General features: G+C 67.3%; 288 protein-coding genes, 1 tRNA gene, 1 pseudogene and 2 riboswitches (1 of these 292 running past the window's edge). Of the genes and pseudogenes, 162 read left to right on the forward strand and 128 right to left on the reverse strand.

Features of this window, described 5'->3' with window-relative positions; genetic code table 11:
- Positions 1-118, forward strand: partial view of a Fic family protein gene (locus PDM28_RS00520; protein WP_311183363.1) — the 3' portion only. 950 nt of this gene lie to the left of the window's left edge; 118 of the gene's 1,068 nt are visible here — the last part of the coding sequence; its start codon lies off the left edge, out of view; it ends in the stop codon at positions 116-118.
- 42 nt (positions 119-160) lie between these two features.
- Here the strand turns inward: PDM28_RS00520 and phhA are convergent, their stop codons facing one another.
- A complete protein-coding gene (phhA, locus tag PDM28_RS00525) occupies positions 161-1,057 on the reverse strand; it encodes a phenylalanine 4-monooxygenase (protein ID WP_102946986.1) in 897 nt (298 codons plus the stop codon).
- Between the two features lie 127 nt (positions 1,058-1,184).
- Here phhA and PDM28_RS00530 point away from each other — a divergent pair, with 127 nt between their 5' ends.
- On the forward strand, positions 1,185-1,667 hold the full coding sequence (locus tag PDM28_RS00530; RefSeq protein ID WP_311183364.1) for an Lrp/AsnC family transcriptional regulator: 483 nt from the start codon (positions 1,185-1,187) through the stop codon (positions 1,665-1,667).
- Between the two features lie 9 nt (positions 1,668-1,676).
- Here PDM28_RS00530 and PDM28_RS00535 read toward each other — a convergent pair whose 3' ends face one another.
- The gene (locus PDM28_RS00535; protein ID WP_311183365.1) at positions 1,677-2,675 is read right to left on the reverse strand and encodes a patatin-like phospholipase family protein; all 999 of its coding nucleotides are present in this window, start codon (positions 2,673-2,675) and stop codon (positions 1,677-1,679) included.
- 336 nt (positions 2,676-3,011) lie between these two features.
- Positions 3,012-3,590: a type II toxin-antitoxin system PemK/MazF family toxin gene (locus tag PDM28_RS19250; protein ID WP_102946953.1), complete on the reverse strand. Its 579-nt coding sequence runs from the start codon at positions 3,588-3,590 to the stop codon at positions 3,012-3,014.
- Between the two features lie 470 nt (positions 3,591-4,060).
- Here PDM28_RS19250 and PDM28_RS00540 point away from each other — a divergent pair, with 470 nt between their 5' ends.
- A complete protein-coding gene (locus PDM28_RS00540) occupies positions 4,061-6,328 on the forward strand; it encodes a TonB-dependent receptor (protein WP_311183366.1) in 2,268 nt (755 codons plus the stop codon).
- A 61-nt stretch (positions 6,329-6,389) separates the two neighbouring features.
- Here PDM28_RS00540 and PDM28_RS00545 read toward each other — a convergent pair whose 3' ends face one another.
- A complete protein-coding gene (locus PDM28_RS00545) occupies positions 6,390-7,229 on the reverse strand; it encodes an acid phosphatase (protein ID WP_311183367.1) in 840 nt (279 codons plus the stop codon).
- Between the two features lie 309 nt (positions 7,230-7,538).
- On the opposite strand from PDM28_RS00545, the gene PDM28_RS00550 reads away from it, so the two are divergent.
- Both PDM28_RS00550 and PDM28_RS00555 read left to right on the forward strand, forming a co-directional pair.
- Positions 7,539-8,420 carry a lipase family protein gene (locus PDM28_RS00550; RefSeq protein ID WP_311183368.1) on the forward strand — a complete coding sequence of 294 codons (882 nt, stop codon included), beginning with the start codon at positions 7,539-7,541 and terminating at the stop codon, positions 8,418-8,420.
- A gap of 10 nt (positions 8,421-8,430) precedes the next feature.
- Positions 8,431-9,639, forward strand: coding sequence for a DUF4785 domain-containing protein (locus PDM28_RS00555; RefSeq protein WP_311183370.1), 1,209 nt, complete (start codon positions 8,431-8,433; stop codon positions 9,637-9,639).
- Between the two features lie 49 nt (positions 9,640-9,688).
- Here PDM28_RS00555 and PDM28_RS00560 read toward each other — a convergent pair whose 3' ends face one another.
- Positions 9,689-10,519 (reverse strand): ABC transporter ATP-binding protein, encoded by an 831-nt coding sequence (locus PDM28_RS00560; protein ID WP_102946958.1) that lies wholly within the window; start codon positions 10,517-10,519, stop codon positions 9,689-9,691.
- Between the two features lie 148 nt (positions 10,520-10,667).
- On the opposite strand from PDM28_RS00560, the gene PDM28_RS00565 reads away from it, so the two are divergent.
- From PDM28_RS00565 to PDM28_RS00590, 6 genes are all read left to right on the forward strand, one after another.
- The gene (locus tag PDM28_RS00565; RefSeq protein ID WP_311183371.1) at positions 10,668-11,870 is read left to right on the forward strand and encodes a DesA family fatty acid desaturase; all 1,203 of its coding nucleotides are present in this window, start codon (positions 10,668-10,670) and stop codon (positions 11,868-11,870) included.
- A 3-nt stretch (positions 11,871-11,873) separates the two neighbouring features.
- Positions 11,874-12,203 carry an EF-hand domain-containing protein gene (locus tag PDM28_RS00570; RefSeq protein WP_311183372.1) on the forward strand — a complete coding sequence of 110 codons (330 nt, stop codon included), beginning with the start codon at positions 11,874-11,876 and terminating at the stop codon, positions 12,201-12,203.
- A 19-nt stretch (positions 12,204-12,222) separates the two neighbouring features.
- The gene (mutM, locus tag PDM28_RS00575; RefSeq protein ID WP_311183373.1) at positions 12,223-13,035 is read left to right on the forward strand and encodes a bifunctional DNA-formamidopyrimidine glycosylase/DNA-(apurinic or apyrimidinic site) lyase; all 813 of its coding nucleotides are present in this window, start codon (positions 12,223-12,225) and stop codon (positions 13,033-13,035) included.
- A 63-nt stretch (positions 13,036-13,098) separates the two neighbouring features.
- On the forward strand, positions 13,099-13,665 hold the full coding sequence (locus PDM28_RS00580; RefSeq protein ID WP_070209124.1) for an ECF-type sigma factor: 567 nt from the start codon (positions 13,099-13,101) through the stop codon (positions 13,663-13,665).
- Positions 13,666-13,743: 78 nt separating this feature from the next.
- Positions 13,744-16,587 (forward strand): serine/threonine-protein kinase, encoded by a 2,844-nt coding sequence (locus PDM28_RS00585; protein ID WP_311183374.1) that lies wholly within the window; start codon positions 13,744-13,746, stop codon positions 16,585-16,587.
- Between the two features lie 48 nt (positions 16,588-16,635).
- Positions 16,636-18,237: an OpgD/OpgG family glucan biosynthesis protein gene (locus PDM28_RS00590; protein WP_311183375.1), complete on the forward strand. Its 1,602-nt coding sequence runs from the start codon at positions 16,636-16,638 to the stop codon at positions 18,235-18,237.
- Here PDM28_RS00590 and PDM28_RS00595 read toward each other — a convergent pair whose 3' ends face one another.
- Both PDM28_RS00595 and PDM28_RS00600 read right to left on the reverse strand, forming a co-directional pair.
- Positions 18,238-18,858 (reverse strand): thymidine kinase, encoded by a 621-nt coding sequence (locus tag PDM28_RS00595; RefSeq protein WP_102946963.1) that lies wholly within the window; start codon positions 18,856-18,858, stop codon positions 18,238-18,240.
- A 45-nt stretch (positions 18,859-18,903) separates the two neighbouring features.
- Positions 18,904-19,620 carry an SEL1-like repeat protein gene (locus PDM28_RS00600; protein ID WP_311183376.1) on the reverse strand — a complete coding sequence of 239 codons (717 nt, stop codon included), beginning with the start codon at positions 19,618-19,620 and terminating at the stop codon, positions 18,904-18,906.
- A gap of 113 nt (positions 19,621-19,733) precedes the next feature.
- On the opposite strand from PDM28_RS00600, the gene PDM28_RS00605 reads away from it, so the two are divergent.
- Together PDM28_RS00605 and PDM28_RS00610 are read left to right on the forward strand one after the other, a co-directional pair.
- Positions 19,734-21,710 carry a UvrD-helicase domain-containing protein gene (locus PDM28_RS00605; RefSeq protein ID WP_311183377.1) on the forward strand — a complete coding sequence of 659 codons (1,977 nt, stop codon included), beginning with the start codon at positions 19,734-19,736 and terminating at the stop codon, positions 21,708-21,710.
- A gap of 24 nt (positions 21,711-21,734) precedes the next feature.
- Positions 21,735-22,277 (forward strand): GNAT family N-acetyltransferase, encoded by a 543-nt coding sequence (locus tag PDM28_RS00610; RefSeq protein WP_311183378.1) that lies wholly within the window; start codon positions 21,735-21,737, stop codon positions 22,275-22,277.
- 122 nt (positions 22,278-22,399) lie between these two features.
- Here the strand turns inward: PDM28_RS00610 and PDM28_RS00615 are convergent, their stop codons facing one another.
- The gene (locus PDM28_RS00615; RefSeq protein ID WP_311183379.1) at positions 22,400-23,062 is read right to left on the reverse strand and encodes a YceH family protein; all 663 of its coding nucleotides are present in this window, start codon (positions 23,060-23,062) and stop codon (positions 22,400-22,402) included.
- 111 nt (positions 23,063-23,173) lie between these two features.
- Between PDM28_RS00615 and PDM28_RS00620 the strand changes: the two genes are divergently transcribed.
- The 5 genes from PDM28_RS00620 (at position 23,174) to plsB (ending at position 29,614) form a co-directional block, all read left to right on the forward strand.
- Positions 23,174-24,106, forward strand: a complete 933-nt coding sequence (locus PDM28_RS00620; RefSeq protein ID WP_311183380.1) for a 5'-nucleotidase, lipoprotein e(P4) family — start codon at positions 23,174-23,176, stop codon at positions 24,104-24,106.
- Positions 24,103-24,822, forward strand: coding sequence for an orotidine-5'-phosphate decarboxylase (pyrF, locus tag PDM28_RS00625; protein ID WP_311183381.1), 720 nt, complete (start codon positions 24,103-24,105; stop codon positions 24,820-24,822). Before PDM28_RS00620 ends, pyrF begins: the two co-directional genes overlap by 4 nt.
- Positions 24,823-25,012: 190 nt before the next feature.
- On the forward strand, positions 25,013-25,852 hold the full coding sequence (locus PDM28_RS00630; RefSeq protein WP_311183382.1) for a S1 family peptidase: 840 nt from the start codon (positions 25,013-25,015) through the stop codon (positions 25,850-25,852).
- Between the two features lie 112 nt (positions 25,853-25,964).
- A complete protein-coding gene (locus PDM28_RS00635) occupies positions 25,965-26,951 on the forward strand; it encodes a hypothetical protein (protein WP_425507621.1) in 987 nt (328 codons plus the stop codon).
- The gene (gene plsB, locus PDM28_RS00640) at positions 26,951-29,614 is read left to right on the forward strand and encodes a glycerol-3-phosphate 1-O-acyltransferase PlsB (RefSeq protein ID WP_311183384.1); all 2,664 of its coding nucleotides are present in this window, start codon (positions 26,951-26,953) and stop codon (positions 29,612-29,614) included. The genes PDM28_RS00635 and plsB overlap by 1 nt, the downstream gene beginning before the upstream one ends.
- On the opposite strand, the gene PDM28_RS00645 is transcribed toward plsB, so the two are convergent.
- Positions 29,615-29,818, reverse strand: coding sequence for a YdcH family protein (locus PDM28_RS00645; protein WP_102946972.1), 204 nt, complete (start codon positions 29,816-29,818; stop codon positions 29,615-29,617).
- A gap of 96 nt (positions 29,819-29,914) precedes the next feature.
- Between PDM28_RS00645 and ttcA the strand changes: the two genes are divergently transcribed.
- From ttcA to PDM28_RS00660, 3 genes are all read left to right on the forward strand, one after another.
- The gene (gene ttcA, locus PDM28_RS00650) at positions 29,915-30,745 is read left to right on the forward strand and encodes a tRNA 2-thiocytidine(32) synthetase TtcA (RefSeq protein ID WP_311183385.1); all 831 of its coding nucleotides are present in this window, start codon (positions 29,915-29,917) and stop codon (positions 30,743-30,745) included.
- Between the two features lie 34 nt (positions 30,746-30,779).
- A complete protein-coding gene (locus PDM28_RS00655) occupies positions 30,780-31,685 on the forward strand; it encodes a recombination-associated protein RdgC (RefSeq protein ID WP_070207709.1) in 906 nt (301 codons plus the stop codon).
- 155 nt (positions 31,686-31,840) lie between these two features.
- Positions 31,841-32,623, forward strand: coding sequence for a M48 family metallopeptidase (locus PDM28_RS00660; RefSeq protein WP_311183386.1), 783 nt, complete (start codon positions 31,841-31,843; stop codon positions 32,621-32,623).
- Between the two features lie 117 nt (positions 32,624-32,740).
- On the opposite strand, the gene PDM28_RS00665 is transcribed toward PDM28_RS00660, so the two are convergent.
- The 4 genes from PDM28_RS00665 to PDM28_RS00680 all read right to left on the reverse strand — a co-directional run bounded on the left by PDM28_RS00665 (position 32,741) and on the right by PDM28_RS00680 (position 40,310).
- A complete protein-coding gene (locus PDM28_RS00665; RefSeq protein ID WP_311183387.1) occupies positions 32,741-33,610 on the reverse strand; it encodes a methylglyoxal synthase in 870 nt (289 codons plus the stop codon).
- A 157-nt stretch (positions 33,611-33,767) separates the two neighbouring features.
- Positions 33,768-35,213 (reverse strand): FAD-dependent oxidoreductase, encoded by a 1,446-nt coding sequence (locus PDM28_RS00670; RefSeq protein WP_311183388.1) that lies wholly within the window; start codon positions 35,211-35,213, stop codon positions 33,768-33,770.
- Positions 35,214-35,288: 75 nt separating this feature from the next.
- The gene (gltB, locus tag PDM28_RS00675; RefSeq protein WP_311183389.1) at positions 35,289-39,743 is read right to left on the reverse strand and encodes a glutamate synthase large subunit; all 4,455 of its coding nucleotides are present in this window, start codon (positions 39,741-39,743) and stop codon (positions 35,289-35,291) included.
- A gap of 153 nt (positions 39,744-39,896) precedes the next feature.
- Positions 39,897-40,310, reverse strand: coding sequence for an I78 family peptidase inhibitor (locus PDM28_RS00680; RefSeq protein ID WP_102946978.1), 414 nt, complete (start codon positions 40,308-40,310; stop codon positions 39,897-39,899).
- A 135-nt stretch (positions 40,311-40,445) separates the two neighbouring features.
- On the opposite strand from PDM28_RS00680, the gene PDM28_RS00685 reads away from it, so the two are divergent.
- Positions 40,446-41,525: a DNA topoisomerase IB gene (locus PDM28_RS00685; protein ID WP_311183390.1), complete on the forward strand. Its 1,080-nt coding sequence runs from the start codon at positions 40,446-40,448 to the stop codon at positions 41,523-41,525.
- Positions 41,526-41,586: 61 nt separating this feature from the next.
- Here PDM28_RS00685 and PDM28_RS00690 read toward each other — a convergent pair whose 3' ends face one another.
- Positions 41,587-41,931 (reverse strand): hypothetical protein, encoded by a 345-nt coding sequence (locus PDM28_RS00690; protein ID WP_102946980.1) that lies wholly within the window; start codon positions 41,929-41,931, stop codon positions 41,587-41,589.
- Positions 41,932-42,081: 150 nt separating this feature from the next.
- Between PDM28_RS00690 and PDM28_RS00695 the strand changes: the two genes are divergently transcribed.
- The 3 genes from PDM28_RS00695 (at position 42,082) to PDM28_RS00705 (ending at position 45,842) form a co-directional block, all read left to right on the forward strand.
- The gene (locus PDM28_RS00695) at positions 42,082-43,179 is read left to right on the forward strand and encodes an SDR family oxidoreductase (protein WP_311183391.1); all 1,098 of its coding nucleotides are present in this window, start codon (positions 42,082-42,084) and stop codon (positions 43,177-43,179) included.
- 305 nt (positions 43,180-43,484) lie between these two features.
- Positions 43,485-43,871: a BlaI/MecI/CopY family transcriptional regulator gene (locus PDM28_RS00700; protein WP_070207699.1), complete on the forward strand. Its 387-nt coding sequence runs from the start codon at positions 43,485-43,487 to the stop codon at positions 43,869-43,871.
- A gap of 3 nt (positions 43,872-43,874) precedes the next feature.
- Positions 43,875-45,842, forward strand: coding sequence for a M56 family metallopeptidase (locus PDM28_RS00705; protein WP_311183392.1), 1,968 nt, complete (start codon positions 43,875-43,877; stop codon positions 45,840-45,842).
- A 43-nt stretch (positions 45,843-45,885) separates the two neighbouring features.
- On the opposite strand, the gene PDM28_RS00710 is transcribed toward PDM28_RS00705, so the two are convergent.
- The 3 genes from PDM28_RS00710 to PDM28_RS00720 all read right to left on the reverse strand — a co-directional run bounded on the left by PDM28_RS00710 (position 45,886) and on the right by PDM28_RS00720 (position 49,859).
- Positions 45,886-46,221 carry an I78 family peptidase inhibitor gene (locus PDM28_RS00710; protein WP_311183393.1) on the reverse strand — a complete coding sequence of 112 codons (336 nt, stop codon included), beginning with the start codon at positions 46,219-46,221 and terminating at the stop codon, positions 45,886-45,888.
- Between the two features lie 84 nt (positions 46,222-46,305).
- Positions 46,306-47,382, reverse strand: coding sequence for a ribonuclease H-like domain-containing protein (locus PDM28_RS00715; RefSeq protein WP_311183394.1), 1,077 nt, complete (start codon positions 47,380-47,382; stop codon positions 46,306-46,308).
- Positions 47,379-49,859: a DEAD/DEAH box helicase gene (locus tag PDM28_RS00720; RefSeq protein ID WP_311183395.1), complete on the reverse strand. Its 2,481-nt coding sequence runs from the start codon at positions 49,857-49,859 to the stop codon at positions 47,379-47,381. The genes PDM28_RS00715 and PDM28_RS00720 overlap by 4 nt, the downstream gene beginning before the upstream one ends.
- Positions 49,860-50,016: 157 nt before the next feature.
- Here PDM28_RS00720 and PDM28_RS00725 point away from each other — a divergent pair, with 157 nt between their 5' ends.
- Positions 50,017-50,475 carry a hypothetical protein gene (locus tag PDM28_RS00725; RefSeq protein ID WP_311183396.1) on the forward strand — a complete coding sequence of 153 codons (459 nt, stop codon included), beginning with the start codon at positions 50,017-50,019 and terminating at the stop codon, positions 50,473-50,475.
- Positions 50,476-50,502: 27 nt separating this feature from the next.
- Here the strand turns inward: PDM28_RS00725 and PDM28_RS00730 are convergent, their stop codons facing one another.
- The 9 genes from PDM28_RS00730 to PDM28_RS00770 form a co-directional block, all read right to left on the reverse strand.
- A complete protein-coding gene (locus PDM28_RS00730; protein WP_311183397.1) occupies positions 50,503-52,341 on the reverse strand; it encodes a hypothetical protein in 1,839 nt (612 codons plus the stop codon).
- Positions 52,338-54,494, reverse strand: a complete 2,157-nt coding sequence (locus PDM28_RS00735; RefSeq protein ID WP_311183398.1) for a hypothetical protein — start codon at positions 54,492-54,494, stop codon at positions 52,338-52,340. The genes PDM28_RS00730 and PDM28_RS00735 overlap by 4 nt, the downstream gene beginning before the upstream one ends.
- A complete protein-coding gene (locus PDM28_RS00740; RefSeq protein ID WP_311183399.1) occupies positions 54,491-55,621 on the reverse strand; it encodes a BatA domain-containing protein in 1,131 nt (376 codons plus the stop codon). The genes PDM28_RS00735 and PDM28_RS00740 overlap by 4 nt, the downstream gene beginning before the upstream one ends.
- Positions 55,618-56,502, reverse strand: a complete 885-nt coding sequence (locus PDM28_RS00745) for a DUF58 domain-containing protein (protein WP_311183400.1) — start codon at positions 56,500-56,502, stop codon at positions 55,618-55,620. Before PDM28_RS00745 ends, PDM28_RS00740 begins: the two co-directional genes overlap by 4 nt.
- Positions 56,503-56,515: 13 nt before the next feature.
- A complete protein-coding gene (locus tag PDM28_RS00750; RefSeq protein ID WP_311183401.1) occupies positions 56,516-57,502 on the reverse strand; it encodes an AAA family ATPase in 987 nt (328 codons plus the stop codon).
- 61 nt (positions 57,503-57,563) lie between these two features.
- Positions 57,564-58,265 (reverse strand): DUF4159 domain-containing protein, encoded by a 702-nt coding sequence (locus tag PDM28_RS00755; protein ID WP_311183402.1) that lies wholly within the window; start codon positions 58,263-58,265, stop codon positions 57,564-57,566.
- Positions 58,266-58,281: 16 nt separating this feature from the next.
- On the reverse strand, positions 58,282-59,616 hold the full coding sequence (locus PDM28_RS00760) for a TldD/PmbA family protein (protein ID WP_311183403.1): 1,335 nt from the start codon (positions 59,614-59,616) through the stop codon (positions 58,282-58,284).
- A 21-nt stretch (positions 59,617-59,637) separates the two neighbouring features.
- A complete protein-coding gene (locus tag PDM28_RS00765; protein ID WP_102947231.1) occupies positions 59,638-61,272 on the reverse strand; it encodes a TldD/PmbA family protein in 1,635 nt (544 codons plus the stop codon).
- A 105-nt stretch (positions 61,273-61,377) separates the two neighbouring features.
- Positions 61,378-63,006, reverse strand: a complete 1,629-nt coding sequence (locus PDM28_RS00770; RefSeq protein WP_311183404.1) for a TldD/PmbA family protein — start codon at positions 63,004-63,006, stop codon at positions 61,378-61,380.
- A 113-nt stretch (positions 63,007-63,119) separates the two neighbouring features.
- Between PDM28_RS00770 and PDM28_RS00775 the strand changes: the two genes are divergently transcribed.
- The gene (locus PDM28_RS00775; RefSeq protein WP_311183405.1) at positions 63,120-63,737 is read left to right on the forward strand and encodes a DUF938 domain-containing protein; all 618 of its coding nucleotides are present in this window, start codon (positions 63,120-63,122) and stop codon (positions 63,735-63,737) included.
- Positions 63,738-63,771: 34 nt separating this feature from the next.
- Here the strand turns inward: PDM28_RS00775 and PDM28_RS00780 are convergent, their stop codons facing one another.
- From PDM28_RS00780 to PDM28_RS00790, 3 genes are all read right to left on the reverse strand, one after another.
- Positions 63,772-65,016: a type II toxin-antitoxin system HipA family toxin gene (locus PDM28_RS00780; RefSeq protein ID WP_311183406.1), complete on the reverse strand. Its 1,245-nt coding sequence runs from the start codon at positions 65,014-65,016 to the stop codon at positions 63,772-63,774.
- Positions 64,943-65,380 carry a helix-turn-helix transcriptional regulator gene (locus PDM28_RS00785; protein ID WP_102947228.1) on the reverse strand — a complete coding sequence of 146 codons (438 nt, stop codon included), beginning with the start codon at positions 65,378-65,380 and terminating at the stop codon, positions 64,943-64,945. The genes PDM28_RS00780 and PDM28_RS00785 overlap by 74 nt, the downstream gene beginning before the upstream one ends.
- 177 nt (positions 65,381-65,557) lie before the next feature.
- Positions 65,558-69,253 carry an indolepyruvate ferredoxin oxidoreductase family protein gene (locus PDM28_RS00790; protein ID WP_311183409.1) on the reverse strand — a complete coding sequence of 1,232 codons (3,696 nt, stop codon included), beginning with the start codon at positions 69,251-69,253 and terminating at the stop codon, positions 65,558-65,560.
- A 160-nt stretch (positions 69,254-69,413) separates the two neighbouring features.
- Here PDM28_RS00790 and PDM28_RS00795 point away from each other — a divergent pair, with 160 nt between their 5' ends.
- Positions 69,414-70,052 carry a tetratricopeptide repeat protein gene (locus PDM28_RS00795; RefSeq protein ID WP_102947226.1) on the forward strand — a complete coding sequence of 213 codons (639 nt, stop codon included), beginning with the start codon at positions 69,414-69,416 and terminating at the stop codon, positions 70,050-70,052.
- Between the two features lie 54 nt (positions 70,053-70,106).
- Here the strand turns inward: PDM28_RS00795 and PDM28_RS00800 are convergent, their stop codons facing one another.
- On the reverse strand, positions 70,107-71,591 hold the full coding sequence (locus PDM28_RS00800) for an AAA family ATPase (protein WP_311183411.1): 1,485 nt from the start codon (positions 71,589-71,591) through the stop codon (positions 70,107-70,109).
- Between the two features lie 131 nt (positions 71,592-71,722).
- Here PDM28_RS00800 and PDM28_RS00805 point away from each other — a divergent pair, with 131 nt between their 5' ends.
- The 9 genes from PDM28_RS00805 to PDM28_RS00845 all read left to right on the forward strand — a co-directional run bounded on the left by PDM28_RS00805 (position 71,723) and on the right by PDM28_RS00845 (position 80,592).
- The gene (locus PDM28_RS00805) at positions 71,723-72,352 is read left to right on the forward strand and encodes a nucleotide-binding protein (protein ID WP_311183412.1); all 630 of its coding nucleotides are present in this window, start codon (positions 71,723-71,725) and stop codon (positions 72,350-72,352) included.
- 17 nt (positions 72,353-72,369) lie between these two features.
- Positions 72,370-72,846 (forward strand): SixA phosphatase family protein, encoded by a 477-nt coding sequence (locus PDM28_RS00810; protein WP_070207920.1) that lies wholly within the window; start codon positions 72,370-72,372, stop codon positions 72,844-72,846.
- 105 nt (positions 72,847-72,951) lie between these two features.
- Positions 72,952-73,482 carry a YceI family protein gene (locus tag PDM28_RS00815; protein ID WP_311184741.1) on the forward strand — a complete coding sequence of 177 codons (531 nt, stop codon included), beginning with the start codon at positions 72,952-72,954 and terminating at the stop codon, positions 73,480-73,482.
- Positions 73,479-75,521: a phospholipase D family protein gene (locus PDM28_RS00820; RefSeq protein ID WP_311183414.1), complete on the forward strand. Its 2,043-nt coding sequence runs from the start codon at positions 73,479-73,481 to the stop codon at positions 75,519-75,521. Before PDM28_RS00815 ends, PDM28_RS00820 begins: the two co-directional genes overlap by 4 nt.
- Before the next feature lie 27 nt (positions 75,522-75,548).
- Positions 75,549-75,983, forward strand: coding sequence for a hotdog fold thioesterase (locus PDM28_RS00825; protein ID WP_311183415.1), 435 nt, complete (start codon positions 75,549-75,551; stop codon positions 75,981-75,983).
- A gap of 64 nt (positions 75,984-76,047) precedes the next feature.
- A complete protein-coding gene (locus PDM28_RS00830) occupies positions 76,048-76,839 on the forward strand; it encodes a lysophospholipid acyltransferase family protein (protein ID WP_311183416.1) in 792 nt (263 codons plus the stop codon).
- 4 nt (positions 76,840-76,843) lie between these two features.
- Positions 76,844-77,836, forward strand: coding sequence for a YheT family hydrolase (locus PDM28_RS00835; RefSeq protein WP_102947222.1), 993 nt, complete (start codon positions 76,844-76,846; stop codon positions 77,834-77,836).
- 64 nt (positions 77,837-77,900) lie between these two features.
- On the forward strand, positions 77,901-79,970 hold the full coding sequence (locus PDM28_RS00840) for a tetratricopeptide repeat protein (protein ID WP_311183418.1): 2,070 nt from the start codon (positions 77,901-77,903) through the stop codon (positions 79,968-79,970).
- Positions 79,971-79,980: 10 nt separating this feature from the next.
- Positions 79,981-80,592: a YbhB/YbcL family Raf kinase inhibitor-like protein gene (locus tag PDM28_RS00845; protein WP_102947220.1), complete on the forward strand. Its 612-nt coding sequence runs from the start codon at positions 79,981-79,983 to the stop codon at positions 80,590-80,592.
- A 78-nt stretch (positions 80,593-80,670) separates the two neighbouring features.
- Here PDM28_RS00845 and PDM28_RS00850 read toward each other — a convergent pair whose 3' ends face one another.
- Positions 80,671-81,507 carry an META domain-containing protein gene (locus PDM28_RS00850; protein ID WP_311183419.1) on the reverse strand — a complete coding sequence of 279 codons (837 nt, stop codon included), beginning with the start codon at positions 81,505-81,507 and terminating at the stop codon, positions 80,671-80,673.
- Positions 81,508-81,527: 20 nt separating this feature from the next.
- Positions 81,528-82,322 carry an undecaprenyl-diphosphate phosphatase gene (locus PDM28_RS00855; protein ID WP_070207927.1) on the reverse strand — a complete coding sequence of 265 codons (795 nt, stop codon included), beginning with the start codon at positions 82,320-82,322 and terminating at the stop codon, positions 81,528-81,530.
- A 234-nt stretch (positions 82,323-82,556) separates the two neighbouring features.
- Here PDM28_RS00855 and glnA point away from each other — a divergent pair, with 234 nt between their 5' ends.
- From glnA to PDM28_RS00945, 19 genes are all read left to right on the forward strand, one after another.
- Positions 82,557-83,966, forward strand: a complete 1,410-nt coding sequence (glnA, locus tag PDM28_RS00860; protein WP_102947218.1) for a type I glutamate--ammonia ligase — start codon at positions 82,557-82,559, stop codon at positions 83,964-83,966.
- A 250-nt stretch (positions 83,967-84,216) separates the two neighbouring features.
- The gene (locus PDM28_RS00865; protein WP_070207933.1) at positions 84,217-84,555 is read left to right on the forward strand and encodes a P-II family nitrogen regulator; all 339 of its coding nucleotides are present in this window, start codon (positions 84,217-84,219) and stop codon (positions 84,553-84,555) included.
- Between the two features lie 18 nt (positions 84,556-84,573).
- Positions 84,574-86,004: an ammonium transporter gene (locus PDM28_RS00870; RefSeq protein WP_311183420.1), complete on the forward strand. Its 1,431-nt coding sequence runs from the start codon at positions 84,574-84,576 to the stop codon at positions 86,002-86,004.
- A 242-nt stretch (positions 86,005-86,246) separates the two neighbouring features.
- Positions 86,247-87,977, forward strand: a complete 1,731-nt coding sequence (locus tag PDM28_RS00875; protein WP_425507622.1) for a ShlB/FhaC/HecB family hemolysin secretion/activation protein — start codon at positions 86,247-86,249, stop codon at positions 87,975-87,977.
- Positions 87,978-88,045: 68 nt separating this feature from the next.
- Positions 88,046-102,925 carry a hemagglutinin repeat-containing protein gene (locus PDM28_RS00880; protein ID WP_311183421.1) on the forward strand — a complete coding sequence of 4,960 codons (14,880 nt, stop codon included), beginning with the start codon at positions 88,046-88,048 and terminating at the stop codon, positions 102,923-102,925.
- 453 nt (positions 102,926-103,378) lie between these two features.
- A complete protein-coding gene (locus PDM28_RS19255) occupies positions 103,379-103,468 on the forward strand; it encodes a DUF596 domain-containing protein (RefSeq protein ID WP_425507680.1) in 90 nt (29 codons plus the stop codon).
- Between the two features lie 217 nt (positions 103,469-103,685).
- Positions 103,686-104,030, forward strand: coding sequence for a hypothetical protein (locus tag PDM28_RS00885; protein ID WP_311183422.1), 345 nt, complete (start codon positions 103,686-103,688; stop codon positions 104,028-104,030).
- Between the two features lie 119 nt (positions 104,031-104,149).
- Positions 104,150-104,386 (forward strand): hypothetical protein, encoded by a 237-nt coding sequence (locus tag PDM28_RS00890; RefSeq protein WP_311183423.1) that lies wholly within the window; start codon positions 104,150-104,152, stop codon positions 104,384-104,386.
- A 53-nt stretch (positions 104,387-104,439) separates the two neighbouring features.
- Positions 104,440-104,583, forward strand: a complete 144-nt coding sequence (locus tag PDM28_RS00895; RefSeq protein WP_311183424.1) for a hypothetical protein — start codon at positions 104,440-104,442, stop codon at positions 104,581-104,583.
- 980 nt (positions 104,584-105,563) lie between these two features.
- Complete coding sequence (locus PDM28_RS00900) at positions 105,564-105,920, forward strand: hypothetical protein (RefSeq protein WP_311183425.1); 357 nt, start codon at positions 105,564-105,566, stop codon at positions 105,918-105,920.
- Positions 105,921-106,499: 579 nt separating this feature from the next.
- Entirely contained in the window at positions 106,500-107,243 is a 744-nt protein-coding gene (locus tag PDM28_RS00905) for an N-acetylmuramoyl-L-alanine amidase (RefSeq protein WP_311183426.1), read from the forward strand.
- Between the two features lies 1 nt (position 107,244).
- A complete protein-coding gene (mltA, locus tag PDM28_RS00910) occupies positions 107,245-108,390 on the forward strand; it encodes a murein transglycosylase A (RefSeq protein ID WP_311183427.1) in 1,146 nt (381 codons plus the stop codon).
- A 10-nt stretch (positions 108,391-108,400) separates the two neighbouring features.
- Positions 108,401-108,943, forward strand: coding sequence for a hypothetical protein (locus PDM28_RS00915; RefSeq protein ID WP_311183428.1), 543 nt, complete (start codon positions 108,401-108,403; stop codon positions 108,941-108,943).
- A gap of 230 nt (positions 108,944-109,173) precedes the next feature.
- Positions 109,174-110,109: an HAD family hydrolase gene (locus tag PDM28_RS00920; RefSeq protein ID WP_311183429.1), complete on the forward strand. Its 936-nt coding sequence runs from the start codon at positions 109,174-109,176 to the stop codon at positions 110,107-110,109.
- Between the two features lie 230 nt (positions 110,110-110,339).
- The gene (locus tag PDM28_RS00925; RefSeq protein WP_311183430.1) at positions 110,340-110,885 is read left to right on the forward strand and encodes a heat-shock protein; all 546 of its coding nucleotides are present in this window, start codon (positions 110,340-110,342) and stop codon (positions 110,883-110,885) included.
- Between the two features lie 257 nt (positions 110,886-111,142).
- The gene (locus PDM28_RS00930) at positions 111,143-112,204 is read left to right on the forward strand and encodes a two-component system sensor histidine kinase NtrB (RefSeq protein WP_102944313.1); all 1,062 of its coding nucleotides are present in this window, start codon (positions 111,143-111,145) and stop codon (positions 112,202-112,204) included.
- Entirely contained in the window at positions 112,194-113,636 is a 1,443-nt protein-coding gene (gene ntrC, locus PDM28_RS00935) for a nitrogen regulation protein NR(I) (protein ID WP_311183431.1), read from the forward strand. Before PDM28_RS00930 ends, ntrC begins: the two co-directional genes overlap by 11 nt.
- Before the next feature lie 93 nt (positions 113,637-113,729).
- Positions 113,730-114,299 carry a superoxide dismutase family protein gene (locus tag PDM28_RS00940; protein WP_311183432.1) on the forward strand — a complete coding sequence of 190 codons (570 nt, stop codon included), beginning with the start codon at positions 113,730-113,732 and terminating at the stop codon, positions 114,297-114,299.
- Positions 114,300-114,352: 53 nt separating this feature from the next.
- On the forward strand, positions 114,353-114,991 hold the full coding sequence (locus tag PDM28_RS00945; protein WP_311183433.1) for a superoxide dismutase family protein: 639 nt from the start codon (positions 114,353-114,355) through the stop codon (positions 114,989-114,991).
- A gap of 84 nt (positions 114,992-115,075) precedes the next feature.
- Here the strand turns inward: PDM28_RS00945 and PDM28_RS00950 are convergent, their stop codons facing one another.
- Positions 115,076-115,963, reverse strand: a complete 888-nt coding sequence (locus PDM28_RS00950) for a hypothetical protein (RefSeq protein WP_311183435.1) — start codon at positions 115,961-115,963, stop codon at positions 115,076-115,078.
- A 92-nt stretch (positions 115,964-116,055) separates the two neighbouring features.
- Here PDM28_RS00950 and PDM28_RS00955 point away from each other — a divergent pair, with 92 nt between their 5' ends.
- Complete coding sequence (locus tag PDM28_RS00955; protein WP_102944309.1) at positions 116,056-117,351, forward strand: acetyl-CoA C-acetyltransferase; 1,296 nt, start codon at positions 116,056-116,058, stop codon at positions 117,349-117,351.
- Positions 117,352-117,441: 90 nt separating this feature from the next.
- Here PDM28_RS00955 and PDM28_RS00960 read toward each other — a convergent pair whose 3' ends face one another.
- The 3 genes from PDM28_RS00960 to PDM28_RS00970 form a co-directional block, all read right to left on the reverse strand.
- Entirely contained in the window at positions 117,442-118,755 is a 1,314-nt protein-coding gene (locus tag PDM28_RS00960) for a heme biosynthesis protein HemY (RefSeq protein ID WP_311183436.1), read from the reverse strand.
- A gap of 3 nt (positions 118,756-118,758) precedes the next feature.
- Entirely contained in the window at positions 118,759-119,730 is a 972-nt protein-coding gene (locus PDM28_RS00965) for a uroporphyrinogen-III C-methyltransferase (RefSeq protein WP_311183437.1), read from the reverse strand.
- A 108-nt stretch (positions 119,731-119,838) separates the two neighbouring features.
- Positions 119,839-120,615 carry a uroporphyrinogen-III synthase gene (locus tag PDM28_RS00970; RefSeq protein ID WP_311183438.1) on the reverse strand — a complete coding sequence of 259 codons (777 nt, stop codon included), beginning with the start codon at positions 120,613-120,615 and terminating at the stop codon, positions 119,839-119,841.
- 43 nt (positions 120,616-120,658) lie between these two features.
- On the opposite strand from PDM28_RS00970, the gene PDM28_RS00975 reads away from it, so the two are divergent.
- From PDM28_RS00975 to PDM28_RS01000, 6 genes are all read left to right on the forward strand, one after another.
- Positions 120,659-121,129 (forward strand): YiiD C-terminal domain-containing protein, encoded by a 471-nt coding sequence (locus PDM28_RS00975; RefSeq protein ID WP_311183439.1) that lies wholly within the window; start codon positions 120,659-120,661, stop codon positions 121,127-121,129.
- A 30-nt stretch (positions 121,130-121,159) separates the two neighbouring features.
- Positions 121,160-121,597, forward strand: a complete 438-nt coding sequence (locus PDM28_RS00980; RefSeq protein WP_311183440.1) for a hypothetical protein — start codon at positions 121,160-121,162, stop codon at positions 121,595-121,597.
- 79 nt (positions 121,598-121,676) lie between these two features.
- Positions 121,677-122,114 (forward strand): rhodanese-like domain-containing protein, encoded by a 438-nt coding sequence (locus PDM28_RS00985; RefSeq protein WP_102944303.1) that lies wholly within the window; start codon positions 121,677-121,679, stop codon positions 122,112-122,114.
- A gap of 105 nt (positions 122,115-122,219) precedes the next feature.
- Positions 122,220-122,738 (forward strand): protein-export chaperone SecB, encoded by a 519-nt coding sequence (gene secB, locus PDM28_RS00990; protein ID WP_070208285.1) that lies wholly within the window; start codon positions 122,220-122,222, stop codon positions 122,736-122,738.
- A 20-nt stretch (positions 122,739-122,758) separates the two neighbouring features.
- Positions 122,759-123,784 (forward strand): NAD(P)H-dependent glycerol-3-phosphate dehydrogenase, encoded by a 1,026-nt coding sequence (locus tag PDM28_RS00995; RefSeq protein ID WP_311183441.1) that lies wholly within the window; start codon positions 122,759-122,761, stop codon positions 123,782-123,784.
- Between the two features lie 114 nt (positions 123,785-123,898).
- Entirely contained in the window at positions 123,899-124,093 is a 195-nt protein-coding gene (locus PDM28_RS01000) for a hypothetical protein (protein ID WP_311183442.1), read from the forward strand.
- A 136-nt stretch (positions 124,094-124,229) separates the two neighbouring features.
- Here the strand turns inward: PDM28_RS01000 and PDM28_RS01005 are convergent, their stop codons facing one another.
- The gene (locus PDM28_RS01005) at positions 124,230-124,802 is read right to left on the reverse strand and encodes an OmpO family porin (RefSeq protein ID WP_311184743.1); all 573 of its coding nucleotides are present in this window, start codon (positions 124,800-124,802) and stop codon (positions 124,230-124,232) included.
- 135 nt (positions 124,803-124,937) lie between these two features.
- On the opposite strand from PDM28_RS01005, the gene PDM28_RS01010 reads away from it, so the two are divergent.
- A complete protein-coding gene (locus tag PDM28_RS01010; protein ID WP_311183443.1) occupies positions 124,938-125,120 on the forward strand; it encodes an NMCC_0638 family (lipo)protein in 183 nt (60 codons plus the stop codon).
- On the opposite strand, the gene PDM28_RS01015 is transcribed toward PDM28_RS01010, so the two are convergent.
- Entirely contained in the window at positions 125,121-125,378 is a 258-nt protein-coding gene (locus PDM28_RS01015; protein WP_311183444.1) for a hypothetical protein, read from the reverse strand.
- Between the two features lie 59 nt (positions 125,379-125,437).
- Complete coding sequence (locus PDM28_RS01020; RefSeq protein ID WP_311183445.1) at positions 125,438-125,974, reverse strand: carboxymuconolactone decarboxylase family protein; 537 nt, start codon at positions 125,972-125,974, stop codon at positions 125,438-125,440.
- Positions 125,975-126,057: 83 nt separating this feature from the next.
- Between PDM28_RS01020 and PDM28_RS01025 the strand changes: the two genes are divergently transcribed.
- Positions 126,058-126,942, forward strand: a complete 885-nt coding sequence (locus PDM28_RS01025) for an AraC family transcriptional regulator (protein ID WP_311183446.1) — start codon at positions 126,058-126,060, stop codon at positions 126,940-126,942.
- Between the two features lie 7 nt (positions 126,943-126,949).
- Here the strand turns inward: PDM28_RS01025 and PDM28_RS01030 are convergent, their stop codons facing one another.
- Together PDM28_RS01030 and PDM28_RS01035 are read right to left on the reverse strand one after the other, a co-directional pair.
- Positions 126,950-127,879 carry an alpha/beta fold hydrolase gene (locus PDM28_RS01030; RefSeq protein ID WP_311183447.1) on the reverse strand — a complete coding sequence of 310 codons (930 nt, stop codon included), beginning with the start codon at positions 127,877-127,879 and terminating at the stop codon, positions 126,950-126,952.
- A gap of 25 nt (positions 127,880-127,904) precedes the next feature.
- Entirely contained in the window at positions 127,905-128,654 is a 750-nt protein-coding gene (locus PDM28_RS01035) for an SDR family oxidoreductase (RefSeq protein WP_311183448.1), read from the reverse strand.
- Positions 128,655-128,758: 104 nt separating this feature from the next.
- Here PDM28_RS01035 and PDM28_RS01040 point away from each other — a divergent pair, with 104 nt between their 5' ends.
- On the forward strand, positions 128,759-129,673 hold the full coding sequence (locus tag PDM28_RS01040) for a LysR family transcriptional regulator (RefSeq protein ID WP_311183449.1): 915 nt from the start codon (positions 128,759-128,761) through the stop codon (positions 129,671-129,673).
- 27 nt (positions 129,674-129,700) lie between these two features.
- Here the strand turns inward: PDM28_RS01040 and PDM28_RS01045 are convergent, their stop codons facing one another.
- The gene (locus tag PDM28_RS01045; RefSeq protein WP_311183450.1) at positions 129,701-130,621 is read right to left on the reverse strand and encodes an alpha/beta hydrolase; all 921 of its coding nucleotides are present in this window, start codon (positions 130,619-130,621) and stop codon (positions 129,701-129,703) included.
- A gap of 31 nt (positions 130,622-130,652) precedes the next feature.
- The gene (locus PDM28_RS01050; RefSeq protein WP_311183452.1) at positions 130,653-131,477 is read right to left on the reverse strand and encodes an alpha/beta fold hydrolase; all 825 of its coding nucleotides are present in this window, start codon (positions 131,475-131,477) and stop codon (positions 130,653-130,655) included.
- 161 nt (positions 131,478-131,638) lie between these two features.
- Between PDM28_RS01050 and PDM28_RS01055 the strand changes: the two genes are divergently transcribed.
- Entirely contained in the window at positions 131,639-132,172 is a 534-nt protein-coding gene (locus PDM28_RS01055; RefSeq protein WP_102944289.1) for an HD domain-containing protein, read from the forward strand.
- Between the two features lie 3 nt (positions 132,173-132,175).
- Here the strand turns inward: PDM28_RS01055 and PDM28_RS01060 are convergent, their stop codons facing one another.
- Entirely contained in the window at positions 132,176-132,799 is a 624-nt protein-coding gene (locus PDM28_RS01060) for a response regulator (RefSeq protein WP_311183454.1), read from the reverse strand.
- Positions 132,800-132,874: 75 nt separating this feature from the next.
- Positions 132,875-135,988 (reverse strand): sensor histidine kinase, encoded by a 3,114-nt coding sequence (locus tag PDM28_RS01065; protein WP_311183456.1) that lies wholly within the window; start codon positions 135,986-135,988, stop codon positions 132,875-132,877.
- 311 nt (positions 135,989-136,299) lie between these two features.
- Between PDM28_RS01065 and PDM28_RS01070 the strand changes: the two genes are divergently transcribed.
- Both PDM28_RS01070 and PDM28_RS01075 read left to right on the forward strand, forming a co-directional pair.
- The gene (locus PDM28_RS01070; RefSeq protein WP_311183457.1) at positions 136,300-136,674 is read left to right on the forward strand and encodes a hypothetical protein; all 375 of its coding nucleotides are present in this window, start codon (positions 136,300-136,302) and stop codon (positions 136,672-136,674) included.
- An 82-nt stretch (positions 136,675-136,756) separates the two neighbouring features.
- Positions 136,757-137,236 carry a hypothetical protein gene (locus PDM28_RS01075; protein WP_311183459.1) on the forward strand — a complete coding sequence of 160 codons (480 nt, stop codon included), beginning with the start codon at positions 136,757-136,759 and terminating at the stop codon, positions 137,234-137,236.
- A 157-nt stretch (positions 137,237-137,393) separates the two neighbouring features.
- Here PDM28_RS01075 and PDM28_RS01080 read toward each other — a convergent pair whose 3' ends face one another.
- Positions 137,394-138,368 carry a polysaccharide deacetylase family protein gene (locus PDM28_RS01080; protein ID WP_311183460.1) on the reverse strand — a complete coding sequence of 325 codons (975 nt, stop codon included), beginning with the start codon at positions 138,366-138,368 and terminating at the stop codon, positions 137,394-137,396.
- Positions 138,369-139,153: 785 nt separating this feature from the next.
- Between PDM28_RS01080 and PDM28_RS01085 the strand changes: the two genes are divergently transcribed.
- On the forward strand, positions 139,154-143,782 hold the full coding sequence (locus PDM28_RS01085; RefSeq protein WP_311183463.1) for an autotransporter-associated beta strand repeat-containing protein: 4,629 nt from the start codon (positions 139,154-139,156) through the stop codon (positions 143,780-143,782).
- A 126-nt stretch (positions 143,783-143,908) separates the two neighbouring features.
- Here PDM28_RS01085 and PDM28_RS01090 read toward each other — a convergent pair whose 3' ends face one another.
- From PDM28_RS01090 to PDM28_RS01120, 7 genes are all read right to left on the reverse strand, one after another.
- Positions 143,909-144,982, reverse strand: a complete 1,074-nt coding sequence (locus PDM28_RS01090; protein ID WP_311183464.1) for a hypothetical protein — start codon at positions 144,980-144,982, stop codon at positions 143,909-143,911.
- A gap of 161 nt (positions 144,983-145,143) precedes the next feature.
- A complete protein-coding gene (locus PDM28_RS01095; protein WP_311183465.1) occupies positions 145,144-146,790 on the reverse strand; it encodes a hypothetical protein in 1,647 nt (548 codons plus the stop codon).
- Between the two features lie 107 nt (positions 146,791-146,897).
- Positions 146,898-148,268 (reverse strand): alpha/beta hydrolase, encoded by a 1,371-nt coding sequence (locus PDM28_RS01100; RefSeq protein ID WP_311183466.1) that lies wholly within the window; start codon positions 148,266-148,268, stop codon positions 146,898-146,900.
- A gap of 111 nt (positions 148,269-148,379) precedes the next feature.
- Entirely contained in the window at positions 148,380-150,089 is a 1,710-nt protein-coding gene (locus tag PDM28_RS01105) for an ATP-binding protein (RefSeq protein WP_311183467.1), read from the reverse strand.
- Positions 150,090-150,274: 185 nt separating this feature from the next.
- Complete coding sequence (locus tag PDM28_RS01110; protein WP_102947130.1) at positions 150,275-150,481, reverse strand: hypothetical protein; 207 nt, start codon at positions 150,479-150,481, stop codon at positions 150,275-150,277.
- Positions 150,478-150,831, reverse strand: coding sequence for a SymE family type I addiction module toxin (locus PDM28_RS01115; protein WP_311183468.1), 354 nt, complete (start codon positions 150,829-150,831; stop codon positions 150,478-150,480). The genes PDM28_RS01110 and PDM28_RS01115 overlap by 4 nt, the downstream gene beginning before the upstream one ends.
- A gap of 395 nt (positions 150,832-151,226) precedes the next feature.
- Positions 151,227-151,670, reverse strand: coding sequence for a hypothetical protein (locus PDM28_RS01120; protein WP_311183469.1), 444 nt, complete (start codon positions 151,668-151,670; stop codon positions 151,227-151,229).
- 335 nt (positions 151,671-152,005) lie between these two features.
- Between PDM28_RS01120 and PDM28_RS01125 the strand changes: the two genes are divergently transcribed.
- From PDM28_RS01125 to PDM28_RS01135, 3 genes are read left to right on the forward strand one after another with little or no spacing between them, the layout of a single operon-like run.
- The gene (locus PDM28_RS01125; RefSeq protein WP_311183470.1) at positions 152,006-152,638 is read left to right on the forward strand and encodes a TetR/AcrR family transcriptional regulator C-terminal domain-containing protein; all 633 of its coding nucleotides are present in this window, start codon (positions 152,006-152,008) and stop codon (positions 152,636-152,638) included.
- Positions 152,639-152,684: 46 nt separating this feature from the next.
- Positions 152,685-153,782 carry an efflux RND transporter periplasmic adaptor subunit gene (locus PDM28_RS01130; RefSeq protein ID WP_311183471.1) on the forward strand — a complete coding sequence of 366 codons (1,098 nt, stop codon included), beginning with the start codon at positions 152,685-152,687 and terminating at the stop codon, positions 153,780-153,782.
- On the forward strand, positions 153,779-156,844 hold the full coding sequence (locus PDM28_RS01135; protein ID WP_311183472.1) for an efflux RND transporter permease subunit: 3,066 nt from the start codon (positions 153,779-153,781) through the stop codon (positions 156,842-156,844). The genes PDM28_RS01130 and PDM28_RS01135 overlap by 4 nt, the downstream gene beginning before the upstream one ends.
- A gap of 55 nt (positions 156,845-156,899) precedes the next feature.
- Here the strand turns inward: PDM28_RS01135 and PDM28_RS01140 are convergent, their stop codons facing one another.
- The 6 genes from PDM28_RS01140 to PDM28_RS01165 form a co-directional block, all read right to left on the reverse strand.
- Positions 156,900-157,310: a VOC family protein gene (locus PDM28_RS01140; RefSeq protein WP_311183473.1), complete on the reverse strand. Its 411-nt coding sequence runs from the start codon at positions 157,308-157,310 to the stop codon at positions 156,900-156,902.
- Entirely contained in the window at positions 157,307-157,780 is a 474-nt protein-coding gene (locus PDM28_RS01145; protein WP_311183474.1) for a helix-turn-helix transcriptional regulator, read from the reverse strand. The genes PDM28_RS01140 and PDM28_RS01145 overlap by 4 nt, the downstream gene beginning before the upstream one ends.
- A 10-nt stretch (positions 157,781-157,790) precedes the next feature.
- A complete protein-coding gene (pnuC, locus tag PDM28_RS01150) occupies positions 157,791-158,375 on the reverse strand; it encodes a nicotinamide riboside transporter PnuC (RefSeq protein ID WP_311183475.1) in 585 nt (194 codons plus the stop codon).
- Positions 158,372-160,522, reverse strand: a complete 2,151-nt coding sequence (locus PDM28_RS01155; RefSeq protein WP_311183476.1) for a TonB-dependent receptor — start codon at positions 160,520-160,522, stop codon at positions 158,372-158,374. Before PDM28_RS01155 ends, pnuC (PDM28_RS01150) begins: the two co-directional genes overlap by 4 nt.
- Before the next feature lie 67 nt (positions 160,523-160,589).
- Positions 160,590-160,685: riboswitch (TPP riboswitch) on the reverse strand.
- A 41-nt stretch (positions 160,686-160,726) separates the two neighbouring features.
- Positions 160,727-161,863, reverse strand: a complete 1,137-nt coding sequence (locus tag PDM28_RS01160; RefSeq protein ID WP_425507623.1) for a phosphotransferase enzyme family protein — start codon at positions 161,861-161,863, stop codon at positions 160,727-160,729.
- Positions 161,864-161,878: 15 nt separating this feature from the next.
- On the reverse strand, positions 161,879-162,517 hold the full coding sequence (locus PDM28_RS01165) for a response regulator (RefSeq protein ID WP_102947141.1): 639 nt from the start codon (positions 162,515-162,517) through the stop codon (positions 161,879-161,881).
- A 78-nt stretch (positions 162,518-162,595) separates the two neighbouring features.
- Between PDM28_RS01165 and PDM28_RS01170 the strand changes: the two genes are divergently transcribed.
- From PDM28_RS01170 to PDM28_RS01180, 3 genes are read left to right on the forward strand one after another with little or no spacing between them, the layout of a single operon-like run.
- The gene (locus PDM28_RS01170) at positions 162,596-162,922 is read left to right on the forward strand and encodes a type 2 periplasmic-binding domain-containing protein (RefSeq protein ID WP_311183478.1); all 327 of its coding nucleotides are present in this window, start codon (positions 162,596-162,598) and stop codon (positions 162,920-162,922) included.
- Positions 162,898-164,583: a transporter substrate-binding domain-containing protein gene (locus PDM28_RS01175; RefSeq protein ID WP_311183479.1), complete on the forward strand. Its 1,686-nt coding sequence runs from the start codon at positions 162,898-162,900 to the stop codon at positions 164,581-164,583. The genes PDM28_RS01170 and PDM28_RS01175 overlap by 25 nt, the downstream gene beginning before the upstream one ends.
- A gap of 12 nt (positions 164,584-164,595) precedes the next feature.
- The gene (locus PDM28_RS01180; protein WP_311183480.1) at positions 164,596-166,173 is read left to right on the forward strand and encodes an ATP-binding protein; all 1,578 of its coding nucleotides are present in this window, start codon (positions 164,596-164,598) and stop codon (positions 166,171-166,173) included.
- A 3-nt stretch (positions 166,174-166,176) separates the two neighbouring features.
- Here PDM28_RS01180 and PDM28_RS01185 read toward each other — a convergent pair whose 3' ends face one another.
- Positions 166,177-167,853, reverse strand: a complete 1,677-nt coding sequence (locus PDM28_RS01185) for an electron transfer flavoprotein-ubiquinone oxidoreductase (RefSeq protein ID WP_311183481.1) — start codon at positions 167,851-167,853, stop codon at positions 166,177-166,179.
- 252 nt (positions 167,854-168,105) lie between these two features.
- Positions 168,106-168,606 (reverse strand): GNAT family N-acetyltransferase, encoded by a 501-nt coding sequence (locus tag PDM28_RS01190; RefSeq protein WP_425507624.1) that lies wholly within the window; start codon positions 168,604-168,606, stop codon positions 168,106-168,108.
- A 143-nt stretch (positions 168,607-168,749) separates the two neighbouring features.
- On the opposite strand from PDM28_RS01190, the gene PDM28_RS01195 reads away from it, so the two are divergent.
- Entirely contained in the window at positions 168,750-169,913 is a 1,164-nt protein-coding gene (locus PDM28_RS01195; RefSeq protein WP_102947198.1) for an acyl-CoA dehydrogenase family protein, read from the forward strand.
- A 4-nt stretch (positions 169,914-169,917) separates the two neighbouring features.
- Here PDM28_RS01195 and trmL read toward each other — a convergent pair whose 3' ends face one another.
- Both trmL and PDM28_RS01205 read right to left on the reverse strand, forming a co-directional pair.
- The gene (gene trmL, locus PDM28_RS01200) at positions 169,918-170,397 is read right to left on the reverse strand and encodes a tRNA (uridine(34)/cytosine(34)/5-carboxymethylaminomethyluridine(34)-2'-O)-methyltransferase TrmL (protein ID WP_070208681.1); all 480 of its coding nucleotides are present in this window, start codon (positions 170,395-170,397) and stop codon (positions 169,918-169,920) included.
- Between the two features lie 28 nt (positions 170,398-170,425).
- Positions 170,426-170,896 (reverse strand): XAC0231 family protein, encoded by a 471-nt coding sequence (locus tag PDM28_RS01205; RefSeq protein ID WP_311183482.1) that lies wholly within the window; start codon positions 170,894-170,896, stop codon positions 170,426-170,428.
- A gap of 406 nt (positions 170,897-171,302) precedes the next feature.
- On the opposite strand from PDM28_RS01205, the gene PDM28_RS01210 reads away from it, so the two are divergent.
- From PDM28_RS01210 to PDM28_RS01225, 4 genes are all read left to right on the forward strand, one after another.
- Positions 171,303-174,146: a M16 family metallopeptidase gene (locus PDM28_RS01210; protein WP_311183483.1), complete on the forward strand. Its 2,844-nt coding sequence runs from the start codon at positions 171,303-171,305 to the stop codon at positions 174,144-174,146.
- A gap of 111 nt (positions 174,147-174,257) precedes the next feature.
- A complete protein-coding gene (locus tag PDM28_RS01215) occupies positions 174,258-174,575 on the forward strand; it encodes a DUF4156 domain-containing protein (protein WP_311183484.1) in 318 nt (105 codons plus the stop codon).
- A gap of 112 nt (positions 174,576-174,687) precedes the next feature.
- Entirely contained in the window at positions 174,688-175,704 is a 1,017-nt protein-coding gene (locus tag PDM28_RS01220) for a 3-oxoacyl-ACP synthase III (RefSeq protein ID WP_070208685.1), read from the forward strand.
- 62 nt (positions 175,705-175,766) lie between these two features.
- Complete coding sequence (locus PDM28_RS01225) at positions 175,767-176,657, forward strand: alpha/beta fold hydrolase (protein WP_311183485.1); 891 nt, start codon at positions 175,767-175,769, stop codon at positions 176,655-176,657.
- Positions 176,658-176,670: 13 nt separating this feature from the next.
- On the opposite strand, the gene PDM28_RS01230 is transcribed toward PDM28_RS01225, so the two are convergent.
- Complete coding sequence (locus PDM28_RS01230; protein WP_102947150.1) at positions 176,671-177,048, reverse strand: YkgJ family cysteine cluster protein; 378 nt, start codon at positions 177,046-177,048, stop codon at positions 176,671-176,673.
- 102 nt (positions 177,049-177,150) lie between these two features.
- On the opposite strand from PDM28_RS01230, the gene oleC reads away from it, so the two are divergent.
- The 6 genes from oleC (at position 177,151) to PDM28_RS01260 (ending at position 183,259) form a co-directional block, all read left to right on the forward strand.
- A complete protein-coding gene (gene oleC / locus PDM28_RS01235; protein WP_311183486.1) occupies positions 177,151-178,806 on the forward strand; it encodes an olefin beta-lactone synthetase in 1,656 nt (551 codons plus the stop codon).
- A complete protein-coding gene (gene oleD / locus PDM28_RS01240; protein ID WP_311183487.1) occupies positions 178,803-179,813 on the forward strand; it encodes a 2-alkyl-3-oxoalkanoate reductase in 1,011 nt (336 codons plus the stop codon). Before oleC ends, oleD begins: the two co-directional genes overlap by 4 nt.
- A 61-nt stretch (positions 179,814-179,874) precedes the next feature.
- Complete coding sequence (locus tag PDM28_RS01245; RefSeq protein WP_070208703.1) at positions 179,875-180,030, forward strand: DUF1328 domain-containing protein; 156 nt, start codon at positions 179,875-179,877, stop codon at positions 180,028-180,030.
- A 210-nt stretch (positions 180,031-180,240) separates the two neighbouring features.
- Entirely contained in the window at positions 180,241-180,882 is a 642-nt protein-coding gene (locus PDM28_RS01250; protein ID WP_311183488.1) for a ubiquinone biosynthesis accessory factor UbiJ, read from the forward strand.
- Positions 180,879-182,537: a ubiquinone biosynthesis regulatory protein kinase UbiB gene (gene ubiB, locus PDM28_RS01255; protein WP_311183489.1), complete on the forward strand. Its 1,659-nt coding sequence runs from the start codon at positions 180,879-180,881 to the stop codon at positions 182,535-182,537. Before PDM28_RS01250 ends, ubiB begins: the two co-directional genes overlap by 4 nt.
- The gene (locus PDM28_RS01260; RefSeq protein ID WP_311183490.1) at positions 182,534-183,259 is read left to right on the forward strand and encodes a pseudouridine synthase; all 726 of its coding nucleotides are present in this window, start codon (positions 182,534-182,536) and stop codon (positions 183,257-183,259) included. Before ubiB ends, PDM28_RS01260 begins: the two co-directional genes overlap by 4 nt.
- Here the strand turns inward: PDM28_RS01260 and PDM28_RS01265 are convergent.
- Positions 183,245-183,799 (reverse strand): DUF2059 domain-containing protein, encoded by a 555-nt coding sequence (locus tag PDM28_RS01265; RefSeq protein ID WP_311183491.1) that lies wholly within the window; start codon positions 183,797-183,799, stop codon positions 183,245-183,247. The two genes, PDM28_RS01260 and PDM28_RS01265, sit on opposite strands and share 15 nt — an antisense overlap.
- 199 nt (positions 183,800-183,998) lie before the next feature.
- Here PDM28_RS01265 and arfB point away from each other — a divergent pair, with 199 nt between their 5' ends.
- The 3 genes from arfB (at position 183,999) to dcp (ending at position 187,294) form a co-directional block, all read left to right on the forward strand.
- Positions 183,999-184,430, forward strand: coding sequence for an alternative ribosome rescue aminoacyl-tRNA hydrolase ArfB (gene arfB / locus PDM28_RS01270; protein WP_311183492.1), 432 nt, complete (start codon positions 183,999-184,001; stop codon positions 184,428-184,430).
- Between the two features lie 46 nt (positions 184,431-184,476).
- Positions 184,477-185,037 carry a lysophospholipid acyltransferase family protein gene (locus PDM28_RS01275; protein WP_253256784.1) on the forward strand — a complete coding sequence of 187 codons (561 nt, stop codon included), beginning with the start codon at positions 184,477-184,479 and terminating at the stop codon, positions 185,035-185,037.
- Positions 185,038-185,137: 100 nt separating this feature from the next.
- Positions 185,138-187,294: a peptidyl-dipeptidase Dcp gene (dcp, locus tag PDM28_RS01280; protein WP_311183493.1), complete on the forward strand. Its 2,157-nt coding sequence runs from the start codon at positions 185,138-185,140 to the stop codon at positions 187,292-187,294.
- 351 nt (positions 187,295-187,645) lie between these two features.
- Here dcp and PDM28_RS01285 read toward each other — a convergent pair whose 3' ends face one another.
- Positions 187,646-188,089 (reverse strand): 3-dehydroquinate dehydratase, encoded by a 444-nt coding sequence (locus PDM28_RS01285; RefSeq protein ID WP_311183494.1) that lies wholly within the window; start codon positions 188,087-188,089, stop codon positions 187,646-187,648.
- Between the two features lie 3 nt (positions 188,090-188,092).
- Entirely contained in the window at positions 188,093-188,497 is a 405-nt protein-coding gene (locus PDM28_RS01290; protein WP_311183495.1) for a hypothetical protein, read from the reverse strand.
- Positions 188,498-188,666: 169 nt separating this feature from the next.
- Here PDM28_RS01290 and lepB point away from each other — a divergent pair, with 169 nt between their 5' ends.
- Positions 188,667-189,296: a signal peptidase I gene (gene lepB / locus PDM28_RS01295; protein ID WP_102947161.1), complete on the forward strand. Its 630-nt coding sequence runs from the start codon at positions 188,667-188,669 to the stop codon at positions 189,294-189,296.
- 249 nt (positions 189,297-189,545) lie between these two features.
- Entirely contained in the window at positions 189,546-190,817 is a 1,272-nt protein-coding gene (locus PDM28_RS01300) for an MFS transporter (RefSeq protein WP_311183496.1), read from the forward strand.
- On the opposite strand, the gene PDM28_RS01305 is transcribed toward PDM28_RS01300, so the two are convergent.
- Positions 190,807-191,712: a LysR substrate-binding domain-containing protein gene (locus PDM28_RS01305; RefSeq protein WP_070208700.1), complete on the reverse strand. Its 906-nt coding sequence runs from the start codon at positions 191,710-191,712 to the stop codon at positions 190,807-190,809. The genes PDM28_RS01300 and PDM28_RS01305 overlap by 11 nt on opposite strands.
- Positions 191,713-191,721: 9 nt before the next feature.
- On the reverse strand, positions 191,722-192,690 hold the full coding sequence (locus tag PDM28_RS01310; protein WP_311183497.1) for a LysR family transcriptional regulator: 969 nt from the start codon (positions 192,688-192,690) through the stop codon (positions 191,722-191,724).
- 106 nt (positions 192,691-192,796) lie between these two features.
- On the opposite strand from PDM28_RS01310, the gene aceB reads away from it, so the two are divergent.
- From aceB to PDM28_RS01330, 4 genes are all read left to right on the forward strand, one after another.
- The gene (gene aceB, locus PDM28_RS01315; protein ID WP_311183499.1) at positions 192,797-194,446 is read left to right on the forward strand and encodes a malate synthase A; all 1,650 of its coding nucleotides are present in this window, start codon (positions 192,797-192,799) and stop codon (positions 194,444-194,446) included.
- A gap of 62 nt (positions 194,447-194,508) precedes the next feature.
- Entirely contained in the window at positions 194,509-195,792 is a 1,284-nt protein-coding gene (aceA, locus tag PDM28_RS01320) for an isocitrate lyase (protein ID WP_311183500.1), read from the forward strand.
- A 247-nt stretch (positions 195,793-196,039) separates the two neighbouring features.
- A complete protein-coding gene (locus PDM28_RS01325) occupies positions 196,040-197,083 on the forward strand; it encodes a GGDEF domain-containing protein (RefSeq protein WP_311183501.1) in 1,044 nt (347 codons plus the stop codon).
- 12 nt (positions 197,084-197,095) lie between these two features.
- Entirely contained in the window at positions 197,096-199,576 is a 2,481-nt protein-coding gene (locus PDM28_RS01330) for a putative peptide modification system cyclase (protein WP_311183502.1), read from the forward strand.
- A 24-nt stretch (positions 199,577-199,600) separates the two neighbouring features.
- Here PDM28_RS01330 and PDM28_RS01335 read toward each other — a convergent pair whose 3' ends face one another.
- Positions 199,601-199,903, reverse strand: a complete 303-nt coding sequence (locus PDM28_RS01335; protein ID WP_102947168.1) for an NHLP-related RiPP peptide — start codon at positions 199,901-199,903, stop codon at positions 199,601-199,603.
- Between the two features lie 181 nt (positions 199,904-200,084).
- On the opposite strand from PDM28_RS01335, the gene PDM28_RS01340 reads away from it, so the two are divergent.
- On the forward strand, positions 200,085-201,242 hold the full coding sequence (locus PDM28_RS01340; RefSeq protein WP_102947169.1) for a putative peptide maturation dehydrogenase: 1,158 nt from the start codon (positions 200,085-200,087) through the stop codon (positions 201,240-201,242).
- Between the two features lies 1 nt (position 201,243).
- Positions 201,244-203,721: a putative peptide modification system cyclase gene (locus PDM28_RS01345; RefSeq protein WP_311183503.1), complete on the forward strand. Its 2,478-nt coding sequence runs from the start codon at positions 201,244-201,246 to the stop codon at positions 203,719-203,721.
- A 4-nt stretch (positions 203,722-203,725) separates the two neighbouring features.
- Here PDM28_RS01345 and PDM28_RS01350 read toward each other — a convergent pair whose 3' ends face one another.
- Genes PDM28_RS01350 through PDM28_RS01360 form a run of 3 tightly spaced genes read right to left on the reverse strand, consistent with a single transcriptional unit; the run spans position 203,726 to position 208,525 of the window.
- Positions 203,726-205,708 (reverse strand): acetyl/propionyl/methylcrotonyl-CoA carboxylase subunit alpha, encoded by a 1,983-nt coding sequence (locus PDM28_RS01350; RefSeq protein WP_311183504.1) that lies wholly within the window; start codon positions 205,706-205,708, stop codon positions 203,726-203,728.
- 32 nt (positions 205,709-205,740) lie between these two features.
- Positions 205,741-207,351 (reverse strand): carboxyl transferase domain-containing protein, encoded by a 1,611-nt coding sequence (locus PDM28_RS01355; protein WP_311183505.1) that lies wholly within the window; start codon positions 207,349-207,351, stop codon positions 205,741-205,743.
- Between the two features lie 10 nt (positions 207,352-207,361).
- A complete protein-coding gene (locus PDM28_RS01360; protein WP_311183506.1) occupies positions 207,362-208,525 on the reverse strand; it encodes an isovaleryl-CoA dehydrogenase in 1,164 nt (387 codons plus the stop codon).
- A 102-nt stretch (positions 208,526-208,627) separates the two neighbouring features.
- Between PDM28_RS01360 and PDM28_RS01365 the strand changes: the two genes are divergently transcribed.
- From PDM28_RS01365 to PDM28_RS01375, 3 genes are all read left to right on the forward strand, one after another.
- Positions 208,628-209,233, forward strand: a complete 606-nt coding sequence (locus PDM28_RS01365; RefSeq protein WP_070208150.1) for a TetR/AcrR family transcriptional regulator — start codon at positions 208,628-208,630, stop codon at positions 209,231-209,233.
- 105 nt (positions 209,234-209,338) lie between these two features.
- On the forward strand, positions 209,339-209,857 hold the full coding sequence (locus PDM28_RS01370) for a c-type cytochrome (RefSeq protein ID WP_102947173.1): 519 nt from the start codon (positions 209,339-209,341) through the stop codon (positions 209,855-209,857).
- 135 nt (positions 209,858-209,992) lie between these two features.
- Positions 209,993-211,441, forward strand: a complete 1,449-nt coding sequence (locus PDM28_RS01375; RefSeq protein ID WP_311184622.1) for an ExeM/NucH family extracellular endonuclease — start codon at positions 209,993-209,995, stop codon at positions 211,439-211,441.
- Between the two features lie 42 nt (positions 211,442-211,483).
- On the opposite strand, the gene PDM28_RS01380 is transcribed toward PDM28_RS01375, so the two are convergent.
- Positions 211,484-212,341, reverse strand: coding sequence for an EamA/RhaT family transporter (locus tag PDM28_RS01380; protein WP_311183507.1), 858 nt, complete (start codon positions 212,339-212,341; stop codon positions 211,484-211,486).
- A 55-nt stretch (positions 212,342-212,396) separates the two neighbouring features.
- Here PDM28_RS01380 and PDM28_RS01385 point away from each other — a divergent pair, with 55 nt between their 5' ends.
- The 9 genes from PDM28_RS01385 (at position 212,397) to PDM28_RS01425 (ending at position 222,476) form a co-directional block, all read left to right on the forward strand.
- Positions 212,397-213,071: an alpha/beta hydrolase gene (locus PDM28_RS01385; RefSeq protein WP_311183508.1), complete on the forward strand. Its 675-nt coding sequence runs from the start codon at positions 212,397-212,399 to the stop codon at positions 213,069-213,071.
- On the forward strand, positions 213,068-214,168 hold the full coding sequence (gene zapE / locus PDM28_RS01390) for a cell division protein ZapE (RefSeq protein WP_311183509.1): 1,101 nt from the start codon (positions 213,068-213,070) through the stop codon (positions 214,166-214,168). Before PDM28_RS01385 ends, zapE begins: the two co-directional genes overlap by 4 nt.
- 485 nt (positions 214,169-214,653) lie before the next feature.
- Complete coding sequence (locus PDM28_RS01395; RefSeq protein WP_311183510.1) at positions 214,654-217,038, forward strand: ribonucleoside-diphosphate reductase subunit alpha; 2,385 nt, start codon at positions 214,654-214,656, stop codon at positions 217,036-217,038.
- 102 nt (positions 217,039-217,140) lie between these two features.
- Complete coding sequence (locus PDM28_RS01400; protein WP_102947177.1) at positions 217,141-218,160, forward strand: ribonucleotide-diphosphate reductase subunit beta; 1,020 nt, start codon at positions 217,141-217,143, stop codon at positions 218,158-218,160.
- Between the two features lie 118 nt (positions 218,161-218,278).
- A complete protein-coding gene (locus PDM28_RS01405) occupies positions 218,279-218,692 on the forward strand; it encodes an acyl-CoA thioesterase (protein ID WP_311183511.1) in 414 nt (137 codons plus the stop codon).
- A 48-nt stretch (positions 218,693-218,740) separates the two neighbouring features.
- Positions 218,741-219,556, forward strand: a complete 816-nt coding sequence (locus tag PDM28_RS01410) for an NAD-dependent protein deacetylase (RefSeq protein WP_311183513.1) — start codon at positions 218,741-218,743, stop codon at positions 219,554-219,556.
- A gap of 97 nt (positions 219,557-219,653) precedes the next feature.
- Positions 219,654-220,760 (forward strand): NADH:flavin oxidoreductase/NADH oxidase, encoded by a 1,107-nt coding sequence (locus PDM28_RS01415; RefSeq protein ID WP_311183515.1) that lies wholly within the window; start codon positions 219,654-219,656, stop codon positions 220,758-220,760.
- Between the two features lie 110 nt (positions 220,761-220,870).
- Positions 220,871-221,722: a formyltetrahydrofolate deformylase gene (gene purU / locus PDM28_RS01420; RefSeq protein ID WP_070208160.1), complete on the forward strand. Its 852-nt coding sequence runs from the start codon at positions 220,871-220,873 to the stop codon at positions 221,720-221,722.
- 115 nt (positions 221,723-221,837) lie between these two features.
- Positions 221,838-222,476 carry a LysE family translocator gene (locus PDM28_RS01425; RefSeq protein ID WP_311183516.1) on the forward strand — a complete coding sequence of 213 codons (639 nt, stop codon included), beginning with the start codon at positions 221,838-221,840 and terminating at the stop codon, positions 222,474-222,476.
- Positions 222,477-222,683: 207 nt separating this feature from the next.
- On the opposite strand, the gene PDM28_RS01430 is transcribed toward PDM28_RS01425, so the two are convergent.
- From PDM28_RS01430 to pnuC (PDM28_RS01460), 7 genes are all read right to left on the reverse strand, one after another.
- On the reverse strand, positions 222,684-222,854 hold the full coding sequence (locus PDM28_RS01430; RefSeq protein ID WP_311183517.1) for a hypothetical protein: 171 nt from the start codon (positions 222,852-222,854) through the stop codon (positions 222,684-222,686).
- A 509-nt stretch (positions 222,855-223,363) separates the two neighbouring features.
- Complete coding sequence (locus PDM28_RS01435; protein WP_311183518.1) at positions 223,364-223,990, reverse strand: nicotinamidase; 627 nt, start codon at positions 223,988-223,990, stop codon at positions 223,364-223,366.
- A 62-nt stretch (positions 223,991-224,052) separates the two neighbouring features.
- Positions 224,053-226,350, reverse strand: a complete 2,298-nt coding sequence (gene metE, locus PDM28_RS01440; RefSeq protein WP_311183519.1) for a 5-methyltetrahydropteroyltriglutamate--homocysteine S-methyltransferase — start codon at positions 226,348-226,350, stop codon at positions 224,053-224,055.
- 211 nt (positions 226,351-226,561) lie between these two features.
- A riboswitch (cobalamin riboswitch) is annotated at positions 226,562-226,795 on the reverse strand.
- A gap of 32 nt (positions 226,796-226,827) precedes the next feature.
- Positions 226,828-228,252, reverse strand: a complete 1,425-nt coding sequence (locus tag PDM28_RS01445) for a nicotinate phosphoribosyltransferase (RefSeq protein ID WP_311183520.1) — start codon at positions 228,250-228,252, stop codon at positions 226,828-226,830.
- A gap of 65 nt (positions 228,253-228,317) precedes the next feature.
- Complete coding sequence (locus PDM28_RS01450; protein WP_311184623.1) at positions 228,318-229,373, reverse strand: bifunctional nicotinamide-nucleotide adenylyltransferase/Nudix hydroxylase; 1,056 nt, start codon at positions 229,371-229,373, stop codon at positions 228,318-228,320.
- A 73-nt stretch (positions 229,374-229,446) separates the two neighbouring features.
- Entirely contained in the window at positions 229,447-230,526 is a 1,080-nt protein-coding gene (locus PDM28_RS01455; RefSeq protein ID WP_311183521.1) for an AAA family ATPase, read from the reverse strand.
- Positions 230,519-231,115 carry a nicotinamide riboside transporter PnuC gene (gene pnuC / locus PDM28_RS01460; RefSeq protein ID WP_311183523.1) on the reverse strand — a complete coding sequence of 199 codons (597 nt, stop codon included), beginning with the start codon at positions 231,113-231,115 and terminating at the stop codon, positions 230,519-230,521. The genes PDM28_RS01455 and pnuC (PDM28_RS01460) overlap by 8 nt, the downstream gene beginning before the upstream one ends.
- A 191-nt stretch (positions 231,116-231,306) precedes the next feature.
- Here pnuC (PDM28_RS01460) and PDM28_RS01465 point away from each other — a divergent pair, with 191 nt between their 5' ends.
- The 11 genes from PDM28_RS01465 (at position 231,307) to PDM28_RS01515 (ending at position 242,219) form a co-directional block, all read left to right on the forward strand.
- A complete protein-coding gene (locus tag PDM28_RS01465; protein ID WP_311183524.1) occupies positions 231,307-232,086 on the forward strand; it encodes a hypothetical protein in 780 nt (259 codons plus the stop codon).
- Between the two features lie 70 nt (positions 232,087-232,156).
- Positions 232,157-232,726, forward strand: a complete 570-nt coding sequence (locus tag PDM28_RS01470; RefSeq protein WP_311183525.1) for a sigma-70 family RNA polymerase sigma factor — start codon at positions 232,157-232,159, stop codon at positions 232,724-232,726.
- Positions 232,723-233,496, forward strand: coding sequence for an anti-sigma factor (locus PDM28_RS01475; RefSeq protein WP_311183526.1), 774 nt, complete (start codon positions 232,723-232,725; stop codon positions 233,494-233,496). Before PDM28_RS01470 ends, PDM28_RS01475 begins: the two co-directional genes overlap by 4 nt.
- A gap of 93 nt (positions 233,497-233,589) precedes the next feature.
- On the forward strand, positions 233,590-234,549 hold the full coding sequence (locus PDM28_RS01480) for an acyl-CoA desaturase (RefSeq protein ID WP_425507625.1): 960 nt from the start codon (positions 233,590-233,592) through the stop codon (positions 234,547-234,549).
- A 1-nt stretch (position 234,550) separates the two neighbouring features.
- Positions 234,551-235,831 carry an NAD(P)/FAD-dependent oxidoreductase gene (locus PDM28_RS01485; protein ID WP_311183527.1) on the forward strand — a complete coding sequence of 427 codons (1,281 nt, stop codon included), beginning with the start codon at positions 234,551-234,553 and terminating at the stop codon, positions 235,829-235,831.
- The gene (locus PDM28_RS01490; protein WP_311183528.1) at positions 235,828-236,595 is read left to right on the forward strand and encodes a DUF1365 domain-containing protein; all 768 of its coding nucleotides are present in this window, start codon (positions 235,828-235,830) and stop codon (positions 236,593-236,595) included. Before PDM28_RS01485 ends, PDM28_RS01490 begins: the two co-directional genes overlap by 4 nt.
- A complete protein-coding gene (locus PDM28_RS01495; protein ID WP_311183529.1) occupies positions 236,592-237,848 on the forward strand; it encodes a class I SAM-dependent methyltransferase in 1,257 nt (418 codons plus the stop codon). The genes PDM28_RS01490 and PDM28_RS01495 overlap by 4 nt, the downstream gene beginning before the upstream one ends.
- A gap of 1 nt (position 237,849) precedes the next feature.
- Entirely contained in the window at positions 237,850-238,623 is a 774-nt protein-coding gene (locus PDM28_RS01500; protein ID WP_311183530.1) for a DUF1295 domain-containing protein, read from the forward strand.
- Positions 238,620-239,693 (forward strand): cyclopropane-fatty-acyl-phospholipid synthase family protein, encoded by a 1,074-nt coding sequence (locus PDM28_RS01505; protein WP_311183531.1) that lies wholly within the window; start codon positions 238,620-238,622, stop codon positions 239,691-239,693. The genes PDM28_RS01500 and PDM28_RS01505 overlap by 4 nt, the downstream gene beginning before the upstream one ends.
- 19 nt (positions 239,694-239,712) lie before the next feature.
- Positions 239,713-240,261 carry a lipocalin family protein gene (locus PDM28_RS01510; protein WP_102947194.1) on the forward strand — a complete coding sequence of 183 codons (549 nt, stop codon included), beginning with the start codon at positions 239,713-239,715 and terminating at the stop codon, positions 240,259-240,261.
- A gap of 101 nt (positions 240,262-240,362) precedes the next feature.
- Positions 240,363-242,219 carry a patatin-like phospholipase family protein gene (locus PDM28_RS01515; RefSeq protein ID WP_311183533.1) on the forward strand — a complete coding sequence of 619 codons (1,857 nt, stop codon included), beginning with the start codon at positions 240,363-240,365 and terminating at the stop codon, positions 242,217-242,219.
- A 139-nt stretch (positions 242,220-242,358) separates the two neighbouring features.
- On the opposite strand, the gene PDM28_RS01520 is transcribed toward PDM28_RS01515, so the two are convergent.
- Positions 242,359-243,729, reverse strand: coding sequence for a helix-turn-helix domain-containing protein (locus PDM28_RS01520; RefSeq protein WP_425507626.1), 1,371 nt, complete (start codon positions 243,727-243,729; stop codon positions 242,359-242,361).
- 113 nt (positions 243,730-243,842) lie between these two features.
- On the opposite strand from PDM28_RS01520, the gene PDM28_RS01525 reads away from it, so the two are divergent.
- From PDM28_RS01525 to mmsB, 5 genes are read left to right on the forward strand one after another with little or no spacing between them, the layout of a single operon-like run.
- The gene (locus PDM28_RS01525) at positions 243,843-245,348 is read left to right on the forward strand and encodes a CoA-acylating methylmalonate-semialdehyde dehydrogenase (RefSeq protein WP_102947061.1); all 1,506 of its coding nucleotides are present in this window, start codon (positions 243,843-243,845) and stop codon (positions 245,346-245,348) included.
- 40 nt (positions 245,349-245,388) lie between these two features.
- The gene (locus PDM28_RS01530) at positions 245,389-246,543 is read left to right on the forward strand and encodes an acyl-CoA dehydrogenase family protein (RefSeq protein WP_483013763.1); all 1,155 of its coding nucleotides are present in this window, start codon (positions 245,389-245,391) and stop codon (positions 246,541-246,543) included.
- Complete coding sequence (locus tag PDM28_RS01535; RefSeq protein WP_070208456.1) at positions 246,540-247,340, forward strand: enoyl-CoA hydratase; 801 nt, start codon at positions 246,540-246,542, stop codon at positions 247,338-247,340. The genes PDM28_RS01530 and PDM28_RS01535 overlap by 4 nt, the downstream gene beginning before the upstream one ends.
- Positions 247,337-248,512, forward strand: a complete 1,176-nt coding sequence (locus tag PDM28_RS01540) for an enoyl-CoA hydratase/isomerase family protein (RefSeq protein ID WP_311183536.1) — start codon at positions 247,337-247,339, stop codon at positions 248,510-248,512. Before PDM28_RS01535 ends, PDM28_RS01540 begins: the two co-directional genes overlap by 4 nt.
- Positions 248,509-249,399: a 3-hydroxyisobutyrate dehydrogenase gene (mmsB, locus tag PDM28_RS01545; protein WP_311183538.1), complete on the forward strand. Its 891-nt coding sequence runs from the start codon at positions 248,509-248,511 to the stop codon at positions 249,397-249,399. Before PDM28_RS01540 ends, mmsB begins: the two co-directional genes overlap by 4 nt.
- Before the next feature lie 118 nt (positions 249,400-249,517).
- On the opposite strand, the gene PDM28_RS01550 is transcribed toward mmsB, so the two are convergent.
- On the reverse strand, positions 249,518-249,943 hold the full coding sequence (locus tag PDM28_RS01550; RefSeq protein WP_102947057.1) for an organic hydroperoxide resistance protein: 426 nt from the start codon (positions 249,941-249,943) through the stop codon (positions 249,518-249,520).
- A 110-nt stretch (positions 249,944-250,053) separates the two neighbouring features.
- Between PDM28_RS01550 and PDM28_RS01555 the strand changes: the two genes are divergently transcribed.
- Positions 250,054-250,881, forward strand: a complete 828-nt coding sequence (locus tag PDM28_RS01555; RefSeq protein ID WP_311183539.1) for an AraC family transcriptional regulator — start codon at positions 250,054-250,056, stop codon at positions 250,879-250,881.
- Between the two features lie 542 nt (positions 250,882-251,423).
- On the opposite strand, the gene PDM28_RS01560 is transcribed toward PDM28_RS01555, so the two are convergent.
- A complete protein-coding gene (locus PDM28_RS01560) occupies positions 251,424-252,380 on the reverse strand; it encodes a cation diffusion facilitator family transporter (RefSeq protein ID WP_311183540.1) in 957 nt (318 codons plus the stop codon).
- 219 nt (positions 252,381-252,599) lie between these two features.
- Here PDM28_RS01560 and dusA point away from each other — a divergent pair, with 219 nt between their 5' ends.
- The 4 genes from dusA (at position 252,600) to PDM28_RS01580 (ending at position 256,378) form a co-directional block, all read left to right on the forward strand.
- Positions 252,600-253,613, forward strand: a complete 1,014-nt coding sequence (gene dusA / locus PDM28_RS01565) for a tRNA dihydrouridine(20/20a) synthase DusA (RefSeq protein WP_311183541.1) — start codon at positions 252,600-252,602, stop codon at positions 253,611-253,613.
- 189 nt (positions 253,614-253,802) lie between these two features.
- A complete protein-coding gene (locus tag PDM28_RS01570; RefSeq protein ID WP_102947052.1) occupies positions 253,803-254,171 on the forward strand; it encodes a hypothetical protein in 369 nt (122 codons plus the stop codon).
- A 72-nt stretch (positions 254,172-254,243) separates the two neighbouring features.
- Positions 254,244-254,930, forward strand: coding sequence for a response regulator transcription factor (locus PDM28_RS01575; protein ID WP_102947051.1), 687 nt, complete (start codon positions 254,244-254,246; stop codon positions 254,928-254,930).
- A gap of 23 nt (positions 254,931-254,953) precedes the next feature.
- Positions 254,954-256,378 carry an ATP-binding protein gene (locus tag PDM28_RS01580; RefSeq protein WP_070208480.1) on the forward strand — a complete coding sequence of 475 codons (1,425 nt, stop codon included), beginning with the start codon at positions 254,954-254,956 and terminating at the stop codon, positions 256,376-256,378.
- Between the two features lie 32 nt (positions 256,379-256,410).
- On the opposite strand, the gene PDM28_RS01585 is transcribed toward PDM28_RS01580, so the two are convergent.
- Together PDM28_RS01585 and PDM28_RS01590 are read right to left on the reverse strand one after the other, a co-directional pair.
- Positions 256,411-257,193, reverse strand: a complete 783-nt coding sequence (locus tag PDM28_RS01585) for a M90 family metallopeptidase (RefSeq protein WP_311183542.1) — start codon at positions 257,191-257,193, stop codon at positions 256,411-256,413.
- Positions 257,160-257,432 (reverse strand): hypothetical protein, encoded by a 273-nt coding sequence (locus PDM28_RS01590; RefSeq protein WP_311183543.1) that lies wholly within the window; start codon positions 257,430-257,432, stop codon positions 257,160-257,162. The genes PDM28_RS01585 and PDM28_RS01590 overlap by 34 nt, the downstream gene beginning before the upstream one ends.
- A gap of 136 nt (positions 257,433-257,568) precedes the next feature.
- Between PDM28_RS01590 and birA the strand changes: the two genes are divergently transcribed.
- The 4 genes from birA (at position 257,569) to PDM28_RS01610 (ending at position 260,248) form a co-directional block, all read left to right on the forward strand.
- Positions 257,569-258,534: a bifunctional biotin--[acetyl-CoA-carboxylase] ligase/biotin operon repressor BirA gene (gene birA, locus PDM28_RS01595; protein ID WP_102947072.1), complete on the forward strand. Its 966-nt coding sequence runs from the start codon at positions 257,569-257,571 to the stop codon at positions 258,532-258,534.
- The gene (locus PDM28_RS01600) at positions 258,531-259,268 is read left to right on the forward strand and encodes a type III pantothenate kinase (protein ID WP_311183544.1); all 738 of its coding nucleotides are present in this window, start codon (positions 258,531-258,533) and stop codon (positions 259,266-259,268) included. The genes birA and PDM28_RS01600 overlap by 4 nt, the downstream gene beginning before the upstream one ends.
- A 9-nt stretch (positions 259,269-259,277) precedes the next feature.
- On the forward strand, positions 259,278-260,132 hold the full coding sequence (locus PDM28_RS01605; protein ID WP_311183546.1) for an SPOR domain-containing protein: 855 nt from the start codon (positions 259,278-259,280) through the stop codon (positions 260,130-260,132).
- A 40-nt stretch (positions 260,133-260,172) separates the two neighbouring features.
- Positions 260,173-260,248, forward strand: a tRNA-Thr gene (locus tag PDM28_RS01610).
- On the opposite strand, the gene PDM28_RS01615 is transcribed toward PDM28_RS01610, so the two are convergent.
- The 4 genes from PDM28_RS01615 to PDM28_RS01630 form a co-directional block, all read right to left on the reverse strand.
- A complete protein-coding gene (locus PDM28_RS01615; RefSeq protein ID WP_311183548.1) occupies positions 260,249-260,788 on the reverse strand; it encodes a GTP-binding protein in 540 nt (179 codons plus the stop codon). It lies immediately after the preceding tRNA gene.
- Positions 260,785-261,738 carry a hypothetical protein gene (locus PDM28_RS01620; RefSeq protein WP_311183549.1) on the reverse strand — a complete coding sequence of 318 codons (954 nt, stop codon included), beginning with the start codon at positions 261,736-261,738 and terminating at the stop codon, positions 260,785-260,787. The genes PDM28_RS01615 and PDM28_RS01620 overlap by 4 nt, the downstream gene beginning before the upstream one ends.
- Before the next feature lie 74 nt (positions 261,739-261,812).
- A complete protein-coding gene (locus tag PDM28_RS01625; RefSeq protein WP_070208473.1) occupies positions 261,813-262,172 on the reverse strand; it encodes a hypothetical protein in 360 nt (119 codons plus the stop codon).
- A 76-nt stretch (positions 262,173-262,248) separates the two neighbouring features.
- Complete coding sequence (locus PDM28_RS01630; RefSeq protein ID WP_311183550.1) at positions 262,249-262,701, reverse strand: roadblock/LC7 domain-containing protein; 453 nt, start codon at positions 262,699-262,701, stop codon at positions 262,249-262,251.
- A gap of 263 nt (positions 262,702-262,964) precedes the next feature.
- On the opposite strand from PDM28_RS01630, the gene rocF reads away from it, so the two are divergent.
- From rocF to PDM28_RS01645, 3 genes are all read left to right on the forward strand, one after another.
- Positions 262,965-263,888 (forward strand): arginase, encoded by a 924-nt coding sequence (gene rocF / locus PDM28_RS01635; RefSeq protein WP_311183551.1) that lies wholly within the window; start codon positions 262,965-262,967, stop codon positions 263,886-263,888.
- A 172-nt stretch (positions 263,889-264,060) separates the two neighbouring features.
- Positions 264,061-264,198 carry an entericidin A/B family lipoprotein gene (locus PDM28_RS01640; protein WP_068848583.1) on the forward strand — a complete coding sequence of 46 codons (138 nt, stop codon included), beginning with the start codon at positions 264,061-264,063 and terminating at the stop codon, positions 264,196-264,198.
- A gap of 206 nt (positions 264,199-264,404) precedes the next feature.
- Complete coding sequence (locus PDM28_RS01645) at positions 264,405-264,626, forward strand: CsbD family protein (protein WP_070208476.1); 222 nt, start codon at positions 264,405-264,407, stop codon at positions 264,624-264,626.
- Between the two features lie 99 nt (positions 264,627-264,725).
- Here PDM28_RS01645 and PDM28_RS01650 read toward each other — a convergent pair whose 3' ends face one another.
- Positions 264,726-265,550: a hypothetical protein gene (locus tag PDM28_RS01650; protein ID WP_311183552.1), complete on the reverse strand. Its 825-nt coding sequence runs from the start codon at positions 265,548-265,550 to the stop codon at positions 264,726-264,728.
- A 107-nt stretch (positions 265,551-265,657) separates the two neighbouring features.
- Between PDM28_RS01650 and PDM28_RS01655 the strand changes: the two genes are divergently transcribed.
- From PDM28_RS01655 to PDM28_RS01670, 4 genes are all read left to right on the forward strand, one after another.
- Positions 265,658-266,956, forward strand: coding sequence for a tryptophan--tRNA ligase (locus tag PDM28_RS01655; RefSeq protein WP_311183553.1), 1,299 nt, complete (start codon positions 265,658-265,660; stop codon positions 266,954-266,956).
- A 60-nt stretch (positions 266,957-267,016) separates the two neighbouring features.
- The gene (locus PDM28_RS01660; protein ID WP_311183554.1) at positions 267,017-267,355 is read left to right on the forward strand and encodes a hypothetical protein; all 339 of its coding nucleotides are present in this window, start codon (positions 267,017-267,019) and stop codon (positions 267,353-267,355) included.
- A gap of 37 nt (positions 267,356-267,392) precedes the next feature.
- Positions 267,393-268,325, forward strand: coding sequence for an MBL fold metallo-hydrolase (locus tag PDM28_RS01665; protein WP_311183555.1), 933 nt, complete (start codon positions 267,393-267,395; stop codon positions 268,323-268,325).
- Positions 268,326-268,399: 74 nt separating this feature from the next.
- Positions 268,400-270,052 carry a M28 family metallopeptidase gene (locus tag PDM28_RS01670; RefSeq protein ID WP_311184625.1) on the forward strand — a complete coding sequence of 551 codons (1,653 nt, stop codon included), beginning with the start codon at positions 268,400-268,402 and terminating at the stop codon, positions 270,050-270,052.
- Between the two features lie 95 nt (positions 270,053-270,147).
- Here the strand turns inward: PDM28_RS01670 and PDM28_RS01675 are convergent, their stop codons facing one another.
- Entirely contained in the window at positions 270,148-271,482 is a 1,335-nt protein-coding gene (locus tag PDM28_RS01675; RefSeq protein ID WP_102947037.1) for an MFS transporter, read from the reverse strand.
- A gap of 180 nt (positions 271,483-271,662) precedes the next feature.
- Here PDM28_RS01675 and yedA point away from each other — a divergent pair, with 180 nt between their 5' ends.
- The 3 genes from yedA (at position 271,663) to PDM28_RS01690 (ending at position 274,018) form a co-directional block, all read left to right on the forward strand.
- The gene (gene yedA, locus PDM28_RS01680; protein ID WP_311183556.1) at positions 271,663-272,565 is read left to right on the forward strand and encodes a drug/metabolite exporter YedA; all 903 of its coding nucleotides are present in this window, start codon (positions 271,663-271,665) and stop codon (positions 272,563-272,565) included.
- Positions 272,562-273,473 (forward strand): EamA family transporter RarD, encoded by a 912-nt coding sequence (gene rarD, locus PDM28_RS01685; protein ID WP_425507627.1) that lies wholly within the window; start codon positions 272,562-272,564, stop codon positions 273,471-273,473. The genes yedA and rarD overlap by 4 nt, the downstream gene beginning before the upstream one ends.
- A gap of 107 nt (positions 273,474-273,580) precedes the next feature.
- Entirely contained in the window at positions 273,581-274,018 is a 438-nt protein-coding gene (locus PDM28_RS01690) for a hypothetical protein (RefSeq protein WP_311183558.1), read from the forward strand.
- A 2-nt stretch (positions 274,019-274,020) separates the two neighbouring features.
- Here PDM28_RS01690 and PDM28_RS01695 read toward each other — a convergent pair whose 3' ends face one another.
- Together PDM28_RS01695 and PDM28_RS01700 are read right to left on the reverse strand one after the other, a co-directional pair.
- Positions 274,021-274,821 (reverse strand): hypothetical protein, encoded by an 801-nt coding sequence (locus PDM28_RS01695; protein WP_311183559.1) that lies wholly within the window; start codon positions 274,819-274,821, stop codon positions 274,021-274,023.
- Positions 274,821-275,549, reverse strand: a complete 729-nt coding sequence (locus tag PDM28_RS01700; RefSeq protein ID WP_311183560.1) for an MASE1 domain-containing protein — start codon at positions 275,547-275,549, stop codon at positions 274,821-274,823. The genes PDM28_RS01695 and PDM28_RS01700 overlap by 1 nt, the downstream gene beginning before the upstream one ends.
- Positions 275,550-275,913: 364 nt before the next feature.
- Here PDM28_RS01700 and PDM28_RS01705 point away from each other — a divergent pair, with 364 nt between their 5' ends.
- Positions 275,914-276,765, forward strand: coding sequence for a hypothetical protein (locus PDM28_RS01705; protein ID WP_311183561.1), 852 nt, complete (start codon positions 275,914-275,916; stop codon positions 276,763-276,765).
- A 67-nt stretch (positions 276,766-276,832) separates the two neighbouring features.
- On the opposite strand, the gene PDM28_RS01710 is transcribed toward PDM28_RS01705, so the two are convergent.
- The 4 genes from PDM28_RS01710 to PDM28_RS01725 form a co-directional block, all read right to left on the reverse strand.
- Positions 276,833-278,143, reverse strand: a complete 1,311-nt coding sequence (locus tag PDM28_RS01710) for an ABC transporter permease (RefSeq protein ID WP_311183562.1) — start codon at positions 278,141-278,143, stop codon at positions 276,833-276,835.
- 11 nt (positions 278,144-278,154) lie between these two features.
- Positions 278,155-279,312 (reverse strand): ABC transporter permease, encoded by a 1,158-nt coding sequence (locus PDM28_RS01715; RefSeq protein ID WP_311183563.1) that lies wholly within the window; start codon positions 279,310-279,312, stop codon positions 278,155-278,157.
- Between the two features lie 14 nt (positions 279,313-279,326).
- Positions 279,327-280,016, reverse strand: coding sequence for an ABC transporter ATP-binding protein (locus PDM28_RS01720; protein ID WP_070208560.1), 690 nt, complete (start codon positions 280,014-280,016; stop codon positions 279,327-279,329).
- 120 nt (positions 280,017-280,136) lie between these two features.
- The gene (locus PDM28_RS01725; protein ID WP_311183564.1) at positions 280,137-281,384 is read right to left on the reverse strand and encodes an efflux RND transporter periplasmic adaptor subunit; all 1,248 of its coding nucleotides are present in this window, start codon (positions 281,382-281,384) and stop codon (positions 280,137-280,139) included.
- 183 nt (positions 281,385-281,567) lie between these two features.
- On the opposite strand from PDM28_RS01725, the gene PDM28_RS01730 reads away from it, so the two are divergent.
- Together PDM28_RS01730 and PDM28_RS01735 are read left to right on the forward strand one after the other, a co-directional pair.
- Positions 281,568-282,779 carry a sensor histidine kinase gene (locus tag PDM28_RS01730; protein WP_311183565.1) on the forward strand — a complete coding sequence of 404 codons (1,212 nt, stop codon included), beginning with the start codon at positions 281,568-281,570 and terminating at the stop codon, positions 282,777-282,779.
- Positions 282,776-283,378 (forward strand): response regulator transcription factor, encoded by a 603-nt coding sequence (locus tag PDM28_RS01735; protein ID WP_102947029.1) that lies wholly within the window; start codon positions 282,776-282,778, stop codon positions 283,376-283,378. Before PDM28_RS01730 ends, PDM28_RS01735 begins: the two co-directional genes overlap by 4 nt.
- A 166-nt stretch (positions 283,379-283,544) precedes the next feature.
- Here the strand turns inward: PDM28_RS01735 and PDM28_RS01740 are convergent.
- The 9 genes and pseudogenes from PDM28_RS01740 to PDM28_RS01780 all read right to left on the reverse strand — a co-directional run bounded on the left by PDM28_RS01740 (position 283,545) and on the right by PDM28_RS01780 (position 291,659).
- Positions 283,545-284,101, reverse strand: a pseudogene (locus tag PDM28_RS01740) (cytochrome b).
- Positions 284,098-285,204 (reverse strand): catalase family peroxidase, encoded by a 1,107-nt coding sequence (locus PDM28_RS01745; protein ID WP_311183567.1) that lies wholly within the window; start codon positions 285,202-285,204, stop codon positions 284,098-284,100. Before PDM28_RS01745 ends, PDM28_RS01740 begins: the two are co-directional and overlap by 4 nt.
- 136 nt (positions 285,205-285,340) lie before the next feature.
- Complete coding sequence (locus tag PDM28_RS01750; RefSeq protein WP_102947026.1) at positions 285,341-286,708, reverse strand: leucyl aminopeptidase family protein; 1,368 nt, start codon at positions 286,706-286,708, stop codon at positions 285,341-285,343.
- Positions 286,705-287,442 (reverse strand): HAD family hydrolase, encoded by a 738-nt coding sequence (locus PDM28_RS01755; RefSeq protein ID WP_311183568.1) that lies wholly within the window; start codon positions 287,440-287,442, stop codon positions 286,705-286,707. The genes PDM28_RS01750 and PDM28_RS01755 overlap by 4 nt, the downstream gene beginning before the upstream one ends.
- A gap of 80 nt (positions 287,443-287,522) precedes the next feature.
- Positions 287,523-288,635, reverse strand: a complete 1,113-nt coding sequence (locus PDM28_RS01760) for an AI-2E family transporter (protein WP_311183569.1) — start codon at positions 288,633-288,635, stop codon at positions 287,523-287,525.
- Positions 288,636-288,745: 110 nt separating this feature from the next.
- Complete coding sequence (locus tag PDM28_RS01765) at positions 288,746-289,219, reverse strand: protein sip-5 (protein ID WP_311183570.1); 474 nt, start codon at positions 289,217-289,219, stop codon at positions 288,746-288,748.
- Positions 289,216-289,722: a phage holin family protein gene (locus PDM28_RS01770; protein WP_311183571.1), complete on the reverse strand. Its 507-nt coding sequence runs from the start codon at positions 289,720-289,722 to the stop codon at positions 289,216-289,218. Before PDM28_RS01770 ends, PDM28_RS01765 begins: the two co-directional genes overlap by 4 nt.
- A gap of 6 nt (positions 289,723-289,728) precedes the next feature.
- Positions 289,729-290,094: a hypothetical protein gene (locus tag PDM28_RS01775; protein WP_070208571.1), complete on the reverse strand. Its 366-nt coding sequence runs from the start codon at positions 290,092-290,094 to the stop codon at positions 289,729-289,731.
- Between the two features lie 137 nt (positions 290,095-290,231).
- Entirely contained in the window at positions 290,232-291,659 is a 1,428-nt protein-coding gene (locus PDM28_RS01780; protein WP_311183573.1) for a Do family serine endopeptidase, read from the reverse strand.
- Positions 291,660-292,166: 507 nt separating this feature from the next.
- On the opposite strand from PDM28_RS01780, the gene PDM28_RS01785 reads away from it, so the two are divergent.
- Together PDM28_RS01785 and PDM28_RS01790 are read left to right on the forward strand one after the other, a co-directional pair.
- Positions 292,167-293,102 carry a histone gene (locus PDM28_RS01785; protein WP_102947020.1) on the forward strand — a complete coding sequence of 312 codons (936 nt, stop codon included), beginning with the start codon at positions 292,167-292,169 and terminating at the stop codon, positions 293,100-293,102.
- 126 nt (positions 293,103-293,228) lie between these two features.
- Positions 293,229-293,915 (forward strand): hypothetical protein, encoded by a 687-nt coding sequence (locus tag PDM28_RS01790; RefSeq protein ID WP_311183574.1) that lies wholly within the window; start codon positions 293,229-293,231, stop codon positions 293,913-293,915.
- A gap of 45 nt (positions 293,916-293,960) precedes the next feature.
- Here PDM28_RS01790 and PDM28_RS01795 read toward each other — a convergent pair whose 3' ends face one another.
- Positions 293,961-294,326 (reverse strand): DUF1428 domain-containing protein, encoded by a 366-nt coding sequence (locus PDM28_RS01795; RefSeq protein ID WP_311183575.1) that lies wholly within the window; start codon positions 294,324-294,326, stop codon positions 293,961-293,963.
- Positions 294,327-294,988: 662 nt separating this feature from the next.
- Between PDM28_RS01795 and PDM28_RS01800 the strand changes: the two genes are divergently transcribed.
- Positions 294,989-295,561, forward strand: a complete 573-nt coding sequence (locus tag PDM28_RS01800) for an OmpO family porin (RefSeq protein WP_311183576.1) — start codon at positions 294,989-294,991, stop codon at positions 295,559-295,561.
- Between the two features lie 118 nt (positions 295,562-295,679).
- Positions 295,680-296,105: an NUDIX domain-containing protein gene (locus PDM28_RS01805; RefSeq protein WP_311183577.1), complete on the forward strand. Its 426-nt coding sequence runs from the start codon at positions 295,680-295,682 to the stop codon at positions 296,103-296,105.
- Between the two features lie 96 nt (positions 296,106-296,201).
- Here PDM28_RS01805 and PDM28_RS01810 read toward each other — a convergent pair whose 3' ends face one another.
- Positions 296,202-296,591, reverse strand: coding sequence for a DUF6165 family protein (locus PDM28_RS01810; protein WP_070208576.1), 390 nt, complete (start codon positions 296,589-296,591; stop codon positions 296,202-296,204).
- Between the two features lie 186 nt (positions 296,592-296,777).
- On the opposite strand from PDM28_RS01810, the gene PDM28_RS01815 reads away from it, so the two are divergent.
- Positions 296,778-297,473 carry a TorF family putative porin gene (locus tag PDM28_RS01815; RefSeq protein WP_425507653.1) on the forward strand — a complete coding sequence of 232 codons (696 nt, stop codon included), beginning with the start codon at positions 296,778-296,780 and terminating at the stop codon, positions 297,471-297,473.
- A gap of 1 nt (position 297,474) precedes the next feature.
- On the opposite strand, the gene PDM28_RS01820 is transcribed toward PDM28_RS01815, so the two are convergent.
- Entirely contained in the window at positions 297,475-297,945 is a 471-nt protein-coding gene (locus tag PDM28_RS01820; RefSeq protein ID WP_311183578.1) for a YehS family protein, read from the reverse strand.
- A gap of 159 nt (positions 297,946-298,104) precedes the next feature.
- Here PDM28_RS01820 and PDM28_RS01825 point away from each other — a divergent pair, with 159 nt between their 5' ends.
- Both PDM28_RS01825 and PDM28_RS01830 read left to right on the forward strand, forming a co-directional pair.
- Complete coding sequence (locus PDM28_RS01825; protein ID WP_311183579.1) at positions 298,105-298,608, forward strand: hypothetical protein; 504 nt, start codon at positions 298,105-298,107, stop codon at positions 298,606-298,608.
- A gap of 70 nt (positions 298,609-298,678) precedes the next feature.
- Complete coding sequence (locus tag PDM28_RS01830; protein ID WP_311183580.1) at positions 298,679-299,428, forward strand: SDR family NAD(P)-dependent oxidoreductase; 750 nt, start codon at positions 298,679-298,681, stop codon at positions 299,426-299,428.
- On the opposite strand, the gene PDM28_RS01835 is transcribed toward PDM28_RS01830, so the two are convergent.
- From PDM28_RS01835 to PDM28_RS01870, 8 genes are all read right to left on the reverse strand, one after another.
- A complete protein-coding gene (locus tag PDM28_RS01835) occupies positions 299,425-299,781 on the reverse strand; it encodes a VOC family protein (protein ID WP_311183581.1) in 357 nt (118 codons plus the stop codon). The genes PDM28_RS01830 and PDM28_RS01835 overlap by 4 nt on opposite strands.
- Before the next feature lie 80 nt (positions 299,782-299,861).
- Positions 299,862-300,722 (reverse strand): SPOR domain-containing protein, encoded by an 861-nt coding sequence (locus PDM28_RS01840; protein WP_311183582.1) that lies wholly within the window; start codon positions 300,720-300,722, stop codon positions 299,862-299,864.
- 18 nt (positions 300,723-300,740) lie between these two features.
- Positions 300,741-302,429 carry an arginine--tRNA ligase gene (gene argS, locus PDM28_RS01845; RefSeq protein WP_311183583.1) on the reverse strand — a complete coding sequence of 563 codons (1,689 nt, stop codon included), beginning with the start codon at positions 302,427-302,429 and terminating at the stop codon, positions 300,741-300,743.
- Positions 302,430-302,582: 153 nt separating this feature from the next.
- On the reverse strand, positions 302,583-303,275 hold the full coding sequence (gene radC / locus PDM28_RS01850) for a RadC family protein (RefSeq protein WP_311183584.1): 693 nt from the start codon (positions 303,273-303,275) through the stop codon (positions 302,583-302,585).
- Positions 303,276-303,382: 107 nt separating this feature from the next.
- Positions 303,383-304,807 (reverse strand): ankyrin repeat domain-containing protein, encoded by a 1,425-nt coding sequence (locus tag PDM28_RS01855; RefSeq protein ID WP_311183585.1) that lies wholly within the window; start codon positions 304,805-304,807, stop codon positions 303,383-303,385.
- A gap of 177 nt (positions 304,808-304,984) precedes the next feature.
- Positions 304,985-305,143, reverse strand: coding sequence for a hypothetical protein (locus PDM28_RS01860; protein ID WP_311183586.1), 159 nt, complete (start codon positions 305,141-305,143; stop codon positions 304,985-304,987).
- 170 nt (positions 305,144-305,313) lie between these two features.
- Complete coding sequence (locus PDM28_RS01865) at positions 305,314-305,649, reverse strand: hypothetical protein (RefSeq protein WP_311183587.1); 336 nt, start codon at positions 305,647-305,649, stop codon at positions 305,314-305,316.
- A gap of 398 nt (positions 305,650-306,047) precedes the next feature.
- Complete coding sequence (locus PDM28_RS01870) at positions 306,048-306,938, reverse strand: aspartyl protease family protein (RefSeq protein ID WP_311183588.1); 891 nt, start codon at positions 306,936-306,938, stop codon at positions 306,048-306,050.
- A gap of 290 nt (positions 306,939-307,228) precedes the next feature.
- Between PDM28_RS01870 and coaBC the strand changes: the two genes are divergently transcribed.
- From coaBC to PDM28_RS01885, 3 genes are read left to right on the forward strand one after another with little or no spacing between them, the layout of a single operon-like run.
- Positions 307,229-308,482 carry a bifunctional phosphopantothenoylcysteine decarboxylase/phosphopantothenate--cysteine ligase CoaBC gene (gene coaBC, locus PDM28_RS01875; RefSeq protein WP_311183589.1) on the forward strand — a complete coding sequence of 418 codons (1,254 nt, stop codon included), beginning with the start codon at positions 307,229-307,231 and terminating at the stop codon, positions 308,480-308,482.
- The gene (gene dut, locus PDM28_RS01880) at positions 308,479-308,952 is read left to right on the forward strand and encodes a dUTP diphosphatase (RefSeq protein ID WP_311183590.1); all 474 of its coding nucleotides are present in this window, start codon (positions 308,479-308,481) and stop codon (positions 308,950-308,952) included. Before coaBC ends, dut begins: the two co-directional genes overlap by 4 nt.
- Positions 308,953-308,967: 15 nt before the next feature.
- Entirely contained in the window at positions 308,968-311,310 is a 2,343-nt protein-coding gene (locus PDM28_RS01885; RefSeq protein WP_311183591.1) for a phosphomannomutase/phosphoglucomutase, read from the forward strand.
- A 21-nt stretch (positions 311,311-311,331) separates the two neighbouring features.
- On the opposite strand, the gene PDM28_RS01890 is transcribed toward PDM28_RS01885, so the two are convergent.
- From PDM28_RS01890 to pyrE, 8 genes are all read right to left on the reverse strand, one after another.
- Complete coding sequence (locus PDM28_RS01890) at positions 311,332-312,051, reverse strand: response regulator transcription factor (RefSeq protein ID WP_102946998.1); 720 nt, start codon at positions 312,049-312,051, stop codon at positions 311,332-311,334.
- The gene (locus PDM28_RS01895; RefSeq protein ID WP_311183592.1) at positions 312,032-314,692 is read right to left on the reverse strand and encodes an ATP-binding protein; all 2,661 of its coding nucleotides are present in this window, start codon (positions 314,690-314,692) and stop codon (positions 312,032-312,034) included. The genes PDM28_RS01890 and PDM28_RS01895 overlap by 20 nt, the downstream gene beginning before the upstream one ends.
- On the reverse strand, positions 314,689-315,330 hold the full coding sequence (gene kdpC / locus PDM28_RS01900; RefSeq protein ID WP_311183593.1) for a potassium-transporting ATPase subunit KdpC: 642 nt from the start codon (positions 315,328-315,330) through the stop codon (positions 314,689-314,691). Before kdpC ends, PDM28_RS01895 begins: the two co-directional genes overlap by 4 nt.
- Positions 315,327-317,378 (reverse strand): potassium-transporting ATPase subunit KdpB, encoded by a 2,052-nt coding sequence (gene kdpB, locus PDM28_RS01905; RefSeq protein ID WP_311183594.1) that lies wholly within the window; start codon positions 317,376-317,378, stop codon positions 315,327-315,329. Before kdpB ends, kdpC begins: the two co-directional genes overlap by 4 nt.
- An 11-nt stretch (positions 317,379-317,389) precedes the next feature.
- Complete coding sequence (gene kdpA, locus PDM28_RS01910) at positions 317,390-319,102, reverse strand: potassium-transporting ATPase subunit KdpA (RefSeq protein WP_311183595.1); 1,713 nt, start codon at positions 319,100-319,102, stop codon at positions 317,390-317,392.
- A gap of 12 nt (positions 319,103-319,114) precedes the next feature.
- On the reverse strand, positions 319,115-319,207 hold the full coding sequence (locus tag PDM28_RS01915) for a potassium-transporting ATPase subunit F (RefSeq protein ID WP_084739105.1): 93 nt from the start codon (positions 319,205-319,207) through the stop codon (positions 319,115-319,117).
- Positions 319,208-319,397: 190 nt separating this feature from the next.
- Positions 319,398-320,066 (reverse strand): hypothetical protein, encoded by a 669-nt coding sequence (locus PDM28_RS01920; RefSeq protein ID WP_102946993.1) that lies wholly within the window; start codon positions 320,064-320,066, stop codon positions 319,398-319,400.
- 15 nt (positions 320,067-320,081) lie between these two features.
- Positions 320,082-320,741 carry an orotate phosphoribosyltransferase gene (gene pyrE, locus PDM28_RS01925; RefSeq protein WP_196933246.1) on the reverse strand — a complete coding sequence of 220 codons (660 nt, stop codon included), beginning with the start codon at positions 320,739-320,741 and terminating at the stop codon, positions 320,082-320,084.
- A 165-nt stretch (positions 320,742-320,906) separates the two neighbouring features.
- On the opposite strand from pyrE, the gene PDM28_RS01930 reads away from it, so the two are divergent.
- The 3 genes from PDM28_RS01930 (at position 320,907) to PDM28_RS01940 (ending at position 323,327) form a co-directional block, all read left to right on the forward strand.
- Positions 320,907-321,707, forward strand: a complete 801-nt coding sequence (locus tag PDM28_RS01930) for an exodeoxyribonuclease III (protein WP_311183596.1) — start codon at positions 320,907-320,909, stop codon at positions 321,705-321,707.
- A complete protein-coding gene (locus PDM28_RS01935; protein ID WP_311183598.1) occupies positions 321,704-322,999 on the forward strand; it encodes an AmpG family muropeptide MFS transporter in 1,296 nt (431 codons plus the stop codon). The genes PDM28_RS01930 and PDM28_RS01935 overlap by 4 nt, the downstream gene beginning before the upstream one ends.
- A gap of 100 nt (positions 323,000-323,099) precedes the next feature.
- Complete coding sequence (locus PDM28_RS01940) at positions 323,100-323,327, forward strand: hypothetical protein (RefSeq protein ID WP_095362623.1); 228 nt, start codon at positions 323,100-323,102, stop codon at positions 323,325-323,327.
- Positions 323,328-323,439: 112 nt separating this feature from the next.
- Here PDM28_RS01940 and PDM28_RS01945 read toward each other — a convergent pair whose 3' ends face one another.
- Complete coding sequence (locus tag PDM28_RS01945; RefSeq protein ID WP_311183599.1) at positions 323,440-324,564, reverse strand: anhydro-N-acetylmuramic acid kinase; 1,125 nt, start codon at positions 324,562-324,564, stop codon at positions 323,440-323,442.
- 96 nt (positions 324,565-324,660) lie between these two features.
- Positions 324,661-326,124 (reverse strand): M23 family metallopeptidase, encoded by a 1,464-nt coding sequence (locus PDM28_RS01950; protein ID WP_311183600.1) that lies wholly within the window; start codon positions 326,122-326,124, stop codon positions 324,661-324,663.
- A gap of 166 nt (positions 326,125-326,290) precedes the next feature.
- On the opposite strand from PDM28_RS01950, the gene tyrS reads away from it, so the two are divergent.
- Positions 326,291-327,502 carry a tyrosine--tRNA ligase gene (gene tyrS, locus PDM28_RS01955; RefSeq protein ID WP_311183601.1) on the forward strand — a complete coding sequence of 404 codons (1,212 nt, stop codon included), beginning with the start codon at positions 326,291-326,293 and terminating at the stop codon, positions 327,500-327,502.
- Positions 327,503-327,760: the final 258 nt, after the last annotated feature.

The raw sequence follows: 327,760 nt of genomic DNA on the forward strand, positions 1-327,760 counted from the left end.
GAAGGAAGGCGTGCTGGTACAGGGGGACGAGCGCAAGTGGGGGCGAACCTACCATGCGAAGGCCGTACTTGATCGGCTCAACCAGTTGCCTGCGCCGCCGAAAATACGCGCTTGGTGAGGCAAGCCGGGCAGAGCCCGGCTCTACCCCGATACGCGCGAATCAGACGTCGCCGCCGTCCGCCCAGCCCTCACCGGTGCCCTTCTGGAACACGCGGTCGCCGTCCTGCACGTCACCGGCCGGCAGGTGTTCCTGGGCTTCCAGTGCCGCATAGATCGGCGTGAAGTCCGGCGAGGTGGCCTCCATCAACTGCTCGTAGCTGTCGATGACGAAGTAGGTCTTCTGGAACGTATCGATGCGGTACTTGGTGCGCATGATCCGCTCCAGGTCGAACCCGATCCGGTTCGGCGCGGCCGATTCCAGCGAGTACAGCGACTCGCCCTTGGACGAGACGATGCCGGCCCCGTAGATGCGCAGGCCTTCCGGCGTGTTGATCAGGCCGAACTCCACCGTGTACCAGTACAGGCGGGTGAGGTGCTGCAGCGCTTCGGGGCCGATGGCGTGGGCTTTGACGCCGCCACGGCCGTAGGCGGCCATGTAGTCGGCGAACACCGGGTTCATCAGCAGCGGTACGTGGCCGAACAGGTCGTGGAACATGTCCGGTTCGGCGATGTAGTCGATCTGGTCGGGACGGCGGATCCACCAGGTCACCGGGAAGCGGCGGTTGGCCAGGTGGTCGAAGAAATCCAGTTCCGGCAGCAGGCCTTCAACGCCTACCAGGGTCCAGCCGGTGGCGGCGCCCAGCACTTCGTTGAGCTGGTCGAAGCGCGGAATCATGTGCGCGTTCATGCCCATCTCGTCCTGCGCCTGCAGGAACTCCCGGCTGGCACGGCCCTCGAGCAGCTCACGCTGGCGCTGGTACAGGGTGCTCCAGGTGGCGTGGTCGTCGGCGCTGTAGCTCTCCCACGGTTGTTCCACCACGGCGGTGGTGTACACCGGCACGTAGCCCTTGTCGGTCTGCTGGTGTTCGACGCGGCGCGGGGCGGTGGCGGTTTCCATCACGGAGGACTCCTGGAAGGTCATCCGTTGATGCTAGGGCAGGGGACGCGCAAGAGGCTTGCAAAGTTGCACGGATATGCCGACGTGGCGCAATATCGTTGCGTCCATTCAATGTTGCGGAGCAGCAATGTCCGGGGATAACCAGTTCGACCGCACGGATCTGCGTCTCCTGGCGGAGATCCAGCAACACGGCCGCGCCACCAACGCCGAACTGGCGGCGCGGGTGAACCTGTCCCCGTCGGCCTGCCTGCGGCGGGTCCAGCGGCTGGAAACCGAAGGGGTGATCGAAGGTTACGGCGCGCGCCTGGAGCCCCGGCGGATCGGCCTGGGCCTGCAGGCATTCGTGCGCGTGCAGCTGGAGAAGCACGACCAGCACGCCATCGGGGTGTTCGCCGAGAGCGTGGTGGAGTGGGATGAGGTGGTGGCCTGCCATGCGCTCACCGGCGACATGGACTACCTGCTGCACATCTACGTGCGCGACCTGGAGCACTTCTCCAGCTTCCTGCTGGACAAGCTGCTGAACGCGGCCGGGGTGGCCGACGTGAACTCCAGTTTCGTGCTGCGCACGGTGAAGGATTTCCGGGCGCTGCCGTTGTCGCAGCTGGAGTGATGCGGCGCGTTACGCGCACTTCTCCTTGCGCCCCATCAGCTTGCCAACGCGCGAGGGTTCCTCGCACTTCGGTGCGGGCGGCGGCGGTGCAATCGCCGCGGCGCGCGCGCGCTGCAGCTGCTGGATCTTGGTGCGGATCTGCGGCATCGCGGCCATCGCGGCCTTCTCGCCTTCCAGGATCGCGTTGTTGCGCTGGCTGAAATCGGCCGCGCCGATGTCCAGCACCTTGGGCCGGATGATGATGTCCGCACGTGCCAGTTCCTGTTCGCCCAGGCGCTGGCCCATGATCGAGATGGACTGGTTGACGATGCCCAGCATGCCGGTCGGCGCCTTGCCGCTGGCCTTGCTGGAGATGTCCACGGCAATCACGAAGTCGGCGCCCAGCTGGCGCGCGGCGTCCACCGGCACCGGGCTGACCACGCCACCATCCACGAACATGTTGCTGCCGATCTTTACCGGCTCGAACACGCCGGGAATGCTGCTGGAGGCGCGTACGGCCTGGCCGACGTTGCCGCGCACGAACACCGCGCGGTCGCCGGTGTCCAGGTTGGTGGCCACGGCGGCGAACGGCTTCTTCAGTTTCTCCGCTGGGCGGTTGTCGACCTGCGCGTTGACGTAGTCCTGCAGCTTCTGGCCCTGCACCAGCCCACCGGAGAACAGGCGCACGTCGCGGATGCTGGCTTCGTCCAGGGCCACGGCCTTGGACTGCATCTGGAACGCATCCATGCCGCTGGCGTACAGCGCACCGACCACGCTGCCGGCGCTGGTGCCGGAAACGACCATCGGTTCGAAGCCGTTGGCTTCCAGCATCTTGATCACGCCGATATGCGCGAAGCCCTTGGCCGCGCCGCCGCCGAGCGCAATGCCGATCTTCACCGGCTTGGCCTGCGCGGCCGGCACCACCACCGGGGTGACCGGGGCAGGGCGGGTGTTCTCACCACCGCAGCCGGCCAGCAGGCCGAGCAGGGCAACGGACAACGTCAGACGGGTGCGGCGGAAGGCAATCATGGGCGGCAGATAAGTGAATGGGGACCTTGAAGGTCGCCAGCATACCGGGTAGTGCCGGCCGTCGGCCGGCAACCGGGCAATGTCGTTTAGCCGGGCGCGGGGTGGATTGCGGCGTTGGCAGGGTCAGACGGGGACACGCGTGGCGTGTCACTACGAATTGAGCCTTCGCCCGTCCTGGGGCCTGGGTAAAAAAGAGGCCCGCTTTCGCGGGCCTCTCGGTGCCTTTCGGCCAAATGTACTGCGTGTGCCTTTCGGCCAACGACTGAAGTCTAGATCCTTCGATCATGCTGTGCAAGGACGGATGCGTCGGCCAACATTCTAAAAAACTATTTAATATCAATATGTTGAAGACGCTTCATCGGGTTCCAACGGTCGAGGAGCAGGCCTATCTTTACGGCCTGTTTGCGACACTACGTTCAAAGAGTCCAGAAGACCTTGGCAGCCAATTGCCCTGATCACTGCCCGCTGGATGGAAGCCAAGCAGTCCTCCGAAACCCTGGGCGGCGGCGAACCGCGTCGATTCAGCGGTCTGAGGCGATTGCGGTCTACCGTCTGGATCATGTTGGATTTGGCCCAGCAGGTCGCGGCGTCTCCGTACCGGGCGAGACCAGGTAGATCCGACCGCGCCAAGCGGACGTGCAGCCCTCTTGCTTCGCCCGCTTTTCGCGGGTTGCTGTGACAGTCCTGCGTGGTGCTGATGGGAACAACCAGATACTGGCCTTTGTGGTCGCCAAGGATCACCACGGGCCGCGGCTTCTGGATCTCATAGGGAATCGGACCTTGGAACTCAGTCCTCGTGAACTCGGTTCTGCCACTGTCATCTCTCAGGACGGGAGCGCCTTCTGCATCAAGCAGCGGCCTGTACCTTCCAAAAAGACATTCATGGATCTCGCCCCGCTTTATTCGGGAGTTCATCGCTACGCCCTTGATATTTTCCGCCGGGTTGTAGCACCGGTTGACTCCGGGAGCAGGTACTGCCGCACCGTTCGATCATGATCCACGTTGCACCTGACGGGTCCAAGGGGGGGAAGCACCGCTGAAAACGGTCGTTTGCGAGGCTGCGGAGTCAGACTGCTGGAGTTGTTCCCCGGGGAAGCGCGATGTCGTCGTTGGCTACCTCGGCAACAACACTGCGCGTACCCTGTCCGTATCCCGCGAATGATGGCAGCTCAGCAGCAGTGCCAGTAACCCTGGTGGCAGATGCCGCACGAGGGAGATAAGTGCTGGTCACTACCTGAAGACATTCAGTTTGGTCCGTATCCGGTTTTACATTTCCGGCCCCGGATCTTGGTAATCAATGACCCGCATTTGCGACGCTGTTGTTGTACTGCAACAATTGTCTGGTAGCGCCGGTCCACCACCCCTCCCAACACAGCCTAATCGCCATGTTCTCGAACCGCACTGCCCACGGCCGTACTCCGTCCGTGCACCCCCTCGTACTCGCTCTTGCCGCCCTGCTGCCACTGACGGCCGCAGCCCAGGATGCCCCCGCCACCAAGGATCCGGTCGCGCTCGATACCCTGCAGGTCACGGCGCAGCGCCGTGTGGAAAACGCCAAGGACGTGCCGGTGTCGATCTCCGCCATCCAGGGCGAGAAGCTCGACGTACTCGGTTCGGCCGGTGACGACATCCGCTTCCTGTCGGCGCGCGTGCCGAGCCTGAACATCGAATCGTCCTACGGTCGTGCCTTCCCGCGCTTCTACATCCGCGGCCTGGGCAATACCGATTTCGATCTGAATGCCTCGCAGCCGGTGTCGCTGGTGTATGACGACGTGGTGCAGGAAAGCCCGCTGCTCAAGGGCTTCCCGCTGTTCGACCTGGCCGGCGTGGAAGTGCTGCGCGGCCCGCAGGGCACCCTGTTCGGGCGCAACACCCCGGCCGGCGTGGTCAAGTTCGACTCGGCCCGTCCCTCGCAGGATGCCGATGGGTACGTGAAGGTCTCCTACGGCACCTACGACACCTGGAACACCCAGGCCGCCTACGGTGGTCCGCTGACCGACCGCTGGTCCGCACGCGTGTCGGCGCTGTACCAGCGCCGCGACAACTACGTCGACAACACCCGCCCGAACGCCCCGGCCGAGGGCTTTGAAGGCTATGACGAAGCCGCTGGCCGCGTGCAGTTCCTGTACGAAGGCGACGAGTTCGAAGCGCTGTTCAACCTGCACAAGCGCAAGCTCAACGGCACCGCGCGCCTGTTCCGCGCCAACATCATCCAGCCGGGCAGCAATGCGCTGGTGGAAGATTTCGACCGCGACAAGGTGTCCAACGACGGGCAGAACTTCTCGGAACTGGAAACCTGGGGCGGCAGCGCACGCCTGCAGTGGAACCTGGGCAGCGTGACCCTGCACTCGATCACCGGCTATGAAACCGCCGAGTCGCTCAACCATGGCGATATCGACGGCGGCTACGGCGCCAGCTTCCTGGGTGCCGGCAACTACGGCCCGGGCTTCATTCCGTTCCCGTCCGAGTCGGCCGACGGCCTGCCGCACCACCGCCAGTGGACCCAGGAATTCCGCGTGGAATCCAACGAGTGGGGCCGCTTCGACTGGCAGGCCGGCGTGTTCTACTTCGATGAAGACGTCACCATCGACAGCTTCAACTACGACTCGCTGACCCCGGGCAACCCGCAGACCGGCCACGCCGTGCAGAGCCAGCGCAACAAGGCCTGGGCGGCGTTCGCCTCCGGCGACTTCGACGTCACCGACAAGTTCAAGCTGCGTGGCGGCGTGCGCTATACGCAGGACAAGAAGGACTTCACCGCCAGCGTGCTGCAGGCCGTGCCGGGTGGCACGCCGGTAAGCGGTCCGTACATCGCCAACACCGATGTCGATGACGTGAGCTGGGACCTGAGCGGTGTCTACCAGATCACCGACAACGTCAACACCTACGCACGCGTGGCGAAGGGCTTCCGCGCCCCGTCCATCCAGGGCCGCCTGGCCTTCGGTGGCGTGTCGCAGGCCGACTCGGAGAAGGTGATTTCGTACGAAGTGGGCGTCAAGGCCGACCTGTTCGACCGTCGCGCGCGCCTGGGCTTCAACATCTTCCGTTACAACGTCGATGGCCAGCAGTTGATCGCGGTGGGCGGCAGCAACAACACCGCCACCCTGCTCAACGCCGACAAGACCATCGGCCAGGGCGCGGAGCTGGACTTCGAGGCCTACCTGACCGACCACGTGCTGTTGACCCTGGGCAGCAGCTACAACGACACCGAGATCAAGGACCGCGACCTGGCGGTGGCGATCTGCGGTGGGGGCTGCACCATCACCGACCCGACCACGGTGATCAACGGCGGCACCTACGCGCTGGTCAACGGCAACCCGCTGCCGCAGGCGCCGAAGTGGATCCACAACATGACCCTGCGCGCCGGCTTCCCGCTCAGCGACGCCAACGAACTGTATGTGTACACCGACTGGGCCTACCGCAGCCCGGTGAACTTCTTCCTGTACGAGTCGCCGGAATTCCGCAGCCGCTCGTCGCTGGAAGGCGGCCTGCGCCTGGGCTACAACTGGGAATACGGCCAGTACGACGTGGCGGTGTTCGGCCGCAACCTGACCAACCAGACCCGCGTGGTCGGCGCGATCGACTTCAACAACCTGACCGGCTTCCTCAACGAGCCGCGTACGTTTGGCGTGGAGTTCACCGCGAAGTTCTGATCGCGGTGTGATCGGATGAAACGAGAACGGCGCGGAGAGATCCGCGCCGTTCTTGTTTACGTCACAGCGCGCTGGCGGGCCTGATCTTCAGCACGCTCTCTTCGGCTGCGCAGTCGCGGCTTGAACCCACGCCAGCTTTCCGTGCCGCCGCGATTTCCTTGCGGGCGGCCAGCAGGTCACTCTGGAACGCGGCGTTGTCATGCAGCCGCGCCACCGCCGCGGCACCCATGAACCGGCCTTCCAGGATGTCGCTCTGCCAGTGCACGTTGCACACCAGCCGGCTTTCGCCGTAATTGCGGCCGCGTGCCTGGATCGCATCGGCACGCTCGGGCACGATTTCCGAGAGGATCAACGCCCAGGCCCAGCCGATCGAGGTATGGCCGGAGGGGTAGGAGCCGTTCTTGCGCAGGCCGTCCTCATCGTCCGGCGTGCAGGTCGGTTCGCCATTGACCATGAACGGGCGTGAGCGCTGGTACTGGTGCTTGGCCGCGCGCGTGGCAGCGCTGGCGTCGATCCGGCTGCGCTCGAGCAGGCGGTACAGCGCCGGGGTCTTCCCTGCATCCACATCCAGCCCGATCGCGCAGCTGAACTGGTTGGCGCCTTCCGGGAAGCCCAGTTCGGCGTCGCGGTGCGCCTGCTCCCAGCGCGGGCTGCCGCGCAGCGCGCGGGCCTCGCGGCTGACCTGCTCATCCAACGCAAATCCGGCCGACCCCGCCACCGGCGGCGCCGGCACCAGCGCCAGGCTGGCCGGCACGGCATCGGCGGCAAGGTAGCCCACTGCCTTGGTCACCACCGTGGCCTCCACCGGCGTGGCCGGGGCCTGTACCGAGGCGCAGCCCGCCAGAACCCCCAGCAGGGCAGTGGTCAGCAGGGGACGGAGCAGGGCGGTGGCATAAGGCATGGGCGGGTCTCGACGTGCGCGTGAAGCCGGCATGATCGCAGCTTCCAGCCCGCCTGCCAGCCGCCGCAGGTCATGCCGCCAGACCCGGCACGGCGCGCTGCATCGCCGCCGTGGGATTGGTTTCAAATGCGACGAACCCTGTACTGGGTCACGGACTGGGATCGCCAGCCGGCATAGGTTCTGCATTGGCGCCATCACCTGTATGCCGGTTCCCGATCAATGGAACCAATGCACGGGGCGTCAGCAGTCAGGGGGAACCACCAACGGTAGAGCGGGGCTCTGCCCCGCTGCCCAAACGGAGACGAAAGAATGCAAACCACTGCAGTGGGGAAGGGCATCGGCCTCGCCCTGGGACTCATGCTGGCAAGCGCCAGCGCCCACGCCGCCGATGTGCTGGGCGTGGCGTTCGTGCACGGCACCGGCAAGCAGACCGATGCGCGCGCCGACTACTGGCAGCCGGGCATCATCGACACGGTGCGCCAGGGGTTGCCCAACAGCGCCAATTACACCGTGGTCAACTGCGATTTCGAGCAGTACATGTGGAAGCCCGAGGCAGCCGGTTGCCTGGCCGGGCAGCTCACCACGTTCATCAATACGCGCGGCATAACCAAGCTGGTGGTGATCACCCACTCCAACGGTGGCAACGTGGTGCGCTGGATCCTCTCCAACCCCACCTACGACAGCCGCTACCCGAAGCTGATCCAGACCATCAGCAAGGTCACCGCGCTGGCACCGTCGTCGGCCGGTACGCCGCTGGCCGACGCGGTGCTCAACGGCAACGCTTTCGAGGCCTCCGTAGGCTGGCTGCTGGGCTACCAGAACGATGCGGTGCGCATGCAGCAAGTGGGCTGGATGGCCACCTACAACGCGCAGAACCTGTACGGCACCGCGGGTCGCCCGGCACTGCCCCGACCGTTCCGCGCAGTAGTCGGATCGGACGTCGAATCCGCGGTGTGGGACAGCAACAGCTACTGCGGCGGCTATGCGCAGAACGTAGGGCTGGAACTCACCCAGAACTGGCTCAACAGCTGTTCCGACGGCTTCCTGGAGTGCAGCAGCCAGAAGGCGGCGGGCAGCGTGCTGTTCACCGACAAGGCACGCACCAACGGCGCCGAACCGCTCAGCCACAACCAGAGCCGCCGCGAATGCTTCGGCCTGGGCGCGATCCTGCGCAACGACCTGACCCTTTGAGGAGCACGCCATGACGTCACGACTGAGCTTGGCCATCGCCGTGGCCGCAGCAGTGTTTGCACTGCCCTTGCAGGCAGCACAACCATTGCAGACCGCACGCGCGCCGGATGCGGTGGCGCCGAGGGTGGAACGCGCGCCCATGCCCGATGCGACCATCGAACGCGCCCCGGTGCAGTTCGCCTGGGCGCTCGACCCGGACCAGGCGCTGACCGCACCCGCGCCCTTCACCGCATTGAGCCGCAGCTACTGGGACACCGTGGACGCCTCCAGCCTGCAGCGCGGCCTCGAGCTGCCGCTGACCGCACCGGATGCGGTGATCCAGGTCAGCCCGGTGCAGGGTGCGCGCCCGCTGGAAGTGGAACAGCTGCAGGTGCGCGACCCCAACGGTGCGCAGGCGCTGGACACGGTGGTCGACACCCAGCAGCTGCGTGCCGCTGGCATGGGCGTCAACGAGGGCAGCGCAATGGCCCGCACCGGCGCCAGCATCGCAGTGGGCAGCTACCGACTGCAGGCGCCGCAGGCACAGGGTCGCTATGTGGTGCAGGTGCTGGAACCCAACAGCCCGATCGCATTGCAGCTGCAGGCCGACCGTCAGCAGGTGCTGGCCGGAGGGCGCATCGCGCTCAGCGCCCGCCTCCAGAACGATGGCGGCAGCACCGCGTTGGCGGCAGGCCGCTCGGTGGCGCGGGTGCTGCCGGCGGCGGGCGAAGCCCTGCTGGTGGCGCCGGACGGTCGCAGCTGGCCGGTACCGCTGGTCGCCGGCAAGGACGGGCTGCGTGCGCAGGTGACGATTCCCGAGGACATCGGGCAGGCGCAGGGCCTGTGGGAACTGCAGGCCTTCGTGACCGCGCAGGGCGTGCAGCGTGACGCCAAGGTGGCGTTCGCGGTGGCCCGGCCGACCGCGCGCTTCAGTGGCCAGGCCGAGGTGGATGCGGCCCAGCGTCAGGTGCGGCTGCCGCTGCGGATCGGCGCGCCGGGTCGGTACGAGGCGCGCGGCACGCTGTACGCCACCGGGCCGGGGGGCGTGCTGCGGCCGGTGGCGCAGGCGCACAGTGCGGCGTGGTTCGAGAGCGTCGGAGGCGGTGAGCTGGTACTGGCCTTCGACAGCGTGGCCTTGCCCAGCGGCTATGCCGCGCCGTTCGAGCTGCGCGACCTGCAGCTGCAGGACCAGGGCCGGATGGCGCCGATCGAGAGCCGGGCGGTGGCGGTCAGGTTCTGATGGATTTCCGGGGAGCCACGCAGGGCGTGGCTCTACCGGTAAAAGGGCTCTACCCCGCGAACGCGGTCAACCGCCCGTCGTGCTCCACCACCTGGATCGGCCCGCCAAACACTTCAGACAAGGGACCGTCGCGCAGCAGCTCCCCGCGCGTTCCATCGGCCGCAATCCGCCCACCGCGCAGCAGCACCACGCGTTCGATTTCCGGAATCACTTCTTCGATGTGATGGGTCACCAGCACCAGGGTGATGCCCTGCGCGGCCAGCGTGCGCATGGTGGCGATCAGGTGCTGGCGGGCCACCAGGTCCAGCCCGGTGGAGGGCTCGTCCAGCAGCAGCGCCTGCGGGCGGTTGACCAGCGCCCGCGCGATCAGCACGCGGCGGGTCTCCCCGGCCGAAAGCTCGGCGTAGCCCCGCTGCAGCAGCGGCAGTGCGCCGGTCAGGGCCAGGGTTTCACGCACCCGGGCGCGCATGTCGTCGGTGACCTCGCGGAACGCCGGCACCACGAAGCTGGCGAAGAAGCCCGACAGCACCGCTTCCTCCACGGTCAGCCCGGGCATGTCCGACAGGTTGCTGCTCAGGTCGCCGGTGACGATGCCCAGCTGCGAGCGCAGCCGGTCCACCTGCCAGCGGTTCTGGCCCAGCACCCGCACCGCCACGGTGCCGTCGGCATGCGCCAGCGGATACAGCTCGCGGGTGATGAGCTTGATGAAAGAGGACTTGCCGCAGCCATTGGGCCCCAGCAGCGCGGTGTGCTGGCCCTGCGCGATGCGCAGGCTGAGGTCGTGCAGCACCCGGACCTGGCCGCGGATGACGCAGGCCCGGTCGAGTTCGATCAGGGGCGCGGCGGCCAACGCGGCCGACGGAGGGGTAGCAACGGTCATGAATGCGGGGGCAATGCTCACGAAGGGGGAAAACAACTGAATGACTACGCAAAAATGGCACCAGACGGATGAAGTTTGCAACGTCTGGCCCCATCATGGCGGGAACTGCCCTGTTTCCCTGCTGGCCGATCCGGCCCGGAGTCCTGCGATGCCCGACGTCCTCCTCAACTTCCTGACCGGCGGCGTCGTCGGCCTCGGCTGGTGGGGCATGGGGCTGGTGCTGCTGGTGTTCACCCAGCTCACCATCTTCGCCGTGACCCTGTACCTGCACCGCAGCCAGGCGCATCGCGGCGTGGACTTCCACCCGGCCATCGCGCACTTCTTCCGCTTCTGGACCTGGCTCACCACCTCCATGATCACCAAGGAGTGGGTGGCCATCCACCGCAAGCACCACGCCAAGGTGGAAACCGAGGAAGACCCGCACAGCCCGGTCACCAAGGGCATCGGCACGGTGTTCTGGCGCGGCGTGGAGCTGTACCGCGAAGCGCGCGGCATGCGCGCGGACATCGAGCAGTACGGCCGCGGCGCACCGGAAGACTGGATCGAGCGCCACCTGTACACCCCGCACGCCAACCTGGGCCCGGTCGCGCTGTTCGCGGTGAACCTGGTGCTGTTCGGCCTGCCCGGCATCGCGCTGTGGGCGATCCAGATGGCGTGGATCCCGTTCTGGGCGGCCGGCGTGGTCAACGGCCTGGGCCACTGGTGGGGCTACCGCAACTTCGAGTCGGCCGACACCTCCACCAACCTAACCCCGTGGGCGTTCTGGATCGGTGGCGAAGAACTGCACAACAACCACCATGCCTTCCCCAGCTCGGCGCGCTTCTCGATGCGCCGCTGGGAGTTCGACATCGGCTGGGCTGCCATCCGTGGCCTGCAGGCCCTGCGCCTGGCCAAGGTGCTGCGCGTTGCGCCGAGCATGGACGTGCGCCCGAACATCGCCGTGCCCGATGCCGAAACCCTGAAGGCGCTGCTCTCGCACCGCTTCCAGGCGATGACCGACTACCAGCGCAATGTGTTCGTACCGGCCCTGCGCGAAGAAGCGGCCATGGCCGGTGCCAAGCTGCGCCAGCTGCTGCCGCGTCGCATGCGCCGTGGCCTGGTCAACGACGGCCGCTGGCTCAAGCCGGACTGCCGCGCCGAACTGAGCAGCTGGGTCGAACAGCGCCCGCGCATCCGCGTGCTGGTCGAACACCGCGCCCGCCTCTCGGCCCTGCTCGAAGCCCGTGGCAACGACGCCGCCGAACGGCTCAAGCTGCTGCAGGCCTGGTGCCACGAGGCCGAAGCCAGCGGCATCGCCGCGCTGCAGACCTACGCGGCGCGCCTGAAGGGCTATGCGTTGACGGCGCACTGAGTGGTGCGGCGTTTTTCCTGTGCGGCGCTGCTGGTGCTGGCCACCGCCGCGCAGGCCCAGATCACCGACACCGGCACCTACCTGCAGCGCATGGACGCTGACGGCGACGGCAAGGTGAGCGTGGAGGAGTACGTGCAGTGGATGCTGTACGCCTTCGACCGGATGGACCGCAACGGCGACGGCGTTCTCAGCACCGACGAGCTGCCCGGTGGCAAGGGCAGGCCGATCACCCGCGAGCAGCAGCGCCAGACCATCGTCGAACGCTTCCACAAGCAGGACGCCGACGGCGACGGGTTCCTCAGCGCGAAGGAACTCTCCGCGCCGCCGCGTTGAACATAGGACCCCCGTCGTAATGCCCGAACTTCCCGAAGTAGAAACCACCCGCCGAGGCCTGGCGCCGCATCTGGAAGGCCGCCGCGTGCACGGGGTGATCCTGCGCCGGCCGGACCTGCGCTGGCCGATTCCCGATGAAATCGGCGCGCTGCTGCCCGGCCAGGCGATCGAAGGCGTGCGCCGGCGGGCCAAGTACCTGCTGCTGGACACCGCCATCGGCAGTGCGGTGCTGCACCTGGGAATGTCCGGCAGCCTGCGCGTACTACCGGGGGACACCCCAGTGCGCGCGCATGACCATGTCGACATCAGTCTCGACAACGGCCGCCTGCTGCGCTTCAACGACCCGCGCCGGTTCGGCAGCCTGCTGTGGCAGCCGGCCGGCGACACCCACCCGCTGCTGGCCGGGCTGGGCCCGGAGCCACTCGACGACGCCTTCGACGGCGACTACCTGTTCCAGCGCAGCCGCGGCCGCAGCGCCTCGGTGAAGACCTTCCTGATGGACCAGGGCATCGTGGTCGGGGTCGGCAACATCTATGCGGCCGAAAGCCTGTTCATGGCCGGCATCAACCCGCTGCGTGAGGCCGGAAAGATCTCGCGTGAGCGCTACCAACGGCTGGCCACGGCGGTGAAGCAGATCCTGGGCCACGCTATCACCCGTGGCGGCACCACCCTGCGCGACTTCATCAATCCGGACGGCGCGCCCGGCTATTTCGAGCAGGAACTGCTGGTGTACGGGCGTGAAGGCGAACCCTGCCGGCAATGCGGCCGGCCCCTGCGCCACGCCACCATCGGCCAGCGCGCCAGCGTCTGGTGTGGGCACTGCCAACGCTGAGGCGTAGCGCGCGCGGCACCAACGGGCGTTATAGTCGGGCAGACGTCACCGGCGGGGTGTGCGATGGACGATAGCCCGGATATCACCGTATGGCTCGATTCGGCCCGCGCGGGCGACCGCGCCTCGCTGGATCGGGTGCTGACCCTGCTGTACCAGGAACTGCACAGCATGGCCCGGCGCCAGCTGGCGGGGCAGCAGGGGCGCACGCTGGATGCGACCTCGCTGGTACACGAGTCCTACCTGAAACTGCTCGGGGCACGCGGTGCAGCGCGCTTCGAGGACCGCGCGCATTTCTTCGCCTATGCGGCCTCGGCGATGCGCAGCGTGGTGGTGGATTACGCGCGCAACCGGCTGGCGCGCAAACGCGGCGGCGACCTCAAGCGGGTGGCGGAAATTCCCGAGAACAGCAGCAGTGGCGTACGCCTGGACGAAGACCTGCTGGCGCTGGACGTGGCGCTGGCGCGGCTGCAGGCGGTGGACAACCACCTGGCCAAGGTGGTGGAACTGCGCTACTTCGCCGGTCTGTCCGAACAGGAGATCGCCGACCTGTGCCAGCGCTCGGAGCGCAGCATCCGGCGCGACTGGCAGAAGGCACGGATGTTCCTGCTGGCCTCGGTCCGCGAGGACTGAGCACGGCGGCGGTCAGGGCCCCGCGCGGTGGCGCGGGCGGTTCGGCACAGAGGTAACGCAGCGCCCGGGGAAGGGACGATGGACGCAGTGCGCTGGCGGCAGCTGTCTTCGCTGCTGGATCAGTTGCTGGAAATGCCCCACGACCAGCGCAGCGCGCGCCTGGCGCAGCTGCGTGCGGCCGACGCCACGCTGGCCGACGACCTGGAACGGCTGCTCGCGCATGAGCACGAAAGCCAGGACTTCATGGCCCAGCCGCTGTGGACGGCCGCGCCCGAAGAAAGCCGCGCCGGCACCCATGTCGGTCCGTACCAGCTGCTGCGCCAGCTCGGCGAAGGCGGCATGGGCGAGGTATGGCTGGCCGAACGCGCCGATGGGCTGTACCAGCGCCAGGTCGCGTTGAAGCTGCTGCGCAGCGGCTATGCCGACCCCGGGCTGCGCCAGCGCTTCAGCCGCGAACGCGAGATCCTGGCGCGCCTGCAGCACCCGCACCTGGCGCAGCTGCTGGACGCCGGCGTGGACCTGCAGGGCCAGCCGTATCTCGCGCTGGCCTACGTGGAAGGCGAGCCGATCACCGACTACTGCCAGCGCCTGCAGCTGCCGCTGGAACGTCGCCTGCAGTTGATGCTGCAGGTGTGCGCGGTGGTCAGCCATGCGCATGCCAACCTGATCGTGCATCGCGATCTCAAACCGTCCAACATCCTGGTCACCGCCGAGGGCGAAGTGAAGCTGCTGGACTTCGGCATCGCCAAGCTGCTGGCCGGCGACGAACTGCCTGCCAACGCCGCGCACCCGCCGACCGAAGCGCGCGCGTTCACCCTGCATTACGCCGCGCCCGAGCAGGTGCGCGGCGAGCCGGTGACCACGCTGACCGATGTGTACTCGCTGGGCGTGGTGCTGTTCGAGGTGATCACCGGCCGCAAGCCGTATCGGTTGCGCCGGCACAGCGATGCCGAGTGGGAACGTTCGATCCTGGAAGTGGATGCGCCGCGTGCCTCCAGCATGCTGCTGCGCGGCGACGGCAGCGATACCGGCGTCATGCCGGCCACGCGGCGGCTGGCCCGTCGGCTGCGCGGCGACCTCGACACGGTGCTGCTCAAGGCGCTGCAGAAGGATCCCGCGGAACGCTATGCCTCGGTGGAGGCGTTGGCCCAGGACCTGCAGCGCTTCCTTGACGGCCGCCCGATCCAGGCGCGCCCGCAGCGCTCGCTGTACCGCCTGCGCAAGTACCTGGGCCGGCATCGCTGGGGCGTGGCGTTGGCGCTGGTCGCGGTGCTGGCCCTGGTCGCGCTGGCGGCACTGGCGCTGTGGCAGATGCAGCAGGCGCGGCGCGAGATCGCGCGCGCGCAGGCCATGCAGGACTTCACCATCGGCCTGTTCGACCGCGCTGCCAGCGTGCGCCACGGCAGTTTCGACGTGCGCCAGCTGCTGGCCACCGGGCAGCAGCGGGGCGAGGCCGAGCTGGCCGACCAGCCGCTGCCGCTGGCCGACCTGGAAGGGGTGATCGGGCGGCTGCGGATCGGCATGGGCGATTACGCGCTGGCGCTGGAAACCCTGGACCGCCAGCGCGCCCTGCTGGAGCGGGTCAAGGACGTGCCGCCGGGGCTGCAGCTGGAAGCGGTAACCCAGCGCGGCCGCGCGCTGCGCATGCTGGGCCGCTCGCGCGAGTGCGTGGCCCACCTGCTGCCGATGCAGACGCTGGCGGAAGAACAACGCCAGGCGTTGCCCTCGCTCGTGGCCGAGTTCCATGCACAGCTCGGCCGCTGCCAGCAGTTGCTGGGGTACCGCGACGAGGCGCGGGACGCCTTCCAGCTCGCGCTGACCCTGCGCCGCGACGGCATCCACGACGCCACCGGCACCGCCGAGAGCCTGGCCGACCTGGCTGCGCTCGACTACGACGACGGCAACGCCCCGGCCGCCCTGGCCGGCTATCGCCAGGCGCTGCAGCTGCTGCAGAACCGCAGCACCGACCGCCACCCGCAGCTGGTCACGCTGCGCCGCCACCTGGGCGAGACACTGGCCGCACAGGGCGACCTGGACGGGGCCGAGCAGGCGCTGCGCGCGGCCTGGGCCGACGCGGTGGCGTTGTACGGCGCCGACCACCCGGAAACGTTGAGCATCCGCCGCCTGCGCGCCACCCTGGCCCTGCAGCAGGGCGAGCTGGCCGAGGCCGGGCAGGCCCTGCAGGACGTACACCGGCTGACCCGCAAGGCGCTGGGCGAACGGCACCGCGACACCGGCCTGACCTGGCACGCACTGGGCCGGCTGGCGCTGGAGCGCGGCGACAGCGCTGGCGCGGTGGATGCGTTCGCGCGGGCGGTGGCGATCTGGCGGCAGCCGGACTGCATCGGACTGCTGCCGCAGGGCCTGTACGACTACGGCAGCGCGCTGGCCGAGACCGGCCGCTGGCAGGACGCGCTGGCCGCGCTGCACGAAGGCCGCCAGTGGCAGGCGGCGCAGCGTGGCGATGACGACCCGGATGTGCAGCGCGCCGACCGCCGGATGGCGGAGATCATCGGCGAACACGTCGACCCGTGGCAGGCGGGCGACCGCCTGGCGACGCTGATGCGCCAGTCCGCACGCGGCGGACCGGACGCGCGCCTGCAGCAGCAGGCGGTGCAGCTGGCCTGGGGCCGCAACCTGGTGCGCATGGACCAGCCGGTGGAGGCGCAGCGCGTGCTGCAGCCCCTGACCCTGGGCGACGCGACCGATCCGCGCAGCCTGCAGCTGCGCTGGCTGGCCCGCGCAACCCTGGCCCAGCTGGACTGCGCCCTGGCGCCGGTGCGCGGGCGGCAGGCACTGCTGCGGCTGCAGGGCGAGGTGCGCCAGCAGCGCCCGCAGGGCGGCTACGTGCCGCGCCAGATCGACCAAGCCCTGCAGGCCTGCCAGCCTGAACGGCAATCGCGGGCAACAGCGGCGAATTAACGCGGGCATGCCTATGATGGCCGGCCCTTTCCTGCCATCGCTGCCTGCATGCAACGACGCGACTTCATCCGCAACGCCTCCCTGGCCCTGGCGGCCATTGGTTTCCCCTCGCTGCCGGCCTGCGCCGCGCAGGGCAGCCAGGTAGGCCTGCGCCGGCTCGGCGAGCCGCAGCCGTTCGACTTCGCGATCCTCAAGGGCCAGGCGCGCGCGCTGTCCGAGGCCGCCTACAAGACCCACCGGCGCACCCTGCCGGGGCCGCTGGAGGCGCTGGACTGGGACCAGTACCAGTCGATCCGCTACCGCCAGGACCACGCGCTGTGGGCCGACCAGCCCGGCCGTTTCCAGGCCAAGTTCTTCCATCTGGGCCTGTATTTCCATTCGCCGGTGCGCATGTTCGACGTGGTCGACGGCAAGGCGCAGGAACTGGCCTACGACCCGGCCGCCTTCGACTACGGCAGCAGCGGCCTGAAGAACGGCCACCTGCCCGCGGACCTGGGCTTTGCCGGTTTCCGCCTCAACACCCGGCAGGACACCGACCGCGACTTCGCCGCGTTCCTGGGCGCCAGCTACTTCCGCGCAGTGGGCAGGGAAGGCCAGTACGGCCAGTCCGCGCGCGGCCTGGCGATCGACACCGGCATGGACCGTCCGGAGGAATTTCCGGACTTCATCGCCTACTTCCTCGAGCAGCCGGCCAAGGACTCCAACACCCTGGTGGTGTACGCGCTGCTGGATTCGCCCAGCGTGGCCGGTGCGTATCGCTTCGCGATCACCAACGGCGACGTGCTGCTGATGGACGTGGACGTGGCGCTGTACCCGCGCAAGGCGATCGAGCGCCTGGGCATCGCGCCGTGCACCAGCATGTACCAGGTGGGCGAGAACGACCGCCGCATGGCCTGGGACTGGCGTCCGGAGATCCATGACACCGACGGCCTGTCGATGTGGACCGGCGCCGGCGAATGGATCTGGCGGCCGCTGTCCAACCCGCGCCAGCTGCGCTTCAACATGTTCGTGGACAACAACCCGCGCGGGTTCGGCCTGCTGCAGCGCGACCGCAACTTCGACCATTACCAGGACGACGGCGTGTTCTACGAGAAGCGCCCGTGCCTGTGGGTGGAGCCGAAGGGGCAGTGGGGCAAGGGCTCGGTGCAGCTGGTGGAGATTCCCACCGTGGACGAGACCTTCGACAACATCGTGGCGTTCTGGAACCCGGAAGCGAAGCCGCAGCCGGGCCAGGAAATGCTGATCGGCTACCGCCTGTACTGGGGCGCCGAGCCGCCGGCACGCCCGCCGCTGGCCCAGGCCGTGGCCACCCGCACCGGCCTGGGCGGCGTGATCGGCAAGAAGCGCGAGCACTTCTCGTGGCGTTTCGCGGTCGATTTCCAGGGCGGGGAACTGGCGTCCCTGATCGACAAGGGCGAAGTCGAAGCGGTCGTCCAGACCAGCCGCGGCACGACCGAGATCGTCTCGGCCCGCCCGCTGCGGGAAATCAAAGGCTACCGTGCCATGTTCGACCTGGTGCCGCCCGATGAAAGCACCGACCAGATCGACATCCGCCTGTACCTCCGCAGCGGTGGAAAAACGCTGACCGAAACCTGGCTGTACCAATACAACCCGCCGCCGGCCGGTGCGCCGGAACGCACGTTGTACTGATTACAACGGCAGTTGGGATTGGGCGGGTTCGATCCTGCTCTCGCCGCGCGTGATCTTCTTGAACTCCGCGCGGCTGACCGACACGTAGCGTTCGTTGCCGCCGATCTCCACCTGCGGGCCGTCCTGCACGGCGTGGCCGTGTTCGTCCACGCGCACGGTCATGGTGGCCTTCTTGCCGCTGTGGCAGATGGTCTTGATCTCCTGCATCTCGTCGGCCCAGGCCAGCAGGTACTGGCTGCCTTCGAACAGCTCGCCGCGGAAGTCGGTGCGCAACCCGTAGCAGAGCACCGGGATGCGCAGCTGGTCGACCACCTCGCTGAGCTGCCAGACCTGGCTGCGGCTCAGGAACTGCGCTTCGTCCACCAGCACGCACCCCAGCGGCCCGTGGGCCGCCAGGTCGTCGCGGATCAGCCGCTCCAGGTCGGTTTCGCGGTCGAAGGCCACGCCGTCGGCCTTCAGGCCGATCCGCGAGGCCACCACGCCGCGCCCGGCGCGGTCGTCCAGGCGCGGGGTCAGGATCGCCACGCGCATGCCGCGTTCGCGATAGTTGTGCGCCGACTGCAGCAGCGTGGTGGTCTTGCCGGCGTTCATCGCCGAATAGTAGAAATAGAGCTTGGCCATCGGACGATTTTATCTGCTCCGTGACCGGCGCAGGCGGATGGCCGCTCAGTCAGCTGGTCGGGCCACCCGGGTGGCCGGTCCGACATCGACCGTGCCCTTGACGTGCCCGATGCGTTTCAACTCGGCGGTCTTCCATTCCCAATACTTCGTCGGTTCCCAGTATTCGGCCTGGTAGAACGCATCGGCATCCACCTTGCGGGCGCCGCGGGGGTCGCGGACCATCATTTCCATCCTGGCCACGCTGCCGGTACGGCTGCCGCTCACCCGCTTCAGCCCGGTGCGGAGCTCGCGTTCCAGGCGGGGCTTGGACGAAGGGTCCCCGTACTCGGCATAGACGGCCCCGCCTTCATTGACCGCCCGCGCACGGTCGGCCGCATCCAGTTCGGCCCAGTACCGTTCGCGCTGGTACAGCAGGTACGGCGTCCCGCGTTCGGCGGCGAGGTCCATCCAGATGTAGGCCATGGCACGGTCGGTCGGGCCTCCCTGGCCTTTCCACCACATCTCCGCCAAGGCTGCCTGCGACAGCTTGTCTGCATACCGGGCCGCAAGCTGGTAGTAGCTGCGGGCCTGTTCCATCCGTCCCTCGGCCTGTGCCCGGTGCCCCAACTGCCGGTAGCGCATGTCCGGGTGACTGACCAGGAAGGCGTCGCTGCTCAGTACTTCCCGGGCGCGCATGTCCGCCATCTGGGGCTGCGCAACTACGGGCGATACGGCCATTACCGCAACCACTGCCCACAGAAGATATTTCAGATGTCCGTTCACCTGCCACCTCCCTGCGTCGGTCAGAACCCCTTCAATACGCCCCGCAGGGCCCCGCGTCAATCCGGCCGGCCGGGCCGCCCGCCCGGTACAATGCGCCTCCCAGCGGAGAAGGCATGCACGGTCTCAATCCCCCCCAGCAAGCGGCAGTGATGCACTGCGAAGGTCCCCTGCTGGTGCTGGCCGGTGCCGGCAGCGGCAAGACGCGCGTGATCGTGGAAAAGATCGCGCAGCTCATCGGCAGCCGGCGTTACCCGGCCAAGCGCATCGCGGCGATCACCTTCACCAACAAGTCCGCCAAGGAAATGCGCGAGCGCGTGGCCAAGCGCCTGCGCGGCGACGATGCGGACGAGGTGACCATCTGCACCTTCCATGCGCTGGGGCTGAAGTTCCTGCAGATCGAACATGCGGCGGTCGGGCTCAAGCGCGGCTTTTCGATCTTCGACGCCGACGATTCCACCGCGCAGGTGAAAGACCTGATGTACGGCGCCAAGCCGGACGACATCGAGGACGTGAAGAACCTGATCTCGCGCGCGAAGAACGCCGGGCTCTCGCCCGAACAGGCGATGCAGGCCGCGCGCAGCAACCGCGAGAAGGAAGCGGCCAGCGTCTACGAGCGCTACCAGCTGCGCCTGACCGCGTTCAACGCAGTGGACTTCGACGACCTGATCCGGCTGCCGGTGCAGGTGCTGGAAGAGAACCCGGACATCGCACTGGCCTGGCGCGAGCGGATCGGCTACCTGCTGGTCGACGAATGCCAGGACACCAACGACGCGCAGTACCGGCTGCTCAGGCAGCTGGCCGGCAGCGCGGGCAACTTCACCTGCGTGGGCGACGACGACCAGTCAATCTACGCATGGCGCGGTGCCAACCCGGAAAACCTGCAGCAGATGGGGCGCGACTACCCCGCGCTGGAGATCATCAAGCTGGAGCAGAACTACCGCTGTTCCAACCGCGTGCTGCGCGCGGCCAATGCGCTGATCGCCAACAACCCGCACGAGCACCTGAAGAAGCTGTGGAGCGACCAGGCCGACGGCGAGCGCATCCGCGTGTGGGAATGCCGCAACAGCGAACACGAAGCTGAAAAAGTCGCCGCCGAGATCGCGTACATCGCACAGACGAAACAGGTCCCGTGGAGCGACTTCTGCATCCTGTTCCGCGGCAATTTCCAGTCACGTCCGCTGGAAAAGGCGCTGCAGCTGGTACGCGTGCCGTACCACATCACCGGTGGCACCGCGTTCCTGGAGCGGCAGGAAGTAAAGGACACGCTGTCGTGGCTGCGGCTGCTGGTCAACCCCGATGACGACACCGCGTTCATGCGCGCGGTGCAGTCGCCCAAGCGCGAAGTCGGCGCCGGCACCCTGGCCAAGCTTGCTGAGCTGGCGTCGGAGAAAGACCTGCCGATGGCGCATGCCGCCGAGGCGATCGGTGCGCTGGCGCAGCTGCCGCCGCGCGCGGCCAATGGCCTGAGCCGCTTCACCGACATCCTGCGCGACCTGCGCGCGGACATGCCCAAGCTCAGCTCGGGCGATCTGGTGCGGCGTCTGGTCAAGGACTCGGGGTTGGTGTCCGAACTGCGCGGTGCGTGCAAGGAAGAGTCGGTGTACCAGCGCCGGCTGGCCAACCTGGAAGAGCTGGCGCAGTGGTTCGAAGGCGGCCCGCGTGGCGCCTCCACCGCCGACCTGGCCGCGCAGCTGGCGTTGCTGTCGCGCAACGACAAGGATGACGGCGGCAACCAGGTGCGCATGATGACCCTGCATGCGTCCAAGGGCCTGGAATTCCCGTATGTGTTCATCGTCGGCTGCGAAGACGGCGTGCTGCCGCACCAGGTGAGCCTGGATGAAGGCAACCTGCAGGAAGAGCGGCGGCTGCTGTACGTAGGCATTACCCGGGCCAAGGTGCAGTTGTGGATGAGTCACAGCAAGCTGACCCGCAAGTTTGGCGAGCACGTGCGATTGAAGCCGAGCCGGTTCTTCGATGAGATTCCTGCCGAGGAAATGCAGCGCGATGGTGCCGACCCGGTGGCCGATGCGGCGCGCAAGAAGGAGCGGGCAAGTGCTGGGTTGGCCGCGATCCAGGCGTTGTTTGATTGATCATCAAATTGGAACGGTAGCCCTATGTCCAACGTGATACAGACCGAACGCCTGCACCTGCGCCTGATGGATCCGGATCGGGACGCGGCCGACATGCTGGCATTGCTCAACGAGCCTGGCTTCATCCGCAACATCGCCGACCGCAAGGTGCGCACAGTGGAGCAGGCGCGCGACTACACCGCCGAGCGGGTGCTGGGTAGTTACACGCTCAACGGGTTCGGCATGTACGCGATCATTCGCCGCGATGACGGTGCGTGGCTGGGCAATGCCGGGCTGGTGCGGCGCGCGGAGCTGCCGGGGCCGGATATCGGCTATGCGCTGCGCGCGGAGTACGAAGGGCAGGGCTACGCGCTGGAAGCGGCGCGCGGAGTACAGCATTACGCGCGCGATGTGCTTGGATATCCGGAGCTGTACGGCATCGTCGCCCCGCACAACGAACGTTCGGCGGCGTTGCTGCGCAAGCTGGGGATGGAGGCGCGCGGAACGTTGCACTTACCGCCGCCGGTGGATGAGCAGGTATTGGTGTTTGCGACGCCGGGTGCGCCGGTGGTCCCGGCTTCGCCATAGATCTCGAGGGACACGCATGGCGTGCCGCTACGCGACCTCGCCCCGTCGTGGACCACCGCAATGCCCCATGTCGCTCGTTGCCATGCCCGCGTAGAGACACGCCATGCGTGTCCCTCGCAATCTCAACCGCCCAATTGCGCCCGCAATTCCGCCATCTGCTCCTGCAACGTCGCCACGACGTTCTCCAGTTCCTGCACGCGCGCTTCCAGTGCGGCGTTGCCGCCACCGCTTCCGCTGGACGCGCCCTTGTACGCCTCCGCCAACGCTTCAACATCCACCGGCCCGCACAGCAGATGCATGTACCGGTCTTCGCGCTGTCCGCCGGCGCGCGGCACCTGCACGGCCAGGCCACGCTGGATCATGCGCTCCACGTGGTGGCGGACTTCGTCGGCGTCCTGGAACTGGAACTGGCGCTCGCTGCGGGTCTGCAGCTCGTTCACCGTCTGCGGGCCCCGCAGCAGCAACAGGCCCAGGATCGCCAGCTGCTGCCGGGTCAGGTCCAGCGCGGTGGCGGTGCGGTGCTCGAACCGCTCGGCACGCGAGGAGAACTGCTGCCGCGCCAGGCCCAGCGTTTCGAGCTGGCGCAGCGCGTGGTGCACGTCGCCGGCCGACAGCTGCATCACCGGCTCGCGCGCGGTCTTCTGGTTGGCCGCCACCTGGGTGGCATTCACGGTCAGCGGGTAGGCGTCCGGGGTGGTGGCTTCCTTCTCGATCAGGCAGCCCAACGCGCGGGCCTGGGCCGCGCTGAGCACGGGCAGGGCGGGGGTCTGGGTGTCGTCGGTCATGGCTGCGCTCCGGGGGCTTTCTGGGGCGTGCAGCATAGCCGAGCCCCGCCGGAGGCATGAACGCAGGCGGCCAAGCCGGTAAACTGGCGCTACTCAGTACTGGTGATCCCCATGCGTCGTAACGCTGTTTCCCTGTCCGTGCTTGCCTGTGCCGTGATCGCGCTCGGCGCGTGCAAGCGCACCGAAGCCCCCGCCGATGCGGCGGCCCCGGCCCCCGCTGCGGCCGCTGCCGCCCCGGCCGCCCCGGCCGCCAAGGGCGACGCCGCCGTGGCCGCCAACGACAACCTCAATGCCGTGCTGTGGATGCAGCGTTCGCAGGAATACCGGGCGATCACCGAGCAGACCTACCGCGCTGCCGCCGATCATCTGGACAAGGCGCTGAAGGAAGCCAACTGGGACGCACTGGTGCCCGAAGAGCGCGGCAACGCCGCCAAGGGCCTGAAGCCGGCCGTGGTGCTGGACGTGGACGAAACCGTGCTGGACAACTCGCCCTACCAGGCGCGCCTGGTCCGCGACGGCAATGAATACGACGAAATGTCCTGGGACCAGTGGGTCGCCGAGAAGAAGGCCAAGGCCATTCCAGGTGTAGTCGACTTCGCCAAGGCGGCCAATGCCAAGGGCGTGACCCTGCTGTACATCTCCAACCGCGCCGTGCACCTGAAGGAGGCCACCCTGGCCAACCTGCGTGCCGAAGGGCTGCCGGTCGCTGACGACAGCGTGTTCCTGGGCCTGGGCACCGTGGTCAAGGACTGCGAGCAGGCCGGCAGCGAAAAGAACTGCCGCCGCCGCCTGGCCGGGCAGAACTACCGCGTGCTGATGCAGTTCGGCGACCAGCTGGGCGACTTCGTGGAAGTCACCGCCAACACCAATGACGGCCGCGACGCCCTGCTGCAGCAGTACCACGACTGGTTCGGCGAGCGCTGGTGGATGCTGCCCAACCCGACCTACGGCGGCTTCGAGCCGGCCCAGTTCAACAACGACTACACGCAGTCGCGACAGGCCCGCCACGACGCCAAGCGTGCCGCGCTGGACTACGCACCGTGAGCCGCGCCCCGCTGCCGCTGCGCGATGACGAGCGCCTGATCTTCGCGCTCGACGTACCGGGCCGCGAAGAAGCGCTGGCGTGGGTGGACCGGCTGGGCGATGCGGTGTCGTTCTACAAGATCGGCATGGAGCTGCTCGCCTCGGGGGAGTACTTCCAGGTGCTGGACGCGCTCGCCGCGCGCGACAAGCGCGTGTTCGTGGACCTGAAGTTCTTCGACATCCCGGCCACCGCGGCTGCCGTCATCAAGCGCCTGTCGCAGTGGCCGGTGAGCTACGCCACCATCCACGGCTGGCACCCGGCCATGATGGAGACCTGCGCGGCCGCCAACAGCAGTGACATGCGCCTGCTGGCGGTGACCGTGCTGACCTCGATGGGCCGTGACGACCTGCGCGGCATGGGCATCGACCGCGAGCCGGTGGAGGTGGTGGTCGAGCGCGCGCTGGCCGCCCAGGCCGCCGGCATCGACGGCGTGATCGCCTCGGGCCAGGAAGCCGGTCCGATCCGCGCTGCCACCGGTACCGGTTTCTCGATCGTGTGCCCCGGCATCCGCCCGGGCGGCCCGGTCGGCGATGACCAGAAGCGCACCGTGGGCGTGGCGCAGGCGTTTGCCGACGGCGCCGACGCGATCGTGGTCGGTCGCCCGATCCGCCTCGCGGCCGACCCGCGCGCGGCGGCCCAGGCGATCCAGGACGAGATCCGCAGCGCACGCCGCTGACGGAACTGCGTCGCGGTATCGACTTGCGCTGGTTCGCAGGATCGGAAACATCAATCGCCGGCAGCCTGCCGGCGTTGTCAAAACGGGACCGACCACGCAGTCGGCCCGGCTGCTTTGCCGTCGAATCGGACGGGCACGCGCTGTTCTGCGCCGTGCCTGTTGATTCCACTTTTCGCAAAGGAGTTGCTGTATGCGTATTGGTTACCGCTCGGCCGGGATGTTCGGCCTGACACTTTCCGCGGCATCTGTCGCTGTTGCCCTTCTGGTTTCAGGCGTGGCGCGGGCCGCCCCCGACCCGGACACGTCTCCGCGCATCATCGGCGGTACCGACGCCGAACCCGGTCAGTACCCCTTCATGGCCAGCCTGCAGTCGCTGCACCGCGGCGACAGCGACCGCGACCGGCACCGCTGCGGCGCCACTCTGATCTCGCCCTCGTGGGTGCTGACCGCCGCGCACTGCGTGGATGGCATGCTGCCGCCGCAGCTGGCGGTGCTGGTGGGGCACACCCTGGGCACCACGCCGCGCCGCCGCACCTCCAACATCAAGGCGATCCATGTCCACCCGGCGTATGACGCCGAGGACCTGATCAACGACGTGGCGCTGATCCAGCTCAAGCGGCCGGTCAACGGGGTGGAAACCGCCGAGCCGATGCTGGGCCGCGACAGCGCCTGGCTGCGGCTGGGGCGCGCCTTCACCGTGATCGGGTGGGGCGTGACTGAATTCCCCGGCGACGCCCGGCCCACCGTACTGCAGACCGTGCAGACCCCGTTCGTGCCCTTCAAGACCTGCCGCGAGGCTTACCCCGGGCTGCAGGCGGGCAGCGTGATCTGTGCCGGCACCGAGGGCATCGACAGCTGCCAGGGCGACTCCGGCGGGCCGCTGCTGGTGAAGCGGAAGACCGGCTGGACGGTGCTGGGCACGGTCAGCTGGGGCGAAGGCTGTGCCCTGCCGGACCTGCCCGGGGTGTATGCGCGGCTGTCGCAGGGCTATGTGCGCGACTTCATCCAGACCACTTGGACGCGTGACTGATCTTAGTGAAAACAATGCGTTATGAGCACCTTGCCCGTTCTGCGGGCAAGGTGGCTTGCCGCTGTAATGCGCAGGCCGCAAGATGCGGACCGGTCCGGGGAAGTCCGAATTCATGTCCATGCCATTGATGACAGGGCGCTGCCGACCTTGGGTGATGACGCTCTCGCTGTGCGGCCTGGTGCTGCTGGGCGCGTGCAAGCGCGATGCGATCGATCCGGACAAGCCGGCCGCCGAGCCGGTGGCGGCGCTGCAGCAGATCGCCCGCCACGTAGCCGAGAACGACCTGGTCGGGTACGCCCGCGCTTCGGTGCCCCCGGCCCAGTACACCCGCCTGCAGGCGGCCTGGGCGGACGGCCACAGCCGCTGGCCGCTGACCGACCTGCCGCTGGACGGGCAGCTGCTGCCGATGCTGGCCGCGCTCTCGGCCCCGGAGGCCCCGCAGCGCCTGCAGCGGTCCTTCGATACCCAGATTGCCGGGCAGGCCACCGGCGTGCGCCAGGCCGCGCACTCGATGGGCCTGTTTGGCGTGCAGTACCTGCGCAACCAGACCGATTACAGCGACACCGAGCGCGCCCACTACAGCCAGGTGGTGGACGTGCTGAGCCGCTGGGCCGCCGCCGCACCGCTGACCGACAAGCAGCGCGCGAAGACCACCATCACCCTGCTGACCGCCACCGCGCGCACCGCCGGGCTGTCCACCGACGCCCAGCTGCAGGCGGCCGGCATGGAAGACAGCCTGCGCAGGCTGGGACCGTTCGCAAAGGCGTTCAAGACCGCGCTGGCCAGTTACGGGCTTTCGCTGGATGCGGCGCTGACCGGCGTGCAGGGCGAACTGGTGTCCCAGCAGGGCGACAGCGCAGTGGTGCGGATCCAGTACCCGCTGGCCGGCGAGCAGATCGAAGCCCAGGTGCGCATGGCCCGCCGCGACGGTCACTGGTACCTGGCGCGCACCCTGGAAGAAACCGACGCGCTGCTGGCCGCCGCAGATGAAGCGGCCGCCGCCGACGCCGCCAAAGCTGAACACGACGCCCGCCAGGCCGCCGAAGCAGAGGCCGCCGCACAGGTCAAGGACGGTGCTTCTGCACCGGCTAAGCCATAATGAAGCCGATGCCGAACCAGAATCCCCTGCCTTTCCCCGGCGAAGAGCCGCCCAAGACGCCTGACGCCCCGTCCGCGTCGCCCGACACCGCGCCTGCGTCCGCAGCCGCCACCGACCCGGCCGCGATCGTGCCGAGCCCGGTGGGCGCCGTGGCCCGCGCCCCGTCCGGACGCCGCCCGTGGTGGGCGCGCCTGCTCGGCCGGCTGGTCGAACCGTGGCTCTCGCTCAAGATCGAACCCGAACACCCCGGCCAGTACGACGACGGCCGCCCGGTGGTCTATGTGCTGGAAGACTATGGTCTTTCCAATGCGCTGATCCTGGACAAGGCCTGCCGTGAAGCCGGCCTGCCCTCGCCGCTGGTGCCCATTGCCGGCGACCCGACCGGGCGCAGGCGCGCCTATCTGGCGCTGTCGCGTCGGAGCAGCAGCAATTCGCTGATTCCCGAGCAGCGTGGCGCCAAGACCCATTCCGATTCGCTCGCCAAGGTCCTGCAGGCGCACCGCGCGCGCGGCGAGCTGGACGTGAACCTGGTGCCGGTGTCGATCTTCGTCGGCCGCGCCCCGGACAAGCAGAGCGGCTGGTTCGCGGTGCTGTTCTCGGAAAACTGGGCGCTGGTGGGCCGCTTCCGCCGCCTGCTGGCGGTGCTGCTCAACGGCCGCAGCACCATCGTGCGGTTCGCCCCGCCGATCTCCCTGCGTGCCACCGTGGACGAGGGGCTGGACCCCGAGCGCACCGTGCGCAAGCTGCAGCGCGTGCTGCGCACCCACTTCCGCCGCATTCGCGAATCGGTGATCGGGCCGGACCTGTCCACCCGCCGCCTGCTGGTGGACAAGGTGCTGGAAGCGGACACCGTGCGCGAGGCGATCGCCTCGCAGGCAAAGCGCGACAACACCAAGCCGGCCGACGCCTGGAAGAAGGCGCACGCCTACGCTTGGGAAATCGCCGCCGACTACTCCAGCCCGGTGGTGCGTTCGGCCAGCTTCATGCTCAGCCATGTCTGGAACCGCATCTACGCCGGCGTGCTGGTCCACCATCTGGACAAGTTCAAGGCCGCCGCGCCGGGCCATGAAGTGGTGTACGTGCCCAGCCACCGCAGCCACATGGACTACCTGCTGCTGTCCTACCTGTTGTACGACCGTGGCATCGTGCCGCCGCACATCGTGGCCGGCATCAACCTCAACCTGCCGGTGGTGGGCACGCTGCTGCGCAAGGGCGGCGCGTTCTTCATCCGTCGCTCGATCCGCGGCAACGCGCTGTATTCGGCGGTGTTGAGCGAGTACGTGGCGCAGCTGGTGGCCGGTGGCTATTCGATCGAGTACTTCGTCGAAGGCGGGCGTTCGCGTACCGGGCGCCTGCTGCAGCCCAAGGGCGGCATGATTTCGATGACGCTGCGCGCGTTCCTGCGCCAGCCGCGCAAGCCGGTGCTGTTCCAGCCGGTGTACATCGGCTATGAAAAGCTGATGGAAGGCGGCAGCTACCTGGACGAACTGTCCGGCCGGCCGAAGGAAAAGGAATCGATCTGGCAGCTGCTGTGGTCCATTCCCAAGGTGCTCAAGCAGAACTACGGCCAGGTGGTGGTGAACTTCGGCGAGCCGATCGCGCTCAACGACGTGCTGGCCCGCCAGGCGCCGGACTGGGACGGCGCGCCGGTGGCCGAGGACGAGAAGCCGGCCTGGTTGTCGGGTACGGTGGACCACCTGGCCGAACGCATCCAGGTGCACATCAACGGCGCGGCCGACGTCAACCCGATCAACCTGCTGGCGCTGGCGTTGCTGTCCACGCCCAAGCACGCGATGGGCGAGGCCGACCTGATCGCGCAGATCGAGCTGTGCAAGACCCTGCTGGTGGAGATGCCGTATTCGGACCGGGTCACGGTGACGCCGCATTCGCCGGAGCGGATCATCGCGCACGCCGAGGAGATCAACGTCCTCACCCGCATCAAGCATCCGCTGGGTGACGTGCTCAGCGTGAGCGGCGATACCGCGGTGCTGCTGAGCTACTTCCGCAACAACGTGATCCACCTGTTCACCGCGTCGTCGTGGGTGGCATGCTGCTTCCAGAACAACCGCCGCATGAGCCGCACCGGGCTGGTGCAGCTGGGTCGCACCGTGTACCCGTTCCTGCAGGCCGAGCTGTTCCTGCCGTGGACCGAAGACCAGTTCGCCCAGCGCATCGAGCAGACCATCGCGGTGTTCGTGCGCGAGGGGCTGCTGCAGAACGTCAACGACGACGACGGTGGCATCCTGGCGCGCAACACCGGGCAGACCGACGAGGTGTTCCGCCTGCGTGCGATCGGCCATTCGCTGCAGCAGGCGTTCGAGCGCTACTACATCGCCATTTCGGTGCTGGTCAAGAACGGCCCGGGCACGCTGGGTGCGGCCGAGCTGGAAAGCCTGTGCCAGCAGGCAGCGCAGCGCCTGAGCCTGCTGTACGCACCGGCCGCGCCGGAGTTCTTCGACCGCACCCTGTTCCGGGGCTTCATCCAGAAGCTGCGCGAGCTGCGCCTGGTGTGGCCGGACGAGAACAGCAAGCTGCTGTTCGACGAGCGTTTGGACGCCTGGGCCAAGGATGCCAAGTTCATCCTGGGCCGCGAGTTGCGTCACACGATCGAACGGGTCAGCCCGGAAGCGGCCAAGCCGGAAGAGCCGGTCGCGGTGGATTGATCAGGCTGGCTCGTCCGGAATCTGCATGTCCTCCAGCTTGGCAATGCAGTCCTTGAGCTGGAGCTTGCGCCGTTTCAGGCGCTTGGCTTCCAGCTCATCCTCGCCATTGGCGGCCATGCGTTCGATCTCCGTATCCAGCTCACGGTGCTCCCTGCGGAGAACCTGCAGACGTTCGGCGATCTGTTCGGGCGTATAGGTATCCACAGCCTCCGAGCATACACACTGCGCGTGACCGGCGGGGGTGAACGCAGTCACTTCCCGGTCCCGGCCGCCGACCTGCCGAGCCGGTAGAATGGCCGGATGCCTTCGGTCCTGCCCCTGCTCGATCCCACCCCGCGCGCGCCACGCGCGGACGCGGCCGCGCAGGACAAGCTGGCGCGCCGGCTGCGCCGCCAGGTCGGCCAGGCGATCGCCGACTTCGGCATGATCGAGGACGGCGACCGCATCATGGTCTGCCTGTCCGGCGGCAAGGACAGCTACACCTTGCTGGACATGCTGCTGCAGCTGCAGAAGAAGGCCCCGGTCGCCTTCGAACTGGTCGCGGTGAACCTGGACCAGAAGCAGCCCGGGTTCCCCGAACACGTGCTGCCGGAGTACCTGGCCTCGATCGGCGTGGCGTACCAGATCATCGAGCAGGACACCTATTCGGTGGTCAGCCGGGTGATCCCGGAGGGCCGCACGATGTGTTCGCTGTGCTCGCGGCTGCGCCCGGGCGCACTGTACCGGCACGCCGCCGAAAACGGCTTCAGCAAGATCGCGCTGGGCCACCACCGCGACGACAGCGTGGCCACCTTCTTCCTCAACCTGTTCCACCACGCCAAGCTCTCGGCCATGCCGCCCAAGCTGCGCAGCGATGATGGCCAGCACGTGGTGATCCGTCCGCTGGCCTACGTCAGTGAACGCGATATCAAGGACTACGCGCAGGCGCGCCAGTTCCCGATCATTCCGTGCACGCTGTGCGGCAGCCAGGACAACCTGCAGCGCCGCCAGGTGGCGCAGATGCTGCAGCAGTGGGAAGACCAGCACCCCGGGCGGATCGACCAGATCGCGCGCGCGCTGGGCAACATCCATCCTTCGCAGCTGGCCGACCCGACGCTGTTCGATTTCATGGCGCTGGGCCGCACCCCCTGACCTTTTCTTTTCACGCCCTTTATTCCGGAATTCCATGTTCTTTCGCAACCTGACCCTGTTCCGCTTCCCCACCGCCACCGATTTTTCCGAAGTCGACACCCTGCTGCCGCAGGTGCTGCTCAAGCCGGTAGGCCCGCTGGAAATGAGTTCGCGCGGTTTCATTTCCCCGTTCGGCCGTGAAGAAAAGGCCGTGTTCTCGCACCGCGTCGGCGACGCGCTGTGGCTGACCGTGGGCGGTGAGGACAAGATCCTGCCGGGCGCGGTGGTCAACGACCTGCTGGCGCGCAAGCTGGAAGAGATCGAAGAAAAGGAAGGGCGCAAGCCGGGCGGCCGCGAGCGCAAGCGCATGAAGGACGACCTGCTGCACGAACTGATGCCGCGCGCCTTCGTGAAGAGCTCGCGCACCGACGCGCTGGTCGACCTGACCCATGGCTTCGTGGCGGTGGACTGCTCGAGCAGCAAGAAGGGCGAAAACATGATGTCCGACATCCGGGGCCTGCTCGGCAGCTTCCCGGCCATGCCGCTGAACGCCGAAGTGGCGCCGCGCTCGATCCTCACCGGCTGGATCGCCGGCGAACCGCTGCCGACCGGGCTGAGCCTGGGCGAAGAGTGCGAGATGAAGGACCCGGCCGAGGGTGGCGCGGTGGTCAAGTGCCAGCACCAGGAGCTGCGCTGCGACGAGATCGACAAGCACCTGGACGCCGGCAAGCAGGTCACCAAGCTGGCCCTGGTGTTCGAAGACAACCTGTCCTTCGTGCTGGGCGATGACCTGATCGTACGCAAGCTGAAGTTCCTGGACGGCGCCCTGGACCAGCTCGAGCATGCCGACGAAGACGGCCGCCGCGCCGAACTGGACGCCCGCTTCGCGCTGCAGAGCGGCGAAGTGCGCCGCCTGTTCCTGCTGCTGGAAGAGGCGTTCAAGCTCAGCAAGGCGGATTGACCGGCGACCGGCGCCACACGTGGCGCACGCATGACGCCCACGCATGACGCCGTAGAGCGGGGCTCTGCCCCGCTGCCAGCGATCCGGACAGCGGGGCAGAGCCCCGCTCTACCTCGCAGTCAGGTCCGCGCCGCTGCGGGCGCTATGCTATCCCCATGCCTGGCTTCCTTCGCCGCCTGATCTCCCCGGCCGCCGCCCCGACCCTGCAGCGCGACACCGTGCGCCTGCGGCTGGAGGACGACGCCGAGATCGAGGTGCTGCGCGTGCGCGATCCGCGTGCGCGCCGGATCAAGCTGAGCGTGGACGAACGCGGCGTGCGCCTGACCCTGCCGCCGCGCGCCAGCCTGGTGATGGGCGAACGCTTCCTGCAGCAGCATCGTGACTGGTTGTCCGCGCAGCTGCGCAACTACCAGTCGACCAACCTGCCGCCGCCGCTGGTGATCGGCGAACCCGGGCTGCTGCCGCTGCGCGGGGAGCTGTTGCCGCTGCGCTGGGAAACGGGTCGCTATGCGCACCTGGAACTCGATACGGACGGTGCCTGCATGCACCTGCCAGCGCGTGGCACCGAGGCCACGGTGCGCCGCACGCTGCGCGAATTCTACGAAGCGCAGACCCGCGCCGATGTCGGCCAGTGGCTGCCGCGTTACCTGCCCGCGCTGCCGCGTGCGCCGGCCCGGTTGCGCCTGAAGGTGATGTCGTCGCAGTGGGGCTCGCTGGCCCCGGACGGCAGCATGGCGCTGGACCTGGCGCTGGTGCTGGGCCGGCCTTCGGCGTTCGAGTACGTGCTGGTCCATGAGCTCTGCCATCTGATCCAGCCGAACCATTCGCCTGCGTTCTGGGCCGAGGTGGAGCAGCGGTTCCCGGCGTGGCGCGAGGAGCGGGATTACTTCCAGCGGGAAGGGCGCAGGCTCAAAGCCATGCTGAGGCAACTCCTGTAGAGCCACGCCCTGCGTGGCTGGCCGGCGCCGCGGTATGTCGGCGCCCGCCGCTCATGCGGCGCGGGCAGGGGGTGCACGGCTTTGCCAGCCCAGACCGTGAGGATGGACCTGTCGCGGTCAGCGCACGCGCAGTGCGGCCGCCTGCGCCCAGCGCGCCGCAACCCGCGGTGCCGTGATGCACACGGCCTGGTCGGTCACGGTTGTCACTGCGCGCTCGAGCAGTTGGATGTCGGCCTCGTGCTGGCGCGCCACATGCGGGTCTTCAAAGAAGATCGCGCGCTGGCAGCGGCCTTCCAGCACCTGGTCGGCAATCTGCGCATCGCCGCCCATCGGGCCGCTCTGGTAGCGGGCCACCCATTCCTGGTCGCTGGGCCAGCCGCGGCTCCAGGCCAGCTCGTTGAGGCGCTGGCCGGTGGTGCCGGTGCCGACCCGGCTGCGGAAGCGCGACAACACCTCGAAATGCTCGTCGGCGAAGGCCAGCATGGCCGGCTTCATCGCGTCGTGCGCGATCAGGGCCAGGGTGTGTTGCCCGAACGCATGCAGGTCGTCGGCACCGGGGTCCGGTGCCAGTCCGGCGTGCAGGCGTTCCACCTCGATCCAGTCGCGCGCGGTGGCCACGGTGGAGATGAAGGGCTTGCCGTGGATCACGCACTGGCGCTTGAGCGCGGTGGCTTCCGGGAACACCGAGGAGGGATCGACCGGGTCCATCAGGTAGATCGCCCCGTCCAGGGTGCGTTCCGGGGTGCCCATGCCGACGACCTCGGCCACCAGCTTCATCAGACCGCCCTCGCGGCCGTTCGGATAGCGGCGCAGCGCCTCCAGGTCCTTGAGGAAGCCGAAGCGCTGGATCGCGTCGAAGGTGCGGCCCACCGCATGCAGTTCCACCCCCAGCTCGCGCAGGCCGGCCTCGCAGGGGCCGAGCCAGCGGAACAGTGCCGCGTGCCTGTCGTGGTGATGCAGCCGGTTGGCGGCCAGGCCGATGCGCATGGGAGTCCTTCAGCGGGGGGTGTTGCAACATTCTAGGGGGCGTTGGGTGTCTGGTTCGCGTCCGGCAGTCCGTAAGACACGCATGGCGTGTCGCTACGCTGACGGGCACCACGTAGAGACACGCCATGCGTGTCCCAAGCGGTGCGTGGTACCCCGATCAAGCGCTGACCAACGCCACGATACTTGCCGCCGCATCCCGCCCTTCCGCCACCGCCGTCACCACCAGGTCCGCGCCGCGCACCGCGTCGCCGCCGGCAAAGAGCTTCGGATGCGCGGTCTGGAACGGCAGACGGCCATTGCCACCGGCCAGGATGCGGCCGTTGCTGGCTGCCTCCACGCCCTGCGCGGTGAGCCATTCCGGCGCGGTGGGCGAGAAGCCGAACGCGATGATCACCACGTCCGCTTCCAGCAGCGATTCGCTGCCTTCGATCGGCACCGCATTGCGGCGACCCTGTGCATCGGGTTCGCCCAGATGCGTTTCCACCACGGTCACGCCGATCGCTTCGTCGTCGGCACCGGCTTCAATCGACAACGGCTGGCGGTTGAACAGGAAGCGCACGCCTTCTTCGCGCGCATTGGCCACTTCGCGCGCCGAGCCCGGCATGCTCGCTTCATCACGGCGGTAGGCACAGGTGACCCGTGCCGCACCCAGCCGTACCGCGCTGCGCACGCAGTCCATGCCGGTGTCGCCGCCGCCCAGCACCACCACGCGCTTGCCTTCCAGGTTAGGCAGGGCGAGGGTGTCTTCCCAGCCGGCAATCGGCCGGCCGTGCGCGTCGCTGCCACCGACGATGCGGCTGTTCTGCACCAGGAACGGCAGTGCCGGCAGCACGTTCTTCAGGTCCTGCCCGGGCAGCCCGCCGTCGGTGTAGCGGTAGGCGCCGGTGCCGACGAACACGGCGTCGTAGTCGGCCAGCAGGGTATCCAGGGTGATGTCGCGGCCGATCTCCACGCCCAGCCGGAACTGCACGCCCATGCCTTCGAGCACGTTGCGGCGGCGGCTGATCACCGACTTGTCCAGCTTGAAACTGGGAATGCCGAACTGCAGCAGGCCGCCGATCTGTTCGTAGCGGTCGTACACCACCGCCTGTACGCCGGCATGCGCAAGGCGATCGGCACAGGCCAGCCCGGCCGGGCCGGCACCGATCACCGCCACGCGCTTGCCGGTGTTCTCCACCGCCGCCAGGTCCGGGCGCCAGCCGGTGGCGAGCGCGGTGTCGACGATGTACTTCTCCACCGCGCCGATGGTGACCGCACCGAACTCTTCCAGCGTGCAGCTGCCTTCGCACAGACGGTCCTGCGGGCACACCCGGCCGCACACTTCCGGCAGCGGGTTGGTGGAATGGCACAGGGTGGCCGCTTCGTGGATGCGGTTTTCCTGCACGAGCTGCAGCCACTGCGGAATGGCGTTGTGCACCGGGCACTTCCAGCTGCAGTACGGGTTGCCGCAGTCCAGGCAGCGTCCGGCCTGGTACTGGGCGTCTTCCTTCCCGAACTTGCCGTACAGCTCGCCCCAGTCGCCGGAGGTGCGCAGCTCCACCGGGATGCGCTGCGGCATGGTCCGGGGCAGGTCGAGGAACTGGAAGGCTTGCTTGCGGCTCATGGCTTGCTCTGGATTCCTGGTGGTTGCCGGCCAGCGGCCGGCACTACGTGATGGGTTGCCGGCCAGCGGCCGGCACTACGCGGCGCGGCGCAGCGATTCGGTGAGCGATTCGATGCTGGCGGCCTTGGGTTTGACCAGCCAGAACTTGCCGACGTAGTCGCGGAACTCGTCGAGGATCTGCTGGGCCCAGATGCTGCCGGTGAGTTCGCGGTGGCGGCTGATCAGGGTGTGCAGGTGTTGGCGGTGGTTCTCGAAACCTTCGGCCGAAATGCGGTGGATGTCGATCAGCTCGTGGTTGTAGCGGTCCACGAAGTCCCGGTCGATATCCAGCACGTAGGCCAGGCCCCCGGTGAAACCGGCACCGAAGTTCAAGCCGACCTTGCCCAGCACCAGCACGATGCCGTCGGTCATGTACTCGCAGCAGTGGTCGCCGGCCCCTTCGATCACCGCCAGCGCGCCGGAGTTGCGTACACCGAAGCGTTCGCCGGCACGGCCTGCGGCGAACAGCTCGCCGCCGGTGGCGCCGTACAGGCAGGTGTTGCCGATGATCGCGGTGTTGCGCGCCTCGAAACGCGCACCGCGCGGCGGGCGTACCACCAGCCGACCGCCGGCCATGCCCTTGCCCACGTAGTCGTTGGCTTCGCCTTCCACTTCCAGCTGCAGGCCGCCGACGTTGAACGCGCCGAAGCTCTGCCCGGCCGTGCCACGGAAGCGCAGGGTCAACGGCGCATCGCTCATGCCCTGGTTGCCATGCGCGCGGGCGATGGCGCCGGACAGGCGGGTGCCGATGGAGCGGTCGGTGTTGTGGATCAGGAAACGGTGTTCGCCGCCGAGCTTGCCGGCAATGGCCGGGGCCAGCAGGCCGTCCATCTGCGTGGCCAGGCTGTCCGGCGACTCGTACAGGCGCTGCGCGGCGCAGTGGCTGCCGGCGTACTGCGCCGGGTTGAGCAGGCGCGACAGATCCACCTTGACGCCCGGGCGCGGCGCAACCTCCAGCTGCTGCAGCAGGTCGGTGCGACCGACGATCTCGTCCAGCGAGCGCACGCCCAGGTAGGACAGCCAGCCGCGCACTTCTTCGGCCAGCAGCCGGAAGAAGTTCTCCACGCGCTCGGGCAGGCCGGTGAAGTACTGCGCGCGCAGGCGCTCGTCCTGGGTGGCCACGCCGGTGGCGCAGTTGTTGAGGTGGCAGATGCGCAGGTACTTGCAGCCCAGCACGATCATCGGCGCAGTGCCGAAGCCGAAGCTGTCCGCGCCCAGCAGTGCCGCCTTGATCACGTCCAGGCCGGTCTTCAGGCCGCCGTCGGTCTGCAGCAGGGTGCGCCCGCGCAGGTCGTTGGCCACCAGCGCCTGGTGCGACTCGGCCACGCCCAGCTCCCACGGCACGCCCGCGTAGCGGATCGAGCTGACCGGGCTGGCACCGGTGCCGCCGTCATGGCCGGACACGGTGATCAGGTCGGCGCCGGCCTTGACCACGCCGGCGGCAATGGTGCCGACGCCGGCATGCGAGACCAGCTTCACCGACACCAGCGCGTCCGGGTTGACCTGCTTGAGGTCGTAGATCAGCTGGGCCAGGTCTTCGATCGAATAGATGTCGTGGTGCGGCGGCGGCGAGATCAACCCGATGCCCGGCTTGGCGTAACGCAGCCGCGCGATCAGTTCATTGACCTTGTGCCCGGGCAGCTGCCCGCCTTCGCCGGGCTTGGCGCCCTGGGCGACCTTGATCTGCAGCACTTCGGCATTGACCAGGTATTCGGCGGTGACGCCGAAGCGGCCCGAGGCAACCTGCTTGATCTTGCTGCGCTTGTTCGTGCCATAGCGCACCGGGTCTTCGCCGCCTTCGCCGGAGTTGCTGCGCCCGCCGAGCTTGTTCATGGCGATGGCCAGCGCTTCGTGCGCTTCGGGCGAGAGCGCGCCCAGGCTGATCGCGGCGGTGTCGAAGCGGCGGAACAGGTCTTCGGCCGGCGCCACTTCACTCAGCGGCGTCGGCGTGGGCGCGGCCTTGAGCTGCAGCAGGTCGCGCAGCGCCGACACCGGGCGACCGTGCACGGCCTCGCAGTAGCGCTGCCAGTCGGCGGCATCGCCACTGCGCGCGGCGCGCTGCAGGGTCATGACCACGTCCGGGTTGTACATGTGGTACTCGCCGCCGTGCACGTACTTGAGCACGCCGCCCACGTCCGGGCGCAGCAGGTCGTTCCAGGCGCGCACGGTGAGCTCGCGCGCTTCGTCGTCCAGGCGGGCGAAGCCCACGCCGGCCACGCGCGATGGCGTTTCCGGGAAGCACAGGTCCACCACCTCATCGTCCAGGCCGACGATCTCGAACAGCTGCGCGCCGCGATAGCTCGCCACGGTGCAGATGCCCATCTTCGAGATGATCTTGGACAGGCCCTTGTAGATGCCCTTGCGGTAGCTGCGGCCGATCTGCGACTGCTCGCCGCCCTTCTTCAGCTGCAGGATGCCGCGCCGGCCGAGGTCGAACAGGGTCTGGTAGGCCAGGTACGGATAGACCGCGGTGGCACCGAAGCCCAGCAGGCAGGCCATGTGATGCGGGTCGCGCGCGGTGCCGGTTTCCAGGATCAGGTTCACCTCGCAGCGCAGGCCGGCGTTGGAGAGGTGGTGGTGCACCGCGCTGGTGGCCAGCAGCGCATGCACCATCGGCCGGTCGGCCACCGGGTAGCGGTCGCTGAGCAGCAGCATGACGATGCCTTCGCGGGCGGCGGCCTCGGCTTCGGCGCAGATCCGCTCGATGCCGGCCTTGAGCCCTTCGTCGAGGCTGTAGGACAGGTCGATCAGGCGGTTGCGGTCCACGTACTGCGGCATCTTGATCAGCTGGCGCAGTTTGCGCTGGCTGAGCACCGGCGAGTTGAGGATGACGTGGTTCACCGTCTCGGCGCCGGCATGGAAGATGTTGGTCTCCTTGCCGAGCTGGGTGGTGAGCGACATCACGCAGTCTTCCCGCAGCGGGTCGATCGGCGGGTTGGTGACCTGCGCGAAGGCTTGGCGGAAGTAGTCGTAGAGCGGGCGGCTGTGCTGGCTGAGCACCGCCATCGGGGTGTCGTCGCCCATCGAGCCGGTGGCTTCCTGCTCGGTCTCGGCCAGCGGTCGCAGGATCTGCTCCACCTCCTCGGTGCTGAGCTGGAACAGCTTGTGGTAACTGCGCAGGGTGCGTTCGTCGAACGGCTCTTCGACCAGCGAGGGGTCGATCAGCTCGGTCTGCAGGTAGGTCACGCCCTGCTGCAACCACTGCTTGTACGGCGCGCGGCCACGGTTGATACGGTCGATGGCGTCCGAGTCGAGCAGGTCGCCACGCTTGAGGTCGATGGCCATCATCTCGCCCGGGCCGAGCTTGCCCTTGCGCACCACGCGTTCGGCCGGCACTTCCCACACGCCCGCTTCGGAGGCGACCAGGAAGTGGCGATCGGAGGTGAGCATCCAGCGCGCCGGGCGCAGCCCGTTGCGGTCCAGGGTGCAGGCGGCATAACGGCCGTCGCAGGCGACGATGCCGGCCGGGCCGTCCCACGGCTCGCTGTTGAGTCCGTAGAACTCGTAGAACGCGGCCAGGTCGGCGTCCTTGAACTCCAGCGACTGCGTTGCCGGCGGCACCAGGATGCGCAGCGCCTGGATCAGGTCCATGCCGGCGCTGACCATCAGCTCCAGCATGTTGTCCAGGCTCTGCGAATCCGAGCCGTGCATGGAGATCACCGGGTCGAACTGCGCGATGTCGAAGCGCGGCGTCTTCCACACCTTGCTGCGCGCCTGCGCCCAGCGACGGTTGCCTTCGATGGTGTTGATCTCGCCGTTGTGGGCGAGCATGCGGAACGGGTGCGCCAGCGGCCAGCGCGGCAGGGTGTTGGTGGAGAAGCGCTGGTGGAACACGATCGCGCTGGAGGCCAGGTCGCTGCGCTGCAGGTCCGGGTAGAACCGGCTAAGCTTGTCCGGCAGCACCATGCCCTTGTAGCTGATCGAGGTCGGGCTGAGCGTGGTGACGTAGTAGTCGGCGTGTTCGCGCAGCTGTTGTTCGCTGCGGCGGCGGGCCAGGAACAGGGCGAGGGTGAAGGCCGCTTCGTCCTGGCCGGGACCGGCGTCGACGAACAGCTGTTCGATCTGCGGCAGGGTGTCGCGTGCGAGTTGGCCGCACACAGTCGGGTCGGTCGGCACCACGCGCCAGCCGAGCGGCTGGCAGCCGGCGTCGCGCAGTTCCTGTTCCAGGGTGGCGCGGCAGGCCTGGGCGGCGCTGGCGTCGTGCGGCAGGAACACCACGCCGGCGGCATGGTGCGTGCCGAGGGTGATGCCGGCTTCGGCAGCCAGTGCTTTCAGGAAGGCGTCCGGGCGACGCAGCAGCAGGCCGCAACCGTCACCGGTGATGCCGTCGGCCGCGACGCCACCGCGATGGGTCATGCGCGAGAGCGCGGCGATGGCGGTGTCGACCAGCAGCCGTGACGGCTGGTCGTCCAGTTGCGCGACCATGCCGAAACCACAGGCGTCGCGTTCGTCTTGCGGGTCGTAAAGCCCTTGGCGGTTGCGGGGGGCCATCTCTGCCTCAAAGTCGGGTGAGCGGCGACACTCGTCCCCGCTCACTCCGTTGAGCGCATGGGGAGGCACCGGATGCGTCGACTAGATCACAGTTGTTGCAACGCCGCAATACACGGTTGCGGGTGCAACCAAACCCGTTGAAAACCCGCCAATTCAGCCGCAGCGCACGCCGCTGACCACGCCCTTTTCGTCGACTTCGATGTTCAGGCGTTCGCCGACGAATTCCATGGTGGTCATGTCGGTCGGCTTGAGCACGCGCAGCTCCTTGGCGCCGGCATCCTGCTGCGCCTGTCCACCGAGTTCGTCGGTGTAGGCCTGGCCGACCAGGCTCTGCACCTGTTCGGCGTCGCAGTTGCCGACCGGCGGTGCTTCGGTGGCCTTGCCGGCGGTGGCATCAGCGGGAGCCGCCGCTTCTTCGGCGGCCTTCTGTGCGTGCGCGCCGGCGGCGTCCTGTTCGTCCATGGGCGGCGCCTTGCAGGCACCCAGCAGCAGCACGGTGGGGAGCAGGACGGCACCCAGCAGCCTGGGACCGATGGAGGACAGCGCGCGGGACGACAAGGACGACATCGAGACTCCTGAAGGGATAACCAGTAAGGCGGTGAGCATATCGTCAAGAAGGGTGTGAGGTGTTTGTGTTGCGTTATTGACGCGGCGCCGCACCAGTGCCGACCACACTGCAGGCCCATCCCTGCCATTGCCACCATGCCCGCACGCCTTGCTACCCCCGAAGCCGCCGCCGCCCGCGACGCCGGCCTGCGTTACGTCAGCGACGAGCAGCCCGGCATCGCCCGGCGCAAGGCGGGCAAGGGCTTCAGTTACCGCGATGCGGATGGCCATGCGGTACGCGATGCCGCCACACTGGCGCGGATCCGGGCGCTGGCGATTCCGCCGGCCTACACCGAGGTGTGGATCTGCGCCTCGGCCAACGGCCACCTGCAGGCCACCGGCCGCGACGCGCGCCGCCGCAAGCAGTACCGCTACCACCCGGACTGGGCGCGGGTGCGCGGCGACGGCAAGTTCGACCGGGTGATCGCCTTCGGCCAGGCGCTGCCGACCCTGCGCCGGCGCCTGCGCCGCGACCTCAAGCTGCCGGGCTACCCGCAGGACAAGGTGCTGGCCATCGTGGTCGCGCTGCTGGCCGAAACCCTGGTGCGGGTCGGCAACCCCGAGTACGCGCGCGACAACCGCTCCTACGGGCTGACCACGCTGCGCAACCGCCACCTGGAGATGGTCAAGGGTGGTCGCGCGCGCATGCGCTTCCGCGGCAAGTCCGGCCAGCAGCAGGAGGTGGAGATCGACGACACGCAGCTGGCGAAGCTGATCAAGGGCTGCCAGCAGCTGCCGGGGCAGGCGCTGTTCCAGTACCGCGACGACGACGGCACCGTGCAGCCGGTGGACTCCGGCCAGGTCAACGCCTACCTGCGCGATGCGATGGGCGCGGATTTCAGCGCCAAGGACTTCCGCACCTGGGGCGGCACCATGGCCGCACTGCGCCAGTTCGCCGCGACCGCGCTACCCGAAGCGCCCAGCGAACGCGCGCTGGCCGCGCTGCAGAAGCAGGTGGTGTGCGAAGTGGCGGCCCGCCTGGGCAACACCCCGGCGGTGTGCCGCAAGGCCTACATCGACCCCAGCGTGTTCGACGGCTGGCGCGACGGCGCCCTGGTGAAGCTGGCCGGCCTGCGGGGCGAGCGCCAGTGGGAACAGGCCACCCTGCGCTTCCTCCGCACCGCCCGAAAAGCAGTGAAGAAAGCAAAACCCGCGAAAAACACCAAACCCGCGTAGGGACACGCCATGCGTGTCTGCGCAGGCCGCGCGCCGAGGCAACGGCCTGCTGGTGCAAACATCAACCGCAGAATATCGCCGTGATGTTGTTGGTCCGCCCGGTCTCAATGGTCAGCCGCTCACCGCCACTTTCCGCACCGGCCGGCGTCGTATTGGCAGCGCCACTGGCGGTCGCCCCACTTTCCATGCGCTGACCGCGCACCACCACCACCTCCAGGCTGTCGCTGTCCACGCGGGCGCGCTCCACGGTGGCGGCCGAGGCGGCCAACCCCACCGCGCCGCGCACCTTGTCGATATGACACTGGCCGGAGATGACGCCATCGATCGGCTGGACCTGCGCCATCGGCGTGCTGCTGCAGGCGGTCAGGGCGGTAAGTGCGGCAACGGCAAACAGGGGACGCAACATGGGAGGGCTCCAGCGGGATTCTGGCCTCCACGATGCCGCCGCAGGCGTATGCGGCGGATGAAGCCGGTCACGGCATGGCGACATGCCATTCACCAGATGCGAAAGGCGCCGTGGCCACACTGCAGTGGCACTGATCCGAAGGAGTTGACCATGGCCACCGCCAAGAAGACCCGTAAACGCGCTGCCTCCAAGCCCATCGCCACCGACGCCAAACCGGCCCGCGAGCGCACCCCGGTGGTAAAGACCGCCACCCGCAAGGCGGCCGCCGCCGATCCGCGCGCGGCGCGTGTGGCGGCCCGCCAGCGGCGGCTGCAGGACCAGGAAAAGGCCAAGGACGCGCGCGCTGCCAAAAAGGCGACAAAAAAAACGGCGAAGAAAGCCACCCAAGCGGGCAGCCGCAAACAGCCTGAAACCATGCCGGCCCAGAACATCGCCAAGCCCGGCAACGAGCACGCGCTCGATCTCGCCCCACGATTCCTCGCGCCCGACTACGTCGGCAGCGGCAAGCTGCAGGGCAGGCGCGCCATTATCACCGGCGGCGACTCCGGCATCGGCCGCGCCGTCGCCGTGCTGTTCGCACGCGAAGGCGCCGACGTGGCGGTGCTGCACCTGGATGAGAAGGAAGACGCGGAGGTCACCCGCCAGCATGTGGAAGCCGAAGGTACGCGCTGCCTGGTGATCGCGGGTGACGTGCGCGATCCGAAGTTCTGCAACCGGGCGGTCAAGCAGGTGGCCAAGGCGTTCGGCGGCATCGACATCCTGGTCAACAACGCTGCCTTCCAGCTGCACTGCGAACGGCTGGAAGACCTGGAAGACGCGCACCTGCAGGAGACGCTGCAGACCAACATCGGGGGCTACATCCAGATGGCCCGCGCGGTGCTGCCGCACCTGGAGGAGGGCGACTGCATCATCAACACCGGGTCGGAAACCGGGTTGTTCGGCAGCAAGGCGTTGATCGACTATTCGTCGACCAAGGGCGCCATCCACGCCTTCACCAAGGCGCTGGCCAGCCAGCTGCTGCCGCGCGGCATCCGCGTCAACGCGGTTGCCCCGGGTCCGGTATGGACCCCACTCAACCCGGCCGACAAGCAGGCGCCTGACGTGGCGGAGTTCGGCAAGAACAGCGACATGGGCCGTGCCGCGCAGCCGGAAGAGTTGTCGCCGGCGTACGTGTTCCTGGCCTCGCCAGTGACGGCGAGTTACATCAGCGGTGTGATTCTTCCCGTCATGGGGGGCCCGCACGGGTAAACCTCGTGCCGCATTCCGGTAGTGCCGGCCGCCGGCCGGCTCCGCACGATGCCCGGCAATCCGTGGAGCCGGCCGGCGGCCGGCACTACTCGGACTATTCAGGCGATGCGTGTAGCCGGCCGGCGGCCGGCACTACGGGCGACATCGGGATGCATGGCCCTGCGCGCAATGCCGGAGGACGGGTAGCGTCGGCCGTTGGCCGACCCAGGCGGTCCCATACCGTTCGTCGGCTCCCAGCCTCCGACGCTTGACGACAACTGTAGTCACTGGCACGGTGACGACACATGTAGTCATCGGAGAGTGTCATGCGCGGCAAGACCATCGGGGACCAGGAACTGGCCCTGCTGCAGTACGTAGCAGAACAGAACAGCGCCAGCGTGGGCGAGGTGGCGGCCGGCTTCGGCGAGGAGCGCGGCCTGGCCCGCTCGACCGTGCTGACCATGATGGAACGCCTGCGCGGCAAGGCCTACCTGCAGCGCCAGCAGGTCGAGGGCGTGTACCGCTACTCGGCGACCGGCGAACAGGACAGCGTGGTCCAGGGCGCGGTCGCCAGCTTCGTGGAGAAGACCCTGCAGGGTTCGGTCTCCCCCTTCGTGGCCTTCATGTCGCACAAGGCCGAGGTCAGCGATACCGAGCTGGCCGAACTCGAAGCGCTGGTCGCCCAGCTCCAGTCGCGCAAGCGGGAGGGCTGAGCCATGGAGACCCAGATGATGGAACTGCTGACCCGCCTGGCCTGGACCAGCGTGCAGAGCGCGGTGCTGGTGGCGTTGGTGTGGGGCGTGTGCCGCCTGCTGCCGCGTCTGCCGGCCGCCACCCGTTGCCGGTTGTGGTGGCTGGTGGCCGTGCAGGCTGTGCTTGGCTTGGTGTGGAGCAGCCCGCTGGAACTGGCGGTGCTGCCGGCGCCCGGTATCGAAACGGCAACGCGGGTCGAAGCACCGCTGCTGCCCGTGCAACTTGAGTTGAATGGTGCCGCAGTGGCGACCGACCCTGCGCCCTTCGTCGCCGCGACGTCGCCCGTGCCCAGCTGGCAGACCGCGCTGTTCGCGCTGTGGGCCGCCGGCGTGCTGGTGATGCTGCTGCACAGCCTGCGCGCTTACCGCCAGAGCCGCGCACTGGTGCGCAGCGCCGCCCCCTGCACCGACGCGGGCCTGCAGCAGGCGCTGCAGCTGGCTGCCGAAGCGCACGGCCTGGCCCGCGCGCCGCAACTGAAGATCTCCGCGCAGATCACCTCGCCGCAGCTGATCGGTCCGTGGAACCCGGTGCTGCTGCTGCCTGCGCGCGAGCTGCCGGCGATGGCCGCCGACGACCTGGACATGGCGCTGACCCACGAACTGGTGCACCTGCAACGCCGCGACCTGTGGTGGGGCCTGCTGCCTTCGCTGGCCCAGCACCTGCTGTTCTTCCACCCGCTGGTGCACCTGGCCGCGCGCGAATACGCGCTGGCCCGCGAAGAAGCCTGCGACAGCGCCGTGGTTGCAGGCCACGGACACTGCCGCCACGACTACGGCCGCCTGCTGGTGCAGCTGGGCGTGGCCCCGCGCCCGGCGGTCGGCGTGGCCAGCGCCTCGCCGAACTTCCGCAGCCTCAAGCGTCGCCTGCTCACCCTGCAGCAGACCGGTTCGTTGCCGCGCGTGGTGTCGGTGGGCGTGACCGCGCTGTTCGTGCTGGTCGGCGTAGCGCCGCTGCGCCTGGTGGCTGCGGTTCCGCCGCCGCCGCCGGCACCGCCTGCGTTGGCCGCACCTGCAGTTCCGGCTGCACCGGCGGTCCCCGCCGCACCGCCTGCGCCGCCGGCCGCGGCCGCGCCGAAGCCGGCCCCCGCGCCGCGCCCGGCCGCTGCGCCCCGTGCGCCCGCGATGCCTGCCGCGCCGGCCGCGCCCGAGGCGCCCGCTGCACCGCGCGCGCCCGCCGCCCCACCGGCGCCGCCGCATCCGGACCACGCCAGCCGCATGCACATCAACAGCGGTGATTCCAGCACCACCCTGATCACGCAGGGCCGGTTGGACCTGTCGCACCCGCCATCACAGGCGTACGTGCTGCGCATGGGCAAGGACAACTTCGTCGACGCCTCGATGGCCGACCTCACGCAGTCGCAGCGCGACGCGCCGAGTGGCGAGCCGGTGCTCTGGGTGCGCCGTGGCACTGACCGCTATGTGATCCGTGACCCGGCGCTGATCCGCTCGCTCAGCCAGTCGCAGAAGGAAATCGCCGACCTGGGCCGCGCACAGGGCGCGCTCGGCGAGCAGCAGGGGCGGTTGGGCGAACAACAGGGTCGCCTGGGCGAGCGCATGGCCGCCCTCTCGCTGCAGGCCAGCCGCGAGGCGCTGAACGCCAGCCGTGAGGCCATGCAGATGGATGCGGCGGAAATCGCCAACCAGGCCGCGCACCAGGGCAGCAGTGACGCTACCCGTGCACTGGCGGCACGCCGCGCCTCCGACCGGGCCCGCGAGAAGGCGGTCCAGGCGCGCACCGACCAGGACCGGCAGCAGCAGACCGAACAGGCGGCCCGGCAGCAGGCCGAACTGGCCCGTCAGCAGCAGGGTCTGGCACGCCAGCAGGAAGCATTGGCGCAACGCCAGAGCGTGGCCTCGGCCAAGGTCGCACGCGATGTGCGCTCGGCCATCGACCAGGCGCTGGCCAACGGCACCGCACAGCGGGTGAACTAGCCCGGCAGGGGGGTAGAGCCACGCCCCGCGTGGCTCCACGGGATCAATTGCACCCGATGCTGGTGATCTTGTTGTTCTCGTCCACCTGGATGGTCAGGCGGTCTTCGCGGAAATCCATGGTCACCGCCATGCCCGGCTTCACCACGCGGGCATGCTTGGCACCGGCGGCCGTGACGGTCTTGTCCACCAGCGCCTGCGAAGCAACCTGGCCTTCCAATCCCTTCAATGCCTCGGGATTGCACTTCGTGCCATTCCCCATGCCGGTCGGGATCGGATCCACCACCGCCTGCGGCGGCTCTTCGGTGTTCTTCGGCGGCGGGCTGCTGCACGCCGAGAGCGGCAGGGCACAGCTGATCAACAGCAACATGGGCAGGCGCACGGCGTACTCCTTGGAAGGGATGTGGCGCCAGCTTGCACTGGCTTGGCTGCACGGCGCGTCAACAAGATGAATACGCTGCCAGCCCTAGGGCTGGGACGCTGACAGTTCCAGCGTTTCCCGCTCGCGCTGCTCTTCGGCCACCAGCCGCAGCATCAGCAACGACAGGGTCACAACGTCCTGGTGGTTGTGTTCGGCCACCCGGCGCAGGTTCACCGCGCTGCCGCCGCGCAGGTAGTTCAGCCACGCAGCGGGGGCTTCGGACCCGGGCAGGTCGTCTTCGCGGATCACCTGCAGCAGCTGGCGTTCGATGGTGGCGAGGCGACAGTTCTCCCAGGTGCCCCGGTAACGGCGGCGGGTCGGGAACAGCAGGTCCACATGGTCGAGCGGGGTGATCGGGCAGCGCTGGCGGGCCAGGCGGTAGCGGGTCTTCAGCAGCGGCGCGTCGTAGCAGCGGCCGTTGTAGCTGGAAAACACGGTGGTGGGCTGCAGCCAACCGGCGAACTCGCGCAGCATCGCTGTTTCGGCGGCCATGGTGGTCATGAGCAGCTGGCGGATGCGCAGGCCCTCGCCGCGCGCGGCGTCGCGATGCCAGTCGGCCGCGCCGATCATGAAGGCACGGGTGCCGGTACCGCCGGCCAGCCCGGTGGTCTCGGTGTCGAAGAACAACAGGTCCTGCGGCTGCACCTGTTCGCCGTCGCGTTTGGCGAAGGCCAGCGACAGCGGCTGGGTGGGAATGGCGCGGGGCAGGAACGATTCAATCAGGAACAGGCCCGGCGCGATTTCCTCGCCGGGCACATGGCGGTCCTGCGCGTCTGCACGCGGTCGCGTTGCGGCTGCGCCCCGATCGCGCAGGCCCAGCAGGCGATGCAGGCCACCCACCTCGGGGGTGCGCAGCGCTACCGCGGGCGGCGCAGCAGGCGCCCGCTCCCCGGTCGGTTTGTGCTGGATTTCCTTCTCGACCCAGGCGAACACCGAGTCCGGTGCCGCCCGTCGTGCGTGGGCATCGTTGGCCGCTGCGGGCACCCTTGGCTGCGGCGCTTCAGGCACGGCGGCATGGCCCGTCCCCTGTGCCAAGGGCGCAACGCTGTCGGCCGCCGGGCGTGGCGTGGCATCACCCGCCTGCCGGCGCAGCAGCCGCAGTTTGTCCAGGCTCAGGCTCAAAACGGCACCACGTCGGCGTCGATCCGTTCGCGCTCGGCGGCGCTCGGCAGCGCGTGTTCGTCGAACAGCGCCAGCACCTTCAGCGCCAGCGCCTTGGGGGTGGTGGCGTCTTCCTCCTGGCCGGCCAGCACCGGGCCCACGCAGGCCGGGCAACCGGCCTTGCAGTCGCAGCGCTGCACCAGTTCCTGCGCGCGCTGCAGCAGTTCAGCCTGGCGCAGCCACAGCGGTTCGCTCAGGCCCACGCCGCCGGGGAAGTTGTCGTACAGGTACACGGTGGGCACGAACTGCTGCTGCAGCTCGATCGCGCTGGCGTCGAACTCGGCGCCGCGCAGCTGCCCACGCCCGCTCTGGTCGGCCACCGCGAACCAGGCGCCGTCACCATTGCCCACCGCCTTCTGCAGGTCGCGCGCGTCGGCCATCACCGCCACGGTGGCGACGATGTGCAGCGCATAGGCCGCGCCGAGGAAACCGTCCAGCGCTTCCTGTTTGGAATCGAACGCGGTCAGCAGCAGGCCCTGCGGCAACTGCCACCACACCGCCGTGGTATGCAGCTCCTGGTCGGGCAGGTTGACGGGCCCGTAGCCGATGTTTTCGTGGGTGTAATAGCGGATCTTCTTGTAGCCGGCCACGCGCCGCACCACGTGCACTTCGCCATGGTGCGCGTCGCCGCGCCCGGCCACGCAGCCGTCGAAGCGGTCCAGCACCTTGAGCTTGGTGAAGTCGATGCTGTCGGTGTAGTAGTCCACGTGGGTGCGGGTGACATAGGCCTTGCGGCCTTCCCAGTCCAGCCGCTCCACCTGGTAGGGCGTGGACTGCACCATGTGGATGGCGCCTTCATACAACGTGAGCGCGGCGGCGGAGTAGTCCACCTCGGCGATGATCTGCTGCTTGCCGTCGCTGCGGTCCACCACCACGAAGTTGCCGTCGGCCACCGAACGCAGGCTCACCGCGTTGGCCGGGTAGCTGTCGGCGATCCACTCCCAGCGGTCGCCTTCGCGGTGCACCACTTCGGTTTCGGCCAGGGCTTCGAGGAACACCAGCGGGTCGATCGGGCCGAACGGATCGCCGGCCAGGAACGGCAGTTCAAACGCGGCACAGCGGATGTGGTCGAACAGGATCAGCGGCTGGTCCGGCGCAATGCGTGCGTGTTCCGGCGAGGCGTCGGCGAAGAAGTCCGGGTGCCGCACCACGTACTGGTCCAGCGGCTGCGAGCTGGCTACCAGCACGCCCAGTGCGGGCTGCTGGCGTCGGCCGGCCCGGCCGAAGCGCTGCCAGGTGGCGGCCACGCTGCCGGGGTAGCCGTTGAGCACCACCACGTCCAGGCTGCCGATATCCACGCCCAGTTCCAGCGCCGAGGTGCTGACGATGCCGTCGATGCTGCCGGCGCGCATGGCGCGTTCGGTTTCGCGTCGCTCGGTGGGCAGGTAGCCGCCGCGGTAGGCGCGGATCCGCACCGGCTTGCGCGGGTCGTGGTCGAAAATGTCCTTCAGGTATTTGGTGAGCACTTCGACCATCAGGCGGCTTTGCGCGAAGATCAGCGTCTTCAGCCCGGACTTGATCGCAATGCGCGCGATGCGGTTGCTCTGCGAGCGTGCCGAGGCACGCAGGCCCAGGTCGGCGTTCACCACCGGCGGGTTCCACAGCAGCACGTGCTTGGGCCCGGTCGGCGCGCCGGATTCGGTGACGGCGGTCACCGGTGCTTCGATCAGCGCTTCGGCATGCGCCTGCGGGTTGCCGATGGTGGCCGAGCACAGGATGAACTGCGGTTCCACGCCGTAGAACGCGCAGATCCGCTTGAGCCGGCGCAGCACGTTGGTGACATGGCTGCCGAACACCCCGCGGTAGGTGTGCACTTCATCGATCACCACGTAGCGCAGGTTCTCGAAGAACTGCGCCCACTTGGTGTGATGCGGCAGGATCGCCTGGTGCAGCATGTCCGGGTTGGAGACCACGATGTCGCCGTGCAAACGGATCGCCTGGCGGGCGTCGCCGGGGGTGTCGCCGTCGAAGGTGAAGGCCTTCACCCCGAGGTCGCCGGCGCGGTTGAGCTCCAGCAGCTCGGCCACCTGGTCCTGGGCCAGTGCCTTGGTCGGGAACAGGTACAGCGCCTTGGCCTTGCCCTGCATGGCGGCACTGACCACCGGCAGGGTGTAGCACAGCGACTTGCCGCTGGCGGTGGGGGTGACGATGGCCACGTGCTCGCCGCGCTGGGTGGCATCCCAGGCTTCGGCCTGGTGGCTGTACAGCTGTTCGATGCCACGCGCCTTCAAGGCGGCGGTCAGCGCCGCCGGCACATCGGCCGGAATCGGGGCGTAGCGGCCCTCGCGGCCGGGAATCGTGAAGCTGCCGGTGATGCGGTCGGAGTAGCGCCGTTGCAGCCGCTCGGTGAGCAGCGCGCCGTTGCGCGAGGGCAGCCCGTCGGTGGTCGCAAGGCGCCGTTCGGCGTCCTCGGTGCGCTTGGCGAGTTCGTAAGCCATGGGAAACAACGGTCTGCAAAGGACGCCATGGAAACACAAAGCGGTCTCAATGACTGAGACACGGCGGTGCGAACCGGTGAACGGTTCAGTGCCCAACGAAATCTGAAGGAGGTGCTGCGTATGCTCCGCCCACGATGCTGCTCACAGGACAGGACGCATGGCACACGGCAAGGGACTGCGGGGAGCCACGCTGCTGGCGGGCGCGCTGCTGGTGAGCGCGGCGCAAGGGCAGGAGGGCGGCGCGGAACCGGCTCAAGGCACCGACAAACAGGTCACCACGCTCGGCGAAGTCCGTGCGCTCAAGCCGGACGAAGAGGTGCCGGTGGACCTGTATCGCTTCAGGAATCCGGTGGAGCCTGCGCCCAACGCGTTCAACCGCGCCTGGAGTGAGCCGCCGTCGCTGCAGGAAGTGGGCATGCGTGGCGGCTACCTGATGATGGGCATCAACTACGGCATCGCCCAGACCGCCAAGGGCCTGCACACGCTGACCCGCGCGCCGGACCAGATCCAGTCCGCTGTTGCGCGCCCACCGCCGGGTCTGGATGCGGACCAGCAGCGAAGGGCGTTGCAGGTGTGTGCGGCGGAGCAGGGATGCGGCGCGGCGGTGGGGGATTGATCGTCGCGTAAAGCGCGTGGCGTGTCTCTACGCGGTCCCCCGCCGCCGTTCCAGCCACCACAGCAGCCCGGCTGCCGCGATGAAGGCGAGCAGCCAAGGCCAGCGCGGGCCAGGTGTCTTGTCCGACGCAGTTGCGACGCTGCTGCGGGTTTCGATCAGGCGCTGTGCCGTGGCGTCGCGCAGCTGTTGGCGGTGCAGTGGCTGGGCCGAGGCGGGATCGAATACGTAGAAGGACTGCGCGGTGTCGCCGTGCTGCAGCTGGTGCCAGCCCGGCTGCTGCGGCCAGTAACCGGCGCAGCGCTGGGTGCCGGTGGCGGGGTCGACCCGCAGGGCAACGCTGTGGCCCGCGGGGTCACGGACCCGGGTGGTATCGGGTACGTCGCACAGGGTCACGCGCTCACCGGACCACGGCGTGGTGGGCAGGCGTATCGCCGGTGCGCGGGGCAACGCGCGGGCCACCTGGGCGAGCACGCCGGACCACAGTTCGGCGTGGCGGTCGTCGCGGCCTGACAGCACCAGCCGGTAGCTGTCGGTCACCGGCAGCAGGGCGATGCGGCCGCGACCGACGCTGCGCCAGCCGCCAATGGCTGCGCCCTTGGCATCGTGCAGCAGCGCGTCGCTGCCGGGCAGGTTCACCTCGAATCGTTCCAGGGCCGGCGGTGCCGCGCCGTGCGAGGCGGTGTCGGCGTCGTCGGTGTAGGCGGTGCGTTCGCTGGCCGGGCGCTGCGGGCCGCGACGGGCCTGCAGCAGCGCGGCCTCCGGGTCGGCGGCCAACACCAGCGGTACGGCGCGGGTGCCGCCGCTGGCCGGCAGTCCCCAGCTGCGCAGCGCCTGGCGGGTGGTGTCGTTGAGCGGTCCCGTAGTGCGGACCACCACGCCGAGCCCGGCACGCAATGCCTGCGCCACCACGCTGCGCTGCGCCGCGCCGAGCGCGGCCAGGCTGCGTTCGTCGAGTACCAGTACATCGGTGGCGGCCAGGCGTGCGGCGGTGAGGGCTACCGGGGTGTCGCCGAGCATGACGCCGCCGCCGGCGCTGGACTGCGCCTGTACTTCCAGCCCGGTGTCGGTGGCCCAGCGTCGCAGGTACTTCAGCTCCGGACCGGGTGCGCCGGCGATGACAAGCAGGCGCGGTGCCGGGGCGGCAAGGGTCTGCAGCGGGACCGGAACGGTGTCCACGGCGTGCTGCTGGGCGTCGAGCAGGCGCAGGGTGAACTCGCTGCGGCCGGCGGCGCGCGCAGTGCCTTGCAGGCGCACCCGTCCCTGCGCATCGAGCGGGGCGCGGTCGATCACCACGCCGGCGGGGTCGAGCAGCTCGGCGCGTGCGTTGGCGACGCCGTTGGCGCGGGCACTGACGACAAACAAGGCGCCCGGCGCGGTGGTAGCCGGTGGCTGCAGTGCCACCCAGCCGGTGGGTGCAGGCGCGGCCTGCAGCGTGGTGCGCGCGGGCAGGGCGGTATCGCGGTCGCGCGCGGCCAGGCCATCGCCGACCAGCATCAGGGCGGTGCTGCCGGGGTGCTGGCGCAGGGCGGTGGCGAGGTCCGGGGCGCGGGTGGCGCCTGCCGGTGCGGAAGCTTCGGGCAGGGCGATCAGCGTGGTGTCTGCGGCGGTATTTCCAGCGAGTGCGGCGTTGCCGGTCAACACGGTGAGCTGGCCGGCCTCCACGCTGCGCTGTGGCGGCAGCAGCGTGAAGTACAGGAGCAGTGCTGCGAGTGCCTGCAGCGCTATCAGCGCTGTGCGGTGGAGCGGCCGGGCAGAGCCCGGCGCTACAAGTTGGCGCGGCCCGTCAGAACCCGGTGCTACGAGGCGCAGCGTGCCCACGATGAAGATGATGGCCAGTGCGATGGCGACCCACAGTGCGGTGCTCATCGCGTGGCCTCCAGCGCGTCCAGGTACCGCTGCGCCATCGGGTCCGGTGCGGCCCTGCGCTCCACCTGCGGCAGTGGCCGCAGCAGGGCGCGCCACAGCTGCGCGCGCAGGGTGCCGCGGCAGGCGATGCAGTCGGGCTGGATGCGCAGTTCTTCGATGGCGGCCGCTAGGCTCAAAGGATCGGCCAGGCGCCGTTCGTTGCGGCCCAGCCATTGGCTGAGCACGTCCAGGTCCGGCGCGTTGCGGGTGTCGGCCAGCTGCTGCCAGACCGCGACGATGGCCGGGTCCGGTGCGGCGACCGGGCTGATCGTCAGGGTGCGGCTGCCCAGGTCGATGCGTTCGCCGCCCATGCGGCGCCCCTCATCGATGGGCGGCAACTCGGGGCCGACCCGCGCCAGGTAGATGCGCTCGGCCTGCTGCACTTTCTTGATGAACTCCAGCGCCTTGTTGGCGAACGGCAGGGCGCGCTCGGGACGCCCCTGGCGCAGCTCGCCTTCCGACGACCACATCTGGTCCAGCGCAGCCTTCAGGATCGCGCGGGTTTCCGGGTCCAGCAGCGTGGCCGCCTCGGCGTGGTCGTGGGTGTGCCCGTACTCGGAGAGCACGTCGGTGGCCGCGCCGAACACGGGTGCGGCGTCGGCTTTCGCAGCGCCATGGTCGTGATCGTCGTGGCTGTCCTGCGCGGTGGCGGGCGCGTGCGCGTGATCGTCATCGTGGTCGGCGGCGGGCGTATCGCTGGTCGGCAGGCTGTCGCTGGTTGGCGGTGCCTTGGGTGCGCCTTCGCTCTCCTCGCCGAGGAACTGGCCATAGCGCAGGCGCAGGATGCGCTGATCCACGCCGATGGCATCGCTGCGCTTCACGAACTCCTCTGCCGACAGCGTTGCGCGCTGTTTGATCAGCGCTTCGGCGTCGATGATGATCTGGCGTTGGCTGCGGAAGTACGCCGGCAGGGTCTTCTTGACCATGCCTTCCAGGTCGGCGCCCAGCACCTGTTCTTCGCTGGGCAGGCGCAGGATCAGGCTGGTGCTCTGTGCGGCCTGCGGCGTGGGGGTGTGGTTGTCGCGCACGTGCAGCTGCGCGATCACATCGTTGCCCGGACCGGCGCCCAGCGCCGCCAGATCCAGCGTGCGCGCGAAACGGCGCTGCGTGGCCGGGCCGGTGCCGGTCAGCGCGATGCGCTGCTCGCGGAAGGTGATGTTCTCGCCGCTGCCCTGGGCAAGCGTCAGCGCCAGCTCGGCACTGGCGGCCACGCCGAAGTCGTCGCTGGCTTCGAACTGCAGGGTCCACTGGCGCTGGCCGGGCGCGGCCAGCACCAGGGTGCGGTCCGGTGCGATGACGCGCACGCTCGGCGGCCGGTCAGGTACCACGTCCAAGCGGTACAGGCGCGGGGCGCTCAACGCGGGCTCGGTGACGATGCGGTACAGGGTCGGGCGACTGGCGTTCCACTGCGCCACCCACGCTTCGCCGTCGCGGCGCAGCGCGATGCGGGTGCCGTCGTGCAGTTGCAGGGCCGCCTTGCTGGGCTGTGCGGTGAAGCGCAACGACCAGTCCAGCGCGCTGCCCTGCACCACCTTGGCATCCAGCGCGGTCTGCGTGCGAGCGGCCTGTCCGGTGTACGCCGGGGCACGGATCTGCAGGCGCGCGGACTGCAGGCGCGGCGGCAGCGCGACGCTGGCCTCCGGCGCGGCGGTGCCTGGAAGCACCGGCAGCGGTGCGCCCGGCGCGGGCCAGCCCACCGCCAGCACCGCGACGAGCAGGCCACCCAGCCACGACGCCACCAGCCAGGGGCGCGGCCACGGCGTGCGCAGGTCGGGCATGGCGGCGAACAGGGTGCGGCTGATGCGGTCGCGTTGCAGCTGCTGCAACGGATTGAGCGAGGCGGCATCGGCGAACAGCAGGTCGGCGCTGTCCTGCGCGACCGGATGCGTATCCAGCCGACGTACCAGCCACTGCCGGTCGAGCCGACGCGCGCGCCAGGTGGCGGTGCCCACGACCAGCAGCAGCGTGACCAGCAGCACCACCGAGCCGATGCTGATGCCCACCAGGCGCACTGCCACGGCGGTCACGGCCAGCGCCAGCGGCAGCAGCACGGCCGCAACAGCCAGCCACTGGCGGCGACGCGCGCGCTGCCATGCCTGCTGCAGCGGACTCATGCACCGGCTCCGCGACGTCGTGAGGTGGCCATCCAGCGCTCCAGCGCGAACAGGCAGAGGATGGCGATCAGCAGCCACGGGCCCGGATCGCGCGGTTGCACGACGGGTGCGGCGGCGCCGGTCAGCGGGCGCTGCGTGGCGGCGGGTGCGATCCGGGGGGCGGCTGCGGGGTGCAGTTGTTCCAGCAGACGGCGCGGGAACGCAGGGTCGTGCAGGATGGGCAGGGCGTCGGTGTTCAACGCCGCAGTGAAGCGCAGCACCTGGCCGCGACCGAGCGCGTGACGGACCAGGGCGGGCTTGCCTTCGCTGTCCGTCAGGATGGGCGTGCCCTTGTCGGCTACGGCAGTCGCGGACAGCGCGAGCACACTGTTACCCGCTTCCACCCAGGTGCGCCATGCTTCGGACAGCGGCGCGTCGGACCGCCACACGCCTGTTTCGCCATTGGCGGGCACCGCGTCCCCGTCGAGCGGCGTGGACAACGGTTGCGCGTTCCATGCGCGCTGCACGGCGTCGAGCACGCGCAGCGTCTGTGCATCGTCTGTCGCGGGAGCAGCGCCGCTGAGCCGCAGGCGTGGTGCAGCGGTGCTGGTGGCTGCATTGATCGGCGCGGCCACGGGCCGCCATTCGACTGCGCGCGAAAGTCTGGGCCGCTCGCCGTCCAGGCCGGGCATCGGGTCGGGCACGTAGACGGTCAACGCGGTGCCGGACGGCAGCTGCTGGTCCAGCTCACGCAGCAGGCTGGCCAGGGGCTGCGTGGTGCCCGGTGCAGTCTCCTGCAACGGCGGGAATCCCGGCGCCAGCCAGCGGCCTTCGCTGCCTTCCGGCACCGTCACCGGGTCCAGGCCCGGCGCAACCACCACCCACGGCGACGCCTGTACCGGCGCGCCATGAAGCAGCGGCCGTGCCAGCAGCAGCGCCAGCGCCGCAAGCAGCAACAGGCGCACCAGCAGCAGCGGCCATTCGTCGAACCGTATCCGCTGGCGCGGGCGTGCCTTGGCGCGCAGCCAGCGCAGCGCGGCGAACTCCAGTGGCGCGTAGTGATGGCGACGGGCCAGGTGGATCAGCAGCGGCACCAGCAGCGACGCCAGCGCCAGCAGTCCCATCGGAAACAGCAGCGAAAGGCTCATCGGCCAACCCCGGCGAGTGCGCGCAGCGGCGCATCCAGCGGCTGGTCGGTATGGGTCACCACATGCGCGATGCCGCCGCGCTGCAAGCGCGACTGCAGCAGGCGCTGGGCCTCGGCGAAGCGGGCCAGGTAGTCGTCGCGGATCGCACGGCCATCGCCGAGCAGCTCTTCACCGGTTTCCGGGTCGCGGAAACGGTGGCCGTCCTGGAACGGGAAGTCGCGTTCGTCGGCGGTGAGGATCTGCACTTGCGCCACATCGCGGCGGGCGGCGGCCAGACGCTCCAGCAGCACGGTGCCGGCCTCGTCGAAGCCATCGCCCAGCGCGATGAGCATGTCGTTGGCCTGGACCCGCTCCCACACCGGCCGCAGCGCGTCCGTGGCAGGCCAGGCCCCGTGCGTACGCAGGCGGTGCAGCAGCAGGTGGATGCGGTCGCGTTGGCGCGCACCGCTGCCCGCCGGCACCAGCTGCACGCCCTCGCCATTGACGGCAATCAGGCCAAAACGGTCGCCCTGCTGCAGCGCCAGTTCGATGATGCAGGCTGCGACCGCGCTGGCATGGTCGAGCCGGGAAACGCCGGGCCGCGCACGGTCGGACTGGCCAGCCGATGCAGTGGCGTCGAGCAGGATCCAGATCGTGACGGGGCTCTCGCGCTCGGATTCGCGAACGAAGAAACGGTCCGACCGCGCATACAGTTTCCAGTCGATCTGGCGCAGCTCGTCACCAGGCTCGTACGCACGATACTGGGCGAATTCCAGGCCGGCGCCACGACTGCGGCTGGCATGCTGCCCGATGCCCTGCGCGCCCACGGCACGCCGCGGCAACAGGCGCAGCGCCTTCAGGCGGCTGCGCACATCGGCGGGAATGGCGATCGGGGCGTGCATGCGCGGTGCGGGATCAGGCGGGGAACGGCACGGCCAGCAGCAGCGCAGCGATCACGTCGTCGGCGTTCTTCTGCTCGGCTTCAGCGGCGAACGACAACAGCAGGCGGTGGCGCATCACCGGCGCCATCAGCGCCTGCACGTCGTCGCGGGTGGCGGCAAAGCGACCCTGCAGCAGGGCACGTGCCTTGGCCGCCAGCACCAGCGACTGACCGGCACGCGGGCCGGCGCCCCACTTGATCCAGTGGTTCACCGCTGCGGGCGCACCTTCGCCCGGGCGACTGGCGCGGACCAGGCGGGTGATCCAGGTCAGCACGTCGTCGCTGACATGTACCTGGCGCACCGCAGCCTGCAGGGCCAGCACGTCTTCGGCGTGCATCACCTTGGGCACCGCACCACTGGCACTGCCGGTGGTCTGCACCAGGATGTCGCGCTCTTCCTGCTCGGTGGGGTAGTCCACCCGCACGTGCAGCAGGAAACGGTCCAGCTGCGCTTCGGGCAGCGGGTAGGTGCCGGCCTGTTCGATCGGGTTCTGCGTGGCCAGCACGAAGAACGGCGCGGGCAACGAATAGGTGGTGCCGGCATAGCTGACGGTACGCTCCTGCATCGCTTCCAGCAGCGCCGCCTGGGTCTTGGGCGGCGTGCGGTTGAGCTCGTCGGCCAGCAGCAGGTGGGTGAAGATCGGGCCCTGCTGGAAACGGAAGTGCCGGTGGCCGGTGCCATGGTCTTCCTCCAGCAGCTCGGTACCAAGGATGTCGCTGGGCATCAGGTCGGGGGTGAACTGCACGCGCCGGAACTGCAGTTCCAGCGCCTGCCCGAGCGAGCGCACCAGCAGGGTCTTGCCCAGCCCCGGCGCGCCTTCCAGCAGCACGTGGCCGCCGGCCAGCAGGCCGATCAGCAGCTGCTCCACCACGTCGTGCTGGCCGACCACGGCCTGGCCCAGCGCATCGCGCAGCGGCTGCAGCTTCTGGAGGAGGGCATCAATAGGACTGTCACTCTGCATGGCGAACTCACAATAATCGACGGTAGAGCCACGCCCTGCGTGGCTGGAACAAGGAGCGAAACTAGTTGTTCAACGCATACATCATGATGTTCACGCCGAATCGCGTGTTGTCTTCGGCAAGGAAACGCTTGTTGCGCCAGTCGTAGTCCCACTCGCAACCGTAGTCCTTGTTGCTGTAGAGCACGCCCAGCCGGCCATCGACCTCGATGCCCTTCAGGTAATCGTGGACCAGGTCGTCGCCCCAGCCGTTGAGCTCGAAGCCGGTCGCCGGCGGGCCATCGGGAAACTTGAAGAAACTGCGGTACAGCGCATGCGTGTTGGGCAGCTTCTTCAACGCCGCCGGCCCGAACAGCTTGGCCATCTGTGCTTCGAACGACTTGGCGAACAGCCCGTCGATATCGTGGTTGCAGTCGTCCACGAACACGAACCCGCCATTGCGCACGTAGCGCACGAAGTTCTGCCGCTCGGCTGCGTTGAACTCCACCAGCTTGTGCCCGGCCAGGTAGCAGAACGGGGCGTCCAGCATGCGCGGGTCCGACAGCGCGATGACCCGCTCGGTGGGATCCACCCGCAACGTGGTGTAGTCGATCAGCGAGGTGATCAGGTTGGACGGCATGCGCGCGTCCACGTCCCAGTCGCCGGAGTCGTACTTGAGCCGGGTGAACCAGAAGTCGTAGCGCCCCGCCTGCGCGCGGGCGAACGAGGGCAGGGCCGCCAGGGCGGCCCCGCCCAACATCAACCGCAGGAACTGCGCGCGGTTCATTGCCGCACGCGCGCCATCAGACCGCGTCGGACAGCGAGGTGAAGGTGAAGTCGCGCAGCTTCATCGGCGGAATCATCATCACGAAGCTGGACTCGTCACCGGCCACGCGCACCGGCTTGCCCAGCTCTTCGATGTTGTTGAGCATGATCACCGGCGACTCGTTGAAGCGGAAGTTCTTCACCGGGTACTTGATCTGGCCGTTCTCGATGTAGAAGGTGCCGTCGCGGGTCAGGCCGGTCAGCAGCACGGTCTGCGGGTCGACCATGCGGATGTACCAGGTGCGGGTGACCAGGATGCCCTTCTGGGTGCCACGCACCAGATCGGCGGTGCTCTTGTCGCCACCGCTCATCAGCAGGTTGCCCGGGCTGGCGTTGGCGGTCTTGCCCTGCTTCTGCGCCCAGAAGCGCGAGTAGTCCAGGTTGGCGACCTTGCCGTTCTCGATGATGGCCAGCTTGTTGCGCGGCAGGCCCTGCTGGTCCCACGGCAGCACCGGCGCTTCCGGGTGCCACGGATCGGCGTACATGTTCACGCGCGGGTCGTAGACCTGCTCGCCAAGCTTGTTGCCGCCACCCTTCTTCGACAGGAAACTGCGGCCTTCGTCGGCCGAGCGCGCATCGAAGAAGTTCATCATGAAGCTGATCAGGCCGGCGGCAGCGGCCGGTTCCAGGATCACGGTGTACTTGCCCGGCTCCAGCGCCTTGGCTTCGGACGATTCGGTCGCCTTGCGCATGGCGATGCGGATGTCCTGGTCGGCCTTGAAGTCGTCGGCGTCCTTCAGGTTGCGACCGACCCAGCCCGAACCGCGGCCGTCTTCGGTGCGCACGGTGCAGGTGTAGTTGAAGTTGGTGGTGCGCTGGTAACCGAAGTTGCCATTGCTGTTGGCGGTGGCCTGGAAGCCCTGGCCGTCTTCCAGGAAGCCGGCGGCGATCAGGCCGTTGCCCCGGCACGGGGCGATCGAGTCAGCGGCCACCTTGGCGCGGAACGCCGGGTCGATGGCGGCGGTGGACTCGCTGAAGGTCGGGCTGGCGGTGTAGCTCTGCTTGCCGATGGCCGGCAGGAACTCCGGGTTTTCCGGGGCCAGGCGGGCCAGGTCTTCGGCGCGGCGGACCACGCGCTCCAGCGCCTTGTCGTCGAACTCGTTGATCGAGGCGGTGCCGACGCGCTTGCCGAAGGCCACCGTGACGGCCAGTTCGGTGTTGTCGACAACACCGCTGGTGGACACGTTGTTGAGCGCGAAACGGATGTTGCCGTCGATCGAGCCGGCCAGCACTGCGGTGGTTTCATCGGCCTTGGACAGGGCGATGACCTTGTCGAGGATGGCCTTGGCCTGGGCTTCGGTGAAGATACTCATGGAATAAGGGCTCCTGACCGGTCAGCCGAGGCTGCGCGCGGTGTTGATGACGTTGATGCCGTTGAAGCGCGCGGTGGACGAGCCGTGCGAGACCGCCGAGACCTGGCCCGGCTGGCCCTTGCCGTCGAAGAACGAACCGCCCAGGCGGTAGTCGCGTTCGTCGGCCACGGCGCTGCAGGCGTTCCAGAACTCCGGCGTGCGGATCTGGTAGGCCACGTCCTCGAGCATGCGGGTGATCTGGCCGTTCTTGATCTCGTAGAACAGCTGGCCACCGAACTGCGCGTTGTAGCGCTGCTGGTCGATGGAGAACGAGCCGTCGCCGATGATGTAGATGCCGTTCTCCACGTCCTTGATCATGTCGGCCACGCTCAGCGCGGTCTTGCCAGGCGCCATCGACACGTTGGCCATGCGCTGGAACTGCACGCTGGACCAGGAATCGGCATAGCAGCAGCCGTCCGACTCGGTCTTGCCCAGGATATGGGCCTGGTCGCGGATGGTCTGGTAATCCACCAGCTTGCCGTTGCTGATCAGGTCCCAGCGCTTGGTCTTGACGCCTTCATCGTCGTAGGCGACCGCGCCGAGGCTGCCCGGCTGGGTCTTGTCGGCGAAGATGTTGACCAGGTCGCTGCCGTACTGGAAATGCTGCTCGCGCTTGTCCAGGGTGGCGAAGCTGGTGCCGGCGTAGTTGGCTTCGTAGCCGAGCACGCGGTCCAGTTCCAGCGGGTGGCCGACCGACTCGTGGATGGTCAGCCAGGTATGCGAGGGGTCCAGCACCAGGTCGTACTTGCCCGGCTTGACCGACGGCGCCTTGAGCTTCTCCTGCGCCTGCTTGGCCGCGGCGATGGCGTCTTCCTTCATGTCGTAGGAAGAACCGTAGTTGACCACGCCGTTCGGGGTGAGCACCTTGCCCGCCGCCGCGCCGTCCAGGTATTCGTAGCCCATGCCCATCGGCGCGGACAGGCCTTCGCGGGTGCGGAACTTGCCGCTGGCCTTGTCGATGGCGGTGACCGTCATCGGCGCCCAGATGCGGTGCACGTCCTGGTCGATGTAGGACCCGTCGGTGGAGGCGAAGTACTTCTGTTCGTTGACCAGGAACAGCATCGAGTTGACGAAGCTGGCGCCGGCGCCCATGGCTGCGGCGTTGACGTCGAGCAGCAGGTCGACCTTGTCCTTGACCGGCACTTCCATCGCGTTCTTGCGGATCGGGGTCTTCCAGCTCACTTCGCCCACGCCGGGCGCGGCGGCCAGCTGCACCTTGGCGGTCTGCACACCGGCATTGGCTTTGGCGATGGCAGCGGCCTGCTGTGCGGCGCGGGCCACGTCGGTGGGGCTGAGCTGGTTGGTAGCGGCAAAGCCCCAGGCGCCGTTGACGATCACGCGGATGCCTACACCGGTGGACTCGGTGTTGACCACGTTCTGCACCTTGTCTTCGCGGGTGATCACGAACTGGCGCAGGTAGCGGCCGATGCGCACGTCGCAGTAGGTGGCGCCGGCCTGGCGGGCAGAGGCCAGTGCGGCGTCGGCCAGGCGCTTCTTCAGCGCCGGGTCGAGCGTGCTCTGCAGCTGCTCGGCGGCGATCGCCCTGCCAAAGAACGACGGCACGATCAGGCCGCCAGCAGTAAGCCCGGTCAGGGCAAGGAAGTCACGTCTTTGCAAGGCAGCTCTCCACGTCGGTGTGGGGGTGGCAGGAACAGCGGGTGATTGATTCTTGCGGGCGCAGCGGTCCAGCGGTAGTGACGTTTGGCACGGTGGCCCGGGCGGTCAGCCCAGGCTGCGTGCGGTGTTGATGATGTTGATGCCATCGAAGCGGGTGGTGGACGAACCGTGCGACACCGCCGACACCTGGCCGGGCTGGCCCTTGCCGTCGAAGAACGAACCGCCGAAGCGGAAGTCGCGCTCGTCACAGATCGCGCTGCAGGCATTCCAGAACTCCGGCGTACGGATCTGGTACGCCGCGTCTTCGACCATGCCGGCGATCTGCCCGTTCCTGATCTGGTAGTACAGCTGCCCACCGAACTGCGCGTTGAAGCGCTGCTGGTCGATGGAGTACGACCCGCGGCCGTGGATGTAGATGCCGTTCTCCACGTCCTTGATCATGTCGGCCACGCTCAGCGGGGTCCTGCCCGGCGCCAGCGAGACGTTGGCCATGCGCTGGAACTGCACGCTGGACCAGGAATCGGCATAGCTGCAGCCATGCGATTCGGTTTCGCCCAGCAGGTGCACCTCATCGCGGGTGGCCTGGTAGTTGACCAGGATGCCGTCCTTGACCAGGTCCCAGCGCTTGGTCTTGACCCCTTCATCGTCGTAGCCCACCGCGCCCAGGCTGCCCGGCGCGGTCTTGTCGGCGAAGAAGTTGACCCGCTCGCTGCCCCAGCGGTAGCCGGCGTCGCGCTTGTCCAGGGTGGCGAAGCTGGTGCCGGCGTAGTTGGCTTCGTAGCCGAGCACGCGGTCCAGCTCCAGCGGGTGGCCGACGTTCTCGTGGATGGTCAGGAACAGGTTCGACGGGTCCAGCACCAGGTCATACTTGCCCGGCTTGACCGAGGGCGCCTTGAGCTTCTCGCGGGCATGCCGCGCGGCGGCGATGGCGTCTTCCACCGGGTCGTAGGAATCGCGGTAGGCGGTGATGCCACCGGGCAGCTGGATCTTGCCGCTGGCGTCGCCGTCGAGGAATTCGTAACCCATGCCCATCGGCGAGGACAGCCCGGCGCGGGTGCGAAACTTGCCGGTGGTCTTGTCGATGGCGGTGGCGGTGAACGGCAGCCAGATCCGGTGCACGTCCTGGTCGATGAACGAGCCGTCGCTGGAGGCGAAGTACTTCTGCTCGTTGACCAGGAACAGGGTGGAGTTGATGAAGTCGGCACCGGCGTTGATCGCGGCCGCATTCAGGCTGAGCAGCAGTTCGACCTTGTCCTGGATCGGCACCGCCATCGCGTTCTTGCGGATCGGCGTCTTCCAGCTCACATCGCCCACCCCGGTCACCGGGGCCAGCTGCACGGGGCGGGTCTGGATGCTGGCATTGGCACGGGCGATGGCCGCAGCCTGCTCGACGGCGGCCAGGATCGCGGCCGGGGTCTGCTGGTGGGTGGCGGCGAAACCCCACGCGCCATTGACGATGACGCGCACGCCAATGCCGGACGACTCGCTGTTGGTGACGTTCCGCACCCGCGCTTCGCGGGTGATCACGGCCTGGTTGAGGTAGCGGCCGATGCGCACGTCGCAGTAGCTGGCGCCGGCCCGCTTGGCGGCGCCCAGCGCGGCCTCGGCCAGGGCCTTGTTGCGGGTCGCGTTGGCCGGCTCGAGCAGCTGCTCGGCGGCGATCGCACGGGAATACGGCAGCATCAGGCCGGCAAGGCCCATGCCGGACAGGGTCAGAAACTCACGGCGTTGCACAGCTGGCGATTCCCCGGGAACGATCAGCCTTCGACTGTCGTTTGCGACCCGGTGCTGGCACAAGTGACTGCGGTCATGGTTGGATGTGCGCTGACCCGACATTTCCAATCGTCATGAGCCAACAACGCTGGTCCGAGGCCTGCGAGCGCAACCGCGACCCGATCCTGGCCGTGCTGCGCCGATACCTGCATGACCGCCACCGGGTGCTGGAGATCGGCAGCGGCACCGGGCAGCATGCGGCGTACTTCGCCGAACACCTGCCGCACCTGCTGTGGCAGGCGAGCGACCATCCGGATTACCTAGGGGGTATTGCCGAGCGGCTGGAAGAGGCCGCGTTGCCCAACGCGCCAGCACCGTGGCCGCTGCAGGCGGAGCTGGCGCCGGTACGGGGGCTGGCGCCGTTGCCGGATGCGTTTGAGCGCTTCGACGCCGTGTTCAGTGCCAACACCCTGCACATCATGGGCTGGCCGCAGGTGGAGGCCTTCTTCGCTGGCCTGCCGGCGGTGATGGCCGAAGGTGCCCTGCTGTGTGTGTATGGGCCCTTCAACTACAGCGGCAGCTATAGCAGCGACAGCAACCGGCAGTTCGATGCCTGGCTGAAGGCGCGTGATCCGGAATCGGGGATCCGCGATGCCGAAGCGGTGGATGCGTTGGCATCGGCACAGGGGTTGGGGTTGGTGGAGGATTTCGCCATGCCGGCCAACAATCGGCTGCGGATCTGGGGTCGATGACACGCATGGCGTGTCACTACGCGCTTGCGTAACGCTAATGACCTGCATCGAACTGCCGGAGGCAGCGCTGGCAGCTACTGCTGATTTCCGCCAGAAGCTGATCCAGCACGCTGTGATCAATACCCTCACTGACCATAAGGTCGCGCTGCTGTTCCGCGACGCCGGGCAGGTGCAGGCACATGCTGGCGATCACAGTGAGCGCTTCGTCCACATCCAACCGAATGGCGGTTGCCGTTGCGCGCCAGTCGTTGAGCGTGATGTCCCACCATCGGTAGTGGCTTCCCACCTTCATTGCCAGCTTGAGCTTGCGTTTCTGCAGTTGGGGGTAGGGCAGTGCGCTGGAGATGTCATACAGCGGCGCCAGGCGAACCTCGCCGGAGCCCCCGAACAACAGTGAGTAGTTCTTTGCGTGGGCGTCGGTACCTCCGATCAAATAGTTGAAGACAAGTGCCCGGAAAAGCATCTCCACGTCACGGCGAGGCTGGCTGGCGCTGTCCCACAATACTCTGGCGAGTGCTTCGGCGCCGGGCCCGCCCTGGTTCTGGTACTTGATCTGCGGCATCACTCCCAGTGCCTGGCAGAAGTCCTCCTGGTGCACACGCGCCCAACCTGCATCCGTACGCACTCTGTCATAGCGCTCCACGGAAATTGCGGTCTCGCTACCCAGTGCAAGCCGATCCGACTGCGCGGTTGGCATCCCCATGGCGCGTGCCAACCGCAGGCAGAACATTTCGTTTTCTACGAAGCCACTGTAGTCGGCACTGGGGGGTTTCAGGATATGGGTGGTGGGAATGCGTCCGCTGGGAACAGCCCAGCCATCGTCCAATCGGAGCAGCGCAATCTTTGCCTGTGCGCCTGCGAGGCTGAAATGGCCGATATCGCCCAGCCAGTGCCCCGTACCGACATCGTGACGAACCTGGGCGAGTCGGCTTGCGACCTCCTCGTCGGTCAGCGGCTCGATACCGTCGGCGTCCCCTGAGAGTACTTCCGGCAGACGCTCGGCGGTGACGAACTGGACCGCACCGGCGCAGTCTTCACCCACGTGGGCCAGCAGCGCAACGGGATTACGCGGCGAAACGTGGAAGCGTGCACCCCACCCGTGCAGTGTGTTGTCGTTGTCGGGCAGCAGGCCCCAGATGACTGCCGCAACGGTCGCCGACGCGTGGGTGTCGCGGTCTGCCTGCCCTGCATCAGCACGTGCAGCATCATGGTTTCTTCTTTGAAGTGCGGCGATAGGTCGCCGGCGTTTCGTGCACGGACAATACTGGGGCGGCGACACCCGGTGGCGGCATCTGCCTTGCCCTTTCAAGGATCTCCGCGTAGGACAACGTGCCAGCGTGTGATTGAGCCGAGCCCTGCCGGCGAGGTGAGCGATGCCGATCCACGATCTCATTGATGTCCACCTGCGGGACATCCGCTTCCCGGTTCGGCACGGGCGTTGCTGCCATCAGCGGAATGCCCAGGACATTCATCACCCGAAGCACCAATTGCAACTCTGCGCGGGGCTTTCCCTTCTCAACCTCAATGACCCATTGTCGGCTGACACCGGCGTCATGAGCCAGTCGTGCCTGATCCCACCCGAGCGCTTTGCGCCGCTGCCGGATGAGACTACCCAGATCATCGGGGGTCTTGAGGATGGCCATGGGGTAAATGTAAGCGAATGACTACATTTCTACAAGACCTCTGGCAGAGGATAGTTTCAATTATTTCAGCTAATTACATTGACAGCGCCTATCACTAAGTACGCGATCACATACATTCGTCGAAATGTATGTGATCGGCGACATGGCGATAAATGTCGGCGTGCGCTTACAAAAGGCTTACGCCACCTGCACGATATGCAGCGCCTTCGGGTTGCGCCATTGCGCCAGCAGCACCGCCTCACGCGCCTTGGCCTTGTGCAGGTGCACTTCCTTGACGTGCCCATAGCCGCGGATGTGTTCGGGAATGCTGGCAATTTCCACCGCCAGCGCCACCCGGTCATCGCTCAGGCCTTCCAGCAGCAGTGCCACGGTCTGCTCGTAATCGGCAATCAACTGACGCTCGCCACGACGCTCTTCGGTACGCCCGAACACATCGAACGTACCGCCACGCAGGAACTTCAACTTCGCCAGCAGCCCGAATGCCTTCAGCATCCACGGCCCGTACTCCTGCTTGATCAGGCGGCCCTGCTCGTCCTTCTTCGCGAACAGCGGCGGCGCCAGGTGGAAGCGCACTTCGAAGTTGCCCTCGAACTGCTGCTGCAGGCGCCGCTGGAACTCGCCGCTGGTGTACAGGCGTGCCACTTCGTACTCGTCCTTGTACGCCATCAGCTTGAAGTAATAGCGCGCCACGGTTTCAGTCAGTGCAGTGCTGCCCGCCTTGTACCATTCCGCGCTACGCACGCGGTCTACCAGCGCGCGGTAGCGCGCGGCGTAGGCAGCGTCCTGGTAATCGGTAAGGAACTTGACCCGACGTTCCACCAGTTCATCCAGCGAACGCGACAGGCGCTCGTCGTCCAGCGGCAGGAATGCAACGTCGCCGCCGCCATGCCCGGGCAACCCGCGCAGCTCGCGCTCGTCACCGGTCTCGCGCGGCGCAGCCGTAGCGCCCCATTCGTTGCCTTCCCACTCGCCCGGCGGCAGGTCCTGCAGCGGGCCCGGGGTGCGTTCGGCGTCGGTGTGGCCATTGCGGACCAGGCCGGCGGCCTGCTGCACCGCCTGCGGGTCGACCACGGCCAGGCGGCCCCACGCAAACGCCTGCTGGTTCATCGCCACCGCCGCGCCGTTGAGCTCGATCGCGCGCATCAGCGCCTCGAACGAGATCGGCACCAGGCCCTGCTGCCACGCGTAGCCCAGGATGAACAGATTGGAGGCGATCGCATCGCCCAGCAGCGCGGTGGCCAGCTGGGTCGCGTCGAGCAGCAGCGGGTCGCGCCCACCCAGCGCCACGCGGATGCCGGCAATGATGTCGGCGGCGGGGAACTGCATGTCCGGGCGGGTGGTGAAGGTGCCGGGCATTGCCTCGTAGGTGTTGAGCACTACCTGCGAGCGTTCGGCACGCACCTTGGACAGCGCCCAGTAGTCGTTCACCACCACCATGTCGCAGCCCACCACCAGGTCGGCTTCGCCGGCGGCGATGCGCACCGCGTGGATGTCTTCCGGGCGCTTTGCAATGCGGATGTGGGTGGTTACCGCGCCGCCCTTCTGGGCCAGCCCGGTCTGGTCGAGCACGCTGGCACCCTTGCCTTCCAGGTGGCCGGCCATGCCCAGCAGCGCGCCGATGGTGACCACGCCGGTGCCACCGACGCCGGTGATCAGGATGTTCCAGGGCTGCTCCAGCGCAGTGCGGAAGGTCGGCGCCGGCAGGTTGTCGAGCAGCGCGCTGCGATCGCTGCGCGCGCCCTTGCGCAGCTTGCCGCCGTGCACGGTGACGAAGCTGGGGCAGAACCCGGTGGTGCACGAATAGTCCTTGTTGCAGTTGGACTGGTCGATGTCGCGCTTGCGCCCGAACTCGGTTTCCTTGGGCAGCACCGACACGCAGAAGCTCTTCTGGCCGCAGTCGCCGCAGCCTTCGCAGACCAGCGAATTGACCACCACCCGCTTGGGCGGGTCGACCAGCTTGCCGCGCTTGCGGCGGCGGCGCTTTTCGGTAGCGCAGGTCTGTTCGTAGATCAGGATGCTGGTGCCCTTCACCTCGCGCAGCTGCTTCTGCACCGCGTCCAGTTCGGCGCGGTCGAAGAATTCCACGCCGTCGGGGAACAGCTCGCGCTTGTTCCACTTCCCGATCTCGTCGCTGACCAGCATGATCGTCTGCACGCCTTCGGCGCGCATCTGGTGGGCGATCTGCGGCACGGTCAAGGTGCCGTCCACCGGCTGGCCACCGGTCATCGCCACCGCGTCGTTGTAGAGGATTTTGTAGGTGATGTTGACCCCGGCCGCGATCGCCTGGCGGATCGCCAGCGAACCGCTGTGGAAATAGGTGCCATCGCCCAGGTTCTGGAACACGTGTTCGGTGTCGGTGAACGCGGCCTGCCCGGCCCAGGTCACGCCTTCGCCGCCCATGTGGGTGAAGGTGTCGGTGCTGCGGTCCATCCAGGTGACCATGTAATGGCAGCCGATCCCGCCCAGCGCGCGCGAGCCTTCCGGCACGCGGGTGGAGGTGTTGTGCGGGCAGCCCGAGCAGTAATGCGGCACGCGCGGGAAGCTGGCGCGCGGCAGCGCGAGCTCGGCTTCCTTCTCGTCCATCCAGCGCAGGCGCTGTTCGATCGAGTCGTTGCTGAAGAACTTCTGGATGCGGCGGCCGATGACGCCGGCGATGGTGGCCGGGGTCAGCTCATTGGTGGAGGGCAGGATCCACTGGCCGTCTTCGTCGTACTTGCCGACGATGGACGGGCGCGGGCCCGCGCTGGCCGGCCAGTTGTAGAACTGCTCCTTCATCTGGCGCTCGATGAAGGCACGCTTCTCCTCCACCACCACGATGTCTTCCAGGCCCTGCGCGAAGCGCGCGATGCCTTCCGGCTCCAGCGGCCAGGTCATGCCGACCTTGTACACGCGGATGCCGATGTCGGCGCAGGCGCGCTCGTCCAGGCCCAGGTACTCCAGCGCCTGCAGCACGTCCAGGTAGCTCTTGCCGGTGGTGACGATGCCCAGCCGCGCGCGCGGCGAGTCCATCACCACGCGGTCGATGCCGTTTGCGCGGGCGAACGCCTGCGCGGCCTTGACCGCATAGCGGTGCAGGCGCATTTCCTGGTCCAGCGGCGGGTCCGGCCAGCGGATGTTGAGGCCGCCGGCCGGCATCTCGAAGTCTTCCGGCAGCACGATCCGGCGCGCGAACGGGTCCACCTGTACCGAGGCGGACGATTCGACCGTTTCGGCGATGGTCTTGAAGCCGATCCAGCGCCCGGTATAGCGGCTCATGGCCCAGCCGAGCAGGCCCATGTCCAGGATGTCCTGCACGCCGGCCGGGTTGAGCACCGGCATCATCGCGCTGACGAATTCATCTTCGCTGCCGTGGGGCAGGGTGGAGCTGCGGCAGGCATGGTCGTCGGCGGCCAGCGCCAGCACGCCACCGTGCACCGAGGTGCCCGCAGCGTTGGCATGCTTGAACACGTCGCCGCAGCGGTCCACGCCCGGACCCTTGCCGTACCACATGCCGTACACGCCCTGGACCTTGGCCCCGGGGAACAGGTTGGTCTGCTGGGTACCCCAGACCATGGTCGCGCCCAGGTCCTCGTTGAGGCCGGGGGTGAATTTCACCCTGGCCGCTTCCAGGTGCTGGCGGGCGCGCCACAGTTCCAGGTCGAAGCCGCCCAGCGGGCTGCCGCGGTAGCCGCTGACGAAGCCGGCCGTGTCCAGCCCGGCGGCCTGGTCGCGCAGCTGCTGCATCAGCGGCAGGCGCACCAGTGCCTGCACCCCGCTCAGGTAAATGCGGCCGTCGGTACGCGTGTACTTGTGGTCCAGCGTGTAGCTGTCGTCCAGCGGCCCGGCAGGCAGGTTGGCGGACGAAGGCGAGGTAAGTTCGGCGGTACTGGTCATGGCTGGCCCGTGCTGACGGCTGGCACGGCCACCGCAGGGGCGGCCGGAAAGGGCGGAATTGTATCAGTCGCGCATTTTCTGCCCGTGGGCACTCGCACCGGCGGCACGCTGCGGTTAGGATCGGGGAGGGAGGTTGTTGTGACAACCTGGGGGAGTTTGTATGTCAGTGGGAAGAAACATGCTGTCCAGCGTGGTGCTGGCGGCGGGGATGGCGGTGTTCGGGGTGTCGGCGCAATCGTTGCCGGCATTGCAGGAGTTCTACTTCGATGACGACGTGGCGGCGGTCGCGCCCGTGGTCGTGCCTGCCGACAGCGCCGATGTCGTCGATCAATTGATGAAGCAACGCGAACGCGGCCGCAAGGCGCTGGAAGCCACCGTGCAGCTGGCCAGCGTGGCCTATGCGCAGGGGCGTCCGGAGCTGGGGCGCGAGCTGTATGCCGATGCGGAGAAGAGCGCAGCCAGCACCTCCGCACCGGGACGCATGGTGCGCTGGAACCATGGCTGGGACCTGTTCCGCCAGGGCGATGCCGAAGCGGCCCTGGCGCAGTGGCACACCGCACAGCAGGGCCTGCGTGGCAATGCATCGTGGGTGCCGCCGACCTATGCGCTGGCGTTGTGGACGCTCGGTCGCAAGGACGAAGCCGTGAAGTGGTATGCCGCCGCCGTGCGCACCGAACCGCAGCGCTGGAGTACCAGCACCGCCTACGCGCAGCTGCTGCCCAGCTGGCGCGACAGCGAGCGTGCCAGCCTGGCCGAAGTGCAGCAGGCCTGGGCCGCGCAGCCGCCGGCCTGGCCGTGATGTAGCGCCGGGCTGTGCCCGGCACGCAGTGGTACAGCCGGGCAGCGCCCGGCTCTATTCGTCCGCGCTGACCGTTCGGCCCTTGGCCCACTCGCGCAGTCCGTTCACCTGCTCGGCCATCAGCACCGACAACGGACGGCTGCTGCGGATTTCGGTCATCAGCAGCTCGGTGTCCAGCGTGCGCTGTTCGGCGTGCGCTGCGTACAACCCGGCCACCACCGCCTGTTCGATCTCCGCACCGGAGAAACCGTCGCTGGCCGCCGCCAACACCGGCAACGCGAAGTCGTCGGCATTGAGCTGGCGCCGGCCCAGGTGCAGGCGCAGCAGTTCGACCCGGGTGTTGGGATCGGGCAGGTCGACGAAGAAGATCTCGTCGAAGCGGCCCTTGCGCAGCAGCTCGGCCGGCAGTTCGTGCACCTGGTTGGCGGTGGCCACGATGAACACCGTGCTCTTGCGCTCGGCCAACCAGGTCAGCAGGTGGCCGAGTACGCGGCGCGACACGCCGCCGTCTTCGCCGCCACTGGCCAGGCCCTTCTCGATCTCATCGATCCATAGCACGCACGGCGCCAGCTGTTCGGCCGAGGCCAGCGCCTCGCGCAGGTTCTTTTCGGTTTCGCCGTGGAACTTGTCGTACAGGCTGCCGAAGTCCAGGCGCAGCAGCGGCACCCCGAAACCGGCGGCGGTGGCCTTGGCCAGCATCGACTTGCCGCAGCCCTGCACGCCCAGCAGCAGCATGCCCTTGGGCGGATCCAGCCCGGCCGGGCCCTGGCCGCCGAGGAACACCGACCGGCGCTGGTTGACCCAGCGCTTGAGCCGGTTGGCCCCGGCCACGTCGGAAAACCGGGTGGTGTCATATTCGTAATGCAGGTGACCGGCACGGTTGAGCAGCTCGAACTTGAGCCTGGCCAGCTGCGGCAGGTCGTCCTGGCTGATCGCGCCGTCGGCGAAGATCAACTGGCGGGCGATCCGGCGCGCATCGACCAGGCTCAGCCCACGCAGGTTGTGCAGGATCTTCTTGACCGCGTCGTTGTCCACCTCCACGCGGCGACCGCCGTTCTCCCGCGCATAGGCGGCCACTTCCTCGCGCAGCATCTTGAGCAGCGCGTTGGGGTCGGGCAGGCGCGGGTTGAAGCGGGTGGCCAGGGCTTCCAGCTCGGCCGGCAGCTCCACCTTGGCGCCCACCAGCACCAGCACGTGGGCTTCGCAGTGGCGGCGCTGGATCAGGTCGCGCAGCGCGCGCTGGTGGCTGGCGTAGCCCAGGTAGGGGTGGAAATCGAGCAGCAGGTAGATGCCGCGCTGGTCGGCCTGGCGGATCATCTGCAGCGCCGAGCTGGCGTCGGGCGGGCCCACCGCGTCGTCTTCGCGGTCCATGTCGATCCGGCGCAGGCCTTCGGTGATCGACCAGCGGTGCAGGGCCCGCCACACATGCATCAGGGTCTGCCGGAACAGTTCCACGATGCGACCCTCGTCCTGGGTCTCGATCACGATCAGCGGGGTGTTGGCGCGGATCAACGCGCTCAGGTCCTGTAACTCGCTCATGCCGGCCTGCATTCCTTTGGATCGCGCACGATAGCAAAGCGCCGGGGCATGCAGTGGGTTCAGCCGCGCGACTATCTCCATCACAACGGGCGGTGTACGCTCGGGGCTCGTTCCCCGGAAGCGAGGCTGGCATGAAGACGATCCTGGTAGCCGGTTCCAAGGGTGGGGTGGGTAAAACCACCGTCGCCACCCACTTGGCGGCGCAGGCCGCCCTGGCCGGCAAACGGACCGTACTGGCCGACGCCGACCCCCAAGGCTCCAGCACCCGCTGGGCCGAACGCCGTGCCGGGCTGGAAAGCGCGGTGCTGCCCATCGACGCCACCGGCAAGAACCCGCTCAAGAAAGTGCCCGACGACACCGAGGTGCTGATCATCGACGCCCCGGCCGGTGCGCGCGCCGGTGAGCTCGACGCCTTCCTCGACGTGGCCGACGCGGTGGTGGTGCCGGTGCTGCCTTCGGCGCTGGACATCGAAGCCATCGTCGGCTTCCTCAACAGCCTCTCCAAGGTCCCGCGCATCCACAAGCGCAAGCTGCCGGTGGGGCTGGTGCTCAACCGCACCAAGGCGTGGACCCAGACCTCGCAGCAGGCGCTGCAGATGCTGGGCGAGTGGCCCTACCCGGTGGTCGCGCAGTTGCGCGACAGCCAGAGCTACGTGGTCATGACCGGCCTGGGCCGCAGCCTGTTCGATTACCGCTCCGCGCAGGTGCGCGAGCATCAGAGTGACTGGGAGCCACTCCTGCAGTGGTTGAAACAAGACTGATTTTGAAAGGGAACCCCATGCGAGAACTGATACTGCTGCGTCACGCCCATGCCGAAACTGCCAGTCCCGGCCAGGCCGACCTGGACCGGCCGCTTTCCACGGTTGGCCTGGCCGAAGCCGAGGCTGCCGGGAAGTGGCTGAAGGAACACAACCTGCTCCCCGACTGCGTACTGTGTTCTCCGTCGCGACGTACCCGCGAGACGCTCGAAGCGGTGCTGCGGATCACCGGTTATGCAGAACAAAAGCTTGAAGATGCTGTCTACGAGGCCACTCCTGGAACGCTCATCGGCCTGGTAACCGAGCGCAGCGACGTGGAACGGCTGCTGGTGGTGGGGCACAACCCCGGACTGGAGCAACTGGTGGCCCAGCTGACCGAAGGCAGCACCAGCGACTATCGCGGCATGCCGCCGGGTGGCATCGCTGTCCTTCACTTCCCACAGGACGCGCCCATTGAGCCGGGCGTTGCGACGCTGAACGCCTTCTGGTGGCCGTAACCGGTGAAAGCAGTACACACCCTGCTGGGCTGTCTGCTCGGGCTGGCGGCGGGTTCGGCCTTGGCCGAACCCCCGGTGCCGTTCCCGCCCACGCCCGCCAATCCCCTGGCTGCGCCGGCCCAGCCGCCGTCGCAGGTCCTGCAGGTCGACGCGGCCCGCTCGCACTTCGGGTTCGAGATCCGCACCCGGCTGGGCCAGCGCATCGAAGGGGTGTTCCCGCGCTTTGAAGGCCGGGTGGACGTGCTGCCCGACGGCCGCCACCAGGTCCACCTGCGCATGTTCAGCCGCTACGTGGAAATTCCCGGCAAGGAACGCTACACCGCGTGGATGCGCGGCGAGGAGTTCTTCGATTCGGCCCGCTACCCGGTAGTGGAGTTCGACTCCAGACCCTATTGGCCCGACCCGGTCCACCAGGGCGGGGTGATCGAGGGCCAGCTGATCCTGCGCGGCGTGTCCCACCCGGAGGTCCTGAAGGTCGAGCCGGCGGTCTGCCCCCGGGCCGGGTATGATTGCGACGTGGTCAGCCGCGGTACCGTGCAGCGGGGCCGGTATGGAATGGACAGCTGGCAGCTAGCCCTGAGTGATCGAGTGACTTTCGTATTGCGTGCACGCCTCCACGAGGCGCCGAAACCGTGAATCCACTGCTGCGGGTGTTGCTGCTGGCAACGCTGTTGCTGGGCAGCGGCTGTGCGTCGCTGTCCCATGCCGAGCGTGACCGCGCCGCCGGCATTGCCAGCCAGGCGCGTTCCCAGGTGGTCGATTGCGACAAGCCGGACCGCTGCGCGCTGGATTCCCCGCTGCGCGCGCTGGCCGGGGACGCCTTCAGCCAGTCCACCCAGGCCGCACCGCGCCATTACGCCACCATCCTGGACGAGGGCGAGACCACCCTGGTGGCGCGCCTGAACCTGATCCGCAGCGCCACCCGCAGCATCGACCTGCAGACCTACATCTTCGACAAGGACGACAGCGCCCGGCTGGTGCTGGACGAACTGCTGGCCGCGGCCCGGCGCGGGGTCAAGGTGCGGGTATTGATCGACCAGCTGTCGGCGATCTCCGACCTGGAGATCCTGGCCGCGCTGGCCAGCAGCCACCAGAACTTCGAGCTTCGGGTGTACAACCCGACCTTCGGCAAGGCCAAGCTCAACTACGCCGACTACGCCGGCAGCGTGCTGTGCTGCTTCCGCCGCTTCAACCAGCGCATGCACAACAAGCTGCTGGTGATCGACGATGCGATCGGCGTGGTCGGCGGTCGCAACTACCAGGACGACTATTACGACTGGGACAGCGAATACAACTTCCGCGACCGCGACGTAGTCGTGGCCGGCCCGGTGGCACGCGGCATGGCGGTCAACTTCGAAGCGTACTGGCTGGCCCCGCGCAGCGTGCCGGCCGAGCGCCTGAACGACGTCGGCGCCACCCTGCTGCGGCAGGGCGCGCCGCCCATGCCGCCGGCCGACTACCGCCGCCCCGACCGGGTCGAGCAGGTATTGGAAGAAGCCCAGGATCCGGCCTACATCCAGCGCATGTTCGTCGACCCCGCGTTCCGGGTCGGGCCGGTCCGCTACGTGGCCGACCTGCCGCGCAAGCACCGCAATGAATCCGCCAGCCAGCCCGGCAACGGCCAGCACGTGACCGAACCGCAGCTGGATTCGCTGATCGCCGGCGCGCAGACCGAAGTGCTGCTGCAGACCCCGTACCTGGTGCTGTCCAAGCCGGCGCGCAAGCTGTTCGAGGCGCTCAAGGCACGCGAAAAGCCGCCGCGCGTGGTGGTCTCCACCAACAGCCTGGCCGCCACCGACAACCCGATCGTGTACGCGCTGTCCTACAAGTACAAGCGCCGCAACCTTCGCGAGCTGGGCTTCAACATCTACGAATACAAGCCGTTCCCGCTGGATGCCCCGGTCGACTACCGCAACCTGGTGCCGGCACCACTGGGAACCGCGCCCAGCAGCGAGCGCAACAGCAGCCTGCTGGGCGGCAGCGCGGCAGGCAGCAACGCGCGTCGCGGCGGCAGCAGTGGCAACAACAACCGGCGCAGCACCTCCGAACCGGAAGCGCAGCGGCCCCAGCCCACTCCCGGCCCGGCCGCGCGACGGCAGACCGACGGCAGCGTGGTCGAACGCCGCGTGCTGCGTGCCGAAACCCGGCCCTCGTTCCTGGGCACCAAGGCGGTCAACAAACCGTTGCCGGTGACCCGCAGCGGCGCGCGCATGGGCCTGCATGCCAAATCGCTGGTGGTGGACCGCCGCATCGGCGTGATCGGTACCCACAACTTCGACCCGCGCAGCGAGAACTACAACACCGAAGGCGCGGTGATCATCGAAGACCCGGCCTTCGCCGAAGCGCTGGCGCAGAGCATCCTGCGCGACATCCACCCGAAGAATTCGTGGGTGGTGGCGCCGCGCACCAAGCCGCCGGTACTGTCCGGTCTGAACTACAGCGTCGGCAAGGCCTCCGAGGCGTTGCCGCTGCTCGACTTCTGGCCGTGGCGCTACGCCACCGATTACGAATTCCAACCCGGCCCTGACTGCCCGGAGCCGCTGCGCCGGCAGGACCCTGCGTTCCATTCCTGCTACGTTGCCGTCGGCGATTTCCCCGAGGTCAACGTCGGCCCGAAGTGGTTGCTGGTGCGCATGCTCACCGCGTTCGGCGCCGGCCTGGTTCCCATCCTGTAACTACATATCGTCGTACGGAGACATCGCATGCCCCAGGTATTCCGCGAACCGGTTTCGATCGACGCGCTCAACGCGCTCAGCCGCAACACCCTGATCGAACACCTGGGCATCGTGTTCACCGCCGCCGGCGAAGACTGGGTGAGCGCTACCATGCCGGTCGACGCGCGCACCCGGCAGCCGTACGGCATCCTGCACGGTGGGGCCTCGGTGGTGCTGGCTGAAACCCTGGGCAGCAGTGCCGGCAACCTCTGCGTGGACACCACCCAGCAGGTCTGTGTCGGCCTGGAAATCAACGCCAACCACATCCGCGCCCAGCGCGGTGGCACCGTCACCGGCACCGCACGGGCGGTGCACGTGGGCCGCAGCACCCATGTGTGGGACATCCGGATCGAAGACGAGGCCGGCAAGCTGGTGTGCACCTCGCGGCTGACCCTGGCCGTGGTTCCGGCCGTACGCCCTTGACCGCCGCTGGCGGTTTGCCCGCGATCTGCTGGCAGACCCCGCAGCGCTGGAGTATCGTGCGCGGATGACTTCCCCCCCTTCGGCCTCGCGTGGCGGCGTGGCGCGCGTATGCCGTTACCTGTATCGCGTTCCCCTCCTGCTGGTGCACCTCCTGCTGTTCCTGCCGCTGACCCTGATCGGCATGCTGCCGCCGTGGGGCCGCGTGCGCGTGGGCGGCTGGCCGCTGGAACACCGCGTGGTCAACGCCTGGTCGACCGGCCTGATGTGGATCTTCGGCTTCCGCCTGCACCGCATCGGTACGCCGCTGCCGGGCGCGGTGCTGTTCGTGGCCAACCATGTCAGCTGGGTCGACATCTGCATGCTGCACAGCCAGCGCATGATGGGTTTCGTGGCCAAGCGTGAGATCGCCGGCTGGCCGGTGGTCGGCTGGCTGGCCGCACGCGGCCAGACCATCTTCCACCAGCGTGGCAGCACCGAATCGCTGGGTGGGGTCATGCAGGTCATGGTCGAACGCCTGCAGGAAGGCAAGGCCGTGGGCGTGTTCCCGGAAGGACGCACCCGTGGCGGGCACGAAGTGGGCCCGTTCCACGCGCGCATCTTCCAGGCTGCGGTGGAAACCCAGGTGCCGGTGCAGCCGGTAGCGCTGCGCTACGGCGCGCACGGCAACGCCCAGACCGTGGTCGCCTTCGGCGAGCGCGAAAGCTTCTTCGCCAACTTCCTGCGCCTGCTGGGCGAACCGGCACGTCGGGCCGAGGTGCATTTCCTCGCGCCCATTGGCACCCACGACCTGGAAGGCCGTCGCCGCATCGCGGAAACCTCGCGTGCGCGCATCGTGGCGGCCATGACTGCCCCCTAGCGCGATGCTGACCGCTGCCGACTACTGTCCGCCGCGTTGGCTGCGCAACCCGCACCTGCAGTCGATGCTCAGTTCCAGCCGCATGCGCATGCAGCGCGGCCTGGTGCTGCTGGCGGCGACCGGCGCGGTGACCGAAGAACTGATCCTGGACGGTGGCGAAGGCGTGCGCCTGCAGGGCTGGCACAGTCGCATCGAAGGCCGCGAACCGGTCGGCATGGCGCTGCTGCTGCATGGCTGGGAGGGCAGCGCCGAATCCAGCTACATGCGCATGACCGCCGCGCGCATGCTCGAGGCCGGCTACGACGTGGTGCGGCTGAACTTCCGCGACCACGGCAACACCCACCACCTCAATCCCGGCATCTTCCATTCCAATCGCATCGACGAAGTGGTGCAGGCCGCCGGCGACATCGCGCGGCGTTGGCCGCAGCTGCCGCTGGTGGCGGCCGGCTATTCGCTGGGCGGCAACTTCGTGCTGCGGCTGGCGCTGCGCGCACCGGCGGCCGGCGTGCCGCTGCGCCGGGTGGCCTCGGTGTGCCCGGTGCTGGACCCGGCCATCACCATGGAAAGCATCGAGAACGGCCCGGCGATGTACGACTGGTACTTCCGCCGCAAGTGGGCCGGGTCGCTGCGCCGCAAGCGCGACCTGTTCCCCGAGCTGAGCGACTGGGACGACCGCGTGCTCAAGCTCGACATCCGCGCGCTGACCGCGTGGCTGGTCGAACACCACACCGAATTCGGCACCCTGCAGGCCTACTTCGACGGTTATTCGATCGCCGGCGACCGCCTGGCCGGGCTGGAAGTGCCGGCCGACATCCTGATGGCCCAGGACGACCCGGTCATTCCCTATGCCACCTTCGATGGCTGGCGCCTGCCGGCCCATGCGCGGCTCGAGATCGCTCCCTGGGGCGGGCACTGCGGCTTCCTCGAAAACTGGCGCGGCGACGGCTTCTCCGAACGCTGGGTGGCCCAGCGCCTGGGCCTGGAAGCGCTGCCCTGAGGGCCGCCCCGGCGCGCCGCCGCCGGTGTTCTACAATCGGGGTTTGACCCCAAGCTGGACCGTCATGCAAGACAACATCATCCAAGCCCTGCGCCGTGGCGCAGCGGACGAAGCCGCGCAGCTCGCGCGCGAATGGAGCCAGGCCGAGCCGGAGCAGCCGCAGGCGCACCGCTGGCTGGCCCTGGCCCTGCAGCAGCAGGGCCAGCACGAGCAGGCGCTGGAAAGCCTGCAGCGCGCGCTTGAACTGGCGCCGGACAACGCCGACCTGCACCTCCAGCACGCCGGCCTGATGATGGCGCTGCGCCAGTTCGAGGCGGCCGACGCGTCGCTGGGCCGTACCGCCGAGCTCAACCCGAATGAACTCTCGGCCTACCTGATGCAGGCCCACCGGGCGCTCATGCGCAACGACGTGGACGAAGCCGAGCGCATCACCCGCACGGCGGCCCGCGTGGATGAAGAGCACCCGGAAGTGGTGGCGCTGCTGGGCCTGGTCGCCCTGCGCCGCAACGACGGCGACCGCGCACTGTCGCTGCTTTCCGCGGCCAGCCGCGCGTTGCCCAACGACGCGCGCATCATCTACGCGCTGGGCATGGCCTACCTGGGCAAGGACATGCTGGCCTTCGCCGAACAGGCGTTCCGCCGCGCGCTGGAACTCAACCCGGGCATGACCTCGCTGCAGGGCCTGCTGGTGCAGCTGGCCCTGCGCCAGGGCAACACCGAGGGCGCCGCCGCCGCGATGCGCCAGCTGCTCGCGAACCCGCAGACCGACACCCCGGCCATGCGCCGCCTGGCCGGCGAACTGGAACTGCAGTCCGGGCAGCCGCTGCAGGCGCTGGAGCACCTGCTGCCGGTGCTGGAACAGTGGCCGGCCGACCGCCACACCCTGCAGCTGCTGCTGATGGCCTGGCAGCGCCTGGGCCGCGAAGCGCAGGCGCGCGAAACGCTCGACGCCAAGCTCGCAGCGCACCCGACCGAACACAACCTGTGGCTGGCGCGGCTGTCGATCGACCCGGTCGGCAGCAGCGAAGCAGCCGCCGTCGGCGCGCGCTGGGTGGAGGCCATGCCCGAGCACCTGCCGGCGCTGGAAACGCGCATGCGCCTGCATGACATGGCCGGTGAAGCCGAGGCCGCCGAAGCCGTCGCGCGCCGCATCACCGCGCTTGAGCCGGGCCGGAGCAGCGGCGAATCGCGCGTGGTCGACGCGCTGCTCGCACGCGACCCGGCTGCCGCCGTGGCGCATGTACAGCAGATGGTCGAGCAGGCCCCGGCCGAAGCCAAGCCGAGCCTGCGCGCCTGGCTGGGGTCGGTGCAGGACCGCGCCGGCCAGCACGCCGACGCCTTGGCCACCTGGACCAACCTGCACGTCAGTGAAGCCCCGCAGCGCCTGCCGCTGCCCCCGCAGGCCAAGGCGCCGCTGAGCTGGCCGGACCTGGGCCAGGTCGACGCCGGCAGCGCCGCCCGTCCCATGTTCGTGTGGGGCGCGCCCGGCTCGAACGTGGAGCGCGTGATTGCCGCCATCGCCGCCGCCAGCCCGGTGCTGCGCGGCGACCGCTTCGGTGCCAACCCGCCGGATGACGCCTTCCAGAGTTACCACGCGCTGCAGGACCTCTCCACCGGCAAGCTCACGCCCGAAGGCCTGGTCGCGCAGTGGCGCGCTCAGCTGCCGGCGCGCGGCCTGGCCGACGCCAACGTGATCGACTGGCTGCTCTGGTGGGACAACGCGCTGCTCTGGGCGCTGCGCCCGCAGCTGCCGGAAGGCCGCCTGCTGCTGGTGCTGCGCGACCCGCGCGACATGCTGCTGGAGTGGCTGGCGCACGGTGCACCGGCGCCGTTCGCGGTGACCTCGGTCAATGAAGCGGCCGAGTGGCTGGCGCGCGCGCTGGCCCAGGTCGCCACCCTGCACGAACAGGACCTGTACCCGCATGCGCTGGTGCGCATCGACGAGATCGGCAACGACCCGGCGGCGATGGCCGAGCACCTGGGCCGCCTGTTCGGCGTGCAGTTCCCGCCCGCACAGACGCTGGGCCCGGTGCGGTTCCCCGCCGGCCACTGGCGCCAGTACAGCGACGTGCTGTCGGCCGCGTTTGCCCAGCTCACCCCGGTAGCGGTGCGGCTTGGCTATACCGAAGCGTAAGGAGACCCGGATGAAACTCACCAGTACCCATCTGCGCAATGGCGAACCGATCGACAGCCGCTTCGCTGCGGGCGACGCGAACGGCTTTGCCGCCAACCGCAATCCGCCGCTGGCGTGGAGCGAGGTGCCCGAGGGCACCCGCTCGTTCGCGCTGCTGTGCATCGACCCGGACGTGCCCACCGTGCCGGAAACGGTCGGCCGCGCCGACTGCAGCGTGCCGGCCGACCAGCCGCGCGCCGACTTCACGCATTGGGCGATGGCCGACATTCCGGCCGACCTGCGAGACATCGCCGAAGGCAGCTGCAGCGACGGTTTCGTTGCCAAAGGCAAGCCGCAGCCGGCTGGCCCGGCTGGCGCGCGCCAGGGCCTTAACGACTTCACCGGCTGGTTCGCCGGCAACCCGGACATGGCCGGGCAGTACCTGGGTTACGACGGCCCGTACCCGCCGTTCAACGACGAACGCGTGCACCGCTATTTCTTCCGCCTGTTCGCGCTGGACGTGGCCACGCTGGACCTGCCCACCCCGTTCACCGCCGCCGACGTGCACAAGGCGATGCACGGCCACGTGCTTGCCGAAGCTGCGCTGCATGGCACGTACACGTTGAATCCGGCGCTGGCGTAATAAAAACGCCGCCCGACGAATGATCGGGCGGCGCAGTTCACCGGTAGTGCCGGCCGCCGGCCGGCTCCACGCCATCCATCATTTCTCGACAGCCGACTCCACGACCATATCCAGCACATACGCCTTCGATGACGCATCGGCCGGCGGGTTGGCCACGTTGAAGCGCTTCACCCGCAGCACGTTGCGCGTGCCGGCTTCGTGGGTATAGCCCTCGATCACGTCGTAGAAGTTCTCGAACGCACCCGGCGTCCCCTTCTTGATCCCGTTCTCATCGAACTGGATCTCGCGCGTCTGCAGGCACTGCTTGTCGCGGATCATCGGGTGCGGGCACGGCTTGGTCTGCGCGGCCACTTCAATGAACACCGTCTCGCCCGGACCGCCGAAGCGGGTTTCGGCCGTCGGCTGCGGGGTGAACACCAGCACGTCGCCGCTGGCGGTGCGCAGGGTCAGCTGGCCTTCGGTACCCAGTTCGGTCTTCAGCGCGCCTTCCAGCCGCGAGCCCACCGCCTGGTCCAGCGCCATCAGCGCCTTGTCGGTGCAGGCCATCATGGTCGAGGCCATCGGCGAAACGGTCAGTGAGCCGTCGGCCAGGGTGTAGCCCCCGCCCATGCGGTTGCAGGTGTTGCTCACCGCCAGGCGGCCGTCGATGAAGTCCAGCGTCACCGGCTTGTCGGCACGCGCGAACAGCGCGTCGATGCGCTTGCCGCTGGCGTCGGTGGCGCTGTCGAGCACCCAGTGGTTGCCCTGCAGGCGCTGCACGTCCAGCTGCGCGGCGGCCTTCTGGTCGGCTGCGGCAGTCGGCGCCGGGGCCAGGTCGTCGCGGCCGGGGCCGGCGGGGGCCTGGCTGGAGGGGTTGCTGCACGCGGCCAGCAGGGCCAGCGGCAGGATCAGCATCAGGTTGCGGGTGGTTTTCATGGACATCTCCTTGGGGGACTTCAGTTACCAGCAGGCAGGAACAGCAGCAGCGCCGCGCCCAGTGCGATCCGGTAGTACGCGAACGCGGTGAAGCGGTGCGCCTTGATGTAGCCCAGCAGCCACTTCACTACGACGAAGCCGGTGATGACCGCGGCAACGAAGGCCACGCCCACGTCCGTCCAGTTCTCGCTGGCCAGCTTGCCGTCCTTGGCCAGTTCCAGGAACGCGTAGCCACTGGCAGCGAACATGGTCGGAATGCCCACCAGGAACACGAACTCAGTCGCCGCCGCGCGCCGGCTCAGGCCGAACAGCATGGCGATGAAGATCGCCGCTGCCGAGCGCGAGGTGCCCGGGAACACGCCCGCCACCACCTGGGCCAGGCCGACCAGCACGGCTACTTTCCAGGTGACCTCGTCGCGGTCGGGCAGGCGCGCGGCGCGCATTTCCACCAGGATCATCCAGATGCCGCCGATGATCAGCGCCCAGGCGATCGGGGTCACCGTCTCCGGCAGCTCCCAGCCGGCCAGGCGCACCGGCAGGCCCACCACGGCGGTGACCAGGAAGGCGGTGCCCAGCTTCAGCACGTAGTCGCGGTTGGCGCGGTCGTGCAGGCCGGTGGCCAGCGACCACAGGCGCTGGCGGAACACCAGGGTGATCGCCAGGATCGCGCCGGCCTGGATCACGATGTTGAAGAAGTCCGAGCGCGCGCCCAGCCAGTGCTGGGCGATCAGCAGGTGGCCGGTGCTGGAAATCGGCAGGAATTCGGTAAGGCCTTCAAGAATGCCCAACAGCAGGGCGGAAAACAGGTCGGACATCGGCGCGCACGGGCTCTGGTTGATGCCGGGCGGTGCCCGGCGGCGGTCCCGATCATAAAACATCAATGCCCGCACCAAATGTGTGCGTGGTGCGGCCGTTGCACCATCGTGGTGCGCAGCGTTCAGGCGCCAGTTCAGTGCAGGCCGTGTGAAATCAACCACTTGTGCGCCGCAGAAAGTTGGCACGGGGATTGCTCTACCCACACAGGCAATCACCCATCTGAGGTTTCACCGATGTCCGTGGAAAACGTTGAGAAGCTGATCAAGGACAACCAGATCGAGTTCATCGACCTGCGTTTCGTTGACATGCGCGGTGTGGAGCAGCACGTCACCTTCCCGGCCAGCATCGTGGAGCCGTCGCTGTTCGAAGAAGGCAAGATGTTCGACGGCAGCTCGATCGCCGGCTGGAAGGGCATCGCCGAGTCGGACATGGTGCTGATGCCGGATCCGTCCAGCGCCTACGTCGACCCGTTCTACCAGCATCCGACCCTGGTCATCACCTGCGACATCCTCGACCCGGCCACCATGCAGCCGTACGGCCGCTGCCCGCGCGGCATCGCCAAGCGCGCCGAAGCCTACCTGAAGTCCTCCGGCATCGCCGAGCAGGCCTTCTTCGGTCCGGAGCCGGAGTTCTTCATCTTCGACTCGGTCCGTTTCGCCAATGACATGGGCAACACCTTCTTCAAGATCGACTCCGAAGAAGCGGCCTGGAGCACCGGCGACAAGTACGACGGCGCCAACAGCGGCTACCGTCCGGCCGTGAAGGGCGGCTACTTCCCGGTGCCGCCGACCGACTCGCTGCACGACCTGCGCGCTGAAATGTGCAAGGTGCTGGAACAGGTCGGCATCGAAGTGGAAGTGCAGCACCACGAAGTGGCCACCGCCGGCCAGTGCGAGATCGGCACCAAGTTCAGCACCCTGGTGCAGAAGGCCGACGAACTGCTGCGCATGAAGCACGTCATCAAGAACGTGGCCCACCGCAACGGCAAGACCGCCACCTTCATGCCCAAGCCGATCGTCGGCGACAACGGCAGCGGCATGCACGTGCACCAGTCGCTGTCCAAGGGCGGCACCAACCTGTTCTCCGGCGACGGCTACGGCGGCCTGAGCCAGATGGCGCTGTGGTACATCGGCGGCATCTTCAAGCACGCCAAGGCGATCAACGCCTTCGCCAACTCCGGCACCAACAGCTACAAGCGCCTGGTGCCGGGCTTCGAAGCCCCGGTCATGCTGGCCTACTCGGCGCGCAACCGTTCCGCGTCGTGCCGCATTCCGTGGGTCTCCAACCCGAAGGCGCGCCGCATTGAAATGCGCTTCCCCGATCCGATCCAGTCCGGCTACCTCACCTTCACCGTGTTGATGATGGCCGGCCTGGACGGCATCAAGAACCAGATCGACCCGGGCGCACCGAGCGACAAGGACCTGTACGACCTGCCGCCGGAAGAAGAGAAGCTGATCCCGCAGGTCTGCTCCAGCCTCGACCAGGCGCTGGAAGCGCTGGACAAGGACCGTGAGTTCCTCAAGGCCGGCGGCGTGATGACCGACGACTTCATCGACGGCTACATCGCGCTGAAGATGCAGGAAGTGACCCGCTTCCGCGCCGCAACCCATCCGCTGGAATACCAGATGTACTACGCGGTCTGAGCAACAGGTGGCGATGCCGAAGGACTTCCCTCCCACCTTCTGCATCGCCACCGCTTTTCGCACCACCGCGCACCGGCTGGGGAGCCACGCGCGGGCACCACGCAGCACCGTTCCACAGGGGCAAGAGAGACCGGACGCGCAGCATGGGCCTTCCTCCCTCCCGCGTCACCGCGGTCCATGCAGTCCGGCGCAAACGACCGGCGGCCATGTGCAAGTGGCCACCGGCTCCATCCATCTTCGGGGCATGCGCATGAAATTGATCTCCGCCATCATCCGGCCGTTCAAGCTCGACGAGGTCCGCGAGGCCCTCTCCGATGCGGGCGTGTCGGGCATCACCGTGACTGAAGTAAAAGGCTTTGGCCGCCAGAAGGGCCACACCGAGTTGTATCGCGGCGCCGAATACGTCGTGGATTTCCTGCCCAAGATCAAGATCGAAACCGTGGTGACCGACGAACGCCTGGACGCCGTGGTTGAAGCGATCCAGACCGCCGCCGGCACCGGCAAGATCGGCGACGGCAAGATCTTCGTCACCGCCGTCGAACAGGTCATCCGGATCCGCACCGGCGAATTCGGCGCAGACGCGCTCTAACCCCACTCGGAGCCCACAATGAAGACTTCCTTGTTCACCGGGTGGCAAGCCCGGTTCCATGCCGTGTGCCTGTTGATGCTGTTCAGCGCGCTCGCGGTGGGTGCACTCAGTGGTACCGCGCACGCGCAGGCACAGGTCTCGCCAGCGCCGAGCGAAACCGTCGCGGTCGAACCGCTGCCGTCGCCCGAAGCGGCCCCGGCGCCCGCCGCGGAAGCAGAAGCCGCGCCCGCTTTCGATCGCGGCGACGTCGCCTGGATGCTCACCTCCACCCTGCTGGTGCTGCTGATGGTGGTACCCGGTCTTGCGCTGTTCTACGGCGGCCTGGTGCGCTCGAAGAATGTACTTTCGGTGCTCAGCCAGATCCTGGTGGTGTTCTCGCTGGTGCTGATGCTGTGGGTGGCCTATGGCTACAGCGCGGTGTTCAGCGAAGGCAACCAGTTCTTCGGCTCGTTCACCCAGTTCGCCTTCCTCAAGGGCTTCACGCCCGACTCGGTCGGCAACACCCCGATCAAGGGCCTGCCGGACTATCTGTTCGTGGCGTTCCAGTCCACCTTCGCCGGCATCACCACCGCGCTGATCGTCGGCGCGTTCGCCGAACGCATCAAGTTCAAGGCGGTGCTGCTGTTCTCGGCACTGTGGTTCACCCTGAGCTACATCCCGATGGCGCACATCGTGTGGGGTGGTGGCTACCTGGGCGCGATGGGCGCGATCGACTTCGCCGGTGGCACCGTGGTCCACATCAATGCCGGCGTGGCCGGCCTGGTCGCGGCGTACTTCGTCGGCAAGCGCATCGGCTACGGCCAGACCGCGCTGAAGCCGCACAACGTGCCGTTCACCTATATCGGCGCGATGCTGCTGTGGGTGGGCTGGTTCGGCTTCAACGCCGGCTCGGCCGCTGCGGCCGACACCGTGGCCTCGCTGGCCTTCATCAACACCATCCTCGCCACTGCGGCCGCGGTACTCGGCTGGACTCTGGTGGAAGCGGTCAGCAAGGGCAAGCCGTCCGCACTGGGCGCCGCCTCCGGCGCAGTAGCCGGCCTGGTCGGCATCACCCCGGCCTGCGGCACCGTTGGCCCGTTGGGCGCAATCGTGATCGGCCTGGTTACCGGCGTGGTCTGCGTCTGGGGTGTCACTGGCCTGAAGCGCCTGCTCAAGGTCGACGACACCGCCGACGTGTTCGGCGTGCACGGCGTGGGCGGCATCGTCGGCGCCCTGCTCACCGGTGTGTTCAGCGCACAGTCGCTGGGCGGCACCAAGGCCGACCTCGACATCGGCCACCAGGTATGGGTGCAGTTCGTCAGCGTCGGCTTCACCATTGTCTGGTGCGCCGTGGTCACCGTCGCGATCCTGCTGGTGGTGCGCATGGTGTTCGGCCTGCGCGTGACCGAGGAAGCCGAACGCACCGGCCTGGACGTCACCTCGCATGGCGAGTCTGCCTACGAGGTCTGACCGCGCGACATCACACAATTTTCCGGGCAACACCTTTGCGTTGATCGACGTTACATCTTGACGTCACAGCCGGCGGCCTATGGGCCGCCGGCTTTTTCATGCCCGAAGGCTTCACCGCGATGTCTCACTTTCGCGAGAAATGGGGATTTTCCTACTGTTTCCGGACCCAACTTCCATTAAAGTCCTCCGGCCGCAGGCTGACCCGTCGCCGCGTGCGCCAGACTCAGCTGCCAAGGAAGTGCGTGAAAAGGGATCAAGGACGTATCGACCGCAGCCATGCGCTGCGCTGGCGCTTGGCCGTGGCTGTCGCCATTGCCTGCGTTCCGGTCACCGTGGGCGCACAGGTGGCCCGGCCTTCGGACCAGGAACTGCTGCGCCAGCAGGAGCGTGAGCGTGTGCTGCGCGAGCAGCAGGAAACCACGCCCGACGTGCGCCTCCAGGCCACCCCTGAGGAAGCCGTAGGCCGCCTGCCGGCCAACGAATCGCCGTGCTTCACCATCGACCACATCGTGCTGGAGGGCGACCTCGCCGACCGCTTCCGCTGGGCGCTGAAGGCTGCCGAACCGCGCAACGATCCGGCCAGTGGCCGCTGCATGGGCACCGCCGGCGTGGACATCGTGATGAAGCGCGTGCAGAACGCCATCATCGCGCGCGGCTTCGTCACCACCCGCATCCTGGCCGCGCCGCAGGATCTCAAGACCGGCACGCTCACCCTCACCGTGGTGCCCGGGCGCATCCATGCGGTGCGATTTGCCAGTGACGAGGGTCGCGTTCCGGCGCTCTGGAATGCGCTGTCGGTTGGCCCGGGCGATCTGCTCAACCTGCGCGACATCGAGCAGGCGCTGGAGAACCTGCAGCGCGTGCCCACGGCTGCGGTCGACATCCAGATAGCGCCGCCGCAGGAAGGCGCTGCGGCCCGGCCCGGCGAAAGCGACCTGGTGATCAGCTGGAGCCAGCGCGCACCAGTGCGCCTAAACCTGACACTGGACGACGCCGGCAGCACCTCCACCGGCAAGCTGCAGGCCGGTGCCACGCTGTCGCTGGACAACCTGGCCGGGTTGAGCGACCTGTTTTATTTCAACGCCGGCAAGTCGGTGTTCAACGGCAGCGCACGCGGCACCGACAGCTGGGCCGCGCACTACAGCGTGCCGATGGGCTGGTGGCAGCTGGGCGCCAACGCCAGCGAGTACGACTACCAGCAGACCGTGGCCGGTGCGTTCGAGACCTACGAATACAGCGGCTCCAGCCGCAACGCCGAGCTGCGCCTGACCCGCATGCTGTATCGCAACGCCCACGCGAAGACCAGCATGTACGGTCGTGGCTGGTACCGCGAGTCGGACAACTTCATCGACGACACCGAAATCCTGGTGCAGCGCCGGCGCATGGCCGGCTGGGAGCTGGGGCTGGGCCACCGCCACTTCATCGGCAAGGCCACGCTCGATGCGAACCTGGCCTACCGGCGTGGCACCGGCGCGTTCGACGCGCTGGAAGCACCGGAGCAGGGCTTCGGCGAGGGCACCGCGCGCGGCAAGATCATCACCGCCGACGCCCAGCTCACCGTGCCGATGCAGTGGGGCAAGCAGGCACTGCGCTACACCGGCAGCTGGCGGGCGCAGTGGAACCGTACGCGACTGGTACCGCAGGACCGCTTCTCCATCGGCGGCCGCTACACCGTGCGTGGGTTCGATGGCGAAGTCTCGCTCACCGGCGAGCGCGGCTGGCTGCTGCGTAATGAGCTGGCGTTCGCCCTCGGCGGCGGGGTCGAAAGCTACGTCGCGGTCGACCACGGGCAGGTCAGCGGCCCGTCTACCGCGTACCTGCTGGGCGACCGCCTCACCGGCATGGCACTGGGCCTGCGCGGTGGCACCCGCCACCTGCAGTGGGAGGGCTTCGTCGGCAGTCCGCTGCACAAACCCGACGGTTTCCAGACCGCCTACACCACTTTTGGCATGAACCTCGGCGTCTCGTTCTGACGCCAGCTGCATGGCCGCGTGCCTGACCGGCGCGCGCACCCTACACCGCATTGAAAGGAAGCAACGCCGTGAATCGAGTCTACCGCCTGGTCTTCAACCGCACGTTGGGTGTCATGCAGGTCGCTTCGGAGCTGGTCAACGCACCACGCGGCGGCTGCGACGCACGCGGTGGCAACAGCGTGGCCACGCTGCGGCCGATGAGCTTCGCACTGTGGCTGGCACTGGGCTGGGTTGGCGTGGTGCAGCCGCTGTCCGCGCAGCAGTCGCCCAATGCCGGCCGCATCATCGCAGACCCCAATGCACCGGCCGAGCAGCGCCCCACCGTGGTCACCTCGGCCAACGGCACTCCGCAGGTCAACATCACCACGCCCAGCCGGGCCGGTGTGTCGCGCAACCAGTACCAGCAGTTCGACGTCGGTTCGCAGGGCGCCATCCTCAACAACGCCCGCACCGACACCCAGACCCAGATCGGCGGGTGGGTGCAGGGCAACCCGTGGCTGGCCACCGGCACGGCGCGGGTCATCCTCAATGAGGTCAACAGCAGCAACCCCAGCCAGCTCAACGGCTACATCGAAGTGGCCGGCGCCCGCGCGCAGGTGGTGATCGCCAACCCGGCCGGCATCCAGGTCGACGGCGCCGGCTTCCTCAACGCCAGCCGCGTCACCCTGACCACCGGCAGCCCGATCGTCAGCAACGGCGCGCTGGAGGGCTACCGGGTCAATGGCGGTGCCATCCGCATTGCCGGTGCCGGCCTGGATGCCAGCCGCGCCGACTACACCGACATCATCACCCGCTCGCTGCAGGTCAACGCCGGCATCTGGGCCAACCAGCTGCAGGCCAGCCTGGGCACCAACGTGGTCAGTGCCGACCACACCGGCGTTGCCGCGCAGGCCGCCGACAGCGCCGCGCCAGCGTTCGCGCTGGACGTGGGCGCGCTGGGCGGCATGTATGCCAACCGCATCTGGCTGGTCGGCAACGAACACGGCGTGGGCATGCGCAACGCCGGCAAGATCGGTGCGCAGGCCGGCGAACTGGTGGTCACCGCCGACGGCCGACTGGAGAACACCGGCGCCCTGCATGCCCAGCAGGACACCCGGGTGAGCGCCAGCGGCGGCGTGGCAAATGCCGGCACGCTCAGCGCCGAGCGCGAACTGCGCGTGGACACCCCGGCCGACATCGACAACAGCGGCGGTACGCTCAACGCGCGCCGGATCGAACTCAACGCCGATGCGCTGCGCAACCGCGCCGGCAGCATCGAGCAGGTCGGCGCGCAGGCGCTGCAGCTGACCGGCGCCGACATCCGCAACGTGCAGGGCCGGATCGGCACCGTGGCCAGCACCTCGCCAGGCGAAGGCAGCGGTGGCGGCAGCACCGGTGGCGGCACCCCTGCGCCGGGCGCTGGCGGTACCCCAGGAACCGGCACTCCGACCCCGGGTACCGGCACGGTCACCCCGCCGGTCACCCCGGTCACCCCGGTCGTACTGGCGGCCGGCGTGCTCAACATTGCCCATACCCTGGACAACGACGGCGGCGCCATCGACGGCAGCGGCGTACTGCAGCTGCAGGCCGGCAACAGCCTGGACAACAGCGGCGGCACGCTCGGCGTGGACACGCTGAAGGTGCAGGGCGAGGCACTGCGCAACGTGGGCGGTACACTCGACGTGCAGGGCGCCGCCAGCGCCAGGGTGGGCACGCTGGACAACAGCGGTGGCCGCATCAACCTGGCCCAGGGCGTGGAACTGCAGGCGCAGACCCTGCTCAACCGCAGCGGCACGCTGGCCCATGGCGGCACCGCCAGCACCGGCTGGTCGATCGGCACACTCGACAACAGCGACGGCAGCATCGCCAGCAATGCAGCCAGCCTCGGCCTGGACGTCGGCGCGCTGGTCAACATCCGCGGCAGCATCAGCCATGCCGGTGGCAATGGCCTGCAGCTGCGTGCCGGGCGTCTGGACGGCAGCGGGGGCACGATCGCCACCGGCGGCAACATCGACCTGCTGCTGGGCACCGCCGACCATCGCAATGCACAGCTGATCGCCAACCAGGTCAGCCTCTCGGCTACCGCCTTCGACAACCGCGGCGGCACCGTGCTGTCCACCGGGCAGCAGGCCAGCAGCCTGCATGTGCAGGACCACCTGGACAACAGCGACGGCGGCACGCTGGCCAGCAACGGCGACCTGCACGTCAGCGCGGACACGCTCGGCAATGCCGGCGGCACCGTCCAGCAGGCCGGCACCGGCAGCCTGCAGATCAACGCGCACACCCTGAACGGCGCGGGCGGCACCCTGCTCAGCAACGGCAGCCTGTCGCTGCAGGGCAACAGCACCGACCTGCGCGACGGCACCACCGCCGCGCAGCGCATCGACATCCGCACCGGCGACCTGGTCACGGCCGGCGGCTCGCTCACCTCGGCCAGCACCGATGTGTTGCGGCTGCAGGTGGCACGCACTCTGAACAACAGCGGCGGCGTGCTCGGCAGCAACGGCGCACTCGCCATCGACAGCACCACGCTGATCAACAATGGCGGCAAGCTGATCGCCGCCGGCACCGACGCGACCACCGTGCGCGCGACCGCGCAGCTGCAGAACGATGGCGGCATGCTGTCCAGCAACGGCGACCTGCGCATCGATACCGACGGCCTGCTCAACACGGGCGGCAGCATCGACCACGCCGGCACCGGTACCCTGCAGATCACCGCCGGCAACGTGCAGGGTGGCGAAGGCAGCATTGCCAGCAACGGCCTGCTGCAGCTGCAGGCGCAGGCGCTGGACCTGCACAAGGGCAACACCCGCGCACGCCAGGTACACATCGACGCAGCCTCGCTGGACAACAGCGGCGGCAGCCTGCTGTCGACCGGCGACCAGGCGCTGCAGCTGCGCATCGGCGGCAACCTGGTCAACGACGGTGGTGCGATCAGCGCCAACGGCGCGCAGCAGATCCACGCCGGTGCCCTGAGCAACCGCGACGGCGCGCTGAACTCGGCCGGCACCGCCGCCACCCGCATCAGCGTGGTCGGTACCCTGGACAACACCGGCGGCAGCCTGGCCAGCAATGGCGCGGCCATGCAGGTGCAGGCCGGCGCGCTGGTCAATGCCGACGGCACCCTCAGCCATTCCGGTACCGGCGGGCTGGCGATCAGCACCGGCCGCCTGGACGGCCAGGACGGCCAGATCGGCACCGCCGGTGCGCTCACGCTGCGTGCGGGCGCGGTCGACCATCGGGGCGCCGCGCTGGCCGCCACCCAGCTCGACCTCAGCGCCGCCTCGCTGGACAACCGCGGCGGCAGCATCGTCGCCACCGGGACCGGCGCCAACACGCTGCAGGTGACCGGCACGCTCGACAACGGCGACGGCGGCAGCCTGGCCAGCAATGGCGACCTGGCGATCAGCGCCGACACCCTGGGCAACGCCGGCGGCAGCATCCAGCAGGCCGGTACCGGCGCGCTCACCCTCGACGTAAGCACCCTGTCCGGCGCCGGCGGCACCCTGCTCAGCAACGGTGCGCTCAGCCTGCGTGGCGACACGCTCGACCTGCGCAATGGCACCACGGCGGCGCAGCAGATCCAGATCGACAGCAACCGGCTGGTCACCGCCGGCGGCCAGCTCAGTGCGCTGGGCAGCGGCATCCTGCAAGTGCAGGCCCGCACCCTGCTGGACAACAGCGGTGCCACGCTGGGCAGCAATGGCACGGTGGATATCGATGCCGGCAGCTTCATCAATGACCACGGCAAATTGATCGCAGCCGGTGAGGCCGCGTCGCAGATCCGCGTCACCAACGCGCTGGACAACACCGCCGGCGCCATCTCCGGCAATGGCGACCTGCGCATCGAGACCGCCTCGATGCGCAATGCGAAGGGCAGCATCGTTGCCAGCGACGCACTGCACCTCCAGGGCGAGGAGCTGGACCTGCGCGACGGTGCGGTAGGCGCCACCGACATCACCGTGCAGGCCGGCAGTCTGGACAACAGCGACGCCACGCTCAGTGCCACCGGCACCGGCGAAATGTCCCTGCAGGTGCGCGACCAGCTGGCCAACAACGGCGGCACCATTGCGTCCAACGGTGCGCAGCGCATCGACGCCGGGTCCATAAGCAACCGCGAGGGCACCCTGAGCGCGGCCGGTACCGCCAACAGCCAGATCACGGTCAGCGGCGCGCTCGACAACAGCAAGGGCCTGATCGCCAGCAACGCCGCCGCACTGTCGGTGAGCGCCGGCAGCCTGCGCAACGAGCACGGCGCCTTCAACCATGCCGGTACGCAGGGCTTCACGCTCACCACCGGGCAACTGGACGGCCGCGACGGCACCCTGGTGACCGCCGGCACCCTGAACCTGTCGGCCGGTGCGGTGGATCACCGTGGCGCCACCGTGCAGGCCGCGCAGATCGCGCTGGATGCGCAGTCCTTCGACAATCGCGGCGGCAAGCTGATCGCCACCGGTACCGGCACCAACCGCCTCACCGTGGCGGATGCACTCGACAACGGCGACGACGGCCTGATCGCCACCAATGGCGATGTGGTGATCGAGGCGGCGACCTTCGGCAACGCCGACGGCACCGTGCAGCAGGCCGGAACCGGCCTGCTCGACATCACCGCAGCCACCCTCAATGGCGCCGGCGGCACGCTGGTCAGCAACGGTGGCCTGTCCGTACAGGGCGAGAACATCGACCTGCGCAACGGCACCACCTCGGCCCAGCGCATCCGCATCGACAGCAGCACCCTGACCACCGCGGGCGGCACGCTCACCGCCACCAGCACCGATCCGCTGGTGCTGCATGCACGCAACCAGCTCGACAACAGTGGCGGCACCCTCGCCAGCAATGGTGCGCTGGACCTGCGCGCGGGCACGCTGCTCAACAGCGGCGGCACCGTGCAGGCCGCCGGCACTGCCGCCAGCCAGATCAGCGTCGACAACGTGCTGGACAACCGCACGGGCAAGATCCTGGTCAGCGGCGACCTCGACATCACCGCCGCCAGCCTCGACAACCAGGGCGGCACGCTGCACAGCGCCGCCGACCTCCACGTGGACGGTCTGCTCGACAACAGCAACGCCGGCCTGATCGCCAGCGGCGGCGACGCCACCCTCAGCGCGGACACGCTGGACAACCGCAGCGGCAGCATCGAACAGGCCGGCGACGGCCAGCTGCAGATCGAGGTGAACACCCTGCAGGGCGCAGGAGGCCGCATCGTCAGCAACGGCGCGCTGGACCTGCAGGGCGAAGCGCTCGATATCAGCGGCGGCACCACCGCCGCGCGCGACGTCCGGGTCATCGCAGGCAGCCTGCAGAATGCCGGTGGCACACTCACCTCCACCGGTGAGCAGGCCATGGTGGTGCAGGTGCGCGACGCGCTCGGCAACGACGGTGGCACGCTTGCCGCCAACGGCGCGCAGCAGATCAGCGCGGGCGCGCTGTCCAACGTCGGCGGCACCCTGAGTTCCGCAGGCACTGCCGATACCCGCATCGAGGTCACCGGCCAGTTCGACAACAGCCGTGGCACCGTGGCCAGCAATGCCAATGCCCTGCACGTGCAGAGCGGCAGCCTGGTCAACGAGGCCGGCCGCATCGCCCACGCCGGCGAAGGTGGCCTGACCGTACAGACCGGCAGCCTGAAGGGCCAGCAGGGCAGCATCGCTACGGCGGGGGCCCTGACCCTGCGCGCCGGCGACGTCGACCACCGCGACGCCACCCTCAGCGCCAACCAGCTCGACCTCATTGCCTCCAGCTTCGACAACCAGGGCGGCACCGTGCTGTCCGGCGGCACCGGGGCCAGCGCGATTGCCGTGCAGGGCACCCTGGACAACGGCGCCGGTGGCACCCTGGCCAGCAACGGCGACCTGCAGGTCACCGCGGCGACGCTGGGCAATGCCGGCGGCATCGTGCAGCACTCCGGCACCGGCACCCTTGCGATCAACGCCCACACCCTCAACGGCGAGGGCGGCAAGCTGCTCAGTAATGGCAGCCTGCAACTGGTGGGCGAAACCACCGACCTGCGCAATGGCACCACCGCCGCACAACGCATCAACGTGCAGACCGGTGAGCTGGTCACCGCCGGTGGCAGCCTGACCGCCGCCGGTACCGATGCGCTGGTACTCAACGTGCGTGGCCGGTTGGACAACACCGCCGGCACCGTGGCCACCAATGGCGCGCTGGACCTGCATGCGGCCCAGCTGCTCAACAACCAGGGCACCGTGCAGGCCGCCGGCACCGCCAGCAGCCAGCTGGGCATCGGCGGCGCCCTTGAGAACCGGGGCGGGCGCATCCTCACCGGCGGTACCACCACGGTCACCGCCGCCAGCATCGACAACCGCGCCGGCATCGTCCACAGCGACGGCACCGCCGCGCTGACCGTCACCGTGGACGGCCTGCTCGACAACAGCGCGCAGGGCACGATCAACGCGGGCGGCGATGCCGACATCACGGCAGGCGTCGTGAACAACGCGGCGGGCATCCTCGCCGCCGGTGCCGCCCTGCAGCTCGACACGGCCACCCAGCTCAACAACGCCGCCGGCCTGATCCAGGCCGGTGCCGCGCTGGAGCTGGACGCCGCCGGCATGAACAACCAGGCCGGCCGGGTCATTGCCGGCAGCATCGACCTCGACACCCGTGGCCTGGCGCTCGACAACCGCGCCGGCACCGTCGCCAGCCTGAGCGGCGCCAACACGCTGCACACCGGCCTGCTCGACAACAGCGGCGGCCTGCTGCAGTCGGCCGGCAACCTGCGCATCGACACCGCTGGGCAGGCGCTGCTCAACACGAATTCCAACGGCAATGGCATCAACAGCAGTGGCACCCTGGACATCACCAGCGGCGCCTTCGACAACCGCGCCGGTGCCGTGTTCGGCAAGGGGACCATCACGGTCAACGCCAGCAGCGTGGACAATTCCGGTGGCGGCTCGCTGCAGGGGGCGGGCGACCTTACCCTGCACGCACAGACGCTGGGCAACGTCGGTGGTGCCATCAGCGTCGGCCGCAACGCCGACATCGCGTTGCCGGGCGCGCTGGACAACCGCAGCGGGCTGGTCGCCGCCGCCGGAACGCTCACCGTGCAGGCCGCCAGCATCGACAACCGCAATACCCTCAGCGCGCCCAACGGCCCGGCACTGGGCCTGCAGGGCAAGCAGCTGCAGGTGACCACGGGCAGCCTGGACAACCAGCAGGGCCAGGTCCTGGCCGACAACCTGAAGCTGCAGCTCGGCGGTCTCTTGAACAACACGGGCGGCCAGGTGTCCGCCGCCCAGACCTCCGAGATCAACGCCGACAGCATCGCCAACGCAGGCGGCACGCTGGTGGCCGGCAGCAAACAGATCATCCGCACCCGCGAGATCACCGGCAACGGCAGGCTGCTCTCGCAGGGCGACATGACCCTGGAGCTGCGCCAGAGCTACACCAACACCAGCGAGCTGGCCGCCAATGGCACGCTCACCCTCGCCATCCAGGGCAACCTGGACAACCAGGGCAAGCTGCAGGGTGCCGGGGTCAACATCAGCGCCGGCAACATCCATAACGCGGCCACCGGCGAAATCAGCAGCGTCGGGCTGACCCGCCTGGTCGCCGCCGGCGAGCTGGTCAACCGTGGCCTGCTGGACGGCCACACCACCCATATCGACGCGGGCACGCTGACCAATGTCGGCACCGGCCGCATCTATGGCGACCGCATCGCGATCAATGCCGGCACCCTCAACAACGTTGCCGAGAATGTCGGCGGCGTGGAGCGCTCGGCCACCATCGCCGCGCGCCAGCGACTGGACCTGGGCGTGGGCGTGCTGACCAACCGCGGCCAGAGCCTGATCTTCAGCGACGGCGATGCCTTCATCGGCGGCGGGCTGAGCGGCTTGAATGCCGTAGGCACCGCGCAGCGCATCGACAACCTCAGCGCCACCATCGACATCGCCGGCAACCTGGACATCAACGCGCTGGCGGTGAACAACATCCGCGAGAACGTGGTGGTGGAGCAGAAGACCACCCAGTACGGCCCTGTCACGCTGAACCAGCCGGGCTGGTTCAAGAACGGCAACAACACCGGCGCCCTGCGCAACACCTCCAACTTCCAGCCCAACGAGGTCTACTACCTCAACCCGGACGACATCCTGGAAGACAGCGCCTACATCACGCCCGACGGCCAGCAGATCCGCCGCGCCGTGGTGCGCCTGACCGCCAACACCAGCGCCTACTACTTCGCGCGCGGCGGCCTGTACGGGGCACGCGGGGAGCGCTCGCGCCTGACCGTCCAGGACGGCACCGTGGTGATCTACTACGTGGGCCGTTCCGACAACCGCAACAACCCCGACCAGCTCGGTGCCGGCGCCGAAGATCCGTTCCGCGACCTCTCCGCGAGCCAGCCGGGCAGCCCGGCATTCCGCTATGAATCGGACACGCTCAGCTACAACAACGCGTACGGCACCTGCACCACCAACTGCGTGCAGCTGATCACCTATCCGGACTACGACAATCCGGACGCGATGCTGATCAACATGCAGCGCCACCCAGAGGAGACCAGCGGCAACGAACAGCGCCGCGTGGCGACCCGCACCACGGTGGAAGACGTGCTGGTCTCGGCCGGCGCCGAGGCGGTGATCACCGCTGGCGGCAACATCAACATCGCCACCGACGCGCTGCTCAACGAGTACGCCAGCATCGCTGCCGGTCGCGACTTCAGCATCCGGGGGCTGAACGTCGCGACGTCGTCGGTGATCAACCGATCGCGCACGCTGGAGCGCACCGACAGCTTCAACAACGTGTCCTACACGTACGGTGGCTCATCCAGCCGCTGGAGCGCCGCGCCGATCACCCAGACCCTGGGTGTTCTCGGCACCGAAATCACCGCCGGCGGCAAGCTCACCATCGACGTGGGCAACCTGCGCAACGAGAACGTCGGCAGCAGTGGTCCCAGCGTAGGCAACGGCAGCGGTACCTCCAACCTCAACACCGGCGGCCCTGGTGCAGGCTCGGTGGGTCCGGGCGCCGGTGCCGTACAGGGCCCCGGCCAGAGCGCCGGCCAGGGTGCGGGTCCGGTGAGCGCGCAGGGACCGGGCGCGGCGTCTGCGGCCCAGGGCGAAAACGGCACCGTCGTGCAGGGCCCAGGCAGCGCGGGCGCGCAGCTGGCCGACACCGCGACTGGGCAGGGCCCGGGACAGGTTGGTTCGGCCGGCCCCGGCAGCGGCGGTGCACAGGACATCAGCGCCGCGCAAGCAGGTCAGGCCACGGCCAACGGCCCAGCGGCCGTGCAGGCGGGCAGCAGCAACGGCAGTGGCGGCAACGCGGCCTTGGACCGCAAGCAGGCCGTCGCCGCCGCCGGCGATGACCCGCACGTGGTGGTGACCGCCACTCCGAACGCCAGTGCGCCCAGCGCCAGCCTGTTCAACGTGGACGCCAACCGTGGCAATTATCTGGTCGAGACCGACCCGAAGTTCGCCAACTACCGCAGCTGGCTCAGCTCCGACTACCTGCTGCAGCGTGCCGGGTTCGAGCCCACCCAGACCCAGAAGCGCCTCGGCGACGGCTTCTACGAGCAGAAGCTCGTGCGCGAGCAGATCGGCGAACTCACCGGCCGCCGCTTCCTGGACGGATACGCCAGCGACGAAGACCAGTACCGCGCGCTGCTCGAAGCCGGTGCCACCGTGGCCGGTGCCTGGGGCCTGCGCCCCGGCGTGGCGCTCACCGCCGAGCAGATGGCGCGCCTCACCAGCGACATCGTCTGGCTGGTAGAACAGGACGTCACCCTGGCCGACGGCTCGGTCACCCGCGCGCTGGTGCCGCAGGTGTACCTGCGCGTGATGCCGGGCGACCTCGACAGCAACGGTGCGCTGCTGGCCGGTGCCGACATCGATATCAAGCTGCGTGGCGATCTGGTCAACAACGGCGACATCGCCGGCCGTCAGCTGGTCAGCATCGACGCCGGCAACATCCGCAACATCGGCGGTGGCCAGATCAGCGGCCAGCAGGTCGGCCTGAAGGCCAGCGGCAACATCGACATCATCGGCAGCACCGTCACCGCAACCGACGTGCTCGCACTGAAGGCCGGCGGCGACATCACCGTTGCCTCCACCACCCGCCAGTGGAGCGACAAGGGCGACATTCTGCACCAGCAGACCACCACGCTGGACCGCGTGGCCGGCCTGTATGTAACCAACAAGGACGGCGCCGGCGTGCTCAGCGTCAACGCCGGGGGCAATGTCGAGCTGCGCGCCGCGCAGCTGGCCAATGCCGGTACCGACGGCCTGACCGCCGTCGTCGCCGGTGGCGACATCAACCTGACTTCGGTCACCGAGCAGCGCAGCGTCTCGCTGACCCACGACGCGCGCAACTTCACCAGCCAGAGCCAAGTGACCCATATCGGCACCACCATCACCGGTGCCGGCGATGTGGTCCTGAACGCAGGCCGCGACCTGAACCTTGCCGCCGCCAACGTCTCGGCCGCCAACGCCCTGGTCGCCCAGGCCGGCCGTGACATCAACAGCGTCGCCGTGGTCGACACCCAGAGCTTCGAGAGCGGGGCGAAGAGCAAAAACCATTCGCGCGAAGTGACCGCCGCGAGTGGCTGGGTGCTGGGCAACCAGCTGAGTGGTGGCGAAGGCGTGGCCCTGCAGGCCGGACGCGACCTCACCCTGCAGTCCACCACGGTGGACAGCAGCGACGGCGGCGTGGTGCTCTCGGCTGGCCGAAATGTCGCCCTGACCACCACCCAGGAGACCCACGACCTGGTGGTGGACGAAACCACCCGAAAGAAGAAGACGCTCTCCAGCACCACCACCACCACCCACGAGCAGAGCGCGGCCAGCTACGCGGTCGGCTCCAGCGTGGGCGGCAAGACCGTGGACATCATCGCGGGCAACGACGTCTCCATCACCGGCTCCACCGTGCTGGCCGACAACGACCTGCGCATTGCCGCGGTGAACAACATCACCATCGAGTCCGCGCAGGACACCCTGAGTGAAGCCAGCAGCTTCAGCCAGAAGAAGTCGGGCATCACCGGCGGCTTCGCAAATGGCGTGGCCTCGGTGGGGTACAACAGCTCGCGCAGCAACAATGAAAGCGCCAGCCAGTCCACTACCCAGGTGGGCTCGGCAATGGGCTCCATGAACGGCAATGTCCAGCTCAATGCCGGCAACCAGCTCACCATCGCCGCCTCCGACGTGGCCGCCGGCCAGGACCTGACCCTGATCGGCAAGGACATCAACCTCATCGCCCGCCAGGACACGGTGGACACGCAGAGCAGCCAGTCCAGCAAGTCCAGCGGCTTCTCGATGGGCGTCACCTACGACCCGACCAAGGCCTACCGCAGCGCCCGCGACTCCACCACCGACGGCATGGCCGACAGTGGCTCGATCATGGGCGACATCACGCGCAACGCCGAGGGTATGGCGTCAGGGACGATGGCAGCGGTGTCGGTGGCGGTGGTCACTGCGGGTAGCCAGCGCGCCAGCGGCAACCAGACCCACTCCACCAGCGACGCCCGGGTAGCCCAGCTGAGTGCAGGCGGCGACATGACCCTGATCGCCAATGGCGGCTCCATCACCAGCCAGGGCGCCCAGCTCTCGGCCGAAGGCGATGCGCTGCTGCTGGCCACCAAGGACATCGTGTTCGACGTGGCCCACAACACCGAGTCCAGCACCAGCCAGAGCAGCGGCAAGGGCTGGGGACTGGCCACCAATACCAGTGGCCTGCCGGTCGGTACCAACAACTCGCGCAGCGAGGGCACCGGCCAGAGCGACACCATCACCGGCACCCAACTCTCCGTGGGCGGCGGCGTGCGCATGGCCACCACTGAAGGCGACATCACGCTCACCGCTGCCAACATCGCTGCAGAGAAGGACGTCACCATCCGCGCCGCCGGCAACCTGACCGTGCAGAGCGGCCAGGACACCGTCAGCAATGCCAACACCGCCGACAGCAAGGCGATCGGCACGGTGCAGATCTCCGACACCGAGAAGTTCGCTGGCTGGCATCGCCAGCAGCATGAAGATGACAGCGGCATGGTCTCGCAGGTGGCCAGTACCATCGGCAGTCTGGGCGGCAATGTGAACCTGGGTGCAGGTGGAAAGTACACGCAGGTGGCCAGCAACGTAGTGGCCGCGCAGGACGTCAACATCACCGCTGCAGAGATCGAGCTGCTCACCGCGGATGAGAGCGGCTACAACTCGCAGAGCGACAAGGACCTGAAGATTGGTGTGTTCGCGCGGGTCAAGTCGCCGTTTATTGATCTGATCAACAACGTTGATGCCGCCCGCCAGTCCGACGGAAGACTGCAGGCGATGCAGGGCATGGCGGCGGGCGCCAACGCCTACCAGGCAGGCAGCGCCATCGCCAGCGCGGCCAAGGGGGGCGGCGCCTCCCTGTTCAGTGCCGAAGCCGGCATCGGCTTCAAATCCTCCAGCAGCAGCGCTGATGGCAGCAGCACGGTCTCGCGCGGTTCCACCATCCAAGGCGGCGGCAACGTCAACCTGACCAGCACCAGCGGTGACATCCACGTGGTGCAGGGCAACCTGAGCGCCGGCAACACGCTGACGCTGGACTCGGCGCGCGACATCCTGCTCGAGGCCGGCCAGGCCAACCTGCAGAACAGCAGCAAGAGCAACAACGCCGGTGCAGAAGTCGGCGTGGGCGTGTCCGTGGGCGCGCAGACCGGTGTGTACGTGTACGCCGAGGCCAGCGTAGGCAGCAGCAAGTCCAACGCCGAGAGCAGCACCTGGCAGAACACCACGCTGGCCGGCAGCAGCATCTCGCTGAAGGCGGAAGGGGACACCACCCTGCGTGGCGCCACAGCCACGGCCGACCGGATCGACGTGAAGACTGGCGGTACGCTGACCATCGAGTCGCTCCAGGACATCGCCGAGAGCATGTCCAAGGAAAGCCAGGTAGGTGGCCGCGTGCAGGTTTCGTTTGGCACGGCGTGGGACGCCAGCGGCTACGCCAGCGCCGCCAAGGCCAACGGCAGCTACAAGGGTGTCGGCCAACAGTCCGGCCTGTTTGCCGGTGACGGCGGTTACCACGTCGACGCCAGCCACGTGAACCTGGTGGGCGGCGCCATCGCCAGCACCAACGCGGCCAACAGCGAGCTGACCGCCGAGAGCTTCGCCTTCAGCGATCTCAGAAACGAGATGGATTACCGGGCCAGTTCGGCCGGCGTCAGCGGCGGCTTCGGATTCACCGGGAACGCGGCAACTGATGCCGCAGGCAATCCGGTTGCGGCGCCGAACGCTGCCGGCCAGATGAAGGACATCGGCCACACCATCGCCAATGGCGAGTACGGGGCCGTCAACAATACCTCGTTCAGTCCGGGCATTCCCATGTCCGAGAGCGGCCACGACGGCTCCACAACCTCCGCCACGCTTACCGGCGGCAACATCACCATTGGCGGCAAGACGGTCAGCGCTGGGGACCTGGGCGTGAACACCAACGCCAGTACTGCGCACCAGGCGCTTGAGACGCTCCCGGACCTGCAGAAGATGCTGCAGGAGCAGCGGGCGATGGCGCAGGCGACGGGTACCGTGGTGGATGCGGGGATGCGGATACGGGCTGACATCAATGCATCCATCGACGTAGTGAAAGCGCGTGGCGATGAAGCGCAGAAGTTGCTGGACGATCCGGCAACCAGAGACTCTATGACAGCTGAGCAGCAAGGTCAGCTACTCGCGATCGCGGTGAATGCAAACCATGAGATAGAGAGGCTGCAAAAGGTTGGAGTCTTGGTAGGCGCCATCACGGGCGGCATGGCCGCCTCGTCGGGTAGTGCCGGCCAGATTGCGGCGGGTACACTTGCCCCGTCTATCTCCTACCAGATTGGTCAATATTTCAAGGAGAACGCCGCTAGAAACGAAATGGACAATGGCAACAGGGGCGAAGAAGGTAGCGCCACACATTTGCTAGCGCACGCCCTGCTGGGCGCGGCGGTGGCATCAGCAGGTGGAGACAATACGCTGCTCGGCGCATTGGCAGCAGGCGGAGCTGAAGCCGCCGCACCTTCCATCGCCAAGTTCCTGTTCGGCAAGGACAGCAAGGATCTAACAGCCAGCGAACAGGAAACGGTGAGCTCCATCGCGGGCATTGGGGGGGCGCTAGTTGGCTCATTCCAGAATGGACTGCTAAGTGCAGCCGCAGGAGGCACTGCAGCAAAGAACGCCGTCGACAACAATTGGGGCGAAGTTGGGCACTACTCCACCATGGCGACCATCCTCTATTTGGCAGGCTTCAACGAGAATGACGCTAAGGCAATCGCGCTTGCGGCGTGGTCACCTGACACTGACTACAGAAACGCAATCACTTTGGCCAATGTGATGCTGGGAACCGTACCAGTGATGCCTCAGAAGACCGATCATCTTCTGAACGGACAGAAAGACCCGGTTAAAGTGAAGGCCGATCAGGAGGAACTGGCCGGAGTGGTTGCCAGCATCCTGGCAAAGATGAAGGAGTATGAGAACGATCCGATCAAGAAGCGGGAGCTGCTCAAGGACAAAAAGACGCAGCGCGCACTCCACGCGTTTGGGGACTCCTTTGCGCACGTGAATGAAAAGGGTGAGCATTTTGGCCCGGAAAAGGGCCACCTTCTGGCTTCCCTGTTCGGCAAGGAACCGGACAATCCATACTCCAACAAAGAAGCCTTCATCAACTACGCTAATGCGCTCTATGCGGCGGCTTCCAGCACCAACGGTCAGCCAAGGCGCGATGCGGAGTACGTTGCAGAAATGGCAAAAACGATGACCGCCTATGAGAGCGAGCAGTACCAGAAGGAAATCCTTTCTGGAGCAATGCAATTGCTGAACGGTGGGTGGCCAGTTGGACTGGTGAACAGTCCTGTTCCAGAGTGCGGAAAGTGGGAGAACTGCGTATTGCGTACACCAAACAACACTGTGAACCCGGTGATTGATGGGATCTACGGAATAGGTAGGAAGCCGATTACTGCTCCCGTGCCGGTGGTCGACTGGTCCAAGCTAAACAACTTGCCAACGAGGTGACATGCACGTTCAATCTCACATAGCGGGGACTCCATGCGAATGCTGCTGAACATTCTGTACTACGTTGGATGGTTGGTGTGTGCCACACTTTTTGGAGCGGTCGCATACAACCGATACACGTCAGGGGCGCTCGGACTCTTTGAGCTCTATGACCTTAAGCCGGAGCTTGTAATACAAGCAATGCAGTTTGGGGTCGTGCTCCTACTAATACAGACAATTTTGATCATTGTCAGGGCGACGCGTTGGAAGAAGGAACGAGTTGTAGAGGTTGTATTCGCGCTGCTCGCATGGGCGCCATTTATCTACAACTTCTCCTTCATCCGGGGATAACCCTCGAGGCATTTGTGCAAACCAGAAAAACATAAAGCTGGCTTTAGACGGGCAGTGCCTTGATGGTGAGTTGGAGGAGCAATTGCAGAGTCTCCGGCTCGTTGGCCGAATAGGAAACATAAACTGGACGAAGACATGGGGCTGTGGTTTCTGGTTAGCGCTCCAGCGGGAATCGTCTGGAGTGCTTCCGACGGCCAAGAGACTTGGACATAGATTGAGAGGTTGACGATGCTTCCTCCTGATGATCCAAAGATCATCTGGGATTTCTCAGCATTGAATGACCGCGCCAACTGCCTGCGTTGATGCGTTGTTGCCCAGCGCAAGACCTCCTCATCCAGGGTGGTGGAAGCGTCAACCTGGCCAGCACCAATCGCGACATAGATGGGCACGGGCAGCTCAAAGCTGCCAAGCCGCAGCAGGTCCAGCAACGATGAAGCAAGAAGTGAGGGATCTATGGTATGGAGTTGAACATGATCTAGATGAGTACAGGAGAGTCAGTGGCAACATTCGGCGAGCGCTGATGTTCTGTGAGTCGCGAGCGGCGGAGCTGATCAAGGAAATCGGATTGTCTAGTTACGAAGGCGCAGGTTTGAAGTTCGACGAGCTTCGATCCTTGCTGGAGAATCTGTCTGCCGCGAAGTACAAGTTTGACTTCCCTTTGGGGGACAGGCTTGAAGGCCTGGTCTACCATATGGATCGGGACGATGAATACTCGCGCCGGTTCTGGCATGGGAAGTTCAGTGAAGGACTCGAATGGCCGGTTGATGCGGAATGACCACCTTCTAACGCGTGCGGCGGAAACACCCTCATCGCCAACGGCGGCTGCCCCGTGGTCCATCATCCAGAAACAGGCTTTTCCTCTCCTGTTGAACCAGCACAAGCAAAGCGGTGACAATGCTGAGTACCAATGATTCAATAACCCCTGAAATTGGCTATAGCGCGATGGTCATTTTCCTTGAAAGGTATTACGACAGAGGTGGTGGCGCCGACTCGCTCGCTGATGTAATGAGTTCCATCTCTAGCTTCCTGTGGGGTGACGGCACTCCCAATGATCCTGCGATGTGGACGGACTGGCTAGACGCGATTGAGTTGGCGAAGAAGAGCGAAGAGGAGCAAAACCTGGACCAGTAGTTGGTTGGGGCCACGGCGCCGGGTCTTACCTAGCGCGCACGGAGGCAGGCTCAGTGTTCACCGAGCTTCGATCATTGCTTGAAATGCTGCCTGTCGCGAAGGTGGTCGCCGGCCAAGACCTGACCCTGATTAGAAAAAACATCAACCTCATCTCCCGGTGGGGCGTTCAGGACACGCAGATCAGTCAGTTTCTGTAAATGCACGTTACCCGGCGCGCATGCGCTTGATCCTGGGTTCGTGATCCGTCAGGTGGTGCCTGACGGGTACGGTGGGTTTTCCGTGTCCAACAGCGGGTGGGGTACAGGCTGCAGTCCGTTCAGCAATTCCGGTTCCGGGCTGATGACTGTGTGGGCGCCCAACACTTGCGACATAGATTCCCAGGTTGACGATTTTCAGTGGCCGTGGAGCGACTTTCCATCAAGGGAGAAGTGCATGAGTAGTCGGGATCCGCAGGTAAAATTGATAGAGGTCTTCCAGTGAACCAACGTATTGCGTTTTCGAAGATTCTAGCGGTTGGGCTTAGCACCGGAATCTGTGGTTCGCTCCTGATTGGCCTGCCACTGAGCATCAATATAGGGACGGCACTTGAGACAGTCTGCTTTTCTTTAATCACAGGCATGGTGGCAGCTGCATTTGGCGTTGTTCTTGGCTTCCCAGCCATTCTCTTTGTTGATGCTTTGCTACCTAACGTGAAGTTTCGTCATGTCGCGTTGGGTGCCTTTTGTGCGGCGCTCGCTTGGCTAGTAGTTGAGGGTGCGTTTGCGCGTGACGCGTGGAGTAACATCTGGACAAGCAGCAACTTCTGGCTTGAGCGGGCGCCAAGACGATTTGCGGCTTTTGCCATCATAGGTCTGCTGTCGGGCCTCCTTTACGCTTTCATATGGCCCCGCTTGCGGCGAAAGCTGACAGCGGGTAGGTGCGCGTGATTGGAGTGGGCGGCACCCCATGGCATGTCGCCATGCGCGGTCAGGGACGAGTACGGGCTACGCATCGTCGTCCCAATGCCTGGGGGCTGAGCGGACGCGACCCTGTTCAGGACCTTGACTGCATGACCGAGGCCGAGGCGGGCAGTCATCGGTGTACGTTGTCTCGGGCAAGGTCCGCCCTACATGGCATCGCCTGTGGGCTGCCCTCGTGATGCAGGCTAGATTCTGGCGCAAATTCTACTGAAGCCGCCATGAAAACCATGGCGACTGCTGGGGCGAGAAGATTGACGAACGCGTTTGTCCGAGTGAGTCTCAAGGCTGCCGATTGGCTGCACCTGCTGCTTTGGGTCGTCTCAATCTGCTACCTGCTGCTTGTCAACCTGAATCGAGCGGCGTTTCGCGATCCGACCTTCTACGGGATGCATGCAACCAGTTTTGTGAGCTACCACGCCGCAGTATTCTGGTCCGCACATCTTGCGGTCCTTCTGCTGACCGTTGCAGTGATCGTTCGAATCGGAACCAGGCGCCGCACGGCGCCTGCTGAGTTGCTGGCGGCGCTTTTCGGTTGGGGAATGCTGCTCTGGAGCCTTTCGTTCGCGTGGTCCTAGTTGAACTGGCGTAGGGCTTGGAGTGCAGCGCTTGGCAGGATCCAGCCAAGCAGGGCGTGGCTCTACCCATTGACGCTATGGCGCACAATCTGCCCTGTTCGCGATCGGCCTGCTCGCCGGGTCGGCTGTCAGTACGGAGCTGGTTCGGTGCGAGAATGCGGTGCTGATTTGAAGAGTTACGGGATCGAAATGGGTGAGGCCAAACGAACGCTTTTGGAATGGCTCTATCATTCCCTATGGTTGCTCTGCCTTCTGGTGGAATCGGTCTCAGCCTATTCCCATTGGAATCGACGCTCGAGACTGGCGGCAGAACTACTATCCGCTCCATACGGCGACTGGGTTCGACTGGCGGGGATAGTTGCCACACTGTCACTGCCGGTGCTGTGTTGCATCCTGATGGCGCGTATGAGGAACTTGAGATGGGCACGCGCCTGGGAAGTCGCCTTGGCACTCATTGTCATTTCCATGTTCCTGTACAACGTTTCATTCATCAGGTCGTGAGATTGCAGGCTGCGTCGTCGGTAGCCTCGCAGGGCCTGGCTCTACGCATTGGGGCGGCTTATGAAGCACAATCAAGCCATGCGCCGATTCCGACTCCCGCTCGTGCTGCTCGCCACCGCCCTGCTCGCCGGGTGCGCCACCAGTACCGACATCCGCAGCCCGCTGGCCACCTGGGTGCCGTCGCCGAACCATAACGTGCGCAGCCCGGTCATCATCGTGCTGCACCACACCGATCAGGACAACGTGCAGCAGAGCCTGCACACCCTGCGCACCGCCAACAGCGGGGGCCGGGTCAGTTCGCACTATCTGGTGGGTTCCGATGGCCATATCTACCAGCTGGTGGCCGACAACCTGCGCGCCTGGCATGCCGGTGGCGGCCGCTGGGGCAGCATCACCGATCTCAATTCGGCCTCGATCGGCATTGAGATCGACAACGACGGCAACAGCCCGTTCGCGCCCGAGCAGATCGCCGCGCTGATCCGCCTGCTCACTGACGTGTGCACACGTCTGGACATCCCGCGCAGCCAGATCATCGCCCATGCCGACCTCGCCCCCGCCCGCAAGCAGGACCCCAGCCGCTACTTCCCGTGGCAGCAGCTGGCGGAAGCCGGCTTCGGGGTGTGGCCGCGCGCCAGCGACGGCCCGGCGCCTGAGGGCTTCGACCCGTGGCTGGGCCTGCAGGTGTTCGGGTACGCACTCGACCACCGCGCTGCTACCGTAGGCGCGTTCCACCGTCGATTCCGAGGCCGCGACGACCTGCCGGCCACCCTCGACGCGGAAGACGCCCGCATCCTGCATTCGCTGCTGCTACAGACCCGGTGACATGACCAAGCTTTCTGCCTTCGCCCTCCTGGGCCTGACCCTTCTCACCGCCTGCAGCACCGTTCCTCCTACCAAGCCAATCGCCGCCCCACCTACCAACACCTATGCAAAGGCCGACTGGAAGGCGCTCCCGCAGGTTGCCGATGCTGACCTGGAGGCCGGCTTCGCCGCCTGGCGCAGCGCCTGCCCGCGCCTGAAGAGCGATGCGGTCTGGGCCTCTACCTGCGCAGCCGCCGCGACCGTGCAGAACACCCCAACGGCGATACGCCGGTTCCTGCAGGACAACCTGCAGGTGTACGCACTGCGCGCTGGTGGCCATCGCGCCGATGGCCTGATTACCGGCTACTACGAACCGGTCTACAGCGGCAGCCTTACCCGCACCGCCAAGGCCACCGTGCCGGTGTACGGCGTGCCGAGCGACATGGTCAGCGTGCAGCTCGATGACCTCTATCCCGAACTCAAGGGCAAGCGCCTGCGCGGCCGCTTGGAAGGGCGCGTGCTCCGGCCCTACGACGATTCGGCAAAGATCAGCGCCCAGGGTGCCAAGGCACCAGTACTGGCCTGGCTGACCAACCCGATGGACCTGCAGTTCCTGCAGATCCAGGGCTCGGGCCGCATCCGCCTGGACGACGGCCGCCAGCTGCGCATCGCCTACGCCGACCAGAACGGCCACCGGTACCGCCCCATCGGCCGCTGGCTGGTGGAGCAGGGCGAGCTGAAGAAGGAAGACGTCACCATGGACGCCATCCGCACCTGGGCCAACGCACACCCGGCGCGCGTGCCCGAGCTGCTGGCGAGCAACCCCAGCTATGTGTTCTTCACCAAGGGCCCGGACGGCGACGAAGGCCCGCATGGCTCGTTGAACGTGCCGCTCACCGCCGGTTACAGCGTGGCGGTGGACCGCAACGTGGTGCCGCTGGGCAGCCTGCTGTGGCTGTCCACCACTCGCCCGGACGGCACCCCCGTAGTGCGCCCGGTCGCCGCGCAGGACACCGGCGGCGCCATCGCCGGCGAAGTGCGCGCCGACCTGTACTGGGGCACTGGCGACGCGGCCGGCAAGCTGGCGGGCGACATGAAGCAGAAGGGCAACCTGTGGCTGCTGTGGCCGAAGGGTGCAGCGCTACCCACTTCCACTGCTGTCGAGTAAGGACGCGAGCATGGTCTTCTTCTACGCGATGGTTGCGGTGATGGTGGTGGAGATCGTGCTCATGCTTGTTTGGAGCCCGCTCTACTTCGGGCTGGGCATCCGGTTGTTCAGCGAGCGCATTCCGGCCACGGCGGAGATGCGTGAACGGCTGGTGCTGAACTGCCTTGAGCGCGACGTGGCTACCCAGGAATGGATTCCACTGGTGTTCCGCGCATTGCCTGATGGCCGCATGGCGTTCCGCGAGAGCTTTTTCCTGGCCGTCAGCGGGCGTTATTACCCGGTGATGCGTGGGCTGGTGGTGGTGGACGCCAAGCGCAACCAGGTACGCGTGGAAGGCATCTGCAACTGGATGACCCTGGGCTTTGCGGTGCTGTGCATAGCGATGCCGATGGTGGCGACGTCCACATGGCCGATGCTGCTGATCCTCGGGTTGTTCGTGTATTGCTACTTCATCCAACGCCGTCGTTACCACGAAGTGGCCGAAGCGCTGCGCGAACAGATGCGCACGGAATTGCCCGAAGCCATCATGCAGTTGCGCCGCCGGGTGGGGTGATGACACGCATGGCGTGTCACTACGCGTAGACCCCAGGACAACGCGTGCAACCGCGTAGAGACACGCCATGCGTGTCCCGCACAATCCCAAACGGAAACCACGGTAGTGCCACGCCCTGCGTGGCAAACCGAAGCCAGTAAATCTACTGCCCCCCAATCAGTGATTACTCGCAAGCCCCCACCACGCCCCAGCGCTAGCATTTCCCCACCAGGAACTGCCGCGACCCCACCATGCACGAAGGCCTCCTAAAAAGCTGGAACGCCGGCCACGCCCGCCAATCCATCATCGCCTTCATAGCCCGCGTCACCCAGGAAGGCGGCCCCGAGTACGTGGCCCCGGCCGCACGCATCGCCGTCTTCGACAACGACGGCTGCCTCTGGTGCGAAAAGCCCATGCCAATCCAGGTCGACTTCCTGCTCCGCCGCATCGCCGAGCAGGCCGAAGCCGATCCTACCCTGCGCGAGAAGCAACCCTGGAAGGCGGTATACGGCAAAGACCAGGCCTGGCTGGGCAGCATCATTACCCGCCATTACGAAGGCGACGACTCCCTGCTCAAGCAAGCTGCCGAAGGCCTGCTCTCCGCCTACGTAGACGACGAGGTCGAAGCGTACTCTGCCAAATCCCTGCAGTTCCTGCTCAACACCCACAACCCGGTACTCGACCGCCCTTACCTCAAAACCGCTTACGCGCCCATGCGTGAGCTGCTCAGCTACCTCGAAGCCAACCGCTTCACCAGCTACATCGTCTCCGGCGGCGGGCGCGACTTCATGCGGCCCATCACCCAATCGCTGTACGGCATTCCCCCAGAACGCGTGGTCGGCACCTCGGTGGTGCTGGATTACCGCGAGAAGGACGGCATCGGCACGCTGGTCCACACCTCCAAGCTCGAGGTATTCGACGACGGCCCCAACAAGGTCGTACGCATCTGGAGCCGCATCGGCGCCCGCCCGATCTTCGCTGCCGGCAACTCCAATGGCGACATCCCGATGCTGCAGTTCGCCACCCAGGGTGAGGGCGCCTCACTGGCCCTGCTGGTCACCCACGATGACGACGTCCGCGAGATCGCCTACGCCTCCGGCGCCGAGAAAGCCGTCGCCCTGGCCGCCGAAAGCGGCTGGCCGCGGGTGAGCGTGCGTGATGACTGGTCCAAGGTATTTGTCGACTAGGCTCGAAACCAATGTCATCCCCACCTCACCTCGGGAGCTGATGACGGGTTAAGACGTCCATGGAAGGCGCAGAACAGCCAAAAGTGACTCGCTTGCTCTTCTTGATTGCACTTCGCGGAAGGCGGATACAAGCGTTGACGGATGCGCCATGCATCGAGCCGGCGGAAGCAACCGCCGCACGCGATAGCATGGGCCGAGCCTAAGCACAGGATGGCCCCCCAGGGAACACGTTGAGTAGATACTTCAGCCCTTTGAGGGTCGGTGGCCAGCCTGTCGATTTGTCGCACCTTGAACCCTTCACGATCATCATCCAGAGCGAGAAGGTTGGTAAGCCTTTACGAACTGCAATCACCTTCACCAACCACTGCTTCAGCGCTTCGCACGGCGATCTTCCGCATCCTCCAGGAGATGAGGTGATCTGGGATGGCGGGAAGATGCGCACCTTCTGCGCTACGCGGTATCGGCTGTCGCACGCCCTGCCACAAGTGATCCGGTCGTTGCCGGAGCGAAAAGTGATACTCGCTGCGCACGGGACCACCTGGGTTCACACCCTCACAGTCGAGAACCCGGATGGGCCATACCATCTGTTCCTTACGATCAAGCGCAGCCCGAAAGAAAAGCGCGCCTGGCAGGACATCGATGTGATTGTGGAGAGTGCGTATCCCGAGACGCGCAACGCCCCGTCGACGACCGGCAGTTGGCGGCCGTTCGTGGTGGTGTGCGGCGATGCCTACTTGTCCAACCCGCAAAAGCCAAAGAAGAAGCGGCGGAGATAGCAGGCAAAAGAAAAGGGCGCCGAAGCGCCCTTTTCCGTGTTCAGACCCCGGGGACCACTTGCGAGGCATCGTGGATGCCTACGGCCGAAGCCGCTGGGAAGCGCTCTATTTCACCGGGTCAGTCGCTTCGTCTTGCATCACCGAGTATACAGCGGGTCGGACCCTCGGACGACCCCCTTGGCACCATGCCGTTCATCGGCACCCTTGCGGCACAGGCAAACAGCTCCGAACGCCCCGTTTTGCACTACATTGGTGCAATGACCGCCGCAGCACCGTCCCCGTCCCTTGATGTCCTTGGCACCCCGGTCGCCTGGGCCGATGCCGAAGGCCGCGTCACCGGCTGCAATCCCGCCTTCGCCCGCTGGCTGGGCGTAAGCGTCCGCCGCCTGCTGGGCCAGCCGCTTGCCTCGCTGGAAGTGCAGGGCGAAGCCCTGGCCCACTTCCTCGCGCGTGGCGAACGCGACACCCTGCGCCTGCACCGGCTGGCGCTGGCCCTGCCCGGCGAGGCGCCACGCTTTGCCGAAGGCTGGGTCAGCCGCCATGACGACGATGGCTGGCTTCTGGAGGCGCACCCGGTGGACGAGTTCCCCGGGCTGGACCCCACCCAGGCACTGCCGAGCGCGCTGAGCGCGGCGCTCAAGGGCCTGGCCCACGAGCTGCGCAACCCGCTGGCCGGCCTGAAGGGCGCGGCCCAGCTGCTGGCCCGGCGCAGCACCCAGCGCGACCCGGAAGAGCGCGAACTGATCGAGCTCATCGGCTCGGAGATCGAACGCCTGAACGGGCTGCTCGAACAGCTGCTGTCGCCGGCCCCGGCCGCGCCGCATGCGCCGCTCAACATCCACGCCTCGCTGGAGCGCGTGCTGCGCCTGGCCGAAAGCGAAGGCGGCTGGGCGGTCCGGCTGCAGCGCGACTACGACCCCAGCATTCCCGAATTCGACGGCGACGCCGATCGCCTCACCCAGGCGGTGTGGAACCTGGTGCGCAATGCGATCCAGGCCGGTGCCGGAACCGTCACGTTGCGCACCCGGGTGGAACACGGTGTCCGCATCGGCGACCAGCTTCAGGCCATGGCGCTGCGGCTCGAGATCGCCGACGACGGCCGTGGCGTACCCGAAGCGCTGGCCGAACACCTGTTCCTGCCGCTGGTCAGTGGCCGTGCCGAAGGCACCGGACTCGGCCTGGCGCTGGCCCAGCAGGTCGCACGCGAACACCGGGGCACGCTGACCTACCGTTCGCGCCCGGGCCATACCGTATTCACCGTGCAGCTGCCGATCGGGCAGGGCACTCCCGCAAACGAGGAGACCGCGCATGGCGGCTGACAGCCAGGCCCAGCGCGTCTGGGTCGTCGACGACGACCGTGCCGTGCGCTTCGTCCTGAGCACCGCCCTGCGCGATGCCGGGTACGCGGTGGAAGGATTCGACGGCGCCGCCGCCGCGCTGGAGATGCTGGCCAGCCAGCCGCCGCCGGACCTGCTGTTCACCGACGTGCGCATGCCCGGCGACGACGGCCTGGTGCTGCTGGACAAGCTCAAGGCCGCGCATCCGCAGCTGCCGGTGATCGTGATGTCGGCCTATACCGACGTGGCCAGCACTGCCGGCGCGTTCCGCGGCGGTGCGCAGGAATTCCTGTCCAAGCCGTTCGATCTGGACGACGCGGTGGCGCTGGCCCAGCGCGTGCTGCCGGCGCCGGACATCGCCGTGGCCGAACGCAGCGCCCCCGCCGTGGAAGCCACCGCCGACCAGCGCCCACAGCTGGTCGGCGACACCCCGGCCATGCGTGCCCTGTTCCGCGCCATCGGCCGGCTGGCGCAGGCGCCGCTGTCGGTGCTGATCAATGGCGAAACCGGCACCGGCAAGGAACTGGTGGCGCACGCGCTGCATCACGAGTCGCCGCGCGCGCAGGGCCCGTTCGTGGCGCTCAACACCGCCGCCATTCCTTCCGAGCTGCTGGAAAGCGAACTGTTCGGCCACGAGGCCGGTGCGTTCACCGGGGCGCAGCGCCGCCACGTCGGGCGGTTCGAGCAGGCCGAAGGCGGCACGCTGTTCCTGGACGAAATCGGCGACATGCCGTTGCCGCTCCAGACCCGCCTGCTGCGCGTGCTGGCCGAGGGCGAGTTCTTCCGCGTCGGCGGCCGCGAACTGATCCGGGTGGATGTGCGGGTCATCGCCGCCACCCACCAGGACCTGGAGTCGCTGGTGGCGCAGGGGCGGTTCCGCGCCGACCTGCTGCATCGGCTCGATGTGGTGCGGCTGCGCCTGCCGCCACTGCGCGAGCGCCGCGAAGACATCGTGCAGTTGGCCGATACCTTCCTGGCCGCCGCCGCGCACAAGCTGGATACGCCGCCCAAGCGCCTCACCGCTGCCGCCCTGCAGGCGCTGCGCGAGCACGACTGGCCGGGCAACGTGCGCGAACTGGAAAACGTGTGCTGGCGCATGGCCGCGCTGGCCGCGTCCGACACCATCGGTGTGGCCGACGTGGACAGTGCGCTGCATCGCGGCCAGGCGCCGCGCAGCCGCGCGCACGGCGACCCCGGCCAATGGGAAAGCCTGCTCTCGGCCTGGGCCCGGCAGCGCCTGGCCGAAGGTGCCGAAGGCCTGCACGCGCAGGTGCGCGAGCGGGTGGATCAGGCGTTGCTGGAAGCCGCCCTGCAGATCACCCACGGGCGTCGAGCCGAAGCCGCCGCGCGTCTGGGCATGGGCCGCAACACGCTCACCCGCAAGCTCGGCGCCGGTCGACGGCGCGGTAGCTGAACGCCTGTTCATGCGATGTAAGCGCCGCGTCGCGGCGTCTTTCATGATGCGTGGACGAGCCAGACGTTAGTTTGCCTATCAAGGAGTTACCCGATGCGTCGTTCCCAACTCGCCCTGTTGTTGCCGTCACTGCTGGTGCTTGCCGCCTGCGGTACCGCGCCCGAGCAGCGCACCGCGCCGGCGCCGGTGGTGCCGGTCGTGAGCGTGGCCAAGCAGGCCGAAGCCAACCTGGCACCGGCGTCGGCCAGCATCGTCAGTGGTCGCCTGGTGCTGGTGCCGGACGCGCGCGGCGTGCATATCACCGGCACCATCGGTGGATTGCAGCCGCTGCAGACGGCCGCGTTCCACGTGCACGAGCGGGGCGACTGCAGTGCCGTCGACGCCAGCAGCGCGGGCCCGCATTTCAATCCGGCCAACCAGCCACATGGCCGCAACAGCGCCGGTGCGCATCACGCCGGCGACATGGACAACCTGCGTGCTGATGCGCAGGGTAGGGTGAGCGTCGACGTGCGCCTGCCCGCGGTAACCCTCGGTGGCGGTGCCGCCACCGATATCGTCGGCCGCGCGCTGGTCGTACATGCCAACGCCGACGATTACCGCAGCCAGCCCGCCGGCAATGCCGGCGCCCGTATCGCCTGCGGCGTGATCCGGGCTACGCGCTGAGCGCGTTGCCAGGCTTCGTCGCTTTTCCGTTCGTTACCCGCAAGGAGATCCACATGCGTCTGATCCATACCGCGTTGTTCGCCGCCGTTGCCGCCGTGGGCCTGACCGCCTGCAACAAGCCGGCCGAAACCACCACCCCGGAACCGACCCCGGCCACCGACACCGCGCCGGCCGCCGATGCGGCCGCTGCCGCCAACGACGCACCGCCGGCGATGACCAGCGAAGCGCATGCCAACCACACCGCGATGGCGGAACTGGCGCCGACCCAGGGCAACAACGTCAAGGGCAACGTCACCTTCAGCGTCGTTGACGGCAAGGTCCACGTGAAGGGCGCCATCAGCGGCCTGAAGCCGAACAGCGAGCACGGCTTCCACATCCATGAGAAGGGCGACTGCAGCGCGCCGAACGGCGACAGCGCCGGCGGCCACTTCAACCCGTCCAAGGAAGACCACGGCAACGTGGCCACCACCCCGCACCACGGTGGCGACATTCCGAACATCAAGGCCGATGCGCAGGGCAATGCGGTGGTTGATGCCGACGTTTCGACCAACGTCAATATCGGCGAAGGCAATGACTTCGACATCATCGGCCGCGGCCTGATCGTTCATGCCGATCCGGATGACTACAAGACCCAGCCGACCGGTAATGCCGGTGCGCGCCTGGCGTGTGCGGTGATCAAGGCCGCGCCGTAATCCATCGGCGGTTCAGCCACGCAGGGCGTGGCTCTACCGGGTGGTTGATGCAAACGAAAAACGCCGGCATTGCCGGCGTTTTTTTTATCGCGTCAACAATGCCCGCGCGTCCTGCCCGGCTTCGCAATGCACGAAGAGGACCGGCAGCCCGTGGGCTTCCAGCACCGCGGCCATCTGACGCTGGCGCATCAGGTACTGGTCATAAATGCCCTGCAGGCGCTCGCAGTTGCCCTTGTCGTGGTTGTAGAACGCGCACCAACCCGCCGGGTCGAACAGTGCCATACGCACTTCGCCGTCAGCGTATCGAAGCAGCGGTTCTGGCGATTCATCCAGCCATTGTTCCGACTGTGGTGCCATCAGCGCCGTTTCGATCAGCGGCCACAGCGCGGCCAGGCCCTGGTTGTCGTACTGCATCGACATCATCGCGGCCAGGTCGTTCACCGTGAAATAGCGCGCGTGCTCGATCTGCGCGCCAAACGCGTTCTGCGCCAGCAGCGCGGTGTCGGCCTGGGCCATGCCCTGGGCCAGCAGCACGTCTTCCAGCGCGTCGGCTACGGCGGTGGTCTGGGCCACTTCGGTGCCGGTCAGCAGGAACGGCACCACCCGCAGGCCGCCGCCGGTAAGGCTGGCATCGGCCTGGAACGGCAGCGGCACTTCACCGTCGGCGCCAGCCCCGAACGCCAGCAGGCGCGGGCCTTCATTGCGGCCGGGCGCACGCATCTGCAGCTCTTCCAGGCGGCGGTGGATCGGCCAGCCCGGGCGCAGCACCTCGGCCGGGTCGAAATGGGCGCCGGCGAACACGAAGTCCAGCCCGCTCACGCCAGGAACCAGCTTGGCCAGGTCGCGGCCAACGCGGTCGGCCAGTTCACCGGCCTGTTCAGAGCCCAGGGCGGCGTTGCGTGGGGCGTCTCCTCCAGCCAGTTCCAATGCCAGTACGCCAAGGGCATTCATGCCGGGGTCGGGTTTGCTCATGGGATCACAGTTGGCCCATCACAGGGCGGCAGCTACACTTGCCCCCATTATGCCTGCTCCTTCGTGCAGGCCATGTTGCAGACACCCTTCCCATGCCAGGTATCTCCATGCCCAACGCTCGTCCCGTCGCCATCCTTGGTGGCGTCCGTATCCCGTTCTGCCGCCAGAACACCGCCTATTCGGATGTTGGCAACCTGGGCATGTCGGTGCGCACGCTGGGTGCACTGGTCGAACGCTTCGGCCTGCACGGCCAGCAGCTGGGCGAAGTGGCCATGGGCGCGGTGATCAAGCATTCCAGCGACTGGAACCTGGGCCGCGAAGCCACGCTGTCCTCGGGCCTGTCCCCGCTCACCCCGGGCATCACCATGCAGCGCGCCTGCGGCACCTCGCTGGACACCATCATCAACGTGGCCAACAAGATCGCGCTGGGCCAGATCGAATCGGGCATCGGTGGCGGCTCGGACACCACCTCCGACGTGCCGATCGTGTACGGCAAGAAGCTGCGCGCGCGCCTTCTGGCCGCCAACCGCGCCAAGACCACCGGCGACAAGATCAAGGCGATCCTGAGCGGCTTCAAGCTTTCCGAGCTCAAGCCGGAATTCCCGGGCGTGGCCGAGCCGCGCACCGGCAAGAGCATGGGTGACCATTGCGAAGACATGGCCAAGGAATGGAACATCTCGCGCGACTCGCAGGACGAGTGGGCGGTGTCCTCGCACAAGAAGCTGGCCGCCGCCTATGAGCGCGGCTTCTTCAACGACCTGATCGCCCCGTTCCGCGGCGTGGAGCGCGACAACATCCTGCGCCCGGACACCTCGCTGGAGAAGCTGGCCACGCTGAAGCCGGCGTTCGACAAGGTTTCCGGCCGTGGCACGCTGACCGCCGCCAACTCCACCCCGCTCACCGACGGCGCCTCGGCGGTGCTGCTGGCCAGCGAGGAATGGGCGCGTGCGCACGGCCACGAGCCGCTGGCCTACCTGCGTGATTCGCAGGTCGCGGCGGTGGACTTCGTGCATGGCGAAGGCCTGCTGATGGCGCCGACTGTCGCCGTGCCGGAAATGCTCAAGCGCAACGGCCTGACCCTGCAGGATTTCGACATCTACGAAATCCACGAAGCGTTCGCCGCCCAGGTGCTGTGCACGCTGCGTGCGTGGGAAAGCGAGGACTACTGCCGCAACCGCCTGGGCCTGGACGCGCCGCTGGGCAGGATCGACCCGGCCAAGATCAACCTGGTGGGTTCGTCGCTGGCCACCGGCCACCCGTTTGCGGCTACCGGTGCGCGTGTGATTGCCACGGCTGCCAAGCAGCTGGCCGAACGCGGCGGTGGTCGCGCGCTGGTGTCGATCTGCACCGCCGGTGGTATGGGCGTGGTGGCGATCGTCGAGCGTTGAGTCGAACGAACTTGAAATGAAAATGGCCACCCGAGGGTGGCCATTTTTTTTGAGTGTGCCGGGGGGCCGGCCGGTGGCCGACACCACCGGTTACGGGATCCGTGGGTTTCCGAATGCGTCGCGGTCGACCGGATGGTCCAGTACGGGCGCCGGTTCGCTCATCAACGATTGCTCTTCAACGGTTGCGCGCTCCGGGACCACCGTCGCCAACGGCGCCGTCGTCCGAACCAACGCCACGCGCTCTTCGCCACGCTGCTGGCGCAATGCATTGCCGTAGCACTGCGCGGCCAACGCCGGTTCGCCGCGCGCGATGAACACCTCACCCAGCGCTTCCCATGCATCCGGGCCGGCACCGGCGGCGATCGCGCGGTGCAGGTAATCCTCGGCTTGAACGTGGTCGCCCTGGCGTACTGCAATGCGGCCCAGCGCCAGCAGCAACGCTGGGCTCGACGGCTGCTGGCCCAACCAGCGCTGCAGGTTGGCCTGGCGCGTCGCCAGTTTCTCCACCGGCATCTGCCCGTACAGGGTCACCAGCGATTCGTCCCAGCGCGAATCCAGCGCCTGCTCCAGGTTGAGCAGGGCCGGTTCGTCCCAGTCCAGCGCCACGGCGCGCAGGGCGTAGGCGGAGACCACGTCCGGGTCGCTGCGCAGCGCCTTCGGGGTCGCTTCCCACTGCGCGGCCAGCGCATTCACGTCGCCCGCTTCCAGCAGCGACTGCGCGGCCAGGCGCACTTCCAGTTCCGAAACCGCCTCGTCCGGCAGCACCTTCTGCTTGCGCAGCGCGCCGAGCTGGCCATACGCCTCATGCGCGCGATCCGCACGCGCCAGCGCTTCGGTGCGCAGCCACAGGCCGCGCGGCGGCAGCGGCTGGATGCCCGGGGCGTCCAGCGCGTTGATCGCATCCACCGGGCGCTCCTGCCGCAGCAGGCGTTCGGCCTGCATCAGCGCGTAGGCCGTGGCATCGGAGGTGGACAGGCGCTGCAGGTACTGGTCCACCGCCGCCTGGTCACCGCGTGCTTCTGCACTGCGCACCGCCGTGGTGTACGCCACCGCAGTCACTTCGTCGTCTTCGGCAGCAGTAGCCAGCAGTTTCTCCGCGCGCTGCCAGTGGCCGTACTCATGCGCCTGCAGGCCTTCGATCAGGCGCGCGCGGCCCTGCTTGCGACGGTAGCGGCCCCACGCCCGGAACGGCGAGGCCACCAGGCTCCACAGCAGCCACAGCACCAGCAGGGCCACCAGCGCCATCAGGGCCACCTGCGGCACGGTGGAGCGGTAGTCGTTGCCGCCGGCGCGGTAGATCACCTCGCCGTACTGGCGCAGCGATTCGGTACCCAGCCATTGCGCGGCCACCACGCCCAGCACCACGGCCAGAAGCAGCACCACCACGGAATGAATCGGCTTCATCTATCAACTCCCATCGCGCAGGGTGCGCAGTTGCTGCAGGGTGCTGCCCAGTTCGGGCAGCGGCGGGCGTAGCACTTGGGCGCGCAACTGCTGCAGTTCAGCACGTTGCTCGCGCAGGCCGGGTGAATCCGGCCACAGGCGCGGCATCCACAACGCCACGCGGTCCAGCGACTGTTCAAATTCCGACTGATTGCCGCGTTCCACGGCAGCACGGGCCAGCGTGAGTTCCAGCTGCAGCGAGTCCCACGCGGCGGTGCGCTCGGCACCGGTGAGCGGGCCCTGCGCGGCGGTGGGCGTAATGGTCACGAACGGTGCCAGCACCTGGTGCCACCACGGTGTGGAGGCGCTGCCGGCGGCCGGCACGATCTCTTCGGGCAGCGCGCCCACCGCCTGCGCGAAGCGGGTCAGGCGCTGGTTGATCTCCGCGCGCGGGCCCGGGCCCAGCGCATCCACAGCATTGCGCTCCTGCATCAGCGCCTGGCGCAGGTTGAGGAACTCGGTGCCCTGCACTTCGTCCAGCGCGGCCGCTGCCAATGCGTACAGGCGGCGTGCGCCGTCCACGTCGTCGGCGAAGGCCAGCCGCTGGCCGGCCTGGCTGAGCAGCAGCTCGGCTTCTTCCAGCTGCAGCGCCTGCGCGTTGTGGCGGGTGCTGTCGGCCAGCCGCGCCAGGTTTTCTTCCAGCAGCGCGTTGCGCTGGCTCAGGCCCAGCATTTCATCGCGCAGTACCCGGTTGGTGGCGGCGGCGTCCTGGACCCGCTGCGAGGTGGAGCGCTGGTCGCGGCGCAGGGCGTCCACGCTGCCGGCCAGGCCTTGCACCAGCACGTTGGCATCGGCCTCGCGCTGGGCGCTGCGCGCCTGCTGGGCCTGCCACTGGGTCCAGCCCCAGACGGCGCCGCCCACGATCACCGCTGCTGCGGCAATCGGCAGGATCCAGCGCAGCGGTGAATGGGTCGGGGGCGAAGCGTCTTCGTTCATGCAGTCTTCCTTGTCGCCCGCGCCGGTGCATTCACGAGCTGGCGGGCGCTCAGGCGTACAGCATCGCTCGCCGCCCAAGGGACCTGCAAGGCCGGAACCGACCCCTGTTCAGCAACCTGCGCCGGTGGTGATCGCAGCGTGTGCGGCCGTCGCCAGTTGGGCCGGCATCGGGCCGTCGGCCAGGCGTACCCGGGCGATGCCGGCCTCCTGCGCGAGCGCCACCAGGCGTGGGCTGGCGGCCACTACCTGCTGGCTGTGCAGGCGCGCCAGCAGGTCTTCCGGAAGCTGCTCCAGCAACAGACCCAAGGCCTCGGCACTGCTGAGCGCCAGCACCCACGGGAAGGGTTGGCGACGCAGGCGCTGCAGCTGGCGGGGTGGCAGGCGCAGCGGCTGGCGGCGGTAGACGTCCACCCGCTGCAGCTTGGCGCCACGGTCCTGCAGGGTCTGCGCGATGATCCCGCGCCCGCCCGGGGCGGTCACCAGCGCCGCGCGCAGGCCCTGCAGCTGGGCCAGGGCAGGCAGGTCGAGCAGGCCCTCGCTGTCCATCCGCTGCGGTGCCTGTATATCGGTAGCGCCGTGCGCGCGCAGCGCCGCAGCAGTGCCAGCGCCCACCGCCAGCCAGGTGCCGGGGTGCGGCGCATCCAGCGGCACCAGCCGCGCCGCCGCGTGCACGGCGGCCGGGCTGCTGAACACGACCCGGTCGTTGCCCAGCGCCTGGGCCAACGCGGCACGGGTGGCGTCATCGCGCTGCGCCACCAAAGCCCAGGGCGAAAGGCCCAGCACCTGCGCGCCCAGCGGTGCCGCAGCGCGGCGCAGCGCCGCGTGCTGGCCGCGCGGGCGCAGCGAGAGCAGGGTCCATTCCGGCACATGTGCGGGGCGCTTCATTGCGGGCATTATGCGAGGCCTTCGCCGTAACGTCGCCGTACCGATGTCCGAATCCGATTCCCCCACCGCGCACCTGGCCGCCCTGCAGCAGGTCCTGGAGCGCATGCCGCCGGTCGCGGCCATGCAGATCCGCGTGGATGGCTATTCAGAAGGCGTGCTCTCCCTGCGCGCGCCGCTGGCCGCCAACGTCAACGACAAGGGCAACGCCTTCGGCGGCAGCCTGTCCTCGGCCCTCACCCTGAGCGGCTGGGCGCTGGTCACCCTGCGCCTGCGCCTGGCCGGGTTCGACGCCGATGTGTACGTGGCCGACAGCCACGTGCGCTATCTGGCCCCGGTCTACGAGGACCTGCAGGCCCAGGCCCAGGCCGCCGACGAGGCCGACTGGGAGGCGTTCCTGGCCACCTTCGCCCAGCGCGGCAAGGCCCGCATCGAGGTGGTGGCCCGCCAGCCCGGCGAGGCCGGAAAACCCGCAGCTGAACTGAGCGGACGTTTCGTTGCCTTCGCAAGGCGGTAGGATGGGCGCCTTGCCGATTGGGGAATTCGCATGCGCCGTACCTTCCAGATCCTGCTGTTGAGCCTGCTGGCACTGACCAGCATGTCCGTGCTGGCCGCCGACCCGAAGAAGATCACCAAGGGCCAGCGCAAGCAGCTGGAAGAGATCCAGATCAAGTACGACTCCACCATGCGCTGGGGCACCGTGGAAGACGCGCTGCCCTACCTGGACCCGGAAAAGGCCAAGGAGCACCCGCTCACCGACCTGGAGCTGAGCCGCTTCGAGCAGGTGAAGATCTCCAGCTATCGTGCCGGCGAGAACGTCCCGCTGCCGGACGGCACCATCGGCCGCAACGCCGAAGTCCGGGTCATCAACCTCAATACCCAGTCCGAGCGCACCGCCCGGGTCCGCGAGATCTGGCGCTGGGACGCCGAGGACAAGCGCTGGCTGCAGGCCAACGGCCTTCCGGACCTCTGGCAGGACCGCTGAGCCCCCGTCGGGGCCCCGCAGGGCGCCGGTTCGCCCGCATGTGCGACAATCGGCGCCCGCTTATCGACCCGTGATCTGAGTGAATTACGAAGAGCTGCTGGCCTTTGCCGGCCGAAACCCGATGTTGTCGATGGCCTTCGTGGGCCTGACCGTAGCCATCCTCGTCACCGAGGTGCGTCGCCTCATGCGCGGCTACAAGTCGATCAAACCGGCTGAACTGACCCAGCTGATGAATGCCGGCGGCGCGGTCGTGGTCGACCTGTCTGCGGGCACCGATTTCGAAAAGGGCCACATTGCCGGCAGCCGCAACGTGCAGCCTGCCCAGTTCGGGCCGGAGCACAAGCTGGTGGTCAACGCGAAGCAGAAGCCGGTGGTGCTGGTGTGCCGCACCGGTACCGCCTCGGAAACCGCCGCCAAGGCGCTGAAGAAAGCCGGTTTCGAGCAGGTCCACGTGCTCGATGGGGGCCTGCCTGCCTGGCAGCAGGCCGAGCTGCCGCTGGTCAAGGGCCGCAACTAATTTGACGGATTTGGCCGGCACGCCTTGTGCGCGCCCGCACACGCCCCCATCGCAGGGCATGTAACAATCCATTACTACTGCATTTATTTTTTGGAGCATCAGGAAATGTCCGAAGACACCATCACCAACGGCGCTGTCGCGCCGGCCGACGCCGCCACCGGCCCCGCGTTCACCGTCGAGAAGATCTACGTCAAGGACGTTTCCTTCGAGTCCCCGAACGCCCCGGGCGTGTTCAACGAAGCCGTCCAGCCGGAACTGCAGCTCAACCTCAACCAGCGCGTGCAGCGCCTGGGCGAGAGCGCCTTCGAAGTGGTGCTGGCCGTGACCCTGACCTGCAAGGCTGGCGACAAGACCGCCTATGTGGCCGAAGTGCAGCAGGCTGGCGTGTTCGGCCTGGTCGGGCTGGACCCGCAGTCCATCGACGTGCTGCTCGGCACCCAGTGCCCGAACATCCTGTTCCCGTACGTGCGTTCGCTGGTGAGCGAGCTGATCCAGGCTGGCGGCTTCCCGCCGTTCTTCCTGCAGCCGATCAACTTTGAAGGCCTGTACGCCGAAACCCTGCGCCAGCGCCAGGAACAGGGCGAAACCTCGCTCGCCGATTCCGAGCCGGCCGGCAACGCCTGATCGGCGCTGCAGTGGTACCGATGAACGACACCGCAGACAAGATCGCCGTTCTCGGCGCAGGCTCCTGGGGCACCGCCCTGGCGAGCCTGCTGGCGCGGCACGGGAAACAGACCGTGCTGTGGGGGCGCGACGCGGCGATGGTGGACGCCATCGACCAGCGCCACGAGAACACCCGTTACCTGCCGGGCATTCCGCTGCCGGAATCGCTGCGTGCCACCACCGACCTGGCTGCGGCCGTCGAAGGCGCCACGTGGATCCTGGTGGTGGTGCCGTCGCACGCCTTCGGTGAAACCGTGCGCGCGCTGGCGCCGCTGCGTCCGGCCAACGCCGGCGTGGCGTGGGCGACCAAGGGCTTCGAGCCGGGCTCCGGCCGTTTCCTGCACGAAGTCGCGCGCGAGGTCCTCGGACCGGACGTGCCGCTGGCGGTAGTAACCGGCCCGTCGTTCGCCAAGGAAGTCACCCAGGGCCTGCCGACCGCCATCACCGTGCACGGTGATGACGCCGAGTTCGCCCAGCAGGTGGCCGAAGCCATGCACGGCCCCGCCTTCCGCGCCTACACCGGCGACGACATGGTCGGTGCCGAGCTCGGTGGCGCCATGAAGAACGTGCTGGCCGTGGCGACCGGCGTGGCCGATGGCATGCAGCTGGGCCTCAACGCCCGTGCCGGCCTGATCACCCGCGGGTTGAATGAAATGCTGCGCCTGGCGGCCGCGATCGGCGCCAAGCCGGAAACCCTGATGGGCCTGGCTGGCCTGGGCGACCTGGTGCTGACCTGCACCGGCGACCTCTCGCGCAACCGTCGTCTCGGCCTCGCGCTGGGACGCGGCCAGAGCCTGCAGGACGCCGTTCGCGAAATCGGCCAGGTGGTCGAATCGGTGCAGACCGCCGACGAAGTCATGCGCCAGGCCCGCCGCCACGGCATCGACCTGCCGATCTCGGACCGGGTCCGCGCCGTACTGCACGGCCAACAGACCCCGGAAGAAGGCCTGCGCGCGCTGCTGGCGCGAGAGCAGAAGCCGGAGTATCCGGATACGCTGTTCAAATGATGCAAAAAGAAAACCCGGCGAAAGCCGGGTTTTTTTTGAAGCGCGATCACAACACGATCCCGGTTCAACTACTTGCAATGCCGCGCGCCGGCTGGCCACGCAGAATGTGGCGCAATGAATGACTTCTCGAACCGCAAACAACCAACACGTGACCAGGCAATCGAAGCTTGGTTGCGCGACTGCGTGCTTCCAGCGGCGCGCGCGCTTGAGGCCGACCCAACCCAAGCCATATCCCTGGAAGATGCCCGCAAGTATCTGGCCAAGCGAAGAGCCGAACGCTGCCCGGCCGTTCGGAACCCCAACTGGTAGAGCCGGGCCCTGCCCGGCTGCTCGGAACCCCAAAACCGCCTATCCCAAAAAAGCGAAGCCCGGCGGAGGGCCGGGCTTCATGACGCGTGGGAGAGAGGTCACACGCCATCCAACAACGTACCGTTGTCTTGTTGCATTACCAGGTGAAGCGCGGGCCCACGAACCATTCCTTGTCGCCGCCCTTGGCCAGCTTCACTTCGCCGCTCAGGCCCCAGTTCTGGTTGAACTTGGCCTGGGCGCCCACGCGGCCGTAGAACTCGCCGTCCGGGTTGATGCCGTGCTTCTTGCTGAAATCTTCGTAGCCCGCCAGCGCGTAGCCTTCGATCATCGGGGTGAATGCGGTGCGCACGCCGACTTCGGTGGCGTAGCCGTTGAAGTCCAGGCCGTGCTTCGGATCGAACTTCTGGTACGCGACGCGAGCCACCAGGTCGGTGGTCGGCGCGATGCCGTAGTTGTAGCCGACGCCCACGCGCCACTGGTCAACGTCGGCGTTGCCGCGCTTGGTTTCCTGCGAGTTGTAATCGCCAAAGACGTGGAAGTTCGGCGCAATGGCAACCGAGCCCTTCGCGGCCCAACCATCAGCGTCGCCACCCTTGGCGTCAGTGTTCACGTAGCCGCCTTCAACGTAGTTGTAAGACAGGCCATCGGCGGCCGAAGCAGCGAACGGCAGTGCAGCGACCAGACCCAGGGCAAGCAGGGAAGACTTCATCATCGGGAACACACCTTTTTTATTTTGGTTTTGCCGGCCGCCCCCTCTGGGGGAGGGGAGAGAGAAGGGCGGTCGACAGGTGTAAATTATCCGTTAGCCGACCTAATCGACCCTGAATATTGAACTGACCGGTACATGAATAAGGTGCGCGTTCAGGAAACTATTCCGCGGAACAATGAGCACGCAAGAACCATCGCACGCTTCTGGTCCCGACCCAAGGACAAGGAAGAACTGCTTTTCGTACTGACAACGTCGTCGAGTGACACGGCAAGAGCACAGGCCATGGCCTCCATGGCGCTGGTCGACAAGGTCAAGTAGTCATTCAGATCGAATCTGATGTGACTGCAACCGCACGCCATCAACACTGACGATGGCGTCCAGCCGGATCCGGCTGCCGTCGTCCAGCAACATGTGTTCCTCACCGTTGTGGGCCTGCAGGTCAGTGATGCGCGCTTGCGCGGTCTGCTGCTGGCCGGAACTGTCGAGGTACTCGATCGCCACACGGCGGCCAGTGGTCGCCGTTGCCTCAAGCACGTCGTGGAACTCGCAATCGATGGGAACGTAGGTAGCGTTCATTGCCGCAGTCTCCTCAGATTGTGCTGGCCGGAAACACCGGCCAGCCCGTTGTACATCCTTCAACGCAACTTCACGCCCGGGAAGTCCACCGGCACCGCGAACGCCACGTTGACGTAGTTGGTGAACAGGTTCAACGCAATGTGCGCCAGGATCTCCACGATCTCTTCGTCGTTGAAGCCCACGCTGCGCAGCTGCGCCACGTCGCTGTCGTCGATCTGGCCGCGGCCTTCCACCACGCGCAGCGCGAAGTGCAGCGCCGCAGCCGTCTTCGGATCGTCCGACTCGCCGCCCTGCGCGGCGCTCATTTCCTGGCTGCTGGCGCCCGCCTTGCGGCCCAGTGCGGTGTGCGCGGCCAGGCAGTACTCGCAGGCATTGCGGTTGGCGATGGCCACGGCGATCTTTTCGCCCAGCGCGGCCGGGATGACGCCGCCGCCGAGGGCGCCGAACGAACCCCACATGCTCTTCAGCGCGGCGGTGGAATTGGCCACGGCGCGGAACATGTTCGGGGTGGCACCGAAGGCGGAATGGATCTGACCGAGCAGGGCCTGGCGTTCGCCGGTGGTGTCCTGGGGGGTGACAAGGGGGATACGGGACATGGCTTGGATTCCTGTTGAGTGCCGGCGCGGTGTGGCCGGTTGATGGGCATAATAGGAACCCGTTCGGGACGTTTGGTGTCTGTATGTCGCTGATAGATGTCAATTCGTCCATTACGTCGATTGACCGGCTCAGCCCGGTGCTGGAGCGCTTCCGGGTCGACGCCACCCTGTTCCATGCCGGCCCGCTGTGCGGCCACCAGACCTTCGACGCCCAGCCCGGGCGTGGATTTCTGCACGTGCTGCGCCGGGGCGAAATGGATCTGCTGTACCGCGACGGCAAGCAGCTGGCCAGAACCCACCTGTGCGAAGCCACGTTGCTGCTGTTCCCGCGCGCGGTGCACCACGAGTTCATCAACCCGCCGGTGGACGGCTCCGACTTCACCTGCGCCACGCTCGATTTCGACGGTGGGCTGCGCAACCCGATCGTGCAGTCGCTGCCGGATGTGATCCTGCTGCCGTTGCAGGCCATCGACGGACTGCAGGCCACGCTGGACCTGCTTTTCGCCGAGTCCGACCGCACCCGCTGCGGTTCGCGTCTGCTCGCCAACCGGTTGTTCGAAGTGGTGCTGATCCAGGTACTGCGCTGGATCATCGATCACCCCGAACAGGCGCAGGTCTCGCCCGGCATGATGCTGGGCTTGTCCGACCCGCGCCTGGCCAAAGCGTTGATGGCGGTGCACGCCGCGCCCGACGCAGAGTGGACGCTGGAGCGCATGGCCGCGCTGGCCGGCATGTCGCGCAGTGCGTTCGCGGCCGCGTTCAAGACCGCTACCGGCACCACGCCGGCGGCGTATTCGCTGGACTGGAAGCTCAACGTGGCCACGTCATTGCTGCGTGCCGGTCGCCCGGTGAAGCAGGTGGCACTGGAGTTGGGCTTCGCCGATGCACCGACGTTCTCGCGCGCCTTCCGCCGCCGCACCGGTGACTCGCCGCGCGAGGGGTTGAACACGCGCGGCGAAGCAGGTTGAGCACGCTTTACTTGTTGAGGAACGCCACCAGCGCAGGCATGGTCTGCTCCGGCGCTTCTTCCATCAGCCAGTGGCCGGAGCCTTTCACCAGCACGCCTTCCACATTGGTATCCACCAATTTGGCCTGGTCGATCAGGAACTGGCCACCGGCCTTCTCGCCCGACAGCACCAGCATCGGCATGTGCAGCGGCGTCTTCGCAAAGCCCGCAAAGTCCTTGGCATCCTGCTCGAATGCCTTGAAGTACTCGAACCCGGCACGCATGCCACCCGGGCGCGCGTATTCGCTCGCGTAGAACTGACGATCCGCCTCGGGCACCGAATGATTGCGATCAGCCGCGAAGTCATTCCAGAAGTGCTCGAAGTACGTGCGCTCGCGCCCGTCCACCAGCTTCAGCGGTGTCTCGCCATAGAAGTGGAAGTGCCACAGATCGCGCAGCAGCCACACGTGGGTCCAGTCGCCCACGCCGGGCAGGAACGCATCCATCAGCACGATGCTGTCCACTTCATCGGGATACTGCGCCGCGTACGCATACGCCACCATCAGCCCGATGTCGTGGCCTACGATCTTCACCTTCGGGTAGCCCAGCGACTTCACCAGCGCGTGGATGTCCTGCGCGAGCGTCTTCTTGTCGTAGCCACCGTCAGGTTTGGACGACTGGCCCGCACCGCGCAGGTCCGGTGCGATCACTACATGGTTGCCGGCCAGCTGCGGCATCAACGGGCGCCACATGTGGCTGGTTTCGGCGTAGCCGTGCAGCAGTACCACCGGCGAGGTGTCGCCCTCGCCAGCCTGCAGGTAATGCAGGGTCACGCCGTTGACCTCGGCGTTGTGGCTCTGGATGGCGCCGGCGCCAGCGGCGTGTGCAGTGCCCTGCACGGCCAGCAGCACCAGCAGGGCGCTGGCGGCGCGGCGGAACGAACGGGAAAGCAGGTTCATGACAGTCTCCGAGGGATGAACAGGGTTACAGCTGGCTCATGCCGCCGTCGGCAATGATCTCGGTGCCGACGATGTAGGCCGATTCAGGCGAAGAAAGGTGCAGCACGGTGGCGGCGATCTCTTCCGGCGTGCCGAAGCGGCCCAGCGGAATCTGGCTCTGGATCTGCGCGGCGGTGGCATCCAGCGCGGCCTTGTCCAGGCCGAGCTTTCCGTAGATCGGTGTGCTCACCGGGCCCGGGCTGAGTACGTTCACGCGCACGCCGCGCGGCAGCAGTTCGGCAGAGAGCGTCTTGGCCAGCGAAATCACGGCCGCCTTGCTCGCTGCATACACCGAACTGTTCGGCATGCCGATGCGCGCGTTGATCGAGCCGTTGATCAGCACCGAGGCGCCGCTGTTGAGCAGCGGCAGCAGTGCCTGCAGCTGGAAGTACGGGCCCTTGATGTTGGTGTTGAAGGTCAGGTCCCACAGTGCTTCGTCCACGTCCGGGTAGGCGGCGAATTTGGCCGCGCCGGCGTTGAGGAACACCGCGTCCAGCCGTACCTGCTGGTCGGCCAAGGTCGCGGCCAGGGCGCGCGCGGCGGCGAGGTCGCCGGCGTCGTTCACCACCGCGATGGTGTTGGCACCGAGTGCGGCACGGGCCTGCTCCAGGGCGGCCGCATCACGGCCGGTGATGACCACCCGGGCGCCCTCGGCGATGAAGGCGTGGGCGGCGGCCAGACCGATGCCGCTGCTGCCGCCGGTGACGAGGACAGTCTTGTTGTTGAAACGGTTCATGCTGATCTCCTTCGATGGTGGCGTTGTGCCGTGAGCCCATACTGCGCGGGCGTTCCCCTGTTTCCGTGCCACAATCGCGACGAACTCGTTCGAAAGGATCGAACATGTTGTCTGCCGACGAACTGGCCCTCCTCGACGCCATCCGCGAGACCGGCAGCCTCTCGCGCGCGGCTGCCCGGCTGGGCAAGGCGCCCTCCACGGTCTCGCACGCCGCCCGGCAGCTGGAGGCGCGCCTCGATGCGCTGCTGTTCGACCGCCGCCGCTACCGCCTGCAGCTCACTCCGGCCGGCCAGCTGCTGGCCCAGGAAGCGGCCCGGCTGATGCTGGACGTCTCCCGCCTCACCCGCCGCGTGAAGCAGGTGGCGGGTGGCTGGGAAGACCGGCTGTGGATCGTCACCGACGAGATCCTGGAGTTCGACACCCTGCTGCCGGTGATCCAGTCCTTCGACGCGCTCGACTCCGGGGTCACCCTGCGCATCACCCACGAAGTGCTCACCGGCACCTGGGACGCGCTGCGCGATGGCCGAGCCGACCTGGTGGTGGGGGCCACCAACGAGCCGCCGGTGATCCCCGGCCTGCGCTGGTTCGAGCTGGGGGTGATGGAGTGGGTGTTTGCAGTGGCCCCGCATCACCCCCTGGCCAAGGTGGAAGAACCTTTGGATGCAGCCACCCTGCAGCAGCACCGCGCGGTGGTGGTAGCCGACACCTCGCGCAAGTTGGAGGTGCGTGGCTACGGTGTACTCGGCGGGCAACCTTCACTGGCGGTGCCCACCATGCACGCCAAGGTCCGCGCGCAGTGCGCTGGGCTCGGCGTGGGCTGGCTGCCCCGCGAGCGCGCCGCCGGCCTGCTCGCGCATGGCGAGCTTGTCGAAAAGCGCGTCGCCAACCCGCGCGAACCGAACCTGCTGTACGTGGCCTGGCGTGGCGACCACCAGGGCAAGGCGCTGGACTGGTGGCTGGCCCAGTTGAAGCAGGAACGGCTTGCCGCACGGCTGGTGAAGGGAATCGCGATCAGCTGACACGGCGATGCCCCGCGAACGCAATGCTCATGCGCTGCGCTCTTCTTCAACCGCGGCACTTGCAGGCAGGTGTCGCTCGATCCACTGCTTGAAGTCGCGCACCACGCCCTCGCGCCCCACGTCGTTCAACAGGTCATGCGCGTGGTCCTTGTACAGCAGCAGCGTCTTATCTGCCGACCCCGCGTTGTCCTCGAACACCTGGCTGCCCGCCGGCACGGTGACCTTGTCGGCGGTGCCATGCGCGATCAGCACCGGCAACCGCAGGGTGGGGAATCCGCGCTTCAGCCGGTCGATGCCGACCAGCATCTGCGCCACGGTCAGCGCGGTCTGCTTCTCGTTGGCGATCAAAGGATCCGCATTGAGCGCGGTCACCACTTCGGGGATGCGCGAGAACTCCTTGTTCGGCAGCTTCAACACGCGCAGGGTGGGGAACGGGCCGCTCAGCCAGCGCACCAGCGACAGCACCGCTTCCGGCGCGGGCACCTGGAAGGCGTAGCTTTCGCAGATCAGCCCGGCCAGTTCGTCCTGGTGCCCCAGCGTATAGGCCGAAGCGATCACCCCGCCCGCGCTGTGCCCGAGCAGGAACACCGGCAGCCCCGGTTCACGCGCACGCGCCACGTCCAGCAGCGACTGCACATCCGCCAGGTAGTCGTCGAAGTGCTCCACATGGAAGCGCGGCCCGGTGGACTTGCCACGCCCACGAAGGTCCACCGCATACACCGCCAGTCCCATCGCCGTGAACTGCGCCGCCGCCCACTGGTAATGCCCGCTGTGCGAGTTGAAGCCGGGTACGATCGCCAGCACCGCACGCACCGGCCCGCTCGGCCGCCAGCTGCGGATGAACAACTGGCTCTCGCCACCGCTGATGAATTCCTCGGTGCGCGAAGGCGCCGACCCACGCGGCTCGGAGGGAACCGCATGCAAAGCTGCAGGGGGAACAGTGTTCATGGCCGATCCTCGAAACGTGGGGGAGGGAGGTTCAGCTTTGCAGGAACGAGAGCAGGTCCTGGTTGAGCTGGTCTTTCGCGGTGTCGCCCAGGCTGTGGCCGCCGCCCGGGTAGATCTTCAGCTGCGCGCCCTTGATCAACTTCGCCGAGCGCAAAGCAGCCGCCTTGATCGGCACGATCTGGTCGTCGTCGCCGTGGATGATCAGCGTGGGCACGTCGAAACGGCCCAGGTCGTCGGTGAAGTCGGTTTCCGAAAACGCCTTGATGCAGTCGTAGGCGTTCTTGTGGCCGGACTGCATGCCCTGGTTCCACCACGAGCGGATCAGGCCTTCAGAGACCTTCGCGCCGGGCCGGTTGAAGCCGAAGAACGGGCCGGTGGCCACGTCCAGGAAGAACTGCGCACGGTCGGCAAGGTAAGCCGCACGGAAGCCGTCGAACACCTCGATCGGCAGTCCTTCGGGGTTGTCGGCGGTCTTGAGCATGATCGGCGGCACCGCGCCCATCAGCACCGCCTTGGCTACGCGCTGGGTGCCATGGCGGCCGATGTAGCGGGCCACTTCGCCGCCGCCGGTGGAGTGCCCGACCATGGTCACATCGCGCACGTCCAGGTGTTCGAACAGCTGCGCCAGGTCGTCGGCGTAGGTGTCCATGTCGTTGCCGTCCCACGGCTGGCTGGAGCGCCCGTGGCCGCGCCGGTCGTGCGCGATGCAGCGATAGCCGTTGCTGGCAAGGAAGAACATCTGCGCTTCCCAGGCATCCGCGTTGAGTGGCCAGCCATGGCTGAAGGACACCACAGGGCCACTGCCCCAGTCCTTGTAGTAGAGGGTGGTGCCGTCTTGGGTGGTGAACAGGCTCATGGGCTGTCTCGGCGGGGAAGTGGGCGGTCTACGCAGCCTCACATGCAGGCGTGGCACCAGCATCTGTCGTTCGGGCGCGCGGGTCGTCCCCCATCCGGGGGCAGTGGCGGCGGCGCGGCCACGCCTATGCTTGGGCCGTGGCCTGCACAGGGAGCCCGCTCATGCTCGACCGTCTTGCGGTACTGGATGAGATTCTGGAATGCCATGCCGGCGTGCTGGGGCGGGACTACCACCCGTACCGCAACCACACCTACCGCGTGGCCAACTTCCACTGGTGCATGCTGCCGGGCTCGCTGGAAGACCTGTACGTGCTCTCGGTGGCGGTGGCGTTTCACGACCTCGGCATCTGGACCGCCGGCACCTTCGACTACCTTGAGCCTTCCGAAGCACTGGCCCGGCAGTACCTTGAGGAGCGCGAGCGCCCCGAGCTGATCGACGTAGTACTGGCGATGATCCGCGAGCACCACCGCCTCTCGCGCATGCCGCGCGACCAGGACCGGCGCATCGAAACCTTCCGCCGCGCGGACTGGATAGACGTTTCACTGGGCGCATTGCGCTTCGACCTGCACCCGGACGACTTCACCCGTATCGTGCGGCGCTTCCCGCGCCTGGGCTTCCACCTGCGGCTGGTGCAGTTCTCGTTGAAGCACGGCCTGCGCCATCCGCTGCGGCCGCTGCCAATGCTGAAACGCTAGCGGCTACTCTTCCAGCCGCACCAGCCCACGACGCAGCGCGATGTGGATCGCCTCGGTGCGGTTGCGCGCACCGATCTTCTCGAAGATGCGCGCCAGGTGCGACTTCACAGTCTCGGCGGAAATGCCCAGCGTGTTGGCAATGCGCTTGTTCTCCCAGCCCTGCGCCAGCGCCGAAAGGATGGATAGTTCGCGCGCCGTCAGCGCTTCCTCACCCAGGTGCTGCGCGATCTCTTCGGAGATCTCCGCCGACAGGCAACGCTTGCCCTGTGCCACCCGGCGCACCGCGTCGATCAGCTCGCCGCGCAGCGAGCTCTTCAGCAGGTAACCGCAGGCACCGGCCGCCAGCGCCTCGCGCGCATTCGCATCGCCGCGGTAGGTGGTGAGGATCACCACCCGCGCGCTGGGAAACTCCGCGCGCAGGCGGCGGGTCATCTCGATCCCGCCAACGCCCGGCATCTGCAGGTCCACCAGCGCCACGTCCGGCAGCAGGCGCCGGAACTGTTCGAGCCCCTCATTGGCATCGGAGGCCTCGCCGACCACGGCCATGTCCGTCTCCACCTCCAGCATCGAAGCGATGCCCTGGCGGATCAGCGGATGGTCGTCGACGGTGAGGATGCGGATGGTCATGGGCGGGTCCGGGTCAGGAGTGCACCGTGCCGCCAGACGCGCCGCAACGCAAGCGTAGTTTCCGAAGCCCGCCGCTCAGTCATCGCGCCGGCCACCACCGGCCCGCCAGCGCGGCAGCTGCAGCCGCACCCGGGTACCGCCGCCGGGCAGCGCCTGCACGTCCAGCGTGCCGCCGCACAGCGCCGCGCGCTTGCGCATGCCGGGCAGGCCCCAGTGACCCTCCGCGCCGCCCTGGGCCAGCACCTCGTCCTGGATGCCGCAGCCGTCGTCGTCGATCTCGACCGTGGTGCGCAGCAGCCCGTAGGTGACGCGCACGGTGATGTGGGTGGCGCTGGCGTGGCGGCAGGCGTTGGCGAACGCCTCGCGCACGATGCGGTACACCTCGCCCAGTTCAGGCTGGCGCCAGCGACGCGGGCGGCCGTGTACTTCCAGCTTGAATTCCACCTGCGCAGGCAGTTCCAGCAGCGCGGGCAGGGTGTTTACCGCCGCTTCCAGGTCATCGCCGGTGGCCTCATCGCGACGCAGTTCGCGTATGCGGTCGCGGCCTTCCACCAGGCCCGACTCGGCCTCTTCCAGTGCCTTCGCCAATCCGGTCTCGGCGGCTGCCGTGTCGCCGGATGCCAACCTGCGGCGCGAGGACTCGATACGCAGCATCAGCGCCTGCACCGACTGCAGCAGCGTGTCGTGCAGGTCGCGCGCAATGCGCTCGCGCTCGCCCACCCGCGCCCGATACACCCGCTGCATGCGCTGGCGCGCCACTGCCACCCGCCAGCGCACGAACAGCCACACCAGCACGGCGCCCAGTGCCAGCATCGCCAGCGCGAACCACGCGGTCTGCCAGAACGCGGGCAGCACGGTCACGTTGAAGGAGGCCTCCTGCTTCGACCACGCGCCGGTGTCGTCGCTGGCAATCACCCGGAACCGGTAGCTGCCAGGTTCCAACCGGCTGTAGAGTGCCTGGCGGCGGGTACCTGCTTCGCGCCATTCCTCGTCCACCCCATCCAGCCGATAGCGGAAGCGCACCCGCTCCGGCACGCGCAGGGCAGGTGCGGTGTAGTCCACGCGCAGGTCGCGGCTGCCGGCCGGCAGGCGCAGGTAGGGCGAGAGGGGTGCCGGCTTGTCATCCACCTGTAGGCCCAGCAGCGTGGGCGGCAACGGCGCCGTGGAAGGATTGCGCGCGATATGGCGCGGGTCGATCCAGTGCACGGCCCGGTTGGTAGCGAACCAGATGCGGCCCTGTGCATCGGCCAGGATCGAGGGCAGGCTGCCACTCTGCTCCGAGCTGCCGCGCAGCCCATCGAGCACGCCGAAGCGCTCGAACGCTACTGCATGCGAAGGGTCCTTGCGCCACATAAGCACTTCCGCAGCCGGTACGCGGGTCAAACCGTTGCGACCACCCAGCCACAGCTCGCCATCGGGCAGCAGCACGATGCCGTTGGTCTTCTCGAAGGTTTCGCCATCGCGGCCGAGCAGCCGGTGGAAGGTTTCGTTGGCGCGCATCGAAACGCCGCGCGCGCCGCCTATCCACAGGGTGTCGCCGTAATACTGCAACGCCGAGATGCGACCGATCTCCGGGCCGCCTTGGTTAAAGTCCTGCTTTCGGCCGTTCTCGAACATGCGGATGGTCTGGCCCGCGTCGCTCCAGATCCGCCCTTGCGAATCTTCAGCCAAGGCACGTGGCGTGGAGCCTTCCTGCATGCCGTACTTCGCGTTCTGCGCTTCCCATTTGCCATTGAAGAACCGCAGCAACCCGCCATGCAGGCGGCTCACCCACAGCCCACCGGCGCGGTCGCTGGCGATCATGGTCACCACGCTGTCGCCGGCCAGCTCGGGGGGCAGCGGTACGCGCTCCAGGCCGGTGGCGGTCACCTTCGCTATCCAGCCCGTAGCGCTGCCCATCCACAGGGTGCCGCTGGCATCGCGATGCAGCGCGCTCACGCGTCCCATCGTCGGCCCGCCCAGCTCCTGCACTTGGCCACCGTTCGGCGCGGCCGGGTCTGGCGTCACCCACATCGGGCCGCGGTCCGCATTGCCGACCAGCATGCGGCCACCGTCGCCCGGCGCCATCACGAACGACTGGTCGCGGCGCGGCAGTGCGATCGCCGCCAGCGCGTTGTCGCGGAAGCGGTCCAGTCCATTGGCCGTGCCCGCCCAGACGTTGCCTTCGCGATCCTCGAACAGCGTCCACACCACTTCCGAGGTAAGCCCCTGCGCCGGCCCGAAGTACTCCGGCTTGGGCAGCGTCACGCCGGGGCCGGGCGCACGCAGCGAGCTCGCCTCACGCACGCGTGCAATGCCGCCCTCGGTGCTGAGCCACATGCCGCCATCGCGGTCGAAGCGCACGCCTGCACCCTTGAAGCCAGGGTCCAGCCAGCTGAGAGTGGCACGGTCATGGCGCGGGTCCGGGTTGGCATGGGCCAGCGGTCGTGCCCCCCAGTAGTCCACCGCCCAGACCGTGCCGTCGGCGGCCTGGTCGAAGTAGGGAATCTGTACCGCCTTGGGGTAGGGCGCGAACCGCGCAGCGTGCGGTGCCAGGTAAGCGATGCCGAACGTGTCGCCATGCGTGTAGCCGATCCACAGCCCGCCCTCGCGATCAGCGAACATCCGCTCTGGCTGCCACGCCGGGTTGAAGCCCATCGCCTCCCCGGTCTTCCAGGTATCGTTGTCCGGGTCCAGCCAGACCAGCGCCGCCGGCGTGATCGCCCAGAGCCGCTTGCCGGCATCGCGCGCGAAGGCCATCACCGAGCCCAGCGGCACATCATCGCGCTGGTACTCGTACTGGCTGGGGTGGGGGCCACCGAGCCGGCTCATGCCGCCGCTGAAGTAGCCCACCCATACCGAGCCATCGGGCTCGGCCAACAGGCTGAGCACATCGTCATCGATCAGCGCCTTGCCACCGGCCTGGGTGATGCGTTCGAAGCGCACGCCGTCGAAGCGGAACAGGCCTTGGCGGGAACCGATCCAAAGCAGACCATCGGGGGTCTGGGCGATGGAGAAAATCTGGGCGGGGGCGCCGTCTTCAGCGGTCCAGCGGTCGTGGCGGAGCTGGGAGAGGGCGCGGTCTGCGGAGAGGGCTTGGGCTGACAGAGCGGTCAGGGCAAGCGCCAGGCAAAGCAGGATCCGAACGGCGCCACGCAGGGGCCAGTTCGTAACGTGCACAGAAGCAGGACGAACCGGAAGCCAGGGCATGGTGGCGGAACCAGTGGGGTGAGGGTGCGGGATCGGCGGAGTATGCCATGGGGCAAACGTGAAACGGGAGCCAGGGACCCGAGGTCGCACGCGTTCCCAACTGCATGGTTGTGCAAATGGATAGGCATCCGGATCCATGGACGCTCGGCTACGTACAAACAGGGCTGCAAGGTAGGGTAGGGTCGGTTCCCAAACGACCGGCGATAACAACAATCGGCGCGGCTGACGCATGAACTCGGCCGAAGAATCACGTCAGGCTCGATCTAACCTACACTCCAGAGCCACTGTAACCACAGCCGCAGAGGGGCCACATGACCGTGCAGAAATTGCTGATTGCGGCGGTACTCGGCGGTGCAGCAGCAGGCTGCCAGAGCGCCGCTACAAAGCCCATCGACGATGTCGGTGAAGCGCAGGTGGAAGTCGAGGGCGTGGTAGAGATCTACTCCGGTGGCCATGGCCTTGGCTACATCACGCTGGATGACGGCAAGTGCTATGACCTGGCACTTCCTGCGAACGTACTGAAGAACAGCCAGCGTTGGGACACGAAGCGCGTGTTGATCAAAGGCTCACTTCAGTTCCGGCCCCGATTGGACGAAATGATGTGGTTCGACATCAAGGATCGAAAGATCGAAGGGTTTGGCTGCTCGGAGGATGTGATCTACGTGGAGTCCATCAAGAAGCTCTAATGCCATTGCGGGAGAGTCCGCAGGGATGCTTGGATATGCAAGAACGAGGAAGCCATCACGAGCTTCCTTCACTGCCGCTGAGATGGTTCCGCTCATCGCGGCGGGGTATCATCCTCCCGCTCAAGAAATCGCCAAGGATGGACCTGTGGAAAACCCCTATGAGTCGTCGAATGCACATGTCCCCAAGAGCCCAAGGCGGTGGAAGGACACTGCACATACTGTCATCTCGGCGCTGATCGCCACATTCTGTTCGTTGCAGTTTCTCGCGATGCTTCTGTTTCTCATCACGCAAGCGGGTTCCAATTACGCCGATGCGCCTCCAACTTCGCAGCTTGCATATGCCGCGTTCGTATCATCATCGTTGTTGTTAGGCGGCATTGCGCTCCTGCTGCGCCGACGGATCTGCGTTTTCTTCTTCGCAGCATTCATTGTCAGCTATGTAATGAGGAACGGAACCACCGAAGCGTTCAGCCCAAGCTCCATGGCGGTTTGCTTTGCGTTTCTGGCTTACGCTTCTTGGCGTTGGAAGCTGGGGCACCTCAACGGCTGGCCAGGCGGCTGAGTTCTGCAGGGCGTAAAGCGACCGGTCGACGGGCCCTTCGCGATCATTCGTCGCCCAACAGTAGGGACGCTAAGGCTCACCATGGAATGACCGTTCCTGGCCGAATGCGGACGCCATGAAGGAGGCTCAACAGCGAGGCGCTCTATGCCGAGTATCCTTACTCTGACTCCTGCCCAGCAAGCTTCATAACCCAGCCAGGCACCACAGGCTCTCCCTGGTAGAACGTCTTGGGCATCTTCTCAGCCATCGCCCATCGCTGTACCCAACTGATTCCCGCACCGCCGTTGTAACCCTCGGGCCGCAGGTAAGCCGGATCCTCCATCGCAGCCTCAAGGGTGATGAATCGATACCCCCGGCGGCGCGTAGCGGCAACCAGTTCCTCAACGGTGTCCGCATTGAGCGCGTTGGCATGCATCAGCCATACCTGCGCTGGCAACCTACCCAGCAACTCCTGAGAGCGCTGCTCGTAGTAGTCCAGCTTGTTGAGCATGTAGGGCACATACCCACGACGCAGCTGGCGCAGTCGCTTTTCACGCGCAACAGGGTCCGTCTCGGTATCGCGCACCTGGTCATACGCGAACGCCCAGATCCACTCCGCGTTGTCCACGGTAACCGGGGCGATACGATAGTTGTGCCGCTGCAGGAACGCGGCCAGCTCGGCGCGCGCCTCCGGCGATCGCCCCGCCTGCAGGTACGGGTGCCGGAACCAGCGAAGTGTCTGCCCGTTCTCGGCGAGCAGCGGTCGCAGGATGACTTCACCGCGCAGGATGTCCTGCTCGTACTGCTCCAGCGGCACCGCATGCATGGAGACGTGGCTGAAGGTGTGGTTGCCCAGCTCGAAGCCCGTGCCGAGCCAGTCGCGAAGCATCTGCACCCGCGCGGGTTGCACCTGCCCGTTGACCTCGAGCTTGCCTTCGTTGACGAAGCCCACGACGGGCACTCCGGTCTGCTTGAGGGCGGCGATCAGTTGGGCGTGCTGCGCATCGAGCTCCGGCTCGGCGCGTTCACCGAGCCGTTGCCACGGGAGATCATCGATTGTCAGCGCGATGCGGCGGTCTGGTTCGGCGGCCTGGGCGAATCCTGCAATGCAGAGGAGCGCCAAGGCGCCACATCGAAGTAGTCCACTACGCATGTTCGGCCCCTTTCCAGTGATGGCGGAGTATAGCGTCGGGCTGCTGGTGGAGCCTTACGCACTGGAGAGCGACGGTGCTTCCGGTGTTGGTCCAACGCCGCTGGTATTCCAGCGAGTCGTACAGCAGTATTCACTACTGCAACAGCCCATTCGTCAGGTCGCACAAGGAGTGCTCCCAAGTGAAGAAGTCCCAGGTCGACGCAGTGGCTGACGCCATCCTTGAGCCGCATCTCCGTAGCCAGCAGGCAAAGAGCGAAGAACTCCGTGCCAGGCAGGCCGCTAGTGAAGCGCTTCAAGCGCGAAAGCGCAGGTATGCACAGTTCGCGTTGGTCGGGGCGGGCATCGGTGGTGGCTTCGCGTACTTCGGCGGGTTTCAAGTAGCTCAGGGAGTCATTTGGGGCGGTATTGCAGCCAGCGCCGCCGGTTGGCTCCTAGGCCTTCGTCGGACCTGACATCGGATCGTCCAGCGTATGGGGGCATCACATTGCCGACCGCCGATGCGCGGTAGCTGAACACCCCCGGGCCAGTGCGTCGCGTCTGAAGCTGGCCCTGAGATCCATACCGACCTAACCGGGCTGAGGGCGGACAGCAGCATGTGACAGGGCCGCCCCGTGCGGCCCTTTTTCATGGGCCGAGGTTTACAACCTACTGTTTTTCTTAACCATTCACGCTCGACCCTCGCCATCTGCAGAAAAAGCTAAAGATCGGCCCCCCTCTGCCGCTTATGTGATGCACCGCACACTTTCATGTTTTCTTAACCAAGTGCGTCATCAGGGGATCAGAAGTTGAACAAAGTATTCAAGGTGGTATGGAGCAAGGCCGTGGGTCAGTGGGTTGTGACCTCGGAATTCGGGATGGCCGCAGGTGGCCGCACCCGTCGCACGACCAACCGGCTGACCACCGGCCCTCTGGCGGCCCTGAGCCTGATGACCGCGCTGGCGCTGTATGGTCCCTCCGCGATGGCCGCAGTGGACATCACCAACATCGGGTTTGAAGACGGCACGTTGAGCGGCTGGACGTATTCCGACACCGGCACCCAGGGCTCTACGAGCTATAGCGACACCGGTGTCGGCGCCGCGGTGGTCACCGGCATGACCGATTTCCAGGCCGACAACGGCACCCATACCTGGACGGTGACGCCGTTCGGCAACAACATGGCCTCGTTGCAGGCGGGTAACGGTTCGGACTCGTTCGCCACGGCTGCGAACGCACTTGGGCTGGACGCTGCAAGCCGCGCGCTGGTGCAAAGCACGATGGCTGGGGCGCCCACGAATGCTTCGTGGCTCTACCAGGACCTGACCCTCGCTGCGGGCGACTTCTTCAGCATGGCGTGGCAGTACGTCTCGACCGACTACGAGCCGTTCAACGATGCTTCGCTGACCTCGCTGATCAATCTCGGCGACGCCTCGGTGTTCGCGACGGTGAACAACCAGAACGCGCAGTACGCGCTGCTGGGGGCCACCAACATCGGCACGGGCAGCTACTCCACCGGCAGTTATGGTGCGACCGGCTGGCAGGTCGCAACCTACCAGGTCAGCACGGCCGGCACGTACCGCCTGGGGTTCATGTCATTGAACCTGAAGGACACGGCGCTGAGCCCCGTGCTGTTCGTGGACCAGGCACCGGGCCTGACCTTCGACAAGGGCGTGCCCTTCGGTCCGGTCGCGCCCAACCCGGGCAGCGGCGCGCCGACCACGCCGACCACGCCGACGACTCCGACCGGCCCGATCATCATCGATGGCCCCAAAGGCACCGATGAGCTGGGCAACGAAGACGAGGCGTCGTTCGAGGGCGGTACGCTGGTGGTCGACAAGGACACCAACGTGGATGTCGACTTCAAGATCGACGACAAGCCCGGCACGATCGATCAGAACGGTCACGACTCGACGTTCACCGGCAAGATCGAAGACTCCACCGCCGGCGTTCCGGGCTCGCTGATCGTCAAGAACAGCGGCAACGGCGGTTCGGTCACGCTGACCAACACCAACGGCTACACCGGTACCACCGAGGTCGACGAGAACACCACGCTGGCATTGTCCGGCAATGGCTCCATCGACAAGTCCAAGAAGCTGGTGATCGACGGTACGCTGGACGTGACCCAGGCCGCTCCGGTCGTGAACATCACCTCGCTGGACGGCAAGGGCGATGTGGCGCTGGGCAACAACACGCTGTCCATCACCGATGCCAACGATGAGTTTGAAGGCACCATCGGCGGGCAGGGCGACGTGGCCATCAACGGCGGCACGCAGGTGCTGTCGGGCACGAACACCTACGCTGGCGGTACCTCGGTCAGCAACAACGCCGTCCTGCAGGTAAGCAGTGATGAGAACCTGGGCGACGCTGCAGGCAAGCTCACGCTTGACGGCGGCACCCTGCACACCACCGGCGACGTCAACAGCGATCGCGACGTGGTCCTTGCCGGCAATGGCACCTTCACCATCGACACCAACACCACGCTGACCAACAGCGGCGAGGTGTCCGGCAATGGCGGCCTGATCAAGAACGGCGAAGGCGGCCTGGACCTGACCGGTACGGTGAGCCACAGCGGTGGCACCACCGTCAACGAAGGCGAGCTGACCCTGTCGGGCCAGAACACCTACACCGGCGGCACCACGCTCAATGGCGGCGTGCTCAACGTCAGCAGCGACGGCAACCTCGGCGATGCCGCAGGCGGCCTCACCTTCAACGGCGGCGAGCTGCACACCACCGGCGACGTCAACAGCGACCGCGACGTGGTCCTTGCCGGCAATGGCACCTTCACCACTGACACCAACACCACGCTGACCAACAGCGGCGAGGTGTCCGGTAATGGCGGCCTGATCAAGAACGGCGAAGGCGGCCTGGACCTGACCGGTACGGTCAGCCACAGCGGTGGCACCACCGTCAACGAAGGCGAGCTGACCCTGTCGGGCCAGAACACCTACACCGGCGGCACCACGCTCAACGGCGGCGTGCTCAACGTCAGCAGCGACGGCAACCTCGGCGATGCCGCAGGCGGCCTGACCTTCAACGGCGGCGAGCTGCACACCACCGGCGACGTCAACAGCGACCGCGACGTTGTCCTAGCGGGAAATGGCACCTTCACCACCGACACCAACACCACCCTGACCAACAGCGGCGACGTGTCCGGTAATGGCGGCCTGATCAAGAACGGCGAAGGCGGCCTGGACCTGACCGGTACGGTGAGCCACAGCGGTGGCACCACCGTCAACGAAGGCGAGCTGACCCTGTCGGGCCAGAACACCTACACCGGCGGCACCACGCTCAACGGCGGCGTGCTCAACGTCAGCAGCGACGGCAACCTGGGCGATGCAACGGGCGGCCTGACCTTCAACGGCGGCACGCTGCAGGCAACCTCGTCGATGACCACCGGCCGCTCGATGGTGCTGGACAGCGTGGGCGCGCTGCGCAGCAGTGAAGGCAGCACCCTGACGGTAACCGGCCCGATCAGCGGCGGCGGCACCCTGGTGGCGGACGGCCAAGGCACCCTGGTGCTTGGCGCGGCGAACACCCACGCTGGCGGCACGTTGATCAGTGGCGGCACGGTCGTGCTGGCGCATGCTGGCGGCCTGGGCTCCGGCGCCGTGGCAATCGATGATGCGACCCTGCGCACGACGGTCGACACCCAGCTGTCGCAGTCGCTGCTTGTGATGGGCGAGGCCACCCTGGATGTGGCGTCGGGCACCACGACGCAGCTGACCGGCACGCTGGACGGTTCGCGAAGCACCGGCTGCTTCATCAAGAGTGGTGCGGGTCGCCTCAACATGGCAGGCACCGCGATCCTGGCCAATGGCACCTGCGTCAACGAGGGCACCCTCAGTGCCAATGGCGTGCTGCTGAGCGACGTGCAGGTGGAACGTGCCGGCACGGTCCGTGGCACCGGCGCCATCGCCGGCAACATGCGCGTCGATGGCACGCTTGCCCCGGGCAACTCGCCGGGCACGCTGGCAGTGACGGGTACCGTCACGCTGACCGACGACGCCACGCTGCAGATCGATATCGACGGGTACGGCACCGGCGCCGGGGCCGGCAACTATTCGCGCCTGGTGGTGTCCGGCGCGGCCGGTCGCTTCGTTGCCAACGGCACCCTGCAGCCGCTGCTGCGCGGCATCAGTGGCAATGCGAGCAATACCTTCACCCCGAAGGTCGGCGACATGTTCCGCATCGTGAGCGGCGAAGGCGGAGTGACCGGTACGTTCGACAGGCTCCTGCAGCCGACCGAGGGCCTGGCCGCCAGCACGCGCTTCCAGGTGTACTACACCACCGGTTTCGACATCGACCTGTACGTGACACCGACGGCCTACAGCGCTGACCTGGTGGGCAAGGTCAACGGCAACGGCCTGGCCACTGCGGCTGCACTGGATGCCCTGGTGGAAGCCAGCGACGCCGGCACCACCACCGCGGAGCAGACCGATCTGCTGCGCGCGGTGTGGCAGCAGGACGCGGCGGAACTGCCGGTGCTGGTGACCGCCCTGACCGGCGAGAACCACGCCAAGCTGGCCGCGCTGGCGCAGTCCAATGCGACCGCACTGGCCGACGATGTGACCGGTCGACTGGGCCAGGGTGTGCTGGTGGATGCATCCAGCACGCGTATCGAACAGCTGCTGTGGGCCAACATCGGCTACGGCGATCTGTCGGTTGACGCCGATGCCAGCGCCGATCGCTTCGATGCCCGCCAGCGTCGTGCCACCGCCGGTATCGACGTGTACCGCTCCTCCAACGCGGCGTGGGGCGCCGGCCTGGGCCGCACGACGTCGGAACTGGAACGCAGCCCGCTGGACAACACGATCGACAGCAACGCGTTCTTTGCCTATGGCGCCGCCAGGGCAGGTGCGGTGGTGCTGGACGGCATGCTGTCCTACTCGGCCGACCGTTGGGAAAGCCAGCGTCCGGACGTCCTCAGCGCCGGTGGTGCACTGTCCGGCAAGGCCTCCGGTACTACCCGGATGGTCAGTGCCGGCGTCAGCCTGCCCTTCACGGCGGCAGGCCTGAACTGGCAGCCCTCGCTGCGCGGCAATTGGCAGAAGGTTGAGCGCAATGCCTACCGAGAAGGCGGTGACTCGCTGGCGGCGCTGGACGTTGCACCCCTCAATTCCGAAGGCAGCCGCGCCACGCTCGGCCTGTCGGTCGGCTCGCTGGTGAACGATCCGCTGGCGGCGCGTGCGACGTGGCAGTTTGGTGTGCAGGCGGGTATCAACCACGGCCAGGTTCGCCAGGCCACGGTGACAACCGTGCTGGCTGGCGAGCAGGTGGACCTGTCCGCCGCCGACGCGGGCAAGGGCTTCGGTCGGGCCCAGCTGCAGGGCACCGTGCGCCTGGGCGCGTCGAGCTACCTGTACGGTGGCGTCAGCACCGAGCAGGGGTCGGGCGTGGAGAACAACAGCGTCAACGTGGGTATCCGCATCGCGCTGTGATGGCCAGCAGCGGGAGGGCCTCGCCTTCCCGCTGCGGCGTGCAACCGAGGCCGCGCAACCCACTGGGGTGCGCGGCCTTTTTCATTTACTGGGTCGAAGGCAAGAGGCTACCGGCAATCGTTGAGATTACGATTGACCAGTTTCGTGTGCTCTGCTCGGTACCGGCGGACCATGGAAAACCCTGCCCCGTTTGAGCCTTCCGAAGGCTTCGAGAGAATCACCAGTGGGCCATCTGGCTGCAACCACCGTGGTCACGTCCCAGCTGAGAGAAGCGTGTGGCCCATACGCTTCAAGCGGCTGCCTCGGATAGCGATCTTCGAGCACCGCCTTCAACGCCGAATGCGTGGCTTCTGCGTACGATCCCAAGAACGATGCGGCAACGGGTTCGCCAGTCGTGGCCAGCGTCGAGAGACTCGCCACATTCATGCGCGTTGTTCCGATCATGCAGACACCCTCGCGCGCGAACACTGAGCGGGTGGATGTCGCGGGAAGGCACGTGTCAGCCGGCATCGGCTCCTCGGCGTCACGCGGCAGCGCATTGAAAGCCGCAATCAGCTGGTCTTTCGAAAGCGCTGCGGCCAAGGGGCACTCCGGCAGGACGGGCAAGTCCGCAAGCGGCACGGCGACCACTGGGTGTGCATCCGGCTCCAGCGAGGCGAAGAAGGTGGCGGCCGCCTGTTTCATTGCCTCGCATTCCGACGCGGAGGTCTCAACGGAAAGCAGAATGGTGCCCGCCTTTGTGCGGACGCTCTGGCTGGCTGCGCAGGAAGTCGCGGTCTGAATGTCGTGGGCGATCCCGGGCAGCCCTCGATAAGTGAAGCGGGTAGAGGTCGCGCCCGGGATAGGCCGCTCGAAATTCACCTGTCCTGTTGCGGCGTCGCGGTCCTGCCCACGCATGGCCATGAACTTCATTCCGTCGTGCCCGCAGCCGAGCATGTCGGCCTGCGTAAGGCTCTCTGTTCTGGACCGGAAGGTGAAGTCATTAAACAGGCACGGCAGTCGAACCGAGTAGCCGCCGTTCGTGGACGTTGCCGTGGTCCAGCCATCTGGCCCCAACGTGCCGGCCCCCATGCGATGCATTTCCAGCCCCTCAGCCGGGCCGTTGGCAATGGCCGGGGCAACGAAGCCCGGCAGCAGGGCGACGAGCAGCCAAAGGCGGTAGGGCAGTCGGCCGTGAGGAACGAGGCGGAGTGAGAGCATCAGCGAGTCCATTCGGAGAGCAAAGGTAAGCAGGATACAACGACCTGTGCGAGGTGTTCTTTAGCGGAAACCATGAGAACCCAGTGCTTCTGGCCGGAAGCGGACATGCAAGTTGGAAATGACCAGGATTTCGCTTCAGGGGCATCGCCCTGTTACCACAGTCACTCCCCTGCCCGCGCTGAAAGGCTGTCCCAGATCCGCCCGTCACGCTGCGCTTCAGTGGTGACGTTGAATACCGCCTGCTCGCCCAGCCGATCACGCAGTTGCTGCAGATAAAGACTGCGAGGTGCCACCACCTTGCCCATCGACTGCACGATCCCTGCTGGCTCCTCCGGCGGGAATTTCCCAGGTTCAATAGTGCCAACCTGCCCCACGCTCCAGTTCATCGCGAAGGGCGGCGCCTGGACGACGTAGATATCGTGTTCGGTGTTCCAGAACATCTGCTGAGCGCCCGCCCATCCATGGCCAGTTCCGCTGTAGCGGCGGTTCTGTGCCCGCAGCATGTATCCCTTGGTATTGTCGTACAGAGTGCCGGTGGACCAGCGGTGATGTGGACCACTGTCATTGCTGTCGCCCACGGCGAGGCAGTCCAGAAACACATTGGGCCCGGGCACCCGTGCACCGATGACGAAGGTATGCCTGCCACCTTGGTTGTAGCAGCGCTGGGTCAGATTGAAGGCAGCGTTGCCTTCGTACAGGAACACGTAGCGGCGGGCTCCCTGGGTCTCGCCATACCTTGGGTCAAGATAGGCAATGTCCTGCAGGGTATTGAACCGCGCGCCGTTTCTGGTCACGAATCCATGCGACACATAGCGCACGGTGACATCGCGAACCCATGAATTGTAGGTTGCACCCAAGCGGAGCGCGGTAAAGGGCCCGGAGTCGGCAGTGCCATTGATCGTGCCCGTCTCGGGGTTACCTTCAAGACGAAGGTCCTCAATGCCGACCTGTGAGATACGCATGGGATCGGTGCGGTAGACGCTGCCACCACCGAAGCGCGCCTCGATGGCATCCATGATGGGGGCATCAAGGGTGATCGTGTGATGGTCTATGGCGGTGACGACGCGCTCGCTGTACCCGGTATAGTCGCTGGGCGTCCATCGGTATCGCGCGGTGTCGATGCCCTCGGGGCCGAGCCAGCGGGCATTGGGCTCTCTCACGATCGACACCGTGTCGCCCACCCGATAGCCGGCAGCGGAGGTCACCGTAATCCGCATCGCCCCCACCGGCACGTACTCCATGTTGATTGCGGTCCGGCGTGCGTCCAGTGCTGCGCGGGGCACCGCAGACTCGCTGGTCCCCACGTCAAGGATCTTGCCCTGCTTATCGCTGACGTCGGAGCGGATTACAGTGCCGTCTGCGCCTCGACCCTCCCCGCGCAGCACGACGCCGCTGGCCCGGATGGTCAGTGTCCTGCTCAATCTGTAGTGGCCGCGCCGCAGCAGCACTGCGCCGCGCAAGCCGCGGCTGTCCTTGGCACGTACGGCCACCGCGTCGACGGCTGCCTGGATGCGCGGGTAGTCGTCACTCCCGGTACCTGGCTTGAGGACCTTGATAACTGGGATGCTGGTGCGGGTAGGCAGACTGACGCCGCCTCCCTGGTAGCCGGCGCGGGAGAAGTCCGGGACGATGTTGCGCGCGTGATCGCTACCCCTCTCCGAATACAAGGCATACCGCAGCATGCCGTCTCTGCCCAGACTTACCAAAGGGGCGTCCCTGGCATTGTTGATGGGATAGGTAAAGGCGCTGGCCTCCGAAGCAGGCGCTGCCGCTGAAAGAGTGGAGAACACGCAGACGGGCAACGCCACGAGCGTAAGCGTGAGGACTCTGGGAAACGCTGGCAGTGAAGTCATGCGGGCGACGAGGGCGCGCAGCGCCTCACCAGAGCAAGGTGGCTTGAACCTGGAAATCTCCATCACAGCGTCGGCGGCTCCGCACAGCGCTCGGCCACCACACCGCCATCCACGAACGCGCCGACCGCGGCAACGAAGCAGTGCGGCGCTACCAGAGGAAGCAGATGCGCGCCTCGTTCCACCGTGTGGAAGGTGACTGCCCCCGACTTGCCGAGTGTGGCAGCATGCTCCACCGCACCGTCATACGAAGTGTTGGGATCAAGCGTGCCTTGCAGAATCAGCGTACGCGGCAGGGCTTCGGGGCTCTTACCAAACCACGCATCGCGCGGATAGCGCGGAACGCTGCCGCTCACGAGCAGGCCGGGAATGGGACTTACGAACAATGCGTCCTTCGCCTCTTTCTCGACCATGGAAAGGGTCAGCTCCGGGCGCGCGCTGTTCTCCGAGGCGGCGATAAGCATCACCAGCGGCAAGGCTGGTTGATCGTTGCCACTCTGCCCGAGCTTCCCGAGCGCAAGTTTCCAGTCTTCGGTAGACGCGACCAGCGATCGAGCGTCGCCGTCCGAAAGATCCTGCACGATCTGTGGAATACGATCACGCAGTCCCGGGAAGCTCAGCAGGGCGGCAAAGTAGCGGCGCAGATCACCGCCCGGCACGACGTTCTGCCAAGCCGCATCCTTCACCGTCAATAACTTCCGATAACGCTCGAGGCCTTGCTCATCCATGCTCTGTCGACCCACTTGGTCGACCAGGGCCGTGCGTCGGCTGAGGTCCCATGTCTCGGTGGTTTCAAGAGGCACCAACCCATCGAGGATCAGGCCATCCACCTGCAACGTGTTGACCTGGAGTGCCCGTAGCGCCAACTGGGTGCCGTACGACACCCCGTAAAGCAGCACGTCACCGTTTCGATCCGCACCTGACATCAACTCGCCAAGGTCCTGCGCAGCCTCGGTAATGGAAAAGGCCGAGGTGCGCCGCAGATTGGCGTACATCTCACCGATGCAGGGGCCCCATTCCGCTCCCGCCAGCCCAGTGCCGTCAGGGCTATCGGGCGATTCCTGGACGGGGCAGATCCGCGCCGACCGACCCGTGCCCCGGTGATCGGGAATGACCAGATCAAAACCGGGAAACGCACGCTGGTAGGTCTGGATCGTCGGGTAGAGCGACGCCCCTGACTCGCCCGGGCCGCCGGAGAGCAGCCAGACCTCGCCACGCTTGGCGTGCCCGGAGGTTGCCGGTATGCGCCGCACGAACAGCGAGAGCTTTTCACCCGAGGGTTCCGCGTGGCGCAGTGGTACGTTCACGGTGAAGCATTGGGAGCCACGCAGGGCAGGCGCTGCGTCATCCTCGCAGGCTTGTGCCTCCGGCGCCGATGCGTGAGAGATCAAGGGTGAGGCGGCAAGCAACAACGTCCACAGCGCCTTGCGATACATCGGCCTTCCCCTGGCTTGAATGAGTACCAACACTGAGGGGAGAGCAGGAACGAAGCTACTGCCGGAAGTAATCCCCGACGTTGCCGCTCTTTGCGCTGTGCGTCCCAAGGGTCAGGACAACGTGCGCCACACCTCGTCCGTCGGCTCGCCATTCAAGGCCAGGTGTGCTGCTCTCGCAGGCGGTCTGATCGCCGCTGCCAGATCCCCCAACGTATAAGGCTTCCGCAGTAGCGCGAACCCATGGTCGGTTTCCCGCGCAAGCAGCTCGCTGTACCCACTGGTCAACACCACATGCAGATCCGGGTAGAGTCCGCGCAGTGTTTTTGCCAGCTCCAGCCCGCTGATGCCGGGCATCACCACATCAGAGAACACCACGTGGTAGCGCGCATGGTTCTTCTCCAGCTCCACCAGCGCATCGTCGCCATTGCGCGCCAGGCATACGCCACAGCCCAATTCCCGCAGCGCCGATACCGCGAACTCGGCAACGTCCACGTTGTCCTCTACCACCAGCACGTTCAATCCCCGCGCGTCCTGCAGCGACTGCGCGCCTGAAGCATCGTCAACAGCCAGCGCCTGGTTGGTCAGCGGCAGGTAGAGCACGAACGTGCTGCCCTTGCCCACGGTGCTGGTCACATCCACCTCGCCCTCGGACTGCTTGACGAAGCCGAACACCTGGCTCAGCCCCAGTCCGGTCCCTTCGCCCACGCCCTTGGTGGTGAAGAACGGATCGAATACCTGACTCATCACCGCTTCTTCGATGCCGCAGCCGTCATCGCTGACCGACACGGCAGCGAACGCCCCTTTCAATGGCGGCGCAAAGCGCACCGAGGGCATTGCCTCAACCCGGCGCACGCAGACGCGTACCGTGCCGTGCTCCGGGATCGCGTCGCGCGCATTGACCGCGAGGTTGATCAGCGCGGTGTCCAGCTGTGTCTTGTCCAGCAGCACATGCAGCGGCTCGTCGGGAAGCTCAAGCTCCAGCCCGACCCGGCCGCCGAGCAGAGTGCGGATGATATCGCCCAATCGTTCCACACCGTTGCCCAGCTCGAACACCTGCGGTGACAACGTCTGCCTGCGCGAGAAGGAAAGCAGGTGAGACACCAGGCTGGTCGCGCGATCAGCTGCCGCGCCGATGGCCTCGATATGCCGGCGCTGCCGCTCGTCGCGGGGAATGCCATAGCGCAGCATGTCCACCGAGCCGCTGATGACCTGCAGCAGGTTGTTGAAGTCGTGGGCCACGCCACCGGTCAACTGGCCGATCGCTTCCAGCTTCTGCGATTGGCGCAACTGCTCGCGCGCCCGGACCAGCTCGGCATGCGCCTGCCGTGCCTCCTCGCTGATGGCCTCGACTTGGCGCGAATGCTCGTTGCGCTCGGAAACGAACTCGGTCTGGTCACTGACCACGCACAGGATGCCCCCGACGGTGCCATCGGCCACGCGGATGGGGGAGTACGAGAATGTCCAGAATGTCTCCCGTCTCGTGCCGTCGCGGTCCATGAAGACGCGCAGGTTGCGGAAGCTGCGATGGGTGCCGGCCATGGCGTCGGCAATCGCGCCGCCCAGTTCGTCCCACACGTCATGCCAGACGATCCTGACCGGGGTGGCCATCGCGCCCGCCAGCTTGTTGCCCATCCACGGCACGAAGGCATCGTTGAAGTAGAACAGGTTGTCCGGGCCCCACGAGATCCACAGCGGTTCGGGGCAGTCGAGCATCATCGTCAGCACGGTGCGAAGCTCTTGCGGTGCCGCCTCGGCCAATCCCGCATGAACCCAGTCGCTGTCCTGGAGCAGGCGATAGGCTTGGGACTCGGGCGAAGACACCGGTAGATCGCAATGCCGCATGTGAAGACCTGTTTAGCGCGATATCACAGGGTAAGCGGAAACCGTTGACGGTGCGTGACGGCTGCGCTGCACGCTTGTACCCTCTGTGGGTTGCTGCCCATGCAACCCACAGAGGTGAGGCAGTAGGAGACAGGCTCAGCGCCGGTCCGTCTGCTGGCACGCTTTCAAGGCCCGGTCGTCACGCTCAGGTCGATGGACTTTGGGTTATCGGCCATCGCGATGTAGCTGCAGATCATCTGCCGCAGCAGCAAGGACGGGTTCTGGTTCAACCGCCATGCCGCCAGGCGGAACTGATAGAGCACTACCGGGCTCAGCTCCACCTTGATCGCAACGCGGCGGTTCACCGCGTACAGGATGCCTTCGAGGTTCACATCAGGCTCCCGTTGGGACAGATGGGCAGGCGGTCCGCTTCCACCATGGTGTGGTGGATCTGGCGTTCGAGCGTTCGCGGTACGCCCGGGCGCGGCAGCTTGGGGTGGTCCAGAACGGTGAGGGTGATGATGCCGTCCTGGGCGTCGATCTTGAGCTTGGCGCCTGCATTGAACCCCATGTCGCGTAGCCAGCGGCCGCGCAGTTTCAGGAAGGGGATGGTGACTTCGTCCTCGAATTCCGGCGGTGGTGAGCAGGACTTCGCGGTGCCGTTGCAGCTGTGTTCGGTCTCCGGCCGCGGTGGGCGCGGCGTGCGATCGAATGAGGGTGCTTCTTCCCAGTGCCTTTGCATGATGGACCTCCTGTAAGGATCACGCCTTGCCGGGATGGCGAGGCGGTCGGGAGGTTGGAAACCGACTAGCAGCATGCGGCGGGCGTATTTCCCCCGTGAGGGTGTTGTATTAGCCACCCTCCCGACCATGGGACGTCCATCATTCTGCTGCTAGTCGGAGTTTCCACGCTCCTTGTGGTCACCTTGCGCCGTGGGGCACGAGGGGAGAAGTTGTTTTTATTCATCGATTTGCGAGATCCGGTAGGCACGATCAATGAACGACGCTATCGACCTGTCGTGGTCAGCGATTCTGGGATGGAGTTCGCGATTGTGTGTGCCGTAGCAGTCGGTACGATCAATAAAATCGATTGCTCTCGGGCGATGCAGTCAACGGTAGGGTCGTCTGGGGAGCGACCCTACCGGGGTGGGGCGTTGCTTGTCCGGATCAGGTCGCCCTTCAGACTGGCGTTGTCACCGTTGACGCGAACCTTGGCTACGTCTGCCGGTAGACCGGAGATCAGGAACCGTGCGCCGTACTCGCAGATGCAGGCTGCTGCATCGCCGCCGCTGCTGGTCAGGGTGTAGCTCAGCTTCAGCGTGTCGCCATCCACGTGGGCCTTGCCGTTGCTGCCTTGGTCGAAGCCGCAGGTGGCTGGGTTGCGGACAAGGAAAGTGGCGGCGTCGCGGGTGCCGCTCGATGTTGCTTCTGGTTCGAGGGTGTCTTCGTTCCAGTCGCCTGCGCAGCCCAGGTATTCGAATTCGGTGAGCAGGCCGGTGCCGGCTTCGGTGTGTGAGGTGCAGGCAGTCGTGGTCATTGCGACGGCGAGAAGCGTCAGGACCATTCTGAGTAGTTTCAACAATGCAGGTTCCTTTCCATGTGATGCCAGAATCCGGGTGGACCCATGCCGTGCCAGGACGTCCAGGCGTCACGGTGGAACGGGGCGGTAGAGTCGATTTCCAAACGACTGCCGATAAGAATAATCGGCGCGGCGAACGCAAGGGCCTTCGACGGGGAACAGCGTTACCCCGGCCAAGGTCATGCCTCCCAGCATCGATCACCGTTATCGGCGGTCGTTTGGGAAGCGACCCTACCGTCGCCGTGCCGGCCCCGGCCCCCCAAGCATTCTCCCCTGTTGCATCCTCCAACCTAACACTGTTAGATTCGCCCCCTAACAACGTTAGGTAACCACGACCAGTGCGCCAGCCCATCGCCCGGGACAACATCGTCGCGGCCGCCTTCAAGCTTCTCGACGAAGCCGGCATGGAGGGAGTGACCCTGCGCAAGGTGGCCTGCACCCTCGGTATACGCGCGCCTTCCCTGTACTGGCACTTCAAGAGCAAGCAGGCGTTGGTGGATGCCATGGCCGACGCGATGATCGTGGACGTCGCCCGCAACATCCCCGAAGGCCAGCCCTGGCGGCAGACCCTGCTGCAGATTGCGCGCGAGTTCCGCACCGCGTTCAAGGCCCGTCGCGACGGCGCGCGGGTGTATGCCGGCACCTTCCTGGCCACCGAGAACGTGCTGCGGGTTGGCGAAACCAGCATCGCCGCGCTGGTTGGTGCCGGGGCCTCTGTCCGCCTGGCCGCGACCGCGCCGATGGACCTGGTGTACTACACGATGGGCTTTGTGATTGAAGAACAGTCCTGGCCCGGTGACGGCAGCATGGAGGCGCTCGGTGAGTCCTTCATGGCGCTGGCCGAGGCGCGCTTCCCGCATTGCTGGAGCGCGCGCGAGGTCTGGAGCGAGGTCGACTTCGACACGCGCTTCGAACAGGGCCTGGGCCTGCTGCTGGACGGCATTGATCAGCGCCTGGCCAGCGCCGCCTGACCCCCATTTTTCCTCACTACCGCTGCTCCGACACGGAAGCTCACTGATGCGCGCCTCTCTTCTCCGCTGCACTTCCCTCCTGCTGGTGGCGGTAACGCTCGCCGCCTGCGGCAACAAAGACGACAAGGCCGCCGCCGACGCCGCGGCCAGCTCCGCGCTGCCAGTGTCGCTGGCCCCGGTGCAGCAGCAGACCATGGCGCGCACGGTGCTGGTCTCCGGCCCGGTCACCGCCTATGAGGAAATGCAGCTGGGCGTGGAGATCAGCGGCCAGCGCGTGACCGCATTGCCGGTGGACGTGGGCCAGTGGGTGAAGAAGGGCCAGGTTCTGCTGCAGCTGGACCACCGCACGCTGGACAGCGAGCTGGCCCAGGCCGATGCCTCGCTGAAGCAGGCGCAGGCGGCGCAGGAGCTCGCGCGCTTGAACTTCCAGCGCAGCGAGAAGCTGGCGGCGCAGAAGCTGATCAGCGAAAGCAGCCTTGATGAGCTGCGTGCCAACCGCATCAATGCCGAGGCGCAGACCGCCACCGCCCGTGCCTCGCGCGACGCGGCGCAGCTGCGCCGTGACTTCGCCGACCTGCGCGCGCCGGCCGATGGCCTGATCTCCAAGCGCCTGGTGCAGCCGGGCCAGGTGGTGCAGGCCGGGACCGAGCTGCTGCGCCTGATCCGCGACGGCCGCCTGGAATGGCGCGCCGAGCTGCCCGAAGACCAGCTTACCGGCGTGGCCGTGGGCAACACGGTGGAATTGCCGTATGCCGACGCTGTTGTCACCGGCCGCATCCGCGCGGTCACCCCGGGCGTGGACGCGCAGACCCGCACCGGTACGATCTTTGCCGACCTGCCCGAGCCGGGCACGCTGAAGCCGGGGGTGTACGTGGAAGGCCGCATCGTCATCGGCGAAGGCCCGGCGCTGACCGTGCCCACCGCTGCGATCGTGCAGCGTGATGGCCACAGCTACGTGTTCACCGTGAACGACAAGCAGCAGGCGGCGCGCCTGCGCGTGCGCACCGGCCAGGCCGTGCAGGGCCGCACCGCGATCCTGGAGGGTCTGAAGAAGGGCGACCGGGTGGTGGTGGAAGGCGCCGGGTTCCTCGGCGAGGGCGACCGCGTGCGCGTGGTGGCTGATGCCAAGGCAACCGCCAAATGAATATCTCCGCCTGGGCGATCAAGCGCCCGTTGCCTGCGCTGCTGATTTTCTTCGTGCTGTGCGTGGCCGGCCTGTGGGGCTTCTACCAGCTGCCGGTGGCGCGCTTCCCGGACATCGCCTTCCCGATGACCACCGTCACCGTGACCCAGCCGGGCGCCTCGCCCAGCCAGCTGGAAGCGGAAGTCACCCGCAAGGTGGAGGACTCGGTCGCCACGGTGAACAACGTCAAGCGCGTGATCTCCTCGGTCAGCGAAGGCGTGAGCACCACCACGATCGAGTTCCAGCTGGAGGCGGATCTTGCCACCGCGCTGGACGACACCCGCGACGCGGTCACCCGCATCCGCACCGACCTGCCGCAGGACATCCAGGAACCGGTGATCTCCAAGGTCGACATCGGCGGCTCGCTGATGACCTATGCGCTGGTTGCGCCGCACATGACGCCGGACGAAGCCAGTTGGTTCGTCGACCGCGACATTTCGCGTGCGATGTACGGCGTGCCGGGCGTGGCCCGGGTGACCCGCGTGGGCGGCGTGCAGCGCCAGGTGCGGGTGGACCTGGACCCGAATGCGTTGATCGCGATGGGCATCACCGCCGGCGACGTCTCGCAGCAGCTGGCCCGCATCCAGGTCGAACGGGCGGGCGGCAAGGCCGAAATCGAAGGTGCGCAGCAGACCATCCGTACGCTGGGTACGGTGGGTGACGCACAGCAGCTGCGCGACTACTCCATCGCGCTGCCGGACGGCCGCGCGGTGCGCCTGTCCACGCTGGCCACGATCACCGATGCTGCGGCAGATCCCACCGAAGCAGCACTGCTGGACGGCGAAAAGGTCGTTGCCTTCTCGATGTCGCGCACGCGCGGTTCGAGCGAAGTGAAGGTGGAAGCCGGCGTGCACGAGGCGCTGGACAAGATCAAGGCCGAGCACCCGGGCATCGACTTCCGGCTGGTCACCACCGCCATCGATGAAACACATCGCTCCTACGATTCGTCGATGACGATGCTGTGGGAAGGCGCGCTGCTGGCGCTGCTGGTGGTGTGGCTGTTCCTGCGCGACTGGCGCGCGACGTGGGTGTCTGCGCTGGCGTTGCCGCTGTCGATCATTCCCACCTTCGCGGTGATGTACTTCTTCGGCTTCACGCTGAACATCATCACGCTGCTGGCGTTGTCGGTGGTGGTCGGCATCCTGGTCGACGATGCCATCGTGGAAATCGAGAACATCGTACGCCACCTGCGCATGGGCAAGCCGCCGCTGGAAGCGGCGCGTGAGGCGGCCGGCGAGATCGGCAATGCGGTGATCGCCACCTCGCTGACGTTGGCCGCGGTGTTCGTGCCGGTGGCGTTCATGCCCGGCATTGCCGGCAAGTTCTTCCGCGAATTCGGCTGGACCGCAGCGACGGCAGTGCTGTTCTCGCTGCTGGTGGCGCGCCTGCTCACCCCGATGATGGCCGCGTACCTGCTCAAGCCGCATGGCGAAGAGAAGCCCGAGTCGAAGTTGATGACCTGGTATCTGGGCTGGGTGGACAGGGCGCTGCGCTACCGGGGCCGCACGCTGTGGCTCGCGACCGGTCTGTTCGTGGCCTCGCTGGCGCTGGTGCCGCTGATCCCGGCGACCTTCATTCCGCAGTCCGATCTGGGCCGCAGCAACCTCAATCTGGAACTGCCGCCCGGCACCCGCCTGCAGGAAACCGTGGACGTGGCCGAGCGCGCCCGCGCGCTGCTCAAGGACATGCCGGAGCTGAAGCAGGTCTACACCGCCGTGGGTGCAGTGCTCGACCTGGGCGACCCCAGCGCCACCGGCGTGGGCGAACCGCGCAAGGCCACCCTGATCCTCGACTGGGGCGTGGCCGATGACCGCGACCGCGACCAGCGCGCGCTGGAACGCGATGCGCGCGCCCGCTTGGCCAACCTGCCCGGCGTGCGCGTGAGCTATGTGAGTTCCGAGCCGGGCAATCTGCTGCAGCTTGTCCTCTCGGGCGACGACCCGCAGCGCCTGCAGGAGGCCTCCACCGCGCTCGAGCGCGATCTGCGCGGCATCCAGGGGCTGGGCAGCGTGACGTCCACCGCCTCGCTGCTGCGCCCGGAACTGCAGATCGTGCCCAACGCGGCGCGTGCGGCGGACCTGGGCGTGGCCACGCAGGACATCGCAGAAGCCGCGCGTATTGCCACGGCCGGTGACTACGAACAGCGCCTGGCCAAGCTCAACCTGCCGGATCGCCAGGTGCCGATTCGTGTGGGCTTCGCCGAGGCCGACCTGGCCAATCCCGCGCTGATCGGGCAGCTGCGCGTGCCCGGCCGCGACGGCCCGGTGCCGCTGGCGGCGGTGGCGGAGATCCGCCAGGGCAGTGGCCCGTCGCAGATCTCGCGCTATCAGCGCCAGCGCAACGTGACCCTCACCGCCGAGCTCAATGGCCGCCCGCTGGGCGATGTGATGACCGAAGTACAGGCGCTGCCCAGCGTGAAGCAGTTGCCGCCGGGCGTGACCTTCCTCAACACCGGCGATGCCGAAGTGTTCGTGGAGCTGTTCATCGGCTTCATGCTGGCGATGGCCGCGGGCCTGATATGCATCTACATGGTGCTGTTGTTGCTGTTCAACCACGCGCTGATGCCGGTGACCATCCTGGCGGCGGTGCCGCTGTGCGCCGGTGGTGCCTTCGGTGCGCTGCTGATCACCCAGAACATGCTGTCGCTGCCTGCGTTGATCGGGTTGCTGATGCTGATCGGCATTGCCACCAAGAACTCCATCCTGCTGGTGGACTACGCGGTGATGGCCGAAGACGAGCAGGGCATGAGCCAGCATGACGCGTTGATCGACGCCTGCCGCAAGCGCGCCCAGCCGATCGTGATGACCACCCTGGCCATGGGCGCGGGCATGATGCCGATCGCGTTGGGCTTTGCCGGTGATTCCAGCTTCCGCGCGCCGATGGCGATTGCGGTGATCGGCGGGCTGATCACCTCCACGCTGCTCAGCCTGATCGTGATCCCGGCGGCGTTTACGGTGATGGACGACCTGGGTGAGTGGATGTCGAAGAAGTTCCGCCACAAGTCCACGCACAAGACCGCCTAACCCGCGGTCGGTGTGGCGCGGCGGGTGCGCAATGCACCCGCCGTGACGCGGACAATCAGCGCCCCGCGCGCTGGATCAACTTCCAGCCATTGCCAGACGGATCGCGGAACCCCGCATCCACCGTGCCATAGCGCTCGGTAGGCTCCTGGTTGAACTCCACCCCGGCCGCAGACCAACGCTCGTACGTGGTCTTGCAGTCGTCCACGGTCATCACCAGCGGCGGCATCGCACCCTTGGCCACCAGCGCATTCAACGCCTGCGCGGTCGCGGCGTCATGCACCGGCGGGCCCGGGCGGAACAGGCCCAGCTGGAACCCCGGTTGGTCCGGGTGCTGCACGGTCAGCCAGCGGTAGTCGCCGTTGCCGGCGTCGGTGTGCACGCTGAAACCCAGCTTGCCCACATAGAACGCCAATGCTTCTTCCTGGTCGCGCACATACACGCCGACCACTTCAATGCCCTGCTTCATGGAACCTCCGGTGTTGTGGGTGGTTCCTTTTTACGCCCCCCGCCGCCCGTCCGCTTCTCCGAAACTGAGGTATTGAGATCCGGCCGGCTGGCGGCGCGGGCAATGCACTCCGGCGCCTGCGCGGCCGTACCCGGCAGCAGGCCGGCGCGCAGCTCGCCGGGGCTCTGCCCAGTGATGTCGCGGAAGATCCGGCCGAAGGTGCCCAAGCTGCTCCAGCCGGTCTGCAGCGCGATCTCGGTGATCGGCAGGTCGGTGTCGCGGCACAGCGCCACCGCGCGTTCGATGCGCCGGGTGAGCAGGTAGCGGTGCGGCGGCAGCCCGAACGCCTGCCGGAACTGGCGCGCGAAGTATGCCTCCGACACCGCGCTGACCTGCGCCAGCCGCGCCACCGGCCACGCCTCGTGCGGGGCGCGGTCCATGTGGTCCTTGGCCCGGAGCAGCCGGCGCAGCAGTTCGGGGGTCGGGTTCATGCCGCCAAGGCTAGCGCGGTTTGAGCTCGGCCCCTTCATGGCTGGCCGCGGTCCACGCGCGCAGGCCCATCACGGCCAGGCCGATGAACACCAGGTACAGCCCGGCGGTGACGTCCAGCGACTTGTACAGGTACATGGCCACGTACACCACATCCACCACGATCCACAGCCACCAGGTGGCCACGTGCCGGCGTGCCTGCCACCACTGCGCCACCAGGCTCAGCGCGGCCAGCATGGCGTCCAGCCACGGCAGCGCGGCGTCGGTCCAGCTGTGCATGGCAAAGCCCATCGCGATGCCGAACACCACGCCCACGCCCAGGTCACGCAGCAGCTGCTGGCGTGGCAGCGGAACGATCACGATCGCGCCGTCCTGTTCGGCATGCCGGTGCCAGCTCAGCCAGCCGTACAGCAGGAAGCCACCGAAGGCGACCTGCAGCAGGCTGTCCGAATACAGGCGCGCTTCGATGAACACCGTGGCGTACAGGCCCACCGCGACCAGCCCCATCGGCCAGGCCAGCATGCGGCGGCCGGCCATCAGCCAGACGCCGAGCAGGCTGGCCACTACCGCCGACCATTCGAGCACGGCCGCGCTCATAGCCCGAACGTGACCGACAGGCGCGCCTGGCGCGGTGCACCCGGGAACAGGTAGTAGTCACCGGCGGTGCTGCCGGTGTCGCGCCAGTAGAAGCGATCGAACAGGTTGTCCACCGACAGGCTCCAGGTCACCGGGTGCTCGCGCAGCTGATGCTGGAAGCGTACGCCGGCGTCGAATACGGAATACGAAGGCGCCTTCACGCTGCCGTCCACCGTGGCGGCATTGGAGGAGGCGTAACGCCAGCCGCCGCTGACCGCCAACCCTTCAACGAAGGGCAGGGCGTAGTCCACGTGCACGGCGGTACGCACCTTGGGAACGTTCACCAGCTGCTGGCCGTCGTAGTACGCGGTGCCGGCATCGCGTGCCCGCGCCTGCAGCAGGCTGGCGCTGGCATTCACGGTAAGCCGTTCGGTGACCTGGCCGTTGGCGGTGAGCTCCAGGCCCGTATGCGCTTGGGTGCCTTCCTGCACAAAGGTGAAGCCCGCATCGCTGTCGTCCGGCTTGGCGTACTGGAACGGCTGGCTGATGCGGAACACCGCCGCGCCCAGCATCAGGCCATCGGCCGCGGCGTACTTGATGCCCACCTCGCGCTGGCGCGACTGCATGGCCGGTAGGAAGGTGCTGCCGTTGCTGGTCCAGAACGGCGCTTCCTGGCCCAGGGAAAGGCCTTCCACATAGCTCGCATACACGTTGACGCGCTCACTGGCCTGCCAGATCAGCGCGGTCTGCGGCAGGAACTGCGACATGCGGCTGTGCCGCTCCGGCGTGCCGCGCTTGTCATAGGCGCGCTCGTCCAGGCGCACGTAGCGGCCGCCGGCCAGCCACTGCCAGTTGTCGCCGAAGTGCATGCGGTCCAGCGCGAACACCGCGCGCTGCCGGCTGTCCAGGCGCCGCGCGGACGGGCCCGGCTGCAGCGGTGAAGGATCGAACACCGGCACCTGCGCGTCGGCGATGTTGGCGGTGCCCACGTATTCGTTGACGTTCTGGCGCTTGTCCACGGTGCGGTGGAACGCGCTCAGCCCGAACGAGAGTTCATGCCGCACCGAGCCGGTGGCGAAGCGGCCGCGCAGTTCGCCGCGCGCTTCGTCGTTGACGCGGGTGTCGTCGGGGCTGCGGTAGTCGTAGATGTCGTAATCGCCATTGGGGGCGAAGTAGTTGCCCGGCACGCTGCCGTCGGCACACCCGGCGGCGTAGTAACAGCCGTAGGCGAAGGCGACGTTGTCATCGATCACCGAGCGGCTGTGGCCGACGGCCACGCGCGACTGCCAGTCCGGGGTGAAGTCGAAGGTGTGCAACGCGGTGATGTTGGTGCTGTCGATGCCCACCGGCTGCTGCCAGGGCTGGTGGCCGAGCATGCGGCTGCGGTCCACCCCGCGCGGCAGCACGCTGCCGCCGAGCAGCTGGTAGCCGCTGGCCGAACGCTGCGCGCTGGTCTGGTAGTTGGCGTCCAGTTCCAGCTTGCCGCGCTCGCCGATCAGCCAGTCGGCCGCCACCGAGTAGAAGTTGCGGCGACCGTCGGCGTGGTCGATGTAGGACGCGGTGTCGTCCCAGGCGGCATTGACGCGCACGCCGAAGCGCGGCGTGATCCAGGTGCCGACGTCGGCGGCGACATAGCGCGAGCCTTCCTGGTCGGTGGCGAGGGTGACGTTGCGCACTTCGGCCGGGCGCTTGCCCACGTAGTTGATGATGCCGCCCGGCGCCATCACGCCGGCGGCCAGGCCGGCCTCGCCCTTGAGGATTTCCACCTGCTGCACGTTCTCCAGCGCCAGGCGCTGTTCGCCGGCGATGGAGAGCCCGTTGAAGCGGTAACCCGTGGCGGGGTCCAGTGTGAAGCCGCGGATGGCGATGTTCTGGTAGTAGCCCACCGGTGCGTAGCTGTCGCCCAGCGAGGCATCGTGCCGCGCCACCTCGGACAGCGTGCGCACCTGCAGCTGGTCGAGCAACGCACGGTCCAGCACGTTGACCGAGGCCGGGGTGTTCTTCCAGTCGGCGTTGCCGAAGCTGCTGCTCGGCGCGGGGGGCGCGGCCGGTTTGTTGGCCTGTACGCGCACGCCGGCCAGGTCGGTGGGCGACCGTTCGGCGGCGTGCAGGGGCAGGGCGGCGCAGAGGGCGGCGGTCAGCAGCGTGAGGCGGTAGCAGCGGTTCATTCGATTCGTCATCAGCCAAAGGAGACGAAGCGAAGGCACGCGCGCACACCGGCCCGGAACGGGGGTGCGCCTGCTGCTCAAAGCTCCCTACGCCGGTGCAAACCGGATCAGGTTCCAAGGGACTCTCTCAGCCTGGCAGATCCAGGCACCCCCGCTTCAGTGGTCATTTTCACACCAATCGGCCGCCGTGGCGAGCCCACCGGCTCAGGCGGCGGCGTGCAGGGTGTCCAGCAGGGCCCAGCCGGCGTCGCTGGAGAACCAGTCGGCATGGCCGAGCAGGAAGGTGTGGTAGGCCACGTCGGCATTCGCCGGGGAGCCGGTAATTCCTTGGAAATACTCGACTTCCGACAGGGCGAAGTCGAAATGCACCAGCGGCAGCAGGTCGGCCAGCAGGTGCACCTGGGCGGCGGACAGCGGCCGTACCTGACGGTAGCCGGCCAGCAGGGCCAGGGCGATGTCCGCGTGGGCGACCGGGCCGCCACCAGCGTCGTCCAGCCACGCCACGGCGTTGCGCTCGATCGCGGTGGCCAGGTCGAACAGCGCACTGGCCGGGGAGGCCAGCCCGAAGTCGAACACGGTGGCCACCGTCGCGTCCGGACCGTGGCCGTGCCAGAGCAGGTTGGAGACATGCCAGTCGTTGTGGCCCCACAGCACCGGCTCGTCCTGCAGGTGCTCGCCGAGCGCTGCATGCCATGGCAGCACGGCGCGCTGCAGGTCGTGTTCCCACGGCTGCCGCGACAGGTAATCGGCCAGCGCCGGCCGGGTCGGCAGTTCACTGCGCAGCAGTGCCAGCGGATCGCACGCGCGGATCAGGTCGTCGCGTGCCACCAGCAGGTGGGTGCTGCGCTGGGGCGCGTGGTAGTCGCTGGCGGCCAGGTGCAGGCGCGCGAGCATGACGCCGGCCGCGTGTGCATGTGCGGGGTCGTGTGGCGGTGTCCAAGAGGGCGTGTCGCGATACAGGTCGTGGCCGTCGCCCTGCGCATGCAGTTCGTAGGTCCAGTTGTCGCGTTCGAGCGCACTGGCGCCGTCATGCGTGTGCAATACCTGCACCACCGGCAGCCCGGCAGCCGCCAGGTGCGCGATGAAGCGATGTTCTTCACCCAGCAATGCAGCGGTGCGCACGCTGGCGTGGTGGCGCTTGAGGAAGAAACGCTGCGCGCCACACTCCACCAGCGCCGCAGCGGAAAACGGCCGCGGGCTGTGCCAGAGCACCTCGCACGCGCCTTCCAGCGCAGGGTAGTGCCCGCGAAGCCACGCCAGTTCGGCGTCGCTGATCGCAGGCCAATCGGCGGCCACCTGGTCGTTGTCCAGGCCCTGTACGTGGTGGTGGTCGTGCATCACGCGCTGGAAAAAACCTTAGAGCTTGTTGTCGCGCATGAAGTCGAACAGTTCCGCGTCGCTTCGCAGGCCGAGCTTGAGCATGGCATCGCCTTTCTGGCGGCTGATGGTGCTCATGCTCTTGTGCAGCTTCTCGGCGATCTTCTTGACGGTCATGCCACTGCTGAGCAGGCGCAGCACTTCCACCTCGCGCGGCGACAGCACGCGCGTGCGGTCGTCGCCGATGGACTGGGTGCCGACCCGGTCGATGATTTCGCGGAGCTTGCGGCTGACATACGGTTGGCCACGCGACACGGCCTGGATCGCCAACGGCAGTTCTTCCACCAGCGAGCCCTTGTCGAACAGACCGAGCACGCCGTTGTTGACCACCATGCGCAGGATCGCGATGTTCTGTGTGACGCTCATGAGCAGCACGCGCAGGTCCGGATAGTTGCGCCGGATTTTCTGGATCATGTCGATTCCGTCAACCCGTTTGCTCTGTGGCATCGAGTAGTCGGTGATGAGCAGATCGCACTCGTGCTGCTCCAGCGCAGCGAACAACTCGTCTGCGTTGCTGGCTTCAGCCACCAGTACGCCCACCCCACTGGCTTCGATGGCCGCTCTGGCGCCGACCCGGACCACCTGGTGGTCGTCAGCGATGATTATGCGCAAGGTCATGGACTAGTATTGCCTTGAAGGCAGCGGCCCCAACGGGGCACGTCGCGTGGGCGGATCACTCCTGGGAGAACAGACAGCATGCGTACCTCGCTTGTTCGCTGGCTGGTCGTGCTGTGGCTGGGTTGGGCGCTGGGCGGTGCAGTTGCCGTGGCGGCGCCTGCCCCTGCCCCTTCGCTCTCACCGCGCCAGGCCGACTGGATCGAACGGAACCCTACCATCCTTTTGGGCATGTACAACAGCGGATGGCCACCATTCGAAATGATGCAGAACGGCCGACCCGACGGGCTTGGCCATGACTACCTGATGCTGTTGACCCGGCAGCTGGGTGTGCAGGTGAAGGTGCGGGTATACCGTGATTGGGCCGCCGTGCTGGATGCGGCATGCCGGGGGAGGTCGACGTGGTGATGAACATCACCCTGACCCCCGACCGGACCCGCTGCATGGTTTACACGGGATCCTATGCCGACGCCCCGCTGGCGCTGGTCGGCCGGGTCGGCGACACCCGCACCTCGACCGACCCCGACCTGGCCGGGCTGCGGGTGGTGACCGAGCAGGAATTCCTGACCAGTGGCCAGGTCCGGGCCCGTTTCCCGGCCGCCCGCCAGGTGACGGCGGCTAATACCCGCGCGGCCCTTTCGATGGTCGCCAAGGGCGATGCCGACGTGTACATCGGCAACGCGCACGTGGCCAGCACCCTGATCCGGCAGGACGGGCTCGACGGAATTGCCCTGCTGCGACCCAGCGACCTGCCGCCCGAGCGGCTGCACTTCGGGGTGCCCAATGCGCGCCAGCCGCTGGCCGAAGCGCTGGACAGCGCGCTTTCCACGGTCACCCAGGCGCAGCGCGAGGCCCTGTACAAGCGCTGGCTGCCGCCGCTGCAGTGGTCGTCGCAGTCGCGCCTGATCCTCGGCGAGGCCGAGCGCCGGGTCCTGGCCACGCCGCTGCGCATGGGCTATGCGCCCACCGGTGCGCCGTTGTCGTTCATCGACGCGGCCGGCGAGCCCAGCGGGGTGGCGGGCGACTACCTGCGCCAGCTGCGCATGGTCGGCGCGCAGTTGAACCGGGTACCGGCGCACGACTGGTTCGAGGTGCGCGAACAGATGCGCCGGGGCGACGTGGACGTGGTGATGGGCATGCCCAACGACGCGCACTATCTGGGCGACGACTGGGTGTTCAGCCAGCCCTTCATCAGCGTGCCCAACGTGATCGTCACCCCCAACAACAGCCGCTCGGTGCTGGGCCTGGGCGACCTGGACGGGCGCAGCATCCTGCTTTCGGATCCCGAGCGCCTGCGCGGTTACATCCTGCAGTACGCGCCCAAGGCACGGATCGTGCCGGCGCGCAGCGTGGACCAGGCATTGTCGCGATTGGCCAATGGGGATGCCGACGCCTACGTCGGCAACCTGGCCATGGTCGACCGGGTGGTGCGCGAGGTGTACCCGGCCAAACTGCACGTGGCGGCCCCGGCCGGTTTCAGCGACCAGCTCTCGCTGGCAGTGAAGCGCCAGTACGCGCCGCTGGCCACCACCTTCGATCGCGTGCTGGCCAACATCACCCCGCGCGAACAGGCGGCGATCCGCGGCGACTGGCTGCTGGCCGAATACCGCACCGGGCTGGACTGGCGTTCGGTGGCGCGCTGGGCCGTACCGCTGTCGCTGGTGCTGCTCACCGGCATCGTCGTGCACGGCTGGGGCTACTGGCGCCTGCGCCGCGAAGTGAGCATGCGGCGCAAGCTGGAACAGCGGCTGGTGGAAGTGACCGACAACCTGCCGGCGATCGTCTACCAGGCGCGCCGCGACAGCGATGGCCGGGTCACCTTCCCGTACATCACCGGCGACCTGCAATCGATGTTCGGGGTGAGTACGCAGGAGGTGATTGCCGATGAAACCCGCCTGGCCGACAAGATCGACCCACGCGACCGCGAGGCGGTGCACGCCGCGCTGATTGAAGCCGCGCGCGACTTTTCCGCGTTGGACCTGGAATTCCGCACCAGTCCGCACGGGGTGGTGCGCTGGGTGCGCACGCGCGCGCTGCCGTATGCGGCTGCGGACGGTGCGGTGCTGTGAAGCGGTTACTGGGTGGACGTGACCGAAGCGCGCGCGCAGGCCGACGCATTGGCGGCGGCGAAGTCTGCTGCCGAACGCGCCACGGCGGCAAAGTCGAATTTCCTGGCCACCATGAGCCACGAGATCCGAACGCCGATGAGCGGGGTGCTGGGTATGGTGGAAGCGCTCTCGCACACCGGGCTGGACGGCGAACAGCGCCGCATCATCAGCGTGATCGAGGACTCGGCGCAGATGCTGCGGCAGATCCTGGACGACATCCTCGACTATTCGCGCATCGAAGCCGGCGCGCTGCCGCTGGAGCCGCAGCCGGTGGCATTGCGCACCCTGCTCGACAACGTGCAGCAGCTGCTGTCGCCGCAGGCGTCCAGCAAGGGCCTGGCGCTGAGCCTGGAGGTCGACGCGGCGGTGGGTCCACAGCACCTGGCCGACGGCATGCGCCTGCGCCAGATCGTGTTCAACCTGCTCAGCAATGCGATCAAGTTCACCAATGAGGGATCGGTCAGCATCGCGCTGTCGGTAGACCGCGCCGACGAGATCTCGCAGACCCTGCGCCTGAGCGTGATCGATACCGGCATCGGCATTTCAGCCGAGCAGCGCGAGCGGCTGTTCAAGCCGTTCGCGCAGGCCGACGTGGCCATTACCCGCCATTACGGCGGCACCGGGCTGGGGCTGAGCATCTGCCAGCGGCTCGTCGGCCTGATGCGCGGGAAGCTGGAAATGCAGAGCGAACCGGGCAAGGGCACCCGCGTGGACGTGGTGGTGAGCCTGCCGCTGGTGCCGGCCGACGCGGTGGCGCGCGATGACCAGCGCGCCGGCGGCGAGGTGGAGCCGCTGCCGGCCGGGCAGGCGCGGCGGCGCGTGCTGGTGGTGGAAGACCACCCCACCAACCAGGCACTGATGCGCTGGCGCCTGCAGCAGCTGGGCCTGCAGCACGAGGTGGCGGTGGATGGCGAAGCGGCGCTGGCGCTGCTGGACGCCGCGCACTTCGACCTGGTGATCACCGATTGCCGCATGCCGGTGATGGATGGCTACACGCTGACCCGGCACATCCGCGAGCGTGAACGTGGCAGTGGCCAGCGCATGCCGGTGCTCGCGCTGACCGCCAGCGCGCTGGCGGAAGACGTGCAGCGCTGCCGCGAAGCGGGCATGGATGACCTGCTGGCCAAGCCGGTGGCGCTGGCCACGTTGCGCCAGGCACTGCGCCGCTGGTTGCCCTCCGACGAAGGCGACGCCGCGCCGGAACCGGAGCTGCCGCTGGCGGCGGCGGTACCGGCAGCGCCGCCGACGCGTGCGGCGATCGTGCGCCGGTTCGGCTCCGAGCACGTGGCGACGGTGCTGATCGACAGCATGCGCGAAGCCACCGCGGACGACCTGCAGCGCGGTCGGGACGCCCGCGCGCAGGATGACATCAACACGGCGGTGGAAGTCCTGCACCGCATCGTGGGCGGGCTCGGCACGCTGGGTGCGGAGGCGCTGGCCGAGCAGGCGCGCGCGCTGATGCAGCAGATTCCGGAGCAGGGGATTGCGGCGAGCGCGGCGGACATCGCCGCGTTCGAGACCGCACTGCAGGCCTACCTGGATAGCCTGTAGCAGTTACATTCCCGAATAGTTCGGGCCGCCGCCACCCTGCGGGGTCACCCACACGATGTTCTGGGTCGGGTCCTTGATGTCGCAGGTCTTGCAGTGCACGCAGTTCTGCGCGTTGATCTGCAGCTGTTCCTGGCCTTCGCCACCGACGAACTCGTACACCCCGGCCGGGCAGTAACGTGCTTCCGGGCCGGCGTACTCGGACAGGTTGATCCGCACCGGCACGCTGGCGTCCTTCAGCGTGAGGTGCGACGGCTGGTCTTCTTCGTGGTTGGTGCTGCTCAGGAACACCGAGCTCAGCCGGTCGAAGGTGAGCACGTTGTCCGGCTTGGGGTAGGCGATCTTCGTGTGCTGCGACGCCGGCTCCAGGCACGCGTGGTCCGGCGTGCTGTGGCGCAGGGTCCACGGCGGATTGCGGATGCCCAGCTTGGGCAGCAGCCACTGCTCGATGCCGGTCATCAGCGTGGCGACGTTGCGGCCCTTCTTGAACCACTGCTTGAAGTTCTTCGACTGCTTCAGCTCGTCGTTCAACCAGCTGCTTTCGAAGGCGGCCGGGTAGGCGCTGAGTTCGTCGCGCTGGCGGTCTGCAACCAGCGCGTCGAACGCGGCGTCGGCGGCCAGCATGCCGGTCTTGATCGCGGCATGGCTGCCCTTGATGCGGCTGGCGTTGAGGTAACCGGCTTCGCAGCCGACCAGCGCGCCGCCCGGGAACACGGTCTTGGGCAGCGACAGCAGGCCACCGGCGGTGATCGCACGCGCGCCGTAGCCGATGCGCTTGCCGCCTTCCAGGTGCTTGCGGATGGACGGGTGGGTCTTGAAGCGCTGGAACTCCTCGAACGGGCTCATCCACGGGTTGCGGTAGTCCAGCCCGACCACGAAGCCCACTGCGACCTTGCCGCCGTCGGCGTGGTACAGGAACGAGCCGCCGTAAGTATCGCTGTCCAGCGGCCAGCCGGCGGTGTGCACCACCAGGCCCGGCTCATGCTTGGCCGGGTCGATCTGCCACAGTTCCTTGATGCCGATGCCGTAAGCCTGCGGGTCCTTGCCGGCGTCCAGCTGGAAGCGGGCGATCAGCTGGCGGCCGAGGTGGCCGCGCGAGCCTTCGGCGAAGACCGTGTACTTGGCGTGCAGCTCCATGCCGCGTTCGAAATTGGGACCGTGCGAGCCGTCCTTGCGGATGCCCATGTCGCCGGTGGCCACGCCCATCACCGCGCCGTTCTCGTCGTACAGCACTTCGGCGGCGGCAAAGCCGGGGAAGATCGCCACTTCCAGCACTTCGGCCTGCTGTGCCAGCCAGCGGGTGACCTCGCCGAGGCTGATGATGTAGTTGCCTTCGTTGTGGAAGCACTCGGGCAGCAGCGCATGCGGGGTGCTGCGCGCGCCGTCTTCGGACAGGAACAGGAACTCGTCGCGGGTGACCTTCTGCTTCAGCGGCGCGCCGCGTTCGGCCCAATCCGGGAACAGTTCGGTCAGCGCGCGGGTGTCCATGATCGCGCCGGACAGGATGTGGGCGCCGGGTTCGGAGCCCTTTTCCAGCACGCACACCGACAGCTCGCGGCCGGCTTCGATGGCGCGCTGGCGCAGGCGGATCGCGGTGGCCAGGCCGGCCGGGCCGGCCCCGACGACAACCACGTCGAACTCCATGGCTTCACGCGGGGGCAGGGCAGTGGTTTCTTCGCTCATGGTGATGCGTAACTCGTGGGTAGTGCCGTCCCGGCCAAAGCCGGCGGCGGTTGCCTGGGAATCGCGCGCGACAGGTCACTGCGCAACTGCTGGATCAGGGCATCAGGGTACCGGTAGGAGCCGTTTCCGCCTAGATCGCCGACGTTCACGCGCGATGCTGCGGCGCAGCATAAGAACTCGAGACCGTAGTGCCGGCCGCCGGCCGGCTCCAGGCGATGCCCGGCGGTACGAGGAGCCGGCCGGCGGCCGGCACTACGCGCTGAAGGACGCGTGGTAGGTGACCTCGGCGTCTGGCCATTCCCCGCGCAACAACCGTGCCTGGAAATACTCCGCCGGTACCCCGGCCAGACGCAGGCGCGGCTCTGCGTGGAACCCAAACCGTCCGTAGTACGCGGGGTCGCCCAACAACACACACCCGGCCGCGCCCATCGCCTCAAGCGACTCCATCGCCGCTTTCATCAACGCCCCACCAACCCCCTGCCCCTGCCGTTCCGGCGACACCGAGATCGGCCCGAGCCCGTACCAGCCTTCGCTGCCATCGCTGAGCTGCACTGGCGAAAGCGCCACGTGGCCGATGATGGCGCCGGAATCTTCAGCCACCAGCGATACCGCCAGCGCACCGGCATCGCGCAGCGCATCGACGATGTGCTGTTCGGTGTGGCTGCTGTGCGGGGCGTGTTCGAACGCGTCGCGGGTGAGGGCGTGAATGGCATGGGCGTCGCCGGGACGCTCGCTGCGGATCTGCATGGGCAAGGCCTCCTGTAAGCAGCCATTGTAGTGCCGGCCGCCGGCCGGCTCCTGGTGATGGCCGGTATTGCGTGCAGCCGGCCAGCGGCCGGCACTACCGGGCTGGTGTCACAATGGGGGCCCTGTTGCTGCCTGCGATGTCGCTGCCCATGGCCCTCAATCCGTACGATCTGTTCGATGTCCGCTCGCTGCTCAGCGAGGAGGAACGTGCCGTGCAGGCGAGCGTGGCGCGCTTCACCGACGAAAAGGTGCTGCCGATCATCGGCGACGCGTTCGACCAGGGCCGTTTCCCGGATGAATTGATTCCTGAAATCGCGTCGCTGGGCCTGCTCGGCTCCAGCCTGCCCGAGCAGTACGGCGGTGGCGGCTTGAACGCGGTGAGCTACGGCTTGATCTGCCAGGAACTGGAACGCGGCGACTCGGGCCTGCGCAGCTTCGTTTCGGTGCAGAGCTCACTGTGCATGTACCCCATCTTCGCCTACGGCAGCGAGGAGCAGCGCCTGCGCTGGCTGCCGGACATGGCCGCCGGCCGGGTGATCGGCTGCTTCGGCCTGACCGAGGCGCACGGCGGTTCCGACCCGGCCGCGATGAAGACCCGTGCAGTGAAGGACGGCGGCGACTGGCTGATCAACGGCAGCAAGATGTGGATCACCAGTGGCCCGGTGGCGGACATCGCCATTGTCTGGGCGCATACCGAAGACGGTATCCAGGGCTTCGTGCTGGAGAAGGGCATGCCCGGCTTCACCACGCAGGAGATCAAGCACAAGATGAGCCTGCGGGCCTCGCTGACCGGCGCGCTGTTCTTCGACAACGTGCGCGTGCCCGAGCGCAACCGCCTGCCGAACGTGCAGGGGCTGAAGGGGCCGCTGGGCTGCCTCAACCAGGCCCGTTACGGGATCAGCTGGGGGCCGATCGGCGCGGCCGTTGCCTGCCTGGACGAAGCGCTGGGCTACACAAAGGAGCGCGTGCTGTTCGGGCGCCCGGTGGCGGCCACCCAGAGCGCGCAGATCAAGCTGGCCGACATGGCCCGGCGCATCACCACCGCGCAGCTGCTGTCGCTGCAGCTGGGGCGGTTGAAGGATGCGGGGCAGCTGCAGCCGCAGCAGGTCAGCCTGGCCAAATGGAACAACTGCCGCATGGCGATCGACATCGCGCGCGAGTGCCGGGACCTTCTGGGCGGCGCGGGCATCACCACCGAGCACGTGGCGATCCGGCATGCGTTGAACCTGGAGTCGGTGATCACCTATGAAGGCACCGAGACCGTGCACCAGTTGGTGATTGGTCGCGAGCTTACGGGTATCAACGCGTTCTAGGCGATCAGGCGCCGCCTACAAACCCGTTCTGGCGCCAGGCCTCGAACATCACCACGGCGACAGTGTTGGACAGGTTCAAACTGCGGTTATCCGGCTGCATCGGCAACCTCAAGCGGCGCCCATCGGGCAGCGCGTCCAGCACGTCCTGCGGCAGGCCGCGGGTTTCCGGGCCGAACAGGAAGGCGTCGCCGTCTTCGAACTGCTGGGTGTCATAACGCACGCTGCCGCGGGTGCTCAGGGCGAACAGGCGCTTTGGCGCGATTGCCTGCAGGAAGGTGTCCAGGTCTGGATGCACCTGCAGTCGGGCGTATTCGTGGTAATCCAGCCCGGCGCGCTTGAGCTGCTTGTCGCTCAGGTCGAAACCGAGCGGCTCGATCAGGTGCAGTCGCGCGCCGGTGTTGGCGCAGAGCCGGATCACATTGCCGGTATTCGGGGGAATTTCCGGCTGGAACAACACTACATGGAACGTCGGGGTGGCGGTCATTCGTACATGTTACGCCGCCCATCCCCGATTACGGACGGACCAGCACCGAGGCGGTTTCGACCGCGAAGGCCTGCAGGTCGTTCGGCGACGGACGCACCTGCAGGGCCGGCAGGTTGATGATCACGTCGCGGGCCAGTACGCCGGCGGCCGAGGCCAGGGCACCCATGTAGTCCGTGCTGCGTTCGGCCTGTTCGGCGGCCAGCGCTTCGCGCTGTTCGGCGGTCGGGCGGACTTCAACGGCGGCCAGGGTGGTGACGCGGCGGCTGTCGGCCAGTTCGGCGCGGTATTCGGCAACCTGACCGGCGGTCGGACGCACTTCCACCAGCGCCAGGGTCGGGATGCTGCTGGTGCGCTCGACTTCGGCCTGGGCCAGCTGGTCGGCGGAGGGACGGACCTGCACGGTCGGCAGGGTGGTGATGGCGGAAGCGGCATGCACGTTCGAAACAAACGCGGAGCCGGCAGCGAGGGCGATGGCGATTGCGATGGTCTTGGTGTTCATGACGGGGCCTGTTTAGTGTTGGTGAGCAGTGGTGTGGTAGTAAGGTAGTACACCGAATCTGGGGATGCAAGAACAATTTCAAGATTCCGTGTTTTGTTCAGCGATCAGTCATGTTTCGTTTGATCGCGTCCTTTCCGCACGTAGACCAATGCAGGCATCGTGCCAACTTTTAATCATTGATTTAAAAGGGTTTTATAGGCGTTCCAGAGTGTCCGCTGTCCGGACACCTGTCCGATCCCACCCTGGGAAACTGTCCGGACAACGGTTCAGCCAGCCGCACACCCCGCCGCCGGGGTACCGGCACGGCGTGGAAAGTTCCCTTACATGGGCAATGACTGTTGGCCGATGCCCCAACCGGTCGTCCCGGGCTAGCATCCCCCTTCACTTTCATGACCAAGGACCCGGAATGACCGTCCAACTTCGACCGCGTGCCGCACTGCTGGCTGTTGCGCTTTCCGCCGCACTGGGCAGCCTTGCCCCGGCACCGCTGATGGCCAAGCCGGCCCAGGTCGCCAAGGTCGACATTCCGTTCGAAGAGTTCACCCTGCCCAACGGCCTGCGCGTGGTGGTGCACACCGACCGCAAGGCCCCGATCGTGGCGGTGAACATCTGGTACCACGTGGGCAGCAAGGACGAACCGGCCGGCCGCACCGGCTTTGCGCACCTGTTCGAACACCTGATGTTCCAGGGCAGCGAAAACCACGCCGGCGAATACTTCGAACCGTTCAAGCAGGTCGGCGTGACCGGCCAGAACGGCACGACCAACACCGACCGCACCAACTACTTCGAGAACGTGCCCACCACCGCGCTGGACATGGCGCTGTGGATGGAGTCCGACCGCATGGGCCACCTGCTCGGCGCGATCGACCAGGCCGCGCTAGACGAACAGCGCGGCGTGGTCCAGAACGAAAAGCGCCAGGGCGAGAACCAGCCCTATGGCCAGGTGTGGGAAAAGATCAACCGCGCGCTGTACCCGGAAGGTCACCCGTACCACCACAGCGTGATCGGCTCGATGAATGACCTCAACGCGGCCTCGCTGGATGACGTCAAGAACTGGTTCCGCACCTGGTACGGCCCGAACAACGCGGTGCTGGTGCTGGCCGGCGACATCGACGTGGCCACCGCGAAGGAAAAGGTCGCGCGTTACTTCGGCGACATTCCGGCCGGCCCGAGCATGGCCCAGCCCAAGGTCGACGTGGCCAAGCGCGAAAAATCCACCCGCGAGACCATGACCGACAAGGTGCCGCAGGCACGCGTCTACCGCGCCTGGAACGTGGCCCAGGCAGGCACCACCGACATCGACCAGCTGCAGCTGTTCGCGCAGGTGCTGGGCGGGGCCAAGTCCTCTCGCCTGGACCAGCGCCTGCTGCACCAGGACAAGCTGGTGGACAACATCAGCGCCGGTGCCTACACCTCGCAGCTGGGCTCCAACTTCGTGATCATGGCCACGGTGAAGCAGGGCGTGGACCCGGCCAAGGTCGAGGCGATCATCGACGAGGAAGTGCGCCGCCTGGTGGCCGACGGCCCCACCGCCGATGAACTGAGCCGCGGCAAGACCGCATTCCGTGCCGGCTTCATCCGTGGCATCGAGCGCATCGGTGGGTTTGGCGGCAAGGCCGACGCGCTGGCCGAATGCACCGTTTTCGAAGGCGACCCGGGCTGCTTCCGCCGCTCGCTGGCCACCATCGACGCGGCCAGCGCCGCCGACGTACGCGCGGCCGGCGCCAAGTGGCTTGGCGCGGGCGACCACACCCTGGTGGTGGAGCCGGGCGCGCGCGTGGCGCTGCCGGAACTGCCCTCGGCCACCCCGAAGCCGTTCACCGTGCCGGCCGTGGACCCGAAGTTCACCACCACCGCCAGCCAGGTCGACCGCAGCACCGGCGTGCCGCAGACCAAGAGCTTCCCGGAACTGAAGTTCCCGCAGCTGCACCGCGCCACGTTGAAGAACGGCACCCAGGTGATCCTGGCCGAACGCCACGACATCCCGGTGGTGCAGTTCAGCTATGAGTTCCCCGGTGGCTTCACCGCCGACCAGGGCCGCAAGTCCGGCACCGCCAACTTCACCATGGACCTGATGGGCGAGGGCGCCGGCAAGCTCGGCGCACTGCCGTTCGCCGACGCGGCCGACGCGCTGGGCGCCAACCTGGGCGCTTCGGCGTCGCTGGACAGCGCCAGCGTGTACCTCTCGGCGCTGAAGGAGAACCTGGCGCCGTCGCTGGCCCTGTATGCCGACATGCTGCGCCAGCCGCGCTTCGACCAGAGCGAGATCGACCGGGTCAAGGCGACCTGGATCGCCGGGATCCAGCAGGAGAAGGTCAACCCCAGCGCCGCGGCCATGCGCGTGCTGCCGCCGCTGCTGTACGGCGCCGGCCACCCGTACGCCATTCCGTTCACCGGCAGCGGCAATGAAGCCGACATCCAGTCGCTGACCCGCGAGGACCTGGTCGACTTCCACCGCGACGCGCTGCGTCCGGAGCAGGGCACCCTGATCGTGGTGGGCGACACCACCCTGAAGGACATCGTGCCGCTGCTGGAGCGCCAGTTCGGCAACTGGAAGAGCACCGGCCCGGCCCCGCAGCTCAAGCCGCTGGTCGACGTGGCCCGCCCGGCCAAGGCCCGCGTGTACCTGATCGACCAGCCTGGCGCGGTGCAGGCCAACCTGTACGCCGGCCAGGTGGTGCCCTCCACCATGGACCCGGGCGCCACCCGCTTCGACATTGCCAACGGCGTGCTCGGCGGTGACTTCACCTCGCGCCTGAACATGAACCTGCGCGAGGAGAAGCACTGGTCCTACGGCGCCCGCACCATGGCCAGCAGCACCCTGGGCCAGCGCCCGTGGATGGGCATGGCGCCGGTGCAGATCGACAAGACCGCCGATGCGATGAAGGAAATGCAGAAGGAGATTGCCGACTTTGCTTCCGGTGCCGAAGCCGTCACTCCGGCCGAAGTCACCCGCATCCGCAACATCCAGAACCTGAGCCTGCCGGGCGCGTATGAAACCGCCAGCGCGGTGCTGGGCACCATCAGCGGCATCGTCCGCTACCAGCGCCCGGACGACTACGTGTTCAAGCGCAAGGCCGAAATCGAAGCGATGACCCCGGCCCAGGTGCAGCAGGCCGCCGCCACGCTTGATCCCAAGACCCTGACCTGGGTGGTGGTGGGCGACCTGAAGCAGACCGAAGCCCCGGTGCGCGCGCTGAACCTGGGCGAGGTGGTGGTGATTGACTCGGATGGGAAGCCGGTGAAATAACCGAACGGCTGCGGCGCCGGTCGGACCTTCCGACCGGCGTGGACCCCATCCACCCCACATTCATTCCGTTCAGGCAAACTCCCTGCCATGACCTTGTCGAGCCTTCACGCCATGCGCCTTCTGCTACTTTCCGCCGCCATCCTCGCTACCTCCGCCTGCACCTGGGTGCCGATCGAACCGGTGGGCAAGGCGGTGCGGGTGCTGCCGGCCGGGCCGGTGCCGACCTGCTGCATCGACAAGGGCGAGGTGGTGGTGACCGTGAAGAGCAAGGTCGGCTTCTACAACCGCAACCCGCTGCGCGTGCAGGAAGAGCTGGAAACCCTGGCCCGCAACGAGGCCCCCAGCGCCTCGGCCAACGCGGTCCAGGCCTCCGGCCTGCCGGCCGACGGCAGCCAGCGTTTCAAGGCGTTCCAGTGCCCGCCGCGCTGAACGGCTCATCATCCCGCGCCACCATACGCCTGAAGCTGAATTCGTAAAGGTGCGGTGAAGGCCCGGGGGGCTTACAATAGCGCCCCCTTTGCCTGAGCCTTGGCGCTAACTGATGCTCTTCAAGAATGTATCGATCGCCGGCCTGGCGCACATCGACGCGCCGCATACGCTGACGTCGAAGGAAATCAACGAACGCCTGCAGCCGACACTGGACCGCCTGGGTATCCGCACCGACGTGCTCGGCGATATCGCCGGCATCCACGCCCGTCGCCTGTGGGACGCGGACATGCTCGCCTCCGACGCCGCGACCCTGGCCGCCCGCAAGGCGCTGGAAGACGCCGGCATCGGTGCCGACAAGATCGGCCTGCTGGTCAACACCTCGGTCAGCCGCGACTACCTGGAGCCGTCCACCGCCTCCATCGTCTCGGGCAACCTGGGCGTCAGCGACGAGTGCATGACCTTCGACGTCGCCAACGCCTGCCTGGCCTTCATCAACGGCATGGACATCGCGGCCCGCATGCTGGAACGCGGCGACATCGACTACGCCTTGATCGTCGACGGTGAAACCGCCAACCTGGTGTACGAGAAGACCCTCGAGCGCATGGCCCAGCCGGGCGTGACCGCCGACGACTTCCGCAACGAGATGGCCGCCCTGACCCTGGGTTGTGGCGCCGCCGCCATGGTCATGGCCCGCACCGAACTCGTGCCGGACGCGCCGCGCTACCGCGGTGGCGTGACCCGCTCGGCCACCGAGTGGAACCAGCTGTGCCGGGGCAACCTGGACCGCATGGTCACCGACACCCGCATGCTGCTGATCGAAGGCATCAAGCTGGCCCAGAAGACCTTCATGGCCGCCCGCGAAGCACTGGGCTGGGCCGTGGAAGAACTGGACCAGTTCGTGATCCACCAGGTCAGCCAGCCGCACACCGCTGCCTTCATCAAGAACTTCGGCATCGACCCGAAGAAGGTGATGACCATCTTCGGCGAGCACGGCAACATCGGCCCGGCCTCGGTGCCGATCGTGCTGAGCAAGCTCAAGCAGCTGGGCAAGCTGAAGAAGGGCGACCGCATCGCGCTGCTCGGCATCGGCTCCGGCCTGAACTGCTCGATGGCCGAAGTGGTCTGGTAAGCCGTCCGCTGCGTTGATTCCCAAGGGCCGGTCTTACCGGCCCTTTTTACAGGTGCCACCCGATGTCCAAGCTTCCCGGTTACCCCGCCCATCCGCAGCGTTTCGAGGTCCGCCCGGGCTTGTCGATGAGCTATCTCGACGAAGGCCCGCGCGACGGCGAGGTGGTGGTGATGGTCCACGGCAATCCGTCGTGGAGCTACTACTGGCGCACGCTGGTGGCCGGGCTGTCGGACCGTTACCGCTGCATCGTGCCCGACCACATCGGCATGGGCCTGTCGGACAAGCCGGATGACGCGCACTACGAGTACACCCTGCAGTCGCGCGTGGACGACCTGGACGCGCTGCTGGCGCACCTGGGCATCACCGGCCCGGTCACCCTGGCCGTGCACGACTGGGGCGGCATGATCGGTTTCGGCTGGGCGCTGTCGCACCATGCGCAGGTCAAGCGCCTGGTGGTGCTCAACACCGCCGCCTTCCTGATGCCGGCCGCCAAGCAGATGCCGTGGCAGATCGCGCTGGGCCGGCACTGGAAGATCGGCGAGTGGATCATCCGCAGCTTCAATGCGTTCTCGTCCGGTGCCTCGTGGCTGGGCGTGGAGCGGAAGATGCCGGCGGACGTGCGCCGCGCCTATGTGTCGCCGTACAACACCTACGCCAACAGGATCAGCACCATCCGCTTCATGCAGGACATTCCGCTGGGCCCGGCCGACAAGGCCTGGTCGCTGCTGGAACGTGCCGGCAAGGCGCTGCCGTCGTTCGCCGACCGCCCGGCCTTCATCGGCTGGGGCCTGCGCGACTTCGTGTTCGACCATCATTTCCTGGCGGGCTTCCAGGCCGCGCTGCCGCAGGCGCAGGTGCACGCGTTCGAAGACGCCGGGCATTACGTGCTGGAAGACAAGCACGAAGTGCTGGTGCCGGAGATCCGGGCGTTCCTGGACGCGAACCCGGTTTGACCCCCGGGTGGGGTTACGCGGCGTCCGGGTGATCCGGCGCGTCGCGCCAGGCCCAGCTTTCCAGGCTCAGCGCCGGCAGGCCATGGATCGCCCGCGCCTTGTCGCACTGCGGGCTGGCCTTGCCGAACTCCCACGACGCGTCCACCTCACGGCACACGCTGGGCCGGTTGGGATGGATGCTGCAGCGGGAATACACGCCGATCTCCGCGTCCAGCGCCACGCAGCGCACCGGCTTGGACAGGGTGCCGCGCATGCACAGGCGGTGCGGGTCGAGCGGTTCGGTCAGCTGGTGCGGTACGCCGCCGGGGGTGACCTCGTCCGATTCCATCCAATGGAACGCCACGCGGTACTGGGTACAGCAGGCGCCGCAGGTCATGCAGGGATGGGACATGGGGTGCCGGCCTTGGGCGGCTGTTTGCGTGTGGGAAGGGCGCGAATTTTCCACGCCTGCGGCCGCCGCGCAAGAATTTTCTGATGCGGCGACAATGAACGGATGAACAGCCCGACCAACATCGCCGCGCGCCTGCCCGAACTGGCCCGTGAACGCCCCGACCAGATCGCCATCCGCTGCCCCGGGAAACCGGGCCCGGACGGCATGGCGCGCTACGACGTGACCCTGGATTACCGCACCCTGGATGCCCGCAGCGACGCCATGGCCGCCGGCCTGGCTGCCTACGGCATCGGCCGCGGGGTGCGTGCGGTGGTGATGGTGCGGCCCTCGCCGGAGTTCTTCCTGCTGATGTTCGCGCTGTTCAAGAACGGCGCGGTGCCGGTGCTGGTCGACCCCGGCATCGACAAGCGCGCGCTGAAGCAGTGCCTGGACGAAGCGCAACCTGAAGCCTTCATCGGCATCGGCCTGGCCCATGTGGCGCGATTGGTACTGCGCTGGTGCCCGGGGGCGAAGCGCCTGGTCACGGTCGGGCGGCGCTGGGGCTGGGGCGGCACCACCCTGGCCCAGCTGGAAGCCGACGGCGCGCGCCAGCCGCAGCCAATGGCCGCCACCGACGGCGAGGACGTGGCCGCGCTGCTGTTCACCAGCGGCTCCACCGGCGTGCCCAAGGGCGTGGTCTACCGGCACCGCCATTTCGTCGGCCAGGTCGAACTGCTGCGCTCGGCGTTCGGCATGGAACCGGGCGGCATCGACCTGCCCACCTTCCCGCCATTCGCCCTGTTCGACCCGGCGCTGGGCCTGACCTCGGTCATTCCCGACATGGACCCCACCCGCCCGGCCAAGGCCGACCCGCGCAAACTGCATGACGCGATCAAACGCTTCGGGGTGACCCAGCTGTTTGGTTCGCCGGCGCTGATGCGGGTGCTGGCCGACCATGGCCAGCCGCTGCCCGGCGTGCGCCGGGTGACCTCGGCCGGTGCGCCGGTGCCGCCCGACGTGGTGGCGCGCATCCGCCGGCTGCTGCCCGACGACGCCCAGTTCTGGACCCCCTACGGCGCCACCGAGTGCCTACCGGTGGCGGTGATCGAAGGTCGCGAGCTGGAAAGCACGCGCCAGGCCACCGAAGCCGGCGCCGGCACCTGCGTGGGCCGGGTGGTGGCGCCGAACCAGGTGCGCATCATCGCCATCGACGACGCGCCGCTGCCGGCATGGTCGCAGGTGCGCGAGGTGGCCACCGGCGTGGTCGGCGAAATCACCGTGGCCGGCCCCACCGCCACCGACAGCTACTTCAACCGTCCGCAGGCCACCGCTGCGGCCAAGATCACTGAAACCCTGGCCGACGGCAGCACCCGCGTCGTACACCGCATGGGCGATGTCGGCTACTTCGACGCCGACGGCCGGCTGTGGTTCTGCGGGCGCAAGACGCAGCGCGTGGAAACCGCGCACGGCCCGCTGTACACCGAACAGGTGGAGCCGGTGTTCAACGCACTGGACGGCATCGCGCGCACCGCGCTGGTCGGCTTCGGCGCCGCCGGTGCGCAGCTGCCGGTGCTCTGCTACGAACTGCAGCCGGGCACCGCCGATTCGCCCGCGCTGCAGCAACGCCTGCGCGACGAAGCGGCCGCTCACGCGGGCACCGTGCGCATCGAACGCTTCCTGCCGCACCCGGGCTTCCCGGTCGACATCCGCCACAATGCCAAGATCGGCCGCGAGAAACTCGCGGTCTGGGCTGCAACCCGAATGGAACAACACGCATGAAGATCCTTGTCACCGGCGGTGGTGGTTTCCTCGGCCAGGCGCTGTGCCGTGGCCTGGTCGCGCGCGGCCACGAAGTACTCAGCTTCAACCGCGGCGACTACCCGCCGCTGGCCGCGCTGGGCGTGGGCCAGATCCGCGGCGACCTGGCCGACGCCGACGCGGTGCGCCACGCGGTGGCCGGGGTCGACGCGGTGTTCCACAACGGCGCCAAGGCCGGCGCGTGGGGCAGTTACGAGAGCTACCACCTCGCCAACGTGGTCGGCACCGACAACGTGATTGCCGCTTGCCGCACGCATGGCGTGCGCACGCTGGTGTACACCTCCACGCCCAGCGTCACCCACCGCGCCACCCACCCGGTGGAAGGGCTGGGTGCGGATGAAGTGCCCTACGGCGAAGACTTCCAGGCGCCGTATGCGGCCACCAAGACCATCGCCGAACAGCGCGTACTGGCCGCCAACGATGCAACCCTGGCCACCGTGGCGCTGCGCCCGCGCCTGATCTGGGGCCCGGGCGACCAGCAACTGGTGCCACGCCTGGCCGAACGCGCGCGCGCCGGTCGCCTGCGTTTCGTCGGCGATGGGAGCAACCTGGTCGATACCACCTACATCGACAATGCCGCGCTGGCCCACTTCCTCGCCTTCGAACACCTCGCCCCGGGCGCGGCGTGCGCGGGCAAGGCGTACTTCATTTCCAACGGCGAACCGCTGCCGATGCGCGAGCTGCTCAACAAGCTGTTGGCGGCGGTGGGCGCACCGGGCGTGGAGAAGTCGATCAGCTTCAAGACCGCGTACCGCATTGGTGCGGTGGCCGAACGCCTGTGGCCGCTGCTGCGGCTGAAGGGCGAACCGCCGATGACCCGCTTCCTGGCCGAGCAGCTGTGCACCCCGCACTGGTACAGCATGGAGCCGGCCCGCCGCGACTTCGGCTACGTGCCGCAGGTCAGCATTGACGAGGGTCTCACGAGGCTGAAGGCTTCATCGCACATCCAGATTCCCATCACTTCCTGAACACCGAACCTTGGTGAAGATGGCAGCACGCCAATCCGGCACGCCCGACGCGAGGATCGACATGCTGCACTACGCCGTAATCTTCTTTGTTATCGCCCTTATTGCGGCAGTGCTCGGTTTCTCCGGCATTGCTGGTGCCGCCAGCAACATCGCCTGGATCCTGTTCGTGGTGTTCCTGATCCTGGCGATCATCTCGATGTTCCGCAAGCGAGGTTAGTAGCGCGCAGAATCCTGCGGGCCCCCCTCTCTCCGGGCCCGCAGGATCCAGCGCGAACCGCTGAGGGCCTGGCGCTTCCAAGGGCGCCAGGCCCTTTTTGTTGTGGGCGCACGGCTGACGGTAGAGCCACGCCCTGCGTGGCTGCGTGATGTCTGGACCGCGCGCAGCCACGCAGGGCGTGGCTCTACCCCGTCCCTGTAGAATGTCGCCATGCCCCGCTCTTTGCTCTCCTCCCTCAAGCCCCTGGCCGGCAATGCGCTGCAGCTCGCGCTCAATCGCACCTTGGCGCTGGATCCCGATACCCGCCGCGCGCTGGTCGCGCTGGATGGCCGCCATATCGCCCTTACCCTCGAATCGCCCGCGCTGGCGATGCGGATCGGCGTGGACGGCGAGCGCCTCACCGTGGGTCCGGTGGACCCGCAGGCCGACCCGGACCTGGCCGTGCGCAGCACGCTGGGGGGCGTGCTGGCCCAGCTGCCGTTCCTGGCCAACGCACGCCGGGGCGGCGACGCCCCGGCCGGGCGGGTCAAGGTCTCCGGCGATGCCGAACTGGCGCGCCGGCTGCAGCAGCTGGCCAGCCGGTTCGACCCGGACTGGCAGCTGCCGTTCGTGAAAGTCTTTGGCGAAATCCTGGGCGTGCAGGTGGCCAATGCGCTGCGCTCGGCCCTGCAGCATGCGCGCCGTGGCGCGTCCGACCTGGCGCACAGCGCCGCTGAATTTGTCACCGAGGAGTCGCGCGACGTGGTAGCCCGAGCCGAACTGGATGCCTTCCATGACGATGTGGATGTAATGCGCGACGACGTGGAACGCATGGCCGCCCGCGTGCAGCGCCTGGCCCAGGTGCGCGCATGAAGGCGGTGTTCCGCGCAAGCCGCATTGGTCGGGTGATCCTGCGCTACCGCCTCGACGATCTGCTGGATGGCACGCCGCTGGAAGGCTGGCTGCGCATTGCCAAGCCGTTCGTGCCGCGCGCCTCGTCCGACATCGCCGCGCAGTCACGGGGCGCGCGCCTGCGCCTGGCGCTGCAGGACCTGGGCCCGATCTTCGTCAAGTTCGGGCAGATCCTGTCCACCCGTCGCGACCTGATCCCGGCCGACATCGCCAACGAACTCACCCTGCTGCAGGACCGGGTCAAGCCGTTCGACGGCGCCACCGCGCAGCGCATCGTCGAACAGGCGCTGGGTCGCCCGGTGGCCGAGGCCTTCGCCACGTTCGACCTGCAGCCGCTGGCCTCGGCCTCGATCGCCCAGGTCCACGCCGCCACCCTGGCCGATGGCCGCCAGGTGGTGGTCAAGGTGCTCCGCCCGGATATCGAAAAGCAGATCGACGCCGACATCGCGCTGCTGAAATCCGCAGCGGCCCTGGTCGAGCGCGCGCACCCGCGCGCCGACAAGATCCGTCCGCGCGAAGTGGTGGCCGAAGTCGAAAACACCCTGGCCGCCGAACTCGACCTGCAGCGCGAAGGCGCCAACGCGAGCGTGCTGCGCCGCAACTGGGTGGACTCGGACGACCTGTACGTGCCCGAGGTGATCTGGAGCCACACCGCCGAACGCGCGCTCACCCTGGAGCGGGTGTGGGGGATTCCCTCCGACGACATCGCCGCGCTGGACAAGGCCGGCATCGACCGCAGGGCGCTCGCTGCCAAGGGCGTGCGCGTGTTCTACACGCAGGTGTTCCGCGACAACTTCTTCCACGCCGACGCGCACGCCGGCAACATCTGGGTCGACACCGACCCGATGCGCCGCGACAACCCGCGCTTCATCGCGCTGGATTTCGGCATCATGGGCCAGCTGTCCGAAGAAGATCAGTACTACCTGGCCGAGAACTTCATGGCCATTTTCAACAAGGACTACCGGCGCATGGCCGAGCTCCACGTTGAAGCCGGCTGGATGCCCAACAACGTGCGCATCGACGAACTCGAAGCCGCCGCGCGTTCGGTGTGCGAGCCGTACTTCACCCGGCCGCTGTCGCAGATCTCGCTGGCCGAAGTGCTGATCAAGCTGTTCCGCGTGGCGCAGCGTTATGAGCTGACCCTGCAGCCGCAGCTGATCCTGCTGCAGAAGACCCTGCTCAACATCGAAGGCGTGGGCCGCCAGCTGGACCCGGAACTGGACATCTGGGCCGTGGCGCGGCCGGTGCTGGAACGCATCCTGCGCGAACGCTACAGCCCGCGTCGGGTGCTGAAGGAAATGCGCAAGCGCCTGCCGGAAATCATGACCCACGCGCCGGACATGCCGCGCCTGGTCCACGCCTGGCTGCGCCAGCAGGTGGAAGGCGGGCATGAGCTGTCGATGCGCTCGCGCGACCTGGAAGCGCTCAACGTCAACCTGCAGAAACTGCAGAAGCGTGCGGTAGCCGCGATTGCAGGTGTCGGCCTGCTGATCGTCGCGGCCGTGCTGTATGGCATGCAGCCGGGTGGCTGGTACTTCGGTGACGTGCCGATGTTGAGCTGGGTGAGCGGTGTGGCCGGGTTGTTCTCGCTGGGCGCGGCGTGGTGGCGGCGATGAGCGAGGTCGACGCGCCGGCCGAAGCGCCGGTGGCGCTGCCGCCGCTGCAGCTGCTGCACGTGGACGAGCGCCTCGCGGTGGTCAACAAGCCTGCGGGGCTGATGGTCCACGACAGCAAGCTGGCGCGTGGCGAAGATGATTTCCTGGCCGACCGCCTGCGCGAACAGCTGGGCAGGCCGATCTTCCTGGTGCACCGGCTGGACCGCGCCACCAGCGGCTGCCTGCTGCTCGCCTTCGACCGCGAAAGCGCCAGCGTGCTGGGCAAGTCGTTGATGGGCGGCGACGTCATCAAGGACTACCTGGCGATCTGCCGGGGCTGGCCGGCGGAAGAAGCCTTCACCGTCGACCACGACCTGGACGGCGGTCCCGGCAAGCCGGTGAAGAAACAGGCCATCACCCATTTCCAGCGGGTGGCGGTGGGTGAGATTCCGGTACCCATGGGCGAATTCGAAACCTCGCGCTATGCGCTGCTGCGCTGCCAGCCGCAGACCGGGCGCTTCCGCCAGATCCGCCGGCACCTGAAGCACCTGTCGCATCACCTGATCGGCGACACCAGCCATGGCGACGGCCGCCACAACCGCAGCTTCCGCATGCAGGGCATCCACCGCATGCTGCTGCACGCCGAACGCCTGCGCTTTCCGCACCTGGACGGCACGCCGATGGACGTCAGCGCGCCGGTGGATGGGGAATTCCGCAAGGCGATGGATTTATTTGGCTGGTGATGCAGGCGCCGCCTGCGCCGGCGCTTCATTCACGATCGCCTCCAGGTCCTTCTGCAGGTCCACGAACAGCGGCTGCATGCGGTCCTGGATCGCCACCATCGCGTTCTGCATCAGCGCTGGGGTCTTGTCCAGCAGGCTCTGCCCGGCCGAGCTCTCGTAGAACTCGGCCATCGCCAGCACGTCTTCCTTGCTGAAGGTCTTCTTGTACAGGTCCACGTACATCGGCCGCAGCTGCTGCCACGACAGCGCCTGGCGAATCGTTTCCTTGCTGCGCTGCTCGATGCGCTGCAACTGCACCTTCTGCGCCTCGTCCAGCTTGCGCTGCTGCGCGATCTGCAGGAACTGCTGGCGCTGCATCTCCTCCATCCGCGGCACCATCGAGTCGAGCATGTTCTGTGCCCGCGAGGCCGCCAGCAGCCGGTTGATGTCCGCGTCCGACGGCGGCGCGGCCAGGGCAGGGGCCACGGCGGCCAGGGCCAGTGCAAGGGTCAGGCCCAGCCAGGCGAACCCACGTCGGGCGATTGAACGGGTCGAAATCATGAAGTGCGTCCTGCGGTGCATGGAACCCCGAGCATACCTGCGCCACCGTCAAGCCGTCGTGGCGCGGAGCAGCATCGCCGTGCGCCGGGCCAGCAAACCGACGGTTCCGGCCCATACGTGACTTTTGGCCCCCGTTTCGACGCTATTGGTGCACATTGCGGTCACCTACGGTGCGGGTCCTGCCTTTACAATGCGCCCCATGGGAAATGGGCCTGTCACCATCAACGAGCAGCTGGCGATTCCGGACACGGAACTCGTCGAGCGGTTCGTGCGCGCCAGTGGCGCCGGCGGGCAGAACGTGAACAAGGTCTCCACCGCCGTCGAGCTGCGCTTCGACGTGGCCGGCTCGCCCTCCCTGCCCGAACCGTTGCGTGCGCGCCTGCTGGCGCGGCGCGACCGGCGCATGACCGGCGAAGGCGTGCTGGTCATCGACGCACAGCGTTTCCGTACCCAGGACCGTAACCGCGAGGACGCGCGCGAACGCCTGGCCGCCTTCATCCAGGCCAGCCTCAGCGTGCCGAAGGCGCGCGTGGCGACCAAGCCCACCTATGGCGCCAAGATGCGCCGGCTGGATGAAAAGAAGGGTCGCGCGCAGATCAAGCGCGGCCGCACCACACGCAATTGGGAGTGATTGCTTGAACAACCGTAGTCCGCTGCTGCCGGCCGTGCCCCCGCAGATGCCGCAGGTCAAACCGAACCGCTTCCTGCGTTGGCTGGCACGCTGCACGCTGCGCCTGGGCGGCTGGAAGGTCACCGGTACCTTCCCCAACGTGCCCAAGCTGGTCTTCATCGTCGCCCCGCATTCGTCCAACTGGGACGGCTTCTGGGGCATGGCGGCCAAGATCGCGCTGGGCATGCAGGTGAAGGTGCTGGGCAAGGCCTCGCTGTTCTGGTGGCCGCTCTCGCCGCTGCTGCACACTCTGGGCGTGATCCCGCTGGACCGCAGCTCGCCGCAGGGCACGGTGGAACAGGCGGTCAGCCTGCTGCGCAATTCGGACAAGCTCTGGTACGCGATCACCCCGGAAGGCACCCGCAAGGCGGTGACCCACTGGAAGGCCGGGTTCCTGAAGATCGCCCGCATGGCCGACGTGCCGGTGCTGGCCTGCTACTTCCACTACCCGGAAAAGACCATCGGCATCGGCCCGCTGTTCTACTCCACCGGCGACGACGTGGCCGACATGGCCGCCATCCGCGAGTACTACCGGCCCTGGCAGGGCAAGAACCGCGGCACCGTGTGAAGGAAGGCGCCACGTCCGGCACATGCCGGGCGCAGGCAATGGGAGTAGGGTGATCGGCTGCGGTTACAGCCCGCTTCACCTCATTCCAGGAGCCCGTTTCATGTCGCGTACCGTTATCTTGGCCGCCGCCATCAGCCTTGCGCTGGCGGCCTGTTCCGGCAAGGAGTCCACCCCCGTGTCCGACACCCAGACCCCCGCCGCGCAGCAGCCGGCCGATGCGTCCACCAACCCCCTGTTGAGCGCCAGCACGCTGCCGTTCCAGGCCCCGCCGTTCGACCGCATCAAGGACAGCGACTACCTGCCGGCCTTCAATGAAGGCATGAAGCAGCACCTGGCCGAAGTGCGCAAGATCGCCGGCAACAGCGAGCCGGCCACCTTCGACAACACCATCGAAGCGCTCGAGCGCAGCGGCGAAACCCTCACCCGCGTCTCGCGCGTGTTCTTCGGCATCGTCCAGGCCGACACCAACGACGCGCGCCAGAAGATCCAGGAAGAGGTCGCGCCGAAGCTGGCCGAGCACCAGGACGAAATCAGCCTGGACCCGAAGCTGTTCGCGCGCATCAAGAGCATCTACGACCAGCGTGATTCGCTGGGCCTGGACCCGGTGCAGAAGCGCCTGGTCGAGCGCGATTACCAGGAATTCGTCCGTGCCGGCGCGCAGCTCAATGACGCCGACAAGGCCAGCCTGCGCAAGCTCAACGTGGAAGAAACCACGCTGGCCACCAAGTTCCACACCCGCCTGGTCGCTGCAACCGCCGCCGCTGCCGTGGTGGTGGACGACAAGGCCGGGCTGGCCGGCCTGAGCGAAGAAGAGATCAACACCGCCGCGGCGGATGCCAAGGCGCGCAACCTGGAAGGCAAGTTCCTGCTGCCGCTGCAGAACACCACCCAGCAGCCGGTGCTCGCTTCGCTGACCGACCGCGACCAGCGCGCTGCCGTGCTCAAGGCCTCGGAAACCCGCGCCGAGCGTGGCGATGCCAACGACACCCGCGAAACCGTACAGCGCCTGGCCCAGCTGCGTGCGCAGAAGGCCAAGCTGCTTGGGTTCGAGAACTACGCCGCGTACAGCCTGGCCGACCAGATGGCCAAGACCCCGGCGGCGGCGACCAAGCTGCTGACCGATACGGTGCCGGCCGCCACCAACAAGGCGCGCGGTGAAACCGCCGAGATGCAGAAGGTGATCGACGCGCAGAAGGGTGGCTTCCAGCTGGCCGCGTCGGACTGGGACTTCTACGCCGAACAGGTGCGCAAGGCGCAGTACGACCTGGACGAGTCGCAGATCAAGCCGTACTTCGAGCTCGACAACGTGCTGCAGAACGGCGTCTTCTATGCCGCCACCCAGCTGTACGGCATCACCTTCAAGCCGCGTACCGACATTCCGACCTACCACCCGGACATGAAGGTGTATGAAGTGTTCGACAAGGACGGCACCTCGCTGGCGCTGTTCTACACCGACTACTTCAAGCGCGACAGCAAGTCCGGCGGCGCCTGGATGGACGTGTTCGTCGAACAGAACGGCCTGACCGGCGACAAGCCGGTGGTCTACAACGTCTGCAACTTCACCAAGCCGGCCGCGGGCCAGCCGGCGCTGCTGAGCTTCGACGACGTCACCACCATGTTCCACGAGTTCGGCCATGCGCTGCACGGCATGTTCTCGAACGTGAAGTACCCGTCCATCGCCGGCACCAGCACCTCGCGCGATTTCGTCGAGTTCCCGTCGCAGTTCAACGAGCACTGGGCGCTGGACCCGAAGGTGTTCGCCAACTACGCCAAGAACTACAAGACCGGCGAGCCGATGCCGCAGGCGCTGGTGGACAAGATCCTGAAGGCCCGTACCTTCAACCAGGGCTACGCGACCACCGAGTACCTGTCCGCCGCACTGCTCGACCTGGCCTGGCACACCCAGCCGGCCGACGCCAAGCTGCAGGACGTGGCGCCGTTTGAAGCCGCTGCGCTGAAGAAGTTCAAGGTCGACCTGCCGCAGGTGCCGCCGCGTTACCGCACCACCTACTTCGACCACATCTGGGGCGGCGGCTACTCGGCCGGTTACTACGCCTATTTCTGGGCCGAAGTGCTGGACCACGACTCGTTCGAGTGGTTCAAGGAACACGGCGGTCTGACCGCTGAAAACGGCCAGGTATTCCGCGACAAGATCCTCTCGCGCGGCAACAGCGTGGAGCTGGCCGACCTGTACCGCGAGTTCCGCGGCAAGGACCCGTCGGTGGAACCGCTGCTGGTGAACCGCGGTTTGAAGTGATCGCGCAGCGATCACGGTAGGTACGGCCACACACGAACGGCAGGGGAAACCCTGCCGTTCGTGCGTGTGGCACCCGCACGCGTTCGCCATCGTTCGTCGGGGCGTCCTCGCATGAAACAACCGTTCGCACGTCATGGTGCCCACGGGGCATTCGCCGGTAGGGTCGGTTCCCAAACGACCGCAGGTAGACGTTCAACGTTCTGTAACGCATGGACCGCAAACGAAGGCGCCTCTCCGTTCGCGGTCATGCGTCCCAGGCCCGATCACCGTTATCGGCGGTCGTTTGGGAACCGACCCTACCCCGATCACGCAATCCGGTGCAGGGTCCGGGGTGCCGGCCAGCGGCCCGCATCACGTCCCCACGCGACACCCCACTTCACTGCAACCCAGGTGATCCAAGGCGATCTCCAACGCGTGCATGTAACTCTGCGCGCAATACCCATGCGCGACGCCAATCCGCTGGCCCACATGCTCCGGCAGGCACGCTTCTGGCGTTGCACTGTCATCGTCGTGCACCTCCACATACACGTTGTGCAGGTGCGGCAGCAGCTTCTGTAACCGCAGGCTGCCCACGCACGCACCCGGATCCAGCAGCGTCACCTCGCCACGGCTGTGGTCGGCCACTCTCAGCGCATCCAGCAGTTCCTGCTCGGAACCACACGCACGAATCGCCACCGTGGTACCCGCATCGATCGCCCGATGCACCAGCGCCTTCAGCACCGGCGCCGGCAACGGCTGCGCGGTACGCATCAACTGGCCAGCCGCTTCCGGGCCGCGAATGATGAAGATCGACATCGCTCACGCCCTCCCGGCCGCAGCCAGCAACCGCCGCTCCGCAATCGCCAGCGATAACCGGCACGCATCCGCGCGCCCGCTGCTGCACACCACGGTGGCCGCCGGCGCGTGCTGCGGGTGCAGATGCGTATCCAAACCACCATCATCATTGGCCGCCATCTCGATGTACGGCGCCGGCAGTGCATCCAGCGCCGCACACAGCGCTTGTCCATGCTCCATCCACTGCGCCGGTTCGACGGCGGCAGCTTCGATCAGCACCCAGTCTGCCGCGCTGAGCCGCGCCTCGTGCAGGCACTGGAGCAGCGCGGGCAGGGTGGCGCAGTGCGCGCAGTGGATCGCGTGGCCGGCCAGCTGGGCCGGCACCGGAAGCGGGTCCGGCGAGGGTTGCCGGATCAACAGGATGGTCATGGAACATCTCTACAAAGCACCCGGAGGCGCGGTGTGGCCACGATGCGCGCGCCGGCCATAAAGCAGCCATGCGCCGGTGGCCGCCCGCGCGTAAAGAGTGCGTAGCTTTTGTGGGGAACTCGGGTCCACACTGCCGGTCACACCCTTCTCTCACCGCAAGGATCGCCCCATGTCCCAGGTCGCCCCCGCCGCCGGAGCACGCACCGGCGTGCTGTACTGGCTGAAGAAGGAAGCGCTGCCGCTGCTGGTCATGCTCGGCCTGCTGGCTGCCGCGCGCGACAGCTTGGCCAATCACTACCAGGTGCCCAGTGGCTCGATGCAGCACACCCTGATGCCGGGCGACCGCGTGGTGGTGGACATGCGCGCGTACGGGCTGCGTTTGCCGTTCACCAGCGTGGAGCTGCTGCATACCGGGGTGCCGCAGCGGGGTGAGGTGGCCGTGTTCGATTCGCCGCAGGACGGCACCCGGCTGATCAAGCGGATTGCCGCCGTGGGCGGTGACCGGGTGGACCTGCACGAGGGGCACCTGAGCATCAACGGCAACCCGCTGGCTCAGGCCGGGACCGATGAAGTGGAAGATTTCGGCCGTACCCTGGCGCAGCTGGACCTGGGGCAGGGTGGGGGTCCGGATATCACCGGCCTGACCGTGCCGGCGGGAAAGGTGCTGATGCTGGGCGACCATCGGGGTAACAGCGCGGATGGGCGGTATTTCGGTCTGGTGGATGCCAAGGCGTTGTACGGCAAAGCGGCGCGCGTGTATTACCGCCGGGGTGAAGGGTTCACCTGGCAGGCGTTGTAACGGCCCCTCGGGCACCGCGCTCAGCCGGGCAGAGCCCGGCTCTACCGCAGCCGGGCAGAGCCCGGCTCTACGCCGGGCGCGTCACCGTTCGATACGCCCCCGTAGCGCCGGGCTCTGCCCGGCCGCGTCACCGTTCGATATCCCAAACGTCTCAATCAAGACCCCGCAGGTTATCGATCGACCGATAACCCCGGCCTATCCTGAGCGCTGATCCTTACGCACCGGCCCGCCCCCACGGGCCCGAACGCAATGAACGGCGACACCGCAGCGCTGCCCGAGCGCAGTCCCACTACCCATCCGCCCACGCCGTCCCTGCACATCGAGCAGGGCACCCCGGCCTTCCGCCGCACGGCGGTGGCCCTGTTCCTGGCCGGCTTTTCCACCTTCGGCCTGCTCTACACCGTGCAGCCGCTGCTGCCCGAGTTCAGCCGCCACTTCGGCGTCTCCGCTGCCAACAGCGCCATGGCGCTCTCCCTCAGCACCGGCCTGCTGGCAGTCTCCATGCTCGTCGCCGGGCTCATCTCCGACCGCATCGGCCGCCGCGGCCTGATGATCGCCGCACTCCTCGCCTCCACCGTGCTCTCCGCCGCCAGCGCGATGGTCGACGACTGGAGCACGCTGCTGGTGCTGCGCGCCCTGCTCGGCCTGACCCTCAGTGGCGTGCCGGCAGTAGCCATGACCTACCTCGTCGAAGAAATGGACCCGCGCGCGCTCGGCCTGGCCATGGGCCTGTACATCGGCGGCAACGCCGTCGGCGGCATGAGCGGGCGCCTGATCGCCGGCATCGTCGCCGACCACTGGGGCTGGCGCTGGGGCATCGGCGTGGTCTCGTTGATCGCGGTGCTCAGCACCGTGCTGCTGTGGGTGCAGCTGCCGCGCTCGCGCCACTTCCAGAGCCGCCGCGGCGGCCTGCGCGAACTGCCCACCCGCTGGCGCCAGCTGTTCGCCGACCCCGGCCTGCCTTCGCTGTTTGCCACCGCGTTCGTGCTGATGGGCGTGTTCGTCACCCTCTACAACTACCTCGGCTACCACCTGCTGGCACCGCCGTACCAGCTCAGCCAGACCGTGGTCGGACTGATCTTCAGCGTCTACCTGGTCGGCACCTTCAGCTCGGCCTGGATGGGCCAGCAGGCCACCAAACATGGCCGTGGCCGCGTGCTCGGCATCTGCTACGCATTGATCGCACTCGGCATCGTCATGCTCGCGCTGCCGTGGCTGGGTTGCATGGCGGTGGGCATCGCGCTGGTCACCTTCGGCTTCTTCGGCGGGCACTCGGTGGCCAGCAGCTGGGTCGGCAGCCGCGCAGGTGTGATGCGCGCCGAAGCCTCGGCGCTGTACCTGTTCGCCTACTACCTGGGCTCCAGCCTGGCCGGTGCCGCAGGCGGCGTGTTCTACACCCGCTGGGACTGGTGGGGTGTGTGCGCGTTCACCGCCGTGCTCACCGTGGTCGGCGCCAGCATTGCGTGGCGGTTGGGAAGGCGCGCGCAGCCGCTGCCGGCCGCGCTCGCCGTCAGTCGCTGAGCCCGCCCTGTAGCAGTTTGGTGAAGTGGGTGATCAACGGTGACGGGCTGCCGCGCCGGTAGGCCACATGCACTTCCGAACTGGCCGCGCGGTCGCTCAACGGCACGAAGCGCGCGCCTTCCACATGGATGTGGCTGCACGACGCCGGCAGCACGGTAACGCCGAGGCCAGACGCGGCCAGGCTGATCAGCGTGGACGCTTCCCCGGCTTCCTGGATGATGCGCGGGGTGAAGCCGGCATTGCGGCACAGCGCGATGAAATGGTCATGGATGCCCGCGCCCACCTCACGCAGGAACCCGACGAACGGCTCGTGCGCGAACTGCCGCAGCGCCAGCGGCGCGCCCTCCGGCAACCCGCGCAGCAACGGGTGCTGGTCATGCACCACCAGCGCCAGCGGGTCGCTGAACAATTTGCGCGAGGTCAGCGGGGCCGGCAGCGCCCGCTTGCGGATCAAGCCCACGTCCAGCTCATTGGCCACCAGCGCGTCGATCTGCTGCAACGTGTTCATTTCGCGCAGCTTCAACTGCACCTGCGGGAACTGCTGGCGGTAAGCGAAGATCGCGCGTGGAATCTGCGTCGACAACGGCGTCGCCCGGGTCAGCCCGATGCGCAGCTCGCCGGTTTCGCCGCGCTGCGCGCGCTGGGTCAGTTCAATAGCCTGGTCGACCCGCGCCAATGCCTCGGTGGCCTGCGCCTGCAACACGCGCCCGGCCTCGGTGAGTTCCACCCGGCGATTGCTGCGCAGGAACAATCGCGCGCCCAACAGCGTTTCCAGCTGGCGGATCTGCTGGCTCAGCGGCGGCTGGGACATGCCCAGCCGTTCGGCGGCGCGGCCGAAGTGCAGGGTGTCGGCCACCGCCAGGAAATAGCGCAGGTGGCGCAGTTCGATCGACATGTCAGCGCGTCAGCGTTCGGAATGACCGCTTTCATCATAGCTGCGCGGACTGAACAGGTCCGGCTGGATCAGCTCGATGAAGGCGCGCGCCTGCGGCGACAGGAAGCGTCCCCGGCGCACGATCACCCCGTAGCTGCGCTCGGGGAACCACGCGCTCATCGAGCGCGTCACCAGCCGGTCGCGGTCGGCGTCGTTGAGGCACAGCGCCGGCACGATGGAAATGCCCATGCCCATCGCCACGTACTGCTTGATCACCTCCCAGCCGCCTACCTCCAGCGCCACCGTGTACGGCACGCGCTGGCGCTGGAACACCTGGTCGACCAGCCGGTAGGTGATCTGGCGCTTGGGCGGCAGCACCAGCGGATAGGCCGAGATCGCCTGCAGGGTCAGCTCCGGCGCGGTGGCCAGCGGATGGTCGGGCGGGGCGATCAGCACCTGCTCGAAACGGTAGGCCGGGGCGTAGCTCAGGTCGGACGGTACCTCGGTCATCGAGCCCACCGCCAGGTCGGCCGCGTCGCTGCGCAGCAGGTCGGTGCCGTCGGCGCTGATCGCGTTGTGCAGGGTCAGGCGCACGTCCGGGTGGCGCTGGCGGAAGCGCTCCACGATGCGCGGCAGCAGGTACAGGATGGTGGAGCTGTTGGCGGCGATGTTGAGCTCGCCGGCGTCCAGCCCCTTCACCTTGTCGCGGAAGCTGGCCTCCAGCCCGTCCAGGCTTTCGACCAGCGGCTGGGCCATCTCAAACAGCAGCTGGCCCTCGCGGCTGGGCACCAGGCGCCGCCCGCTGCGCTCGAACAAGCCCACCCCCAGTTCCCGTTCCAGCGCCTGCAGCTGCTGGCTGATGGCCGGCTGGCTGACGAACAGCGCCTCAGCCGCCCGTGAGACCGACCCGAGGCGTACCGTCTGGCAGAACGCCCGAAGCGGCTTGAGCCGATCAGATTTGTAGGAAAAACGGGGACTTGGAGGTTTCGGTGTGGGCATGGCGTCACGGTTATAAGCGGAACTTATAAAACGCATTGCAATATCTGCTTTGTCAAATACCACACTCCAGCGCACGGTGGCATCACCCGCAACGCAGGAGTTGGACATGTCCGCTGTCGCCGCCTTCGCCACCGCCCAGCCCACGCCGGCCGACGCCCCGGCCACGCTTGGCATCGCCCTCACCACCCAGCTGGCCGGCCAGTCCGCACTGCTGCCGGCAGGGGTACTGGCGCTGCTGGTGTCGCTGCACCGCGCAGTGGAACCGGAGCGCCAGCGCCGCCTGCAGGCCCGCCGCGAGCGCCAGGCGTTCTTCGACGGCGGCGGCTTGCCGGACTTCCGCACCGACACCGCCGCCATTCGCAACGACGACTGGCGCGTGGCCGCCATTCCGGAGGCGCTGCAGGACCGCCGCGTGGAGATCACCGGCCCGACCGACCCGAAGATGGTCATCAACGCGCTGAACTCGGGCGCCAAGGTGTTCATGGCCGACTTCGAGGATTCCACCGCCCCGGCCTGGCGCAACCTGCTGGCCGGACAGCAGGCGCTGATCGGCGCGGTGCGTGGCGACCTGACCCATACCGGCCCGAGCGTGGACGGCAAGCCGGGCAAGCAGTACGCACTGCGCCCGCTGGCCGAACAGGCGGTGCTGATCGTGCGCCCGCGCGGCTGGCACCTGGACGAAAAGCACGTGCGCATCGACGGCCAGCCGCTGGCCGGCGGCCTGTTCGACGCGGCGGTGTTCGCCTTCCACAACGCCCGCACCCTGATGTGTCGCCAGCGCGGCCCGTACTTCTACCTGCCCAAGCTGCAGTCGATGGAAGAGGCCGCGCTGTGGGAGACCGCGCTGTCGCACATCGAAGGCATGCTCGGCCTGCCGCACGGGCAGATCAAGGTCACCGTGCTGATCGAAACGCTGCCGGCGGTGTTCGAGATGGACGAGATCCTGCACGCGCTGCGCGACCGTATCGTCGGGCTGAACTGCGGCCGTTGGGACTACATCTTTTCGTACATCAAGACCTTCCGTAAGCACGCCGACAAGGTGCTGCCCGAGCGCGGCCAGGTGACCATGACCCAGCCGTTCCTGAAGGCGTATTCGGAACTGCTGATCCAGACCTGCCACCGCCGCGGCGCACATGCGATGGGCGGCATGGCCGCGCAGATTCCGATCAACCATGACGCCGCCGCCAACGAACAGGCCATGGCGCGGGTGCGTGCCGACAAGCTGCGCGAAGTGACCGCCGGCCACGACGGCACCTGGGTGGCGCATCCGGCGCTGATCCCGGTGGCGCAGGCGATCTTCGACGCGCACATGCCCGGCCCGAACCAGCACGCAGTGCTGCGCCGGGATGTGCGGGTGGGCCGCGATGAGTTGATCGCCGCACCCACCGGCACCATCACCCGGGCCGGTTTCGAGGGCAACGTGGAAGTGTGCGTGCGCTACCTGGCCGCCTGGCTGGACGGCAACGGCTGCGTGCCGATCCATCACCTGATGGAAGACGCGGCCACCGCCGAGATCAGCCGCAGCCAGCTGTGGCAGTGGCTGCACGTGCCCGGCCAGCACCTGGACGACGGCACCGCCATCGACCTGCCGCTGCTGGACGCCACCCTGGCCGCGCTGCCGGCAAAGCTGGGCGATAGCAGCGCGCTGCCGGGTGGCGCGCGGATTGAAGAGGCGATCGGGTTGCTGGCCGAGCTGAGCCGTCGCGACGAATTGACCGATTTTTTGACCCTGCCGGCGTACGACCGCCTGGCCTGACCACCTCCGTAGAGCGGGGCTCTGCCCCGCTGCCGACCAACCCGAACGCCCTGGAGAACACCATGACCAAGCTGCCGACCGCCGAACAGATCCAGCACGAATGGAACACCGACCCGCGCTGGGCCGGGATCCAGCGCAACTACAGCGCCGCCGACGTGGTGCGCCTGCGCGGCACCGTGCACGTGGAGCATTCGTTGGCCCGGCTGGGCGCGGAGAAGCTGTGGAAGTACCTGCATGAAAAGGACTTCGTCAACGCACTCGGCGCCCTCACCGGCAACCAGGCCATGCAGCAGGTCAAGGCTGGCCTCAACGCCATCTACCTGTCCGGCTGGCAGGTCGCCGCCGACGCCAACCTGGCCGGCCAGATGTACCCCGACCAGTCGCTGTACCCGGCCGACTCGGTGCCCGCGGTGGTCAAGCGCATCAACAACACCCTGCTGCGCGCCGACCAGCTGCACCACGCCGAAGGCAAGGACGAGATCGACTTCCTGCAGCCGATCGTGGCCGACGCCGAAGCCGGCTTCGGCGGCGTGCTCAACGCCTTCGAGCTGATGAAGGCCATGATCGAAGCCGGCGCGGCCGGGGTCCACTTCGAAGACCAGCTGGCCTCGGTGAAGAAGTGCGGCCACATGGGCGGCAAGGTGCTGGTGCCCACCCGCGAGGCCATCGAGAAGTTGAACGCCGCGCGCCTGGCCGCCGACGTGCTGGGCGTGCCCACCCTGCTGGTGGCGCGCACCGACGCCGAAGCCGCCGACCTGCTGACCAGCGACATCGACCCCAACGACCAGCCCTTCACCAGCGGCGAGCGCACCCCGGAAGGCTTCTACCGCACCCGCAATGGCCTGGACCAGGCGATCAGCCGCGGCCTGGCCTACGCCCCCTACGCCGACCTGGTCTGGTGCGAGACCGGCAAGCCGGACCTGGAGTTCGCCCGCAGGTTCGCCGAGGCCATCCACGCCAAGTACCCGGGCAAGCTGCTGGCCTACAACTGCTCGCCCAGCTTCAACTGGAAGAAGAACCTGGACGACGCCACCATCGCGAAGTTCCAGAAGGAAATCGCCAGCTACGGCTACAAGTTCCAGTTCATCACCCTGGCCGGCTTCCACGCCCTGAACTACTCCATGTTCAACCTGGCCCACGGCTACGCCCGCCGCCAGATGAGCGCCTTCGTCGAGCTGCAGGAGGCCGAATTCGCCGCCGCCGACCGCGGCTTCACTGCCGTGAAGCACCAGCGCGAGGTCGGCACCGGCTACTTCGACGCCGTCACCCAGGCCATCCAGCAGGGCCAGTCCTCCACCACCGCCCTGACCGGCTCCACCGAAGAAGAGCAATTCCGGGCGGCTTGACCAGCTAAAAAGGCCGCCCTGTAGGGGCGGCCCCGCTTTCATCTGCAACCACCAGATGCTACGGTCCGCACAAGACACCATGCGGCAGAGGATGGCCGGTTTGGACCGGTTGCCGCGTTGGGGGGAGGGGCCAGTGCGTCGGGAGGGATTCCAGGCGCCCTGGCTTGAATTTGCGATGAGGCGCACACTTTTAAGGGGTGCTATCCTCCGTCGCTCACCGGGGAACGCTAGGAAGCGGGTGTAGGGTATGACCGGCAAGTTTGCGACGAACGTGTGCGAACCAGAGTCAGGCATCGCCCAAACCGCGATGGCTGACATCGTGCATGCCGTCCTCAGCGCCGGCGAATTCGCCCTGTTCACCGAGTTCGGCCGGCACCGCCCGCTGCGCGCCGGCGAACACCTGTTCCTGCGCAACCAGTCCGGCAGCACCATGTATGTCATCGTCACCGGTGGCATCGAGCTCGATTTCGGCGAAGACCTGGTCGTCAAGACGCTGGGCCCGCACGAATTCTTCGGCGAACTCGGCCTGCTGATCGGCGACCACCCTCGCAGCGCGGACGCCCGCGCTACCACCGACTCGCTGGTACTCGAGCTGGACAACGCCGATTTCCAGCGCCTGGTCGACCGCGATCCGGGTCTGGTCGCCTACTTCCTGCGCCGCACGATCATGCGCGTGGTCAGCAACGAACAGGTCCTGATCCGCCAGCTGCGCCGGCGCAACCACGACCTCGAAACCGCGCTCGACAATCTGTATGTCACCACCCACCAGCTCACCCATACCCGTGAGCTGGTGCGCACCGACGAACTCACCGGCCTGCACAACCGCCGCGGCCTGGCCCTGTACCTGCAGGAATGCCGCAGCCACGAAGGCGACGCTCCGCAGGGGCTGTTGCTGATCGACTGCGACCACTTCAAGCAGGTCAACGACGAACACGGCCACCAGGCCGGCGACCGTGTCCTGCAGAGCATCGCCAACATCCTGCGCTCGGTGGCCAACGAACAGGACCGCGCCTGCCGGCTCGGCGGCGACGAGTTCTGCCTGCTGCTGCGCGTGGCCGACGCCGACAGCCTGCAGCACGCCGCCGAATTCATCCTCGGCGCGGTGCACGGCCTGATGGGCCGGTCCAACCTGCAGCCGCACGTCTGCCCGGTCAGCATCGGGGTTTGCCTGATCGACCCGCTCGGCGACTGGAGCGACTGGTACGCACGTGCCGACAACGCGCTGTACCAGGCCAAGCGGCTGGGTGGCAATCGGCTGCATTGGTCGCGCTCTGCGACCGTCGCGCCCTGACCGGGGCCTGCAATGAACGGCGACAACGGACCGTCCAACCAGCTCCCGCTGCTGCGGGCCCTGCTGTTCACCGATCTGTGCGATTCGCTGGTGCTGGTCGAGCGCATCGGCGACAGCGCCGCCGCCGACCTGTTCCAGCAGCACGACCGGCTGGTGCTCGCGTTGCAGCAGCAATGGAACGGGCAGCAAATCGACCGCTCCGACGGCCTGTTCCTGCTGTTCGACCGCGCCATCGATGGGCTCGGCTTCGCGCTCGACTACCAGCGTGAACTGCACGAGCTGGGCAAGCGTCGCAACATTCCGCTGCGCGCCCGCGCCGGCCTGCACGTGGGCGAGGTGCTGATCTGGGAGAACAGCCCGGAGGCGGTCCAGGCCGGCGCCAAGCCGGTGGAAGTAGAAGGGCTGGCCAAGCCGATGGCCGCGCGCCTGGTGGGGCTTGCGCGGCCCGGCCAGATCCTGCTCTCGGCCGTGGCCGAGTCGCTCACCCGTCGTGCCAGCAGTGAATTGGGTGGGCGCGCGGAGACATTGCAGTGGCGCTCGCACGGCCCGTGGCTGTTCAAGGGCATTCCCACCGCGCAGGAGGTGTTCGAGGTCGGTGAACCCGGCTTCGCGCCGCTGCGCATGCCCAAGGCCCACCCCAAGGCCCAGCGCAAGCTGCCGCTGTGGCGCCGGCCGGTCGCGCTGGCGGCGGAAGTCGCCCTGCTCGCCGTGCTCGGCATCGGCGGCTGGATGCTGCTCCGGCCCGAGCCGGCCATCGCCTTCGCCGAGCGCGACTGGGTGGTGCTGGCCGACGTCGACAATGCGAGTGGCGACAAGCTGTTCGATGACAGCCTGCAGCGTGCGCTGCTGTTGGGATTGGAGCAGTCGCGTTACGTCAACGTGCTGTCCTCCAGCAGGGTGAAGGAGTCGCTCGAACTGCTGCGGGTGCCGGCAGAACACGCGCTCGACAGGGAGCTGGCCGGCGACGTGGCGTCACGCGAGGGTGCGCGGATGGTGCTGGCCCCCAGCATCCGTCGCTCCAACGGCCGGTACGTGGTCGCCGTGGACCTGATGGACCCGTTTACCCGAGGGGTGGTGCGTACCTACCAGGCCGACGCGGGTTCCCCCGGTGACGTGGTCGCCGCCGTGGACGACGTCGTCGGTCGCCTGCGCGCCGGCCTGGGCGAAACCGTGGCCTCGGTGCAGCAGTCGGTGCCGTTGCCGCAGGCCACCACCAACAACCTGCAGGCACTGAAATCGTTCGCCCTGGCCGAAAACGCGATGGGCCGGTATCGCTTCACCGAAGCTGCCAAGCTCTATGAGGCGGCGCTGGACGCGGACCCGGACTTCGCCATGGCCCACATGGGTCTGGCCAAGCTGCTGGTGCGCGTGGACCAGCGCGCTGAAGCCCTGCCGCACCTGCAGCGGGCGCTGGCGCTGAACGATCGATTGCCGCACCGCGAGCGCCTGTACCTGAAGGCGTGGAGCAGCGAGCTGCGTCCGGATGGCTGGCCGCTGGAAGACTGGCGGGTGCTGGCGGAAGTGTATCCCGACTTCTTTGCCGGACAGGCGAACACCGCCGGGTACCTGTTGCTGGACAACCGCTTTGCAGAAGCCGAGCGCTATGCGCGCGCCGCTTCGGGACCGAAGGCTCCGCTGCGTGCCGGCACCCTCGGCTACCTGGGCTGGATCCAGTTGGGCACCAACCGCTACGACGATGCATTACGCAGCTTCCAGTTGTCCGAGCAGGTGATCGGCCGCAGCGTCAGCGACACGCGGGTAGACGTACTGATCGCCCAGCGGCGCTACAAGGAGGCACAGGCGTTGTTGGCGCAGCTGCCCAAGGCCCGTGACGAACTGCAGGCCATCATGTACCAGCGTGTGCGGGTGCTGCTCGCCGCCGACCAGGACGACTGCACCGGCATGACTGCTGCCTTGGCCAGCGAGAAGGCGCCGAGCGAATCGGTCGACTTCCGCACGCATGTGTTGCTGATGCACGCGGTGGTTGACACCGTGTGCGAGCGGCCGAATCCCGCGGCATTGGCTGCGGTGTCCGACCAGCTGCTGCCGTTGCTGCAGGATACCGCCAACCCGAACCTGTCGGACCGGTTGCTGCGCATGCTGTCGCTTGCCTATCTGGCGCAGCGCCAGGGCGACTTCGCGCGCGCTGATGCGTTGCTGCGCGAGCAGGGGGCGCTGCTTGCGGCCCAGAAGAGCCCATTGATCGCCAAGTGGCATGCCGTGGTGCTGGCCATGCAGCTGCTCGGCAGAGACCAGCCCGCCCAGGCCGACGCATTGTTGCGGCCGATCCTGGACGGAACCGAGCCGGTCCAGGCACGGGTGGTGCTGCGCGAGGCGCAACGTCGGCTGGGCAATGCGGAAGAGTTCCAGAAGCAGAACGAATGGCTGTTCAACCATCGCGGCCAGGCGTTTGCCGAACTGGCGCCCATGCAGCTGATGCAGCCGCTGAGCGTACGTGACACGCTGGCCGACGCCAGCCTGCGTCCCCAGTAGACCGGGCGCAGGCTGGCGGTGCACTCATTCCAGCGAGTCGGCGGCCTTGCCTGCCTCGAAGCAGTGCGGCAGCAACATCGCCTGCGTTGACGTGCTCAGGTACTGCTCCAGCTGCGCCTGCACCGCGCGAAGCTCTTCCACGCTCGCCAGCTGCTGGATATCGCAGCACAGCGGCTGCTCGTCCGGACTGAAGCCGATCTCGGTCAGCGCCTGGCGCGCATCTTTCTGGAACAGCTCGCGGAAGGCCGGGTCGTCGATCAGCCTGCTGACCAGCCGCGCGGCGATTTCAGGGGAAATCTTGTTCGTTTCCGGTTTGTCGTTGCTCATTGCGGTCGATCCAGTGAGTGAAGTGAAGGTTATCGGCCCGGGTGGCCGGGAATGTAGCGCCGGCAGGGGTGCAAGCGCGCGGTGCGAGGCAGTACGCGGATAATGGCGATGACCGGCCACGCCCGGGGCACCCTGCCGTGTCCCGACTAGAATGGCCGGGTCCTTCCACGGTCATTCGCCGATGAAACTGCGCCGCTGCACCACTGTGATGTTCGAGCCACGGGAGGAGGTCCGCCTCGACTTCGCTGCCATGCTGGCCGGGCGCACCGAGCCTTCCACGACCATCACGTGGGTCGCCCTGGCCGCGCACCTGGAACAGCCCGTGCCGGTGACGGCTGCGCAGCGGGAGCTGCTGGGCGGGCTGGGTTCCCGTTTCTGGACCGACGCGCGCGACATCGGCTGCCCGCCGGGCGACTGGCAGCCCCTGCTGGCGACCGGGCTGCTCATCTCGGACGACGACGAACATGCCGCCCACCGCCAGCGCGACGAAGGCATGCGGGACGGCCACTGGTGGCCGCTGGCGGCACTGGTCCATCGTCATGCCCGCTGGCGTGGCGTGAACAGCGCCGCGCAGATGCGCGACAGCCACATGGTCACCGTCAACGACCTGCGCCGGCAGCTGGGCGCGCCGCCGCCGGCGGTGCAGCCGCACCCGGGCACCTATCAGCCACTCCCCACCGTGGAGGCCACCGGGTACGACCAGCTTCTCGAACGCCGCACTACCTGCCGCAATTTCGATGCCGCCCGCAGTATCGACCAGGCGCAGCTGGCGCAGCTGCTGCAGCGCACGGTGAAGGCCCAGGCCGTGGTGCAGATGGAGGCCGATACCACGTTCCTGAAAAAGAACGTGCCGTCCGGCGGTGGGCTGCATCCCACCGAGACCTATCTGCTGGTTCAGCGCGTAGAGGGCCTGGCGCCGGGGCTGTACCACTACCACCCTGTGCAGCATGCGCTGGTGGCGCTGCCACGCCACTGCGAGCGGCCGTTGCAGGACGTCGCCGAGGCCATGCTGTCCGGCCAGGACTGGTTCTCGAACGCGGCCGCCCATCTGGTCCTGGTGCCGCGCTTCGCCCGCACCAACTGGAAGTACCGCAACCACGCCAAGGCCTACCGCGCCCTGTTGCTGGACGTGGGCCACCTCTCGCAGGCCCTGTACATGGCGGCCACCGAGGCCGGCCTGGCCGCGTTCGTGACCGCTGCCATCAACGAAATCGACACCGAGGCGGTGTTCGCGCTGGACGGCGTTACCCAGAGCCCCGTCGCAATCGTGGGCGTGGGCTGGCGCAGTGATACGCTGGACACGGCAGAGTTCGATCCCAACAAGGTGGTTTGGCCCTAGCATGGACGGCGACAGCGCACCCTCGACCCAGCCCCCGCTGCTGAAAGCCCTGTTGTTCACCGACCTGTGCGATTCGCTCGGGCTGGTTGAACGGCTCGGCGACAGCATGGCAGCCGAACTGTTCCAGCAGCACGACCGGCTGGTCCTGGCGCTGCAGCAGCACTGGCACGGGCAGCAGATCGATCGCTCCGACGGCGTATTCATGCTGTTCGAGCGGCCGATCGACGCGCTCGGATTCGCCCTGGATTACCAGCGCGAACTGCTGGAGATCGGCAAGCAGCGCGGCATCGAGCTCAGCGCGCGCGCCGGCCTGCACGTCGGCGAAGTGCTGACCTGGGAGAACAGTGCGGAGGCGGTCGCCGCCGGTGCCAAGCCGGTCGAGGTGGAAGGCTTGGCCAAGCCGATGGCCGCGCGCCTGATGATGTTGGCCTGGCCTGGCCAGATCCTGCTCTCGGCGGTGGCCGAAACCCTGACCCGGCGTGCCAGCAGCATGCTGGGCGAGCGCGGCGACAGGCTGCTCTGGAAGGCGCACGGCCGCTGGCGCTTCAAGTCGGTGCCGTCGGTGCAGGAGGTGTTCGAGGCAGGCGAGCTGGGCATCACCCCGATGCGCATGCCGCGTGGCAATGCCAAGGCGCGCCGCGTGCTGCCGGTGTGGCGCCGGCCGGCGGCGCTGGCCGCCCAGGTGGCACTGGTCGGCCTGCTGGGAATCGGCACCTGGCTGCTGCTGCGCCCCGAACCCGCCATCGCCTTCGCCGAGCGCGACTGGGTGGTGCTGGCCGACGTGGACAACGCCAGTGGTGAAGCGTTGTTCGACGACTCACTGCAACGCGCCCTGCTGATGAGCCTGGAGCAGTCGCGCTACGTCAACGTGCTCTCCGGCAGCAAGGTCACCGAATCGCGCGACCTGCTGCGGGTGCCGTCCACGCGCGCCCTGGACCGCGACCTGGCCATCGACGTGGCGTCCCGTGAGGGCGCTCGCATGGTGCTGGCGCCGGCCATCCGCGAGTCCGCCGGGCATTACCTGGTCAGCGTGGACCTGCTCGATCCGGCCAGCCGCGCCGTGGTGCGCAGCTACCGGGCCAAGGCGGAAGGCTCCGCCGATGTGATCGCGGCGGTGGACGATGTGGTAGGCCAGCTGCGCGCGGGGCTGGGCGAATCGGTAGCGTCGGTGCAGCAGTCGGTGCCGCTGCCGCAAGCCACCACCGCCAACCTGCAGGCGCTGAAGTCCTTTGCATTGGCCGAGAGCGCGATGGGCCGGCGGCGCTTTTCCGAAGCCACCAAACTGTTCGAAGCGGCGATCGACGCCGACCCGGACTTCGCCATGGCCCACGTCGGGCTGGCCAGGCTGCTGGTGCGGCTGGACCAGCGCGCCGAAGCGCAGCCCCACCTGGCCCGCGCGATGGCCGTGAGCCAGCGCCTGCCGCACCGCGAGCGGCTGTACCTGAAAGCCTGGAGCAACGAGCTGAGCCCGGTGTCGTGGCCGCTCGACGATTGGCGCGTGCTGGCTGACGTCTACCCGGATTCGTACGCAGGCCTCTACACGACCTCGTGGTACCTGCTGCTCGACAACCGGTTCGAGGACGCCGAACGTTACGCGCGCGCCGCCACCGTGCCGTCGAACACGCTGCGTGCGTTCTCATACGCGAACCTGGGCTGGATCCAGCTGGGAACCAACCGCTACGACGAGGCCGTGCGCAGCTTCAAGCAGTCCGAGCAGCTCACCCGTCGTGGGCCGGTCGACCCGCGCGCCGATGTGCTTATCGCCATGCGCCGCTACAAGGAAGCGGGCGAGGTACTGGCCAGGCTCGGCAAACCCGACGATGAACTGCAGGCACTGATGAACGTGCGCGTGCGCCTGCTGCTGGCGGCGGACCAGGACGACTGCACGGGCATGCGCGAGGCACTGTCGACCGAACCCATGCCCACCGGGTCGCAGGATTTCCGGGTGCATCGCGAGCTGCTGGAAACGGTGGTCGACACCGCGTGCCAGGAGGGCGACGCCGACGCGCTGGCGCGCATCGCAGCGGACATGCGTCCCCAGCTGGCCGACCCCAACGATCCCGGCATGCCCGACCGCATGCTGCGCCTGCTGTCGCTGGTGTACCTGGCGCAGCGCCAGGGCGACCACGCGCTGGCCGACCGCCTGCTGGCCGAGTACGACCCGCTGCTGGTGAAGCAGAAGAGCCCGGTGATCGGCAAATGGCGCACCGTGGTGCAGGCCATGCAGAAGATGGGGCAGGGCACGCCGGCCCAGGGCGTGGCGCTGCTGAAACCGCTGATGGACGGCACCGAACCGGTGCAGGCGCGCGTGGCGCTGCGCGAAGCCTATCGCCAGCTCGGCGACGTGCCGGAGTTCCACAAGCAGAACGAATGGCTGTTCGAGAACCGGGGCAGGGCGATCGCCGAAGTCGCCAACACCCAGTTGATGCAGGCGTTGAACGTACACGACATGGTGTCGGACGCGACGTTGCGGCAATGATGGATTACGTGGCTTCGAAATCCACCAACACCGCACCATCCCCCACCTGGTCACCGGCCTTGACCCGGTAACCCTGCACCGTCCCATCCGCCGGCGCCTGCAGCGTGTGTTCCATCTTCATTGCTTCCAGCACCAGCAGCGGGGTACCGCGCGTAACCTGCGTGCCGGGCGCCAGCAGCGTCGCCACGATCCGGCCCGGCATCGGTGCGACCAGGCTGCCTGCATCGGCCACGCCCTGATCCGCTTCGCTCACCGGGTCATGCAGGGTGAAGCGCTGCACGCCGTCGGTGCCGAACAGATACAGCTCGCCGCCATCTCGCACGATCCGCGCACGGTGCAGGGTCTGCCCGATCTGCAGTGCAAGCTGCCCACCGCCGACACGGCCGGTGGCCTGCACCTCGGCGTCATCCACGCGCAGCGACCACGCATCATTCCTGCCTTCCACCGCCACCACGCGCTGGCTGCCGCGATGCTCCAACGTCACCCGCCGAGCCGCGCGCTGGCCCAGTCGCCAGCCATCGCTGGCCTGCCACGGCGAGTGCGGGTCGCGCGCATCGGTACTGGCCGGCGCATCGGTGGCCACCGCAGCCACCGCCGCCAGCGCCCACAACGCAGCATCGGTGTCGCCGTCGACCAACGTCAGCGCCGCCTGCTCGCGCTCGATCAACGCCGTATCCAGCTTCGCGTTCGCGAACGAATCGGTCATCACCAGCCGACGCAGGAACGCCGCATTGGTGGTCACGCCCACCACTTCGCACTCGGCCAGCGCCTGCTGCATGCGGCGCAACGCCGCGTCGCGGTCCACGTCCCACACGATCAGCTTGGCAATCATGGGGTCGTAGAACGGGGTGATCGCGTCGCCCTGTTCCACGCCGGCATCCACGCGCACGTGCGCGCTGCCCGCAGGCAGGCGCAGGTCACGCAGCGTACCGGTGGAGGGCAGGAAGCCCTTGTCCGCATCTTCGGCATACAGGCGCGCTTCCAGCGCATGCCCACGAATCTGCAGCTGGTCCTGCTGCAGCGGCAGCGGCGCACCACTGGCCACGCGCAGCTGCCATTCCACCAGGTCGGTGCCGGTGATGCACTCGGTCACCGGGTGCTCCACCTGCAAACGGGTGTTCATTTCCATGAAGTAGAAATCGCCGTCCGGCCCGGCAATGAACTCCACCGTGCCCGCACCCACGTAGTTCACCGCGCGCGCGGCATCCACCGCGGCCTTGCCCATCGCGGCGCGGCGCTCGGCGGTCATGCCCGGCGCAGGCGCTTCTTCCAGTACCTTCTGGTGGCGGCGCTGCACCGAGCAGTCGCGCTCGAACAGATACACCACGTTGCCGTGGCTGTCGCCGAACACCTGGATCTCAATGTGGCGCGGACGCTCCACGTACTTTTCCACCAGCACGTGCGCGTTGCCGAACGCCGACTGCGCCTCGCGCTGGCAGCTGGCCAATGCATCGGTGAAGGCCGCGCTGTCGTCCACACGGCGCATGCCCTTGCCACCGCCGCCGGCACTGGCCTTGATCAGCACCGGGTAGCCGATGGCATCGGCTTGCTCGCGCAGGAATGCCGGATCCTGCGCGTCGCCGTGATAACCCGGCGTGAGCGGCACGCCGGCCTGCGCCATCAGCGCTTTGGCCGCGCTCTTGTCGCCCATTGCACGGATCGCCGCAGCAGACGGGCCGATGAACACGATGCCGGCCTCGGCACAGGCCTGGGCGAAGTCCGCGTTCTCGGACAGGAAGCCGTAGCCGGGATGGATCGCCTGCGCACCGGTGCGGCGCGCGGCGTCCAGGATGGCGTCCGAACGCAGGTAGCTTTCGCGCGCCGGGGCCGGGCCGATGCCCACGGCTTCGTCGGCCAGGCGCACATGGCGCGCGTCGCGGTCGGCGTCGGAGTACACCGCCACCGTGGCGATGCCCAGGCGCTGGCAGGTGGCGATGACGCGGCAGGCGATTTCGCCACGGTTGGCGATCAGGATCTTGGTGAACATGGTGGTCTCGTTGCGCATGCCAGGGGGCCGGATCACATCCGGAACACGCCGAAGTCGGTCTTGCGGGCGGGGGCGTTGAGGCTGGCCGACAGCGCCAGGCCCAAGACCCGGCGGGTATCGGCCGGGTCGATGACACCGTCGTCCCACAGCCGTGCACTGGCGTAATAAGGGTGGCCCTGCTGCTCGAACTGGTCGCGGATCGGCGTTTTGAACGTGTCTTCGTCCTGCGCCGACCACTGCCCGCCATTGGCTTCGATGCCATCGCGCTTGACCGTGGCCAGCACGCTGGCAGCCTGCTCGCCGCCCATCACGCCGATGCGCGCGTTCGGCCACATCCACAGGAAGTTCGGCGAGTAGGCGCGGCCGCACATGCCGTAGTTGCCGGCACCGAACGAACCGCCGATCACCACGGTGAACTTGGGCACCTTGGCGCAGGCCACCGCCATCACCAGCTTGGCACCGTCCTTGGCGATACCGCCGTGTTCGTACTTGCGCCCGACCATGAAGCCGGTGATGTTCTGCAGGAACACCAGCGGAATGCCGCGCTGGGTGCACAGTTCGATGAAGTGCGCGCCCTTCAGCGCGGACTCGGAGAACAGGATGCCGTTGTTGGCGATGATGCCCACCGGGTAGCCGTGCAGGTGCGCAAAACCGGTGACCAGCGTGTTGCCATAGCGCGGCTTGAATTCGTCAAAGCGCGAATCGTCCACCAGGCGCATGATCACTTCGCGCACGTCGTACGGCTTGCGCGTGTCGGCCGGAATGACGCCGTACAGCTCCTGCGCCGGATAACGCGGTTCGGCCGGGGCCTGCACTGCCAGTGCCGGTTCCGGCTTGCGCCAGTTGAGCTGCGCGATGATGGCGCGCACGCGGGCCAGCGCCTGCAGGTCGTTGTCGGCCATGTGGTCGGCCACGCCGGAAATGCGCGTGTGCACGTCGGCGCCGCCCAGTTCTTCGGCGGTGACCACTTCACCGGTGGCCGCCTTCACCAGCGGCGGGCCGCCCAGGAAGATGGTGCCCTGTTCGCGCACGATCACCGTTTCATCGCTCATCGCCGGCACGTAGGCGCCACCGGCGGTGCACGAGCCCATCACGCACGCGATCTGCGGAATGCCCTGCGCGGAAAGGTTGGCCTGGTTGTAGAAGATGCGGCCGAAATGATCGCGGTCCGGGAACACCTCGTCCTGCAGCGGCAGGAACGCACCGCCGGAGTCCACCAGGTAGATGCACGGCAGGCGGTTCTGCTCGGCCACTTCCTGCGCGCGCAGGTGCTTCTTCACCGTCATCGGGTAATAGGTGCCACCCTTGACCGTGGCGTCGTTGGCCACGATCACGCACTCAACGCCGGAAACGCGGCCGATGCCCGCGACCACGCCGGCACTGGGAATGGGGTCGCCATACATGCCGTGCGCGGCCAGCGGCGCGATTTCCAGGAACGCGCTGCCCGGGTCGAGCAGGGCATCGATGCGGTCGCGCACCAGCAGCTTGCCGCGCGCGGTGTGCTTCTGCCGCGCCGCCTCGCTGCCGCCCAGCGCGGTCTGCGCCAGGGTGGCGCGCAGGTCGTCCACTACCGCCTGCAGGGCAGCGCGGTTGGCTTCGAAGGTCTCGCCGCCCGGTTGCAGCTGGGTGCTCAGTACAGTCATGGCGTCGCCCTTACTTGGTGCGCTGGAACAGTTCGCGGCCGATCAGCATGCGGCGGATTTCCGAAGTGCCGGCGCCGATTTCATACAGCTTGGCATCGCGCCACAAACGCCCGGTCGGGTACTCGTTGATGTAGCCGTTGCCGCCCAGGATCTGGATCGCCTGGCCGGTGAGCCAGGTGGCCTTCTCGGCCGAGTACAGGATCGCACCGGCAGCGTCCTGGCGGGTGGTGCGGCCCAGGTCGCAGGCGCGCGCCACCGCATACACATAGGCGCGGCAGGCGTTGAGGCCCACGTACATGTCGGCCAGCTTGGCCTGGATCAGCTGGAACGTGCCGATCGCCTCGCCGAACTGCTTGCGCTCGTGCACGTACGGCATCACCACGTCCATGCCGGCCGCCATCAGGCCGAGCGGGCCACCGGAAAGCACCACGCGCTCGTAATCCAGCCCGGACATCAGCACCTTGACCCCACCGCCCACCGTGCCCAGCACGTTGGCTTCCGGTACTTCGCAGTCCTCGAACACCAGCTCGCAGGTGTTGGAACCGCGCATGCCCAGCTTGTCCAGCTTCTGCGCGGTGCTGAAACCCTTCATGCCTTTTTCGATGAGGAACGCGGTGATGCCCTTGGCACCGCCGTTCGGGTCGGTCTTGGCGTACACCACCAGTACGTCGGCGTCCGGGCCGTTGGTGATCCACATCTTGTTGCCGTTGAGCACGTAGTGGTCGCCGCGCTTGTCCGCGCGCAGCTTCATCGACACCACGTCCGAGCCGGCGCCAGGTTCGCTCATCGCCAGCGCGCCGACCTTCTCGCCGCTGCACAGGCCGGGCAGGTAGCGCTGCTTCTGTTCTTCGCTGCCGTTCTTGCGCAGCTGGTTCACGCACAGGTTCGAATGCGCACCGTAGGACAGGCCGATGCTGCCCGACGCGCGCGAGATCTCTTCCATCGCCACCACGTGGGCCAGGTAGCCCATGCCGCTGCCGCCGTATTCTTCCTCCACGGTCAGGCCGAGCAGGCCCTGCTCGCCGAGCTTGCGCCACAGCGCATGCGGGAACAGGTTCTCTTCATCGGCCCTGGCCGCCAGCGGCGCGATCTCGGCCGAGGCAAAATGGGCCACGCTCTGGCGCAGCAGGTCGATCTCTTCGCCCAGGTCGAAGTTCATGGTGGGGACGTGCATGAGGCAGCTCCGAGGGGGCAAAGGGGACGATGGAGGTCCCAGCCTAGTCCTCCCGGCGGTAAAAGTGAATACAAATTCAAAAATTGAACATAGAATCAGCAAATGGCCTATAAACGCTCCGCATTGATGGAAGAACGCCTGGCCGGGGCCCGCGAGCGGATCCTGCTGGCGACCCGCCGCCTGGTCGCCGCCGGCGGCTACCGCAACGCCCCGGTTACCGCCGTGGCGGCCGAGGCCGGGGTCTCCACCGGCCTCATCTACCGGCACTTCCCGTCCAAGGCAGAACTATTCGTGGAGGTGCTGACCGACGCGGTCGAGCACGAGCTGCGCATTTTTGAAGGCATCGCCGCCGAACCGCTGCCGGCGCCCGAGCGCCTGCGCCGCGCGATCACCGCGTTCGTGCGGCGCGCGCTGGCCGGCCCCGGCTTGGCCTATGCCTTCATCGCCGAGCCGGTGGACCCGGAAGTGGAAGCCGAGCGCATCCGCTGCCGCCGCCTGTTCGGTGACGTGTTCCGCCGCATCGTGGACGACGGCGTGGAAGCCGGCAGCTTCCCCGCGCAGGACACCGAGGTGGCCGCGGCCTGCATCGTCGGGGCGTTTACCGAAGCGCTGGTGGGCCCGACCGCGCCCAGCCGCGACGGTCACGGCGACCAGACCGCACTGGTGGAATCGATCTGCGTTTTCTGCCTGCGCGCTGCAGGCGGTTGATGCTGCAATGCATCACCTGGTGGCGGCTTGCAGAGCGCCGCCGACGCTGGTCATACTCGGCGGACAAGCCGTAGTCCAACGACTGCCAGCCAGGGGTGAAAGAGAGTGCGGAATTACGACCTCGAGTTCCTGAAACGCTTTTCCATGGTCATTGCGTTATTGATGGCCATCACGCTCGGATTGATCCTGTTCGCTGCGTACCTGCATACCCGTATTCCCCCTGAGATCTCGCCCCAGGCCGCCAAGCGCACCGAACTGCGCATTGCCCCGGCCGGCGCGGTGTATGCCGGCGCCACCGGCATGGCCGACCAGGCGGCGGCGAAGGCCGCAGCGCTGGCCAAGGCCGCTTCGCAGGTCGCCTATGGCGGCACCACCGACGGTAAGGTGATCTTCGACAACCTGTGCACGGCGTGCCACACCACGGGTGTTGGCCAGGCGCCGACGCTGGACCACGCGCATTGGGATGGTCGCCTGGGCCAGGGCAAGGACACGCTCTACAAGCACGCCATCGAGGGCTACACCGGCCCGGACGGCGGGATCATGCCGCCTAAGGGTGGTAATCCGGCGCTTACGGAAGAGCAGATCCATGCGACTGTGGATTGGATGCTGGCGAATTTGAAGTAGAGCCACGCCCTGCGTGGCTTCGCGGTGCACGACCCAAGCGGGCTATGCCCAACCCGCCCAAATCCCCACCCGTGCCCGCTTCCCGCCACAATTCGGCGTTAGTCTGTGCACCCGCACTCCATGACCACCCCGCCGATGCGCCGTCGCTCCCTCGCTCTTGCCCTGTCGTTGCTGCTGCCCGCCACCACGTTCGCCCAGGCCCAGCCGCAGGCACACCCGACCGCATCGCCGGCGGCGGCTCCGACCTCCGCCACCGTCACCCTCACCGCCGCCCCCGCCGACTGGCGCGCGCTCGACGGCCAGCACGTGCGCATCGCCGCGCCGCTGACCCTGGCCGGCACCGACGGCCTCACCCGCTTCGGCAAACTCACCGTGTCCTTCGAAGGTCGCCTCTGGCAGCCCAGCGAAGTGGCCGCCCCCGGCACCGACGCGCACGCCAAGGTGATCGCCGACAACCAGCGCCGCCGCCTGCTGCTCGACGACGGCAGCACCGCGCGCGACCCCGGCCCCGTCGCCTACCTGCCGCCCAACCCCACCCTGCGCACCGGCACCGTGCTGCGCAACGTGGAAGGCATCGTCCACGTGGACGACAAGGGCACCCCGCGCCTGCAGGTCACCACCCCGCTGCAGCTGCCCGCGCTGGCCCGCCCGGACACCGCACCCGTAGTGTCCGGTACGCTCAAGGTGGCCGCGTTCAACCTGGAAAACTTCTTCAACGGCGACGGCCAGGGCGGCGGCTATCCCACCCTGCGCGGCGCCCGCACCCTGGCCGAACACCAGGCGCAGACTGCCAAGCTGGTCGCTACCGTCAACGCGCTCGGCGCCGACGTGGCCGCGCTGATGGAACTGGAGAATGACGGCTACGGCCCGCAGTCGGCCATCGCCGAACTGGTCGCCGCGCTCAACGCCAACCGCGGCAAGGGTGCCGACTGGCGCTTCATCGACGCCGGCAAGGGCCCGGGCGACAACCCGATCCGGGTCGGCATCATCTACCGCAGCTCCAGGGTGACCCCGGTCGGCGCCCCGGCCGTGCTGGAAACCGCCCCGTTCGGCCCGCACAGCCGCGTGCCGTTGGCCCAGGCCTTCCGCGCCGGCAAGGGCGCGCCGTTCGTGGTGGTGGCCAACCACTTCAAGTCCAAGGGCTGCTCCGAAGCCAGCGGCGCCGATGCCGACCAGAAGGACGGCCAGGGCTGCTGGAACCCCACCCGGGTCGAATCGGCGCGCCTGCTCAACCAGTGGCTGGGCACCGACCCGACCGGCGCCGGCACTTCAGACGCCATCCTGCTCGGCGACTTCAACGCCTACGCCATGGAAGCCCCGATCCGCACCCTGCATGACGCCGGCTGGCGCGACGCCTTCGCCGTGGCGAAGGTCGACCGCCCCTACAGCTATGTCTACAGCGGCATGACCGGCCGCCTCGACCACGCCCTGCTCAGCCCGGGCATGGCCAAGCGCCTGCGCGGCGCCGCCGAATGGCATATCAATTCTGACGAAGCCGATGAGGTGGGTTACCAGGGCCGTAATGAAGCTGGCCCGTGGCGCAGTTCGGATCACGACCCGTTGATCCTCGGGTTCGACAAGTAATCCGGTGGGGCGGTAGAGCCACGCCCTGCGTGGCTGATCCCATTATCCCCAGGCGATAAACCCGATCGCCACCACCGCCAACGCCAACCCCGCGCGGTTCCACCGCGTGGTCGGCTCGCCGAACGCGAACACCCCCAGCAGCGCCCCGAGCACCACCACGCCGATGTTCATCCCGGCAAACACCGTGGCCGGGCTGTCCGGCAGCGCCTGGTGCGCGTGCACATAAAAAAGAATGTTGCCGCCGTTGAGCAGCCCCAGCAGCGCGCCTGCCCCGGCGTTGCGCAGGTTCAACCGGCTGCGGCCACTGGCATGCCGCCACAGCTGCACTGCCAGCATCAGCACGAAGGCAATGCTGAAACACGCCAGCAGCGCCGCCATCGACGGCGTGCCCGACAGCGCCACCTGCTTCAGCAGCACGTCTACCAGCGCAAAGCCCACCCACACCGCCAGCAGCCAGCGCCAGCTGCCCGCCTCACCGGCCACCGCCGGCCCGCGCGGGCGCAGGCTGATGCCCACCATTGCCACCAGCCCCAGGCCCAGCCCGAGCAGCTTGAGCGGCGTCGCAGTCTGCCCAAAGAACAGAAAAGCGGCCAACAACGACAACAGCAGCGACAACCGCTGCGCCACATCCGTCCGCACGATCCCGGCCACCGCCACCGCGCGACCCAGCACCAGGAACAGCGAAGGCAGCACCACCGCCAGCACCAGCAGCGCCGGCCACGGCGCATGCGTGCTCTGCAGCGCCTGCAACGGCGGCTGCAGCACCACCGCAGTGAGCCCGGCGGCCACCAGGTAATTCCAGGTCACCATCTGCGCCACATCCAGGCCGCGCCGGGCGGCCAGCTTCAGCAGCACCGAGACCAACACGCTGCAGACCACGCTGAAAAGCAGATAGAACATGGGGTTCCAGGCAGGCGCGGCGGTGAAGGCCGCAGGGGAGCGGTATTATGACGCCATGCACAATCCCCCTTTCCCCCCTGAAAGCGGCACCCTGCAGCTGGCCGGCCCGGTCGGCGCGCTGGACGTGGCCGTCGATCTGCCCAAGGCCGATGTGCCCGCCCAGCCTGTGGTGGCGATCATCTGCCACCCGCTCTCCACCGAGGGCGGCAGCCTGCACAACAAGGTGGTGACCATGGTTGGCACCACTCTGCGCGAGCTGGGCGTCACCACGGTGCGCTTCAACTTCCGCAGCGTTGGCGGCTCGGCCGGCAGCTTCGACCACGGCAATGGCGAGCAGGACGACCTCAAGGCCGTCGCCGCCTGGGTGCGCGAACAGCGCCCGGACGCCACCCTGTGGCTGGCCGGTTTCAGTTTCGGCGCCTTCGTCTCGCTGCGCGCCGCCGCCGAGCTGCAGCCGGACGTGCTGGTCTCCATCGCCCCGCCGGCCGGCCGCTGGGACTTCGACGGCGTGCAGCCGCCGACCCGCTGGCTGGTCATCCAGGGCGACGAGGATGAAATCGTCGACCCGCAGGCCGTCTACAACTGGCTGGACAGCCTGGACGCCCCGCACGAGCTGGTGCGCATGCCCGAAACCAGCCACTTCTTCCATCGCAAGCTGATCGACCTGCGCGGCGCCATCACCCACGGCGTCAAGCACTGGCTGCCCACTGCGGACAGCGCCAGCGCATGAGCGACACCCCGATGACCCCCTCCCAGCGCTACGCCGACGGCGTGGCCAAGGGCGAATGGCAGAACGACCCGGCCCAGCACGCCGCCCTGGCCGAGCTGGACCGCATCCACCTGGCCCTGCTCGACAGCGCCCAGGACGGCTGGCTGGACCGCCTTTCGGCCTTCTGGAAGAAGCCCGAGCCGGTCAAGGGCCTGTACTTCTGGGGCGGGGTAGGGCGCGGCAAGACCTTCCTGGTCGACCTGTTCTATGACGGCCTGCCGATCGAGCAGAAGTACCGCACCCACTTCCACCGCTTCATGCGAGGCATCCACGAACGCCTGCGCGAGCACCAGGGCCAGAGCGACCCGCTGGCCAAGATCGCCCAGGAATGGCGGACCAAGCTGCGCGTGCTGGTGCTGGACGAATTCTTCGTCACCGACATCGGCGATGCCATGCTGCTGGCGCGCCTGCTCGAGCGCATGTTCGCCGAGGGCGTCACCCTGGTCACCACCTCCAATACGGCGGTGGAGAACCTGTACCTGAATGGGCTGCAGCGCGACAGCTTCCTGCCGGCCATCAGCCTGCTGCAGACCTACTGCGTGGAGCTGTATGCCGAAGGCACCGAAGACTACCGGATGCGCGCGCTGACCCACTCGCCGGTGTACCAGGCCCCGCGCGACGCCGAAAGCGACGCCTGGCTGGCTGGCCGCTGGGCCGCCCTGAGTGGCGGGCAGGCGCCCAAGCCCGGCAACATCGAGATCGAAGCCCGCAAGATTCCGGTCCGCGCGCGCGGCAAGAGCATCGTCTGGTTCGACTTCAAGGCCCTGTGCGAAGGCCCGCGCGGCCCCTCGGACTACATTGAGATCGCCCACGAGTTCAACACCGTGCTGCTGGGCGACATCCCGCACTTCGACCGCACGAATGAAGATGCCGCCCGCCGATTCGTGAACCTGATTGACGAGCTGTACGACCGCCACGTCAACCTGGTCTGTACCGCCACCGACGCCCCGGTCGCCCTGTACACCGGCACCCGCCTGCAGGGCGCCTTCGAGCGCACCGCCTCGCGCCTGATCGAAATGCAGAGCGCCGAATACCTGGGCACCCCGCACCGGGCCTGATCCGGTGCTGCGGTCGAATATTCCCCCGGCGTCTTTCTCCGGTAGAGCCGGGCCCTGCCCGGCTGCGCGGTGTCCGATTCGGGCGCATTCGTTACGTCCGCGTGACGCCTATCGTTCCGTTTTTCGACCCCCTGCATCACACCGAAAAGTCGCCCCTGACGCTTGACTGCGCACTCCATTTCCACAGGTCGGGACCGTTCGTCGGACGCCCTCCGCAGCCGCTCCTTGCGCCACAAGGGATTGCCCAGATTCCCTACATTTGGCGTTGACTCCCCCATATACCCCCACTATCTTGTGGCTGGCCCTTCCACCGACCCCAAGTGGTGGAGGCCACCGCCGAGCCAGTCGCGACAATCTCCGGGGGGAGGGATGACCGGCGTCACCACGGGAGCTGCAGTCGCGCTTCCTGAGACGCCCTCGTGCCACCCTGAAGACCTGAGCGCGCCACCTAGTGCCGCCCCAAATCACGCCAAGAGGAAAACGCCGTGAGCACCGAAACCAGCGCAGCCACCACTCAGGAAAGCGAATTCCTGCTGACTTCGCCGCCGACCAATACGGCGATGAGCGTCACCAAGCGCAATGGAACGACCGAGCTGGTGGATCTGAACAAGATCGTGCGCGCGGTGCAGCGTTCGGCTGAGGGCCTGCATGCGGTCGACCCGATGCGCGTGGCTACCCGCACCATTTCCGGCCTCTACAACGGCGCCACCACCCAGGAGCTGGACGAGCTGTCCATCCGCACCGCCGCCCTGCTGATCGGTGAAGAGCCCGAGTACGGCCGCCTGGCCGCGCGCCTGCTGGCCAACTACATCGCCAAGGAAGTGTCCGGCCAGGAAATCCACGCCTTCTCGCAGTCGGTCGGTCGTGGCCACGAAGTGGGCCTGATCAACGACCGCCTGCTGAACTTCGTGCAGACCAACGCGCGCAAGCTCAACGACGCCATCGACATCGGCCTGGACCTGAATTTCGACTACTTCGGCCTGCGGACCCTGTACGACCGCTACCTGCTGCGCCACCCGCACACCCGCAAGGTGATCGAGACCCCGCAGCAGTTCTTCCTGCGCATCGCCAGCGCCCTGAGCGAAGACGTGCCGGAAGCCCTGGCGCTGTACAAGCGCATGGGCAACCTGGACTACCTGCCGTCCAGCCCGACCCTGTTCAACTCCGGCACCACCCACGAGCAGCTGTCCTCGTGCTTCCTGCTGGACTCGCCGCAGGACTCGCTGGAATCGATCTACTCCAAGTACGGCGACATCGCCCAGCTGTCCAAGTTCAGCGGCGGCATCGGCGTCAGCTACACCCGCGTGCGTTCGCGCGGCTCGCTGATCAAGTCCACCAACGGCCATTCCAACGGCATCGTGCCGTGGCTGAAGACCATGGACTCGTCCGTGGCCGCGGTGAACCAGGGCGGCAAGCGCAAGGGCGCGGCCTGCGTGTACCTGGAAACCTGGCACGCCGACATCGAAGACTTCCTCGAGCTGCGTGACAACACCGGCGACGAATCGCGTCGTGCGCACAACCTGAACCTGGCCAACTGGATCCCGGACCTGTTCATGAAGCGCGTGGAGACCGACCAGGAATGGTCGCTGTTCGACCCGCGCGTGGTGCCCGAATTCACCGACCTGTTCGGCGAAGCGTTCGAAGCGGCGTACCTGCAGGCTGAAGCGCAGGGCAAGGCCAACCGCACCATCTCCGCGCGCAAGCTGTACTCGCGCATGATGCGTACCCTTGCCGAGACCGGCAACGGCTGGATGACCTTCAAGGACAAGTGCAACCGCGCCAGCAACCAGACCCTGCGCGCCGGCAACGTGATCCACCTGTCCAACCTGTGCACCGAAATCCTGGAAATCACCTCGGCCGAAGAAACCGCGGTGTGCAACCTGGGCTCGATCAACCTGGGCAACCATTTCGACGACCACGGCGAATTCGACTACGAAAAGCTGGCCGACACCGTGCGCCTGGCCGTGCGCCAGCTCGACCGCGTGATCGACCTGAACTTCTACCCGATCGAATCGGCGCGTCGCGGCAACCTGCGCTGGCGTCCGGTCGGCCTGGGCTGCATGGGCCTGCAGGACGTGTTCTTCCGCAAGCGCCTGGCCTTCGACAGTGCCGAAGCCCGCGCGCTGTCGAAGAAGATCGCCGAGACCATCTACTTCCACGCGCTGGAAACCTCGGTCGAGCTGGCCCAGGAACGCGGCAAGCACCCGTCCTTCGCCGACACCCGTGCGGCCAGCGGCGAGCTGCAGTTCGACGCCTGGAACGTGGTGCCGGAAGACACCGCGCGTTGGGACGCCCTGCGTGAGCGCATCAAGGAACACGGCCTGCGCAACTCGCTGATGATCGCGATCGCCCCGACCGCGACCATCGCCTCCATCGCCGGCTGCTACGAGTGCGTCGAGCCGCAGGTGTCCAACCTGTTCAAGCGCGAAACCCTCTCGGGCGACTTCCTGCAGGTCAACCGTTACCTGGTGAACGAGCTGAAGAAGCTCGGCCACTGGACCCCGGAAATGCGCGACACCATCAAGCTGGCCGAAGGTTCCATCCAGGGCATCAGCCAGATCCCGGAAACCCTGCGCCAGGTGTACCGCACCGCATGGGAACTGCCGATGCGTTCGCTGATCGACATGGCCGCCGACCGTGGCGCCTTCATCGACCAGTCCGCCTCGCTCAACCTGTTCATGGAAAGCCCGAACATCGGCGCCATGTCCTCCATGTACATGTACGCCTGGAAGCAGGGCATCAAGACCACCTACTACCTGCGTTCGCGTCCGGCCACCAAGATCGCCAAGACCACCGTCAGCAGCTACACCCCGGTCGAAGCCGTGGCCTGCTCGCTGGAAAACCCGGAAGCCTGCGAGGCGTGCCAATAAAACCGGCTCGCCGGCCCCTCCGGGCTGGCGCCCCCGGCCGCTGATCGGCCGCTCCACTCGTAGCGCCGGGCTCTGCCCGGCCGCTCTTTGCAAGGAATCACCATGGCCGACAAGCCCCGCCAAATGCTGCTCGATCCCGGTTTTGAACTGACCCTGCGCCCGATGCGCTACCCGCAGTTCTATGACATGTATCGCAACGCGATCAAGAACACCTGGACCGTGGAAGAAATCAACTTCCAGATCGACATCAGCGACCTGCACACCAAGATGTCGCCGGGCGAGCGCCACCTGATCCACCGCCTGGTCGCGTTCTTCGCCACCGGCGACTCGATCGTGTCCAACAACCTGGTGCTGAACCTGTACCAGCACCTGAACGCGCCCGAAGCGCGTATGTACCTGTCGCGCCAGCTGTACGAAGAAGCGCTGCACGTGCAGTTCTACCTGACCCTGCTCGACAACTACCTGCCGGACCCGGACGAGCGCGTCAAAGCCTTCGCCGCGGTGGAGAACATCGACTCGATCAAGAAGAAGGCCGACTTCTGCTTCAAGTGGATCGACTCGATCCAGGACCTCAAGCGCATCGAAACCCGCGAAGAGCGCCGCCAGTTCCTGCTCAACCAGATCTGCTTCGCCGCGTGCATCGAAGGCCTGTTCTTCTTCGCCGCCTTCGCCTACGTGTACTACTTCCGTTCGCGCGGCCTGCTGCCGGGCCTGGCCTCGGGCACCAACTGGGTGTTCCGCGACGAAAGCGCGCACATGGACTTCGCCTTCGAATCGGTCCGCGTGGTCCGCGAAGAAGAGCCCGACCTGTTCGACGACAAGATGAAGCAGGAGGTCTACGACATGTTGGCCGAAGCCATCGACTGCGAAGTGCAGTTCGCCGAAGACGTGCTCTCCGGCGGCGTCGCCGGCATCTCCACCCGCGACATGCGCGAGTACCTGCAGCACTGCGCCGACAACCACTTCGCCAAGCTCGGCATGGAGAAGAAGTACAACGTGCGCAACCCGCTGCCGTTCATGGAGCTGCAGGACGTGCAGGAACTGACCAACTTCTTCGAACGCCGCCCCTCGGCCTACCAGGTGGGCGTGCAGGGCGAAGTCGCCTTCGACATGAACTTCTGAGTCCATCCAGAACGTGTCCCGAAAGACCCCGGCGCTGCCGGGGTTTTTTCGTTGCAGGCCTCCGTCTCACCGCCGCTGCCGTATCATCCGCGCGACACCCCTTCACACGGCCGCCCCCATGACCGCCACGCCCGACATCGTCCCGCCCACCGAAGTGCGCATGGCCGAGATCGTCTTCCCCAACCACACCAACCACATGGGCACCCTGTTCGGTGGCCAGGCGCTGGCCTGGATGGACAAGGCCGCCTTCCTCGCCGCCGCGCGCTACTCGCGCCGCGCCGTGGTCACCGCCCGCTCCGACCAGGTCGACTTCAAGCTGCCGATCAGCGTTGGCCAGATGGTCGAAACCGTGGGCCGCATCGTCGAAGTCGGGCGCAGCTCGATGAAAGTGGAAGTGGAGCTGATCGCCGAAGACCTGCACACCGGCGAGCGCAAACTGTGCACCCGCGGCCACTTCGTGATGATCGCGCTGGACGAAAACCACCACCCCACCGCCGTGCCCGCCCTGCCGGCCGACATCGCCGGACCCTGAACAGGCCGGGGCGATTGCGAAGCCTGCAATCGCCCCCATCTAGCTGGCATGCCTACGCCCCTGGCCGACTTCATCCATAGCGCGCGCCGCCTGTTCGTCCTGACCGGCGCCGGATGCAGTACCGACTCCGGCATTCCCGATTACCGCGACGCCGACGGCCAGTGGAAGCGCACCCCGCCGGTGAACTACCAGGATTTCATGGGCGGCGAGCCGACCCGCCAGCGCTACTGGGCACGCAGCCTGATCGGCTGGCCGCGCTTCGGCCAGGCCCTGCCGAATGGGACCCATGCCGCCCTGGCCGCACTGGAAGCACGCGGCCAGGTGGAAGTGCTGCTCACCCAGAACGTCGACTGCCTGCACCAGCGTGCCGGCAGCGAAGCGGTGATCGACCTGCACGGCCGCCTCGACCAGGTGCGCTGCATGGGCTGCGAAACCCGCAGCGATCGTGAGGCCTTCCAGCACACCCTGCTGGCCGCCAACCCCGGTTGGGAAACGCTCGAGGCGGGCATCGCACCGGATGGCGACGCCGACCTGGAGAACGTGGACTTCAGCGCGTTCAACGTGCCGGCCTGCCCGCACTGCGGCGGCATCCTCAAGCCCGACGTCGTGTTCTTCGGCGAAAACGTCCCGCGCGCACGGGTAGACGCCGTGCACGCCCACCTGCAGAACGCCGACGCCGTCCTCGTGGTCGGCTCCTCGCTGATGGTCTATTCCGGCTACCGCTTCGTCCAGGCCGCCGCCAAGGCAGGCCTGCCAGTAGCCGCACTAAACCTCGGCCGCACGCGCGCCGACGACCTGCTCACCCTGAAGGTAGAGCAACCCTGCGCCCCCGCCTTGTCATTCCTGCTGCCAGCTACCGCGTAAGACTGTCTCCCGCACCGTTCCACACATACGGTTGCCCGCAAACCCACTTCGCGGTGCAATACCCACCTGTTCTGATCTCCCCCCAAGTCGCCCGCCCGTGAGCCAGCTCTTCTCCCCCGTATCCTTCGGACCGCTCCAACTGTCCAACCGCATCGTCATCGCCCCGATGTGCCAGTACTCCAGCACCGACGGCCTGGCCAACGACTGGCACCGCCAGCACCTCGGCCAGCTCGCCCAGTCCGGCGCCGGCCTGCTGATCCTAGAAGCCACCGCCGTCCTCCCCGAAGGCCGCATCAGCTGGGCCGACCTCGGCCTGTGGGATGACGCCACCGAAGCCGCACTGACCTCGGTGATCGCCTCGGTCAAGCAATGGTCCCCGATGCCGCTCGGCGTGCAGCTCGCCCACGCCGGCCGCAAGGCTTCTTCACCCCGTCCGTGGGACGGCGGCGGCCAGATCCCGGCCTCCGACCCGCACGGCTGGACCCCGGTCGCGCCCTCGGCAGTGCCGTTCAACAAGACCGACACCGTCCCCACCGAACTGGACGCCGCCGGCATCGATGCCGTGGTCGAAGCCTTCGTCACCGCCGCCCGCCGTGCCGAACGCGCTGGCCTGGACCTGATCGAACTGCACGCCGCCCACGGCTACCTGCTGCACCAGTTCCTCTCGCCGCTCAGCAACCACCGCCAGGACGAATACGGCGGCTCGCTCGAAAATCGCATGCGCCTGCTCGTGCGAGTGTTCGACGCCGTGCGCGAAGCCGTTTCCGACCGCATCAGCGTCGGCGTGCGCATCTCCGCCACCGACTGGGTCGCCGGCGGTTGGGACATCGAACAGAGCAGCACGCTGGCCCAGATCCTCGACATGCGTGGCTGCCAGTTCCTGCACGTGTCCAGCGGCGGTCTCGACCCGCGCCAGCAGATCACGCTCGAACCCGGCTACCAGGTGCAGTTCGCCGCCGCGCTCAAGGCCAAGGTCCGCATGCCGGTGATCGCCGTGGGCCTGATCACCGACCCGGCCCAAGCCGAATCGATCCTGCGCCACAACCACGCAGATGCCATCGCGCTCGCGCGCGGCATCCTCTACGAACCGCGCTGGCCGTGGCACGCCGCCGCCGCCCTGGGCGATTCGGTCACCCCGGCCCCGCAGTACCTGCGCTGCGAACCGCGCGAAGCACGCGGCGTGTTCAACGCGCCAGGCGCGTAACGCGTACCGGTAACGCCCCACCGCTGGTGGGGCGCGCCCGGGCGCACGCAGGAAGGTTTCAACTGACAGCAACGCTGCTCCTTCCGGCGCGGGTCCACTAGACTCGACCCATGCGCCCCGATTCCATCCTCACCCTCTCATGCCCGGACCGTACCGGGATCGTCTACCGCGTCTCCGGCCTGCTGTTCGAGCAGGGCTGCAACATCCTCGATGCGCAGCAGTTCGGTGACGACGAGAGCGGCCGGTTCTTCCTGCGCGTGCATTTCGACCGTGACCCGGGCCAGCCCATCGAAACCATCCAGAACCGGATGGCAGGCCTGGCAACCGACTTCCACATGGACTGGCAACTGCACGACGCCCGCCGCCGCGCCCGCCTGCTGGTGCTCGTCAGCAAGCAGGGGCACTGCCTCAACGACCTGCTGTTCCGCGCGCACAGCCGCCAGCTGCAGGTAGACATCGCCGCCGTCGCCTCCAACCATGAAGACTTCGGCGCCCTTGCGGGTTCCTACGGCATTCCGTTCCACCACCTGCCGGTGAACGCCGACAACCGCGCGGTGCAGGAACAGCAGATCATCGATCTGGTGGAACGCGAGCAGATCGACCTGGTGGTACTGGCCCGCTACATGCAGATCCTGTCCCCGCGCCTGTGCCAGGCGTTGGCCGGTCGCGCGATCAACATCCACCACAGCTTCCTCCCCAGCTTCAAAGGCGCCCAGCCGTACCACCAGGCGCACGCACGCGGGGTCAAGATCATCGGCGCCACGGCACATTACGTCACCTCCGACCTCGACGAAGGCCCGATCATCGAACAGGACGTCGCACGAGTCGATCACGCAATGACCCCACGCGATCTGGTCCGCCTCGGCAGCGACACCGAATCGCAGGTACTCGCGCGTGCCGTCCGCCGCCACGTAGAGCACCGCATCATCCTCAACGGCCACCGCACGGTAGTGTTCCGGTAACGGGTTCCATCCGACACGTGGCACTGGAAACACACCGGCGCGTGACCCCGTAGTGCCGGCCGCCGGCCGGCTCCTCAGCGACAATAGGTTCCCCGACAGCACCCCGGAGCAACACGTGTCATCACCCTACTGGGGAGAGTTCCTCGCACTCGCCGTCATCCACTTCCTCGCGGTCGTCGCCCCAGGCCCGGACTTCGCCGTAGCCGTGCGCCAAAGCGTCCGCTTCGGCCGCAAGGCCGGCATCTACACCTCCCTCGGCATCGGCGCAGGCATCTCGGTGCACGTCATCTACACGCTGATCGGCGTAGGCGCGCTGCTGCACACAACCCCATGGCTGATGACGACTGCCAAATGGCTGGGTGCGGCGTACATCTTCTACCTCGGCGTGAAGTTCCTCGCCAGCAAGCCAGGCAGCGCCGGTGGCGTCGTCACCGAGGGCAACCCCGAGGCAGCACAGCAAAGCCCCAGACAAGCCTTCGTCATCGGATTCATGACCAACGCGACGAACCCAAAGGCGACCCTGTTCTTCCTCGCGGTGTTTACGACAATCGTCAGCGCGCAAACCCCGTTGCCGATCCAGCTGCTCTACGGCGCATGGATGTGCCTGGTCAACGCCGCATGGTTCGTGCTGGTCAGCGTCGCATTCTCAACCGCAGCAGTGCGGCAGAAGTTCCTGAGTGCCAGCCACTGGTTCGAGCGCGTAATGGGCGTGCTGCTGATCGGGTTCGCGCTGCGGTTGGTGTTCATGGCGTAGAAGCGGCCGGGCAGAGCCCGGCGCTACCTGGGGCCAGCCGGGCAGGGCCCGGCTCTACCGTTCCTCATCCGCCTCGCGTGAGCGCTTCTTCCTTGGCTCGTGCTTGCGATAGCGGTAGGGCAGGGGGACTGGGGTTTCGTCCAGTATCAGGGTCACGCGGCCGGGTGAGGTCTCCACCCATACACGGTGACCCACCTTCAGCCCCAGTCACTCAAGCCAGACCCCGCACAGCTGCAGGCGGGGAATGAAGAGTCCAGGTGGCAGGATGTTGCCGGCCGGGTGTTGCAGGGCGGAAATGCGGATGCTCTTGGGCTGGTGCCAGCCGATGCCGACCTGCTGGTTGGGGTCGGTGGACGATTCCATCTTCGAACTGCTCATGCGAGTACTCCCTTGGAAGTACTCCCTCGTCGGCGACGAGGGAGTCGGGAGGTTGATATCCGTTCGACCAACGGTGTGACTTATTTCCCCACGGGGTGTTGTATTCGCCACCCACCCGACGCAGAACTGCATACTTTCATTAGTCGAACGAGGGGATATCAAACCCCGAGCCAACACGATGCACAGCTGCTCAATGACAGAGAAGTTGGCATTTCCTAAGGATAACGGTGTATCGATACGCCGCGTCTATGGGCGTCGCAAGTGGGCCGGATATTGGCTGGCGCGGCATTTTTAGTGCTACAGAGGTCGCAGAATCAACGGTTCAATGCCCGTTGGAATGTCGAAGAATTTTGATGTGCGCTCATGTAGCGCTGTCGCTAACGGCCGTTCGTGCGCTGGCTTCCGCTTGGGTCCGCGATGACACGCGTGGCGTGTCACTACGCTTGCGCGCGAAGCTGCGTAGCGACACGCCATGCGTGTCCCACGCGCCGCCGGATCACACGCGCCCCTCAAACGATGGCGATCTTCGCCTTCGCCAGCGCCTCACGGACCATCCCATCATTGGCCTCGGTCACCGGCCGCGTCAGGTCCCAAAGGAACTTCACGCGGAACCCGGACTTCACCGCATCCTGCGCACTCCACAGCACGCAATAGTCGCGTGCCAACCCACACACATGTACCTCGCGGATGCCACGCTCATGCAGCCACCCGGCCAGACCCGTGGGCGGGCGGTTACCGTCCGGCCCATGGTTCTCGCGGAACGCGCTGTACGAGTCCACCTCGCGCCGCGTGCCCTTGCGCAGGATCAGGTCCGCAGGCGTCCAGTCCACCGCCGGGTGCAACACCGCGCCCGGCGTGTCCTGCACGCAGTGGTCCGGCCACAGCGTCTGCGGCTGCGCGTGCAGCAGGATGGTCTCGAACGGCAGCTGGCCCGGTTGCTGGCTGGCATAGGAGGCGTGATCCGCCGGGTGCCAGTCCTGCGTGGCCACCACCGTGCGGTACTGGCGCTGGGACAGCAACGCCGCAATGCCCGGCACGATCCCGTCGCCGTCCACGCAGGGCAGCGCACCGCCGGGCATGAAGTCCGGCTGCAGATCGATCACGACCAGGGCAACGTCAGCGGGGAATTTGCTCATGTCAGGCGTCATGCGGAGAGGGGTGTCCCAGTGTAGCGGACACCCCTGAACCGGATTCCGCGTCAGGCCGCGTTGGCGTCCGCCGTCTCATCCCGCAACTGCCGCGCCGCAGCCACCAGCGCTTCCAGCGCCGCCCGGGTTTCCTTCCAGCCGCGGGTCTTGAGTCCGCAGTCCGGGTTCACCCAGATCTGCTCCGGTCGCAGCACCTCGGCGGCCTTGCGCAGTAGCGAGAGCATCTCTTCCTTGTCCGGCACGCGCGGGGAATGGATGTCGTACATACCCGGCCCGATCTCGTTCGGGTACTGGAACTTCACGAAAGCATCCAGCAGTTCCATCCGCGAGCGCGAGGTCTCGATCGAGATCACATCGGCGTCCATCGCCGCCACCGAGTGGATGATGTCGTTGAACTCGGAGTAGCACATGTGGGTGTGGATCTGGGTAGCGTCACGCACGCCGCTCGCACTGATCCGGAAGGCTTCCACCGCCCAGTCCAGGTACTCGCGCCATTGTGCGCGACGCAGCGGCAGACCTTCGCGGATCGCCGGTTCGTCGATCTGGATCACGCCGATGCCGGCCGTTTCCAGGTCCAGCACCTCATCACGAAGTGCCAGCGCGATCTGCCGGCAGGTATCGGCACGTGCCTGGTCGTCGCGCACGAACGACCACTGCAGTACCGTCACCGGGCCGGTCAACATGCCCTTCATCGGCCGGTCGGTCAGCGACTGTGCGTACTGCGACCAACGCACCGTCATCGGCTGCGGGCGGCTCACGTCGCCGTAGATCACCGGCGGCTTCACGCAGCGCGAGCCATAGCTCTGCACCCAGCCGTTCTTGGTGAAGGCGAAGCCTTCCAGCTGCTCGCCGAAGTACTCCACCATGTCGTTGCGCTCGAATTCGCCATGCACCAGCACGTCCAGCCCGATCTGCTCCTGGATGCGCACGCAGTGCTCGGTCTGGGTGGCGAGGAAGGCGTCGTAGTCTGCGTCGGAGAGCGTGCCGGACTTGTTGCGCGCACGCGCCTCGCGCACTTCCTGCGTCTGCGGGAACGAGCCAATCGTAGTGGTGGGGTAGCGCGGCAGCTTGAGTGCGGCAGCCTGTGCCAGATGGCGCTGGGGATAGCGGCTATGGCGCTGCGCATCAGCTGCGGTCAGCGCGGAGAGACGCGCGGCCACGGCGGGGTTGTGCACGCGCGGCGACCGGCGGCGCGATTCAATGCGCTCGCGCGAGGAGGCCAATGCAGCTTCGGCGCGTGCCGGCGCATCGATGGCGTCGGCCAGCACGCGCAGCTCGCCCAGCTTCTGCTTCGAGAACGCCAGCCAGCCACGCAGTTCGTCGTCCAGCTTCTTTTCGTGGTCCAGGTCCACCGGGGTGTGCAGCAGCGAACACGAAGGCGCCAGCCACAGGCAGTCGCTGCCCAGCTGGCCATGCGCGTAACGCGCCAGCACCAGCGCATTGTCCAGATGGGTGCGCCAGATGTTGCGGCCATTGACCAGGCCCGCGGAAAGCACGCGGCCCGCCGGCAGCGCCTTGATCACCGCATCCAGTTGTTCCGGCGCGCGCACCAGGTCCACGTGCAGGCCATTCACCGGCAGCGAAGCAGCCAGTTCCAGGTTGTCGTCCAGCGCGCCGAAGTAGGTGGCCACCAGCACCTTGGGGCGTGCGGTTTGGGCCAGCACTGCATAGGCGTGGGTGAACGCGGCGCGGGCTTCCGGGCTGAGGTCCTGTACCAGCGCTGGCTCGTCCAGCTGCACCCACTGCGCACCGGCCGCCTGCAGCTGGCCCAGCAATTCCACGTACACCGGCAGCAGCGCATCCAGCAGGTCCAACGACGGGCTGCCATCCACGGTCTTGGACAGCAGCAGGAACGTCACCGGGCCAATCAGCACGGGACGGGTTTCAATGCCCAGCGCCTTGGCCTGGCGGTACTCGGCCAGCGGCTTGTCGCCGCGCAGCGCGAAGCCCTGGCCGGCCTGCAGTTCGGGCACCAGGTAGTGGTAGTTGGTGTCGAACCACTTGGTCATTTCCAGCGCATGCAGGTCCACGCCTTCGCGCTGCAGCCCCCGCGCCATAGCGAAGTAGCCGGTGAGCGGGTCGGCGTCGGCCAGTGCGCGGTAGCGGGCCGGAATGGCATCGAACAGGAAGGCGGCATCCAGTACCTGGTCGTACAGGCTGAAGTCGTTGCTGGGCGGAACATCCACCCCGGCATCGCGTTGCAGCTGCCAGTGCGTGGCCCGCAGGCCGGCGGCGGTGTCCAGCAGAGAAGTGGCGCTGCTTTGGCCCGACCAGAACGCTTCCAGCGCGCGCTTGAGCTCGCGTTTGGCGCCGATGCGGGGGAAGCCCAGATTGGTAACAGTGGTCATGAAACGTATCCTCATTGCGTAGGCATTGAGGAACGAAGGAACTGCGCGGCCCGCACGCCATTGCTGCCGTGCCCGCCCCGCCAGCGACCTTCGCCCCCGCGGGCGAACCGGATGCCACGAAGCGGACGCACGGGGGCAGCGCCCTGCACTGTGCAAGGCGTCAGGCCCCGGCAACCTCCCCGCGGACGTTCCAGGTCGAATCAGAGGACGGTCGTGTCCTCCGGCCGGGGCCGGTATTCGGGCTGATGGACACGGGCGCGAACGCCCACCTACTCTCTGCCGCTTCCCAGGCCGCAAAGCCCAGTGCTGTTGGCAGGTGTCGTTTCCATTCACCGCTGCGGGGCAGCTCCGGAATGGGTGCGCAAGGCACCGTCACCGGATTCCCGTTTAAACCCATCCCTTCATCTGCATGAAGAGATGGATACCTTCGGCGAGCACAAGGTAGGCCGATTGGGGGATGGGGTCAAGGGCTGGCTGTCAGAGACGAGCGACATCGGCCCGATGGCGGATCGCGGCGAGGTTGTCATCCTGGATCAAACGGCCGTTCTCCCAGACCGTGACCATCGCGTCTTCGAAGCCCAGCGGCAGGCCGACCTCCTCGGTCGCGTCCGCCTCGGCTGGCACCGATACCGTGCGGAACTGGCCGTACTCGCGGTGGCGCAGCAGACGCAGGCGGCCACGCTTGCTCTGCTTGCCGCTATCGGTCACCGGATCCTTGTAGACGTCGATCCAGCGACCGTCCACACGGGCGGCCGAGCACTTCAGCGCGAACTTCTGTGTGTCACGGTCCAGCCGCTGCAGCAGCGCACCGCCCATGCCGAAGGCAACGTTGTCGGCCGCGTACCCGGCCGCGGTGATGTGCTCCAGGATTGCGCGGATGCTGTCCGGGTTCACACCGTCGCCCTGGATCACCCGCACATGGTTCAGCACCCTGTAGCCCTTTGCGCTCATCGTGTGCCCGAACGCCTCGTCCAGCAGTTCCAGGCACTGCAGGACGACGGTAACTGGATCGCCTGAATCCGGGCGGATCACTACCGTTGCCCCCGAATCGATCACCTGCTGGCGCAGGGTGCTGCCCCAGTGCTGGCGGATGGCGTTGTAGATGTCGTAGCTGTCCGATACCACCGCGACCAGCGCACCCGGCTTGGCGAACTTCGCCAGCATGTTGCGGTATGCCTCCACCTCTTTCTCGCGGCCCCAGCTGGTGATCGTGCTGTGCTCGGCGGCGGGGATGGAGTACCCCGCCATGGTCTCGTGATAGAACGCCTTGGCGAACAGCAGGGCCGACACGGTGTCGGTACCCAGGAAGTTCACCAGGTGCGCTGCACCACCGATGGCGGCGGATTCGACACTCGAAACGCCACGACTACCGAAATCGTGCAGCTTGAATGGCAACTGGCCCTCCGGATCGTCACTGGTAAGGTCCAGGAAGCGGCGGATGGTCTGCTTGGCATGCCAGCTGGTGGTTGCCACCGTTACCGGGTACCAGATGCGAAGCAGCATCGTTTCCAGGTACGACGGCACCCAGAACGCCTGCGGGTCCGTCGATTCGATGGTCATCAGGGCGTTGTGCACCGGAACCACGGTGCCTTCCGGTACGGCCCGGATGCGGATCGGCATGAGACCGTGGTGCTGGTCGACGATGTAGCGCCAGCCTTCCTCGTTGAAGGGAAGGCCATGGGCAAGGAAGAGATCACGCGCCGCGTCGACCTCGGCGTGGGTGATCGGCTTGGACAGGTACTGTTTCAGGATCGCCTGCAGGCCGAAGAAGACCGTGCGGTCGTAAAGGCCGCCGCGCGATTCCACGTAGAAAAAGGTGGCATCGGTTCCCGGCGGGTACTGCAGCCAATGGCTGGCCTTGTAGCTGTCGGTGTTGAGGAGAAGATTATCGAGGTAATGCATGACGGAAGCTCCTTCGCGTCGGGTGGCGCCTGCGGTCTATCCGCGGGCGATGGAACGGGTCGGGCTCAGCCCCGGCCCAGGAAGAACTCCAGAATGTGCAGGTGGTCTTCGTACAGCTGCGGGCCCATGTCCAGCGCCTCGCTTACCGGGATCCAGCGCGCCTTGTCGGCGTCATCGCAACCACGCACGGGCGGTAGTTCACCGGCGGCAAACTCGAAGTGGAAGGCGTGGGTGATGGTGCGGCCACGCTGGCTGCGGTCGGGATGGTCGAAGACCTGTTGGCCCTTCAACGAGCCCTTCAGCACCGGCAGCGGGATCTTCAGACGGGTCTCTTCGCGCAGCTCACGCAGGCAGCTGTCGAGCAACGTCTGTTGCTGGCCCACGAACCCGCCCGGCAGGGCCCACAGTCCCTTGCCCGGTTCCGAGCGACGACGTACCAGCAGAACGTGGCCGGAGTGCACGACCACCGCATCGGTAGTGACGAAGGTAGGCGCATAAGGCGCATCCTTCCAGGCGGCCCGGTACTGCTCGATGAAACGGTACTCGGCCACCAGCTGGCCGTACGCCGGAGCGCTCTTCCGGAAGGCTTCCAGCATTTCGTACACGGGCGCGGGGACATTGCCGCGCAACATCAGCAGTGCGCCGTGGAAGTCCAGGTCACCGGACTCGAACAGGTAGCGGCGCAGTTCCGTGGCCGACAACGTCTCGGTGTGCTGCACATCCACCAGCGGCCATTGCGGGAACTCGCGCAGGTAGTAGCTCGAGGCATCCTTGTCCATGCCCACCAGCCCCACCTTGGCGTCCGCCGTCGCACCGTCGGCACGCAGTGCGTCGGCCACGGCCCGCTGTACGCCGGCAATCCAGTGCGCCTCGTTGTACAGGTGATCGCGGAGCGGGCGGATGATCAGCCGGGCTGCATCGCCCTCAAGGGCGGCCTGGATCATTACGGCGCGTTCGGCCACGGTCCAGGGATTGCGGAGACTGCGAGGGGTATCGGCAGAACCGACCAGGAAGATCAGCTTGCGGGCCCGGCTCAGGGCCAGGCGGGCAACAGCGGCATGGCCGTTGTGGAAGGGCTCGAAACGCCCAATGAAGACGAGATAGTCGTATTCCATGAGAATCCCTCATGTCGTTGTGGCTGCCGCGGGTCTGTCCCTTGGCTTGCAATAGATGCTACGCCTCCTGTTCAGGCCGTCAAGCCCGGGCTCGCTGTCGCGGGCCATCGTGCCCATCCAGTGCCTGGACCACCTGCGACACGCGCGCTTCAACCGGACCCACCAGGATGGTGAACGGCATTCTCAGTGCCGACAGCGCCGCCACGTAGGCGCGTTGTTGCGCCAGCCTGAAGCTTTCGTCGCGGCGGGTGCCGTCCTGCACGAACGGGAAGTCAGCCGCGCACAGGAACAGCATGTCGTAGCGCCGCTGTGCGTGGGCGTGCAATGCCGGCTCGGCGCGACCGAACATGTCCTCGCAATAGAGGAGTGTGGTCAGCGGGGTGGTGTCGCATACAAGCCAGCGGTTGGCTTGGCAGGCCATCACGTCTTCGCGGGCTACCTGCACTTCGGCGATGTGCAGCAGGTCGTCGTAACCCAGCGCGCCCTGGCGTGCCTCCCAATGCTCGCGTCCGAACTCCGGTACCCACTGCGTCTGCAGATGCGCTGCCAATGCAGCGGCAAGCGTGCTCTTGCCGGTGGATTCACCACCCAGCAGGCCAATCCTGCCGACGAAACCTGCGTACACCCGAGGATCGAGAAATCCGCGCAATGCATGCGGATCGCGCCGCAGCGCCGTGCCCGAGACAGGAATGAGGCAACGTGCCAGGTCCAGGCACACGTGCGCCACGGGCCAGTGCGCGCCGGCCTCGGCACTGAACGCCTCCTGCAGGGCCGCTGCAAAGCCGTCGCCGTACGACTCGCTGGTAAACACCGCATCCACCCGCTGGCCCCATAGGGCGATGCACACCCACGCCACGAACGCGCGCTGCGCCGCGTCATCGTCCAGGTTCGTGGGCAATCTGCGCACTGGCAGGTTGCGCCGCAGGCACTCGGCGGCCAGTCGTGCATCGTCCAGCACCAGCCGCTCAAGAGTGGGGTAAAGCGCGTGGAGCCACGCATCACGCTGTGCGGCGTGGCAGCCGTCGAACTCCGGCTCGCTCCAGCTCAGCACCAGCACACGCTCGCAGCGTGCCACGGCATGGTCGATCAGTGCCTGGTGGCCCCGATGCAACGGGCTGAACTTGCCAACCACCAGTCCCGTGCCGAAGCGCTCAGTCATGTGCGCCGACGCCCCCTTCAGCCGGTGCGGATTGTTCGCGCATCAACCGCGGCCAGTGTCGCAGTGACACTACTGCATTGATCCAGAAAACCACGTAGAGCAACGCGGTAAGGTGCAGTCCGCGGCTGGCGTATAGCGGCACGGCAACGCTGTTGACCATCAACCAGAACCACCATGAGTGCAGCTTGCGGCGCATCATCAACAACTGCGCGACAACGCTGAGCACGAGGATCGCTGAATCCAGGAACGGCGCGTAGGCATCGGTCCAGGTATGCAGCAGCAACCCGTAGCCGATGCTTGCCAGCACCGCTGCCGGCAGTATCCAGGCGAGGGTCGGCAAGCGAACGTTGGTGATGGGCAAGGCATGCCCATGACCGCCGCGCAGCCACTGCCACCAGCCGATCACGCTGGTGACCACGAACACGCCCTGCAGCACCACGTCGGCGTACAGCCGGGCTTCGTAGAACACCAAGGCAAACAGGCTGCAGCCGATGATGCCCGTCCACCAGGTGTGGACGCTGTTGCGGCCGGCAAGCAGGATGGACGCGGCCACGGTAACGTTGGCGGCGATTTCCAGGGCCGTGGTCACGCCAAGGCTCCCAGAAGATCTACAGCGTCGAGCGCAGTCAAACTGCTCGGTGCTCGCGAACGGTACTGGAACACGTAGAACGGCGGCATCAGATCTCTTGGATCGCGGGGGGCCGGGAGAGTCTACCCGGCCACTGCATCCGCCGCGCCACTTCCCCCGTATCTCTCCACGACCTCCCTCTGGAAACGGGCATGCGCCGCTCATTCATCGTTCCTGCCGGGCTGCTACTGCTGCTGTGTCCGCTATTGGCCGGTGCCGAACCCGTCCAGCGCCAGGAAGGGCGCGCGTTCTCTGCCGAGGGGAACACGCTGCTTTATCGCGAAACCCATTGGCTGCAGGGCCCGCCCAACGCGCAGTCGCGGCTGGTACTGTACCGCTGCGCCGATGGGCGGCCGTTCGCGCGCAAGTGGATGACCCCGCAGGGGAGCGCGCAGACGCCGGACTTCAGCCTGGAAGATGGTCGTGACGGGTATCAGGAAGGCGTGCGCGGCAGTGGTGCGTCGCGCACGGTGTACCTGCGCAGCTCCGCCACCGCTGCACCGGTCAGCCGCACGCTGACCGTCCCACCCGATGCCGTGGTCGACGCGGGCTTCGATGCGGCGGTACGCGGCCATTGGGCGGCGCTGCGCGACGGCAAGCCGGTGGCGTTCCAGTTCGTTCTGCCCAGCCGCCAACGCTTGGTGCCGCTGAAGCTGCAGCGCACCGGCGCAACCACCTGGCAGGGCCAACCGGCGCAGCAACTACAGATGAAACTGGACGCATGGTTCGGCTTCGCAGTGCCAGCAGTGACTCTGGTCTACGCCAACGCGGACCAGCGCCTGCTGCAGTTCACCGGCACCGGCAACGTGCGCGACGCCAAGGGCCGCTATCCGCAGGTGCGCGTGGAGTTCCCCAGTGCGCCTGCGGCCGCCACTGCGGCCGAGCTTGCCACGGCCAGGGGGCAGGATCTGGTGAAGATATGCGACAGCTGAATACCCTCTTGCAGCCAGTCAAAAGAGCAACGACCATGCAGGCACGCGCCTTGCCGACACCGAGTTCTCGATGCCTGAGTTGGATGCTTCCGATACCGCCGCAGCGGCACGCCTCAACGGGCTGCTGGTGCAGGTGGCCAGCGGCGACCGCCACGCCTTCGAGCAGGTCTACCAGCTCGCTTCCGGTCGACTGTTCGCGATCTGCCTGCAGCTGCTGCGCGACCGCAACGACGCTGAAGACGTGCTGCAGGAGGTCTTCACCTCGGTCTGGAACAAGGCAGGGCAGTTCGATCCTGCCAAGGCTTCGGCCATGACCTGGCTCTCCATGACCGCCCGCCACCGCGCGATCGACCGCCTGCGCGCGGCGCCGCCGCGCGCGATGGACGACCTCTCGGTGATCGATGACCTGCCCGACGGCGATGCCCAGCCACCGCAGGCCGCCGAGCAGTCGTCCGACCGCGCGCGCCTGGCGCAGTGCCTGGAAACCCTTGAGAGCAAGCGCCGCGCGCTGATCCGCGCGGCGTTCCTGGACGGCTCCAGCTATGAAGAGCTGGCCCGTCGCATCGGTTCGCCGCTGGGTTCGGTGAAGAGCTGGATCCGGCGCGGCCTTGGCCAACTGCGGGTGTGCCTGGAACGATGAACATCCGCGACCTTCACGACGAATTCGACGACGAACAGCCGCCCAGCGCCGACATCCTGGCGGGCGAGTATGTGCTGGGCGTGCAGGACGCCGCCGAGCGCCGCCAGCTGGAACAGCGCATCGCCCAGGACCCGGGCTTTGCCCGCCTGGTCGATCAGTGGCAGAACCGGCTGGCGCCGCTGCTGGATTCGATTGGCAGCGAAGCAGTGCCTGCGCATGTATGGCCGCGCATCCGCACCGCGCTGGGCTGGCCGGCAGCGGTAGTCGCTCCCAAGCTGTGGCAGCGCACCGGGTTCTGGCAGGGCATGACCGCCCTGGCCGCCGCCCTGGCGCTGGTAGCGGTGTTCAACCGTCAGCCGCTGCAGGAACCCGCACCGGTTACCCCGGTCGCCGTCACCCCGGCACCGACCCCGGCCGAGCCGGAGCAGGCGACCAAGCCGGTCACTCCGCTGCTGCACGACGACGGCACGCCCGGCTGGCTGGCCTCGGTCGACAAAGCGCAGGGCAAGGTGCTGATGGTGCCGGTACCGGCCGCGGCCGACGCGGCAGGGCGCGCGCCCGAGCTGTGGCTGATCCCGGCCGGCGGTACGCCGCGCTCGCTGGGTCTGGTCTCGATCAACCGCGCCCACACTGTGGCGGTGCCCGAGGCGCTGCGTGATGTTCTGGTGAACGGCTCGACGCTGGCGATCACGCTGGAACCGGCAGGCGGCGCGCCGCAGGGCATTCCGACCGGTCCGATCATCGCCAAGGGCGATATCGCCAACCTGTAAGCCCCACCCCTTCCGGATTTAATTTCGGAAGGGGTGCATCCAAACGCGGCGGGCCTGCGTATCTCCTGATGAACCCGTCAGGAGACGCGCGACATGCAGTCCCGTTCCACCCCCGAGATCCCCGCCTGCGCGCCGCGCGGCCGCTGGGCCACCGTGCTGCGCTGGTTCGATACCGGCGCGGAGCAACCGGTGGCGGGCACTGGCGGCAACCGCGTGGACTGGCTGCGGGCGATCCCGTTCGTGGCCATGCACCTGGCCTGCCTGGCGGTGATCTGGGTGGGGGTGTCCTGGGTGGCGGTGGGCGTGGCGCTGGCGCTGTATGCGGTGCGCATGTTCGCCATCACCGCGTTCTACCACCGCTACTTCGCCCACCGCACCTTCCGCACCTCGCGCGTGGTGCAGTTCGTGTTCGCGGTGATCGGCGCCTCCAGCGTGCAGCGCGGTCCGCTGTGGTGGGCCGCGCACCACCGCAACCACCACCGCCACACCGAAACCGCGGCCGACCCGCATTCGCCCACCGTGCACGGCTTCTGGTGGAGCCACATGGGCTGGTTCCTCACCGCCGAAGGCTTCCATACCGACTGGGCACGCATTCCCGACCTGGTGCGCTACCCGGAACTGCGCTGGCTGGACCGCTTCGACACGCTGGTGCCGGTAGCGCTGGCCGCGGGATTGTTCGGGTTGGGTGCGTTGCTTGAGCGCATGGCTCCCGGGCTGGGCACCAGCGGCGGCCAGATGCTGGTCTGGGGTTTCTTCATCTCCACCGTGGTGCTGTTCCACGCCACCGTGACCATCAACTCGCTGGCCCATCGCTTCGGACGGCGCCGTTTCGCTACCGGCGACGACAGCCGCAACAACCTGTGGCTGGCCCTGCTCACCTTCGGCGAAGGCTGGCACAACAATCACCACTTCTTCCCGGGCACTGCACGGCAGGGCTTCTATTGGTGGGAAGTGGACATCACCTGGTACGGGTTGCGCGCGATGTCTGCGTTGCGCCTGGTGAGCGACCTCAAACCGGTGCCGGCGTGGGTGCTGGCCAAGGCGGAGCACTGACATGCGCATAGCCGTGATCGGTTCAGGCATTGCAGGGCTGGCCAGCGCATGGTGGCTGGGCAAGCGCCATGAAGTAACGCTGTTCGAAGCCAACGATTACCTCGGCGGCCACACCCACACCCATCTGGTGCAGGTGGACGGCCGCCTGCAGTCGGTGGACACCGGCTTCATCGTGTTCAACCCGTTGCACTACCCGCTGCTGACCGGATTGTTCAAGGAGCTGGGCGTGGCCTCGCAGCCCACCACGATGAGCTTCTCGGTGCACAGCGAACGCAGCGGCTTGGAGTACAGCGCGACCTCCATGGACACGCTGTTCTGCCAGCGCCGCAACCTGGCCTCGCCGCGCTTCTGGGGCATGCTGCGCGACCTGCGCCGCTTCTATCGCGAGGCGCCGAAGCTGCTGCTCAGCGGCGACGAAGGGCCTTCGCTGGGGGAGTTCCTCGACGCCGGCCGCTACGGTGGTGCCTTCATCCAGGAGCACCTGCTGCCGATGGCCTCGGCACTGTGGTCCGCGCCGATCGCCAGCCTGGCGCATTTCCCCGCGCGCTACCTGGTGCAGTTCATGGCCAACCACCAGATGCTGCAGGTCAGCGGTCGTCCGGAATGGCGCGTGGTCACCGGCGGCTCGGCGCGCTATGTGGACGCGATTCGTCGGCGCTGGCGCGTGCGTGAGCGGCTGGAAACCCGCGTGCTGGGGGTGGAGCGCCACGAGCACGGGGTACGCGTGCTCACCGCCGAAGGCCTGGAAGGTTTCGACCAGATGGTGCTCGCCTGCCACAGCGACCAGGCGCTGGCGCTGCTGTCCGACGCCGACCCCATCGAGCGCAGCGTGCTCAGCGCGATCCGCTACCAGCCCAACGAAGTGGTGCTGCATACCGACGCCTCCCTGCTGCCCCGCAATCGCAAGGCCTGGGCCGCCTGGAATGCGCATGTGCCGCGCGATCCGATGGCACCGTGTTCTGTCAGCTACTACATGAACGCGCTGCAGGGTATCGACACCCCCAGCCCGCTGGTGGTGACGCTCAACCGTACCGAGGCGATCGCGCCGGACAAGATCCTGCGCACCCTGCACTACGCCCACCCGGTACACGACCATGAAATGGTGCGTGCACAGGCGCGCTGGTCTGAAGTGCAGGGCCGGCGGCGGACCTGGTTCGCCGGGGCGTACTGGGGCTGGGGCTTCCACGAAGATGGCATCCGCAGCGCGTGCCGGGTGGCGGACGCGTTGCACCTGCTCGAAGCCGAAGCCTACTGGCCGCTGTCGCAGGGCATGCCCGCATGACCGCAAGCGCCATCTACCGTGGTCGCATGCAGCACCGTCGGCACGCGCCGCAAGCGCACGCGTTCGACTACCCGGTGGCGCAGCTGTTGCTGGACCTCGATGAGATCGATGCGGTGTTCAACCGCCGCTGGTTCTGGTCGGTCGGACGCCGCAACCTGGCCGAGTTTCGCCGCAGCGATTACCTGGGCGACCCCGCCCAGCCGCTGGCCGAAGCGGTACGTGGCCGCATCACCGAAGCACTGGGCCGCGCACCGGTCGGCCCGATCCGGCTGCTGACCCACCTGCGTTATGGCGGGCACGTGTTCAACCCGGTCAGCTTCTACTACTGCTACGCCGCCGACGGCACCACGCTGGACTGCATCGTGGCCGAGATCACCAACACGCCGTGGAAGGAACGCCATGCCTACGTGCTGCCGGTGAGCGAGGCCGACGCGCACGGCCGTGCGCTGGGCTGGACCTTCGACAAACGCTTTCACGTGTCGCCGTTCATGCAGATGGACTGCGAGTACCGCTGGCGCTTCACCGCCCCCGGCAACGACCTGCACGTGCACATGCAGGTGTGGCGCGACGGACAGCGCCAGTTCGACGCCGACCTCGCCCTGCAGCGCCATCCGATCGACGGCCCCGGCTTGGCCCGCGTGCTGTTGCGCTACCCGCTGATGACCGTGCAGGTGGTGGCCGCCATCCATTGGCAGGCGCTGCGCCTGTGGCTCAAGCGCAACCCGGTGCACGACCACCCTTCCATTGCGGGAAAAGCCCCATGAACGACATGACCCGACCGCTGGCGCTGCCCCAACCGAGCGCACTGGAAGCCTACCTGCGCCGCCGCCTGCTGGCGCAGCTGGCACCCTTGCAGGGTGGACGGTTGCACCTGCGCGACGCGCTGGGCGATGTCACCCTGGGCGACGCAGCGGCACCGCTGCAGGTCAACGTGTGGGTGGATAACCCGGCGTTCTACCGCGCGGTCGCGGCGCAGGGCAGCGTGGGTGCCGGTGAGGCATATATCGCGGGACACTGGCGCTGCGACAACCTCGTCGCACTGGTGCAGCTGCTGGTGGGCAACCGCGCGCTGCTCGATGGCATGGAGCGTGGTCCGGCGCGGCTGGGCGGCTGGCTGCTGCAGGGATGGAATTACCTGCGCCGCAACACCCGCGAAGGCAGCCGCCGCAACATCGCCGCCCACTACGACCTGGGCAACGCGTTCTTCTCGCTGTTCCTGTCCAGCGACCTGATGTACTCCTCGGCGCTGTATGCCGACCCCGGCGACACGCTCGAAGCGGCATCGCAACGCAAGCTGGCGCGCATCTGCGAACAGCTGCAGCTCAAGCCCGGCGACCGTGTCCTTGAAATCGGAACCGGCTGGGGCGGCTTCGCGCTGTATGCCGCCCTACACCATGGTTGCCACGTCACCACCACCACCATCTCCAGGGAGCAGTACGCCCTGGCCACCGAACGGGTGGCCAGGGCGGGACTGCAGGACAAGGTCACACTCCTGCTGAAGGACTACCGCGACCTGGACGGCCAGTACGACAAGCTGGTCTCCATCGAGATGATCGAAGCGATCGGCGCGCAGTACCTGGACACCTACTTCGCCACGCTGGGGCGGTTGCTCAAGCCGGAGGGCCTGGCGCTGCTGCAGGCCATCACCATCGAAGACCACCGCTACCAGCAGGCGCTGGGCAGCGTGGACTACATCAAGCGCTTCGTGTTTCCCGGCAGCTTCATTCCCTCACTCAGTGCCATGCTGGCCGCGAAGACCCGCAGCAGCGACCTGCAGGTGATCGGGCAGCACGACTTCGGCCAGTCCTACGCGCTCACCCTGCGCGCATGGCGTCGGCGCTTCCTGTCGCAGCTGCCGGCGGTTCGCGCGCAGGGCTTCGACGAGCGTTTCATCCGCCTGTGGGAGTTTTATCTGGCGTACTGCGAAGGCGGCTTCCTGGAACGCTCCATCGGCGTCTCGCAGCTGCTGTTCGCGCGTCCCGGTTACCGGCCGGCCGACATTCCGGGGACCCACTGACATGATCAACCTGCTCTGGGTCTGGCTGTATGCCGCCGTCATCATGAGCTGGGGATGGTGGTGGCAACGCCGTCACCAGAACATCGGTGTGGTCGACGTGCTCTGGGCCAAGGGTGTAGGCGCGTCGGCACTGCTGCTTGCCCTGCTCGGCGAAGGCGCAACGGCGCCACGCATTGCGTTGGCGGTGCTGGGCGGGCTGTGGGGGTTGCGGCTCGCCCTGCACCTGTGGAAGCGCGTGCGCAGCGAGGATGAAGATGGCCGCTACCAGCATCTGCGCAAACACTGGAACGGGCACCAGGGCAAGATCTTCGGCTTCTTCCAGTTCCAGGCGCTGCTGGTCGTCCTGTTCGCGTTGCCGTTCGTGGCAGTGTCGCAGAGCGCGGACCTGCCGGTGGGCTGGATCATCGCCGCAGTGGCGATGTGGCTGCTCAGCGTAGGCGGTGAATCGCTCGCCGACCGCCAGCTGGCGCGCTTCCGGGCCAACCCGGCCAACAAGGGCAAGACCTGCCGCGACGGGCTGTGGCGTTACTCCCGCCACCCCAACTACTTCTTCGAGTGGCTGCACTGGTTCACCTACGTGCTGCTGGCGTTGCATTCGCCGCTGTGGTGGCTGGCCTGGTCCGGCCCGCTGGTGATGTACATCTTCCTGCGCTGGGTGAGTGGCATTCCGTTTACCGAAGCGCAGGCGCTGCGCAGCCGTGGCGACGACTACCGCGCCTATCAGCGCAGCACCCCGATGCTGTTTCCGTGGTTTCCCAAGGAGTCCAAGCCGTGAATGTCGCCCGTGAATCGCTGCCGCTGCCGGACTACGCACCCGGGCTGACCGGCCTGGCCGAGCGAGGCCTGCTGCCGGACGCATTGCTGCGGCTGGGCATCCGCCGCCAGTGCGAAGCGCGCCTGCGCGAGGAAAGTGCCGGTGGCGTGGAAGCACAGGCGAAGCGCTTCTCCGAGCGCATCGTGGGCCTGTCGCGCAGCCCGGTGGCCCTGCACGTGGATGCTGCAAACCGCCAGCATTACGAAGTGCCTGCCGCGTTCTTCCAGGACTGCCTGGGTGCGCGCCTGAAGTACAGCAGCTGCTACTACCCCACCGGCCGCGAAACCCTGGACCAGGCGGAAGAGGCGATGCTGTCGCTGTATGGCGAGCGCGCCCAGCTGGCTGATGGCCAGGACATCCTCGAACTGGGCTGCGGCTGGGGCTCGCTGACCTTGTGGATGGCAGAACGCCTGCCCGGCGCGCGCATCACCGCCGTGTCCAACTCCAACAGCCAGCGCGAGTACATCATGGCGCAGTGCCGCGCGCGCGGACTGAAGAACGTGACCGTGCTGACCCGCGACGTGAACCAGCTGGTGCTGGACCCGGGCAGCTTCGACCGCTGCGTGTCGATCGAGATGTTCGAGCACATGCGCAACTACGCGCGGCTGATGCAGCGCATCCAGCAGTGGCTGCGACCGGAAGGCAAGCTGTTCGTGCACATCTTCGTGCACCGCACCCTGATGTACCCGTTCGAAACCGAGGGCGAGGATAACTGGATGGGCCGGCACTTCTTCACCGGCGGCCTGATGCCGGCGGCCGACACCCTGCTGCATTTCCAGCAGCACCTGCGCCTGCAGCAGCGCTGGCTGGTGGATGGCACCCACTACGAGCGCACCGCCAACCACTGGCTTGAGCGCCAGGACCAGAACCGCGACGCGGTGATGGCGGTGCTGCGCGCCGGCTATGGCGATGCTGCCGCCGCGCTGTGGTTCCAGCGCTGGCGCATGTTCTGGATGGCCTGCGCTGAGCTGTTCGGCTACCAGCAGGGCCAGCAGTGGATGGTTGCCCACTACCTGTTCGACCGCGCCTGAACGCCACGAGGAGAACGCCATGTCACTACGCTCCCTGCTTCCCCTGTTCACCGCCGGCATGCTGCTCAGCGGCTGCGGTGGCAATACCCGCCCGATTCCTCCCGTGGCCCATGTGGACGTGCCGCGCTTCATGGGCGACTGGTACGTGATCGCCCATATTCCCAGCCGGCCCGAGCGGGAAGCCTTCGACGCGGTCGAATCGTATGCGCTGCGCCCGGATGGCCGCATCCAGACCACTTTCAGTTACCGCAAGGGCAGCTTCCAGGCGCCGGTGAAGCAGATGCACCCGATCGGCACGGTCAAGGAAGGCACCGGCGGCGCGGAGTGGGGCATGCAGTTCGTGTGGCCGATCAAGGCCGAGTACGTGATCGTCTACCTGGACGATGACTACCAGCAGACCATTGTGGGCCGCAGCAAGCGCGACTACGTGTGGCTGATGTCGCGCAGCCCGCAGATGTCCGACCAGGACTACCAGAAGGCCATGGGCCGCATCGCCGCACTGGGCTACGACCTGTCGCAGGTACGCCGGGTGCCGCAGTCAGCCGCCACCGCCCCGCCAACGCAATAACTGCGGCGCCGTTCTCAGGCCCTGAGAGGGGGCTGGGGGATACTGGTCCCCTGGCGAGGGCAGAGGACGGCGACGTGGCGGACAAGTACTGCGATCTGGTCATGAAGGGCGGTATCACCAGCGGCATCGTGTATCCCAACGCGGTGCTGTCTCTGGCACGCGAATACCGGTTCAAGAGCATCGGGGGCACCTCCGCCGGCGCGATTGCCGCAGCGGTGGCAGCGGCGGCTGCACTGGGCGACCGGCGCTGCCGGGCCGGTGAGGCACTCGGCCCGCAGGCGGGTTTCCCCGGACTGGCCGATGTCTCCACCCAGCTGTCGCGGCGCGGCTTCATCTACAGCCTGTTCCAGCCTGCCTATGGCGCTCGCACCGCCTACCGGCTGCTGGTGATGCTGACCGGCAAGGCCGGGCTGCCGCGCAAGATCCTGTGCCTGCTGGCAGCGGTGTTCGCCATTGCGCCGCTGGAACTGCTGGCGGCGCTGGTGGGGCTGCTGGGGATCGGCTGGCTGGCGGCCGGGGTGGAGGGCATGTGGGCCACGCTGCTGCCTTCGCTGCTGTGCGCGTATGGGGCAGGCGTGCTGGCTTCGGCGCTGCGCATTGCACGGGTGGCGCGGCGCAACCTGCTCGGGCTGTGTTCGGGGACCACCCAGTCCGGGTCCGGCACTCCGGCGTTGACCGACTGGCTGCACACGCACCTGCAGGCGCTGTCCGGCAAGCCGCTGGACGAGCCACTGACCTTTGCCGACCTGCATGCCGCGCCGCGTTACCCGGGCGAGCCGGGCGGGGCGCACGCGATCAGCCTGCAGATGATCACCACCTGCGTCTCCCATACCGAACCGCGCACGCTGCCGTTCAGTGGCTCGCAGTTCTGGTTCTGCCGTGAGCAGTTCGAGCAGCTGTTCCCGGCCAGCGTGGTGGCGTGGCTGCTGGCCCGCGCCGGTGCGCCGCAGCGGGTGGAGGGCGTGGACTATTACCGCATGCCGGAAGGCGAGCAGCTGCCGGTGCTGGTGGCCACGCGCATGAGCCTGAGTTTCCCGCTGCTGATCAGCGCGGTGCCGCTGCACGAACCGGCCCGGCGGGAGCGCCGTTGCGAAGCGGCGGCCGATCCTGTGCCGTCGCAGGACACCCGTACCGTGGCCGACAGCACCGAAGGCCTGACCAGTGGCGGGCACGATTGCGGTCCCGTGATTGCCGCGTTCCGCGTGTGCTGGTTCTCCGATGGTGGCATCAGCAGCAACTTCCCCATCCACCTGTTCGACGCGGCGCTGCCGCGCTGGCCCACGTTCGGCATCAACCTGGTGTATCCGCACGCGGCCGAGCCGCTGCGCGCAGCACCGGGTTCACCGGATGCGATCAATGCGGCGGTGTTCCTGCCTACTGAAAACCGCCATGGCTGGCAGCGCAGCTACCAGTCCATCGCACGGCCACTGGCAGCCGCGGAGATGTCCGGCTTCCTGTTCTCCATCGTCTCCACCATGCAGAACTGGCGCGACGTACTGCAGGCGAGGGCGCCGGGCTACCGCGACCGCATCGTGCACGTGTCGCTGCAGGGCGACGAGGGTGGCATGAACCTGGACATGCCGCAGGAGGTGCTGAGCCGGATTGCGGCGAAGGGGAGCGTGGCGGGCGAACGGTTCTGCGATTTTTCATTTGCGAACCATTACTGGATCCGCTGGCGCAATCTTGCTTCCGCTTACCAGCGCTACACGCTGGAGGTGGCGCGTACCGATGATCCCACCCAGCGCGTGGCGGCGTGGCAGGATGCGTATGAGTCGGTGGCGAGCGGTGTACCCAACCCGCCTTCCTACCGGTTCGGTTCGGAAGAGAAACGCCGCGCTTCGCAGCAGTTGTGGCGGTTGATGGTGGACCAGGGGCAGGCGTGGGAAGACCTGGGGCCGAACCTGACGGATGGGGCGCCAAGGCCGTTGCCGCAGATGAAGGTGACGCCGAGCTATTAGTACGTAGTGCCGGCCGCTGGCCGGCTCTTCATGACCTTCGGACGCGTTCGCCTGGAGCCGGCCGGCGGCCGGCACTACCGGGCTTCGGGCGGATTTGCCTGGAGCCGGCCGGCGGCCGGCACTACAGTTGCCGGGCGGGCTACGCCCGTCCCGGCAACTGCGCAAATGCACGCTGCATGCAATCCTCGCGCGGGCATACCCGGCAACCGGGGCCGATCGACACCGAGTTGCCCGGGCTCTGGATATCCAGACCCCGCGAGTAGATCAACCGCTCGGCATGCTGCAGGTCGCACCCCAACGCCACCGCAAACGTCTTGCGCGGCTGCCCATGCCCCACCGGACCGCTGCTCACCTGCCGCGCCAGCCAGAAATGCCGGCGCCCATCGGGCATGCGCGCGGTCTGGGTCAGCACACGCCCGGGCTGGTTGAACGCCTCGTACACGATCCACAGCGGGCACGAACCCCCCACCTGCGAGAAGTGGAAGTCGGTCGCCGAATGCCGCTTGGACACGTTGCCGGCACGGTCAACGCGGATGAAGAAGAACGGCAGCCCCGGCGCGCTGCGCCGCGCCAGCGTGCTCAGCCGGTGGCATACCGCCTCGAACCCCACGCCAAAGCGATGCGCCAGCGCGTCGATGTCGTACGCGCTGTGTTCGGCTGCACGCAGGAACTGCGCATACGGCATCACCAGCGCACCGGCGAAGTAGTTGGACATGCCGATCCGCGCCTGCGCGATCTGCTCCGGTTCGCGGAAACCCGCCCGCGCGATCACCGCATCGATCTGCGCCGCGTATCCCAGCAGGGCCAGTTCGGCCGCCATCTGGAACGCCTGCTGCCCCGCCTCCAGGTAGTCCGGCAGCCACAGCGTGCGGCTGCCGCCGTCGTACACCCGCTTCTCGCGCCCGGCCTGCAACGGCGCCACCTCCACCAGCACCCCGTGGCGGTCGGCCAGCAGCTGGCGCAGGCGCGGCGCCACATGCCCGGCCACCAGCCCCCATTCGGCGAACAGCTGCTCGGCCAGGTCGTCCAGCTCGGGGATGTGGTTGTGCATGCGGTTGAAGAAGTCGCGCACCTGGTCGCCGGCCGGCAGCGCCTGCCCGGCGTGCGGATCGCCAAGCTGGAACTCCAGCGCGGCGGCATGCTCACGCAGCAGCAGGTGGCGGCGGTGCAGGTCGAGCAGGGCGTGGCTGATCTGCGGCAGGTTGCCGGCCATGGCGCGCAGGTCGGTGCTGCTGACATCGTCCAGGCCCAGGTCGCGCAGGGTCTGGTCCAGCGCTTCCTGCAGCGCGCCGGGCTCATCCACGTCGAACAGGTCGGTAACGTCGCCCAACACCTCGCGCAGCTTGTGCTGCACCGCTGGAGTGAGCGGGCGCTTGTTGCGCTCGATCTGGTTCAGGTAGCTGGCCGAAAGCCCCAGCGCCCGGGCGAGCTCGGCCTGGCTGTAGCCGCGCTGCTCGCGCAGGCGCAGCAGGCGCAGGCCGATCTGGCGTTGGGGGAGCTGGCTATTCACAGAATTAACAGAAATCGTAGCGGGCATTGGCCAGATTAAGCGTAGACAGTCCGGAAAGCGAGTAAGCGTATGTGAATAATGCCAATCACCTTTCGCACCCCGCCGGTATTGCCATGACTGTTGCAGCGCCCCGTATCCGCATGTTGATCGATGGCCAGTTCATCGAATCGGCCAGCTCGCACTGGCAGAACGTGGTCAATCCGGCCACCCAGGACGTCCTGGCCCAGGTCCCGTTCGCCACCATGAGCGAAGTGGACGCCGCCGTGGCCTCGGCCAAGGAAGCCTTCAAGACCTGGCGCAAGACCCCGATCGGCACCCGCGCGCGCATCTTCCTGAAGTACCAGCAGCTGATCCGCGAGCACATGGGCGAACTGGCCCACATCCTCAGCGCCGAACAGGGCAAGACCGTGCCCGACGCCGAAGGCGACGTGTTCCGCGGCCTGGAAGTGGTCGAGCATGCCGCCGCCATCGGCAACCTGCAGCTCGGCGAGCTGGCCAACAACGTGGCCAACGGCGTGGACACCTACACCCTGCTGCAGCCGCTCGGCGTATGCGCCGGCATCACCCCGTTCAACTTCCCGGCGATGATTCCGCTGTGGATGTTCCCGATGGCCATCGCCACCGGCAACACCTTCCTGCTCAAGCCGTCCGAGCAGGACCCGATGGTCACCATGCGCCTGGTCGAACTGGCGCTGGAAGCGGGCATTCCCAAGGGCGTGCTCAACGTCGTGCACGGCGGCGAAGAGGTGGTCAACGCGATCTGCGACCACCCGGACATCAAGGCCGTTTCGTTCGTGGGCTCCACCCGCGTCGGCACCCACGTGTACAACCGCGCCTCGCTGGCCGGCAAGCGCGTGCAGTGCATGATGGGCGCCAAGAACCACGCCGTGGTGCTGCCCGACGCCAACAAGGAACAGAGCCTCAACGCCATGGTCGGTGCCGCGTTCGGCGCGGCCGGCCAGCGCTGCATGGCCGCCTCCACCCTGGTGCTGGTCGGTGAAGCCCGCGAGTGGGTGCCGGACCTGGTGGCCAAGGCCAAGACGCTGAAGGTCAGCGCCGGCAGCGTCGCCGGTACGGATGTGGGCCCGGTGATCTCCTGCGCCGCACGCGAACGCGTTGAAGCGCTGATCGCCTCGGGCGTGGAGCAGGGCGCCAAGCTGGTGCTCGACGGCCGCAACCCGCAGGTGGACGGTTTCGAGAAGGGCAACTTCGTCGGCCCGACCATCTTCGACGGCGTGAAGCCGGGCATGCGCGTGTACGACGAAGAAATCTTCGGGCCGGTGCTGGTCATCCTCGAAGCCGAAACGCTGGACGACGCCATCGAGCTCATCAACAGCAACCCGAACGGCAACGGCACCGCGCTGTTCACCCAGTCCGGCGCTGCGGCACGTCGTTTCCAGGAAGAGATCGACGTCGGCCAGGTCGGCATCAACGTGCCGATCCCGGTGCCGGTGCCGCTGTTCTCGTTCACCGGTTCGCGCGCGTCCAAGCTCGGCGACCTGGGTCCCTATGGCAAGCAGGTGGTGATGTTCTACACCCAGACCAAGACCATCACCGCGCGCTGGTTCGACGACGAGACCCTGGGTCACGGCGTCAACACCACGATCAGCCTGAAGTAATTGCCTGCAGAGGCACGGAGTATTTTTTATGAGCAACTCGATGACGACGGAACTCGAAGAAGCGCAGCAGGCCTATAGAGAAGCCGCGCGTGACTTCGCCCAGGCCGAACTGGCGCCGCACGCCGCGCGATGGGATGCGGAGGGCATCTTTCCGCGCGAGGCGATCGCCAAGGCCGGGGAACTCGGGTTCTGTGGCCTGTACATGGACCCCGATATCGGTGGCAGCGGCCTGAGCCGTCTGGACGCCGCCGTCGTCATCGAGGAGCTCGCCAATGTGGACCCGTCCACCGGCGCCTTTGTGAGCATTCACAACATGGCCTCGTGGATGGTCTCCAAGTGGGGCACCGACGCACTACGTGCCGAATGGGGCCAGGCGCTGTCTTCGGGCAGCAAGCTGGCGTCGTACTGCCTGACCGAACCGGGTGCCGGTTCGGACGCGGCCTCGCTCAAGACCACCGCCGTGCGCGATGGCGACCACTTCGTGCTCAACGGTTCCAAGGCCTTCATCTCCGGCGCCGGTGCCACCGAGCTGCTGGTGGTGATGGCGCGTACCGGCGGCCCGGGTGCCAAGGGCGTCAGCGCCATCGCGGTGCCGGCCGACCTGCCGGGCATCAGCTACGGCCGCAAGGAAGAGAAGATGGGCTGGAACAGCCAGCCCACCCGCGGCATCACCTTCGAAAACGTGCGTGTGCCGGTGGGCAACCTGCTCGGCGAAGAGGGCAGCGGTTTCAAGCTGGCCATGAAGGGCCTGGACGGTGGTCGCATCAACATCGCCGCCTGCTCGCTGGGCGCAGCGCAGGGCGCGCTGGACGCCGCACGCCGCTACATGGGCGAGCGTCGCCAGTTCGGCAAGCCGTTGGCCGACTTCCAGGCGCTGCAGTTCAAGCTGGCCGACATGGCCACCCAGCTGGTCGCCGCGCGGCAGATGGTGCACACCGCTGCACGCAAGCTCGACGCCGGTGCCAGCGATGCCACCGTGTGGTGCGCGATGGCCAAGCGCTTCGCCACCGACGCCGGTTTCCAGATCTGCAACGACGCACTGCAGATCCACGGTGGCTACGGCTATATTCGCGAGTACCCGATCGAACGCCTGCTGCGTGACAGCCGCGTGCACCAGATCCTGGAAGGCACCAACGAGATCATGCGCGTGATCGTGGCCCGTCACCTGCTCAACACCGAAGAGGAACTGCGATGATGGATTGGCGCACGCACGAACACGTTGGCCTGAAGGTGGAAGCCGATGGCCACACCGCCGTGGTCACGCTGGACAACCCGCCGGCCCATACCTGGACCGTGCACAGCCTGTCGGCGCTGCGCGACCTGGTCGGTGCGCTCAATGCCGACAACGGCATCTACGCGCTGGTGATCACCGGTGGCGGCGAGAAGTTCTTCTCGGCCGGTGCCGACCTCAAGCAGTTCGCCTCCGGCGACAAGGCGCTGGCCCGCGAGGCCGCGCGCCGCTTCGGCGAAGCCTTCGAAGCGCTTTCCGGCTTCCGTGGCGTCTCCATCGCTGCCATCAACGGCTATGCGATGGGCGGCGGGCTGGAATGCGCGTTGGCCTGCGACCTGCGCATCATCGAAGACCACGCCCAGGTCGCACTGCCGGAGGCCACCGTGGGCCTGCTGCCGTGCGCCGGCGGCACCCAGAACCTGCCGCGCCTGGTGGGCGAGGGGTGGGCCAAGCGCCTGATCCTGCTCGGCGAACGCATCGATGCCGAAACCGCCGTGCGGATTGGCCTGGCCGAAGAAAAGGTCGGCAAGGGCGAGTCCAAGGCCCTGGCCCTTGAATGGGCGAAGAAGGCCGGCAAGCAGAGCCCGTCGAGCGTGGCCGCGTGCAAGACCCTGGTGCAGTCCACCCGCAGTGGCATGAGCCATGCCTCGGCGCTGGTCGCCGAGCGCGAAGCCTTTGTCGACCTGTTCGACCGTGCCGACCAGGCCGAAGGCGTGAACGCCTTCCTGGAAAAGCGCGCGCCGCAGTGGAAGAACGCATGAGCACCGCCGAGACCGCTGCGGAAGCACCGGTGCTGTTCGAAGAGCAGCACGCCGCCAACGGCAAGCGCATCGGCATCGCGACGCTCAACGCACCGCGCACCCTCAACGGCTTTTCGCTGCCGATGGCGCACCTGCTGCACGAGCGCCTGACCGCGTGGGCGGCCGATGACAACATCGCCCTGGTGGTCCTGCAGGGCGCCGGAGAGAAGGCGTTCTGTGCCGGCGGCGACCTGCACAGCCTGTACCAGAGCATGCGCGCCTACCGCGACGCTGGCCACAGCGACGTGCGCGACAACGCCTACGCCGCGGAGTTCTTCGACGTGGAGTACCGCGTCGACTACGCCATCCATACCTATGCCAAGCCGATCCTGTGCTGGGGCCATGGCATCGTGATGGGCGGCGGCATCGGACTGATGTCCGGCGCCAGCCACCGCGTGGTGAGCGAGCGCTCGAAACTGGCGTTCCCGGAAATCACCGTCGGCCTGTTCCCGGACGTCGGTGGCAGCTGGCTGCTGCCGCGCGTACCGGGCAAGGGCGGTCTGTTCCTGGCCCTGACCGGCGCACCGCTCAACGCGGGCGATGCCATCTACGCCGGCCTGGCCGACATCCATATCGCCGAAGCCCAGCGTGCCGACGTGTTCAGCGCGCTGGCGCAGGTGCATTGGAGCGACGACGCCAAGCGCAACCACGAGCAGCTCACCAACCTGCTGCAGCAGCACGCCAGCGACGCCGCTACCGGCCCGCTGTTGCGAAACGCCGCCACCATCGACGCGCTGTGCGAAGGCGACGACGTGGTCACCGTGGTCAACGCCATCGCCGCACTGCAGACCGAGGACCCCTGGCTGCAGGCCGCGCAGGCCACGCTCGCCGCCGGTGCCCCCGGTTCCGCACGCCTGGCCTGGGAACTGCAGAAGCGGGCGGAAGGTGCCTCGCTGGCCGACGTCTATCGCTTCGAATACATCGCCGCACTGCACAGCGCCGCCCACGGCGATTTCGCCGAAGGCATCCGCGCGCTGTTGATCGACAAGGACCGCACCCCGCGCTGGCAGCCGGCCACCCTGGCCGACGCTACCCCGCAGTGGGCACAGACCTTCTTCGTTTCGCCTTGGAACGAGGCCACGCATCCGCTGGCCGACCTGGGTGCCACCGTTCCTGAAAGGAGCCTTGCATGAGCCGTATTGCATTCATCGGGTTGGGCAACATGGGTGGCCCGATGGCCGCCAACCTGGCCAAGGCCGGTCACGCCGTGCGCGTGTTCGACCTGGTGCCCGCCGCCGTGCAGGCCGCCGTCGACGCAGGCGCCACCGCCGCCAGCTCCGCGCTCGACACCCTGACCGACGCCGAAGTGGTGATTTCGATGCTGCCGGCCAGCCGCCACGTCGAAGGCGTGTACCTGGGCGACGACGGCCTGCTGGCCGACATCCCCGGCGGCGCGCTGGTGATCGACTGCAGCACCATTGCCCCGGCCACCGCACGCAAGGTGTCCGAAGCCGCTGCCGCGCGCGGCCTGCAGATGCTCGATGCCCCGGTCTCCGGCGGCACCGCCGGTGCCCAGGCCGGCACCCTGACCTTCATCGTCGGCGGCGAAACGGACGCGCTCGAACGTGCCCGCCCGCTGCTGCAGGCGATGGGCAAGAACATCTTCCACGTGGGCGCCAGCGGCGCCGGCCAGGTCGCCAAGCTGTGCAACAACATGGCGCTGGGCGTGATCATGGCGGTCACTGGCGAATCCATCGCGCTCGGCGTGGCGCATGGTCTGGACCCGAAGGTCCTCTCGCAGATGATGGCGGTCAGCACCGGCCGCAGCTGGGCCACCGAAGTGTGCAACCCGTGGCCGGGCGTACTGGAAAACGCGCCGGCATCGCGCGGCTACAGCGGCGGCTTCGGCAGCGACCTCATGCTCAAGGACATGGGCCTGGCGGTGGAAGCGGCGATGAGCGTAGGCGCCTCGATCCCGCTGGGCGAACTCGCCCGCAACCTGTACTCGATGAACCACCAGGCAGGCCGCGGCAAGCTCGACTTCTCCAGCGTAGTCCAACTCGTTACAAGCGACACCTGACGGTAGCGCCGGCCGCTGGCCGGCCCTCCGGAACCCAGATGCATCCCATAACAGGGATCCACCGCGGTGGGATGGGCGGATGCCCGGTCAAATACGACCGGCACCCGCCCATTTTTTATTACACGATGGTCAACGTCACATCGATATTGCCGCGGGTAGCGTTCGAATACGGGCACACGATGTGCGCCTTCTGCACCAGCTCTTCCACCTGTGCACGCTCCAGGCCCGGCACGCTGATCTGCAGTTCCACTTCAATGCCAAAGCCGGTCGGAATCTGACCGATACCCACATTGCCGGTGATGCTGGTCTCAGCCGGCAGCGCAACCTTCGCCTGACCCGCCACGAACTTCAGCGCGCCCAGGAAGCAGGCCGAGTAACCAGCAGCAAACAGCTGCTCCGGATTGGTGCCCGGGCCGCCAGCGCCGCCCAGCTCGCGCGGGGTGGACAGCTGCACGTCCAGCACCTTGTCCGACGAGGTGGCATGGCCTTCGCGGCCGCCGGTGGCGGTGGCATGGGCGGTGTAAAGAACCTTTTCAATCGACATGGGAATCTCCTGGCTGTGAACGGGATGGACCGGTTGGTGAGGTGTACTTTGCGCCTGCCGCGCGGACGTGTGGCAACATAAGATCCAGAAAACTTGATCTGGAGTCCGAAATGGTCGACCGCCTGCAATCCCTGCTGGGCCGCTTCGCGGTCAATGCCGAGGTCTTCCACGCCGGTGCCCTGTGCGGCATTACCGACCTGCCGGCCGAAGGCGAGCGCGGCCAGCTGCACCTGATCCGCAACGGCCACGTACGCGTGGAGCACCCTGATGGCAGCGTGCTCGAGATCACCCAGCCCAGCGTGCTGGTCTACCCGCGACCCATGGCGCACCGCTTCGTCACCGACCCGGACGCCGGCGCCGACTTCGCCTGCGCCCACCTGCAGTTCGAAGGCGGCGGCAGCAGCCCGGTCGCCGCCGCACTGCCGCCGGTGATCTGCCTGCCGCTGCAGGAGCTCTACGGCGGCCAGCCGATCCTTTCAGTGCTGTTCGATGAAGCCTTCGCCCAGCGCTGCGGCCGCCAGGCGCTGCTCGACCGGCTGTTCGAAGTCGTACTGATCCAGATCCTGCGCGCACTGATGGAGAGCGGCCAGCTCCGCGTCGGCCTGCTTGCCGGCATGTCCCACCCCCGCTTGCGCCATGCGCTGGTGGCCATGCACGAAGAACCCGCCCAGGACTGGACCCTCGAACTGCTCGCCCAACGTGCCGGCATGTCGCGCAGCGCCTTCGCCGACAGCTTCCGCGACACCATCGGCAGCACGCCGGGGCATTACCTGCAGGGTTGGCGTACGCGCCTGGTGCAGCAGGCGCTACGTAAAGGCCAGCCGCTCAAGCGGATCGCGATTGATGTGGGCTATGGAAGCGAGGCGGCGCTGTCGCGTGCGTTCAAGTCACAAACGGGCCAGTCACCGAGGCAGTGGAAGCAGGCAATAGCACTGTGAGGCGGGGTGTAATTTCCCCTACATCAAACCAGAGAGAAGGCCGATGCAACTGTGGTTTCTTGAGATCTATAGTGGTTGGCCACGCTAGAAAGCGTTCCACAAGGTCCCTTGTTTGACGTTCTCACCACATTCCAAAAAACCACGCGCTGCTCCATCCGAAACCAGGAAGCGTCGTGCTCTCACGAAGCCTGTAACAGCGTTCCTGCTGGTGGCTGCAGTTGCCTCTCCCGTCGCAATTGCGTGGGGCGGCAGCACCCACCGCTCCGTCAGGGATCCAGTCGCCAGCGTCGAGATTCGCGCGGCTGCTCAACCCTGCAACGAACTCGCGACGCTTCGAGACAACGTTGAGCAGCAGGTGCGGGACGCATGCGAAGGTTTGCCGAACTCCGCGAAAGTCACGGTTACGCAGACCTTTACCGGATGCTTTGGGAACACAATCAACGACGGTACGGTCACCGTCGAATCTGGGGCCGTCATCTGCGGAAACCTTCGCTTTCGATAGCGGCGTCCTTAGGCGCGATCCGCTTGGAGCCGTCGTAGCGTTAGATGGTCCACTCGCGATCGGTGGTAAACATGATCGTCAACCATCGATCAGTCGACTCCTCGCCAAGTGCCTCCCCAATCTCATCGCGCAGCTGGTCCCATTCGACCAGCTGTCGCGGCGGGTCGTTCGCCGGCACCACGAAGAACAGCTCGATCTGGTCGCCGCGGCCGACCTTCGCCACATAGCTGCGATGCTCGATGAACCCGTACTTGGCCACGATGCCGCGAGCGACTTCATCCACATGCGCCTGCAGGTCGACCGGCGTGATCAGCAGGATGTCCGACAGCGCCTGCCGCACGGTGCCCAGTGGCGCCACGACCACGAACAGACAGACCACCAGCAGGATGGCCGGATCGATGTAAGGCACCAGCCACGCCCAGTCGGTATCGCGCAGCAGCCAGCCGCCGCCGAATGCCACCAGATAGGCCGCCGACATGCTTGCTGCCACCACCCAGTTCTTCGCGTCCAGCGCGATGAACTCCGAGCCGATGGAGCGGTTGGCGCGTCGTACGAACAACGCCAGGCCACTCTCGACGATGATGGAGATCACCGCAAACACAATGGCCGGCCCCAGCGCGATCTCGCGGCCGCCGGACATCAGTGCATCGACCGCATTGACCGCCGCATACAACGCCGCACCGATCATCAGCGTGCCGCTCACCCCAAGCACAATCGGCTCCAGGTGCCAGAAGCCCATGGTAAAGCGCTGGTTTAATCGCGACTGCAGCGCGTCCACGTTGGTGGACAGGCTGATAAGCCGCACCACCAGCAGCGACAGCCAGGTCATCACCACATCGATCAAGCCATAGATGCCGTCAAAGATGATGAGCGATGAGTTGGCGTATAGGCCAAAGGCCACGGCGATGGCCGCGACGCCGAATGAGGCCGCGATGGAAAGGCGAAGTACGCCCTGTTCCGTGCTGCTGTCGAAGGTGGAGGGGTGCAGAACGCGCATGGTGAAATCGAAAGAGTCCCGGCATGAGCCGCAGCGACCATGGACGAAGTGGGGGCCGTGGTCAGTAGATTGCCCGTCTTTGACTACACACTCCAAGGCTGGGCTCGACGGTCGAGGATTCTCGGGTCTCCCGCCCATTCCCGGCCCGGTTCAGGCCTCCGGTGTAAACTATTGATCGCGCTGGCAAACCCAGCACTTCCCTGCCAGACCCGACACCCCATGACCCTGCCTGCCGCCCCCGCAGACCGCTACGCCGCATCCCTGCGCCTGTCCGTTGCCCCGATGATGGACTGGACGGACCGCCATTGCCGCGTGTTCCACCGGATCCTGGCCCCGGGCGCGCGTCTGTACACGGAAATGGTCCACGCCAACGCCGTGATCCACGGCGACCGCGAGCGCCTGCTCGGCTATGACGGCAGCGAGCATCCGCTCGCCCTGCAGCTTGGCGGCAGCGACCCGGCCCTGCTTGCGCAGGCGGCGGAAATTGCACAGGACTGGGGCTACGACGAGGTCAACCTCAACTGCGGCTGCCCCTCCGACCGTGTCCAGGCCGGCCGTTTCGGCGCCTGCCTGATGCGCGAACCCACCCTCGTGGCCGAGTGCGTGGCGGCCATGGTCGAGGCAGTAAATATCCCGGTCACGGTGAAATGCCGTCTGGGCGTGGATGAAGACAACGACTACGAAACGTTTGTGAACTTCGTCGATCAGTCGGCCAACGCCGGGAGCGCGATGTTCATCGTGCATGCCCGCAACGCTTGGCTGAAGGGCCTTTCGCCCAAGGAAAACCGCGAAGTGCCGCCGCTGCGCTACGACTGGGCGCACCGGCTCAAGGCCGACCGCCCGAACCTTCAGATCGTCCTCAACGGCGGCCTGGCCACGGTGGAGGCCTCCCAGGCCCAACTGCCGGCGCTGGACGGGGTGATGCTGGGCCGCGCGGCCTACCACGACCCCTACGTGCTGCATCAGCTGGAGGCGGCCCAGACCGGCGCTCCGCTGCAGCCGCGCGAGGCGCTGCTGCGCGCCATGCGCCCCTACATCGAGGCGCAGCTGGAGCGCGGCCTGGCCCTCAAGCACATCACCCGCCACCTGCTGGGCCTGTTCCACGGCCAGCCGGGCGGCCGCGCATTCCGCCAGGTGCTGAGCGAGGGTGCCCACCGCCCGGGCGCCGATTGGGCGCTGATCGAGCAGGCGCTGCCCAGCACCCGCAACCAGGCCGAACGCGTCGCGGCTTGACACCGCCCAGCAAGACCCTGCAAGGTTCACTTAGATGAACGAAGCGAAGCGGGGGTCGGAAAAGTTCAGACCGGATTCACTGCGTAAAACCAAGAATTTGCAAAAGATTCGTAAAGCGCCGGCCCAGGCCGACGCTCGCCGATTCACAACTTTTGAACGTTTTGACGCGCTCCGTTAGGATCAGACCCGATGCTCTCCCTGCCCCGCCACCGTCGAATTGCCGTTGCCGCCGTGCTGGCGACCTGCGCCGTTGCTGCCATCGGCAGCGCGGCTGCGCAGGCCCCGCAGCCGGAACCGGCCCGCGGCGAGATGGTCCGGGCGTCCCGTGGTGCCCCGCAGGAGCGGTCCCTGTCCGACGCGGTGCGCCGGGTCCAGCGCACCACCGGCGGCCACATCCTGGGTGCCGAGCGGGTGCCCTTCGATGGGCGGGACATCAACCGGGTGAAATACATGGATGACCGGGGCCGGGTCCGCTACATGGACGACCCTGCCCAGCCGCGTTCACAGCCCCGCACGCCGCGTTCGGATATGTCATCACTACGCGGCGATAACCCCTGAACGGGGATAGTTGTCCGCAGTCATCTGTTAGCCACTGGCCCCAGGCCACACCCAGGACACTAGGGAGAGTTCATGCGTATCCTTCTGGTCGAAGACGAAGCCCCGCTGCGGGAAACCCTTGCAGCCCGGCTCAAGCGCGAAGGCTTTGCCGTCGATGCCGCACAGGACGGTGAGGAAGGTCTGTACATGGGCCGCGAAGTGCCGTTCGACGTAGGCATCATCGATCTGGGCCTGCCCAAGATGTCGGGCATGGAACTGATCAAGGCGCTGCGCGACGAGGGCAAGAAGTTCCCGGTGCTGATCCTTACTGCCCGCTCGAGCTGGCAGGACAAGGTCGAAGGGCTCAAGCAGGGCGCCGACGATTACCTCGTCAAGCCGTTCCACGTCGAAGAGCTGCTGGCACGCGTCAACGCGCTGCTGCGCCGCGCTGCCGGCTGGAGCAAGCCCACCCTCGAATGCGGCCCGGTCGCGCTGGATCTCGCCGCGCAGACCGTCAGCGTTGCAGGCAGCAACGTGGACCTCACCAGCTACGAGTACAAGGTGCTCGAATACCTGATGATGCATGCCGGTGAACTGGTCTCCAAGGCCGACCTCACCGAACACATCTACCAGCAGGATTTCGACCGCGACTCGAACGTGCTGGAAGTGTTCATCGGCCGCCTGCGCAAGAAGCTGGATCCGGACGGTGAGCTCAAGCCGATCGAAACCGTGCGTGGCCGCGGCTACCGCTTCGCGATTCCGCGCAACCACGAGGGCTGAGCCGCTGGTGCGGTGACGGGATGATGTCAGGCCGTCTGTGGTTCTTTAAACGCTGGCGGCCGCGCTCCCTGCAGGCGCGCCAGCTGCTGGCTGCCAGTGTGAGCCTGATCGCCTTCCTGGCGATCGCCGGCTATGCGCTGGATGCTGCCTTCGCCGACACCGCGCGCGCCAACCTGCGCGAGCGGTTGAAGAACTACGCCACCGCCTACGCGGCCGGCATCGATTTCACCCGCGACCGCTCGCTGTATATCCGCGAGCAGCCGCCGGATCCACGCTTCGACGTGCCCGGCAGCGGCCTGTACCTGCAGGTGGTGATGCCGGACGGCAAGGGCAACTCGATGTCCGCCGAGGGCCCGATGCTGCCCACCGTGGGTGGCGGCCTGCTGGCCCCGCGCCAGGAAGTGTTCGAAGGCCCGCTGCCGATGATCCAGATCGATGGCAGCCAGGGCTCGGTGTACCGCTACGGCCTGGGCCTTGTGTGGGACGCCGACGCCGATCCCGCCACCGAATTCCCGTACACCATCTACGTGATGGAAGACTCGCGCGCGCTCGGTGCGCAGCTGCGCGTGTTCCGTGGTCGGGTGTGGTTCTGGATGGGTGGTGCCGGTTTGATCCTGCTGCTGTTGCAGACGGTGATCCTGCAGTGGAGCCTGCGCCCGATGCGCCGCGTGATCACCGAGCTGACCAAGGTCCAGCGCGGCGAAACCGAGCGCATGAGCGAACGCCACCCGCGTGAGCTGGAACCGCTCACCGACAGCATCAATGCCTTCATTGAGAGTGAGCGCGAAAATCTCGAGCGACAGCGCAACACGCTGGCCGACCTGGCGCACAGCCTGAAAACCCCGCTGGCGGTGCTGCGCACGCAGCTGGATAGTGGTGCCCAGGACCAGGACCTGCGCGAGGAGTTCGACGTCCAGCTGCGCCGCATGAACAACCTGGTCGGCTACCAGCTGGCGCGTGCGGCATCGTCCGGGCACAAGCTGTTCTCGGCACCGTTGCCGATCGAATCCAACGCCGAGGAAATCGTGCGTGGGCTGGAGAAGGTCTACGCGTCCAAGGGCGTGCTGTGCGAGTTCGACATCGACGAGGCCGCGCGCTTCCACGGCGAACCGGGCGATCTGCAGGAACTGCTGGGCAACCTGCTGGAGAACGCCTTCAAGTGGGCCAACCGCCGCGTGCTGCTGACCGCCAAGCCGCTTACGGAGCGGGGCGTACGCCGCGCCGGGTTGCTGCTCTCGGTGGATGATGATGGCCCGGGCATCGCGCCGGAAGACATCGCCAAGGTGCTGCAGCGTGGCGTGCGCGGCGACGAACGCGTGCAAGGCCACGGCATCGGCCTCTCGATCGTGCAGGACTTGATCAAGGACTATCGCGGCGAACTGCAGGTGAAGCGTTCGCCGGAACTGGGTGGCGCGCGGTTTGAAGTGAAGCTGCCGCCAGGCCCTTGAGCGGTAGGTACCGGCCGCTGGCCGGTACACCCTCAAAACGAGGGTGAAGCCCCATAGAACCGGCGCAGATGCGCCGCCACCACCGGCATTTCCTGCTCCAGCAGGTCCGGCGCGGAAAAGTGGTACTCGGTCGCCACCGCGAAGAACTCATCCGGTGCTTCGGCTGCATACGGGTCGATCACCGTCTCCTGGCCGTCATCCACCTGCGCGCACAGCGCATCGAACGCCTGCTGGAAATCGGCGGCCCACTGCTTCTGCCAGTCGCGCGGCAACGGCGGGGTGCCATCGAGCACGCCGTCCAGCACATCGATCCGATGCGCCATTTCATGCACCACCACACAGGCACCTTCATGCGGGTGCTTCAGCTCGGCTTGCACGTCATGCCAGGACAGCAGCAGCGGCCCGTTGTGCGAGACCTGGCCAATCGCCTCTTCTTCCCACTCGTGCAGCACCCCGTCTTCGTCCATCTCGCTCTGCGGCACGATGAAGCCTTCGGGATAGACCAGCACCTGCGACCAGCCGCGCAGTCCCACTTCACCCAGTTCCAGCAGCGGCAGGCAGCACAGCGCGGCGATCAGTACCGCATCATCGTCGCCCAGCTGCAGTCCGCCGATCGGCGTGATGGTCTTGTCGTGCAGGAACGCAGCTGACAGTTCGCGCAGGCGCTGCCGTCGCTCGGCCGGCAAACCGCGCAGCCACGCGCTACGCTGGCAGGTGCGTTGCCAGGACGTTTCAGGAATGGGACGCGGCGAGGACCGCAGCCAGCGCAACAACGACTGGATCAGCGGAACATGCCCGGCAGGAAGCTGTGCCATTTCGGTGCACGCAGGCGCGGCAGCACGTCATCGTCGCCGCCACCGCCGGTGCTGACCGGTGCGGCGGCGCTGGGCTTGACCGTGGCCGGCGCCGGGGTTGCCGGTGCGGCGGCGGGGGCCGGGCGCTCGCTTTCCGCTGCCGAATACACGCAACCGCCCCGGCCCGAGCTGGCCTGCGCATCGGACGCGTGCGCGGCAAGGGGAGCCAACAGCAGGATCAGGCAATGGGCGTGGCGCATCGTCGAATTCCGTGAAGGGGCGAAAACGGTCAATCTTCGATTCTAGCCCGATTCACGGCGTCGATTGGAAGCCTCCCGAAAAGCGCGTTCGGCCGCTTTCCCGCATACTTTTCCCGATCAACCGATGGAAGCTGCCGTGGACGACCGCCAACTGCTGGCCAAACTGGGCGCCGGGCGACTGTCCGGCGACGCGCTGGCGCGCGAGCTGGGCCAGACCCGTGCCGCCATTTGGAAGCGGATTCAAGGACTTAGGGCGGCGGGCATCGAGGTCGATGGGCGTGCCGGCGACGGCTACCAGCTGCAGCAGCGGCTGGACCTGCTGGACGCGGCTGCGATCCTGAATGCGCTCAACCCCGCGCAGCAGGCCGGTCTGGAAAGCCTGGATGTGTCCTGGTCGGTCGGGTCGACCAATACCGAATTGTTGCGGTGCAGCGCGCCCGAGCGCGGCGCACGGGTGCTGCTGGCCGAACGCCAGACCGGCGGCCGCGGCCGTCGCGGGCGGGCCTGGGCCTCGCCGCTGGCGGCGCATGTGTACCTGTCGGTGCTGCGCGGTTTCGCCGGTGGCCTGTCGCGGCTGGGCGGGCTGAGCCTGGTCGCCGGCGTGGCGGTGGCCGAGGCGCTGCGCGCGCACGGCGTGGCCAACGTGGGCCTGAAGTGGCCCAACGACATCGTGGTCGACGGCCACAAGCTCGGTGGCCTGCTGGTGGAAGGTGGCGGCGAATTCGCCGGCCCGGCACGCGCGGTGATCGGGCTGGGCATCAACGTGCGCATGCCGGCCGCGTTCGCCGCGGAGATCACCCAGCCGTGGACCGATCTGGCCACGCTGCTCGGCGACGAGGTCAGCCGCAATGACGTCGTGGCGTGGTTGCTGGCCGCATTGCTGCCGGCGCTGGACGCATTCGAGGGCGACGGACTGGCGCCATTCCTGCCGCGTTATGCCGCGCTGGACAGTCTGGCCGGACGCAACGTGCGGGTGGACGATGGAGGCGTGCTGCATGAAGGGCAGGCACTGGGGCTGGCCGACGATGGTGCGTTGCGCGTGCGCATCGACGGCAGCGAACGCGTGTTCCATGCCGGGGAAGTCAGCGTGAGGGCGCAATGAGCGACTGGTTGTTCGACCTGGGGAATTCGCGGTTCAAGTTCGCACCGCTGCAGGGCAACCGCGCCGGCGACGTGCAGGCCTGGCCGCACGGTGCCGAAGCGATGCCGACCGATGCGCTGGCGCTGCTGCCCAGCGGCGACACCGCGTATGTGGCCAGCGTGGCTGCCGCGTCGCTCACCGCCAGCATGCTCGAGGTGCTGCAAGCACGCTTCAAGCACGTGCGGGTCGCACGCACCGAAGCCAGTTGCGCGGGCGTGCGCATCGCATATGCGGATCCGGCGAAGTTCGGCGTTGATCGTTACCTCGCGCTGATCGCCGCGGCCGAACGCGGCCAGGCCGTGCTGGTGGCCGGAGTAGGCACCGCGCTCACCATCGACCTGCTCGACGCGGACGGCCAGCATCATGGCGGGCGCATCGCTGCCTCGCCTACCACCATGCGCGAAGCCTTGCATGCGCGCGCGGTGCAGTTGCCCGCGCAGGGCGGCGACTACAGCGAGTTCGCCAACGACACCGCAGATGCGCTGGCCTCCGGCTGCGACGGCGCCGCAGTGGCGTTGATCGAGCGCAGCCGCATGCAGGCGGCCACCACGCTGGGCGCGGTGCCGGCGTTGCTGGTCCATGGCGGTGGTGCACCCGCATTGTTGCCGTTGCTGGGCGACGCGCAGTTCCAACCAGCGCTGGTGCTGGATGGCCTCGCGCGCTGGGCGGTGCACCAGCCACCGGCGGCGCGGTAGGATCGCCGCATGCTTACCCGTGCCCTGATCGTCGTACTGGCCATCCTCAATGTAGGCGTTGCGCTGTGGTGGATGCTGCGCGGTGACGCTGCGCCAGCACCGCCCCCCGCCCCACCCACCGGCGTGGCGCAGCTGCAGCTGCTCGACACGCCGAAGGCCGCCGCGCCGGCAGGCGCGCCAGCAGAAGCCCCGGATGCCGCAGGTGCCGCATTGACCGACGCCACCCCGGCGGCCACCAATGGCTCTGAAAAGCCGGCCTCCGAAGTAGCGCCGGGCTCTGCCCGGCCGCCTGAACCGCGCGCGACCTCTCCGGCGCAAACTGCTGCTTCTGCTTTGACGGCCGCCCCGGCAGCGCCCGCACCCGCGACGCCATCTCCGGCCCCGACTCCCGCCCCCGGCCCGCTCCAATGCATCAGCCTCGGCCCGTTTGCCGATCGCGACACCGCCATGGCTGCTCAGTCCAAGGCCGGCGCCCTGGTCCAGCGCTCGCGCCTGCGTGAGACGGCCAAGCCCGGTGCCAGCAGCACCTATCGGGTGATGATGCCGGCCGCCGCCAGCCGCGAAGAAGCGCAGGCCACGGTCAAGCGCATTGCCGCCGCCGGCATCAGCGATTACTACATCATGGCCCAGGGCGAAGACGCCAACGCCATCGCGCTGGGCCAGTACCGCAACCGCGAAGGCGCCGAACGCCGCCTGGCCGCCCTGAGCGCGGCCGGCTTCAATGCCCGCCTGGTCGGCGGCAGCGCCGGCACCGCGCAGTGGTGGGTTGACGCGGCCCTGGCCGACCAGGCCACCCCCAGCGCCGCCCGCCAGCGCAGCGGTGCCGCCCAGCAACGCTCGCTGGAATGCGCAGGCTTGCGCTAGAATCGCCCTCCGCGCCGGCCAATGCCGTCGCCGTGCCTTTGCCGGCATAGCTCAGTTGGTAGAGCAACCGCCTTGTAAGCGGTAGGTCCCCAGTTCGAATCCGGGTGTCGGCACCATCACTTCGTTTCCGCGTACCGATACGACAGCAGCGACTTCACCAGGAAGGTCACCTGCGTGGCCGAGCGCGCGTCCACGCGCATGACCGGCAGCCGGTGCCCGGCGTCGAACAGCGCATTGCGGAACTCGGGAATGAGCAGCGAAGGGTGCTCATCGGTGCGGGTCACGCCCACCGCCAGGCTGGCGTCCGGTGCGATGCGCGAGAACTCCTGCAGCAGCTCCACTGTGGAAGCCACCGGGTCGGGATGGCCGGCGCTGACCAGCACGATCACGCCGAGCGCGCCTTCGCAGACCATCGGCCACATGAAGTCCAGGTAGCGCTGGCCGGGTACGCCGTACACGTGCAGCAGTTCGCCGTCGTCCAGTTCGATCGAGCTGTAGTCGAGCGCGACGGTGGTTTCCACCTTGTCGCCCATCGCGTCTTCGCTCATCGGCATTTCGGTGCTGACCGGCTCCACGTCGGAGATCGCACGCACCGCCGTGGTCTTGCCGGCGCCCATGCTGCCGACGAACACCAGCTTGTTGGCGGGCAGGCTCATGCCGAATTCCCCTGGAACAGGTTCAGCCCGAAGCGGCGCGCCACCCACGAGAAGAAGCGCGAGTCACCGGCATCGCGGCGGCGGGAAGGAGGGGTCACGGCAGGCTCCTGGTTCAGTGCGAGGCCACTGGCAACAGCAGCGCAGAAGAGGGATTGCACCGTGTCGCGCGGGATCTGGCAAGCGGCGGCGAGTGCACTCGCCTGCCACGGCCGGGCATGCAGGCAGGCGATGGCCAGCAGCCAGGTGCCCGGCACATCCTCGGCGGTGAGGTCGGGCCAATGGCGCAGCTTCAGTGCGGTGTGCTCGGCCACCGGCGGCAGCAGCTCCGGGCGATGGCGCGCAATGCAGAAATACAGCGCTTCGAACGAATGCCGCTGCGGCAGTCGGTACGCATACTGGTGCTGGAAGGTGGAGGCATCGATCGCCTCGCCCGACCAGGCGATGTCATCCAGCTGCGCAACCACGTCGGACAACGTCGTCGAGGGTGCCAATCCGATGCTGCGCGTGGCCGTATCCACCAGCACGGTGATGCCGCCACGCTGCAGCAGGTGCAACGCCGGTGTGCCGGCAGCGGACGCGAGCTGCAGCAGCAACGGCACGCCCTGCACCGGGCGCGACACGCTAGGCGCGGCCAGCAGCAGGCTGGACAGTTGTTCGTTGATGGCGCGCACGGTGGCACCGTGCGGCAGGCGGCCGGGTGCCGGGTCGGCGAAGCGGCGTGCGATGGACAGCACCGGCACGTTCACCGCATGCGCTTCGCTGAGCGCGCGCGACGAATCGGCATGGTCCAGCCCAACCACCAGCAGGTCGCAGCTGTCGCCGGACCACGGCTGCAGCACCACCTCCATGCGCTCGGCGAGCAGCATGGAACTGGCCAGCTTCAGTCGGGTCTGGTGCAGGACATCCAGGCCGATGGCGGCAATGCGGAAAGAACGGGTGGGGGCATTCATGGGGGTCACGCGGTGCCGCAGCAGCAGGCGCGCCGCTTCCGGTCAGGGATGCGGCACGCCCCATGCGCTTGCGATCAGCTGAAGTCCAGGGTCTTTTCGAAGGCCTTCAGTTCATGACGCGACATGGCCAGGTTGGCCTTGCTGCGGTCCATAACCACGTACAGGAACAGCAGCGGGTTGCTTTCCAGCGGACGGATCAGGTGGTACTGCGTGGTCAGGGTGATCAGCAGGTCTTCCAGCGTGTCCGACAGGCCCAGCGACTCGGCCACGCGGCGCTTGGCACGCACCACTTCGGTGTTGCCGGCCGCAGCCAGTTCCAGGTTGATGTTGCCGCCGCCGACCATGGCCAGGGCCATGCCGCTGTCACCGTCGACCAGGGCGGCGCCGACGAAACCAGCGAGCGAATTGAGCTTTTCCAGATTGAGATTGGGCACGTAAATCCTTTTTTCTTCAGGCAGTGGGAGGGGCAGGCGAACGCCTGCCGGAAGGGCACAACGAAATCGGAAGGGCTCAGGCCGCGCGGTCGCGCAGCACGGCATCAAGACGGTTGGCGCACTCGCGCGCATGGAACAGCAGCACGGCCATGTTGACCTCGTGGCTGGCCACGGCGGTCAGGGTCAGCGGCTTGTCGGCGGCAATGCGGATCAGCACCACGTTGCCCAGCTTGGTGCAGATGGTGGCGTAGTCCGCATCGCTCAGCGCCAGTTCGCGCGACACGGTCTCGCCCAGGGTCAGGAACGAATTGGCCATCGCCGCCAGGCGGCGACCGTCCACGCCCAGCGAGGAATCCTCGGCCACGGCGCGGCCGTCGGCGGTGGAGAGCATCAGCAGGCTCAAGCCCCGCTCGCGCTCGCGCGACTGCTGGAACACCGCTTCGATGGCGGCAACGTCATACAACTGCCGGGCCGGTTGGCTCTCGCCACCGGCATTACGGACGATCTGGTGGATGCTGCTGCGCTGCACGTACTGCCCCCTGAGACAAAACGAAAGACAGACCAACCCTTTGCGGGTTAGTCAATCAGTACTGCGAAGAAGTGTGAAATGTAGCACGTAAATTTCGCCAGAACGGCTAACGTAAGATGAACCGACCGTTTCTTTGCAATGTGTCAAACCATTGACACATAAGGCTTTCACGCCGCGCGACGTCCTCCGCTGCTGCGCCGCCGCGCGTGTTTCGGCGGCACCGTCACTAGACTGGTCTGATTTTCCGTGTGTGTGGAGTCAGCATGAGCAAGCGTCAACCTGCGGTGTCCCTGATCGGCGTGCCGACCGATATCGGTGCCGGCCACCGTGGCGCCAGCATGGGCCCGGAAGCCCTGCGCATTGCCGGTCTTGTCGAGGCGCTGGAGGCGCGTGGCGTGGACGTGCGCGACTGCGGCGACCTGGTGGGCCCGCGCAATCCGTGGACGTCCCCCGTCGAGGGCTACCGCCACCTGGACGAAGTGGTGGAATGGAACCGCGTGCTGATGGATGCCACCTACGCCGAGCTGCAGGCCGGCCGCCTGCCGATCATGCTGGGTGGCGACCACTGCCTGGGCATCGGCTCGATCACCGCCGTGGCCCGCTGGTGCCGCGAACAGGGGCGCACCCTGCGCGTGCTGTGGCTGGACGCGCATTCGGACTTCAACACCAGCGAGGTCACCCCGTCGGGCAACGTGCACGGCATGCCGGTGGCCTGCCTGTGCGGGCTCGGCCCGGACGCGCTGACCCGGCTGGGTGGCGACGCCCCGGCGATCTCGCCGCAGCAGGTGCGCCAGATCGGCATCCGCTCGGTGGACCAGGAAGAGAAGCGCCTGATCAAGCAGCACAAGGTCGATGTGTATGACATGCGCTACATCGACGAAGTCGGCATGAAGCGCGCGGTGGAGGCCGCACTGGAAGGCGTGGACGAAAACACCCACCTGCATGTGAGCTTCGACGTGGACTTCCTGGACCCCAGCATCGCCCCCGGCGTGGGCACCACGGTGCCGGGCGGGGTGAATTACCGCGAGGCGCAGCTGGTGATGGAAATGATCGCCGACACCGGCCGCATGGGCTCGCTGGACATCGTTGAACTCAACCCCATTTTGGACGACCACAACGCCACCGGGTCGCTGGCGGTGGACCTGGTGGAAAGCCTGTTCGGCAAGTCCACCCTGATGCGCGACTGAGGCGCCTGGCCGGTTCCCGGCGCGTGGCTGAACAGCCGCGCGCCGCGTTCACATCGATTGCACGCGCCAGACCCCAGATTGCACATCACGCGGGGGGCAATGCCACCGCGATCTGCCAGAGGCAGGTGGGGCCGGAATTCGGTAGTGACGTTGAACTAATCAGGAGAACCCTATGAAGCGTGTTATTGCACTGATGCTGTTGTCGATGGTTTCGCTGGCCATGCTGTCCGGTTGCAACACCGTTGCCGGTGCCGGCAAGGATGTGCAGAAGGCCGGGCAGTCGGTTGAAGACGCCGCCAAGGGCAACTGATCCAACGATGCAGGCCAGCCTCGCGCTGGCATGCAACGAAGAATGGCCGGGAATTTCCCGGCCATTTTTTTTTGTGATTTTCGCCGCTGTTTCTGCCATTCAATGAAGTGAGCGTGCGCTTCATCCGCGCTTGACCGCCTGGAAACACGCGTTATTGCATCCTGTTCCTGCGGCGACATTGCCGTTGCACTACAGGACGCGAACCCATGAACAAAGACATCATTTCCGGCAAGTGGACGCAGCTGAAGGGTAAGGCGCAGGCAAAGTGGGGCGACCTGACCGATGACGATTTCAAGGTGGCCGAAGGCAATGCCGAGTACCTGGCGGGCCGCCTGCAGGAGCGCTATGGCTGGGCGCGCGATCGCGCCGAAAGCGAGGTCAAGGACTTCGAAGCCTCCATGCGCAAGGATTACCCGGATTTCCACTGACCCGCCCTGCGGGCCAGCGCGGTGCAGTACCGCGACGAGGGTATGAAACCGGAACGGGCCGCATCGCGGCCCGTTTTTTCGTGCGCGTACCCGTCCGGCTCAGCGCCAGCCGTAGGCGGGCGGGTCCGGCACGAAGCTGTTGGGAAAGGCTTGCGGGCCTTGCTCGCCACTGCGGTAGCGGGCGGGAATGACACCTCGCGCCACCAGGTTGCGCTCGCTGTCATAGCGGATGTCCACGCGCTGCGCCGGCAGGCGGCTGGCGCGTTCGAAGGTGGTGCTGCCCGAATACGACGCTTCGCGCCGGCCGTGGCCAGTGCCCAGGGCGGGCGCCGGCGCAGCAGCCACCGAGCCGCTCGCCCGGGCCGACGGCATCGCACTGTCGGCAGCCGCTTCGGCCGATGCCTGCGCCTGCACCCGGCTCTTTCCGCGTGCCACCGGCGGCGCGCGCGGGGTGGGCGGCACCCAGCGCTCGGCTTCGTTGAACACCGCGATGCCGATCACGCCGATGTTGTCCGGGCGGCCGGTGCGGTCGGCGTAGCTGTTGCCGGGGTTGGTGAACACGAACTGCGCCACCTCGCGCTGCGATTTGCGCCAGCCGGTGATGTCCGCGCTCTGCCACGGCTCAAGCACGTAGCCGGTCTGGTTGGGCGAGGCGACCTCGCCGTTGATGACGTTCAGGCCGTCCACCGAAAGCACTACCAGCACCCGCTCGGGGCTGTTGTTGCGCAGGCGCACCGCATACGGTGCGCCCTGGTTCCCGGCCACCCAGCGCTGGCCGCGGTGCTGCCAGGTGGGCAGTTCCCGCTGCTGGTCGCGGTCGACCAGGCTCAGGGTGACCGGGCCGGCGTCGGCACGGGGCGGAACGGCGGGTTTGAAGCCACACAGGGCCAGCACGGCAAGCAGGGGCAGGGTCAGGCGTTTCATGGCAGGGGCCTTCGGTTGGGTATGACCTTCAACGCGCCGGGCCGGCCAACGGGGTTGCGCGCGGGCAGGTAAACTGGGGGCGTTCAACTGCCTGTAATGATTCCCACATGACCACCCGCGTTCTTACCGGTATTACCCCCTCCGGCACCCCCCACCTGGGCAACTACGTCGGCGCGATCCGCCCGGCCATTGCCGCCAGTGCCGCCTCGGACATCGAGAGCTTCTTCTTCCTGGCCGACCTGCACAGCCTGATCAAGGCGCAGGAGCCGGAGCGGACCCAGCGCTCGACCCTGGAGATCGCCGCCAGCTGGCTGGCGTGCGGGCTGGATCCGGACAAGGTCTGGTTCTACCGGCAGAGCGACATTCCCGAAACCACCGAGCTGATGTGGTTCCTGACCGTCATCGCCAGCAAGGGCATCCTCAACCGGGCCCATGCGTACAAGGCGGCGGTGGACAAGAACCGCGAAGAACAGCTCGACGAAGACGCCGGGATCAGCGCGGGGTTGTTCATGTACCCGGTGCTGATGGCCGCCGACATCCTGATCTTCAAGGCGAACAAGGTGCCGGTGGGTCGCGACCAGATCCAGCACATCGAAATGGCGCGCGACTTCGCGCAGCGATTCAACCACGTGTATGGCAAGGAATACTTCCCGCTGCCGGAGGTGGTGATCGACGAGCAGGTGGCCACCCTGGCCGGCCTGGACGGCCGCAAGATGAGCAAGAGCTACCACAACACCATTCCGCTGTTCGCCCCGCGCGCGGAACTGAAGAAGCTGGTGTTCTCCATCCTCACCGACTCGCGCGCACCGGGCGAGCCCAAGAGCACTGAAGGGTCGGCCCTGTTCCAGATGTACCAGGCCTTCGCCAGCCCGGCGCAGACCGCAGCGTTCGCCCAGGCGTTCGCCGACGGCATCAGCTGGGGCGACGCCAAGCAGCAGCTGTTCGAGCGCATCGACGCCGAACTGACCCCGCTGCGCGAGCGCTACGACGCGCTGATGGCCGAGCCGGAGAAGATCGAAGCGCTGCTGCGCCGTCGCGGCCAGCAGCTGCGTGAGCAGTACGCCATTCCGTTGCTGAAGGAACTGCGCCACGCGGTGGGACTGCGCGACCTCTCCACTGCCGGCAGCATCGCCGCGGAAGACGGTGGCGTGGCGCGCGCTGCCCCGCCGCTGTTCAAGCAGTACCGCGAAAAGGACGGGCGCTTCTACTTCAAGCTTCAGGCCGGCGACGGCACCCTGCTGATCCAGAGCGAAGCCTTCGATTCCCCGCGCGACGCCGGCCAGCTGATCGGCGTGCTCAAGCAGGCCGAGCAGGGCGACCAGCTGCAGAGCGAGCTGTTCAAGCTGGAAGTGGAAGTAGACGTGGTGCTGGCCGCGCTGCAGGAGCTGCGCGACCAAGCCGCCTGATGCGGTGCGTGCGGTAGCCATCGACCGCTGGTCGATGGAAACGTCAACGGAGGAAACACGATGGCCTGGTTGTCGTTGGTGTTGTTCCTGCCCTGGTTCATCCTGCTGGGCACGTTGTACTGGATGTTCCCCCGCCAGCCGCGCGACACCGCGCGGCGCCTGTTCGACGGCGCCGCGCTGCTGCTGGCCTTCGTGCTCAGCATTGCCGCCATGCTCTGGGGCCACCATATCGGCGTGGTGCAGAGCGACGCCGGCCCGATCTGGCGCCAGGTGCTCGCGGTGCTTTACGCCTACGGTGCGTTCCTGGGGGTGATGGTGGCCGCGCTGCTGCTGCGCGGCAGCTGGCTGGCCCAGCGTGCGACCAAAGCCGCATCGAAACCGGCCGCCGGTTCGCCCTAGACTGGGTCGGTATACCGTTTCTGCCAGGGATGAGCCGATGTACGTGGACCCCAGCATCTTCACCATCGACACCGCGTTCCAGCGCAATGACTTCGACGCCGCCTACCTGATCGTCGAACAGGGCCGCGCCGCGTTCATCGACTGCGGCACCGGCCTGGCCGTACCGGCGATGCTCGCCGCGCTGGAACGTGCGGGCTGCACCCCGGAACAGGTGGACTGGCTGGTGCTTACCCACGTGCACCTGGACCATGCCGGCGGCGCCGGCCTGCTCATGCAGCAGCTGCCCAATGCCACGCTGGTGGTGCATCCGCGCGGCGCACCGCACATGATCGACCCCACCCGCCTGGTCGCCGGGGCCACCGAGGTCTATGGTGCCGAGGAAATCGCGCGCAGCTACGGCCCGGTGCTGCCGGTGCCGGCCGCGCGCATCGTGATTGCCGAAGACGGACACCGCGTCGACCTGGCCGGACGCAGCCTGCTGTGCCTGGACACGCCCGGGCATGCGCGCCACCACCTGTGCGTGTGGGACGAACGCAGCCGCAGCCTGTTCACCGGCGACACCTTCGGGCTGTCCTACCGCGAGCTGGACAGCGCACGCGGCGCCTTCATCGTTCCCACCTCCTCGCCGGTGCAGTTCGACCCCGAACCGCTCAAGCAGTCCATCGCGCGCCTGCTCGCCTTGGAACCGCAGGCGGTATACCTCACCCACTACGGCCGCGTGGAGGATATCCCCGCGCTGGCCGCCGACCTGATCGAGCAGATCGATGCGATGGTGGAAATCGGGCGCCAGTGCGATGAGCGTCCTGATCGTCACCGCTGCCTGGTTTCAGCACTTACCGCGCTTTATCTGGAGCGCGCGCAGGCGCATGGCTGTCGCCTGGACGACGCCGCAGTGGAGCGCATCCTCGCCATGGACATCGAGCTCAACGCACAGGGCCTGGCCTGCTGGCTGGACCGCGACCGGCGCTGAGGCGTGCACGGTAACTGAAGTGTCACGTTACACTTTGGCATTCCGTTCTTTTTCTGGTGTCTGCCGTGAATCCGATGCGCATGCTGCTGTTGTCGTCCTGTCTGTTCGTCGGCGGGCTGGCCCACGCGGCCAATGACCTGCCGGGCGGCGGCATCGACCCCGAAGCGCTGTCGCGTCACGTGCGGATCCTGGCCTCGGACGAGTTCGAAGGGCGCGCCCCGGCCTCGCCCGGCGAAGAGCGCACCGTGCAGTACCTGATCGAGGAATTCCGGAAATCCGGCCTGCAGCCGGGCGGCCCGGACGGCAGCTGGGTACAGCCCGTGCCGATGGTGCGCGCCTCGGTCGACGGCCCGGTGCGCGCGGAGCTGCGCCAGAAGGGCAAGGCGCGCGCGCTGGAAAACGGCGTGGATGTGACGATGCAGAGCCTGCGCCCGCAGGCGTCGGTGGATATCAGGAATGCACCGCTGGTGTTCGTCGGCTACGGCATCGACGCGCCCGAGCGCCAGTGGGACGACTACAAGGGCGTGGACCTGCACGGCAAGATCGCCGTCATGCTGATCAACGACGCCGATTTCGAGGCTGATCGCCCGGGCGCCTTCGATGGCAAGGCGGTCACCTACTACGGCCGCTGGACCTACAAGTTCGAGGAAGCGGCGCGGCGTGGTGCGCAGGGCGTGCTGATCGTGCATGAAACCGCCCCGGCGGCGTATGGCTGGGCCACGGTGAAGAGCTCGGGCACCTCGCCGCTGTTCGACATCGAGCGCACCCCGGAGCAGGCGCTGGCCCAGCACGTGCCGCTGCGGGGCTGGATGCAGCGCTCGGTGGCCGAGCAGGTGTTCCGCGACGCCGGGCTGGATTTCGAGGCGGAGAAGCGCAAGGCCATGACCCCCGGCTTCCAGCCGGTGGTGCTGGGCGACGCCACGCTGTCGGCGCAGTTCAAGCTCAAGCGCGAGCAGGTGGTCACCCGCAACGTGGTCGCCAAGCTTCCGGGCGGCGCGCATGCGGATGAGGCGGTGATCTTCTCCGCGCATTGGGACGCGTTCGGCATCGGCCAACCCGACGCCAAGGGCGACAAGATCCGCCGCGGCGCGATCGACAACGCCACCGGCGTGGCCACGGTGCTGGAGCTGGGCCGCGTGTTCGCGGCCGGCCCGCAGCCGCAGCGCACGCTGTACTTCGTAGCGCTCACGGCTGAAGAAAAGGGCCTGCTGGGTGCCAATTATTACGCCGCCCATCCGCTGGCGCCGCTGGAGAAGACCGCGGCGGTGATCAACATCGAGATGTTCAGCCCGGACGGCGCCACCCGCGATATCGCTTCGTGGGGCAAGGGCCGGGTCTCGCTGGAAGGTGACCTGGAGCGCGTGGCCAAGGCCCGTGGCCGCAGCTACAGCCCGGACCCGAACCTCGAAGCCGGCTTCTTCTACCGGGCCGACCACTTCGCCTTCGCCCGCCTGGGCGTGCCGGCGATCACCATCGGCCCGGGCCTGGACAAGCTGGAAGGTGGCGTGGAAGCCGGCAAGGCACTGCGCGAGAAGTACTTCGCCGACTGCTACCACCAGGCCTGCGACGCCTGGACCCCCACCTGGGACCCGGCCGGCCACGCCGCCGACACCCTGCTGGTCTACGACCTGGGCGCCGAGCTGGCCAACAGCCGCAGCTGGCCGCATTGGGAAGAGGGTTCGGAGTTCCGCCAGACCCGCGAGCGAAGCGACGCTGTGCGTCGCTGAGCGGTAGTGCCGGCCGCTGGCCGGCAACCAGGTAAATCCAAACGCAAAAAAAAGGCCGGGGCATGCCCCGGCCTTTTCATTTTTCCGATCCGGAATTATTTCAGGGTGCCATCCAGATAGTTCGGCCCCTTGTTCTTCAGGAAGAACACATACACCACCAGCGACACCGCGATGATCGCCGTGACGTAGATGGCGAAGTCGCCCACCCGGTCGGTCTTCAGCGCGCCCTGGTACAGCAGCGGCGCGGTGCCACCGAACAGCGAGTTGGCCATTGCGTAGCCGAAGCCCACGCCCAGCGCACGCACGTGGGTCGGGAACAGCTCGGCCTTCACCACCGCGTTGATCGAGGTGTAACCGGTGAGGATCACAAAGCCGAGGGCCAGGGTCAGGAACGCCCACAGCGGGTCATGCTGGTTCGGCAGCTGGGTGATCAGGTACCAGCTGTACAGCACGCCGCCCACGCCGAAGAACACCAGCAGGCTCTTGCGGCCCACGATGTCCGACAGCCAGCCGCCAATCGGCTGCAGCACCATCAGGAAGGTCAGCACGCCCAGGTTGATCAGCGTGCCGGTCATCACGTCGGTACCGGCAAACGCGCTCTGGATCATCTTCGGGCCGTTCACCGAGTAGGTGTAGAAGGCCACGGTGCCGCCGGCGGTGATCAGGAAGCACAGCAGCAGCGGGCGCCACTGGTGCACGAACAGCTCGTACATCGAGCCCGACGCCTTGGCGCGGCCTTCGCGGGCGGCTTCGATGGAATCTTCGGTCAGCGACTCATCCATCGTGCGGCGCAGCCAGAACACCACGATGGCGGCCAGGCCACCGATGCCGAATGCGATGCGCCAGCCCCACGCCGAAATTTCCGGCTTGTCCCAGAACAGCAGCATGGTGAACAGGGTCAGCTGTGCCAGCACATGGCCACCGACCAGGGTGACGTAGTGGAATGAGGACAGAAAGCCGCGACGGCCCGGGATGGCCGCCTCGGACATGTAGGTGGCGCTGGTGCCGTACTCGCCACCGGTGGCGAAGCCCTGCAGCAGGCGCGCGAATAGCAGGATCAACGCAGCCCAGCCCCCGATGGTGGCGGCGGTGGGGGTCAGCGCGATCAGGAACGAACAGGCGGCCATCATGGTCACCGACACGGTCAGCGCCAGGCGGCGGCCGTAACGGTCGGCGAAGCGGCCGAAGTACCAGGCGCCGATCGGGCGCATCAGGAAGGTGGCGGCGAAGATCGCCCACACATAGATGGTGGAGTTCTTGTCGGCAGCCGAGAAGAACTGGGATTCGAAGTAGACCGCGAACACCGAGTAGACGTAGACGTCGTACCACTCGACCAGATTGCCGGCCGAGCCCTTCAGGGTGTTGGAGATCGAACGTTTCAGCGCGGCCTTGTCATTGGCGGGCGCTGAAAGGGTAGGGGAGATGCTCATGCTGGAAAACGGTCCTCACGATGGAGCGGTGGTTCTAGGCAGTTTTTACCTTACCCCACGTGCATGACCGGTGGGCATTGCACCATGTAACTAGTCCGGGCACGACAGCGTGCCACCAGAAGGCATGCCGAGGCTGCGGCAAAGGCCTAGAATCCCCTCTCCCCCGCCCGCTGGTCCCGTATGGCCGCCACCCCCGTACCCCCGCAGGCCGCTCCCCGCAGCGGCCTGGTCGTCCTGGCCCTGTTGCTGGTGTACGTGGTCTGGGGGTCCACCTACCTGGGCATCCGTTTCGCCCTGGAGGGCGGCGCGCTGCCGTTGACGACAGTCTCCGGGGCCCGGTTCATCGTGGCGGGCAGCCTGATGTACGCCGTGCTGCGCTGGCGCGGCCTGCCCGCGCCGACCGGCCGGCAGTGGCGCAACCTGGTCATCATGGGCCTGACCATGCTGGTGCTGGGCAACGGCATGGTGGTGCTGGCCGAACGGACCGTCTCTTCCGGCCTGGCCGCCACCGCCGTGGCCTCGGTGCCGCTGTGGATGGCCCTGTTCGGCGCCATGCGCGGCCAGCACGCCACCCGCGGCGAGTGGCTGGGCATCGCCATCGGTTTCCTGGGCGTGGTCTGGCTGAATGCGGGCAGCAGCCTCACCGCGTCCCCGCAGGGCCTGGTCCTGCTGCTGATCGCCCCGATCGGCTGGGCGTTCGGCTCGGTCTGGGCGCGTGGTTTGGACCTGCCCAGCCCCTTCATGACCGCCGCCGGCCAGATGCTGTGCGGCGGCGTGATGCTGGTCGCCCTCGGCTTGGCCACCGGCGAGCGCCCCACCACATGGCCCAGCATGAATGGGCTGCTGGCCGTGGCCTACCTGTGCATGTTCGGCTCCATAGTGGCCTTCACCGCCTATGTGTGGCTGCTGCAGAACGTGCGCCCGGCGCTGGCCGCCAGCTATGCGTACGTCAATCCGGTGATCGCGGTGCTGCTGGGCGCGCTGATCGGCCATGAGCATTTCGGCCCGCGCGACCTGCTGGCCATGGGCGTGATCCTGGCCGGCGTGCTGGTGCTGACCCTGGCCCGGACCCGCCGCAAGTGAGCGCAGTGGAAAGGACGCCCCTGCAGGAACAGCGCCGTGGCCTGGCCATCACCGCCTTCACCTTTACCCTGTGGGGGTTGGTGCCGGTGTACTGGCACCTGCTCAAGGCGGTGCCCTCGCAGCAGATCATTGCCCACCGCATCATCTGGAGCACGGTGCTGGTGGTGGCCTGGCTGCTGATCAGCAACGGCACCGGTTGGTGGAAGCAGATCGCCGCGCAGCCGCGCGCGCTGCCCACGCTGGCGCTGAGCAGCTTGGCCATCGCCTTCAACTGGGGCCTGTACATCTGGGCGATCAACGCCGGGCACGTGATCGAAACCAGCCTGGGCTACTTCATCAACCCGTTGGTCAGCGTGGTGCTGGGCGTGGTGGTGCTGAAGGAACGCCTGCGCGGCCTGCAATGGCTGGCCGTAGCCTGCGCCGCACTCGGCGTGACCTGGCTGACCGTCGATGCCGGCACCCCGCCGTGGATCGCGCTGGGGCTGGCCTGCTCGTTCGGCCTGTACGGCCTGCTGCGCAAGATGATCTCGGTGGACCCCGTGGCGGGGTTGGGTATCGAAAGCCTGTACCTGTTCCTGCCGGCCATCGGCTTCGCGCTGTGGAGTGAAGCCGGGCACGGCGGCGGATTCTTCGGCGGCTGGGGCTTGCGCAACGACCTGCTGCTGATCCTGGGCGGCGCCGTCACCGCCCTGCCGTTGATTGGCTTTGCCTATGGCGTAAAACGCATCCCGCTTTCATTGGTTGGCATCCTTCAATACATCGCCCCCAGCCTGGGCCTGCTGCTGGGCGTCTTCTTCTTCCACGAACCGTTCGACAGCGCCAAGGCGATCGGTTTCGCCGCGATCTGGGTAGGCCTGCTGCTGTTCGTCTCCGACAGCGTGTACCGGTCGCGAAAAATCCCCCGGTAGAGCCACGCCCTGCGTGGCTGCGCCAATTTCCGATTTTGTTCAACGTGCTGCAGAACCCGCGCGCATAGCATCGCGCGCACCAGCCATTGAAGAATCGGAGGTGCAAGATGCTGAAGCTGTCTGCGCGTTACCTGTATCCGCTCATCCTGATGATGACGTGCCCACTCCCCGCATGGGCGCTGTGCTGCCCCGGCGACATAAAAGACCCCATGTCTGCGAGCAGCGGCATAGGGCAGGTTCAACCGTCCGAGACGGATGTGAGCCTTGATCGGCAGTGGGCCGTTCACACGTTCGAACGTGATGGAGTGGGATACCTGCAGGTTAGTGAAAAAGCAGGAGCGGTGCAGTTCATCATCGGAAGATCGGGAACGCACTACTGGGTGCTGCCCGCCGGCCCGATGGATACCAGCATCGCCTTGCCGTCGGACCATCGCCCACCCGCGCCGGCGCATGCACGGGAGGTGTATCGGCATCCTGATTTCAGGTTGCTTGTGAGTGGTTGGGGAAGCACTGCAAATTGGTGGGTGGAAAACGCCTCCGAGTAGTCCTAGCACGTTGAAGGATCAGCGAACGACATCCTGATACGGTTGTGGAGGCACTGAACGGTTCCACCGTAGGCCTGTGTTCGGCCACTCAACCGACCCATCGCCATGGTGACAGTGCTCCTGGACAGCCTGTGGCGAACGTCCGCTGCACCGATGGTAACCACCACGCCCCGGGTGGTTCCATGGCGACCGCATCTGGCGCGTATCATCAGGTTTCCCTTCTCGTGTTCCAGCAGCAGGGAAACTGCCTCTGTCATTGCGCGATAGACGTTGAGCTGAAGGTCCAGGTCCAACCGGCAGGGGTCGCCTGAAAGATGAAGCCGCTCCAGCCTCGCTGTCTGCTGCCAGGCATCACCGACTCCCCCGATCTGAAGGGCGAGGTAGAGCCCGACATGCTCCATGCTGGTTGGATAAACCATGCTGGTCTGCTCCCGGAACTTCCTCGAGTGAACGGTCGCAACGTGCAGAAGACTTGAGGCCATGTCGTGGTGTCCGCGAACTTTCAGCCAGTCGATGGTCTCGCTCAGCGCGGACTCAAGCCCGTCCCCGATCCGCCTCAGGTCCATTGCACGATTGCGGAGCTCGCGCTCACCCACGCTGTTGGAGGTGCGAGCGTTCGAGATGGCCTGCCGACCGGCGCTCGCATGGAACGTGCACTGATGGTAGAAGTGCGTGATCCGCGAGCCAAGGGCCAGGAGCGCAGTACCTGAGAGGGCTGCAATCAGCTGAACGTTGAACGATTCCAGATCAAACGAAGATGGAAGCCCGGTGACCGGGGTGCCAACTCGGACGAACAGATTCATCAAAGGCACTCCAAGGCTGCCCCCAGCCGTCCTTGAAGGCAGGTCAGCGCGATGACAGGCGCCGCCATCAGAAGTTGAGCAGTAGTTCTTTCGACTGAACCCTGAGGCAAAAGGATCGAGACGAAGCCGCAAGCCAGCAGTGCAAGTAAGCCGTATGTGGTACGTGAGTTCAGAAACGACGGCCAGTCGATATCCAACCGCTGTCTCCACAGCGCCGCCAGGGGTATGACCGTCAAGATGGCTACGTAGTCGCCAAGCGTGCTTCTGAATGCAATCGCCACGATCCCTTCGGCGGGCGGTACAGGCCAAAGGAGATGGGCAATGATTACCGTTCCTGCTCCGATCAGCACTGCTGAAGCAGCTGCGACCGATAGCATCCATGTATCCGTCTGGCGAGCGACATGCCGCCGATGCAGGTAGACGACCCACGCCGCAGTTGGAAACTGAAACGCGGAGGAGATCAGGACCCAAGAGAGGCCATACTTCTCGATCAGGGGGAGTCTCAGGTGTCCATAGTAGGCATACTCGCCGAGCAACAAGTATGGCCAGAAGCGAGCAGGGCATAGGATCAGCGCTGCAACACGCACCCCTGCCGGTAGAAAGAACTGATCTAGTGAGACTTGCCTGGTCGCCCAGCACGTCGTGGCGAACAGCGCAACAATGAGCAGCCCTTCGGGTAGGGTTCCTACAGCTGATCGAAACGCGTCTGAAACTTTCTGTGTCGACATCCATACCCTCCGTAGGTCGGGAGATGTCGCAATTCGTCCGCGACGCACGCCCTTTCCGAGGGCGCGAAAGTAGCCACGGGGTGCCGCCTTCGCAATGAAGATTCGGACTTTTCAGACAAAGACGAAGCGGGTTGTCTGCTTCCATTGAACTGCGTCACACCGTAGGCATGATCCGCGTTCCAGAACGCGAGCATGAACCCAGCTATGGAGATGACGTATTGAACACGTTGGTCATGGAATGTGGGTAGCATCATTCCGGATGATGCATCCGAAGCGTCGCCTTTCGCCCCATTCCGATATGCACCCATTCCGCGCGCTGCTGAACTGCCTGTACCCGCGTGTGCGGGCAATCAGGGAGCAGATGATGAAGAAGTTGTGGTGGCTGCTATTGGCCGCGTTGCCGTATCCGGCAGTGGCATCTATGGAAGACCCCGTGGCCCGGCCGTGTTACATGTGCACCGCCAGCGAGATGTATGAACGTGCAGAGTCGCTGGGGGTCGGCCAGCACTACATCTACGACGGCGCGAGTTGGACCAATATCCAGGGGTTCAATGTGACGGAGGTCGGTGGCCAGCGTGTGGCGACTCACTTCGTGCCGGAACCATGGATACGCACGCAATACAACGCGTTGATGAGGATGTACGACGCGGGCACCGGGAGATTCGTGGACCAGTGGGGGACGGTGGACCTTCCGGCGCCCGGCTCGCCGCACGGGTTCAATGCGCAGACCGCAACCGACACGGTGCTTTGGGGGCACCACGTAAGCGACCTGAATCCCAGTCACCCGGAGGCCAGGCAAACCGTGAATCGCCTGCTGTCGCGTGCGGTGCGCTTCTCGTTCCTCCACGCCGACACCGAGCACGGACGCATCCTGCGGTTCGAGTCGCAGGCGGATGGAAGGATGCCGTTGATCTCCAAGCTCAACATCTTCCTCTTCCTGGGATGGGTGGAGTCGTTCTTCGACTACGACACCCGGCAATGGGTGTATCTGCGATCCAGCGACGGCAGCTACCTGGTCCAGGAAAAGGCCGAGGATTTCCTCTATTCGGATGGTACTCCGCGTACTTTCACCTACACGCGGGAGTTTTTGCCTTACTTCCAGCAGCGTGCAGACTGGGCGGGTGTGGCGGTGGTCGGGCAGCCGCCGATGGGTTATCGCAATGCCAGTTACCGTTGCAGCATCAGGGAAGGGAAGCCCCTTTGCGAGTTGCTTTGAGCGGCGACGCGGCAAGTTCCGCATGACGCAGGACCGTGCCCCTCCGGGGGCACGGTCTTACCGCGCATCAGGTTTCCCGCAACGCCGTAGTAATCGGCAACCGCGCCGCGCGCAGTGCCGGGAACAGCCCGCCAACCAGCCCGATCCCCAGCGCCCACTTCAAGCCGCTCCACAGCAGCTCGGGTGAGACCTTGAACTGGAACACCACCTGGCTGAAGTTGCTGCCGATGGTGGAGACGCTGTAGCCGTTGAAGATGGCCCAGGCCACCAGCCCGCCCAACAGGCCGCCGATCAGCGCCAGCAGCATGGTCTCCAGCATGATCGCGGTGACCACCGGCACGCCACGGAAGCCGATGGCACGCATGGTGGCGATCTCGCGCGCACGGGTGGCCACTGCCGCGTACATGGTGTTGAGCGCACCGAACACCGCACCCACCGCCATGATCGCGCCGATCACCGTGCCCAGCACCTTGATCAGCGTGTTCAGTCCACCGCCCTGTTTGGCGTAGTACGCCTTGGTGGTTTCCACGTCCAGCTTCAGGCGCGGGTCGGCGGCAACGCCGGCCTTGAACTGCTTGAAGCCCGCTTCACCGTCGGTACGCACCGTGATCGACTGCCACGCACTGCGCTGGTAGGTATTGGCCAGGGTTTCTGCGTCCGTCCAGAGTTCCGAATCGTGCGCGTCGCCGGAGTTGAACACCCCGACCACCGTCCACTGCTGGTTGCCCAGGGTGAGCGTCTTGCCCACCTCCAGCCCACGGAATTGGCCCTGCGCACCTTTGCCGACCACGATCTCGCGCAGGCCGGGATTGAAGCGCCGGCCTTCGGTGATCTTGACCTTGTCGTGCACCGCCCAGGCCATTTCGCCCACGCCACGGAACTGCGCGTTGACGTCGGTGCCATCGCCCTTGGAGACCAGGTTCACCACCTGCGAGAGCTCCGGCGAGATCATCGGCTTGCCCTGCGCATCCTTGGCCACGCCCGGCACCGTGGACAGCAGCGGCACCTGGTCGCGGGTGATCACCGAATTGGTTTCCGCCTGCGAACCGCCGCGCAGCACGATCGCGGTGCTCTCATCGCCGGTGCTGTTAAGCGTGGCCTGGAAGCCCTGGCCCATCGCCAGCATTGCCACCAGCACGCCGACCACGCCGGCAATGCCCACCACCACCACCGAGGACGCGCCCCAGCGCTGCGGCAGGCTGGCCACGCCGATCCGCGTGGCGGCCAGCGCCAGCCGCCCGCTGCGGGTCAGCAGCAGCCACAGCACCACCGCCGCAACCACCGCCAGTACCGCCGGCCACGGCAGGATGATCCACACCACCAGCGCCACCGCGAGCAGCAGCACCGACACCAGATTGCCCAACCATTGCTTCTTCATGTCGGTTCTCCTCAGCGGCCCGCCAGGGCGTCGACGATCTTCAGCCGCTTGGCGCGCAGCGCCGGCAGCAGGCCCACCACCACGCCGATGACCAAGATCAGCGCCACGCCCATCGCCCAGGTCTGGGTCGGCACGTGCGGCGGCAGAAGGCCCTGTGTCTTCGGCGACAGGATCGGCAGGATGGTGGCGGCCAGGCCCATGCCGATTGCACCGCCAAGCCCGATCAGCAACACCGCCTCGATCATCACCAGCACCAGCACCGTGCTGTCCTTGAAGCCCAGCGTCTTCAGCGTGGCCAGCTCGGGCACGCGCTCGCGCACCGCCTGGGCCATGGTGTTGCCGGTGAGCAGCAGCAGGGTGAAGAACACCGCGCCCATGATCGAGGTGACGATCAGGCCGATATCGGCGAACTGTTTCACGAACGCCTGCTGGAACGCCGACTCGGTCTGGGTCTTGGTTTCATGGTCGGAGTTGGCCGAGATCGCATCGATGGCCTGGGCCACGCGCGAGGCATGGTCCGGGTTGTCCAGGGTGACCGTGAACCAGCTGACCTGGTTCTTGATGTAGTCGTTGGACTCGTCGAAGTACTTCCAGTTCATCATCAACTGGCGCTCTTCATTGGCCGCCAGGGTGCGGTCCTTGGAACGGAACACGCCCACCAGCTGCAGCGGCCAGTCGTTGCTGCCCCCGCGCGGGAAGATGGTGGCCTGCAGTGGAATGGTGTCGCCGATCTTCCAGCCGAATTCCTTGGCCAGGGTCTCGCCGACCACCGCGCCGGTGCGGGTGTCCTGGAAGGCCTTGAGCTGGTCCGGCGGCAGCTGCAGCTCGCGGTACACGTCGAAGTAGTTCGGCGCCACCGAGAAGTTGGCGAAGAAGTTCTTCGGGTCCTGGTAGATGCCGCCGAACCACATGCCCGAGGTCACGTCCTTTACCCCGGGGACCTGGCGCACCTGCGGTTCCAGGCGGATCGGCAGCGACTGGGTGATGGACAGGCGCGAGGCCACGATCAGGCGGTTGGCGCCTTCCACGCTGCCACCGGAGCTGAAGGCCACGCGCACCGAGTCGAGCATGCCGAACAGCAGGAACGCGGCCACCACCGAAAGCAGGGTCAGCAGGGTCCGCGTCTTGCTGCGGAACAGCTGCGCCCATATGAGCGAGAAATACTTCATCGCAGTGACCTCCGTCAGTGGGCCGCAGGCGCGTCGGCCAGCTCGCCCTTGTCCAGGTGCACCGTATGCGTGGCGTACTCGGCGGCCTTGGGGTCATGGGTGACCATGATGATGGTCTTGCCGTGCTCGCGGTTGAGCTGCTGCAGCAGCAACAGGATCTCCTCGGCCGAGGCGCGGTCGAGGTCGCCGGTGGGTTCGTCGCAGATCAGGAAGGTCGGGTCGGACACGATCGCGCGGGCGATCGCCACGCGCTGCTGCTGGCCGCCGGAAAGCTCGTTGGGGCGGTGGCTGCGGCGGTCGGCCAGGCCGACCAAGGTCAGCGCGATCTCGGCATTGCGCTTGCGCTGCGCCGCACCCAGGTGGGTCAGCAGCAGCGGCAGTTCCACGTTCTTCTGCGCGGTGAGCATCGGCATCAGGTTGTAGAACTGGAACACGAAGCCCACGTGGTGGCTGCGCCAGGTGGAGAGCTGGCCGCCGGACATGCGGTCGATGCGCTCGCCTTCGATCTCGATCTCGCCGCCGCTCGGCGTGTCCAGCCCGCCGATCAGGTTGAGCAGGGTGGTCTTGCCCGAGCCGGAGGGGCCCATCAGCGCGACGAAATCGCCCTTCTGGATGTCCAGGTCGATGCCGTGCAGGACCTGCACCTTCTCGGGGCCGCGCTGGTAGGTCTTGGTGATGTTGCGGAGCGAAACCAGGGTGGACATGGGTGGTTCTCCGTAAATCGATGAAAGGAAAAAGTTCTCGGGCAGCCGCCCACGCGCGCGCCGGGACGGCACGGGAATCGCACTAGCTCGGCTCGCGACCAGGTCGCGGCACCGCCCTGCTTACTGCGGTTGCTTTTCCACTACGGCACTGCCGTCGCGCAGTTCCGGGGGTGGGTTGTTGACCACCTGCTCGCCGGCGCTGAGGCCGGCAGTGACCTGGCGGTCGTTGTTGAGGGCCACGCCTACCGTGACCGGCACCTGCTGCACGCGCTTGTCGTCGCCGACCACGAATGCCACGGTCTTCTGGTCGCGCTCGACCAGCGCCGAGGCCGGTACGCGCACGCCCTTGGGGGCAGCCGCCTGGGCCGGCGCGGCCGCTTCCAGGAAGCTCACCCGCACGCCCATTTCCGGCACGATGCGCGGGTCCTTCACCTTCAATTCGATGCGCACCTTGACCGTGGCCTTGCCGCGGTCGGCAGTGGGAATGATGGCGATCACCTCGGCCGGGATCTTCCATTCCGGGTAGGCGTTGAGGGTGGCTTCCACCGGCATCTTCGGCTGCACGCGGCCGATGAAGGCCTCGCCGACTTCGACTTCGATCTCCAGCGAATCCATGTCCACGATGGTGCCGATACCGGTACGGGTGAACCCGCCACCGGCCGACAGCGGCGAGACGATCTCACCCGGCTGCGCGGCCTTGGCGGTGACCACGCCGGAGAACGGCGCGCGCACGGTGTTGTTGTCGACCCCGAGCTCGGCGATGGCCAGCGCGTCGCCGGCCACGCGGGTGTTGCGTTCGGCGGTCTTGAGCTGGGCCCGCAGGCTGTCGCGCTGGGCCATGGCGAGGTCGTACTGCGAACGCGAAACCAGCTGCTGGCCGACCAGCTTCTGCAGGCGCCCGGCTTCGGCATCGGCCTGCGCCACCTGCGCCTTCAACCCGGCCAGCTGGCTGCGCGCTGCTTCCAGCTGCGAGGCCGAGAGGCTGCGCTGGGCGTTGGCGTCGATCGGGTCCAGGGTGGCCATGACCTGGCCTTCTTCCACCCGCATGCCTTCTTCGATCATCACCTCGCGGACCTTGCCGGTGATCTTGGCCGAGACCGTGGCCATGCGCCGGGCGACCACGTAGCCGCTGGCGTCGAGCACCGAGCTGCTGGCGGTGCCCTGCTGGATCGCCACCACCGGGACGGTGCTGACCTCGATCGGCCGTTCGCGGCCGAACAGGAACCAGGCGATACCGCCCAGCACCAGCAGCGCGACGATGGCCAGCACGATCCACAGACCACGGCGGGGCGTACCCGACGGCGGCGGCGCCGAGGCCTTGTTGCGGTCGATGCGGAGTTCCTTGAGCAGTTCAGCGGATGCGTTCATCGTGAGTCTGGACGTGGAATCGGGCCGAGTGTGACCGCAACCACCGTCACGGGCAATCCGGCGGGGTGCCGGGTGGGGCACAGAATGCCCGCCGGGCGGGGGTGCGGGCAGTGACAGCTGTCACCTGCTTGGGGTGATCGGGGCCACTGGCCGGGCCGATGGCGACGCGCGAAGCTGGATGCCATGATCGTTCCCGATCCCTTTGCCCAGGACGTTCCCGTGCTGTCCAGCTGGCTCTCCTCGCGTTTGCGCCCCGCACCCGACTCGGCCGTGGCCGACAACCTGCGCAGCGGCAAACCGGCCTGGTCCGACGCGGTGCACCTGCTGTGGACCGGCTGGGTGTTCCTGACCCCGATCTTCGGCGGCGGCTTTACCGCCACCTGGGTGTGGCTGACCGTGCTGACCTACCCGGTGTTCCTGGCGCTGTACGGCCGCCAGCTGCTGGCCCCGCGCCGGTACGCGCCGCGTTTTGCGCTGGCGATGGTGGCCATGGGCCTGGCGCTGCTGCCGTGGTACCCGTCGGGCATCAGCTACTTCATCTTCGGCTGCGTCACCCTGCGCGTGTGCCGCACCGGCAGCGCCCGGCGCTACCTGGCCCAGCTGGTGGCGCTCAATGCGCTGTTCGTGGGCATCGCGCTGTGGGTGGGCTACCAGTGGCAGCTGGTGGTGTGGATTCCGGCGATGGCGATGATCATCGGCATCATCGTCAACGTGGAAAGCACCAACAAGGACCGCGAGGCGGCGCTGCAGCTGTCGCAGGACGAGGTGCGCCGGCTGGCCGCCACCGCCGAGCGCGAACGCATCGGACGCGACCTGCACGACCTGCTGGGGCACACCCTGTCGCTGATCACCTTGAAGCTGGAGCTGTCGCGCAAGCTGTTCGACCGCGACCCGGAGCGCGCCCGCGCCGAAGTGACCGAGGCCGAGGCCATCGCCCGCCAGGCCTTGGCCGAGGTGCGCAGCGCGGTCACCGGCATCCGCGCCAGCGACCTGGCCGCCGAGCTGGCGGCGGCGCGGCTGCTGCTGGAGTGCCAGCACGTACACCTGGACTACCCGCCGCCGCCGCCGATGCCGGTGGAGATCGAGCGCGGGCTGGCGCTGGTGCTGCGCGAAGCGGCCACCAACATCGTGCGCCACGCGCAGGCGCACCAGGCCTGGGTGGCGTTCGAGCAGGACGGGCGCATGCTGTCCATGCAGATTCGCGATGACGGGCAGGGCGGCGTGCAGGTCGATGGCAATGGCCTGACCGGCATGCGCGAGCGGGTGGCGGCGTTGCGCGGCACCCTGCTGGTGACCTCGGTGCGCGGGCAGGGCACTACCGTGGCGGTGCAGGTACCGCTCCCGGCGGCGACGCGGTCGGTGCCGGCGGCGGCGCCAGTGGCGGTGATTCCATGATCCGCATCGTCCTCGCAGAAGACCAGGCCATGGTGCGCGGCGCGCTTTCCGCACTGCTCGGGTTGGAGCCGGACATCGAAGTGCTGGGCGCTGCCGCCGACGGTGAGGCGGCGTGGCGCATGGTCCAGCAGTTGAAGCCGGACATCCTGGTGACTGACATCGAGATGCCGGGATTGTCAGGGCTGGAGCTGGCGCAGCGCATCTCGCGGCACGAACTGCCAATCAAGGTGGTGATCGTGACCACCTTCGCGCGCTCGGGGTTCCTGCGCCGAGCGCTGGATGCCGGCGTGTGCGGCTATCTGCTGAAGGACGCGCCGGCCGAGAAGCTGGCCGACGCATTGCGCCAGGTGCAGCACGGCGGCCGCGCCATCGACCCGCAACTGGCGCTGGACGCGTGGTCGCAGGCCGACCCGCTGAACGACCGCGAACGCCAGGTGCTACGCCTGTCCGGCGACGGCCGCTCGGCCAGCGAGATCGCCACCCAGCTGGGCCTGTCGCACGGCACCGTGCGCAATTATCTGTCCGAGTGCATCGGCAAGCTGGGGGTGGCCAATCGGATCGAGGCGTATCGGTTGGCAAGGCAGAAGGGTTGGTTGTAGGCGGGTTCCCACCTCGGAACGGACGGCGGACACGCATGGCGTGTCACTACGCCTTCGACGCGGACCGATCGCGCCCGACGTCATCGAACGTCGTCCGACCGCGTAGCGACACGCCATGCGTGTCCCACGCACCGCCGGCAGAATCCAATAAATCACCCCGCCGCAATCACCCCCGCGGCGATCCCCGACCCTCCGGCCCCTTCGCCATCGCCTGGAACACGCCATCGCGGCGCACCCACAGGTGGAACAACGCGGCACTCAGATGCAGCACCACCGTGGCGAACAACACATACGCCAGCACGCTGTGCGCCCCACGCAGCGCCGCATACATCGCCACGTCATGCGGCAGGATCGGCGGCAGCAGCACGCCCTTCCACATCTGGATCGGGTAGCCACCGGCCGACAACATCGCCCAGCCCACCAGCGGCATCGCCAGCATCAGCCCGTACAGCATCCAGTGCGAAGCATGCGCGGCAAATTTCTGCCACGCCGGCAGATCCGCCGGCAGCGGCGGTGGACGATGACGAATCCGGTTCACCAGCCGCACCACGGCCAGCAGCAGGATCGCGATGCCCAACGGCCGGTGCAGGTCCACCAGCATCGGCCGCCAGTGCAGCGAGGCGACCATGGTCACGCCCACGAACAGCATGGTTAGGATCAGCACCGCCATCAGCCAGTGCAGCACCGCGCAGTCAGATTAAAGTGCCCGTTATCCGCATTCATCGACGTGCCCCCCCGGCCGGTGCCGCACCGCTCGCCGTCTCGCGCTCGCGGCGGTTGAACGATTCCGAGTACACCGCAGACCGCGCGGCCAGGATCGGATCATCGGTGCCGGCGATCCCGCTCGGCAGGATCAGCGGATCGAAGTTCACGTTGTTGCAGGCGCCGTTGGCCTGCGGCTGCATTGCGGTCAGGCTGAGCGTGCCGGCCTTGACCCGGCGGCGGGTGTCCGGCCACGGGATGGAGGGGTCATTGATCGCATCGCCCGGCTCGGCCAGCGTGATCCACATGTCCCAACGCACCGGTCCCTGTGCCAGCCGCTGCGCGAATTCATCGGCCAGGTAATCCACGCTCGCCTGCGCGCGCTGCTCGGGACTCATCGCCTCGAACGCTGCCTGCGGCAGCATGCTCCAGCGCACCGCCTGCTCCGTGCCGTCAGCCGCAATGAAGCGGAAACTGTTCACCCCGTTGTAGTCGGTGTTGGCCCAGCTGGTGGACCACGGCGCGGACTTCGCCCAGGCGCCGAACGCACGTGCCGACGGGTACTTCGCGGCGATGGCCGCCTGCTTGGCCGGGTCCGGCTTGCCGGTGGCAGGGTCGGGAATGCCCGCGCGGGTTTGCTCCAGGAAGGCCTCGGTAGTGGGCACCGCGAAGAACGGGAAGCTGTTCATGGCGGTGCGCCATTCCTGGCCGTCGTCGGTGACCAGCTGCAACGCCATGCTGCGCACCCGCGCGCTGGCATCGGCGCCATGCGGGTCGCCGCCGCCAATCGAGAGGCGGCCCAGCACCGGCACCTGCTGCTGGCGGAACACCCGCGCCGAGCTGAGCGCGGCACCGTCCGGTGTGCCCTGGAAGCTGCCGCTCACGCACACACCCTTGCTGTGTGCGCGGCGGAATCCCGCGTGCTTGGCGCCGGTGGCTTCAATGGTGTCGGTAAAGGTCTGCGCGGTCACCCGGTCGCGCCCGATCCAGCCGGCCAGCCAGGCAAAGGCCAGCACCACCGCCCCGGCAATCAGCGCGATCAGGCCGATCCACAACAACGGCGAATGCGGCGGGCGCGGCGAATCCGGCTCGCGACCAGCGCGGGTATATCGAAAGAGCGACATGAGCCTGCCTTCAAGGTGGGTCACGCGCATGGTGGCAGAACCCCCGCCACACCGATATTCACATTTTCGACAACCTTTAACGGCAGATCCCCGCCGAGGCGGGGATCCGGTTTTTCAGGCATGCCAGGACCAGCGCTTACAGATACCGGCCCTTCAACATCGCCCACGCCGAGCGCAGCGCCAGCGCCTCGCCACCGGCCGGGCGACCCGGGCGTTCGCCATCGTTCCAGGCGTACACATCCAGGTGCGCCCACACCTGGCCTTCGGCAATGAAGCGCTCCAGGTACAGCGCCGCAGTGACCGAACCGGCCATGCGCGAACCGGCGTTGGCCAGGTCGGCAATGCCGCTGTGCAGGTAACGCAGGTACGGGCGCCACAGCGGCATGCGCCACACCGGGTCACGCGTGGTGTCACCGGCCTGCAGCCACTGCTGGGCCAGCGTGTCGTTGTTGCTGAACAGCGCCGGCAGGTCCGGGCCCAGTGCAATACGCGCCGCGCCGGTGAGCGTGGCGAAGTCCAGCACGATCTCCGGCTTCTGCTCGCTGGCGTAGGTCAGCGCGTCGCACAGCACCAGCCGACCTTCGGCGTCGGTGTTGTCGATCTCGATGCTCAGCCCCTTGCGGGTGGCAATCACTTCGCCCGGACGGAACGCATCCGGCCCGATCGCGTTTTCCACGGCGGCAATCAGCAGGGTCAGCTGCACCGGCAGGTCCTGCGCCATGATCAGCCCGGCCAGGGCCAGCGCGTGCGCGGCGCCACCCATGTCCTTCTTCATGTTGCGCATGCCGTCGGCCGGCTTGATGTCCAGGCCGCCGGTGTCGAAGCACACGCCCTTGCCGACCAGTGCCACGTGCGGGCGACCGGCCTGGCCCCAGCGCAGCGCGATCAAACGCGGCGCGCGGTGCGAGGCGCGGCCCACCGCGTGGATGGCCGGGAAATTCTGCTCCAGCAGCGCGTCGCCGGTGATCACCTCCACCTGCCCGCCATGCGCGGCGGCCAGTTCGCGGGCGGCATCTTCCAGCTGCTGCGGGCCCATGTCTTCGGTGGGCGTGTTCACCCAGTCGCGCACGCGCAGGCTGGCGGTGATCACATCGCGCACTTCGGCGGCGGGGCTGGCCACCAGCTGCGCCGGGGCGCGGTTGGGCTTGCGGTAGCGTGCGAAGCGGTAGCTGCCCAGGCCCCAGCCCAGGTGCAGCAGGGTTTCAATCGGCGCCGGCAGTGCGTCGGCCAGCTGCCACACCGTGCCTTCGGGCAGGGCGAACGGGGCATGCGCGTAGGCGTAGGCATCGCCGCTGTCGCCCACGCCGACGATCGCGCCGGCCAAGCCGTGCTCGCCCGGCAGCAGTACGACGCTGCAGCCGCTGCCGTTGAAATGCTGCGCATCCAGCCAGGCAACCAGCGCCGGTGCCTGTTGCGCGCGCCATGCCGCGAACTGTTCGCGATCCATCACGTGCAGCGGCAGGGCGTTGGCCGAATCGGTGGTGAAACCGGTGATCTGGGTCATGCGGGGTCGTGCTCCGTTCGTGGCCGGGCGTCCTGCGCCGATGCATTCGCATCGAGCCAGTCGGCCAGCCCGGTCAGGGTGTCGAACTGCAGGTCGGGCTGCAGCGAAGGATGGTGCCAGGTGTGTTCAACGCGATTGATCCAGCAGCCGCGCAGGCCGGCCTGCATGGCGCCAACCACGTCCATTTCGACGTGGTCGCCCACGTGCAGCACGTGCGCCGGGGCCACGCCCAGGCGTTCGCAGGCGGCGTGGAAGATGCTGGCGGCCGGCTTGGCCGCGCCGTGTTCGCGCGAGCCCAGCTGGAAGGCGAAGTGGTGGTCCAGCCCGATCCGGGCCAGGTCGGCGTTGCCGTTGCTCAGCGCGGCCACCGGCACGCGGGCGGCGATGCGGGTCAGCGCCTCGATCGCGTCCGGATAGCACTCCACCTGGTTGCGCGCGGCGTAGAACGCCTCATAGGCCGGTTCCAGCAGGGCCAGGTCGGCCCCGCTGTTTTCCAGCGCTTCCTGCAGGGTCAACCGGCGCAGCGCGCTGAGGTCGTAGTGCAGGTGCGGGTTGTCGCGGAAGGAGCGCTCGCGCAGTTCACGCATTGCCACCACAGGGTACATCGCGGCGGTGGCGGGGCTGTGCTGGAGCATCCACTCGTACAACACCTGGTCAATGCGGGCGCCAATGGGGGCGAACGGCCACAGGGTGTCGTCGAGGTCGAGGGTGATGGCTAGGACTGGGAAATTCACCCGGCCATTCTACGCCTGTGGGGGCAGCCACGCAGGGCGTGGCTCTACCGGGGCGACTTCTCCCGACGCCGGGTTCCGCCTTACTCCAGCAGCTTGGCCCAGCCCTGGGTACCTTCCAGCCGTGCCAGCACCAGCTTGATGCAGACCAGCAGCGGGACCGACAGCAGCAGGCCGATCATGCCCCACAGCCAGCCGAACACCATCAGCGCCAGGATCAGGATCAGCGGCGAGATCGCCATCTGCCGGCCCAGCACGATCGGGGTCACCACCTGGCCTTCAATGGTGTGCAGGGCCAGGTAGCAGGCCGCCGGCAGCATTGCCTGGAACGGGTCGCTGAACTCCACGAAGCCCATCAGCAGCATCAGGGTCACCCCGATCAACGGCCCCACGTACGGCGCGAAGTTCAGCAGCGCGGCCACCGTGCCCCACAACAGGGCCTCCTGCAGGCCGATCCCGAGCAGCAGCAGTATTCCGGAGAAAATCAGCCCGACCAGCGCGTTGATCACGGTGATGGTCAGCACATAGCGCGACACCTCGCGCTCGATCGAACGCAGGATGTCGGCGGTAAACCGCTGCTGCTGGCGGCTGGGGAACAGCGCGATGGCGTGTTTCTGCAGGTTCTGCCCGTAGATCATGAAGAACAGGGTCAGCAGCACCACCGCCAGGATCGAAGCAGCCAGCCGCGGCGCCCGGGTCAACACCTTGTAGGGGTCGTCCAGCTGGGTGCGTACCACCTGCACCCGGCGGGCGCTTTCGCCGCCGGCCACGCGCGCGAAGTTCTCCGCTGCCTGGTTGGCCTGCTGCACCGGCTTGGTCAGGTTCTGCACCTGGCGCGCCACCTTGCGCAGCTGCTGCGGCGCTTCCTGCGCCCAGTCCATGGCCGGGCCGACCAGCTGCACGCCCAGCGCGGCCGCGCCGCTCAGCCCGACCCCGATCACCAGCACCGCGGCCAGGAAGCGCGGAATCCACAGGCGGCCCAGGAAGCGCAGGATCGGGTTGCCGACCAGCGCGAAAAACATCGCCAGCAGGATCGGCAGGACGATGTCCTGCGCGGCCCACAAGGTGAAACAGACAGCGAGGAAGGCCAGTACCACCAGCGACATCGGGCCACGGGGGCGCGGTGCGTGCGGCGGGGGCGGCGGTGCGACGACGTCGACGTCGAGGTCGGCAGGGGAGGTCACAGGAACGCTCATGCAGGTCGCACGCTGGGTAGGTCACGCATTATTGGGCACGCCGGTGGGTATGGCGTGTGTAAAACGATGGGTGTGCAATCGCCCTGCCGCTGGCAGGGCGATGACAACGACTAACGTTCGGACAGGTCCGTCGCCGCTTCCGCCGGCAGTGGCTGTGCCGCTTCCTGCGTGGCGGTGACCTGCGCGCGCGGCGTGGCCACCGGCGCAACGGTCGGCTGCGGCGTCCGCACCGGTGCGACCGGGGTGGGGTCCACGGCCTCGTCGACCTTGTCGGCCGCCTGCTCGGCGGTCTCGGCCGCGTCGCTGGCCTGCATCGAGGCGACCGCTGCCTGCGCACTGGCCAGCAGATTGGAGACCGACCCGATCATCTGCAGCCAGCGTGCGCCATGGAAACGGGCACCGCCCGGTTCCAGCTTGCCCGCCAGGAAGCCACCGGCCAGGCCCACGCTGATGATGCGCAGCGGGGTCCAGCCCTCGCGCCAGGCCTGGCTGAGGGTGAACCAGCTGCACTGGGTTTCGTCGACCCGGACCGACACGACCTTTTCCGCGCGTTTGACCCGGTGGCGCAACGCTTCGAACTTCATGGCGAACGCTCCGTCGGTTCGGGCTGCCCTTCGGCATCCTCATCGGTGGGCTCGTCGAAAAGGCCCAACCGCGCCAGCTGCCGCCGGGTGGCATGCATGCCGGTGTGGCGGAAGAAGAACGACACCCGCCAGATCGCATAGCCGGTCATGGCCAGGCTGATCAGCGAAGTAATCAGCAGCGAATGGAACCAGGACAGGCCCCAGCGCTGCATCAGCGCGATCAGCGTGCCGGCCAGCAACAGCCAGGCCGAGGCGCCGAACACAATCGCCACCCCGCTCCACGCAAGGGCCCGACCAAATGCACTGCGGGCGAGGGCGAACTCGAACGAGGCCAGCCGCCGCAGCGAACGCAGCGTGTGCTTGGCCGAATCCACCGTGGCGCGGCCGGCCTGGCCGACCTCGCGGATACTTTCATCCAGGCGCGGCGCGGCGCGCGCGCCCGTATCGCCGTCCGGTGGAGGCGTTGCTCCACCGTCGGGCGTCGACTGTGCTTGATCGCTCACGCCGACTTACTTGTCGCCGCCGCTGCGGGCCAGCTTGGCGATGATCCAGCCGGCAGCGAAGGCCACGCCGAACGAGGCCAGCGGGCGCTCGCGGATCAGCTCGGCGGCGCTGTCGACCAGGTCCTTGCCCTTGTCCATCAGTGCGTCGACCTGCTCCTTGGCAGCGGCGCCGCCGAATTCAGCAGCGGCCAGGCCGGACAGCGCGGTGTCGGACAGCTCGGCCTTGACGTTGGCACGGCCGATACGCAGCTCATCACCGGCAGCGCCGGTGGCGCCCTTGATCGCACCGCCGGCGGCGCTGGCGGCCGACTTCAGGTGCGAACCGGCTTCGCCCAGGTGTTCCTTGAGGTTTTCGGTATTGGTGGGGCTCATCGTGACTCTCCGTTATGTAATCGATGGGGAAGGTGACCGCGGATGAACCCGTCGGCAACGAACACAAGGTAATAGCACCGACCGGGTGTAGAGGGTGTCAGCTGGCGTGATCCGCACGCGAAGGCTGGCTGAGCGGTTCAGCGCATCACCAGGTCGCCGCGTGCGTTGCCGCGCACGATGCGCAGCACCAACTGCTGCGGCGGCTTCTGGAAGTTGGCGCGCCAGCTGGCCAGGTCGGCGAACTCGCCCACGCTGGACTGGATGATCACGTCGCCTGCGGCCAGCCCGGAGTTGGCCGCCCGGCTGCCGCGCTTGACCTCGCTGACCATGACGCCGCCGTCGCCGGCCTGGCGCAGCGTTTCGGGCAGGTCGACGAAGGTCGCACCGGCCAGGCGCGGGTCCAGGCTTTCGCCGGCCACCGCACGCGCCTGCTCCTTCAGCGTGGCCTTGAGCTGCAGCGGCTTGCCGTCGCGGCGCACGTCCAGGCTCAACGCGCTGCCCACCGGCTGCAGACCTTCCACGTTGTGCAGCGCCACTGCGCTGTCGATCCGCTGGCCATTGGCCGCCACCACCACATCGCCCGGCTTGATTCCGGCCGCCGCTGCGCCTGAACCGGCCAGCACGCGGGTGACCAGCGCGCCGCGCGCTTCGCTCAGGCCCAGGTTCTGCGCCAGCGCCTGGGTCAGGTTCTGCGCCTCGATCCCGAGCGTGCCGCGCACCACCACCCCGTGCTTGACCAGCTGGTCCACCACGTCGCGCGCCAGGTTGGTGGGAATGGCCAAGCCCAGCCCGATGTTGCCGGCCATGCTGCCCTGCGGATTGAAGCTGGCCGTGTTGATACCGACCAGCTGGCCCTGCAGGTTGACCAGCGCGCCGCCGGAATTACCCGGGTTGATCGACGCGTCGGTCTGGATGAAGTTCTGGTAGCCCAGCCCGCGGATACCGGTACGGCCGACCGCCGAGACGATGCCCGAGGTGACCGTCTGGCTGAAGCCGAACGGGTTGCCGATCGCCACCACGAAGTCGCCAACGCGCAGCTGCGCGCTGTCGCCCAGCGGCAGCGCGGTGAGCTTGTCGGCCGGAATGCGGATCAGCGCCACGTCGGTGTCGCGGTCCGAGCCCAGGAACTCGGCCTTGACCGTGCGCCCGTCGGACAGGGTCACCTGCACGTCGTCGGCGTTGTCGATCACATGGTGGTTGGTCAGTACCAGGCCCTCGGCCGCGTCGATGATGACGCCCGAGCCCAGCGACTCGTTGATCCGTTCCTGCGGCACTTCCGGGAACAGGCGGCGGAAGAACGGGTCGTTGAAGTAGGGGTTGCGCACCCGCACCACCTGCTTGGTGTTGACGCTGACCACCGCCGGCATCACCCGTTCCAGCATCGGCGCCAGCGACGGCACCGGCTGCCCGGCCACCGACGCCGGCAGCGCGGCCGTGGCCGGAATCGCCAGCGACGCCGGCGCCGCCTCGGCACGGTTGTCCAGGTTGGCATTGATCGCGGAGGCGACGAAGCCACCGAAGGCGGCAGCAAGTGCGAGCGTAAGCAGGGTCGGAAGCGGTCGCATGGGAGTCCGGTGGGTGCGGGGGACGGGTATACGGTAATTCAAGCTGAATGAGTCTGTCTCCAAACGCCTGAAACTGGGGTGACCGCCAAAGACGCATTGCGTGCCCTGGTAGGGCCGGTTCCCAAACGGCCGCCGATAACGCTGACACGCTCTTTAACGCACGGACCCCAAACCGGAATCGCGCTCTACCACTACACGTCCACGTACCTGCAAACCCGCGCACTTGCAGAAAAATCGTCAACAAACCGATCCCACACAACGACCAATTACGCCGCACATGCGACCGCTTGAACGCACCCGAACGCAACCGCCGCCACGCATCTCCGTACCATCCGCACCGCTGTTTTAAAGCCATTTTCAGAAAACGACCTGCCCGCATACGTTCCCAACCACCCACCTCCCCAACACACCCGCGACTCAAAACCTGCGACAAGACCGTTCCACCACGGACAACTCCGGTATAGCATCGCCAGCGAAATCACTGACCAGGCCCCTCAGGAGGGCAACATGAGCAACGGAAATGGTGTGACCGCGACCCTGTCGCAGGGCGTCGACAGCGTAAAAGAGACGGCCGAGAACGTTGGCGAAACCATCGCCCACACCGCTGAAGAAGTGGTGGCCTCGGTGAAGAAGACCGCCAAGCGCGCCCGCAAGGCCGCCACCACCCAGGTTGCCAAGGTCAAGAAGGCCGTCAAGAAGGCCGAGAAGACCGTCGCCAAGAAGGCTGACAAGGCCGCCAAGTCGGTGGGCAAGACCCTGGCCAGCGCCAAGAAGAAGCTGGAAGCGGCCAAGTCCAACGCCAAGGCCGAAGCGGCCGCGCTGACCAAGAAGGTTGCCAAGAAGAAGGCCGCCGCCGAAAAGGCCGTGACCAAGACCACCAAGGCCGCCAAGAAGGTTGCCGGCAAGAAGGTCGCCACCGCCAAGAAGGCCGTGACCAAGAAGACCGCCGCTGCCAAGAAGGCCGTGACCAAGAAGACTGCCGCTGCCAAGAAGGTTGTGGGCAAGAAGGTCGCGACCGCGAAGAAGGCTGTCGCCAAGAAGTCGGCCACCGCCCGCAAGGTCGCTGGCAAGAAGACCGTTGCCGCCAAGAAGGTCGTCGGCAAGAAGGTCGCCACCGCCAAGAAGGCTGTGGCCAAGAAGTCGGCCACCGCCAAGAAGGTCGTGGGCAAGAAGACCGCCACCGCCCGCAAGACGGTCGGCAAGAAGGTCGCCACCGCCAAGAAGGCTGTCGCCCGCAAGTCGGCTGCTACCAAGAAGACCGTCGGCAAGAAGGTCGCCACCGCTAAGAAGGCCGTAGCCCGCAAGTCGGCTGCCACCAAGAAGGCTGTCGGCAAGAAGACCGCCGTGGCCCGCAAGTCGGTCGCCCGCAAGGCCGCTCCGGCCAAGCGCGCCGCCAAGACCGTGGCCCGCAAGGCCCCGGCCAAGCGCGTCGCCCGCAAGTAATAGCGTCAAGCACGGCGCCTGCCTTCGGGCAGGCGCCGTGAGCTCCAGCGCCAACACGCCGCGGCGACGCGGTGTCCGGTAAAACGCAGAGGCTTTCCCGCCGGTACGACAGGGAGTCTGCACACCATGCGCAACCTGGATTTCAGCTCCTGGCAGGCCATGCTCTCGACCCTGGTCGGGTTGGCCGTCATTACGCTCATAGGCGTGGGTATCCGCCTGCTCTTCATGCAGACCCTGCAGCAGCGCCGCGAGCGCGAGAACCGCCAGATCAACGAGCGGCTGCGTACCTTGATTGCCGCCTACAAGACCCTGGGTGGGTCATTCACCGGGGCATTGCACGTTGACCCGCGCCACCTGCGCGACCTGCGGCAACTGGAAGCAGACAGCGACGAAGGCCTGGACCTCCCGGTCAGTGCCGGCAGCGACCGCGCCCGCCGCATACGCGATGCCGTGGAAGCGGCCCTCTCCGACATCGTGCTGCTCGGCACCGACGAGCAGGTTCGCCTGGCCGCGCATGCCGCCAACGAACTGGCCGAAGGCCGCGCCGTGCCCACCGCCGAGCTGGTGGTGTCGCTGCGCGACTTCATCCGCGAAGCCCTCGACCTGGCACCGATTCCTGCAAGCGTGACCATTCCACGCCAGGGGCCCGCCCGGCCTGCGCCGGGTGGCGCGCGCGGCAAGGCTGGCGGTGACGACCGCGCTGGCGGACGGGGCGGCGGTGGTGGCGGTGGCGGTATGGGAGGAATGGGTGGCGGTGGCGCAGGCATGGGCATGGGCCACCGCACGGACGACGACGGCAGCCACACCCGCTGACCAAGGCGGTGGCTGCATGCGTCGTCGTCGCTGCCTGATGGCGTGTTACTTCTTGCCGTGCAATTCCACGATCGGAACGAAGCCCGCATAGATCATCCGCTTGCCGTCGAACGGCATCGGGTTGTTGGCCGGGTCCATGCGCGGGTCTTTCATCATCTTCTCCATGCCGGCATCGCGGGTGGCCTTGTCCGGCCATTCGATCCAGGAGAACACGATGGTCTCATCGTCCTTGGCTTCCACGGCGCGGAAGAAGTCGGTCTGCTTGCCGTGGGTGACATCGTCGCCCCAGCATTCCACGACGCGGGTGGCACCAAATTCGATGAACACCGAATCGCCTTCATTGGCGTGTTTGATGAACTTCTCTTTGTTGGTGGTGGGTACGGCCAGTACGAAACCGTCGATATAGGACATCTGCAGCCTCCGGTAACCGGTGCGCCGGAATGGGCACCTTCAATGGGTACGACGCGGGGGAGTGAGGGAAATCGACAATGCGCTCTGGATCCGTCAGATCCGGTGACGACCACGTGTGCACGCGGTGTCATCACGAAGAATCAAGGGGTTGCGCGACGGAATCGACCCGTTTTTGCCAGTCAGGGTCAGAAAATCCCTAACATCAGTGGGGAACATTCTGATGTTAATGGGCGCCGATTCAGCCCACTATTCAGTGGCCGGGCAGGACGCTCCCCAAGAGACCTGCGGTGTGACGCCCCAGCTGCGTCAGCCGGTGCACTACGGAAAATGGGCGCGTTCGCCGACTACTCCCCAAGAGCGGCTTCCCCAACGCGCGACGCCCCGCAAGGGTATCGTCGTGACCAGATTTCCCTTTTCTCCTTGCTTCAATCAACTTCCTGCGCGGTGTCCACGCGCGGTTCATGCATGTTCGTGCACGCACAAAACACCTGAAAAATGCAGCGCGCGCGTATGCCAGAGCGCAACTGAACCGTTGCCCAAAATCGACGGTGTTGAAAGCGGCACACTTCAGGGCGCGTTGTGTCGAATAACGGAGAATTTACATTCCCGATGCAGAAGCCGCTTGCGCCACTGCACGAACGAACAAGAAAAGGTGTACCCCCATGAAGACTTCCCTGATTGCCCTGGCGCTGGCCGCCGCCCTGCCGTTCGGCGCTTCCGCTGCCGAAGGCCTGTCCTACAATTACGCCGAAGGCGATTACGTCAAGACCGATGCCGACGGTGGCAAGGCTGACGGTTGGGGTGTAAAGGGTTCGTACGGTTTCCTGCCGAACTTCCATGCCTTCGGTGAGTTCAACCAGCAGAAGACCGACATCGGCGACTTCAAGATCGACCAGTGGCGCGTCGGCGTGGGCTACAACCAGGCCATTGCCACCAGCACCGACTTCGTGGGCCGCGTTGCCTACAACAAGTTCGACCCGAAGGAAGGCCTGGACTTCAACGGCTACAGCGCTGAAGCCGGTATCCGTACCGCGTTCGGCCAGCACGCCGAAGTCTATGCAATGGCCGGCTACGAGGACTACAGCAAGAAGCACGGCATCAACCCGGATGGCGCCTTCTACGGCCGCCTGGGTGGCCAGGTGAAGTTGAACCAGAACTGGGGCATCAACGGCGACATCAAGATGGATCGCCACGGTGACAAGGAATGGTCGGTCGGCCCGCGCTTCAGCTGGTAAGCGGCGTCTGATCGCTTCGCTACGCGCGGTACCGGCGTAGCGGCAGGGGCCCGGCAACTTGCCGGGCCTTTTTTATGCGCGCGCCGGGGCGATAATGCGGCGACTTCCGGAGATCTCCATGTCTGAGTCCATCCCGTTGCAGCAACCCCGCGTCGGCTGCGGCGCCGTCATCCAGCGCGCCGACGGCGCGATCCTGCTGGTCCAGCGCGGGCGTCAGCCCGAACAGGGCCACTGGGGCCTGCCCGGCGGCAAGGTCGACTGGATGGAGAAGGTCGAAGACGCAATGGTGCGCGAAGTGCTGGAAGAGACCGGCCTGAAGGTAAGCGTGGAAAGGCTGCTGTGCGTGGTGGACCATTTCGAGCCTGCGCTGGGCCAGCACTGGGTCGCCCCGGTCTACCTGGTGCGTGCACCGGCCGACGCACAGGCCATGCACCTGGAGCCGGAGGCGATACTGGCGCTGGACTGGTTCCAGCTTGATGCGTTGCCTGCGCCGCTTACGCGCTCCGCTACCGCGGGCCTGGCGCGGCTTTCGACGTCTGGTTGATGCATTCCGGAGCAGCCACGCAGGGCGTGGCTCTACCGGGGTGATGCCATCCTGCGGGTAGAGCCACGCCCTGCGTGGCTGCCGCAGCACGGCAAATCACTCGCCCTGGTACTGCTTTTCCTCAACCAGCTGCGACCCCGCAATCCGGTTGATCTCGTTCTTCACCTTCACCCGCTCGCCGTTGGTGCCGTACACCCCACGCGCCAGCTGGATGAACTGATCGTCGAACACCTGCGCTGCTTCCTTGTCGCGCAGCTGGTCCTGGATCACCCACATGCGCTCGTTGATTTCCTTCAGCTGCGTCTTCAGCGCGGCCAGGCCCGGCTGCGCGCCGACCTGTTCCTGCCACAGCGGCAGCAGGCCATCGAGTTCGGTGCGCACGTTGGCGACCTTGCCCGCATCGGTGATGCGCTCGGCCTTGATTTCCAGGATGGTGATCTTGTCGATCAGCTCGCCAATCGATACCGGGGTCAGGATCGCGTCCACGCCATACTCGCTGCAGGTCAGTCAGGGCGGTCATGATAGCGCGGCCCGGCTGAAGGCCTGGTAGGCAGCTTTTACGCCGAATTTGCGCGCGCCCCGCTTGCGCCGCATGGCGCCTTTACGGTCCCGCTCACCACACTGTGCGCTTCAACGGCGAGGCCGTTTCCTGGAGTTGCAGACGTGGTGGAAATGCTGGATGCACGGCGCGCGCTGCGCCGCATGGGTACGCTGGTGGTGGGCCTGGCCCTGAGTGGGTCGGCCCTGGCCGGCGTGAGCGGCAACGCTACGCTGACCTCGGACTATGTGTGGCGCGGCAGCTCGCAGACCCTGGAAGACCCGGCGGTGCAGGCGGGTATCAAACTGGCCAGCGAGCCGGGCTGGTACGCCTCGATGTGGGGTTCCGGGGTGTCGTTCGAACCGGACGCCGGTGCACGCAGCGAGTTCGATCTCGTGGCCGGGTGGAGCGGTCAGCTGGCGCCGGACTGGGCGCTGGACGTGAATCTCACCCATTACCTGTATCCGTCCACCGACGTGGACCTGGACTGGACCGAGCTCAACAGCACCCTGACCTGGAAAGAGCGGGTGTGGGTCAGCGTGGGCGTGTCGGACGATGCACTGGCCAGTGGCCGCACCGGAACCTACGCGCAGCTGGGCGCACGGCTGCCCTTGAATGATCAATGGCGCCTGGAAGGCGCGGTCGGCCAGTACTGGCTCGACAGCGCCTACGCAGACGACTACCTGCATGGCCAGCTCAGCGCCATCTGGACCGTGCACGGCCCGTGGGAACTTCGCCTCACCGCGCACGACACCGACCGTGCCGCCAAACGCCTGTTCGGCGGCAACGCCGGGTCGCGCGTGGAGTTCGCGGTGCAGACCGCGTTCTGAATCAACCGCCGCGAACGCGCAGGGTCAGCCCCTTGAGGAAGTTGCGCAGCAACTGGTCGCCACAGGCACGGAAGTTCTTGTGGTCCGGCTGCCGGAACAGCGCCGACAATTCCGGCTTGGACACCGGGAAACCGGCGCTTTCGAAGATCGCGTGCATGTCCACGTCCTTCAGCTCGAAGGCCACGCGCAGCTTCTTCAGCACCAGGTTGTTGGTGATGCGCTTTTCCACCGGGCGCAGCGGCTGGCTTTCATCGCGGCCGCGATTGAGCACGATCAGGCCGTCAAGGAAATGCGCCAGGCTGCGATCGTCGCAGGCCACGAAGCCTTCCTCGTCTTCCTTGCGCAGCCAGCCCGGCACGTTGGCCTTGTCGACCACGAACGCCGGGTCGGCCAAGGCACAGATCTCGGCAATTTTGCCGTCGCTGAGATCGAGCATGTAACGGATGCTGCGCAGTACATCATTGTTGATCATGGGGGACGTCCAATACCGCCATCGCGGCTGCGTGGCTGGTGGCCATTTTACCCCCAGCCGGGCCGCTGCCCCGGAAACCGGCATCTGGCCTGTCATCTGACTGCCACGAAAGTGAAGCACAGTGCGCTCCTCAGGTACTTTCAGGCAGTGGAGCGGGCAATGCGCAGGTGGCAGGTTCTTGCGGGTGTGGGCATGGTCTGGCTGGCCGCGACGGCCTCGGCCCAGGCCCCGTATGTGGCGATCGAACAGCGCGTGGACCCGCAGCAGCTGGCCGAAGTGGGGCTCACTCCCGCCCAGCTGCAGACCCTGAACCGCCTGCTGCGCGAGGCCGATGCCCGTGCGCCGGCCTCGGTGGCGTCCGCCCCGATGGACCCGGCCGCTGCTTCGGCGCCGCTGCCCGGCGCGCCCACCCCGGCGCCGATGTTCCCCGGCCTGGACGACGGTCCCATCCATGCCAACGTCACCGGCCAGGTCGACGGCTGGCAGCCGGGCACCGTGTTCACCCTGGACAACGGCCAGCAGTGGCAGGTGCTCAAGGGCGAGCTGAAGCTCAAGGCCAGCCGTGCCAACCCGGCCATCGTGGTGGTACCGGGCATCGCCGGGCGCTGGTTCCTGCAGGTGGACGAAGACCTGCCCAAGGCCCGCGTGTTCCGGATCCGCTGATCCGCCAGCGCGCGCCAACACAGCGGCGCGCAGGGTGCGAAAATGGCCGGGAATCCCACGGAGACCCGCGATGACCCGTACCGCTCTGATCACTGGCGCCACGTCCGGCTTTGGCGCCGCCGCCGTCCATCGTTTCGCCCAGGCCGGCTGGCGTGTCATCGCCACCGGGCGCCGCGCCGAACGGCTGCAGCCGCTGGTCGACGCCTACGGCCCCGAGCGTGTGCACGCCGCCGTGTTCGACGTCCGCGACACCGCCGCGATGGACGCTGCGCTGGCCGCGCTGCCGGCCGGTTTTGCCGACATCGACCTGCTGGTCAACAACGCTGGTCTGGCCCAGGGCACTGCCCCGGCGCAGAGCGCGTCGCTGGAAGACTGGCGCACCATGATCGACACCAACGTGACCGCGCTGGTCACGCTGACCCACCGCCTGCTGCCGCAGCTGGTGGCGCGCAAGGGCGCGATCATCAACATCAGCTCGGTCGCTGGCGTGTACCCGTACCCCGGCGGCAACGCCTACGGCGGCACCAAGGCCTTCGTCAGCCAGTTCTCGCTGGGCCTGCGCTCGGACCTGCACGGTACCGGCGTACGCGTGACCACCATCGAACCGGGCATGGCCGAAACCGAATTCACCCTGGTCCGCACCCACGGCAACCAGGCCGCTTCGGACACGCTGTACACCGGTGCCAACCCGATGACCGCCGACGACATCGCCGAGCAGATCCTCTGGGTAGCCAACCTGCCGGCCCACCTCAACATCAACCGCCTTGAAGTGATGCCGGTCAGCCAGTCCTTCGCCGGTTTCCAGGTGGCGCGCGACTAAGCCGCGGTCCACACCGCCAATTCATACCCATCCGGGTCGTTGAAATGGAACCGCCGCCCGCCCGGGAATTCAAACGTCGGCGTGGAAATCTTCGCGCCGGCCGCTTCCACCCGTGCCTGGGTGGCCTCCAGGTCATCCGCATACAGGATCACCAGCGGCCCACCGCTGCGGGCCGGCCCATCGGTGGTGAACCCACCGCGCAATCGTCCGTCGTTGAACTCGGTGTAGCCCGGGCCGTAGTCGGTGAAGGTCCAGCCAAACACCGTGCCGTAGAACGCCTTGCTGCGGGCAATGTCGCCCACGTTGAATTCGATGTTGTCGATGCGGCGATCGTTGCCTTCAGAGGTACCCATGCGTGCTCTCCATGACGTGGAGCGCCAGCATAGCCGCAAAAAAAAAGCCCCGCAGTGCGGGGCTTTTTCAGGGCTCAAGGTTACTGCGCCTTGATCGCCATCGCCTGCAAACCAGTGCCGTCCAGCTTCTGCTTGGCTTCAGCCAGTTCGCCGGCACTGCCATACGGGCCCATGCGCACGCGGTAGACCGTCTTGCCGTTGATCTGGGCAGACTCCACCCGTGCAGCCAGGCCGATCATCGCCAGTTTTGCCTTGGTGGCTTCCGCATCACCCGACGCACCAAAGGCACCGGCCTGCAGGATGTAACGCACGTTGCTGGCCGCCGGTTGGGCGGCGGCTGCCGGCGTGGCTGCAGCCGTGGTCGTCGCTTCCGGCTTGGGCGTCGCTGCCTCTGCAACCGGCTTCGGCGCTGCCGCGGCAGCCGGGCGCTCGGTCACCGGCGCCGGCAACGGGGCCGGCGCGGCGGTCGTGGTGGCTGCGGTCGCAGCAGTAGCAGTCGGAGCCGCTGCGGCCGCCGGTACCGGGCGGCCTTCCAGCGCAGCCTGCGCACGCTGTGCTTCAGCCTTGGCCTTGCGCTGCTCTTCCGCGCGCGCGCTGGCGGCCAGCTCCGCGTCGGACATTTCCACTTCCTTGCCAGGCAGCAGGGTGTAGAAGTCGTACTGCGTCGCCGCCGGCTTGGCCGGTTCGGCAGGCTTGGCCGCACCCGGCTTGGGCAGTTCGGTGCCCGCGTCGGTGTCGGCGTCGCTGACCGGGGCCGGCTGCGCGTTCGGGTCGGGCTGCGGCCCTACCCGCAGGAAGCCGTCGCCATCGTTCTTGAACAGGTTCGGTGCCGCCAGGAACACCACGGCCGCAATCGCCACACCGGCCACCAGCCATACCCATCCGGGCGTGCCTTGGCTGGTGTTGCGTCGCGCCTGGCTCTTGCCGCGTCGTGCTGCCATTTACTGCTTCTCCACTGCTTACATTTTTTCCGGGGCGGAAACGCCCAGGATGTTCAGGCCATTGGCCAGCACCTGGCGCGCCGCGCACGCCAGCGTGAGCTTGGCATTGCGCTCGGCGTCGTCAGCCACCAGCACCTGGGTGCCGTGATACCACGTGTGGAAGGCATGCGCCAATTCACGCAGGTACTGCGCCACCAGGTGCGGTTCCAGCGCCACGCCGGCCGCTTCCACCACTTCCGGGAAGCGCGACATTTCCACCATCAGCCACAGCGACGGTTCGTCGGTCAGCGACGCCAGTCCGGTCATGCCTTCGGCCGGGGTGTACGACAGCTTCTTCTCCTGCGCCTGGCGCAGCAGGCTGCAGACCCGGGCGTGCGCATACTGCACGTAGAACACCGGGTTGTCGTTGCTCTGCTGGCGGGCCAGGTCGATATCGAAGGTCAGCTGCGAATCGGGCTTGCGCGCGATCAGGAACCAACGGGTCGCGTCGCGGCCGGCTTCGTCGATCAGGTCGCGCAGGGTCAGGTAGCTGCCGGCGCGCTTGGAAAGCTTCACTTCCTCGCCGCCGCGCATCACCGTCACCATCTGGTGCAGCACGTACTCGGGCCAGCCCTTGGGAATGCCCACGTCCAGCGCCTGAAGGCCCGCGCGCACGCGCGCCAGCGAACCGTGGTGGTCCGCGCCCAGCTCGGTGATCGCGCGCTCGTAGCCGCGCTGCCACTTGCTCAGGTGGTAGGCCACGTCCGGCAGGAAGTAGGTGTAGGTGCCGTCGGACTTGCGCATCACGCGGTCCTTGTCGTCACCGAAGTCGGTCGAACGCAGCCACAGCGCGCCGCCTTCCTCATAGGTGTGGCCGGCCGCATTGAGCTGGGCCACGGTCTCTTCAACCTTGCCGTCCTTGTACAGCGAGCTTTCCAGGAAGTAGATGTCGAAATCCACCCCGAATGCGGCCAGGTCCTGGTTCTGCTCGTTGCGCAGGTAGGCCACCGCGAAGCGGCGGATCGCGTCCAGGTTGTCCGGGTCGCGCTCGCCCACCACCGAATGGCCTTCCAGCTCCACGGTGGCGCCGGCCAGATAGGCCTTGGCCACGTCTTCGATGTAGTCGCCGCGGTAGCCGCCTTCCGGCCAGCCGGCGTCGTCGGGCTTGATGCCCTTCGCGCGCGCTTGGGTGGAAAGGGCCAGGTTCTCGATCTGCACGCCGGCGTCGTTGTAGTAGAACTCGCGCTTGGCGTTCCAGCCGTTCACTTCCAGCAGGCGTGCCAGGCTGTCGCCGATTGCCGCCGCGCGGCCATGGCCGACATGCAGCGGACCGGTCGGGTTGGCCGAAACGTATTCCACGCCCACGGTGCGGCCGTTGCCGCTCAGGTTGTGGCCGTATTCGGCGCCTTCCTTCAGCACGCTGGTCGCTTCGCGCTGGTACGCGCTGGGGGCCAGGTGGAAGTTGATGAAGCCCGGGCCGGCGATTTCCACGCGCAGCACGTCGTCGCTCTTGGGCAGCGCATCGAGCAGCGCCTGGGCCAGGGCGCGCGGGTTGCTGCGCGCCGGCTTGGCCAGCAGCATCGCGGCATTGGTGGCGAAATCACCGTGTTCGCGGGTCTTCGGGCGTTCCACCACGAATTCCGGGGTCAGGGTATCGGCCGGCAAGGTGCCGTTGGCGCGCAAGGCTTCAATGCCCTGGCTGATCAGGGCGCGGAGGAGATTTTTCACAAGGCCTGCTTTGGGACTGGAGCGGCGGAATCGGTAATTTTAGCCCAGAAGGCGCCCCGATCCATTGAACCGGGGCAGAGCGGGGGTCGGGAAGGCCCGGGGGGCCGGGTTTTTAGGTGCTACTGGGGCCGGGGGCTGAGCAGGCCGTTCAGCTCAGGGGGCGGGGCCGGCCCGCAGCCACCCCCGCTGGGCCATGGAAACCGCCGGGCCATCCCCCACGACGATATGGTCCACCAGCCGCATGCCCACCAGCGCCAGGGCCTGGTGGAGCTGGTGGGTGATCTGACGGTCGGCCGCCGAGGGTTCGGCCCGTCCAGACGGGTGGTTGTGACTGACGATCACCGCCGCCGCGTTGTGCAGCAGGGCCCGGCGGACCACCTCGCGTGGGTACACGGCTGCCTCGTCCACGGTGCCGGTGAAAAGCTCCTCGTAGGCCAAGGTTCGGTTGCGGGTATCCAGAAACAGCGCCGCGAACACCTCCTGCGGGCGCGGTCGCAGCCGCAATTTGAAGAAGCGCGCAGCCGAGTCGGGGTCGCAGAAGCTGTCGCCCCGTTCCAGGTCGGACATGACGTGGCGACTGGCCAGTTCCAGTGCGGCGACCAGTTTGCAGGCGCGGGCCGGACCCATGGTCGGCAGCTTCATCAACGTGGCCGCATCCAGATCGAGCAGTCGGCGCAACGGGCCATGTTCGTCCAGCAGTCGCCGGGCACTCTGCACCGCATCCATCCCGCCACTGCCGCTACCGATGAACAGCGCGAGCAGTTCCGATTCGGACAATGCGCGCGGACCGCGCGCCAGCAGCTTCTCGCGAGGTCGGTCGTCCTCGGGCCAGTCTTTGATTGCCATGCCGGCAGTGTTGATCCACGTGCCGCACAGCGGATATAGGGAACTGCCGCGCCGTCCGGTAAGTTCCCATGCAAGCAGAGCCAGAAGCAGCGTGCGCTGCTGAAGGATCAGCCAGGCAATTTGAAGTAGCGCGCACTCATTTGCCCCACCACGTCCGCCACCGCCCCCACGCTCGGCTTCTGTTCCGGCGACATCGACATGACGATCTCCTCGCGGCAGGCCAGGTCGTCGCCGTCCAGTTGCGAGTAACTGATCCGCAACGTGTTCCAGTTCAACACATCCGGCTGCACCGTCACCACGCCGCTGCGGCTGATCCAGTCCTTGGTCTTCGACAAGCGCAGTGTGCGCATCGTGTCGGTGGAATCGGCATACAGCCGCTGCGACGGAATGGCGGGATGGGGATCGCTGGCCAGGTGCTCGAACAAGGCCTTGTTGAACTCACAGAACCAGGCGGGTCGCTTCCACGCTTCCGGATGATTCAACTCCTGGCGGGCTCGGGCCCACGAAGCCGCCTGGGCGACGCCTTCGGGCTTGGGCTGCTTCCTGGGCGGCTTGCTGGTGCGTCCGGTCGTGCCCAATGCGGCTGCCTGTTCCTCGAATGCCGTTCCCTTGAAGCGGCGGACGTCGGCTTTCAGGAGCTTGCCCTGTGCGGAGAGCGCCTCAGCCAGGGCCATCGCCACGTCTTCGTTGCCTGCGTTCAAGGCCAGTGTCAGTGGCGTGCGGCCGCGTTCGTTGGCAGCTGCGGGATCCAAGCCCCATTCGAGGAGCAGACGAGTGGCAGCCACGGGATCGCCCAGGCGGTGCCAGGTGGTGGAAAAGCCGCCACGGCTTGCCTTGAGCCCGTCCACATCGCCGGCCGCGTACATCAGGGCGTTGGAGCCGGTGGGATTGACCACATGCACGTTGGCGCCGCGCTCGGCCAGGAAGCGCAATAGGGGCGCACTTCCCATGTAGGCAGCCATCAGCACCGGTGTATACATCTGACGGTGGTCCATGGCTTCAATGCTGGCGCCGGCCTGCAGCAGTGCGTCGACGGCCTGGAAGATGAGCGCCATTTCTGCCGAGTCCGCGTCCTGCTCGAACGCACTGTTGAACACCTCGCCACGCATTTCGCGCAGGCCGATCGCGGTGCAGATCGGGGAGTCCTTGGTCAGGCGTGGGTTCGCACCGGCGGCCAGCAACAGGCGCAGCTTCTCCAGTGCCTGCGCGGTCGGGCCGAAGATGAAATCGCGGCAGGTGGTGGAAAGCGGGGTGGCGCCGCGGCCGGCGGCCTTGTTCGGGTCCGCGCCACGCTCCAGCAGCAGGGAGACCAAGGCCACATGCGCATCGAGGCGGCGCGTCACCGTGGCCACATCCGGGCCATCGCTGTGCAGCATGCTGTTGTTGCAGACCCAGTACAGGGCACGTTCGTTGTGGCGCAGCCGGATACGGTCCGGGTGCACGCCCGAGAGAACCAGCCGCTCGATCTCGGCGAAGGCGTTCTCGCAGGTAGGGAAGTCATCCAGAACAACAGACGAAGACGAGGTGGCCACGGGCATCGGTCCTTGATTGAGTGGACCAATGCTAGCAGTCACGGTGCGTGTGGATACTGGACAGATTGCCAAGTTCCCGCGCTGCGTCCCTTTCACACTCTAGCCTGCAAAAGCTGATCAACCCACAGTGGAACCGTTGACACAGGCAGCAAACTTTGAGTCTGCCTCTCGAGGCAGTCAGTTTTTCTTCATGTAGGCGACACCCATGCCGCCAGAGAGGCATCCAACGAAAATAGGGAGTGACAATTGGATCGAAGCGCCCAGCAACGTCGCCGTCGCCGCACAGCTGGCGCCGATTAGCGCGCTTATGATCAGTGCAGAAATCTGTCTGTTCACGGAAATCTCCAGTCAAAGTTGGTCAAGAGCAGTCTTTAGTAGAAGGATGTACACCCACGAAGACTGAAGCGGCACGCCCAAGGAATCACCACAGGAAATTTGAAGATTCTTGGGAGCCGCGCAGGATCAAGGTGATCCTGCGCGAGCAGAATGCTCTGTTCAGTCGTCTATCAATTGGCCATGTACTGAACCATGATGGACGTGACAGCGCCAGTCACCGCTCCGCCTATTCCACCGAGCCCTGCCCCAGCCAAAGCTCCGGGGCCCGCACCAAGGCCTCCCAGAAATGCCCCGGCCATGGCGCCCGTCACACCGCCACCAATGGCGCCTGCGACGGCTCCGATGGTGGCCGCCTGACCGACCTGACTCCAGTTAACTCCCCCGCCTACCAGCTCCAACTCACTCAAGCTCAGTTCCCGAGGTCCATGCTGTGAAACCTGCTCCAGATGGAACGCGTTGATGCCAAGGATATCGGCAGTAGAAAAACCAACGTTGAGTACGTTCATCGCTCACTCTCCATTTTGGCGACGCATCATTTGCGTCCGTGACCGGGTTCGAGCCCGGCGATTCGCCTGCAACTGGCGTGTGGGTAGTGTGGAGGGGCGTGCAGGAAGGCGAACATAGGAAACTGCCGCGTCATGTCGTCGGTGGCAATCGGAGATCACTCCGGTGCTCGGAATCAACCCCACAGGTATTGTGTACGCAAGCGAGTTTGTCTTGACTCTCTTTATCATCGGCGCCTGATTCAGAAAGACCGCTCATCGGTCGGCGGCGAAGTCTACGAGCGGTTTGCAGGCAGACGCTGGACTGCCGTCGCAGTATTGGAAAAATCTATTGCTCCGGAAGCAGAGGTGTCGGAACTGGCGTCGCCTAGCGCGCGATCAGCGACAACTGCACCTTTCGCTCACCGGCACACGGCCACTACTTGGCTTCTCTGGTCGATCAACACCACCGCGTTCTGCAGCGCACGCGCGCCGACCAGCACTTCCGGGTACTTCGGCGAGACGCGCACCTCCGCTTGGGCCTGGCTTACCTGTCCTACGCGGATAGGCTGCTGGACCGTCCCACGCCAGCTTTCCAGCTGGCCGTTGGTCAGCTGCGAAAGGACCGCCTCGCCCAACGGCTGCTCAGAGACCTGTTCGTAAGCGGACTGTGGCAGCACGAAGCCGACGTTGGCGCCGGTGTCGAGCTGGGCAACGAAGGTGTGCGTACCTACCGATACCGGAATGCGGAAGGCCCGTGTATAGGCAAGGGCATTGGCGGCAGCCGGGTCCAGCTTCAGTGCTCGGGTGAACGCCAACGTCTTGTTCGGGTAATCAATCCGCAGCAGGCCGTCGGCAAAGAAGTCGCGGGCGAGGATTCCGTCGAACGCGGCCTCGGGTGCGTTGCGTGCGTTGTAGTCGCGGGCGATCACTTCCACGTTCCGGTGCACCGCATCGCCCAGTTCCAGCGCATCGAGCCGCACGGTGTCCACGCCGGCCTTGGTCACACCGTCCGAAGTGGTGGTTTCCCCATGCCGCGGCAGGTCCAACGCCGTGACCAGGCGCATGTCCGCCCGCCCGATGCCGCTGGCGCCTGTGTCCACAGCGAACCGGTACGGTCCTTGGCCGTTGACCCGTGCCTGCACGTAGATGCGCCCATCGATGCTTTCGAACGGCACCTGCACCAAGGCGTCGGCAATGGGCTGATGGGCGAGCCCGCAGGCATCGGCCCCGGTTGCCGGAGGCGAGGCGCTCGCGGCTGCGGCGGGGAGGAGAACAAGGAGCGAAAGCAGCTTCGGCAGGGCAGGGTGCATGGCGCGTTCCTTGCGGTATGGACGATTCCGGTCAGCGTCATCCTGCGTCCGGTGCGGTGCGGCCCGCATCCCGCCTGCGACGAATTACCCGATCCGACCGACAGGACCCCGGCCATATGGAGTGAACGACCCGGGATCCCGAGTCTCCCCGGCGACTTCAGCGCAGTTCCACGACGCCATCGCCCCGCCCCGCTCATGACAAAAAACACCGTTCTCATGCCCCTGGCGCATCAGGGCCGCAACAGAGCATCGGGTAAGCTACCCGCCTCAGATAGACAGGAATTCCGCAGGTGGCTGACTCCCCCCAGGCTTCCCCGGCGCAGGCGCGCCCGCTGGCAGGCCAGAAGCTGTTGTTGTGCGTGGGTGGCGGCATCGCGGCCTACAAGTCGCTGGAGCTGGTGCGACGCCTGCGCGACGCCGGGGCCCAGGTGCAGGTGGCCATGACCGCCGGCGCCCAGCAGTTCGTGACCCCGCTGAGCTTCCAGGCCCTGTCCGGCCAGCCGACCCGCACCACCCTGTGGGACAGCGCGGCCGAGCAGGCCATGGGCCATATCGAGCTGGCCCGCTGGGCCGACCGTATCGTGGTGGCCCCGGCCACTGCCGACCTGCTGGCGCGCCTGGCCAACGGCCATGCCGACGACCTGGTCACCACCCTGTGCCTGGCCACCACCGCGCCGCTCACCGTGTGCCCGGCGATGAACCACCGCATGTGGCTGCACCCGGCCACCCAAGCCAACATCAGCCTGCTGCGCGAGCGCGGTGCCCAGGTGATCGGCCCGGAAGACGGTCCGCTGGCCGAAGGCGAATCCGGCCCCGGCCGGCTCACCGAGCCGCATGCCATCGTGGCGGCGCTGGCCAGCCTGCGGGACCCGGCCGCCCCCGAGGTCGCCCAGGAACTGAAGGGCCTGCGCGTGGTGATCAGCGCCGGTCCCACCTATGAAGACCTGGACCCGGTCCGCTACGTGGGCAACCGCAGCAGCGGCAAGATGGGCTACGCGCTGGCCGCGGCCGCCGTGCGCCAGGGCGCCCAGGTGGTGCTGGTCAGCGGCCCGGTGCACCTGGCTACCCCGGCCGGGGTGCAGCGGGTGGACGTGCGCTCGGCCGCACAGATGCGCAGCGCCGTGCTCGACGCGCTACCGGCCGACATCTATATAGGGGCGGCCGCGGTGTCGGACTACACCCCGCGCCAGATCGCACCCCAGAAGCTGAAGAAGACGGCAGGTACGCAGACGTTGACGCTCGAACTGGTCCGTACGGCCGACATCCTGGCCGAGGTGGCCGCGCAGACCAACGCGCTCAAGCTGGTGGTCGGGTTTGCCGCTGAAACCCACGACGTGGAGAAGTACGCGCGCGGCAAGCTGGTCGACAAGCGGCTGGACCTGGTGATCGCCAATCAGGTCGGCATCACAACCGGTGGCTTCGAAAGCGACGAGAATGCTGCTACGGCGTACTGGCAGGGCGGGGAGCAGGTCTTCCCCGGCACCACCAAGGCGCTGCTGGCCGAACAACTGTTGTCCCTGATTGCCCAGAGGTTGCACGCATGACCCAAGCCCCGTCCCTGCAGCCGCTGCAGGTGAAGCTGCTCGATCCACGCTTCGGCGACACGTGGCCCATGCCGGCCTACGCCACCGAAGCCAGCGCCGGCCTCGACCTGCGCGCCGCGCTGGAAACCGAACTGACCCTGCAGCCGGGGGACACCGCGCTGATTCCCAGCGGTATCGCCATCCATATCGAAGACCCGAACCTGTGCGCGGTGGTGTTGCCGCGCTCCGGGCTCGGGCACCGGCACGGTATCGTGCTGGGCAACGGCACCGGCCTGATCGATGCCGACTACCAGGGACCGCTGCTGATCAGCGCCTGGAACCGTGGCCGCGAGGCCTTCACGCTGCAGCCCGGTGACCGTATTGCACAGTTGGTCGTGCTGCCGATTGCACGCGTGGACCTGCAGGTAGTGGATACTTTCACCGACAGCGCCAGGGGAACGGGTGGATTCGGCCATACCGGGGTGCGCTGACAGGGGGTAACACCGATGAGCAAGGCAACGGCGGAAGGACAGCCGCGACTGACAAGCAAGCGTAACGGGCTGGTGCTGGTGGGCCTTCTGGCCCTGATGGCGGTGTGGTTTGCCTGGAGCGGGGTGCGCCAATGGCGACAGGCCTCGACCGGGCAGGCGCTGGAGCAGTCCCGCGACGAGATCGTGCAGGGCGTGCAGAACGCGCTCAACGGACAGACCACGCAGCTGCGGACCCTGGTCAAGAGCGAGCGGGTCAGCACCGCGCTGGCCGCCGGCGACGCCGATGCCACTGCGCTGGCCGTGCGCGAGGGCTGGCCGGGCACCGAAGAGGTCGAGGTGTTCACCACCGACCTCGACCAGGCCTATGCCGACCCGAAAACCTTCGGCTACGCGCGCCTGGCACTGATGGAAGCGGCCATTGCCGGCGACACCGTCACCGCGCGCGTGGTGCGCGACGCCGGGGGCCAGCGCCTGGGCCTGGCCGTGCCGGTGCAGCTGGGCAACCAGGGACCTGCTGTCATCTATGTCCGCCAGCCGCTGCTGCGCCTGACCGACACCTTCGACAAGGTGCGGGTGCCGTCGGCCGGCTACCTGGCGCTGCGCCAGGGCGGGCACAACATCATCGAACAGGGCGACACCTCGCTGTCGCAGGGCGCCGAAGGCCTGGCCCGGCCGATCGGCAAGACCGGCCTGCGCCTGTCGGCGGCGGTGCCGGACGTCGAACCGGGCCCGCTCGGCCTGGGCGCGATCCCGTCGTTCATCGTGGCCGTGCTGCTGCTGGCCATTGCCGGCATGCTGCAGTTCGGCAAGGGCAAGGTGAAGCTGCCGCGCCGCCGCACCGAGGTGGCCGAAGGCGAACACGGCCCGACCCTGCGCGAGAGCCTGGAACTCGACCCCGTGCCGGAAGCGACATCTGCAGCCAGTGAGGCGGGCGCGCCGCCGCCGCTGCCCAGCGGTCCCGGCAACGAGGTCGCCGAAGGCATCTTCCGCGCCTACGACATCCGCGGCGTGATCGGTCGCGAGCTCACCCCGCAGGTTGCAGTGCTGATCGGCCAAGCCATCGGCTCGGTGCTGCAGGTGCAGGGACTGCGCGACATCGTGGTGGGCCGCGACGGCCGCCTGTCCGGCCCGGAGCTCAGCGCCAGCCTGATCGAAGGCCTGCGCCGCGCCGGCTGCGACGTCATCGACATCGGCCTTGCGCCGACCCCGGTGGTGTACTTCGCCAGCTATCACCTGCGCGCGGGCAGCTGCGTGGCGGTAACCGGCAGCCACAACCCGCCCGACTACAACGGCTTCAAGATCGTGGTCGGTGGCGAAACCCTTTCCGGCGATGCCATCACCGAGCTGTACCAGCGCATCCGCGACGGCCAGCTGCACGTGGCCGCCACGCCGGGCAGCCTGCAGCAGCGCGACGTCAATGCCGACTACATCCAGCGCATCGCCGACGACGTGCAGTTGGACCGCCCGATCAAGGTGGTGGCCGACGCCGGCAACGGCGTGGCCGGTGAGCTGGCGCAGCCGCTGCTGGAGGCGATCGGTGCTGAAGTCATTCCGCTCTACTGCGACGTGGATGGCACCTTCCCGAACCATCACCCGGACCCGAGCGACCCGGACAACCTGGAAGACCTGATCCAGACCGTGAAGCGCTTCGACGCCGACCTCGGCCTGGCCTTCGACGGCGACGGCGATCGCCTCGGCGTGGTCACCAAGGAAGGAAAGATCATCTACGCCGACCGCCTGCTGATGCTGTTCGCGGCCGACGTGCTGCAGCGTAATCCGGGCGCGCTGGTCATCTACGACGTGAAGTGCAGCGGCAAGCTGTCGGACTACGTGCTGCGCAATGGTGGCAGCCCGATGATGTGGAAGACCGGGCACTCGTTGATCAAGGCCAAGATGCGCGAGACCGACGCCGAGCTGGCCGGCGAGATGAGCGGCCACTTCTTCTTCAAGGAACGCTGGTTCGGGTTCGACGATGGCCTGTATGCCGCCTCGCGCCTGCTGGAAATCCTGGCCCAGCGCGAGGAGACGCCGTCGGAAGTGCTGGATGAACTGCCCGACAGCGTTTCCACGCCGGAATTGAAGGTGCCGGTGGAGAACGGCACCCCGCATGCACTGGTGTCGCTGTTCGTCTCTGCCGCGCAGGCGGACGACTCACCGTTCTTCGGCGCGCGCCTGTCTACCATCGACGGCCTGCGTGCCGACTTCCCGGACGGTTGGGGGCTGCTGCGTGCCTCCAACACCACCCCGGTGCTGGTGCTGCGCTTCGAGGGCAACGACGAGGCGGCGCTGGAGCGCATCAAGGCGCTGTTCCGCGAACAGCTGCAGCCGTTGCTGCCTGGGGTTGAGCTGGGTTTCTGAGGCGCCGGCCAGCGGCCGGCATTACCCTTTGAATCGAAGACCCACGCCCGGTTCGGTGAACAGGTACTTCGAATCGAGCGCGGAATCGCCCAGCTTGTGGCGCAGCTTGCCCACCAGGATGCGCAGGTAATGCGTGTCGTGCTGGTGGGTCGGCCCCCAGATTTCGGCCAGGATCTGCGGCTGGGTCACCACCCGGCCGGCGTTGCGCAGCAGCAGCGACAGCAACGCGTACTCCTTGCGGGTCAGCGCCACCGGCGCGCCGTCCAGGTGCACCTCGCGGCGGACCAGGTCGATATGCAGGTGGCCGTCGTCGAACTGCGGCAACACCCCGTCAGCCGACACCGTGCGCGTGCGCAGCAGCGCCCGCACCCGCGCCATCAGCTCCTGGGTGCCGAACGGCTTGGTCACGTAGTCGTTGGCGCCGTTGTCCAGCGCCAGCACCTTTTCGGTTTCGCTGGCGCGCACGGTCAACATGATCACCGGCACCTGGCTCCACTGGCGCAGCTCGGCCAGCACCTGGTGGCCTTCCATGTCGGGCAGGCCGATATCCAGGATCACCAGGTCCGCGCCTTCGCCCACCAGTTGCTCCAGCCCGTCCTGCCCGGTGGCCGCCTGCAGCACGCGGTAACCCTGCGCGCGCAGGCTGATCTCCAGGAAGCGGCGGATCTGCGCTTCGTCGTCGATCACCAGCACGCGCGCCGGTGGCACGCCGTGGGAGGCGTCAGGATTCGTCGTGGTCATCGGCAGGGTGCGGTTGCAGCAGCGGGAGCGTGATGCGGATCAGGGTACCGCGTCCGTCGCGCCCCGGCAGCGCCTGCACGCTGCCGCCGTGCGCGCCGATCATGCCCTGGGTGATGGTCAGCCCGAGCCCGGTACCATGCCGGCCGCGGTCGCCGCGCTCCACGCTGTAGAACATATCGAAAATGCGCGCGCGCTCGTCATCGGGAATGCCCGGGCCGGCGTCCAGCACGTCGATGCGCAGCTCGCCGTCCACCAGCCGCGCCTGCACTTCCACCGCCGCGCCGGGCGGGGAGAACTTGGCGGCGTTCTCCATCACGTTGAACACCGCCTGTTCCACCAGCGCCGGATGCACCCAGATCGGTGCCAGCGTGCCGGGAATGTCCAGCTGCAGCCGCACCTCCGGCTGGTAGCGCTGCAGCCGGCGCGCGGCCGAGCCCACCAGCTCGTCCACCCCGATCCAGTCGCGGTTGATCTTCAGGCCCTCGTGGCCCAGCCGGGTCATGTCCAGCAGGTTCTGGATGTAGCGGTCCAGCCGCTCGCCTTCCACCAGGATGGTGTCCAGCAGCGCACGCCGGTCGCGCGCGTCCATCGCATCGGCGTAGCTGGAAAGGCTGTCGGCCGAACCGATCATCGCCGCCAGCGGCGAGCGCAGGTCGTGCGACACCGAGGACAGCAGTGCCGAGCGCAGCCGCTCGGTCTCGTTGCTCACGTGCGCCTTTTCCAGATCGGCAACCAGCCGCGTGCGCAGCGCCGCCTGCGCGATGTCGTCCACCATCGCTTCGGCCAGCTGGCGCTGCTCCGGGGTCAGCCGCGGCGCACTACGCGGGAAGCGGATGCCGGCCACGCCGATGGTCCGGTCGTCGCCGTCCAGCAGCGGCAGGAACCACCAGTCCGCGCCGGCCAGGGTGTCGGTGAAGCGGCCGCTGGGCTGGCCATGGCGCTGCGCCCAGTCGGCGGCGGCCAGGTCGGTGTCGCCCGGCGCGGCGCTGCCGCTGGTGCTGGTGTCGGCGCCGATGCGCAGCCAGGCCGGTGCATCCAGCGCCTGTTCCAGCGCCTCGCGCCCGGCCTGCGCCACCTGTTCGTTGCTGGCCGCGCGGGTCAGCTGCCCGCCCAGTACCTGGCGTGCATTGGCATGCCGGTTGGCCGCGCGCAGCGCCACCACCTGCATGCGCAGGCGCGAGGCCAGCCGCCCGGCCACCAGTGCCGCCACCAGGAACAGGAACACGGTGATCACGCCCTGGCGCGCGCTGATCGCGAAGGTGAAGCGGGGCGAGATGAAGAAGAAGTTGTAGGCCAGGAAGCACAACGCCGCCGCCATCACCGCCGCACTGGTACGGCTGCGTGCAGCCACCACCACCACCGCCACGATGAACACCATCGAGAGGTCGTACAGCCCCACCCAGCGCTCGGCCACCAGCGCCACCAGGCAGGCCAGCGCGGTCGCGGTGAGGGCGAGCAGGGAATCGCGGCCGGTGCTCAGGGTCGGCATCGAAAGACCATGGCGACGCGCATGCGCGCGCGCCTGCGGAGTACCGATGATGGTGATCTCGTAGTGCGCGCCGCGCTGGATCAGCTGCTGGGTCAGGGTGCGGTTGAGCATGCGCGCGAATGGGCGCTCACGGGTGCGGCCCAGCACCAGGGTGGACACGCTGTTGTGTGCGGCATGGTCGAGCAGGGCGTCGGCAATGCTTGGCCCGTGCAGCAGCTCGGCCTCGCCGCCCAACCGCCGGGCCAGCGCGAACGCGGCGTCGATCTCGCGGCGGGTGCCTTCGTCCTCGCGGCGTCGCTGCACGGTCACCACCGTCCACGGCGCATCGCGCCGTTCGGCGATGCGCCGGCCCACCCGCACCAGGTACTCGCTCTGGCCGCCGCCATCGATCGCCACCAGCACCCGCCGCCGCAGCGGCAGGTTGCCTTCGCCGCGTGCGGCGCGGGTCTCGCGCAGGCTGGTGTCGACCCGGTCGGCCGCTTCCTGCATGGCCAGCTCACGCAGCGCGGTCAGGTTGGCCGGCGAGAAGAACGCCTGCAACGCCTGCGCGGCCTGCTCTGGCACGTACACCTTACCCTGCTGCAGGCGCTCGATCAGTTCGCGTGGCGGCAGGTCGACCAGCACGATGTCGTGCAGACGGTCGAGCACCGCATCGGGCACGGTCTCGCTGACCCGCACCCCGGTGATGCGCATCACCACGTCGTTGAGGCTTTCCAGGTGCTGGATGTTGATCGTGGTCCAGACGTCGATGCCGGCGTCCAGCAGTTCCATCACGTCCTGCCAGCGCCGCTCGTGGCGGCTGCCCGGCACGTTGCGGTGGGCCAGTTCGTCCACCAGCACCAGCGCCGGGTGGCGCGCCAGCACCGCGTCCAAATCCATTTCCTGCAGCGCATGCTGCTGGTACGCGCGCTGCAGCAGCGGCACCTGCGGCAGGCCGTCCAGCAGCGCGGCCGTTTCCGCGCGGCCGTGGGTTTCCACCAGCCCGACCACCACGTCCACGCCCCGGCGCAGCTGCTCGTGCGCGCGCCCGAGCATGCTGTAGGTCTTGCCCACCCCGGGCGCGGCGCCCAGGAACACGGTCAGCTTGCCACCGGCCTCGCGCTGGAGGCTCTCCACCAGTGCATCGGCCTGTCGTGTACGGGAATCGGTCATGGGTGCAGAGTGTGATCCAACGCCGTATTGAGCTCCATCACATTCACCCGTGGCTGCCCGAACACCCCCCACTGCGGCCCCTCCGTTTGCGCGGCCACCAAGGCTTCTACCTGCGCGGCGTCCATGCCTCGCGCACGCGCCACCCGCGCCACCTGCACGGCTGCGGCCTGTGGCGAGATCTCCGGATCCATGCCGGCACCGGACTGGGTCACCAGGTCGCCGGGTACGGCACTGGTAGGCACGCCCTCGCGAAGCGCGACCGCCGCCGTAGCCTCACGCACGCGTTCCTGCAGTGCCGGATTGCTGCGGGCCAGGTTGCTGCCCGCCGCCGCCATCGGGTCGTAGCCGGCGGCCGAGGGCCGGGTCTGGAAGTAGCCGTCCCCGGCAAACGGCTGCGCGACGAGGCGCGAACCTCGCACCTGGCCGTCGACGACCAGCAGGCTGCCGTCGGCCTTCGCGGGGAACAGGGCGCGGCTGACCGTCGTCGTGCCCACCGCATACGCCAGCCCAAGCACCAGCAGGCTGGCCACACCCAGCCCAATGGCCGGGCGCAGTGCACCCCGGTGCTGCAGGGCGACGGAAACAGCGGCGCGGGTACGCGCCGGAGGGGAAAGCGAAACAGCAGCAGAGCGGTTCATGCGCCGAATACCGAGAAGAGGAAGAGGTCGATCAACTTGATGGCCGCGAACGGCAGCAGCACGCCACCCAGCCCGTACACCAGCATGTTCCGGCGCAGCAGCGCGGTGGCCGTGGCCGGGCGGAAGCGCACACCGCGCAGCGCCAGCGGAATCAGGGCCGGAATCACCAGCGCGTTGAAGATCAGTGCCGCCAGCACCGCGTTGCGCGGGCTGGACAGCTGCATCACGTTCAACGTCGCCATCGCCGGCAACGTCGCCGCGAACAACGCCGGCAGGATCGCGAAGTACTTGGAGACATCGTTGGCCAGCGAGAACGTGGTCAGCGCGCCGCGCGTGATCAGCTGCTGCTTGCCCACTTCCACCACCGCCAGCAGCTTGGTCGGGTCCGAATCCAGGTCCACCATGTTGCCGGCTTCCTTCGCCGCCTGGGTGCCGGAGTTCATCGCCAGACCGATGTCGGCCTGGGCCAGCGCGGGCGCATCGTTGGTGCCGTCGCCGACCATCGCCACCAGCCGTCCACCGGCCTGCTCGGCGCGGATCCGGGCCAGTTTGTCTTCCGGGCGCGCCTCGGCGATGTAGTCGTCCACGCCCGCTTCGGCCGCAATGGCCGCAGCGGTGAGCGGGTTGTCGCCGGTGATCATCACCGTGCGGATGCCCATCGCGCGCAGCTGCGCGAACTTCTCGCGCATGCCGTGCTTGACCACGTCGCTCAGCTCGATCACGCCCAGTACGTGGCGCCCTTCGCATACCACCAGCGGGGTCGCGCCATTTCGCGCCACCTGTTCCACCCGCCCGGCCAGCTCGGCCGGCACGCTGCCGCCCAGCTCACGCACATACGCGGTGATCGCATCGGCGGCGCCCTTGCGGATGCGCCGGCCGCCGTCCAGGTCCACGCCGGACATGCGGGTCTGCGCGCTGAAGGCGAGGTACTCCGCCTTGTCAGGCTCGCTCGTGGTGCAACCCTGCTCACGCGCAAGGCGCACGATGGATTTGCCCTCCGGGGTCGGGTCGGCCAGCGAGGACAGCAGCGCCGCTTCGCGCAGCTGGGTCGCCTCGATTCCGGCCAGCGCGTGGAAGTGGCTGGCCTGGCGGTCGCCGTGGGTGATGGTGCCGGTCTTGTCGAGCAGCAGCACGTCCACGTCGCCGGCCACTTCCACCGCCTTGCCGCTCTTGGCCAGGATGTTGGCGGCCAGCGCACGGTTCATGCCGGCAATGCCAATCGCCGGCAGCAGCCCACCGATGGTGGTCGGAATCAGGCACACCAGCAGCGCGATCAGCAGCAGCGGGTCGACCTTCACCCCGACGAACGCACCGATCGCCGGCAGCGTGGCCACCACCACCAGGAAGGTCAGCGTCATCGCCGCCAGCAGCAGGGTCAGGGCCACCTCGTTCGGCGTCTTCTGCCGGTTGGCGCCTTCCACCAGCGCAATCATGCGGTCCAGGAAACTGTGCCCCGGCTCGGCGGTGATCTTCACGATGATCTGGTCGGAGAGCACCTTGGTGCCGCCGATCACGCCGCTGCGGTCGGTGCCGGCCTCGCGCAGCACCGGGGCCGACTCGCCGGTCACCGCCGCTTCGTTGATGGTGGCCAGGCCGTGCACGATCTCGCCGTCGGCAGGCACCAGCTCGCCGGCACTGACGATCACATGGTCGCCCGGGCGCAGCTCGGCGGCCGGTACCTGGGTTTCACTGGCACCGGCATGCGCGGCTGCAAGGCGACGTGCGCTCAGGTCCTGGCGTGCACGGCGCAGCGACGCAGCCTGGCCACGACCGCGCGCTTCGGCCACCGCTTCGGCGAAATTGCCGAACAGCACGGTCAGCAGCAGGATGGCGGTCACCGCCAGGCCGAAGCCCAGCGGCGCGTTGCCGGTGAGCGTGACCAGCAGGCTGACCAGCGTGCCCACCATCACTACCGCCATCACCGGGCTGTGCAGCAGGTGGCGCGGCGACAGCTTGACCACCGCATCGCGCAGTGCCCGGCGCAGGCCGGCGCCATCAAGCAGGCGTGGGCGGCGGGTGGAAGTTGCATTCAAGGGATAGGTACTCATGGTCTCGCGTCTCAGCGCAGCGTCAGCGACAGGTGGTCGGCAACCGGCCCCAGCACCAGCGCCGGCATGAACTGCAATACGGTCAGGACGACGATCAGCGCGATCAGGGTCAGCGCGAAGGTCGGGGTTTCAATCTGCAGCGTCCCCGCCGATTCCGGCGCACGCCGCTTGGCCGCCAGCTGGGCGCAGACGATCAGCGGAATCACCAGCACCGGGTAGCGGCCCAGCAGCAGCACCAGGGTGCAGCTCAGGTTCCACCACGGCGTGGCATCGCCCAGTCCTTCGAAGCCCGAGCCGTTGTTGGCGAAGGCCGACACGTACTCGTAGAACACCTGGCTGACGCCATGGAAGGCCGGGTTGGAGGTGCCGGTGATCGAGGGAATGGCCAGCGTGATCGCGGTGAACGCCAGGAGGGTGATCGGCTGCAGCAGCACCAGCAACGCGAGCAGGCGCACCTGGGGGGTTTCCAGCTTGCGGCCGAGCAGTTCCGGGGTACGCCCGGTCATCAGCCCGGCCAGGAACACACCCAGCAGCAGATACACGAGGAACTGCTGCAGGCCGCAGCCGATGCCGCCCCAGATCGCGCTGACCAGCATGTTCACCATCGGCACCGCACCGGCCAGCGGGCTGAGCGAATCGTGCATGCCGTTGACCGAGCCGTTGGAGACCTGGGTGGTGATCGCCGCCCACAAGGCCGTGCCGTCGGCACCGAAGCGCACTTCCTTGCCTTCCATCAGCAGCGGGCTGGCGGCCGTGGCCGAATGGCCTTCCAGCCACACCGTGGCGGCCACCGAGACGCTGGACATCGCCAGCATGCAGCCGAACACCAGCCCGGCCAGGCGCTTGCGCCCGGTGAAGGCGCCGAGCATGAACACCACCGCGATCGGGATCAGCAGGATGCCGATCAGTTCCAGTGCGTTCGACAGCGGGGTCGGGTTTTCCAGCGGCATGCTGCTGTTGGGGCCGTACCAGCCGCCCCCGTTGGCACCCAGCTGCTTGGCCGCGACCATTGCAGCGACCGGGCCCAGCGGCAGCTTCTGGCTGTCCATGCCGGCCGTGGCGTCGATCGGCGTGGCGGTGGGGCCACCCGCCAGCGTGGAGGGCACGCCCTGGCTGGTCAGCAGCACGGCCCACAGAAGGCACAGCGGCAGCATGAAGCGCACGCACGAACGCACCACGTCGGCGTAGTAGTTGCCCACGTCGATGCGGCGGTCGGCCGGCAGGGCAGGGTCGGCGGGTTCGCCTTCCGGAGCGGTACCGAACAGCGCCCGCAGCGTGGCCACCACCAGTGCCAGGCCCATCATCGGGGTGACGACCTGCAGGCCGGTGATCGCGGTCATCTGCGAGAAGTACGACAGCTGCGCCTGGCCGGAGTAGTGCTGCTGGTTGGTGTTGGTCAGGAACGAGACCATCGTGTGCAGCGCCGTGTCCCAGCGCATGTTGGGAATCTGGTCGGGGTTGAACGGCAGCCAGGCCTGGGTCATGAACACCGTCTGCACCAGCACGGCAATCACCAGGTTGCTCAGCAGGAACGCGCCCACGTAGCCGCGCCAGGACATGCCGCGCAGCGGATTCACGCCCAGCACGCGGTACAGCGGCTTCTCAATCCAGGCAAACAGCGCGTCGCCGCGCATCGGCCCACCGCGCATCACCCGGGCCAGGTACAGCCCAAGCGGAAAGGCCAGCACGATGCTGGCCAGCAGGATCAACAGGATCTCGGTCATGGTCGGCTCCGGTCAGAACTTTTCGGGCGCAAGCACGACGTACAGCAGGTAGGCGGCGGCAACGAGCACCAGCACCCCGCACACCAGCGAAAGCCAGGCAGGCAGGGTAGGGCTCGCCGCGGCGGCGGCAGCAACAACAGGCAGGGTCAGGCTCATGGGACGTCCAGGTGGAACCACTCCACGTCAGGCCGTCATGGTGGTCCCCGGGCGCGTAAACGCTCCACGCCCAAGCCGGTGCAGGAGCGTAAAAAGGCCGTAAAAAGTAGAGCCGGGCTCTGCCCGGCTCCTTCAACCCTTACCCGCGCGGGTCGGTCTCCACACCCTTCAACAACCGGTACCGCTGCAGGGTCTCCTCGATCTCCGCATCCAGCGCCTTGCGCTGGTCCAGGTACGAGGCCTGCATGCGCTTCTGGGTCACCAGTTCGGCGTGGCGCAGGCGGATGTCCTCGGCCTGCTTGGGCAGCACCGGCTGGCCGGCCAGTTCGCGGTCGCCCGCGCTGCCCAGCAACGTCACCAGCGCGTCGCGCAGGCTGGCCACGTTGTAGTTGGCGGTGTTCACGTTGTTGTCCAGGATCCCGGTGCGCTCCACGAACACGCGGCGCAGGTCGGCTTCGTCCTCGTAGGTGGAGAGCATCGCCTGCTCGGTGCGCTTGCGGGTGTCTTCCGCCGCCTGGTCCAGCTGGGCCTGCGCCGCCGCAACGGCGGCGTCGGCACGCTCTTCCTCGGTCAGGGTGCGCTCCACGCCACCCTTGCGCAGGCCGCTGTTGACGCTGAATTCCTCGCGCGCGCTGTTCACCGCCTCCTGCGGCAGGGCATCGCTGCAGATCCGCTCACTGCCCTTGTTCCAGCAGTACAGCTTCTTGGCCTTGGCATCGGTGCTGCTGCGCTTGGCCTGCGCCTGTGCGCCGAGCACGGGCGCGGCCAGCAGCAGGCCGATCATGGTGAACGTGGCAATCCTGGACATGGGAGCCCCCTGCTCTCAACGCGTAGGACGGCTGCCGTAGCGGGACCGATAGTCCTCCAGCGGCTGCCGGTACCCGACAAGTTCCGGATTTCCGGAGGCAAAATCAAGCAGGTCGCCCAGCGTGGCCACGGCCACCACCGGAATGCCGGCTTCTTCGGCCACGGCCTGGGCGGCCGAACGGCGGTCGTCTTCCGAGGCGATCTCCTGCCGGTCCAGCGCCACCACGATGCCGGCCGGGGTGCCGCCGGCCTGCTTGATGATGGTCAGCGCCTCACGGATGGCGGTGCCGGCGGTGATCACGTCGTCCACGATCAGCACGCGCTTGCCGTTCATGTCCGCGCCGATCAGGTTGCCGCCTTCGCCGTGCGCCTTGGCTTCCTTGCGGTTGAAGCTCAGCGGCAGGTCGCGGCCGCGCTGGGCGAACTCGCAGGCGGTGGCGGTGGCCAGCGGAATGCCCTTGTAGGCCGGGCCGAACACGACGTCGAACTTCAGGCCGGTGGCTTCCACCGCATCGGCGTAGCAGGCGGCCAGCTGGGCCATCTTCGCGCCGGAATCGAAACGGCCGGCATTGAAGAAGTAGGGGCTCAGGCGGCCCGACTTGAGGGTGAACTGGCCAAAACGCAGCGCATCGGCGGTCAGCGCCAGCTGCAGGAAACGGTAACGGTGGTCGCTCATCTGAAGCTCTATTCAATTCTCTTGGAGCGCAGATGCTAATGCATCCCTGCCAATTCAGGCTCGTGACCCCCTGCCGCAGGCCGCTGCGGTGGCCGGATCCGGCCAGCCGATGGGCCGGGCAACCCGGTATGCTTTGTCGGTTACCGCTCTTGTATCCGGGTCAGCATGCGCATCATCAGTTTCAACGCCAATGGCATCCGTTCCGCCGCCACCAAGGGCTTTCTCGAGTGGTTCCGTGCCCAGGACGCCGACGTGCTGTGCATCCAGGAGACCAAGGCGCAGGAAGACCAGCTGACCGACCCGATGTTCCGTCCGGACGGCCACCACTGCTTCTACCGTGACGCAATCACCAAGAAGGGCTACAGCGGCGTGGCCATCTACAGCAAGCGTGAGCCCGACCAGGTCATCACCTCGCTGGGCTGGGCCCCGTTCGACGACGAGGGCCGCTACATCGAGGCCCGCTACGGCAAACTCAGCGTGGTCTCCTTCTATATCCCCTCGGGCAGCTCGGGCGACCTGCGCCAGGGCTTCAAGTACGAAGTGATGGAATGGCTGCGCCCGATCCTGGCCGAATGGCTGGCCAGCGGCCGCGACTACGTGCTCTGCGGGGACTGGAACATCGTGCGTTCGGCGCTGGACATCAAGAACTGGAAGTCCAACCAGAAGAACTCCGGCTGCCTGCCGCCCGAGCGCGACTGGCTCAACGGCCAGTGCGTGGACGCCGGCCAGGCGCTGGATGTCGGCGCCGGCCAGGGCTGGACCGACGCCTACCGCCTGCTGCATCCCACCGGCGAGGACTACACCTGGTGGAGCAACCGTGGCGCGGCCCGGGCCAACAACGTGGGCTGGCGCATCGACTACCAGTTCGTCAGCCCCGGCCTGCGCGAGCGCCTGCGCGGCTGCTCGATCTACCGCGATGAGCGCTTCTCCGACCATGCCCCGTTCACGGTGGACTACGCCCCATGAGTGAAGCGGCGGCGCCGGTGTCCTACAAGGGCTGGGCCGGCATCAAGCGCGCGTTCGGCACGCCCTCGGCGCTGACCATGGCGTTCCTGGGCTTCGGCAGCGGCCTGCCGTTCCTGCTGATCGCCTCGCAGACCCTGTCCACCCGCCTGCGTGACGTCGGGCTGGACCTGGGCAGCATCGGCCTGATCAGCCTGGCCAGCTTCTTCTACCTGCTGAAGTTCGTCTGGGCGCCGCTGATCGACCGCTACGCGTTCCCGCTGATCGGCTTCCTCGGCCGCCGCCGTTCCTGGCTGCTGGCCTCGCAGGTCGGCGTCACCGGCGGCCTGTTCGCCCTGGCGTTCGTGCGTCCCGAACTGGGCGTGACCCCGCTGGTGCTCTGGGTGCTCGCGGCCTCGTTCGCCGGCGCCACCCAGGATTCGGTGGTGGATGCCTACCGCATCGAAATCGCACCGGAAAGCGCCCAGGCCGCGCTCGCCGCTACCTACACGCTGGGCTACCGCATCGGCCTGATCCTGGCCGGCGCCGGCGCGCTGTACCTGGCCCAGTTCGAAGGCTGGATCGTGGCCTACCTGGCCATGGCCTCGCTGATGGTGCTGCCGATCGCCACCACCCTGTTCTGCCGCGAGCCGGCCCAGCCGGAAGTGCGGATGCAGCGCCGCATCGATTTCTTCGGCGCGTTCTGGCAACCCATCGCCAGCTTCTTCACCACCAATGGCGTGGTGCTGGCGCTGGTACTGCTCGCCTTCGTCGGCCTGTACAAGTTCCCGGACCAGGTGATCGGCGTGATGGCCGGCCCGTTCTACCTGGACTCCGGCTTCACCAAGGCCGACATCGCCACGGTGTCCAAGCTGTTCGGGGTCTGGATGGGCATCGGCGGCGCGTTTGTCGGTGGCATCGCGGTCGCGGCCTTCGGCTTCCGCCGCATGTTGCTGGTGGCCGCGCTCGGCGTGGCGCTGTCCAACCTGGCGTTCCTGCTGATGGCGCACAACCCCGGGCAGCTGTGGGCGTTTTACGCCGCCCTGAGCGCGGACAACCTGTTCCAGGGCTTTGCCGGCACGGTGCTGGTGGCCTTCATGTCCTCGCTGACCGACCGCAACTTCACCGCCACCCAGTACGCCCTGCTGGTCTCGCTGGCCAACCTGCCCGGCAAGTTCATGGGCGGCGCCTCCGGCTACATCGTCGAAGCCACTTCCTACAGCACCTTCTTCATCCTCAGCTCGGCCACGGTACTGCCGACGCTGCTGCTGCTGGTCTGGCTATGGCCGCGCATCCGCGACCGCAGCAACCCCTGAGCCGGCTTCGTCCGGCACGCAGTTGCCCGCCGCCGCCGGGTGGGCCATGATCGACCCCGTTGTGCCGTGGGGGCGGTGCGTTGCCAACAGGGGGAAACACATGGCTGATCTAGTGCTGCGGGATCTCGACCCGCTGCTCAACGAGCGCATCCGGCGGGTCGCGGTCGCCCGTGGCTGGACCCGCGAGCACACCTGCGTGGTCCTGCTCGAGCAGGGCCTGTTCGCCAGCGAACTGGAAGTCCGCAGCGGCTTCCACGACCCCGAAGTAAACGCCCTGGCCGACGCCATCGCGGCCCTGCAGGCGCTCCCCGACGTCAAAGCCTTCTGACTCCCCCGCTGCGCATGCTGATTCGGTAGGGTCGCACCCGAGTCGACCGCCGACGCACTCCCCACGACCGATTACGGCATGACCCCGGATCGACACCGACGCATCACCCGGCTCAAGCCGGATAAATCGCCCCCAAAATCCGCGGCCCACGCGCCCCGGTAACACTCGGCAAGTTCCCCGGCAGCCCTTGCAACGTCCGGTGCGCCAACCAGGCAAACCCCATCGCCTCCAGATAGTCCGGGTCCAACCCATGCACCGCACTGGACTCCACCACCACCCCAGGCAGCCGCGCGCTGAGCCGCCGCAGCAACTGGGGATTCCGCACCCCGCCACCACACACCAGCACCCGTTTCGCCTCCGGCAGGTGCGCCAGCAATGCATCGGCCACGGTAGCCGCCGTCAATTCCAGCAAGGTCGCCTGTACATCCGCCGGCGCCAGCCCACGCCCATCCAGCGCCGCCTCGGCCCACGCCAGGTGGAACTGCTCCCGCCCTGTACTCTTCGGCGGCGGCAGCGCGAACCACGGCTCGGAACGCCACTGCGCCAGCACCTCCTCATCGACCCGCCCGCTGGCCGCGAACGCGCCGTCCGCATCGAACGGCACCCCACGATGCCGCTCGCACCACGCATCCATCAGCGCATTCGCCGGCCCGGTATCGAACCCGCGAGGGGTTCCTTCGCGCGGAATCAAAGTGAGGTTGGCGATCCCGCCCAGGTTCAACACCGCGCGGTCTTCATCGGCGGTGCCCAGCATGGCCAGGTGGAAAGCTGGCATCAGCGGCGCGCCATGCCCGCCGGCGGCCACGTCGCGGCGGCGGAAGTCGGCCACCGTGGTAATCCCGGTCAGCTCGGCAATCCGGTTCGCGTCGCCCAGCTGGCAGGTGAAAGCCGGATCGGCCAGCGGGCGGTGCCGCACGGTCTGCCCATGCGAACCGATCGCCGCGACCCGGGGCGGATCCAGCGCGGCCTGTTCCAGCAGGCGGTTGGCAGCGGCCGCGAACGCGATTCCGATCTGCGCATCGATCCGGCCCAGCGTATCCAGTGAGCCCAGCTCGCCGCCTTCGCCCAGCGCCACCAGTTCGGCGCGGAGGGCCGGGTCCCAGGCATGGGTCAGGCCCTGCACGAAGCGGCAGCCACCGTGGTCGGGGAACTGCACCAGCGCGGCGTCGATGCCATCGGCGCTGGTGCCGGACATCAGGCCCAGGTAGAGCGGGGTAGAGAGATCAGGTGCGGTCATGGCCAGGCGGTTCAACAGGGTGCGTGCAGCTTCCGCGCAACCTGTTGCCGCCGTCAATGCGCGCGCATCAGCTGCGCGCGCTGCACCGCGCGGCGATCAGCCGCGGCTGCCCTTGGCCGGCTTGGCGGTGCTGGCCGTGGTGGTGGCGGCCTTGTCGGCCTTCGGCGTGGGGCTGGCGTCGGCATAGATCAGCTTCTCCATGCCCTGGATGCGTGCCAGTGCCGGCGCGGTCTGCGCGCGGAAGGCGACCAGCTCGCTGCCCTGCAGCGGCTCCGGCGGCGGCATCGTCACCGACAGCGGGTTGCGGTGCACGCCGTTGACGCGGAATTCGTAGTGCAGGTGCGGGCCGGTGGCCAGGCCGGTCGAGCCGACGTAGCCGATCACCGTGCCCTGCGCCACGCGCTGGCCGGTCTTGATCTTGCCGAAGCGCGACATGTGCCCGTACAGGGTGGTGTGGCCCCGTCCGTGGTCCAGGATCACCACGTTGCCGTACCCGCGCTGCACGCCGGCGAACTGCACGCGGGCATCGCCGGCGGCCATGATCGGGGTACCGGTGCGCGCGGCGTAGTCCACGCCCTTGTGCATGCGCATCTTGCCCAGCACCGGGTGCTTGCGCGCGCCGAAGGTGGAGCTCAGGCGCGCGAACGGGATCGGCATGCGGATGAAGCTCTTCTTCAGCGGGCGGCCGCTGACGTCGAAGTACTCGCTCTTGCCGTTGCGGTCGAAGCGGAAGCCGCTGTAGGTCTTGCCGCCGGAGGTGAAGGTCGCCGCCAGGATCTTGCTGGTGTCCACCTTCTCGCCTTCGCGCCAGGTTTCGTCCATGACCACGCTGAAGCGGTCGCCCGGCTGCAGGTCCTTGGAGAAGTCGATGTCGTACTTGAAGATCTCGTCGGTCATGGTCGCGATCGCCGACGGCGACAGCCCGGCCTTGCGCGCGGCCGCATACAGCGAACTGGTGATCTCGCCGCTGGTCACCACCCGGCGGGTGGAGCTCTCGCGCTTGCTGACCTTCTCGGTGATCTTGCCGTCCTTGAGGCTCAGCTCCACGCGGTTGTCGCCATCGCGGTCATAGCGGATGGTGCGCAGCTCGCCGGACAGCGGCAGGTCGAAGCCGATCTCGGTGCCGGGGCGCAGCTTCACCAGCGAATCGCGCACGCCCGGGTGGTCCAGCACCTGGTGCATCACCGTGGCCGGAATGCCGGCCTCGTCGAACAGGTCGCTCAGGGTCTGCCCGCGCTGCACGCGGAGGACCTGCCAGCTGTCGCCGGGCACCTGCTTCATGCGCTCCTGGGACAGCGGCGGCAACGGCAGGGCGAGCGTGGAATGGCTGAGGGAGTAGGGGGCGTCGATGGTGTGCGAGAAGCCCGGCACGATCGTGGCGACCAGCGCGCCGATGGTGGCGAACAGGCTGGCATGCATCCAGTGGCGGCGGGTCCAACGCTCGTTGAAGGCCGCGGGAAGGTGCTGGCGAAGCTTCCGATGCAGGGCGGTGTCGTGGAGAACGTGAAGGCGTTCCTTGAAGCGCTGCTTGCGCGCTCGGCCTTGATCGGTATTCAGCATCGTCGATAAGTTCCTGGCTGACCCGGATCACGGGCCCAAACGTCGGTAACATAGACAGGTATAAATACCGCGTCAAACCCTTGTGCCTATTGGCTTTTGTGAAGCGCTTGCGGTTAACTTGTACTTAACGTCATTCATGTAAATAAGGCATCGCCGGGAGTTGCACGTGTCCTCGATTGAACAAGCCCTTGCCCAGATCGGCCGTGGCGCCGACGAAGTCCTCAAGATCGAGGAGCTGCGCCAGCGGCTGGAAAGCGGCCGCCCGCTGCGGGTCAAGGCCGGTTTCGACCCCACCGCCCCGGACCTGCACCTGGGCCATACCGTGCTGCTCAACAAGCTGCGCCAGTTCCAGGACCTCGGCCACCAGGTGATCTTCCTGATCGGCGACTTCACCGGCATGATCGGCGACCCGTCCGGCAAGAACGCCACCCGCAAGCCGCTCAGCAAGGACGACGTGCTGGCCAACGCGCGCACCTACGAGGAGCAGGTGTTCAAGGTGCTGGACCGCGAAAAGACCGAAGTGCGCTTCAATTCCGAGTGGTTCGGCAAGATGGGCGCGGCCGACATGATCCGCCTGGCCGGCCAGCACACCGTGGCGCGCATGCTCGAGCGCGACGACTTCGCCAAGCGCTACGCCGCCCAGCAGTCCATCGCCCTCCATGAGTTCCTGTACCCGCTGGTCCAGGGCTACGACTCGGTGGCGCTGGAAGCGGACGTCGAACTGGGCGGCACCGACCAGAAGTTCAACCTGCTGATGGGCCGTGGCCTGCAGGAGCACTACGGCCAGAAGCCGCAGATCGTGCTGACCATGCCGCTGCTGGAAGGCCTGGACGGCGTGGCCAAGATGTCCAAGTCGCTCAACAACTACATCGGCATCAGCGAGCCGGCCATCGACATGGTCACCAAGACCATGAAGATCGGCGACGACCTGATGTGGCGCTGGATCGAGCTGCTGTCCTTCGACATCAGCCAGGCCGAAGCCGTCAGCCTGCGTGAGCAGGTCGCCGCCGGCAGCCTGAACCCGCGCGAGGTCAAGCTGCGCCTGGCGCGTGAACTGACCACCCGCTTCCATGACGCCGACGCCGCCGAACTGGCCATTGCCGGCTGGAACGCCGCCGTGACCGGGCAGGGCGACGTGACCCTGCTGCCGCTGCAGGAAGTGGCGATTCCGGCCGAGGGCCTGCGTATTGGTGCGTTGCTCACCGCTGCCGGCGTCACCCCGAGCAATTCCGAGGCGTCGCGCAAGCTCAAGGAAGGCGCGGTGAAAGTGGATGGCGTAGTAGTAGCCGACGCCCAGCAGCTGTTCGTGCCTGGCTTCGAAGGGCTGCTGCAGGTCGGCAAGCGCAACTTCGCCCGCGTGTTGCTGGTGGCCGCCTAAGCGCCACAAGGGTTCCGCGCCTTCGGGCGCGGGGCTGGCATGAATGAATGCACAGTTCCGTGAAAAAAAGTCACGGACCCCCTTCACAAAAGAAGCAGTTGGGGACATACTTTCCCTCCCCCGACGCAGGGGCCACCGCAAGGCGGCAACCGCGAAGGAACAGGACGCCAACTTCTTCGAAAGAAGGTGTTGACGGAAACGAAAAGCCTGACATAATAGGCGGCTCGCTTCGACGAAAAGACCTCCGGGTCACGACGA

This window comes from Stenotrophomonas aracearum (assembly GCF_031834615.1).
GTDB classification, from domain to species: Bacteria; Pseudomonadota; Gammaproteobacteria; order Xanthomonadales; family Xanthomonadaceae; genus Stenotrophomonas; species Stenotrophomonas aracearum.

Excerpts from the sequence above, each read along its gene's own strand:
- PDM28_RS01115 (WP_311183468.1), bottom strand. The coding sequence starts at position 150,831 with ATGCAAAGGCACTGGGAAGAAGCACCCTCATTCGATCGCACGCCGCGC.
- PDM28_RS00590 (WP_311183375.1), top strand. The coding sequence starts at position 16,636 with ATGCAACGACGCGACTTCATCCGCAACGCCTCCCTGGCCCTGGCGGCC.
- PDM28_RS01170 (WP_311183478.1), top strand. The coding sequence starts at position 162,596 with ATGCGTACCTCGCTTGTTCGCTGGCTGGTCGTGCTGTGGCTGGGTTGG.
- aceB (WP_311183499.1), top strand. The coding sequence starts at position 192,797 with ATGTCCGCTGTCGCCGCCTTCGCCACCGCCCAGCCCACGCCGGCCGAC.
- PDM28_RS00685 (WP_311183390.1), top strand. The coding sequence starts at position 40,446 with ATGCCCGCACGCCTTGCTACCCCCGAAGCCGCCGCCGCCCGCGACGCC.
- PDM28_RS01555 (WP_311183539.1), top strand. The coding sequence starts at position 250,054 with ATGGTCGACCGCCTGCAATCCCTGCTGGGCCGCTTCGCGGTCAATGCC.
- PDM28_RS01800 (WP_311183576.1), top strand. The coding sequence starts at position 294,989 with ATGAAGACTTCCCTGATTGCCCTGGCGCTGGCCGCCGCCCTGCCGTTC.
- ntrC (WP_311183431.1), top strand. The coding sequence starts at position 112,194 with ATGGCGGCTGACAGCCAGGCCCAGCGCGTCTGGGTCGTCGACGACGAC.
- PDM28_RS01940 (WP_095362623.1), top strand. The coding sequence starts at position 323,100 with ATGGCTGATCTAGTGCTGCGGGATCTCGACCCGCTGCTCAACGAGCGC.
- PDM28_RS01090 (WP_311183464.1), bottom strand. The coding sequence starts at position 144,982 with ATGCTCTCACTCCGCCTCGTTCCTCACGGCCGACTGCCCTACCGCCTT.
- PDM28_RS01515 (WP_311183533.1), top strand. The coding sequence starts at position 240,363 with ATGAAGGGCGGTATCACCAGCGGCATCGTGTATCCCAACGCGGTGCTG.
- PDM28_RS01825 (WP_311183579.1), top strand. The coding sequence starts at position 298,105 with ATGCGCAGGTGGCAGGTTCTTGCGGGTGTGGGCATGGTCTGGCTGGCC.
- PDM28_RS01785 (WP_102947020.1), top strand. The coding sequence starts at position 292,167 with ATGAGCAACGGAAATGGTGTGACCGCGACCCTGTCGCAGGGCGTCGAC.
- PDM28_RS00655 (WP_070207709.1), top strand. The coding sequence starts at position 30,780 with ATGTTCTTTCGCAACCTGACCCTGTTCCGCTTCCCCACCGCCACCGAT.
- PDM28_RS00620 (WP_311183380.1), top strand. The coding sequence starts at position 23,174 with ATGCGTCGTAACGCTGTTTCCCTGTCCGTGCTTGCCTGTGCCGTGATC.
- PDM28_RS00800 (WP_311183411.1), bottom strand. The coding sequence starts at position 71,591 with ATGAGCGAGTTACAGGACCTGAGCGCGTTGATCCGCGCCAACACCCCG.
- PDM28_RS00745 (WP_311183400.1), bottom strand. The coding sequence starts at position 56,502 with ATGCACGCCCCGATCGCCATTCCCGCCGATGTGCGCAGCCGCCTGAAG.
- ubiB (WP_311183489.1), top strand. The coding sequence starts at position 180,879 with ATGAAGGCGGTGTTCCGCGCAAGCCGCATTGGTCGGGTGATCCTGCGC.
- PDM28_RS00665 (WP_311183387.1), bottom strand. The coding sequence starts at position 33,610 with ATGCGCATCGGCCTGGCCGCCAACCGGCTGCATCACCACGACAGGCAC.
- PDM28_RS01725 (WP_311183564.1), bottom strand. The coding sequence starts at position 281,384 with ATGAACGCATCCGCTGAACTGCTCAAGGAACTCCGCATCGACCGCAAC.
- arfB (WP_311183492.1), top strand. The coding sequence starts at position 183,999 with ATGGGAAATGGGCCTGTCACCATCAACGAGCAGCTGGCGATTCCGGAC.
- PDM28_RS00555 (WP_311183370.1), top strand. The coding sequence starts at position 8,431 with ATGACGTCACGACTGAGCTTGGCCATCGCCGTGGCCGCAGCAGTGTTT.
- gltB (WP_311183389.1), bottom strand. The coding sequence starts at position 39,743 with ATGGCCCCCCGCAACCGCCAAGGGCTTTACGACCCGCAAGACGAACGC.
- PDM28_RS01735 (WP_102947029.1), top strand. The coding sequence starts at position 282,776 with ATGATCCGCATCGTCCTCGCAGAAGACCAGGCCATGGTGCGCGGCGCG.
- PDM28_RS01895 (WP_311183592.1), bottom strand. The coding sequence starts at position 314,692 with ATGACCGATTCCCGTACACGACAGGCCGATGCACTGGTGGAGAGCCTC.
- PDM28_RS00530 (WP_311183364.1), top strand. The coding sequence starts at position 1,185 with ATGTCCGGGGATAACCAGTTCGACCGCACGGATCTGCGTCTCCTGGCG.
- PDM28_RS01030 (WP_311183447.1), bottom strand. The coding sequence starts at position 127,879 with ATGAACCTGCTTTCCCGTTCGTTCCGCCGCGCCGCCAGCGCCCTGCTG.
- PDM28_RS01690 (WP_311183558.1), top strand. The coding sequence starts at position 273,581 with ATGCTGAAGCTGTCTGCGCGTTACCTGTATCCGCTCATCCTGATGATG.
- zapE (WP_311183509.1), top strand. The coding sequence starts at position 213,068 with ATGAGCGACACCCCGATGACCCCCTCCCAGCGCTACGCCGACGGCGTG.
- PDM28_RS00870 (WP_311183420.1), top strand. The coding sequence starts at position 84,574 with ATGAAGACTTCCTTGTTCACCGGGTGGCAAGCCCGGTTCCATGCCGTG.
- PDM28_RS01080 (WP_311183460.1), bottom strand. The coding sequence starts at position 138,368 with ATGCGTAGTGGACTACTTCGATGTGGCGCCTTGGCGCTCCTCTGCATT.
- PDM28_RS01605 (WP_311183546.1), top strand. The coding sequence starts at position 259,278 with ATGCTTACCCGTGCCCTGATCGTCGTACTGGCCATCCTCAATGTAGGC.
- PDM28_RS01310 (WP_311183497.1), bottom strand. The coding sequence starts at position 192,690 with ATGCCCACACCGAAACCTCCAAGTCCCCGTTTTTCCTACAAATCTGAT.
- PDM28_RS01695 (WP_311183559.1), bottom strand. The coding sequence starts at position 274,821 with ATGAATCTGTTCGTCCGAGTTGGCACCCCGGTCACCGGGCTTCCATCT.
- PDM28_RS00630 (WP_311183382.1), top strand. The coding sequence starts at position 25,013 with ATGCGTATTGGTTACCGCTCGGCCGGGATGTTCGGCCTGACACTTTCC.
- PDM28_RS01130 (WP_311183471.1), top strand. The coding sequence starts at position 152,685 with ATGCGCGCCTCTCTTCTCCGCTGCACTTCCCTCCTGCTGGTGGCGGTA.
- mltA (WP_311183427.1), top strand. The coding sequence starts at position 107,245 with ATGACCAAGCTTTCTGCCTTCGCCCTCCTGGGCCTGACCCTTCTCACC.
- PDM28_RS00550 (WP_311183368.1), top strand. The coding sequence starts at position 7,539 with ATGCAAACCACTGCAGTGGGGAAGGGCATCGGCCTCGCCCTGGGACTC.
- kdpC (WP_311183593.1), bottom strand. The coding sequence starts at position 315,330 with ATGAACCGCTCTGCTGCTGTTTCGCTTTCCCCTCCGGCGCGTACCCGC.
- PDM28_RS01445 (WP_311183520.1), bottom strand. The coding sequence starts at position 228,252 with ATGCATTACCTCGATAATCTTCTCCTCAACACCGACAGCTACAAGGCC.
- mutM (WP_311183373.1), top strand. The coding sequence starts at position 12,223 with ATGCCCGAACTTCCCGAAGTAGAAACCACCCGCCGAGGCCTGGCGCCG.
- PDM28_RS01350 (WP_311183504.1), bottom strand. The coding sequence starts at position 205,708 with ATGTTCACCAAGATCCTGATCGCCAACCGTGGCGAAATCGCCTGCCGC.
- PDM28_RS00900 (WP_311183425.1), top strand. The coding sequence starts at position 105,564 with ATGAAAACCATGGCGACTGCTGGGGCGAGAAGATTGACGAACGCGTTT.
- PDM28_RS01640 (WP_068848583.1), top strand. The coding sequence starts at position 264,061 with ATGAAGCGTGTTATTGCACTGATGCTGTTGTCGATGGTTTCGCTGGCC.
- PDM28_RS01820 (WP_311183578.1), bottom strand. The coding sequence starts at position 297,945 with ATGATCAACAATGATGTACTGCGCAGCATCCGTTACATGCTCGATCTC.
- PDM28_RS01485 (WP_311183527.1), top strand. The coding sequence starts at position 234,551 with ATGCGCATAGCCGTGATCGGTTCAGGCATTGCAGGGCTGGCCAGCGCA.
- PDM28_RS01700 (WP_311183560.1), bottom strand. The coding sequence starts at position 275,549 with ATGTCGACACAGAAAGTTTCAGACGCGTTTCGATCAGCTGTAGGAACC.
- PDM28_RS00855 (WP_070207927.1), bottom strand. The coding sequence starts at position 82,322 with ATGTCCGACCTGTTTTCCGCCCTGCTGTTGGGCATTCTTGAAGGCCTT.
- PDM28_RS00595 (WP_102946963.1), bottom strand. The coding sequence starts at position 18,858 with ATGGCCAAGCTCTATTTCTACTATTCGGCGATGAACGCCGGCAAGACC.
- PDM28_RS00975 (WP_311183439.1), top strand. The coding sequence starts at position 120,659 with ATGTCCGAATCCGATTCCCCCACCGCGCACCTGGCCGCCCTGCAGCAG.
- PDM28_RS01405 (WP_311183511.1), top strand. The coding sequence starts at position 218,279 with ATGACCGCCACGCCCGACATCGTCCCGCCCACCGAAGTGCGCATGGCC.
- PDM28_RS00610 (WP_311183378.1), top strand. The coding sequence starts at position 21,735 with ATGTCCAACGTGATACAGACCGAACGCCTGCACCTGCGCCTGATGGAT.
- PDM28_RS01045 (WP_311183450.1), bottom strand. The coding sequence starts at position 130,621 with ATGAACACTGTTCCCCCTGCAGCTTTGCATGCGGTTCCCTCCGAGCCG.
- PDM28_RS01730 (WP_311183565.1), top strand. The coding sequence starts at position 281,568 with ATGATCGTTCCCGATCCCTTTGCCCAGGACGTTCCCGTGCTGTCCAGC.
- PDM28_RS01075 (WP_311183459.1), top strand. The coding sequence starts at position 136,757 with ATGGTTCCGCTCATCGCGGCGGGGTATCATCCTCCCGCTCAAGAAATC.
- PDM28_RS01590 (WP_311183543.1), bottom strand. The coding sequence starts at position 257,432 with ATGCGCCACGCCCATTGCCTGATCCTGCTGTTGGCTCCCCTTGCCGCG.
- PDM28_RS00725 (WP_311183396.1), top strand. The coding sequence starts at position 50,017 with ATGGCACACGGCAAGGGACTGCGGGGAGCCACGCTGCTGGCGGGCGCG.
- PDM28_RS01760 (WP_311183569.1), bottom strand. The coding sequence starts at position 288,635 with ATGAGCGTTCCTGTGACCTCCCCTGCCGACCTCGACGTCGACGTCGTC.
- PDM28_RS01250 (WP_311183488.1), top strand. The coding sequence starts at position 180,241 with ATGCCCCGCTCTTTGCTCTCCTCCCTCAAGCCCCTGGCCGGCAATGCG.
- PDM28_RS01560 (WP_311183540.1), bottom strand. The coding sequence starts at position 252,380 with ATGCGCGTTCTGCACCCCTCCACCTTCGACAGCAGCACGGAACAGGGC.
- PDM28_RS01580 (WP_070208480.1), top strand. The coding sequence starts at position 254,954 with ATGTCAGGCCGTCTGTGGTTCTTTAAACGCTGGCGGCCGCGCTCCCTG.
- PDM28_RS01805 (WP_311183577.1), top strand. The coding sequence starts at position 295,680 with ATGTCTGAGTCCATCCCGTTGCAGCAACCCCGCGTCGGCTGCGGCGCC.
- PDM28_RS00585 (WP_311183374.1), top strand. The coding sequence starts at position 13,744 with ATGGACGCAGTGCGCTGGCGGCAGCTGTCTTCGCTGCTGGATCAGTTG.
- PDM28_RS00705 (WP_311183392.1), top strand. The coding sequence starts at position 43,875 with ATGGAGACCCAGATGATGGAACTGCTGACCCGCCTGGCCTGGACCAGC.
- PDM28_RS01765 (WP_311183570.1), bottom strand. The coding sequence starts at position 289,219 with ATGAAGTTCGAAGCGTTGCGCCACCGGGTCAAACGCGCGGAAAAGGTC.
- PDM28_RS00700 (WP_070207699.1), top strand. The coding sequence starts at position 43,485 with ATGCGCGGCAAGACCATCGGGGACCAGGAACTGGCCCTGCTGCAGTAC.
- PDM28_RS01040 (WP_311183449.1), top strand. The coding sequence starts at position 128,759 with ATGTTGTCTGCCGACGAACTGGCCCTCCTCGACGCCATCCGCGAGACC.
- PDM28_RS00735 (WP_311183398.1), bottom strand. The coding sequence starts at position 54,494 with ATGAGTCCGCTGCAGCAGGCATGGCAGCGCGCGCGTCGCCGCCAGTGG.
- PDM28_RS00950 (WP_311183435.1), bottom strand. The coding sequence starts at position 115,963 with ATGAGCAAACCCGACCCCGGCATGAATGCCCTTGGCGTACTGGCATTG.
- PDM28_RS00970 (WP_311183438.1), bottom strand. The coding sequence starts at position 120,615 with ATGAAGCGCCCCGCACATGTGCCGGAATGGACCCTGCTCTCGCTGCGC.
- secB (WP_070208285.1), top strand. The coding sequence starts at position 122,220 with ATGTCCGAAGACACCATCACCAACGGCGCTGTCGCGCCGGCCGACGCC.
- PDM28_RS01385 (WP_311183508.1), top strand. The coding sequence starts at position 212,397 with ATGCACAATCCCCCTTTCCCCCCTGAAAGCGGCACCCTGCAGCTGGCC.
- PDM28_RS01175 (WP_311183479.1), top strand. The coding sequence starts at position 162,898 with ATGCCGGGGGAGGTCGACGTGGTGATGAACATCACCCTGACCCCCGAC.
- PDM28_RS01920 (WP_102946993.1), bottom strand. The coding sequence starts at position 320,066 with ATGTCCAGGATTGCCACGTTCACCATGATCGGCCTGCTGCTGGCCGCG.
- PDM28_RS01650 (WP_311183552.1), bottom strand. The coding sequence starts at position 265,550 with ATGAAACGCCTGACCCTGCCCCTGCTTGCCGTGCTGGCCCTGTGTGGC.
- PDM28_RS00920 (WP_311183429.1), top strand. The coding sequence starts at position 109,174 with ATGCACGAAGGCCTCCTAAAAAGCTGGAACGCCGGCCACGCCCGCCAA.
- PDM28_RS01225 (WP_311183485.1), top strand. The coding sequence starts at position 175,767 with ATGTCCAAGCTTCCCGGTTACCCCGCCCATCCGCAGCGTTTCGAGGTC.
- PDM28_RS00960 (WP_311183436.1), bottom strand. The coding sequence starts at position 118,755 with ATGAAGCCGATTCATTCCGTGGTGGTGCTGCTTCTGGCCGTGGTGCTG.
- PDM28_RS00835 (WP_102947222.1), top strand. The coding sequence starts at position 76,844 with ATGCTGACCGCTGCCGACTACTGTCCGCCGCGTTGGCTGCGCAACCCG.
- PDM28_RS00720 (WP_311183395.1), bottom strand. The coding sequence starts at position 49,859 with ATGGCTTACGAACTCGCCAAGCGCACCGAGGACGCCGAACGGCGCCTT.
- PDM28_RS01300 (WP_311183496.1), top strand. The coding sequence starts at position 189,546 with ATGAACGGCGACACCGCAGCGCTGCCCGAGCGCAGTCCCACTACCCAT.
- PDM28_RS00785 (WP_102947228.1), bottom strand. The coding sequence starts at position 65,380 with ATGGCCATCCTCAAGACCCCCGATGATCTGGGTAGTCTCATCCGGCAG.
- PDM28_RS00955 (WP_102944309.1), top strand. The coding sequence starts at position 116,056 with ATGCCAGGTATCTCCATGCCCAACGCTCGTCCCGTCGCCATCCTTGGT.
- PDM28_RS01140 (WP_311183473.1), bottom strand. The coding sequence starts at position 157,310 with ATGAAGCAGGGCATTGAAGTGGTCGGCGTGTATGTGCGCGACCAGGAA.
- PDM28_RS01600 (WP_311183544.1), top strand. The coding sequence starts at position 258,531 with ATGAGCGACTGGTTGTTCGACCTGGGGAATTCGCGGTTCAAGTTCGCA.
- PDM28_RS00930 (WP_102944313.1), top strand. The coding sequence starts at position 111,143 with ATGACCGCCGCAGCACCGTCCCCGTCCCTTGATGTCCTTGGCACCCCG.
- PDM28_RS01475 (WP_311183526.1), top strand. The coding sequence starts at position 232,723 with ATGAACATCCGCGACCTTCACGACGAATTCGACGACGAACAGCCGCCC.
- PDM28_RS01575 (WP_102947051.1), top strand. The coding sequence starts at position 254,244 with ATGCGTATCCTTCTGGTCGAAGACGAAGCCCCGCTGCGGGAAACCCTT.
- PDM28_RS01675 (WP_102947037.1), bottom strand. The coding sequence starts at position 271,482 with ATGAGCATCTCCCCTACCCTTTCAGCGCCCGCCAATGACAAGGCCGCG.
- PDM28_RS00830 (WP_311183416.1), top strand. The coding sequence starts at position 76,048 with ATGACTTCCCCCCCTTCGGCCTCGCGTGGCGGCGTGGCGCGCGTATGC.
- PDM28_RS00580 (WP_070209124.1), top strand. The coding sequence starts at position 13,099 with ATGGACGATAGCCCGGATATCACCGTATGGCTCGATTCGGCCCGCGCG.
- PDM28_RS01135 (WP_311183472.1), top strand. The coding sequence starts at position 153,779 with ATGAATATCTCCGCCTGGGCGATCAAGCGCCCGTTGCCTGCGCTGCTG.
- PDM28_RS01745 (WP_311183567.1), bottom strand. The coding sequence starts at position 285,204 with ATGTCGCTCTTTCGATATACCCGCGCTGGTCGCGAGCCGGATTCGCCG.
- plsB (WP_311183384.1), top strand. The coding sequence starts at position 26,951 with ATGAAGCCGATGCCGAACCAGAATCCCCTGCCTTTCCCCGGCGAAGAG.
- PDM28_RS01215 (WP_311183484.1), top strand. The coding sequence starts at position 174,258 with ATGCGCCTTCTGCTACTTTCCGCCGCCATCCTCGCTACCTCCGCCTGC.
- PDM28_RS00795 (WP_102947226.1), top strand. The coding sequence starts at position 69,414 with ATGTCAGTGGGAAGAAACATGCTGTCCAGCGTGGTGCTGGCGGCGGGG.
- PDM28_RS01705 (WP_311183561.1), top strand. The coding sequence starts at position 275,914 with ATGAAGAAGTTGTGGTGGCTGCTATTGGCCGCGTTGCCGTATCCGGCA.
- PDM28_RS01480 (WP_425507625.1), top strand. The coding sequence starts at position 233,590 with ATGCAGTCCCGTTCCACCCCCGAGATCCCCGCCTGCGCGCCGCGCGGC.
- PDM28_RS01775 (WP_070208571.1), bottom strand. The coding sequence starts at position 290,094 with ATGAGCCCCACCAATACCGAAAACCTCAAGGAACACCTGGGCGAAGCC.
- PDM28_RS01035 (WP_311183448.1), bottom strand. The coding sequence starts at position 128,654 with ATGAACCGTTTCAACAACAAGACTGTCCTCGTCACCGGCGGCAGCAGC.
- PDM28_RS01885 (WP_311183591.1), top strand. The coding sequence starts at position 308,968 with ATGAGCAAGGCAACGGCGGAAGGACAGCCGCGACTGACAAGCAAGCGT.
- PDM28_RS01410 (WP_311183513.1), top strand. The coding sequence starts at position 218,741 with ATGCCTACGCCCCTGGCCGACTTCATCCATAGCGCGCGCCGCCTGTTC.
- PDM28_RS00755 (WP_311183402.1), bottom strand. The coding sequence starts at position 58,265 with ATGAACCGCGCGCAGTTCCTGCGGTTGATGTTGGGCGGGGCCGCCCTG.
- PDM28_RS00540 (WP_311183366.1), top strand. The coding sequence starts at position 4,061 with ATGTTCTCGAACCGCACTGCCCACGGCCGTACTCCGTCCGTGCACCCC.
- PDM28_RS01070 (WP_311183457.1), top strand. The coding sequence starts at position 136,300 with ATGACCGTGCAGAAATTGCTGATTGCGGCGGTACTCGGCGGTGCAGCA.
- PDM28_RS01145 (WP_311183474.1), bottom strand. The coding sequence starts at position 157,780 with ATGAACCCGACCCCCGAACTGCTGCGCCGGCTGCTCCGGGCCAAGGAC.
- PDM28_RS01495 (WP_311183529.1), top strand. The coding sequence starts at position 236,592 with ATGAACGACATGACCCGACCGCTGGCGCTGCCCCAACCGAGCGCACTG.
- PDM28_RS01010 (WP_311183443.1), top strand. The coding sequence starts at position 124,938 with ATGAATAAGGTGCGCGTTCAGGAAACTATTCCGCGGAACAATGAGCAC.
- PDM28_RS01530 (WP_483013763.1), top strand. The coding sequence starts at position 245,389 with ATGACGACGGAACTCGAAGAAGCGCAGCAGGCCTATAGAGAAGCCGCG.
- PDM28_RS01245 (WP_070208703.1), top strand. The coding sequence starts at position 179,875 with ATGCTGCACTACGCCGTAATCTTCTTTGTTATCGCCCTTATTGCGGCA.
- PDM28_RS00945 (WP_311183433.1), top strand. The coding sequence starts at position 114,353 with ATGCGTCTGATCCATACCGCGTTGTTCGCCGCCGTTGCCGCCGTGGGC.
- dusA (WP_311183541.1), top strand. The coding sequence starts at position 252,600 with ATGACCCTGCCTGCCGCCCCCGCAGACCGCTACGCCGCATCCCTGCGC.
- PDM28_RS01750 (WP_102947026.1), bottom strand. The coding sequence starts at position 286,708 with ATGACCCAGATCACCGGTTTCACCACCGATTCGGCCAACGCCCTGCCG.
- PDM28_RS01065 (WP_311183456.1), bottom strand. The coding sequence starts at position 135,988 with ATGCCCTGGCTTCCGGTTCGTCCTGCTTCTGTGCACGTTACGAACTGG.
- PDM28_RS01355 (WP_311183505.1), bottom strand. The coding sequence starts at position 207,351 with ATGACTGTACTGAGCACCCAGCTGCAACCGGGCGGCGAGACCTTCGAA.
- pnuC (WP_311183475.1), bottom strand. The coding sequence starts at position 158,375 with ATGAGCGCGGCCGTGCTCGAATGGTCGGCGGTAGTGGCCAGCCTGCTC.
- rocF (WP_311183551.1), top strand. The coding sequence starts at position 262,965 with ATGAGCAAGCGTCAACCTGCGGTGTCCCTGATCGGCGTGCCGACCGAT.
- PDM28_RS01230 (WP_102947150.1), bottom strand. The coding sequence starts at position 177,048 with ATGTCCCATCCCTGCATGACCTGCGGCGCCTGCTGTACCCAGTACCGC.
- PDM28_RS01550 (WP_102947057.1), bottom strand. The coding sequence starts at position 249,943 with ATGTCGATTGAAAAGGTTCTTTACACCGCCCATGCCACCGCCACCGGC.
- oleD (WP_311183487.1), top strand. The coding sequence starts at position 178,803 with ATGAAGATCCTTGTCACCGGCGGTGGTGGTTTCCTCGGCCAGGCGCTG.
- PDM28_RS01930 (WP_311183596.1), top strand. The coding sequence starts at position 320,907 with ATGCGCATCATCAGTTTCAACGCCAATGGCATCCGTTCCGCCGCCACC.
- PDM28_RS00565 (WP_311183371.1), top strand. The coding sequence starts at position 10,668 with ATGCCCGACGTCCTCCTCAACTTCCTGACCGGCGGCGTCGTCGGCCTC.
- PDM28_RS00825 (WP_311183415.1), top strand. The coding sequence starts at position 75,549 with ATGCCCCAGGTATTCCGCGAACCGGTTTCGATCGACGCGCTCAACGCG.
- PDM28_RS00790 (WP_311183409.1), bottom strand. The coding sequence starts at position 69,253 with ATGACCAGTACCGCCGAACTTACCTCGCCTTCGTCCGCCAACCTGCCT.
- PDM28_RS00865 (WP_070207933.1), top strand. The coding sequence starts at position 84,217 with ATGAAATTGATCTCCGCCATCATCCGGCCGTTCAAGCTCGACGAGGTC.
- PDM28_RS00730 (WP_311183397.1), bottom strand. The coding sequence starts at position 52,341 with ATGAGCACCGCACTGTGGGTCGCCATCGCACTGGCCATCATCTTCATC.
- PDM28_RS01020 (WP_311183445.1), bottom strand. The coding sequence starts at position 125,974 with ATGTCCCGTATCCCCCTTGTCACCCCCCAGGACACCACCGGCGAACGC.
- PDM28_RS01285 (WP_311183494.1), bottom strand. The coding sequence starts at position 188,089 with ATGTCGATCTTCATCATTCGCGGCCCGGAAGCGGCTGGCCAGTTGATG.
- purU (WP_070208160.1), top strand. The coding sequence starts at position 220,871 with ATGCGCCCCGATTCCATCCTCACCCTCTCATGCCCGGACCGTACCGGG.
- PDM28_RS01935 (WP_311183598.1), top strand. The coding sequence starts at position 321,704 with ATGAGTGAAGCGGCGGCGCCGGTGTCCTACAAGGGCTGGGCCGGCATC.
- PDM28_RS00805 (WP_311183412.1), top strand. The coding sequence starts at position 71,723 with ATGAAGACGATCCTGGTAGCCGGTTCCAAGGGTGGGGTGGGTAAAACC.
- PDM28_RS01500 (WP_311183530.1), top strand. The coding sequence starts at position 237,850 with ATGATCAACCTGCTCTGGGTCTGGCTGTATGCCGCCGTCATCATGAGC.
- PDM28_RS01835 (WP_311183581.1), bottom strand. The coding sequence starts at position 299,781 with ATGGGTACCTCTGAAGGCAACGATCGCCGCATCGACAACATCGAATTC.
- PDM28_RS00760 (WP_311183403.1), bottom strand. The coding sequence starts at position 59,616 with ATGAGTATCTTCACCGAAGCCCAGGCCAAGGCCATCCTCGACAAGGTC.
- PDM28_RS01570 (WP_102947052.1), top strand. The coding sequence starts at position 253,803 with ATGCTCTCCCTGCCCCGCCACCGTCGAATTGCCGTTGCCGCCGTGCTG.
- PDM28_RS01620 (WP_311183549.1), bottom strand. The coding sequence starts at position 261,738 with ATGAATGCCCCCACCCGTTCTTTCCGCATTGCCGCCATCGGCCTGGAT.
- PDM28_RS00810 (WP_070207920.1), top strand. The coding sequence starts at position 72,370 with ATGCGAGAACTGATACTGCTGCGTCACGCCCATGCCGAAACTGCCAGT.
- aceA (WP_311183500.1), top strand. The coding sequence starts at position 194,509 with ATGACCAAGCTGCCGACCGCCGAACAGATCCAGCACGAATGGAACACC.
- PDM28_RS01815 (WP_425507653.1), top strand. The coding sequence starts at position 296,778 with ATGCTGGATGCACGGCGCGCGCTGCGCCGCATGGGTACGCTGGTGGTG.
- radC (WP_311183584.1), bottom strand. The coding sequence starts at position 303,275 with ATGGCAATCAAAGACTGGCCCGAGGACGACCGACCTCGCGAGAAGCTG.
- PDM28_RS01360 (WP_311183506.1), bottom strand. The coding sequence starts at position 208,525 with ATGCACGTCCCCACCATGAACTTCGACCTGGGCGAAGAGATCGACCTG.
- PDM28_RS00670 (WP_311183388.1), bottom strand. The coding sequence starts at position 35,213 with ATGAGCCGCAAGCAAGCCTTCCAGTTCCTCGACCTGCCCCGGACCATG.
- PDM28_RS01345 (WP_311183503.1), top strand. The coding sequence starts at position 201,244 with ATGGACGGCGACAGCGCACCCTCGACCCAGCCCCCGCTGCTGAAAGCC.
- PDM28_RS00740 (WP_311183399.1), bottom strand. The coding sequence starts at position 55,621 with ATGAGCCTTTCGCTGCTGTTTCCGATGGGACTGCTGGCGCTGGCGTCG.
- oleC (WP_311183486.1), top strand. The coding sequence starts at position 177,151 with ATGAACAGCCCGACCAACATCGCCGCGCGCCTGCCCGAACTGGCCCGT.
- PDM28_RS01840 (WP_311183582.1), bottom strand. The coding sequence starts at position 300,722 with ATGGCAGCACGACGCGGCAAGAGCCAGGCGCGACGCAACACCAGCCAA.
- PDM28_RS01615 (WP_311183548.1), bottom strand. The coding sequence starts at position 260,788 with ATGAGCCTGCCCGCCAACAAGCTGGTGTTCGTCGGCAGCATGGGCGCC.
- PDM28_RS01790 (WP_311183574.1), top strand. The coding sequence starts at position 293,229 with ATGCGCAACCTGGATTTCAGCTCCTGGCAGGCCATGCTCTCGACCCTG.
- PDM28_RS01100 (WP_311183466.1), bottom strand. The coding sequence starts at position 148,268 with ATGTATCGCAAGGCGCTGTGGACGTTGTTGCTTGCCGCCTCACCCTTG.
- PDM28_RS01325 (WP_311183501.1), top strand. The coding sequence starts at position 196,040 with ATGACCGGCAAGTTTGCGACGAACGTGTGCGAACCAGAGTCAGGCATC.
- metE (WP_311183519.1), bottom strand. The coding sequence starts at position 226,350 with ATGACCACTGTTACCAATCTGGGCTTCCCCCGCATCGGCGCCAAACGC.
- PDM28_RS00845 (WP_102947220.1), top strand. The coding sequence starts at position 79,981 with ATGAAACTCACCAGTACCCATCTGCGCAATGGCGAACCGATCGACAGC.
- trmL (WP_070208681.1), bottom strand. The coding sequence starts at position 170,397 with ATGACCGCCACCCCGACGTTCCATGTAGTGTTGTTCCAGCCGGAAATT.
- PDM28_RS01330 (WP_311183502.1), top strand. The coding sequence starts at position 197,096 with ATGAACGGCGACAACGGACCGTCCAACCAGCTCCCGCTGCTGCGGGCC.
- PDM28_RS01890 (WP_102946998.1), bottom strand. The coding sequence starts at position 312,051 with ATGACCACGACGAATCCTGACGCCTCCCACGGCGTGCCACCGGCGCGC.
- PDM28_RS01795 (WP_311183575.1), bottom strand. The coding sequence starts at position 294,326 with ATGTCCTATATCGACGGTTTCGTACTGGCCGTACCCACCACCAACAAA.
- PDM28_RS01535 (WP_070208456.1), top strand. The coding sequence starts at position 246,540 with ATGATGGATTGGCGCACGCACGAACACGTTGGCCTGAAGGTGGAAGCC.
- PDM28_RS01585 (WP_311183542.1), bottom strand. The coding sequence starts at position 257,193 with ATGGCACAGCTTCCTGCCGGGCATGTTCCGCTGATCCAGTCGTTGTTG.
- PDM28_RS01525 (WP_102947061.1), top strand. The coding sequence starts at position 243,843 with ATGACTGTTGCAGCGCCCCGTATCCGCATGTTGATCGATGGCCAGTTC.
- ttcA (WP_311183385.1), top strand. The coding sequence starts at position 29,915 with ATGCCTTCGGTCCTGCCCCTGCTCGATCCCACCCCGCGCGCGCCACGC.
- PDM28_RS01455 (WP_311183521.1), bottom strand. The coding sequence starts at position 230,526 with ATGACTGAGCGCTTCGGCACGGGACTGGTGGTTGGCAAGTTCAGCCCG.
- PDM28_RS00635 (WP_425507621.1), top strand. The coding sequence starts at position 25,965 with ATGTCCATGCCATTGATGACAGGGCGCTGCCGACCTTGGGTGATGACG.
- PDM28_RS00940 (WP_311183432.1), top strand. The coding sequence starts at position 113,730 with ATGCGTCGTTCCCAACTCGCCCTGTTGTTGCCGTCACTGCTGGTGCTT.
- kdpA (WP_311183595.1), bottom strand. The coding sequence starts at position 319,102 with ATGACCGAGATCCTGTTGATCCTGCTGGCCAGCATCGTGCTGGCCTTT.
- PDM28_RS01715 (WP_311183563.1), bottom strand. The coding sequence starts at position 279,312 with ATGAAGTATTTCTCGCTCATATGGGCGCAGCTGTTCCGCAGCAAGACG.
- PDM28_RS01655 (WP_311183553.1), top strand. The coding sequence starts at position 265,658 with ATGACCACCCGCGTTCTTACCGGTATTACCCCCTCCGGCACCCCCCAC.
- PDM28_RS01435 (WP_311183518.1), bottom strand. The coding sequence starts at position 223,990 with ATGAGCAAATTCCCCGCTGACGTTGCCCTGGTCGTGATCGATCTGCAG.
- PDM28_RS01950 (WP_311183600.1), bottom strand. The coding sequence starts at position 326,124 with ATGCTGAATACCGATCAAGGCCGAGCGCGCAAGCAGCGCTTCAAGGAA.
- PDM28_RS01290 (WP_311183495.1), bottom strand. The coding sequence starts at position 188,497 with ATGACCATCCTGTTGATCCGGCAACCCTCGCCGGACCCGCTTCCGGTG.
- PDM28_RS00695 (WP_311183391.1), top strand. The coding sequence starts at position 42,082 with ATGGCCACCGCCAAGAAGACCCGTAAACGCGCTGCCTCCAAGCCCATC.
- PDM28_RS01375 (WP_311184622.1), top strand. The coding sequence starts at position 209,993 with ATGCGCCGTCGCTCCCTCGCTCTTGCCCTGTCGTTGCTGCTGCCCGCC.
- PDM28_RS01470 (WP_311183525.1), top strand. The coding sequence starts at position 232,157 with ATGCCTGAGTTGGATGCTTCCGATACCGCCGCAGCGGCACGCCTCAAC.
- PDM28_RS01710 (WP_311183562.1), bottom strand. The coding sequence starts at position 278,143 with ATGAAGAAGCAATGGTTGGGCAATCTGGTGTCGGTGCTGCTGCTCGCG.
- dut (WP_311183590.1), top strand. The coding sequence starts at position 308,479 with ATGACCCAAGCCCCGTCCCTGCAGCCGCTGCAGGTGAAGCTGCTCGAT.
- PDM28_RS01220 (WP_070208685.1), top strand. The coding sequence starts at position 174,688 with ATGCTCTTCAAGAATGTATCGATCGCCGGCCTGGCGCACATCGACGCG.
- PDM28_RS00890 (WP_311183423.1), top strand. The coding sequence starts at position 104,150 with ATGCTGAGTACCAATGATTCAATAACCCCTGAAATTGGCTATAGCGCG.
- PDM28_RS01380 (WP_311183507.1), bottom strand. The coding sequence starts at position 212,341 with ATGTTCTATCTGCTTTTCAGCGTGGTCTGCAGCGTGTTGGTCTCGGTG.
- PDM28_RS00905 (WP_311183426.1), top strand. The coding sequence starts at position 106,500 with ATGCGCCGATTCCGACTCCCGCTCGTGCTGCTCGCCACCGCCCTGCTC.
- PDM28_RS01260 (WP_311183490.1), top strand. The coding sequence starts at position 182,534 with ATGAGCGAGGTCGACGCGCCGGCCGAAGCGCCGGTGGCGCTGCCGCCG.
- PDM28_RS00965 (WP_311183437.1), bottom strand. The coding sequence starts at position 119,730 with ATGAACGAAGACGCTTCGCCCCCGACCCATTCACCGCTGCGCTGGATC.
- PDM28_RS01205 (WP_311183482.1), bottom strand. The coding sequence starts at position 170,896 with ATGAACACCAAGACCATCGCAATCGCCATCGCCCTCGCTGCCGGCTCC.
- PDM28_RS01275 (WP_253256784.1), top strand. The coding sequence starts at position 184,477 with ATGCCGCAGGTCAAACCGAACCGCTTCCTGCGTTGGCTGGCACGCTGC.
- PDM28_RS00885 (WP_311183422.1), top strand. The coding sequence starts at position 103,686 with ATGAAGCAAGAAGTGAGGGATCTATGGTATGGAGTTGAACATGATCTA.
- dcp (WP_311183493.1), top strand. The coding sequence starts at position 185,138 with ATGTCGCGTACCGTTATCTTGGCCGCCGCCATCAGCCTTGCGCTGGCG.
- PDM28_RS00660 (WP_311183386.1), top strand. The coding sequence starts at position 31,841 with ATGCCTGGCTTCCTTCGCCGCCTGATCTCCCCGGCCGCCGCCCCGACC.
- PDM28_RS01830 (WP_311183580.1), top strand. The coding sequence starts at position 298,679 with ATGACCCGTACCGCTCTGATCACTGGCGCCACGTCCGGCTTTGGCGCC.
- PDM28_RS01720 (WP_070208560.1), bottom strand. The coding sequence starts at position 280,016 with ATGTCCACCCTGGTTTCGCTCCGCAACATCACCAAGACCTACCAGCGC.
- PDM28_RS00850 (WP_311183419.1), bottom strand. The coding sequence starts at position 81,507 with ATGAAAACCACCCGCAACCTGATGCTGATCCTGCCGCTGGCCCTGCTG.
- PDM28_RS00775 (WP_311183405.1), top strand. The coding sequence starts at position 63,120 with ATGAGCCAACAACGCTGGTCCGAGGCCTGCGAGCGCAACCGCGACCCG.
- PDM28_RS01165 (WP_102947141.1), bottom strand. The coding sequence starts at position 162,517 with ATGACCTTGCGCATAATCATCGCTGACGACCACCAGGTGGTCCGGGTC.
- PDM28_RS01645 (WP_070208476.1), top strand. The coding sequence starts at position 264,405 with ATGAACAAAGACATCATTTCCGGCAAGTGGACGCAGCTGAAGGGTAAG.
- PDM28_RS01400 (WP_102947177.1), top strand. The coding sequence starts at position 217,141 with ATGGCCGACAAGCCCCGCCAAATGCTGCTCGATCCCGGTTTTGAACTG.
- glnA (WP_102947218.1), top strand. The coding sequence starts at position 82,557 with ATGTCCGTGGAAAACGTTGAGAAGCTGATCAAGGACAACCAGATCGAG.
- PDM28_RS01185 (WP_311183481.1), bottom strand. The coding sequence starts at position 167,853 with ATGAGCGAAGAAACCACTGCCCTGCCCCCGCGTGAAGCCATGGAGTTC.
- PDM28_RS01660 (WP_311183554.1), top strand. The coding sequence starts at position 267,017 with ATGGCCTGGTTGTCGTTGGTGTTGTTCCTGCCCTGGTTCATCCTGCTG.
- PDM28_RS01780 (WP_311183573.1), bottom strand. The coding sequence starts at position 291,659 with ATGCGACCGCTTCCGACCCTGCTTACGCTCGCACTTGCTGCCGCCTTC.
- PDM28_RS01305 (WP_070208700.1), bottom strand. The coding sequence starts at position 191,712 with ATGTCGATCGAACTGCGCCACCTGCGCTATTTCCTGGCGGTGGCCGAC.
- PDM28_RS01015 (WP_311183444.1), bottom strand. The coding sequence starts at position 125,378 with ATGAACGCTACCTACGTTCCCATCGATTGCGAGTTCCACGACGTGCTT.
- PDM28_RS01670 (WP_311184625.1), top strand. The coding sequence starts at position 268,400 with ATGCGCATGCTGCTGTTGTCGTCCTGTCTGTTCGTCGGCGGGCTGGCC.
- PDM28_RS01870 (WP_311183588.1), bottom strand. The coding sequence starts at position 306,938 with ATGCACCCTGCCCTGCCGAAGCTGCTTTCGCTCCTTGTTCTCCTCCCC.
- pyrE (WP_196933246.1), bottom strand. The coding sequence starts at position 320,741 with ATGAGCGACCACCGTTACCGTTTCCTGCAGCTGGCGCTGACCGCCGAT.
- PDM28_RS01865 (WP_311183587.1), bottom strand. The coding sequence starts at position 305,649 with ATGAACGTACTCAACGTTGGTTTTTCTACTGCCGATATCCTTGGCATC.
- PDM28_RS00535 (WP_311183365.1), bottom strand. The coding sequence starts at position 2,675 with ATGATTGCCTTCCGCCGCACCCGTCTGACGTTGTCCGTTGCCCTGCTC.
- PDM28_RS00680 (WP_102946978.1), bottom strand. The coding sequence starts at position 40,310 with ATGTCGTCCTTGTCGTCCCGCGCGCTGTCCTCCATCGGTCCCAGGCTG.
- PDM28_RS01490 (WP_311183528.1), top strand. The coding sequence starts at position 235,828 with ATGACCGCAAGCGCCATCTACCGTGGTCGCATGCAGCACCGTCGGCAC.
- PDM28_RS01465 (WP_311183524.1), top strand. The coding sequence starts at position 231,307 with ATGCGCCGCTCATTCATCGTTCCTGCCGGGCTGCTACTGCTGCTGTGT.
- PDM28_RS01665 (WP_311183555.1), top strand. The coding sequence starts at position 267,393 with ATGTACGTGGACCCCAGCATCTTCACCATCGACACCGCGTTCCAGCGC.
- PDM28_RS00995 (WP_311183441.1), top strand. The coding sequence starts at position 122,759 with ATGAACGACACCGCAGACAAGATCGCCGTTCTCGGCGCAGGCTCCTGG.
- PDM28_RS01195 (WP_102947198.1), top strand. The coding sequence starts at position 168,750 with ATGGCCCTCAATCCGTACGATCTGTTCGATGTCCGCTCGCTGCTCAGC.
- PDM28_RS01005 (WP_311184743.1), bottom strand. The coding sequence starts at position 124,802 with ATGAAGTCTTCCCTGCTTGCCCTGGGTCTGGTCGCTGCACTGCCGTTC.
- PDM28_RS01340 (WP_102947169.1), top strand. The coding sequence starts at position 200,085 with ATGAAACTGCGCCGCTGCACCACTGTGATGTTCGAGCCACGGGAGGAG.
- PDM28_RS01210 (WP_311183483.1), top strand. The coding sequence starts at position 171,303 with ATGACCGTCCAACTTCGACCGCGTGCCGCACTGCTGGCTGTTGCGCTT.
- PDM28_RS00915 (WP_311183428.1), top strand. The coding sequence starts at position 108,401 with ATGGTCTTCTTCTACGCGATGGTTGCGGTGATGGTGGTGGAGATCGTG.
- PDM28_RS00545 (WP_311183367.1), bottom strand. The coding sequence starts at position 7,229 with ATGCCTTATGCCACCGCCCTGCTCCGTCCCCTGCTGACCACTGCCCTG.
- PDM28_RS00605 (WP_311183377.1), top strand. The coding sequence starts at position 19,734 with ATGCACGGTCTCAATCCCCCCCAGCAAGCGGCAGTGATGCACTGCGAA.
- PDM28_RS01025 (WP_311183446.1), top strand. The coding sequence starts at position 126,058 with ATGTCGCTGATAGATGTCAATTCGTCCATTACGTCGATTGACCGGCTC.
- PDM28_RS01430 (WP_311183517.1), bottom strand. The coding sequence starts at position 222,854 with ATGAGCAGTTCGAAGATGGAATCGTCCACCGACCCCAACCAGCAGGTC.
- PDM28_RS01050 (WP_311183452.1), bottom strand. The coding sequence starts at position 131,477 with ATGAGCCTGTTCACCACCCAAGACGGCACCACCCTCTACTACAAGGAC.
- PDM28_RS00615 (WP_311183379.1), bottom strand. The coding sequence starts at position 23,062 with ATGACCGACGACACCCAGACCCCCGCCCTGCCCGTGCTCAGCGCGGCC.
- PDM28_RS01365 (WP_070208150.1), top strand. The coding sequence starts at position 208,628 with ATGGCCTATAAACGCTCCGCATTGATGGAAGAACGCCTGGCCGGGGCC.
- PDM28_RS00560 (WP_102946958.1), bottom strand. The coding sequence starts at position 10,519 with ATGACCGTTGCTACCCCTCCGTCGGCCGCGTTGGCCGCCGCGCCCCTG.
- PDM28_RS01265 (WP_311183491.1), bottom strand. The coding sequence starts at position 183,799 with ATGATTTCGACCCGTTCAATCGCCCGACGTGGGTTCGCCTGGCTGGGC.
- mmsB (WP_311183538.1), top strand. The coding sequence starts at position 248,509 with ATGAGCCGTATTGCATTCATCGGGTTGGGCAACATGGGTGGCCCGATG.
- PDM28_RS01055 (WP_102944289.1), top strand. The coding sequence starts at position 131,639 with ATGCTCGACCGTCTTGCGGTACTGGATGAGATTCTGGAATGCCATGCC.
- phhA (WP_102946986.1), bottom strand. The coding sequence starts at position 1,057 with ATGGAAACCGCCACCGCCCCGCGCCGCGTCGAACACCAGCAGACCGAC.
- PDM28_RS01540 (WP_311183536.1), top strand. The coding sequence starts at position 247,337 with ATGAGCACCGCCGAGACCGCTGCGGAAGCACCGGTGCTGTTCGAAGAG.
- PDM28_RS01335 (WP_102947168.1), bottom strand. The coding sequence starts at position 199,903 with ATGAGCAACGACAAACCGGAAACGAACAAGATTTCCCCTGAAATCGCC.
- PDM28_RS00980 (WP_311183440.1), top strand. The coding sequence starts at position 121,160 with ATGCGCCGTACCTTCCAGATCCTGCTGTTGAGCCTGCTGGCACTGACC.
- PDM28_RS00750 (WP_311183401.1), bottom strand. The coding sequence starts at position 57,502 with ATGCAGAGTGACAGTCCTATTGATGCCCTCCTCCAGAAGCTGCAGCCG.
- PDM28_RS00690 (WP_102946980.1), bottom strand. The coding sequence starts at position 41,931 with ATGTTGCGTCCCCTGTTTGCCGTTGCCGCACTTACCGCCCTGACCGCC.
- PDM28_RS01000 (WP_311183442.1), top strand. The coding sequence starts at position 123,899 with ATGAATGACTTCTCGAACCGCAAACAACCAACACGTGACCAGGCAATC.
- lepB (WP_102947161.1), top strand. The coding sequence starts at position 188,667 with ATGTCCCAGGTCGCCCCCGCCGCCGGAGCACGCACCGGCGTGCTGTAC.
- PDM28_RS01945 (WP_311183599.1), bottom strand. The coding sequence starts at position 324,564 with ATGACCGCACCTGATCTCTCTACCCCGCTCTACCTGGGCCTGATGTCC.
- PDM28_RS01060 (WP_311183454.1), bottom strand. The coding sequence starts at position 132,799 with ATGACCATCCGCATCCTCACCGTCGACGACCATCCGCTGATCCGCCAG.
- kdpB (WP_311183594.1), bottom strand. The coding sequence starts at position 317,378 with ATGAGTACCTATCCCTTGAATGCAACTTCCACCCGCCGCCCACGCCTG.
- PDM28_RS19250 (WP_102946953.1), bottom strand. The coding sequence starts at position 3,590 with ATGAACTCCCGAATAAAGCGGGGCGAGATCCATGAATGTCTTTTTGGA.
- PDM28_RS00840 (WP_311183418.1), top strand. The coding sequence starts at position 77,901 with ATGCAAGACAACATCATCCAAGCCCTGCGCCGTGGCGCAGCGGACGAA.
- PDM28_RS01510 (WP_102947194.1), top strand. The coding sequence starts at position 239,713 with ATGTCACTACGCTCCCTGCTTCCCCTGTTCACCGCCGGCATGCTGCTC.
- PDM28_RS01155 (WP_311183476.1), bottom strand. The coding sequence starts at position 160,522 with ATGAACCGCTGCTACCGCCTCACGCTGCTGACCGCCGCCCTCTGCGCC.
- yedA (WP_311183556.1), top strand. The coding sequence starts at position 271,663 with ATGGCCGCCACCCCCGTACCCCCGCAGGCCGCTCCCCGCAGCGGCCTG.